The sequence below is a fragment of the Kineosporia sp. NBRC 101677 genome (assembly GCF_030269265.1).
In the GTDB taxonomy this organism is placed as follows: domain Bacteria; phylum Actinomycetota; class Actinomycetes; order Actinomycetales; family Kineosporiaceae; genus Kineosporia; species Kineosporia rhizophila.
In genome coordinates, this window is sequence record NZ_BSTA01000001.1 from 1 (window position 1) to 461373 (window position 461373).

General features: G+C 70.8%; 416 protein-coding genes, 8 tRNA genes, 3 pseudogenes and 1 riboswitch (1 of these 428 only partly in view). Of the genes and pseudogenes, 136 read left to right on the top strand and 291 right to left on the bottom strand.

Going from position 1 to position 461373, the window contains the following annotated elements:
- Window positions 1–122 precede the first annotated feature (122 nt).
- Window positions 123–1691: an MFS transporter gene (locus QSK18_RS00005; RefSeq protein ID WP_502894157.1), complete on the bottom strand. Its 1569-nt coding sequence runs from the start codon at window positions 1689–1691 to the stop codon at window positions 123–125.
- A gap of 49 nt (window positions 1692–1740) precedes the next feature.
- Between QSK18_RS00005 and QSK18_RS00010 the strand changes: the two genes are divergently transcribed.
- Window positions 1741–2454, top strand: a complete 714-nt coding sequence (locus QSK18_RS00010) for an AIM24 family protein (protein WP_232814204.1) — start codon at window positions 1741–1743, stop codon at window positions 2452–2454.
- Window positions 2455–2513: 59 nt separating this feature from the next.
- Here the strand turns inward: QSK18_RS00010 and QSK18_RS00015 are convergent, their stop codons facing one another.
- Complete coding sequence (locus tag QSK18_RS00015; protein ID WP_285616220.1) at window positions 2514–3191, bottom strand: alpha/beta hydrolase; 678 nt, start codon at window positions 3189–3191, stop codon at window positions 2514–2516.
- Window positions 3192–3213: 22 nt separating this feature from the next.
- The gene (locus QSK18_RS00020; protein WP_502894167.1) at window positions 3214–4119 is read right to left on the bottom strand and encodes an acyl-CoA thioesterase; all 906 of its coding nucleotides are present in this window, start codon (window positions 4117–4119) and stop codon (window positions 3214–3216) included.
- 2 nt (window positions 4120–4121) lie between these two features.
- On the opposite strand from QSK18_RS00020, the gene QSK18_RS00025 reads away from it, so the two are divergent.
- The gene (locus tag QSK18_RS00025; protein WP_285616221.1) at window positions 4122–5159 is read left to right on the top strand and encodes a gamma-glutamylcyclotransferase; all 1038 of its coding nucleotides are present in this window, start codon (window positions 4122–4124) and stop codon (window positions 5157–5159) included.
- 109 nt (window positions 5160–5268) lie between these two features.
- A complete protein-coding gene (locus QSK18_RS00030; protein WP_285616222.1) occupies window positions 5269–6003 on the top strand; it encodes an SDR family oxidoreductase in 735 nt (244 codons plus the stop codon).
- A gap of 14 nt (window positions 6004–6017) precedes the next feature.
- On the opposite strand, the gene QSK18_RS00035 is transcribed toward QSK18_RS00030, so the two are convergent.
- Entirely contained in the window at window positions 6018–7196 is a 1179-nt protein-coding gene (locus tag QSK18_RS00035; protein ID WP_285616223.1) for an aminotransferase class I/II-fold pyridoxal phosphate-dependent enzyme, read from the bottom strand.
- A gap of 113 nt (window positions 7197–7309) precedes the next feature.
- Here QSK18_RS00035 and QSK18_RS00040 point away from each other — a divergent pair, with 113 nt between their 5' ends.
- The 3 genes from QSK18_RS00040 to QSK18_RS00050 are packed head-to-tail and all read left to right on the top strand — an operon-like array spanning window position 7310 to window position 10292.
- Window positions 7310–7987, top strand: coding sequence for an ABC transporter ATP-binding protein (locus tag QSK18_RS00040; protein WP_285616224.1), 678 nt, complete (start codon window positions 7310–7312; stop codon window positions 7985–7987).
- Window positions 7984–9615, top strand: coding sequence for a DUF6297 family protein (locus QSK18_RS00045; protein WP_285616225.1), 1632 nt, complete (start codon window positions 7984–7986; stop codon window positions 9613–9615). Before QSK18_RS00040 ends, QSK18_RS00045 begins: the two co-directional genes overlap by 4 nt.
- A complete protein-coding gene (locus QSK18_RS00050) occupies window positions 9612–10292 on the top strand; it encodes an SMI1/KNR4 family protein (protein WP_285616226.1) in 681 nt (226 codons plus the stop codon). Before QSK18_RS00045 ends, QSK18_RS00050 begins: the two co-directional genes overlap by 4 nt.
- Here QSK18_RS00050 and QSK18_RS00055 read toward each other — a convergent pair.
- Window positions 10274–11476 (bottom strand): serine hydrolase domain-containing protein, encoded by a 1203-nt coding sequence (locus QSK18_RS00055; RefSeq protein ID WP_232814195.1) that lies wholly within the window; start codon window positions 11474–11476, stop codon window positions 10274–10276. The genes QSK18_RS00050 and QSK18_RS00055 overlap by 19 nt on opposite strands.
- Window positions 11477–12167: 691 nt before the next feature.
- Window positions 12168–12458 (bottom strand): hypothetical protein, encoded by a 291-nt coding sequence (locus tag QSK18_RS00060; protein WP_232814194.1) that lies wholly within the window; start codon window positions 12456–12458, stop codon window positions 12168–12170.
- A gap of 168 nt (window positions 12459–12626) precedes the next feature.
- Here QSK18_RS00060 and QSK18_RS00065 point away from each other — a divergent pair, with 168 nt between their 5' ends.
- Window positions 12627–13289, top strand: coding sequence for a TetR/AcrR family transcriptional regulator (locus QSK18_RS00065; protein ID WP_285616227.1), 663 nt, complete (start codon window positions 12627–12629; stop codon window positions 13287–13289).
- Window positions 13286–14110 carry an N-acyl homoserine lactonase family protein gene (locus QSK18_RS00070; RefSeq protein ID WP_285616228.1) on the top strand — a complete coding sequence of 275 codons (825 nt, stop codon included), beginning with the start codon at window positions 13286–13288 and terminating at the stop codon, window positions 14108–14110. Before QSK18_RS00065 ends, QSK18_RS00070 begins: the two co-directional genes overlap by 4 nt.
- Window positions 14111–14119: 9 nt before the next feature.
- Here the strand turns inward: QSK18_RS00070 and QSK18_RS00075 are convergent, their stop codons facing one another.
- A complete protein-coding gene (locus QSK18_RS00075; protein WP_232814191.1) occupies window positions 14120–15550 on the bottom strand; it encodes an NAD-dependent succinate-semialdehyde dehydrogenase in 1431 nt (476 codons plus the stop codon).
- Entirely contained in the window at window positions 15547–16863 is a 1317-nt protein-coding gene (gene gabT / locus QSK18_RS00080; RefSeq protein ID WP_285616229.1) for a 4-aminobutyrate--2-oxoglutarate transaminase, read from the bottom strand. Before gabT ends, QSK18_RS00075 begins: the two co-directional genes overlap by 4 nt.
- 71 nt (window positions 16864–16934) lie before the next feature.
- Here gabT and QSK18_RS00085 point away from each other — a divergent pair, with 71 nt between their 5' ends.
- Window positions 16935–17831, top strand: a complete 897-nt coding sequence (locus QSK18_RS00085; RefSeq protein ID WP_232814273.1) for a LysR family transcriptional regulator — start codon at window positions 16935–16937, stop codon at window positions 17829–17831.
- A 102-nt stretch (window positions 17832–17933) separates the two neighbouring features.
- Complete coding sequence (locus QSK18_RS00090; protein WP_285616230.1) at window positions 17934–19289, top strand: flavin monoamine oxidase family protein; 1356 nt, start codon at window positions 17934–17936, stop codon at window positions 19287–19289.
- Between the two features lie 12 nt (window positions 19290–19301).
- On the opposite strand, the gene QSK18_RS00095 is transcribed toward QSK18_RS00090, so the two are convergent.
- The 6 genes from QSK18_RS00095 to QSK18_RS00120 form a co-directional block, all read right to left on the bottom strand.
- Window positions 19302–20243, bottom strand: a complete 942-nt coding sequence (locus tag QSK18_RS00095; protein ID WP_285616231.1) for a nucleoside hydrolase — start codon at window positions 20241–20243, stop codon at window positions 19302–19304.
- 234 nt (window positions 20244–20477) lie between these two features.
- Window positions 20478–20551: transfer RNA gene (locus QSK18_RS00100), tRNA-Met, on the bottom strand.
- 583 nt (window positions 20552–21134) lie between these two features.
- Window positions 21135–21208, bottom strand: a tRNA-Met gene (locus tag QSK18_RS00105).
- 75 nt (window positions 21209–21283) lie between these two features.
- A complete protein-coding gene (locus QSK18_RS00110) occupies window positions 21284–22480 on the bottom strand; it encodes a GH12 family glycosyl hydrolase domain-containing protein (protein WP_232811441.1) in 1197 nt (398 codons plus the stop codon).
- Window positions 22481–22813: 333 nt separating this feature from the next.
- Window positions 22814–22887, bottom strand: a tRNA-Met gene (locus QSK18_RS00115).
- 78 nt (window positions 22888–22965) lie between these two features.
- Complete coding sequence (locus QSK18_RS00120) at window positions 22966–26007, bottom strand: UPF0182 family membrane protein (protein ID WP_232811440.1); 3042 nt, start codon at window positions 26005–26007, stop codon at window positions 22966–22968.
- 112 nt (window positions 26008–26119) lie between these two features.
- Between QSK18_RS00120 and QSK18_RS00125 the strand changes: the two genes are divergently transcribed.
- Complete coding sequence (locus tag QSK18_RS00125) at window positions 26120–26680, top strand: PPA1309 family protein (protein WP_269810166.1); 561 nt, start codon at window positions 26120–26122, stop codon at window positions 26678–26680.
- A 54-nt stretch (window positions 26681–26734) separates the two neighbouring features.
- On the opposite strand, the gene QSK18_RS00130 is transcribed toward QSK18_RS00125, so the two are convergent.
- Both QSK18_RS00130 and QSK18_RS00135 read right to left on the bottom strand, forming a co-directional pair.
- Window positions 26735–27850: a YlbL family protein gene (locus tag QSK18_RS00130; RefSeq protein ID WP_232811438.1), complete on the bottom strand. Its 1116-nt coding sequence runs from the start codon at window positions 27848–27850 to the stop codon at window positions 26735–26737.
- The gene (locus QSK18_RS00135) at window positions 27847–29511 is read right to left on the bottom strand and encodes an NAD-dependent epimerase/dehydratase family protein (protein ID WP_285616232.1); all 1665 of its coding nucleotides are present in this window, start codon (window positions 29509–29511) and stop codon (window positions 27847–27849) included. The genes QSK18_RS00130 and QSK18_RS00135 overlap by 4 nt, the downstream gene beginning before the upstream one ends.
- A gap of 378 nt (window positions 29512–29889) precedes the next feature.
- On the opposite strand from QSK18_RS00135, the gene QSK18_RS00140 reads away from it, so the two are divergent.
- Together QSK18_RS00140 and QSK18_RS00145 are read left to right on the top strand one after the other, a co-directional pair.
- Window positions 29890–31425 (top strand): zinc-dependent metalloprotease, encoded by a 1536-nt coding sequence (locus QSK18_RS00140; RefSeq protein ID WP_232811436.1) that lies wholly within the window; start codon window positions 29890–29892, stop codon window positions 31423–31425.
- Window positions 31422–31994 (top strand): NUDIX hydrolase, encoded by a 573-nt coding sequence (locus QSK18_RS00145; RefSeq protein WP_232811435.1) that lies wholly within the window; start codon window positions 31422–31424, stop codon window positions 31992–31994. The genes QSK18_RS00140 and QSK18_RS00145 overlap by 4 nt, the downstream gene beginning before the upstream one ends.
- A gap of 250 nt (window positions 31995–32244) precedes the next feature.
- Here the strand turns inward: QSK18_RS00145 and QSK18_RS00150 are convergent.
- Window positions 32245–32802: pseudogene (locus QSK18_RS00150) on the bottom strand (M48 metallopeptidase family protein); the annotation flags it as partial.
- A 559-nt stretch (window positions 32803–33361) separates the two neighbouring features.
- On the opposite strand from QSK18_RS00150, the gene QSK18_RS00155 reads away from it, so the two are divergent.
- The 4 genes from QSK18_RS00155 (at window position 33362) to QSK18_RS00175 (ending at window position 38506) form a co-directional block, all read left to right on the top strand.
- A complete protein-coding gene (locus tag QSK18_RS00155) occupies window positions 33362–33517 on the top strand; it encodes a DUF5679 domain-containing protein (protein WP_214154278.1) in 156 nt (51 codons plus the stop codon).
- A gap of 647 nt (window positions 33518–34164) precedes the next feature.
- Entirely contained in the window at window positions 34165–35691 is a 1527-nt protein-coding gene (locus QSK18_RS36230; protein ID WP_502894168.1) for a ThiF family adenylyltransferase, read from the top strand.
- 765 nt (window positions 35692–36456) lie between these two features.
- On the top strand, window positions 36457–37788 hold the full coding sequence (locus QSK18_RS00170) for an ABC1 kinase family protein (RefSeq protein WP_232811431.1): 1332 nt from the start codon (window positions 36457–36459) through the stop codon (window positions 37786–37788).
- Between the two features lie 466 nt (window positions 37789–38254).
- Window positions 38255–38506, top strand: a complete 252-nt coding sequence (locus QSK18_RS00175; RefSeq protein WP_285616233.1) for a hypothetical protein — start codon at window positions 38255–38257, stop codon at window positions 38504–38506.
- A 252-nt stretch (window positions 38507–38758) separates the two neighbouring features.
- Here the strand turns inward: QSK18_RS00175 and QSK18_RS00180 are convergent, their stop codons facing one another.
- From QSK18_RS00180 to QSK18_RS00210, 7 genes are all read right to left on the bottom strand, one after another.
- A complete protein-coding gene (locus QSK18_RS00180) occupies window positions 38759–40222 on the bottom strand; it encodes an alkaline phosphatase family protein (RefSeq protein ID WP_285616234.1) in 1464 nt (487 codons plus the stop codon).
- 126 nt (window positions 40223–40348) lie between these two features.
- On the bottom strand, window positions 40349–40528 hold the full coding sequence (locus QSK18_RS00185; protein ID WP_232811428.1) for a hypothetical protein: 180 nt from the start codon (window positions 40526–40528) through the stop codon (window positions 40349–40351).
- 120 nt (window positions 40529–40648) lie between these two features.
- Window positions 40649–41026 (bottom strand): WhiB family transcriptional regulator, encoded by a 378-nt coding sequence (locus tag QSK18_RS00190; RefSeq protein WP_408623280.1) that lies wholly within the window; start codon window positions 41024–41026, stop codon window positions 40649–40651.
- 92 nt (window positions 41027–41118) lie between these two features.
- On the bottom strand, window positions 41119–41391 hold the full coding sequence (locus QSK18_RS00195; RefSeq protein ID WP_232811427.1) for a hypothetical protein: 273 nt from the start codon (window positions 41389–41391) through the stop codon (window positions 41119–41121).
- A gap of 299 nt (window positions 41392–41690) precedes the next feature.
- Window positions 41691–42338 (bottom strand): hypothetical protein, encoded by a 648-nt coding sequence (locus QSK18_RS00200; RefSeq protein ID WP_232811426.1) that lies wholly within the window; start codon window positions 42336–42338, stop codon window positions 41691–41693.
- Entirely contained in the window at window positions 42338–44947 is a 2610-nt protein-coding gene (locus tag QSK18_RS00205) for an FtsK/SpoIIIE domain-containing protein (RefSeq protein WP_285616236.1), read from the bottom strand. The genes QSK18_RS00200 and QSK18_RS00205 overlap by 1 nt, the downstream gene beginning before the upstream one ends.
- A gap of 82 nt (window positions 44948–45029) precedes the next feature.
- Window positions 45030–47165 (bottom strand): ATP-dependent DNA helicase UvrD2, encoded by a 2136-nt coding sequence (locus tag QSK18_RS00210; protein ID WP_285616237.1) that lies wholly within the window; start codon window positions 47163–47165, stop codon window positions 45030–45032.
- 99 nt (window positions 47166–47264) lie between these two features.
- Here QSK18_RS00210 and QSK18_RS00215 point away from each other — a divergent pair, with 99 nt between their 5' ends.
- Together QSK18_RS00215 and QSK18_RS00220 are read left to right on the top strand one after the other, a co-directional pair.
- Window positions 47265–47525 carry a mycoredoxin gene (locus QSK18_RS00215; protein ID WP_232811423.1) on the top strand — a complete coding sequence of 87 codons (261 nt, stop codon included), beginning with the start codon at window positions 47265–47267 and terminating at the stop codon, window positions 47523–47525.
- Between the two features lie 184 nt (window positions 47526–47709).
- A complete protein-coding gene (locus QSK18_RS00220) occupies window positions 47710–48165 on the top strand; it encodes a nucleoside/nucleotide kinase family protein (RefSeq protein WP_232811422.1) in 456 nt (151 codons plus the stop codon).
- Window positions 48166–48233: 68 nt separating this feature from the next.
- Here the strand turns inward: QSK18_RS00220 and nudC are convergent, their stop codons facing one another.
- Window positions 48234–49148, bottom strand: a complete 915-nt coding sequence (nudC, locus tag QSK18_RS00225) for an NAD(+) diphosphatase (RefSeq protein ID WP_285616238.1) — start codon at window positions 49146–49148, stop codon at window positions 48234–48236.
- A gap of 39 nt (window positions 49149–49187) precedes the next feature.
- Between nudC and QSK18_RS00230 the strand changes: the two genes are divergently transcribed.
- The 6 genes from QSK18_RS00230 to QSK18_RS00255 all read left to right on the top strand — a co-directional run bounded on the left by QSK18_RS00230 (window position 49188) and on the right by QSK18_RS00255 (window position 54527).
- Complete coding sequence (locus QSK18_RS00230; protein WP_232811420.1) at window positions 49188–50099, top strand: phosphotransferase; 912 nt, start codon at window positions 49188–49190, stop codon at window positions 50097–50099.
- Window positions 50083–50997 (top strand): endonuclease/exonuclease/phosphatase family protein, encoded by a 915-nt coding sequence (locus tag QSK18_RS00235; RefSeq protein WP_285616239.1) that lies wholly within the window; start codon window positions 50083–50085, stop codon window positions 50995–50997. The genes QSK18_RS00230 and QSK18_RS00235 overlap by 17 nt, the downstream gene beginning before the upstream one ends.
- Before the next feature lie 85 nt (window positions 50998–51082).
- Entirely contained in the window at window positions 51083–52057 is a 975-nt protein-coding gene (galE, locus tag QSK18_RS00240; protein ID WP_232811418.1) for a UDP-glucose 4-epimerase GalE, read from the top strand.
- 192 nt (window positions 52058–52249) lie between these two features.
- Complete coding sequence (locus tag QSK18_RS00245) at window positions 52250–52693, top strand: CoA-binding protein (protein WP_232811417.1); 444 nt, start codon at window positions 52250–52252, stop codon at window positions 52691–52693.
- Window positions 52690–54120, top strand: coding sequence for an LCP family protein (locus QSK18_RS00250; RefSeq protein WP_285616240.1), 1431 nt, complete (start codon window positions 52690–52692; stop codon window positions 54118–54120). The genes QSK18_RS00245 and QSK18_RS00250 overlap by 4 nt, the downstream gene beginning before the upstream one ends.
- Entirely contained in the window at window positions 54117–54527 is a 411-nt protein-coding gene (locus tag QSK18_RS00255; RefSeq protein WP_232811415.1) for a RidA family protein, read from the top strand. Before QSK18_RS00250 ends, QSK18_RS00255 begins: the two co-directional genes overlap by 4 nt.
- A 370-nt stretch (window positions 54528–54897) precedes the next feature.
- Here the strand turns inward: QSK18_RS00255 and QSK18_RS00260 are convergent, their stop codons facing one another.
- The 3 genes from QSK18_RS00260 to QSK18_RS00270 all read right to left on the bottom strand — a co-directional run bounded on the left by QSK18_RS00260 (window position 54898) and on the right by QSK18_RS00270 (window position 57514).
- The gene (locus tag QSK18_RS00260; RefSeq protein WP_269810165.1) at window positions 54898–55026 is read right to left on the bottom strand and encodes a hypothetical protein; all 129 of its coding nucleotides are present in this window, start codon (window positions 55024–55026) and stop codon (window positions 54898–54900) included.
- Between the two features lie 674 nt (window positions 55027–55700).
- A complete protein-coding gene (purE, locus tag QSK18_RS00265; RefSeq protein WP_232811414.1) occupies window positions 55701–56276 on the bottom strand; it encodes a 5-(carboxyamino)imidazole ribonucleotide mutase in 576 nt (191 codons plus the stop codon).
- A 14-nt stretch (window positions 56277–56290) separates the two neighbouring features.
- Complete coding sequence (locus QSK18_RS00270; protein ID WP_232811413.1) at window positions 56291–57514, bottom strand: 5-(carboxyamino)imidazole ribonucleotide synthase; 1224 nt, start codon at window positions 57512–57514, stop codon at window positions 56291–56293.
- Between the two features lie 356 nt (window positions 57515–57870).
- Here QSK18_RS00270 and QSK18_RS00275 point away from each other — a divergent pair, with 356 nt between their 5' ends.
- On the top strand, window positions 57871–58491 hold the full coding sequence (locus tag QSK18_RS00275) for a GtrA family protein (protein WP_232811412.1): 621 nt from the start codon (window positions 57871–57873) through the stop codon (window positions 58489–58491).
- Here QSK18_RS00275 and QSK18_RS00280 read toward each other — a convergent pair.
- From QSK18_RS00280 to QSK18_RS00290, 3 genes are read right to left on the bottom strand one after another with little or no spacing between them, the layout of a single operon-like run.
- On the bottom strand, window positions 58478–59455 hold the full coding sequence (locus QSK18_RS00280) for an adenylate/guanylate cyclase domain-containing protein (protein WP_232811411.1): 978 nt from the start codon (window positions 59453–59455) through the stop codon (window positions 58478–58480). The genes QSK18_RS00275 and QSK18_RS00280 overlap by 14 nt on opposite strands.
- Entirely contained in the window at window positions 59452–60057 is a 606-nt protein-coding gene (locus tag QSK18_RS00285; protein ID WP_285616244.1) for a PH domain-containing protein, read from the bottom strand. The genes QSK18_RS00280 and QSK18_RS00285 overlap by 4 nt, the downstream gene beginning before the upstream one ends.
- Before the next feature lie 7 nt (window positions 60058–60064).
- Window positions 60065–60913 carry a biotin--[acetyl-CoA-carboxylase] ligase gene (locus QSK18_RS00290; RefSeq protein ID WP_232811409.1) on the bottom strand — a complete coding sequence of 283 codons (849 nt, stop codon included), beginning with the start codon at window positions 60911–60913 and terminating at the stop codon, window positions 60065–60067.
- Between the two features lie 106 nt (window positions 60914–61019).
- Here QSK18_RS00290 and QSK18_RS00295 point away from each other — a divergent pair, with 106 nt between their 5' ends.
- The 5 genes from QSK18_RS00295 (at window position 61020) to QSK18_RS00315 (ending at window position 68058) form a co-directional block, all read left to right on the top strand.
- Window positions 61020–62630, top strand: coding sequence for an acyl-CoA carboxylase subunit beta (locus tag QSK18_RS00295; protein WP_232811408.1), 1611 nt, complete (start codon window positions 61020–61022; stop codon window positions 62628–62630).
- Window positions 62631–62642: 12 nt separating this feature from the next.
- Window positions 62643–62873 carry an acyl-CoA carboxylase subunit epsilon gene (locus tag QSK18_RS00300; protein WP_285616245.1) on the top strand — a complete coding sequence of 77 codons (231 nt, stop codon included), beginning with the start codon at window positions 62643–62645 and terminating at the stop codon, window positions 62871–62873.
- A 55-nt stretch (window positions 62874–62928) separates the two neighbouring features.
- A complete protein-coding gene (locus tag QSK18_RS00305; protein WP_232811407.1) occupies window positions 62929–63597 on the top strand; it encodes a Maf family protein in 669 nt (222 codons plus the stop codon).
- A gap of 200 nt (window positions 63598–63797) precedes the next feature.
- On the top strand, window positions 63798–66299 hold the full coding sequence (locus QSK18_RS00310; RefSeq protein ID WP_285616246.1) for a putative bifunctional diguanylate cyclase/phosphodiesterase: 2502 nt from the start codon (window positions 63798–63800) through the stop codon (window positions 66297–66299).
- Between the two features lie 61 nt (window positions 66300–66360).
- Window positions 66361–68058: an endonuclease/exonuclease/phosphatase family protein gene (locus QSK18_RS00315; RefSeq protein ID WP_285616247.1), complete on the top strand. Its 1698-nt coding sequence runs from the start codon at window positions 66361–66363 to the stop codon at window positions 68056–68058.
- 79 nt (window positions 68059–68137) lie between these two features.
- On the opposite strand, the gene trxA is transcribed toward QSK18_RS00315, so the two are convergent.
- Window positions 68138–68512, bottom strand: coding sequence for a thioredoxin (gene trxA / locus QSK18_RS00320; RefSeq protein ID WP_352396424.1), 375 nt, complete (start codon window positions 68510–68512; stop codon window positions 68138–68140).
- 154 nt (window positions 68513–68666) lie between these two features.
- On the opposite strand from trxA, the gene QSK18_RS00325 reads away from it, so the two are divergent.
- Window positions 68667–70451 carry an acetyl/propionyl/methylcrotonyl-CoA carboxylase subunit alpha gene (locus tag QSK18_RS00325; RefSeq protein WP_232811404.1) on the top strand — a complete coding sequence of 595 codons (1785 nt, stop codon included), beginning with the start codon at window positions 68667–68669 and terminating at the stop codon, window positions 70449–70451.
- 51 nt (window positions 70452–70502) lie between these two features.
- Here the strand turns inward: QSK18_RS00325 and QSK18_RS00330 are convergent, their stop codons facing one another.
- On the bottom strand, window positions 70503–71861 hold the full coding sequence (locus QSK18_RS00330; protein WP_285616249.1) for an NAD(P)H-quinone dehydrogenase: 1359 nt from the start codon (window positions 71859–71861) through the stop codon (window positions 70503–70505).
- Window positions 71862–71934: 73 nt separating this feature from the next.
- Between QSK18_RS00330 and QSK18_RS00335 the strand changes: the two genes are divergently transcribed.
- From QSK18_RS00335 to QSK18_RS00345, 3 genes are all read left to right on the top strand, one after another.
- On the top strand, window positions 71935–72414 hold the full coding sequence (locus tag QSK18_RS00335) for a gamma-glutamylcyclotransferase family protein (RefSeq protein ID WP_232811403.1): 480 nt from the start codon (window positions 71935–71937) through the stop codon (window positions 72412–72414).
- A 5-nt stretch (window positions 72415–72419) separates the two neighbouring features.
- Window positions 72420–73250, top strand: coding sequence for a purine-nucleoside phosphorylase (locus tag QSK18_RS00340; RefSeq protein WP_285616250.1), 831 nt, complete (start codon window positions 72420–72422; stop codon window positions 73248–73250).
- 184 nt (window positions 73251–73434) lie between these two features.
- Window positions 73435–75150, top strand: a complete 1716-nt coding sequence (locus QSK18_RS00345; RefSeq protein WP_285616251.1) for a phospho-sugar mutase — start codon at window positions 73435–73437, stop codon at window positions 75148–75150.
- Here the strand turns inward: QSK18_RS00345 and QSK18_RS00350 are convergent.
- Both QSK18_RS00350 and QSK18_RS00355 read right to left on the bottom strand, forming a co-directional pair.
- On the bottom strand, window positions 75147–77210 hold the full coding sequence (locus QSK18_RS00350) for a tetratricopeptide repeat protein (protein WP_285616252.1): 2064 nt from the start codon (window positions 77208–77210) through the stop codon (window positions 75147–75149). The genes QSK18_RS00345 and QSK18_RS00350 overlap by 4 nt on opposite strands.
- A gap of 51 nt (window positions 77211–77261) precedes the next feature.
- A complete protein-coding gene (locus QSK18_RS00355) occupies window positions 77262–78368 on the bottom strand; it encodes an adenosine deaminase (RefSeq protein WP_285616253.1) in 1107 nt (368 codons plus the stop codon).
- A gap of 134 nt (window positions 78369–78502) precedes the next feature.
- Here QSK18_RS00355 and QSK18_RS00360 point away from each other — a divergent pair, with 134 nt between their 5' ends.
- Window positions 78503–79384 carry a hypothetical protein gene (locus QSK18_RS00360; RefSeq protein ID WP_285616254.1) on the top strand — a complete coding sequence of 294 codons (882 nt, stop codon included), beginning with the start codon at window positions 78503–78505 and terminating at the stop codon, window positions 79382–79384.
- Between the two features lie 2 nt (window positions 79385–79386).
- Entirely contained in the window at window positions 79387–79689 is a 303-nt protein-coding gene (locus QSK18_RS00365; protein WP_232811397.1) for a hypothetical protein, read from the top strand.
- 1 nt (window position 79690) lies between these two features.
- On the opposite strand, the gene ligD is transcribed toward QSK18_RS00365, so the two are convergent.
- Both ligD and QSK18_RS00375 read right to left on the bottom strand, forming a co-directional pair.
- On the bottom strand, window positions 79691–80776 hold the full coding sequence (gene ligD, locus QSK18_RS00370) for a non-homologous end-joining DNA ligase (RefSeq protein WP_232811396.1): 1086 nt from the start codon (window positions 80774–80776) through the stop codon (window positions 79691–79693).
- Window positions 80777–80829: 53 nt separating this feature from the next.
- Entirely contained in the window at window positions 80830–81930 is a 1101-nt protein-coding gene (locus QSK18_RS00375; protein WP_285616255.1) for an ATP-dependent DNA ligase, read from the bottom strand.
- Window positions 81931–82082: 152 nt separating this feature from the next.
- On the opposite strand from QSK18_RS00375, the gene QSK18_RS00380 reads away from it, so the two are divergent.
- Together QSK18_RS00380 and QSK18_RS00385 are read left to right on the top strand one after the other, a co-directional pair.
- Window positions 82083–82859, top strand: a complete 777-nt coding sequence (locus QSK18_RS00380; protein ID WP_285616256.1) for a beta-phosphoglucomutase family hydrolase — start codon at window positions 82083–82085, stop codon at window positions 82857–82859.
- A complete protein-coding gene (locus QSK18_RS00385) occupies window positions 82856–85222 on the top strand; it encodes a glycoside hydrolase family 65 protein (RefSeq protein WP_232811393.1) in 2367 nt (788 codons plus the stop codon). The genes QSK18_RS00380 and QSK18_RS00385 overlap by 4 nt, the downstream gene beginning before the upstream one ends.
- A gap of 240 nt (window positions 85223–85462) precedes the next feature.
- On the opposite strand, the gene QSK18_RS00390 is transcribed toward QSK18_RS00385, so the two are convergent.
- The 10 genes from QSK18_RS00390 to QSK18_RS00435 form a co-directional block, all read right to left on the bottom strand.
- Entirely contained in the window at window positions 85463–86752 is a 1290-nt protein-coding gene (locus QSK18_RS00390; RefSeq protein WP_232811392.1) for a thymidine phosphorylase, read from the bottom strand.
- A gap of 187 nt (window positions 86753–86939) precedes the next feature.
- Window positions 86940–87311 (bottom strand): cytidine deaminase, encoded by a 372-nt coding sequence (locus QSK18_RS00395; protein WP_408623291.1) that lies wholly within the window; start codon window positions 87309–87311, stop codon window positions 86940–86942.
- A gap of 123 nt (window positions 87312–87434) precedes the next feature.
- Window positions 87435–88688 carry an ABC transporter permease gene (locus tag QSK18_RS00400; protein ID WP_232811390.1) on the bottom strand — a complete coding sequence of 418 codons (1254 nt, stop codon included), beginning with the start codon at window positions 88686–88688 and terminating at the stop codon, window positions 87435–87437.
- On the bottom strand, window positions 88685–89824 hold the full coding sequence (locus tag QSK18_RS00405; RefSeq protein ID WP_232811389.1) for an ABC transporter permease: 1140 nt from the start codon (window positions 89822–89824) through the stop codon (window positions 88685–88687). The genes QSK18_RS00400 and QSK18_RS00405 overlap by 4 nt, the downstream gene beginning before the upstream one ends.
- Complete coding sequence (locus QSK18_RS00410) at window positions 89821–91383, bottom strand: ABC transporter ATP-binding protein (protein WP_408623264.1); 1563 nt, start codon at window positions 91381–91383, stop codon at window positions 89821–89823. Before QSK18_RS00410 ends, QSK18_RS00405 begins: the two co-directional genes overlap by 4 nt.
- A gap of 91 nt (window positions 91384–91474) precedes the next feature.
- Window positions 91475–92548, bottom strand: coding sequence for a BMP family lipoprotein (locus tag QSK18_RS00415; RefSeq protein ID WP_232811387.1), 1074 nt, complete (start codon window positions 92546–92548; stop codon window positions 91475–91477).
- A 281-nt stretch (window positions 92549–92829) separates the two neighbouring features.
- Entirely contained in the window at window positions 92830–94008 is a 1179-nt protein-coding gene (locus QSK18_RS00420) for an amidohydrolase (RefSeq protein ID WP_232811386.1), read from the bottom strand.
- Window positions 94009–94071: 63 nt separating this feature from the next.
- On the bottom strand, window positions 94072–95157 hold the full coding sequence (locus tag QSK18_RS00425; protein ID WP_232811385.1) for a type III polyketide synthase: 1086 nt from the start codon (window positions 95155–95157) through the stop codon (window positions 94072–94074).
- A complete protein-coding gene (locus QSK18_RS00430; protein ID WP_285616257.1) occupies window positions 95154–95882 on the bottom strand; it encodes a methyltransferase domain-containing protein in 729 nt (242 codons plus the stop codon). Before QSK18_RS00430 ends, QSK18_RS00425 begins: the two co-directional genes overlap by 4 nt.
- Window positions 95883–95958: 76 nt before the next feature.
- Window positions 95959–97086: a mannose-1-phosphate guanylyltransferase gene (locus QSK18_RS00435; RefSeq protein ID WP_232811383.1), complete on the bottom strand. Its 1128-nt coding sequence runs from the start codon at window positions 97084–97086 to the stop codon at window positions 95959–95961.
- Between the two features lie 223 nt (window positions 97087–97309).
- On the opposite strand from QSK18_RS00435, the gene QSK18_RS00440 reads away from it, so the two are divergent.
- The 5 genes from QSK18_RS00440 to QSK18_RS00460 all read left to right on the top strand — a co-directional run bounded on the left by QSK18_RS00440 (window position 97310) and on the right by QSK18_RS00460 (window position 102367).
- A complete protein-coding gene (locus QSK18_RS00440) occupies window positions 97310–98539 on the top strand; it encodes a glycosyltransferase family 4 protein (RefSeq protein WP_232811382.1) in 1230 nt (409 codons plus the stop codon).
- Window positions 98540–98653: 114 nt separating this feature from the next.
- Window positions 98654–99121, top strand: a complete 468-nt coding sequence (locus QSK18_RS00445) for a hypothetical protein (RefSeq protein ID WP_232811381.1) — start codon at window positions 98654–98656, stop codon at window positions 99119–99121.
- Between the two features lie 118 nt (window positions 99122–99239).
- The gene (locus tag QSK18_RS00450) at window positions 99240–100529 is read left to right on the top strand and encodes a D-alanyl-D-alanine carboxypeptidase family protein (protein WP_285616258.1); all 1290 of its coding nucleotides are present in this window, start codon (window positions 99240–99242) and stop codon (window positions 100527–100529) included.
- A gap of 5 nt (window positions 100530–100534) precedes the next feature.
- A complete protein-coding gene (locus QSK18_RS00455; RefSeq protein ID WP_285616259.1) occupies window positions 100535–101380 on the top strand; it encodes a DUF72 domain-containing protein in 846 nt (281 codons plus the stop codon).
- A gap of 93 nt (window positions 101381–101473) precedes the next feature.
- Entirely contained in the window at window positions 101474–102367 is an 894-nt protein-coding gene (locus tag QSK18_RS00460) for a hypothetical protein (RefSeq protein ID WP_285616260.1), read from the top strand.
- Here QSK18_RS00460 and manA read toward each other — a convergent pair.
- Together manA and QSK18_RS00470 are read right to left on the bottom strand one after the other, a co-directional pair.
- A complete protein-coding gene (manA, locus tag QSK18_RS00465; RefSeq protein WP_285616261.1) occupies window positions 102356–103606 on the bottom strand; it encodes a mannose-6-phosphate isomerase, class I in 1251 nt (416 codons plus the stop codon). The genes QSK18_RS00460 and manA overlap by 12 nt on opposite strands.
- Window positions 103607–103770: 164 nt before the next feature.
- Window positions 103771–104568, bottom strand: a complete 798-nt coding sequence (locus tag QSK18_RS00470) for an alpha/beta fold hydrolase (protein ID WP_232811376.1) — start codon at window positions 104566–104568, stop codon at window positions 103771–103773.
- 179 nt (window positions 104569–104747) lie between these two features.
- On the opposite strand from QSK18_RS00470, the gene trpS reads away from it, so the two are divergent.
- The 4 genes from trpS to QSK18_RS00490 are packed head-to-tail and all read left to right on the top strand — an operon-like array spanning window position 104748 to window position 108643.
- A complete protein-coding gene (trpS, locus tag QSK18_RS00475; protein ID WP_232811375.1) occupies window positions 104748–105767 on the top strand; it encodes a tryptophan--tRNA ligase in 1020 nt (339 codons plus the stop codon).
- Between the two features lie 5 nt (window positions 105768–105772).
- A complete protein-coding gene (locus QSK18_RS00480; RefSeq protein ID WP_232811374.1) occupies window positions 105773–106369 on the top strand; it encodes a 2'-5' RNA ligase family protein in 597 nt (198 codons plus the stop codon).
- A 37-nt stretch (window positions 106370–106406) separates the two neighbouring features.
- Window positions 106407–107594 (top strand): YihY/virulence factor BrkB family protein, encoded by a 1188-nt coding sequence (locus tag QSK18_RS00485; RefSeq protein ID WP_285616262.1) that lies wholly within the window; start codon window positions 106407–106409, stop codon window positions 107592–107594.
- Window positions 107595–107617: 23 nt separating this feature from the next.
- Window positions 107618–108643, top strand: a complete 1026-nt coding sequence (locus QSK18_RS00490) for a S66 family peptidase (protein WP_285616263.1) — start codon at window positions 107618–107620, stop codon at window positions 108641–108643.
- Window positions 108644–108654: 11 nt separating this feature from the next.
- Here the strand turns inward: QSK18_RS00490 and QSK18_RS35810 are convergent.
- From QSK18_RS35810 to QSK18_RS00505, 4 genes and pseudogenes are all read right to left on the bottom strand, one after another.
- Window positions 108655–108768 (bottom strand): annotated as a pseudogene (locus QSK18_RS35810) (exodeoxyribonuclease III); the annotation flags it as partial.
- A 34-nt stretch (window positions 108769–108802) separates the two neighbouring features.
- Window positions 108803–109468 (bottom strand): hypothetical protein, encoded by a 666-nt coding sequence (locus QSK18_RS00495; protein ID WP_285616264.1) that lies wholly within the window; start codon window positions 109466–109468, stop codon window positions 108803–108805.
- A 50-nt stretch (window positions 109469–109518) separates the two neighbouring features.
- Entirely contained in the window at window positions 109519–110271 is a 753-nt protein-coding gene (locus QSK18_RS00500; protein ID WP_232811369.1) for a helix-turn-helix domain-containing protein, read from the bottom strand.
- Window positions 110272–110339: 68 nt separating this feature from the next.
- Window positions 110340–111128, bottom strand: a complete 789-nt coding sequence (locus QSK18_RS00505; RefSeq protein ID WP_285616265.1) for an exodeoxyribonuclease III — start codon at window positions 111126–111128, stop codon at window positions 110340–110342.
- Window positions 111129–111311: 183 nt separating this feature from the next.
- On the opposite strand from QSK18_RS00505, the gene QSK18_RS00510 reads away from it, so the two are divergent.
- Entirely contained in the window at window positions 111312–112517 is a 1206-nt protein-coding gene (locus QSK18_RS00510; RefSeq protein ID WP_285616266.1) for a M20 metallopeptidase family protein, read from the top strand.
- Window positions 112518–112586: 69 nt separating this feature from the next.
- Here QSK18_RS00510 and QSK18_RS00515 read toward each other — a convergent pair whose 3' ends face one another.
- Together QSK18_RS00515 and glyA are read right to left on the bottom strand one after the other, a co-directional pair.
- Window positions 112587–113465 carry a bifunctional methylenetetrahydrofolate dehydrogenase/methenyltetrahydrofolate cyclohydrolase gene (locus QSK18_RS00515; RefSeq protein ID WP_232811366.1) on the bottom strand — a complete coding sequence of 293 codons (879 nt, stop codon included), beginning with the start codon at window positions 113463–113465 and terminating at the stop codon, window positions 112587–112589.
- Window positions 113462–114754: a serine hydroxymethyltransferase gene (gene glyA / locus QSK18_RS00520; protein ID WP_285616267.1), complete on the bottom strand. Its 1293-nt coding sequence runs from the start codon at window positions 114752–114754 to the stop codon at window positions 113462–113464. Before glyA ends, QSK18_RS00515 begins: the two co-directional genes overlap by 4 nt.
- Before the next feature lie 54 nt (window positions 114755–114808).
- Window positions 114809–114895, bottom strand: a riboswitch (ZMP/ZTP riboswitch).
- 104 nt (window positions 114896–114999) lie between these two features.
- Between glyA and QSK18_RS00525 the strand changes: the two genes are divergently transcribed.
- Window positions 115000–115389, top strand: a complete 390-nt coding sequence (locus tag QSK18_RS00525; RefSeq protein ID WP_232811364.1) for a hypothetical protein — start codon at window positions 115000–115002, stop codon at window positions 115387–115389.
- 121 nt (window positions 115390–115510) lie between these two features.
- On the opposite strand, the gene QSK18_RS00530 is transcribed toward QSK18_RS00525, so the two are convergent.
- Entirely contained in the window at window positions 115511–117382 is a 1872-nt protein-coding gene (locus tag QSK18_RS00530; protein WP_285616268.1) for a glycoside hydrolase family 26 protein, read from the bottom strand.
- Window positions 117383–118011: 629 nt separating this feature from the next.
- On the opposite strand from QSK18_RS00530, the gene purU reads away from it, so the two are divergent.
- The 3 genes from purU to QSK18_RS00545 all read left to right on the top strand — a co-directional run bounded on the left by purU (window position 118012) and on the right by QSK18_RS00545 (window position 120480).
- Window positions 118012–118971, top strand: coding sequence for a formyltetrahydrofolate deformylase (gene purU, locus QSK18_RS00535; protein ID WP_285616269.1), 960 nt, complete (start codon window positions 118012–118014; stop codon window positions 118969–118971).
- A gap of 61 nt (window positions 118972–119032) precedes the next feature.
- A complete protein-coding gene (locus QSK18_RS00540; protein WP_285616270.1) occupies window positions 119033–119623 on the top strand; it encodes a DUF6318 family protein in 591 nt (196 codons plus the stop codon).
- The gene (locus tag QSK18_RS00545) at window positions 119620–120480 is read left to right on the top strand and encodes a hypothetical protein (RefSeq protein WP_285616271.1); all 861 of its coding nucleotides are present in this window, start codon (window positions 119620–119622) and stop codon (window positions 120478–120480) included. Before QSK18_RS00540 ends, QSK18_RS00545 begins: the two co-directional genes overlap by 4 nt.
- 23 nt (window positions 120481–120503) lie before the next feature.
- Here the strand turns inward: QSK18_RS00545 and QSK18_RS00550 are convergent, their stop codons facing one another.
- The 13 genes from QSK18_RS00550 to purN form a co-directional block, all read right to left on the bottom strand.
- On the bottom strand, window positions 120504–121298 hold the full coding sequence (locus QSK18_RS00550) for an FHA domain-containing protein (protein ID WP_232811359.1): 795 nt from the start codon (window positions 121296–121298) through the stop codon (window positions 120504–120506).
- Complete coding sequence (locus tag QSK18_RS00555; protein ID WP_232811358.1) at window positions 121295–122578, bottom strand: vWA domain-containing protein; 1284 nt, start codon at window positions 122576–122578, stop codon at window positions 121295–121297. The genes QSK18_RS00550 and QSK18_RS00555 overlap by 4 nt, the downstream gene beginning before the upstream one ends.
- A gap of 101 nt (window positions 122579–122679) precedes the next feature.
- Window positions 122680–123930, bottom strand: a complete 1251-nt coding sequence (locus QSK18_RS00560; protein WP_232811357.1) for a PP2C family protein-serine/threonine phosphatase — start codon at window positions 123928–123930, stop codon at window positions 122680–122682.
- A gap of 32 nt (window positions 123931–123962) precedes the next feature.
- A complete protein-coding gene (locus QSK18_RS00565) occupies window positions 123963–126212 on the bottom strand; it encodes a serine/threonine-protein kinase (protein WP_285616272.1) in 2250 nt (749 codons plus the stop codon).
- Window position 126213: 1 nt separating this feature from the next.
- Entirely contained in the window at window positions 126214–127350 is a 1137-nt protein-coding gene (locus QSK18_RS00570) for a hypothetical protein (RefSeq protein WP_285616273.1), read from the bottom strand.
- 58 nt (window positions 127351–127408) lie between these two features.
- A complete protein-coding gene (locus tag QSK18_RS00575; RefSeq protein ID WP_285616274.1) occupies window positions 127409–128425 on the bottom strand; it encodes a glutamate ABC transporter substrate-binding protein in 1017 nt (338 codons plus the stop codon).
- Window positions 128426–128430: 5 nt separating this feature from the next.
- Window positions 128431–129762, bottom strand: coding sequence for a GlnX family signal transduction membrane protein (locus tag QSK18_RS00580; protein WP_285616275.1), 1332 nt, complete (start codon window positions 129760–129762; stop codon window positions 128431–128433).
- On the bottom strand, window positions 129759–131312 hold the full coding sequence (locus tag QSK18_RS00585) for an AAA family ATPase (RefSeq protein WP_285616276.1): 1554 nt from the start codon (window positions 131310–131312) through the stop codon (window positions 129759–129761). Before QSK18_RS00585 ends, QSK18_RS00580 begins: the two co-directional genes overlap by 4 nt.
- Window positions 131309–131986, bottom strand: coding sequence for a hypothetical protein (locus QSK18_RS00590; protein ID WP_285616277.1), 678 nt, complete (start codon window positions 131984–131986; stop codon window positions 131309–131311). Before QSK18_RS00590 ends, QSK18_RS00585 begins: the two co-directional genes overlap by 4 nt.
- A gap of 64 nt (window positions 131987–132050) precedes the next feature.
- Window positions 132051–133319, bottom strand: a complete 1269-nt coding sequence (locus tag QSK18_RS00595; protein WP_232811350.1) for a toxic anion resistance protein — start codon at window positions 133317–133319, stop codon at window positions 132051–132053.
- Between the two features lie 172 nt (window positions 133320–133491).
- Window positions 133492–133806, bottom strand: coding sequence for a DUF3017 domain-containing protein (locus QSK18_RS00600; RefSeq protein WP_232811349.1), 315 nt, complete (start codon window positions 133804–133806; stop codon window positions 133492–133494).
- A 14-nt stretch (window positions 133807–133820) separates the two neighbouring features.
- Entirely contained in the window at window positions 133821–135452 is a 1632-nt protein-coding gene (purH, locus tag QSK18_RS00605; protein ID WP_232811348.1) for a bifunctional phosphoribosylaminoimidazolecarboxamide formyltransferase/IMP cyclohydrolase, read from the bottom strand.
- A 168-nt stretch (window positions 135453–135620) separates the two neighbouring features.
- A complete protein-coding gene (gene purN / locus QSK18_RS00610; RefSeq protein WP_232811347.1) occupies window positions 135621–136277 on the bottom strand; it encodes a phosphoribosylglycinamide formyltransferase in 657 nt (218 codons plus the stop codon).
- A gap of 185 nt (window positions 136278–136462) precedes the next feature.
- Here purN and QSK18_RS00615 point away from each other — a divergent pair, with 185 nt between their 5' ends.
- A complete protein-coding gene (locus QSK18_RS00615) occupies window positions 136463–138118 on the top strand; it encodes a hypothetical protein (RefSeq protein ID WP_285616278.1) in 1656 nt (551 codons plus the stop codon).
- Window positions 138119–138121: 3 nt separating this feature from the next.
- Here the strand turns inward: QSK18_RS00615 and QSK18_RS00620 are convergent, their stop codons facing one another.
- The 3 genes from QSK18_RS00620 to sucC form a co-directional block, all read right to left on the bottom strand.
- Entirely contained in the window at window positions 138122–139699 is a 1578-nt protein-coding gene (locus QSK18_RS00620; protein WP_232811345.1) for a cell division protein PerM, read from the bottom strand.
- Between the two features lie 217 nt (window positions 139700–139916).
- Window positions 139917–140804 (bottom strand): succinate--CoA ligase subunit alpha, encoded by an 888-nt coding sequence (gene sucD, locus QSK18_RS00625; protein WP_232811344.1) that lies wholly within the window; start codon window positions 140802–140804, stop codon window positions 139917–139919.
- A gap of 3 nt (window positions 140805–140807) precedes the next feature.
- Window positions 140808–141989: an ADP-forming succinate--CoA ligase subunit beta gene (gene sucC / locus QSK18_RS00630; protein WP_285616279.1), complete on the bottom strand. Its 1182-nt coding sequence runs from the start codon at window positions 141987–141989 to the stop codon at window positions 140808–140810.
- Between the two features lie 187 nt (window positions 141990–142176).
- On the opposite strand from sucC, the gene QSK18_RS00635 reads away from it, so the two are divergent.
- The gene (locus tag QSK18_RS00635; RefSeq protein ID WP_285616280.1) at window positions 142177–143445 is read left to right on the top strand and encodes a glycoside hydrolase family 3 N-terminal domain-containing protein; all 1269 of its coding nucleotides are present in this window, start codon (window positions 142177–142179) and stop codon (window positions 143443–143445) included.
- Window positions 143446–143447: 2 nt separating this feature from the next.
- Here QSK18_RS00635 and pcrA read toward each other — a convergent pair whose 3' ends face one another.
- The 3 genes from pcrA to QSK18_RS00650 are packed head-to-tail and all read right to left on the bottom strand — an operon-like array spanning window position 143448 to window position 148579.
- Window positions 143448–146147 (bottom strand): DNA helicase PcrA, encoded by a 2700-nt coding sequence (pcrA, locus tag QSK18_RS00640; protein ID WP_285616281.1) that lies wholly within the window; start codon window positions 146145–146147, stop codon window positions 143448–143450.
- 60 nt (window positions 146148–146207) lie between these two features.
- A complete protein-coding gene (locus QSK18_RS00645; protein WP_285616282.1) occupies window positions 146208–146954 on the bottom strand; it encodes a LuxR C-terminal-related transcriptional regulator in 747 nt (248 codons plus the stop codon).
- Window positions 146951–148579 (bottom strand): ATP-binding protein, encoded by a 1629-nt coding sequence (locus QSK18_RS00650; RefSeq protein ID WP_285616283.1) that lies wholly within the window; start codon window positions 148577–148579, stop codon window positions 146951–146953. The genes QSK18_RS00645 and QSK18_RS00650 overlap by 4 nt, the downstream gene beginning before the upstream one ends.
- Before the next feature lie 216 nt (window positions 148580–148795).
- Here QSK18_RS00650 and QSK18_RS00655 point away from each other — a divergent pair, with 216 nt between their 5' ends.
- Window positions 148796–150337, top strand: coding sequence for a PspC domain-containing protein (locus tag QSK18_RS00655; protein ID WP_285616284.1), 1542 nt, complete (start codon window positions 148796–148798; stop codon window positions 150335–150337).
- Complete coding sequence (locus tag QSK18_RS00660) at window positions 150337–151743, top strand: hypothetical protein (protein ID WP_285616285.1); 1407 nt, start codon at window positions 150337–150339, stop codon at window positions 151741–151743. Before QSK18_RS00655 ends, QSK18_RS00660 begins: the two co-directional genes overlap by 1 nt.
- 339 nt (window positions 151744–152082) lie before the next feature.
- Here the strand turns inward: QSK18_RS00660 and QSK18_RS00665 are convergent, their stop codons facing one another.
- The 3 genes from QSK18_RS00665 to QSK18_RS00675 form a co-directional block, all read right to left on the bottom strand.
- Window positions 152083–153198 carry a glycerophosphodiester phosphodiesterase gene (locus tag QSK18_RS00665; RefSeq protein ID WP_232811338.1) on the bottom strand — a complete coding sequence of 372 codons (1116 nt, stop codon included), beginning with the start codon at window positions 153196–153198 and terminating at the stop codon, window positions 152083–152085.
- A gap of 164 nt (window positions 153199–153362) precedes the next feature.
- Window positions 153363–155480: an Eco57I restriction-modification methylase domain-containing protein gene (locus QSK18_RS00670; protein WP_285616286.1), complete on the bottom strand. Its 2118-nt coding sequence runs from the start codon at window positions 155478–155480 to the stop codon at window positions 153363–153365.
- A gap of 112 nt (window positions 155481–155592) precedes the next feature.
- Window positions 155593–156804, bottom strand: coding sequence for an NUDIX domain-containing protein (locus tag QSK18_RS00675; RefSeq protein WP_285616287.1), 1212 nt, complete (start codon window positions 156802–156804; stop codon window positions 155593–155595).
- A gap of 137 nt (window positions 156805–156941) precedes the next feature.
- Between QSK18_RS00675 and QSK18_RS00680 the strand changes: the two genes are divergently transcribed.
- The 3 genes from QSK18_RS00680 to QSK18_RS00690 all read left to right on the top strand — a co-directional run bounded on the left by QSK18_RS00680 (window position 156942) and on the right by QSK18_RS00690 (window position 159270).
- Window positions 156942–157496, top strand: a complete 555-nt coding sequence (locus tag QSK18_RS00680; protein WP_232811335.1) for an NUDIX hydrolase — start codon at window positions 156942–156944, stop codon at window positions 157494–157496.
- A 13-nt stretch (window positions 157497–157509) separates the two neighbouring features.
- Window positions 157510–158307, top strand: a complete 798-nt coding sequence (locus QSK18_RS00685; RefSeq protein ID WP_285616288.1) for a nucleotidyltransferase family protein — start codon at window positions 157510–157512, stop codon at window positions 158305–158307.
- Between the two features lie 99 nt (window positions 158308–158406).
- A complete protein-coding gene (locus tag QSK18_RS00690) occupies window positions 158407–159270 on the top strand; it encodes an NAD-dependent epimerase/dehydratase family protein (RefSeq protein ID WP_232811333.1) in 864 nt (287 codons plus the stop codon).
- A gap of 135 nt (window positions 159271–159405) precedes the next feature.
- Here the strand turns inward: QSK18_RS00690 and guaA are convergent, their stop codons facing one another.
- The 3 genes from guaA to QSK18_RS00705 are packed head-to-tail and all read right to left on the bottom strand — an operon-like array spanning window position 159406 to window position 162236.
- Entirely contained in the window at window positions 159406–160998 is a 1593-nt protein-coding gene (gene guaA / locus QSK18_RS00695; protein ID WP_232811332.1) for a glutamine-hydrolyzing GMP synthase, read from the bottom strand.
- 21 nt (window positions 160999–161019) lie between these two features.
- Window positions 161020–161430 (bottom strand): DUF3817 domain-containing protein, encoded by a 411-nt coding sequence (locus tag QSK18_RS00700; RefSeq protein WP_232811331.1) that lies wholly within the window; start codon window positions 161428–161430, stop codon window positions 161020–161022.
- A complete protein-coding gene (locus QSK18_RS00705; RefSeq protein WP_232811330.1) occupies window positions 161400–162236 on the bottom strand; it encodes an SURF1 family protein in 837 nt (278 codons plus the stop codon). Before QSK18_RS00705 ends, QSK18_RS00700 begins: the two co-directional genes overlap by 31 nt.
- A gap of 81 nt (window positions 162237–162317) precedes the next feature.
- On the opposite strand from QSK18_RS00705, the gene QSK18_RS00710 reads away from it, so the two are divergent.
- Both QSK18_RS00710 and QSK18_RS00715 read left to right on the top strand, forming a co-directional pair.
- The gene (locus QSK18_RS00710) at window positions 162318–164069 is read left to right on the top strand and encodes an ABC transporter ATP-binding protein (RefSeq protein ID WP_232811329.1); all 1752 of its coding nucleotides are present in this window, start codon (window positions 162318–162320) and stop codon (window positions 164067–164069) included.
- Window positions 164066–165868 carry an ABC transporter ATP-binding protein gene (locus QSK18_RS00715; protein WP_232811328.1) on the top strand — a complete coding sequence of 601 codons (1803 nt, stop codon included), beginning with the start codon at window positions 164066–164068 and terminating at the stop codon, window positions 165866–165868. Before QSK18_RS00710 ends, QSK18_RS00715 begins: the two co-directional genes overlap by 4 nt.
- Before the next feature lie 209 nt (window positions 165869–166077).
- Here the strand turns inward: QSK18_RS00715 and QSK18_RS00720 are convergent, their stop codons facing one another.
- The gene (locus tag QSK18_RS00720; RefSeq protein ID WP_269810157.1) at window positions 166078–166470 is read right to left on the bottom strand and encodes an ArsR/SmtB family transcription factor; all 393 of its coding nucleotides are present in this window, start codon (window positions 166468–166470) and stop codon (window positions 166078–166080) included.
- A 14-nt stretch (window positions 166471–166484) separates the two neighbouring features.
- Window positions 166485–167120, bottom strand: a complete 636-nt coding sequence (locus tag QSK18_RS00725; RefSeq protein ID WP_502894169.1) for an SRPBCC family protein — start codon at window positions 167118–167120, stop codon at window positions 166485–166487.
- 129 nt (window positions 167121–167249) lie between these two features.
- Here QSK18_RS00725 and QSK18_RS00730 point away from each other — a divergent pair, with 129 nt between their 5' ends.
- Both QSK18_RS00730 and QSK18_RS00735 read left to right on the top strand, forming a co-directional pair.
- Window positions 167250–167567 carry an ArsR/SmtB family transcription factor gene (locus QSK18_RS00730; RefSeq protein WP_232811326.1) on the top strand — a complete coding sequence of 106 codons (318 nt, stop codon included), beginning with the start codon at window positions 167250–167252 and terminating at the stop codon, window positions 167565–167567.
- Complete coding sequence (locus QSK18_RS00735) at window positions 167564–168487, top strand: SRPBCC family protein (RefSeq protein ID WP_285616290.1); 924 nt, start codon at window positions 167564–167566, stop codon at window positions 168485–168487. Before QSK18_RS00730 ends, QSK18_RS00735 begins: the two co-directional genes overlap by 4 nt.
- Window positions 168488–168699: 212 nt before the next feature.
- Here the strand turns inward: QSK18_RS00735 and QSK18_RS00740 are convergent, their stop codons facing one another.
- The 10 genes from QSK18_RS00740 to QSK18_RS36235 form a co-directional block, all read right to left on the bottom strand.
- Window positions 168700–168981 carry a DUF4287 domain-containing protein gene (locus tag QSK18_RS00740; RefSeq protein ID WP_285616291.1) on the bottom strand — a complete coding sequence of 94 codons (282 nt, stop codon included), beginning with the start codon at window positions 168979–168981 and terminating at the stop codon, window positions 168700–168702.
- 80 nt (window positions 168982–169061) lie between these two features.
- The gene (locus QSK18_RS00745) at window positions 169062–169493 is read right to left on the bottom strand and encodes a hypothetical protein (RefSeq protein ID WP_285616292.1); all 432 of its coding nucleotides are present in this window, start codon (window positions 169491–169493) and stop codon (window positions 169062–169064) included.
- Window positions 169494–169621: 128 nt separating this feature from the next.
- Window positions 169622–171007 carry a DUF2786 domain-containing protein gene (locus tag QSK18_RS00750; protein WP_285616293.1) on the bottom strand — a complete coding sequence of 462 codons (1386 nt, stop codon included), beginning with the start codon at window positions 171005–171007 and terminating at the stop codon, window positions 169622–169624.
- A gap of 472 nt (window positions 171008–171479) precedes the next feature.
- Window positions 171480–172157 carry an alpha/beta hydrolase gene (locus QSK18_RS00755; protein ID WP_352396426.1) on the bottom strand — a complete coding sequence of 226 codons (678 nt, stop codon included), beginning with the start codon at window positions 172155–172157 and terminating at the stop codon, window positions 171480–171482.
- A 96-nt stretch (window positions 172158–172253) separates the two neighbouring features.
- On the bottom strand, window positions 172254–173375 hold the full coding sequence (locus QSK18_RS00760) for a GuaB3 family IMP dehydrogenase-related protein (protein WP_232811321.1): 1122 nt from the start codon (window positions 173373–173375) through the stop codon (window positions 172254–172256).
- Window positions 173376–173504: 129 nt separating this feature from the next.
- Complete coding sequence (gene guaB, locus QSK18_RS00765; protein ID WP_232811448.1) at window positions 173505–174977, bottom strand: IMP dehydrogenase; 1473 nt, start codon at window positions 174975–174977, stop codon at window positions 173505–173507.
- A gap of 165 nt (window positions 174978–175142) precedes the next feature.
- Window positions 175143–176270, bottom strand: a complete 1128-nt coding sequence (locus QSK18_RS00770; RefSeq protein WP_232811320.1) for a hypothetical protein — start codon at window positions 176268–176270, stop codon at window positions 175143–175145.
- The gene (gene shbA, locus QSK18_RS00775) at window positions 176267–176848 is read right to left on the bottom strand and encodes an RNA polymerase sigma factor ShbA (RefSeq protein ID WP_232811319.1); all 582 of its coding nucleotides are present in this window, start codon (window positions 176846–176848) and stop codon (window positions 176267–176269) included. The genes QSK18_RS00770 and shbA overlap by 4 nt, the downstream gene beginning before the upstream one ends.
- A 64-nt stretch (window positions 176849–176912) precedes the next feature.
- Window positions 176913–177527: a response regulator transcription factor gene (locus tag QSK18_RS00780; protein ID WP_052530831.1), complete on the bottom strand. Its 615-nt coding sequence runs from the start codon at window positions 177525–177527 to the stop codon at window positions 176913–176915.
- A 315-nt stretch (window positions 177528–177842) separates the two neighbouring features.
- On the bottom strand, window positions 177843–179180 hold the full coding sequence (locus QSK18_RS36235; protein WP_232811318.1) for a MerR family transcriptional regulator: 1338 nt from the start codon (window positions 179178–179180) through the stop codon (window positions 177843–177845).
- 358 nt (window positions 179181–179538) lie between these two features.
- On the opposite strand from QSK18_RS36235, the gene QSK18_RS00790 reads away from it, so the two are divergent.
- Complete coding sequence (locus tag QSK18_RS00790; RefSeq protein WP_285616295.1) at window positions 179539–179847, top strand: WhiB family transcriptional regulator; 309 nt, start codon at window positions 179539–179541, stop codon at window positions 179845–179847.
- A gap of 83 nt (window positions 179848–179930) precedes the next feature.
- On the opposite strand, the gene QSK18_RS00795 is transcribed toward QSK18_RS00790, so the two are convergent.
- The gene (locus QSK18_RS00795) at window positions 179931–181127 is read right to left on the bottom strand and encodes a THUMP-like domain-containing protein (protein ID WP_232811316.1); all 1197 of its coding nucleotides are present in this window, start codon (window positions 181125–181127) and stop codon (window positions 179931–179933) included.
- Between the two features lie 241 nt (window positions 181128–181368).
- Here QSK18_RS00795 and groES point away from each other — a divergent pair, with 241 nt between their 5' ends.
- Both groES and groL read left to right on the top strand, forming a co-directional pair.
- Window positions 181369–181668 carry a co-chaperone GroES gene (groES, locus tag QSK18_RS00800; protein ID WP_231444726.1) on the top strand — a complete coding sequence of 100 codons (300 nt, stop codon included), beginning with the start codon at window positions 181369–181371 and terminating at the stop codon, window positions 181666–181668.
- Between the two features lie 121 nt (window positions 181669–181789).
- Window positions 181790–183409 (top strand): chaperonin GroEL, encoded by a 1620-nt coding sequence (groL, locus tag QSK18_RS00805; RefSeq protein WP_232811315.1) that lies wholly within the window; start codon window positions 181790–181792, stop codon window positions 183407–183409.
- A gap of 157 nt (window positions 183410–183566) precedes the next feature.
- On the opposite strand, the gene QSK18_RS00810 is transcribed toward groL, so the two are convergent.
- From QSK18_RS00810 to glmS, 11 genes are all read right to left on the bottom strand, one after another.
- Window positions 183567–184037: a hypothetical protein gene (locus tag QSK18_RS00810; RefSeq protein WP_285616296.1), complete on the bottom strand. Its 471-nt coding sequence runs from the start codon at window positions 184035–184037 to the stop codon at window positions 183567–183569.
- Window positions 184038–184069: 32 nt separating this feature from the next.
- Entirely contained in the window at window positions 184070–184237 is a 168-nt protein-coding gene (locus tag QSK18_RS00815) for a hypothetical protein (protein WP_232811313.1), read from the bottom strand.
- 31 nt (window positions 184238–184268) lie between these two features.
- A complete protein-coding gene (locus tag QSK18_RS00820; protein WP_232811312.1) occupies window positions 184269–184568 on the bottom strand; it encodes a hypothetical protein in 300 nt (99 codons plus the stop codon).
- A 204-nt stretch (window positions 184569–184772) separates the two neighbouring features.
- Window positions 184773–185819, bottom strand: a complete 1047-nt coding sequence (gene tsaD / locus QSK18_RS00825; protein ID WP_232811311.1) for a tRNA (adenosine(37)-N6)-threonylcarbamoyltransferase complex transferase subunit TsaD — start codon at window positions 185817–185819, stop codon at window positions 184773–184775.
- 10 nt (window positions 185820–185829) lie between these two features.
- Window positions 185830–186267 carry a ribosomal protein S18-alanine N-acetyltransferase gene (gene rimI, locus QSK18_RS00830; protein ID WP_285616297.1) on the bottom strand — a complete coding sequence of 146 codons (438 nt, stop codon included), beginning with the start codon at window positions 186265–186267 and terminating at the stop codon, window positions 185830–185832.
- Between the two features lie 11 nt (window positions 186268–186278).
- Entirely contained in the window at window positions 186279–186956 is a 678-nt protein-coding gene (gene tsaB / locus QSK18_RS00835) for a tRNA (adenosine(37)-N6)-threonylcarbamoyltransferase complex dimerization subunit type 1 TsaB (RefSeq protein ID WP_285616298.1), read from the bottom strand.
- Between the two features lie 12 nt (window positions 186957–186968).
- Window positions 186969–187535 carry a tRNA (adenosine(37)-N6)-threonylcarbamoyltransferase complex ATPase subunit type 1 TsaE gene (gene tsaE / locus QSK18_RS00840; protein ID WP_285616299.1) on the bottom strand — a complete coding sequence of 189 codons (567 nt, stop codon included), beginning with the start codon at window positions 187533–187535 and terminating at the stop codon, window positions 186969–186971.
- Window positions 187532–188875, bottom strand: a complete 1344-nt coding sequence (locus tag QSK18_RS00845; RefSeq protein WP_285616300.1) for an alpha/beta fold hydrolase — start codon at window positions 188873–188875, stop codon at window positions 187532–187534. Before QSK18_RS00845 ends, tsaE begins: the two co-directional genes overlap by 4 nt.
- Window positions 188876–188887: 12 nt before the next feature.
- Window positions 188888–190081 carry an alanine racemase gene (gene alr / locus QSK18_RS00850; protein WP_269810154.1) on the bottom strand — a complete coding sequence of 398 codons (1194 nt, stop codon included), beginning with the start codon at window positions 190079–190081 and terminating at the stop codon, window positions 188888–188890.
- A gap of 855 nt (window positions 190082–190936) precedes the next feature.
- Window positions 190937–192478 (bottom strand): NAD(P)H-hydrate epimerase, encoded by a 1542-nt coding sequence (locus QSK18_RS00855; RefSeq protein ID WP_285616301.1) that lies wholly within the window; start codon window positions 192476–192478, stop codon window positions 190937–190939.
- Window positions 192479–192589: 111 nt separating this feature from the next.
- Complete coding sequence (glmS, locus tag QSK18_RS00860) at window positions 192590–194452, bottom strand: glutamine--fructose-6-phosphate transaminase (isomerizing) (RefSeq protein WP_232811292.1); 1863 nt, start codon at window positions 194450–194452, stop codon at window positions 192590–192592.
- 270 nt (window positions 194453–194722) lie between these two features.
- Here glmS and coaA point away from each other — a divergent pair, with 270 nt between their 5' ends.
- From coaA to QSK18_RS00885, 5 genes are all read left to right on the top strand, one after another.
- The gene (gene coaA / locus QSK18_RS00865; RefSeq protein ID WP_352396443.1) at window positions 194723–195640 is read left to right on the top strand and encodes a type I pantothenate kinase; all 918 of its coding nucleotides are present in this window, start codon (window positions 194723–194725) and stop codon (window positions 195638–195640) included.
- Window positions 195641–195723: 83 nt separating this feature from the next.
- Window positions 195724–196296: a SigE family RNA polymerase sigma factor gene (locus QSK18_RS00870; protein WP_285616304.1), complete on the top strand. Its 573-nt coding sequence runs from the start codon at window positions 195724–195726 to the stop codon at window positions 196294–196296.
- Window positions 196293–197705 carry a hypothetical protein gene (locus QSK18_RS00875; protein ID WP_285616305.1) on the top strand — a complete coding sequence of 471 codons (1413 nt, stop codon included), beginning with the start codon at window positions 196293–196295 and terminating at the stop codon, window positions 197703–197705. The genes QSK18_RS00870 and QSK18_RS00875 overlap by 4 nt, the downstream gene beginning before the upstream one ends.
- A gap of 115 nt (window positions 197706–197820) precedes the next feature.
- Entirely contained in the window at window positions 197821–198309 is a 489-nt protein-coding gene (locus tag QSK18_RS00880) for a SigE family RNA polymerase sigma factor (RefSeq protein ID WP_232811283.1), read from the top strand.
- Complete coding sequence (locus tag QSK18_RS00885) at window positions 198309–199832, top strand: hypothetical protein (RefSeq protein ID WP_232811281.1); 1524 nt, start codon at window positions 198309–198311, stop codon at window positions 199830–199832. Before QSK18_RS00880 ends, QSK18_RS00885 begins: the two co-directional genes overlap by 1 nt.
- A 66-nt stretch (window positions 199833–199898) precedes the next feature.
- Here the strand turns inward: QSK18_RS00885 and glmM are convergent, their stop codons facing one another.
- The 3 genes from glmM to rplM all read right to left on the bottom strand — a co-directional run bounded on the left by glmM (window position 199899) and on the right by rplM (window position 202452).
- Window positions 199899–201251, bottom strand: a complete 1353-nt coding sequence (gene glmM / locus QSK18_RS00890; protein WP_232811278.1) for a phosphoglucosamine mutase — start codon at window positions 201249–201251, stop codon at window positions 199899–199901.
- A 180-nt stretch (window positions 201252–201431) separates the two neighbouring features.
- Entirely contained in the window at window positions 201432–201917 is a 486-nt protein-coding gene (gene rpsI, locus QSK18_RS00895) for a 30S ribosomal protein S9 (protein ID WP_408623288.1), read from the bottom strand.
- A 91-nt stretch (window positions 201918–202008) separates the two neighbouring features.
- Window positions 202009–202452 (bottom strand): 50S ribosomal protein L13, encoded by a 444-nt coding sequence (gene rplM / locus QSK18_RS00900; protein ID WP_232811276.1) that lies wholly within the window; start codon window positions 202450–202452, stop codon window positions 202009–202011.
- A gap of 298 nt (window positions 202453–202750) precedes the next feature.
- On the opposite strand from rplM, the gene sthA reads away from it, so the two are divergent.
- Window positions 202751–204217, top strand: a complete 1467-nt coding sequence (gene sthA, locus QSK18_RS00905) for a Si-specific NAD(P)(+) transhydrogenase (protein WP_232811274.1) — start codon at window positions 202751–202753, stop codon at window positions 204215–204217.
- An 18-nt stretch (window positions 204218–204235) separates the two neighbouring features.
- Here sthA and QSK18_RS00910 read toward each other — a convergent pair whose 3' ends face one another.
- The 52 genes and pseudogenes from QSK18_RS00910 to QSK18_RS01165 form a co-directional block, all read right to left on the bottom strand.
- The gene (locus QSK18_RS00910; protein WP_232811272.1) at window positions 204236–205180 is read right to left on the bottom strand and encodes a lipid kinase; all 945 of its coding nucleotides are present in this window, start codon (window positions 205178–205180) and stop codon (window positions 204236–204238) included.
- Window positions 205181–205234: 54 nt separating this feature from the next.
- A complete protein-coding gene (locus tag QSK18_RS00915) occupies window positions 205235–206926 on the bottom strand; it encodes an ABC-F family ATP-binding cassette domain-containing protein (protein WP_232811270.1) in 1692 nt (563 codons plus the stop codon).
- A gap of 64 nt (window positions 206927–206990) precedes the next feature.
- Window positions 206991–207476 (bottom strand): DUF5709 domain-containing protein, encoded by a 486-nt coding sequence (locus tag QSK18_RS00920; RefSeq protein WP_232811268.1) that lies wholly within the window; start codon window positions 207474–207476, stop codon window positions 206991–206993.
- A gap of 172 nt (window positions 207477–207648) precedes the next feature.
- The gene (locus QSK18_RS00925) at window positions 207649–209577 is read right to left on the bottom strand and encodes an ExeM/NucH family extracellular endonuclease (RefSeq protein ID WP_285616308.1); all 1929 of its coding nucleotides are present in this window, start codon (window positions 209575–209577) and stop codon (window positions 207649–207651) included.
- A gap of 70 nt (window positions 209578–209647) precedes the next feature.
- On the bottom strand, window positions 209648–210511 hold the full coding sequence (truA, locus tag QSK18_RS00930) for a tRNA pseudouridine(38-40) synthase TruA (protein WP_232811264.1): 864 nt from the start codon (window positions 210509–210511) through the stop codon (window positions 209648–209650).
- Window positions 210512–210592: 81 nt separating this feature from the next.
- Window positions 210593–211237, bottom strand: a complete 645-nt coding sequence (rplQ, locus tag QSK18_RS00935) for a 50S ribosomal protein L17 (protein ID WP_285616310.1) — start codon at window positions 211235–211237, stop codon at window positions 210593–210595.
- Between the two features lie 60 nt (window positions 211238–211297).
- Entirely contained in the window at window positions 211298–212314 is a 1017-nt protein-coding gene (locus QSK18_RS00940) for a DNA-directed RNA polymerase subunit alpha (protein WP_232811262.1), read from the bottom strand.
- A 94-nt stretch (window positions 212315–212408) separates the two neighbouring features.
- The gene (gene rpsK, locus QSK18_RS00945) at window positions 212409–212816 is read right to left on the bottom strand and encodes a 30S ribosomal protein S11 (RefSeq protein WP_231443843.1); all 408 of its coding nucleotides are present in this window, start codon (window positions 212814–212816) and stop codon (window positions 212409–212411) included.
- A 69-nt stretch (window positions 212817–212885) separates the two neighbouring features.
- Window positions 212886–213266 carry a 30S ribosomal protein S13 gene (gene rpsM / locus QSK18_RS00950; protein ID WP_232811260.1) on the bottom strand — a complete coding sequence of 127 codons (381 nt, stop codon included), beginning with the start codon at window positions 213264–213266 and terminating at the stop codon, window positions 212886–212888.
- 185 nt (window positions 213267–213451) lie between these two features.
- Window positions 213452–213565, bottom strand: coding sequence for a 50S ribosomal protein L36 (gene rpmJ / locus QSK18_RS00955; RefSeq protein ID WP_214154137.1), 114 nt, complete (start codon window positions 213563–213565; stop codon window positions 213452–213454).
- Window positions 213566–213616: 51 nt separating this feature from the next.
- The gene (gene infA, locus QSK18_RS00960) at window positions 213617–213838 is read right to left on the bottom strand and encodes a translation initiation factor IF-1 (protein ID WP_166605559.1); all 222 of its coding nucleotides are present in this window, start codon (window positions 213836–213838) and stop codon (window positions 213617–213619) included.
- 230 nt (window positions 213839–214068) lie between these two features.
- A complete protein-coding gene (gene map, locus QSK18_RS00965; protein ID WP_232811258.1) occupies window positions 214069–214923 on the bottom strand; it encodes a type I methionyl aminopeptidase in 855 nt (284 codons plus the stop codon).
- Window positions 214924–214950: 27 nt separating this feature from the next.
- Window positions 214951–215523: an adenylate kinase gene (locus QSK18_RS00970; RefSeq protein ID WP_232811256.1), complete on the bottom strand. Its 573-nt coding sequence runs from the start codon at window positions 215521–215523 to the stop codon at window positions 214951–214953.
- A gap of 13 nt (window positions 215524–215536) precedes the next feature.
- Entirely contained in the window at window positions 215537–216844 is a 1308-nt protein-coding gene (gene secY / locus QSK18_RS00975) for a preprotein translocase subunit SecY (protein ID WP_232811254.1), read from the bottom strand.
- A gap of 189 nt (window positions 216845–217033) precedes the next feature.
- Window positions 217034–217498: a 50S ribosomal protein L15 gene (gene rplO, locus QSK18_RS00980; RefSeq protein WP_352396428.1), complete on the bottom strand. Its 465-nt coding sequence runs from the start codon at window positions 217496–217498 to the stop codon at window positions 217034–217036.
- Window position 217499: 1 nt separating this feature from the next.
- A complete protein-coding gene (gene rpmD / locus QSK18_RS00985; protein WP_232811252.1) occupies window positions 217500–217682 on the bottom strand; it encodes a 50S ribosomal protein L30 in 183 nt (60 codons plus the stop codon).
- A complete protein-coding gene (gene rpsE / locus QSK18_RS00990) occupies window positions 217682–218341 on the bottom strand; it encodes a 30S ribosomal protein S5 (RefSeq protein WP_285616319.1) in 660 nt (219 codons plus the stop codon). Before rpsE ends, rpmD begins: the two co-directional genes overlap by 1 nt.
- A 47-nt stretch (window positions 218342–218388) precedes the next feature.
- Window positions 218389–218778: a 50S ribosomal protein L18 gene (gene rplR, locus QSK18_RS00995; protein WP_232811250.1), complete on the bottom strand. Its 390-nt coding sequence runs from the start codon at window positions 218776–218778 to the stop codon at window positions 218389–218391.
- Window positions 218778–219320, bottom strand: coding sequence for a 50S ribosomal protein L6 (gene rplF / locus QSK18_RS01000; protein ID WP_232811248.1), 543 nt, complete (start codon window positions 219318–219320; stop codon window positions 218778–218780). The genes rplR and rplF overlap by 1 nt, the downstream gene beginning before the upstream one ends.
- A gap of 18 nt (window positions 219321–219338) precedes the next feature.
- Window positions 219339–219737, bottom strand: coding sequence for a 30S ribosomal protein S8 (gene rpsH / locus QSK18_RS01005; RefSeq protein ID WP_232811246.1), 399 nt, complete (start codon window positions 219735–219737; stop codon window positions 219339–219341).
- Complete coding sequence (locus QSK18_RS01010; RefSeq protein WP_232811244.1) at window positions 219731–219979, bottom strand: hypothetical protein; 249 nt, start codon at window positions 219977–219979, stop codon at window positions 219731–219733. Before QSK18_RS01010 ends, rpsH begins: the two co-directional genes overlap by 7 nt.
- 7 nt (window positions 219980–219986) lie before the next feature.
- Window positions 219987–220172 (bottom strand): type Z 30S ribosomal protein S14, encoded by a 186-nt coding sequence (locus QSK18_RS01015; protein WP_231443866.1) that lies wholly within the window; start codon window positions 220170–220172, stop codon window positions 219987–219989.
- A gap of 1 nt (window position 220173) precedes the next feature.
- Window positions 220174–220746 (bottom strand): 50S ribosomal protein L5, encoded by a 573-nt coding sequence (gene rplE / locus QSK18_RS01020; protein WP_232811242.1) that lies wholly within the window; start codon window positions 220744–220746, stop codon window positions 220174–220176.
- A gap of 2 nt (window positions 220747–220748) precedes the next feature.
- Window positions 220749–221114 (bottom strand): 50S ribosomal protein L24, encoded by a 366-nt coding sequence (rplX, locus tag QSK18_RS01025; RefSeq protein WP_232811240.1) that lies wholly within the window; start codon window positions 221112–221114, stop codon window positions 220749–220751.
- A gap of 1 nt (window position 221115) precedes the next feature.
- A complete protein-coding gene (gene rplN, locus QSK18_RS01030) occupies window positions 221116–221484 on the bottom strand; it encodes a 50S ribosomal protein L14 (RefSeq protein ID WP_214154112.1) in 369 nt (122 codons plus the stop codon).
- Window positions 221481–221762: a 30S ribosomal protein S17 gene (rpsQ, locus tag QSK18_RS01035; protein ID WP_269810152.1), complete on the bottom strand. Its 282-nt coding sequence runs from the start codon at window positions 221760–221762 to the stop codon at window positions 221481–221483. The genes rplN and rpsQ overlap by 4 nt, the downstream gene beginning before the upstream one ends.
- 16 nt (window positions 221763–221778) lie before the next feature.
- Window positions 221779–221997, bottom strand: a pseudogene (gene rpmC, locus QSK18_RS01040) (50S ribosomal protein L29); the annotation flags it as partial.
- Window positions 221997–222416 carry a 50S ribosomal protein L16 gene (gene rplP, locus QSK18_RS01045; RefSeq protein WP_231443879.1) on the bottom strand — a complete coding sequence of 140 codons (420 nt, stop codon included), beginning with the start codon at window positions 222414–222416 and terminating at the stop codon, window positions 221997–221999. The pseudogene rpmC and the gene rplP, both read right to left, overlap by 1 nt.
- Window positions 222417–222421: 5 nt before the next feature.
- The gene (rpsC, locus tag QSK18_RS01050) at window positions 222422–223267 is read right to left on the bottom strand and encodes a 30S ribosomal protein S3 (protein WP_232811237.1); all 846 of its coding nucleotides are present in this window, start codon (window positions 223265–223267) and stop codon (window positions 222422–222424) included.
- Window positions 223267–223662, bottom strand: a complete 396-nt coding sequence (rplV, locus tag QSK18_RS01055; protein WP_232811235.1) for a 50S ribosomal protein L22 — start codon at window positions 223660–223662, stop codon at window positions 223267–223269. Before rplV ends, rpsC begins: the two co-directional genes overlap by 1 nt.
- A gap of 47 nt (window positions 223663–223709) precedes the next feature.
- On the bottom strand, window positions 223710–223991 hold the full coding sequence (gene rpsS / locus QSK18_RS01060) for a 30S ribosomal protein S19 (RefSeq protein WP_231443884.1): 282 nt from the start codon (window positions 223989–223991) through the stop codon (window positions 223710–223712).
- A gap of 16 nt (window positions 223992–224007) precedes the next feature.
- Complete coding sequence (gene rplB / locus QSK18_RS01065) at window positions 224008–224844, bottom strand: 50S ribosomal protein L2 (RefSeq protein ID WP_285616328.1); 837 nt, start codon at window positions 224842–224844, stop codon at window positions 224008–224010.
- A gap of 92 nt (window positions 224845–224936) precedes the next feature.
- Window positions 224937–225239: a 50S ribosomal protein L23 gene (gene rplW, locus QSK18_RS01070; RefSeq protein ID WP_232811444.1), complete on the bottom strand. Its 303-nt coding sequence runs from the start codon at window positions 225237–225239 to the stop codon at window positions 224937–224939.
- Window positions 225240–225244: 5 nt separating this feature from the next.
- A complete protein-coding gene (rplD, locus tag QSK18_RS01075; RefSeq protein WP_232811231.1) occupies window positions 225245–225925 on the bottom strand; it encodes a 50S ribosomal protein L4 in 681 nt (226 codons plus the stop codon).
- Between the two features lie 4 nt (window positions 225926–225929).
- Entirely contained in the window at window positions 225930–226601 is a 672-nt protein-coding gene (rplC, locus tag QSK18_RS01080; RefSeq protein ID WP_232811229.1) for a 50S ribosomal protein L3, read from the bottom strand.
- 15 nt (window positions 226602–226616) lie between these two features.
- Window positions 226617–226925, bottom strand: a complete 309-nt coding sequence (gene rpsJ, locus QSK18_RS01085; protein ID WP_052530780.1) for a 30S ribosomal protein S10 — start codon at window positions 226923–226925, stop codon at window positions 226617–226619.
- 688 nt (window positions 226926–227613) lie between these two features.
- Window positions 227614–228810 carry an elongation factor Tu gene (tuf, locus tag QSK18_RS01090; RefSeq protein ID WP_232811228.1) on the bottom strand — a complete coding sequence of 399 codons (1197 nt, stop codon included), beginning with the start codon at window positions 228808–228810 and terminating at the stop codon, window positions 227614–227616.
- A 62-nt stretch (window positions 228811–228872) separates the two neighbouring features.
- Entirely contained in the window at window positions 228873–230975 is a 2103-nt protein-coding gene (gene fusA, locus QSK18_RS01095; protein WP_232811443.1) for an elongation factor G, read from the bottom strand.
- 135 nt (window positions 230976–231110) lie between these two features.
- Complete coding sequence (gene rpsG / locus QSK18_RS01100; RefSeq protein ID WP_052530778.1) at window positions 231111–231581, bottom strand: 30S ribosomal protein S7; 471 nt, start codon at window positions 231579–231581, stop codon at window positions 231111–231113.
- Window positions 231581–231955, bottom strand: coding sequence for a 30S ribosomal protein S12 (gene rpsL, locus QSK18_RS01105; RefSeq protein WP_052530777.1), 375 nt, complete (start codon window positions 231953–231955; stop codon window positions 231581–231583). Before rpsL ends, rpsG begins: the two co-directional genes overlap by 1 nt.
- A gap of 451 nt (window positions 231956–232406) precedes the next feature.
- Complete coding sequence (locus QSK18_RS01110; RefSeq protein ID WP_232811226.1) at window positions 232407–236282, bottom strand: DNA-directed RNA polymerase subunit beta'; 3876 nt, start codon at window positions 236280–236282, stop codon at window positions 232407–232409.
- Between the two features lie 115 nt (window positions 236283–236397).
- Window positions 236398–239874, bottom strand: coding sequence for a DNA-directed RNA polymerase subunit beta (gene rpoB / locus QSK18_RS01115; protein ID WP_269810150.1), 3477 nt, complete (start codon window positions 239872–239874; stop codon window positions 236398–236400).
- A gap of 563 nt (window positions 239875–240437) precedes the next feature.
- Window positions 240438–240821: a 50S ribosomal protein L7/L12 gene (gene rplL, locus QSK18_RS01120; RefSeq protein WP_232811222.1), complete on the bottom strand. Its 384-nt coding sequence runs from the start codon at window positions 240819–240821 to the stop codon at window positions 240438–240440.
- Window positions 240822–240929: 108 nt separating this feature from the next.
- Window positions 240930–241508 carry a 50S ribosomal protein L10 gene (gene rplJ, locus QSK18_RS01125; RefSeq protein ID WP_232811220.1) on the bottom strand — a complete coding sequence of 193 codons (579 nt, stop codon included), beginning with the start codon at window positions 241506–241508 and terminating at the stop codon, window positions 240930–240932.
- Between the two features lie 258 nt (window positions 241509–241766).
- Entirely contained in the window at window positions 241767–242189 is a 423-nt protein-coding gene (locus tag QSK18_RS01130) for a response regulator (RefSeq protein WP_232811218.1), read from the bottom strand.
- The gene (locus tag QSK18_RS01135) at window positions 242186–243898 is read right to left on the bottom strand and encodes an ATP-binding protein (protein ID WP_232811217.1); all 1713 of its coding nucleotides are present in this window, start codon (window positions 243896–243898) and stop codon (window positions 242186–242188) included. Before QSK18_RS01135 ends, QSK18_RS01130 begins: the two co-directional genes overlap by 4 nt.
- Window positions 243895–245091: a PP2C family protein-serine/threonine phosphatase gene (locus QSK18_RS01140; RefSeq protein WP_232811215.1), complete on the bottom strand. Its 1197-nt coding sequence runs from the start codon at window positions 245089–245091 to the stop codon at window positions 243895–243897. Before QSK18_RS01140 ends, QSK18_RS01135 begins: the two co-directional genes overlap by 4 nt.
- Before the next feature lie 271 nt (window positions 245092–245362).
- Window positions 245363–246073 carry a 50S ribosomal protein L1 gene (gene rplA / locus QSK18_RS01145; RefSeq protein ID WP_232811213.1) on the bottom strand — a complete coding sequence of 237 codons (711 nt, stop codon included), beginning with the start codon at window positions 246071–246073 and terminating at the stop codon, window positions 245363–245365.
- 89 nt (window positions 246074–246162) lie between these two features.
- Window positions 246163–246594, bottom strand: a complete 432-nt coding sequence (gene rplK / locus QSK18_RS01150) for a 50S ribosomal protein L11 (protein ID WP_232811212.1) — start codon at window positions 246592–246594, stop codon at window positions 246163–246165.
- Window positions 246595–246626: 32 nt separating this feature from the next.
- A complete protein-coding gene (gene nusG, locus QSK18_RS01155) occupies window positions 246627–247433 on the bottom strand; it encodes a transcription termination/antitermination protein NusG (protein ID WP_285616339.1) in 807 nt (268 codons plus the stop codon).
- Between the two features lie 108 nt (window positions 247434–247541).
- Window positions 247542–247763: a preprotein translocase subunit SecE gene (gene secE / locus QSK18_RS01160; protein ID WP_232811210.1), complete on the bottom strand. Its 222-nt coding sequence runs from the start codon at window positions 247761–247763 to the stop codon at window positions 247542–247544.
- A 154-nt stretch (window positions 247764–247917) separates the two neighbouring features.
- Window positions 247918–247990: transfer RNA gene (locus QSK18_RS01165), tRNA-Trp, on the bottom strand.
- Window positions 247991–248237: 247 nt separating this feature from the next.
- On the opposite strand from QSK18_RS01165, the gene QSK18_RS01170 reads away from it, so the two are divergent.
- The 4 genes from QSK18_RS01170 to QSK18_RS01185 are packed head-to-tail and all read left to right on the top strand — an operon-like array spanning window position 248238 to window position 251816.
- On the top strand, window positions 248238–249125 hold the full coding sequence (locus QSK18_RS01170) for an ABC transporter ATP-binding protein (protein WP_232811208.1): 888 nt from the start codon (window positions 248238–248240) through the stop codon (window positions 249123–249125).
- The gene (locus QSK18_RS01175) at window positions 249122–249940 is read left to right on the top strand and encodes an ABC transporter permease (protein WP_232811205.1); all 819 of its coding nucleotides are present in this window, start codon (window positions 249122–249124) and stop codon (window positions 249938–249940) included. Before QSK18_RS01170 ends, QSK18_RS01175 begins: the two co-directional genes overlap by 4 nt.
- Window positions 249937–251169, top strand: coding sequence for a sensor histidine kinase (locus tag QSK18_RS01180; protein ID WP_285616340.1), 1233 nt, complete (start codon window positions 249937–249939; stop codon window positions 251167–251169). The genes QSK18_RS01175 and QSK18_RS01180 overlap by 4 nt, the downstream gene beginning before the upstream one ends.
- Window positions 251166–251816 (top strand): response regulator, encoded by a 651-nt coding sequence (locus tag QSK18_RS01185; protein WP_232811201.1) that lies wholly within the window; start codon window positions 251166–251168, stop codon window positions 251814–251816. Before QSK18_RS01180 ends, QSK18_RS01185 begins: the two co-directional genes overlap by 4 nt.
- A 3-nt stretch (window positions 251817–251819) precedes the next feature.
- Here the strand turns inward: QSK18_RS01185 and QSK18_RS01190 are convergent, their stop codons facing one another.
- From QSK18_RS01190 to QSK18_RS01200, 3 genes are all read right to left on the bottom strand, one after another.
- Window positions 251820–253079: a hypothetical protein gene (locus tag QSK18_RS01190; RefSeq protein WP_285616341.1), complete on the bottom strand. Its 1260-nt coding sequence runs from the start codon at window positions 253077–253079 to the stop codon at window positions 251820–251822.
- Between the two features lie 105 nt (window positions 253080–253184).
- Window positions 253185–254543, bottom strand: a complete 1359-nt coding sequence (locus QSK18_RS01195) for a hypothetical protein (protein WP_232811197.1) — start codon at window positions 254541–254543, stop codon at window positions 253185–253187.
- Window positions 254544–254676: 133 nt separating this feature from the next.
- Window positions 254677–255870 (bottom strand): helix-turn-helix domain-containing protein, encoded by a 1194-nt coding sequence (locus tag QSK18_RS01200; RefSeq protein WP_232811196.1) that lies wholly within the window; start codon window positions 255868–255870, stop codon window positions 254677–254679.
- A 524-nt stretch (window positions 255871–256394) separates the two neighbouring features.
- Between QSK18_RS01200 and QSK18_RS01205 the strand changes: the two genes are divergently transcribed.
- Complete coding sequence (locus QSK18_RS01205; protein WP_232811194.1) at window positions 256395–256676, top strand: hypothetical protein; 282 nt, start codon at window positions 256395–256397, stop codon at window positions 256674–256676.
- A 226-nt stretch (window positions 256677–256902) separates the two neighbouring features.
- On the opposite strand, the gene QSK18_RS01210 is transcribed toward QSK18_RS01205, so the two are convergent.
- The 8 genes from QSK18_RS01210 to QSK18_RS01245 form a co-directional block, all read right to left on the bottom strand.
- Entirely contained in the window at window positions 256903–257943 is a 1041-nt protein-coding gene (locus tag QSK18_RS01210; RefSeq protein WP_232811193.1) for an adenosine deaminase, read from the bottom strand.
- A 57-nt stretch (window positions 257944–258000) separates the two neighbouring features.
- Complete coding sequence (locus QSK18_RS01215) at window positions 258001–259056, bottom strand: UDP-N-acetylmuramate dehydrogenase (protein ID WP_285616342.1); 1056 nt, start codon at window positions 259054–259056, stop codon at window positions 258001–258003.
- Window positions 259057–259097: 41 nt separating this feature from the next.
- Window positions 259098–259523, bottom strand: coding sequence for a MaoC/PaaZ C-terminal domain-containing protein (locus QSK18_RS01220; protein WP_232811190.1), 426 nt, complete (start codon window positions 259521–259523; stop codon window positions 259098–259100).
- Window positions 259520–259996, bottom strand: coding sequence for a MaoC family dehydratase N-terminal domain-containing protein (locus QSK18_RS01225; RefSeq protein ID WP_232811188.1), 477 nt, complete (start codon window positions 259994–259996; stop codon window positions 259520–259522). The genes QSK18_RS01220 and QSK18_RS01225 overlap by 4 nt, the downstream gene beginning before the upstream one ends.
- 104 nt (window positions 259997–260100) lie before the next feature.
- A complete protein-coding gene (gene rpmG / locus QSK18_RS01230) occupies window positions 260101–260271 on the bottom strand; it encodes a 50S ribosomal protein L33 (RefSeq protein WP_285616343.1) in 171 nt (56 codons plus the stop codon).
- 69 nt (window positions 260272–260340) lie between these two features.
- Window positions 260341–260413 (bottom strand) — tRNA-Met (locus QSK18_RS01235).
- 33 nt (window positions 260414–260446) lie between these two features.
- A tRNA-Thr gene (locus QSK18_RS01240) sits at window positions 260447–260519 on the bottom strand.
- Between the two features lie 102 nt (window positions 260520–260621).
- Window positions 260622–261275: a TetR/AcrR family transcriptional regulator gene (locus tag QSK18_RS01245; RefSeq protein WP_285616344.1), complete on the bottom strand. Its 654-nt coding sequence runs from the start codon at window positions 261273–261275 to the stop codon at window positions 260622–260624.
- Between the two features lie 327 nt (window positions 261276–261602).
- Here QSK18_RS01245 and QSK18_RS01250 point away from each other — a divergent pair, with 327 nt between their 5' ends.
- A complete protein-coding gene (locus QSK18_RS01250) occupies window positions 261603–263156 on the top strand; it encodes a DHA2 family efflux MFS transporter permease subunit (RefSeq protein ID WP_232811185.1) in 1554 nt (517 codons plus the stop codon).
- Window positions 263157–263234: 78 nt separating this feature from the next.
- On the opposite strand, the gene QSK18_RS01255 is transcribed toward QSK18_RS01250, so the two are convergent.
- The gene (locus QSK18_RS01255) at window positions 263235–263729 is read right to left on the bottom strand and encodes a YajQ family cyclic di-GMP-binding protein (protein ID WP_232811183.1); all 495 of its coding nucleotides are present in this window, start codon (window positions 263727–263729) and stop codon (window positions 263235–263237) included.
- Window positions 263730–263881: 152 nt separating this feature from the next.
- On the opposite strand from QSK18_RS01255, the gene QSK18_RS01260 reads away from it, so the two are divergent.
- Window positions 263882–263963 (top strand) — tRNA-Tyr (locus QSK18_RS01260).
- Window positions 263964–264410: 447 nt separating this feature from the next.
- Window positions 264411–266150, top strand: a complete 1740-nt coding sequence (locus QSK18_RS01265; protein ID WP_285616345.1) for a hypothetical protein — start codon at window positions 264411–264413, stop codon at window positions 266148–266150.
- Here the strand turns inward: QSK18_RS01265 and QSK18_RS01270 are convergent.
- A complete protein-coding gene (locus QSK18_RS01270; RefSeq protein ID WP_285616346.1) occupies window positions 266061–266795 on the bottom strand; it encodes an FMN-binding negative transcriptional regulator in 735 nt (244 codons plus the stop codon). The two genes, QSK18_RS01265 and QSK18_RS01270, sit on opposite strands and share 90 nt — an antisense overlap.
- 155 nt (window positions 266796–266950) lie before the next feature.
- Here QSK18_RS01270 and QSK18_RS01275 point away from each other — a divergent pair, with 155 nt between their 5' ends.
- Window positions 266951–267487 carry an NUDIX domain-containing protein gene (locus tag QSK18_RS01275; protein WP_285616347.1) on the top strand — a complete coding sequence of 179 codons (537 nt, stop codon included), beginning with the start codon at window positions 266951–266953 and terminating at the stop codon, window positions 267485–267487.
- A 53-nt stretch (window positions 267488–267540) separates the two neighbouring features.
- On the opposite strand, the gene QSK18_RS01280 is transcribed toward QSK18_RS01275, so the two are convergent.
- Window positions 267541–268419, bottom strand: coding sequence for a dioxygenase family protein (locus QSK18_RS01280; protein ID WP_285616348.1), 879 nt, complete (start codon window positions 268417–268419; stop codon window positions 267541–267543).
- Between the two features lie 293 nt (window positions 268420–268712).
- On the opposite strand from QSK18_RS01280, the gene QSK18_RS01285 reads away from it, so the two are divergent.
- Window positions 268713–269954, top strand: a complete 1242-nt coding sequence (locus tag QSK18_RS01285) for a glycosyl hydrolase (RefSeq protein ID WP_285616349.1) — start codon at window positions 268713–268715, stop codon at window positions 269952–269954.
- A 138-nt stretch (window positions 269955–270092) separates the two neighbouring features.
- On the top strand, window positions 270093–270512 hold the full coding sequence (locus tag QSK18_RS01290; RefSeq protein WP_232811133.1) for an ANTAR domain-containing protein: 420 nt from the start codon (window positions 270093–270095) through the stop codon (window positions 270510–270512).
- Between the two features lie 140 nt (window positions 270513–270652).
- Here QSK18_RS01290 and htpX read toward each other — a convergent pair whose 3' ends face one another.
- The 8 genes from htpX to QSK18_RS01330 all read right to left on the bottom strand — a co-directional run bounded on the left by htpX (window position 270653) and on the right by QSK18_RS01330 (window position 280092).
- Window positions 270653–271510 carry a zinc metalloprotease HtpX gene (htpX, locus tag QSK18_RS01295; protein ID WP_232811131.1) on the bottom strand — a complete coding sequence of 286 codons (858 nt, stop codon included), beginning with the start codon at window positions 271508–271510 and terminating at the stop codon, window positions 270653–270655.
- Window positions 271511–271642: 132 nt separating this feature from the next.
- Complete coding sequence (locus tag QSK18_RS01300; RefSeq protein ID WP_285616350.1) at window positions 271643–273214, bottom strand: NADH-quinone oxidoreductase subunit N; 1572 nt, start codon at window positions 273212–273214, stop codon at window positions 271643–271645.
- The gene (locus QSK18_RS01305) at window positions 273214–274755 is read right to left on the bottom strand and encodes a complex I subunit 4 family protein (RefSeq protein ID WP_285616351.1); all 1542 of its coding nucleotides are present in this window, start codon (window positions 274753–274755) and stop codon (window positions 273214–273216) included. Before QSK18_RS01305 ends, QSK18_RS01300 begins: the two co-directional genes overlap by 1 nt.
- The gene (locus tag QSK18_RS01310; protein WP_285616352.1) at window positions 274752–276659 is read right to left on the bottom strand and encodes an NADH-quinone oxidoreductase subunit 5 family protein; all 1908 of its coding nucleotides are present in this window, start codon (window positions 276657–276659) and stop codon (window positions 274752–274754) included. The genes QSK18_RS01305 and QSK18_RS01310 overlap by 4 nt, the downstream gene beginning before the upstream one ends.
- Entirely contained in the window at window positions 276656–277075 is a 420-nt protein-coding gene (locus QSK18_RS01315) for an NADH-quinone oxidoreductase subunit NuoK (protein ID WP_502894170.1), read from the bottom strand. Before QSK18_RS01315 ends, QSK18_RS01310 begins: the two co-directional genes overlap by 4 nt.
- The gene (locus QSK18_RS01320; protein ID WP_285616354.1) at window positions 277075–277632 is read right to left on the bottom strand and encodes an NADH-quinone oxidoreductase subunit J family protein; all 558 of its coding nucleotides are present in this window, start codon (window positions 277630–277632) and stop codon (window positions 277075–277077) included. The genes QSK18_RS01315 and QSK18_RS01320 overlap by 1 nt, the downstream gene beginning before the upstream one ends.
- Complete coding sequence (locus QSK18_RS36240; RefSeq protein ID WP_285616355.1) at window positions 277629–279410, bottom strand: NuoI/complex I 23 kDa subunit family protein; 1782 nt, start codon at window positions 279408–279410, stop codon at window positions 277629–277631. Before QSK18_RS36240 ends, QSK18_RS01320 begins: the two co-directional genes overlap by 4 nt.
- Before the next feature lie 58 nt (window positions 279411–279468).
- Window positions 279469–280092 carry a TetR/AcrR family transcriptional regulator gene (locus QSK18_RS01330; RefSeq protein ID WP_285616356.1) on the bottom strand — a complete coding sequence of 208 codons (624 nt, stop codon included), beginning with the start codon at window positions 280090–280092 and terminating at the stop codon, window positions 279469–279471.
- 598 nt (window positions 280093–280690) lie between these two features.
- On the opposite strand from QSK18_RS01330, the gene QSK18_RS01335 reads away from it, so the two are divergent.
- Window positions 280691–281284, top strand: coding sequence for a VOC family protein (locus QSK18_RS01335; protein ID WP_285616357.1), 594 nt, complete (start codon window positions 280691–280693; stop codon window positions 281282–281284).
- Window positions 281281–281766, top strand: a complete 486-nt coding sequence (locus QSK18_RS01340; RefSeq protein ID WP_232811113.1) for a GNAT family N-acetyltransferase — start codon at window positions 281281–281283, stop codon at window positions 281764–281766. The genes QSK18_RS01335 and QSK18_RS01340 overlap by 4 nt, the downstream gene beginning before the upstream one ends.
- A 27-nt stretch (window positions 281767–281793) precedes the next feature.
- Here QSK18_RS01340 and QSK18_RS01345 read toward each other — a convergent pair whose 3' ends face one another.
- The 4 genes from QSK18_RS01345 to QSK18_RS01360 form a co-directional block, all read right to left on the bottom strand.
- Window positions 281794–282540 (bottom strand): amino acid ABC transporter ATP-binding protein, encoded by a 747-nt coding sequence (locus QSK18_RS01345; RefSeq protein ID WP_232811111.1) that lies wholly within the window; start codon window positions 282538–282540, stop codon window positions 281794–281796.
- Window positions 282537–283442 carry an amino acid ABC transporter permease gene (locus QSK18_RS01350; RefSeq protein ID WP_285616358.1) on the bottom strand — a complete coding sequence of 302 codons (906 nt, stop codon included), beginning with the start codon at window positions 283440–283442 and terminating at the stop codon, window positions 282537–282539. Before QSK18_RS01350 ends, QSK18_RS01345 begins: the two co-directional genes overlap by 4 nt.
- A complete protein-coding gene (locus tag QSK18_RS01355) occupies window positions 283403–284281 on the bottom strand; it encodes an ABC transporter substrate-binding protein (protein WP_232811107.1) in 879 nt (292 codons plus the stop codon). The genes QSK18_RS01350 and QSK18_RS01355 overlap by 40 nt, the downstream gene beginning before the upstream one ends.
- Window positions 284282–284406: 125 nt before the next feature.
- The gene (locus tag QSK18_RS01360; protein ID WP_232811106.1) at window positions 284407–285180 is read right to left on the bottom strand and encodes an APH(3') family aminoglycoside O-phosphotransferase; all 774 of its coding nucleotides are present in this window, start codon (window positions 285178–285180) and stop codon (window positions 284407–284409) included.
- Between the two features lie 30 nt (window positions 285181–285210).
- Here QSK18_RS01360 and QSK18_RS01365 point away from each other — a divergent pair, with 30 nt between their 5' ends.
- The 5 genes from QSK18_RS01365 to nuoH (QSK18_RS01385) are packed head-to-tail and all read left to right on the top strand — an operon-like array spanning window position 285211 to window position 288514.
- Complete coding sequence (locus QSK18_RS01365; protein ID WP_232811104.1) at window positions 285211–285531, top strand: GNAT family N-acetyltransferase; 321 nt, start codon at window positions 285211–285213, stop codon at window positions 285529–285531.
- Window positions 285532–285571: 40 nt separating this feature from the next.
- Entirely contained in the window at window positions 285572–285934 is a 363-nt protein-coding gene (locus QSK18_RS01370; protein ID WP_232811095.1) for an NADH-quinone oxidoreductase subunit A, read from the top strand.
- Complete coding sequence (locus QSK18_RS01375) at window positions 285925–286569, top strand: NADH-quinone oxidoreductase subunit B (protein ID WP_285616359.1); 645 nt, start codon at window positions 285925–285927, stop codon at window positions 286567–286569. The genes QSK18_RS01370 and QSK18_RS01375 overlap by 10 nt, the downstream gene beginning before the upstream one ends.
- Window positions 286566–287546: an NADH-quinone oxidoreductase subunit C gene (locus tag QSK18_RS01380; RefSeq protein WP_285616360.1), complete on the top strand. Its 981-nt coding sequence runs from the start codon at window positions 286566–286568 to the stop codon at window positions 287544–287546. The genes QSK18_RS01375 and QSK18_RS01380 overlap by 4 nt, the downstream gene beginning before the upstream one ends.
- Window positions 287543–288514, top strand: coding sequence for an NADH-quinone oxidoreductase subunit NuoH (gene nuoH, locus QSK18_RS01385; RefSeq protein ID WP_232815152.1), 972 nt, complete (start codon window positions 287543–287545; stop codon window positions 288512–288514). The genes QSK18_RS01380 and nuoH (QSK18_RS01385) overlap by 4 nt, the downstream gene beginning before the upstream one ends.
- A gap of 813 nt (window positions 288515–289327) precedes the next feature.
- On the opposite strand, the gene QSK18_RS01390 is transcribed toward nuoH (QSK18_RS01385), so the two are convergent.
- Window positions 289328–290266 carry a LysR family transcriptional regulator gene (locus QSK18_RS01390; RefSeq protein ID WP_232815151.1) on the bottom strand — a complete coding sequence of 313 codons (939 nt, stop codon included), beginning with the start codon at window positions 290264–290266 and terminating at the stop codon, window positions 289328–289330.
- 246 nt (window positions 290267–290512) lie between these two features.
- On the opposite strand from QSK18_RS01390, the gene QSK18_RS01395 reads away from it, so the two are divergent.
- The 4 genes from QSK18_RS01395 (at window position 290513) to rarD (ending at window position 295842) form a co-directional block, all read left to right on the top strand.
- On the top strand, window positions 290513–292405 hold the full coding sequence (locus QSK18_RS01395) for a 2-oxoacid:acceptor oxidoreductase subunit alpha (protein WP_285616361.1): 1893 nt from the start codon (window positions 290513–290515) through the stop codon (window positions 292403–292405).
- Between the two features lie 19 nt (window positions 292406–292424).
- Entirely contained in the window at window positions 292425–293498 is a 1074-nt protein-coding gene (locus QSK18_RS01400; RefSeq protein WP_352396444.1) for a 2-oxoacid:ferredoxin oxidoreductase subunit beta, read from the top strand.
- Between the two features lie 136 nt (window positions 293499–293634).
- Window positions 293635–294894 carry a DUF3592 domain-containing protein gene (locus QSK18_RS01405; protein ID WP_285616363.1) on the top strand — a complete coding sequence of 420 codons (1260 nt, stop codon included), beginning with the start codon at window positions 293635–293637 and terminating at the stop codon, window positions 294892–294894.
- Window positions 294895–294903: 9 nt separating this feature from the next.
- On the top strand, window positions 294904–295842 hold the full coding sequence (gene rarD, locus QSK18_RS01410) for an EamA family transporter RarD (protein WP_285616364.1): 939 nt from the start codon (window positions 294904–294906) through the stop codon (window positions 295840–295842).
- On the opposite strand, the gene QSK18_RS01415 is transcribed toward rarD, so the two are convergent.
- The 18 genes from QSK18_RS01415 to QSK18_RS01500 all read right to left on the bottom strand — a co-directional run bounded on the left by QSK18_RS01415 (window position 295839) and on the right by QSK18_RS01500 (window position 317372).
- Window positions 295839–298106 carry an FdhF/YdeP family oxidoreductase gene (locus QSK18_RS01415; RefSeq protein ID WP_285616365.1) on the bottom strand — a complete coding sequence of 756 codons (2268 nt, stop codon included), beginning with the start codon at window positions 298104–298106 and terminating at the stop codon, window positions 295839–295841. The genes rarD and QSK18_RS01415 overlap by 4 nt on opposite strands.
- Window positions 298107–298191: 85 nt before the next feature.
- The gene (locus QSK18_RS01420) at window positions 298192–298836 is read right to left on the bottom strand and encodes a Uma2 family endonuclease (RefSeq protein WP_232815145.1); all 645 of its coding nucleotides are present in this window, start codon (window positions 298834–298836) and stop codon (window positions 298192–298194) included.
- 128 nt (window positions 298837–298964) lie between these two features.
- Window positions 298965–299966, bottom strand: a complete 1002-nt coding sequence (locus QSK18_RS01425; protein WP_285616366.1) for a polyprenyl synthetase family protein — start codon at window positions 299964–299966, stop codon at window positions 298965–298967.
- Window positions 299967–299971: 5 nt separating this feature from the next.
- On the bottom strand, window positions 299972–301549 hold the full coding sequence (gene nuoN / locus QSK18_RS01430) for an NADH-quinone oxidoreductase subunit NuoN (RefSeq protein ID WP_232815143.1): 1578 nt from the start codon (window positions 301547–301549) through the stop codon (window positions 299972–299974).
- Window positions 301546–303072 carry an NADH-quinone oxidoreductase subunit M gene (locus QSK18_RS01435; protein ID WP_232815142.1) on the bottom strand — a complete coding sequence of 509 codons (1527 nt, stop codon included), beginning with the start codon at window positions 303070–303072 and terminating at the stop codon, window positions 301546–301548. Before QSK18_RS01435 ends, nuoN begins: the two co-directional genes overlap by 4 nt.
- Before the next feature lie 11 nt (window positions 303073–303083).
- On the bottom strand, window positions 303084–305009 hold the full coding sequence (gene nuoL / locus QSK18_RS01440; protein ID WP_232815141.1) for an NADH-quinone oxidoreductase subunit L: 1926 nt from the start codon (window positions 305007–305009) through the stop codon (window positions 303084–303086).
- 11 nt (window positions 305010–305020) lie between these two features.
- Complete coding sequence (nuoK, locus tag QSK18_RS01445) at window positions 305021–305320, bottom strand: NADH-quinone oxidoreductase subunit NuoK (RefSeq protein ID WP_232815140.1); 300 nt, start codon at window positions 305318–305320, stop codon at window positions 305021–305023.
- Complete coding sequence (locus QSK18_RS01450; protein ID WP_232815139.1) at window positions 305317–306234, bottom strand: NADH-quinone oxidoreductase subunit J; 918 nt, start codon at window positions 306232–306234, stop codon at window positions 305317–305319. Before QSK18_RS01450 ends, nuoK begins: the two co-directional genes overlap by 4 nt.
- Window positions 306231–306860, bottom strand: coding sequence for an NADH-quinone oxidoreductase subunit NuoI (gene nuoI, locus QSK18_RS01455; protein ID WP_232815138.1), 630 nt, complete (start codon window positions 306858–306860; stop codon window positions 306231–306233). Before nuoI ends, QSK18_RS01450 begins: the two co-directional genes overlap by 4 nt.
- Complete coding sequence (gene nuoH / locus QSK18_RS01460) at window positions 306853–308187, bottom strand: NADH-quinone oxidoreductase subunit NuoH (RefSeq protein WP_232815137.1); 1335 nt, start codon at window positions 308185–308187, stop codon at window positions 306853–306855. The genes nuoI and nuoH (QSK18_RS01460) overlap by 8 nt, the downstream gene beginning before the upstream one ends.
- Before the next feature lie 3 nt (window positions 308188–308190).
- The gene (locus QSK18_RS01465) at window positions 308191–310830 is read right to left on the bottom strand and encodes an NADH-quinone oxidoreductase subunit G (protein ID WP_232815136.1); all 2640 of its coding nucleotides are present in this window, start codon (window positions 310828–310830) and stop codon (window positions 308191–308193) included.
- Window positions 310830–312149: an NADH-quinone oxidoreductase subunit NuoF gene (nuoF, locus tag QSK18_RS01470; RefSeq protein WP_269811314.1), complete on the bottom strand. Its 1320-nt coding sequence runs from the start codon at window positions 312147–312149 to the stop codon at window positions 310830–310832. The genes QSK18_RS01465 and nuoF overlap by 1 nt, the downstream gene beginning before the upstream one ends.
- Window positions 312150–312155: 6 nt before the next feature.
- Window positions 312156–313037, bottom strand: coding sequence for an NADH-quinone oxidoreductase subunit NuoE (gene nuoE, locus QSK18_RS01475; RefSeq protein WP_285616367.1), 882 nt, complete (start codon window positions 313035–313037; stop codon window positions 312156–312158).
- The gene (locus tag QSK18_RS01480; RefSeq protein WP_285616368.1) at window positions 313037–314377 is read right to left on the bottom strand and encodes an NADH-quinone oxidoreductase subunit D; all 1341 of its coding nucleotides are present in this window, start codon (window positions 314375–314377) and stop codon (window positions 313037–313039) included. Before QSK18_RS01480 ends, nuoE begins: the two co-directional genes overlap by 1 nt.
- Entirely contained in the window at window positions 314377–315087 is a 711-nt protein-coding gene (locus QSK18_RS01485; protein ID WP_232815132.1) for an NADH-quinone oxidoreductase subunit C, read from the bottom strand. The genes QSK18_RS01480 and QSK18_RS01485 overlap by 1 nt, the downstream gene beginning before the upstream one ends.
- Window positions 315084–315638 carry a NuoB/complex I 20 kDa subunit family protein gene (locus tag QSK18_RS01490; protein WP_232815131.1) on the bottom strand — a complete coding sequence of 185 codons (555 nt, stop codon included), beginning with the start codon at window positions 315636–315638 and terminating at the stop codon, window positions 315084–315086. The genes QSK18_RS01485 and QSK18_RS01490 overlap by 4 nt, the downstream gene beginning before the upstream one ends.
- 25 nt (window positions 315639–315663) lie before the next feature.
- Window positions 315664–316023: an NADH-quinone oxidoreductase subunit A gene (locus QSK18_RS01495; protein WP_232815130.1), complete on the bottom strand. Its 360-nt coding sequence runs from the start codon at window positions 316021–316023 to the stop codon at window positions 315664–315666.
- 659 nt (window positions 316024–316682) lie between these two features.
- Complete coding sequence (locus tag QSK18_RS01500) at window positions 316683–317372, bottom strand: demethylmenaquinone methyltransferase (RefSeq protein WP_285616369.1); 690 nt, start codon at window positions 317370–317372, stop codon at window positions 316683–316685.
- Window positions 317373–317575: 203 nt separating this feature from the next.
- Here QSK18_RS01500 and QSK18_RS01505 point away from each other — a divergent pair, with 203 nt between their 5' ends.
- Window positions 317576–318835 carry an isochorismate synthase gene (locus QSK18_RS01505; protein ID WP_285616370.1) on the top strand — a complete coding sequence of 420 codons (1260 nt, stop codon included), beginning with the start codon at window positions 317576–317578 and terminating at the stop codon, window positions 318833–318835.
- Here QSK18_RS01505 and menD read toward each other — a convergent pair.
- A complete protein-coding gene (gene menD / locus QSK18_RS01510) occupies window positions 318832–320514 on the bottom strand; it encodes a 2-succinyl-5-enolpyruvyl-6-hydroxy-3-cyclohexene-1-carboxylic-acid synthase (protein WP_285616371.1) in 1683 nt (560 codons plus the stop codon). The genes QSK18_RS01505 and menD overlap by 4 nt on opposite strands.
- 59 nt (window positions 320515–320573) lie before the next feature.
- Window positions 320574–324395, bottom strand: a complete 3822-nt coding sequence (locus QSK18_RS01515; protein ID WP_285616372.1) for a GAP1-M domain-containing protein — start codon at window positions 324393–324395, stop codon at window positions 320574–320576.
- Window positions 324396–324492: 97 nt separating this feature from the next.
- Here QSK18_RS01515 and QSK18_RS01520 point away from each other — a divergent pair, with 97 nt between their 5' ends.
- From QSK18_RS01520 to QSK18_RS01530, 3 genes are all read left to right on the top strand, one after another.
- On the top strand, window positions 324493–325437 hold the full coding sequence (locus QSK18_RS01520; RefSeq protein ID WP_232815125.1) for a 1,4-dihydroxy-2-naphthoyl-CoA synthase: 945 nt from the start codon (window positions 324493–324495) through the stop codon (window positions 325435–325437).
- Window positions 325438–325612: 175 nt separating this feature from the next.
- Window positions 325613–326026, top strand: coding sequence for a PLD nuclease N-terminal domain-containing protein (locus QSK18_RS01525; protein WP_232814681.1), 414 nt, complete (start codon window positions 325613–325615; stop codon window positions 326024–326026).
- Window positions 326027–326101: 75 nt separating this feature from the next.
- Window positions 326102–332281, top strand: a complete 6180-nt coding sequence (locus QSK18_RS01530) for an EAL domain-containing protein (protein WP_285616373.1) — start codon at window positions 326102–326104, stop codon at window positions 332279–332281.
- On the opposite strand, the gene QSK18_RS01535 is transcribed toward QSK18_RS01530, so the two are convergent.
- The gene (locus tag QSK18_RS01535; RefSeq protein ID WP_232814683.1) at window positions 332278–333603 is read right to left on the bottom strand and encodes a hypothetical protein; all 1326 of its coding nucleotides are present in this window, start codon (window positions 333601–333603) and stop codon (window positions 332278–332280) included. The two genes, QSK18_RS01530 and QSK18_RS01535, sit on opposite strands and share 4 nt — an antisense overlap.
- Window positions 333604–333680: 77 nt before the next feature.
- On the opposite strand from QSK18_RS01535, the gene menE reads away from it, so the two are divergent.
- Complete coding sequence (menE, locus tag QSK18_RS01540) at window positions 333681–334925, top strand: o-succinylbenzoate--CoA ligase (protein ID WP_285616374.1); 1245 nt, start codon at window positions 333681–333683, stop codon at window positions 334923–334925.
- A gap of 3 nt (window positions 334926–334928) precedes the next feature.
- The gene (locus QSK18_RS01545; RefSeq protein WP_269811198.1) at window positions 334929–335810 is read left to right on the top strand and encodes a 1,4-dihydroxy-2-naphthoate polyprenyltransferase; all 882 of its coding nucleotides are present in this window, start codon (window positions 334929–334931) and stop codon (window positions 335808–335810) included.
- A 37-nt stretch (window positions 335811–335847) separates the two neighbouring features.
- Here QSK18_RS01545 and QSK18_RS01550 read toward each other — a convergent pair whose 3' ends face one another.
- Window positions 335848–336165, bottom strand: coding sequence for a DUF4229 domain-containing protein (locus QSK18_RS01550; RefSeq protein WP_285616375.1), 318 nt, complete (start codon window positions 336163–336165; stop codon window positions 335848–335850).
- Window positions 336166–336337: 172 nt separating this feature from the next.
- On the opposite strand from QSK18_RS01550, the gene QSK18_RS01555 reads away from it, so the two are divergent.
- A complete protein-coding gene (locus QSK18_RS01555; RefSeq protein WP_285616376.1) occupies window positions 336338–338947 on the top strand; it encodes an EAL domain-containing protein in 2610 nt (869 codons plus the stop codon).
- Window positions 338948–338950: 3 nt separating this feature from the next.
- Here the strand turns inward: QSK18_RS01555 and QSK18_RS01560 are convergent, their stop codons facing one another.
- The 14 genes from QSK18_RS01560 to QSK18_RS01625 form a co-directional block, all read right to left on the bottom strand.
- Window positions 338951–339244 carry a PLD nuclease N-terminal domain-containing protein gene (locus QSK18_RS01560; protein ID WP_232814686.1) on the bottom strand — a complete coding sequence of 98 codons (294 nt, stop codon included), beginning with the start codon at window positions 339242–339244 and terminating at the stop codon, window positions 338951–338953.
- Window positions 339245–339379: 135 nt separating this feature from the next.
- Window positions 339380–340372 (bottom strand): c-type cytochrome biogenesis protein CcsB, encoded by a 993-nt coding sequence (ccsB, locus tag QSK18_RS01565; RefSeq protein ID WP_285616377.1) that lies wholly within the window; start codon window positions 340370–340372, stop codon window positions 339380–339382.
- 1 nt (window position 340373) lies between these two features.
- Window positions 340374–342083 carry a cytochrome c biogenesis protein ResB gene (resB, locus tag QSK18_RS01570; RefSeq protein WP_232814688.1) on the bottom strand — a complete coding sequence of 570 codons (1710 nt, stop codon included), beginning with the start codon at window positions 342081–342083 and terminating at the stop codon, window positions 340374–340376.
- Window positions 342084–342818: a cytochrome c biogenesis CcdA family protein gene (locus QSK18_RS01575; RefSeq protein WP_232814689.1), complete on the bottom strand. Its 735-nt coding sequence runs from the start codon at window positions 342816–342818 to the stop codon at window positions 342084–342086.
- Entirely contained in the window at window positions 342815–343372 is a 558-nt protein-coding gene (locus QSK18_RS01580) for a TlpA family protein disulfide reductase (protein ID WP_232814690.1), read from the bottom strand. Before QSK18_RS01580 ends, QSK18_RS01575 begins: the two co-directional genes overlap by 4 nt.
- 5 nt (window positions 343373–343377) lie before the next feature.
- Window positions 343378–344043: a histidine phosphatase family protein gene (locus QSK18_RS01585; protein WP_352396446.1), complete on the bottom strand. Its 666-nt coding sequence runs from the start codon at window positions 344041–344043 to the stop codon at window positions 343378–343380.
- Window positions 344044–344171: 128 nt separating this feature from the next.
- The gene (gene hemL, locus QSK18_RS01590; RefSeq protein WP_285616379.1) at window positions 344172–345503 is read right to left on the bottom strand and encodes a glutamate-1-semialdehyde 2,1-aminomutase; all 1332 of its coding nucleotides are present in this window, start codon (window positions 345501–345503) and stop codon (window positions 344172–344174) included.
- A gap of 95 nt (window positions 345504–345598) precedes the next feature.
- Complete coding sequence (locus QSK18_RS01595) at window positions 345599–345805, bottom strand: hypothetical protein (protein ID WP_285616380.1); 207 nt, start codon at window positions 345803–345805, stop codon at window positions 345599–345601.
- Between the two features lie 141 nt (window positions 345806–345946).
- Window positions 345947–346927 carry a porphobilinogen synthase gene (gene hemB, locus QSK18_RS01600; protein ID WP_285616381.1) on the bottom strand — a complete coding sequence of 327 codons (981 nt, stop codon included), beginning with the start codon at window positions 346925–346927 and terminating at the stop codon, window positions 345947–345949.
- Window positions 346924–348540 (bottom strand): bifunctional uroporphyrinogen-III C-methyltransferase/uroporphyrinogen-III synthase, encoded by a 1617-nt coding sequence (locus QSK18_RS01605; RefSeq protein WP_232814695.1) that lies wholly within the window; start codon window positions 348538–348540, stop codon window positions 346924–346926. The genes hemB and QSK18_RS01605 overlap by 4 nt, the downstream gene beginning before the upstream one ends.
- A complete protein-coding gene (gene hemC / locus QSK18_RS01610) occupies window positions 348537–349586 on the bottom strand; it encodes a hydroxymethylbilane synthase (RefSeq protein WP_269811208.1) in 1050 nt (349 codons plus the stop codon). Before hemC ends, QSK18_RS01605 begins: the two co-directional genes overlap by 4 nt.
- A 14-nt stretch (window positions 349587–349600) precedes the next feature.
- Complete coding sequence (locus QSK18_RS01615; protein WP_285616382.1) at window positions 349601–350971, bottom strand: glutamyl-tRNA reductase; 1371 nt, start codon at window positions 350969–350971, stop codon at window positions 349601–349603.
- Entirely contained in the window at window positions 350968–351813 is an 846-nt protein-coding gene (locus QSK18_RS01620) for a redox-sensing transcriptional repressor Rex (protein ID WP_232814698.1), read from the bottom strand. Before QSK18_RS01620 ends, QSK18_RS01615 begins: the two co-directional genes overlap by 4 nt.
- Before the next feature lie 131 nt (window positions 351814–351944).
- Window positions 351945–352232: a glutaredoxin family protein gene (locus tag QSK18_RS01625; protein WP_232814699.1), complete on the bottom strand. Its 288-nt coding sequence runs from the start codon at window positions 352230–352232 to the stop codon at window positions 351945–351947.
- A 127-nt stretch (window positions 352233–352359) separates the two neighbouring features.
- Here QSK18_RS01625 and QSK18_RS01630 point away from each other — a divergent pair, with 127 nt between their 5' ends.
- Complete coding sequence (locus QSK18_RS01630; protein ID WP_285616383.1) at window positions 352360–353232, top strand: HAD family hydrolase; 873 nt, start codon at window positions 352360–352362, stop codon at window positions 353230–353232.
- Here the strand turns inward: QSK18_RS01630 and QSK18_RS01635 are convergent.
- Entirely contained in the window at window positions 353197–354816 is a 1620-nt protein-coding gene (locus QSK18_RS01635; RefSeq protein WP_285616384.1) for a 1-acyl-sn-glycerol-3-phosphate acyltransferase, read from the bottom strand. The two genes, QSK18_RS01630 and QSK18_RS01635, sit on opposite strands and share 36 nt — an antisense overlap.
- Window positions 354817–354901: 85 nt before the next feature.
- Here QSK18_RS01635 and QSK18_RS01640 point away from each other — a divergent pair, with 85 nt between their 5' ends.
- Entirely contained in the window at window positions 354902–355201 is a 300-nt protein-coding gene (locus QSK18_RS01640; RefSeq protein ID WP_285616385.1) for a hypothetical protein, read from the top strand.
- Window positions 355202–355325: 124 nt separating this feature from the next.
- On the opposite strand, the gene QSK18_RS01645 is transcribed toward QSK18_RS01640, so the two are convergent.
- From QSK18_RS01645 to QSK18_RS01670, 6 genes are all read right to left on the bottom strand, one after another.
- Window positions 355326–356372, bottom strand: coding sequence for an NAD-dependent epimerase/dehydratase family protein (locus tag QSK18_RS01645; RefSeq protein ID WP_285616386.1), 1047 nt, complete (start codon window positions 356370–356372; stop codon window positions 355326–355328).
- A 424-nt stretch (window positions 356373–356796) separates the two neighbouring features.
- The gene (locus QSK18_RS01650) at window positions 356797–356895 is read right to left on the bottom strand and encodes a 30S ribosomal protein bS22 (protein ID WP_003792170.1); all 99 of its coding nucleotides are present in this window, start codon (window positions 356893–356895) and stop codon (window positions 356797–356799) included.
- 194 nt (window positions 356896–357089) lie between these two features.
- Window positions 357090–357314 carry a helix-turn-helix domain-containing protein gene (locus QSK18_RS01655; RefSeq protein ID WP_232814703.1) on the bottom strand — a complete coding sequence of 75 codons (225 nt, stop codon included), beginning with the start codon at window positions 357312–357314 and terminating at the stop codon, window positions 357090–357092.
- Between the two features lie 348 nt (window positions 357315–357662).
- Window positions 357663–358844, bottom strand: coding sequence for an acetoin utilization protein AcuC (locus QSK18_RS01660; RefSeq protein ID WP_285616387.1), 1182 nt, complete (start codon window positions 358842–358844; stop codon window positions 357663–357665).
- A gap of 78 nt (window positions 358845–358922) precedes the next feature.
- Window positions 358923–359741, bottom strand: coding sequence for a pyrroline-5-carboxylate reductase (gene proC / locus QSK18_RS01665; RefSeq protein WP_232814705.1), 819 nt, complete (start codon window positions 359739–359741; stop codon window positions 358923–358925).
- Window positions 359742–359757: 16 nt separating this feature from the next.
- A complete protein-coding gene (locus tag QSK18_RS01670; RefSeq protein ID WP_232814706.1) occupies window positions 359758–360927 on the bottom strand; it encodes a PucR family transcriptional regulator in 1170 nt (389 codons plus the stop codon).
- Between the two features lie 77 nt (window positions 360928–361004).
- On the opposite strand from QSK18_RS01670, the gene QSK18_RS01675 reads away from it, so the two are divergent.
- Both QSK18_RS01675 and pruA read left to right on the top strand, forming a co-directional pair.
- The gene (locus tag QSK18_RS01675; RefSeq protein WP_232814707.1) at window positions 361005–361919 is read left to right on the top strand and encodes a proline dehydrogenase family protein; all 915 of its coding nucleotides are present in this window, start codon (window positions 361005–361007) and stop codon (window positions 361917–361919) included.
- 26 nt (window positions 361920–361945) lie between these two features.
- A complete protein-coding gene (pruA, locus tag QSK18_RS01680; RefSeq protein WP_232814708.1) occupies window positions 361946–363574 on the top strand; it encodes an L-glutamate gamma-semialdehyde dehydrogenase in 1629 nt (542 codons plus the stop codon).
- Window positions 363575–363649: 75 nt separating this feature from the next.
- Here the strand turns inward: pruA and QSK18_RS01685 are convergent, their stop codons facing one another.
- Both QSK18_RS01685 and QSK18_RS01690 read right to left on the bottom strand, forming a co-directional pair.
- Complete coding sequence (locus QSK18_RS01685) at window positions 363650–364492, bottom strand: sugar phosphate isomerase/epimerase family protein (protein ID WP_232814709.1); 843 nt, start codon at window positions 364490–364492, stop codon at window positions 363650–363652.
- A 63-nt stretch (window positions 364493–364555) separates the two neighbouring features.
- The gene (locus QSK18_RS01690) at window positions 364556–365500 is read right to left on the bottom strand and encodes a Ppx/GppA phosphatase family protein (protein ID WP_232814710.1); all 945 of its coding nucleotides are present in this window, start codon (window positions 365498–365500) and stop codon (window positions 364556–364558) included.
- Between the two features lie 101 nt (window positions 365501–365601).
- Between QSK18_RS01690 and QSK18_RS01695 the strand changes: the two genes are divergently transcribed.
- Together QSK18_RS01695 and QSK18_RS01700 are read left to right on the top strand one after the other, a co-directional pair.
- A complete protein-coding gene (locus tag QSK18_RS01695) occupies window positions 365602–366522 on the top strand; it encodes a DUF3109 family protein (protein WP_285616388.1) in 921 nt (306 codons plus the stop codon).
- 7 nt (window positions 366523–366529) lie between these two features.
- Window positions 366530–367384 (top strand): class I SAM-dependent methyltransferase, encoded by an 855-nt coding sequence (locus QSK18_RS01700; protein WP_285616389.1) that lies wholly within the window; start codon window positions 366530–366532, stop codon window positions 367382–367384.
- 136 nt (window positions 367385–367520) lie between these two features.
- On the opposite strand, the gene radA is transcribed toward QSK18_RS01700, so the two are convergent.
- Window positions 367521–368957 carry a DNA repair protein RadA gene (radA, locus tag QSK18_RS01705; RefSeq protein WP_232814713.1) on the bottom strand — a complete coding sequence of 479 codons (1437 nt, stop codon included), beginning with the start codon at window positions 368955–368957 and terminating at the stop codon, window positions 367521–367523.
- Here radA and disA point away from each other — a divergent pair.
- From disA to QSK18_RS01720, 3 genes are all read left to right on the top strand, one after another.
- Window positions 368948–370183, top strand: coding sequence for a DNA integrity scanning diadenylate cyclase DisA (disA, locus tag QSK18_RS01710; protein WP_408624439.1), 1236 nt, complete (start codon window positions 368948–368950; stop codon window positions 370181–370183). The genes radA and disA overlap by 10 nt on opposite strands.
- 164 nt (window positions 370184–370347) lie before the next feature.
- Window positions 370348–371172 carry an iron-sulfur binding domain-containing protein gene (locus QSK18_RS01715; protein WP_232814715.1) on the top strand — a complete coding sequence of 275 codons (825 nt, stop codon included), beginning with the start codon at window positions 370348–370350 and terminating at the stop codon, window positions 371170–371172.
- A gap of 91 nt (window positions 371173–371263) precedes the next feature.
- The gene (locus QSK18_RS01720) at window positions 371264–372250 is read left to right on the top strand and encodes an ATP-binding cassette domain-containing protein (protein ID WP_285616390.1); all 987 of its coding nucleotides are present in this window, start codon (window positions 371264–371266) and stop codon (window positions 372248–372250) included.
- On the opposite strand, the gene QSK18_RS01725 is transcribed toward QSK18_RS01720, so the two are convergent.
- The 6 genes from QSK18_RS01725 to QSK18_RS01750 form a co-directional block, all read right to left on the bottom strand.
- A complete protein-coding gene (locus tag QSK18_RS01725) occupies window positions 372245–372748 on the bottom strand; it encodes an amino-acid N-acetyltransferase (protein ID WP_232814717.1) in 504 nt (167 codons plus the stop codon). The genes QSK18_RS01720 and QSK18_RS01725 overlap by 6 nt on opposite strands.
- A 183-nt stretch (window positions 372749–372931) precedes the next feature.
- Entirely contained in the window at window positions 372932–375457 is a 2526-nt protein-coding gene (locus QSK18_RS01730; RefSeq protein ID WP_232814718.1) for an ATP-dependent Clp protease ATP-binding subunit, read from the bottom strand.
- 904 nt (window positions 375458–376361) lie between these two features.
- Window positions 376362–376697 carry a histone-like nucleoid-structuring protein Lsr2 gene (locus QSK18_RS01735; protein ID WP_232814719.1) on the bottom strand — a complete coding sequence of 112 codons (336 nt, stop codon included), beginning with the start codon at window positions 376695–376697 and terminating at the stop codon, window positions 376362–376364.
- A gap of 221 nt (window positions 376698–376918) precedes the next feature.
- Entirely contained in the window at window positions 376919–377152 is a 234-nt protein-coding gene (locus tag QSK18_RS01740; RefSeq protein WP_232814720.1) for a hypothetical protein, read from the bottom strand.
- Window positions 377153–377185: 33 nt separating this feature from the next.
- Window positions 377186–378709 carry a lysine--tRNA ligase gene (gene lysS, locus QSK18_RS01745; protein ID WP_232814721.1) on the bottom strand — a complete coding sequence of 508 codons (1524 nt, stop codon included), beginning with the start codon at window positions 378707–378709 and terminating at the stop codon, window positions 377186–377188.
- 59 nt (window positions 378710–378768) lie between these two features.
- Window positions 378769–379548 (bottom strand): ANTAR domain-containing protein, encoded by a 780-nt coding sequence (locus QSK18_RS01750; RefSeq protein WP_232814722.1) that lies wholly within the window; start codon window positions 379546–379548, stop codon window positions 378769–378771.
- 243 nt (window positions 379549–379791) lie between these two features.
- On the opposite strand from QSK18_RS01750, the gene QSK18_RS01755 reads away from it, so the two are divergent.
- On the top strand, window positions 379792–380913 hold the full coding sequence (locus QSK18_RS01755; RefSeq protein WP_232814723.1) for a glycosyltransferase family protein: 1122 nt from the start codon (window positions 379792–379794) through the stop codon (window positions 380911–380913).
- A gap of 59 nt (window positions 380914–380972) precedes the next feature.
- On the opposite strand, the gene nadC is transcribed toward QSK18_RS01755, so the two are convergent.
- From nadC to QSK18_RS01775, 4 genes are read right to left on the bottom strand one after another with little or no spacing between them, the layout of a single operon-like run.
- The gene (nadC, locus tag QSK18_RS01760) at window positions 380973–381884 is read right to left on the bottom strand and encodes a carboxylating nicotinate-nucleotide diphosphorylase (protein WP_408624451.1); all 912 of its coding nucleotides are present in this window, start codon (window positions 381882–381884) and stop codon (window positions 380973–380975) included.
- A gap of 53 nt (window positions 381885–381937) precedes the next feature.
- A complete protein-coding gene (locus QSK18_RS01765) occupies window positions 381938–383629 on the bottom strand; it encodes an L-aspartate oxidase (RefSeq protein WP_285616391.1) in 1692 nt (563 codons plus the stop codon).
- Window positions 383626–384477, bottom strand: coding sequence for a pantoate--beta-alanine ligase (gene panC, locus QSK18_RS01770; protein ID WP_232814726.1), 852 nt, complete (start codon window positions 384475–384477; stop codon window positions 383626–383628). Before panC ends, QSK18_RS01765 begins: the two co-directional genes overlap by 4 nt.
- Window positions 384478–384486: 9 nt before the next feature.
- On the bottom strand, window positions 384487–385416 hold the full coding sequence (locus QSK18_RS01775) for a Rossmann-like and DUF2520 domain-containing protein (RefSeq protein ID WP_232814727.1): 930 nt from the start codon (window positions 385414–385416) through the stop codon (window positions 384487–384489).
- 285 nt (window positions 385417–385701) lie between these two features.
- Here QSK18_RS01775 and QSK18_RS01780 point away from each other — a divergent pair, with 285 nt between their 5' ends.
- Both QSK18_RS01780 and QSK18_RS01785 read left to right on the top strand, forming a co-directional pair.
- Complete coding sequence (locus tag QSK18_RS01780; RefSeq protein WP_232814728.1) at window positions 385702–386433, top strand: methyltransferase domain-containing protein; 732 nt, start codon at window positions 385702–385704, stop codon at window positions 386431–386433.
- A gap of 2 nt (window positions 386434–386435) precedes the next feature.
- A complete protein-coding gene (locus tag QSK18_RS01785) occupies window positions 386436–387308 on the top strand; it encodes an SAM-dependent methyltransferase (protein WP_285616392.1) in 873 nt (290 codons plus the stop codon).
- On the opposite strand, the gene QSK18_RS01790 is transcribed toward QSK18_RS01785, so the two are convergent.
- Both QSK18_RS01790 and QSK18_RS01795 read right to left on the bottom strand, forming a co-directional pair.
- Entirely contained in the window at window positions 387273–388838 is a 1566-nt protein-coding gene (locus tag QSK18_RS01790) for a PH domain-containing protein (RefSeq protein ID WP_285616393.1), read from the bottom strand. The genes QSK18_RS01785 and QSK18_RS01790 overlap by 36 nt on opposite strands.
- Entirely contained in the window at window positions 388835–389329 is a 495-nt protein-coding gene (locus QSK18_RS01795; RefSeq protein ID WP_285616394.1) for a PH domain-containing protein, read from the bottom strand. Before QSK18_RS01795 ends, QSK18_RS01790 begins: the two co-directional genes overlap by 4 nt.
- Before the next feature lie 191 nt (window positions 389330–389520).
- Between QSK18_RS01795 and QSK18_RS01800 the strand changes: the two genes are divergently transcribed.
- Window positions 389521–390624, top strand: a complete 1104-nt coding sequence (locus tag QSK18_RS01800) for an NADH-quinone oxidoreductase subunit D (RefSeq protein WP_352396450.1) — start codon at window positions 389521–389523, stop codon at window positions 390622–390624.
- A gap of 64 nt (window positions 390625–390688) precedes the next feature.
- Here QSK18_RS01800 and QSK18_RS01805 read toward each other — a convergent pair whose 3' ends face one another.
- The 12 genes from QSK18_RS01805 to dacB all read right to left on the bottom strand — a co-directional run bounded on the left by QSK18_RS01805 (window position 390689) and on the right by dacB (window position 405281).
- Window positions 390689–391867 carry a right-handed parallel beta-helix repeat-containing protein gene (locus QSK18_RS01805; protein WP_285616395.1) on the bottom strand — a complete coding sequence of 393 codons (1179 nt, stop codon included), beginning with the start codon at window positions 391865–391867 and terminating at the stop codon, window positions 390689–390691.
- The gene (locus tag QSK18_RS01810) at window positions 391864–394122 is read right to left on the bottom strand and encodes a right-handed parallel beta-helix repeat-containing protein (RefSeq protein WP_285616396.1); all 2259 of its coding nucleotides are present in this window, start codon (window positions 394120–394122) and stop codon (window positions 391864–391866) included. The genes QSK18_RS01805 and QSK18_RS01810 overlap by 4 nt, the downstream gene beginning before the upstream one ends.
- Window positions 394112–395329, bottom strand: a complete 1218-nt coding sequence (locus QSK18_RS01815) for a glycosyltransferase (RefSeq protein WP_352396451.1) — start codon at window positions 395327–395329, stop codon at window positions 394112–394114. Before QSK18_RS01815 ends, QSK18_RS01810 begins: the two co-directional genes overlap by 11 nt.
- A gap of 324 nt (window positions 395330–395653) precedes the next feature.
- Window positions 395654–396130, bottom strand: a complete 477-nt coding sequence (locus tag QSK18_RS01820) for a DUF3180 domain-containing protein (RefSeq protein ID WP_285616398.1) — start codon at window positions 396128–396130, stop codon at window positions 395654–395656.
- Window positions 396127–397050 (bottom strand): 2-amino-4-hydroxy-6-hydroxymethyldihydropteridine diphosphokinase, encoded by a 924-nt coding sequence (gene folK / locus QSK18_RS01825; protein ID WP_285616399.1) that lies wholly within the window; start codon window positions 397048–397050, stop codon window positions 396127–396129. Before folK ends, QSK18_RS01820 begins: the two co-directional genes overlap by 4 nt.
- A gap of 29 nt (window positions 397051–397079) precedes the next feature.
- Window positions 397080–397916: a dihydropteroate synthase gene (gene folP / locus QSK18_RS01830; protein WP_269811104.1), complete on the bottom strand. Its 837-nt coding sequence runs from the start codon at window positions 397914–397916 to the stop codon at window positions 397080–397082.
- 97 nt (window positions 397917–398013) lie between these two features.
- Window positions 398014–398589: a GTP cyclohydrolase I FolE gene (gene folE, locus QSK18_RS01835; protein WP_232814364.1), complete on the bottom strand. Its 576-nt coding sequence runs from the start codon at window positions 398587–398589 to the stop codon at window positions 398014–398016.
- A 191-nt stretch (window positions 398590–398780) separates the two neighbouring features.
- The gene (gene ftsH / locus QSK18_RS01840) at window positions 398781–400790 is read right to left on the bottom strand and encodes an ATP-dependent zinc metalloprotease FtsH (protein ID WP_232814365.1); all 2010 of its coding nucleotides are present in this window, start codon (window positions 400788–400790) and stop codon (window positions 398781–398783) included.
- Between the two features lie 279 nt (window positions 400791–401069).
- Window positions 401070–401624 carry a hypoxanthine phosphoribosyltransferase gene (gene hpt, locus QSK18_RS01845; protein WP_332879945.1) on the bottom strand — a complete coding sequence of 185 codons (555 nt, stop codon included), beginning with the start codon at window positions 401622–401624 and terminating at the stop codon, window positions 401070–401072.
- Window positions 401625–401677: 53 nt separating this feature from the next.
- Entirely contained in the window at window positions 401678–402691 is a 1014-nt protein-coding gene (gene tilS / locus QSK18_RS01850; protein ID WP_285616400.1) for a tRNA lysidine(34) synthetase TilS, read from the bottom strand.
- Window positions 402684–403778, bottom strand: a complete 1095-nt coding sequence (locus QSK18_RS01855; RefSeq protein ID WP_232814367.1) for an Rv3626c family coenzyme F420 biosynthesis-associated protein — start codon at window positions 403776–403778, stop codon at window positions 402684–402686. Before QSK18_RS01855 ends, tilS begins: the two co-directional genes overlap by 8 nt.
- A gap of 72 nt (window positions 403779–403850) precedes the next feature.
- Window positions 403851–405281: a D-alanyl-D-alanine carboxypeptidase/D-alanyl-D-alanine endopeptidase gene (dacB, locus tag QSK18_RS01860; RefSeq protein WP_232814368.1), complete on the bottom strand. Its 1431-nt coding sequence runs from the start codon at window positions 405279–405281 to the stop codon at window positions 403851–403853.
- 79 nt (window positions 405282–405360) lie between these two features.
- Between dacB and QSK18_RS01865 the strand changes: the two genes are divergently transcribed.
- On the top strand, window positions 405361–405861 hold the full coding sequence (locus QSK18_RS01865) for an inorganic diphosphatase (protein WP_232814369.1): 501 nt from the start codon (window positions 405361–405363) through the stop codon (window positions 405859–405861).
- Between the two features lie 99 nt (window positions 405862–405960).
- Here QSK18_RS01865 and QSK18_RS01870 read toward each other — a convergent pair whose 3' ends face one another.
- The 3 genes from QSK18_RS01870 to otsB form a co-directional block, all read right to left on the bottom strand.
- On the bottom strand, window positions 405961–407268 hold the full coding sequence (locus QSK18_RS01870) for a C40 family peptidase (protein ID WP_232814370.1): 1308 nt from the start codon (window positions 407266–407268) through the stop codon (window positions 405961–405963).
- A 186-nt stretch (window positions 407269–407454) separates the two neighbouring features.
- Window positions 407455–407607, bottom strand: coding sequence for a hypothetical protein (locus tag QSK18_RS01875; RefSeq protein WP_232814371.1), 153 nt, complete (start codon window positions 407605–407607; stop codon window positions 407455–407457).
- Window positions 407608–407760: 153 nt separating this feature from the next.
- The gene (gene otsB, locus QSK18_RS01880) at window positions 407761–410292 is read right to left on the bottom strand and encodes a trehalose-phosphatase (RefSeq protein ID WP_269811095.1); all 2532 of its coding nucleotides are present in this window, start codon (window positions 410290–410292) and stop codon (window positions 407761–407763) included.
- A 276-nt stretch (window positions 410293–410568) separates the two neighbouring features.
- Between otsB and QSK18_RS01885 the strand changes: the two genes are divergently transcribed.
- A complete protein-coding gene (locus tag QSK18_RS01885; RefSeq protein ID WP_232814372.1) occupies window positions 410569–411438 on the top strand; it encodes an NAD(P)-dependent oxidoreductase in 870 nt (289 codons plus the stop codon).
- Window positions 411439–411571: 133 nt separating this feature from the next.
- Here QSK18_RS01885 and QSK18_RS01890 read toward each other — a convergent pair whose 3' ends face one another.
- Window positions 411572–412996: a DUF4832 domain-containing protein gene (locus QSK18_RS01890; protein ID WP_285616401.1), complete on the bottom strand. Its 1425-nt coding sequence runs from the start codon at window positions 412994–412996 to the stop codon at window positions 411572–411574.
- Between the two features lie 119 nt (window positions 412997–413115).
- Here QSK18_RS01890 and QSK18_RS01895 point away from each other — a divergent pair, with 119 nt between their 5' ends.
- Entirely contained in the window at window positions 413116–413583 is a 468-nt protein-coding gene (locus QSK18_RS01895) for a PPOX class F420-dependent oxidoreductase (RefSeq protein ID WP_232814374.1), read from the top strand.
- 57 nt (window positions 413584–413640) lie between these two features.
- Here QSK18_RS01895 and QSK18_RS01900 read toward each other — a convergent pair whose 3' ends face one another.
- On the bottom strand, window positions 413641–413952 hold the full coding sequence (locus QSK18_RS01900) for an antibiotic biosynthesis monooxygenase family protein (protein ID WP_232814375.1): 312 nt from the start codon (window positions 413950–413952) through the stop codon (window positions 413641–413643).
- Between the two features lie 86 nt (window positions 413953–414038).
- On the opposite strand from QSK18_RS01900, the gene QSK18_RS01905 reads away from it, so the two are divergent.
- Together QSK18_RS01905 and QSK18_RS01910 are read left to right on the top strand one after the other, a co-directional pair.
- The gene (locus QSK18_RS01905) at window positions 414039–414401 is read left to right on the top strand and encodes a hypothetical protein (RefSeq protein WP_232814376.1); all 363 of its coding nucleotides are present in this window, start codon (window positions 414039–414041) and stop codon (window positions 414399–414401) included.
- Window positions 414398–414811: a hypothetical protein gene (locus QSK18_RS01910; protein WP_232814377.1), complete on the top strand. Its 414-nt coding sequence runs from the start codon at window positions 414398–414400 to the stop codon at window positions 414809–414811. The genes QSK18_RS01905 and QSK18_RS01910 overlap by 4 nt, the downstream gene beginning before the upstream one ends.
- 18 nt (window positions 414812–414829) lie before the next feature.
- On the opposite strand, the gene QSK18_RS01915 is transcribed toward QSK18_RS01910, so the two are convergent.
- Window positions 414830–414903, bottom strand: a tRNA-Thr gene (locus QSK18_RS01915).
- A gap of 102 nt (window positions 414904–415005) precedes the next feature.
- Window positions 415006–416316 (bottom strand): extracellular solute-binding protein, encoded by a 1311-nt coding sequence (locus QSK18_RS01920; protein WP_232814378.1) that lies wholly within the window; start codon window positions 416314–416316, stop codon window positions 415006–415008.
- A gap of 111 nt (window positions 416317–416427) precedes the next feature.
- Here QSK18_RS01920 and QSK18_RS01925 point away from each other — a divergent pair, with 111 nt between their 5' ends.
- Entirely contained in the window at window positions 416428–416937 is a 510-nt protein-coding gene (locus QSK18_RS01925) for a hypothetical protein (protein WP_285616402.1), read from the top strand.
- 21 nt (window positions 416938–416958) lie between these two features.
- Window positions 416959–417093 (top strand): hypothetical protein, encoded by a 135-nt coding sequence (locus QSK18_RS01930; protein WP_285616403.1) that lies wholly within the window; start codon window positions 416959–416961, stop codon window positions 417091–417093.
- A 683-nt stretch (window positions 417094–417776) separates the two neighbouring features.
- On the opposite strand, the gene QSK18_RS01935 is transcribed toward QSK18_RS01930, so the two are convergent.
- Together QSK18_RS01935 and QSK18_RS01940 are read right to left on the bottom strand one after the other, a co-directional pair.
- The gene (locus QSK18_RS01935; RefSeq protein ID WP_285616404.1) at window positions 417777–417920 is read right to left on the bottom strand and encodes a hypothetical protein; all 144 of its coding nucleotides are present in this window, start codon (window positions 417918–417920) and stop codon (window positions 417777–417779) included.
- Window positions 417921–418027: 107 nt separating this feature from the next.
- On the bottom strand, window positions 418028–419806 hold the full coding sequence (locus QSK18_RS01940) for a hypothetical protein (RefSeq protein ID WP_285616405.1): 1779 nt from the start codon (window positions 419804–419806) through the stop codon (window positions 418028–418030).
- Between the two features lie 261 nt (window positions 419807–420067).
- Between QSK18_RS01940 and QSK18_RS01945 the strand changes: the two genes are divergently transcribed.
- On the top strand, window positions 420068–421186 hold the full coding sequence (locus QSK18_RS01945) for a saccharopine dehydrogenase family protein (RefSeq protein ID WP_232814381.1): 1119 nt from the start codon (window positions 420068–420070) through the stop codon (window positions 421184–421186).
- A 25-nt stretch (window positions 421187–421211) separates the two neighbouring features.
- On the opposite strand, the gene QSK18_RS01950 is transcribed toward QSK18_RS01945, so the two are convergent.
- A complete protein-coding gene (locus tag QSK18_RS01950) occupies window positions 421212–423377 on the bottom strand; it encodes an MMPL family transporter (protein WP_232814382.1) in 2166 nt (721 codons plus the stop codon).
- Window positions 423378–423792: 415 nt separating this feature from the next.
- Here QSK18_RS01950 and QSK18_RS01955 point away from each other — a divergent pair, with 415 nt between their 5' ends.
- A complete protein-coding gene (locus QSK18_RS01955; protein WP_232814383.1) occupies window positions 423793–425934 on the top strand; it encodes a sensor domain-containing protein in 2142 nt (713 codons plus the stop codon).
- Between the two features lie 64 nt (window positions 425935–425998).
- Here QSK18_RS01955 and QSK18_RS01960 read toward each other — a convergent pair whose 3' ends face one another.
- The 3 genes from QSK18_RS01960 to QSK18_RS01970 form a co-directional block, all read right to left on the bottom strand.
- Entirely contained in the window at window positions 425999–428113 is a 2115-nt protein-coding gene (locus QSK18_RS01960; protein ID WP_232814384.1) for a serine/threonine-protein kinase, read from the bottom strand.
- A gap of 78 nt (window positions 428114–428191) precedes the next feature.
- Window positions 428192–428620, bottom strand: a complete 429-nt coding sequence (locus QSK18_RS01965; RefSeq protein WP_232814385.1) for a CBS domain-containing protein — start codon at window positions 428618–428620, stop codon at window positions 428192–428194.
- Window positions 428621–428772: 152 nt separating this feature from the next.
- Entirely contained in the window at window positions 428773–429846 is a 1074-nt protein-coding gene (locus QSK18_RS01970; RefSeq protein WP_232814386.1) for a LacI family DNA-binding transcriptional regulator, read from the bottom strand.
- A gap of 354 nt (window positions 429847–430200) precedes the next feature.
- On the opposite strand from QSK18_RS01970, the gene QSK18_RS01975 reads away from it, so the two are divergent.
- Window positions 430201–431274 carry an ABC transporter ATP-binding protein gene (locus tag QSK18_RS01975; protein WP_232814387.1) on the top strand — a complete coding sequence of 358 codons (1074 nt, stop codon included), beginning with the start codon at window positions 430201–430203 and terminating at the stop codon, window positions 431272–431274.
- An 81-nt stretch (window positions 431275–431355) separates the two neighbouring features.
- The gene (locus QSK18_RS01980; RefSeq protein ID WP_232814388.1) at window positions 431356–432615 is read left to right on the top strand and encodes a DUF4032 domain-containing protein; all 1260 of its coding nucleotides are present in this window, start codon (window positions 431356–431358) and stop codon (window positions 432613–432615) included.
- 62 nt (window positions 432616–432677) lie between these two features.
- Here the strand turns inward: QSK18_RS01980 and rlmB are convergent, their stop codons facing one another.
- The 3 genes from rlmB to ispF are packed head-to-tail and all read right to left on the bottom strand — an operon-like array spanning window position 432678 to window position 435598.
- On the bottom strand, window positions 432678–433667 hold the full coding sequence (gene rlmB, locus QSK18_RS01985) for a 23S rRNA (guanosine(2251)-2'-O)-methyltransferase RlmB (protein WP_232814389.1): 990 nt from the start codon (window positions 433665–433667) through the stop codon (window positions 432678–432680).
- A complete protein-coding gene (gene cysS / locus QSK18_RS01990) occupies window positions 433657–435087 on the bottom strand; it encodes a cysteine--tRNA ligase (RefSeq protein ID WP_232814390.1) in 1431 nt (476 codons plus the stop codon). The genes rlmB and cysS overlap by 11 nt, the downstream gene beginning before the upstream one ends.
- Before the next feature lie 22 nt (window positions 435088–435109).
- Window positions 435110–435598, bottom strand: a complete 489-nt coding sequence (ispF, locus tag QSK18_RS01995) for a 2-C-methyl-D-erythritol 2,4-cyclodiphosphate synthase (RefSeq protein ID WP_352396452.1) — start codon at window positions 435596–435598, stop codon at window positions 435110–435112.
- Between the two features lie 103 nt (window positions 435599–435701).
- Here ispF and QSK18_RS02000 point away from each other — a divergent pair, with 103 nt between their 5' ends.
- A complete protein-coding gene (locus tag QSK18_RS02000) occupies window positions 435702–436445 on the top strand; it encodes an IspD/TarI family cytidylyltransferase (RefSeq protein WP_285616407.1) in 744 nt (247 codons plus the stop codon).
- Window positions 436446–436452: 7 nt separating this feature from the next.
- Here the strand turns inward: QSK18_RS02000 and QSK18_RS02005 are convergent, their stop codons facing one another.
- Together QSK18_RS02005 and QSK18_RS02010 are read right to left on the bottom strand one after the other, a co-directional pair.
- The gene (locus tag QSK18_RS02005; protein ID WP_285616408.1) at window positions 436453–436923 is read right to left on the bottom strand and encodes a glycosyltransferase family protein; all 471 of its coding nucleotides are present in this window, start codon (window positions 436921–436923) and stop codon (window positions 436453–436455) included.
- A gap of 311 nt (window positions 436924–437234) precedes the next feature.
- Entirely contained in the window at window positions 437235–437717 is a 483-nt protein-coding gene (locus QSK18_RS02010; protein WP_231438205.1) for a CarD family transcriptional regulator, read from the bottom strand.
- A 323-nt stretch (window positions 437718–438040) separates the two neighbouring features.
- Between QSK18_RS02010 and QSK18_RS02015 the strand changes: the two genes are divergently transcribed.
- Complete coding sequence (locus QSK18_RS02015) at window positions 438041–438721, top strand: hypothetical protein (RefSeq protein WP_285616409.1); 681 nt, start codon at window positions 438041–438043, stop codon at window positions 438719–438721.
- Window positions 438722–438802: 81 nt separating this feature from the next.
- Here the strand turns inward: QSK18_RS02015 and QSK18_RS02020 are convergent, their stop codons facing one another.
- Both QSK18_RS02020 and QSK18_RS02025 read right to left on the bottom strand, forming a co-directional pair.
- Window positions 438803–439483: a response regulator gene (locus QSK18_RS02020; RefSeq protein ID WP_232814395.1), complete on the bottom strand. Its 681-nt coding sequence runs from the start codon at window positions 439481–439483 to the stop codon at window positions 438803–438805.
- A complete protein-coding gene (locus QSK18_RS02025; protein WP_352396429.1) occupies window positions 439480–440820 on the bottom strand; it encodes a sensor histidine kinase in 1341 nt (446 codons plus the stop codon). The genes QSK18_RS02020 and QSK18_RS02025 overlap by 4 nt, the downstream gene beginning before the upstream one ends.
- 213 nt (window positions 440821–441033) lie before the next feature.
- Between QSK18_RS02025 and phoU the strand changes: the two genes are divergently transcribed.
- A complete protein-coding gene (gene phoU / locus QSK18_RS02030; protein WP_232814397.1) occupies window positions 441034–441720 on the top strand; it encodes a phosphate signaling complex protein PhoU in 687 nt (228 codons plus the stop codon).
- Between the two features lie 73 nt (window positions 441721–441793).
- Here the strand turns inward: phoU and QSK18_RS02035 are convergent, their stop codons facing one another.
- Genes QSK18_RS02035 through mshA form a run of 3 tightly spaced genes read right to left on the bottom strand, consistent with a single transcriptional unit; the run spans window position 441794 to window position 444392 of the window.
- The gene (locus QSK18_RS02035; RefSeq protein WP_232814398.1) at window positions 441794–442537 is read right to left on the bottom strand and encodes a phosphoglyceromutase; all 744 of its coding nucleotides are present in this window, start codon (window positions 442535–442537) and stop codon (window positions 441794–441796) included.
- Between the two features lie 14 nt (window positions 442538–442551).
- Window positions 442552–443052, bottom strand: a complete 501-nt coding sequence (locus tag QSK18_RS02040) for a YbjN domain-containing protein (RefSeq protein ID WP_232814399.1) — start codon at window positions 443050–443052, stop codon at window positions 442552–442554.
- Between the two features lie 11 nt (window positions 443053–443063).
- Window positions 443064–444392: a D-inositol-3-phosphate glycosyltransferase gene (gene mshA, locus QSK18_RS02045; protein WP_232814400.1), complete on the bottom strand. Its 1329-nt coding sequence runs from the start codon at window positions 444390–444392 to the stop codon at window positions 443064–443066.
- A 245-nt stretch (window positions 444393–444637) separates the two neighbouring features.
- Here mshA and QSK18_RS02050 point away from each other — a divergent pair, with 245 nt between their 5' ends.
- On the top strand, window positions 444638–445447 hold the full coding sequence (locus QSK18_RS02050) for a class I SAM-dependent methyltransferase (RefSeq protein ID WP_232814401.1): 810 nt from the start codon (window positions 444638–444640) through the stop codon (window positions 445445–445447).
- Here the strand turns inward: QSK18_RS02050 and dtd are convergent.
- The 9 genes from dtd to QSK18_RS02095 form a co-directional block, all read right to left on the bottom strand.
- A complete protein-coding gene (gene dtd, locus QSK18_RS02055) occupies window positions 445425–445850 on the bottom strand; it encodes a D-aminoacyl-tRNA deacylase (protein WP_285616411.1) in 426 nt (141 codons plus the stop codon). The genes QSK18_RS02050 and dtd overlap by 23 nt on opposite strands.
- A 36-nt stretch (window positions 445851–445886) precedes the next feature.
- Window positions 445887–446450 carry an RsiG family protein gene (locus tag QSK18_RS02060; protein ID WP_232814403.1) on the bottom strand — a complete coding sequence of 188 codons (564 nt, stop codon included), beginning with the start codon at window positions 446448–446450 and terminating at the stop codon, window positions 445887–445889.
- Window positions 446451–446616: 166 nt separating this feature from the next.
- The gene (locus QSK18_RS02065; protein WP_232814404.1) at window positions 446617–446937 is read right to left on the bottom strand and encodes a DUF2516 family protein; all 321 of its coding nucleotides are present in this window, start codon (window positions 446935–446937) and stop codon (window positions 446617–446619) included.
- Between the two features lie 195 nt (window positions 446938–447132).
- Complete coding sequence (locus QSK18_RS02070; protein ID WP_285616412.1) at window positions 447133–448035, bottom strand: hypothetical protein; 903 nt, start codon at window positions 448033–448035, stop codon at window positions 447133–447135.
- Window positions 448036–448132: 97 nt separating this feature from the next.
- Window positions 448133–448756: a helix-turn-helix domain-containing protein gene (locus tag QSK18_RS02075; protein WP_285616413.1), complete on the bottom strand. Its 624-nt coding sequence runs from the start codon at window positions 448754–448756 to the stop codon at window positions 448133–448135.
- An 81-nt stretch (window positions 448757–448837) separates the two neighbouring features.
- Complete coding sequence (locus QSK18_RS02080; RefSeq protein ID WP_285616414.1) at window positions 448838–449662, bottom strand: beta-keto acid cleavage family enzyme; 825 nt, start codon at window positions 449660–449662, stop codon at window positions 448838–448840.
- A gap of 67 nt (window positions 449663–449729) precedes the next feature.
- On the bottom strand, window positions 449730–450836 hold the full coding sequence (ygfZ, locus tag QSK18_RS02085) for a CAF17-like 4Fe-4S cluster assembly/insertion protein YgfZ (protein ID WP_285616415.1): 1107 nt from the start codon (window positions 450834–450836) through the stop codon (window positions 449730–449732).
- 44 nt (window positions 450837–450880) lie between these two features.
- Window positions 450881–451315 carry a Fur family transcriptional regulator gene (locus tag QSK18_RS02090; protein WP_352396430.1) on the bottom strand — a complete coding sequence of 145 codons (435 nt, stop codon included), beginning with the start codon at window positions 451313–451315 and terminating at the stop codon, window positions 450881–450883.
- Window position 451316: 1 nt separating this feature from the next.
- Window positions 451317–451850, bottom strand: coding sequence for a heme-binding beta-barrel domain-containing protein (locus QSK18_RS02095; RefSeq protein WP_232814410.1), 534 nt, complete (start codon window positions 451848–451850; stop codon window positions 451317–451319).
- Window positions 451851–451895: 45 nt separating this feature from the next.
- Here QSK18_RS02095 and QSK18_RS02100 point away from each other — a divergent pair, with 45 nt between their 5' ends.
- On the top strand, window positions 451896–452258 hold the full coding sequence (locus tag QSK18_RS02100; protein WP_285616417.1) for a DsrE family protein: 363 nt from the start codon (window positions 451896–451898) through the stop codon (window positions 452256–452258).
- On the opposite strand, the gene QSK18_RS02105 is transcribed toward QSK18_RS02100, so the two are convergent.
- Entirely contained in the window at window positions 452255–453007 is a 753-nt protein-coding gene (locus QSK18_RS02105) for a hypothetical protein (RefSeq protein WP_232814412.1), read from the bottom strand. The two genes, QSK18_RS02100 and QSK18_RS02105, sit on opposite strands and share 4 nt — an antisense overlap.
- A 391-nt stretch (window positions 453008–453398) precedes the next feature.
- On the opposite strand from QSK18_RS02105, the gene QSK18_RS02110 reads away from it, so the two are divergent.
- The 5 genes from QSK18_RS02110 (at window position 453399) to QSK18_RS02130 (ending at window position 460858) form a co-directional block, all read left to right on the top strand.
- Window positions 453399–454115 (top strand): winged helix-turn-helix transcriptional regulator, encoded by a 717-nt coding sequence (locus tag QSK18_RS02110; RefSeq protein WP_285616418.1) that lies wholly within the window; start codon window positions 453399–453401, stop codon window positions 454113–454115.
- 52 nt (window positions 454116–454167) lie between these two features.
- Complete coding sequence (mshD, locus tag QSK18_RS02115) at window positions 454168–455091, top strand: mycothiol synthase (RefSeq protein WP_269811100.1); 924 nt, start codon at window positions 454168–454170, stop codon at window positions 455089–455091.
- A 970-nt stretch (window positions 455092–456061) separates the two neighbouring features.
- Window positions 456062–458284, top strand: a complete 2223-nt coding sequence (locus QSK18_RS02120) for an RNA degradosome polyphosphate kinase (RefSeq protein ID WP_408624340.1) — start codon at window positions 456062–456064, stop codon at window positions 458282–458284.
- Between the two features lie 61 nt (window positions 458285–458345).
- Window positions 458346–459638 carry a geranylgeranyl reductase family protein gene (locus QSK18_RS02125; RefSeq protein ID WP_285616420.1) on the top strand — a complete coding sequence of 431 codons (1293 nt, stop codon included), beginning with the start codon at window positions 458346–458348 and terminating at the stop codon, window positions 459636–459638.
- A 146-nt stretch (window positions 459639–459784) separates the two neighbouring features.
- Window positions 459785–460858: an NUDIX hydrolase gene (locus QSK18_RS02130; protein WP_285616421.1), complete on the top strand. Its 1074-nt coding sequence runs from the start codon at window positions 459785–459787 to the stop codon at window positions 460856–460858.
- Here the strand turns inward: QSK18_RS02130 and QSK18_RS02135 are convergent.
- A protein-coding gene (locus tag QSK18_RS02135) for a substrate-binding domain-containing protein (RefSeq protein ID WP_285616422.1) crosses the window boundary here: on the bottom strand, window positions 460855–461373 show its end. It continues 582 nt past the right edge of the window; the window shows 519 of its 1101 coding nt (coding positions 583–1101); the start codon falls outside the window, past its right edge; the stop codon is at window positions 460855–460857. The genes QSK18_RS02130 and QSK18_RS02135 overlap by 4 nt on opposite strands.

The following is a 461373-nucleotide window of genomic DNA, read 5'->3' on the forward strand; positions in this document are numbered from 1 at the left end:
CAAAAGCCAGCGGGCAGCTCCCACTCTCTACGCCATCCTCCGCGAACTCCAGTACCTGATCGCGACCTGGCGCGGGATCTGCCCCCAATGCCACCAACTCGTACCAACCTAACAAAGCACTACTAGGAAGCAGTCCGCTCCGACGCGGACGACAGGGGTGAGGCGATGTCTTCCAGGTTGCGGTTCTCCGCGTCCACCCCGAGCCACCATTCCATCAGCCCGGCCACCATCATCAGCCCGGCCCCGAGGTAGTACCCGAGGGCCACCGAGCTGAAGCTCTCCGTCTCGACCAGCCGGCCGAACAGCAGCGGGCCGATGATTCCGCCGAGCCCGGTGCCCACCGCGTAGAAAAAGGCGATCGCCATCGCGCGGGTCTCCATCGGGAAGATCTCGCTCACCGTCAGGTAGGCCGAGCTGGCTCCCGCTGAGGCGAAGAAGAACACCACGCACCAGGCCGCGGTCAGCGTAACCGCGCTGAAGACCTCTTGCTGGAACAGGATTCCGGTGACGACCAGGAACACCGAGCTGAGCACGTAGCTCAGGGTGATCATCATCCGGCGGCCGATCGTGTCGAAGAACGGGCCCAGGATCACCGGGCCGAGGAAGTTCCCCAGGGCCAGCGGGATGATGTAGAGGCCCGCCGTGCCCGAGCCGATGTCGAAGAACGTGGTCAGTACCAGGCCCTGGGTGAAGAACACCGCGTTGTAGAGGAACGCCTGGCCCACGAACAGGCCCAGCCCCAGGGCCGAGCGGCTCGGGTAGGTGCGGATCATCGTGCGGATGATCTCGAAGACCTTCACCGGGCCACGCTCGCGGATCGAGATCGCGGCCGAGTCGGGCACCGGGTCGAGCTTCAGCTTGTCCTGGTGCTCCACGGTGTGCTCGATGCCCTCGACGACCTGTTCGGCCTCCTCGTGCTGGCCGTGGATCGTCAGCCAGCGCGGGCTCTCCGGCACGTTGCGCCTGACCAGCAGGATCACCAGGCCGAGCACGGCGCCCAGGCCGAACGCGACCCGCCAGCCCACGTCGGCCGGGAAGATGTCGGTGTCCAGCAGCACCAGGGTCAGGGCGGCGCCGACGGCCGCGCCCAGCCAGTACGAGCCGTTGATCATCAGGTCGATCCGGCCACGCAGGCGGGCCGGCATCAGCTCGTCGATCGCCGAGTTGATCGCCGCGTACTCGCCGCCGATCCCGGCGCCGGTGAAGAAGCGGCAGACGTAGAACCACCACACGTTCATCGAGAACGCGGTGAGCACGGTGGCCACCAGGTACACCCCGAGGGTGATCATGAACAGCTTCTTGCGGCCGTGCTTCTCGGTGAGCTGACCGAAGTACAGCGCGCCCAGACAGGCTCCGGCCACGTACACGGCTGCGGCCTGCCCGATCTGCGAGGCGGAGAGCTCCAGCCCGCTGCCGGCCTCGGTCAGCCGGTCGCCCAGGGCGCCGACGATGGTGACCTCGAGGCCGTCCAGGATCCAGACCGTGCCCAGGCCGATGAGGACGGTGATGTGCCAGCTCGACCACGGCAGTCGATCAAGACGAGCTGGAAGATTGCTCCGCAGGACCCGGCCGTCCCCCGATCCCTGCTGCGGCGTCGTCGTCACCCCACCGACCTTGAACCCGTGATCGCCGGCGTGCACTTCGAACTGCCGCACTTGCCGGAAAGTTCCCGTCGCCGGGTGGTCGATCATCACCGCGGAAGCTCTGCCCCGGCCGTCACCCCGGCCCTAGGCTGGGGTTATGCAGAGCAGTCTGTTCCACGAGTCGAATCTCGAGATCTCCGGTCAGAACCGGTTCGCGCTCCAGAACTCGCAGATGCTGCGGGTCGCGCTGGGCCCTGACGTGCTCGCGGCCAAGGGGGCGATGGTCGCGTACCAGGGGCAGGTGTCCTTCAACCACGAGGGCTCCGGCAGCGTCGGCAAGCTGCTGAAGAAGGTCCTCACCAACGAGGACCTGCCGCTGATGCGGGTCACCGGCCGGGGCGAGGTGTTCTTCGCCAACGAGGCGGGCTACATCCACCTGGTCGACCTGACCGGTGACGCGCTGAGCGTCAACGGGCAGAACCTGATCGCCTTCGACGCCAGCCTGAGCTGGGACATCAAGCGGGTGCAGGGGGCCGGCATGATGGCCGGCGGCCTGTTCAACACGGTGATCTCCGGCCAGGGCACGGCCGCCCTGGTGTCAGTCGGCCAGCCGGTGGTGCTGGACTGCTCGCAGCAGCCCACCTACGTCGACGTGCAGGCCGCGGTCGCCTGGTCGGCGAACCTGGTGCCGGACATCGTCTCCAGCATGAACATGCGCTCGATGCTGCGCGGCGGCACCGGCGAGGCCTTCCAGTACGCCTTCCACGGGCCGGGTTTCGTGATCGTGCAGCCCAGCGAGTGGAGTGCGGGCGCCCAGCAGGCGCAGCAGTCCGGCGGGGGCGGCGGCGGTCTGGGCGGCCTGTTCAGCTGACCAACACCCGAACGGACGCTGTGGCCGGGTTTTCGGCGACAGCGTCCGTTCAGGGCAAATTATGGACGCTCGTGAGCACCCGAGTCGCTCGGGTCACCGGCGATCTGGTCACCGAGCCAAATCCGCAACTCCTCGAGCATCGGCACCGAGATCCCGTGTCCGCCGGAAACTCTCAGGGCCCTTACCAAGGCGCGTGAATCGTCCTTAAGGTAGTTCCAGGTACGGTCGAGCAGTTCGCGCGGGATCACCACATCGTCCAGGCCCTGCCCGACGAAGATCGGCACCCCGGTCAGGTGGCCGGGATCCACCGGCACGCCGGCCTCGAAAGGCAATGTGCCATAAAGGATCGCTGCGCCGGCGAAGCGCTGCGGCCGATCCAGCACCAGACCGCCGGCGAAGGCCGCCCCCCCGCTGAACCCGATCAGGTACACCGGGCGCTCCCCCGCGAACCCGTCGATCCAGGCCGTGAACCAGTCCATGGTCTCGCGCAGAGACTCGGCCCGCGGTCGACCGATGCCTCGGTTGGCGAACCAGGCGTAGCCCCCGCCCTCGGCGATCGGCGCCCGCAACGCCACGTACTCGGCCGTCTCAGGCAGATGACCGGCGAGCCCGACGATGTCCTGCTCGTTCGAGCCGCGCCCGTGGAGCAGCACCACCAACGGCCTGCGCTCCCCCTCCGCCGGCCTGCCGGAGTGATGCGCGACCACCGGTTCGGGAAATGCCGAATGCTTGAGCATTCAAGCATCATACCCGGGTCGATCAGCTCTGCGCCTTCCGCCGGATCCGGCGCGACCCGGGTCGCCCGGTCGGACTGGTCCGGAACAACGACTCCTGGGTCAGCCCGGCCACCAGCCGGCCGTCCTCGCTGAACAGCCGGCCGGAGTACATGCCCCGGCCCGCCGCGATCGAGTGGCCGGTCAGATCCATCAGCACCCAGTTGTTCAGATCGACCGGCCGATGGAACCAGATCGCGTGGTCCAGGCTGGTCAGCAGCATCTCCGGCGACGGGACGGTGAGCGTGGTCAGGCCGGTGAGGATGTCGGACAGGTAGGTGAGCACGCAGGCCTGCAGGTGCGGATCGTCGGGGAGAGGGACCTGCGACCGGGCCCAGACCCGGGACGGGCGAGCCTGCGCATCGGCCAGGACCGAGCGCGCGCCCGCGGCCTCGACGAAGTCGATGCCCACGGTGTCCGCCTCGAGCTGGGCCGGCGAGCCGAGCTCGGGCGCCGGCTCGTCCGGCATCACCTCGGCCTGCAGGTCGGGACCGTCTTCGGGCCGGTGGAACGACGCCGCCAGGTTGAGCACCACCTTCCCGCCCTGGCGGGCCACCACCCGACGGGCCGAGTACGAGCGGCCGTCCCGGTCGCGGTGTACCTCGAAAATCACCGGGCGAGAAGGATCTCCGGGCCTCAGGAAGTAGCCGTGCAGCGAGTGCGCGGGCCGGTCCGTCCCAACCGTGTGACCGGCCGCGCGCAGCGCCTGGGCCGCCACCTGACCACCGAAAAGCCCACGGGGGTCTGGATAGAGCGTGCCGGAACGGTAGAGGTCGGTGTCGATCTCCTCGAGCGTGAGCAGCTCGATCAGACTGGGGACGCTGGCGACGATGACGACCTCCCGATGACGAAATCCAGGCGAGCGTACCGGCTGCCTGTTTAGTGTCCACAGGTATGACGACTTCTCCGACCGTGACCCCGCGCAGCCGCGTGATCGGCCGCATCGCCGACCATCTGGCCGCCCTCGACCCCGGGCACCCGTTGCGGGTTGGCGTGGACGGCATCACCGCCGCCGGCAAGACGACCTTGGCTGCCGAACTGGCGGTTGCCGTGGCCGAGCGCGGGCGCCCGGCGATCGCACTGAGCCTGGACGGCTACCACCACCCGCGCGCCCGCCGGTACCGGCAGGGCCGGGAGTCGGCGGCGGGCTACTACGAGGACGCCTACGACACCGCGGCCGTGCGCCGGGAATTGCTCGACCGGCTGGGGCCGGAAGGCGACGGGCTCTATCGCACCCGGGTGATCGACCTGGCCAGTGATCAGGTGCTCGCCGAAGATCCTCAGGCCGCAGCGCGCGATGCCGTGCTCATCGTGGACGGGAGTTTCCTCCAGCGTTCCGAACTCGTCGGCGGATGGGACCAGATCGTCTTCGTGCAGGTGGATTTCGAGGTCGCGCACGCCCGGGCGGTGGTACGTGACGCCGACCTGCTGGGCGGCTCGGAGAGGGCGGCCGAGCTGTACACGAACCGGTATCACGCAGCCTGCCGACGTTACCTCGCCGAGCACGATCCGCTTGCCAAGGCCCCGATCGTGGTCGAGAACAACGACCCGGCCAATCCTCACCTTGTCCGCATCGGCGGGACGGAAGGTACGGCAGTGCAGCTGTTCTCGTACGGAACCCTGCAACTGCCCGAAGTGCAGCGGTCCCAGTTCGGCCGTCTGCTCGACGGGCAGGCAGACAGCATTACCGGCTACCAGCAGGAGTGGCTGACCATCACCGATCCGGCGGTGATCGCCGCGAGCGGCACCGACCGCCACCCCGTCGTCCGCGCTGCAGATCCCACCCGCTCGGTGGACGGATCGGTGTTCGCCATCACCCCGGCCGAACTGGCCGCGGCCGATCTCTACGAGGTGGACGACTACCGGCGATTCCTGGTGCCACTGGCATCCGGAGGGTCGGCCTGGGTGTACCTGGCCGTCGAAGGCTCCTGATTCAGCGATACGACATCGCAGTAGCGCCGCTAAGGAATGCTTGCTACGGTCTTCTCATAGCAACGCTACGAGCCGGTCGTGGCATCGATTCGCAGAGGAGATCGTCAAGATGAGCCAGCAGCGGGTAGCAGTCGTCACCGGGGCGTCGCGGGGCATCGGCCGACAGATCGCTCTGGATCTGGCCGCGCAGGGCCAGGCCGTGGTGGTCGGTTACGCGGGCCGGGCCACGGCCGCCGAGGAGGTCGTTCAGGAGATCACCGCGGCGGGTGGCCGGGCCCTGGCCTTCCAGGCCGACGTGGCCGACGAGAAGGCCGTGGCGGCGATGTTCGACGCTGCCGAACAAGCGTTCGGCGGGGTGGACGTCGTGGTCAACTCCGCAGGCCGGATGGCGTTGGCGCCGATCGCCGAGTTCGACCTCGACGAACTGGACGCCATGCACCGGACCAACATCCGGGGCACCTTCGTGGTGGCCCAGCAGGCGGCCCGCCGGGTGCGCTCGGGCGGCGCCGTGATCGTCCTGTCCACGTCGGTCGTGGGGCTGCAGTTCCCGAACTACGGGCCCTATGCGGCCAGCAAGGGCGCGGTCGAGGCGATGACCCTGGTGCTGGCCCGGGAGCTGCGCGGGCGCGACATCACCGTCAATGCGGTCGCTCCCGGCCCCACCGCCACCGAGCTGTTCCTGGAGGGCAAGGACGAGGCGACCATCGACCACCTGGCCAAGCAGCCGCCGCTCGAGCGGCTCGGCACCCCGCAGGACATCGCCCAGGTGGTGGCGTTCCTGGCCGGGCCCGGCGGGCGCTGGGTCAACGGGCAGGTGCTGCGGGCCAACGGCGGTATCGTCTGAGGCCGCTCAGGCCCTCACGTGCTCAGGGCGGCGGTGAAGTCGGCCAGTCGGGCGAGTCCCTCCTGCAGTTCGGCCACCGAGGCCGCGTAGGACAGGCGCACGTAGCGTTCGGCCCCCAGCCGGCCGAAGTCCTTGCCCGGGGTGAGCGCCACGTGCTTCTCGGCCAGCAACCGCTCGCAGAACTCCCACGCGCCCAGGCCGGTGCCGGACACGTCGAAGTAGGCGTAGAAGGCCCCGTCCGGCGGCACCGGCACCGGTAGACCGGCGGCCTGCAGCCCTTCCAGCACCACGGCCCGGCGGCGCTCGAACTCCAGCCGCCGGGCCTCGGCCACCTCCAGCGACTGCGCGGTGAAGCACTCCAGCGCAGCGATCTGGGCCGGGGTCGAGGGGCAGATGTAGTAGTTCTGGGCCAGCCGTTCCATCACCGGGGCGAAGTCCTGCGGCACCACGCACCAGCCCAGCCGCCAGCCGGTCATGCCGAAGTACTTCGAGAAGCTGTTGATCACGAAGGCGTCCGGGTCGCTGCTCAGCACGCTGGCCGGGGCCCGGCCGTCGGCGTCCCGGCGGCCCAGGTTCAGGTAGATCTCGTCGACGATCCGCCAGGCGTCGCGCTCGCGGGCGAAGTCGCAGATCGCCTTCAGCTCGGACCCCTCGATCGAGGTGCCGGTGGGGTTGGACGGCGTGGCGATCATGATTCCGCGAGTGCCCGCCGTCCAGTTCGCCTGCACCGCGGGCAGGTCGAGCTGGAATCGCGACTCCGCCGTGGTCGGCACCAGAACCACCTCGGCGCCGAAGCTCTCGGCGAACTGCCGGTTGCAGGGGTAGGACGGATCGCTGATCAGCACCTCGTCGCCCGGGTCGACCAGCGCCGCGCTGACCAGGAGCAGGGCGGCCGAGGCACCGGCGGTGACCACGATGAGCCCCGGATCGACCTCCACGTCGTGCTCGCTGCGGTAGAAGCCGGAGATCGCCTCCCGCAGTTCCGGCAGGCCGGTGGCCCCGGTGTACGGCAACGGCCGGCCGTCGGCGACCTTCTCCAGGGCGCTGAGCACCGCCGGAGGAGCGCCGAAGTCCGGCTCGCCCAGATTCAGCCGGATCACCGGGTGCCCCTGCGACTCCAGCGCCAGCGCCCGCTTTCCGAACTCCATGGCGTAGAAGGGCTGGACGGCGGCGGCGCGGCGGGAAGGTCTCACCCGGACAGGATAGGAACACCGCCGGTGTCCCGTTCGTCCGTGCTCATGCACGGCGGGCATGCGGCGGAAGAGGGCGGGCAGGGATGAAGGCAGGGACGGATACCGTGGCGGACGTGAACCTGATCGAGGTCATCGACCTGGAGGTGGGCTACGGGCTTCCGGTCTGCCCACCGATCAGCCTGGCGGTGGCCCCGGGCGAGGTGGTGGCCGTGATCGGCGCCAACGGCTCGGGCAAGTCCACCCTGCTGCGCACCGTGGTCGGTCTGCTGAACCCGCTGGGCGGCACCCTGCAGATGCTCGGTACCGGCCTGGACGAGCGCAGCACCACCTTCCGCGCGTCCGTGGCCTCCGAACTGGGCGACGAGGCGTTCTTCCCCAGCCTGACCGTGCGCGAGCACCTGCTGCTCACCTGCTACGGGCACGGCGTCGACGACCCGGACGACGTGACCGACCACCAGCTCGAGGTTTTCGGCCTCACCGAGCGCTCGGCCGCGCTGCCCGCCGCGCTCTCCTCCGGCCAGCGCCGTCGCCTGGCCCTGGCCGCGGCCTTCGCCCGGCCGCGCTCGCTGATGATCCTCGACGAGCCGGAGCAGCGGCTCGACGCGGCGATCCGGGACGCGCTGGCCGGCTGGCTGGTCGAGGAGCGCGAGGCCGGGGGCAGCGTGCTGATGGCCACGCACGACCCGGTGCTCCTGGTCACCGCGGCCACCCGGGTGCTGGCGATCTCCGACACCGAGGTCCGCCTGGTCGATCCCGAACGGGGAGCACAGATCATCCGGCACGAACTGTGAGCCGACCGCTGCCCTCGGGCACCCAGGTGCGGCGGGCCACCCGCGACGCGACCCGCTACCACTCGGACGCCCGGCTCGGCGATCTGCTCGGTGACGTCTACACCGGTCTGCTCACGATCGCGCTGGCCGCTTCGATGATCTTCGCGCTGTCCTCCCGGCTGGCCCCGGAGGCGGGTGGGTTCGGGCGGGCCGCGCAGGAGGGGCCCGGGCTGGCCGTCGGCTGGATCGCGGTGCTGCTCGCGGTCGCCGCGGTGGCGTCGTTCGTCGGTCTGGTCACCCGGCTCGGCCCGTTGTCGTTGTCTGCGGCCGAGTCCGCCTGGTGGCTGCCGCTGCCGGTGGACAGGCGCTCACTGCTGCGCCCGGCCGCTGTGCGCTGGCCGGCGATCGGTCTGGTGGTGGGGGCGATCAGCGGCGCGGCGGTGGCGGTGGCTCTGCCCGCGGGAACGGCGGCGCTGCTCGGCTCCACTGCGCTGGGGGCTGTGTTCACGGTGACGCTGGTGATCGTGGCCGGGCTGCTTCAGCCCCAGCCGCAGGCCATTCGGGCCTTGCGGTGGTCGGCCGACGGAGTGGCCCTGGCCGTGCCGGTGGTGGGCATCGTCCTGGCCTTCGCCGGCACTGCCCCGCCCCACCCCGGCCTGATCACCCTGCCCCTCGCCCTGCTCCTGACCGGCGTTGCTGTCGACCTCGGCCGTAGGTGGGACAACCGCCTGGACTCCGTGCACGGCGCCGACCTCCGGCACCGCGGCTCGGTCACCGACGAGGCCCTGGTGGCAGTGCTCTCGCTGGACACCCGCGCCCTCGGCCGCGCGCTCACGATCCGCTCCGAGTCTCCCCAGCGTTCCCGGTCGTCCCGGATGTCCTGGCTCACCCACGTCCCTCGTTCCTGGCGCCCCTCGGCCGCGCTGATCACTTCGGACGCGTTCCTGTTCGCCCGCGCCCCGCGCCGGATCGCCCAGGTGGTGCTGTCCCTGACCCTGCCCGGCATCGGCCTGCTGGTGCCCGATCCGGGCCCGGCCACCACCATCGTCCTGCTGCTGATCGGTGGGTACATCGCTTCGCTGGCCACTGGTGAGGGGGTGCGCCGGGCCCAGCTCAGCCCCGGCCTCGACGCCGCCCTGCCGATCGCCCAGCGGATGGTCCGCCTGAGCCGGCTGGCCCTTCCGGCCACGGTGATGACCGCGTGGTTCGTCGCGATCACGGCCGTGCTGGGCTGGCGCTACGGCGACCCGGCCGGCTGGGTGCTGCTCGGCCTGCTCACCGGCCCGGCCTGGGGCGCCGCCACGCTGCGGGCCGGATACCGGCCGGTGCCCACCTTCGGCGGCCCGCTGATCTACACCCCGATGGGCTCGCTGCCGCCCGGGCTCAGTGCATCGATGTTGCGTGGCCCCGACCTGGCGCTGGTGGGTAGCGTTCCGGTCGTGGTCGCACTCGTCACCGGCACCACTGCGCCGGTGCTGTTCGCCCTCGCGCTGATGCTCAGCCTGGGCACCGCGCTCTTCGCCGTCTACGAGCCCGACCCGACTCCCCACCCAACTGGACCGACCGGCGCGAGCCGGGCCACCGAGCGTCCATCTGTTCCCACTCACGCCACCCCTGCCACCCCCGCCGACCCGAGGGAGCCGAAGTGACCGAGGAAGCCATCGCCCCACCCACCGCCGAGGTGCAGAACGCCTGGCCCCTGCTGCTCGAGGCGTTGGCCCGGGCCGGTTACACGGTGGACGAACTACTGCGGCCGGGCGCCGCCCCGACCGACATCGCCGCCGTTCAACAGGCGATCGGCCGGGCCCTGCCGACCGACCTGGCCGGGCTCTACCAGCTCAGCGACGGGCAGACCGACTGGTACCAGCTCAGCCACGGCGCCCATGCGCAGACCGTTCGCCAGCAGGGACGCTGGGTGTGCGCGGTGTTCGGCGACGGCTGGAGCTTCGACCCGGTGGGCAAGGTCGCCGACGGCTGGCGGAACTGGGACGAGGTCCGCGCCGGCTACACCCCTGAGCAACTGGCCGAGGACTTCGACAGCGCGGTGGAGGTCCGCGACGGCGACCCGGTGCAGGGCCTCTACACCTCGCCCGACTGGATCGGTTTCGCCACCGACGGCGGCGGCAACCAGCTCGCGGTCGACCTGGTCCCGCAGCCCGGCGGCACGGTCGGGCAGGTGATCGTGATCGGCTCGGACGAGGACCTGCGCCGGGTGGTCGCCCCCGGGATCGTGCAGTTGCTGGAGCTCTGCGCACGGCGGGTGTCCGAGGTGGACGCCGCGCAGGTGAGCGAGGACGGCGTGCTGCTCTACGACCTGGAGGGCTGACCCGCACCGGCCGCCCACACCCCCGACCAGAACTGCGTGACCAGCGGTTCCGGCTCCGGTGACGTCATGGCCCGCTGGGTGAGCAGGATGCCGGCCGAGCCGCCGGGGGTTGCGGCCCAGTAGGTTCCCAGCCCGCCCGACCAGCCGAAGCTACCGGCCGGCTCCCCGTCGCCGGCCACCGTGCGCACGCTCAGGCCGTAGCCCCAGCCGTGGGTGTCGAAGAAGCCGGGCATCGAAATGGTGTTCTGCTTCTGCTCTTCGGTGAGCTGGTCGGTGGTCATCGCGGTGAAGAGCTCTTCGGACAGCAGGCGGCGCCCCTCGAAAACACCCCGGCCCAGCATCAGCCGGGTGAAGGCAAGCAGGTCCTCCGCCGTGGAGACGAGCCCGCCGGCGCCCGACTCCAGCGGCGGCGGGCTCGTCCACTGCCCGCCCTCGGCCGGGTCGAACAGCTCCAGCCCACCCGTTGGGCCAGGCTGGTAACTCGTTGCCAGACGGTCGATTTTGGACGACGGCACGCAGAATCCCGTGTCTCTCAAGGCGAGCGCACCGAACAGCCGCTGCTGCAGAACCTGCTGCAAGGTGGCCCCCGCCGCCCTGGCCATTAGCACGCCCAGCACGTCGCTCGCGGTGTTGTACATCCACTGCGCACCGGGCTGGTGCAACAGCGGCAGGGCGGCCAAGGCGGCCAGGTACTCGTCAGGCGCGACGGTGCGGGCCGGCTGCGGCGGACCCGGCGCACCGGGCGCCCGGTCGAGTTCGGCCTGGATCGGGTAGGTGCCGGGCGGGGCCATCACCTGGCCGAACCCCGCGGTGAAGGTGAGCAGGTCGCGCACCAGGATCGGGCGCTCGGCCGCAACCGTGTCGTCGACCGGGCCGGACAGGCTGCGCAGCACGCGGAGGCCGGCGAGCTCGGGCAGCAATCCCTCGACCGGCTCGTCCAGGCCGAACACGCCCTCCTCGACCATCTGCAGGGCGGCGAATGCCACGATCGGCTTGGTCAGCGACGAGATCCGGAAGATGGTGTCCGGCCGCATCGGCGTCGGGTCGTCGAGGCCCTGGGTGCCGATGACCAGCACCTCGGTCTCGTCGCCGCAGACCACCGCCGCGACCAGGCCGGGCACCGCGCCCGCGGCGACCTGGTCGGCAAGGTCGGCGTGGAGCCGGCTGAGGACTTCGGCGGACATCGGCACAGGCTCGGCTCCCAGGGCGTCGGCGGCTGTCAGGTCTCGGCGGTTGTCAGGGTCTGGCGGGTTGGCCAGGCTTCGACAGTTCGTCTCTTGGTTCAGGACCGCCCCGGCCGGCGAAACTCATCGCTTCGCCACTAGGCATCAGCCAGCCCTGGCGGCCACTTACGCCGAGATGAACCACTGGTACCCACTGGGCCCGCGCCGAGGAATACCCGATCCGCAACTGCACCTGGGCACCACCCGTCCAAGCCCACCCGCCGTCCCGATGACCCCCTTCTGGGATTGGCTTCAGACACCCCCGTGCGCGCTCACCCCGTGATCGCTGGTGTCGCCCCGGCCCCGGCCGATGGGTCGGGGCTCGAGTTGAACGTGTACGCATGGTTCACCTGGTACCAGGTGGACCATGCGTACACGTCGCGAAATGGTCGGAACCCAGGCGCCCCACGCGTGAGCCGCGGGGCAGCACCTCCGTGCGATGCGCCAGCACTACCCCAGCCAGCACGACCACAGCCACCGGCCACGGCCAGCACAGTCAGCACAGTCAGCACGGCCACCAGCCACAGCCAGCACGGCCACCAGCCACGGCCAGAACAGCCACCAGCCACGGCCAGCACGGCCACCAGCCACCGACCCAGCCAGCGCGAAGGAGTACCCGCCACCCGGGAGCACCCACCCTCCCTTCACTGCCTCAGGCGGATCGCGGCTGCACCTCCCGCCAGGCCAGGAACCGGGCCATCACCGCGCGGTAGCCCCCGCCGAAGGCGAACTCGTCGAGCAGCCGGGCCGCCGCCGCACCGCGCAGCACGTCTTCGGCCGGGACCCACGCCGCATACAGTTGGACACCACGCCGGGCGGCCCAGGTGACCCGCACCGAATCACCCGACCAGGCCTGCACCGCAGCCGGCACCACGGCCAGCACCTCGCCGCTGGCGTCGCGCAGCAGCGCCAACACCGGAAGGGCCTGCGGCGGCGTGAACACGCGGGCCGACGGATCGCTGGGAGGGAACTCATGGACGGCTCGTGACTGCCTCGGCTGCATTAGCACCCCCGCGGTTCACGCTGTTGGCGACACGCCGATTCTATCGAACATCTGTTCGAACGACCATGCCGTCATCGGCCGTCCGGGCCCGGGCCTTAAACTCCGGGAATGCCCAGCCTCGGCCGCCCTCGCGCCAAGGGCCCGTCCCCTTCCGGCCTCGGCACCGAGCGGGACATCCTCGACGCGGCGGCCCACCTGTTCTGCACCGCGGGCTACGGCAGTACGAGCACCCACAAGATCGCCGCCCGGGCCGGGATCAGCCAGGCCTCGATGTACCACTACTTCCCCGGCAAGCAGGCGATCCTGCTGCGTCTGCTGCTGCAGACCGTGCGGCCCTCGGTGCAGTTCGCCACCGCTCTGAGCGACCGACCCGAGCCCGCAGACGTCCGTTTGTGGGCTCTGTGCTCCTACGACACCCGCCTGCTGCTGTCCGGCCGGGACAACATCGGCGCGCTCTACCTGCTGCCCGAGGTCGACCAGGAGCCGTTCGCCGAATTCCACTCCGAACGGGAACGGCTCTACGCCGTCTACCGCGAACTGGTCGCCTCCGTAACGGAATCCGATCCCGAAGCCGCCCAGCAGGCCACGGCGCTGGTGACCGGACTGGTCGAGTCGGTGATCCTGCGACGCCGCACCGAGGGAGCCATGGCGGCCGACGAGGTGGCCCCAGCGATCGCCGACGCGGCTCTGCGGGTACTCCGGGTACCCGAGCGACGGCTGCGCGAGGCGGCCCGCTCCCCTTTGACCGTCCCTGAGGAAGTGATGTCGTGAGCGTGCTCGACTGGCAAGAGGACTCATCGCTCGGGCTGACCGGCCCGCCGCTGCGACTGCACCCGATGATCGTGGGCTACGAACCGATCCGCGAGTCCATCTCGATTCTCGGCGGCGATCCGGCGGTGTTCCTGCTGGAGCCGGTGACGGTCAGCGCAGTGGTGCACGAGAACGGCTGGCTGCTGGTCGATGCCGGCTTCAACGTCGACGTGGTGCGCGATCCGGTCGAGCGCGCAACGTATTACAACTGGGACAGCTACACCGCGCTGTTGCCCCCGGGTGACCCACTGGCCGACCAGGTGGCCGAACTCGGGCTTTCCTGGGGCGATCTGCGCGGGTGCATCGTCTCGCACGTGCACCTCGACCACACCGGCGGGCTGCGGCTGCTCGGGCCCGACGTGCCGGTCCTCATGCAACGCGCCGAGTACGAGTTCGCCCGTCAGATACCTGACCTCGACGAGAAGCACGTCGTGGTGCCGGGCGACTACCTGCGCGAAGATCTGAACATCGTGCTGCTCGACGGAGACACCCTGCTGGCCCCCGGCGTCACTGCTCTGGACACGCGCGGTCACACCCCGGGGCACCAGTCGGTGATGGTCGAACTGCCCAGCCGTACCGTGGTTCTGGCCTGCGACGCGGCCGATCTGAAGCGCAATGTCCTCGAGGCCGTGCCGTGCGGCACGGTGATGCGCCCTCAGGACGAGCCGTTCGCCCTGACCGCGATCCAGCGTCTGCACGAACTGGATCAGCGGCCAGGGGTGGAGGTCTGGCCCGGGCACGACCCGGACTGGCCCGCCTGGCAGGAGAAGACGGTCTCCTAGGGCGTCAGATCACCAGGCCACGCTGAAGTACTGGGTCTCGGTGTACTCCTCCAGGCCGATCCGTGCGCCCTCCCGGCCGATTCCGCTCTGCTTGACACCACCGAACGGGGCCGAGGGGTCGGAGACCAGACCCCGGTTGACGCCGACCATGCCGGCCTCGATCCGCTCGGCCAGCCGCAGCGCGGTTCCCAGATCACCGGCAAAAACGTAGGCGGCCAAGCCGTATTCGGTGGAGTTCACCTGGGCCAGCATGTCCTCAGGGTCGGTCCAGGTAAGGATCGGCACGATCGGCGCGAACGTCTCCTCGCGCACCACGTCCGATTCATTGGTCACCCCGGTCAGCACCACCGGGGTGAAGAAGTGGCCGGGGGCGGTGGCCGGGGCAGCCTGATGAGCCACGGTGGCGCCGGTGACCAGCGCACTCTCCAGCATCCGCTGCACGTTCTGGTGGGCCCGGGCCGAGATCAGCGGGCCGATGTCCGCCCCCTCCGCGGCCGGTCCGACCTTCAGCGCCTCGACCTTCGCGCCGAGCTTGGCGGTGAACTCGGCCGCGACGTCTTCGTGAACGTAGAACCGGTTCGCCGCGGTGCAGGCCTGCCCGCCGTTGCGGAACTTCGCCAGCATCGCCCCCTCCACCGCCGCATCCACGTCGGCGTCGGCGGTGACCACGAAGGGCGCATTGCCGCCCAGCTCCATGGACGTGTTCACGACCCGCTCCGCGGCCTGACGCAGAAGCTGACGGCCGACATTGGTGGAGCCGGTGAACGACAGCTTCCGCACCCTCGGGTCATCGGTCCAGGCCGCGACGATCGCCGGGGCGTCCTGCCCGGGCACCACGTTGACCACGCCGTCCGGCACTCCGGCCTCGGCCATCAACCGGGCCACAGCGAGCGCCGTGAGCGGCGTTTCAGCAGCCGGTTTGAGGACGACGGTGCAGCCGGCCGCGAGTGCGGGGGCTATCTTTCGGGTCGCCATCGCGGCCGGGAAGTTCCAGGGAGTGACCAGGGCCGCAACGCCGACCGGGTGGTGGGTGACGATGGTGCGGGTGCCACCGACGGGCGATGAGCCGAAATCGCCGTGTGGGCGCACTGCTTCCTCGGCGAACCAGCGGAAGAACTCGGCTGCGTAGGACACTTCGGCCCGGGCGTCGGCCAGCGACTTGCCGTTCTCGGCGCTGATCAGCTCGGCCAGTTCCTCGGCGTCTCGCAGCATCAGCTCACGCGTGCGCATCAGCAGATCAGCGCGGACCCGGGGCGCGGTGTCGGCCCAGGCCCGGAAGGCCTGGGACGCGGCGTCGACCGCGGCCACGGCGTCGTCCGGGCCGGCGTCGGCCACCTGGGCGATCACTTCCAGCGTGGCCGGGTTCACCACTTCGAACACGCCCCGGCTGCCGGTGCGCCATTCCCCACCGATCAGAACGCCTTTGGTGTGGTCACTCATCGGGTCACCTCCAGCCCGGCCACGACGATGTCGAGGGCCTCGGTGAGCAGCTCGTCGGAAATGCTCAGCGGCGGCAGGAAACGGATCACGTTGCCCCAGGTGCCGCAGGTCAGGGTGATCACGCCCTGGCTGTGGGCGTGGGCCGCGATCGACTTGGCCAGGGCGGCGTCCGGCTCACCGGTGCCGGGCTGCACGAGTTCGACGGCGAGCATGGCCCCGCGCCCCCGTACCTCGGCGATCCGCGGATCGTCCACCCTGGCGAACCGCTCGCGCACGAGAGTCTCGATCTGGCGGGCTCTTTCCAGCAGGCCGTCCGACTCGATCGTCTCGATCACGGCCAGGGCGGCGGCACAGGCGAGCGGATTGCCCCCATAGGTGCCCCCGAGACCGCCGGGGTGGACAGCGTCCATGATTTCTGCGCGCCCGGTGACCGCCGAGAGCGGAAGCCCGCCCGCGATCCCCTTCGCGCTGACCACCAGGTCCGGGACGACGTCCTCGGTCTCGCTCGCGAACATCGTTCCGGTGCGGCCGAATCCGGACTGCACCTCGTCCGCCACGAAGACCACGCCGTTGGTCCGGCACCAGTCGGCCAGAGCGGGCAGGAAACCTTCGGCGGGAACCACGAAACCGCCCTCGCCCTGGATCGGCTCGATCACTACGGCGGCGAGATTCCCGGCCCCGACCTGGGTCTCGATCTGCCCGATGGCCCGACGGGCCGCCTCGGCCCCACTCAGGCCGTCGCGCAGCGGGTACGACATCGGCGCCCGGTAGACCTCGGCGGCGAACGGGCCGAACCCGTGCTTGTAGGGCGCCACCTTCGCGGTCATCGCCATCGTCAGGTTGGTGCGGCCGTGGTAGGCGTGGTCGAACACCACCACGGCGCTGCGACCGGTGTACGAACGGGCCATCTTGACCGCGTTCTCCACCGCCTCGGAACCGGAGTTGAACAGCGCGGAACGCTTTTCGTGGTCACCCGGGGTCAGCCGGGCGAGGGCCTCGGCGACCGCCACGTACGACTCGTAGGGCGTGATCATGAAGCAGGTGTGGGTGAACTCGGCGACCTGCGCCTGAACCGCCGCGACCACCCGCGGCGCGCTGCTGCCGACCGTGGTCACGGCGATCCCCGAGCCGAGGTCGATGAGGCGGTTGCCGTCGACGTCCTCGACGATGCCACCGGCCGCGCGGGTGGCGAAGACCGGCATCGTGGTGCCGACCCCGGGACTGACGAAGGCCTGCTTCCGGAGCATCAGTGCGGCCGAGCGCGGGCCGGGCAACTCGGTGCGGACCAGGCGGGTCTGTTCAAGGTCGGACATGACTCCGAGGATTCAGCCTGGCGTTCATGTTGTCCAAGACCTGTTCAGCACTATCTTCATGCCCTGTGAGCATGAACCTGAGGCTGCTGCGGTACTTCGTCTCCACCGTCGACGAGGGCTCGGCCACCCAGGCGGCAACCCGGCTGCACGTCACCCAGCCCGTGCTCTCCCGGCAGCTACGCCAGCTGGAGCAGGAGCTAGGTATGGCCCTGTTCGAGCGCCAGGGGCACCGTCTGCGGCTTACCCCGGCCGGCTCGCAGTTCCTGCCGCTGGCCCGGTCATTGCTACGCCAGGCGGATGAAGTGCGGAGAGCCGCCGCGAGCATTGCTTCCGGGAGGCTCGATCAGCTGCACCTGGCGGTACCCACCACCACCCTCAGCGATGTGGTGGCCCCATTCCTGGCAACGTTGCTCCCCGACGATCCGGTGCCCATCGTGCGCCAGCTCGACCCCCGGGGCGCCGACGCCGCCCTCCACTCCGGCGCCGACCTGGCCATCGTCCCCCGCCCCCCGTCGTCCGACCTGGCCTCCTGTGCCCTGGCGGTGTTGCCGATCTGGGCTCAGGTCCCAATTGAGGACGAGTGGAGCGCGCGAGATTCCGTGTCGGTGGGTGAGCTGGCCGAACGCGAGCTTCTGGTGCTTACCGAGGGCTTCCGCCCGCGCCAGTTGCTCGACGAGGCGATGGCCGCAGCCGGGCTGAGCTACCGCCGGTACATCGAGTGCACCAACGCCCAGGTCGCGCAGGCCCTGGCCGCAGCTGGGCGAGGCGTAGCGGTGGTTTCCGACGACCCTCGCTTCAGCCTGAGCCCAGTGGGGCTCACCGGCCCGGCAGGCGCCGTGCGGATCCACCTGTACGCGGCCTGGGACCCACAGCATCACGCCGCCACCACGCTGGCCGCCCTGGCCGATCGCCTGGCCCAGTTCTGCGTGGATCGCTACGGGCCCGGCGTACGTCCGATCCCGGGCTGATTCAGCGTTGCTGATTTCGTGGCGGTTAACTGGGGTTGACGCGAATTCCCGTGTCCCTGACACTCCTGACGACGATATACGCACCCCAGGGAGCATTCGCACATGAGCACGCAGGTCGATGTCGTGGTCGTCGGCGCCGGTGTCACCGGCCTCACCGCGGCCACCCGCCTCAGCCGGGCGGGTCACGACGTGGTCGTACTGGAGGCCCGCGACCGCATCGGCGGCCGGCTGTGGACCGACACGGTCGACGGCGTGCGCCTGGAACTGGGTGGGCAGTGGGTCTCCCCCGACCAGTCCGCCCTGCTGGAGACCCTGGACGAGCTGGGCCTGGACACGTTCGAGCGCTACCGCGAGGGCGAGAGCGTGTACGTGGGCCAGGACGGGGTGCTTCACACGTTCGCCGGCGCCGCCTTCCCGGTGTCCGAGTACACCGCCTCCGAGGTCGACCGGATCACCGTTCTGCTGGACAAGCTCTCCGGCCAGATGGATCCGCTGCGCCCCTGGGAGATGCCCGGGGCCGACGAACTGGACCGGATCTCGTTCGCGGGCTGGCTGAAGGAACAGACCGACGACGCCGAGGCCCGCGACAACATCGCGCTCTACATCGGCCCGGCCATGCTGACCAAGCCCGCGCACGCCTTCTCGGCCCTGTCGGCAGTCCTGATGGCCGCCAGTGCAGGCGGTTTCAGTCACCTGGTAGACGCCGACTTCATCCTCGACCGGCGGGTGAAGGGCGGGCTGCAGCAGGTTCCGCTGCGCCTGGCCGAGCAGCTCGGCGACAAGGTCGTCACCGGTTCGGCGGTCACCTCGATCGACTACGACGACGCGGGGGCCACGGTGCGCACCGCCAGCGGTGGCGAATGGCGGGCCCGGCGCGTGATTCTCGCCCTCCCGCCCACCCTGGTAACCCGGATCGCCTTCACCCCGAACCTGCCGCCGGTGCACATGCAGGCCCGCCAGCACCAGTCGTTCGGCATCGTGATCAAGCTGCACATCACCTACCCCACGCCGTTCTGGCGCGAAGCCGGGCTGTCCGGAACCGCTTTCAGCCCCTACCAGGTGGTGCACGAGGCCTACGACAACACCAACCACGACGACACCCGAGGGACGCTGGTGGGTTTCGTCTCCGACGAGAACGCCGACCGGCTGCTCGCGCTGTCGGCCGACGAACGCCGCGCCGCCACCCTGGGTGCGCTCGCCGCCTACTACGGCGGGCAGGCCCTGGAGCCGCTGGCCTACTACGAGAGCCAGTGGATGGCCGAGGAGTGGACGGCCGGCGCCTACGCCACCAGCTTCGACATCGGCGGCCTGACCCGCTACGGCGCCCGGCTGCGGGAGCCGGTCGGCCCGATCTCGTTCGGCTCCTCGGACGTGGCGGGGCTGGGTTTCCAGCACGTGGACGGGGCGATCCGGGTGGGCCGGATGCTCGCCGACGCGATCCTCAACGACGAGGTCTGAGGGCCTGGGGCCTCAGCGGCCCGGCAGAGCCAGGAGCAGTTCCAGGAGCCGAGGGCCGACCGGGTCGGCCACCTCGGTGACCACATCGACAACCGGGTGCAGGTCGTCCACCTCGACCGCGAGCGTCCGTGCTCGGGTCTGTTCCTCGGTGGTGTCGACCACGAGGCCGGTCGAACGGACCGTGCTCGCCTCGACTGCGCCGGTCGCCAGCATCGTGGCCAGGGGGTCGTGCAGCGCGCTGGCCCGCACCCCGTGGCGGGTCTCGTGGAAGCTGAGGTAGCAGTCGAGCATCCCCGCCAGCGCCTTGTGCAGGGCGGTGTCACGGGCCAGGAGCGCCTCGTACGCGGTGGTGTCGAAGGTGTGCGAGTGGGTCACGTCGAGCGGCACCAGGGTGACCGGCCATCCCGCCCGGAAGACGATCCGCGCCGCCTCCGCGTCGTTGGCGATGTTCGCCTCGGCGTGCGCGGTGAGGTTGCCCGGCACCCAGACCGCGCCGCCCATGATGGTCACGTGCTTGACCAGGGAGGGCAGTTCCGGCTCCTGCACCAGCGCGTGAGCCAGGTTGGTGAGCGGGCCCACCGCGATCAGGTGGAGCTCCCCAGCGTGCGCCCGGGCCGCGGCCAGCAGTTCTTCCACCCCGGAGCGAATCTGCACCTCGCGCGGCGAGCGGGCGAGCTGCACATCGCCGATGCCGTTACCTCCATGCACCTCCGGCGCGCCCCCGGCGTACTTGCCCACCAGCGGATCGTGCGACCCCACGGCCACCGGCACGTCATCACGCCCCAGCAGGGCGAGCAGGTCCAGCGTGTTCCGGGCGGCCTGGGCCGCGTCGATGTTGCCGCTGACCGTGCTGACGCCCACGAGGTCGATGCTGGGGCTGGCGGCCAGCTGGGCGAGGGCCAAGGCGTCGTCGATGCCGGTGTCGCAGTCGAACCAGACGGGTGACTTGGGCAACCTGACCCCCTGAGAGTGCTGATGGACGGCCGGTCACCATATCCGGTCGGGCGATCAGTTACAGGTGGGGCCGGCGATGTGTGAGGGCATACCTGGTGATTGGGCGCGCGTCCCGTGCCAGCACACGCACCCGGGACCGATCTGCGACGGACCTGACGCGAGGAAGGTGGCACAAGAAAGGTGACACGAAAAAGCCCGGCCCCTGTTTTCCAGGTGACCGGGCTCTTCTTCTTGTAGCGGGGACAGGATTTGAACCTGCGACCTCTGGGTTATGAGCCCAGCGAGCTACCGAGCTGCTCCACCCCGCGTCGGTAGGACAACCATAGAACGTCGGGCGGGTGAAAAGCGAATCGAGGGACTGCACGCGCACCAGCACGCCCCGGCACCGCGCCGGCCGCACCGCTGCTTCCGGCCCGCACCCCTGGCTCCAGCCCGCATCCCTGGCTCCAGGGCGCGCTCCTGCTTCTGGCCCCGCACCTCTGCTTCTAGCCCGCACCCCTGGCTTCAGCCCGCACCCCTGGCTCCAGCGCGCTCCTTGGTTCCGGCCCCGCGCTCCTGCTTCTGGCCCGCGCCGCTGCTTCTGGCCCGCACCTCTGGCTCCAGCCCGCACCCCTGGCTCCAGCCCGCACCCCTGGCTCCAGCCCGCACCCCTGGCTCCAGCCCGCACCCCTGGCTCCAGCGCGTTCCTGGTTCCGGCCCCGCGTTCCTGGTTCCGGCCGCGCGCTCCTGCTTCTGGCCCGCCCCCCTGCTTCTGGCCCGCCCCCCTGCTTCTGGCCCTGCACTCTTGGTTCCGGCCCAGCGACGCCCCGTACCGAGCCTCACACCGAGTACGCGCGGCACCGAATAGAAAAGCCCGGCCCCTGTTTCCAGGTGACCGGGCTCTTCTTCTTGTAGCGGGGACAGGATTTGAACCTGCGACCTCTGGGTTATGAGCCCAGCGAGCTACCGAGCTGCTCCACCCCGCGTCGGTTCCTCAACCCTAGGCCACTTACGGGTGAGAACGCGAATCGGGGCGGAGCAGCTACCCGGTCAGCTCAACGTCAGGCCGCGCTGCAGGTGAGCTTGGGCGCGGCCGGCGCACCCTCGACCTGCATGCCGAACGAGGTGCTGCCGTTGCCGGCCACCGAGCCGTTGTAGCTCAGGCTGCCCGCGCTGACCTTGGTGCCGGTCTGGGCGGCCGAGGCGTTCCAGCTGGAGACCAGCTTCTGGCCGGACGGCCAGGACCAGTCCACCTTCCAGTTCTTCGTGGCGCTGCCCGCGGTGTTCTTCACCGTGACCTCGCCCAGGAAGCCACCGTTCCAGGACTGCGTGACCTTGTAGTCGGCGGTGCACTTCGTGGACCCGTTGCCCGGGTTGCTGGGCTCGGTGGTCGGCGGCGTGGTGGGCGGGGTGGTGACCGGCGTGGACGGCGAGGTGGTCGGCGGGATCACCGGCTCGTCGGTGGCCGGCGGGGTCGGGGTGGTGTTGCCGCCCCCGGCGCCCTTGGTGACGGAGAAGCCCGACAGGGCGAGGCCCTTGCCACCGCTCCAGGGCTCGAAGCCGGCCTGGATGCTGGTCATGTACCAGGACGACTGGGCGTACCCACGCTGCACGGCGTCGTCGTAGAAGTCGCTCACCTTGAAGTCGATCGAGGTGGCCGCCGAGGTGCGGACGTACGAGATCACGTTCCAGCCGCTGTTGCCGAACCAGACGTCCCAGGTGCCGCCGGCCGTGGTGACCGTGCCGACCTTGGACCCGACCGGCTGCGCCCCGCCGGCCTTGTTCAGCCAGACCATCAGCTCGGCGCCGGTGTTCTGGCCGTCCCGGCGCGCGGTCGGGTCGAACCAGATGTCGTAGGAGGCGTTCCAGACCCCGCCGGTGTTGTACTTCATCGTGGCCTTGGAGCCGATCGTGTCGAACTCGCTGGAGGAGGCCTTGATCGGCGCGAAGTCGTTGGTGCAGTTGTTGTAGTGGCAACCCCAGACGAACGAGGGGTAGGCGGTCGGGGCGCCACCGGTGTTCACCCCGTCCTGCTGGGTGATGGTGAAGCCGTCCTCGGAAGCGTCGATGCACTGGGGGGCCGAGGTGCCCCAGACGTTGTTCTGGACGATGTACTCACCGCCCTGGACCTTCTTGCTCTCGTACTGGCCGCAGATCGTGGTGTTGACCGCCGAGGCCGGGCTGGACAGCACGATGCCGCCGGTCACGCCGGCCGCCACGGCGACGGCGGAGGCGGCTGCGATGAGTCGAGCTTTCATGGAGGACGTCTTCTTCCGGTGTCAGGGCACGCGGCAGCGAGGCCACGATCGGGACAGGTTGCGTCTGTCCAGTTGCTGGGGCCCGGCAAGAAGTTGCCCGCAGGAAGGGATTTGAGGGGAAATTAAGCGAAGGTGCGGATCTGGCGTCGGATCTCGCGGAAAACCACGATGTTCGCGGTGGCGGCGGCCCCACTCGCCGGGCCACAGTTCACATTCGCCGAGCGCTCTTCACATTCACCATCTGCACTCGCCTTCGCCACCGGCACTCTCCCTTTTCGGCCAAAATACCAAGGCCCGGTCTTCTCACTAAGAAGACCGGGCCTTGATTTCTTGTAGCGGGGACAGGATTTGAACCTGCGACCTCTGGGTTATGAGCCCAGCGAGCTACCGAACTGCTCCACCCCGCGGCGATGTCTTAACTGTAGGCGCTGTCCGGGTCGGACAGCAAATCGACACCGCCGCGAGGCTTTCAGGTCACCGTCCGGTCAGTCCGTCGTGCTCGGTGATGCGCTCGACGACGCACTCGGGGTGGCGCTGCGGGAGGCCGACGGGCTGGCACTGGCGGACGGGGTGGCGCTGGGCTCCTCCCCGGCCGCCTGCTGGGCGGCTTCCAGTGCGGTCTCGGCCTCGGTGGCCCGCTGCAGAGCGTCCTCAAGCGCCGTCTGCGCCTCGCCGTAGGCGGCGAAGTCGTTGTTCTGCAGGGCCGTGCGACCGTCCTGGAAGGCCTTGGAGGCGTCGTCCAGGGCGTCCTGCAGTTCCCGCTGGGCGCTGGCCACGGCCGAGTCGCCGCTGCCGGGCTCCTCGCCCTCGCCCGGGTCGTCGCCGCCCCCGGTGTCGCCGGTGTCCGGCCGGGCCTCACCGAACACCTGGTCGAGGGCGCCCTCGAGGGTGTCGGCGAACCCGATCTCGTCACCGAACGAGACCAGCACGCGCTGCAGCAACGGATAGGCGGTGTTGCCGGAGCCCTGTACGTAGACCGGCTGCACGTAGAGCAGACCGCCGGCCAGGGGCAGGGTGAGCAGGTTGCCTCGCAGCACCTGGGTCTCGTTACCGCGTTGCAGCTGGTTCAGCAGGTAGGAGACGTCCGGGTCGGAGGTGAAGGCGTTCTGCACCTGGCCCGGGCCGGAGATCACGGTGTCTCGCGGCAGCTGGAGCAGCCGCATCTGACCGTAGTCGTCCCGCCGCTGGCCCTTCTCACTGCCGGCGTCGGCATCCACCGCCAGGAAGCCGGTGAGCACGCCCCGGTTACCTCCGGCCGGAATGAACGTGGAGGTGAGCGAGAAGTTGGTGGTCTCGGCGCCCGGCATCTGCAGGGTCAGGTAGAACGGCGGCTGCAGCGAGTTGCGCGCGTCGCGGGTCGGGTCGGCCGGGACCGTCCAGAAGTCCTGCTGCGAGTAGAACGCGTTCGCGTCGGCCACGTGGTAGCGCTGCAGCAGCTCCCGCTGGACCTTGAACAGGTCTTCCGGGTACCGGATGTGCGACATCAGGTCGGCGCTGATCGCGCTCATCGGCTGGACCGTGTTGGGGAAGACCTTGGTCCAGGCCTTGAGGATCGGGTCCTTCTCGTCCCAGCTGTACAGGTTGACCGAGCCGTCGTACGCGTCGACGGTGGCCTTCACCGAGTTACGGATGTAGTTGACCCGGGTGCTGTCCAGCGCGGCCACCGCGGTGGTGGTCTCGGTGATCGAGTCGGACGTCGCGTCCTCCAGCACCTGGGTGCGGGAGTAGGGGTACTGCGAGGTGGTGGTGTACGCGTCGACGATCCACTTGACCCGGCCGTCCACGACCGCCGGGTACGGGTCACCGTCGAGCGTGAGGAAGGGCGCGATCTTCTGCACCCGCTCGCGCGGCGAGCGGTCGTAGAGGATCCGCGACTCGTCGTTCACCTGGTTGGACAGCAGGATGTTCTGGTCCTGGAACTTGATCGAGTACAGCAGCTGGCGGAAGGTCGAGCCGACCTCCACCCCGCCGTCACCCGTGTAGGTGTAGTTGGCCTGGCCGTTCGGGCTGCCGTCGTCCGGGAAGTCGAGCTCCTGCGGGGCGGCCCCGTCGGGCGCGCCCACGATCGAGTAGTTCGGGGAGTTCTCGCCGAAGTAGATCCGCGGCTCGTACTCCTCCAGCTCACCGGTCGAGGGGATGCCGGACTGCAGGAACACCGGCCGGCCGTCGGAGGTGCGTTCGTTGCCGTACGCCGCGACCATGCCGTAGCCGTGGGTGTAGACGATGTGGTCGTTGACCCAGCCGCGCTGGGCCTGCGGCGCGGCGTCGAGGTTCAGTTCGCGGACCGCGACCACCGCGTCGCGCATCTCGCCGTCGATCTCGTACTTGTCCACGTCGAGGTTGTCGGCGAAGGAGTAGTACTGCCGGATCTGCTGCAGCTGGGCGAAGGTCGGGCTGACCAGGGCCGGGTCGAGCAGCCGGATGCCCGGGATGGTCTCGGCGGTGGAGCGCAGGTCGGCCTCGTCCGCCTCGGACTGGGCGTTGTAGTTCTGGACCTCGATGTCCTCCAGGCCGTAGGCCGCCCGGGTGGCACTGATGTTCTTCTGGATGTAGTCCCGCTCCAGCTCGCGGGCGCTCGGCTGGACCTGGAAGCGCTGCACCGCGGCCGGGTAGATGCCGCCGATCACGATCGCCGAGATCACCAGCAGGGCGGTGCCGTACAGCGGGATCAGCCGGATCCGCTCGACGAACGCGGCGGCGACGAACAGCAGCGCGATGATCACCGCGATGCCGGCCAGGATGCCGCGCGAGGTCAGCCCGGCGTTCGCGTCGGTGTAGGTCAGACCGGTGATGAGCTGCGAGTCCTTGGTGGAGAGCGCGTACCGGCCGAGCCAGTAGTCGAGGCCGCGCAGCAGCAGGAACGAGGCCGCCAGCACGAACAGGTGCACCCGGGCGGCCTGGGTGAGGCGCTGCCCGGCGCCCTGCACCCGCAGCCCGCCGTAGAGGTAGTGCGTGACCACCGCCGCGATCGCGGACAGGAACACCGCCGCGGTCAGGAAGCTGACCAGGAACTGCAGCCAGGGCAGGGTGAAGACGAAGAACCCGATGTCCAGGTTGAACTGCGGGTCCTTCTGGCCGAACGACGTGCGGTTCAGCCAGAGCTGCGCGGTCTGCCACTGCTGGCTGGCCGCCGACCCGGCGAACAGGGCCAGGACGATCGGCACGGCCACGCCGACCAGCCGGCGCAGCGGCTCGATGCTCTCGCGGTAGCGGTCCAGCCCGACCTGCTCGGTCGAGACCGGCGCGTAGATCGGGCGGCTGCGGTAACCGATCATCAGCGACGCCGCGACCGCGGCGCCCATCACGACGGCTCCCAGGACGAACAGGACGACCTTGGTGATCAGCTCGGTGCGGTAGACCTGGGTGAAGCCCACCGACTGGTACCAGAGCACCTCTGTCCACATCTGGGACGCGATCAGGCCCAGCACGATGAGCACCCCGAGGGTGATCAGCGTGGGGGCCAGTGCTCCGCGCCGGCGCTTGTTGAGGACCGGCCGGGGGCCGCGGGGATCGCGCTCGTACGTCACGCAAGGAGAACTTACCCACGTTGCGCCCGGTTCCCTACCTGACGCAGCTGATACCGGACTGTGAATCAGTTCGGCGCCACTGGTGAGGCCCGATGATCGTCAGGGTGCGAGGATGCGGGCCGTGACTGAAGAACTCGCCGACTCCCGGTCGTTGTCCGTCCGCCGCGTGATCGTGGAGCTCGAGCGCCACGTCGCCACCGCCGGCTGGGACGCACCGGTGCGGGTGTTCGCGCTGGTCCGCACCGCGGCGGCGATCGAGCGGGACCCGTCCCTGGCCAACCGGCTGCCCACCGAGGTGATCGAGAACGCCCAGCAGGACCCCGACCACCTCACCGCGGTCGAGCAGGAGGGTCTGCCGCAGGCCTCCAACCTGGAGGAACTGCTGCACCAGATCGCCTGGCCGGACTCGGTGGACGGGGCCGCGGTGGTGGTGGAGCGCACCGTTCTGCCGCCCGAGGCCGAGAGCCAGATCCCGGACGACGAGGACGCCGCGGCCGAGTGGATCGAGCAGCACCCGCAGCGCCGCGACGTCCGGCTCGGGGCCGCGGTGCTGCGCAGCGGCCAGTACTGCTGCGCGGTGCGGGCCCGTGACCACGACTCGGACGACAGCGTGGCCGTCGGCCCCGACCTGGCGCCCGGTCTGGTCGAAGGGGTTGCCGCAACTCTCGACTAGACCGAGGTGCGCCGAGCGCCGTCGGCGCGCACCTACGTCCTCAGTTCGGTCTTCTCAGGAATCGCACCGGGCCAGCCCGCCGGTGTCGCCCTTGGCGATGGCCTCGACGTCGGTGCGGGCCTGGTCGAGCGTCTCGACCTTGATCACGTCCAGGCCGTCGGGGATGTGGTCGACCACCTCGTTGCAGTTGTCCGCGGGGGCCAGGAAGTACTCGGCCCCCGCGTCCCGCGCCCCCACCAGCTTCTGCCGGATCCCTCCGATCGGGCCGACCGTGCCGTCTGCGTCGATCGTGCCTGTACCAGCGATGTCTTTACCCCCGGTCAGATCGCCGGGGGTAAGCGTGTCGACGATGCCCAGGGCGAACATCATCCCGGCGCTCGGTCCGCCGATGTCCTCGATCTGGATCTTCACGTCGAACGGGAAGTCGAAGTCGGGGACGATGTAGATCCCCAGCACGGTGTCGCCCTCGGCGTTCTGGGTGGTCTCGGTGGACACGGTGCGCACCTGACCGTCGCGCCGGATCCGGACCCGTACCTCGGCGCCGGGCTCGGAATCGGCCAGTGTGGTGCGTAACTGCGCCAGATCGCCGATCGCCTTCCCGTCCACCCCGAGGATCACGTCGTCCTCCTGGAGCGTCTTGGCCGCCGGGGCCGCGGGGTCGGTACCGGCCACCGTCAGCGTGGTGGGCACCTTGATGCCGAGCGCCCACAGCGCGGCCGCGGTGGCGCTTTCCTGGGAGGACGTCATCTCAGCGGCGTTCTCCGCCTCGGACTGCTCCTGGGTCTCCCCCGGGGTGAAGACCTGCTCCTCCGGGACCACCGCGCTGCTGTCGCGCAGCCAGGCGTCGAAGACCTGCAGCAGCGTGACCTTGCGGTCGGGACCGCCGAGCACCGAGACGGTGGTCAGGTCGAGCGTGCCGGAAGTCTCGTAGGTCTGGTGCCCGGAGATCGAGATCAGCGGCTGACCGTCGACCTCGCCGAGGGTGTTCAGGACCGGGCCGGGCCGCAGGATCGCGTACTTCACCGGCAGTAGCACCACGAGCGACGAGAGGATCACGGCGAACAGGCAGGCGATCAGCATCACCGCGGTGCGTGGGTCGAACAGGCTCGATCTCTCCCCGACCTGCTCGTCCGGCTGGCTCAACGGTTCGGTCACGGGACGGTCGGTCACCCCTCCAGCGTAGAACGACGACGTTTGGACTGCCGCGACCTGGCCTGCCGCACGATCGCGGCAGTACCCAGCAGCGCCACCGCCGCACCGGCCGCACCCATCGCGGCCGCTTCCCGGCGGTCCACCCGCCAACCCGGCGTGGCCCGGCGACGGCGTTGGTCGTCGAGCAGCCCCTTCAGGCAGGCCTCGTTGTCGTGCTCCGGCCGCCAGCCCGCGGCGAGCAGCCCGGTCGAACCGATGACCCAGGGATGCACGACGTAGGCGAGTTCGCTCGCGGGGGTGTTGAGCACCCCCACCCGGTGCAGTCGTTCGGCCGTACTGAACGCCAGCCCGGCAGGGACCTCGAGACGACGCATCCCGCTGATCTGCTCGACCTGCGTCTCGTCCATCGACCCGTCGGCGCCGGCGGTGAGCGCGCCGCTGATCCCGTTGGCCAGCACCGTCCAGATCGCCTCGGCCAGATCGTCGACGTGGCAGAACTGCCAGCGGGTGCCGGTGCCGCGGAGCACCAGCAGCCGGGGGGCCTCGAAGTGCCGGGTGACCGCCGTGTCCACGCCCGGCCCGACCAGGGCCGCCGGGCGAATCAGGGTGAACTCCAGACCGGGGTGCACCCGCGGGATGCGCTCCAGTACGCGTTCCACCTCCAGGAGGTCGCCGACCAGCCCATCGTCCGGATCAGCGCGGCAGGTGGCGTCGTCTTCTAGGGGTACGGGGTTGTCGGGGCGGGCGCCGAGCACCATGGCACTGGTAACGGCGACGAAGCGGCGGGCACCGACCGCGGCGGCGGCCATGCTGACTGCCTGCGCCGCTCGCACCGCGCGCAGCCGCCGGTCGGACGAGTTTCCAGTGACGGTCTGAGCCAGGTCGTCGGCGGTGGAGAGGTGAACGACCACGTCGGCCGAGTCCAGGGCAGCAACGACATCCGGTGAGGAGATGTCCGCCGGCCGCCAATCCACGCCGGTGTCGGTACCGGGCACGATTCCGAGCTCGGGAAAGGACGGGCGCTCGTCCTTCTTGGCAGGCTTGGCAGGCTTGGCAGGCTCTTCCTGGGGCTCCTCTTTCGGCTCCTTGCGCGTCGCGGTCAGCGTGGAGGCCAGACCGGCGGGGAGGTAGGAGCGGCGGCGGGGGCGGGAGCTGTCGGTGGTTGCGTTCGGTTCGTCGATTACGGACGACGCAGAGCCTTGGCCTGCATCGGCCGGTTCCTTCTCCGGCTCGGCGGGAGCGAGAGACGGCGTTCCCCGGTCTGGCGTGTGGGTCTGGGCGGCGTACTCCAGGCCGGGCTCGATCCCGGCCGGTTCCACGTCCCTGGCCTGATCCCTGGCCTCACCCTCGGCCAGATCCTTGGCCTGCCCCTTGGCCGGATCCTTGGCTTCATCCTTGGCCTGATCCCGCACATCGGCTTCGGTCTCGCCGTCATCCGCGATCCGGACCGGTTCGGTGGGACGGGGCGCCGGCGGGGCGGTGAGCCGCTCGATCCGCTCGGCGGTGTCCACCGCGATCACCCGCACCGGGGCGGTCTGCGGCGAATCACTCATCCGGCGCAGCAACGAGCGCACCAGAGCACGCCCGGCGGGACCGGCCGCACCGGTGACCGCGATCACACCGGGCCCGGTCTGCCCGGCAGATCCGAGCACGAAGCGGGGGCGGCGTTTCGGGGTCACGGCAGAATCCCATCATCACCAGTCGATTCCTGGCACCCCGGGTCGCTCCCCGCAACAACGCCCGTGCCCCTTGAGGCAGCCAGAACGTGTTTTTCGCCCTTGGCGGATCACGGCTCACCGACGGGCTCCCGCGCGTTGGACGCTCTGAACAACCGGATGCACCCCGGTCGGGCACCACCGTCGCCGACCGGGCAGGATCTGCGGACAACACCGGCCGGTGCCGGTGCGCCCGCCGGTACCGTCGGCCGATCGGTGCGACCCTGGGAAGAGACGTGGGGCGCCGGGCCGGGACGGCGGGCAGCACCTGACCGCACCGGGCAGACCAGCACGAGCAACGAACGACGGCGGCCGGGCGATCGTCAGCGAGGGAGACCGAACATGAGCGAGGGAAACCGGGACGGCCGGGACGCTGAGTCCGAAGGCCCCCGCGACGACGAGAACCAGCAGTCCGGCCAGCCCCGCGACGAACCGGGCACCCCGCCCTCCGGGGGCGCCGGGGGCACCGGGCCGCGCATCGGGTTCGGCTCCGACCTGCCCACCGGCGGGGCCGGACGGCCGAAGCCGGACGAGGACCCGCAGGACCCGCTGGCCGGGCTGTTCGCCGCCTTCATGGGCGGTGGGGCGGGCCCGAACCTGCCACCGGACCTGCTCGGCAACCTTCCGCCGGGGATGCTGAACCTGCCCGGTATGCCGCAGGACCCGCAGTCGCTGCAGGCCATGCTCAACTCGGTGCAGCAGATGATGATGTCCGGCGGCGACGGCCCGGTGAACTGGGAGCTGGCCACCACCGTGGCCCGCCAGGCCGCGGCCGAGGGCGGCGACCCGAGCGTCGGCGACGCCCAGCACCGTAAGGTCGCCGAGGCCCTGCGCACCGCCGACCTGTGGCTGGACCGGGTCTGCGACCTGCCCGCCGCGACCGGGCGCACCGAGGCCTGGAGCCGGGCCGAGTGGATCGAGAACACGCTCGGGGTCTGGAAGGTCGTGGTCGAGCCGGTGGCGCTGAGCGTCGGCGAGGCGATGGCCAAGGCACTGACCGAGCAGGCTCCCCCGGAGATGCGGGCCCTGCTGGGAGGCGCCCTGCCGATGATGCGCAAGATGGGTGGCACGTTCTTCGGGGCGCAGCTTGGTCACGCGATCGGCGGGCTCTCGCGCGAGGTGATCGGCGGCGGCGACGTCGGCCTGCCCCTGCTGCCGGCCGGCAAGGTGGCCCTGATCCCGGTCAACCTGAGCGAGTTCGGCAACGGCCTGGGGCTGGAGGAGGACGAGGTCCGCCTCTACCTGGCCCTGCGCGAGGCCGCCCACGCCCGGCTGGTGGCCGGGGTGCCGTGGCTGCGCTCGCACCTGCTCGCCGCGGTGGAGGAGTACGCCCGCGGCATCGTGATCGACACCGACCGGATCGAGTCGGCGATCCGGGACATCGACCCGAGCGACCCGGAGGCCATGCAGCAGGCCCTGGCCTCGGACATCTTCGAGCCCGAGCGCACCCCGCAGCAGCAGGCCGCGCTCGACCGGCTGGAGACCGCCCTGGCCCTGGTCGAGGGCTGGGTGGACACGGTGGTCGACGAGGCCGCCCGGCACTCGCTGCCGCACGCCTCCGCCCTGCAGGAGACCATCCGCCGGCGTCGCGCCGCGGGCGGGCCGGCCGAGCACACGTTCGCCTCGCTGGTCGGCCTGGAGCTGCGTCCCCGCCGGCTGCGGGAGGCCGCTGCGGTGTGGTCGGCGCTGACCGCCGCCCGCGGGGCGGCGGGCCGCGACGCGCTGTGGGCGCACCCCGACATCGCTCCCGACGAGGCCGCGTTCGCCGACCCGGTGGGCTTCGCGCAGGTCGAGTCGCAGGGCGACGACATGGACGCGGAGCTGGCCCGGATGCTCGACGGCGGGTTGGACGAGGAAAAGGGCGACGGCGACAAGTGAGCAACCTGCCCCAGGGCGGCGGCCGGCTTCTGGAAGATGTCGGCGCCGCCCTGCGCAACGCCCGCCCGGACGGCCCGGACGAGCGCTTCGAGCAGACCGCCTGGCTGGCGCTGCTGGCCAGCACCGGTGACGGGCTGCTGCGCCGTGAGCAGACCCCGGCGCACCTGACGGCCTCGGCCGCGGTGCTGAGTCCGGACGGCACGCAGACCTGCCTGGTGTTCCACCACCGGATGCAGAAGTGGGTGCAGCCCGGCGGTCACTTCGAGCCGGACGACACCAGTGGTGACCAGGCCGCGGCCCGCGAGGTGCGGGAGGAGACCGGCCTGTCCGGCCGGGTCCTGGGGGCGCCGGTCCTGCTCTCGCGGCACCCCGCGCCGTGCGCGCCCGGCATCGTCGACTGGCACCTCGACCTGCAGTACCTGATGCTCGCCGACGTCCTGGCGCCCACCCCGAGCAGCGAGTCGCCCCAGGTGCAGTGGTGGCCCGCCGACGCACTGCCCGACAACCTGGCCTCCGGAGTGCCGGAGCTCGTCCGGCGCGCCGTGCAGGTGCTGGCCGCGCAGCGCTGAGGCCCGGCCGACCGGACGGTGGCCTTCAGGACGTGATCTGCGGGGCCTTGCGCGGACTGCCGGGCTTGGTGGCCGGCAGTCCCGCCACCGGTTTGCCCGAAGGCTTGCCGGTGGCTGCCGGCACCGGCAGGAAGCCGACGGTGTCGTCCAGGTCCTCGTCGTCCACGTCGGTCTCGCGGGCCGGCCGGACCGTCTCGTCCGCCTCGTCGTCCTGGTCTGCGTGAGCCGCGTGGTCGGCCGGGTTGTCCCCGTCCGGCGAGAAGCCGGGCTGGTCCTCGTCGGCAGGCAGGTCGCGCGCGGCGGAGAAGCCCTCGAGGAAGCCCCGGGCCCGCTCGGTGCGGGGATAGGTGTCCAGCAGCGACCAGAAGTCCGGCCCGTGCCCCGGCTCGATCAGGTGGGCCAGCTCGTGCAGCAGCACGTAGTCGAGCACCCACGACGGCATGCCGAGCAGGCGGGTGCTCAGCCGGATCGAACGGTCGGCCGGGGTGCACGACCCCCAGCGGGTGTTCTGGTTCTGCACCCAGGTCACGCTCGCCGGAGTGGCCAGGCCGCGGAGGTGGCGCTCGTTCAGCGTCTCCGCCCGGGTCATCAGTTCCTCGTCACCCGGGCGCCGTCGACGTTCCTGGGCCTCCAGCCGCTCGAGCATCCGTTGCACCCATTCCCGCTCCTGGCTGGGGGTGAAACGGGCGGGGATGAGCACCACCGTGCGGCCGGCCTCGCGGTAGGCCGTAACCGTGCTGCGGCGCCGGCCGCTCCGGCGTACCTCGACCCGCGAGTCGTCTGCCGGTTCCGGCGTGCTAATGGCCACCTGGGCACCGTACCCGGCGAATGCCCCAGGAAGCTGCCTTCCGCAGCCAAGTGATTGCACAACCGCAGCTACGACTTGCCCTTGCGCGCGATGTCCGGGCGGTGGGCAGGTGCGGATCTGAGCGCCGGGTCGTTTTTCCACAGCTTTGTCCACAGGAGGGGGCACGACCGGCGCAGCCCTGTATGCCAGAACCGATTGACGTCGGGCCAAGCACCTTCTAGCGTGATGCGCCAGGGCTCCGGGTAACGATCTTCGCGCGCTGGGGAAGGCGCACGGTGATCGGCCCGGAGCCCCTTTTCATGCGCCTCGAGCATGTGGCAGTTCTTACTGCCAGTACCGGACACGTCGTTATAAAACCGACATATTACCCCGGTCGACGGTCCTCCCGGCGCGCCGATTAGCCGTCTAAGCAGGCACAACCCGCGTGCTGAGCTAATGTGACGACCCGACCGGGCCGGTGAGTCGCCGCCGAAGGCGTCACGCCCAGTCAGGGCACCGCCTCTTCACGAGCGGTCGATGCAGCCAGATCCACACACACAAGCCGTAACCAGGAGCGAAGATGTCGGACACCTACAGCGGCGAGTTCTACTGCGTGAAGTGCAAGGAGAAGCGTCAGGCCGAGGGCAAGGTCGTGGAGACCAACGGCCGCCGGATGGCCAAGGGCACCTGCCCCGTCTGCGGGACGAACCTGAACCGCATCCTCGGCAAGGCCTGACCAGCACCTTCAGGCAGTCGCCCGGCCGCTGAACCGGTCGGCGCGACGCACTCGGCAGGCCCGCAGGCACGATCCAGCACGATCAGCACGACCGCGGGCTGCCGAAGGTGCACCGGTGGCGCGGGCCGGGACGGCGATCAGGTCCTGGCCGCCCACCATCGCCACCACCAACAGAGTTATCCACAGCCTCCGCCCGTCCTGTGGACGGTCGGACGCACGCGATCGCCCCTCCTGACACGCTTGCCGGGTCGAAGGGGGAACGTCTCGTGCGTCTACGTCTCAAGCCCGGGCTCCGGCGGGTCTGGCGCGATCCGGGCACGCTGCAGATCGGGCTGTCCCGGCGCCGCGGCACCGTGATCACCGGCCTCACCCTGCAGGACATCCCCCTGCTGGAGGCCCTGCGCCACGGCATCGACGCCGCCGTCCCCGGAGGCCTGACCGCGTACGGCGATCCCGGCCGCGGCCGGGCCCTGGTCGGGGTGCTGGCCGAAGCAGGAGTCCTGGCCGTATCCGGCCCCGCCACCCCTGAGCCGGGCCGGCTCGGCCAGGCCGCCGCCCGCCTGGCCCCCGACGCAGCCGTCTGGTCCGTGGTCCACCCCCGCTCGGCAGACGGCTGGCCCGTTCTGGCCGCCCGCGCAGCCCGCGTCGTGCTCGTCCACGGCGCCGGTCGACTCGGCAGCACCCTCTGCGCCACCCTGGCCGCCGCCGGCGTGGGCACCGTCCTGGTCCGCGACGCCGGCCGCGTCACCGCCGCCGACCTGGCCCCCGCAGGCGCAGGCCGGCCCGACCTCGGGCGCACCCGCCAGTCCGTCGCCCAGGACATCGTCCGCCGGGCCGGTGGCCACCCCCAACTCCGCGCCCACACCTCACCACCGGGCAGCCCGATGGGGGCAAGAGCAACCGCAGCGCCCTGGGCCGCCAAGCCCGCGCCCCCACACCCGGCCAAGCCCGCGCCCCCACACCCGGCCGAGCCAGCAGGCCCCTCGCCCAACCCACCCAGCCCCACCCACGAACGCCGCCCGGCCGGCCCACCCCACCCCCCGACGAGCTCAGCCAGCCCACTTCCTGGCCTGAGCGGTGCCGACGGTGTGCCTCCCCGCCCGAACAACCCGAGCAATACCGCCGGGCCAATTCCACGCCCACCCAACCCGGCCGGCACGCATCCTCAGCCGGGCCATCCGACCGAACGGCCCGCCCACCCGACCAACCCCACCGGGCCACCTCCGTACCTGAGCAGCCCGGTCGACACCCCCCTCCCCTGGGCCAACCCGGCTGACACGCCTCTCCACCTGAGAGGCCAGGCCGGCGTCTCTCCCCATCTCCACAGCCCACTCGGCCTGCAGTCCCGCTCAACCGGCGCTGCAGACGCCCGCTCCTACCGGGCCGGACCAGCCCGTTCACGACCCCAGCCGTCCTCGTCAGCCGCAGTCGTCTACTCCGAGGAACCAACCTGGCCGCACCCTGCCCCTCAACCCCACGAACCGAGGCGGCTGCACACGGCACCCCAACCCGTCGAACCACCGGGGCAGAGCACCGCCGAGCCCCAAAGCGATCCGCCCCCAAGCCAAGAATCCCCATACCGAGAATCCCCACACCCAGAATCCCCACGCCGTGAATCCCCCCACCGCCGGCCCCCGCCACCCCCGGAACCGAAGCGTCGGCCCTCCACCGCGCGGCGGCCGGCCCCAGCGCACCGGCCCGACGGCACCTTCGACCCCGAACTCGTCGAAGCGGATCTGGTGGTGCTGGTCAGCCACGGCATCGCCGACGCAGCCCGCGCCGACTACCTGATGAGCGCCGACATCCCGCACTTGGCCGTCGTCGTCGGTGAGGACGGAGTGGTGGTCGGCCCGCTGGTCCGGCCCGGTCGCACTCCCTGCCTGCGCTGCCTCGACCTGCACCGGCGGGACCGCGACCCCGACTGGCCACGGGTGCTTTCCCAGTTGCCGGAGCACCCGTTCGCAGAACACGAGGAAACGGCCAGCGCGAGCCTGGCCGCGGGCCTGGCCGCGCTGCAGGTGCTGGCCGAGCTGGACGGCCTGAGTCAGCCCGCCGCAGTGGGTGCCACGCTGGAGGTCGAGCTTCCGGACGGCCTGGTCGCGCGACGTCCTTGGCGGATGCATCCGGCCTGCGGGTGCGCCTGGCCGACCCCGTCGCCAACGCGGCCCGGGTAGGCACGGCAGGCCAGACAGGCAGGCCGGGCAGGCCAGGCCGAGCAGGCCAGGGCAGGCCAGGCCGAGCAGGCCAGGCCGGGCAGGCGGGCCGGCCAGCCGGGCAGGCGGGCCGGCCAGCCGGGCGGGCGGGCCGGGGAGGCAGGCGCTGGCCCCGGCCACGCACCGGCACCGGATGCCGCTGCGCCCCGAGGCCGAACTGGAGGGCGTCACCACCGACGGCGTACTGGACAGCGTGCTCGCCAGCGGCGGGCAGGCCTAGACGTAGATCAGGCGCTTGAACCGATTCTCGCCCGGCCGACCTCAGTGCCGACACCCACCACTTCGCCGAGGCAGTGGCCGCCGGCCTGACCTGGTCCAGGTCAGCGGGAAAGTGGTCGAGGCGGCCGCCCAGAAGTATGGGGATCTGGAGGTACCAGGCCCAGCTTCCTGAAGTTCAGGCCCGAGCCCGCGGCGACAGCACCGCTGTCCGGCCCGACATGGTCGCCTGGCTGAGTGCCGGCCATGTTCGCCCACGGTTTCCAGCCCTGGTCGACGACACCGAGGTGATGTACCAGATAGCTGGGCCCTGTCTGATCCCCTCCGCTCGCCGGCCACCGGTCCGCCCTCCTGCCAAGCGTCCCGACGCCCACAGCTGCGGGGCCGGGGGTTGAAGTCAGCACGGTCGAGCCACCTCCCGAAGCTTCGTCACCGCGGGCGGAGGCATCCGGAGCGACTCGGGCGTCGTGCGAGCGCGCGCAGGTGAGGGGCAGCAGGGAGAATGTGGCCGTGACAGATCTGCCGCGTCGCGCGGTCACCCGGACGGCGAAGCTGGCCTCCCTCCCGCTGAGCGCTGCCGGACGCACCGCCCTGGGGCTCGGCAAGCGCCTGGGCGGGAAGCCCGCCGAGCTGGTCGCCGCCGAGATGCAGGCGCGCACCGCCGAGCAGCTCTTCCGGGTGCTCGGCGAGCTCAAGGGCGGTGCGATGAAGTTCGGCCAGGCGCTGAGCATCTTCGAGGCCGCGCTGCCCGAAGAGGTGGCCGGGCCCTACCGCGCCACCCTGACCAAGCTGCAGGACTCGGCTCCCCCGCTGCCCGCCGCCACCGTGCACCGGGTGCTGGCCGAGCAGCTCGGGCCGCGCTGGCGCACCAGCAAGTTCCGCGAGTTCGACGACCAGCCCGCCGCGGCCGCCTCGATCGGCCAGGTGCACCGCGCGGTCTGGCGGGACGGCCGGCCGTGCGCCGTGAAGATCCAGTACCCGGGGGCCGGGGCCGCCCTGATCGCCGACCTGAACCAGGTCACCCGGGTGGGCCGGGTGGCCGCCGGGTGGATCCCCGGCCTGGACGTGAAGCCGATCCTCGACGAGCTGAAGGCCCGCATGGTCGAGGAACTCGACTACACGCTCGAGGCCAAGACCCAGGCCCGGTTCGCCAAGGCTTTCCGCGGTGACCCGGTCTTCGCCATCCCCGACGTCCTGGTCAGCAGCGAGCACGTGATCGTGAGCGAGTGGCTCGACGGGGTGCCGCTCTCCCAGCTGATCGCCTCCGGCACCCAGGAGGAGCGTGACCTCGGGGCCCGCCGCTACATGGAGTTCCTGCTGGCCGGCCCGGCCCGGGCCGGGCTGCTGCACGCCGACCCGCACCCGGGCAACTACCGGCTGCTGGACGACGGCCGGTTCGGCGTCCTCGACTTCGGCGCGGTCAAGCGCCTGCCCGACGGCATGCCGCCGGAGATGGGCCGGCTGCTCACCCTGGCCCTGGCCGGCCGCTCGCAGGAGGTCGTGGACGGGCTGCGCGAGCTCGGCTTCATCAAGTCCTCGATCACGATCGACGGCGAGGCCCTGCTCACCTACCTGGCCCCGTTCATCGAGCCGATCCGCCACCCCACCTGGCGCTTCGAGCGGGCCTGGATGCGCTCGCTGTTCGCCTACGTCAACGACGTGCGGCGGCCGGACTGGACGATGGGGCTGAAGCTCAACCTGCCGCCGGAGTACCTGCTGATCCACCGGGTCTGGCTGGGCGGCATCGCCGTGCTCTGCCAGATCGACGGCGACGTGCCGGTGCCGGAGGTGCTGGCCGAGTGGCTGCCCGAGTTCGAGGCGCCCGCTGTCGAGCGGGGCTGACTCTCCGGAACCGGCGGCCCCTTCCGCTGTACGGGTGCTGCAGTGATGCGCACCACATCCGGCTCCGGCAACCGATCCTCGTGAGCACGCGTCTTTGTAAGTGCGAGTGAGGGCGCCTGCCGGTGCGGGCCGGGCCTGGAGGGGGTCACGGCCCGCGCCGGCTGACCCTGCGTGAGGCCCGGAGCCGACACGCCAGGGCGGTCGGGTCGCCTCCCGCGTACTGTACACACGGCCTGCGACCAGCAAGTCCTCCATTCTGGGCACAGTCACACACGGTTGCCGCCGTCAAGGCGACCCAGGAAACCCAGGCGCTACCGACGTCCGTTAATTGAGACTCTGATCCCGCCTTTCGAGACGAAATTCCGCGCCGAGCACCCCCGCGGGCTACGTCCAGATGTCGTCCAGATATCCGCCGGAACGGTGAAGCGACATCCGCGCGTTACTCGAAATGCGTACCCTGAAACCCATGAGTGGCTCACTGCGTTCAGAGACTCGCCCCTCCCCCGCCGAATCCACCGGCCTGTCTGCCATCCCCACGCAGACCGACCCCCACACCCACTGCCGCACCTGCCTGGCGCCGGCCCCCGAGGGCCTGCACCGGGTCGTCGGCGCCTGGTCACTGATCAACGGAATTGCCCTCTGGGACTGCGAAAGCTGCGCCCGGGAGCGGATTCTGGAGATCGAAGCCGGACAGGACGTACGTCCCTCCCGGCGCTGACCAGCGCTTACCGGCAGCACCCAACAGCACCCGGCCGCACCACCAACCCTTACAGCACTCCCGCCGGGCCGAGATCGCCGCTCCCACCCCGAGGTAGGAGCGGCGCGGCCGCTCACCGCAGCGGCCCCGCCTTACTGCAGCGACCGCAGATTCAGGCGTGCCTAATACACAACCGGTTTTCCACTGAACCTGATCAGGTCATTCACCTGGCATTTTCACGGATAACCACAAAAGCAGGACCGGATCGACCGTTCACCTCACGTTCAGGTAGACGAAGCCGGGTCCTTCGTCGCGGTAGGTGACTCCCGCTCGCTCACAGACATCGGCCAGAGCGCTCTTCCACGAACCGGTGACCGCCTCGTCCGCCTTCTCGAAGCCGTGGTCGGCGGTGAGCAGGAAGGTGACCTGTTCGCGCAGGCCCAGCGAGTCGAGGTGGGTCAGGAACACGCCCAGCCGCCGGTCCGCATCGCGCAGGCTGTCCCGGGCGATCGGTGAGCGCGGCCCACCGGCATGATGCCCCGCGTCGGTGACCACCGTGGCCCACCAGGTCAGGACCGGCGCAGCCGTGGGATCGGCCCATTCCTGCAGCACCTGGTTCAGGCCGGAGTCGTCGACCTGGGTGGCCCAGCGGAAGTAGTGGTCGGCCAGATGGCGCGACTCGCCCAGATACGGGCTCTGCTCAGCCGGGGGTAAGAGGGCCGAGACCGGACCGTCGTGTGCGACCTCCCGCAACAGCTGCATGGTCGAGACCGTGGCCCCGCGATCCACTGCCTCATTGATGCAGACACTGCGCGCCTCAGGCCGGGCGGCAGTCAGCATCTCGAACACCGTAGACACGTCGGGCCGGAGCCACTCGGCGCTTCGATGCCAGGTGCTTTCGTCGTTGGCGTTGATCCGCTCGCCCCTCGCCCGGTCGTAGAACACGTTGCCCAGGATTCCGTGACGCCCAGGCTCGACCCCGGTCAGCGCCGAGGTGTGGTTGCACAACGTCACGCTGGGGAATTCGGCCACGGCTCCGCCGGTCAGCGCCAACCCGTCACCCAGCAGTGAGGCCACGGCCGGGAGCTCACCGGCGGAAGCCAACGCCAGCAGATCTGAGCAGTGCGCCCCGTCCCACAGCAGCCCGACCACGAAACGTCCCCGCGACTCGCCCGTGGGGTAGGCCGTTCCGTCGAGACCGTTCGGCACCGGAACCCCGGCGAGCTCGAGCAACGTGGGGGCCACGTCGACAACCCGTACATACTCCGGAATCAGACCCCGACCGCTCACCCCGGCGCCGGAGAGCAGAAAGGGCGCTCGGGACTGGATGACGTCCAGCGAACCATGCTCTCCCCGGTGCCCGCCGGTCTCGGGGAAGTAGTGCGAGGGCGTATGCACGACCACTACGTCCGGGCTGCGGTCGGCATCGGCAAAGAACGAAAACAGCCGGCGGGCAGGTTCGGGATAGGCGTTGCGCCGGTTCTCCGGTGAGGGTTCTGCACACTCCGACTCGTAGGGAAGGAAGGCCAGCGGGTCGGTGTGGGCCACCGGATCGACGCCGGTGACCACCTCGTGCCGCTCCCCCGCGCGCAGCCGGACCACGCCGTGCTGCCCGTGCACCATGACCGCCCGCTGCCCGTCGGCGTCTTCGATCGGATAGGCGACGAGATCGACGACGGCGGCCAACTCGGGCGAAGTCAGGGTGGCCGCGATGGCGGCCGGAACGGTGTCGCTCATGACGGCGACCCTAGGACAGCCGAAGTGGGGGCTGACCACCCCCTCCGATGGTCAGCCCCCACTCAGTCCGAAACGCTAGTCAGAGCCCTGACGTTGCGTCCCAGATACATCTTTGGACAAAGAATCTCAGCCCGTGACCGCCTGACGGGCGGTTGCCCGCGCCGGGGTCACCTTGGTCCACAGTCCTCGGCGGGTCCGGCGGTTCGCCCGTCGCACCACGGAGGCCCATCGTTCGTCGGCCGCGAGGCGCTGGGCCTCGGCGTGTTGCATTTTGATCAGTTCGAAGTTGTACAGGTTGGCGTGCACGGCATTTCCCCTCAAGAACGAAAATCAAGCATTGGTTGGTGATTTCGACAGTTCGGTGGCCAGGTGCCGGAGGGGTGTCACGCGGTGGTGGCGGGTGACCGCCTGATCCGCCGGAGCAGATCAGGCAGCCACCACGACCTTCCGCGGCCGGCCCCGGGGACGCTTGCGCGCGACGATCACGCCGGCGACGAAGAGTTCCCCACCCCAGACCCCCCACGGCTCATGCCGTTCCAGGGCCCCGGCCAGGCATTCCTGACGCACCGGGCAGTCGTGGCACAGTGCCTTGGCGTGCTCCACATCCGTCGGAGACTCGGCGAACCAGAGCTCCGCGTCGAACACCCGGCATGGCATCTCGGTGGAGGTCGGGTCGACCTCTTCCACCAAGGCGTCGAGCAAGGCGGTGAGCTGCACGGGTTTCATCCCCCTCGGGTTGTTCTCCCGGGTCGAGCCGGGAGCTGTTTCATTTCTCGTCGGTACAGGAACGGGAAGATCTCTCATCACTGACCTGAAAATCCTTGCCAGACAACGAAAAAGCCGTGGACCCGAATCGGGGTCCACGGCTTTTGGCGAGGCCGGAAAGGGCTTGGTGCCTATCCGGAGCCATCGCTGGCCAGAGACCCGTAACGGGGCTTGGAGAAGTCGGAGTTCGGGCGCACAGTCGTCGGACGACCGGCCTCGGCGGCGGCAAAGCCACTCCTGGCGCGATCCCAGCCAGTGGCGGCCAGCAGGCACACTCCACCCAAGGAAGGCTGGAGGGTGACCCCGACGCGATACCGGCCGACGCCCAGGGGGGAGCCCATGAACGGGTTGCCCGAGGCGGTGGTGACGGTCGTGCTACGCATCTCGATAGTCATCGTGTTCACGTCTCCGCCACCTCCATTCATCTCGGGCCGGCCTTCTTCAGGCCGAGCCGCTGGGCTCTGGTCGCCAGTGCGGCGACAACGTGTTGAGAGTAGACGCCCCCGCGCCCGAGGGACAACGTATTTAACGGCGAATACTGCGTGCCGCCCACCCGAACGGTCCAGCGGAACAGGCGTTCCCGTTGTCCCACAAGATCTTTGGGTAAATGAAAAAAGTTTGCGAGTGCATCGTGCTGCCCAGGGCAGAACGCCGAAGCCCGCGTTTGACTGAGCGGTCGTTCAGCCGCCGGAAACGGCGGGACTCAGCGATCCAGGAGCACAAGGATTCCGAACAGCACCGGCAACGCACCGAAACACAGCAGCAGGCCCATCCGGGTGGGCAGCGCGGCCACCGGCACGTCCGGATCGCGCGCCTTGTTGCCCTGCCGCAGCACCAGCGAGGCCGCCACGAACCCGAGCAGCGGCACGATCACGCCGTAGCGCAGGAAGTCCGGGTTGTTGCCGGTGGTGGCGAATCCGACGAACTGCACCACCATGATCACCAGAGCCGTGACTCCGTAGACCAGCAGGCCGCGTAGGCCGGCGCCGGTGCGCGGCAGCAGGTTCGGCTCCAGGGCCCGGTTGATCGCGTCGGTACCGTCCCGCTCGGCCGCGTCGTACAGCTGGGCCACCCGGGAGAGCTCGGTCTGGGGTTCGACGTGCCCTTCCGGACGCGGTGCCGGACCGGCCGGGAACTTGAACCCGGCCTTCTGGGCGAACGCGGTCAGCCCCCGGCGCTGGGTGTCCAGCTTGGCGTGCAGGTCGTCGGCGTGCTCGGACATCTCGGCGGCGCCCTCACGGATACCCGCCGTGCGCGCGTTCTCCTGAGCCCGCACCTCGTCCAGCCGACGGGCGTACTCGGCGTAGTCGGCCCAGCCCCGGGAGGGCACCGGCCCCGGCAGAGACTCCATCAGGCGTACTCCTCGCTGTAGCGCCCGGGTGACACGAACGGCACGATCAGATCGTCCTTGTCCTCGTGCCGGTCGATGAACAGGGCCCGGTTGTGCCGGGGCTGCCACTGCAGGTGCACCCGGCCGATCAGCGAGCCCACCTCGTTGCCCTTCACGTTCAGCGCGACGATCCCGGCCACGTCGTCCTTCCCGGACAGGCCCAGGTCGTCGCTGAGCCGGCGGACCCCGCGCCACCAGCCGAACACGTGCACACCCCAGCCCGGCCCCTCGCGCAGGATCGTGCGGAAGTCCTCGAGCGGGGCGCGGCCCCGGCCCTCCTTCTGCTTCAGCGTGGAAGAGGCCGCGTCGGCGCCGTAGACGAACAGGTACTCCGGATGGTCGCGGTCGCCGGAGCCGCGGGCCGCCAGCTTCTGCACCAGTTCCTTGTACTGGGTGAGGGTGAGCATGGTGACCTCGTGGCCCTGGGCGTGCAGCCGCTGCCTCAGCGCCCAGACCTCGTCCTCGGCCGTGCCGACCAGGCTGACCAGGTGGAAGGTGGCGCTGCCGGGCTGGTGCTGGCGGGCCAGGCTGGTGGCGGCCGAGGTAAGCACGTCGGCCCCGACCAGCGAGGTGCCGAGCACGCCCAGGTGCCGGCCCGGCGAGGAGTCGAGCGCGAAACCGGCCACGTTCAGCCCCACGTCGACCTGCCGGCCGACCGCGACCACCTTGCGCCGGCCCCCGCGCGAGGGAATCCGGGCATCGTCCACCGAGTACTCCGCGTATCCCTTGAACACCGTGGGCGGCTTGGACCCGGGGGTGCGCATCTCGTACATCCGGTGCCGCAGCGTGTACAGGCTGGCCGGGTCGGCGAAGGGGAACCGGGCCCGGCGGTTGGCGCTGGCCACCCCGGCCGCGTGGTTCAGGACGACCTGACCGGTCGGCAGCGCGGAGGCCGCGTCGTTGTTCAGGCCCAGGATGCCGCCCCCGCCGGAGAGCGCCACCCGCATCCCGAACTGCCCGAAGATCGAGGTGCCCTTGGTGAACAGCGCCTCGATGCCGGAGATCGACTGACTCGCCATGATCAGGTGGATGCCGTAGGAACGACCCTTGCGGGCCACCTCCTCGAGCAGCCGAACGGCCTGCTTGGCGGTGTCGTCGTTGCCCTGGAACAGCACGTGGAACTCGTCGATCACGGCGAGGATGCGCGGCATCGCCACGTCGGCCCGGGCGCTGCGCAGCGCGCTCAGGCTGGTGACCCCGGCCTTCTTCATCTCCGAGGCGCGGCGGCTCATCTCGCGCACCAGCTCGGCCAGGACGGCCACCCCGTACTCCCGGTCGGACTCCTCACCCACGGTGCGGGCGTGCGGCACCCAGGTCGGGTCGTTGTCGGTCGGGATGAACTCCGCGAACGACACGCCCTCCTTGAAGTCGAGCAGGTAGAGCGCCAGTTCGTCGGGCGAGTAGCGGGCGGCCAGGCCGTACAGCACGTCGAGCAGGAACACCGTCTTGCCGGAGCCGGTGCGCCCGGCCACCAGCCAGTGCGGGGTGGAGTCGTGGAGCGAGACGTCGGCGCTGCCCCGGCCGACCCGGCCGACCGTGGTGGTCAGCCCGTTCACCGAGGAGCCCTGCCACAACCGCTCGGGCAGCAGGGAGGCGAACGTCAGGGCGCTGTCCGCCTCGGTCTTCGTGGCGATCCGGCGGCAGAGTTCCTCGATCAGGTCCGGCGGGGGCGCCGGGTCGAGCGTGACCGGGGCGTTGAGGGCGCGGCCGTCGGCCCCGAAGGTCTCGCCCGGCGGGTCGCCCACCCGGAAGTGGCCGCGGGCCGCCGGATCGGCGGTGATCAGCGTGGTCCGCTCGAGGCCGGGTTCCCAGGCCGAGCGGGTCTGGCTGGGATAGCCGGCCAGCAGCAGGTGCACCCGGGCGGCCGGCCCGGCGTGGGCCAGCGCAGCGATCCGGGCCAGGTCGTTGCGGGTGCAGTTGGCGGGCAGCGCGGCGGCCACGATCACCAGCACGTCGGGAGACGTCTCGGTGCCGGCCTGCACGGCGTGCACCTGCTGCTCGGCCTCGGCCAGCAACTCGCGCAACTGCTCGGCCTCGCTCACCGGGCGGTTCATCACGCCGGCCTGGATGAGCGCATGGAAGGGGGCCAACGGCGCCCCCAGCGCGCCGCCGTCGACCGCCAGGATGCGCAGCTGACCGGCCGGGAAGGCGGCCACGAGCCGCGTGATGATACTGCGCAGGAGACCGGCCACGGCGGGGTCGCGGGCGTCGGCCTCGAGTGCGATGTGCCCGACCCCGACGAACGGCACCACGACCGGGAACCCCACTCCGGGCAGGGGTTGCGCGTCGGCCACCCGGATCATCGTCGGCTCACCGGGCCGGGCCGCGCGCTCCAGCGGGAAGCGCTGTTCCCCGACCACCTGCCAGGGAGCGCCCAGCCACTGCGGGGCGGCCTCGGCGGCGGCGCGTTCCAGCCGGGCCGCGAGCGCGGTCTGCTGCTGGGCCGACTCGGCGCTGTGGGTGGAGTCGGCCTCCAGCCGGTCGAGGCGCTCACGGACCGCCTCGAGCAGACCCCAGGCCTCGAGGTGCGTCTTCACCGAACGCTCGAACAGGGCCTTCGCGCTGACCACCGAGAGATCCTCCGAAAAGCGACCGATGCGTCACCGACCACGATAGGTGGTCAGGACGCCACCATCCTATGGAGACGGGCCTCTATGGGGATTCCAGGTCCATTCCCGGCAGAGGCCGGCCGGCCAGCACGGCCAGCACGTCGTCGCCGAACCGCTGGAGTTTGGACGCCCCCACTCCCGGTACGACGGCCAGCTGTCCGGGTTCGCTCGGGTTGGCTTCGGCGATGGCCATCAGCGTGGCGTCGGTGAAGATGACGTAGGGCGGCATACGGGCGGCCTCGGCCGCGGCGGTACGCCAGTCGCGCAGCCGTTGCAGCACCTCGTCGTCGTACCCCGCCGGGCAGGACGAGCAACGCCCCACCTTGCGTTCCACCGCGCTGGTCAGCGCCCGGTTGCAGATCTTGCAGAGCGCCGGCGGACGTTGCGTTGGAGGACGGGACTCGCGCACCTTGGGCACGCGACGCTCCGCGGCAACGCTCTGCCCGCTGTCGACGAAGAGGCCGTCGAGGAAGCGCGAAGGGTTGCGGGAGGCCCGGCCCCCGGGGTTGCGCGAACGGGCCCAGGACAGGTGCAGGTGCTCACGGGCGCGGGTGATGCCGACGTAGAACAGCCGACGTTCCTCTTCCACCGCGTCCCAGTTCTCGGCGAACGAGATCGGCATCAGCCCTTCGGACAGGCCGATCAGGAAGACCGCGTCCCACTCCAGGCCCTTGGCCGCGTGCAGCGAGGCCAGCGTGACCCCCTCGACCGAGGGCGCGTGCTGCGCCGAGGCCCGCTCGTCCAGTTCGGCGACCAGGTCGGACAGGGTGGCCTGGGGGCGGGTGGCGGCCAGGTCGTCGGCGAGCGCGGCCAGCGCCTGCAGCGACTCCCAGCGCTCGCGTACCCCGCCCGCCTGCACCCCGGCGGGCGCCTTCGGCGTCCAACCACAGTGCGAAAGGACGTCTCTGGTCGCCTCTGGCAGGGTTCCCTCACCCAGGCCGCCGCGGGCGGCCCCCCGGATCAGCATGACCGCCTCGCGCACCTCCTTGCGCGCGAAGAACCGCTCCCCGCCGCGCAACTGGTACGGCAGCCCGGCGTCGGCCAGCGCCTGTTCCATCTGCTCAGACTGCGAGTTCGTGCGGAAGAGCACGGCGATCTCCCGGGCGCGCACCCCGTCTTCCAGGAGCCCGGAGACCTGCTTGGCGATCGCCGCGGCCTCAGCGCTGTCGTCGTCGTGAACGGTCAGCCGGGGCGCTGGACCGGAGGGGCGCTGGGAGCGCAGTTCCAGCGGGGCCGGGCCCGAGGTCTTCACCCGGCGGGCCAGCAGTCGGTTGGCCAGCGACACGATCTGCGGGGTGGAGCGGTAGTCGCGGACCAGCCGGACGACGGTGGCGTCCGGGTAGAGCTGCGGGAACTTCATCAGGTGCTCGGGGCTGGCCCCGGTGAAGGAGTAGATGGTCTGGCTCGGGTCGCCGACCACGCACAGCTCCTTGCGGTCGCCCAGCCACTGGTTGAGCAGGCGCTGCTGGAGGGCGGAGACGTCCTGGTACTCGTCCACCACGAAGTGCCGGTACTGCGCGCGTACCTCGTTGGCCACGTTGGGGTGGCTCTCGATGATGCCGGACATCAGCAGCAGGACGTCCTCGAAGTCGATCACTCCGCGGTCGGTCTTGGTGTCCTCGTAGACCGAGATCAGCCTGGACACCGCCTCGATGGGGAAGCCGCCCGGTTCGCCCCGGCCGGCCGCACGCGCCGCCTTGATGTAGCTCTCCGGGGTGAGCAGCGAGACCTTGGACCACTCGATCTCGGCGGCCAGGTCACGTACAGACGTGCGGTCGACCGTCAGGCGCAGCCGGGCCGCCGCGTCGGCCACCATCCGCGCCTTGTGCTCCAGGAGTTCCGGCGGCCGCCCGCCGATCACCCGGGGGAAGAAGTAGCCGAGCTGGCGCAGGGCGGCGGCGTGGAAGGTACGCGCCTGCACTCCCCCTACGCCGAGCTGCCGTAGGCGGGTGCGCATCTCTCCCGCCGCACGGGCGGTGAAGGTGACGGCCAGGACGTGCTGGGGTACGTAGACGCCGGCGTGCACGCCGTAGGCGATGCGATGGGTGATCGCCCGGGTCTTGCCGGTGCCGGCCCCGGCCAGCACACAGACCGGGCCGCGCACGGCCAGGGCGACCTCGCGCTGCTCCGGGTCCAGCCCGGCCAGCATGCCGTCGGCACCAAGGGCAGGGGTGGTCATCGGGGCATCCTCTCAGGTGCCCCGCACCGGCCGGGAACACAGCCCGATGGCACGATGTTGAACGCTCGACGAGTTCGACCGACCTGAAGGATGGTCTCGATGGACGCCCCGGCCCCCGGCACGATCACCATGTTCAGCACCACCTGGTGCGGCTACTGCAAGCGGCTCAAGAGCCAGCTGCAGCGCGAGGGCATCGGGTTCACCGAGGTGAACATCGAGGAGGTCCCGGACGCCGCCGACTACGTGATGTCGGTGAACAACGGCAACCAGACCGTGCCCACCGTGGTCTTCCCGGACGGCACCGCCGCCACCAACCCGTCGCTGGCCGAGGTCAAGTCCCGGCTCGGCGCCGCGGTCTGAACCGCTGACTCCGCGAGAACTGGCCACCCGGGTCGCCCAGCAGCTGATCGCGCTGCTGGGCGAGTCCGGGACCGAGCGCCCGCGGCTGCGGCTGGGCGTCGACGGCCCGGTCGAACAGGACACCCGCGCGCTGGCCGACCAGATCGCCGCGGCGCTGGCCGAGCAGGCCGTGCCGGTGGCCCGGGTGAGCGCCCGGGACTTCCTGCGGGGTCGTTCGGTGCGCCTGGAGTACGGCCACGACGACCCTGACGCGGTGTACGACCTTTGGTACGACTTCCCGGCGCTGCGCCGCGAGGTGCTGGACGCCTTGCTGCCGCAGGGGCGGCACACCTGGCTGCCCAAGCTGCGTGATCCCGACACCGACCGGTCGGTGAAGGTTGCCCCGCAGCCGGCTCCCCCGGGCACGGTCGCCGTGGTGGACGGTCGTTTTCTCACCCGTAAGGACGTCCGTGAGGGCTTCGACCTGCTGGTTCACCTGGACGTGTCGTCCGGTGCCTTAGGACGCCGGTTGCCGGCCGAGGAGGCCGGGCGCGTCTCGGGTGCCTGGTCGCGTTATCTCGACCAGGACGACCCGGCCGGGCACGCCGATCTGGTGGTCCGCTTCGACCATCCGGACCGGCCCGCCCTGAGAACACCCTGACGTTCGTCCCCACCCACCCGAGGTGACCTTCGGGCACCGAGGCCCACGAGCGTCCTCAAGAAGCCCTTTCACCAGCCGGCCGGGTCGTCGGGGATCGGGCCGCCGAACCAGTCCTCGATCAGCCGCCGGGCGATCGAGACGGCGGGCGGCAGGACCAGGTTCCCGGCCTTGATGTCGGCCTGCAGCTCTTCCCGGCTCCACCAGCGGGCGTCGTCGATCTCCACCTCGTCCACCCGGATCTCGGTGGACAGCGCCTCGCCCCGGAAGCCCAGCATCAGCGACGACGGGAACGGCCAGGGCTGGCTGCCCCGGTACTGCACCGCACCCACCACCACACCCGACTCTTCTGCTACTTCCCGGCGCACCGCGTCCTCCAGCGACTCGCCCGGCTCGACGAAGCCCGCCAGGGTCGAGTAGCGATGCTCCGGCCAGGCGGCCTGCCGGCCCAGCAGCACCCGATCGTCGGCACCGACCACGGTCATGATCACCGCCGGATCCGTGCGGGGGTAGTGCTCGCGGTTGCACACCGGGCACAGCCGCACCCAGCCGCCCTGCACCACATCGGTGCCGGCGCCGCAGTTCGCGCAGTGGGTGTGGAAACGGTGCCAGGCGATCAGCGCGACCGCGGTGGTGAAGATGCCCGCGCCCGTGTCGTCGAGCAGGGCGCCCATCTCGCGCAGCGAGGCCCAGCGCACTCCCTCGGGGGTAGGCGGCCGCTCGGCGATCGACAGCGCGAGATACCCCCGGCCCTCGCCGTCTACCCCCAGAAAGAAGTACGGGGACTCGGTTTTCAGCCCACTGACCGAGTTCGCGGCCCAGAGCTGCAGGGTGGGCTGCGCGGAGACCGCGGTCTCGCCCTCGTGGAACAACGCGACCAGGGTGCGGGGGTCGGCGAGCAGGGTCTCGATCAGCTGCGGATCGGAGCGGCGGACGGCCGCCCGGTCGAGCGTCGAACGGGACAGGGCAAGACGCTCCAGTGGCATAGCGGCACCCTAATCGGGTTCTGCGGTTACGGTTACCTGGTGCCTGCTCGATCACCGCTCGCCCTGGCCGCGCTCGCCTCCGCCGCCGTCAACGGCCTGGAGCCGATGCGCACCCAGACCCTCGACGCGACCGCCGACGACGTCGACACCGCCCTCATCGAGGACAATCTGAGCCGGCACTGGGTGGTGCGCGCCCCCCGGAACAACGTGGCCGGCATGCGGCTGGATGCCGAGTCCGAGCTGGTCGGCCGGCTGCGCTCGTGGCTGCCCTTCGGCCTGCCCGAGGCCGAGGGGGTGGCCCCGCTGCGCAACGGGGGCCGGGCCCTGGTGCACCGCAAGCTGCCGGGCCGGCCGATCCGCCCGCTCGAGCTGCTGCACCGCCCCACGCTGGCGGCCTCCTACGGAGAGGCGATCGCGGCCATCCACAACCTGCCCACCCGGCTGGTGGAGGAGGCCGGGCTGCCGGTGTACACGGCCGAGGAGTACCGGTTCCGGCGGCTGGCCGAGCTGGACCGGGTGGCCGCCACCGGGCTCACCCCGGTGCGGTTGCTGACCCGCTGGGAACACGCGGTGGAGGAGGTCGGGGCCTGGCGCTTCGTGCCCTGTGTAGTGCACGGCGACCTGGCCGGCGACAACGTGCTGGCCGAGGGTGAGGCGGTGACCGGGGTGATGGAGTGGTCCGAGACCCGGGTCGCGGATCCCGCGGACGACCTGGCCTGGGTGTCGATCGGGGCGACCGAGCCGGCGATGGCCCCGGTGTTCGAGGCCTACCTGAAGGCGCGGGGCGAGGCGGCCGACGCCGACCTGCGCCGGCGGGCCCGGCTGTCCGGCGAGTTCGCGATCGCCCGCTGGCTGCTGCACGGGGTGCACACCGACGACTCGGCGATCGTCGACGACGCGGTGCAGATGCTGGCCGACCTGGAGGCCGGGGTCGGTGACGAGTCCTGGTGAGAGCGCGCGCTTGCGTCTGGGCTCGCTGAACCTGTTCTCCGGGCGCAGTTCCCGGGGCGTGATGGCCGGGCCGCAGGCGCTGGCCGAGGCCGTGCGCACGCTCGACGTGGACGTGCTCGCAGGTCAGGAGGTCGACTCCGGGCAGCCGCGTTCGGGCGGGGCCAACCAGGCGGCCCAGATCGCCCAGGCGATGAACGCTCCGTACGCACGCTTTGCTGCCACGGTGCTCGGCACGCCCGGCGAGCCCGGGTGGACGGGGGTCACCGAAAACGTGCTTACAGACGTCGGTGCGCCTCCGGGTCGGGAAGTCTCCCCTCACGTAGGTGGAGACGTTTCTGGAAGCCAGGCCACCGACGTCCGTAGATCTGACTCGTCAGCCGGACCCGCCTACGGGGTGTGTCTGGTGTCGCGCATCGAGGTCGAGCGTTGGCACGAATTGCGGCTGCCCCCTTCGCGCGGGCGCTTCCCATTGGTCGTGCCGGGCCGTCCTGCGCGCATGATGTGGCTGCGTGACGAGCCTCGGGTGGCCCTGGCCGCCCAGTTGGCCACGGGGGTCACGGTGGTCTGCACCCACCTGTCGTTCGTGCCCGGGGTGAACGTGCGTCAACTGCGGCAGATCCGGCGCTGGCTGGAAGGGCTGCAACTGCCGGCTCCCGGTCGGCCGGTGATCGTGATGGGAGACCTGAACATGCCCCCGATGCCGGCCCGCCGGGCCACCGGATGGCACCCCCTGGTCAGCGGTCCCACCTTCCCCGCGCTTCGGCCCGGAGTGCAGCTCGACCATGTGCTCGGCGCCGGTCTGCCTCCGGGGGTGAGTGCCAGCGGCGAGCTCGTACCCGACCTTCCGGTGGGCGACCATCGTGCCGTTCGGGTGGCTCTCGACCTCCGCACGCGCTAGTTTCGCCCGATCAGGGCCGGTTTGGCCGGGTACCCCGGGACCTCCCGCGATCTTGCCCGCCGATCCGGTGAGTAGGGTTGCCGATATGACATGGCTTGTGACCGGTGGCGCCGGGTACATCGGCGCGCACATCGCCCGCTGCCTCGAGGAGTCCGGGCGGTCCGTGGCCGTCCTGGACGACCTCTCGACCGGTATCCGGGGTTTCGTCGGCTCCGGCACGCGGTTCCACCAGGGCTCGATCCTGGACGCCGAGGTGCTGCGGGCGGCCCTGACCGAGACCGACGGCTCGCCGATCACCGGCGTGATCCACTGCGCGGGCTTCAAGTACGCGGGCGAGTCGGTGAAGCGCCCGCTGCACACCTACACCCAGAACGTGCAGGGCACCCAGCACCTGCTCGAGGTGATGGCCGAGGTCGGCGTCAAGAACATCGTGTTCTCCTCCAGCGCCGGGGTGTACGGCACGCCGGACGTCGACCTGGTCACCGAGAGCACCGCCACCACGCCCGAATCCCCCTACGGGGAGAGCAAGCTCATCGGTGAGTGGCTGCTGCGGAACGTGGGCCGGGTCTCCGACCTCACCCACACCTCGCTGCGCTACTTCAACGTGGTCGGTTCCGGGCACCCGGACATCTACGACGTGAGCCCGCACAACCTGTTCCCGCTGGTGATGAAAACCCTCACCGACGGCGGCATCCCGAAGGTGCGGGGCAACGACTACCCCACCCCCGACGGGTCCTGCGTGCGCGACTACGTGCACGTGCAGGACATCGCCCTGGCCCACGTCGCGGCGGCCGCCCGGATGGAGGCCGGCCAGCCGATCGAGCGGGTCTACAACCTGGGCAGCGGCAGCGGCGCCTCGGTGCTCGAGATCATGACCGCGGTCGCCAAGGTCACCGGAATCGCCTTCGAGCCGGAGATTCTCGACCGGCGTCCGGGCGACCCGGCGAAGATCGTGGCCGACGGCCAGCTGGCCCGGCGCGACCTGGAATGGGACACCCGGCACAGCCTGGAGGACATGGTCTCCTCGGCCTGGGCCGCCTGGCAGGCCGCGGTCAAGTAGCACCTGGTCGCGGGGCGGGCCCGGCCTTTGCCGGCCGGTCCGCCCCCGCCCGGTCCGCCCCCGCTGCCACCGTCAGCATGTACCCCTACACCCCAGGTTCCGCTGGGTAGCGAACTTTTCACGCACCGTCCGCTTTTCCGGTTCCTTCCCGCCCGACGGCAAATTGTCGGTGCCGCAGGGCAGACTGTGTCCATGGAAACCGGTACGCCGAGGGCACACCGCAACGATCCCGGGGTGGTGCAGCGCCTGCTCACCACCCCCGCCACCTGGGCCGTGGTCGGGCTGTCGAGCAACACCAGCCGCCCCGCCCACAGCGTGGCGAGGTACGTGCAGAACCTCGGCATGCGCATCGTGCCGGTGCACCACAACGCCGACACGGTGCACGGCGCCAAGGGCTACCGCACCCTGGCCGAGGCCACCGCCGCCGAGGGCCCGATCGACGTGGTCGACCTGTTCGTCCACAGCCGCTGGGTCGGTGAGGTGGTCGACGAGGCGATCGCGATCGGTGCCAAGGCGGTCTGGCTCCAGCTCGGCGTGGTCGACGAGGCCGCGGCGGCCCGCGCCCGGGCGGCCGGTCTGCAGGTCGTGATGGACACGTGCCCCGCGATCGAGGCACCCCGGCTGGGCGTGGCATGAGCAACGACGATCCCCGCCGGGGCCGTGGCGGTAACAACAACGAAGACGATGCGGTCCAGTTCTGGTCGCCCGAGGAGGCCGCCGGGCGGCCCGCGCGTAGCGGCCGTCCGCAGTCGTCCCAGTCTTCTCAGTCGTCCCAGTCCGCCTGGCCGGAAGAAGAGGACCAGGTCGGCGACATGTACCGGCAGCACGGCGGAGCTGATCCGAACGCGCAGTACGGGCAGCACGTCGACGAGCGCGACGAGCCCTACGGCGTGAGCGGCTACGGGCAGTACGGCGCGGGGTCGGGCGGGCGGGGCACCGACGGCCGTCCTTCCGGGCGGGGCCCGGCCGGTCCTGGGGGCCCGGGTAGGCCCGGCGGGCCCGGCGGGCCCGGTGGGCCCGGTGGTCCCGGTGGTCCGGGGCGGCCGCCGTCGGTGCGGCCGAGCGGGCGCCAGTTGCCCCGGCCGCGGGTCAAGCTGGTCGTGCTGGTGCTCGTCGGCCTGCTCATCGCCTATCCGATCATCCTCGGCTTCACCGCCTGGAGCAGTCTGAACCGGGTCGACGCGGTGGGCCCGGCGCACGAGGGCTCCAAGCTGGAGGAGACGTCGGGGCGCACCTATCTGGTGGTCGGCAGCGACTCCCGCGAGAACCTGAGCGACGAGGAGAAGAAAGACCTGGGCACCGGCTCGGCGGCCGGGCAGCGCACCGACACGATCATGCTGCTGCACGTGCCGGACGGCGACGGCCCCACCGTGCTGATCAGCGTGCCGCGCGACTCCTACGTGCCGATCCCGGGCCACGACAGCAACAAGATCAACGCGGCCTACGCCATCGGTGGCCCCACCCTGCTGATCAAGACCCTCGAAGAGGTCGGCGGCGTGAAGGTCGACGACTACGTCGAGACCGGTCTGGGCGGCTTCGCCGACATCGTCAACGCGATCGGCGGGGTCGAGCTGTGCCCCAAGCGCGCGATGAAGGATGCGAAGGCGCACATCAACCTGAAGAAGGGCTGCCAGGACATGGACGGCAAGACCGCCCTCGGCTACGCCCGCGCCCGCTACAGCGACCCCCGCGGCGACCTGGGCCGGGTCGAGCGCCAGCGCGAGACCCTGGCCGCCATCGCCAAGAAGACCCTCTCGCCCGGCACCCTGATCCAGCCCTGGCGCGCGATCCCGGCCGCCAAGGCCGGCGGCGGCGCGCTCACCGTCGACGAGTCCACCGGGCCGATCGCGCTGACCAAGTTCGTGCTCGCCATGCGCGCGGTCTCGGGCAGCGACGGCCTGTCCATGACGGTGCCGATCGGCAACCCGGACTTCCGCGTGGGCGGGATGTCGGCGGTGAAGTGGGACACCGAGAAGGCGCTGCAGATGTTCGAGGCGCTGAAGAACGACGACACCGAGGTGCTGCGGGCCATGGCCGAGGAGCAGAAGAAACAGGCGAAATGACCGCACGTGCAGTCAGTCTGATCCGGTCGGGCACGCTGTCCGACGTGGCCGAGTACGCCTACGCCGCCACCGCCCCGGCCGATGCCCGCCTGATCTTCCTGGCCGGCGCCTGCCCCCTGGCCGAAGACGGCTCCACAGTCGGCCCGGGCGACTATGCGGCCCAGGCCGCGCAGTGCATGGCCAACCTGCGCACTGCACTGGCCGACGCCGGCGCCGACCTGGAAGACGTGATCAGCACCCGGGTCCTGGTCGCCTCCACCTCCCAGGCCGACCTGGTGACGGCCTGGCAGGTGGTCCGCGACGAGTTCAGCCCGCACGATCCGCCCAGCACCCTGGTGGGCGTCACCGTGCTCGGCTACACCGACCAGCTGGTCGAGGTGGAAGCCGTCGCCGCCGTTCTCGACTGAGCCGGATCCACGAAGCCCTCCCCAGGTCCGCGGCCAAGCCCAAGGGCTGGCCGGACCTGGGTGCGCACCGAGCTTCCGATCGGCCGTTCTCCCAGACCAGCTGATGCCGGAATCGGTTGAGGCTTACGAGGGCCAGGGTTTCCGGATAGGCCGGGCGCCACGCTCTGGGCAGGCTCACCGATGATGCCGGGAACGAGTGGGACTCGGACGCACCCACCTCCGACGTGCCGGGCTTCGGGCGCACCCACCCCAGACACACCCCCCGCCTCGAGATCCCGGGCGGGCGTACCACCTCGTTGGAGCCGCACGAACTGGACGATGAGTACTTCATGCTCCGGGTGCGCACCGACAGCGGTCCCGGCACCGGCGATCACACCGAGCTCCATGCTCGCCGGGTGCTGAACGGGCCCGGGGCCAGGTAGGGAGCGCCGGCCTGGCCGGGCGCCTGATGGGAGTTCTGGGCGTTGGCCGGCTGGTCCTCGCCCAGCGGTTCCTCCACCGGTTTTTGGACGGCGAATCTGGCGACACGCGTCCGCAGAGCGTGCCGGACTTGGCGTGACCGGGGTTGGCGTGCCCCAGCTTGGCGTGAGGGCTTGGCGTGCCCCGGCTTGGCGTGAGGGCTTGGCGTGCCCCGGCTTCGCGTGACCGGGCTTCGCGTGACCAGCTTGGCGTGACCAGCTTGACGTGCCCCGGCTTCGCGTGACCGGGCTTCGTGTGCCCCGGGCTTCGTGTGCCCCGGGCTTCGCGTGCCCCGGGCTTCGCGTGACCAGCTTGGCGTGCCCCGGCTTGGCGTGACCGGGCTTCGTGTGCCCCGGGCTTCGCGTGACCAGCTTGGCGTGCCCCGGCTTGGCGTGCCCGGGCTTCGCGTGAACCGGGCTCCGCGTGACCGGGCTTCGTGTGCCCGGGCTTCGTGTGACCAGCTTGGCGTGACCCAGCTTGGCGTGACCCAGCTTGGCGTGCCCGGGCTTCGCGTGCCCCGGGCTCCGCGTGCCCCGGGCTCCGCGTGCCCCGGGCTCCGCGTGCCCCGGGCTCCGCGTGCCCCGGGCTCCGCGTGCCCCGGGCTCCGCGTGAACCGGGCTCCGCGTGAACCGGGCTCCACGTGAACCGGCTTGGCGTGACCGGGCTGGGCGTGCCGGGCTTGGCCCAGCCGGTCGGGACCGGCTGGGCCCGGTCTCAGCCGGCTGTGAAACCCGTGGCGGGACGGGCCGCCGCTTCGGCGGCCGGGGTGACACCGGCGTCCTTTGTTCTGGCCCTAAGCTTTTCGCCCTTTGCAGTGGCCACGTCGCGCAGGCTGCCGGCGAAGTCGACCAGTGCGCTGCGCAGGCCCGCCGCGAATTCGCCTTCCCCGGCCGAGAGGATGCGCACGGCGAGGAGGCCGGCGTTGCGGGCGCCGCCGATCGACACCGTGGCCACCGGCACCCCCGCGGGCATCTGCACGATGGACAGCAGCGAGTCCATCCCGTCCAGGTACTTCAGCGGAACGGGCACGCCGATCACCGGCAGGGGGGTGACGCTGGCCAGCATGCCGGGCAGGTGGGCGGCGCCGCCCGCGCCTGCGATGATCACGCGCAGCCCGCGCTCATGCGCTGCGGCTCCGTACGAGATCATCTCCTGCGGCATCCGGTGGGCCGAGACCACGTCGGCCTCGTACGGCACGCTGAACTCCTCCAGCGCCAGGGCCGCGGCCTCCATGGTCGGCCAGTCCGAGTCCGAGCCCATCACCAGGCCGACCAGGGGCTTGCTGCTCATTACCGATTCCTCGCTCACTCGTCGATGTCGCCGCGGATGAAGGCGGCTGCGTGCCGGGCGCGGGCCAGGCAGTCGTCCAGGTCGTCGCCGCAGACGGTGACGTGCCCGACCTTGCGGCCGAGCCGGACCTCCTTGGCGTACATGTGCACCTTCACGCCGGGGTCGTGGGCCATCACGTGCAGGTAGCTGCGGTAGAGGTCGGCGTACTCGCCGCCGAGCACGTTGACCATCACGGTCCACCGGGAGCGGGCCCGGACCTCACCCAGCGGCAGGTCCAGCACCGCGCGCAGGTGCTGCTCGAACTGGCTGGTCACGGCGCCGTCGATGGTCCAGTGGCCGGAGTTGTGCGGGCGCATGGCCAGCTCGTTGACCAGGACCCGGCCGTCCTCGGTCTGGAACATCTCGACCGCCAGCACCCCGACCACGCCGAGCTCGCCGGCGATCCGCAGGCCCACGCTGGTGGCCTCGGCGGCCTGCTCCTCGGTCAGGTTCGGCGCCGGGGCGATCACCTCGTGGCAGATGCCGTCCTTCTGCGTGCTCTCCACCACCGGCCAGGCGGCGGCCTGACCGGAGGGGCTGCGCGCGATCAGCGCCGCGAGCTCGCGGGTGAAGGCCACCTTCTCTTCAGCCAGGAGCCCGTCCGGGCCGGCCGCTTCGAGCCACTGCTTCGCTGTCTCGGCCGTCTTCTCGGACAGCACCAGGACGCCCTTGCCGTCGTATCCCCCACGCGGGGTCTTCAGCACCACGCTGGGCACGGTCTCGCCGAACGCCGCCAGCTCTTCCCACGTGTGCACCTGGGCCCAGCGGGGGCTGGGCAGGCCGAGCTCGGTCAGCTTCCGGCGCATGGCCAGCTTGTCCTGCGCAAAAGCGAGCGCCGCGGGGCCGGGGCGCACGGGGACGCCGTCGGCCACCAGCTTTTCGAGGATCGCGCCGGGGACGTGCTCGTGCTCGAACGTGAGCACGTCGCACTGCGCCGCGAAGTCGGCGACGGTGGCCAGGTCGCGGTGGTCGCCGACCGGAGCCTCGTGAATGGCCAGGGCCGCGCTGCTGGTCTCCGACTCGGCCAGCACGCGCAGCCGGACGCCCATGGCGACGGCCGGGGGCTGCATCATCCGGGCCAGCTGACCGCCGCCGATCACACCGACGGTGGGAAACCCGCCGGGGATGGGGTCGGCCGCAGTGAGCGGGGTAAGACGGACAGTGCCGAAGGGGGCTGCGGCGCCGTCTGGTGCCGGCACGCCGGAAGAATCAGGTGAAGTGGAGACCACGGCGGTCAGCGTAACGATTGGCGAGGTCAGTACCGGCGTCGACCGGGCAGGCGGGCGAGCTGAGCCGGTTCCGCCTGCGCGCTGCACCCGGCTCAACCTTCCGGAAATCGGGACGTGTCTCCCCGGTGGGGGTACCGCCCGGAGCCGGAGGCGTTGGGGGAGGGTGGGCTTTGGGCGCAGGCCAGACATATGGGGAGAGGGTCGCCCACAGGAACGAGTGCTGCCCGGAGGGGCCTGATCACCGCCGGTCAGACCCTGCCTCCAGCCGCGTCGGCCCTGCCGGTTGCGTTGGGCGATCCTCAGGTACCCGTGGCACTGTTAGGCCAATGTCCGCCGATACCGCCCTCTTCACCCGGCTGCGCCGCTCGGTCGATCTCCTCTACCGAGAGGTCATGAAGTTCGGCGCGGTCGGCGGCGTGGCCTTCGTGGTCGACACCGGCGTTTTCAACCTGCTCCTGCACAGCGCCGTCGGCGAGGCGGTCGGCCTGGACCACAAGCCGCTCACCGCCAAGACCATCTCGGTCCTGGTCGCCACCGTGGTCTCCTGGCTGGGCAACCGCTACTGGACCTTCCGGCACCGCCGCCGCGCCTCCGTGCGCCGCGAGTTCGTGCTGTTCGGCGTGATGAACGGGGCCGGCCTGGCGATCGCCCTGGCCTGCCTGGGCTTCTCCCGCTACATCCTCGACCTCGACTCGCCGCTGGCCGACAACATCTCGGGCAACGTGATCGGCCTGGCGCTCGGCACGCTGTTCCGGTTCTGGGCCTACCGCACGTTCGTGTTCACCCACGACCACCAGCACCCGGCCGACGACCTGACACCCCCGGGAACGCCGGAGGCGATCGCCGAGGACCTCGCCGAGGAGCACGACCGGGCTGCCCACCGGGGCGGCGAGACCGACCTGCGCCCGACCGCGCTGCCCGGCACCGACGTCCTCAATCGACCTTGATCAGCTGCTGGCTGATGCCCATCGGCGCCACCAGCAACGGCTGCACCTGACCGAAACCGCGCACCAGGCGGGGACGCTGGGCGACCAGCTCGATGCCCGGGTGGTCCTCCAGGGTCTTGGCCGTGCCCGGGTCGGTGACCACCGTGCCCGGCTCGGCCAGCGACGTGAGCCGGCTGGCCAGGTTCACCGTGGTGCCGTACACGTCGCCCAGGCTGCGCAGCACCGGGCCGTGCACCATGCCCACCCGCACGTCGGGCACCAGGTCGTCGTCGGCCATCCGGGCCGAGATCGACAGCGCGATCAGCGCGGCCCGCTTGGCGTCCTGGGCGATGAACAGCACCTCGTCGCCCACCGTCTTGATCACCCGCCCACCGCCCGCGGTGACCACGTCCGACGCCAGCCCCTCGAAGCGCTGGACCAGCCGGGACAGCTCACGGCGGGGCAGCCGGCGGGAGAGCCGGGTGTAGGCGACCAGGTCGGCGAAGCACACTGTGACCGCGTCGGCCGGGCGCCCCGAAGAGGCGTCGATCCGGCTGATCGCCGCGACCAGCTGCCGGCGGAACGAGTAGACCAGCAGCTCCTCCAGCTCGGGAGTGAGCTGCTCGATCAGCTTCAGCGGGTTGTCCGGCTGACCGCTCGGGCTGCGGCTGGCCAGGTACTCCAGCAGCGCGTCGATCTGCCACGACACCAGCCGGTCGGTGGTCTGGCCCAGGGCGCGGGCGCAGGCGATCGCCGTCTCCTCGTCGATCAGATCGTGCCGGACCAGGCCGACCGCCCGCTCCAGCGCACGGCCGTCGGTCTCGTTGAACGCCACCTCGTCGTCGTCCACGCCGGGGAAGCCCAGGGCCCGCCAGAGCTTGCGGGCCGACAGCAGCGAGACGCCGACCCGCTTGGCGACCTCCCGGCGGCGCAGCGTCCAGGGGCCACCCAGCAGGGCGGAGGTGAACTCCTCGCGGTCGCTCACCGGCGGCGCCGGGGGTCTTCCGGGGTGTCGGACGCGGCTGCGTCCCGGGTGCCCCGGTACTGGTACTCGTCGCCGAACGCCTCGTCCAGGTTGCGCGCGACCGACTCGTCGAGCGGGCCGCCCCGCACCCCGCGCAGGTCGTCGGCCAGCTCGTAGAGCGAGCGCTGCACCAGCTCGACCTTGGGGATGTCGGTGAGCAGCAGCGGGCCGCCGTCGCTGGCGTTCTCCACCTTCAGCGTGCCGCAGCCGAGCATCCGCTCGAACAGGCTGTGCTCGAACGACACCTCGTTCAGCCGGGACAGCGGCATGTCGTGCCCGGAGCGGTTGAACACGCCGCGCCGCAGGATCAGCCGCTTGGTGGTGAGCACGTAGATCTCGTTCCACCAGACCAGCACCGGCCAGAGCACCCAGCGCAGCGCCGCCACCAGGCCCACCCCGGCGGCGACCAGGGTGACCAGGGTCTGATCGAGCAGGAAGCTCGCGCCGATCAGCGCGAGGATCAGGGCCAGCAGCAGGATCGGCCAGGCGATGACCTTGACGTGTCGCCGTAGGACGAGGACGAGTTCCTCGTCGTCGGCCAGCAGTTGCGGTGGGAAGCCCATGCCCTGATCATGCCGTTTCCGGGTTGCGGATGTGCACCACGTCGCCTGCGGACAACGCCTGGGACGAACCGTCGGCCAGCCGCAGCAGCAGCCGGCCGTTGTCGTCCACCCCGTCGGCCAGGCCGGTGCGGGAGATGCCGCCGGGCAGGTCGGCCCGCACGTCCAGACCGATCGTGGAGCAGCGTTCGCGGTAGGTGGCGGCCAGGCCGGCCACGCCCTCCTGCTCGAACTCGGCCAGCCGGCCGGCCAGGGCGCGCAGCACGGCCCGCAGCACGGTGTCCCGGTCGGTGGTGGCCGAGCCGGCCAGCCCCAGCGAGGTGGCGGTGGGCACGGGCAGTTCGTCGGTGCTCTGGCTGACGTTGAGCCCGATCCCGATCACCACCGCGTCGCCGACGACCTCGGACAGGATGCCCGCCACCTTCAGCCGGTCGCCCGCGTAGCCGTTGGCGACCCCGGCGGGCAGCAGCACGTCGTTCGGCCACTTCAGGGTGGCCGGGAGCCCGCAGACGCGGATCAGGGCGTCGGTGACCGCGATCCCGCTGACCAGGTTCAGCCAGCTCCAGGTCTCCACCGGCGCGGTGGGCCGCACCAGCACCGAGAAGGTGAGCGCAGACCTGGGGGGCACCGACCAGACCCGGCCCAGCCGCCCTCGTCCCTGGTTCTGACTGTCGGCGACCAGCACGGCTCCGGCCGGCTCGCCCGCCCGGGCCCGCTCGAGGAGGTCGGCATTGGTGGAACCGGTCTCGGTGACCACGTCGACCGAGCGCCACGCCTGCGGCCCGGAGGTCAGCGCCGCGCGCAGCGCCGCCTGCCGCAGGGGCGGGCGTTCGAGGTCTTCCCAGGCACCGGTCGGCATGCGGAAAGGATAGGACCGTTGTGACCTGCGTCCCGATCCGGGCCCAGTTGAACAGGCCCCCTGCGGGCTACTCTCGCTCCCAGTCCAGCGACCTAGGAGTCACGTGATGTCGGAAGCAGCGTCCGGTCCCGAGGTGCCCGAGGACATCGACGTGCACACCACCGCGGGCAAGCTGGCCGACTTCCACCGCCGGGTGGACGAGGCCGTGCACGCCGGTTCCGCCCGGGCGGTGGAGAAGCAGCACGCCAAGGGCAAGCAGACCGCCCGGGAGCGGCTGGAGGCCCTGCTCGACCCGGGCTCGTTCGTCGAGCTGGACGAGCTGGCGCGGCACCGCTCGACCGCCTTCGGCATGGAGAAGAAGCGTCCTTACGGCGACGGCGTGATCACGGGGTACGGAACGATCGACGGCCGTCAGGTGTGCGTGTTCAGCCAGGACGCCACGATCTACGGCGGTGCGCTGGGCGAGGTCTACGGCGAGAAGATCGTCAAGGTCCAGGATCTGGCCGTGAAGACCGGTGTCCCCCTGATCGGGATCAACGAGGGCGGCGGCGCGCGCATCCAGGAGGGTGTGGTCTCGCTCGGCCTGTACGCCGAGATCTTCGCCCGCCACGTGAAGGCGTCCGGGGTCATCCCGCAGATCTCGCTCATCATGGGGGCGGCTGCCGGCGGTCACGTCTACGGCCCGGCGCTCACCGACTTCGTGGTGATGGTCGACCAGACCTCGCACATGTTCATCACCGGCCCGGACGTGATCCGCACCGTCACCGGTGAAGAGGTCACCTTCGAGGAACTGGGCGGCGCGCGCACCCACAACACCCTGTCGGGCAACGCGCACTACCTGGGCTCGGACGAGGCCGACGCCCTGGAGTACGTGCGCACGCTGGTCTCTTACCTCCCCGACAACAACCTCTCCGACGCGCCCGTTCTCGGTGGCCCGGAGGAGGACTTCGTCCCGGACGACGCGCTGGACGCGTTCATCCCCGACTCGGCGAACCAGCCGTACGACATGCACACGGTGATCGAGCACGTCCTCGACGAGGGCGAGTTCCTCGAGGTGCACGCCCTGTTCGCGCCGAACATCCTGGTCGGTTTCGGACGGGTCGAGGGTCACCCGGTGGGGGTGGTGGCCAACCAGCCGATGCAGTTCGCCGGCTGCCTGGACATCAACGCCTCGGAGAAGGCGGCGCGGTTCGTGCGTACCTGCGACGCGTTCAACATCCCGGTGCTCACGCTGGTCGACGTTCCGGGCTTCCTGCCGGGCACCGACCAGGAGTGGAACGGCATCATCCGGCGCGGCGCCAAGCTGATCTACGCCTACGCCGAGGCCACGGTCCCCCTGGTCACGGTGATCACCCGTAAGGCGTACGGCGGGGCGTACGACGTGATGGGCTCCAAGCACCTGGGCGCGGACATCAACCTGGCCTGGCCCACGGCGCAGATCGCGGTGATGGGAGCCCAGGGCGCGGTGAACATCCTGTACCGCAACGAGATCAAGAAGGTGATGAGCGAGGGCGGGGACGTCGAGACGGCCCGCCAGTCGTTCGTCACCGAGTACGAGGACACGCTGGCCAACCCGTACATCGCGGCCGAGCGGGGGTACGTCGACGCGGTGATCCAGCCCTCACGTACCCGCGAGCACGTGGTACGGGCGCTGCGGGCCCTGCGGAACAAGCGCGAGCAGGCGCTGCCCAAGAAGCACGGCAACATCCCGCTGTGAGAGGGGTCCGGAATGCCTGAGGACGAGGGGGGCCGGCCTGCGTTGCACCTGGTCCGGGGAGATGCGTCGGCCGAGGAGATCGCGGCGCTGCTCGCCGTGATCAGTGCGGTCGGTTCAGCGACTGAGGACGAGGGTGCGCCCGGGAAGCGGTCGGGTTCGGCCTGGGCGGATCGGGGCTCTCTACTGCGCCGGCCGGTCTCCCCCGGGCCGGGAGCCTGGCGGGCATCGGGCCGGACCCGCTGATCGCAGACGGGTGGCCGATGTGGCGCGGCCGCACCGGGCTGCTTCACTGTCGGCCGTGAGCACTCATACCCCCCTGACCCTGGCCTCGGCCTCCCCGGCCCGGCTGGCCACGCTGCGCTCGGCCGGGATCGAACCGTCGGTCCGCGTCTCCTCGGTCGACGAGCCGGCCGTCCTGGCCCGTACCGGGGTGACCGACCCCGAGGACGTGGCCCTGCTCCTGGCCAAGGAGAAGGCCGAGAACGTGGCCGGTGCCGCCCAGCGTGAGTACTTCGACGAGGACGGCCCGGCGCCCGGCCTGGTGCTGGGCTGCGACTCCGTGCTCGACCTGGACGGCGCCGCCCTGGGCAAGCCCGCCGACGCCGACGAGGCGGTCCGGCGCTGGAAGGAGATGCGCGGTCGCAGCGGGCGGCTGTGCACCGGCCACTGGCTGATCGACCTGCGCGACGAGGACGAGGGCGGCACCGGCGGCACGCTGGGCGCGGTCTCGGTCACCACGGTCCACTTCGCCAAGGTCACCGACGCCGAGATCGAGGCCTACGTGGCCACCGGCGAACCGCTCGCCGTGGCGGGCGCGTTCACCGTGGACGGCCTGGGGGGACCGTTCGTCTCCGGGATCGAGGGCGATTTCCACGGTGTGGTCGGCGTCTCGCTGCCTCTGCTGCGTGACCTCGCCAAGGAGCTGGGTGTGGCCTGGCCAAGCCTTTGGACCCCGCGCGACCGGTGAATTCGGCTGGATGTCACGCAGCGTGGCCGATAATTTTAACTGACACCGCTTGATGGCATTGATGCGTTTTGGTTGCCGGGGTTGCTGTGACGGCCAACACTGTTCGCATGGGCATGACGCGACCGGACGACAGCCGTTCGGTCACCGTGCCGAAAATGTCCGATCCGATCGCGGTTGCCCCTGAATCGCCAGGTCAGAGCGTGACCACCGAGATCCGCACGGTGGCCGCGCCGGCCCCGGGACGCACCGGCACCGCATCGGTACCGCGTCCGGCCGGCCCCGAACCGGAGCGCCTGCGCCCGACTGACAGCGATGTCACCGAGCGCGACGACATGCCAGAAAGGGAAGGGTTTCCGGCCGGTACCGTGACCGGGCCGGCGTCCGACCCGGCCCCGGAGCCGTCGCACCGCTGGGGCCTGGCCCTCTCGATGCTGCAGGTGATCGTGATCCTCGGCGCGGCTCTGGCGGTCGTGCCGATCACCCCGCCCGACCCCCGGCACACGCTGGCCGTCGCCGCCCCGTTCGTGATGCTGTGCACCGCCCTGTGTCTGCTCCGCTCGGCCCGGCGGGAGCTGGTCTCGCCGATCGTGGCGCGGGCCTGGCGGGTGATGGCCGGCAGCTACGCGGCGATGGCCCTGGCCGTCGCCGGGTGGGCCGCCACCGACCCGGCCCACGCGGGCCTGGTCGTCGCCGCGATCACGATCGGCCGGATCGGCCAGGTGGCCGGCGTGGTGATGCTGCTGCGTGGGGGGTCGCCCCGCTGGGCCCGCAGCGACGGCCTGGACGCGGCCGTGGTGGTCACCGGCGCGCTGGCGCTCGGGGTGCTGGCCGTGGAGCTGGCCCTGACCTACCGCACCTCGGCGGCGCTGACCGGGCCGACGGCTCCGGTGCCCTGGGTGCCCCTGCTGGTCGACGTGGTGGTGTTCGTGCTGGCGGTGACCACGATGGCGGCCACCAGCCGTCCGCTGCGCTCGCAGCTGCACTGGCTGGCCGTCGGGCTGATCGCCGTCACCGTGGCCGACCTGCTCAGTTTCCGGGCCAGCGGCAGCCCGGCCCTGCTCAGCGCGCTGGACCCGGCCACCTCGGCCCCGGCCTGGACCGGGCTGCTGGTGCTGCTCGGGCACGCCATCGTCGGCTGGGGCGCCGGGGCGGGCCCGAGCAGGTTCCGGAGCGGCCGGACGAGTCGCTGGGCCGGTTTGCCCCGCCTGCTGCCCGGCCCCCGCGGCGACGGGCCGGCAGCCCTGGTCGTGGCCGGGTGCGCGGTGCTGGTGGCGGTGTCGCTGGCCCTGCCCCAGGCCCCTCGGGTCGGAGCCGGGATCGCCCTGGTCTGCCTGGTGGCGGCCGTGTTCCGGACCCGCGAGGCGCTGCGGGCCGATCGCGAGCGCGCCCTGGCCTGCCCGCCGCGGCCCAGCACCGACGAGCTCACCGGGCTGGCCAACCGCTGGGCCCTGTCCGAGGCCCTGGCCGCCCCGGGCGACGGGCCGGCCCGCGCCGACCGCCCGGGCACCGGCCTGCTGCTGGTCGACCTGGACAACTTCAAGGACGTGAACGAGGCGCTGGGGCACGCCACCGGCGACCGGCTGCTGGCCGCCGTCGGGGCCCGGCTGCGGTCGGCCCTGCGCCCCGAGCAGATGCTGGCCCGGCTGGGCAGCGACGAGTTCGCCGCGCTGCTGCCCGGGGCCGACCGGGTGCAGGCGCAGTCGGCCGCGCTGGCGTTGCGGGCGGCGCTGCGCGAGCCGTTCGACGTGGGCGGCTCACGGCTGCACGTGGCGGCCAGCATCGGCATCGCGACCAGCCCGGAGGGCACCGGCAGCACCGGCGGTGACCTGCTGCGGCGGGCCGACGTGGCGCTGCACCACGCCCAGCGCACGCGCAGCGGCCTGGCTCACTACGACCCGGCGGGCGACGACGGCAGCGAGCGGCTGCGCCGCACCGGCGAACTGCGCCAGGCCCTGGTCCGGGGCGACATCGAGGTGCACGTGCAGCCCCAGGTCGACCTGCGCACCGGGCAGATCGTCGGGGCCGAGGCGCTGGTGCGCTGGCGCCACCCGCAGGACGGGGTGCTGCTGCCGGCCGCCTTCCTGCCCCTGGCCGAGCGCACCGGCCTGAACCGGCCGATGGCCGCGCTGATCCTCGACCGGGCCCTGGAGGCCTGCTCGTCGTGGTGGCAGGCGGGCTACCAGGTGCCGGTGAGCGTCAACCTGGACGCCGGCGACCTGCGCGACGAGGACCTGCCCGGCCGGGTCTGGGCGGCCCTGAACCGGCAGTCGCTGCCCCCGGCCGCGCTGCGGGTGGAGATCACCGAGCAGTCGCTGCTGACCGATCCCGCGGCGGCGGCCGGGCTGCTCGGCCGCTGGCGGGCCGACGGGGTGTCGGTGTCGATCGACGACTTCGGCACCGGGTACTCCTCGCTGTCGTACCTCAGCCAACTGCCGGTGGACGAGGTCAAGCTGGACCGGGTCTTCGTGGCCGACCTGGCCCGCCCCAACACCGAGATGATCGTGCAGCACACCATCGCGATGGCCCACGGCCTGGACGCCCGGGTGGTGGCCGAGGGCATCGAGGAGGCCGCGACCGCGCACCGGCTGGCCGACCTGGGGTGCGACGTGGGGCAGGGCCTGGCCTACGGCGCCGCGATGACCGCCCCCGAGTTCCTGGAACGACTACGCACGGTGTCCGACGAACGCCGACGCCCGCAATGATCGGCTCTGAGCGAGTCGGGGAAGTACGGCAGCCCGGCCGACTGCGATAACTTGTAACGCCATGGACGGCCGCTCCCCTGAACGCGGATCCAGCCGCGCTCCGGAGAACGGCGCCGCACCGCAGCAGCCCCGCAAGACCCGCCGTGAACTGCGGGCCGAGCGTGAGGCGGCCGAGCGCGCCCGCACCGGCGAGCAACCCACCCGCCCGGCCCAGCCCGCGATGCCCCCCAGCGGTCGTCCCGGGGCCGGTCGTCCGGGTGCCGGCGGCAGCGGCTCGTGGTTCGACCAGCCGGCGGGACCCGAGGGGCCCGCGCGCCCGGGCGCAGCCCCGGAGCAGCCGAGGCCCAGTGTCGGTCAACGCATTCCGGGCCCTCATCAGCAGAACCCGGCCCCCGGGCGAGGAGCGCAACGACAGGCCCCCCGGCCCTGGGACGATCCGGAACCGCAGACCGCGCGCCAGCCGGAGAAGCCCGAACGCGGCCCCCTGAGCGAGCGCTTCCCCGCGCGCCCGACCCCGTTCAACGGCGTCCAGATGCGCCGCGAAGACCTCCCCGACCGCACCGGCAACCACCCGATCGACCGCACCGACGCACCGACCGAGACCGGACGACGTCCTCAGGCTCGTGAAAATGCTCTACCCCGGCCTGGGAGCACCACGTCGCGCCGCGACCGTGGCGCCCGTCTGCGCCCCTCTCCGGACGAACCCCTCGACGAACACTTCGACGAGGAGCACGACGGCTTCGAGGACGAGTTCGACGACCAGTTCGAAGAGCACGAAGAACCCGAGCCGCGCCGGCCGGTCGACCCGCGCCGGCACCGCCGTATCGCGATCGGGCTGACCGGCGTTGCTCTGCTGCTGGGGCTGTGGTCGGCCACGATGTTCGTCGACTCGGCCTCTCCGTTGCTCACTGCCCCCTCGGCGCTCGCCCCTCTGGTCGCCATCTTCGCCCTGCCGGTGCTCGCGATCGGCCTCAGCGGCAAGCACTGGATCCCCACCGGCATCGCTGCGGTGGCCGCCCTGCTGCCCTGGGCGATGGTGGCCGGCTACGCCTCCTCGCGCGACGCCCCCGCGGGCAACCTGGCCACCGTCCGGGTTCTCACCGTGGAGGGCTCGCACGGCGCGGCCGACGCGAACGCGATCGCCGACGCGGCCCGGGACTACGCGGCCGACGTGGTGGTGGTCACCGGGCTCAACACCACCCTGGCCCACGACCTCACCGAGGCCGGGCTCGACCGGCAGGCCCCGGCCCAGGGCATCGTCCAGGTGGGCAGTGAGGGCAGCAACGGCATCGGGATCTGGAGCCGGCTGGCGGTCTCGGACCTGACCGAGCTCGAGGGCTTCAGCAAGCCCGCGGCCTCGGGGGTGCTGGAGGCCGGCACCGCGCGGATCGGCCTCACCGTCGCGCAGATGCCGGGCGGAGTGCTGATGCCCGGCCCCGACTGGCGGGCCGACCTGCGCCGGCTGGCCGAGCAGAAGGTGGCCGGGGCCGAGACCGGCTCGTTCCTGGTCGGCGACCTCAACGCGGCGCCCTGGCAGCCCGCTTTCCGGGCGCTCGAGAAGGCGGGCTGGGAAGACGCCGCCGACGTGGTCGGCAAGGGCCTGCGCCCGACCTGGCCGGCCTGGTCGCCGCTGCCGGTCACGCCCGCCGACCACCTGCTGGTCGACGAGGGCATCGGCGTCGCCTCGACCGCCACGGTCGACATCAGCGGCTCACCGCACCGGGCGCTAGTGGTCGCACTTGAGGTGCCGACGGGCTGATCGGGCCCGTCGGCGCCGGCGGATTCAAGTGCGGCGGGCTCGTTCAACCGCCACTTTCCGCCCCTGGAGGGGCGGCCGGTCAGACCCGGCCGGCTTCCTTCTTCTGCGCCTCGTACTGCTCGCGGGCCTGGTCCATGTCCAGCTCGCGGACCTCCTTCAGCAGGCTCTCCAGAGTCGCCTCGGGAAGCGCCCCGGGCTGGCTGAAGAGCGGGATGCCGTCGCGGTAGATCACCAGGGTCGGGATCGAGCGGACCCCGTACTTCGCGGCCAGAACCTGCTGGTCCTCGGTGTCGACCTTGGCGAACGTCGCGTCCTCGTTGGCCTCGGACACCTTCTCGAACACCGGGCCGAAGCGCTTGCACGGACCGCACCACTCCGCCCAGAAGTCGATCAGGACGATGCCGTCCTTGACCGTTTCGTCGTGGTTGTCCTGGGTCATCGTCATAGTAGCCACGACCCCTCCAGCGAAATTCGCTCCGGCTGAATTCCCGGGCCGGCCGGGCCGGGTCCGGGGACCGCCCGTCCGGCGCGACGTGGCCCGGGTCACGTCCGCGACCGCCCGGGCCGCAGAGGCCGGGGATACTCTCCGGGCAGAGGAGAGGAGCGAGATGACCACGCCGTCCCCCGAACCGGGTGCCACCCGTTCGATCAGCAAGGTTCTCATCGCCAACCGGGGCGAGATCGCGGTGCGTATCGCCCGCGCCTGCCGTGACGCCGGCATCGCCTCGGTGGCCGTCTACGCCGAGCCCGACCGCGACGCGGTGCACGTCACCGTCGCGGACGAGGCCTACTCCCTGGAGGGGACCACCGCTGCCGAGTCCTACCTGGTGGTGGACAAGCTGCTGGCCGTAGCGGCCCGTTCCGGTGCCGACGCGGTGCACCCCGGTTACGGCTTCCTGGCCGAGAACGCCGACTTCGCCACCGCCGTCCTGGCCGCCGGGCTGACCTGGATCGGCCCGCCGCCGGCGGCCATCGACGCCCTGGGCGACAAGGTCAAGGCCCGGCACATCGCCCAGCGGGCCGGCGCGCCCCTGGTCCCCGGCACCAAGGACCCGGTGGCCGACGCGAGCGAGATCGTCGCCTTCGCCGAGGAGCACGGCCTGCCGGTCGCGATCAAGGCCGCGTACGGCGGCGGCGGGCGCGGTCTGAAGGTGGCCCGCACGATCGAGGAGATCCCCGAGCTCTTCGAGTCCGCCACCCGTGAGGCGGTGGCCGCCTTCGGCCGCGGCGAGTGCTTCGTCGAGCGGTTCCTCGACCGCCCGCGCCACGTGGAGACCCAGTGCCTGGCCGACGAGCACGGCAGCGTGGTGGTGGTCTCCACCCGCGACTGCTCGCTGCAGCGGCGCAACCAGAAGCTGGTCGAAGAGGCCCCGGCGCCCTTCCTGACCCCCGAGCAGACCGCCGAGCTGTACCGCGCGTCCAAGGCGATCCTCACCGAGGCCGGTTACGTCGGCGCGGGCACCTGCGAGTTCCTGGTCGGCCCGGACGGCACCATCTCGTTCCTGGAGGTGAACACCCGCCTGCAGGTCGAGCACCCGGTCTCCGAAGAGGTCACCGGCCTGGACCTGGTGCGTGAGCAGCTGCGGATCGCCGCCGGGGAGCCGCTGGGCTACGACGACCCGCAGGTCCGCGGGCACTCGATCGAGTTCCGGATCAACGGCGAGGACGCGGGCCGTAACTTCCTGCCCCAGCCGGGCACGGTCACCCGCTACGAGACCCCGTCCGGCCCGGGCGTGCGGCTCGACTCCGGTGTGGTGTCCGGGTCGGTGATCGGCGGCGGCTTCGACTCGATGCTGGCCAAGCTGGTGGTCACCGGCGCCACCCGGCAGCAGGCGCTGGAGCGCTCCCGCCGGGCGCTGGCCGAGTTCGTCGTCGAGGGCATGCCCACCGTGCTGCCCTTCCACCGGGCGGTGGTCAGCGACCCGGCCTTCACCAGCGACCCGTTCACCGTGCACACCCGCTGGATCGAGACCGAGTTCGACAACACGATCGAGCCCTGGTCCGGCACCGCGGCCGAGAGCGGCGAGGAAGAACCCCGCGAGCGGATCGTGGTCGAGGTCGGCGGCAAGCGGCTGGAGGTGGTGCTCCCGGCCGGGCTGGGTTCGGTGGGGGCCGCGCCGAAGGCCAAGAAGGCGGCCCCGCGCCGCTCGAAGGGCAAGGCCGCCGCGGCGGTCAGCGGTGACGCGCTGACGTCGCCGATGCAGGGCACCATCGTCAAGATCGCGGTCGAGGAGGGTCAGCGGGTCGAGGCCGGCGACCTGGTCGTGGTGCTCGAGGCGATGAAGATGGAGCAGCCGCTGACCGCGCACAAGGCCGGCACCGTCACCGGTCTGAGCGCCGAGATCGGCAAGACGGTCACCTCCGGCGCACCCATCTGCGAACTGAAGGACTGACCGAACGCGACCGGAGGACGCCGGTGCCCACCGACGTCCTCCGGTTGCCGTTCAGCTCGTGTGCAGTTGCCGGGCCGCCTCGGCCACCGAGCCGGAGATCGACGGGTAGACCGTGAACACCGCGGCCACCTCGTCGACCGTCAGCCGGGCCGAGACCGCCAGCGCGATGGGGTGGATCAGCTCGGACGCGCGCGGCGCGACCACCGTGCCACCGAGCACCCGCCCCGACGGCGAGGCGAACAGCTTCACGAAACCGTCGTGGATGCCCTGCATCTTGGCCCGGGGGTTGGTGGCCAGCGGCAGCTTCACCGCCACCGCCTCCAGCCCTCCGTCGACCTGGGTCTGGGTGACGCCGACGGTGGCGATCTCCGGTGAGGTGAACACGTTCGAGCTGACCAGGCGCAGCTCCAGCGGGGAGACCGCGTCACCGAGCACGTGGTGCATCGCCTTCCGGCCCTGCATCGCCGCCACCGAGGCCAGCGGGAACACGCCGGTGCAGTCACCGGCGGCGTAGATACCGCGGACACTCGTGCGCGAGACCCGGTCCACCTCGATGTGCCCGGAAGGACTCAGCCGGACGCCGGCCTCCTCAAGCCCCAGACCGGCGGTGTTCGGAACGGCCCCGACGGCCATCAGGCAGTGCGACCCCTCGACCGTGCGCCCGTCGGAGAGCGTGACCACCACGCCGGCATCGGTGCGCTTGACGCTCTGCGCGCGCGAGCGGGACAGCACCTCCATACCGCCGCGCCGGAACACGTGCTCCAGCACCTCGGCGGCGTCCGCATCTTCTCCGGGCAGCACCCGATCGCGGCTGGAGACCAGGGCGACCCCGGCGCCGAGGGCGTGGTAGGCGCTGGCGAACTCGGCCCCGGTGACCCCGGACCCGACCACGATCAGCCGCTCGGGCAGCTCCTCCAGGTCGTACAGCTGCTTCCAGTTGAGCACCCGCTCGCCGTCGGGCATGGCGTCGGGCAGCTCGCGCGGGCTGGCACCGGTGGAGATCAGCAGCGTGTCGGCCTCGATCACCAGATCGCCGACCTTCACCCGGGAGGGCCCGTCGAGGACCCCCTGCCCCTGGACGATGCGCACCCCCTCGGCCTCCAGGCGGCGCTGGATGTCTTTCGACTGGGCCCGGGCCAGGCCCTTGACCCGGCGGTTGACCGCGGCGAGGTCGGCCTGCACCCGGCCCAGGCCGCGGATGCCGAGCTGCCGCGAGCCGCCGACCGTGGCCAGCACGTCGGCGGTGGCGATCAGGGTCTTGCTGGGCACCACGTCGGTCAGGACCGCGGCCCCGCCCAGCCCGTCCCGGTCGACCACCGTGACGTCGGCGCCGAGCTGCGCCGCCACCAGCGCGGCCTCGTACCCGCCGGGCCCGCCGCCGACGATGACAATTCTGCTCTTCGCGCTCACCCGGTCATTGTCCCCCAGGACAGCAGGCCAGGCGTTTGCATGGGGACGGGCGGGAATCTCTACCCTGTCCTCCATGGATCTCTACGCCGCCTACGGCGCGAACCTCGACCCGGAGCGAATGGCGCTGCGGGCGCCGCACTCGCCGTTGCGTGGGCTCGGATGGATCACCGGCTGGCGCCTCACCTTCGCCGAGGTGCCGAACGCCGTCGACGGGGCCCTGGCCACCCTGGTGGAGGATCCGTCCGCCCAGGTCTACGTCAGCGTCTACGACGTGACCCCCGGCGACGAGCAGGCCCTGGACGAGTGGGAGGGCCTGGCCACCGGGCTGTCCCGCAAGATCCATGTCCGGGTGCACACGCTCGACGGTGACGTGGTCGCCTGGGTGCACGTGCTCGACGCGTACGAGGGCGGCCTGCCCGCCGCGCACTACCTGGGCATGCTGGCCGACGCGGCCGAGGCCGGCGGCGCCCCCGACGACTACGTGCACAACCTGCGCGCGCGCCCCTGCCAGTCCAGCGACACCCCTGAGCACCTTCCCCCGAACGAGCGGTGAACTCCATGACCACGCACGAGACCTCGCCCAAGGAGACGGCCGAGCTCGCCGCCGCCCGGCTCTTCGAACTCACCGGCATCGAGAAGCACGACGTGGCCCTGGTGCTCGGCTCCGGCTGGGCCCCGGCCGCCGACCTGCTGGGCGAGACCCTGGCCGAGATCCCGGCCACCGAGGTCCCCGGATTCTCGGTCTCCGGGGTGCCCGGCCACGTCGGCCAGCTGCGCTCGGTCCGGATCGCCGCGCCCGAGGGGTCGTCGGCGGCCCCCAAGCACGCGCTGATCCTGGGCAGCCGCACGCACTACTACGAGAACAAGGGCGTACGGGCGGTGGCGCACGGCGTGCGCACCGCGGCGGCGGCCGGCTGCTCGATGGTGGTGCTGACCAACGGCTGCGGCGGGCTGAACCCCGAGTGGCCTCCCGGAACACCGGTGCTGATCAGCGACCACATCAACCTGACCGGGGCCAGCCCGCTCGAGGGCGCCACCTTCGTCGACCTGACCGACCTGTACTCCAGCCGGCTGCGCGCGGTCTGCCGGGAGGTCCAGCCCGACCTCCCCGAGGGCGTCTACGCGCAGTTCCGGGGCCCGCACTACGAGACCCCGGCCGAGGTGCGTATGGCCGGCCGGCTGGGCGCCGACCTGGTCGGCATGTCCACCGCCCTGGAGGCCATCGCGGCCCGCGAGGCGGGCCTGGAGATCCTCGGCATCTCGCTGGTCACCAACCTGGCCGCGGGCATCTCCGGCCAGCCGCTGAGCCACGAGGAGGTGCTCGCCGAGGGGCGGGCCGCCGCCCAGCGGGTCGGCTCGATGCTGGCCGAGGTCGTCCGCCGGCTCTGAGACGCCTGAGGACGTCGGTGGCCACCTGAGGCGGCCACCGGCGTCCTCAAGTCGTGTTCAGTAGGGTCGAAATCGGCCGGTTGTGGCGCCCGCCACGCCCCTTTCACCCGGAAAGATCAGCCGTTCCGGTCACAACAACCGTCCGGTACCCGTCCAGGGGATGGCGACCAGGTAAGTTTCCGGTGTGGACGAAACCGAGCTCGCCGGTCTGGTCGACCGCGCGACGCACTGGCGGGACGCGGACCCCGACCCCCGTACCCGGCTCGAGGTGGACCGGCTGATCGAGCTGGTCACCTCCGGCGACTCCACGGTCTCCGGGACAGCGCGCGACGATCTCGCACAGCGCTTCTCCGGCTCGCTCCAGTTCGGTACCGCAGGTCTGCGGGGCGCACTGGGGGCCGGGCCGAACCGGATGAACCGGGCTGTCGTCATCCGGGCCGCGGCCGGGATCGCGGCGTACCTGCACCAAGTGGTCAAGCCAGAGGCGCCGAGGGTGGTGGTGGGGTACGACGCCCGCACCGACTCCGACACCTTCGCCCGCGACACCTGCGCGGTGCTCACCGCCGCGGGTTGTGTGGCCCAGCTGCTGCCGGGGCCGTTGCCCACCCCGGTCCTGGCCTTCGCTCTGCGCCGGCTCGGCGCCGACGCAGGCATCATGGTCACCGCCAGCCACAACCCGCCGCAGGACAACGGTTACAAGGTCTACCTGGGTGGCCGGGCCGACTCCTCCCCCGGCAGCGGCGCGCAGATCGTCCCGCCGGTCGACGACCTGATCGCCCACCAGATCGCCCACGTGGCCCCGGCGATCGACGTGCCGATGGCCCTGGACGGCTGGGAGCAGGTCGGCGAGCAGATCGTGGACGAGTACCTGGAATCGGTCGCCGCGGTGCTCACCCCGGGAGCGGCCCGGGACATCGACATCGTTCTCACCCCGCTGCACGGCGTCGGCGGAGACACCGCGGTCCGGGCCTTCGCGGCGGCCGGTTTCCCGGCCCTGCACGTGGTTGCCGAGCAGGCTGCCCCGGACGCCGCCTTCCCCACCGTGAGCTTCCCCAACCCCGAGGAACCGGGCGCCCTCGACCTCGCGCTGGCTGCGGCCCGCGCGCGCAAGGCCCACCTGATCATCGCCAACGACCCGGACGCCGACCGGTGCGCCGTGGCCGTGCCGGACCAGGCCGGCTGGCGGATGCTGCGCGGCGACGAGGTGGGCGCCCTGCTGGGTGAGTACCTGCTCGGCCGCCGCGGCACCGGGTCCGCGGTGGTGGCCAGCTCGATCGTGTCCTCGCAGCTGCTGGCCCGGATCGCCCGGGCGCACGGCGCCGAGCACCGCGAGACGCTGACCGGTTTCAAGTGGCTGGCCCGGGTGCCGGAGCTGTCCTACGCCTACGAGGAGGCGCTGGGCTACTGCGTGGCCCCGGCCTCGGTGCGCGACAAGGACGGCATCAGCGCCGCCCTGCTGATCGCCGAGTACGCGGCCGAGCTGCGGGCTCAGGGGCGCAGCCTGCTCGACGCCCTGGACGACCTGGCCCGGCGCCACGGCCTGCACGCCACCGACCAGTTCTCGGTACGGGTGCAGGATCTGGCCGAGATCGCCACGATGCTCGAGCGGATCACCCAGCGCCCGCCCGCCACCCTGGCCGGCAGCGTGGTGAAGTCGGCCGAAGACCTGTCCGAAGGGGTGGACGGCCTGCCCGGCACCCCCGGCCTGCGCTACCGCACCGCCGACGGCGACCGGGTGATCGTGCGCCCCAGCGGCACCGAGCCCAAGCTGAAATGCTATCTGGAAGTGGTGGTTCCGGCCGATGGCGACTCGGTCGCGGCCGCCCGCGAGGCGGCGGCCGAGCGGCTGGCCCGGATCACCGCCGACGTGCAGCAGGCCCTGGGCGTCCGGGTTTCCTAGGGCGTGTGGCGGCGGTAGCCCGCGTCCCGGAACGAAAGCTGAGTCACGGCGGGCCTCTCGCCCTCTGCCGGTAGCACCACGGCGGCGGACGGGGGGCCGGTCAGGTCGATCTTCTCGGCGAAACCGGCCTTCTCGATGACGGTCTCGACGTAGTAGTCGTCCGGCGCCAGCTCGCGGGCACTCTCCAGCAGCTTCTCGGCATCGGCCGGACGCAGCTGGAGCAGGCGGATCCCGGCCAGCGAGGCCATCGCCCGGGCCGCCTCGGGGAACCGCCGCAGGTAGTCCTCCAGGTCGTCCTCGGCCGCGTTCGGGTCGGACAGCGCCAGGTTCACCTCGGCCCGCAGGTAGGCCAGATGGTCGCCGTCCGGGTCGATCTCGACCCGGCGCAGCGCGGTGTCCAGACCGGTGTGGTCGTGCCCGCTCTCGTTCAGCGCCACCGCCAGGTCGCGCACGATCGTGGCGTCTTCCGGATGCGTCTGCATCGCCCGGCGCAGCAGCGGCACGGCCAGGTCGTAGTGCCCGCGCAGGTGCAGCAGGCGGCCGAAACGGGCCGGGGCGCCGTCGATCTCGGGGTGCTGCTCGATGAACTGCAGGGCGTTCTCCACGGCCGCGTCGGTGTCCTGCGCGTCGAGGTGGATCACGATCAGCGCCTCGACCGCCAGGTCGTCGTCCGGGTGCAGGTCGAGGTAGGTGCTCAGGTCCAGCCGGGCCTCCTCGACCTCGCCCAGCACCTGCTGGCACTTGCCGCGGACGAACCACATCCGGTCGTCGGCGGGATTCAGTTCCAGCGAGCGGGTGGCGTGCGGCAGGGCCTCGGCCTCACGGTCGAGCATCCACAGCGCCCGGGCCAGCCGGCCGTGCTGGGCGCCGTCCTCGCCGTCGGCGGCCAGGGCCTGACGCAGGTAGGGCACGCACTCGTCGTAGCGGTGCCGGGTGAACAGCCACTGCCCCATCAGCCCGGCGATCCCGGCCCGCTCCGGCGCCGGCATCGTCACCGCGGCCAGCGAGCAGTCGCGCCAGGCCTGCTCGAACGCCTCGTCGTCGTGCTCGCGCAGTTGCAGCAGGATGGCCGCGCGCTGCAGCAGGGCCTGCGGGTGGGCCATCACCGCGGCCGGGTCGGGCCGCGGGCCGAGCGCCTCGTCGAGCAGTTCCAGCGCCTCGGCCAGGGCCTCCCGGCTGCCGGTGCCGTGGTGCACCCGGTAGATCGCGTCGGCCAGCTTCAGCCCGGTCTCCTGCCGCGGCGCGCCCAGGGCCCGGGCCTTGCGCAGCAGCTCGGCGCCGCGGGCGTAGCGGTGCTCGGCCAGCACCACCTCGATCTCGGCCTCGAGCCGGCGCAGCTCGCGCATCGACTCCAGATTGGTGCGGCCGGTGAGGTAGTCGGCGGTCAGGCTGGCCCGGCCGGCGCCGATCGCGGCCCGCAGCCGGGGCCAGGAGAACTCGTCGCCGTTCTCCAGCACCGTGGAGTCGAGGACCAGCGAGGGCAGCACCTCGCCCCGGGCCTCGCGCACCCCGGGCCCGTCGACCACCCCGATCCGGGTGCGGCCGTTCTCCAGCACCGGGGCCTTCAGCGCACCCCCGACCAGCATCGGGAAGGCGTCGGAGACCAGCAGCTTGGCCGCCACGTCACCGTCCAGCCGGGCCCCGCCGGACGGGCCGGCCCCGGCGAAGACCTCGGAGACCTGCACGTCGCCGCGCACCACGAGTTCCAGCCCGCTGATCGCCACGTTGCGCGCCTGCAGGTCGCCCAGGACGTACAGCGACATGCCGGTGGTGGAGCGGGGGTGCTGCACCGCCCGGTCGACCCGCAGACCGCCCACGATGATCAGCCCGTGCACCTCGGGCTCGGGCCGGGTGAAGGCGGCCGACACTGCATCGGCGCCGCCGTGCGGCTCCAGGTCGAGCTCTTCCATCTCCACGTCGCCGACCAGCACCAGCAGCGACAACGCGGGGTTGGCGGCCAGCAGCCGGGCCATCATGGTCCGGCGCAGGTCGTAGCGGGCCACCGCGTCCGCGGCGAGCACGCGCCGGGAGCCCGGGAAGCGGGCCGGCCGGTACGCCACCCTCACTCCTCCCTCAGGCTCAGATCAGGCTCACATCCGGGCTCGGACTGCTCAGGACGCGCCCAGCTGCGCGTACCCGGGCTTCACGACGCCCTCGATCAGCGCAAGCCGTTCGTCGAACGGGATAAAAGCACTCTTTAGTGCATTAATCGTGACCCATCGTAGGTCTTCGAGCGTCCAGCCCGCCTGTTGCACGAGACCGGTCATCTCACGGGTCATCGACGTGCCGGACATCAGCCGGTTGTCGGTGTTCACGGTGACCCGGAACCGCAGGTCCTTGAGCAGGCCGATCGGGTGCTCGGCGACGCTGCTGGCGGCGCCGGTCTGCACGTTGCTGGTCGGGCAGAGTTCCAGCGGGATGCGCTTGTCGCGCACCCAGCCGGCCAGCCGGCCGAGCTTCGCGGCCGGGCGGCCGTACTCGTCCCGGCCGCCGATCACCTCGATGTCGTCCATGATCCGCACGCCGTGCCCGAGCCGGTCGGCGCCGCACACCTGCACCGCCTCCCAGATGCTGGGCAGCCCGAAGGCCTCCCCGGCGTGGATGGTGACGTGCATGTTCGCCTCGTGCAGGTAGTCGAAGGCGTCCAGGTGCCGCGAGGGCGGGAAGCCGGCCTCGGCCCCGGCGATGTCGAACCCGACCACCCCGTTGTCCCGGTGCCGCTCGGCCAGCTCGGCGATCTCCCGGCTGCGGGCCGCGTGCCGCATGGCGGTGACCAGCTGACCGGTGCGGATCGGGGTACCGGCGGCAGCGGCTTCCTTCTCGCCCTCGGCCAGACCCTCGGCGACGGCGGTGACCACCTCGTCGAGGTCGAGCCCGCCCTCGAGGTGCTGCTCGGGTGCATAACGGATCTCGGCGTAGACCACACCGTCGGCGGCCAGGTCGAGCGCGGCCTCCCGGGCCACCCGCACCAGGTCCTGCCGGCGCTGCATCACGGCGACGGTGTGCACGAACGTCTCGAGGTAGCGCTCCAGGGAACCGGAGTCGGCACTGCGCCGGAACCACTTGCCCAGCTCGGCCGGGTCGGAGACGGGCAGTTCATGGCCGATCTCGGCGGCGATCCCGGCGACCGTGGAGGGTCTGAGCCCACCGTCCAGATGGTCGTGCAGCAGGACCTTCGGGGCGCGCTGGAGGATCTCGGAGTCAGTCGGACCGGTCACCCGTCGAGCTTATAGCCCAGTACCCGAACGACTGCGCTACGTCAGCCATCCGCCGCTGGATCGTGACTGGGCGTCTCCTCCGGGGGTGGCACTCCCCTTGTCACCTTCGCACTGTTACGAGTAGTAAAGGCACGGTGACCGCCCGCGCCCTCACCGACGTCATCAAGGACGTGGTGCGGTACGGCCGGGATGCGCACGACGCGGGCGAGCTGGCCGAGGCCCTGGCGGAGGGCGCCCAGGAACACGGCTGGGACGGCCTGGCCTGGGGTTACGGCGCGGCCCAGCAGGTGCTCGAGGGGGTCGAGACCGAACTGAAGACGCTGGTGTCGGGCCTGCGCGCAGCGGCACCGGTTCTCGAGCGGATACGTCAGGACCGGTCCTACCCCGAGGTGGGCGACGACCTGGAGACGATCGCCGCGCGGCTCGACGAGGCCGTAACGGCACTGGACGGCGCGGCCGCCGACGTCGACGACGCCTTGGAGCAGGCCCGGCAGGTAGGTGCGGAACACCTGGCCGAGCGGCTACAGGGCCTGGTCACGTCGTTGCTGGAGACGAGGCAGCAGTGCGGGGAGATCCAGGACGAGGTGGAGGCCGACCTCGAGGCTGCAAGGGGGATCGATCCGATGACCGGGAGCACCACCGACGGGGAAAGCGGCCGCCGACACAAGTGCGGGAGAGAAGCCACCAAGTTCACCTCGGAAGAGGCATTCGTCAAGGCCTATGACGCGATCACGGCCAGCCAGGCGTTCAGGGATGCAAGGCAACAGGACGAGGCCACCGGCATGGGGCACATCCGCGCCGAAATTCCTCTGGCGTCGGTCTACGGCCCGGACTACCGCCAGCACGTCAGAGGTGTCCGACGCAACGGCACGCGAGCCCACCCCACCGGCGACCCGCCGGGCAGCGCTCCCCCCACCATGGTCGATTTCACCGACGGCACGGTGTTCGCGGCCTTCTGGCAGGACACCGCCGGGGTCTACCGTCTGAGGACCATGTACCCGAGGCCGAAGGACTGATCGTGGCGAACGACGAGGACGTCGAAGTTTTCCTGGACTTCGCCGCGACCATGATGAACATCAACGCGCTCGGCCGGGACTGGGAGACCGAGTTCGTCGAAGCAGTCTCGCGGGTCCGGATCCCTGAGCGCCGGGAAAGCTTCCGGCGAGGCTTCGCCAAAAGCCTCACCGGCCGGCTCACTCCCGAGGAATTCGAGCGCCACACCGACTGGGACTTCGACACCGACGAGGAGTTCCGTCAAGAACTGACCGTCCTGTGGCGCCGCTTCTACGGCGACGCCGACCCCCGCGACAGCCTGACCTGACTCACTCCTTCGGCTTGTCCCCGTCCCATCGCTTCGGGTCGGCGTACCAGTCCCGGTCGGCGATGCCCTCCGTGTCAGCCCGAGACACGCTGGGGCGGGCGCGTTTCGGCTCGCCAGGCATCTTGGGGTAGTCGGGCGGGAAGGGAAGTTCGCCCAGGCCGCGCTCTTCCACGTCCTGCCGCCACAGCTCCAGGGCCGGCGCAATGTCTCCGGCGCTCTCGTGCATACCCTCCCACGGGTCGCCCCGGTCAGCCAGCAACTGGGGAACCGTGCGCACGGTAAGGGTTTTCGGGTCTACCTCGGGCAGTTCGTCCCAGCTGAGCGGGGTGGAGACGGGGGCGTGCGGCAGCGGACGGGGGCTGTAGGCGCCGGCCATCGTGCGGTCGCGGGTGCACTGGTTGAAGTCGACGAAGATGCGCTCGCCGCGCTCCTCCTTCCACCAGGCCATCGTGACCAGGTCGGGCGCCCGGCGTTCGAGCTCCCGGCCGATCCCGATGGCGGCGTGCCGGACGTCGAGGAACTCGTGCTCGGGGCGGATCGGGGTGAACACGTGGACGCCGCGGTTGCCGGAGCTCTTCACGTAGCCGGTCAGGCCCAGTTCTTTCAGCAGGTCACGCAACTGGAGGGCGGCCTGCACGGCGTCGGCGTAGTCGCGGCCGGGCTGCGGGTCGAGGTCGAGGCGCAGCTCGTCGGGGTTGTCGGTGTTGGCTGTGCGCACCGGCCAGGGGTGCAGGGTGAGGGTGTTCATCTGCACCGCCCAAACCGCGGTGGCCACCTCGTCCACCACCAGCTGCGGATGGCTGCGCCCGCTGGGGTAGGTCACCTTCACCGAGCGGGCGTAGTCCGGCACCCCGCGGGGCGGGTTCTTGGAGTAGAACCGTTCTCCGTCCACACCTTCGGGGAAGCGCTCCAGCGAGACCGGCCGGTCACCGATCGCCCGCAGCAGCGCCGGGCCCACGGCGACCACGTACTCGGCCAGGTCCTTCTTGGTCAGGCCCACCTCCGGCCAGAGCACCCGGTCCGGACTGGACAACCGCACCGAACGTTCCCCGACCTCGATCTGCACCGCCGCGTTCTTGGCCGCCACCGTCGTCCTCTCGTCGGTCTGGTTCGAACTGGAGACCGTGCCGCCCCCCGGAACTAATCGCCCACGATCTTCGGCGCCTTCGACCCGACCGGCGACAACACGTCTTCCAGCCGGAAGTTCACCGGCCGCTCCAGCTGCTCGTAACCGCAGCTGTCCGGCGTGCGATCGGTACGCCAGCGCCGGAACTGGGCGGTGTGCCGGAACCGGTCGCCCTCCATCTGGTCGTACGCCACCTCCACCACCAGGTCCGGCCGCAGCGGCACGAACGACAGGTCCTTGGTCGAGTTCCAGCGCGAGACGTTGCCCGGCATCCGCTGGTGCTCGTGCGCCTGCGCCTCGGCCCACTTGCCCCACGGATGGGTGCCGAGGTCCTCCACCGCCATCCGGTACGGCTCCAGCTCCTGCACCAGCTCGGCCCGGCGGGCCATCGGGAACGACGCCGCCACGCCCACGTGCTGCAGCGAGCCGTCCTCCCGGTAGAGCCCCAGCAGCAGCGAGCCGACGATCGGGCCGCTCTTGTGCCAGCGGAACCCGGCCACCACGCAGTCGGCCGTGCGGGCGTGCTTGATCTTGAACATCGAACGCTGGTTGGGCTCGTAGGGGCCGTCCAACGGCTTGGCCACCACCCCGTCCAGACCGGCCCCCTCGAACATCCCGAACCACTCCTGGCCGGTGTCCAGGTCGGTGGTGGCCGGGGTGCAGTAGACCGGCGCCTTCGCGGCCGACAGGGCCTCGACCAGACGGGCCCGCCGTTGCGAGAACGGCTGTTCCATCAGGTTCTCGTCGCCCAGGGCGAGCAGGTCGAAGGCGATGAACGAGGCCGGGGTCTGCTCGGACAGCAGCTGGATCCGGCTGGCCGCCGGGTGGATGCGCTGCTGGAGCACCTCGAACTGCAGCCGGTCACCCACGATGGTGACGATCTCCCCGTCCACCACGCAGCGCGGTGGCAGATTCTGCCGCAGCGCCTCGACGAGTTCCGGGAAGTACCGGGTCATCGGCTTCTCGTTGCGGCTGCCCAGTTCCACCTCGTCGCCGTCGCGGAACACGATCGTCCGGAAGCCGTCCCACTTGGGTTCGACGTGACCGACGTCGGGGATCTTCGGCACCGACTTGGCCAGCATCGGCTTGACCGGCGGCATCACGGGCAGGTCCATGCCGCCCATCCTGACACCGCCCGGGCCGCCACGGGCCGATTGCGACCGGTGGGCCGCAGGTGGTCGCCGCGCGGGAAACGATCGGGCAACGTCGCCGCACACGATGCTCCTCCCGTCTGCGGGCGGGCGTCCGTTGTGGTCTGCTTGGGCACATGTCCGATCCGCAGATCGCGCGGCCGGTTGACGTCGGCCTGCCCGAGCACGTCCAAGCCTGTCTCTTCGACCTGGACGGAGTGCTCACCGACACCGCCTCGGTGCACGCCTCCGCCTGGAAGGAGATGTTCGACGCCTACCTGGCCGAGCGCGCCGCCCGCCTGGGCGAGCCCTTCCGGGAGTTCGACATCGCCACCGACTACGTGAAGTACGTCGACGGCAAGCGCCGGCAGGACGGCACCCGAAGCTTCCTCGCCTCCCGCGACATCGTCCTGCCCGAGGGCACCCCCGAGGACTCCGCCGACACCGAGACGGTGAACGGGCTCGGCACCCGGAAGAACAACCTGGTGCACGAGAAGATCGCGAAGGAGGGTGTCACGATCTTCGACGGCACCTTCCGCTACCTGGAGGCCGTGCGGGCCGCCGGGCTGCGCGTGGCCGTGGTCTCCTCCAGCGCCAACACCGCCGAGGTGCTGAAGGTCACCGGGATCGCCGAGTTCGTCGAGATCCGGGTGGACGCGCAGGCCGCGATCGCCGCCGGACTGCACGGCAAGCCCGCTCCCGACACCTTCATCCACGGGGCCCGGCTGCTGGGCTTCGAGCCCGCCCAGGCCGCCGTCTTCGAGGACGCCATCGCCGGCGTCGAAGCCGGGCGTTCCGGACAGTTCGGCATCGTCGTCGGGGTCGACCGGGTGGGCCACGCGGCCGCCCTGGTCGAGCACGGGGCCGACGTTGTGGTGACGGATCTGGCGCAACTGATAGATAACCGCGCATGAACCGCCGAGCCGCTTTCACCGTCGAGCCGTGGTGCATCCGGGAGACCGAGCTGCACCTGGACGACCTGGGGTCCACCGAATCCGTCTTCGCGCTCTCCAACGGCCACATCGGCATCCGGGGCAACCTGGACGAGGGCGAACCGCACGGCCTGCCCGGCACGTACCTGAACTCGGTCTACGAACGCCGCCCGCTGCCCTACGCAGAGGCCGGCTACGGCTACCCCGAGTCCGGTCAGACGATCATCAACGTCACCAACGGCAAGCTGATCCGCCTGCTCGTCGACGACGAGCCCTTCGACCTGCGCTACGGCCACCTGGACAAGCACGAGCGGGTGCTGGACATGCGGGCCGGCACGCTGCGCCGGGAGGTGGAGTGGCGCTCCCCCGCCGACCAGGCGGTACGGGTCACCTCCACCCGGCTGGTCTCGTTCACCCACCGCTCGGTGATGGCGATCGCCTACGAGGTCGAGCCGCTGCACGAGACCGCCCGCGTGGTGCTGCAGTCCGAACTGGTCGCCAACGAGCAACTGCCCGAGGGCGGTTCGGTCGACCCGCGCGTCGCCGCCGCCATGCACAACCCGCTGCAGGCGCTGGAGCACGACTGCAACGGCAACCGGATCACCCTGGTGCACGAGACCCGGCACAGCGGCCGCCGGGTGGCCGCGGCCGCCGAGCACGTGATCGAGGTGCCCGAGGGCGTCAAGGTCTCCACCAACTGGGGCGTGCGCCCCGACTGGGGCCGGCTCACGGTCACCGCCACCCTGAAGCCCGGCCAGAAGCTGCGGCTGATCAAGTTCGTCAGCTACGGCTGGTCGTCGCAGCGTTCCCTGCCCGCCCTGCGGGACCAGGTGGCGGCCGGTCTGACCGGCGCCATCCACACCGGCTGGGACGACCTGCTCACCGAGCAGCGGCAGTACCTGGACGAGTTCTGGGCGCGCGCCGACGTCGAGGTCGACGGTGACGAAGAGCTGCAGCAGGCGGTGCGTTTCGCGCTGTTCCACATCATCCAGGCGGGCGCCCGGGCGGAGCAGCGGCCGGTCCCGGCCAAGGGCCTGACCGGGCCCGGCTACGACGGTCACTGCTTCTGGGACACCGAGACCTTCGTCCTGCCGGTGCTGATCCACACCGCTCCCCGGGCCGCCGCCGACGCGCTGCGCTGGCGGCACAGCACGCTGCAGAAGGCCAAGGACCGCGCCGCCACGCTGGGCCTGAAGGGCGCGGCGTTCCCGTGGCGCACGATCAACGGGGACGAGTGCTCGGGCTACTGGCCGGCCGGCACCGCGGCGTTCCACATCAACGCCGACATCGCCGACGCGGTGATCCGCTACCACGGCGCCACCGAGGACGACGAGTTCGACCGCGAGATCGGCCTGCCCCTGCTGGTCGAGACCGCCCGGCTGTGGCGCTCTCTGGGCCAGTTCGACCGGGACGGCTGGTTCCGCATCGACGGGGTCACCGGGCCGGACGAGTACAGCGCGATCACCGACAACAACGTCTACACGAACCTGATGGCGCAGCGGAACCTGCGGGCCGCGGCCAACGCCGCGGCCGAGTACTCCGACGAGGCCGAGAAGCTCGAGGTCGACTCCGAGGAGATCAGCGGCTGGCGGCAGTGCGCCGACTCGATGTACATCCCGTTCGACGAGAAGCTCGGCGTGCACCCGCAGGCCGACGGCTTCACCAAGCACGCGGTGATGGACTTCGAGGCGCTCACCGAGGAGGACTACCCGCTCCTGCTCACCATGCCCTACGTCCAGCTGTACCGGATGCAGGTGGTCAAGCAGGCCGACCTGGTGCTGGCCATGCAGATGCGGGGCGACGCGTTCACCCCGGAGCAGAAGGCCGCGAACTTCGCCTACTACGAGAAGATCACGGTCCGCGACTCGTCGCTGTCGGCGTGCACCCAGTCGGTGATGGCGGCCGAGGTCGGGCACCTGGGCCTGGCGTACGACTACACCATCGAGAACGCCCTCACCGACCTGCACGACCTGCACAGCAACACCACCAACGGCCTGCACATCGCCGCGCTGGCCGGGACCTGGATGTCACTGGTCGCCGGGTTCGGTGGAATGCGCGACACGACGGGCACTCTCGCCTTCGCGCCGCGTCTTCCGGACGGTCTGGACCGGCTCGCCTTCACGATCACCCACAAGGGCCTGCGCCTGCGGGTGGAGACCGACGGCAAGCAGGCCACCTACCTGCTCAGCGATCACGAGCGCAACCCCGCCGACGAGCTCGAGATCCTGCACCACGGTGACCTTCACACCCTGAAGCTGGGCAACCCGGTGACCCTGCCGGTGCCGCCCACGCCGACCCACCCGCGGCCGTCCCAGCCGTTCGGGCGGGAGCCGATGCGCCGATAGGCGTTCGAAGGCAACCAACAACGGACGTCCACCAGCCCTCATGGGGGCTGGTGGGCGTCCGTTGTTTGTTTGAGGACGTCCACCCGCCCTCGTGCGGGACCACAGACGTCCGTTATTGGTTCGGTTTGAGGACGCCCACCCGCCCCTTGAGCGGGACCGCAGACGTCCGTTGTCGGTTCGGTTTACGGACGCCCGCCGCCCCTTGTGCGGTTCGGCGGACGTCCTGTGGTGCCTGGCTTCTCAGACCGTGATGCGGTCGATGATCAGCGGCCGGTGGTCCGGCCGGGAACCCTGCGGGGCGATCTGGTAGCCGCCCTCGAGCGCCGCCTCGGCCTGCTCGAAACGCTCGGGCGTGTCGGTGTGCAGCGTGAAAAGCGGCTCACCGGCGCGCACCTCACCACCGGGCTTGGCGTGGATCTCGACGCCCGCACCGGCCTGTACGGGGTCTTCCTTCCGCGAACGACCGGCTCCCAGACGCCAGGCGCTCATGCCCACCGCCATCGCGTCCAGGCTCACCAGCACGCCGTCGGCCGGGGCCAGCACCTGATGCGTGTGCTTGGCCGTGGGCAGCTCCGCGGACGGGTCGCCGCCCTGGGCCGCGATCATCTGGTTCCAGGCATCCATCGCCCGGCCGTCTTTCAGCACCCGCTCGGGATCGGCCGACACGCCGGCCGTCTCCAGCATCTCCTGGGCCAGGCTGATCGTCAGCTCGACCACGTCGGGCGGGCCCCCACCGGCCAGCACCTCCAGCGACTCGCGCACCTCGAGGGCGTTGCCCGCGGTCAGGCCGAGCGGCGTGGACATGTCGGTGAGCAGGGCCACCGTGTTCACCCCGGCGTCGGCCCCGAGCCGGACCATGGTCTGGGCCAGCACCCGGGCCTGCTCCTCGGTCTTCATGAACGCGCCGGAGCCCACCTTCACGTCGAGCACCAGCGCCCCGGTGCCCTCGGCGATCTTCTTGCTCATGATCGAGGAGGCGATCAGCGGCACCGCCTCGACCGTGCCGGTGACGTCGCGCAGCGCGTACATCTTGCGGTCGGCCGGGGCCAGCCCCTCACCGGCCGCGCAGATCACCCCGCCGACTTCTTCCAGCTGCCGGGTCATCTCGGCGTTGCTCAGCTTCGCCCGCCAGCCCGGGATCGACTCCAGCTTGTCCAGCGTGCCCCCGGTATGTCCGAGCCCGCGCCCGGACAGCTGCGGCACGGCAGCGCCGCAGGCGGCCACGAGCGGGGTCAGCGGCAGGGTGATCTTGTCGCCCACCCCGCCGGTGGAGTGCTTGTCGGTGGTCGGGCGGGAGAGGCCGGAGAAGTCGAGGCGCTCACCGGAGGCGATCATCGCGGCCGTCCAGCGGGCGATCTCGGCGCTGCTCATGCCGTTCAGCAGGATCGCCATCAGCAGCGCGGACATCTGCTCGTCGGCCACCACGCCCCGGGTGTACGCGTCGACCACCCAGTCGATCTGCTCGTCGCTCAGGCGGTCACGATCGCGTTTGGCCCGGATGACGTCGACTGCGGCGAAGGGTTCGGTCATGCCGTGAGGTTAACGAAGGTGCCCGGGTGACGGCGGTTACGGACCCGTTCGGCTCTTCTGCCGGCTGCGAATCCGGTTCGGCGTCTCTTGCTGTAGTGACCGCCACCGCCACCCCCGCCCACCCGGGAAACACGACACGCCGGGCCCCCGGTTGACTCAACTGCACAACCGGTGCGGCATCCGGGTCTCAGCGGTGGGTCGGCCCCGTCGCCCGCGACAGGTCGGCCGGGCCGAAGGCGTCCGGCAGCACCTGGGTGAAGGGCACGATGCCGTGGCTGGTCTCGACCAGCAGCTCCGGACCGCCGAATTCGTACAGCAGCTGACGGCAGCGCCCGCAGGGCATCAGGTTCTCGCCGTCCGGCCCCACGCAGGTGAAGGCGATCAGGCGCCCTCCCCCACTGGCGTTCAGCGACGAGACCAGGCCGCACTCGGCGCACAGCCCCACCCCGTAGGAGGCGTTCTCGACGTTGCAGCCGGTCACGATCCGGCCGTCGTCGGTCAGCGCCGCTGCGCCCACCGGGAAGCCGGAGTAGGGCGCGTAGGCCTTCTGCATGACCATCCGGGCGGCCGCGCGCAGCGCTGCCCAGTCGATCTGCTCGGGGCCCGCGTCGCCCGCCACCCGGCCGGGGTACAGGTCCGGGTCCGCCTCGGCGGCAGCCTGCTGCTCCGGTGATGCCATGACTTACTTTCCTTCCGGCCGGTAGACCTCGCCTGAGGCCTTGGGCGGACGTAGGTGCTGGGCCGCCAGCGCCAGCACCAGCAGGGTGGTGACGTACGGCGTCATCGCGGTGATCGGGCCCGGGAGCTCGTCGGAGCTGAGGTACCACAGCAACGACAGCACGGCGAAGACCACGCCGACCCCGGCGGTGATCCACCGGCGCCGGTAGATGTTCAGCGCGGTGACCACGACCAGCAGGGCGAAGACCACCAGCAGCAGGGCGTGCACGGCGGCGGCGTTACGCAGCTGCATCGCGTCGGTGTAGCCGAACAGCCCGGCGCCCATCATCAGGCCACCCGGACGCCAGTTGCCGAAGATCATCGCGGCCAGGCCGATGTAGCCCCGGCCACCGGTCTGACCCTCGCGGTAGAGGTTCGAGGCCACGATCGCCAGGAAGCCACCGGCCAGGCCGGCCAGGCCGCCGGAGATCGCGACCGCGTAGTACTTGTACAGCCGCACCTTCACGCCCAGCGACTCGGCGGCGTGCGGGTCCTCGCCGACCGAGCGCAGCCGCAGGCCGAACGGGGTCTGCCAGAGGATCAGGTACGTGGCCAGCACCAGCAGCACCGCGACGATGGTCAGCAGCGAGACGTTGGTGAGCAGGCCCCGCAGGATGCCGGCGATGTCGGAGATCAGGAACCAGTGGTGTTCCTCGACCGGTTCCAGCAGGCCGGACAGACCGGGCACCGAGGGCTTGGGCAGCCCGGAGTTCGGCGGGGACTGCGACTCGCCGCCGCCGGGCGAGTCGGCCAGCAGTTCACCGGCCAGGTACTGGGTGGCGCCCAGCCCCAGGATGTTGATCGCCACACCGGAGACCACGTGGTCGACCCCGAAGGTGACGGTGGCCAGCGCGTGCACCAGACCGCCGAGCACACCGAAGGCGATCGCCATCAGCACCCCGGCCCAGGCCCCGTGCTGCCAGCCGATCCAGCCGGCCCCGAAGGAGCCGAGGATCATCATGCCCTCGAGACCGATGTTGACCACGCCGGCCCGCTCGGACCACAGCCCGCCCAGACCGGCCAGGCCGATCGGCACCGCCAGCATCACGGCCGCGTTGATCGTGCCCGCCGACGTGAGGTCGTCCGCGCCGGTGATCACCCGGATCAGGCTCAGCACGACCAGGCCCGCGAACGCGTACAGGGCCATCCGCCAGGGCTTGCTCAGCCCCAGCAGCGGGGCCTTCTTCTCCACCGAAGCTTCTTCCAGCGTGGTGCTCATGCCTGCGCTCCCTGCGGCTTGTTGCCGGTGCCCTCAGAGGACGGTTCACTCAGCCGGCGCCCGACCTCACGCTGCTGCGCGACGATCCGGTAGCGCCGCACCAGCTCGTAGGCGATGACCACGGACAGCACGATCACGCCCTGGGTGATCAGCACGATCTCCTTCGGCACGCCCTCCAGGTCGAGGATCTGCGAGGAGGTGTCGAGGAAGCCGAACAGCAGGGCGCCGATCGCCACGCCGATCGCGGTGTTGCGCCCCAGCAGGGCGATCGCGATCCCGGTGAAGCCGATGCCGGCCGGGAAGTCGAGCGAGTAGGTGTACGAGGCGCCGAGCAGCTGGGGCATGCCGACCAGACCGGCGATGCCGCCCGAGATCGCCATGCTGATCAGCACCATGCGCTTGACGTTGACCCCGCTGGCGACCGCGGCCTCCTCGTTGCGGCCGGTGGCGCGCAGGTCGAAACCGAAGCGGCTGCGCTCGATCACGAACCAGTAGAGGAAGCCGACCACCGCGGCCAGCACGATCAGGCCGTAGACCTGCAGCTTGGAGTCCGGCACGAGGCTGATGCCGGGCACCTGGCCGCTGGCCGGGATCGGCGGGGTGCCGATGTTGTTCGAGCCCTCCACCACCTCGGCCAGCTTGTCGCCGGTGAGCAGGTAGGCGATCAGCGCGGTGGTGATCGAGTTCAGCATGATCGTGGTGATCACCTCGCTGATCCCGCGGTACACCTTGAGCAGACCGGCGACGGCCGCCCACAGACCACCCACCAGCACGGCGACCAGCAGGATCAGCCCGACGTGGAGCACCGGCGGCAGGTTGACCGCGCCACCGACCGAGGCGGCCAGCAGGGCGGCCAGCCGGTACTGGCCGTCGACCCCGATGTTGAACAGGTTCATCCGGAAGCCGAAGGCGACGGCGAGCGCGGCGAAGTAGTAGGTGACCGCCGCGTTGATGATCAGCGTGGTGGTCCGCGGCTGCTGCGCGTACTCGATCATCTGGGTGAAGGTCTCGACCGGGTCGTTGCCCGCCGAGGCCAGCACGATCGAGGTGATCACCACCGAGAGGGCGATGGCCAGCACCGGGGCGGCCAGGGACAGCCCGATCCGGCGGGCGGTGTCGGCGTTCAAGGTGTTCACGCGGCCTCACCGGCACCCGTCATGGCGGAGCCGAGTTGTTCGGGGGTGACGGTCGAGGGGTCGACCTGGGCGACCAGTTCTCCGCGCAGGATCACCGTGAGGCTGTCGGACAGGCCGATCAGCTCGTCCAGGTCGGCACTGATCAGCAGCACCGCCAGACCCTCGGCCCGGGCGTTGCGCAGCAGGTCCCAGATCGCGGCCTGGGCACCGACGTCGACGCCGCGGGTGGGGTGCGCCGCGATCAGCAGCTTGGGGTTGCCGCTCATCTCGCGCCCGACGATCAGCTTCTGCTGGTTGCCGCCGGACAGCGAGGAGGCCAGGACGTCGATCGAGGGCGTACGGACGTCGTACTCGCCGACGATCCGTTCGGTGTCGGCTCGCGCTCCGGACCGGTTGACCAGCGGTCCGCTGGTGTTGGGGTGGCGGGTCTGGTGGCCCAGGATCCGGTTCTCCCAGAGCGGGGCCTCCAGGATCAGTCCGTGCCGGTGCCGGTCCTCGGGGATGTAGCCGATCCCGGCCTCGCGGCGGCGCCGGGTGGGCCAGCGGGTGATGTCCTCGGCGGCCAGGGTGATCGTGCCGCCGTCGACGGTGCGCATGCCCATGATCGACTCGACCAGCTCGGCCTGCCCGTTGCCCTCGACCCCGGCCAGACCCAGGACCTCGCCGGCGTGGATCGTGAGGGTCACGTCGCGCAGGAGGTGGCGCCCCTCGTCCAGGAGCTCGACGTTCTTCATCTCCAGCACCGCGCGGTCGGTGACCGTGGACTCGCTGGTCTGCGGAGAGGGAAGTTCGCTGCCGACCATCAGCTCGGCGAGCTGCCGGGAGCTGACCGTCTTCGGGTCGGCGGTGGCCACCGTGGTGCCGCGCCGGATGACGGTGATGTCGTCGGCGACCGAACGCACCTCGTCGAGCTTGTGCGAGATGAAGATGATCGACAGGCCCTGGCCCTTGAGCACCTGCAGGGCCTCGAAGAGCGCCTCGACCTCCTGCGGCACCAGCACGGCGGTGGGCTCGTCGAGCACCAGCACGCGGGCCCCGCGGTAGAGCACCTTGATGATCTCGACCCGCTGCCGGTCGCCCACGCCGAGGCGCTCGACCAGCACGTCCGGGTCGACCTGGAGGCCGTACTGCTCACCGATCTCGCGGATCTTCGCCCGGGCGGCCGCGCGGTTCAGGCCGAAGCCGCCCCAGCGCTTGGGCTCGGCACCGAGGACGATGTTCTCCAGCACGGTGAGGTTGTCGGCCAGCATGAAGTGCTGGTGCACCATGCCCACGCCGCGGGCGATCGCGTCGGACGGGCTGTGCAGGACGACCTGCTCGCCGTTCAGCGCGATCGTGCCCTCGTCCGGCTTGTGCATGCCGTACAGGGTCTTCATCAGCGTGGACTTGCCGGCGCCGTTCTCACCGACCACCGCGTGCACCGTGCCGGGCATGACCCGCAGGTTCACGTCGCGGTTGGCGACCACCCCGGGGAACCGCTTGGTGATCCCCGTGAGTTCGACCGCGGGGACACCGCCGGACTGCGACTCGGGCTTCAACGGCACACCTTCTTCACCCACTGCTGGACTTCCGTTTCCAGTTGAGACACCGGACCGCCGTTCCACCCGTCGGACGGGTGGAACGGCGGCCAGGTTAGTACCAGGGCAGAGGTTACGGCTTGGCCGAGACCTTGACGTCGCCGCTGATGATCTGCTCCTTGAGCTCGTCCGCCTTGGCGGTGAACGGCTCGATCGCGGCCTCGTTGGACACCGAGTAGGCCACGCCCTCGTCCGAGAGGTCGAACCGCTGCACGCCGGTGAGCACGCTGCCGTCGACCGAGGACTTCACGAAGTCGTAGACCGCGGTGTCGACCCGCTTGAGCATCGACGTGAGGATGACGTCCTTCACGTCGGCCTCGGCGGTGAGGTACTGGTCGGAGTCGACCCCGATGGCCCAGTTGCCCTCGCCGGCGGCCTTGACCGCCTTGAACACACCGCCACCGGAACCACCGGCAGCCGCGTAGATGACGTCCGCACCGGCGTCGAGCATGCCCTGGGCCGTGGTCTCACCCTTGTCGGGCGCGGCGAAACCGCTGAAGTCCGGCGGCTGGCTCAGGTACTTGACCTGGACCTCGATGTCCTTGTTCACGGCCGCGGCGCCCTGCTTGAAACCGGCCTCGAACTTCTGCAGCAGCGGGGTGTTCACGCCGCCGACGAAGCCGACGTTGCCCTTCTTCGAGGCCTCGGCGGCGATCGCGCCGACCAGGTAGGAGCCCTGCTCCTCGGCGAAGACCAGCGAGGTGACGTTCGGGACGTCCTTCAGGGTCTCGTCGTCGATGATCGCGAACTGGGTGTCCGGGAACTCCTCGGCGACCTTGGCCATCGAGGTGGCGTAGGCGAAGCCGACACCGATCACCGGGTTGAACCCACCGTCGGCGAGCAGGCGCAGGCGCTCCTCGCGGGCCGCGTCGGTCTCACCGTTGGTGGCCTCGAGCTCCTTGACCTCGACACCGAACTCGTCCTTGGCCTTGTCCAGGCCCGTCGCGGCCGAGTCGTTGAAGGACTGGTCACCCCGGCCACCCACGTCGTAGGCCAGACCCACCTTGACGTCGGACGTGGCGCCGCCGCCACCACCCGCGTCGGTGTCGGTGTCAGAGTCGCTGTCACCGCAGGCGGCGAGGGCGAAAGTCGCGGCCGCTGCCACCGCGACCAGTTTGGTCACCCGGCGCACAGGTGCCTCCTTCATGGGATCACTACTGGGTCGAACCGGGAGTTGCCGGGACATGACTGCCAGGACAACTGCGCCGGTCCCGGCCCTGTCGGGCCGGTGTCACGGCGACCATAGCCCCTCATCAGAGCGGTTTTACGACCGAGCACCGTTCGGTGGCCGGATCGTGACCACGGAAATCTGATCGTCATTGACCCGCGCGGCCGAAAGGATGACGGCCGCGGGCCGGAATCGGTCAGTCGGTGCTACACGTGAACAAACTGCCCAAGAGCGACACTTCGTTCATAGGTAGAGCACGATCAGACCGAGAACAGGTCCCGCACCGCAGCGCCGGCGAGGAACGTGGCCCCCACCCCGATCGCCCGCTCGTCCACGTCGAAGTCGGGCCGGTGCAGGTCGTAGGTGGGCCCGCCGGGCACCCGGGTGCCGAGCCGGACCATCGCGCCGGGCACCTTCTCGAGGATCCAGGCGAAGTCCTCCCCACCCAGGCTCTGCGGGGTGAGGACCAGTGCGTCCTCGCCGAGCTCGGCCTTCACCGCGGCCTCGGCGATGGCCACCGCCTCGGCGTCGTTCACCGTGGGCGGCACCCCGCGCTGGTAGCTGACCTCGGCCTTGACCCCGTAGGGCTGCACCACCTGCTGGATCGTGTCGGTGATGATCGAGCCGGCCACCGTCCAGACCGCACTGTCGAGGCAGCGGAACGTGCCCGCCACCTCGCCGCTGCTGGGGATCGCGTTCATCGCCACGCCCGCGCTGATCCGGCCCCAGACCATCGAGGCGCCGGCGCGCGGGTCGAGCCGCCGCGACAGCGCCGCCGGCACGCCGCGGACCACCTCGGCCAGGGCGAACACCACGTCCTGGGTGAGGTGCGGGCGTGAGGTGTGCCCGCCCTGCCCGGTCAGCTGGACGCTGATGTGGTCGGCGGCCGCGGTGATCGGGCCCACCCGGGAGCCGACGAAGCCCACGTCGGTGTGCGGGTCGCAGTGCAGTGCGTAGGCCCGGGTGACCTCGTCGAAGATCCCGTCGCCGAGCACCTTCAGCGCTCCGCCGGGCATCTTCTCCTCGGCCGGCTGGAACACCATGCGTACCCGGCCGGGCAGCGGCCGGCGCTCGTGCAGGTCGGCCAGCGCGAGCGCGGCGCCCAGCGCAGCCGTGGTGTGCACGTCGTGACCACAGGCGTGAGTGGCACCCTCGTTCACCGAGGCCCACGGACGTCCACAGGCATCTTTCATCGGCAATGCGTCGAGGTCGGCGCGCAGGGCGACCGTGCGACCCGGGCCACCGATGTCGCACCACAGCCCGGTGCCACCCGGGAGCCGTTGCGGGTCGAGCCCGGCCTTGGCGAGCCGGTCGAACACCAGCCCGGTGGTTCGCATCTCCTGGAAACCGAGCTCCGGATGCGTGTGGATGTCCCGGCGCACGTCGATGAGCTCTTCGGCATACGCCGCTACCAGGGGAGCGACTTCGGGAATGTTCACGATCCCGCGAGCATAGACCTGCACGGTGTGATTTCTTGCACCCGGACGGAGTACGGCAACTATTTAACGAGCCGTTCGCAGAAGTGCACTGCACAGGGTCAGCCCGGGCCCGAAAGCCATGGCCACCACCGGCTCCCCGGCCTGCAGCCGGCGTTGCTCGCGGATCCGGGCGAGCACCATCAGAACCGTCGCCGAAGAGCAGTTCCCGTACCGGTCGAGGATCTCCCGGCTGGCGGCGGCCTGGTCGTCGCTGAGCTTGAGCCGTTCGGCGACCACCTCCACGATCCGGCGGCCACCCGGGTGCACCGCCCAGCCGGCCACGTCGCCCACCGAGTAACCGAACGGCGTGATCAGCTCGGCGGTGGCCTCCTCGACCTGCCCGGCCAGCACGTCCGGCACCTTGGGCGAGAGCCCCATCCGGAACCCGTGGGCAGTTACGTCCCACGTCATCAGCTCTTCCGTGCCGGGCACGGTGGCCGCGGTGGTGTGCAGCAGTTCCAGCCCGGGAGCGTCGGGCTCGAGCACCACGGCGGCCGCGGCGTCGGCGAACAGCGCGTGCGAGACCACCGTCTGCAGGTCCGAGGGGTCGTTCGAGGGCTGACGGTGCAGGCTGGTCAGCTCCACGCAGAGCATCACCGCGGGCAGGCCCTGGGCGCGCACGAAGTCGGCGGCCGCGTTGAGGCCGGGAATCGCTGCGTAGCAACCCATGTGGCCAACGATCAGCCGGCGCACACCCGGATCCATCCCCAGGTCCTCGGCGATCTTGATGTCCAGCCCGGGGGTGGCGTAGCCGGTGCAGGAGACCACCACGAAGAGCCCGATCTCGTCCGCTGTCCGCCCGGCGTCGGCCAGGGCCGCCGTCACCGCCGCCCCGCCCAGCTTGCGGCCCTCGGTGACGTAGCGACGCATCCGGTCGCCGGTGCTCCAGCCGCTTACGTCGGTCTCGCGCGGGTCGACCACGGCGTGCCGGGTGGTGATGCCGGCCCGCAGGAAGATCTGCCGGGCCACCCGGTCACCGTTCAGCTGCCCGGCGAAGGCGTCTTCCCAGATCTCCTTCTGCGCAACCGGTTCCGGTACGGCCTGACCGTGCCCGGTGATCATCGCCCGGTGACCACCGACCAGAGGACGTCCGTCCTGGGTGCCGCTCACGCGGCGTCCTTGGTTGCGGTCGCCTGATAGACCATCGCCACCGACCCGGTCGGCCGCATCGTCACGTCGCTGCGCCGGCGGGCCAGCCAGGCCAGGTACTGGCCGATGTCCGGGCGCAGGCCGACCGGCGGGTGCATCCGCACGCCGTGCCGGGCCAGCAAATCTTTGAGGACGACCGGGGAGACCAGGAGCCTCGGGTCGTGGACGCCGGGTGGCGGGCCTCCGGGCAGTCGCTCGGCGATCCGCACCATCGCGATCCGGCACAGCCAGGTGTCGTTGAGGGTGTCGACGACGAGGGTGCCGCCCGGGGCCAGCACCCGGCTGATCTCGGCCACCGCCGAGGGCAGGTCGGGCAGGTGCTCGAGCACCTCGCCGGCCACCACGCAGGCGAACGACGAGTCGGCGAAGGGCAGCCGGAGGGCATCGGCGGCCGCCACCCCCACCCCGTGGGCGCGGGCCTGGTGCAGCGCCGGGCGCGACAGGTCCACCCCGACGTGGGCCCACCCGGACAGCGGCCCGGTGAGGTGCGGCTGCAGCAACCCGGCACCGCAGGCCACGTCGAGCAGCGGTGCCCCCGGCCGGGGCGGGGCCGGGATCAGCCCGGCCCGCGCCCGGGCCAGCCAGTGCAGCGCCGCGAACCTTCCGTGCGGAGGCCACCACTCGTCGGTGAGGTCGTCGTACTGAGCCGGGTCGTTCCGGACCCGCTGCCCCACGCGTGACGACATGCCGCTCCTAGGTGTCGATTACCGCATCACCTAGGAATTGACTCACGACAGACCCGATCGGGCATTACTAAATGCGTCAGCGGAGATCGTGCCGGCCCAGCTCGGTCAGTGTCTCGACCACCTTCTTGACGTCCTGGGCCCACTCCCGGGTGGTCACCAGCACCGCGGACGGGGTGTCGATGACCACCACGTCCTTCAGCCCGAGCACCGCCACCAGCCGCTCACCGGCCGGCACCGCGATCCCGGAGGAGTCCACGTCGAGCACCTGCGCGGCGTCGCCGACCACCTTCAGGGCCGCGTCGCCGGGCAGCAGGGCGGCCAGCGAGGCCCAGTCGCCGATGTCGTCCCAGCCCAGTGCGGCCGGCACCACGGCCACCCGGCCGGCCGCGGCGGCGGGCTCGGCGATCGCGTAGTCGATCGCCACCTTCTCGAGCTGCGGCCACAGCCGGTCGACCACCGTGTCGCGCTCGGGGGTGTCCCACGCCTCGGCGATCCGGATCACCCCGGCGTACAGCTCCGGGCGGTTGCGCTCCAGCTCGGCCAGCAGCACGTCGGCCCGGGCCACGAACATCCCGGCGTTCCAGCGGTACCCGCCCTCCTCGAGGTAACGGGTGGCGGTGTCGGCGTCGGGCTTCTCCACGAAGCACTCGACCTTGCACGCGGAGGGCGCCTCGGCCAGCCCGAGCGACTCCCCGACCTGGATGTAGCCGAACGCGGTGGAGGCGTGGTCGGGCTCGATGCCCAGGGTGACGATCCGCCCGTCGCGGGCCACCGCCACCGCCTCGGCCACCGCACCCTCGAACCCGGTGGAGTTACGGATCACGTGGTCGGCCGCGAACGAGCCGATCACCGCCTCCGGGTCGCGCTGCGCGATCACCGCGGTGGCCAGGCAGATGGCCGCTGCGGAGTCGCGCGGGGTGGGCTCGGTGAGCAGGTTGGCCGCCTGCAGACCGGGCAGCTGGCCGGTGACCGCCTCGGCGTGGGCGGTACCGGTGACCACGGTGATCCCGCCCGGACCGGCCAGCGGGACCAGCCGGTCCCAGGTCTGCTGCAGCAGGGTGCGGCCGGAGCCGGTGAGGTCCAGCAGGAACTTGGGCCTGGCCTGGCGGGAGAGCGGCCATAACCGGGTGCCGGCCCCGCCGGCGGGCACGATGGCATAGAACCCGGGCAGAGCGGCAGACGATTCACGCGCTTGGTCAGTCACCCGCCCAACCGTAGGGCCACGGCCTGCCTCTCTGTGACGAACTCGGCGGAACAGCACCCGATGAGCCCGACTTCACCCACCGGCCGTCACGGCCGGCGCCCGGGGATCGACGGTCCGCGACGACCGCTCGTCCCGAAGGTGAACACGCCTCGCCGGTAGCTGTTCACCTCGGCCACCTCGTCCGCTTCCCTGCCGATCACCCCGTCGGCCGAAGCTTTCGCTCATGCAGCGAGAGTCTGTGGTGACCTCGGCCGAGCTGAGCCTGTTGCCCTCGGCCGGATCGTCCTCCGTGGTCGTGCCTCCTTCTGCCGCAGTCGGTCCCGGAGCGGGGCGGCTGCGGGTCGCGATCGTCGCCGAGTCGTTCCTGCCCACCGGCAACGGCGTGACGAACAGCGTCTGCCGGGTGCTGGAGCACCTGGCCCGGCGCGGCCACGAGGCCGTCGTCATCTGCCCCGGCCCGGCTCCCGAGAGCTTCGCCGGGTTCCGGGTGGTCGGCGTGCCCTCGTTCAGCTACCGCCAGTTCCCGGTCGGCATGCCCAGCTCCAAGGTCCTGCGCACGCTCTCCGGGTTCCGGCCGGACATCGTCCACCTCGCTTCCCCCTTCGTCCTGGGCGCCGTCGGAGTGACCGCGGCCGGACAGCTGGGCGTACCGACGGTGGCCGTGTTCCAGACCGACGTCCCGGCCTTCGCCCAGCGCCACCACATGGGCGCGCTGGCCAGCACGGCCTGGCGCTGGGTACGCCGGATCCACTCCCAGGCGGATCTGACACTCGCCCCGTCCAGCTCGGCCCTGGAGGAACTGCGCGAGCACGCGGTGCCGCGGCTCGCCCTCTGGCAGCGCGGGGTCGACAGCGAGCGCTTCCATCCCGACCGTCGCGAGACCCCGGACGTGCAGGCGCTGCGGGCCCGGCTCGCCCCGAACGGCGAGGTGCTGGTCGGCTACGTCGGCCGGCTGGCCACCGAGAAGCGGGTCGACCGGCTGGTCGCGCTGGCCGGCCTGCCCAACGTGCGCCTGGTCGTCGCCGGCGACGGGCCGCACCGCAAGGTGCTCGAGCGCACTCTGAAGAACGCCACGTTCCTCGGCTGGCAGGACGGTGACGGTCTGGCCGACACCTTCGCCGCGCTGGACCTTTTCGTGCACACCGGCACCTCCGAGACCTTCGGGCAGACCCTGCAGGAGGCGATGGCCAGCGGCGTGCCGGTGGTCGCCCCGGCCGCCGGCGGACCGCTCGACCTGGTCACCCCGGGCACCAACGGCCTGCTGTACCGCCCGGAGGACGACGACGACCTGCGCCACTGCGTGCAGACCCTGGCCGACGACCCGGAACAGCGCCGCTGGATGGGCGCGGCCGGCCGGGTAGGGGTGCAGCGCAACACCTGGGAAATGCTCGGCGACGAGCTGCTCGGGCACTACCGCAGCGTGCTCGGCGCCGGGGTCGAGGTGGCTTCCTAGCCCGGATTTCTGTGCAAAAGCATTTAGAACGGACTTATCCGCCACTTGGCGTACCGGCCGGGCCCAGTTGTGAAGCTTGAACGGTCAAGCATGGCTTCACGAAAGGGTCTGCCGATGAATCTCCGGCGCAAGCTCTCCCTGCTCGCCTCGTCCGCCCTGCTGGTGCCGGTGGCGCTGGCCACCGGCGCCGCCGGTGCCTCAGCGGCCGGCGCGTCCGACGCGGCCGAGGCCTGCTCCAGCTACCCGCACCCGGCGACCGGCAACTTCCGCCCCTCGGCCAACCCCGTCAGCACGCCTGAGGTACGCGAGTTCTACCCCTGGAACTACCTGATGCCGGCCGAGGGCGTGTACGAGGTCTGCCTGGACGGTGCGGCCGGCACCAACTACGACATCGAACTCCTTTACTGGGACTCCACGGTCCGCGACTACGTGGTGGTCGCCGCCTCCCGCGGCGCGGGCTCGACCGAGCGGTTGTCGTACACCGCCGTCGGCGACAACCTCGCCCAGTTCCGGGTCCGCGTGGTGGCGGTAGAGGGCTACGGCGCCTACACCGTGGCGGTGCGGATGCCCCAGGACGGCTGAGCTCGGACAGGTCAGGTGTGACGGCGGGAATCCGGCCGTCACACCTGACCGTCTGGTCCCTGCAGCATTCAGGTTCAACCGTCGTCGGCCGGATTCCCCAGGTACGCTCGGTCTCACGATGTCCAGTTCCTACCGTTCCCGGCGCGCGTTCCGGTTCCTCGGCGCCGTGGCCGTGGTCACCGGTCTGACTCTGGGCACCGGCCTTCCGGCCGAGGCCGCCCCCGCGCCGAAGAAGAAGTTCGTGCCGCCCAAGGCCGTCTCCTGGGTCGGCGGCGAAGACCTGATCAGCACGAAGACCCTCACCGACCTGCCCGCCGGCGTGCCCGCCCCGCCCGCGCCCAAGGCCACCTCCTGGCTCGTCGCCGACCTGGACACCCGCGAGATCGTCGCCGCCCGCAACGTGCACGTGCCGCTCGCCCCGGCCTCCACCCTCAAGGTGTTCACCTCGCTGGCTCTGGCCCCCGAGCTCGACCGCGAGCAGGTCTACACCGGCACCTTCGAGGACGCGAACATCGACGGCACCCGGGTGGGCATCGTCGCGGGCTCCCGTTACACGGTCGACGACCTGCTGCACGGTCTGCTGATGAGCAGCGGCAACGACACCGCCCACGCCCTCGGCGAACTGGTCGGCGGCAATTCCGCCGCGGTCGGCCTGATGCGGGCCAAGGCGGTGGAGCTGGGCGCGTTCGACACGGTGATCCGCAACACCAGCGGCCTCGACGCCAAGGGCCAGGTGAGCAGCGCCTACGACCTGGCGCTGGCCGGTTCGGCCGCGCTCGACGACGAGCAACTGGCCAAGATCATGGTCACCCCCGCCTACGCGTTCCCGGCGCAGGGAAAGTCGCTGGGCGCCAAGCGCAAGCGTTACCAGACCCAGAACCACAACCGGCTGCTCGGCTACCTCCCGGGCGTCACCGGCATCAAGAACGGCTACACCAGCAAGGCCCTGGCCTCCAACGTGGCCAGTGCCACGTACAAGGGGCACTCGTACATCGCTGTGGTGATGCGGGCCGAGGGTGCGGTCTTCACCCCCACCGGCGAACTGCTGGAGTGGGCCTTCAAGTACGGGCAGAAGGCCCGGCCGGTGGGCACTCTGGTCAAGCCCGGTGAGCTGACCGCGATGACCGGCCCGGACGTTCCCGAGGTGACCGAACAGAACAACAGCCTGTCCGCCGCCGAGGCACCCCCGTCTCCTCAGCCGTCCTCAGTCGATGCTCTGGCCGGTGCCGCCCTGCCGGCCACGGCCACCGCCGACCCGCAGAACCCGGTGCTGAAGTTCTGGCCGGTGGCCGCGATCAGCCTGCTCCTGCTGGCGGTAGCGGCTTTCGGCCTACGGCCGGTTCTGGCGAACAGCCGGCGTACCCGCCGGATGCGCAACCGGCAGCGGCGTTCCCGGCACGGGTACTGAGGTCCGTGAGACTGCACGTCGGGTGCGCGATGTGGACGCACAAGGCCTGGGTCGGACGGGTCGCCCCCCGCACCGCCGACGCGCAGGAACGGCTGCGCCACTACGCGGGCTGGTGCAATGCCGTCGAGGGCAACACCACGTTCTATGCCACCCCGAGCCGGGCCACCGTCGAGTCGTGGGCGTCACAGACCCCCGAGCACTTCCGCTTCGCCGCCAAGCTGCCGCGCACCGTCACCCACGGCCGCCAGCTCAACGGCGCCGACCTGCGAACCTTCCTCCACGTGATCGAACCCCTGGGGCCCCGCCTGGACCCGCTCTGGGTGCAGCTCCCGGGCTCGTTCGCCCCGGCCGACCTGCCCTCACTCGAGAGACTGCTGAAAAGCCTTCCGCAGCAGCACCGTTGCGCGGTCGAGGTGCGGCACCCGCGGTTCTTCGACGATCCGGCCGAGGCCCGGCGCCTGGAGCAGGTCTGCGCCACCGTGGGCGCCGAATGGATCTCGTTCGACACCACCGTGTTCTTCGCCGAGCCGCCCACCAGTGATGCGGAACGCGAGGCCTGGGAACGCAAGCCCCGCCTGCCCCGCCGCTCGGTCGCACTGACCGAGCGGCCTACCGTTCGCTATCTCGGCCGTGACGACGAGCGCGCGACCGTGGCCGGCTGGCAGCCCTGGGTCGAGATCGTGGCCGGATGGCTGCGCGAGGGGCGCTCCCCCACCTTCTTCCTGCACACGCCCGACAACAACGACGCCCCCACGCTGGCCCGGCGCTTCCACGAAGAGGTGCGCACCCTCGTCCCCGGTCTGGAACCGTTGCCGGAGCCGGAGCCGACCGAACCCGCCACGCTCTTCTGAGTTTCCGGGCCGGTACCCGTCCGGCCCACCGCCGAAAGAGCGAACCGCAGCAGCCTGCTCATGAGCCGCCGTCGCCGACCGATCAGTGGTGGCGTGAGACCGAGACCCAGCCTGCCCGAGCAGGCCCGCCACGAGGCGGTCGCCCGCCTCATCGGCCTCGGTCTGTACCACGAGGCGCAGAGCCTGCTCAGTATCGACGAGCCGGTGGACGCCGAGCTGGGCATGCTCAGCTCGCTCCTGGCCGGCGACCCGCAGGCCGCGGCCAAGTTCCTGGGGCGGCGGATGATGGCGCAGAACGCCCGCGCGGGTGAGGTGGACCTGGTGCGCGGTTGCATCGCGCTGGTCTCGGGACACGACGAGAACCTGGCCGGCACCGAGCAGGTGCTGGTGCAGATGAAGGCCCGCAGCCAGGACTGGGCGGCCTTCGCGGTGAGTGCGGCGCCGCACGATCTGCACGCCGCGGCGCGGGCTGCGGCCATGGTCACCGAGCAGACCGGGCCTGCTGTCCTGGCCGTGCTGGCCGCGGCCCGGGCGGTCGGCGGCGATGCTCAGGGCGCCCAGAAACTGCTTGAAGCCGGCGAGAACGGCGTGGGCGACGATCCACGCCGCAAGACCGTCGAGCTACTGAAGACCCACGGCTACGACGTGGCCGTCCAGGCGCTCGAGGCCGCCCGTTTCCAGCGGCACTCGTTCGCGCAGTCGATGACCCGCCGCTACGGCGCCTGGCGCCGGCGGCGGGACGAACGTGATCTGCAGTGCCGGTGCGCAACCACCCCGGTGTGGGCCGGTGAGAGCTCGCGGTACTACGTGAACTGGCACCTGGAACTGCTCGAGAGCCTCTCCCCCGAGCCGGACGAGACGGCCTGGCGCATCCTGTTCTGCGCCCGTAGCGGCGTGCGCTACCTGGACCGCTCGTCCATCCCGGTGTCGGTGCGGATCGGTGCGTTCACCGGTTCGCTGGAGACCTGGCTTCCGTCAGCGACGTAGCCCGGGAGCGGCGCGGAAGACCTCGCCCTCACCGCTCAGGGTCAGCGGACCCGCGGTGGCCGTGACGAAGGCCGAGTGCCCACTCTCCAGCGTCACCGAGACGCCGTCGGCGGTCACCGTGACCGAGCCCTTGGTGCAGAGCACGATCTGCGGGCCACCGACCGAGGCGTCGGTACCGCGGCTCTGATCGCTCACCACCACCCGGCTGAGCTGGAAGTCCTCCACCGGGGGACGCCAGGCCAGCTCCTCGTCGGCCAGCGGGGTCAGGTTGCTGTCACCGGAGGCCAGCGGCTGCGTCTCGACCACGTCGAGCAGCTCCCCGACGTTGATCTCCTTGCTGGTCAGGCCGCAGCGCAGGACGTTGTCGGAACCGGCCATGATCTCCACGCCGAGACCGCTGAGGTAGGCGTGCGGCACCCCGGCGTCCACGAACACGGTCTGCCCCGGAGTCATCCGGACCAGGTCGAGCAGCAGCGGCGCGAGCACCATCGGGTCGGCCGGGTGCAGGCCGATCAGCCGGTCGAGCCAGCCGAACACCTCGGGGTAGTCGGGGCTGCCCTCGGCGGTGAGCCGGCTGCTGCCCGCCGCCACCTCGGCGACCAGCGCCGCCCGGTCCTCCACCGGCCAGGTGATCAGCAGTTCCAGGCCGGCCCGGAGCCGGGCCGCCTCGTCCTGGCCGCTCTCGTCCAGGGCGGCGATCAGCGGCTCCAGCCGCGGCGAGCGCAGCCGGCCGAGCAGCATCGCCACCTGGGCCGGCGGGCGGAAGCCGTACAGCGCCTCGATCGGCTCCAGCGCGTAGAGCATCTCCGGCTTGTGGAACGGGTCGACGTACGGCGACTCCGGACCCGTCGTGTACTTCTCGCGGGCGCGCTCGGAGGTCGGGTGGACCTGCACCGACAGCGGCCGCGCAATCGCCAGGATCTTGAACAGGTAGGGCAGCCGCGGGCCGAAGCGCTCCAGCGTCTCGCTGCCCAGCACCTGCTCGCCGAAGCGCTCGATCGCCTCAGGCAGCGGCAGCTCACGACCGTCGGGCAGCACCAGCACCGACGGCGCCGACGGGTGCGTGCCCATCCACAGCTCGGCCTCCGGCCCACCGCTGGGCGTACGGCTCTGCAGCAGGGCGAGCGCCGAGGTGGAACCCCAGTCGTAGTCCCGGATCGAGTTCCGCATCGCGGTCACCGCCGGAACTGCGGTCAGGGGCTGCTCGTTTGCCGAAGTTTCAGCGGTCCAGGCCGTCATGCGCGTCACCATACCGGGACGCCTGACCGGTTCCGTCCGAAAGGGCCGATCCCGCCTGATGTTCGGGCTGATGTCACCCGACCGGCAACAGCTTCCCGCACAACTGGTCACTCTGCGTCATTCCAGAGTCGTTTCAGAGCCTGAAGACGCGGGTGGGCACCTGGTCAGCCCGCGTCCGGTTCCGCGTCGGCGGCCAGAGCGAGGAGGTCGTCGGCGATCCGGCCCGGCTCGGTGGTCAGCACCCGTGCGCCGTCGCCGTAGTACCAGCTCACCCGGGCCCGGGCCAGTCCGCCGAGGGCCTCGGCGATGCCGGTCCGGGTGGCCGTGCCGCCCCCCTCCGGGTCGGACACACCGTCCGGCGGCACCACCGGGCAGAGCACCGTCGGCACACCGATCAGCGGGTACCAGGCCCGGGGCTCGCCAAGGAAGATCGAGCGGGCCACCTCCCGGCGCCGGGTGACGATCGGGTCGGACGCGACCGCCGCGTCCGAGTCGTCCATCGGGGTGTCGGGGTTCTCGGTGTTCCAGAAGCGCTCGAACGAGGGGTAGCGCCAGGCCGGGCGGGTCCAGCCGCCGTCGATGCAGCACAGGCCGGTCAGCCCGTCGCGCCGGGCGGCCAGCGACAGCGCCACGTTGGCGCCCCACCCGTGCCCGGCCACGATCGGCGAGCGGGCGCCGGTGTAGCCGAGCTGGTCGAGCAGCGTGGCCAGGTCGTCGGCGCAGGTGTCGGTGTCGTAGCCGGACCCGGGCGAGGCCGAGCGGCCGTGCCCGCGCAGGTCGACGGCGGCGATCTCGTGGCCGGACTCGACCAGCCGTTCCGCCACCTGACCCCACACCGAGGAGTCCGACGACTCGCCGTGCACCAGCAGGAACGGGCGTAAGGGGGCCTCGATCCGGGCCACCGCCAGGGCGGGCCCGTCGATCAGCTGCACCATCTGCACCTCGCCCTGTTCGACCGGCATGCCCCGTCCCTGCCCTCTGTCTCGCCCACGCTGACCGGATGTGACCAGCCGACCGTATGTGATTCGGCTCCGATCTGCCTGCTCAGGAGCTTCCCGGTGCGTCGCTCCCGAACTCGGTCCGGACCGGCCCGGGGATGCCGACGCGGGCCCGGCGGCGAGAAGGTGCCAGAATGATGGGCATGCCTGAGAGTGGTAGCGCGCGGCCCCGGCTGCTGTCCGGAATGCAGCCGACCTCCGATTCCCTGCACCTGGGGAACTACATCGGCGCGCTGGCCAACTGGGTCGAGCTGCAGGAGCAGTTCGAGGCCTACTTCTTCATCGCCGACCTGCACACCATCACGATGGGGCACGACCCGAAGGCCCTGCGCACGCGCTCGCACCGCTACATCGCGCAGTACCTGGCCGCGGGCATCGACCCGGCGAAGTCGGTGCTGTTCGCGCAGAGCCACGTCCCCGAGCACCCGCGCCTGTCCTGGGTGCTGGAGTGCCTGACCGGGTTCGGCGAGGCCGGCCGGATGACCCAGTTCAAGGACAAGTCGCAGAAGGACGGCACCGAGGGTGCCACCGTCGGGCTGTTCACCTACCCGATCCTGCAGGCGGCCGACATCCTGCTCTACCGGCCCGCCCTGGTCCCGGTCGGCGAGGACCAGCGGCAGCACCTGGAGCTCACCCGCGACCTGGCGCAGCGGTTCAACAAGCGCTTCGGCAAGACCTTCCGGGTGCCCGAGGCGCACATCGTGAAGGCCACCGCGAAGATCCTCGACCTGCAGCACCCCGACAAGAAGATGAGCGGCAGCGTCGGCGGTCCGGGGTGCCTGTGGCTGCTCGACGACCCGAAGGTGTCGGCCAAGAAGATCCGTTCGGCGGTCACCGACACCGGTCGCGACATCGTCTTCGACCCGGAGAACAAGCCCGGCGTCTCCAACCTGCTCACCATCCTCTCGGTGCTCACCAAGGCCCCGGTCGAGACGCTGGAGCAGAAGTTCGCCGGGGCCGGCTACGGCGACCTGAAGAAGGAGGTCGCCGCGGCGTACGAGGAGTTCGCCGGTCCGGTCGCCGAGAAGGCCAACGCGCTGCTCGCCGACCCGGGCACGCTCGACGACATCCTCGCCGACGGGGCGGCGAGGGCCCAGGAGACGACCGCGCGGGTGCTCGCCGAGGTCTACGACCGGGTCGGGTTCCTGCCTCCGAAGCGTTGACCGGCATGCCCACCCCCCGGGAAGCACCGCCGACCATGAGCATGGCGGTGCTGCGGCCCGCCCCGGAACAGGCCGACGACATCGTCACCATCGGCGTGGTCCTGGACATCCCCCAGCCGCACGGCGAGTTCCTGCGGCAGCGCCGGGCCGCCTTCGGCGACCCGCTCGCCGCCGAGATCCCGCCGCACATCACCCTGCTTCCGCCCACCCCGGTGCCGGAGGACGAGGACCAGGCGATCCAGGACCACCTGGCCGCGGTCGCCGCCGTCACCGCCCCGTTCCGGATCGCCCTGGCCGGCACCGGGTCGTTCCGGCCGATCTCGCCGGTGGTGTTCGTCAAGCTCGCCGAGGGCGCCGAGCACTGCGCCGACCTGCAGCGTCTGCTGCGCACCGGCCCGCTCAAGCGCACCCTCGAGTTCGACTACCACCCGCACGTCACGGTCGCCCACCACCTGGACGACGCCGCGATGGACCGGGCGGAGGCCGAGCTCCTGGGCTACCAGGCCGAGTTCGAGGCCACCGGGCTGAACTTCTACGAGCACGACGGCGACGGGGTCTGGCAGCTGCGCCGGCGCTTCGGGTTCCGCGCCGCCGGGGGCTGATCGCGCACATCGCCGGGTTTGCTGGACACTATGCCCCGTGAGCGAGACGACAGCGTCCAAGTCCCCGGCCCGTCTGCTGGCCCGCGCCCAGCGCACCGTCGCCTGGCGCGCCTGGCAGCGCTACGGCAAGGCCCGGGGCGGGGTGCTGGCCGGGGGCATGGCGTACGCGGCGTTCTTCTCGATCTTCCCGGCCCTGGCCGTCGGCTTCACCGTGTTCGGCCTGGTCGTGGGCGACGACCGGGCGATGCAGAAACGCGTGATCGAGGCGGTCAACGACGGCGTGGGCACGGTGGTGATCAGCCCGATCGGTGAGACCGGGGGCATCGTCTCGATCGACACGCTGACCGGCGGCGACCAGCTCACCATCGCCGGCATCATCGGTCTGGTCGGTTTCCTGTTCACCGGCCTGGGCTGGCTGGACGCGATGCGCGAGGGCATCCGGGCGATGTTCGGCCGGCCCACCCAGGAGGCCAACTTCGCCCTGGCCAAGGCCCGCGACCTGGGCGTGCTGGTGAGTATCGGCCTGGTGATGCTGCTCTCGGCGGTCTCCGGCATCTTCGTCAGCGCCTCCACCGGCGTGATCCTGGGCTGGATCGGCGTGGACGAGGGCTCGAGCCTGGGCCGGGTGGTCCTCGGCTGCGCCGGCACCCTGCTCGTCCTCGGCGTCGACATCCTGATCTTCATGCTGCTGTTCCGCCTGCTGTCCGGTGTTCAGCTGCCCAACCACGACCTGTGGGACGCGGCCCTGTTCGGCGGCATCGGCCTGGGCATCCTGAAGCTGCTGTCCGGCGTGCTGCTCAACGGCGCCTCCAACAACAAGTTCCTGGCCACCGCCGGGGTCGCCCTGATCCTGCTGGTCTGGCTCAACCTGGTCTGCCGCCTCACCCTGGTCGCCGCCGCCTGGGGCGCCACCCAGGCCATCGACCGTGGCCATCTGGCCGACACCGTCGCCCTGCCCGAGCACACGGTCACTGTGGAACGCGCCCGCGCCGGCCTGGCCACCTCCGCGCGCCCCGCCGCCTCGACCAACCCGGCCGCCGCCGGCGTCCGCACCGCCGTCCCGGTCCAGCCCGTCCCCTACACCCCCGTGGTCAGCCCCCGCGCCGCAGACCGCGTTTCGGTGGTGGCGGGTGCCGTGCTGGGCGCCGCCGGCCTGGTGGCCGCACGCACTGCCGTGGGCGCGGTGAAGTCGGTGGGCAGCGTGGTGCGGCGGGACGACGACTGATCCGGCCGTACTACCTTCGCCTCATGGTCGATGTGCTGTATCCCAAGCCCCTGCGAGCCGGCGACCGGATCGAGGTTCCCGCTCCCTCCATGGGTGTTCCCGGCCCGTTGCTGGGCCGCCTTGCCGACGCGGCAGCATCTCTGCAGCGCAGCGGATTCGATGTCGCTCTGCACGACCACACCCGGATCGGCGGGCTCACCCCGGCCCCGGCCACCGAACGAGCTCAGGCCCTGCACGCTGCCTTCAGCGACGCCGGAGCCGTACTGCCGCCCTGGGGTGGGGAACTCGCGATCGAACTGGTGGAGCAGATCGACTGGGAGGCCATCGCCCGATCGCGTACCTGGTTCGTCGGCTGGTCCGACATCTCCACCCTGCTCATGCCGCTGACCGTCCTCACCGGCCTGGCCACCCTGCACGGCGCCAACCTGATGGACGAACCGTGGGAGCTACCCACCCAGTTCTCCCGGTGGACCGAGGTCGCCGGCCGGGACGAAGGTGCCTCCTTCGAGCAGCAGTCGGCGCCTTTCCGGCGCTCGCGCCCCTGGGTCGACTGGAAGGACGAACCGCTCGATCGCGCGTCAGCCTACGAAGCCCCCACCCACTGGCGTCCATTGGACGGCCGACCACGGCTCACCATGCGCGGCCGACTCATCGGTGGCTGCCTGGAGACCGTCTCTCTGCTGGCGGGCACGCGTTACGGCGACGTCCCCGGCTTCGCCCGACGTCACGCTCCCGAGGGCGTGATCGTCTACCTGGAGGTCTCCGGCTCCGCCCCGGTCACGGTGCTCCGGATGCTCTGGTCGCTGCGCCTGGCCGGCTGGTTCGACCACGCCTCCGGCATCCTGATCGGCCGCACCAGCGCCCCGGACACCCCCGAACTGACGCAGGAGCAGGCCGTCCAGCGGGCCCTGGGCGACCTCGGCCTCCCCGTGGTCCTCGACTTCGACACCGGCCACCAGCCCCCACAGATGCCCCTGGTCAACGGTGCACTCGCGGAGGTGACCCTCAACGACGGCCAGTGCGTGATCGTGCAGAGTCTCGTCCCCTGACCGGCAAGCTCCGCTGCCAGGTCGCTCCGCCGCTCCGCGTACGACGGCGCCAGATCAACTTCAGCCGCAGTGACCAGAGCGGCCAGACCCGGCGAAGCGATGGCGTAGTCGATCCGCCACCCCGCCCCGGTGTCCAAGGGCCGTCGTCAATCCACCAGATCAAGCAGATGCGCGTTCAAGCCTGCTCAGCGTGTTGGCCGAGTCCTCGGCGCCAGTCATGAGTTGGGCGTCTGCCCGGACCGCGGCGATCATGTCCGCCAACCGCCGACGATCCTTCTTCGTCAGCTCGACCTCGCGGAAGTCACGAGCAGCGATGAGCGATGCGAGAGTCAGGAAGTCGCTTCGGTGGCGGCCCTTCGCCGGATCGCCGACAGCGCTGTGAGCCGCCGCCTTCATGACCAGTGCTCCCACCAGCGTTGGACGGCGAACTGAACCTTCGCGCCCCTCGACGGACACCAAGACCGACTCGCTGCGATCAAGCGCCTGGGTACCGTCTGGCGTCGGGAGGGTCGGGCTGGCGGTGACACCGGTCCTCAGGGCCGCCTTCTCTCCCACGCCATCGGGCAGCAGCACGTCGATCGTCGCCTGGCCACGCACCCAACGATGCTGGATCCCTTCGGCCGAGATACCTGATGCCCTGAACCCAAGGCCCACCAGGACCTGCGTAAATATCTGAAGCATGTTGGGGCGAGCTCTGACGTCGATCACCGTGTCGATATCGTTCGTCGGACGAGTAGGCGCATGGCTGGCCTCAGCGCAATGCAGATGAACCATCTGCCCGCCCACAAGAGTCCAGCCGTCCCCCAGCTTCTCGTGAAGGTCCATGACCCCGTGCCAGGAGGCAGCTTGGGGGCTGGACATTGCGGGTAGAACAATCATGATGAATCCCCCGATTTTCCTTGCTTCACCCGCGACTTCGCGAGTTCGTACAACAACTCGGCCGCCCTGGCCTCCTCACGAGGGCGTCGATACTCAGCCAGATCTGCAGCCAGCAGGAGCAGACCGCGATCCTCGCCGCCAGCCGGGCCGAGTGAGCCGACATGCAGGACGACATTGGCCTTGGCCTCGGCCCTCTCTTGGACGAGGAGATAGTCCTGGGCAACCGCCTCGACCTGACCTACGGCGACATACCCCTCGACCAGGTCACCCGATGCAATACCGCTGCGCGGGTCGCTGAGTCCTGACAAGGCAATGCGTCGATCTTCGCGTAGATCTACCAGATCACGCACGGATGCCCGCCAGAGCTGGCGCTGTGCGCGGTTCCGCAACAGCGATCTCAGAATGCCGGCGGACTCCTGCACTTCGGCTTCAGACAGCACCGCATGCATCGAGAACCGCGCGAGAAGGCTCGACACCCGCTTTTCGGCTCGGCTTCGCTCCGCAGCAGCCACTTTGGAGAGGGCCTGGGAATCGCCTCGGCCGACCGCTATCAGAGCCCAGGCCGAGCGCTCCGAAAGCGGGCGCCCGGCGCGATGGCGCTCAGCGACCAGTGAAAGTGATGATTCGTCGATCGCCCATCGCGAGCCGATCCGCTGGGCCGGCAACGAACCGTCGGCGATTCGCTGATGCACGCGCGCCACACCGACGCCCAGTCGCCGAGCGGCTTCGGCCACGTCTATCAACGCCACGTACACAATTCTATACGAGCGTATAGGATTGTGTTACTACCATGGGTAGTCTCGGAACTGATCCAAATCTAAAGGGCCAGGTCCACGACGACGGGAGAGTGGTCGCTCCACCGCTCCGCGTACGACGGCGCCAGATCAACTTCAGCCGCAGTGACCAGAGCAGCCAGACCCGGCGAAGCGATGGCGTAGTCGATCCGCCACCCCGCCCCGGTGTCCCACGCCTTCCCCCGCCACGAGAACCACGTGTACGGTCCGGGCCCCTCCCCCGCCAGCTTCCGGTGCACGTCCACGAAGCCGTCCTCGTCGAAGAGCGCGTCCATCCAGGCCCTTTCGGCCGGCAGGAAGCCGGCCTTCTTCAGGTTGCCCTTCCAGTTCTTCAGGTCGACCTCGCGGTGGCAGATGTTGAGGTCGCCGCAGACCAGCAGATGACGTCCGTCGGCGGCGAGTTTGTTCATCCGCTCGCGCATCTCGTTCAGGAAGCGGTGCTTCTCGTCCTGCTTCGGGGTCTCCGCCTCGCCGGTGTGCACGTAGACCGAGACCACCGTGAGCAGGCCGCCGTCGGCCAGGGCGAAGTCGGCCTCGACCCAGCGGCCGGCGCCGAGGAAGGAGCCCAGGCCGGAGCGGGTGGCCACCGGCTCGGTGCGGGACAGCACGGCCACGCCGGCCCGCCCCTTGGCCGAGGAGGACTCCTCGTGCACGCCGTGCCAGCTCTCACCCATGATCTTGTAGAGCGTGGGGTCGTCGGCGCGGACCTCTTGCAGGCAGAGGATGTCGGGCTGCCGCTCGGCCAGCCAGGCGGGCATGCCCCGGCGTTCGGCGGCACGGATGCCGTTGACGTTGGCGGTGGCGATCCTCATCGGGCCATCTTCTCCCATCCGCCGGCGTCCCCCAGACAGGCTGCGCGTCATACCTGGTTACTGGCCGGTCAGGGGCGGATTCCGGGTTCGGGCGTGACCGGAGGGGCGTTTCGGCGCACGTTCGCCGGTGGCTTTGTGTGAAACCCCTGTCACACCGGCGCGGAAGAGGGTAGACAACTTGTCATGACCCTTCTGGACGACGCGGCCGGGATCAGTGCTGATCTTGCCGATCTGCGGCACCGGCTGCACCGGCGCCCCGAGATCGGGCTGAAGCTGCAACGCACCCAGCAGGCGGTGCTGGAGGCCCTGGACGGGCTGGACCTGGAGATCACGGCCGGCTCGGACATCGGCTCGGTCACCGCGGTGCTGCGGGGCGAGGGTGCGGCGGATCCGGAGAATGCACCGGTGGTGCTGCTCCGGGCCGACATGGATGCACTGCCGGTGCACGAGGAGGTGGACGTTGCGTTCCGCTCCACGGTCGACGGGGCGATGCACGCCTGCGGCCATGATCTGCACACGGCGATGCTGGTGGGGGCGGCCCGGCTGCTGAGCGACCGGCGGGATCAGCTCGGCGGCGATGTGGTGCTGATGTTCCAGCCGGGTGAAGAGGGGTATCAGGGCGCAGCCAAGATGATCGACGGCGGGGTGCTGGGGGCAGCCGGGCGCGCGGCGGACAAGGCATTCGCCCTGCATGTGCTGCCCAACCAGGTTTCGCGGGGCACGGTAGCCAGTCGCTCTGGCGCCGTGATGGCCGCCGCTGATGGGCTTTTCGTCACGGCTCGAGGCCTCGGTGGGCACGCCGCCTCCCCTCACCTGGCCCACGACCCGGTGCCTGCCATCTGCGAGATGGTGATGGCGTTGCAGACCGCGATCACCCGCCGGATCGATGCTTTCGAGGCCGCGGTGCTCACCGTGGGCAAGCTCAAGGCGGGCACCAAGCACACGGTCATCCCCGACACGGCCGGGTTCGAGGCCACCGTGCGCACTTTCGACCGGGGCGTGCGCCGCAAGGTGCGCGACGTGGTGCACCAGGTGTGCCACGGCATCGCCGACGCGCACGGGGTCGAGGTGAGCATCGAGTACCTCGAAGAATGCCCGGTCACCATGAACGACGTCAGCGCAACCGATTTCGCGTTCCAGACGGCTTCGGAGCTGTTTGGTGAACAGAGGACGTTTGCACTCCCCCGGCCTCTCACCGGCACCGAGGACTTCTCGCGGGTTCTCGAACGAGTGCCCGGCGCAATGGTTCTGATCGGCGCCTGCCCGGAAGGACGGGATCCGGAGATGGCACCGAGCAATCACTCCCCGCACGCCGCGTTCGACGATGCAGTGTTGCCCGACGGCGCCGCGCTCTACGCCGAACTGGCTCTGCGGCAGTTGAATCGATGAAACCCAACAACTGAATTGGGGACGTTTGTGCGCCAGTCGCGCACAAACGTCCCCAATTTGTTCTGGAACCTACTGGCGCTCAGCCGCTTCCACGACGTTGGCCAGCAGCATGGCCCGGGTCATCGGGCCCACACCACCGGGGTTGGGCGCCACCCAGCCCGCCACCTCGCGCACGCTCAGCGCGACATCGCCGGCCAGCTTGGACTTTCCGGTGACCGGGTCGGGCTCGGTGCGGCTGACCCCGACGTCGAGCACCACCGCACCCGGCTTGACCATGTCGGCGGTGATCATGTTGGCCACGCCCGCGGCGGCGACCACCACGTCGGCCCGGCGCACGTGCTCGGCCGTGTCCCGAGTACCGGTGTGGCACAACGTGACCGTGGCATTCAGCTCGCGCCGGGTGAGCAGCAGGCCCAGCGGACGGCCGACGGTGACGCCGCGGCCGACCACGCAGACCTCCTTGCCCTTGAGGTCGATGTCGTTGCGCAGCAACAGGTCGACGATGCCGTGCGGGGTGCACGGGATCGGCGACGTCATCGGCGCATTGACGTTGAGCACCAGCCGGCCGAGGTTGGTCGGGTGCAGACCGTCGGCGTCCTTGTCCGGGTCGATCAGCTCGAGCACCCGGTCGGAGTCCAGGCCCTTGGGCAACGGCAGCTGGACGATGTAGCCGGTGCAGGCCGGGTCGTCGTTCAGCCGCCTGATCGCGTCCTCCACCTGCTGCTGGGTGGCGTCGGCGGGCAGGTCCTCGCGGATGCTGTTGATGCCGACCTCGAGGCAGTCGGCGTGCTTCATCGCCACGTACTTGGCGCTGCCCGGGTCTTCCCCGACCAGAACCGTGCCCAGCCCGGGAACGATGCCCTTGGCCTTCAGCGCGGCGACCCGCTCCTTGAGCTCGAGCCGGATCGCGGCCGCGGCCGCCTTGCCGTCGAGGAGCTTGGCGGTCACCAGGTCTCCAGACCGTCGTAGAGCGGGAAGTCGGCGGCCAGCCTGTCCACCCGCTTGCGCAGCGCGTCCACGTCGCAGGTGGGCTGCAGGGCGGCGGCGATCACGTCGGCGACCTCGGTGAACTCCTCGTCGCCGAAGCCCCGGGTGGCCAGCGCGGGCGTGCCGATCCGCAGGCCGGAGGTGACCATCGGCGGGCGCGGGTCGAACGGCACGGCGTTGCGGTTCACCGTGATGCCGATCTCGTGCAGCCGGTCCTCGGCCTGCTTGCCGTCGAGCGTGGACTCGCGCAGGTCGACCAGGATCAGGTGCACGTCGGTGCCGCCGGTGAGCACGGAGACGCCCGCCTTGGTGGCGTCCTCGGCGGTGAGGCGCTCGGCCAGGATCTTGGCGCCGCGCAGCGTGCGCTCCTGGCGGTCCTTGAACTCCTCGCCGTGGGCGATCTTGAACGCGGCCGCCTTGCCGGCGATCACGTGCATCAGCGGGCCGCCCTGCTGGCCCGGGAACACCGCGGACTGGAACTTCTTGGCGTGCTCGTCGCTGTTGGCCAGGATGACGCCGCCGCGCGGGCCGGCCAGCGTCTTGTGCGTGGTGCTGGTGACGACGTGGGCGTGCGGGACCGGGCTGGGGTGCAGACCGGCCGCGACCAGACCGGCGAAGTGCGCCATGTCGACCATCAGCATCGCGCCGACCTCGTCGGCGATCGAGCGGAAGGCGGCGAAGTCGAGCTGGCGGGGGTAGGCGGACCAGCCGGCGATGATCAGCTTCGGCCGGTGCTCCAGGGCCTTCTCGCGCACCACGTCCATGTCGACCAGGAACGTCTTGGGGTCGACCCCGTAGGCGGCCACGTCGTACAGCCGGCCGGAGAAGTTGATCTTCATGCCGTGGGTCAGGTGGCCACCGTGGGCCAGCTCGAGGCCCAGGATGCCGTCACCGTGGCGGATCAGGGCGTGCATGGCGGCCGCGTTGGCCTGCGCGCCGGAGTGCGGCTGCACGTTGGCGTAGGCGGCCCCGAACAGCGACTTGACCCGGCTGATGGCCAGTTCCTCGGCGATGTCCACGTACTCGCAGCCACCGTAGTAGCGCTTGCCGGGGTAGCCCTCGGCGTACTTGTTGGTGAGCACCGAACCCTGCGCCTCGAGCACGGCTCGGGGGGCGAAGTTCTCGCTTGCGATCATCTCCAGCGTGCCCCGCTGGCGGCCGAGCTCTTGGCCGAGGACGGCGGCGAGCTCCGGGTCGGCGTCGGCCAGGGACTTCTGGGTGATCGCACGGCTGTTGACGGCGTCGGTCATGCGGTCGGCTCCAAGCGGTAGCGGTCGTCGGGTGGGCAGGGTGGTTCCCCATTGGCCCCGGGCCCAGGCGAACGACCCGAAGACGACGACTCCACCGCTTCCCGGTGGTGACCCACCCGAACGCCAGTTGCGGCACACACATGCTACCAACGCACCCCGGGTGCCGGTCGAGACGGCCCGCGACCGCACCACGTCCGCAATCAGCAGTGATCCGGCGGTTTGCCCACGGCTTTAGGATCCGGGACATGGAAGAGCTGCGCTTCGGCATCACCCTCGACGACCGCCCGGCCCGCGTCCAGGAGATGGGCGGGCGCGACTTCACGGTGATCGGCGCGGTGTCGTCGTACCAGGAGATCGGGGTGGACGCCGAGGGCCGGCTCTTCCTGCTGGACCCCACGCCGAGCACGCCGAGTCTGCTGAACACCACGATGGACGCCTTCCGCGGCTTCCTGAAGGCGTTCGACGAGTTCTACGCCGGCGAGCCCGCTCCCGACTCGGGCGAGGAGCCGCTGGTCCCTCGCCGTAAGCGACTGCGGCTGCTGAAGAAACAGCTGAACGCAGTGGACACCGAGGCCATTGCCAAGGATCTGTACTGGTGCGTGATCGTGGAGCAGATCGAGGACGCCATCCTGTAACGGACGCCTTCGGCTCCCCACCGGGAGCCGCCACCTTCGGGCCATCGGTGCCCACCGACGTCTTCAATTGAGAAAACGGCCCCCGGGAGCATTCTCCCGAGGGCCGTTCTCGTGGCTGGAGCTAGTTGCCGTAGACCTCTTTGTACTTCGCGGCGGCGTTCGGGTTCTGCCCGCTGCCGTAGATCGAGCCCGCGTAGTAGCCGGCGTCCTCGTTGAAGTAGGCCTCGTAGGCGAGCTGGCTGCCCAGGCTCTCGAACCAGTTCTTCATCTTGGCGATGTAGTACGGGTTGTCGCCGCCGTTGTTACCGGCGTTGGCCGTGCCCGGGTAGACGCCCCACTCGGGGACGCTGATCTTCTTGCCCCGGTTCTTGGCCCAGTTCGCCCAGTAGTTCAGGCCCTGCTTGCCGTTGAGGTGCACGTTCCACGACTTCTCGTCGACCGCACCCGGCCACATGTCGTAGGAGTCGAGGCCGACGATGTCGACGTACTCGTCGCCCGGGTAGGCCTTGGTCGGGTCGGACAGACCGGCGCTGACGCCCCGGTTGACCGTCCAGTCCCAGGTCAGGGCGGGGGCCACGGACTCGGCCGCGCCGACCACCTGACGCCAGCACTCCTTGAAGGCGTCGGTGTCGCTGGCCTGCCAGGCGTACCAGTCGCCGTTGAACTCCCAGCCCAGCCGGATCACCGTGCTGTCGGAGATACCGGCGTTCTTGATGCCCTTGGCGATCTGCTCCCACTTGTCGTTGTAGGCCCCGGTGGCGCACTGCTGCAGCGTGCTGCCGTCTTCCGGGAACGGCGGGAAGCCGAAGACCTTGGTGTAGGAGGTGTCCTTCCAGCTGCGGTACAGCCAGTCCGGGTTCACCAGGTCGTCCCAGTTGGCGCGGGCCGGCCAGTCGACGACCACGTCGAGGGCCCGGCCGCGCCAGTCGCCGAAGGCCTCGGCGTTGCTGGCCAGGCTGCCCGGCATGTACATGCCCGAGGCCCAGCCCAGACCGGAGTTCTTGTCGCTGAGGTTGGCCAGGCCGACCTGGGTGGTGCCGCCGGCGCGGGGAGCCTTCGACGAGGGGGTGTCGTCGCCGCCGCCGGAGTCGCTGGTCTTGCTACCGGTCGGCGACTTGCTCGGCGCCTTGCTCTTGGTCGCCTTCTCGCTGGTCTTGCGGGCCGTTGAGATGGCCTTGCTCAGGCGTTCCTGGTTCTTCTTCAGCTGCTCGGTGGTGGGTGACGGCGGCCGCGTCTGGGTGATCGGCGGCATCTCGAGGCTGTCGGTGGTGAGCGCCGCGTCCTCGATCTTCTCGTCGCTCTCGCGGTTCATGAACTGCGAGGCGGGCACGGCCACGACCAGGGCGATCGCCACGGCGCTGAGCCAGGCGCGCTTGTTGCTGGCCGCCCGGCCGATCGGGCCGCGGTTGGAGCGACGGCCCGTCTTGGGGCGCTTGCCGCGCAGGTCACGACGCGACGACAGCTCGCCGGTGGGCGTCGGGTCGTCGACCGTGACGTCGGCCTCGATGATGTCGGCGGAGGCCGCGGGCAGCGTGATCGAGCCGGTGGGGGGCGGCGGCATCGTGCCGGTACGCGTGGGGATCGCACCGGTGCGGCCGGAGCGGACCCGGATGCTCCCGGTGCTCGTCTCGTCGAGCTCGGGGATGGCCACGGTGGCGGCGTGCGGGTCGGTCTCCCGGCCCATCAGGCCGAAGGTCAGCTGACGCTGCAGGGCGCGACGCTTACGGCGCTTCTCCATCCGCTCGCGGCGGGCGCGCAGATCGGCCCGGCTCAGCTGCGGTTCGCGACGGGCCGGCTCGACCCGCACACGGGGAGCCTCGCCGTCGGCGAAGAAGGAAGCACTTTCGGCGGCGCCGACGCGCGCGCCGGTGGCGGCACGGCGCTTACGGCGGGCCTGGGCGGGGTCTGCGTACTGGTCGTGCTGGTCCGACGGGGCGTACTGGGAGGGGCTGTAGCTGTTTCGGGCGGCCCGGCCGTTGGACGAATCAAGCACCTCGCCACCACGAGCGGAGGACTGGTGCCCCTCACGCTCCGCAGCCGTTCGTGCCTGCCGATCGCTTTCGGCCTGAGCCCTGCGTCTGCTCGTCACGGTGGTTCTCTGCTCCCATGGTCGCCGGCCACTGATCAGCGTCTGGCCGCCATCGGCCGGTTGATACGGACGCATCCCGGTCAATCAGCTCAACCGAGATCGAATCGTGATGCTAAGGGACCCCGTTCCCAACCGTCTAATGTGGGCCAGACCATACCAGTGCTGGTCAGAGGGCATTCAAAACAGACGACCAATTCTCAGGGCGGTCTCAGCGGTTGCCTGGAGCAGCTGATCGACAAGCCTCCAGAACAGCCCTCGCGCAGGTCATCACGGCGTGTTGGAAGGGCCGGAATGATCATGTGAGCTGGGCGCCTGACAGTGGGCGATCAGACGACTACGGATTCTCCGTGGCCGCCGTGCGGCATATCTTTGCCGCTTCCATAACATTCACTTAGCGTGGCGCTCCTAGGCGGCATTGACTGCCATCGCGCTGTGCTGTGACTCCCGCACTCCGGGTGTCCCGAAGGTGACGCGCAACCGTTACCGGGGCGCCGCTCTTGACCGTTCGGTGCCCGTCCCAGCACGCTGCGGAAGTGACCGATGCCTCGTCCTTCGCAACAGCCGGCGCCGATCCCACGGCGACATCCGCACCTGCCCCCCTCGGTGCCGGTGGTTCCGCCCCCGCCGACCGCAAGCAGTACATCCTCACCCTCGCGTGCGAGGACCGGCCGGGCATCGTCTACGCCGTCGCCAGCTTCCTGATCCAGCACGGCTGCAACATCCTGCAGAGCGAGCAGTACGACGCCGACGCCGGCGACGGGAGCACCGGCACCTTCTTCATGCGGGTGCAGTTCAGTGCCCTCGACCCGATGGAGACCCTGGAGCGCCTGCGCGCGGGCTTCCTGGCCGTGGCCGACTCGTTCCGGATGCAGTGGCGCCTGGTCGACGCGGCCACCCGCTGCCGCACGCTGATCCTGGTCTCGAAGTTCGGCCACTGCCTGAACGACCTGTTGTTCAGGCATCGCATCGGGGCCCTGGGCATCGACATCCCGGCGGTGGTCAGCAACCACCGGGACTTCCAGGACCTGGTGGAGTCGCACGGCATCCCGTTCATCTACGTGCCGGTGACGAAGGAGACCAAGCCCGAGGCGGAGAAGCAGCTGCTGGAGATCGTCGACCGCGAGCAGATCGACCTGGTGGTGCTGGCCCGGTACATGCAGGTGCTCTCACCGGAGCTCTGCCAGGCCCTGGACGGCCGCGCGATCAACATCCACCACTCGTTCCTGCCGAGTTTCAAGGGTGCCCGGCCCTACCAGCAGGCCCACGCCCGCGGCGTGAAGATCATCGGAGCGACGGCCCACTACGTGACGAGCGACCTGGACGAGGGCCCGATCATCGAGCAGGACGTGGAACGCGTGAAGCACGCGACCACCGCCGACCAGATGGCCGCGGCCGGCCGGGACGTGGAGTGCCGGGTACTCGCGCGGGCGGTGACCTGGCACGCGGAGAACCGGGTGATGATCAACGGTAACAAGACCGTGGTCTTCGGCTGAGTTATCCACAGTTTTCGCGCGACCCGGACTTTTGGGGTGGGGGCTGGTTACTCTCTTTCTCATGAACGGGGGACGTTTTTTCGCGGCACTGCTTGCTGGTGCGCTTCTACTGGTGGCCGGGTGTTCGGGCTCGAAGTCTGATTCGGATACGGAGAGAACTCCGGCCACCAGCGAAACATCAACAACGGTGGGGACAGTGGGGGCCACGCCGAGTATTGAGGCGCCGGTGGCGCCTGAGGCGGAGAAGAGTGCGGAGGGGGCTGAGGCGTTTGTTCGGTATTTTTGGGATGTTCACAACTACGCCTATCAGACCCTGGAAACAGCCCCATTCGAATCCATAGTTGAGGACGACTGCACCTTCTGCGCTTCGACCCTGGCCGATTTGAAAAACGCCGCCTCTCGAAACGCATCTATCTCCGGGTCGGAAGTTTCCCTGACCGTGGTGGCAGTCCCTCCTGGAAAGGTGGGCTCGCGGGTCGTCGTGGCGACAGTCATAACCCAAAACGAAGGCGTTGAGTCACACCCAGATGGGACTAAGGAAACCTTTCCTCCCATCCCTGCAACGCAGAGTTCCATTGCCCTTCAGTGGACTCCATCAGCCCAGTGGGTCGTTCACGACATCTCTATTGATGACACGGATGCGACCCAGTGATCATTCTGGCGAGCCTTGCGGGGCTCATTCTTTTGAGTGATCTACCGCCGGAACCCTCCCGGTCTATCACCTCCCGCACCTCGACCAGCAACGTCGACTTGCATGCCTGGGCCCAATCTGACGGCACCGAAAGCTCCGGAACCAAGGCCAAACCTGTTTCCGCGCAACCAAAGACAGTCCGCACCTACCTCCCCGCCTGTACCGAGAACTGGCCGCAGAGGAGCAGTGCCACGCTCTGCCAGAACGCGACCCTCATGTGCCAGGCCACCCCGGATCCGAACGACATCGGGTTCTGGGTATGGAGTGCTCCAGCGGGGGCCACTACCGCCGAGAGCTGGAGTTCGACGGGTGAGTACTTCTGCCTCGGCGAGACTGAGCCGGGTGAGCCGCCTTTGGTGGTGCCGGTGCTCACCGGGGCAGACTTTCAGCGGTTGCCGTTGCCGGCCTCGCCCATTGTGGTCCAGCCCGCCAACCTTCGAACCCTGGTGAATGTGCCGACCAACCTCTACGCGGACGCTGAGACGGTGACGTTGCCGACCACGATTCTGGGGCAGCCGGTGCAGGTTCGGGCTACGCCGCAGGAGTTTCGGTGGTCCTACGGGGACGGCGAGTCTCTGGCTACGGAGGATGCGGGGGCGCCGTACCCCGAGCTTCGTACTGCCCACGTCTATCGGCAGGCCGGGGAGCGGCGGGTTGCGCTGACCACGGTCTACAGCGGCGAGTACTCAGTGAACGGTGGGCCCTGGCTGCCGGTCGACGGGGTGGCCACGGTGGCCAGTCCGGTGAGCACGCTGGAGGTCGTGGCCGCCGAGAACCGGTTGGTCGCTGAAGGCGCACCCACCCGCCGTGGCGAGTAGGTGCGTCTTCAAGCCGCTCTTTGCTACTGCTCGTCGGGCGTTGCGCGGCGGATGACCAGCCTGGTCCAGGCGCCTACGTAAACCCGGTCGCCCTCGCGGAACTCGATGCGCTGGCCTGCCGGGATCGGGTCGGTGGGCAGGGGCGCGCCGGCGGGGGCGATGTAGGTGCCGTTGGACGACTGCAGGTCCTCGGCGAACCAGCGCTGGCCGTCGGTGGTCAGTTGCGCGTGCCGGCGAGAGACACCGTGGTCCGTTCCGCAGTCCACCTGGGGGTGGATGTTGCGGCTGGTGGAGCGGCGGCCGACCAGGATGCTCTTGTCCCACAACGGAACTACGGCGGGCATTCCGGCGGACGGGCAGGGCTCGTCGCTCTCCTGGGTGGAGTACCAGTCGGGGTCGATCCAGACCTCGGCCACCCAGGTGAGAGTTGCCTGCTCGGGCGAGGTTGCTGCGGCGGGCGGGGTGACTTGCTGCGGGGTGGTCGGCGCGTTGATCATCACCGCGTCCTCAGCCGGGGCCTCGGTCTCCTGGTCGCCGGGGGCCGGAACCGGCTCCGGCATCACGCCGGTGGTGAAGTCGTAGCCGCAGACCTCGCAGAACAGGTCGTCGATCGGCACGACGGCCTGGCAGTTCGGGCACTCCTTGTCTTTCGGCCCGCCCGACGCCGACGCACCACCCGACGAGGGCGCCGGGGCGAGGTCGAGGGGGTTGACCGACGGCGTGGGCGCCGGTGCGGGCGCCGCATTCATCGGCTGACCGCAGACGTCGCAGTAGTCCGTCGATTCGGAGACGTGCCCGTCCGGGCAGCGTGCGCTCATCTCTTGTTGACCCTTGTCGTCTTCGTCGAAGCGGTGTCGAGTGCCATCTCGTCGAGCTTGTCGACAGACCGCTTCAGACGCACGGTGCCGGTCGCCGGATCGTCGATGTCGACCACCTTCCGAAGCTTGCTGGTGGCCTCATCGTTGCCGGTCTCGGCCGCGAGTGCGACCGCACGTCCCAGCTTGGCGGTGGCGGCCTCCTCGTCGCCCGCGGCCTTGGCGGCCAGTCCCTCCTGGATCGCGGAGGCCAGCTCGGCCTGGCCGGTGTAGTGCGCCACGGCCGGGTCGATCCGGGTGGTAAGCGCGTCGTCGCCGGACCACTTGGCCTTCACCAGCCCCTGCGAGACCACCTGGTCGCGGACCATGAGCTGGACCCGGGCGGCGAGCCGTTCCTGGCCCACGGCCTGCGGCTGGACCCGCACGGCCACGTGGTAGTCACGGGACTCGTCGCCCCAGGCGCCGGTGGGGAAGGCCGAGGTCAGCGGGTTCACGTCGACCCGGCGGCTGCTCAGGTCCTCGACGTTGGGCGAGACCTGGCGTACCCACAGCACCTGTGAGCCCTGCGGTGCCCAGACCCGCAGGGTGGCCTCGGCCACGCCCCGGCCCATCGCCTTCTGCATCAGCTGCTCGAAGTCGGCGGCCATCGAGGCCGGGTCGGCGATCAGGTCGACCGTGCCCAGCAGCGCGGTGGACACCCGCCGCAGCTCCGCGACGTCCCAGTCGGCGCCGACACCGCGGCAGTCGCACTGGAACCGGCCGGTGACCGAGTCGATGGCGTTCTGGAACTGGTGCGGCTGCTCGCTCTGGTTCTGGCCGTCGGTAAGCAGGATCGCGTGGCGCTGGGTGGCTTGCGGAACCGTGTCGAACAGCTGCCCCGCGAGCTTCAGCCACGACCCCATCGCCGTGCCGCCGTCGGCCTCCAGCCGGGAGATGGCCTCCTTGGCCGCCGCTCGCGCCCCCGGCTCCATCTGCACCATCGAGACCCGCGCGTTCGGGTACGGGAACGCGCGGGTGGCCACGTGGGTCCCGGAGATGATCGCGAACCAGGTGCCGTCGAGGATCTGGTCGACCGCCACCGCGGCCGCCTGCCGGGCGGCGACGATCTTGGCGTCGAGCATCGAGCCGGAGGTGTCGACGATGATGATCTCGGCGGCGTCACCCCCTTCCCCACGGCCGGCCTCACCGGCGCCGGAGCAGGTCACCGACACGATGGCGTGTACGTCGGTGCTGCCCTCCGAGATGAACTCGTTCTGGAACACCTCGGCACTGAAGGACGGCATCTGGTTCTCCGATCGTTCGCGGGCCACCGGCCGGATGGCCCTGTTCATCGTGCCCGATTCACAGGCTGGTCGCGCTCTTGTCCGGGATGTCCGGACGTGGTTCAGGTCTGCGGGCTTCCGTAGTCGGCGGGCGGGTAGGCCTCGGGCATGGGCTGGGTCGGCGGCAGCGGCGAGGTCTGCGCGGCGGCCCCCGCGGGAACCCGCTGCGGTGGGACCGGGGCGACGCGGGCCAGGGCCACGGTGATGTTGTCCTGGCCGCCGCGGGAGTTGGCCCAGTCGACCAGGCGGTTGGCCAGCAGCGCGGGATCGCCCTGGGCCTCGGTCGCGAGACCCCGCACCAGCTCGGCCATGTCGTGCGCCGGGGAGCAGTAGTTCCACAGGCCGTCGGAGCAGACCAGCAGCCAGCCCGGGCGGTCGACGACACGGGAGTCGCGGGTGGGGACGGTGTCCGGGCTGTCCGGGCCGAGCCAGCGGGTGATGGCGTGCGCGCGCGGCCCGTTCTCCGCTTCCTCGCGGGGCACCCCGGCGAGGATCTGCTCGGTGGCCCACGAGTCGTCCCTGGACATCTGTTCCGGCTCGCCGGAGTCCGGGATCCAGTAGATCCGGCTGTCCCCCACCCAGCCCGCGACGATCACGCCGGAGTCGAAGACGGCGGCCGCGAAGGTGCACGACGGCGGGTTGTCCAGGCGCTCACCGGGCCGGCCGCTGGGCTCGCGGCCGGCCTCGACCGCGTGCTTGTTGGCCTCGTCGCCGGCCAGGGCCAGGCGCTCGGTCCAGGCCGAGATCCGCCCGGCCACCGAGGGCAGGTCGGCCTGCTGGCGGTCGAGCACGTCCCGGGCGGCGCGGGCGGCCGCCAGGCTGGCGATGTCGGAGTCGGCCGAGGAGGAGACCCCGTCGCAGACCACCAGGACTGCGCGGGAACCGTGCTCGGGACGGGCACTCACGGCCATCCCGTCCTCGTTGCGGTGGTGCCGGACGCCGCGGTCGGAGACCGCTGCCACCCAGGCCGCCGGACGTTCCTGCCAGTGATCGCGGATCTTGACCGCGGGCGTCCCACAATTTTCGCAGTAGCCGTCCAGGAAGGTGGTGCCTGCGCAGTTGCGGCACACCGGGCTGAGCGCGTTCATGTCGGCGGGCCGGGTCGGGGTGGTGGCCCCGGGGTGGACCATGCCTCCCGGCCGTTTCAGCCCGTCGGCCGGGATCGGCGAAACGCCGTCGGGCAGGTCCTGCCCGCAGTTCTCGCAGAACAGGTCGCCGGGCTCGGCGGCCACGCCGCAGTTGGGGCAGACGATCTGCTGCCCCGCAGCCGATTCCGGCGCGGAATGCGCGCCGGTCGGCGGAATCTCGTTCACATCAACCTCATAGCCAGGTGATTCACCCATGATCACCGCCACGTCCAGCGGCGGACTCGATTGGCCTCGTCGACGAGCCGTACCCGCTCGTCACGCTGCTCGGTCAGCTGGGCCAGTTCCCGGTAGGCCGTCTCCAGTTCGTCCTGCAGCCCAGGGGCCTGAGCCGGTACGCCACCGACGGTGACATCGGGACGTTCTCCGCCGGAGTTGACGTCGGACAGGGCCGCGGACAGCACGTCGACCCGGAGCTGGGCCCGGTCACGCGGGTCCAGCCGCACCGCGGAAACGCTCTCCAGAGCGGCCGACAGTGCGTCGAGCCCGGCTCCGGAGCCGACCAGCAGCGCGGCCTTCTGGCGGCGCGCGCTGACGAAGCTGCGGCTGGTGGTCGGGACCATGTCCAGGGCCGCGATCGCCGCCTCCAGCTCGCCCTGCCCCTCGGTGTGCCGCTGCGAGCGGATCCGGGCCAGGCCGAACGCCGCCGCGGCGGTGAAGTTGGCGTCGGTGCGCAGGCAGGTCAGGTACAGGCTCTCGGCGATGTCCGGCTGGTTGCCCTCTTCACAGGCCACCGCCAGCGCCAGCTTGGGCGCGAGCTCACCGGGGACCTGGCCGTAGACCGCGTTGAAGGCGGCCTGGGCGTTGGTCGGGTCCTGCCGGGCCAGCGCGGCCAGACCGGCCAGCCAGATCGCCCGCCACTCCCAGGGGTCGTCGTTGAGGATCTCGCCGACCACGCGGTCGGCGGTGGCCAGGTCGCGGGCCTCGACCGCGGTGTAGGCGGTGGCCAGCCGGACCTCGATCGAGGGGTTCAGCGCGTTCAGCAGCAGGTCGAGCTTGGCCACCGGGTCGTCCACGTCGATCGAGGCCAGCCAGGCGGCCTGCGGGTCGGTGTCGTCGACCTTGAGCTTGGGCAGGTTGTCCCACTGCAGCCGGTCGCCCTCGACCACCGGCGGCTCGAACAGCAGCGAGGCGGTGGAGTGCGAGGCCGGCCGCTCACCACGGTGGGCGGCGACCACCTCGCGCAGCACGCCGAGCAACTGGGTGCGCAGCTCGTCGGCGGTGGCGAAGCGGTCGCCCGGGTTGGGCGCGCAGCACTTGGCCAGCAGCCGGTAGAGCGAGTCGTACTGCTGGAACAGCGGCGTGTCGGCCACGTTCGGCAGGGTGGTGGCGTAGGTGGTGGTGTTGCCGCGGAACTCCATCGCCAGCGAGACCAGGCTGCGCCCGACGGTGTAGATGTCGCTGGCGATCGAGGGACCGACGTCCGGCACCTCGGGAGCCTGGTAGCCGACGGTGCCGTAGATCGCCGAGTCCATGTCGTCGATCCGGCGCACACCGCCCAGGTCGATCAGCTTGATCGAGTCGCCGGCCTGAATGATGTTGTCCGGCTTGAAGTCGCAGTAGAGCAGGCCGGTGTCGTGCAGGTACTGGAAGGCGGGCAGGACCTCGAGGATGTAGGCGATCGCCTGGTCGACCGGGAACGGGCTGAAGGTGCCGCCGGACTCCTTGAGCCGGTCCTTCAGCAGGTCTTTCAGCGACTTGCCGCCGACGTACTCCATGACGATGTAACCGGCGCTGTCGTGCGTCACGAAGTTGTAGATCTCGACGATCAGCGGGTGCTCGACCTGGGCCAGGAACCGCTGCTCGGCGATCGCCGCGGCCAGCGCGTCCGGGTCGCCGGAGTTCAGCAGGCCCTTGAGCACCACCCAGCGGTCGGAGACGTTCTTGTCTTTGGCCAGGTAGATCCAGCCCAGGCCGCCGTGCGCGATCGCGCCGACCACCTCGTACTGGTGGGCGACCAGATCGCCCTTCTTCAGCTTGGGGGTGAAGGAGAACGGCGCGCGGCAGTTCGGGCAGAAGCCCTCCGGCCGGCCCTCGCGCCCCTGCCGGGAGCGGCCCACCGGGTTGCCGCAGTTCGGGCAGTAGCGCCGGCTCTCCGGTACCTGCGGGTCGTCCTTGACTGCGGCCAGCGGGTCGGGGACCGCGGCCGGGGGCACCGTGGTGATGCCCGCGCCCAGCCGGGCACCCCGGGTGCGGGACGAGGTGGAGCCCAGCCGACGGGTGTTGTTGGTGCCGCCCATCGCCCGGGCCGAGCCCAGGGGCGCGCTGGCCAGACGGTTGGAGGACGCGGTGCGGCTGGACATCACCCGCGCCGAGTCGGCCTCCACCGGTCCGCCGCCGGCCGCGGCGGGCGCGCTGACCCCGGCCGGCGAACCGCAGACGTTGCAGTAGCCGTCTTCGATGGTGCCGGTGCAGCCCGGCTGGGTGCAGGCGAGCGGAGTCGAAGGCATTTCAGATTCCTCCCCCGGGGACCGGGACGATCAGCCGCTGGTAGTTCTCGACTGTGTTGCGAGCGTCCTGGATGTGGCAGGGCACGGCCGAGAGCGCGGCCTCTGCCTGTTCTTTGACGAGTGCGACGAGCGGATCGTTCGCCCGGCCGTTGGCCTTGGCCTTGGCGGCGAACGCCTGGAGCAGACCGAGCAGGACGGCGGGCTCACCGAGAGCCCGGGTGTAGGTGTCGCGTATCTGCCGCATCGCGGCGGCGACCAGTTCCAGCCGGGCCCGGAACGCGTCGAGGGCCTCGCGCGTCTGCGGCACCTTTCCGAGCCTGGAGACGTCCGGCACCGCCAGTTTGGGGGTCGGTACCACCGCTGCGCGGGTACGGTCCACGAGCCGGAACAGCTCCTCGGCCTCGGCCTCGAGTTCACGACGGCGGGCCAGGGTGGCGCGGTAGTCGCGGCCCAGGTCGCGATGCGCGGCGCCGGCCACGATCAGGTCGCGCTCGGCCTTGGCCGCGGCTGCCTCGATCGCGGCGAACGGGCCGCTCACGTCCGACCCGCGTCGGGCCCGGGCCGCCAGTTCGTCGAGTCGCCGGGTGAGCGCGTCGATGTCGGGCAGCGAGGCCGGGCGGGTGGCCCGGCTGTCGGCCAGTTGCTCGGCGCAGCGTTCCAGTGTGGCCCGGGTGGCCTGGATCCGGGCGGCCACGTCGGCCGCCATCGGATCGAACGACAGCCGGGCCCGCAGCGTGGCGGTGAGCGCGTCGGACAGCCGGCAGGCCTCGACCAGCGAAAGACCCATCATCGTGCCGGTCATCGCGGCTGAGCCACCGCCCGCACCGGTGCCCCAGATCACTCGGGACATCTGCTCCTGCTGCTGCGGGCCGACCCGGCCGGAGTCCCAGATCCGGGTGAGCTCGCCCCAGCGGTCGCTGACCGACTGCCACATGGTCATCGCCAGGGTCAGGTCGGCGGTGTAGCTGTCGGCCTCGTCCGAGCGCAGGGCGGCGGCGTCGATCTGGTCGAGCTCCCGCTTGCGCGAGGCCCGCCAGGTGTCCAGCGCGCCGAGGTAGGTGCGCAACTCGTCCACGCCGATCGCCTGGCCCAGACGGCCCGGGGCGGTGGGGGCCGTGGCGTGTTCCGGTCGTGTCATCGAGGGCAATTCGACCACGATGCCCGCCGTTCGCGCTGCCTCGGGGGTGTGGGGAACATCAGCCGCGCTTCTCCAGCGCTGCCTGCTGGCGTCCGTAGACCGCCTTCGGTACGGCCGGCTTGGCGCCGTTGCCCTTCATCCACTTGTCATAGAGGCCGTCGAGCGTGCCGTCGGTCCGCATCTGCTCGAGCACCAGGTTGACGAAGCGGGTGAAGTCGTAGTCGCCCGGGGCGATCCCCAGGCCGTAGGGCACCTCGGTGAACGCATCGCCGACCACCTTGGCGTACTTGTCCTGTGCCCGGAATCCGGCCAGCACGGTGTCGTCACCGGTGATCGCGGTGGTCTCGCCCTCCTGGAACCGGACCAGGCACTCGCCCACGTCGCCAACCTCGACCGGCGTCACCCCTCGCCCCTCGAGGTTGGCCAGGCTGGTGGAACCAGTTGCTGCGCAGACCGTCTGGCCTTTCAGGTCGTCGATACCAGTGGCCTTGGAGTCGCTGCGCACCAGCACCTTCTGGCCGGCCCGGTAGTACTCGGTGGAGAAGTTGATGAACTCGTCCGGCTTCTCCTTGCTGCCGAACCAGCGCTCGCAGGTCATCGTCATCGTGTGCGCGACCAGCTGCACGTCACCGTTCTTCAGCCGGGGCAGCCGATCGGCAAAGTTGATCACTTCGTACTCGACCTGGACCTTGGGGCCGATCGCGTCGGCGATGCGGTTGGCCACGTCGATGTCGAAACCCTGGAGCTCGGTGGAGCCGGGCTTGCGCGACCCCCACAGATTCACGTCACCGGCGACGCCCACCACCAGTTTTCCGCTGCTGCGGACCTCGGCCATGGTGGACTTGTCCGACCAGGTGGCCGGGTTCAGGCTTGCCCCGGTGGTGGCCAGGGACGCCTCTCGCGGCAGGTTGTCCTCAGGACAGTTCTTCTCAGTGGCCGTGGCCGCCACCGGCTGGGCTGCGATCGCCTCTGGGCCAGGCTCACCAGCGGAAGAGGCGCCGGCGCAGCCGGACAGCAGCAGGGCCCCGGCGGCAGTGGCCGTGAGGATCCGACGGGCGCGTGTGGAGTTGGTCATCGTCATCACCGGTACTCGTCGAGTCGGAGCGAGATCCCCCACCAGGCCCCGGCCGCGCACAGCACGCCGATGACCAGCAGGAGCAGAGCGATCAGCAGCAACGAGTCGTTCGCGGCGCCGAGCCGGTCGAGCGCGACCGTTCTCTGCTTGTCCAGGCTCAGCCGGGTCTGGTCGTCGTAGCTCTGGAACAAGGCGTTCCCCGAGCCTTCGCCCGAGCTGATCGCCTGGTCGACGGCGTCGTCCCACTGGCCTCTCAGGTCGAGATCGTTCACCTCTTCGTGAGCCGTTCCGTACTGCTCCAGCGCGGACTTGGCGTCGGGGTAGTCCAGCCCGTCGAGACTGCCCACGGCTTCGGTGTAGGCGTCTTGCCAGTCCTCGTCGGCGTCTGTGGCCGAGCCGCGGTCGATCAGAGTCAGGCTCTCCTGAGCCTTGGCGTCGAACGCTGCCACCCGCGAATCGCTGAGTTCGGTCGCGCGTTCCAGAGGGCCGAAGCGCACGTCGCTGGCCTCGCTCTGCGCCGACGACATCACCACCGCCGCGCTCGCCAGCACCGCGACCAGTCCCACGGTGGACACCGCGGCCGGGATGTTCACGTACCGATGGGAGTGCCGCGTGACCAGGAGCTGCGCATAGCCGAGCCCGCCGATCCCGATCACCGCGGCAACCAGCAGCAGCCAACGGGCGTTCTCCGACTGGGCGAAGGCATCGTCCTGGACCTGCGCGGAAGCATCAGCGCGAGCCTGCAGCAACGGCACGATGCCCTCGCTCTCACGGCCCTCCTGGGTCTCACCGCGCAGCAGCGTGCTGGCCGACTGCAGATAGCTGGCCCCGACCGTGTTGCCCTGCCGATTGTTGGCCCGGGCCGAGGAGATGTAGCCGGCATAGCGGGTGAGCAGCGCGTTCGCCCGGCCCAGCGTCTCGGCGTCGTCCTGGCTGTATCGGGAGGCCAGCGCCAGCTCGCTGGAGGCGTCGCGCAGCGCCGTGATGTAGTCGAGCCGCTGCTCCTGCGGTTCGAGACCGTCGCCGAGGAACGAGTTGGTGGCCGCGGCATTCGCCTCTACCAGCTTGGTCTGCACGCTCTGCAGTCGTAGCAGGTGCTCGGAGGAGGCCTTGGCCCGGTCGAGCGCCGACGAACGCATCTGCAGCGCCCACCCACCCAGCAGCGCAGAGATCACCACCGACAGCACAGCCCCGAGCGCAATCAGCCGCAGCCGCCCCGGACTACCGGCGAACGAGGCCCGCAGTGCCTGCCCGGCCGCCTGGATCCGGTTGGGCGGTGGCGCCGCCTCGGGACCACTCCGGATGAACACGGGCGCGGGCACAACCGTCTGACTCATGACGCACTCTCCTGCCCAGCGGGGTCGGTGTCCGGAGCGCTCACATCCGTGCTGACGTCTGCTTCGGGCGATTCGTTGCTTGCTACTTCGTCCTCGCTTGCTGCTTCGTCCTCGCCGTCCAGGTCGCTCGGCAGCAGTTCACGCAACTGCTCCACGGTGGGGGTCTCGACGTCTCTCAGCCGCCAGGCCTGGTGCCCGATCGCGGCCTCGAGCACGTTACGGGCCCAGCGCCCGTTGCCGAAACCGGTCGGCCGCTCGTCGGGCAGCAGTTCGCGGAAGCGTTCGCGCGTGGCCTCGCCCACCAGGTAGTCGGCGTTGCCGGCGTGCATCGAGAAGATCTGCTCGAGCTCGTCGTCGGTGTAGTCGTCGAACTCGATCGTGGTGCGGAACCGGCTGGACAGGCCCGGGTTGCTGGCAATGAAACTGGCCATCGGCAGCGGGTATCCGGCGACGATGACCACCAGGTCGTCGCGGTGGTCCTCCATCTCCTTGACCAGCGTGTCGATCGCCTCGGTGCCGTAGTCGTCGCCGGCGAGCGAGTAGGCCTCGTCGATGAACAGAACTCCGCCCAGGGCACTCTTGACCACCTCGGCGGTCTTCGGGGCGGTCTGCCCCAGGTAACCGGCCACCAGCTCCGACCGGTCGACCTCGACCAGGTGCCCCTGGCTGAGCAGCCCGAGGGCACGGTAGATGCCCGCCACCAGGCGGGCCACGGTGGTCTTGCCGGTGCCCGGGTTGCCGTTGAACACCAGGTGCCGGGTGATCGTGACGCTGCGCAGACCGGCCTCGGCCCGCAGCTTCTCGACCCGCAGAAGCTGCGCCTGCCGGTGAATCTCGTTCTTCACCGTGGTCAGGCCGATCAGCTCGTCGAGCTCGGCGAGCAGCTCTTCCAGCGACCTGGCCGGCGGCTCGGGTTCTTTCGGAGCTTCGACTGAGGACGCCAGTGAGGCCTGCTGCGGTTGGGCGGAGGTCAGGCCCGCGGCCGGGTTGGGATCGGTGTTCTGTGGCTGGGCCGGGTCTGGACCACCGGTGAAACGCCAGCCCCCAGGCAGATCCTGCACCGACAGGGGCCCGAAGGGCGCCAGGGTGGGGATCACGGGAGTGCTTGGAACATAGGACGATTGCGGCGCCGGCTCGGTGGGTGGCGGCAGGGGGCGGAGATTTGCCCCCGCCAGTTGAGCGGCCGAGGCGGCCGAGGCGTTGGCTACCACCCGCATCGACGGTTCGCCCAGCGAGCAGGCCGCGGAAGCCACCTCGGTGAGGGCCTTTGCGTAGTCTTCGGACTGGGGGGAGCCGGACCGGGCCAGCCTGGTGAGCAGTGCCGTGGGCGAGTTGCGCCAGCGCCGCGCGCTGCTGGCCGCATCGAAGAAGTCCTGCACGGTGCGACCCTGGGCCGCGGCCCACTGATGGGCGGCGCCAGTGGCCGACTCGGCGATGGCGGCCGCGAAAGCCGCACCCTCGGAACGCACCTCGGCCTCGTCGAGACCGGCGGCGACACCTGTGGCGGCAAGCTTCGCCAGGGCCGGAAGGAGTTCGTGGCGATCGTTCATGCCGCACCCGTCGGTGGTTCGAGCCGGCGTACCGGCGGGGTCCGGCCCGGATCGGTGGGCTCGTCTTCCAGCTCGATGCTCGGTGCGCGCTGGTCGGCGGACGGAGCGGTGCGCGGCGGCACCCCGGACAGCGGCGGCGGCGCCTGGCCGGGTTGCGGTGGCGCGTTGATCTGACCGATCTCCAGACCGGTTCCTGCACCGAACTTCTCGGCAAGGAACTGACCGTGGGCGATCAGGGCGGCGGCATCGGCCCGGACCACCGCGTCGAGGATCTGGTCCATCTTATAGGCCAGCAGGTCGAGCTGGTCGCAGAGCAGGAGCAGGGCCGTCTTGCCGTTGGCGATCGGCCGGGTGTCGGCCCACGAGCGGGGCAGCCGCAGGTAGCCGCCGACCGCCTCGGGCAGGTAGCTGGTGGCGGTGGCGACCACCGTGTGCGCCTGGTAGCTGCCCGCCCCGAGCTGGTCGAGCCGGGGGATCGTGTCGCGCACGATCGAGGCCACCCGGGCCACCCGGGACAGCACCATCGTGGGTACCCGGTCGGCGATCTCCTGCTCGAAGGCGGCCAGCTCGTCCAGCAGCTCGGCGCTGGTCTTCACCCTGGGCAGCTCCAGCCGGGGCTGCTCCGGCTCGGGCTCCCGGCCGAAGACCCGGCCGAGCCAGTCACCGAAGGACACGACGGCCCCGTTCTGCGCACATCTTCAGCTCTTCTGCTTCCCCGCTCGTGTCAGCGTCGCTTGCTCAGCGGCCCATGCCGAGGTCGAGCGAACCGCCCCGCTCGGCCTGCGCGGTGCGCTGGTCGTTGGCGTGCACCCGGTCGAGATAGCCGCGGGCCTTGGTGGTCTCGGTCTCCAGCGTGCCGATGGTGGCCGCCATCGTGTCCAGCGCCTGCACCTTGAACGTGTCGATCGCGTCCATCGTGGCGTAGATGTTGGCGAAGGCCCGCTGCAGCTCGGGCAGGCCGACCGCGGCCGACGCGGCGCCGGCCTGGATCCGCGCCGAGTTGTCCTTCAGCATCTCCGAGGTGCTCTCGATCATCCGCGAGGTGGTGCTGTTCAGCGCGGTGATCTGGTCGAGCACGAGCTGCTGGTTGGACAGCGCCTGGGCCACGATCACCGCGGTGCGCAGGGCCGAGACCGTGGTGGTGGTGGCCCGGTCGACGCCCTTGATCAGCTCCAGGTTGTTCTTGATGATGATGTCCATCGCCAGGTAGCCCTGGATCGACACGGCCAGCTGGGTGAGCAGGTCCTGGTGCTTCTGCCGGACGTAGAACAGGACGTCCTCGCGCAGGGCCTTGGCCCGCTGCGGGTCGGAGGCCTCGAACTCGGCGATCTGCGCCGACAGGCGCGAGTCCAGCCGCTCGGCCACGTAGATGTACTGGTTCAGCCGGGCCATCGTGGTCCAGAGGTGCTGCTTCTCCTGGTTCAGCGAGGCGTTGTCGCGACGCAGCTCGTCCTGGCCGTTGTAGAGCGCCTGGATGATCGCGTTGAGCTGCTCCTGCGCGCTCTGGTAGCGCTGGAAGTAGTCGCGCACCTTGTTGCCGAACGGGATCATCCCGAGGATCTTCTTGGTGCCGGTGGCCCCCTTGGGGTCCAGCTCCTCGACCGTGCGCCGCAGCTCCACCAGGGTGGCGCCGACCTTGGACCCCTTGGCCAGACCGCCCTCGTTCAACGCCTTCACCGGCACCTGGAGCAGCCGGTTGGAACTGTCGGCGGCCTCCCGGATGTCGGTGTCGCCCATCGTGCGCACGTCGTTGGTGCGGCTGGCGAACTCCGGCGACTTGGGGTCGGCCGACATCAGCGAGCCGATGTAGTCGTCCACCTTGGCGTCCAGCCCGGGCAGCGCCGCCGGGTCGATGGCCGGGGCCAGCTCCGGCGCCTGGGTCTGGGCGATCGCCGGCGGTGGCTCCGGCGCGGTCAGGGTGAGCGAGGACACAGCCGGAGCAGGGGGCTGCAGGGGGCTCGGGCGGCTGGCAGCAGCCTGACCGCCGGGGCTCGTAGGCTCGCTCATCGGATCCCTTTCGCGTCAGTTCCCCCCGGACACCGGTGAGGCATCAGGGCTTCCTGCGGGCCGAGGAGGGCCCGCACCTTGCACAACGCTCTGCCCCGGGCCGACGTTGCATGCTCGCCCCGGGAGGCCCCCACCCTCAGGTCAGCCTAAGCGCTGGGACCCTTCCGGCGGATCACCCACCGGGGACTTTCCAGGCCAACAGGGCAACCGCGACTCCCAGCACGTACATGGTCAGGACGTCCTGCTGCCGGGACCGCACGAGCAGCCCCAGGCAGAGGTAGTCGGGCAGCACCGCGCGAGCGGTGCCCCCGACCAGTGCGGCCAGCGCGAGCACGTACCCGCCGACCTGGAAGTTGATCAGCAGGGTCAGCGGCAGCGAGGCCGCGACCAGCAGCAGCACGACGAAGAACGCGGTCCGGCGAACCGGTAGCGACGGCCCCTCCACCCCGCTCAGCCCCCTGCTGTGACTCGTGGTCGGTGTGCTCACGGTGCCCGCTGCCCTCAGTGGGCGAAGTGCCGGGTGCCGGTGAGGTACATCGTGACGCCGGCGGCCTGCGCGGCGGCGATGACCTCCTCGTCACGGATCGACCCGCCCGGCTGGACCACGGCCCGGACCCCGGCCTCGAGCAGCACCTGCAGCCCGTCGGCGAAGGGGAAGAACGCGTCGGAGGCGGCGACCGCCCCCTTGGCCCGCTCGGCCCCGGCCCGCTCGACCGCCAGGCGGCACGAGTCGACCCGGTTGACCTGGCCCATCCCGATACCGACGCTGGCCCCGCCGTCGGCCAGCAGGATCGCGTTGGACTTCACCGCGCGGATGGCCCGCCAGGCGAACTCCAGGTCGGCCAGGGTGGCCTCGTCGGCCGGCTCACCGGCCACCAGACGCCACTTGGACGGCTCGTCGCCACCGGTGGTTGACTCGTCGCCGGCCCCGGCGTCGATCCGGTCGACGTTCTGGATCAGCAGACCGCCGCTGATCGGGCGGGTCTCGGTCGCCGCGGGCGCCGTCTCGGCCGGCACCTTCAGCAGCCGGATGTTCTTCTTCCGGGTGAGCACCTCGAGCGCGGCGGGCTCGAAGTCGGGAGCGGCCACCACCTCGGTGAAGATCTCGGACAGCTGCTCGGCCATCGCCGCGCTGACCGTCTGGTTGGTGGCCACCACGCCGCCGTAGGCCGAGACCGGGTCGCAGTTGTGCGCCTTCAGGTGGGCCCCGGCGACGCCGTCGGTCCCGCTCTCGACCGCGATGCCGCACGGGTTGTTGTGCTTGATCACGGCGACCGTGGGCAGGGTGCCGTGGTCGTGCGCGGCCCGCCAGGCGGCGTCGGTGTCGACGTAGTTGTTGTACGACATCTCCTTGCCGTGCAGCTGCTCGGCGTGCGCCAGGCCGGGCCGGCCGCTCTTGTACAGCGCGGCCTTCTGGTGCGGGTTCTCGCCGTAGCGCAGCACCGTCTCGCGCTCGTAGGTGGCGCCGGCCCAGACCGGGAAGCCGGAGCCGTCTTCGGCGGGGGCGAGCACGTTGCCCATCCAGGAGGCGACCGCCACGTCGTAGTCGGCGGTGTGGCGGAACGCGGCGGCGGCCAGCTGCTGCCGCTCGGCCAGGGTGAAGCCGCCGGCAGCGACCGCGGCCAGGACGTCGGAGTAGCGGGCCGGGTCGACCACGACGGCCACCGACGGGTGGTTCTTCGCGGCGCCGCGCACCATGCTCGGGCCGCCGATGTCGATCTGCTCGACGCACTCGTCGGGGGTGGCGCCGGAGGCCACGGTGGCCGTGAACGGGTAGAGGTTGCTGATCAGCAGGTCGAACGGCTCGACGCCGAGCTCGCCCAGCTGCTGCACGTGCGAGTCGAGGCGGCGGTCGGCCAGCAGCCCGGCGTGCACCTTGGGGTGCAGGGTCTTCACCCGGCCGTCGAGGCACTCGGGGAAGCCGGTGAGGTCTTCGACCTTGGTGACCGGGACCCCGGCGGCGGCGATCCGCCCGGCGGTGGAACCGGTGGAGACCAGGGCCACCCCGGCCTCGTGCAGGCCGCGGGCCAGCTCTTCGAGACCGGTCTTGTCGTAGACGGAGACCAGGGCCCGGCGGATCGGGAGCCGGGAGGCCGCAGCGGCGGGAACGGGGGTGGCAGTGGTTTCACTCACGGCACCAGACGATATCCGTTACCGGTGACAGTTCTGCACCGGCTGCGGCCCGGTACCGGTGGTTCCAGGGACGGTTTCCGGGACACCACCGGGTGGCTACCGGGGACGCCTCCGGGCACTCCCCGATCGCCCCGCCCGGCAGAACGCGCCGGGGCCCCCTGGGGCGGCTCAGCCGAGGCGGACCTTGCGGCCCTCCACCTTCCAGCCCTTGGTGCTCATCCGCTCCACCACGTCCACCAGCAGGTCCCGCTCCAGCACCTTGATCCGCTCGTGCAGCGTCTCCTCGGTGTCCTCGTCCAGGACGTCGGTGGCCCGCTGGGCGATGATCGGCCCGGTGTCGGTGCCCGCGTCGACCAGGATCACCGAGCAGCCGGTCACCTTCACCCCGTGCGCCATCGCGTCACGCACCCCGTGCGCCCCGGGGAAGGCCGGCAGCAGGGCCGGGTGGGTGTTGATGATCCGCCCGCCGTACCTGGTCAGCAGGGGCTCGCCGACGATCCGCATGAAACCGGCCAGCACGATCAGGTCGGGCGCGAACGCCTCGACCGCGCGCAGCAGGCCCCGGTCCCAGGCGGCCCGGTCGGGGAAGTCCTTCACCTCGACCACCGCCGTGGGCACCCCGGCCCGGCGGGCCCGCTCCAGGCCGAGCGCGTCGGCGCGGTCGGAGAGCACGGAACTGATGGTGTAGCCCTGCGCGTTGTCCAGAAGTGCCTGCAGCAGTGTGCCGCTGCCGGACACGATGACGGCGACCCGCGGCAACGCCGCGGCCCCGCCCTGGGTTCCGGCGTCTGCGGCCGCTGCGGGTACCTGGGGATCCTCGGTCACGAACGGAGACGATAGCCAGGCCCGGACGGCATCCGGGCGCCGGAGGTGGCGAAGTCCGCCGCCAACTGTGGCCGCAACCGTGACCGCAGCAGACCTGCGCCGGGCCGAACTGCCGGTACAACAGCATTTGAGACCATTCGAAAGACCGGCCGCCCCGGCGGTCCCCGAGCCAACGATGAGGAGCCGTGCCGAGCACCCCCAACCCTGGGCCTGGCCACACCTGGCCCGACGCACCGGAGAAGAGCCCGGTGCCGCAGGACGACGACCGCCGCACCGAGGTGGCCGGCGCCCCCGCGGGGAGCCCACACGCCCCAGGCCGGCCATCGGAGCCGGCCAACTCGAAGGCCGAAGGCTCAGGGGAAGAGGCCTCGGAACCCCAGGGCTCCGGCCCGGAAGACCTGAGCCCTCCCCGCCCCCGCGCCACGTCCGAAGAAGGGGGCTCGTCCCCGATCCCGCCCCACGAGACCGGCGCCACCCGCCGGCCGCCCCTGCCCCCCGGCCAGATCCCGGCCGCCTGGCTGCAGGAGGAGCCGCTCGCCGCGAGCCCGGCCCCCCTGGACGACGAGGCTGAGACCAACCAGGTGAAGGCCACCGGCGAACTGACGGGCGCTGCGGGCCGTGGTGGCGAGGTCGAGACCCACGACCACCCGGCTCGGAGCACGGAGCCAGGGCCGGACAAGATCGAAGTCGGCATTGATCAGACCGGGCCGGGCGAGGCGGACGGCAGCACTGTGAGTGAGAAGGCGGCCCAGGGTCAGACGGTCGAGGAGCGGAATTCGGACAGCCAAACCGCCACGGAGACCACCGCAGGCCAAACCCCGCCCAGCCAGGCTACTTACGGGCAGCCGCCGGCCAACCAGGCCACCCCCGGACAGGTATCCCCTGCTCAGGCTCCTCACGGCCAGCCGACTCCCGGGCAGCCGCAGAACGACCACCCCTCATCCGGCCAGACGCTGCCTGGCCAGGCTCCCTACGGCCAGTATCCGGGGCCCGGCGAGGCCTGGTCCCAGGACTCGACGCCTCAGGGACAGCCTGGCTCACCCGGCCAGTACGGTCAGCCCACGCCGAACACCCAGCCCGCCCCGTACGGCCAGCCGGGCCATTTCGGCCCGACGGACCAAACGGGCCAGTTCAGCCAGCCGAACCAGTTCGCTCAAACGGGCCAACTCGGCCAGTACGGGCAGCCCGGCCAGGCAAGCCAGTTCGGTCAATCGGGCCAGTTCGGCGAAGCAAGCCAGTTCGGCCCGGCGGGCCCGTACGGACAACCGGGTCCCTACAACCAGTACGGCCAGCCGGGCCCTTACAACCAGTTCCATCAGCCCGGCCCGTACGGCCAGTTCGGTCAGCCGGGCGGGCCAGGCCAATCCGGCGGACCGGGCGGACCGGGGCAGCAGGGCTGGAACCTGCCCGACCGCAGGCGCAAGAGCCCCGACGAACTGAAGGCCCTGGCGCTGCGCACCCGCGACCGGCTCAGGCTGTTCATCATCATGGTGATCGGCCTGCTGATCGTGACCTCGCTGGCCCTGCCCTTCCGGCTGGCCGGGATCGCGCTCGGGCTGGCCGGGGCGTTCGTCGGCATCCGGGTCCTGATCGGCCTGGCCGAGATGCGGCGCGCCGGAATGCCCGCCCGCGGCGTGGTCTTCACCGTGTTCGGGCTGGGGGTGACCGGGTTGCTCCTGCTGATCCTGCTCACCCAGGCGGTCTACTACCCGGTGATCTCGGACCTGGAGAAGTGCCAGAGCCGGGCCAGCACCGACACCGCCGAGAAGGCCTGCCTGGACGAGACGAACGACCGGTTCGACAGCATTCTGGAAGACCTGAACCAGCGCTCCGGGAGCTGAGTCTCAGGAGGCGTGGCGGGGCGGGTCCGTGCGTTTGCGCGGGCCCGGCCCGGGCCGGTCCAGCCAGGCCAGCGGGTCCGCCCCCACATCGGCCAGCGAGGCCGGCTTCTTGGCCGTCCCCGCCGCCGTGGCCGAGGCACCCGGGGCATCAGCGATGCCGGACACGAGCAGCCCTTCGGCGGGAGTCCGGGCCGGACGCGGGATACCGCGGCCCGGGGTACCACCAGACATCGGCACGTCAGCAGCAGCGCTCTTACGTGACCCGATGAGACGACGCACCACGAGCCCGACAGCCACCGTAAGCACGATCGCGCCACCAGCCTCGGCCGCCATGAACAGAGCCAGTGTCGGGACGTCGGGCCCCATCACGTCGAGCCGGCCGGGCCCGGCCGCACCACCGGAAAGCCAGCCGAGCAGGGTCCAGGCGAGAACCATGAGCAGACCGGCAACGACCGCGCGGACCAGGGGTACGCGCACATGATGGGGCACCCGCTCGATCATCCGGCGGGTGGGCGAGGCGTCAATGTGGATCAGGTTGCGGCCGAGAGGCATCCGCAGCACGCGGTAACCGGTCACCAGGCCGCCCAGCACCGGGATCGCCATCAGCAACCAGAGCGTTTCCGGGCCGGGGGCGGAGGGCAGGGCGCCCAGGACGGGCAGCGCCGGCAACGCCCCGACGTCGAGCTGGCCGGGGGCCACAGTGGTGCCCTCCCCCACCGAGAAGCCTGCCCCCGCCGCATAGGAGCCGGACCAGATCGTCAGGTTCGGCACCACGAGCAACTGCCCCAGGGTCAGCACGATCCCGCCGACCACGCCCGGGGCGAGCGCTGAATGCAGCTGCGTGACCCGGTCCCAGCCCAGCACGGTGGCCACGACGAAGAGCACCAGAGCCGCGGCGAGCTGCACCGCGAGCCCCAGCAGAACTGGCCGGAAGCAGCGGCGGATCACCTTGGGCGCGCGAGACTTGTCCACCAGCAGGCGCAGCCCGGGGATCACTCCCCCGCCCACCCAGGCGGCCATCCCCGCCGCGCCGGCCAGGCAGACGATCACCATCGCGCCGGCGAACGCCTGGCCCAGCAGGGGGCGGACCTGCGAGGTCGTCACCAGCGTGGCCATCGCCGTCACCGTGCCCGCATAGCTGAACGCGAACACCGCCATCGCCTTCGGCCGGGGCGCCCGGGGGCGGGCCCGGCCGATTCCCTCGCGGATCTGGTCGGTGTTCGGGTCCAGTCCCCGGGCCAGCCGAACCCCGCCGAACCAGCAGCTGACCACCGGGATCAGCAGCAGGCCGATCGGGACCAGCCCGATGTGCCCGTCCGGGATCACGATGCCGACGTGGTGCCCGAGCAGCCAGGCGCCGATCCCCAGCTGGACCACGTCGGTCCAGGGGGCCCGGCTGTACGAGGCCGTGGCCCAGGCCAGCACCACCGGCACCATCACCACCACGAGTGAGGCCAGGGCCGCCTGAACAGCCACGACGGCGGAGTAGAGCACCATGTTCGGGCGCCGGCCCGGCCCGGCCACCACCGGAGCCGGGGGCGTGCCGGGGCGGAGGCCGATGCGTTCCCGTACGGTGCTCATCCCCGTCATGCTGGTCGAGGAAACGCCCCTGACGTGGGACTTCCACGGGGGTGTCGCCAGATCCGTGACGAGTCACAGTTTTGGGGCGTACCGCTCGACCCGCGAGCCGCCACCCCCGAACTCGCCGCTCCCCGCGAGCAGGCCCACAAACGTCCTAAAAAAGGTTTGGCCGCAGGGAGCCCACCATCGGCTGCCCTGCGGCCAAAAACCGCAAGCGTCAGAGAGCGCTGACGATCTCCCGCATCAGCTGGGCGGTTTCGCTCGGCGTCTTGCCGACCTTCACCCCGGCGGCCTCGAGGGCCTCCTTCTTCGCCTGCGCGGTGCCCGACGAGCCGGACACGATCGCGCCCGCGTGGCCCATCGTCTTGCCCTCGGGGGCGGTGAAACCCGCGACGTAGCCGACGACCGGCTTGGTCACGTGCTCCTTGATGTAGGCCGCGGCCCGCTCCTCGGCGTCGCCACCGATCTCGCCGATCATCACGATCGCCTTGGTCTCCGGGTCGGCCTCGAACGCGGCGAGCGCGTCGATGTGGGTGGTCCCGATCACCGGGTCACCACCGATGCCCACGCCGGACGAGAAGCCGATGTCCCGCAGCTCGTACATCATCTGGTAGGTCAGCGTGCCGCTCTTGCTGACCAGCCCGATCGGGCCCGGGCCGGTGATGCTGGCCGGGATGATGCCGACGTTCGACTTGCCGGGGCTGATCAGGCCCGGGCAGTTCGGCCCGATCAGCCGGGTGGTGCCGGAGTTGACCGCGTGCTGATAGAAGTCGGCGGTGTCGTGCACCGGCACGCCCTCGGTGATCACCACGGCCAGCGGGATGCCCGCGTCGATCGCCTCGTACGCCGCGGCCTTGGTGAAGGCGGCGGGCACGAAGATGACGCTGACGTCGGCGCCGGTCTCCTTGATCGCCTCGGCGACCGTGCCGAACACCGGCACGGACACGCCACCCTCGAACTCGACCGTGGTGCCGGCCTTGCGCGGGTTCACGCCGCCGACGATCTGGGTGCCCGACTTCAGCATCAGCTGGGCGTGCTTCTTGCCCTCGGAGCCGGTCAGGCCCTGGACGATGACCTTGCTGTTCTCGTCGATGAAGATCGCCATCGCTCAGGCTCCCTTGGCTGCGAGCTCGGCCGCGCGGGAGGCGGCGCCGTCCATCGTGTCCACCTGCTCCAGGCCCGCGAGCCCGGCGTCGGTGAGGATCTGCCGGCCCAGCTCGGCGTTGTTGCCGTCGAGGCGGACGACCAGCGGGCGGGTCACGCTCTCGCCCCGGGACTCCAGCAGCTGGAAGGCCTGCACGATGCCGTTCGCCACCGCGTCGCAGGCGGTGATACCGCCGAAGACGTTGACGAACACCGACTTCACCTGCGGGTCGGAGAGGATGATCTCCAGGCCGTTGGCCATCACCTCGGCGCTGGCGCCACCGCCGATGTCGAGGAAGTTGGCCGGACGCGAGCCACCGAACTGCTCACCGGCGTAGGCGACCACGTCGAGCGTGCTCATCACGAGCCCGGCGCCGTTACCGATGATGCCGACGTTGCCGTCGAGCTTCACGTAGTTGAGGTTCTTCTCCTTGGCCTTCGCCTCGAGCGGGTCGGCGGCGGCCTGGTCGGCCAGGGCCTCGTGCTCGGGGTGGCGGAAGCCGGCGTTCTCGTCCAGCGAGACCTTGCCGTCGAGCGCGACGATCTTGCCGTCACCGCTCTTGATCAGCGGGTTGACCTCGACGAGGGTCGCGTCCTCGGACTTGAACACGGTCCAGAGCTTCTGGATGACCTCGACGATCTGCGGCTTGACGGCCTCGTCGAACCCGGCGGCGTCGATGATCTCCTGAGCCTTCGCGGCGTCGATGCCGGTGATGGCGTCGACGGGGATGCGGGCCAGGGCCTCCGGGCGCTCGACCGCAAGCTCCTCGATCTCCATGCCGCCCTCACGGGAGGCCATGGCGAGGTAGGTACGGTTGGCCCGGTCGAGCAGCACCGAGAAGTAGTACTCCTCGGCGATGTCGGCGCCCTGGGTGATCATGACCCGGCGGACCGGCAGGTCCTTGATGGTCAGCGCGAGAATGTCCTTGGCGCGCTCGGCGGCCTCTTCGGGGGACTTGGCGAGCTTGACGCCGCCCGCCTTACCCCGGCCACCGGCCTTCACCTGCGCCTTGACGACGACTACGGAGCCTTCAAGCTTGCTGGCGGCCTCGGCGGCCTGTTCCGGTGTGTCGGCCACGAGGGCGTCCAGCACCGGTACGCCGTGGGCCGCGAACAGGTCGCGAGCCTGGTATTCGTAAAGATCCACGGGTGGGGTCCTCAACGACGGGGACGGTTGTGTCGTCGAGCCTAGTCCGGACAGGTTGGTGTGCCGGACCAAGCGGCCGTGTAGCGCGTCACGTCGGTGATGGTTCAGAAATTTGAGGACGAGGGTGGGCACCGTGGCGGGGCGCCTCACCGGGAGTGGGGGGCCAGGGACATGACAGGCTGCAGGGGTGACTGAGGCTTACCGGCATCCGCGACGGCACCCTGTCCTGCGCGCAGGCGCACTGGCCGGCCTGGTGGCGACCGGTCTGGTGCTGTCCGGCTGCTCGGCCGGGGAGGAGGATCCGCAGGCGCAGCCCGGTGTCTCACCCACCACCGACAGCCGCGACCTTCCCGCCGCTTCGAGCACTCCCACCGCATCCCCGCAGCCGACGGCCACCGTCGATCCGGGTACCGCCTGCGTGCAGTCGGCAGTGTCGGCCATGAGCGTCGCCGAGCAGGCCGGGCAGCTGGTGATGGCCGGCACCCCGCTGACCGATGCGGACGCAGTGGTGCCGGTGGTGAAGCGCAATCACCTGGGCTCGGTGTTCCTGCACGGGCGCAGCGGTCGTTCCGCGGGCGGGCTGCTCAAGGAGATCGGCCGGATCCCGGCGATGGAGGCCGGCGGGGCGAAGATCGAGCCGCTGGTCTCGATCGACCAGGAGGGCGGGGCCGTGCAGTCGCTGCGCGGTTCCCGGTGGGGCGACCTGCCCCGGGCCCGCACGCAGGGCGAGTGGAACTCGGCCCGCCTGACCGAGGAGACCGAAAGCTGGGCCAAAGACCTTGCCCAGGCCGGGATCTCGATGAATCTGGCGCCGGTGGCCGACGTGGTGCCCAGCGGCACCGAGAACCGCAACCCCCCGATCGGTAAGTACGGACGTGAGTACGGCACCGACAGTGCAACGGTCGCCAAGGCGGTGGCGACGGTCACCGAGGCCCTGCGCTCACAGGGGGTGGTCGCGACCGTGAAGCACTTCCCCGGGCTGGGGCGGGTGCCGCTGAACACCGACCTCTCCGGCGACGTGGTGGACACGAAGACCACGGTGGACGACCCGTACCTGGGGGCCTTCCGGGCCGGGATCAACGCCGGGGCGGGTGCGGTGATGATGTCCTCGGCCACCTACGAGCAGATCGACCCGGACAACCGGGCGGTGTTCTCGTCGGCGGTGATCACCGATCTGCTGCGTGAGCAGATGGGCTTCTCGGGCGTGGTGATGACCGACGACGTTGGCGCGGCCAAGGCCGTTGCCGACGTCGCCCCCGGCCAGCGCGCGGTGCGCTTCGTCGAGGCCGGGGGTGACCTGGTGCTCACCGTCGAGGCAGACCTGGCCCGCCCGATGATGACGGCGTTGTCGTCGAAGGCGGCCAAGGACGAGGATTTCGCCGCCAAGGTGGAGGCCTCCGCGACCCGGGTGCTGACCCTGAAGTTGCAGGCCGGCCTGATGACCTGCGACTCCTAGCGCTAGAGCTTGGTGACCGGGGCGTAGCGCAGCAGCAGGCGTTTCACCTCTCCGCCGAAGTCGATGTGCGCCACCGTCTTGTCGCCCTCGCCGACCACCTCGACCACCTTGCCCATGCCGAACGCGTCGTGGGTGACCCGGTCTCCGGTGGAAAGGCTGATCAGCGGCCGGTTGCCGGGCCCCCGGCCGCCCGGGCGGGCGGCGAGCCGGGCCACGGCCGGGCTCGCCTGCGACCGCATCTGGGTGGACTCGCTGCGCCGCCAGGTGATGAGGCCGGGCGGGATCTCGTTGAGGAACCGGCTGGGCGGGTTGTAGCTGGGCTGGCCCCAGGCGCTGCGGATGGCCGCGCGGGTGATGTACAGCCGCTCTTCGGCCCGGGTCAGGCCGACGTAGGCCAGGCGGCGTTCCTCGGCGAGCTCCTTCGGTTCCTTCAGCGAGCGCATGTGCGGGAACGCGCCGTCCTCCATGCCGGTGAGGAAGACGACCGGGAACTCCAGGCCCTTGGCGGTGTGCAGGGTCATCAGCGTGATGACCCCCTCGTCGGCCCGGCGCTTGGCCTCGTCCTCGTCCTCGTCGGGGATCTCGTCGGCGTCGGCCACCAGCGAGACCTGCTCGAGGAAGTCCTGCAGGCTGCCGTCGGGCGTGGTGCGGGCGTACTCCTGGGTGACGGCCACCAGCTCGGCCAGGTTCTCCACCCGGGTCTCGTCCTGCGGGTCGTGGCTGTTCTGCAGCTCTTCCAGGTAGCCCGTCTGCTCCAGCACCGCCTGCAGCACGATGGCCGGGTCGGCGCCGCCCTCGAGCAGGGTGCGCAGCTCGTCGAGCAGGAGCGCGAACTTCTTCACGGCGGTGAGCGAGCGGGTGGCCAGGCCCGGCGCCTCCTGCGCGCGGAACAGCGCGTCGCCGAACGAGATCCGCTCCCGGTCGGCCAGCGCCACCAGGGCGCCCTCGGCCCGGTCGCCGATGCCGCGCTTGGGCACGTTGATGATGCGCCGCAGGTTGACCGTGTCGGACGGGTTCACCAGCACCCGCAGGTAGGCCAGGGCGTCCTTGATCTCGCGGCGCTCGTAGAACCGGGTGCCGCCGACCACCTTGTAGGGCAGACCGGCCCGGACCAGCACCTCTTCCAAGGCCCGGGACTGTGCGTTGGTGCGGTAGAACACCGCCACGTCGCCCGGGCGGACCTTGTCGCTCTTGCCCAGCCGCTCGATCTCCTCGGCGACGAAGGCGGCCTCGTCGTGCTCGTCGTCGGCCACGTAACCGGTGATCTGCGCCCCGGCGGCCCCGGCCGTCCACAGTTTCTTCGGTTTGCGGTCGGGGTTGTTCTCGATCACCGCGTTGGCCGCGGACAGGATGGTCTGGGTGGAGCGGTAGTTCTGCTCCAGCATGATGGTGCGGGCCTGCGGGTAGTCGAGCTCGAACTCGATGATGTTGCGGATCGAGGCGCCGCGGAAGGCGTAGATCGACTGGTCGGCGTCACCCACCACGGTGAGCTCGGCCATCGGGATCTGCGGCCGCTCCGGCTCGCCGGGCTTGGCCGGCCGGGGCTGGGTGGCCGTCTCGCCGCCGACCAGTTCGCGGATGAGCACGTACTGGGCGTGGTTGGTGTCCTGGTACTCGTCGACCATGATGTGCCGGAACCGCCGCCGGTACTGCTCGGCCACCTCGGGGAAGGCCTGCAGGATGTTGACCGTGGTCATGATCAGGTCGTCGAAGTCGAGCGCGTTGGCCTGGCGCAGCCGCCGCTGGTAGCCGGTGTAGACCTCGGCCAGGTTGCGCTCGGCCGGGTTGCCCTCGCCGATCCGGTGGGAGTTGGTCTCCTCGTCGACCAGCTCGTTCTTCAGGTTCGAGATCTGGGCGGCGAGCCCGCGCGGCGGGTACTTCTTCGGGTCGAGGTCGAGCTCGCGGGCGACCAGGCCGATCAGCCGCTGCGAGTCGGCCGAGTCGTAGATCGAGAAGTTGGAGCGCAGGCCCACGTGCGTGGCCTCGCGGCGCAGGATGCGCACGCAGGAGCTGTGGAAGGTGGAGACCCAGATCGAGGAGGCGCGCGGGCCGACCATGGTGGCCACCCGCTCGCGCATCTCGGCCGCGGCCTTGTTGGTGAAGGTGATGGCCAGGATCTGCCCGGGCCGCACCCCGCGGGCGGCCAGCAGGTAGCCGATGCGGTGGGTGAGCACCCGGGTCTTGCCCGAGCCGGCCCCAGCCAGGATCAGCAGCGGTGAGTCGCGGTGCAGCACCGCGGCGGCCTGCTGCTCGTTCAGCCCCTCGACCAGCTTGTCCGGATCGAGGTCGGGGGCGATCGCCCGCAGGTCACGCTGCGGCGCCCCGCCCTGCTCCTCCTCGCCCTTGGCGATCTTGGGCAGGGGGTAGCGCTTGGCCGAACGCTCGGCGGCGAGCTGCCGGGCCTTCTCCTTCGGCGACAGTTCCACTGCTGCCTCGGGAACCGCCTTCTCGACCTCCGGCGCGACCTTCGGCGCAACCTCGAGCGGGACCTCCGCCTGGACCGCCGACTGGGCGGCGGGCTGACTCGCCGCCTGAGCCGCCTGAGCCGCCGGTGCCGGACCGGCGGCGGACTTGGCTGCCCGGGCCGCCGCTCGGACGGCCGCGGCCCCACGGGCAGCCGGGGTGGTCGGGGCAGCCGGTTCGGCCGCGGCGGCCCCCTTGGGCGCCGGCGTCTCGTCGGGGAGGTCGAATAGCGTGCTCATCGGAAATCAGCCTACGTGCCCGCACCGACAGCCTTGACCAGAGCGCGAACCTGGCCGAGGTCAGAGCAGTCGTCGGTCCGCCGCCCACCGGGTCAGCTCGTGCCGACTGGAGAGCTGGAGCTTGCGCAGCACCGCCGAGACGTGGGTCTCCACCGTCTTCACCGAGATGAACAGCTCCTTGGCCACCTCCTTGTAGGCGTAGCCCCGGGCGATCAGCCGCATCACTTCCCGCTCGCGCGCCGACAGCCGGTCCAGCTCGTCGTCGACCGCCGCCACCTCACCGGCCCCGGTGCCGAACGCGTCGAGCACGAAACCGGCCAGCCGGGGCGAGAACACCGCATCGCCCGAGGCCACCGTGAGCACTGCGGCGATCAGCTCGGAGCCGGTGATCGACTTGGTCACGTAACCCCGCGCCCCGGCCCGGATCACCGCGATCACGTCCTCGGCGGCGTCGGACACGCTGAGCGCCAGGAACCGGGTGACCGGCTCGTTGTTCTCGGCCGGCTGGCCGGAGCTGACCAGGCTGCCGTTGCCGATCAGCGAGGCCGAGCGGGAGAGCACCTCGCGCCCGCCCGGGCGCATCGTGCCGCCCGGCAGGTGCACGTCGAGCAGCACCACGTCCGGCCGGTGCCGGGCGACCACGGCGATCGCTTCCTCCACGTCGCCGGCCTCGCCGACGATGTCGAGCCGGCCGTCGGTGACCGCCGGGGCGAGCTCGGCCCGCACCCCGCTGCGGAACACCCGGTGGTCGTCGACGATCACCACCCGCACGGGCAGTTTCACGGCGGGGGCTGCTTCCTGACTCACTTTTCCTCCTCGGGAGAACCGTTGTCCGGCAGGAGCAGCCGGACCTCGGTGCCCTCACCCTCTTCGCTGCGGATCCGCGCCGATCCGCCGTGCCGTTCCATCCTGCCGATGATCGACTCGCGTACGCCCAGTCTGTCCTCCGGGACCGCGGCCAGGTCGAACCCGGGCCCCCGGTCGCGGACAAAGGCCTCGATCCCGTCCGGCATGCACTCCACATACACCCGCACCGATTCGCCACCGGCGTGCCGGGCCGCGTTCGCCACCGCCTCGCGCAGCGCCGACAGCAACGCGATGGCCCGCTCGTCGACCGGCCGGTCGCCCACCGTGACCACCTCGACCACGGCACTGTGCACGTCTTCCGCCTCGGCCGCGAGTGCCTGCACCCGGGCCGCGATCATCGTCGGGTCGTTGTCCGCGCCGCCGTACAGCCAGCCGCGCAGGTCTCTCTCCTGTGCGCGGGCCAGCCGGGCCACCTCGGTGGCGTCCGCGCTGCGGCGCTGGATCAGGGCGAGCGTCTGCAGTACCGAGTCGTGCAGATGGGCGGCGATGTCGGCCCGCTCAGCCTCCCGCACCCGGCCGGAACGTTCGGAATCCAATGCCCGCCAGAACCGCACGCCCCAGGGGGCGAACACCACCGCCACCCCGACCAGCACCGCGAAGGTGGCCAGCAGAGTCTGGCCAAGAATCAGCGGATCGGTGTTCTGCAGGACCATCAGCACGATGCCGAGCACCACCAGCACCACGCCCAGCAACAGCCGCAGAGTGGCGGCGCGGGTGGTGAAGCCGGTGGGCGAGAACCAGCGCGAACGGTCGGCCTCGTCGAACTGGGCGTAGGCGATCACCGCGCCGGAGGCCACGATCAGCATGGGCAGGACCAGCCCGGCCTGTACCTCCCAGCCGCTCCAGGAGGCGATCAGCACGCCCGTCGCAGCAAGTAGGCAGAGCCCGGCAAAAAGGTCCGCCCGTAGCCGGGTTCGCCGGGTGGAACGTTCTTCCTGCTCCACCTGCTCCACCGCGGCAGCAACGGCCGCGGCCCGGGCGGCCTGCGCAGCATCGGTGGCGGCACCGGCCGGGTCTTCAGTCTCAATTGAGGACGTCGGTGGCTGGGGCTCTTCCGAGCCCCCCTCGTCTTCGGTTTGCCCCTGCGGGCTTTCTTGCTTTACGGACGTTTGTGGGCCCGTCAGCGTTTCCGGCTGGGTAGGAGCCGGTTCGGTGAGCGGAGGAACAGGGAAAGGTCTGCCGCCGATCTGCGCGCCCAGGATCGGGCCGCCCGCGTAGGGCGTGCGGTTGGACTGCCGCATCGCCTGCTCGACCGCCGCAGCGGCCGAGGACTCATCCGGCACCAGGGCCCAGAGCCAGGCATAGAGAACCGCCCCCGGGCCACCCATGAGCGTGGCTACGACGAAGGCGAACCGTACGGCGCGAACCGGCAGCCCCAGGTGGATGGCGACCCCTGCGGCCACGCCGGCCAGCATCCGATCGTCCTGCGGGCGGATCAGCGGCGGGCGTTGACCGACGACCGGCCCGACCGCGGCGACGCGGACGGCCGGCGGCCCCGGGACAACGGGCCTTCCAGGTGCTCCTGGGCCCGTGTCCGGGCCGATCAGACCAGGCGGTGTACTCACCGGGCAATCGTCACACGTACGGCGACGGTTTCCCTCAGGGACGAGCCTCGCCTGCTCCCCCAACCACCCCGGTCTCTGGTTCAGGGTGGTCTCGGGGGCACCCCCGATCCCTTTGACGGCCCGGAACGAGCAGCATCTTCGGTAGACATCCGGTCATCCACCACGGCGGGCCGCGAACCATCGAGCACCACGAGCAATGACCAAGGGGGCCATCTCATGTCCGGAACGCAGGAGCCGGGCGGTGCGGTCTGGGGATCGCCCGACCCGTCGCCCAACCAGAGGCAGCCCGCCGGCCCGCCTCCGTTCAGCACCGGCGCCCCCGGCCCGGGTCAGTCCGGCGGGCCGGGAAGCTGGAGTCCGCCGCCCGAGCCGGGCGCGCCGAACCGCCGTCCGGGAGACGACTTCTTCGGCCGCATTCGGGAGTACGGCGCTGCTCGGCCCGCCGAGGGCCGCTGGGTCGCCGGCGTGGCCAGTGGCCTGTCTCATCGCCTGAACATCGACCAGACGCTGATCCGCGGTGGCTTCGTGGCCCTGTCGATCGTGGGTGGCATGGGCGTGGCGCTGTACGGCATCTGCTGGATGCTCATGCCGCAGCAGCAGGACGGCCGGATCCACCTGCAGGAGGCCGTACGTGGCCACTTCAGCGCCGGTTTCTTCGCCTCGGTCCTGCTCTCCCTGGCCCTGATCGGCGGGGGCGGCGGCAGCTGGTTCGGTAACGGCGGGGTCTGGGGCTTCCCCGGCACGCTGGTCCTGGCCGCGCTGATCATCGGCGGGCTCTGGTGGATGGCCAAGAAGCTGCCGCAGCCGCCCGAAGGCCAGTCCAACCCGGGCCTGCACGGAATGCACCACGGCGGGGGCCCGGCGAGTCACGGCGCGCCGCACTGGACGCACGAGGGCAGCCGCCGGATGGCCGAGGACGCCGCCCGCTGGGGCCGGGAGACCGGCGAAGCGGTGCACACCTGGGCCAAGGACTTCAGCAACCGGCAGCCGACCGCCCACGAGGAAGCGGCGTGGGCCCGCGTCGAGGCGCACCAGCGGGCCCGGGCCCGCACGGCGCCCTCGCGCCGGGTGCGACAGCTCAGCCTGGGTGGCGCCCTGGTCGCGTCCGCCGCGGTACTGACCGCCGAGGCCGCGGGTGACCTGCCCGGGTGGGCCGGGCTGACCGCTCTGGCCGCCGCGATCGTCGTGCTGGCCTGCGGTGTGGTGGCGAACGGACTGATGGGGCGCCGCAGCCCCGGCCTGGCCGGCCTGGGCATCCTGCTCTCGCTGTTCCTGGCGGTCGGCGCGGCCGCCCAGCACGCCGGGGTCAAGACCAACCAGCACCTCTCCGTGGCCGGCGAGACCAACTGGGCGCCGCAGACCCGGGACGCCGCCGAGACCCAGTACACCCTGGGCTTCGGTGAGGCCCGGCTGAACCTGACCTCGGCGAGCATGCTGAGCGGGGCCACCGCGACCGACCCGCTCGAGGTCGACGCCAACCTCGGTGTGGGACACATGATCCTGACCATCCCGGCCTCGGTGCCGGTAGAGGTGGACGTGCAGATGGGCGCCGGCGAGGTGGTCGAGCCGGACGGAAGTTCCTACGACGTGGGCAACAACCAGGACCGGCAAAGCCGCGTACTGACCTACGGTTCCGGCGACCCGGTGCTGAAGATCGACGTGCAGCAGGGGGCCGGGCAGCTGGAGATCGTGCAGGAGGGGGCGAGCGACCTGACCTCGCAGCTCCCCGACGTGAGCGACCTGGACGGAGACAACTGATGTCCGGCAACGAGTTCCAGACCACGGGCAACGCAGGCCCGGACAGCAAGGACGCGATCGGGGACAGCCCGGAGGACAGCCCGAGCGACAGCTCCGGGCGCAGTTCGGGAAACAGCTTCGGGGACAGCTCCGTGGGCAGCGCTGGGTACAACTCTGGGGACAGCTCCGGCTCCGGCTCCGGGGACACTGCGCAGCTTCCGACGCCGCAGCATCAGCCGACCCGCGAGTTCGAGGCCGTGCCGCTGGACCAGACCCGCTCCTTCGAGACCCCCGCCGCGCCCCCCTCCGCCACAACGCCCAACTCCCCCGCAGCACCCAACTCACCCGCTACGCCCAACTCACCCGCTACGCCCAACTCACCCGCTGCGCCCGCAGCAGCCAATGCACCCGCAGCGCTCAATGCGCCCGCTGCGCCCGGTGCCCCGGCAGCACCCGAAAACCCCTCCACCTCGGCCACCCCGGCCGATCCGGCGCCCTACGCCAACCTGGCTGACACGGTCGACTCAGCTGGCCTGGCCAACCCAATCAACCCGGCTGACCCTGCTGACCCGGCTGACCCGGCTGACCCGGCCGATCCTGCCGACCCGGCCGACCCGGCCGACCCGGCCGACCCGGCCGACCCCGCCGACCCCGCCGACCCGACTGGCCCAGCCAATCCCACCGACTCGGCTAATCCGGCTACACCCACTGATCCGGCCAATTCAGCCAGCCCTGCGAGCTCTGGCAGCCCGACGAACTCGGCCAACCCCGCCAGCCCGATCAACTCCGCCGAACCGACCGGCCCCGCCAATCCCGCAGACCCGGCTAATCCGGCTACACCCACTGATCCGGCCAATCCAGCCAACCCTGCGAACTCCGACAGCCCGATGAACTCGGCCAGCCCGATCAACCCCACCGATCCGGCCGACCCCACTTACCTGACCGACCCGGCTGACCCGACGGGCTCGGCCGACAACCCCAACCCCAACCCGCTCGACCTGCCGGAGGCACCCAAGGCCGCAGACTCGTCCTCTGTCGAGCACGAGGCCGCCGCCTTCATCGCCGCCGAGCCGATCGCCCCCTACCGCCCGGAGAACGAGTCGACCTCGGGGAAGCCCGGTTTCGTCGGCTACATCACCGGCAAGCGTGGCCCGGAAATGCCTCCCACCAGCCAGCCCGCACCGCACTTCACCCCAGCCGGCAGCCAGCCCGGAGCTCCCGTGACCCATCCGCCGCTGGGGCACCCGGGCGTGCGGTTCAGCACCGTGCTCGTGGGCCTGATCCTTCTGGTGGTCGGCCTTTCCGCACTGACCAGCCAGTTCAGCGAGACCCAGATCAACCCCGGAGCAATGGCCCTGGCCGTGATGCTCGGGGCCGGCATCGCCCTCATGGCGGCGGCGATCCGGCGCTCCCAGAAGAGCGACTGACCCCGGCCGAGCAGATGCGCCCTCGCCCCCGTGAACGGGGCGAGGGCGCATCCGGTTTGGTCCAGGTTCTCTCGAGCGCCTTCAGCCCGGGCCGTCACCAGAAACCTTCACGACAAAGGGCCAGCCCCGTTCGTCGTCGTGTACACCCGGTACCAGGTGTACTTGATGTACACATCGCCGCATGGAGGCTACGGTCGCTGACCAGCCCGGCGACGGGCCAGTAGTCCAGTTACACCGGACCGCTCATGCCCCCGGCCCTGCGCCGCAAAGCCGCCGGGCCGCCGGGCCGCCGGGCCGCCGGGCCGCCGGGCCGCCGGGATCGAGCGGTGACAGGTTCAGCTAGGCGGCAGCCCGCTCCGACCGGGCGAACACCCCGATGTCGGGCTGATCGGTGAACAAACCGTCGATTCCCGTCGCCAGATAAGCGATCTGCTCATCGATCGCCCGCCCGTAGTCGGCCTCGCCCGCGCCCACCCGATAGTCGCTGGGCAGGAAGCTGTTCTCGGCCCGGAAGGTGTACGGATGCACGAGAAGTCCTGACCCGTGAGCATTGTCGACCAGCTCGGTCGGCTTCCCCAGGGCACCGGCCGCGGTCCGGCCGATGACCAGGTTCTTGTCCGGCCCGATCCCCTGCGCGTACTTGGCGATCACACCGAGTCCCTTCGGGGTGATCAGGTCGGCGTAGGTGCGCGGATCACCGGCGGCAACCAGGTCGTAGGGTGCCCCGGCCGCACTCAGCAGCTGCACGGCCGGCGCCTTCAGGCCCAGCCGGCGCAACTGCTGCAGGTTGGTGGTCTCGAACGACTGCACGAAGATCGGCGCGTCCGGGTGATTCAGGCCGTGCTTGCGCACCAGGTTCAGCAGGCGCTTCTCCAGCGGCAGTCCGAGTTCCTTGAAGTAGGTGGGGTGCTTGGTCTCGGGGTAGATGCCGATCCGGCGGCCCAGCCGGCGGGAGAGCTCGGCGCGCAACTGGAACACCTCGTCCAGGGTCGGCACCCGAAGCCGCTTGTTGTACAGCGTGTTCTCCTGCCGGACGGCCGGCAGGCGCTCGGCGGCGTAAAGGGTCTTCAGCTCCTTCAGCGTGAAATCCTCGGCCCACCAGCCGGTCACGTCGACGCCGTCGAGCTTCTTGGTCTTCTTGCGGTCGGCGAACTCGGCTCGTTCGGCCACGTCGGTGGTGCCACCGATCTCCGGCTCGTGTCGGCAGACCAGCACCCCGTCCTTGGTGATCACCACGTCGGGCTCGATGAAGTCGGCCCCCATCCGGGCGGCCAGGTCGTAGGCGGCCAGGGTGTGCTCGGGCCGGTAGCCGCTGGCCCCGCGGTGACCGATGACCAGCGTGGCCCCCTTGCGCGAACTGGCCGAGACCGCGAGCGGTCCGGCGAGCGCCGGTTGCGCCACGGCTGCGGTGAACGGGGTGACAGCCAGGCCGGCGATGACCGTGCGACGGTGCATCTTTCCTCCATGGCGCCCCTGGCGACCTTCGCCGTTGCGGCGCCCCCGAGATGCGAGGAAAGCGAGAAAGACCGACGCCCGGCCCCACACGACGTGTCCGCCGGACGACGCCCGGATGAACTACGCAGCAGTTCAGTTACCCGGCGTTCAGTTGTTCGGAGTGTTCACTCAGCCTTCAGCCGGTCGTAGGCCCGCAGCAGCCGTTCGGCGGTCACCCAGCCGCCGTGCCGCATCTCGTCCTGCCGACGTAACGCGGTGAAAGTTCCGATCAGATGGACAAGTTCAATCCGGTCGAAACCGAGCAGCACCGCGTGCGCGGCGTCCAGTTCGGCCCGGGCGAGCGCCACCTCCTCGGCCGACAGCGGCCCCGGAAGCTCGACCCCACTCGTCCTTAATTCAGCAGCAAGGCCGTCCAGCTCGCCCGACCACACCACTGCCCGCGCGAAACGGTTCAGCACCCATTGCGCGATCGTGCCGTCGCTCCAGGGCGATGGCTGGTCGTAGGCCTCCGGGGGCGGCACCGGAACCTGCTCCAGCTTGAAGAAGTTCACGTTCGCGCCTGCGTGCTTCTGCCGGAGCAGATAATCCACCGGAAGCGTGGACAAGGCGGCCAGCAGCAGTGGCAGACGTTCCGCCGAGATCAGGGGCAGCGAATTGCCTACGGCGACGACGGGGAGCGGGGTAGGCAGCAGTGTGCGCGGCGCGACGGTGGTCGAGACGTTGCGATACCCGGCGAGCCAGCCCCGGTCGCACAGGTCTCCGTATCGTTCCCGGACCAGTTCCATCGGCACCCAGTAGCGGGGTGCGGTGGTCGAGCCACCTTTGGGGTCGAGCATTGCGCAGTGCTTCGCTTCCCACAGAGGCACCAGCCCTTTCCCTGGCGCAGAGCGGAAATGCCTGGCATCACGCGTCATGTGCAACGGCGTGACCAAGCGCAACTGCCAAGGATCAGAACTAGGGACGGCGGTGAGCGGGTCCCGCCGTAGCAGCACCGGAGTGCGGCGGTGGGCTTCGGTGACGATGGTTGCGTCGGTCGCCGAGGCGAACAGTGGCGCGGTGGCCGTGTTGGGATTGAGCACACGCAACAGGTGGGCCGGCAGTTGCCAGGAACGCTCGCCCGGAGGCTGGTCCGGCCCCGCCAGCCCCACCGCGACCTCTGCCTGTGTGGGCTCCTTGGCCGCTGCAGGCCCACCGCGCAGCTCGACCACCGCCACGCCGACTCTTCCGCTGACCCCCGCGAAGATCGGCCCCCTGGGCTCGATCAGGTGCAAACGCCCGAGCGAACCGGCGTTGCACAGGGCTTCCAGGAGGCGCGCGGCCGACCGGTCAGAGGCGATGCCGGCGGGAACGAGCAGCGCAGCCCGGCCCTCGGGAGCGAGTAACCGCCAGCAGGTCTCGACGAAGGGCAGGTAGGCGTTGAGCTCCCCGGCACCGGTCAGCGGGTGGCGACCGGCATCGCGCAGTGCCCTCGCCGTACCGGCCCGGTGATCGCGCAGGCCGACCGGGATCGCGCCACCCCAGTCGCGCGCGTGCACCTTCAGCCGTTCCCAGGGCGGGTTGGCCACGATTACGTCGAAACCGCCCCGCCACCCGGTGACCGGCTCCGGCTCTGCCCCCTCCACATCCAGCACCGCGGGGAAGGCCTCGTGCCAAGTCAGCCCGGCCCCCGCCGCCGCCTGGTTGGGCGTGGCGCCGGACAGGCCGTCTCCGGCCACGATCCGGTGCTCCAATTCAGCGGGCTCCGTAGGACGCCCCGCCAGGCTCAGGTCAGCCGCCAAGGCCGAACGGGCCAGCGAAGCGGCGACCGGGTCAGCATCGACACCGTGCAACGCCCAAATCGCTTCCTCCGGGGGCACATCCAGAGAGAGCAGGCGGGCCAAGGCTGCGCGCAGCAGATTCCCTGCACCACAGGCAGGATCGACGACCGTAGGCGTCCGGCCGTCTGCAGGTAGCGCCGGGATCGCCCGCCGGGCAAGCGAATCGGCATAGACAGCAGGCGTACTGAACGCCCCCCGGTGCCGGCGCTCGGCGTTCCCGATGGGCTGCAGGGTGAGTGCCCCACCGCTCTCGGCCGGGACATAGAGCAGCAGCGCGTCGTACCCCCCGGCCAACGCCCCGACGGTGACCATGTCGCCCGCCTGCCAAGCCTTCTCGACCGCCAGCAGAACAGCCTGGTCACGCCAGAGCTGGGGGTCGAGATCACCCGCGATCTCCGCGGCCGCGGCCAGCACCAGCCCGGCCGGGCCGGTCAGCTCCGGCGCAACCCGGACCCGACGGTTCACCACATCCCTCTCGACCGTTTCCGACGGCGTCCCCAGACCAGCCGGACCGCCCGCCGTGTGCCCCGGCGGACACTGCGACTCGTCTTACGCACCACCCGATACCAGCGTCCCATCAGCCGGCTCCGTCCCGATACGCACGCCAGGCCGCCAGTGCCTCGTGCGCCGTGGGCACCGCCCCCATCCGGGTGAGGTCGGCGACCGGGATCCACGCCGCCTCGTCGGTGGAACCGTCCACCTCGATCACCTGCGGTTCCTGGTCCACCGGCACCGAACCGGCGTAGATCAGCCGCACCGCGTGGAAGTCCTCGAGCCGGCCGTGCGGAGCGCGCCCGACGAAGTGCCGGCTGGAGATGTCGATCAGCGGCCCGGCCTGGTACGTCAGCCCCGCCTCTTCGTAGATCTCGCGATGGAGAGCCAGCCGGGGGTGCTCGCCGTGATCGATCCCGCCGCCCGGCAGCGTCCAGGTGCTCGCGCTGCCGGTGAATTTGCTCAGCAGCATCCGCGGACCGCCGGGGGCGTCCTCGTCGACCAGCACCGCGTAAGCCGCAGGGCGCTGCACGAAGACCGGTACTTCCGGATCCCCCACCGCCGGCTCGGCAGGCTCGGGGGGCGGCAGCAACAGAGCCGGATCGATCGGTGGGTCGAGCAGGGTCACATCGCCGCTGAGCGGCTGTTCCTCGTCTTCGCCTTCGCCCTCGCCCAGCAACATGGAACGGAGAAACCCGGACAGCGGCAGCCCGGCCAGTTCGCCCTCGGCCATGAACCGGCCGACGAACTGGGCCACCGGCCGGTCCGGACCGGGCGGCACCACCACGGCGACCGCGGCGGGCAACTCGCCCAGCGACTCCGGGGCCGGGGTGACCACCGGGTCTTCCCCCGGCAGCCGGTCGATCCGGTCGAGTTCCAGCTGATGGGCGAGCACTTCCTCCTCGCTCAGCGCCGCCGGCCGCCCCGGACCCCCGATCCCGGCGGGCCGGCCCGGCAGGGTGACGTCGAACAGCAGCCGCAGCGTGTGCACGCTCACCCCCTGCTCCGGCAGCTCCACCACATCGGCCCCGGCGTCCCGCGGCGTGATGCTCGCCGCGCGCAGACCCGTCTGCTCCAGCAGCCCGGCCCGCACCCGATCGCGCGGATGCTCGCCGTGCCGGACCACTCCCCCGGGCAACGACCACCGCCCCTGCGGGCCGTTCCCGCCCGGCACCCGCAAGAGCAGCACACCGCCGGAACCGTCGCTGACCACCCCGTACGCCGCTGTCCGTTGCACCGGGCGGAGCTTGGGGGCGCTGGGCCGGGACTGGGAGGGCTGCGATTCGGCGGACGGCACCCGAAGACGCTACATGCCTACCGCCGGGCATTGTTGGACAGTTGTCCGGCCGACGCGACGCCGGATCGTGACCTCGGTGACGTCACCCGGGCACCACCCGAATCACCGGAAACGGGCATCTGCCCTATCCTGCGGGGATGTCCGGCCGTCAGATAGTGCGCCGCCCGTATGCGATGGCATTGAGCCTCTACCGTCGTCTGCCCCGCTTCCTCCGCCTCTGGATCATCCGGCGGGTCGCCCCGGGCCACACCGTGGGCGCGCTCGCGCTGATCGAGCACGACGGCTCGCTGCTGATGCTGAAACAGCGGCACCGGCGCGGCTGGACGTTCCCCGGCGGCCTGCTCAACCGCGGCGAGAACGCCTCGTCGGCGGTCGTGCGCGAGGTCGAGGAGGAGACCGGCCTGCGGGTCGAGGTCGGCCTGCCGTTCTCCACCGTGGTCGAGCCGGGCTCCCGCCGCGTCGACATCCTGTTCTGGGTGCAGGTCGACGAGCCGTTCGCGGTGCAGGCGTCCGGCGAGGCGCTGGAGGCCGGCTGGGTGCCGGTCGGCGACCTGATGGATCCGCAGACCACCGACGAGCCCACCCGCACCGCCGTGGCCGAGTTCGTGCGCTTCAACGGCACCTCCGGGGTAGGCGCGGCCAACACAGGCATCGACACCGCCCCGCACCAGGGCCGCCGGCTCGGCGCCTGAGAGAACCAGACGCATGGCTGAGCAGCTGGCCGGGATCGTTCTCGCGGCGGGGGAGGGCCGGCGCCTACGTCCGCTCACCGAGCTGCGCCCCAAACCGCTGTGCCCGGTAGGAAATGTCCCCCTGGTCGACCATGCCCTCAACCGTCTGCGTCCGCTCACCGGGGAGGGGCCGGCCAACCTGGCGGTCAACGCCTTCCACCACGCTGAGCAGATTCGCGAGCACTGCGAGGGCCGGGCCACCGTGGCGGTCGAGCCGGGCGCCGAGGCCCTGGGCACGGCCGGTGGCGTGGCCAACCTCCTGCCCTGGCTGAACGGGCGGCACGCCCTGGTGACCAACGCCGACCAGTACCTCCCCGGGGGCCTCAGAGGCTTCGTGGAGGGCTGGGACGGCGAGCGCTGCCGTCTGCTCTGCCTGCCGGACGAGACGAAGCGTGACTTCACCACCTCCGAGGGGCGCCCGGTCCGCTACGTGGGGGCCTGCCTGCTGCCCTGGCACCTGATCAAGCACCTCAAGCCCGAGCCGACCGGGCTGTACGAGGTGCTCTGGCGGCAACAGTTGGCCGACGGTCTGCTCGACCTCTGGGTGCTTCCGGAGGATGACGTTGCGATCGACTGCGGTACTCCGGCCGACTACCTGCAGGCCAACCTGCATGCCTCTAAGGGCGAGAACGTGGTCGGTGCGGGCGCCGAGGTGATCGGCGAGATCACCGCCTCGGTGGTGTGGGACGGGGCCTTCGTGGGCCCCGAGGAGAAGCTGAAACATCAGGTCCGGGCCGGATCCCGGGAACGGAGGGTCACCGTTGCGGGCTGAACTACCTGGACTTCCCCACGGCGGCGGTCACTCTCCAGCACCGGCCGGACACGCGATCGGGGGATGCCAACCGCGGCAGGCCCGGCTACTGTCCCAACCGTGACCACCCTTGCGGCCTCCTCGCAGTCACCGGTGCTGATCACCGGGGCCGCGGGCACCATCGGCCGGATGGTGCGCCCGCGCCTGGCCGCCATGGGCTGGGAACTGCACTCGCTCGACCGGGACCCGGACGGCGACCCCGACATCAGCTCGATCGACGTGCTCGACGCCGATGCGCTCGACGCCGCCACGGTGGGCTGCGGCGCGGTGATCCACCTGGCCGGCATCCCGCACGAGGCTCCCCTGGCGCAGATTCTCGAGGCCAACGTCCAGGGCACCCAGGCGGTGCTCGACGCGGCGCTGCGCCGGGGCATCCGGCGCGTGGTGCTGGCCAGCAGCTGCCACGCAGTCGGCTTCTGGGAGCGCACAGCCGGCGGCAGCGACCTGGGCGTAGACGTTCGGCCCCGCCCGGACACGTTCTACGGCGTGGCCAAGGTGGCCCTGGAGGCGCTCGGTCAGCTGTACAGCGACCGGTTCGGCCTGGAGGTCGTCTCGCTGCGCATCGGCGCCTGTAAGGACGCGCCGGTCAACCGTCGTGAGCTGTCCACCTGGCTGAGCCCCGGGGACGCGGCCCGGCTGATGGACGCCAGTCTGCGCGGCAAGGTACGCGGCCACGTGATCGCGTACGGCATCTCGGCCAACACCCGGGCGTGGTGGGACCTGGGGTCGGCCCGGGCGCTGGGGTACATGCCCCAGGACGACGCCGAGGCCTTCGCCGACAGCATCCCGCCGGAGACCAGCCGCCGCTCGCGTACCGGCCAGCAGCCCCCGCCCGCCCCCGAACGGGTCGGCGGCCCGATGACCTCGATGCCGCTCGGTGGCATCACCCGCTCGTTCCTGCCCACGCCGAGCGGCGAGTTCTGACGGCTGGCCAGCCACCAACGGACGGGTGACGCGGGCTGGGAGGCCCACACTCGTCCTCAGTTGTAAAAGCCCTTCAAACAAAGGACGGGTGTCTCGCCTACGTAGGCGAGACACCCGTCCTTTGTTGTTGGGCTTCTACTCCCACTCGATGGTGCCCGGGGGCTTGCTCGTCACGTCGAGCACCACCCGGTTCACCTCGGCCACCTCGTTGGTGATCCGCGTGGAGATCTTGGCCAGCAGCTCGTAGGGCACGCGCGTCCAGTCGGCCGTCATCGCGTCTTCCGAGGAGACCGGGCGCAGCACGATCGGGTGACCGTAGGTACGGCCGTCGCCCTGCACACCCACCGAGCGCACGTCGGCCAGCAGCACCACCGGGCACTGCCAGATCTCGCGGTCGAGCCCGGCCGCGGTGAGCTCGGCCCGCACGATGGCGTCGGCCTGACGCAGCGTGTCCAGCCGCTCCTTGGTGACCTCACCGATGATCCGGATGGCCAGACCCGGGCCCGGGAAGGGCTGGCGCTGCACGATCTCCTCGGGCAGGCCGAGCTGGGCGCCGACCGCGCGGACCTCGTCCTTGAACAGCGTGCGCAGCGGCTCGACCAGCTTGAACTGCAGGTCGTCGGGCAGCCCGCCGACGTTGTGGTGGCTCTTGATGTTGGCCGTGCCGGTGCCGCCGCCGGACTCCACCACGTCGGGGTAGAGCGTGCCCTGGACCAGGAACTCGACGTCGCCGCCGGCCGACTCGTGCGCCTCTTCGACCAGCTCGCGGGCCGCGTCCTCGAAGACCCGGATGAACTCACGGCCGATGATCTTGCGCTTGGTCTCCGGGTCGCTCACCCCGGCCAGTGCGGTGGCGAAGCGGTCGACCGCGTCGACCACCTTGAGCTTCACCCCGGTGGAGGCCACGAAGTCCTGCTCGACCTGCTCGGCCTCACCCGCCCGCAGCAGCCCGTGGTCGACGAAGACACAGGTCAGCTGGTCGCCCACGGCCCGCTGGACGAGCGCGGCGGCGACCGCCGAGTCGACCCCGCCGGACAGCGCGCAGATCACCTTCGCGTCGCCGACCTCGGCCCGGATCCGGGCGACCTGCTCCTCGATGACGTTGCCGGTGGTCCAGTCGCCCGGCAGCTGGGCGCCCTCGTAGAGGAAGTTGGTGAGCACCTTCTGGCCGAAGGTGGAGTGCTTGACCTCGGGGTGCCACTGCACGCCGTAGAAGTTGCGCTCGGTGTCCTCGAAGGCGGCGACCGGGGCGCCGGACGACTCGGCCAGCACACTGAACCCGGGCGGGGCGTTGTGCACCGCGTCGCCGTGGCTCATCCACACCGACTGGTCGGCCGGAGTGCCGTGCAGCAGCGTGCTCTCGTCGGCGGTGACCGCCACCTTGGTGCCGCCGTACTCCCGCAGGCCGGTGTGCGCCACCTCGCCCCCGAGGCTCAGCGCCATCGCCTGGAAGCCGTAGCAGATGCCCAGGACCGGCACCCCGGCCTCGAACAGCGCCGGGTCGATCTGCGGGGCACCCTCTTCGTACACACTGCTCGGGCCGCCGGACAGCACGATCGCGGCCGGGTCCTTGGCCAGGATGTCGGCCACCGGCATGCTCGAGGGCACGATCTCGGAGTAGACGTTGGCCTCGCGCACGCGGCGGGCGATCAGCTGGGCGTACTGCGCGCCGAAGTCGACGACCAGCACGGGGCGGTGGTCCGTATGGTCACTAGGGGGTTGACTCACGCAGTCAAGGGTAGTGCCGATTCAGGCCGAGGCCGATCGGGCCTTCTTCTCCACCACGGCGCCGATCATCGGGCGCACGCGGCCGGTCACCCAGCGCTCGGCCACGAACGACATCACCGGAATGGTCCCGGCCAGGACCACCCCCACGGTGCCCAGGGCGGGCAGGCGGGTGCGCATCCACAGGTCCACCGCCACGATCACGTAGATCAGGTAGAGCCAGCCGTGGATCATCGGAATGGCGTGCCCGGTGCCGGGGATCACCGCGCTCATGCCCTCGTTCGAGAACCACGACTCACCGGTGTCCTGCGCCTGGAAACCCTGCAGCACGATGTGGAGGGTGAGCAGCAGCAGGAAGACACCGGTGACCCAGGCCAGGATCCGGTATCTCAGCAGCGCGTTGCTCAGCGCCTGGGCGCGTTGGCCGGCGGCCATGGTGATTCCTCTTTCTCGGGCAGGTCGGTGACGGGCCCGTCGGCCTCGTCCTCTTCGTCGGGGTTGCGGCGCAGCAGCCCGCGGTGGTCGTCGCGGACCAGGCGGAACCAGAACAGCAGCGCGATCAGGGCGAACGCCCACCACTGGATCGCGTAGGACAGGTTGCCCCAGTCGAGCTTCCCGTCCGAGGCCGGGGGCGGTACCTGGGTCAGGGCGGGGCCGGTGGCCGGGGTCTGCGAGTCCATCACCACGAACCCGGTGATCATCGGCTGCGGCCAGAGCGCGGCGAGCTCGGCCACGGCCACCCGCTCGACCTGCCCCTGTGCCAGGCCCGAGGTCTCGCCCGGCGGCCGGACCACCGGAGGCTCGGTGGGCTGGACCAGACCGGTGATCGTGATGTCGGTGTCGCTGTCGGGCTCGGTGGCCTCAGCGGCGGAGGCGACCCAGCCGCGGACCACCGGGATCGTGGTGCCGTCCTCGGCGATCAGCGGGGTCAGCACCCACAGGCCCGGGCGCCCGTCCAGCTCGCGATCGGCGACCAGCAACTGGTCCGCACCGCTCCAGTGCCCACTGACCGAGACCTTGGCGTTGATCATCTCGCTCTGGAACATCTCGCTCGGCCGGATCACTTCGGCGATCGGGACCGACTGGGTGGACTGTTGCGCCGCCTGCGCCTGTTCCGCCGAATCACCGTGCTCGCGGGCCCGGTCGAGCTGCCATTCGCCGAGCTTGGCCATCACCGAGGCGGCCAGCAGCATCACCACCAGGAGGGCCAGCCAGCGTGGCTTGAGGGCGGTACGCAGCATCCGGCAACGGTAACGCGGGCCGGTGACCATCCCGGAAACTGGGGTGCGGAGGGGCCCCGCGTCTCCGTAGCGTGACTTGACGTGATCACGCTTCCTGATGCGTCACCACCGGAGCCCGACACCTCCTCGGCCGTCGCCTACATCCGCTCGATGGCCCGGGCCCAGCGCCGCACGCTGGCCGGGGCCGTGCTGCTGGGTGTGCTGTGGATGAGCTCGCAGGCCGCGATCCCGCTGGTGGTGGGCAACACGATCGACGCCGGGCTGGTGCGGGACGACCGCGACGCCCTGATCACCGGCTGCCTGCTGCTGGCCGGGCTGAGTGTGGGCGCCTCGCTGACCAGCACGCTGCGGCACCGGTTCGCGGTGTCCAACTGGCTGCTCGCCGCGTTGCGCTCGCAGCATCTGGTCGGGCGGCACGTCGCCGAGCAGGGGCTGACCGTGTCGGCGCGCACCACTACCGGCGAGGTGGTGCAGGCGGTCAGCACCGACGCCACACGTTTCGCCGACCTGATGGACATCGTGGCCCGCGGCGCCGGCTCGGTGGTCTCGTTCCTGGCGGTCACCGTCTACCTGCTGCGGATCGACCTGGTGATCGGGCTGTTCGTGGTGATCGGCCTGCCGTTGCTCGTGGCCGGCTCGATCGTGCTGGTTCGCCCCTTGCAGACCCGGCAGTCGAAGCAGCGCACGGCAGAAGGAGAACTGACCTCCCTGGGCGCGGACACCGTGGCTGGGCTGCGCGTGCTGCGGGGTATCGGCGGCGAGGAGCAGTTCACGACGCGGTACGCGCAGCGCAGTCAGGAAGTGCGGCGCGCGGGCGTGGTGGTCGCCGGGTTGCAGGCCCTGCTCGAGGCCGCGCACGTGTTCCTGCCGGGGATCTTCCTGGCCGGGCTCACCTGGCTGGCGGCGCGGGGGGTGCTGGACGGGCGGCTGAGTGTGGGCGAGCTGATCACGGTGTACGCCGTCACCGCGTTCCTGCGGCTGCCGCTGGAGACGGCCACCCAGGTGCTGTCGATGTGGGTCCGGTCGAAGGTGGCAGCCGGGCGGCTGGTCGGGGTGCTGGTTCAGGGCAATGTGCTTGAGGACGTCCGTGAGCCGGTATCGCTGTCTGCGCACGGGGATCTCGTGGACCCGGAGTCGGGTCTTCGGGTCCGCCCGGGTCTGCTGACGGCGGTGGTCAGTGCCCAGCCGGAGACCGGCCTGGCCATCGCCGACCGGTTCGCCCGGTTGTCCGCGGAGGGTGCCTCACCGGTCTGGGGCTCGGTCCCGCTGAGCCAGGTGCCCGACGACGAGGTGCGGCGACGGATCCTGCTCAGCGAGGCCGAACCCTGGCTGTTCAGCGGCACTCTGCGCGAACAGGTCGATCCCCGCGGCGAGCACTCGGACGCGGAGGTGCTGGCGGCGGTGCGGGTGGGTGATGCCGAGGACGTGGTGGCCGGACTGCCGGGCGGACTTGCGGCAGGGGTCGGTGAACGGGGGCGGGACTTCTCGGGCGGTCAGCGGCAACGGCTGGCCCTGGCCCGAGCGGTGCTGATGGCTGGGCAACCGGAGGTGCAGGTGCTGATCCTGGTGGAGCCGACCTCAGCCGTGGACGCGCACACCGAGGCCCGGATCGCCGAACGGCTGCGGGTTGCCCGGGCCGGAAAGAGCACTCTAGTAGTCACTTCCAGCCCTCTGATGCTGGACCGCTGCGACCGGGTGGTGCTTCTGAACAATGGACGGGTGGTGGCGGAGGGCACGCACCGGCACCTCCTGCGCTCGGAGCCTGGGTATCGGGACGTGGTCGCCCGGGACTCGGACGCACTGGGCGACGAGGCCCTGGAGGCGAGTCGATGAGTGAGACCCTGCCGATCGCCTCACCCGCCCGGGTGCGGGCCGAAACGTTCCGGCTGCTGCGCAGTCATCGCGGCGCCCTGACCTTCTCAGCCGCGGCCCACGCCGCCGCAGCCATCGCCGGGCTGGCCGGCCCCGCCCTGCTCGGCGCCCTGGTCGAGGACTTCACCGACCGCACGGCGACTGCCTCGGCGGTGAACCAGGCCGTGCTGCTGCTCACCGTCGCCACCGTGCTGCAGGCCGGCCTGGCCTGGTACGCCCACCGCAGTTCGCTGGTGCTGGGCGAGCAGGTCTTCGCCGAGATGCGGGAAGGGTTCCTGCGCGAGGTCACCCGGCTGCCGCTGTCGGTGGTCGAGCGGGCGGGCAGCGGAGACCTGATCTCACGCACCACCAACGACGTCGAATCGGTCAGCCACAGCGTGCGTTACGCCGTGCCCAACATCCTGGTCGGGGTGGTGGGCCTGCTCGTCACCGCAACCGCGATCTTGATTACCTCGCCGCTGGTGGCGCTGGGCGCGTTCACTGTGCTGTTCTTCGTCATCCCCTCCACACGCTGGTACCTACGCCGGGCCCGGGACGGCTACCTGGGCGAGATGAGCGCCTACGCGAAGCTCGACGGCACGGTCAGCGAAACCCTCGACGGGGCAAGGTCCGTCGCCGCCCTGCGGTTGGGCAGCCGGCGTAAGCAGTTGATCGAGAAAGACATCGCCGGCATCTACCGGGCCGAGCGCTACACCCTGTGGCTTCGCTCGGTCTGGTACCCGCTCGTCGAAGTGGGTTACGTGCTTCCGGTGGCCGCCGTACTGGCCTGGGGTGGCTGGCTGATCGCCAACGGGCACGCGCAGGTCGGCGAGGTGACCACGGTGGCGTTGTACGTGTCGCAGCTGGTCGGCCCGGTCGACCTGATCCTCGAGTTCATGGACGAGTTGCAGGTCGGCGGCGCCTCACTGGCCCGGATCATCGGTGTAGGCCAGGTCCCGGACGACCGAGTGGCCCGCGCCGACGCGGACCAGCTCCCACCCGGCCCGCAGTCGATCTCGGCCGACCACGTGCGCTACGCCTACCGGGACGACCTGGACGTACTGCACGAGGTCTCACTGGCTCTGCGCCCCGGCGAGCGCCTAGCCGTGGTCGGCCCCAGCGGCGCCGGAAAGTCCACCCTGGGCCGACTTCTGGCCGGCATCCATCCGCCCCGAACCGGCTCGGTCCGCGTCTCGTCCGGCCCCAGCGGCAGCGGCGGCCCGGCCCTGGACCTGGTCGACCTCCCCCTGCCCCAGCTACGCCGACAGGTCGCACTGGTCACCCAGGAGCAGCACGTCTTCGTCGGCACTCTGGCGGAGAACCTGCGACTGGCCCGGCCGGAGTCGTCGGACCGCGAACTGCTGGGAGCCCTCGCCGCAGTGGACGCCTCGGGCTGGGTCGCGCAGCTACCGGAAGGCCTGGCCACGTTGGTCGGTTCGGGCGGCCACACCCTCACCCCCAGCCAGGCCCAGCAGGTTGCCCTGGCCCGCCTGACCCTGTCCGACCCGCACACCCTGGTACTGGACGAGGCGACCTCGCTGCTGGACCCGCGAGCGGCCCGGCATCTGGAGCGCTCGCTGTCGGCGGTACTGACCGGTCGGACCGTGGTGGCGGTGGCGCACCGCCTGCACACCGCCCACGATGCCGACCGGGTGGCCGTGGTGGAGAACGGCCGGATCAGCGAACTCGGCACCCACCACGAACTGCTGCAGCAGAACGGTTCCTACGCGGCACTCTGGCGCTCGTGGCAGGACCAGGACCCGGAAGACCCGACTTCGTAATCATCGGCCCGGGCAGGGTCGGGACCAGGACCGGCGCCAGGGCAGGGCCTGGTCGGCGAGGTGTACACCTGGTACCGCGTGTACACCTCGCCACAGGGCAACCGCGGGCTGAGGCTGAGCGCCATCACGAAAACCACCTCGGAATTCCTCGACCCGGCGGCCGCGCCGACGCTCTTACGGCCTGAGATCCTCACGACCCAGCCTCGCGATCACCCAGCCTGACGATCGTCCTTTGTTTGCCCTTGTTCTTTTTCAGCCAGACCTTTGCGCCGCTCCCGCTGCCCCCGCGCGATCTCGGTGGCCAGGGCGTCCAGCGGCTGCACCAGCGCCTCGACCGGGTTGCGCAGCGCCTCCAGCCAGTTGCGCGCCGCCGCCACCCCCTCGTCGTCGATCGCGTACAAGCGCCGCTGACCCTCCGCCCGCACCTTCACCAGCCCCGCCGCCAGCAGCACCTTCAGGTGGTGCGACACGGCCGGCTGGGTGACGGCGGTCCGCGCCCGGACCGCCGTCACCAGCGCACCCACGGGCTGCTCCCCCGCCGACAACAGCTCCAAGAGGTGCCGCCTCAACGGGTCGCCCAGGGCTTCGAACACGCGCTCCATGACCGGCGATCCTGTCAGCTTTCCGAACTGTCCTCGGAAGTACCGGTGTAGAAGCCGAACGTGCGATCGGCCGCGGCCCTGGCCGCCTCCGGCGCGTCCCCGGACGCAATCGCCGCCTCGGCCCAGCCATCGGCACACAGGCGCATGAAGGTCTTGCCCTCCGGCGTGGTTCCCCAGAGCGCCGCTTCGGCCGGATCCATCGAAGCGCCCGTGTCGAGATATGCGCCGAGACCGTAGAGCGCCCCGTCCCAGCCGACCCCCGTGGCGCCCGGACCGAACTGGTCCCAGAGCTCCTGGGGCACGACCGCCTCATGCTCCAGCTCGAGTGTCGCCCCCTCCGGCGCCTCGGCCAGACGCACCCTGACCCACGACGTCATCTCGCCGAATTCCCAGGTGAGAGCGAAGAACTCGGGCGCCTCGCAGCGCTCGACCGTGCCCCCGGCATTCCCCTCCAGCTGGTAGTGACCGCCCACCTTCAGATCCCCGCTGACCGGAAGGAACCAGCGCGGGATGCGCTCGGCGTTGGTCAGCACGTCCCAGAGGTCGGCTCGATCGGTGGCGTAGGTACGGCGGGCCACCGAGACCTTGGTCGGAACCCCCTCCCGAGTGCCGTTACGTACCTCTCGGACCACCAGACCGGCGGCGGCAATGTCCACGCGCTTACTCCTTCATAAGTGGCGACTTATATAAGTGGAAGTATATGAAGTCTCCGTCCCCTGGCAAGCACCTTGGTACATTCACTTGACGACATATACCGCCGGAGGTACTTTCCCGGAGTGATGACGGTCTTCGAGATCCTGGCCCTTCCGGTCCGCCGCGAGATCCTCGACCACCTGCGCCGAGGGCCGAGTTCGGTGGGGGAACTGGCCGAGACCCTCGGAGTCAGCCAGCCGATCATGTCCAAGCACCTGCGGGTGCTCCGCGAGAGCGGGTTCGTCAGCGTGCGCGCCGAGGCCCAGCGCCGTTGGTACGAGCTGCGTCCGGAACCGTTCGCCGAGGTGGCGAACTGGCTCGAGCCGTACCGCTGGATGTGGCACGACAGCCTCGACCGGCTGGGCGAGCAGCTCGACACCCTGCGCGAGGAGGAGGAACGATGACCGATCCCAGCTTCCTGAACGATCAGGGCCGCCCGGCCGTGCGCCTGGAGCGCCGCTACCCCCATCCGGTCGAGCGGGTCTGGCGCGCCGTGACCGAGTCGGCCAGCCTGACCCACTGGTTCCCCAGCGAGGTCGAGTTCGACCTGGCCGCAGGCAAAGTGGTGTTCGACCCGAACGGCCCGGACCCCATGACAGGTCTGGTGCTGGAGTCCGACCCACCCCGCCGCCTGATCTTCACCTGGGACAGCGACCAGCTCGAGTTCACCCTGGCCCCGGACGGCGACGGCACCCTCTTCACCCTGACCCACCGATTCGACGACCGGCCCGGCGCCGCCAGCTTCGCCACCGGCTGGGAGCAGTGCCTGAACGCCCTGCTGAACGAGGCCGCCCCCGCACCGCAAGGACGGAAGGCCACCGCGCGCCACGAGGAGCTGGTACTCCGGTTCGGCCTCGACCAACCCGAGATCACCTGGGCCGGGCAAGAATGGACGATCCGCTACGAACGCCAGCTCAGCTGCGACGCCGACACGGCCTGGAACCTGTTGTTCGGCGATGAAGTTCCGATAGCCGGCCACACCTTTCCCCCGCGCGTTAGCTCCTTTCCGGCAGCCAGCAACGCCTCTCAGGCAGTCAGCAGCACCTTCCCCCCGGGCGACATCGAGTTCCGGACCAAGCAGCCAGACCAGACCACCCTCGGCCGGCTCACCACCGTGGACGCACCGCGCGCGTTCACCTTCGAAGTGCCCGACGGAGTACCAGGTCGCGCCGGGTCCGGCCGCCTCGGCGCGGGCACCGGCCAGGGAGCAAGACTGTTCCTGGAGGTGACCGGCTCAGGCAAGGACGAACTACAGACCGCACTCGTGGTCTGGGGCACCGAAGCGGTAGCCGGGCTGGCCCGGGCGGCCGCCGCTCTGGGCTGACTGCCCAGCTCACAGGCCCAACTCACGGGCCCAACTCACGGGCCCAGCTCGCAGGCGCCGCTGACGGCCCTCACCCACCACCTCGCCCACGGCGCGGCCGCACACCCAGTTGGCTGACCACGTCGGCAGCCCACGTCGGCAGCCCACGGGGCCAACCCAACTGGCCATCTTGCCTCGCGGTCAGCCCAGCGGCCGCTCCCCCGGGAGCGACTTCAGCGGTTGGCTTTTCCGTCCAGCCTCAGCACCGCGGACTCGTCCCGGTGAACCCCCTCGCTGCCCACATGCTTCTCGCTGATCTCGGGACCGTTCTTCAGCACGTGGAAGAACGCCATGGCGTGCCCCCGCCCGATGCCGTAGTCGTCTTTCAGCCAGGCGGCCACGTCCCCGGCCTTGCTGGTCTCATTGAACCCGCGCTGCCGGGCGACCTCGAGCAGGGCGGACGGGATCATGCCGGACTTGGTCTCGACCGCGTCGATGTAGGCCTGGAAGGACATGAGACTCCTCGTTCTCGGTGCGCCACTGGATGCCCGCGCTTCTCCTCATACAGACTGCGCTCACCCCCTGGATTCATCGGTCAGTCGCCCAGCCGCTCCAATGTCTGAGCGCTCCAACTGAGGGTGACACTGCCGTCGGTGATGCTCACGCCCTCCTCGTCCATCGTGACCGAAACCCCCGACAGGTCGCCCTGGAACGGGTCCGGTGCCACGTAGAAGCGGTCACCCGCATGCCCGGCCTGATAGACGTGCACCTCCTGCCTCCCTCCGACCACGAGCAGCTCCGGGTAGCTCACCCAGCTCACGCAGTACCCGTCGTCCTGACAATCCTGCCGAGCGACCTTCTCGAACACCGCCAGGCTGTCCCCCACCACCCATCGGCACCCAAGGATGAACAGCACCACGACCACCGCCGTGCCGATCATCAGGGGCCACCGGCGTCGGCGGGTGCCGCGCGCACTGCCGGGGCTGTTCGGACCGCTCGGCAGGGGCTGGGTCTTGGCCGTCTTCATCCGAAGACGCTATTCGGACAGATGGGCTACGGCGTCCTACTACAGGGGGATCTGCTGGCGGATATCAGACACCTGCCATTAGCCCACCCGCCATCAGCCACCCCCTGTCTCCTCACCGCCTTGTCAGCTCATTGCCGCACCGCCGTCGCGGTGCCGAACGTGGCCTGGTCGGCGGCACCTCGGCCGCTCGCCCAGCCCATGTGGTCGCCCACCCGGATGCTGCGCCCCCGGGTGACGGTCGGGAACAGTTCGGCGAAGCGGTCTTCCACGTCCTGCTGACGGCTGGCCAGCACCGGCAGCAAGCGGTCGTCGCCGATCTCCGAACGCGCGGCCTGGGTCTGCTCCTCGGTGATCTCGGCCAGGCGCTCGCCGATCCGGAATGCGTACGCGGCCAGGAACGACTGACGGAAGGTCTTGCTGCGGGCCCGGCCACCGGCCTGCTCGATCCGGCCGGCTCTCGTCATCGCCGAGGTGGCCTGCACCAGCAGCGAGGTGAAGAGCGCTTCCACCGCGTCGAGGTCGGCGTCGAAACCGATCACCGTGCAGAAGCCGATGTTCTTGGTCCACACCGAGCGGGTGCGGTTGGCCGAGGCGACCGCGTTCAGCAGAACGGTCTTGGACTGCTCGTAGGGCGGGTCGATCCAGATGCGCCGGGTGGCCGGCCGTTCACCCCGCGGCCCCCGCCCGCCACCTTCGGAGCCGGCCTGCACCATGGCCATGTCGATGCTGTGCCGGGCCATGCGTTCCTGCGCCCCCGCGGTGAACGCTTCAGCCTCGGCCTCGGAAGTGGTTGCCTCAGCCTTGGCCAGGAGTGCCCGGATCCGGCTGAGCACCCGTTCGTCCACCGGCCGCGCCGACCTCTGCCCCGGCCCTGGCGCCGCGTTCGGCGCACCGGCCCCAGCGTTCGATCCCTCGTCCGAACGGGATTCCGAGGCCGGAGGCCGGTACTCCCCCGGCGGCGGACCGATCCTCTCCAACCCCGGCAGCACCAGCAAAAGCGCCACCAGTTCAAGCAGTTCCGGCGCGAAGGTCACCCAGCCATCTCGCTCGATGCGGGCCTGCGCCAAGGTCTGCCCCGAGGGCCACCAGCGCTCCACCTCGAACTCGGCTACCTGAGCCTGCCACCGCGGATCGACCGTGATCGCCGCGTAGCCGGCCAGTTGCTCCGACACTGCCTCGCCGGCGAGCACCGCCCGGCCCGGCCCCAGTTTGCGGCCCACGTAGCGCACCACGTCGGCCGGCTCCCACCCCCGCGACCAGGCTTGCTGAACTGCAGAAGGCAGACGCACAGCCAAGTCACGGGCCACCAGGGCGCGCCACCCGTCCACGTCCGGCCTCTGCACGAGAGCGTCCGACACCAGCTCGAAGGCAGCCTTGTCGCCGGCAGCGAGTGCCGTCATCGCCGCCTGCAGCAGGATCTCGGCCAGTTTCTCCGGAGGCAGTTGCGCCCCGGCGATCCCGGTCAGCCCCCGCACCCCGGATGCGCTGCTCTTGCGACGGTCTTTGCTACCCATGCGATCACCCTAGGCTGACCGGCTCCCTGGTCCGGCCCTGGTGGAGGTCGGGTGGGCAACCACTTCAATCCACAGGTCAGGGTCGGCAGGAACCTTAAATCCGGTGTCGCTACGTGTTCAGATGCCTTATGCAAGAATCCTTTTGAAGAGTCAATACTTGGAAATCCAAGCACAGTCCCGACAAACTCTCTCTATTCCCTGGCCTCACCGAAGGGTGAATATTTGTTACAGCGCGCAACGGGGCTTCACAGATCGCGGAGGTCGGGGCAGTAGAGCGGCGGCGGGTCGGGCGGGCGGCCGCGGCGACAGGCTCGTCGCCAACCGGCAGAAACTAGAGATGGCCTGGCAGCAAGTCACGCCGAGCCCGAAAGCAAACCAGAAACGGGCCAAGCGGCAAGTCCACGCTGGGCCCGGGTGGAGAGCAGCGGTCGGAAACACAACGAACGGCGGCTCGCCGCGAGATCGACGAGGGTTACGGGGTCTGCCGTCTGGGGCCGTGCTCGGTGAGTCCCAGGATGTCCAGTGCTGCGGCTGCGGTCAGGGTGTCCCACTGCTTGATCGAGCGCAGCATTGCGTGGTCTGCGCCGGGGATCTCGTGATGGACCACCGAGTCCGCGGCGGAGCGGGCGCGCTCGGCGTACCGGGAGGTCAGTCGTGGGTCGGTGACCTTGTCCTCGGTTCCGTGCACCAGCGCTACCGAGCGGCCGGCCAGCTGGTGCACCGGTTCGTCTTCGGGAACCCACGGCGCGAGGGCCACCGCGCCGCGCACGTTCTCACCATCGGCGACGCGTAGCGCCGTACGCGCCCCCATCGAGTGGCCGACCAACACGATTGGGCGAGCCAAACGTCCTTCAATTTGCTCTAAGGCCCACCGTGCATCCTCCACCGGCGAAGCTTCGGGCCCGTTCCACCCTCGTACCGCGAAGCGAAGGTTCCAGACCTGCACACCATGCCTGTGCACCCGCCGGTGCAGAGCCTCCGCCAGGAGGTTCACTCTCAGCACGGCGGGCTGGTACCAGGTGACGGGTTCACGTCCGCTGACCCGGCCGCCGTGCAGCACCAGCGCTACGGCGCGCACCTTTTCGGCCGGGAGGCGAGAACTGCGCACGGACAGGTGGCGGCCCGTACCGGGGAAGAATCGGCTGTTCACAGGAGGGCTTCGGAACCGGGTGCGGGCGTGGATGGCTCAGGACGACAGTGATCCCGGAGTTCCTGGTCGAGGAGCTCCGGGATCATCAGTCAGGAATCAGCTGGGCTGGTAGGGCGAGACGACGACCTCGACCCGCTGGAACTCCTTGAGGTCGGAGTAGCCGGTGGTGGCCATCGAGCGGCGCAGCGCCCCGATCAGGTTGGTGGTGCCGTCGGCCACCCGGCCCGGACCGTAGAGGATCTCCTCCAGGGTGCCGACCGTGCCGACCTGGGCCCGGGTGCCGCGGGGCACCGACGGGTGGTGAGCCTCCGGACCCCAGTGGAAGCCCCGGCCGGGCGCGTCGGACGCGCGGGCCAGCGCAGCCCCCAGCATGACCGCGTCGGCGCCGCAGGCGATCGCCTTGACCATCTCACCCGACCGGCCCATCCCGCCGTCGGCGATGACGTGCACGTAACGGCCGCCCGACTCGTCCATGTAGTCGCGACGGGCTGCGGCCACGTCGGCCACCGCGCTCGCCATCGGGGCGTGGATGCCCAGCGTGTCGCGGGTGGTGTGGGTGGCGCCGCCGCCGAAACCGACCAGCACGCCGGCCGCGCCGGTGCGCATCAGGTGCAGGGCGGCGGTGTAGGTGGCGCAGCCGCCGACGATCACCGGCACGTCGAGCTCGTAGATGAAGCGCTTGAGGTTCAGCGGTTCGGCCCGGCCGGAGACGTGCTCGGCCGAGACCGTGGTACCGCGGATGACGAACAGGTCGACCCCGGCGTCCACCACGGTCTTCCAGAACTCCTGGGTGCGCTGCGGGGTGAGCGCCGCGGCCACGGTGACCCCGCCGTCGCGGATCTGCCGGATGCGCTCGACGATCAGCTCGGGCTTGATCTCCTCGGCGTACAGCTCCTGCATGCGCCGGGTGGCCACGGCCGGCTCGAGCCCGGCGATCTCGGCCAGCAGCGGCGCCGGGTCCTCGTAGCGCGTCCACAGACCCTCGAGGTCGAGCACGCCCAGACCACCCAGGTTGCCCATGGCCACGGCGGTGGCCGGGGACATCACCGAGTCCATCGGGGCGGCGACGATCGGCAGGTCGAAGCGGTAGGCGTCGATCTGCCAGTGCGTCGACACCTCTTCGGGATCGCGGGTCCGCCGGCTGGGGACGATCGCGATGTCGTCGAACGTGTAGGCGCGCCGGCCCCGCTTGCCCCGGCCGATCTCGATCTCAGTCACAAACGGAAGGTTACCGATAGGGGCAGGGCTGCGCGGCATCGCCGTGACGAGGAGGTGCCCGGTGCAGGCGATGTCGTGCAGCCCTGACCCTCAGGGACGGCGGTGGCGCACCGCCGCCCCCTGGTCACCTCAGCGGCGGCTGTAGTTGGGAGCCTCGACCGTCATCTGGATGTCGTGCGGGTGGCTCTCCTTCAGACCCGCCGAGGTGATCCGGACGAACTGGCCCTTGGCCTTCAGCTCGGGCACGGTGGCGGCGCCGACGTAGAACATCGACTGCCGCAGGCCACCGATCAGCTGGTAGGCCACGGCACCGAGGGGGCCTCGGTAGGGCACCTGGCCCTCGATGCCCTCGGGCACGAACTTGTCGTCGGTCACGTCGCCCTGGAAGTACCTGTCCTTGGAGTAGGACTTGGCCTTGCCCCGGGACTGCGCCGCGCCGAGCGAGCCCATGCCGCGGTAGCTCTTGAACTGCTTGCCGTTGATGAAGACCAGGTCGCCCGGGCTCTCCTCGCAGCCGGCCAGCAGCGAGCCCAGCATCACCGTGTCGGCCCCGGCGACCAGGGCCTTGGCGATGTCGCCGGAGTACTGCAGGCCACCGTCACCGATCACCGGCACGCCCGCGGCCTTGGCCGCCCGCGCCGCCTCGAGGATCGCGGTGACCTGGGGCACGCCGACGCCGGCCACGACCCGGGTGGTGCAGATCGAGCCGGGCCCGACCCCGACCTTGACCCCGTCGGCCCCGGCGTCGATCAGGGCCTGGGCCCCGGCGCGGGTGGCCACGTTGCCGCCGATGATGTCGACGTGCGCCGCGGCGCTGTCTTTCTTCAGCCGGGCGATCATGTCGGCCACACCGTGCGAGTGGCCGTGCGCCGTGTCGACGATCAGCACGTCGACCCCGGCCTCGACCAGCGCCATACCGCGCTTCCAGGCGTCGTCGAAGAAGCCGATCGCCGCGCCCACCCGCAGCCGGCCGGCCTCGTCCTTGGTGGCCAGCGGGAACTGCTCACGCTTGGTGTAGTCCTTCACCGTGATCAGCCCGGCCAGCCGGCCGGACTCGTCGACCAGCGGCAGCTTCTCGATCTTGTTGCGGGCCAGCAGGGCCATCGCGTCGTCCGGGCTGATCCCGACCGGGCCGGTGATCAGCGGCATCCGGGTCATCACGTCACCGACGCGACGGCTGGAGTCGGACTCGAAGCGCATGTCCCGGTTGGTGATGATGCCGACCAGCTTGCCCGCGTCGTCGACCACCGGCAGGCCGGAGACCCGGTAGTGGCCGCACAGCGCGTCCACCTCGCCGAGAGTGGCGTCCTGGGTGGTGGTGACGGGGTGGGTGACCATGCCGGCCTCGGAGCGCTTGACCTGGTCGACGTGCTGCGCCTGGTCCTCGATGGACAGGTTGCGGTGCAGCACCCCCAGACCACCCTGGCGGGCCATGGCGATCGCCATCCGGGCCTCGGTGACGGTGTCCATCGCCGCCGACATCAGCGGGATGGCGACCTCGACCCGGCGGCTCACCCGGGAACGGGTGTCGGCCGCGCTGGGGATGACGTCGCTCTCACCCGGCAGGAGCAGGACGTCGTCGTAGGTGAGTCCGAGCGGCATCGCCGGGATCTCGTCGTTGGGGTTCACGCTCACCAGGAAAACCTTCCGCGTCGCGGCTCTTCGGAGCACTGCACGGGTGACGAACGGCGCCGATTCGCGTTGTCTTCCCGTGCACCCATGCTAGTCACGATCGGAGGGTGCTCCTGACCCGTGGGCAGTGACCGCTCAGTCGGCGGACGAGGCCTGGGCCGGGCTGGTGTCGGACGACCCACCCGAGGAGGACCCGGTGTTGGTCGCCGGCGGATCGGTCTGGCCGCCGCTGCTGCCACTGCCGCTGCTCGTCGGCTCGCTGGCCGGCGTGGTGACACTGTGCGACGTGGAGGTGGGCGGCGCCGGCTCGTCGGTGGTGCTGGAAGGCGGTGCGCTGGGCTCGTTCTCGCCCCCGCTGCCCCCGCCGCTGGTGGTCGGCGCGCCGGTGGGCGTGGTGGTGGGCGGAGCCGAGGGGCTGGCGGTGACCGGGCCCTCGCCGGTCGGGGTGACGTCCGGGGTGCTGGTGGCGGCCACTGTCGTCGCCCCGGGCACGCTCGGGTCGTCGGGGTCGCCGGGCAGCTGAGTGGCCAACGTCTCGACCTGCTGGTCCAGGTCGGCCGTCTCGTCGTCGGGCAGTTCGGCGAGCATCTTGCGGGCGGTGTTCAGATGCTGCGCGGCCTGCTCGGGATCGCTGACCGCGAGCTCCTGGGCCAGGGCGAGCTCGGCCTGCGCCTGCTGCAGCTTGCTGTCGTTCGGGTCGGAGCGGTCGACGCCGGGCAGCTTGGCCACCACCGAGCCGACCCCGTTCAGCGGCGCCAGCGGGTCGCCCGCGACGGCAGCGCTGACGCCACCCCCGAGCAGGACCATGACGGCGATCGAGGCGGCCGCGACCGGGGCGGACACCTTGCCCGCGGCCACCCGCCAGCGCTTGCTGCGGGCCGCGGTGATCGGGGTGGGCAGGATCTCGGCCGGACCGGCGGTCAGGTCGTCGTCGTTGCCCTTCTCGCTCTTCTGCTCCGGCGAGGTGAGATCGATCAGGCTCTCCACCTCGAGGGCGGTGGGCCCGTCGAAGTACAGCGGGCGCCCGGCCAGGACCTCGACCAGGCGGGCGGTGGCCGGATCGGCCCCGGACTCGGCGTCGACGTCGCTCAGCAGCCGGTTCAGGGCCGCGGCGGTCGGGTCGAGCAGATCGTCGTCGGAGGGCCGGCGGGCAGCCAGCCGGTCGAGCAGCGCATCGGTCGCGGCGAGCTCGGAGAGGTCGGCGGTGGGCACCTCGGTGCCACCGTCCTTGTCGTCACCGGGGGCGGGGGGCGTCGTACTCATGCCGTCTCCGTCGCAGGAACATCGATCATGCCCCGCAGGCGCTGCATCGCCCGGTGCTGGGCAACCCTGACCGCCCCCGCGGTCATCCCCAGCGCCCGGCCCGTCTCCTCGGCCGACATCCCCACCGCCACACGCAGCACGAGCAGCTCGCGCAACTGGTCGGGAAGACGACTCAGGAGTTCACGGACCTGCTGCGCGTCACCGGCCCGCTCGGCCAGCTCCTCCGGCCCGGGAGCGGTCTCCGGGGTCTCCGGGACCTCCGCGACCGGCACGGCAGCACGGTAGAAGGCACGCTGGGCATCAGCCACCTTGTTGGCCGCAATCCGGTAGACGAACGCCTCGAAGGGTCGTCCTTCGTCCCGATAACGTCCAAGGGCCGAGAGCACAGCGATGCAAACCTCCTGCGCAACATCGTCCGCCGTGTGCTCCCCGCCGGGCATGCGCGAGAGTCTGGCCCGGCAGTAACGCCGCACCATCCGGTGAACGAGTTGGAGCAATCGTTCGGTGGCCGCGTCGTCACCCTGGACGGCGCGGGACGACAGCTCCTGGAAGTCTTCTGTGTCGTCCGGTGAAGACATCGCGACAGGAGGTCTCGGCGTTACACCTACGGCATTGGACTTGCCGCCCCGGACGGCCATTACTTCACCGTATCAGGCCCCACCGGAAGCCGACCGCAACGGCCTGAGCCCGGTCTGCGGCGCCCATCTTCCGAAAAAGCCTGCGAGCGTGCGTCTTCACGGTGTCTTCCGACAGGTAGAGCTCCTTGCCGATCTCGGCGTTGCTCCTACCTCGGCTCATTCCGGTGAGCACCTGCATCTCACGCTCGGTGAGGGGCGGGGCCGACACGTTCGCGTCGTTGCTGCGGGGGGCCGGGACCGTACGCCGGGCCAGGCCGTCGCTCAGGGCGTAGACCACCGTTGCCGCCACCTCCTCCCGGGACGCGTCCTTGACCAGGTAGCCGCGGGCGCCGCCGGCCACCGACCGGGCCACACCATCGGCGTCCTCGGCCATGGTCACCATAACCACGATCGCCTCGGGATGACGGGAGAGCAACCTCCGCGCCGCCTCGACGCCGCCGATCCCGGGCATCCGGACGTCCATCAGCACCAGCGAGGGACGCTCGACGGGCCAGCGCGCCAGCGCCTCCTCACCAGAGGATGCGTCCACGACCCGGGTAATGCCTGGAACTGAGGACAATGCCCTGTGCAAGGTCTCCCTGACCAGCGCAGAGTCGTCGCACACCAGAACCGTAGCCACAGATACACCTCACGAAACCTTGGCATCCCCCATCCGTGGGAGATGTCCCTGGTCCAAGGTTTCGACACCGGGGGCGGGGACTTGAGCCCCCGGGGCGATCATCCGAGCGGCGTCGGCGCACGTCGGGCGGGGTACGGGATGCGGCTAGGAGGGTGCGGCTGCAGGGCAGGGCGGGTGCCGTCGGGGGCGGCGTAGGTGCCGAACCATTGGACGCCCGCGAGCGGCAACGCGCCTCGGCCCACCTTCAGCGGTGGAGCCCCACACAGAACTGCTTACGGACGCTTGTGAGCCCACCTTTGACGGGCTTCGCGGCCGTCAGTTGTGCAGACCGCGCAGGACCTCGTCGATCGCCTCGATCAGCGAACCGGCCGTACGGGCGCTGGCCGGGATGGTGTCGGGCCGCCAGCCCGGCCCGGCCAGGATCACCGTGGGCGCGGGCCGCTGCCGACGCAGCATCTGCGCGTCGCCTGCGTCGGCCCCCGGCATCCGGGCGAACAGCACGATCACCGACGGCCCGGTGCGCCGCACCGACGAGGCCAGGGCGTGCGGAGGCAGCCCGGAACCCAGCATCCGGGTGGGCACCTCGTGCTCGGCCAGGGCCGCGGCCAGGGCGTGCAGCGGAAGCGAGTGGTAGTCCGAGTCGGCGCAGGCCAGCAGGACCATCGGGGAGTTACGGGTGATCCGGACATTCACCGCCGCGTTGCGGAACACCCCGAGGATCGCCTCGGAGAAAGCGTGCTCCACGTCGATGCCCTCGCCGGAGACCCGCACCCGCTCACCCAGCGCGCGCAGCACTGGCATGATCATCGAGTTCCAGGTCGGCACCACGCCCTGGCGCCGGATGCTCTCGCGCAGGATGCGGTGCGTCTCGAACGAGTCGAGCGCCATCGCGGCCCGGGCCAGACCCCGGCTCTGCGGCGTGCCGTCGGGCAGGGCCACGATCCGGCCGCCGCCGGACAGACCGCCCCGCGTGGTCTCGACCGAGCGCAGCGTGCCCGGCCAGTCTTCTTCGGCCTGGGGCTGGGGCTCGAACGGCTCGAGATCCAGCTCGTCCGGCTCGACCTCACGGGGCCCGCGCCAGGCCTGACCCCGGGCCGACCAGGCGGTGGGCTCCTCCTCGGACCCGACCCGCTCGTCGCGGCCGTAACCCCCGGCCAGCTCCACGTCGTCCAGGCCGGTCTCGTCGGGCAGGCCCAGACCGCGGCTCTTCACCTCGTGGTCGAGATCCACCTCGTCCATGAAGGAGCCGGGCGGGTAACGCTCCTCGTCCGGGTCGACCACCGGGGCCGGCCGGTTCGGGGCGACCGGGCGCGACTGGTCGAACGCCCCCAGCGCAGAGGCGTCGTACCCCTCGACCGGGGTGTGGTCGTCTTCCGGCTGGATCGGGCGGCCCTCGGGGCTGAGGGCGGTGGCCAGCGCGATCTTGGCGGCGTCACTGGGGGCGACGCCCTCCAGAGTGAGCCGGCGCATGACCATCAACCGGGCCACGTCGGCCGGTGAGTAGCGGCGGTGCGCGCCCGCCGTGTGGGCGGAGGGACCGAGGCCGTAACGGCGGTCCCAGGTGCGCAGCGTGGGAGGCGCGACGCCCAGGCGTCGGGCAACAGCAGCAACCGTAAGAGTCGGCGAGGGGGGCGTCGAACTCGCCTCCGTCACGTCGATCGGACCTTCGACGGGCTCTTCAGCTCCGGTCCCGGCCTGCCGAGACGTTTCTGACACTTCACCCGCCCCCTGGCACTAGAGAAACAGACACTAACTCACATCGCCTCCCGGCGCCGCCTGAGTCGAACAAGTGATGAAGCGATGACCCTTGAACAACTCTTGAAGCGGTACCTCGGGCTCGATTACCGATTCAAAGGTAGTTCACTCGCCCTTCAAGCGCGCACTGAGACGGCCGATGCATCTACTGCCAGGCCCTTCGTGGTTTCGGCGAAGTGCCGGACCGGCACCTCAACAGTTCAGCATCCGGCCGGACGGCCGGATGAGGTCCTTCGATCGGAATGGTGTGTCCATGATGGCTGAGATCTCGCGTCTTCCCGGGCCCGTTGCCGACCTGTGGGAATGGCAGCTCGAAGGGGCCTGCCGGACCGCGGATCCCCGGGTCTTCTTCCACCCCGAGGGCGAGCGCGGCCCAGCCCGCAGGCAGCGCGATGTGGCGGCCAAGTCAGTGTGCGCGCGGTGCCCGGTCCTGGAGCACTGCCGCTCGCACGCACTGCAGGTGCGTGAGCCGTACGGCGTGTGGGGCGGGCTCACGGAGGACGAGCGGGAGAACTTCTACGCGAGCGAGAGCCCGCTCGCGCAGCCGCAGACCGCAGCCAGTTAGTCCTTGTCCGAAGCGGGTTGCCGGGTTCCCGGGCCGGGGACGCGTCCCCGGTGAGCTGACCGATCCAGGCGCGCCACCCGTCCTCAGTTCGCCTTGTGCGGGCGGGCCACGATGACCGACTGACGCCCGGCCACCCGGGTGAGCACGATCGTCGCCTCGTTCGGCCCGGCCAGCCGCAACTGCTTGCGCAACTGCTCGGGCTCCACCGCGGTGCCCCGCTTCTTGATCGTGAGCCGGCCGACCCCCCGGTCGCGCAGGTAGGTGCGCAGCGACTTGAGCTGGAAGCCGAACACGTCCTCGACCGCGTAGACCTTGGCCAAAGGCGTGTACTCGGTGCGGTCGGCAGTAATGTAGGCGATGGTCGGGTCGATCAGCCGGCCGCCGATCTGGTTGGCCACCGCGGCCACCAGCCCGGCCCGGATCACCGCACCGTCGGGCTCGTAGAGGAACTGGCCCACCTTGCCCACCTCGGCGGGCACCGTGTCGGCCATCGAGCTGTCGTTGATCTCGGCGCCACCGCCGGCCGAGTCGAGCACCAGCGCACTGCGCCGCACCCCCTCCCGGCGCACCTTGCCGAACCACAGCCCGCACTCCACCACGTCACCGTCGACCGACACCCACTGCGCCTCGGTGTCTTCCGGAACCAGGTGATGCGGCACTCCGGGGGCAGTCTTCATGCCGACCGCAGGCAGCCGGCCGGCCAGCTCACGTACGAATGACAGCGGCGGATTCCCGGTGCGCGGGTCGAGCAGGCGCCGGCCCGAGGCCTCCCGCCGCGCCGGATCGAGGAAGGCGCCGTCCAGGTCGTCGATGCGCGTGGTCATCGCGTCTTCGTGCCGCACCACGGCCTCCGGCCAGTGCCGCAGGTTCACCGTCGCGATGGCCGCCGTGACCTCGTCCTTCTCCACCGCCACGACCTCCCGGTCGAGCGTGGCCAGGGCCATCGAGTCGGCCCCGACGCCGCAGCCCAGGTCGCCGACCCGCCGGATCCCGGCGTTGGCGAAACGCTGGGCGTGCCGGGCCGCGACCGGAAGCCGGGTGGCCTGCTCCAGACCCGTCGGGGTGAATAGCATGCCGTCGGCGAAGGGCCCGAACTTGGCCCGCGCGGCGGATCTGAGGCGCGACTGGGTGAGGGCGGCCGCGACCATCTCCGGCGGGTGCCCGTCGCGCCGCAACTGCTCGCCCAGGGTCATCGAGGTGGTCTCGTCGTAGGCCGGCAGCGACTCCAGCAGAGCCCATCCGTCGGAAGTCAGCAGCGTCGCGATACCGGTCAGATCCACCGGCGGATTCTCCCACGCGCCGGACGCCCCCGATCGCACCGGCGGCGCGCCGGACTTTGGCACTCGGGTTGACCGAGTGCTAACGAGCGTTCTAGATTCAACCTGGCACTCTCCCCTGGAGATTGCCAGCAGCAAGATCCCTCAGCAGGGCTCCGATCGGCACCCGCGACGACGGTCGATGTCCCGCTGGGACCCCAGTCCTTGTATTTTCATCGACGTTCCGAGAAGGGGAGGTCCGCCAGTGTCGGTCTCCATCAAGCCGCTCGAGGACCGCATTGTCGTCAAGCCGCTGGACGCGGAGCAGACGACGGCTTCTGGTCTCGTCATCCCGGACACCGCCAAGGAGAAGCCCCAGGAGGGCGAGGTCCTGGCGGTCGGTCCCGGGCGCTTCGACGACGAGGGCGAGAAGCGCATTCCGCTCGACGTCAAGGTCGGCGACACGGTCCTCTACAGCAAGTACGGCGGCACCGAGGTCAAGTACTCCGGCGAGGAGTACCTGATCCTCTCCGCCCGCGACGTGCTCGCGATCATCGAGAAGTGATCTGATTCGCCCTCGCCCCGGTCCGCCCTCACGGCGGCCGGGGCGTTCGCGTCTCCCGCCAGAACCGTCCTCGAACGGCCTAGAACCCAAAAAGCACACCTCGATCCAAGGGACTTGACCCATGGCAAAGACTCTCGAGTTCAACGACGACGCCCGGCGTTCGCTGGAGCGCGGTGTCGACGCGCTCGCCAACGCCGTCAAGGTGACGCTCGGCCCGCGCGGCCGCAACGTGGTGATCGACAAGAAGTGGGGCGCTCCCACGATCACCAACGACGGTGTGACGATCGCCAAGGAGGTGGAACTGGACGACCCGTACGAGAACCTGGGCGCCCAGCTCGCCAAGGAGGTCGCCACCAAGACCAACGACGTCGCCGGTGACGGCACCACCACCGCGACCGTGCTGGCCCAGGCGATGGTGAAGGAAGGCCTGCGCAACGTGGCCGCCGGCGCCGCCCCCTCCAGCCTGAAGCGCGGCATCGACGCGGCGGTGGAGGCGGTCAGCACCAAGCTGCTCGACACCGCCCGCGAGATCGAGGGCAAGGGCGAGATCGCCCACGTCGCCACCATCTCGGCGCAGGACTCGGTGGTCGGCAACCTGATCGCCGACGCGTTCGACAAGGTCGGCAAGGACGGCGTGATCACCGTCGAGGAGTCCTCCTCGGCCGGGACCGAGCTGGACTTCACCGAGGGCATGCAGTTCGACAAGGGTTACCTGTCGCCCTACTTCGTGACCGACACGGAGCGGATGGAGGCCGTCCTGGAGGACGCCTACATCCTGATCCACCAGAACAAGATCTCCTCGATCTCCGAGCTGCTGCCGCTGCTGGAGAAGGTGCTGCAGGCCGGCAAGCCGCTGCTGATCCTGGCCGAGGACGTGGACGGCGAGGCGCTGTCCACCCTGGTGGTCAACAAGATCAAGGGCACGTTCAACGCGGCCGCGGTCAAGGCGCCGGGCTTCGGCGACCGCCGCAAGGCCACCCTGCAGGACATCGCCGTGCTCACCGGCGGCCAGGTGGTCAGCCCCGAGATCGGCCTGAAGCTCGACCAGATCGGCCTCGAGGAGCTCGGCCGCGCCCGCCGCGTCGTCATCACCAAGGACGACACCACGATCATCGAGGGCGCCGGCGAGCGCTCCGAGGTCGAGGGCCGGATCCAGCAGATCCGCGCCGAGATCGAGCGCACCGACTCCGACTGGGACCGCGAGAAGCTCCAGGAGCGCCTGGCCAAGCTCGGTGGCGGCGTCTGCGTCATCCGTGTGGGTGCGCACACCGAGGTGGAGCTCAAGGAGAAGAAGCACCGCATCGAGGACGCCGTCTCGGCGACCCGCGCGGCCATCGAAGAGGGCATCGTCTCCGGCGGTGGCTCGGCCCTGGTCCACGCCGTCGCGGTGCTGGACGACAACCTCGGCCTGACCGGCGACGAGGCCACCGGCGTGCAGATCGTCAAGCGCGCCGCCGCCGAGCCGCTGCGCTGGATCGCCGAGAACGCCGGCCTCGAGGGCTACGTCGTGGTCCACCGGGTGCAGGAGGGTGGCGTGGGCACCGGCTTCGACGCCGCCGCCCAGGAGTACGGCGACCTGCTGGCCAAGGGCATCATCGACCCGGTCAAGGTCACCCGCTCGGCGCTGCGCAACGCCGCGTCCATCGCGTCGATGGTGCTCACCACCGACACGCTGGTCGTGGACAAGCCCGAGCCGGTCGAAGAGGCCGCCGCGGGTCACGGCCACGGGCACGGCCACTGATCTGAACTGGTAGTTGCAGGCCCGGTTCCCGCTTCGGCGGGGGCCGGGTCTGTTTTTGTTTTCGGACGTTTGTGGCCTGCTCGGTTCTAGTCCGGGCTCGCAGTCGTCCCCGGCTTCAGAACCGCGAGTTGCGCTCGTGGTCGTGGTCGATCGCCGGTCACCCCTGGGCCGACAGGTGGGCGAACGTCCGTGGCTCAGGAAAGACTTCCAGGACCTCTGGCCACTGCTCCCATCCGTCCCAGTCCTGGTTCAGGGTCACCAGCCCATCCCTGAATTCGAGAACGATCGCGTCCAGGTCGTAGTGCTCCTCCAGCAGGACGCCCTGCGAAGTGTTGCCGCTCATGCCCAGCACCGCCTTCATCATGCTGCGGTGCACCCGGATCATCGTCTCGTCGCCGGAACGACTGAGGTCCTCGAATATCAGGGTCAGATTGCTGTCCAGGGCGAACGTGTTCAGAGCGGTTTCGCGATCCACTTCATCCGGCTCTACGGCGTTGACGAGCAGCTTGTCCACGTGCACAGACGGAATGTCGTTTTCACCGACCTCCACCGACCCGCCCAGGAGTTCTGCGACCTGGGCCAAGGAGTCTTCGAGAGGACGCTGTGCCGGGGTACGGATCAGCAGCATGAATTCGTAAGACATTGGTGAAACCCTTCCCGTTAAGGCCAGACCCTGCTGACTGCACCGTTCTTGACGGCCAGCACTTCCCGAAGACCACTCGGCGCCTTGCGGGCCAAGAACTCTCGCAGCTGGTCTTCCGAGAACTGGCTCTCGTCAAGATTGACCACGAATCGATCGGCCTGCCTCTTGCCGATCTTCTGGCGCATCTTGCTTCGAATATTCTCCAAGGGGGTCACACTACGCGGCGCGTAACAGCAGTAACCCGCTGGAACTCACGTCACTCGAAGACCCGCCGTGAGCAAGTGCCTGCACCCGCCCGATGGTTGCGGTTGCTGAGGAGTACGCCTCGGCCAGCACCGACTCCAGAGCCTGAAGATCAACGGTCAGCGACTCCGCTCGTTCGGCTGAGCCCCGGGCCCCCAACTCCAGGAAGACTTCATGTAACTCTGCAGCCAGGGAAACGGCCTCGCCGCCCAGCTGTTGTGACGCCGCAATGAGGTTCAGGCATTCAGCCTGGCGGTTCAGCAGATCCTCCAAGCGGCTCATCAGGTTGCCGCCCCCACAAGAGCCATCTGATTCACCTTCCGCTCAATGTGCTCTTCGGTAGTCAGTAAGTCAACGTCTGCGGCATCGAAGCAGAAGAGCCTTAGGACGACATTCCGAAGAATAGAAGGAGAGCACGGGACCAGCCGCTCAGGCGAGAGGCCCACGGGGCTCTCACCGGCGTCCTCAATGGGGTTTTCAGGCCTGGACGAGCGTGACCGGCATTGAACTGTCGGCGGGCAGGGTGAGGTCGGAGGGGGTGCGGCCGGTTTGGACCATGCGGGCGCCGAGAGCAGCCACCATGGCGCCGTTGTCGGTGCAGAGCTTGGGGCGGGGTACGCGGAGGGTGATGCCGGCCTTGTCGCAGCGCTCCTGGGCCATCGTGCGCAGGCGGGAGTTGGCGGCCACTCCCCCGCCGATCAGCAGGTGCTCGACGCCGTTCTCCTGGCAGGCGAGGACTGCCTTGCGGGTGAGCACGTCGACGACGGCTTCCTGGAACGAGGCTGAGACGTCGTTGACCGGGATGCTGACGCCGTCGGCCTCCTGCTGCTCGACCCAGCGGGCCACGGCAGTTTTCAGGCCGGAGAAGGAGAAGTCGAAGCGGTGATCGCGCATGTCGTGGGCGGCGCTCAGGCCTCGGGGAAAGCGGATTGCGGCGGGGTCGCCTTCGCGGGCGGCCTTGTCGATGAGGGGGCCGCCGGGGAAGCCGAGGCCCAGCAAGCGGGCGACCTTGTCGAAGGCTTCGCCGGCTGCGTCGTCGATGGTGCGGCCCAGGGGCTGCACGTCGTAGGTCACGTCCGGCACCATCAGCAGCGAAGAGTGGCCGCCGGAGACCAGCATGGCCACGGCCGGCTGGGGCAGGGGGCCGTGTTCGAGGATGTCTACGGCGACGTGGGCGGCCAGGTGGTTCACGCCGTAGAGGGGTTTGCCCAGGGCCAGCGCGAGAGCCTTGGCTGCGGCTACCCCCACCATGAGTGCGCCGGACAGGCCCGGGCCGGAGGTGACGGCGATCGCGTCGAGGTCGTTCAGGGTGACTCCGGCGTCGGCGCAGGCGCGGCGCAGGGTGGGGACCATCGCCTCGAGGTGGGCGCGGCTGGCGACCTCGGGAACCACCCCGCCGAAGCGGGCGTGTTCCTCGACCGAGGAGGCCACCGCGTCGGCCAGCAGCGTGCCGCCGCGGACGATGCCCACCCCGGTCTCGTCGCAGGACGTCTCCAGGCCGAGGACGAGCGGTTCTTCTCTCACGGTTCTTACCCTAGGTGAGTGGACGTAGTCGCATGACCCAGGCGTCGATGTCGCCGGGCTGGTAGTAGCGGCGCCGGATCGCGATGCGCTCGAAACCGCGGGCGGAGTACAGCTTGATCGCTGCTTCGTTGTCGGCCCGGACCTCCAGGAGCAGCGACGTCGCGGCGCGCTCGCGGGCCTGGTCGATGAGGGCGTCGAGCAGCCCGCGCCCGATCCCCTGGCCCTGGGCGTGCGGGGCTACCGCGACGGTCTGCACATCCGCCTCCAGACCTGGCGCCAACAGACCTGCGTACCCAAGGACGTCCGTTGTCTCGGGGTTCTCGGCCACCACGTACCACCGGGTCTCCGGGTGCGAGAGCTCCGACCAGAACATCTCGGCCGACCACGCGGTGTCGCCGAAAAGCTCACGCTCCAGCGGCATCAGGGCCTCGACGTCCCACCAGCGCATCGGGCGCAGTCTCACTTCAGGACGCGTTTCCGGCTGATGTTGGCCTGCGCGTCGGGGCGCCTCAGATACAGCGGCTCGGGCTCGAGCACGAAGCGTTTGTCCAGTGCCGCAAGGGAAGCCAGGGCTCCGGCGGACGGGTCGAGCGAACCTTCCAAGGGCTGATTGAGGACGTCGGGGTAGAGCAGTGCGCCTCGGCCCGCCACCCGTAGTCCTTGCAGTTCGATGTCGGCCGCGGCGCTCACCTCGGGCAGTTGCGTACGCACGGGCACGCTTACCCCGTCGATCTCGGTGACGTCGTAGCGGGCCCAGTAGACCTCGCGACGGCGGGCGTCCATCGCGGCGATGAAGCTGCCGATTGCCCCGGCCCGGACTGCGTCCAGGGCAACTGCATCGAGACTGCAGACGCCCTTCACCTCCAGTTCGAGGGCGTAGGCGAGCACGTTCGCGGTGACCAGGCCGACCCGCAGCCCGGTGAAGGGCCCCGGGCCTACCCCGGCCACGACGCCGGTGAGCTGCGCCCGGGTGCGCCCGCTCTCGGCCAGCACCGCCTCGATCAGCGGGGTGAGCTGCTCAGCGTGTTTGCCGCCCTGCTCACCGGCGCGCTCGGCCAGCACTCGTTCGCCGTCGTGCAGGGCGACCGAGACCGTGGCCGACGCGGTGTCCAGGGCCAGGGTGAGCTCTTCGGTCATCGTGATGGTCTCTCAGATCGAGGGCAGGTCGACACCGGCCCAGCGGGGGCCGAAGCCACGCAGCCGCACCGTGCGGGGTTCGTCGCCGGAGGTCTCCGGGTCGTCGGGGCCGGATGCACCGCGCGGGCGCGCCAGCCGGACCTCGAGCCGGTCCGAGGCCAGACCCTCGACCAGGCCCTCGCCCCACTCGACCACGGTGACCGACTCGGACAGGTCGGCATCCAGGTCGAGGTCGTCCACCTCGGAAAGCGTCTCCAGCCGGTAGGCGTCGACGTGGACCAGGGCCGGGCCCCCGGTCAGGGCCGGGCCCCCGGTCAGGGCCGGGTGCACGCGGGCGATCACGAAGGTCGGGCTGGTGATGTCGCCCCGCACCTGCAGCCCGGCGCCGATGCCCTGGGTCAGCGTGGTCTTGCCCGCGCCCAGGTCGCCGGTGAGGACCAGTAGGTCTCCGGGGCGCAGCACCCCGGCGATCAGCTCGCCGAGTTCGCGCATCGCGGCCGCCGAGGGCACGCTGGACGTCACGGTCGCGGCCGGCTCGTCGACCGACCCGGCCGGGTCGGCACGGTGCGCCCCACTCACCTGTGACCGCCTCCTCGTTCGCTGTTTCCGGTGCTGAACGGCGCGCGCAGAGAACGGCGCCGCTCACGTACGGGGGTCACGGTACGACGTCCCCAGCCCCGCCGACGAGTCGGAGGCTGTACCGATGTCTTCTCGGCGACGTCGGCGAGCAGTTCGGCCAGGTGCGTGTTGACCAGCTGGGGGTGCTCCAGTGGCAGCAGGTGCCCGGCGTCGCGGACCACCACGTAGTCGGCGTCGGGCAGCTCGGCGACGATGTCGTCGCTGTGCGCCCGCGGGATCAGCAGGTCCTTCTCGCCGGCCATGACCAGCAGGTCGCGGCCGTTCAACACGGCCAGCGCGACGCGTTTGTCGTGGCTGCTGAGCGTGGGCAGGAAGTCGGAGATCACTTCCATCCGGGTCTGTGCGATCAGCCCGGCGGAGAACCGGACGAGCTCGGCGGGCACCGGGGAGGCGAACGAGTAGCGGCGCACCAGAAGGCTTTCCAGCTCGCTGCCGAGCCGGCGGGTGTGAGCCACCAGGTTCCCCTGCCGGGCCAGCAGCCGGGCCGCGGTGGGGGCGACGGTCATCATCGCCCGGCCCAGCCCGGACAGGCCGAGGTCGAGCGCGCCCAGGCCGCCGGCGCTGGTGCAGAACAGGCCGACGCCGACCACCCGCTCGGCGAAGAGCTCGGGGCGCTGCTCGGCCAGGGACATCACCGTCATGCCACCCATCGAGTGGCCGAGCAGGACGAGTGGGCCGTGCGGCGCCACCTCGTCGATGACGGCCCCGAGGTCCTTGCCGATCTGCTCGATCGTGGACGAACCGGGTTCGCCGGTGCCGGAGCGGCCGTGCCCGCGCTGGTCCCACAGCACCAGCCGGTACCGGCCGCGCAGGGCCAGGCGCTGGTAGTGCCAGGCGTCCAGGCTGAGCGAATAGCCGTGCGAGAGGACGACGGTCAGGCCCGGTTCGCTGGGCCCTGGCTCGCCTTCCGCATCGTCCACGTGACGATTCACCGCCGGCTCGTGCACCCAGTCCGGATCGGCCTCGTCCACCTCGACGTGCAGCGGGACCTCACCGCTCAACACGACCCGCGCCTGGCCGCGCAGAGAGCCCAGAGGCGGCCCGCCACGTCCGTCAGTTTCCTCGTCGATCAGGGAGACCTGCTCGGCCTGGGCTCCGCGCAGCATGCGGGCCACCTGAGCGCGCTCGGCGGCCAGTCCGAGCACCGCGCCGACTCCGGTGGCGGCCAACCCCACCCCGAAGGCCAGGGCAGTGCGCTCGGGACGCCAGTAGTTCGGGCGTACGGCGGTGGGGTCGATGACGGGCTGCGGGGCGGGCTGCTGCGGTTTCTTCTGGATCATGCCGGTGCCGTCCTAGCGTTGGTCCGGTTCGGTGCCGGCCGACCCGACGTAGAGCCGGGGCACGCGGCTGCCGATCCGGGTGACGATCTCGTAGCCGATGGTGTCAGCCGCCTCGGCCCAGTCCTGCACCGTCGGCTCACCCGGGGCGCCACCGAAGAGCACCGCCACGTCCCCGGCTGCAACCTTGCCGATCCCGTTCGGGGCCAGGTCCACCACCACCTGGTCCATGCACACCCGGCCGGCGATCCGGAAGGTCTGGCCGGCGAGCTGAACCGGCCCGGAATTGCTGGCGTGCCGCGGGATTCCGTCGCCGTAGCCGAGCGGCACGACGGCCAGTTCCGTGTCGGCCGAGGTGGTGTAGGCGTGCCCGTAGGAGACTCCTTGCCCGGCCGCCACCTGCTTGACGTTGGCCACCCGGCCCAGCAGCGTCATGGCCGGCCGCAGGCCGAACTCCTGCGGCGGCCGGCCGGGCAACGAGCTCACCCCGTAGCCCGCCAGGCCCGGCCGGACCAGGTCGAAGTGTGAGTCGGGATCGCTGAGCAGGGCCGGCGAGTTGGCCATGTGCCGCACCTCGAACCGGGCCCCGGCCGCGGTGGCCAGGTCGATCGCAGTGCCGAAACGCTTCAGCTGTTCCTGGTTCACGGCCGAGCCGGGGCTGTCCGCCTCGACGAAGTGGGAGAAGGCACCGACCACCGAGACGAGACCCTCTGCCTGCAGTTTCAGCGCGTCCTCGACCAGCTGGGGCCACTCCGCCAGGGTGACGCCGTTGCGGTTCATGCCGGTGTCGACCTTGAGGTGCAACCGGGCCGGGCGGCCGACCTCGCGGGCCGCATCAGCAATCTCCCGCAGCGCCCAGCTCGCACTGACCCCGAGGTCGACGTCCTGCCCGACCGCCGCAGCGAAGCTGTCGCCCGGGACGATGAGCCAGGACAGCACCGGCGCAGTGACGCCGGCCGCCCTCAGCTGCAGCGCCTCCGTGATCTGGGCGGTGCCGAGCCAGGCCGCTCCCCCGGCGAGCGCAGCACGGGCACTCGGCACCAGGCCGTGTCCGTAGGCGTCGGCCTTGACCACGGACATGACCTGGGCCGTTGGCGCGTGCGCGCGCAGCGCCCGGACGTTGTCGGCGATGGCGTCCAGGTCGACCACCGCGGCCGAGGGAAGCCCCGGAGGCAAGGCGATGCGGGGGCTCGACGTGGGCACGCTCATAACCGCCGATTGTCGCAGCCGATGTGCGGGTTTGCCGCTCAGGCCCCCAAGCCCTCAGGTCCTCAGGTCCTCACCCTCAGGTCCTCACCCTCAGGTCCTCACCCTCAGGTCCTCACCCTCAGGTCCTCACCCTCAGGTCCTCACCCTCAGATCCTCACCCTCAGATCCTCAGGTCCCCAGGTCCCCAGGTCCCCAGGTCGCCAGGTCCCCAGGTCGCCAGGTCGCCAGGTCCTCAGATCCTCCGGCCCGGGGCGAGTGCTCGCCGTGGTGCCGTTCGGGGTTGCTCAAGGATTCAGCCCTGCTCCCTCGGGGGGCGCGAAACGCCGAAGCAGGGGGGCAAGGAGTTTGATCTAAGGATGGATGCGACGATCCGTAAACCTTGGACCCCTAGGCTTTATTGATTTACCGGGAATCGTTTCCTTCGTATCCCCTTCCCCGGCCAGGCCTGTGTCTGTGCGTCTGTGGGCGGCCGGTGTGAGGTGCTCGCGCCGGCTGGAGGGACGGGCATGGTGTGAACGCGGGCCGTGGTCGTGACCTGGAATTGCACGCCGACTGCAGAGCACCGGCACCAGCACCCGGTGGCGGTCTGGGCTGCGCCGATCGGGCCGCGGCTTTCCAAACGTTCTCAGGTTGTCTGCGCTCGAGGCCGCCTGCCGCTCACGGCCGCCTGCCCCTCACGGGTTGTCCGCCCCTCACGGCCGCCTGCCCCTGAAGGGTTGTCCGCCACTGAAGGGTCGTCCGCCGCTCAAGGGCCGTCCGCCGCTCAAGGGCCGTCCGCCGCTCAAGGGCCGTCCGCCGCTCAAGGTTGTGTGCACCGCCGGCGATCAGGGAGAAGGCGACGACCACTGCGGGTCCTCAGTGCCGCAGCAAACCCGCCACCGTCGACGAAACCTGCTCCGCCACGTCCATGCTCGTGATCGGTCCACCTCCCGAGGCCCGCCCGGCAGCCTTCCCGTGTACGTACGCAGCCACGCTGCCCGCGTCGAACGGGCTCAGTCCACTGGCCAGCAGGGCCCCGGCGATCCCGGCGAGCACGTCGCCGGCCCCGGCGGTGGCCAGCCAGGAGGGTGCCTCGGCCTGGCTTCGGGCATGGCCGTCGGGCCGGACCACCAGCGTGGTCGAGCCCTTGAGCAGCACCGTCGCGCCGGTCAGCCGGGCTGCGGCGTGGGCGTGGCGGTAGGGCTGCACCTCTACCTCTTCGCGGTGCACCTCCTCGCCCAGTTCGGTGAGCAGCCGGGCCAGCTCGCCCGCGTGCGGGGTGAGCAGCAGCTGGTCGGAGCGGTCGGGGACGCCGCCGCTGGAGTCGGTGTGGGCGCGCAACTCCTCGGGGAAGAGTCCGAGGGCTCCCGCGTCGAGCAGGCAGGGCTGGCCCGACTCCAGCGCGGTGTGGATGGCCTCGGGCTGGTCGTCGTTGGCCTCGGGCACGACGCCGGAGCCGAGCAGCCAAGCCTGCACCCGGCCGGGGCCGGCGACCACTTCCGGCCAGGCGGAGCGCACGGCCGCCGTGGCGTCTTTCGGCCCTACGTAGCGGATCATGCCCACGCCGGTACGCAGCGCACCGGCGACGGCGAGCACGGCCGCGCCGGGGTAGCCGGCGGAACCGGCCACTACGCCGAGCACCCCACGCCGGTACTTGTCTGCGCTCGGCGGTGGCACCGGCCAGAGCCGGGCCACGTCGGCCGCCGCCAGTCGGCGCACCAGGGGCTCGTGCGGCAGGTGGGGGGTCAGGCCGATGTCGACGATCTCCAGGTCACCCACGGCAGCACTGGCCGGGGGCAGGAGCAGGCAGGCCTTGGCGGCGCCGAAGGTCACGGTCAGGTCGGCCCAGACGTGCGAGGAGCCGGTGGCGCCGGTGTCCGGGTCCACCCCGCTGGGCAGGTCCACGGCCACCACTGCGGCGTGGTCGGGGATCCGGTCGACCAGGCCCGCCGCCGGTTCGCGCAGGCCCGGGCGGCCGCCCAGACCCAGCAGGCCGTCGACCACCAGGTCGGCCGCCTCCAGGTGGGTCCAGGCCTCGACCGCCGTCTCGGGGCCGACCTCGACGCAGCGACCGCCGGCCGCCGCGAGCGCGTGGATGCCTGCGCCGTGCACCTTTTCGGAGGTCAGCAGCGCGGTGACGGCCACGCCCCGGCCGACCAGCCGGACGCCGGCGTAGAGCGCGTCACCACCGTTGTCGCCGGGGCCCACCAGGAGCACGGCCCGGCGGCCGGACACCCCTCCGGTGCGTTCCCGGAGCACTCGGGCGCAGCTCACGGCCAGCCCGGCGGCGGCCCTCTGCATGAGGGCCCCCTCCGGAAGGGTGGCCATCACCTGCTGCTCGGCCTTACGCAGGTCCTCGACGGGGTAGGCCGCAGGACCATGCTGGTGGCGGCCCGCCTTTGGGTTCGCACTCCTCATCCGCCCATCTAAGCAACAGACGGCGGCCGCGCACCTCTCCCCCGGCTCGGACCCGGCAGAACGGGCGACGCACGTCACCCACACGCGCGATGCAGCGGTGCCGGACCGGACCTACTCGACGGTGACCGACTTGGCCAGGTTGCGGGGCTGGTCGACGTCCAGGCCCTTGGCCGTGGCCAGCTCGCAGGCGAACACCTGCAGCGGGACGACAGTGACCAGGGGGGCCAGCAGCGTGGGCGTCTGCGGGACGTAGATCACCTCGCTGGCGTACGGCACCACGTCGGTGTCGCCCTCTTCGGCGATCACGATGGTGCGCGCACCCCGGGCGTTGATCTCCTGGATGTTGGAGACCACCTTGGAGTGCAGCGAGTCCCGCCCACGGGGCGAGGGCACGACCACGAAGACCGCCTGGCCGGGCTCGATCAGGGCGATCGGGCCGTGCTTGAGCTCACCCGCGGCGAAGCCCTCGGCGTGGATGTAGGCCAGCTCCTTGAGCTTGAGAGCACCCTCCATCGCCACCGGGAAGCCGACGTGCCGGCCGAGGAACAGCACCGAGCGGGTGTCGGCCATCCACCGGGCCATGGTGCGCACCTGCTCCAGGCCGTCCAGCACCTTCTGGATCTTCTCCGGCATGGCCTGCAGCTGGGCCAGGATCTCGCGCAACTCGTCGGGGAACTTGTTGCCGCGCACCCGGGCCAGGTAGAGGCCGAGCAGGTAGCAGGCGGTGATCTGGGCCAGGAAGGCCTTGGTCGAGGCGACCGCGATCTCCGGGCCGGCGTGGGTGTAGAGCACCGCGTCGGACTCGCGCGGGATGGTCGAGCCGTGGGTGTTGCAGATCGCGACCACCTTGGCGCCCTGCTCGCGGGCGTGCCGGATCGCCATGATCGTGTCCATCGTCTCGCCGGACTGCGAGATCGCCACGACCAGCGTGCGAGCGTTCACCACCGGGTCGCGGTAGCGGAACTCGTGCGACAGCTCGACCTCGGTCGGGATCCGGCACCAGTGCTCGATCGCGTACTTCGCCACCATGCCCGCGTAGGCCGAGGTGCCGCAGGCCAGCACCACGATCTTGTCGATCGTGCGCAGCACCGACTCGTCGATCCGCAGCTCGTCCAGCACCAGGTTGCCGGCCACGTCGGTGCGCCCGAGCAGGGTGTCGGCCACCGCCTGGGGCTGGTCCATGATCTCTTTCGCCATGAAGGAGGGGTGGCCGCCCTTCTCCGCCGCGGCCGCGTCCCAGTCCACGTGGAAGGCCTTGCCCTCGACCGGGACGCCGTCGAAGCCGACGATCGACACCGAGGCCGGGGTGATCGTGACGATCTGGTCCTGGCCGAGCTCGATCGCCTCGCGGGTGTGGCCGATGAAGGCCGCCACGTCCGAGCCCAGGTAGTTCGCGTTCTCGCCGACCCCGACCACCAGCGGCGAGTTGCGGCGCGCGCCGACCACCGTGCTGGGCACGTCCGCGTGCACGGCCAGCAGCGTGAAGGCGCCCTCGAGCCGGTTGGCCACCAGGCGCATCGCCTCGGTCAGGTCGCCGCTGGTGGTGTAGGCCGCGTTCAGCAGGTGCGCGGCCACCTCGGTGTCGGTCTGGCTGAGGAACTCCACGCCGTCGGCGGCCAGCTCGGCCTTCAGCACGGCGAAGTTCTCGATGATGCCGTTGTGGATCACGGCCACCCGGCCGCCACCGGCCAGGTGCGGGTGCGCGTTGGCGTCGGTCGGGCCGCCGTGGGTGGCCCACCGGGTGTGCCCGATGCCGGTGGTCGCGGCCGCCGGGGGCGCGGCCTGCAGGGCCTCCTCGAGCCGGGCCAGCTTGCCCGAGCGCTTCTCCGTCCACAGTTGGCCGTCGATCTGCAGGGCGACCCCGGCGGAGTCGTAACCCCGGTACTCCAGGCGCCGCAGGCCTTCCAGGACGACGTCGAGCGCCCCCGGGTTCGCCGAGGCCGGATCCGTCACGTAGCCCACGATTCCGCACATGGTTGCGAACTCTAGTCGGCCCGCCGAGGGCTCAGAGCACGTTCGGTGGCGGTTAGCCCGATCACCCCCATCGACGGCCGCTTTCCGTCACCGGCCTGATACCGCCGGTGAATGTGAGATAGGCCGTAACCAGGCCGGACCCTGGCCGTTACCCCGAGGGGCACAATGTCTGCCGTGCAGAGGCGCCTGGACCCCCTGAGTGCACCGGAACGCCACGAAGGCGCCGGCGCCCGATCCGACCGGGCTGTCACCACCAACAGCACCCCCTACGTGGAGCTGGACCGGGAGGCCTGGCGGGCGCTGCGGGCGAACACCCCGCTCACCCTCACCGAGGACGACGTGGACCGCCTGCGCGGTCTGGGCGACCTGCTCGACCTGCGTGAGGTCGAGGAGATCTACCTGCCGATGAGCCGGCTGCTGAACCTCTACGTGGCCGGCACCGCCCAACTGCACCAGGCCACCTCCACCTTCCTGCAGGAGGCCCCGGCCCGGACGCCGTTCGTGATCGGCATCGCCGGGTCGGTGGCGGTGGGCAAGTCCACCACCGCCCGCATCCTGCGCGAGCTGCTGACCCGCTGGCCCGGCACCCCGAGTGTGGAGCTGGTCACCACCGACGGTTTCCTGCACCCCAACGCCGAACTGGACCGCCTCGGGCTGATGAGCCGCAAGGGTTTCCCGGAGTCGTACGACGTGCGCCGGCTGCTGCGCTTCGTGGCCGACGTGAAGTCCGGCAAGCCCGAGGTGAAGGCCCCGGTGTACTCGCACCTGACCTACGACATCGTGCCCGGTGAACAGGTCGTGGTGCGGCGGCCGGACGTGCTGATCGTGGAGGGCCTGAACGTGCTGCAGCCGGCCCGGGTGCGCGCCGACGGCCGGCAGGGCCTGGCGGTCAGCGACTTCTTCGACTTCTCGATCTACGTGGACGCCCACACCGACCAGGTGCGGAAGTGGTACGTGAACCGGTTCCTGCGCCTGCGCGAGACCGCGTTCACCCACCCGGAGTCGTACTTCCACCGCTACGCCGTGCTGTCCGACTCCGAGGCGGTGGCCACGGCCGAGCGGATCTGGCGCGAGATCAACGAGAAGAACCTGGTCGAGAACGTTCTGCCGACCCGGGGCCGGGCCACCCTGATCCTGACCAAGGGCGCCGACCACGCCGCCCGACGGATCCGTCTGCGCAAGCTGTAGCCGCCTCAGGCAACCTGCCCCCGGCCTCCCGGCGTGTGAATCAACACCGATCGTGAGGCAAGGGAAAGGATGCGGCCGACCTGATGAATGACGAGACCGGCTTCCGCCAGTTCGTCAACGCCCGCTGGCCGGCCCTGGTGCAGAGCGCCTACCTGGTCACGCTGGACCGCGGCATCGCCGAGGACTGCGTGCAGGAGGCGCTGACCAGGGTGCACCGCCGCTGGAGACGCGTTGCGGTGGACAACCCGGAGGCCTACGTACGTAAGGCCGTTCTGAACGCGGCGTTGTCGTGGCGGCGTAAGCGCCGTCTGCGCGAGGTACCGCTGGAGCACGCAGGTTCCCCGAGGGCGGACGATCCGGTGTCTTTGTCGATGCTGGACGCGGACGACCAACTGGTGGCCGCGCTGCGCTCGCTCCCGCCCCAGATGCGCGCCGCCGTGGTGCTGCGTTATTTGGAAGACCGATCCGAGAGCGAGACCGCCCAATTGCTGGGCTGTTCCGTAGGCGCAGTCAAGAGTGCAAGCAGCCGGGGAATCGCCCGCCTGCGCACCGCACTGGGCGAGCCGGGACCGCCCGCACCTCCGCCCCGGGCCGAGCTGATCGACCCGGAGGGACCGCAGTCGCAGATGTTCAGGTTCGTGGAGGGAACCCGATGACCGAGCCGCAGGCACACGAGCAGGGGCTGCCCACAGGTCTGGCGACCCGGCTCCATGGGCTGGCCGACCGACGTACCCAGGGCACCCGTCCGTACCCGGCAGTGGACCGGGCGATCCGGCGCGACCGGATCACCCGCATCGGCGGTGTCGCCGCCGCCACCGTCATGACCGTGGTCATTGCGATGGGGTTCGTGGTGGGGGGCGACCTGCTGGGCCGCCCGGACGCCGCCGCCCCGGCGAACAGCAATGAAAAGCCCCAGACCCCGGAGGAGGCCGGGTACCCGACAGCGACGTCGGGCTCGCTGGCCGACGACACCGGCTGGGTGGACGAACTGCGCGCAGTGGCTGCGCGACGCAATCAGGCCGAATGGGAAGGCATTTCGGCCGAGGACGTCCGGGTGGTGGCCGCCGGTGACATCGAAGGCAAGGTCCGCTACACCCTGATCCTCTTCCCCACCCAGGACGGCCAGTGGGTGCGCCAACTCTGGTACGGCCGGCCCGGGGACGAGCCGGAGGCGATGCAGCCGCACGGCCCGTCGGACCGAGAGGACGACGGGGTGCCCACCGGTCCGGTCGCTGCATTCAGCCGGGCCGGTGACCGGGCCAACATCCTGACCGCCGACCCGGCCGAGCAGGAGGACCCGATCGTCATCGTCCTGGCTGTCAAGGCCGACAGCGTCTCCGTTGTCACCGGGCGCGACGTTCAGGCGGACGGCGGGTTCAGCGACCGGTTCCGCGAACTTCCCTCGGTGGCCGACGGTGTCTGGGCCGCCTCTGTCGACGACGCCGAGTTCGCCGTGGGCGACGTCTGGGTGGATGGCGCGTCGTTGACCCCGTATCACGAGGCCGATGCCGGGTACGGCAGCGCACCGAACGAGTATGCCGCCGAGTCGCACTTCATTCCGGTCGCCCCGGAAGGCACCACCTGGCGCGATCTCTCCGGACTGCAGCAGGCCTTCCGGAAGTACCTGGCCGGCTCGGTCGGGCCGGACGTGGCGAACGAACCGCTTTATGCGGCCTACCAGCGGCTGGACAACGGCGGCCGGGTCGGGGTCGGGCTGATGCGCGCACCCAGCGGTGCCTACCTGTGGGCCCTGACCGAGTTCGTCCGTGGTCGCGCCGCCCAGGCCACCCACTGGAGCAGCGGCGGCACGCTCGCGGCGGGCCCGGACGCCGACGAGGTGATGACTGCGATGCGGGTGCGTCACCAGAAGGTGCACCGGTACGTGGTGATGGCTCCCGAGAACGCCGTCACGGTCCAGGCCGGATCGTTCAGCGCCGAGGTGACCGACCGGGTAGCCGTGATCGAGGTGCCGGCGAAGAAGGACCCGGACGACGTGCCCCAGGTCCAGGCCCGCGATGCCGCCGGCAAGGTGATCGGCGAGGTCACCCCGGCCGACACCTTCTGAAAGACTCGAGTCACCTTCCCGGGGAACCGGGAAGGTGACTCGAGCAACCTGAACGACCCCGGCTGCGTATGACTCCCCAGCAAACCGTTTCCGGTCATGGGGGAAGGACGCGTACATGGACGACGAAGCCTTCAGGCAGTTCGTCGCTGCGCGGTGGCCCGCCCTGGTGCAGAGCGCCTACCTGATCACGGTCGACCGCGGCATCGCGGAGGACTGTGTGCAGGAGGCTCTGGCCAAGGTGCATCAACGCCGGCACCACATCCGGGACGAGAATCCCGAGCCGTACGTGCGCAAGGCCGTGGTCAACGCGGCCCTGTCGTGGCGCCGTAAGCGCCGGATCCGCGAGGTGCCGCTGGAGTCGGCGCCCGCACCGGCCCTGGGGTACGAGCCCGAGCTGCGTACCCGCAACGAGCAGCTGATCGCCGCCCTGCGCTCGCTGCCTCCGCTGATGCGCGCGGCGGTGGCCCTGCGCTATCTCGAGGACTGTTCCGAGGCCGAGACCGCGCGGCTGATCGGCTGCTCGACCGGCACGGTGAAGAGCGCGTCCAGCCGCGGGGTGGCGAAGCTGCGGGTGGCCCTGGCGACGACGGAAGGAGCGCGGTGATGAAGCAGGACGAGCACGGCCTGTCGGCAGACCTGGCCGAGGAGTTCCGGCAGCTGGCCGGGCACGAGACCGTCGGCAGCCGGCCGTTCCCCCGGGTGGACGCAGCGATCCGTCGCCGGCGCGCCACCCGTTACGGCGGGGTCGCCCTGGCCGGGGCAGTGGCCGCGGTGGTGGTGGCCGTGGACCTGCTGGCCGGCGGTGGCGCGAATCAGGCCGACCAGCAAGGGGTTCCCAGCGGTCCGACGCCGGTGTTCACCTCCAGCCAGGCCCCCGAGGTGCAGGTGACGGACGAGCCGTCCACCCCGGAAGAGGCCGGCTACCCGGAGCAGACCATCGGCTCATTGGCCGGGGACGAGACCTGGCTGGCGAGTCTGCGGCAGCGGCTCCAGGAGGACGATAGCTGGCGTTTCTCCGACATCCCCAAGATCGCCGACGAAGACGTCCGGGTGGTGGCGGCCGGGGACATCGAGGACCGGGCCCGCTTCGCGGTCGTTCTCTACAGCTGGCAGAAGAAGGGCGAGACGTACTGGGGCCGGGACCTGTGGCTGGGCCGGGCCGGGGCGTCGGCGGAGGAGCTGGACATGACCGGCTCGGCCGGGGCGCCGGACGTTCCGGACGTGGTGCCCTACGAACCGCTGACGGTCTTCGAGTCGCCCACCGACGACCCGGCCGAGGCGGTCGTGATGGTCGTCGCACCCATGGGTGTCGATTCGGCACAGGTCACCACCGACCGCGTGTTCACCGACCGGACGGGTCCGCTCGAGGCCTCGGTGGACCGCACCGAGGTGCCGCAGATCGGGGCCGAGGACCCGCGGTCCAGTTCGGTGTGGGCCGGGCCGGTCACCGAGGCCGAGTACCGGTTCTCCGAGATCGAACTGCTGTCCGCCGAGGGCGAACGGGCCGGCGGCACCGTCCTGAGCCGGGCTCCGGGCTACGACCTCACCGAGGTCGCCGAGGAGGGCACCGATCCGGCCGATCTGGAGTCGCTCAGCGGCAGCCTGGGTGAGCAGCGGGCCGGTGGCGACGACGTGCCGGTGCTGGCCGGGGGCTGGCCGGACGGCAAGGACTCGGACTGGCATTCGGCGGCGACCGTGCTGCGCACCGGTGGGGACGTCTACGTGGCCGGTTTCACCCTGCGGATGTCGCGTGACCAGGACTACGAGACCACCTGGCACGGCAGCATGCAGGCGGTCGCGAGTTCGGAGGACGCCGTGATGATGGGGGTGTCGGCCACCCCGGAGAACACGGACAAGGTCTACGTGATGCTCGTGCTCCCGAAGAACACCGAGCGCATCAAGATCGGCTCCGACGTCATCCTCTACACCGCCCGCGGACGCGTGGTCACGCTGATCAGGCCGAATGACGACAGTCTCCGGAACGCCGGGGGCGAACTGACGGTGGTGGCCAAGGACGGGAACGGGAAGACGCTCGGCGAGATCACGCCGCAGCCGTGGGACGAGAGCAGCCAGACCTCGCAGGAGATCGGCACCTTCGAGGGAGACGGCACCTCGGTACGTCCCTGAGAGAACAACCTGAGGACGACCGGAGGGGCGGCCCGCTGTCGCGGAACCGCCCCTCCGGCAAGGCTTCTACACCGGCAGAGCGAGCCGGGTACGCACCACCGAGGCCAGCCCCTCGGCCTCGGACCGGGCCTGCCCGGCCTCCTTGGCCTCGACCATGACCCGCACCAGCGCCTCGGTGCCGGAGGGGCGCAGCAGCACCCGGCCAGTGTCACCGAGGCGGGCCTCGGCCTCGGCCACCGCGGCCTGCAGCTCCTCGTCGGCGTGGCAGCGCGACTTGTCCACGCCCTTCACGTTGACCAGGACCTGCGGCAGCCGCTCCATCACCGAGGCGAGCTCGGCCAGCGTCTTGCCGGTCTGGGCCATCCGGGCCAGCAGGTGCAGCCCGGTGAGCACCCCGTCGCCGGTGGTGCTGTGGTCGAGCATGACCACGTGCCCGGACTGCTCGCCGCCGAGCGAGTAGCCGCCGGAGCGCATCTCCTCCAGCACGTAGCGGTCGCCCACCGCGGTCTGGACCAGGCGGATGCCCTCGCGCTCCATCGCCAGCCGCAGCCCCAGGTTGCTCATCACCGTGGTGACCAGCGTCTTGTGGGCCAGCACGCCCCGGTCGGCGAAGGCCAGCGCCAGCACCGCCATGATCTGGTCGCCGTCGATCTCGTTGCCCTGGTGGTCGACCGCCAGGCAGCGGTCGGCGTCACCGTCGTGCGCGATCCCGACGTCGGCGCCGTGCTCCAGCACCGCGGCCTTCAGCGGGCCCAGGTGGGTGGAGCCGTAACCGTCGTTGATGTTCAGCCCGTCGGGCTCGGCCCCGATCACCACGACCTCGGCCCCGGCCGCACGGAACGCCCGCGGAGAGACCTCGCTGGCCGCGCCGTGGGCGCAGTCGAGCACCACCTTCAGCCCGTCGAGCCGGACCGGCAGGGTGTCGACCAGGTGCTTGACGTAGCGGTCGCCGGCCTTGGCCAGCCGACGGGTGCGGCCGACCTCGGCGCCGGTGGGACGGGCCCACGGCTCCTGCATGCGCCGCTCGATCTGGTCCTCCACCTCGTCGGGCAGCTTGAAGCCGCCGGCGGCGAAGAACTTGATGCCGTTGTCGGGCATCGGGTTGTGCGAGGCCGAGAGCACCACGCCCAGGTCGGCCTCGCTGTCGTCGACCAGGAAGGCCACCGCGGGGGTGGGAACCACACCCGCGTCCTCCACGTCGACGCCCGCGCTGGCCAGGCCCGCCATCACCGCGGCGGACAGAAACTCGCCCGAGGCGCGGGGGTCGCGCCCGACCACGGCTCTGGGCCGGCGGCCGTTGAAGTCCGCGACCTCACCGAGCACGTGCGCCGCCGCGACCGACAGGTCGAGGGCGAGTTCAGCGGTGACGTCCCGGTTGGCCAGCCCTCGGACGCCGTCCGTGCCGAATAGTCGCGCCAACGCGTTCCTCCTAGCGGGAATGTCCCAACCCTACGCGCACCCGGGTCCTGATTCCCCGGTACGCAGAATCCGCAGGCGCACCCGACAGCGCGGGAGAACACGCCCTGGAACGCACGACAGCCCCGGAGCCGAATGACCCCGGGGCCGTGCGGTGCGCAGCTGTACTGCCGAGAGGGCAGATCAGCGCTTGCTGTACTGAGGAGCCTTACGCGCCTTCTTGAGACCGGCCTTCTTCCGCTCCTTGGCCCGCGGGTCACGGGTCATGAAGCCGGCCTTCTTCATCGCCGGGCGGTTGGCCTCGGCGTCGATCTCGTTCAGCGACCGGGCCACACCCAGTCGCAGGGCGCCGGCCTGGCCGGAGGAGCCACCACCGTGCAGCAGGGCGATGACGTCGAAGCGGCCCTCGGTCTCGGTGACCCGGAAGGGCTCGTTGACCAGCTGCTGGTGCACCTTGTTGGGGAAGTAGTCCTCCAGGGTGCGGCCGTTGATGGTCCACTGGCCGGTGCCGGGCACCAGGCGGACCCGGGCGACAGCCTCCTTGCGACGGCCGGTGGCCGAGCCGGGGGCGGTGATGCTGGAGCCGCCACCCTTGACCGCCGGCGTGGCGGAGGTGTAGCTGCTGGGAGCGTCCTCTTCGAACTCCTCGGCGGCGTCGTCGACGACCACGTCGGTGGTGGACTCGGTCACGTTTCTCCTTGGTGCGCTTGGCTACGGGGATCGCAGGTCCGCGGGCGCCGTCGGGCGGCGCCGGCACGAACTACTGGGCGATCTGGGTGATCTCGAAGGGGACGGGCTGCTGCGCGGCGTGCGGGTGCTCCGGGCCGGCGTAGACCTTGAGCTTGCTGAGCACCTGACGGCCGAGGGAGTTCTTCGGCAGCATGCCCCGGATCGCCTTCTCGACGGCGCGCTGGGGGTTCTTGTCCAGCAGTTCGGTGTAGGTGACCGAGCGCAGACCACCCGGGTAGCCGGAGTGCCGGTACGCCTTCTTCTGCTCACGCTTGTTGCCGGTCAGGGCGACCTTGTCGGCGTTGATGATGATGACGAAGTCACCGGTGTCGACGTGCGGAGCGAAGGTCGGCTTGTGCTTGCCACGCAGCAGCACGGCCGCCTGCGAAGCCAGACGACCGAGAACGACGTCGTTCGCGTCGATGACATGCCAGCGACGGTCGATGTCACCGGGCTTGGGGGTAAACGTACGCACTGGTCGCAGCCTCGTTCTGATCAGAGCATTCGGGTCGACATTTACATGTGCCACGGACAGCAGCCCGACCCTGAATGCCTTGGGAGAGGACTGTTGCTCCGCGCCCCGACGTGCCACGTGCCAGAAAGGCTCGACATGGCGTACGGGTCACACAACGATGAGCCAGATTACCGGCCCGCTTCCGGAGGGTCAAAACGCGGCGTCGGCGAGCTGACCATCAACCCTCCCTCTGGCCAGGCCGATGAAGCCCGGGAACACTGACAAAGCCAGCGTGGCACGCGGATCCGGGGGAACACTCATGGCCGAGCAGCGAGAGTACGACTACGACCTTCTGGTCATCGGATCCGGCCCGGGCGGCCAGAAAGCCGCGATCGCCGCGGCCAAGCTGGGCCGGCGGGCCGCCGTGGTGGAGCGTGGGGACATGGTCGGCGGGGTGTGCATCAACACCGGCACCATCCCCTCCAAGACGCTGCGTGAGGCCGTGCTCTATCTCACCGGCACCTACCAGCGGGACATGTACGGCCAGAACTACCGGGTCAAGCAGGACATCACGCTGGACGACCTGCTGGCCCGGACCCAGCACGTGATCGGCCGCGAGATCGAGGTGATCCGCAGCCAGCTGAACCGCAACGGGGTGGACCTGATCCAGGGCACCGGCCGCTTCACCGACCCGCACACGGTGCTGATCGAGGGCGGCCCGGGCGGCACCCGCACCGCCTCGGCCGAGTACGTGGTGATCGCCACCGGCACCACCCCGGCCCGGCCCTCGACCGTGGAGTTCGACGGCAAGAAGGTGATCGACTCGGACGGGATCCTGCACCTGGACCAACTGCCGCGCTCACTGGTGGTGGTCGGGGCCGGGGTGATCGGGATCGAGTACGCGTCGATGTTCGCCGCGGTCGGCTGCAAGGTCACCGTGGTGGAGCAGAACGACCGGATGCTCGGGTTCTGCGACCAGGAGATCGTCGAGTCGCTGAAGTTCCACCTGCGCGACCTCTCGGTCACCTTCCGCTTCGGCGAGAAGGTGTCGTCGGTCGAGCACAACGCCATGGGCACAGTCACCCATCTGGCCTCGGGCAAGAAGATCCCGGCGGACGCGGTGATGTACTCGGCCGGGCGGCAGGGCGCCACCGAGAAGCTGGACCTGGCCGCCGCCGGGCTGGAGGCCGACCCCCGAGGCCGGATCAACGTCGACGACAAGTACCGCACCAGCGTGGAACACATCTACGCGGTGGGCGACGTGATCGGCTTCCCGGCGCTGGCCGCGACCTCGATGGAGCAGGGCCGGCTGGCCGCCTGCCACGCCTTCGGCGAGCCGGTGAACAGCCTGATCGGGATGCAGCCGATCGGCATCTACACGATCCCCGAGATCAGCTACTGCGGCTGGACCGAGGACGACCTGACCTCCTCCTCGGTGCCCTACGAGGTGGGCATCTCGCGCTACCGCGAGCTGGCCCGCGGGCAGATCGCCGGCGACTCCTACGGCATGCTCAAGCTGCTGGTCAGCACCGGCACCCGAAAACTGCTGGGGGTGCACGTGTTCGGCTCCCAGGCCACCGAGCTGGTGCACCTGGGACAGGCCATCATGACCTGCGAGGGCACGGTCGACCACCTGGTCGACACGGTGTTCAACTACCCCACGCTGTCCGAGGCGTACAAGGTGGCCGCACTCGACGCCGTCAACAAGATCCGGGCGGTCGAGCGGTTCTTCGCGCCCGCAAACAAGTCCGAGACCAAGCCGGACGTCTCGACGCAAGAGGCGTAGAGACGTCCTGAAAAGGTTCTAGGAACGGGCTTTCTGCCGCGCCCGCACGTCGGCCACCCCGACCGTCGCATCCTCCGGCACGATCACCCGCAGCCCACCCTGGATGATCCCGAACACCTCCGGCGTGCGCGCCGACAGCTCCCCGTCGACGTTGATCGTGTGGTCGGGGGTGGTGCTGACGCGCACCCGCCGGGTGGTGACGTGGTACACGTGGTCGCTCTCGGTGAAGTGACCACTGACGAAGTGCCGGGCCACCTGCCAGCGCTGCAGGGGGGTGCCCCGGGGGATGGCGTACACGTCGAGCAGGTGGTCGTCGATGCCCGCCCCCGGCGCGACCACCGCTCCCCCGCCGTAGAACCGGCCGTTGGCCACGGCCAGCTGCAGCAGGTCGTCCAGCTCGACGTCGGGGTGGTCGCCGTCGGGGAACTCCAGCCGGGCCGAGAAGGTCTTGAAGCGGCGGTAGGCCTTGACCGTGGCGACCGGGTAGGCGAGCGCCCCGAGCCGCTTCTTCAGCTTGGGGTTGAGCTGCCGGGTCACCCCCACGGCGAGGCCGATCGAGCTGACGTTGAGGAAGCGGTCGTCGCCGACCACCCCCAGGTCGACGTCGACCACCTTGCCGGCCGCCACGTTCTCGCAGGCCCGGATCAGGTCGGTGGGCAGACCGAGGGTGCGGGCCAGGTCGTTCGCGGTGCCGGTGGGCAGCAGGCCGAGCACCACGCCGGTCTCGCACAACTGCGGTGCCACCGAGCTGACCGTGCCGTCACCGCCGCCCAGGATGATCGTGCGGGCGCCCTCGGCGATCGCCTGCGAGACCACCGAGGGCAGCGTGCTGGGATCGTCGACCGCATGGGCCGCCTGCAGCTCGACCCCCAGCCCGGAGAGGCTCTCCCGAGCGCGCTCGAAGTCCTCCTGTCCGCGGCGCGAGGCCGAGTTGACGATGAGGACGGCCGGCGACTCGATCACGCACCACAGGCTAAGCCCCGATTCTGAACGTTGCGTGAGAGCCCCCTGAGTGGGTCAGCGCGCTCGCTGCACTCTCGTTTCGTCCCAGACCGGCTCGTCCGACTCGTAGACCCGCCCGTCCGAGCCGAACACCAGGAAGCGGTCGAACTCCCGGGCGAACCAGCGGTCGTGGGTCACCGCCACCACCGTGCCCTCGAACGCCGCCAGGCCCTTCTCCAGCGCCTCGGCCGAGTGCAGGTCCAGGTTGTCGGTGGGCTCGTCGAGCAGCAGCAGGGTGGCCCCGGACAGCTCCAGCAGCAGGATCTGGAACCGGGCCTGCTGCCCGCCGGAGAGCGACTCGAACTTCTGCTCGGCCTGCACGCTGAGGCCGTAGCGGTCCAGCACCCGGCTGGCCGCCTCCCGCGGCAGCCCGGAGCGGTGGCCGTCGCCGCGGTGCAGGATCTCCAGCAGGGTGCGCCCGGCCAGCTCGGGATGCTGGTGGGTCTGGGCGAACCAGCCGGGCCGGACCCGGGCGCCGAGCTTGACGTTGCCGGTGTGTGCCACCGCGCCCGGGCGGGCGGTCGGGGAGTCGTCCACCGGCTGGTGCTCCAGGTCCGGGTCGCTGCCGCCGATCGCCAGCAGCCGCAGGAAGTGCGACTTGCCGGAACCGTTGGAGCCCAGCACCGCGACCCGGTCGCCGAACCACAGCTCGGTGCTGAACGGCTTCATCAGCCCGGTCAGCTCCAGGTCGGTGGCCACCACCGCGCGCTTGCCGGTGCGGCCGCCCTTGAGCCGCATGTGCACGTTCTGGTCGTTGGCCACCAGTTCCGGCGGCCCGGCCTCCTCGAACTTGGCCAGCCGGGTCTGCGCGGCGTGGTACTGCGCGGCCAGGGTGTCCATGTAGGCGGCCTTGTTCTTCAGCATCAGCACCAGGGCCTTGAGCTTGGCGTGCTCCTCGTCCCAGCGCCGGCGCAGCTCCTCGAGCCGCGAGTTCCGGTCGGTGCGGGCCTGCGCGTAGGTGCCGAACCCGGCGCCGTGCACCCAGGCGTTCGCCCCGGCCGCGTGCGGTTCCAGGGTGACGATCCGGGTGGCGGCGTGACTCAGGAGCTCCCGGTCGTGGCTGACCAGCAGCACCGTCTTCTTCGTCTCGGCCAGCTGGGCCTCGAGCCAGCGCTTGCCCGGCACGTCGAGGTAGTTGTCCGGCTCGTCGAGCAGCAGCATGTCGTCGGGGCCCCGGAGCAGGGCCTCCAGCACGAGACGTTTCTGCTCCCCGCCGGAGAGCGTGTTGGCGCTGCGGAACTGGGCCTTCTCGAACGGCATCCCGAGCGCAGCCATGGTGACCACGTCCCAGCCGGTCTCGGCCTCGTAGCCGCCCACGTCGGCCCAGTCGGACAGGGCCTGGGCGTAGGCCATCTGGGTGGGCTCGTCCTCGCGCTCCATCATCGCCAGCTCGGCCTTGTCCAGGGCCTGGCCGGCCTTGCGGATCGGGGCCGGGGCGACCGAGACCAGCAGGTCCCGCACGCTGGTCTGGTCGCGCACACTGCCGATGAACTGGCGCATCACGCCGAGCGAGCCGGTCAGCACGGCAGCGCCGGACTGGGCGGCCAGATCACCGGCGATGATCCGCAGCAGCGTGGTCTTACCGGTGCCGTTGGGGCCGATCAGGGCGGCCACGGCGCCCTCGGGCACCTTGAAGGTGACCTCGTCGAGCAGCGGGCGCCCGTCCGGGAGAGTGAAGGAGACCTGGTTGACATCGATACCGGACACGTCAGTCAGTGTGCCCTGTCCCCGGGACGGTACGCCCGCCAATATCCGCGGGAGCGGATCCTGATCAGTCGATGATGTGGATCGCGGCCTCTTCGGCGCTGGCCGCGCCGTAGTCGATGCCCACGTCCGAGCCGACCAGGTCCTTCTCCTCGTCCGAGCCGAGCCCCTCGTCCGGGTCGACCAGCCGGCCGGCGCGATCGCCGCCGACCTCGGCGTAGGACAGGTCCTCGTCCTCGATCCGGTTGTTGTCCACCGAGTCGATGTTCTCGTCGGTGGGCGAGGCCTCCAGGTCGGAGGCCAGGTTCGGGTCCGGGACCTCCTGGGCCAGGCGCTGGTCGAGGCTCTCGCCCTGCAGCTCCTCCTCGGCCGTGGTGCCGAACCGGGTCATCCCCTGGGGCTTCTCCGGCGGGGAGTAACTGGCGTCGAAGACCTGCTCGTCCACGTTGTCGTCGCCGAAGGCCTGGTCCAGGTCGTACGCATCGTCGGAGCCGTCCTGCCCCGGTTGGTACACCTCGTCCGAGACCTCGGGCTCGTTCGTCGAGTCACTCATGGAGGTGACCCTGGCACTTCCGGGCCGCGATCGCCATTCGTGACCCGGGTGAGTTCGGCCCATCGTTCCCGAACCCGACAACAAAGGTCCCCCAGCCCTGGAGGGCCGGGAGGTGCCCCCAGTCCGCGGGCCTCTTTGCGAGGCTCGCGGACGTCCCCTGTTGGAAGCTCTTCTACTTACGGAGCTTCAGCCCGATCAGCACCGGGTCGTGGTCGGAGGTGCGGAAGCGGTCGGGCGCGTAGAGCGAGGCGATCTGGCCGGCCGACTTGAAGTTGGTGTTGTAGTCCAGCACCGACGGCTCGTCCGCGTTGATGTGCACGTCCTCGACGTCCTTCACCTGCGAGCGCAGCGAGGAGCTGGCCAGCGCGGTGTCCAGCGAGCCGGACTGGCCGTCGAACACGTACGAGTAGGCGTCCTTGCCGGACTTGGCCCGGACCATGTCCGTGTAGCCGTTGGCCTTGCTGGTCAGGAGCAGGATCGGGTCCTCCTGGGCGTAGGAGTTCAGGTCCCCGATGATCAGCACGTCCTGGTCCCCTGCGGCCGGGACGACAGTGCCGTCGATCCAGCCGGCCAGAGCCTTGGCCTGCTCGGTGCGGCGGGCGTTGAAGCAGCTCTGCCCGTCGTTCTGGTCGGTGTTGGCGCCGGTCGCGCCGTCGCAGCCCTTGGACTTGAAGTGGTTGACCACCACGCTGACCCGGGCGCCGCCCTTCTTCTGCGCAAAGGTCACCGAGACCGGGTGCCGCTCGAACGTCTCGTCCTGCTGTACAAGCGTTTTCACCGGGGTAACAGCGGCCGGCTTGTACAGCAGACCCACCTTGATCGCGTCGTCGCCGGCCGCGTTGGTGACGCCGGTGGCCGCGTCGACGTCCACGTAGGCGTAGGTACCGGGCTTGGTCGCCGCGTTCAGCGCTTCGGTGAGGTCAGCGATCGCGCTGCCCGCCGCGTAGCCGTCGTTCTCGACCTCCATCAGCCCGACCACGTCGGCATCGAGCGACTTCAGCGCGGCGACCTCCTTGGCGGTCTGCCGCTGCAGCTCCGTTGCGTTCTCGGCGCCGCGGCAGTCGGTCGTCGCTCCGCCCACGCCGTACGTGCAGCCGGTGAACGTGTTGAAGTAATTGAGGACGTTGCTGCTCGCCACGGTCAGGTCCCCGGACACCTTGTTGTTGCGGGGACGGTCGTTGTCGGCGCGGAACTTGGCCTCACCGTTCAGCGCACCCACCGGACGTAGGCGCCAGGCGTTGGGGCTGGCCGAGTTGCCGCCCCACGTGTAGGTGAGCACGCCAGTGGCGTTCTTCACGGTGTCCCCGGTGCGCAGCGTGTTCTCGGCGCTCAGCGGCTTGCCGCCGCGGCCGAAGACGATCGGGTCCGGGTTCTGGGCGTTGGTGGCGTCGTCGATGATCAGCTGGTTCAGGTCGTTGCGGGCCTGGAGCTGGGCACTGCGCGGGTCGGCGGCCGGGTAGACGTTGGTCGGCTGCTGCAGCCGCCCGCCGGAGGAGACGGTGACCTGGCCGAAGCGCCCGAGCAGGTAGTGCTCGGTGACGGTGAGCCGCTGCGGCAGGCTGACCAGCATGCCCTCGTAACGCTCGAGGTCGTCGGCGGCCTTAAGAGGCAGCTTCACGTCGGTCGCCTTGACCTTCTGACCACTGGCGCACACATCGACAGTGCCGGCGGTGATCTGGGTCTGCCCCTGGTACTCCGCCGCGGTACCGGTGACCTGGACCTCGTCACCGGCCTTGACCTGGTCGGCGCCGCTGGACGCGAAGACGAAGATGCCGTCCGAGGTGGCCTTGTCCTTGTCCCCGCCGTCCTGGACGAAGAAGCCGCGCAGGGTGGGCGCAGCGCCCTCGTTGTCGCCCACCACGACGCCGCGCACGGTGACCGCGCCGGTGATGGCCGCGGTCGCGCCGCTGCCCTGGATCGCCCCGATCTTGGTCGCCTCGCCCGTGCAGGCGGCGGCCTGGGCGCTGCCGGCGGTCAGGAGGCTGAGCCCAGTGAGGGCGGTCAGTGAGGTGGCGGCGGCGAGCGCGGCGGCGCCGGCCCGGACGCTCCGGCGTCCGCGATGATCACTCTGGGTGTCGGCGTTACGCCGGTTGGTCGTCACGCTGGAGGATCCTAGGGGCGTTCGGTCCCCTTTGGCATGAACAGAACATGACGCGGGGGCAGCAATCCGTTCAGCGGTCTCCAGGCTCCGGCAGCGTACGGACGGCCCGTGCTTCCCGGGCGCGTGCCGCCAGCGCCTGGTCCGGCGGGTATCCCACCTCTTCCAGCACCAGGCCGTGTGGGGGCACAACCGCGACGTGCGGGTCCCGGGTGCGCGACGTAAGCACCAGGGCGGGCCAGTCCACCGGTTTGCGCCCCTCCCCCACCGGCAGCACTGCTCCGACCAGAGCCCGCACCATCGAGTGGCAGAACGCGTCCGCCAGCACGGTAGCGACCAGGAGGCCGTCTTCCTGGCGCTGCCAGGAGTAGGTGAGCAGGGTGCGGATGGTGGTGGCGCCCTCACGGTGCTTGCAGAACGCGGCGAAGTCGTTGAGTCCGGTCAGCGTGGCGGCCGCCGCTGTCATGGCCTCCGGGTCCAGAGGACGTCGGTGGTGGAGGACGTCGTGTCGGCGCAGCGGGGGTGCCCCGGCGGGATGGTCGCTGATCCGGTAGGCGTAGCGGCGATGGATGGCGGAGAACCGGGCGTCGAAGCCCTCAGAAGCGATCTGAGCCGCATGCACCCGGACGTCTGCGGGGAGGACACCGGCCAGCCTGGTCAGCAGTGCAGTGGCAGGGGGACGGTCGCTGCGCCCGGGGATGCTTTCCCATGCCCCCTGGGGGGTTTCGAAGTGCGCCACCTGGCCGCTGGCATGCACTCCGGCGTCGGTACGGCCCGCCACGGTGAGCTTGGGCGGTTCAGTGCGCAGGATCGTGCCCAGTGCGTTGGAGAGCACTTCTTCCACCGTGCGCCGGCCCGGCTGCGCGGCCCAGCCGCTGAAGTGGGTGCCGTCGTACCCGAGGTCGAGACGGATCCGCACCAGGGGTGAGTCTGCCAACGCCGCTTCCTCTGCATCGATGGTGGAAATGCCGCGAGCCCGCCACCCCCGGGAAGGGGTGACGGGCTCGGCGGGGAGTACTTACTTCTTGTCGACCGCGTCGTCCGCAGCCTCTTCGGCCAGGTCGGAAGCAGCCTTCGCGTCCTTGGCCTCGTCGCTGCCCGGGGCCGCGTCGTCGGCCACCGCGGCCGCCGTCTCGGTCTCGGCGGCAGCGTCGACCGCGCCTTCGGCGTCACCCTCGACCTTGGCGTTCTCCGCCTCGGTCGCGGTGTCCTCGGCGGCCTGCTCGGCCGCGACGGCCTTGTTGCCGCGCGAGGCGCGGGCCGTGGCGGCCTCGGCCTCACGGACCGTGGCCTGACCGGCGGTCAGCGGCTCGAGCACCAGCTCGATGACAACCATGGCGGCGTTGTCGCCCTTACGGTTGCCGATCTTCGTGATGCGGGTGTAGCCACCCTTGCGCTCGGACACCACGGGGGCGATCTCGGTGAAGAGCGTGTGCACGACGCCCTTGTCCGTGATCGTCTGCAGCACCCGGCGACGCGCGGACAGGTCGCCGCGCTTCGCGAACGTGATCATGCGCTCAGCCAGCGGCTGCATGCGCTTCGCACGGGTCTGCGTGGTGGTGATGGACTTGTGCGTGAACAGCTGGGTCGCGAGGTTGGCGAGCAGCAGCCGCTCGTGCGCGGGACCACCCCCGAGCCGGGGACCCTTGGTGGGCGTGGGCATGTCGGTGAACTCCTAGTGATGCGCCCGGCCACGAGCCACCCGGGCCGGGTCAGGGGGTTGTCAGAGCTGCTCGTCCTCGGCGAACGACATGTCGTCGTCCGCCCCGAAGCTGTCGACGACGAGGGTGGGGTCGAATCCGGGCGGGCTGTCCTTGAGCGCCAGGTTCATGCCGTGGAGCTTGGCCTTCACCTCGTCGATCGACTTGGCGCCGAAGTTCCGGATGTCGAGCAGGTCGGCCTCGCTGCGCCCGACGAGCTCACCCACGGTGTGGATGCCCTCGCGCTTGAGGCAGTTGTACGACCGGACCGTCAGGTCGAGCTCCTCGATCGGGAGCGCGAGGTCGGCGGCCAGGGCGGCGTCCGAGGGGGACGGGCCCATGTCGATGCCCTCGGCCTCGAGGTTGAGCTCACGGGCCAGGCCGAACAGCTCGACCAGCGTCTTGCCGGCGCTCGCCATGGCGTCGCGCGGCTGCATCGACGGCTTGGTCTCGACGTCGACGATCAGCCGGTCGAAGTCGGTGCGCTGCTCGACGCGGGTCGCCTCGACCTTGTACGTGACCTTCAGCACCGGGGAGTAGATCGAGTCGATCGGGATCCGGCCGATCTCCTGCTCACCGGTCTTGTTCTGGTTGGCCGACACGTAGCCACGACCGCGCTCGACGGTCAGCTCGAGCTCGAGCTTGCCCTTCGCGTTCAGGGTGGCGATGTGCAGGTCGGGGTTGTGCACCTCGACGCCGGCCGGCGGGGCGATGTCCGCCGCGGTGACCGTGCCCGGGCCCTGCTTGCGCAGGTACATCACGATCGGCTCGTCGTGCTCCGAGGAGACGACCAGCCGCTTGATGTTCAGGATCAGCTCGGTGACGTCTTCCTTGACACCGGGCACCGTGGTGAACTCGTGCAGCACACCGTCGATGCGGATGCTGGTCACCGACGCGCCCGGGATGCTCGAGAGCAGGGTGCGGCGGAGCGAGTTACCGAGGGTGTAGCCGAAACCCGGCTCCAGCGGCTCGATGACGAACCGGGAGCGGTGCTCGGAGACCGCCTCCTCGGCGAGGATGGGGCGCTGTGCAATCAGCACGGGTGTATTCCCTTTCGCTACAGGCGACCGCTATATGACGCCTGCTGGGGGTGAGCCCGCCGGCCCTCTGTCCGGCCGGCGGGCTGTTTCACGATTAGACGCGGCGACGCTTGGGCGGGCGGCAGCCGTTGTGCGGGGTGGGCGTGACGTCCTGGATCGAGCCGACCTCCAGGCCGGTGGCCTGGAGCGAGCGGATCGCGGTCTCACGGCCCGAGCCCGGGCCCTTGACGAAGACGTCGACCTTGCGCATGCCGTGCTCCTGGGCGCGGCGGGCAGCGGCCTCGGCCGCCATCTGCGCGGCGAACGGCGTGGACTTACGCGAGCCCTTGAAGCCGACCTGACCGGCGGACGCCCACGAGATCACGTTGCCGACCGGGTCGGTGATCGACACGATCGTGTTGTTGAACGTGCTCTTGATGTGCGCGTGGCCGTGCGCGACGTTCTTCTTCTCCTTGCGCCGCGGCTTACGCGACGCAGCGGCCTGACGTGACTTGGGAGGCATTGAAAGCTCTTCCTGGGAGGTCGTCGGTCCGTACTCCGGACCCTGTGATGTTTAGGGTTTGGAGCAGGACTACTTCTTGCCGGCCTTCTTCTTGCCGGCCACGGTGCGCTTGGGGCCCTTACGGGTACGCGCGTTGGTCTTCGTGCGCTGCCCACGGACGGGCAGACCGCGGCGGTGACGCAGACCCTCGTAGCAGCCGATCTCGACCTTGCGGCGGATGTCGGCGGCGACCTCACGGCGCAGGTCACCCTCGAGCTTGAAGTTGCCGTCGAGGTAGTCGCGCAGGCGGACGAGGTCTTCCTCGCTCAGCTCACGCACGCGCAGGTCGGCGCTCAGGCCGGTGGCCGCGAGGGTCTCCTTCGCGCGGGTCTTCCCGACGCCGAAGATGTAGGTGAGGGCGACCTCGAGCCGCTTTTCGCGGGGCAGGTCGACTCCGACGAGACGTGCCATTGCAGATGTTCTCTTCTCTGCTTCGTACCAGGTGTGGAGCAGGACCTGACCCAGCTCACCCAGGAGCTGGTCCCCGGCCCGGTAGCCCGGGGGTGTCGCCCCACGAGGTCGGGCGTGTCGCCCGGCCCCCGGAAGCGGGCCCTGCTGTTTCTCTCAGATCGGTGCAGTGGTGCTACGCGGGCTGATCAGCCCTGGCGCTGCTTGTGGCGCACGTTGTCGCAGATCACCATGACCCGGCCGTTACGGCGGATCACTCGGCACTTGTCACAGATCTTCTTGACGCTCGGCTTGACCTTCATCGTGGCTTCCGCTAGTGGGTCATGTGGCTGGATGGGGCAGTGGTACGTCTGTCACTTGTAGCGGTAGACGATGCGCCCACGGGAAAGGTCGTACGGGCTGAGTTCGACCACGACCCGGTCTTCCGGAAGGATCCGGATGTAGTGCTGGCGCATCTTGCCGGAGATGTGCGCGAGTACCTTGTGCCCGTTGGACAGCTCCACGCGGAACATGGCGTTCGGCAGCGCCTCCACCACGGTGCCCTCGATCTCGATGACGCCGTCTTTCTTCGGCATGTCCTCCGCTTTTCCTGTTGATCGTTCGTTTGCGGCGCCCGGCCGCAGACCGGCCCCTTCGGATCAGGGCCGGAAACGATCAGGCGTTGCACCGGACGGCTCAGACTCGTGCGGACACGGTCTGCTGCTGTCTCGGGCCGTCACCACCCTCGAGGGCGACGAAGCAATTCAGCACATGAGCCGACGCAGAAGTCTACGTGATACCACGCCGGAGGACGAAATCGAGGCCGTCAGCCGGCCAGCCGGGAGACCTTCGCGCCGAGTTCACGGAGCTTGGCCACGCCGCCGTCACGGGCGGTCAGCACCCACAGGCCGTCGTCGAGCAGGGCGACCGAGTGCTCCCAGTGCGCGGCGTTGCCGCCGTCCACGGTGGCGACCGTCCAGTCGTCCGCAAGCACCTTGGTGTCGGGGTTGCCGAAGGTCAGCATCGGCTCGATGGCCAGGCAGATCCCGGGCTTGAGCTTCGGGCCGCGATCGCGGGTGCGGTAGTTCAGCACGTGCGGTTCCTGGTGCATCTCGGTGCCGATGCCGTGGCCTCCGTAGTCCTCCACCAGGCCGAACCGGTCACCGACGAAGTCCTCCACGGCGATGCCGACCGCGTTCAGCCGCTCCCCCGCGGCGATCGCGGCGATCCCGCGCCACATCGACTCCTCGGTGGTGTCGATCAGGTCCTGGTCGGACTTCACCTGGTCGGGGCTGCGCTCGTCGGGCTGCTCGGCGGTGCCCGGGACGATCGCGGTGAACGCCGAGTCGCCGTGCCAGCCGTCGAGGATGGCCCCGCAGTCGACGCTCACCACGTCACCGGCGCGCAGCACACGCCGGCCCGGGATGCCGTGCACGACCTCTTCGTTGACCGAGACGCAGAGCGTGGCCGGGTAGGGCGGGTGCCCGTAGTTCAGGAAGGAGGGGGTGGCACCGCGGCCGACGATCAGCTCGTTCGCTATCCGGTCCAGATCGGCGGTGGTCAGGCCGGGCGCCAGCGCGGCCCGCACCGCGTCCAGCGCGTCGGCCACGATCAGCCCGGCCAGGCGCATCAGCTGCACCTGGTCGGGCGTCTTGTACTGGATCCGGTCGCGACCGAGCATTGCCGACTCTCTCTGGTTACGGGTGGTTCAGACGGCGAAGTCGTCGCAGGCGGCCAGCAGCCGGCCGGTGACGTCGCCGATGTCGCCCATGCCGTCGACCCGCTGCAGCAGGTTCCGGTCCGAGTACAGGTGCACCAGCGGCGCGGTCTGCTCGGCGTAGACCTCGAGGCGGTGGCGGATGACGTCCTCGGTGTCGTCCGGCCGGCCCTCGATCTCGGCGCGCTTGAGCAGCCGGCTGACCACCTCGTCCATGTCGACGGTCAGCTCGAGCACGGCGTCCAGCCGGGTGCTGGAGGCGGACAGCATGGCGTCGAGCTCGTCCACCTGAGCAGCGGTCCGCGGGTAGCCGTCGAGCAGGAACCCGACCGCGGCGTCGTCCTCGAGCAGGCGGTTGCGCACCAGCTCGTTGGTCAGCTCGTCCGGCACGTACTTGCCGGAGGACATGATCTCCTCGACCTGTTTACCCAGCTCCGTGCCGTCCGCGACGTTCTGCCGGAAGATGTCGCCGGTGGAGATCGCCGGGATGCCGAAGTGCGCGGCCACCTTCTTGGCCTGCGTGCCCTTACCGGCTCCGGGAGGACCGAGGATCACAAGCCTCATGGACGCACCGCTCTCATCGCAGGAACCCTTCGTAGTGACGCTGCTGCAACTGGGATTCGATCTGCTTGACCGTCTCCAACCCCACTCCGACCACGATCAGGATCGATGTGCCGCCGAAGGGGAAGTTCTGATTCGCGTCGACCAGAATCAGCGCGATCAGAGGGATCAATGCCACCATGCCCAGATACAGAGCACCAGCAAGAGTAATGCGACTCAGAACATATTCGAGGTAGTCGGCGGTGGGGCGCCCGGCGCGGATTCCGGGAATGAAGCCGCCGTACTTCTTCATGTTCTCGGCGACCTCGTCGGGGTTGAAGGTGATCGCCACGTAGAAGTAGGTGAAGAACACGATCAGCAGGAAGTAGGCCGTGATGTAGTACGGGTGGTCGCCCTGGACCAGGTGGTCGTTGATCCACCTCACCCATCCGGCCGTGCTGTTCTGCTGGAACTGGGCGATCAGGGCGGGCAGGTAGAGCAGCGACGACGCGAAGATCACCGGGATCACGCCGGCCATGTTGACCTTGATCGGGATGTACGTCGTGGTGCCGCCGTAGGCCCGCCGGCCGACCTGACGCTTGGCGTACTGCACCGGGATCCGGCGCTGGCTCTGCTCGACGAAGATGACCGCGGCCATGATCAGCAGCCCGATGCCGATCACCAGGAAGAAGGTGTTGAAGCCCTGGGTCTGCTTGATCGCCCAGAGCGAGGACGGGAACGCCGCCGCGATCGAGGTGAAGATCAGCAGCGACATGCCGTTGCCGATCCCCTTCTCGGTGACCAGCTCACCCAGCCACATGATGAAGCCGGTACCGGCGGTCATGGTCAGCACCATGATGCCGAGGGTGAACAGGTCGTCGTTCGGGATCAGGGTCTCGGTGCAGTTCTGGAAGAGCCCGCCCTGCTGGCGCGAGATCGCCACGAAGGTGGTCGACTGCAGCACCGCCAGGCCGATGGTCAGGTACCGCGTGTACTGCGTGAGTTTCGCGGTGCCGGACTGGCCTTCTTCTTTCAGCGCTTCGAACCGCGGGATGACCACGGTGAGCAGCTGGATGATGATCGACGCCGTGATGTACGGCATGATCCCGAGCGCGAAGACCGACAACTGCAGCAGCGCACCGCCGCTGAACAGGTTGACCAGGGCGTAGAGGCCCTGCGAGTCCTGGGTGCTGGCGAGATCGACGCAACGCCGCACGGCCGAGAAGTCGACGCCGGGAGTGGGGATGAACGACCCCAGGCGGAACAGCGCCATGATCGCTACGGTGAAGAAGATCTTGCGCCGCAGATCGGGGGTGCGAAACGCCCGGAAGAACGCGGTGAGCACGCAAAACCTCCAGCGTGCTGCCCTGGCCGGGCAGCTCGTCGTTACGGGCCGGGAGCGGCCGAGTGGGGTGCGCTTCGGAACGGCCGTCAGGCCGGTCCACAAGACGCCGGTCGTGTGACCCTAACATCCGGCGGCCCCCCTATCAGGGGAGCCGCCGGATGTGAAGGAATCGTGCCTGTTGAGCGGTGTTTACAGCTCGGTGGCGCTACCGCCGGCCGCAGCCAGCTTCTCCTTGGCGCTGGCCGAGAACTTGTTCGCGCTCACGTTCAGCGCGACCGAGATCTCGCCGTCGCCCAGCACCTTGACCAGGTGGCCCTCACGGACCGCACCCTTGGCCACCAGGTCCTCGACGGAGACGTTGCCGCCGTCGGGGAACAGGCTGCTGAGCTTGTCCAGGTTGACCACCTGGTACTCGGTCCGGAACGGGTTCTTGAACCCACGGAGCTTGGGCAGCCGCATGTGCAGCGGAACCTGCCCACCCTCGAACCGGGCCGGGACCTGGTAACGGGCCTTCGTACCCTTGGTACCGCGACCCGCGGTCTTACCGCGCTTGCCGCCCTCACCACGACCGACCCGGATCTTGGCCGACTTGGCCCCGGGCGCCGGACGCAGGTGGTGCACCTTCAGCGCGTGCTCGCGCTGGCCTTCTGCCATCTCAGTCCACCTCCTCGACGGTGACGAGATGCCGCACCGTGTTGACCATCCCGCGGATCTCGGGACGGTCCTCCTTGATCACGGAGTGCCCGATCCGCTTGAGGCCGAGCGAACGCAGCGAGTCGCGCTGGTTCTGCTTGCCGCCGATCTTCGACTTGACCTGGGTGACCTTGAGCTGAGCCATCAGCCGGCCACCCCCGCGGCCCGGGCGCGCAGCATGGCGACCGGAGCGACGTCCTCGATCGACAGGCCACGACGGGCCGCGACCTCTTCGGGACGCTCGAGCCCACGCAGCGCGGAAACCGTCGCGTGGACCACGTTGATCGCGTTGTCCGAGCCGAGCGACTTGCTCAGCACGTCGTGGATACCGGCGCACTCCAGCACGGCGCGCACCGGACCACCGGCGATGACGCCGGTACCCGGGGACGCCGGCATGAGCAGCACGACACCGGCGGCCTCTTCACCCTGGATCCGGTGAGGGATCGTGCCCTGGATGCGGGGAACCTTGAAGAAGGCCTTCTTCGCCTCTTCAACGCCCTTCGCGATCGCTGCGGGCACTTCCTTGGCCTTGCCGTAGCCGACGCCGACCGTGCCGTCGCCGTCACCGACGACGACCAGGGCGGTGAAGCTGAAGCGACGACCACCCTTCACGACCTTGGCGACCCGGTTGATCGCCACGACGCGCTCGACGAACTGGTTCTTGTCCTGGCCGCCGTCACGACCGCCACGGTTGTCGCGGTCACGGCCGCCCCGGCGACCGCCGCCGCCGCTGTTCTCGCCGCCGCTGTTCGGCCCGCCGGAGTTGGTGTTACCCCCGGGCCCGCGACGCTGAGGTCCAGCCATCAGACGTTCCTTCTCTCTGTCTTCGAAATGGTCAGCGTGCGCATCGGCTAGAGAACCAGCCCGGCCTCACGGGCGCCGTCCGCAATTGCGGCGACGCGGCCGTGGTAACGGTTCCCACCGCGGTCGAAGACCACGGCGGAGACACCGGCGGCCTTGGCGCGCTCGGCGACCAGCTCGCCGACCTTCTTGGCCTTGGCGGTCTTGTCGCCGTCCAGGCCTCGCAGGTCGGCCTCCATGGTGGAGGCGGAAGCCAGGGTCTTGCCGACCGTGTCGTCCACGACCTGCACGAAGACGTGCCGGGAGGAACGGTTCACGACCAGGCGCGGGCGCTCGGTCGAGCCCCGCAGCTGCTTGCGCACTCGCAGGTGGCGGCGGGTGCGGGAGGCCGACTTGCTCTTGGCCGCGCCACCACCGCTGCGCTTCAAACCGATCGCCATTACTTCTTGCCCGCCTTTCCGACCTTGCGCTTGATCACTTCGCCGGCGTAGCGGACGCCCTTGCCCTTGTACGGGTCGGGCTTACGCAGCTTGCGCAGGTTCGCCGCAACCTCGCCGACGGCCTGCTTGTCGATCCCCGAGACCGAGAACCGCACGGGGCCGTCGGTCGCGAAGGTGATGCCGGCGGGCGGCTCGACGACGATCGGGTGGCTGTAGCCGAGGGCGAACTCCAGGTTGGAGCCCTTCGCCGCGACGCGGTAACCGGTCCCGACGATCTCGAGCTTCTTCTCGTAGCCCTTGGTCACACCCTCGACCATGTTGGCGATCAGGGTGCGGGTCAGGCCGTGCAGGGCACGCGACGAACGCTCGTCGTCCGGGCGCGTGACCTTCATCGTTCCGTCGTCCTCGCGGGCGACGGTGATCGGGGCCGCGACGGTGTGCGTGAGGGTGCCCTTCGGGCCCTTCACGATCACCTGCGCGCCGTCGAGGGTCACGTCGACGCCGGCGGGAACGGTGATCGGCAGTCTTCCGATTCGGGACATGCTCTCTCTCCCTTCCCGTTACCAGACGTAGGCGAGGACTTCCCCACCCACGCCCTTCTGCTTGGCCTGCTTGTCGGTCATCAGACCGGACGAGGTCGAGAGGATCGCCACGCCGAGTCCGCCGAGGACGCGGGGCAGGTTCGTCGACTTCGCGTAGACCCGCAGACCGGGCTTGCTGATCCGGCGCAGGCCGGCGATCGAGCGCTCCCGGTTGGGGCCGAACTTCAGCTTGATGGTCAGCGTCTTGCCGACCTCGGCGTCCGCGACCTCCCAGCTGGAGATGTAACCCTCGGTCTGCAGCAGCTCGGCAACCTTCTGCTTGAGCTTGCTGTAGGGCATCTGGGTCTGGTCGTGGTACGCGGAGTTCGCGTTCCGTACGCGGGTCAGCATGTCCGCGATCGGATCGGTCATCACCATTGGGCAGTTCCGCCCTTTCCCACCGCGGTTTCGGCAACCTTCTCGGAGGCGTCGACCTGCGGCGTAGTTGTTTCTTCGAGGAACTCGGGGAGGTATTCCGGTACGTCGTGCCGCAGCGTCACCAGGCCGGTGGGAAGGCTGGAGCGCAGCGAAACCATGCGATTGTTGCGCACCGTCCGACGGCGGCCGGCCCCCAGGGCCACCTGGGTGGCGCCGGGGTTCGGGATCGTCAGCTGTGACACGGCCGGCCTACCAGCTGCTCTTGGTCACGCCGGGCAGTTCGCCCCGGTGCGCCATCTCACGCAGGCAGATCCGGCACAGGCCGAACTTGCGGTAGACCGAGTGCGGGCGGCCGCAGCGCTGGCAGCGCGTGTAGGCCCGCACCGCGAACTTCTGCTTGCCCGCCGCCTTGTTGATCAGAGCGGTCTTCGCCACGTCAGTTCTCCTTGAACGGGAAACCGAGGAGCTTCAGGAACGCGCGCCCCTCGTCGTCGTTGGTCGCCGTCGTGACGACGGTGATGTCCATACCCCGCACGCGGTCGATCCGGTCCTGGTCGATCTCGTGGAACATGGACTGCTCGTTCAGGCCGAACGTGTAGTTGCCACGCCCGTCGAACTGCTTGCCGCTGAGCCCGCGGAAGTCGCGGATACGCGGCAGGGCGATGCTCACCAGGCGGTCGGTGAACTCCCACATCCGGTCGCCGCGCAGCGTGACGTGCGCGCCGATCGGCATGCCCTCGCGCAGCTTGAACTGCGCGATGGACTTGCGGGCCTTGGTGACCTGCGGCTTCTGGCCGGTGATGGCGCTCAGGTCGCGGATCGCACCGTCGATCAGCTTGGAGTCGCGGGCGGCCTCGCCCACACCCATGTTCACGACGACCTTGACCAGACGCGGGGTCTGCATCACGTTCGCGTAGCTGAACTGCTCGCGCAGGGCCGGCGCGATCTCGGCGTCGTAGCGGGCGCGCAGCCGCGGCTGCACCTTGGTGCCCTCTTCAGTCACTGTCATGGTCACAGGTCCTTACCGGATCGCTTCGCGAAGCGAACCCGCACGTTCTTGGTCTTGCCGTCACGCTCGACGGTCTCGACCCGGATACCGACGCGGGTGGCCTTGTTCGACTCCGGGTCCACCAGCATCACGTTGCTGATGTGGACCGGAGCCTCCTGGGTGATGATCCCGCCGGTCTTCGAGCCCCGGCCGGTCGCACCTTCCTTGACGTGGCGCTTGACCCGGTTGATGCCCTCGACCAGGACCCGCTGGGTCTCCGGGTAGACAGCGATGACCTTGCCGGTCTTGTTCCGGTCGCCACCGTTCTTCTGCGAACGGCCGGTGATCAGCTGGACGGTGTCGCCCTTCTTGATCTTCAGCTTCGCCATCTCAGAGCACCTCCGGAGCCAGCGAAATGATCTTCATGAACTTCTTGTCCCGCAGCTCACGCCCCACCGGGCCGAAGATGCGGGTGCCGCGCGGGTCGCCGTCGTTGCGGAGGATCACCGCGGCGTTCTCGTCGAAGCGGATGTACGAGCCGTCCGGACGCCGGCGCTCCTTGACGGTGCGCACGATGACCGCCTTGACGACGTCACCCTTCTTGACGTTGCCACCGGGGATCGCGTCCTTGACGGTCGCGACGATGACGTCACCGATACCGGCGTAACGACGGCCGGAACCGCCGAGCACGCGGATGCAGAGGATCTCCTTGGCACCGGTGTTGTCGGCGACCCGCAGCCGGGACTCCTGCTGAATCACTTGGCCTTCTCCAGAATCTCGACCAGGCGCCAGCGCTTGGTCGCCGACAGCGGACGGGTCTCCGAGATCGACACCAGGTCGCCGATGCCCGCGGTGTTGGCCTCGTCGTGCACCTTCACCTTGGTCGTACGGCGGATGACCTTGCCGTAGAGCGGGTGCTTGACCCGGTCCTCGACCTCGACCACAACGGTCTTGTCCATCTTGTCGCTGACGACGTAACCGCGGCGCGCCTTGCGGTAGCCACGCACCGGGGCGTCAGCCTGGGCGTTCTCACTCATCTCAGGCCTCCGGGGTGGCAGTGATGCCGAGCTCGCGCTCGCGCATGATCGTGTAGATACGAGCGATGTCACGCTTCACCGCGCGCAGCCGCATGTTGTTCTCGAGCTGACCGGTGGCCGACTGGAAGCGCAGGTTGAACAGCTCTTCCTTGGCCTTCTTCAGCTCTTCGGCCAGGCGCTCGGATTCGAAGCCCCGCAGGTTCGCCGGGTTCAGGTCCTTGGAACCGATGGCCATCAGCTTTCACCGCCTTCGCGCCGGACGATCCGGCACTTCATCGGCAGCTTGTGGATCGCCCGGGTGAGGGCTTCCTTCGCCACCTTTTCAGTCGGGAACGAGAGTTCGAACATCACGCGACCGGGCTTGACGTTCGCGACCCACCACTCCGGGGAACCCTTACCGGAACCCATGCGGGTCTCGGCCGGCTTCTTGGTCAGCGGGCGGTCCGGGTAGATGTTGATCCAGACCTTGCCGCCACGGCGGATGTGACGCGTGATGGCGATACGAGCGGACTCGATCTGCCGGTTGGTCACGTACGCCGGCTCCAGCGCCTGGATGCCCCACTCACCGAAGGTCACGGCGTTGCCGCCCTTCGACATGCCGGAACGGCTGGGGTGGTGCTGCTTGCGGTACTTGACCCGACGGGGGATCAGCATGGTGCTCAGGCCTCCGATCCGGTGCCGGACGAAGCCTTGTCGGCAGCGGCCGACGCGGCTGCGTTCTCGGCGGGGGCGGCCGACGCGGCCGGCGTGCCCTCGGACTGCTGCGGACGACGACGCTGCGGGCGCTGCGCGCGACCGCCGCCACCCGGGCCCTCACGACGCGGGCCCCGCGGCGGAGCCGCAGCCTGCTCGCGAGCCAGCTCACGGCTGGTGATGTCGCCCTTGTAGATCCACACCTTCACGCCGATCCGGCCGAAGGTGGTGCGGGCCTCGTACAGGCCGTAGTCGATGTTCGCGCGGAGCGTGTGCAGCGGCACCCGGCCCTCGCGGTAGAACTCCGACCGGCTCATCTCGGCCCCGCCCAGACGACCCGAGCACTGCACCCGGATGCCCTTGGCGCCGGCGCGCAGCGAGGACTGCATGCCCTTGCGCATCGCGCGGCGGAAGGAGACCCGGCTGGCCAGCTGCTCGGCGATGCCCTGGGCCACCAGCTGAGCGTCGACCTCGGGGTTCTTCACCTCGAGGATGTTCAGCTGGACCTGCTTGCCGGTGAGCTTCTCCAGCTCGCCCCGGATCCGGTCGGCCTCGGCGCCGCGGCGGCCGATGACGATGCCCGGACGGGCGGTGTGGATGTCGACGCGGACCCGGTCACGGGTGCGCTCGATCTCGACACGGCTGATGCCGGCCCGCTCCATGCCCTTGGACATGAGCTTGCGGATCGCGACGTCTTCCTTCACGTAGTCGCGGTACCGCTGACCACCCTTGGTGCTGTCGGCGAACCACCGGCTCTTGTGCTCGGTGGTGATGCCCAGGCGGAACCCGTGCGGGTTGACCTTCTGTCCCACTAGCGGGTCCTCCCATTCGCGGTGGCGGCCTGGGGGCCGCCCTTCGTCTCGGCCGGACCGACCACAACGGTGATGTGGCTGGTCCGCTTGCGGATCCGGTACGCCCGGCCCTGCGCCCGCGGCCGGAACCGCTTGAGCGTCGGGCCCTCGTCCACGTACGCCTCCTGGATGACCAGGGTGCGCTCGTCGAACGCCTCGGACGCGGCGGCGGCCTTCACCCGGGCGTTCGCGATCGCGCTCTGCACGACCTTGAGCACCGGCTCGCTGGCGGCCTGCGGAGCGAACTCCAGCGTGGCGATCGCCTGCGGTGCCTGCTTCCCGCGGATGAGGTCGACGACGCGGCGGGCCTTCATGGGCGTGACACGGACGTACCGCGCCTGCGCCTTGGCTTCCATCGCTGCTTCCTACCTTCTGTCGCTACTGACTGCTGGGGCGGGCGCGATCAGCGCCGACGGCCCTTGCGGTCGTCCTTCTCGTGTCCGCGGAACGTGCGGGTGGGGGCGAACTCGCCCAGCTTGTGACCGATCATCGACTCGGTGACGAACACCGGGACGTGCTTGCGGCCGTCGTGCACGGCGATCGTGTGACCGAGCATGTCGGGCACGATCATCGAGCGCCGGGACCAGGTCCGGATGACGTTCTTGGTCCCCTTCTCGTTCTGTACGTCCACCTTCTTCTGCAGGTGGTCGTCGACGAAGGGACCCTTCTTCAGACTGCGAGGCATTCTCGAAAGGCTCCTATCAGCGCTTCTTGCCGGTACGGCGGCGGCGAACGATCATCTTGTCGCTCTCCTTGTTGGGGCGACGGGTACGACCCTCGGCCTGGCCCCAGGGGCTGACCGGGTGGCGACCACCGGAGGTCTTACCCTCACCACCACCGTGCGGGTGGTCGATCGGGTTCATCGCCACACCGCGGACGGTCGGGCGCTTGCCCTTCCAGCGCATGCGGCCGGCCTTGCCCCAGTTGATGTTCGACTGCTCGGCGTTGCCGACCTCGCCGACGGTGGCGCGGCAGCGCACGTCGACGTTGCGGATCTCGCCGGAGGGCATGCGCAGCTGCGCGAAGCGGCCCTCACGGGCGACCAGCTGCACCGAGGCGCCGGCCGAGCGGGCGATCTTGGCGCCGCCACCGGGCCGCAGCTCGATCGCGTGGACGACCGTACCGACCGGGATGTTGCGCAGCTCGAGGCTGTTACCCGGCTTGATGTCGGCCGTGGGGCCGTTCTCGATGCGGTCGCCCTGCTTGAGCTTGGTCGGGGCGACGATGTAGCGCTTCTCGCCGTCCGCGTAGTGCAGAAGGGCGATACGCGCGGTGCGGTTGGGGTCGTACTCGATGTGAGCGACCGTGGCCGGAATGCCGTCCTTGTCGTGACGGCGGAAGTCGATCATCCGGTAGGCGCGCTTGTGACCGCCGCCCTTGTGCCGGGTGGTGATCCGGCCGGTGTTGTTCCGGCCGCCGCTCTTGGTCAGCGGCCGCACCAGGGACTTCTCCGGCTCCGACCGGGTGATCTCCACGAAGTCGGCGACGGACGAACCACGGCGGCCCGGCGTCGTCGGCTTGTACTTGCGGATTCCCATGTGAGTCAGTCCTCTTGCTGTTTCTCGGATGTCGGTCTTCTGACGCCCTCAATCCGGTCGGTGGAAGCCGTCCGGATCGGAACGCTGGGGCCTCAGGAGACCGGCCCGCCGAAGATGTCGATGGTGCCTTCGCTCAGCGTGATGATCGCGCGCTTGGTGTCCTTGCGCTTGCCCGTGCCGGTCCGCGTGCGGCGGGTCTTGCCCTGCCGGTTCGCGGTGTTCACGGCGGCGACCTTGACCCCGAACACCGTCTCGACGGCGATCTTGATCTCGGTCTTGTTGGCGGCCGGGTTCACCAGGAAGGTGTACTTGCCCTCGTCCAGGAGCGTGTAGCTCTTCTCCGAGACGACCGGCGCCAGCAGGATGTCGCGCGGGTCCTTGTGGACGCCTCCGATGGTGCTCACTTGGCAGCCTCCTTCGCGGTGACCTTGGTGACGACCGGGCTCTCGAGGAACGAGTCCAGCGCGGCCTTGGTGAACACCACGTCGTCGGCGCACAGCACGTCGTAGGCGTTCAGCTGGTCGAAGGGCAGCACGTGCACGCTGTCCAGGTTGGACAGGCTGCGCTTGCCGACCTCGTCGGTCCGGGTCACGACGACCAGCACGTTCTGCCGCTCGGTGATGCCGGCCAGGGCCTTCGCGACCGACTTGGTCGACGGGGCGTCGCCCTTGACCAGCTCGGAGAGCACGTGGACGCGACCGTGACGGTTGCGGTCCGAGAGCGATCCCCGCAGCGCGGCGGCGATCATCTTCTTCGGGGTGCGCTGGGCGTAGTTGCGCGGCGTGGGGCCGTGCACGACGCCACCGCCGGCGAACTGCGGCGCGCGGGTCGAGCCCTGACGGGCGCGGCCGGTGCCCTTCTGGCGGTACGGCTTCTTGCCGCCGCCCCGGACCTCGCCACGGGTCTTCGTGTCGTGCGTGCCCTGGCGGGCCGCGGCCAGCTGGGCCACGACGACCTGGTGGATCAGCGGCACGTTGGTCTGGGCGTCGAAGATCGCCGCGGGCAGATCGACGGAGCCGACCTTCTCACCCACGCCGTCCACGACGTCCAGGCTCAGCTTGGTGGTGGTTTCGGTGGCCATTGCCTCAGCCCTTCTTCGCCGCGGTGCGGACCAGGACGATGCCGCCGCGCGGTCCGGGAACGGCACCCTTGATCAGGAGCAGACCGCGCTCGGCGTCGACGGCGTACACGCTGAGGTTCTGCGTGGTCTGCCGCTCGCCACCCATGCGGCCGGCCATCCGCGTGCCCTTGAAGACACGACCGGGGGTGGCGCAACCGCCGATGGAGCCCGGGGAACGGTGCTTGCGCTGCGTACCGTGCGAGGCGCCGAGGCCCTTGAAGCCGTGGCGCTTCATGCCACCGGCCCAGCCCTTGCCCTTGGTGGTACCCGAGACGTCGACCACCTGGCCGGCCTCGAAGGTCTCCACCGTGAGCTCCTGGCCCAGGCTGTACTCGGTCGCGTCGGCCGTGCGCAGCTCCACGATGTGGCGCCGCGGCGTCACGCCGGCCTTCTCGAAGTGCCCGGCCAGCGGCTTGGTCACCTTGCGGGGGTCGATCGCGCCGTACGCGATCTGGACGCCCGGGTAGCCCTCGCCCTCAGCGCTGCGCACCTGAGTGACGACGCAAGGACCCACCTGGATGACGGTGACCGGGACGAGCCGGTTGTTGGCGTCCCAGACCTGGGTCATCCCGAGCTTTTCGCCGAGCAAGCCCTTGACGGCTCGCACCGTCGGCTTGCTGATCGTCTTGAGAGTCATCTTCAGGAGGTCCTTCTAGAGCTTGATCTCGATGTCCACGCCGGCGGGCAGGTCAAGCCGCATCAGCGAGTCCACCGTCTTCGGCGTCGGGTTGATGATGTCGATCAACCGCTTGTGGGTGCGCATCTCGAAGTGCTCGCGGCTGTCCTTGTACTTGTGCGGCGAACGGATGACGCAGAAAACGTTCTTCTCCGTCGGCAGCGGCACCGGCCCTGCGACCGTCGCGCCCGTGCGAACGACCGTGTCGACGATCTTGCGGGCCGAGCTGTCGATGACCTCGTGGTCGTAGGCCTTCAGCCGGATGCGGATCTTTTGTCCCGCCATGGCGTCGTTGCGCTCTCTTTCGCTTGGTCGACAGGCGTTGACCGGCCTGGAGTAGCGACCGGTCGGCACTGTCTGTGGTCCACCCGGGCCGTGGAGCGCGGCTCGGGCCTTCGCAACTGCTGTCTAGCTGGTCGTGCTGGTGTTCCACGTCTTCTGCGACGCTGACACCCCGTTCTGGGTCAGGCTGTCGAACACCGACCCCCGAGGTCGGGCGTGTCGCGTTCGTCGATCAGACTTGCCCGTCGTTACCGACGAGACCAGGAGTCTGAACCGGTTGGTGCTGTTGGTGGTCACTGCGCGCGGCCATTCCGGGCCCCACAAAGGGCGCGACGGACACGGCTGTGCGCGAGCAACCTGTCCAGTGTGCCAGACGCAGCCCACCGTTGACCAATCGCGGTCCTGACGGTGAACACCTCCCCCCCGGTGACCAGGTGCTACCACCGGGGTTCCAGGACTTCCGGACCGCGCCGCCAGACCCGTCATCCCCTGCGTGGGCCACCCTCGCCCGGACCGGAGAGCGCTCCCCCGCTTTCGCATTCCGCGAGTTCGGTTGGTTGGGAGCTGCGCACCGACCGGAACGATCCGGAGGTCCACGGCCAGGAGGTGGCCGGCACAGCGGCGCCGGGCCGGAAGGACCCTGAACGCACGCCAGCGGCGACAGCCCGAAGGCTGCCGCCGCTGGAGAGTACTACTTGATGATCTTGGTGACGCGACCCGAACCGACGGTCCGGCCACCCTCACGGATGGCGAACAGCAGGCCGTCCTCCATGGCGATCGGCTGGATCAGCTCGACCGACATCTCGGTGTTGTCGCCCGGCATGACCATCTCGGTGCCCTCGGGGAGCTTCACAACGCCGGTGACGTCCGTGGTCCGGAAGTAGAACTGCGGACGGTAGGAGTCGTAGAACGGCGTGTGACGGCCACCCTCGTCCTTCGAGAGGATGTAGACGTTCGCCTCGAAGTTCGTGTGCGGGGTGATCGAGCCCGGCTTGACCACGACCTGGCCGCGCTCCACGTCCTCGCGCTTGATACCACGCAGGAGCAGACCGCAGTTCTCGCCGGCCATGGCCTCGTCGAGGGTCTTGCGGAACATCTCGATCGCCGTGACCGTGGTGGTCGTCGACTTGTCCTTGATCCCGACGATCTCGACGGTCTCGTTGGTCTTCAGGATGCCGCGCTCGACCTTGCCGGTCACGACGGTGCCACGACCGGTGATCGTGAAGACGTCCTCGATCGGCATCAGGAACGGCTTGTCCGTGTCCCGCTGCGGCTCGGGGATGTGCTCGTCGACCGCGGCCAGCAGCTCGAGGACCTTCTCCTGCCACTCGGCGTCGCCCTCGAGAGCCTTCAGCGCGGAGACCCGCACGATCGGCAGGTCGTCGCCCGGGAACTCGTAGGAGGACAGGAGCTCACGGACCTCGAGCTCGACGAGCTCCATGATCTCTTCGTCGTCCACCATGTCGGACTTGTTCAGGGCCACGACGATGTAGGGGACGCCGACCTGACGCGCGAGCAGCACGTGCTCACGGGTCTGCGGCATCGGGCCGTCGGTCGCCGCCACCACGAGGATGGCGCCGTCCATCTGGGCCGCACCGGTGATCATGTTCTTGATGTAGTCGGCGTGACCGGGGCAGTCGACGTGCGCGTAGTGACGCGTCTCGGTCTGGTACTCGATGTGAGCGATCGAGATCGTGATACCACGCTGGCGCTCTTCCGGCGCCTTGTCGATCTGGTCGAACGCCTGCGTGTCCGGGTTGAGGTCCGGCCACTTGGTGTGCAGGGTCTTGCTGATCGCAGCCGTCAGCGTCGTCTTACCGTGGTCGATGTGACCAATGGTACCGATGTTGACGTGCGGCTTAGTCCGCTCGAACTTCGCCTTCGCCACGGGGTCCTCCTGTCGGACGGGTTGATTTCTGTTCTTGGTTCGACGGGATGCTGGTGGCGCGATTACTCGCCGCGAACCTTCTTGATGATCTCTTCCGCAACGTTCCGGGGAACCTCTGCGTAGGAGTCGAACTGCATGGTGTAGACGGCGCGCCCCTGCGTCTTGCTGCGCAGGTCTCCGACGTAACCGAACATCTCCGACAGCGGAACCAGGGCCTTGACGACCTTGGCGCCACTGATGTCCTCCATGGCCTGGATCTGGCCACGGCGGGAGTTCAGGTCGCCGATCACGTCGCCCATGTACTCCATCGGCGTGCGCACCTCGACGGCCATCATCGGCTCCAGGAGCACGGGGCTGGCCTTGCGGGCAGCCTCCTTCAGCACCATCGAGCCGGCGATCTTGAACGCCATCTCGGACGAGTCGACGTCGTGCGCCGCACCGTCGAGCAGGATGGCCTTGATGCCGACCAGCGGGTAGCCCGCCAGGATGCCGAACTGCATGGCGTCCTGGATACCGGCGTCCACGCTCGGGATGTACTCGCGCGGGACGCGACCACCGGTGACCTTGTTCTCGAACTCGTAGAACACGCCTTCCGACGTGTCCATCGGCTCGATGGTCACCTGCACCTTGGCGTACTGGCCCGACCCACCGGTCTGCTTCTTGTGGGTGTAGTCGAGCTTGACGACCGCCTTGCGGATGGTCTCGCGGTAGGCGACCTGCGGCTTGCCGACGTTCGCCTCGACCTTGAACTCGCGGCGCATGCGGTCCACCAGGATGTCCAGGTGGAGCTCGCCCATGCCGGCGATGATCGTCTGACCCGTCTCCTCGTCCTGGCGGACCTGGAACGTCGGGTCCTCCTCGGCGAGCTTCTGGATCGCGGTGCCCAGCTTCTCCTGGTCGCCCTTGGTCTTCGGCTCGATCGCCACCGAGATGACCGGCTCCGGGAACGTCATCGACTCCAGGACGATGGGGTTCGTCGGGTCGGAGAGCGTCTCACCGGTCGTGGTGTCCTTCAGCCCGATGACCGCGTAGATGTGGCCGGCCGCGGCCTCCTCGACCGGGTTCTCCTTGTTGGAGTGCATCTGGAAGATCTTCCCGATGCGCTCCTTCTTGCCCTTGGTCGAGTTCACGACCTGGGCGCCGCTGGCCACCTTGCCGGAGTACACCCGGATGTAGGTCAGCTTCCCGAAGAACGGGTGCGCCGCGATCTTGAAGGCCAGGGCGGAGAACGGGGCGTCGTTGTTCGCGGCCCGGGTGAGGGTCTTCTCCTCGTCCTTCGGGTCGGTGCCCTCGACGTCCGGGACGTCCAGCGGGGTCGGCAGGTAGTCGATCACGGCGTCGAGCATGGGCTGCACGCCCTTGTTCTTGAACGCCGAACCGCACAGCACCGGGTTGACCTCGGAGGCGATCGTCATCTTGCGGATCGCGCCCTTGATCTCCTCGGGCGTGAGCTCCTCGCCGCCGAAGAACTTCTCGAGCAGTGCCTCGTCGGACTCGGCCACGGTCTCGAGCAGCTTCTGCCGCCACTCCTCGGCCTTCTCCTTGAGGTCGGCCGGGATCTCCTCGATCTCGTAGGCCTCACCCTTGCCGGTGTCGCCCCGCCAGGTCAGCGCCCGCATGTAGATCAGGTCGATGACACCGAGGAAGTCGGACTCGGCACCGATCGGCAGCTGGACGACCAGCGGCTTCGCACCCAGACGGTCGATGATCGTCTGGACCGTGAAGTAGAAGTCCGCGCCGAGCTTGTCCATCTTGTTGACGAAGCAGATCCGCGGGACGTCGTACTTGTCGGCCTGCCGCCACACCGTCTCCGACTGCGGCTCGACACCCTCCTTGCCGTCGAACACCGCGACCGCGCCGTCGAGGACGCGCAGGTTGCGCTCGACCTCGACGGTGAAGTCGACGTGCCCGGGGGTGTCGATCAGGTTGATCTGGTTGCCTTCCCAGAAGCAGGTGGTGGCGGCGGAGGTGATGGTGATACCCCGCTCCTGCTCCTGCTCCATCCAGTCCATCGTGGCCGCGCCGTCGTGGACCTCACCGATCTTGTAGTTGATCCCGGTGTAGAACAGGATCCGCTCAGTGGTGGTGGTCTTGCCGGCGTCGATGTGAGCCATGATGCCGATGTTGCGGACCTTGTTGAGGTCCGTCAGCACGTCTTGTGCCACGTCGATCGCCTCTCTCATGAGGTTTGTGTTTCAGGGGGGAAAGACCCGCAGTGCTTGACTGCCGGGCTTCCCCGGCGCCACTGTGGCCGCCGGATCCCGGCGGCCGCAGCGGTGGGTAGATGACTACCGGCTTAATTACCAGCGGTAGTGAGCGAACGCGCGGTTCGACTCGGCCATCTTGTGGGTGTCCTCGCGACGCTTGACCGCCGCGCCGAGACCGTTGGACGCGTCCAGGATCTCGTTCATCAGACGGTCCGTCATCGTCTTTTCCCGACGGGCCCGGGAGTAGCCCACCAGCCAGCGCAGGGCCAGCGTGGTGGAGCGGCCGGCCTTGACCTCGACCGGGACCTGGTAGGTCGCGCCACCGACGCGGCGGCTGCGGACCTCGAGGGTCGGCTTCACGTTGTCGAGCGCGCGCTTCAGCGTGATGACCGGGTCGTTACCGGTCTTGTCGCGGCAGCCCTCGAGCGCTTCGTAGACGATCTTCTCGGCGGTGGACTTCTTACCGTCGAGGAGGATCTTGTTCACCAGCTGGGTGACCAGCGGCGAGCCGTACACGGGGTCGATGACGAGCGGCCGCTTCGGGGCCGGGCCCTTGCGGGGCATTAGCTCTTCTCCTTCTTCGCGCCGTAACGGCTGCGAGCCTGCTTACGGTTCTTCACACCCTGGGTGTCGAGGGAACCGCGGATGATCTTGTACCGCACGCCGGGGAGGTCCTTCACACGGCCGCCGCGGACGAGCACGATCGAGTGCTCCTGCAGGTTGTGACCGACACCCGGGATGTACGCCGTGACCTCGATCTGGGAGGTCAGCTTCACACGAGCGACCTTGCGCAGAGCGGAGTTCGGCTTCTTCGGCGTGGTCGTGTACACACGCGTGCACACGCCGCGGCGCTGGGGGCTGCCCTTCAGAGCAGGGGTCTTGGTCTTGCTGACCTTGTCCTGCCGGCCCTTTCGGACCAGCTGCTGGATCGTGGGCACCGGTTCTCCGAACTCTCTGCTCGCTTGTGCTGCTCTACCTGACTTGCTGTCTTACTGGCCTTGCGGTTGTCCGGATCGTCGCGCACAGCCTCTGGGGCCGCACCCCGCGCTCGGGCGTGTCGCTTACCTCGCGACCTGGCCCGGCGACGTCCCGCGGGGTGGGAGCTCCGCTGCGTATCGCACGCTGACAGCTTCCGGACCGTCAGGAGGGCACGCGCGGCAGCCCGAGAGAACTCGGGCACGAAGTGTGAGGCTACCCGTTGCCCGCGGCGAGCGTCAAAACGGCCCGCACACGGGTGAGGCGCTTGTCTCTTCGCCTCGTCCTGCTGACAGAGCGGGGCCGGCCGGACGCCGGCCCCACCACTGCTACCTCGATCCCAAACGGCCCCGCGTGCCGGTTTTGTTCCTCCGGAACGCGGAGCCGCCTGGGGCACATCAGTGGTCCCGAGCCTCAGCGGTCGTAACGGCCGAGGTCGAACTCCTCCAGCGGGACCGCCTGACCGGTGCCCACCCCGAAGTGGCCGTAGTCGACCTCTTCGTAGCCGGGCATCGCGTACATGGCGGCCTTCGCCTCTTCGGTCGGCTCGACCCGCACGTTGCGGTAGCGGGGCAGACCCGTACCGGCCGGGATGAGCTTACCGAGGATGACGTTCTCCTTGAGGCCCAGCAGCGGGTCGCTGCGGCCCTCCATCGCGGCGTTCGTGAGCACCCGGGTGGTCTCCTGGAAGGAGGCCGCCGACAGCCACGAGTCGGTCGCCAGCGACGCCTTCGTGATCCCCATCAGGTCCGGACGGGCCGAGGCGGGCTGGAGGCCCTCGGCCACCACGCGCCGGTTCTCGGTCTCGAACCGGGCCCGCTCGACCAGCTCACCGGGCAGCAGCTCGGCGTCGCCGGACTCGATGATGGTGACCCGCTTCAGCATCTGGCGGACGATCACCTCGATGTGCTTGTCGTGGATACCCACACCCTGGCTGCGGTACACGTTCTGCACCTCGTCGACCAGGTGCACCTGGACCGCACGCGGCCCGAGGATGCGCAGCACCTGCTTGGGGTCGATCGCGCCCTGGATCAGCTTCTGGCCGACCTCGACCTGCTGACCGTCCTCCACCAGCAGGCGGGAACGCTTCGACACCGGGTAGGCGACCTCTTCGGAGCCGTCGTCCGGCACCACGACCAGCTTGCGCGAACGGTCGGTGTCGTCGATCCGCACCCGGCCGGCGGCCTCGGAGATCGGGGCCACGCCCTTGGGGGTACGGGCCTCGAAGAGCTCCTGCACACGCGGCAGACCGTGGGTGATGTCCTCACCCGCGACACCACCGGTGTGGAAGGTACGCATGGTCAGCTGGGTACCCGGCTCACCGATCGACTGGGCCGCGATGATGCCGACGGCCTCGCCGATGTCCACGAGGTGACCGGCCGCCAGCGACCGGCCGTAGCAGCGGGCGCAGGTGCCGACCTTGGACTCGCAGGTGAGCACGGAGCGCACCTTGACCTCGGAGACGCCCTTGCCCAGCAGCAGCTCGATGCTCGGGTCACCCAGGTCGGTGTTGGCGGCCAGGACGACCTCGCCGCCGACCACCACGTCCTGGGCGAGAGACCGCGCGTAGACGCTGTTCTCGACCGAGTCGTGGGCCCGGATCGTGCCGTCGGCACCGGTGGTGGCGATCGGCATCATCAGACCGCGCTCGGTGCCGCAGTCCTCCTCGCGGATGATCACGTCCTGCGAGACGTCCACCAGACGACGGGTCAGGTAACCCGAGTCGGCGGTACGCAGGGCGGTGTCGGCCAGACCCTTACGGGCACCGTGGGTCGAGATGAAGAACTCGACCACCGACAGGCCCTCGCGGAAGTTGGCCTTGATCGGGCGCGGGATGATCTCGCCCTTGGGGTTGGCCACCAGGCCTCGCATACCCGCGATCTGGCGCATCTGCATCCAGTTACCACGGGCACCCGAGGACACCATCTTGAAGATGGAGTTGGTCCGCGGGAGGTTGTCCTCCATCGCCTTGGCGACCCGGTTGGTCGCCTCGGTCCAGATCCCGATGAGCTCCTGACGGCGCTCCTCGTCGGTGATCAGACCGCGCAGGTACTGCGACTGCACCTTGGCGGCGCGGGTCTCGTGCTCGTCGAGGATGCCCGCCTTGGCCGGCGGGGTGACCACGTCGGAGATCGAGACCGTGACGCCCGAGCGGGTGGCCCAGTGGAAACCGGCCGCCTTGAGGGCGTCCAGCGTCGCGGCCACGGCGACCTTCGGGTAACGCTCGGCGAGGTCGTTGACGATCGCCGAGAGTTCCTTCTTGCCCACCACCTGGTCGACGAACGCGTAGTCCGGCGGCAGGGTCTGGTTGAACAGCGCCCGGCCCAGGCTGGTCTCGAGGATGATCGGGTCGCCCTGGACCCACTCCTCGGGAGCGACCCAGTCGCGCGGCGGCACGATGTCGTCGAAGCGCAGCTTGATCTTCGCCTGCAGGTGCAGGTGACCGCTGTCGAAGGCCATCTGGGCCTCGGACACCGAGCTGAACGAACGCCCCTCGCCGACCGGGCTCTCGTCGTTGTCGAGAGTCAGGTGGTACAGACCGATGATCATGTCCTGGGTGGGCATGGTCACCGGCCGGCCGTCGGCCGGCTTCAGGATGTTGTTGCTCGAGAGCATCAGGATCCGGGCCTCGGCCTGGGCCTCGGCCGACAGCGGCAGGTGCACCGCCATCTGGTCGCCGTCGAAGTCGGCGTTGAAGGCCGAGCAGACCAGCGGGTGGATCTGGATGGCCTTGCCCTCGACCAGCTGCGGCTCGAACGCCTGGATGCCCAGACGGTGCAGGGTGGGCGCGCGGTTCAGCAGGACCGGGTGCTCGGAGATGACCTCTTCCAGCACGTCCCACACCACCGGGCGGGCGCGCTCGACCATCCGCTTGGCCGACTTGATGTTCTGCGCGTGGTTCAGGTCGACCAGGCGCTTCATCACGAACGGCTTGAACAGCTCCAGGGCCATCTGCTTGGGCAGACCGCACTGGTGCAGCTTCAGCTGCGGGCCGACCACGATGACCGAACGGCCGGAGTAGTCGACGCGCTTACCGAGCAGGTTCTGCCGGAAACGACCCTGCTTGCCCTTGAGCATGTCGGACAACGACTTCAGCGGGCGGTTGCCCGGGCCGGTCACCGGCCGGCCGCGGCGGCCGTTGTCGAACAGCGCGTCGACGGCCTCCTGCAGCATCCGCTTCTCGTTGTTGACGATGATCTCCGGCGCGCCCAGGTCGAGCAGGCGCTTGAGCCGGTTGTTCCGGTTGATCACGCGGCGGTACAGGTCGTTCAGGTCGGAGGTGGCGAACCGGCCACCGTCCAGCTGCACCATCGGGCGCAGGTCCGGCGGGATCACCGGGACGCAGTCGAGCACCATGCCCAGCGGCGAGTTGTTCGTGGTGAGGAACGCGGAGACGACCTTGAGCCGCTTCAGGGCGCGGGTCTTGCGCTGGCCCTTGCCGGTCGCGATGGTCTCGCGCAGGTTGTCGGCCTCGGCGTCCAGGTCGAACGACTCCAGCCGCTTCTGGATCGCGGCGGCGCCCATCCCGCCCTCGAAGTACATGCCGAACCGGTCCCGCATCTCGCGGTACAGGATCTCGTCACCCTCGAGGTCCTGGACCTTCAGGTTCTTGAAGCGGTCCCAGACCTGCTGGATGCGGTCGATCTCGGCGTCGGCGCGCTTGCGCAGCTGCGACATCTCGCGCTCGGCCGACTCCTTGACCTTGCGGCGCACGTCACCCTTGGCGCCCTCGGCCTCGAGCTCGGCCAGGTCGCTCTCCAGGCGCTTGGCCCGGGCCTCGACGTCGGCGTCGCGCCGGTTCTCGATCTCCTTCTTCTCCACCTCGATGTTGGCTTCCATCGAGGGCAGATCCCGGTGACGGTTCTCGTCGTCGACCCAGGTGATCATGTAGGCGGCGAAGTAGATGACCTTCTCGAGGTCCTTCGGCGCCAGGTCGAGCAGGTAGCCGAGCCGGCTCGGGACACCCTTGAAGTACCAGATGTGGGTGACCGGGGCGGCCAGCTCGATGTGGCCCATCCGCTCGCGGCGCACCTTGGCGCGCGTGACCTCGACGCCACAGCGCTCGCAGATGATGCCCTTGAAGCGAACCCGCTTGTACTTACCGCAGTAGCACTCCCAGTCCCGGGTGGGGCCGAAGATCTTCTCGCAGAAGAGCCCGTCCTTCTCCGGCTTCAGGGTGCGGTAGTTGATGGTCTCCGGCTTCTTCACCTCGCCGTGCGACCACTGCCGGATGTTCTCGGCGGTGGCCAGGCCGATACGCAGTTCGTCGAAGAAGTTAACGTCCAGCAAGACGTTGCCTGCTTTCTCCTGGGTAGTTCTTGTTTTCTACTGACCGTGCTCGTAGCTCAGGTGAGCCGTGGGCCAGGCCGCGCGTCCCGCAGGACGCGCGGCCGGCCTCAGCGGATCAGACTTCCTCGACGCTGCTCGGCTCGCGGCGGGACAGGTCGATGCCCAGCTCCTCGGCGGCCCGGAACACGTCCTCGTCCGAGTCGCGCATCTCGATGGACGTGCCGTCGCTGGACAGCACCTCCACGTTGAGGCAGAGCGACTGCATTTCCTTGATCAGAACCTTGAACGACTCCGGGATGCCCGGCTCGGGGATGTTCTCGCCCTTGACGATGGCCTCGTAGACCTTCACCCGGCCGACCACGTCGTCCGACTTGATCGTCAGCAGTTCCTGCAGGGCGTAGGAGGCGCCGTAGGCCTCCAGGGCCCACACCTCCATCTCACCGAAGCGCTGGCCACCGAACTGCGCCTTACCACCCAGCGGCTGCTGCGTGATCATCGAGTAGGGGCCGGTGGAACGGGCGTGGATCTTGTCGTCGACCAGGTGGTGGAGCTTCAGGATGTACATGTAGCCCACCGAGACCGGCATCGGCAGCTTCTCGCCGGTGCGGCCGTCGAAGATCGTCGCCTTGCCGGAACCGTCGATCAGGCGCACGCCGTCACGGGTCTTGCGGGTGGAGTCGAGCAGACCGATGATCTCCTCTTCCCGCACACCGTCGAAGACCGGCGAGGCGACCCGGGTGTTCGGCTCGGCCTGGCGGCGGTCCGGGGTGATCAGCTTCGCCCAGTCGGGGTCGCCCTCGATCTCCCAGCCGCGCGAGGCGACCCAGCCCAGGTGCGTCTCCAGGACCTGGCCCACGTTCATCCGGCTCGGCACACCGAGCGGGTTGAGCACGATGTCGACCGGGGTGCCGTCCTCGAGGAACGGCATGTCCTCGACGGGGAGGATCTTGGAGATGACGCCCTTGTTGCCGTGCCGGCCGGCCAGCTTGTCGCCGTCGGTGATCTTCCGCTTCTGCGCCACGTACACGCGCACCAGCTGGTTGACACCGGGGGGCAGCTCGTCGCCGTCCTCGCGGTCGAAGACCTTGACGCCGATGACCGTGCCGCTCTCACCGTGCGGCACCTTCAGCGAGGTGTCCCGGACCTCCCGGGCCTTCTCACCGAAGATGGCGCGCAGCAGGCGTTCCTCCGGGGTCAGCTCGGTCTCGCCCTTGGGCGTGACCTTGCCGACCAGGATGTCGCCGGGCACGACCTCGGCACCGATCCGGATGATGCCCCGCTCGTCGAGGTCGGCCAGGACCTCCTCGGCGACGTTCGGGATGTCCCGGGTGATCTCCTCCGGGCCCAGCTTGGTGTCGCGGGCGTCGACCTCGTGCTCCTCGATGTGGATCGAGGAGAGGACGTCGTCCTGCACCAGACGCTGGGAGAGGATGATCGCGTCCTCGTAGTTGTGCCCTTCCCAGGACATGAACGCGACCAGCAGGTTCTTGCCCAGGGCCATCTCGCCCAGGTCGGTGGCCGGGCCGTCGGCGATGACCGAGCCGACCTCCAGGCGCGCACCCTCGTCGACCAGCACGCGCTGGTTGTAGGAGGTGCCCTGGTTGGACCGGCGGAACTTGGCGATCTTGTACGTGGTGTGCGAACCGTCGTCGTTCATCGTGGTGACGGCCTCGGCCGACACCTCGGTGACCACACCGGCGGTGTGCGCGACGACCACGTCACCGGCGTCCACCGCGGCCCGGAACTCCATGCCGGTACCCACCAGCGGAGCCTCGGACTTCACCAGTGGCACGGCCTGACGCTGCATGTTCGAGCCCATCAGGGCGCGGTTGGCGTCGTCGTGCTCGAGGAACGGGATCAGCGCGGTGGCCACGGAGACCATCTGCCGGGCCGAGACGTCCATGTAGTCGACCTCGTTGGCCGGGACCAGTTCGGCCTCGCCGTCCTTGGAGCGGGACAGGACGCCTTCCTCGGCGAACCGGTTGTCCTCGGTCAGCAGCGCGTTCGCCTGGGCGACCACGACGTGGTCTTCCTCGTCGGCGGTCAGGTACTGGATCTCGTCGAGGACCTGGCCGTTCTCGGCCTTGCGGTACGGGGTCTCGACGAAACCGAACGGGTTGATCCGCGCGTAGGTGGCGAGCGAGCCGATCAGGCCGATGTTCGGGCCTTCCGGGGTCTCGATCGGGCACATCCGGCCGTAGTGCGAGGTGTGCACGTCACGGACCTCGAACCCGGCCCGCTCACGGGACAGACCACCCGGGCCCAGCGCCGAGAGGCGGCGCTTGTGGGTCAGGCCGGCCAGCGGGTTGTTCTGGTCCATGAACTGCGACAGCTGCGAGGTGCCGAAGAACTCCTTGATCGACGCCACCACGGGGCGGATGTTGATCAGGGTCTGCGGGGTGATCGCCTCGACGTCCTGGGTGGTCATCCGCTCGCGGACGACGCGCTCCATCCGGGACAGGCCGGTGCGGACCTGGTTCTGGATCAGCTCGCCCACGGTGCGCAGACGACGGTTGCCGAAGTGGTCGATGTCGTCGACCTCGACCACCAGGTCGATCGGCTCACCGTTCTTGGTGCCGGGCATCTGGTTGCCGCCGGCGTGCAGCGTGACCAGGAACCGGATGGCCGCGATGATGTCGTCCACCGTGAGCACGCTGTCGGACAGCGGCTGGCTCAGGCCCAGCTTCTTGTTGATCTTGTACCGGCCGACCTTGGCCAGGTCGTAGCGCTTCGGGTTGAAGTACAGGTTCTCCAGAAGCGTCTGCGCGGCCTCCCGCGTCGGCGGTTCGCCCGGGCGCAGCTTCCGGTAGATGTCCAGCAACGCCTCGTCGGTGCTGGCGGTGTGGTCCTTCTCGAGGGTCTGGCGGATCGAGTCGACCTCGCCGAACTCCTCCAGGATCTGCGCCTCGGACCAGCCGAGGGCCTTCAGCAGCACGGTGACCGACTGCTTGCGCTTGCGGTCGATGCGGACACCGACCATGTCGCGCTTGTCGATCTCGAACTCCAGCCACGCACCGCGCGACGGGATCACCTTGGCCGTGTAGATGTCCTTGTCGGACGTCTTGTCGATCGAGCGCTCGAAGTACACGCCCGGCGAACGGACCAGCTGGGAGACGACCACGCGCTCGGTACCGTTGATCACGAACGTGCCGCGCTCGGTCATGAGCGGGAAGTCGCCCATGAAGACGGTCTGGCTCTTGATCTCCCCCGTGGTGGTGTTCATGAACTCGGCCGTCACGAAGAGCGGGGCCGAGTACGTCATGTCCCGCTCCTTGCACTCGTCGATCGAGTACTTGGGCGGTTCGAAGCGGTGATCGCGGAACGACAGGCTCATCGATCCGGAGAAGTCCTCGATCGGCGAGATCTCCTCGAAGATCTCCTCGAGGCCGGAGGTGGTCGGGACGGCCTGGTTGCCACCGTCGATGGCCGCCTGGACACGGCCCTGCCACTTGTCGTTGCCGAGGAGCCAGTCGAAGGCCTCGGTCTGCAATGCCAGGAGGTTCGGAACCTCAAGCGGTTCATGGATCTTGGCGAAAGAGATACGGCCTGACGGGGTAGTCGAGCCACTGAACGCGGTGCGCGAGGCAGCCAAGAGGGGTCCTTCCACGGGCCTGCGGGCGTAACGTGCGCGCGCTCTGAATCTCCCGCGAATGGGTCGCAGGGGAGGGCAGAGGTCAGCGCAAAGGCTCACCCTACTCGTAAAAGGCCAGGACTGTCTACCCGGCAATCTCAGCCGGTGCTGGCAACCTCGGCACGTCGCCGGTCACGAGTGTGCAACAGGGAGTCGGACACAGCCCGTTCACCTGCATCTTCACGCTCGACGGCGGTGCTTGCAGAAAGAGCATGACAAGCGCTCAGACCAGCGTCAACCCCACGCGCCGCGACATTCCGGTGACCGGTGCGCCGACTTTGCGCCGACTTCCGGCCTCGTTCACCCGCTCGCGGGGGTCCGACCGGGCATCGGGTGGAGTAACGAGCCTGGTACCTGGCCGTTCGGCCGATGTCGACATGTTTCAGCGCCAATTTATGACGTCGGTGGGCACCGACCGCACGACGGCCCACCGAGTGTGAAATGTCCCAAAACAGCGGTTCCCCCGTACCAGCGGTACGGGGGAACCGGAGTCACTCAGAGCTGCCCGGCGAGCCGGGCGGGGATCACTTGAGGGTGACGGTGGCGCCGGCGCCCTCGAGGGCCGCCTTGGCCTTCTCCGCAGCGTCCTTGGCAACCTTCTCCAGGACCGGCTTCGGGGCGCCGTCCACGAGGTCCTTGGCCTCCTTCAGGCCCAGGCTCGTGAGGCCACGGACCTCCTTGATGACCTGGATCTTCTTGTCACCGGCGGCCTCGAGGATGACGTCGAACTCGTCCTTCTCCTCGACGACCTCGGCGGCAGCGGCGCCGCCACCGGCAGCGGCGACGGCGACCGGGGCGGCCGCGGTGACGTCGAAGGTCTCCTCGAACGCCTTCACGAACTCGGAGAGCTCGATCAGGGTCAGTTCCTTGAAGGCGTCGAGCAGTTCTTCGGTGCTGAGCTTCGCCATGGTGGCATTCCCTTTCGGTACTGCGTTGCGAGCCGGGCTGCGCAACGGCGTTGAGGAGGTGTGGATCCTGCGAACCTGCCCCGCAGGATCCGTTGGTTCAGGGGTGGATCAGGCGTCCACGGTCTCCGCGGCCGGCGTGGCCTCGGTGGTGTCGCCCTCGGCCGCGGGCGCACCCTCGGCCTGCTTGGCGCGCAGCGCCTCGACGGTACGGACCGTCTTGGACAGCGGCGCCTGGAACAGGACGGCGGCCTTGGTGAGGGACGCCTTCATCGCTCCGGCCATCTTGGCCAGCAGCACCTCGCGCGACTCCAGGTCGGCCAGCTTGCGCACCTCGTCGGCGGTCAGCGGCTTGCCCTCGAGGAACCCGCCCTTGACGACCAGCGCCGGGTTGGCCTTCGAGAAGTCACGCAGGCTCTTGGCCACCTCGACCGCGTCGCCGGTGATGAACGCGACCGCGCTCGGACCGGCCAGCTCGCCGTCGAACGCCGTGATGCCGGCGTTCTGCGCGGCCAGCTTCGTCAGCGTGTTCTTGGTGACCGTGTAGGTCGCGTGGTCCTGGATGTTCTTGCGCAGCTGGGTGAGCTGGGCGACGGTCAGCCCGCGGTACTCGGTCAGGACCGCGGCGTTGGCACCGCGGAACTTCTCGGTGAGCTCTGCGACCGTCGCAGTCTTGTCTGCCCTCGCCATGGCTCTCCTTCACTTCTGTTGCCGGTGCACTCACGGCCCCAGAAATACGGAACGCCCCGCGCAGGCGCACGGGGCGTTGGATTTTCGCTGCGTTCCGGCGGGCCGGGGCAGAAGAAGATCGAAAGCCTGACATGTCACCTGCGCTGGCCGCCCGCTGACTGCGGGACCTTGGGCCGAACTCTGACGAGACGGCGACCGGCGGTCTTTGGCTGTGTCAAGAGTACGGGGACGCGCCCCCGATTCCAAAATCAGCGGCCGTCAACGGCGCGGCAGCCGCACCACGCTGACGAAGAAGTCGTCGATGTGCCGGACCGTGGTGATGAACCGCTCGAAGTCGACCGGCTTGGTCACGTAGGCGTTGGCGTGCAGGTCGTAGCTGCGCAGCACGTCCTCCTCGGCCTCCGAGGTGGTCAGCACCACCACCGGGATCTGCCGCAGCTCCGGGTCCTCCTTGATCACCTGCAGGACCTCCCGGCCGTGCATCCGGGGCAGGTTGAGGTCGAGCAGGATCAGGTCGGGCAGCAGCGCGTCGGTGTACTCACCGCGGCGGTAGAGGAAGTCCAGCGCCTCGGCACCGTCGCCGACCACGTTCAGCCGGCTGGTGACCCCGGTGTCCTCCAGCGCCTCCTTGGTCATCAGCACGTCGCCCGGGTCGTCCTCGACCAGCAGCACCGCGATCACTTGGCCACCTTCTCGCCCTCCGCCACCTCGTCGGCGGCCGGCGCGTCGGGGAGCTGCAGTGCGCTGGTGGTCACCGGCAGGGTCCAGCGGATCGTCGTGCCGGGACCGTCGGCGGCCGGTGCGTCCGCGTCCTCGGTGGCCGGCCGGACGGGGGTGCCGGCCGCGGCCGACTCCTCCACCCAGATCCGCCCGCCGTGGTACTCGACGATCTTCTTGCACATGGCCAGGCCGATGCCGGTGCCGCCGTAGACCTCCTTGGCGTGCAGCCGCTGGAAGATCAGGAAGACCCGCTCGGCGTACTCCGGCTCGATCCCGATGCCGTTGTCGGAGCAGGCGAACTCCCAGAACTCCCCCGACTGCCGGACCGTCAGCCGGATCCGCGGGGGTGCCGCGGCCCGGAACTTGATCGCGTTGCCGATCAGGTTCTGCAGCAGCTGGGTGAGCAACGGCGCCTCGCCGTGCACCACCGGCAGCTCGTCGGCCTCGATCTCGGCCCCGGACTCCTCCCGGGCCGCCTCCAGCGCGTACATCGCGTTCTTCAGGCAGTCGGCGAGGTTCACGTCGGCCGAGGGCGTGCTGATCCGGCCCACCCGGGAGAACTCCAGCAGGTCGTTGATCAGCTGCTGCATGCGCTTGGCGCCGTCCACCGCGAAATGGATGTACTGGTCGGCCCGCTCGTCCAGCTGGCCGCCGTAGCGCCGCTGCAGCATCTGGCAGAAGCTGGCCACCTTGCGCAGCGGTTCCTGCAGGTCGTGCGAGGCGACGTAGGCGAACTGCTCGAGCTCGCGGTTGGAGCGCTGCAGCTCCAGGGTCTGCTCCTCCAGGGCGGCCCGGGAGCGGTTCATCTCGCGCCGGGCCTCGTCGGCCTGGTCGATCTCCGAGACCAGACGCTGGCGCATCAGCTCGACGTCGTCACCCAGCTGCACGAACTCGGGCGGGCCCTGACCCACGACGACATGGTCGAGCTCACCGTTGGCGACGATCCGCGCCTCACCCGCCAGGCGGGTGGCCGGGTTGCTGACCCAGCGCCGCATCAGGCTCCACAGCACCAGACCGGCAACCAGGCAGATGATTGCGCTGAGCACACCGAAGGCGAAGCCCAGATTGGTGACCTCGCCCAGGTGGTCGGCCTCGGCCTGACGTTCCGGCCGCAGGATCCCGATCGCCTCGTTGTACTCCGCCCGGAAGGCGTCGAACAGCGCCCGGCCCTCGGCGAAGTCGGGCGGGGTGAGGGTCTCACCGGCGTCGATGCGCTCGATCGTGGGCGCGGCGAAGTCGGTGTACCAGACCTTCGCCGCGGCCTCTGCCTCGCGCATCGGCCCGATCGCCCCGGTCCCCGGCAGAACGGCCGCCAGGTGACCGGAGACCGGGTTGTCCCAGGGCTGCCCGGACTCGTTCAGGGGCTCCAGGGCGGCGCGGTCACCGGTGAGGGCGTAGCCGCGGATCGCGGTCTCGGAGTCGAGCATCGCGATGAAGAAGTTCTGCGAGCTGCGCAGGCCCTCGTAGAAGTCCTCGACCACGTTCTTCTGGACGTCGCGGGTCTCCAGCAGCGTGACCGTGGCCGCGGTGACCACGCCGGTGAGCAGCGCCACCACCACCGCCAGGGCGGCGGCGATCCGGCCGTGCACCCCCCAGGCCTGCGGCTTCCGCAGGCGGGCCCAGCCGACCGGGCGGGCCGGTCGTTCCGGTCGGACGAACGGTGTGCTCACGTGAAGTCCCTCGGCCACTGGACGGCGATGACCGCCACGTCGTCGGGCAGTTCGCCGCCGTGCGCGCTCTGCACCCGGTCGAGCAGGTCGTCGACCACCTCGGCCCCGTCGTCGCTGACGGTGCGGCTGGACTGGGCCAGCTCCAGCAGGCCGGGCACGCCGAGCTCGTGCTGCAGCCCCCGGCCGCGTGAGCCCTCGACCAGGCCGTCGGTGTAGAACATCAGCCGCCAGCGGGTGGGCAGGGTGATCTTGCGGCCCCGCCAGGCCCCGGGCGGCAGCAGGCCCAGCGCCAGGCTGGCCGGGTCGCCCGGCAGCTGGGTGGGCACCGGGTCGAGCAGCATCGGCGGCAGGTGGGCGGCCAGCCACAGGTGCGCGGTGAGCCGGTCGGCGTCGATCACGCAGAGCGTGGCCTGGACGAAGATCTCCTCGGACCGGCGCTCCCGGATCAGCACGTCCTCCAGCACCGGCAGGAGCCGGTTCGGGTCGACCCCGGCGATCACCAGCGCACGCCAGGCGACCCGCAGGCTGACTCCGAGCGCGGCCTCTTCCGGGCCGTGCCCGGCCACCCCGCCGATCAGGACGAACACCCGGCCGTCGGGCGCCTCGACCACGTCGTAGAAGTCGGCGCCGAGCAGGTCACCGGCCTGCGGGCGGTAGCGCGCGGTGACCCCGAGCGCGGGGTCGCGGGTCTGGGTGAGCGGCAGCAGGCCGCGCTCCAGCCGGGCGTACTCCTGGGTGCGGACCTCGCTGGCGTAGAGCTGGCGGGACTGTTCCTCGGCGCGCCGGCGCTCCACCGCGTAGCGGATCGAGCGGCTCAGCAGCTCACCGTCGACCTGGCCCTTGACCAGGTAGTCCTGGGCGCCCGCGGCGACCGCGGCGGCCCCCGAGCGTTCGTCGTCCAGGCCGGTGAAGCAGATCACGGCCACTTCGGAGGCCTCGTCGAGCAGGCTGTGGACCACGTCCAGGCCCTGCCCGTCGGGCAGGCCGAGGTCGAGCAGCACGCACCCGAACCGGGTGCGGCGAAGCAGCTCGCGGGCCTGCTTGAGAGTGCGCGCGCGAACGATCTCGAAGCCGCTGCCGGCCAGGTCCAGCAGGTCTTCGACGATCAGCGCGTCGCCGTCGTCGTCCTCGACGAGCAGCAGCCTGCTCTCCGAGCGGGCCGCGGGCTCCTCCAGACGTTCCGTTTCGTACACCAGGCCTCCGCCCCACACATTCCGCGCACAGCGAACAGCGCTGGGGCCCGGCTGCTGGACCCGCGTCGCGGCAAACCACTCCCGCGGACGCCGCGCCCGTTAACCCTACCTTGCGGATCAGGCGAAATTGACCTTGCCCGGACGGGCCGGTCGCGGACGTGGGGAAGCATCGTGATCAAGAGAACGGCCCCGTCCGCGAAGGCGGACGGGGCCGGGTGGTGCAATGTCCGGAGACCGGTGCCGAGCACCGGTTCCCGAGACGGCGGCCAGGTCAGTCCTGGGTCGCCTCGAGCGCCTTCACCTGGTTCGGGTCGACCGGGATGCCCGGGCCCATGGTGGTGGTGATGGTCGCCTTCTTCAGGTAGCGGCCCTTCGCGGCCGACGGCTTGAGGCGCATGACCTCTTCGATCGCCGCCGCGTAGTTCTGGACCAGCTGGGTCTCGCTGAACGAGGTCTTACCGATGATGAAGTGCAGGTTCGAGTGCTTGTCGACGCGGAACTCGATCTTGCCGCCCTTGATCTCCTCGACCGCCTTGGCGACGTCCATGGTCACCGTGCCGGTCTTCGGGTTCGGCATCAGACCACGCGGACCGAGGACCTTACCGAGGCGCCCGACCTTGCCCATCAGGTCGGGGGTCGCCACGACGGCGTCGAAGTCCAGGAAGCCGCCCTGGATCTTCGTGATCAGCTCGTCGGAGCCGACGATGTCGGCGCCGGCGGCCTCGGCCGCGGCGGCACGGTCACCGGTGGCGAAGACCAGCACCCGGGCGGTCTTACCGGTGCCGTTCGGCAGGTTCACGGTGCCACGCACCATCTGGTCGGCCTTACGGGGGTCGACACCGAGACGGAACGCGACCTCGACGGTCGCGTCGTACTTGGTGGCCGACGTCTCCTTGGCCAGCTTGACCGCCTCGAGCGGGGAGTACAGCTCGTCGCTGTCGATCTTCTCCGCCGCTGCGCGGTACGCCTTGCTGCGCTTCATGGTTCTCCTCCTGGAGAAGGTGTGGTCGACGGGCCGCGCAGGCCCTGCCACGTGGTGCTGGGACGAAAAGTTCGCAGTGTCGGGGGCGCTCAGCCCTCGACGGTGATGCCCATCGAGCGAGCCGTACCGGCGATGATCTTGGACGCCTGGTCCAGGTCGTTCGCGTTCAGGTCCTCGAGCTTGGTCTGGGCGATCTCCCGGACCTGGGCGGCGGTGAGGTTGCCGACCTTCTTGACGTGCGGCTCACCGGAGCCCTTGGGCACGCCCGCAGCCTTCTTGATCAGCTCGGCGGCCGGCGGGGTCTTGGTGATGAAGGTGAAGGAACGGTCTTCGTAGACCGTGATCTCCACCGGGACCACACTGCCGCGCTGACCTTCGGTCTTGGCGTTGTAGGCCTTGCAGAACTCCATGATGTTGACGCCGTGCTGACCGAGCGCGGGGCCGATCGGCGGGGCGGGAGTGGCCTGGCCGGCGTTGATCTGCAGCTTGATCAGAGCTGAGACCTTCTTCTTGGGGGGCATGACGCTGTTCCTTTTTCCGGGTGTTTGGGCGATCAGATCTTGGAGACGTCGGCGAACGACAGTTCGACGGGGGTCTCCCGACCGAAGATCGAGACCAGCACCTTGAGCTTCTGGGCGTCGGCGTTGATCTCGGAGATGGTGGCCGGCAGGGTCTCGAAGGGGCCTTCCATCACGGTGACGGTCTCGCCGACCTCGAAGTCGACGACCTTCACCTCGGCCTTGCTCGAGCTGGCTGCCTTGCTGGGCTCGGCCGGCGCCAGGGCCGGGGCGAGCATCGAGAAGACCTCGTCCAGGCTCAGCGGGACCGGCTGGTGGGTGTGACCGACGAAGCCGGTGACGCCCGGAGTGTGCCGGACAGCGCCCCACGACTCGTCGGTGAGGTCCATCCGGACCAGCACGTAGCCGGGGATCCGGACCCGACGGACCTGCTTGCGCTGGCCGTTCTTGATCTCGGTGACGTCTTCCATCGGCACCTCGACCTGGAAGATGTAGTCCTCCATGTTGAGGCTGGTGGTGCGGTTCTCGAGGTTGGCCTTGACCCGGTTCTCGTAACCGGCGTACGAGTGGATCACGTACCAGTCACCGGGCGCCCGGCGCAGACCGGCCTTGAACTCCTCGACCGGGTCGACCGGGGCCTCGTCGTCCGCACCCGCGGTGGGCACGAACGCGGCCTCGTCGTCCGACTCGGTGGCTTCGTCGGCTTCGTCCGCCTCAGGCGTGTCGTCCGCCTCGGGGGCGTCGTCCGCCTCGTCGGTGATGGCGCCGTCGGGAGCGACCTCAGCCTCCTGCGGGGCGAGGTCGGTCTCCTCCTCGGTGAACTGCGAGGTCTTCTCGGACACGCTTTGTCCTGCTTCCCTTCGTACCGTCCGGCCTGGTCTCGTTCTGGTCAGGCCCGCTCATGGCGATCTACGCGGCGATCCCTCGGCCGGCCGGCGGAACCGGGCGATCTACTCGCCGCCGCCGAAGGCCCAGAGCACGAGCTTGCCGAAGCCGAAGTCGAGTGCCGACACGTACAGCATCACGACGAGGACGAAGATCAGCACCACCGAGGTGTAGGTGATCAGCTCGGTCCGGGTGGGCCGGACCACCTTGCGCAGCTCGGCCACGACCTGCCGCAGGAAGAGCAGCGGCCCGCCCCTGCGCTTCTTCGTCGACGACGTGCTGCTCACGGTCCTCACCTGGTTGTCTAGGCTCGGACCGCCCTCGATCCGCGCCGGAGCGAGGATCCGAGGTCGGCCCGTGATCGCGGCCCGCACCGGCCAGACGCCGGTGCCGGGCCCTTGTCAGCCTCACGGCACATCCTGTTGCCGCGAGCACATCCCGCAGGGCAGGAGGGACTCGAACCCCCAACCGCCGGTTTTGGAGACCGGAGCTCTGCCAATTGAGCCACTGCCCTACAAGCGGATGTTCGGCGCCAGCCCTGCACACCTGCGGCGTGCGTCAGCATGGCGGTTCACAACCACCCGGAGTGAGTCTACGCATCCAAGTGCTCCTGGGTCGAACCGGCACGTCGGCGCGGGGATGACGGCCTCTCGACGGACGCTCGACGGACAAGGTGACGGTCCCTGGTCCACCGACCGGTGGACGCCGGTTCAGCCTGCCGGTAGTCCCCGGCCGGGGGCCCGCCGAACAGCATGGTTGTCATGTCGGGACCAACCACATCACCCACCGCGGCGGCCGGGCCGGCCGCCACCTCGGGGCCGGCCCAGATCCGGGTCCGGGGCCTGGCCAAACGCTACGGCGACAGGCTCGCCGTGAACGATCTCGAGCTGGACGTCGCCGCCGGAGAGGTGTTCGCCCTGCTGGGGCCGAACGGCGCGGGCAAGACCACCACCACCGAGATCCTCGAAGGGTTCCGCGAGCGTGACGCCGGTGAGGTGGCGGTGCTCGGACAGGACCCGCAGCGTGCCGGACGGGCCTGGCGCTCGCGGATCGGGATCGTGCTGCAGACCACCAACGACTACGCCGAACTGAGCGTGGAGGAGCTGATCCGGCACTTCGCCCGGTACTACCCCCACCCGCGCGACCCGGACGAGGTGATCGAGGCGGTCGGCCTGGAGGCCAAGCGCCGGGACCGGGTCCGGGCCCTGTCCGGGGGCCAGCGCCGGCGGCTGGACGTGGGGCTGGGCATCGTCGGCTCGCCCGAGCTGCTGTTCCTCGACGAGCCGACCACCGGCTTCGACCCGCAGGCCCGGCGCTCGTTCTGGGAGCTGATCCGCCGGCTGCGCACCGAGGGCACGACGATCCTGCTGACCACGCACTACCTGGACGAGGCCGAGCAGCTGGCCGACCGGGTCGGGGTGATCGCCGGAGGCCGGCTGGTCGCCGTGAACACCCCGGCCGACCTGGGCGGGCGTCAGAGCCGGCAGGCGCGGGTGGTGTGGCGCGACGGCGAGGAGTCCACCGACACCCCGACCCGGCTGGTGGCCGAGCTGGCCACCCGGTACCCCGGCGGCGAGGTGCCGGCCCTGCAGGTCCTGCGCCCCACCCTCGAGGACATCTACCTGGACATGATCGGAGAGAAGTCGTGAGCACCGTGACGACCGAGCGCCTGCCCGGGGCCCTGCAGCTGGGCCTGGCCCGGACCGGGATCGAGCTGAAGGAGTTCTTCCGGATGCGCGAGACGGTGGTCTTCACCTTCGCCTTCCCGGTGATCCTGCTGTTCGTCTTCGGCTCGGTGTTCAGCGACGAACTGGCCCCGGGGGTCTCGTTCACCCAGTACTTCACCGCCGGGATGATCGCCTCGGGCGTGGTCCTGTCCAGCTTCCAGACCCTGGCCATCGGGATCGCCGTGGAGCGTGACGAGGGCACCCTGAAACGCCTGCGTGGCACCCCGATGCCGCCGATCGCGTACTTCCTCGGCAAGATCGGCATGGTGCTGGTCACCAGCGTCGTGCAGACCGCGATCCTGCTGCTGATCGGCGTCCTGCTGATGGATCTCGAACTGCCCACCGGGGTGGCCCCGTGGTTGCGCTTCACCTGGATCTTCGTGCTCGGCATCGCCTCCGGCACCGCGGTCGGGATCGCCTACTCCTCGCTCGCCCGGTCGTCCAAAAGCGCTGCCGCAGTGGTGAGCCCGGTGGTGATCGTGCTGCAGTTCATCTCCGGCGTGTACTTCGTCTTCACCGAGCTGCCGAGCTGGATGCAGACCATCGGCTCGCTGTTCCCGCTGCGCTGGCTGGCCCAGGGCATGCGCTCGGTGTTCCTGCCCGAGGAGTTCGCCTCGATGGAGGCCGGTAACTCCTGGCAACTGCTGCCCACCGCCCTGATACTGACCGGATGGCTGGTGATCGGGATGCTGCTGGCGCTGCGGACCTTTCGCTGGCAGCGGCACGACCAGAAGTGAGCGTCCCGGCGGTGCACGCCTGGAACCGTTCCCAGCGCGGCTGGACCCTCGGCTTCTGGCTGCTGATGACCCTGATCGCCCTGGGTCTGCTGACCAGTCCCGAGGTCTCCGGCGGCCGCCGGCTGAGCGGGCTGGCCTGCCTGGCGGTCATCGTCGTCGCCTTCCGCGTGCTGCGCCCGGACGCCTGGCGGCCCAGCAGCGGGCCCGCCGAGGTCACGTACCTCCTGATCGCGATCGTCACCACCGGCGTCGCCGCGGCGGTCGAGTCCTCGTTGACCGTGCTGCTGTCGGTGATCTACGCCCAGGTCTGGCTCTTCTCGCCGACCCTGCGGGTGGGGCTGTGGTTCAGCGCCCTGACCGGGCTGAGTGTGGCCGTCGGGCTGATGACCGCGGAGGGCTGGACCTACGAGGCGGCCCGGGTCACCCTGCCGGTGATGCTGGTGAGCACCGCGTTCAGCTCCGCCCTGGGGCTGTGGATCAGCCGGATCATCGACCAGTCGGCCGAAAGGGCCGGGCTGATCCAGGAACTGGAGAAGGCCCGGGCGGAACTCGGTGCGGCGTACCACACCCAGGGGGTGCAGGCCGAGCGGGAGCGTCTGGCCCGGGAGATCCACGACACTCTGGCCCAGGGCTACACCAGCATCATCATGCTCTCCCAGGTGGCCCAGGCCGCCCTCGACAGCGGGCGGCCCGCCGATCCGGGCAAGCTCCGGGAACGGCTGAACCTGATCGAGGACGTGGCCCGCGAGAACCTCGGCGAGGCAAGGGCTCTGGTGGCCGCCTTCGCCCCGGTCGGCCTGGACGGGGCCACCCTTGCCGACGCGGTGCGGCGGCTGGTCAGCCGGTTCGGGGCCGAGACGCAGATCGCCTCGGAGGTGACGGTGGACGGCGAGCTGACCGGCCTGACCCGCGACCTGGAGGTGGTGCTGCTGCGCTCGGCCCAGGAGGCGCTGGCGAACGTGCGCCGGCACTCGGGTGCCGCCTCGGTCACCGTCCGCCTGGTGGGCGACGAGAACCACGTGAGGATCGAGATCTGCGACGACGGGAAGGGTTTCGACGTGTGGGGAAAGAACCGGCCGCTGGGGTTCGGGCTGACCGGGATGCGCGACCGGGCCCAGGCCTGCGGCGGTGAGCTCCTCCTGATCAGCTCCCCCGGCAAGGGCACCCGGGTGACCGTGCGCGTGCCTCATGCGCCGGCCGCCGACGAGGGTGAGAAGGTGTCGTCGTGATCCGTGTCCTGATCGCCGACGACCACCCCATCGTCCGCTCCGGCCTGGCCGGCCTGCTGGAGGTGGAGGAGGACATGACCGTGGTGGGCGAGGCCGGTGACGGCGAGGAGGCGGTCTCCCGGGCCACCGCGCTGCGCCCCGACGTCGTGCTGATGGACCTGCGGATGCCCGGCCTGGACGGGGTCGGCGCCACCCGCAAGATCACCGCCACCCTGCCGCAGACCCGGGTGCTGGTGCTGACCACCTACGACACCGACGACGACATCGTGCACGCGGTGGAGGCCGGGGCCACCGGTTACCTGCTCAAGGACACCCCGCGTCCGGTGCTGGTGAACGCGGTGCGCTCGGCCGCCCGGGGCGAGACCGTGCTGGCCCCGCCGGTGGCCGCGAAACTGGTCTCGCACCTGCGCGCCCCGGCACCACCGCCGCCCCCGGTCAATCCGCTCACCCCCCGCGAGGTCGAGGTGCTGCGAGCAGTGGCCCGCGGCCTGTCCAACGCCGAGATCGGCCGCGAGCTGTTCATCGGTGAGGCCACGGTGAAGACCCATCTGCTGCGGGTCTTCGCCAAGCTGGGGGTGGACGACCGCACCCGCGCAGTGACGGCGGCGATGGAGCGGGGCATCCTGCCGCCGCCGTCGGCCCGCTGACCGCTACATCACCCCGACCCGCTGGAACTCGTCGATGCCGAGCTGGTTCAGCGCGGCCTTGTACGAGTCCTGCCGGTGCAGCTGGGCCAGCTCGTAGCGCCAGGTGGCCAGATCCTCCTGCCAGAGCGCGACGAACCCGGCCAGCTCCTGCGGCGTGATCCGCCCCAGCCGCTCCTGTCCGGCCCGGACCGCCTCCAGCTGCTGCCGGGCGGCCGGCGTGAAGCGGGCCAGCGCCGCCAGCCGGGCCATCACCTCGGCGTGCAGTGCCTGTCGGCCTTCGATCACCTGCGCCCAGTAGCCCGGCTGGTACGCCGGGTCGACGATCCGGGCGCGGTCGGCGACCGGCCCCTGTCCGACCAGCCCGAGCAACAGGTCGGCCGGGGACTGGTGCAGGAGAGCGAAGAGCCCCTCCCCCAGCACGTCGCCGAACTCTTCGCGAGCGGCCCGCCGAGGGTCGAACGGGTTGTACGGCTGCTGATCCACCGCTCCCGGGAGGGCCATCCGCCGGTCGCGGACGGCTTCCCAGCAGAACAGCCAGTCCTCGTTGTAGACCGCCGGGAAGAACGGCAGGGGCCGGGTCAGGTCGACCAGCAGGCAACCTCCGGCCAGGAAGGTGTCCTGCTTCAGGCCCACGGTGCGCCGGGCGTGGCAGACCACCGAGTTGTCCGGGAACTCGTGGGCCGGCCAGCTGGCCATCGATGCCCCGCCCGGGCCGAGCATGGAGACCGCCCGGGTGATCTCCTCGGCCGACGGCGGCTGGATGTCGTCGTCCAGGAAGAGCAGCCGCCGCCAGCCCAGCTGCCGCGAGAGCAGGAGGGCGACGTTGCGTTTGGTCCCGGCGTCCAGGTAGGGCGCCTGATCCCCCGCCACCGCAGTGGCGAGGCTCGAAGATTCGTCCTGACCGACGTCCATTGTTCGGAAACTTAAGGACGTTTGTGGGTCACCGACACGGTGGCCGGCGACCGCCGGAACGGGTCTGGCCCATTGCCGTGACTCCAGGGCGAGCCGGCGGGTGCGCATCCTGCGTACCGCGGTGGGGGGCTCCTCCGGGACTGCGAAGGCGACCCCCTGCCAGCCGTCCAGCTCCCTGGCGACGTCCTGCACGTTGGCCCGGCCACTGCAGGCCACCACCAACGGGCAGCCGAGCGCCTCGGCCAGCGCGACCGCCGCCGTGAGGTTGTGACTAGGTCTGCTGGCCGGCACCACCACCGCGCAGACCTCGTCCGGATAGACCTCGGGCCATTCCTGTCGGACCAGGTGCACATGCGATGGGCGATGTGCGACCGGACCTGCCGAATACTGGTGCAGCACAAAGGCACCCGCCTTCCCCCGTGCGTGACAGCGGTCGGCGGGGAGGCGGATCCGCTGTCAGACCGTAACTACCTTGCGCCTCTCGGTAGTCGATGCTGGTCGCCCGGGGCGCTCCTGACAACCCTCTTCGGTCGCCTGCTGCGGCCACGGCTGACGGGCGGCGGCGAGCAGCTGCGGGATTTCCGTCTCCGATTCCGGCCCGGCGGCCTCCTGCGACAGCCTGACCAGCACGGTTCGCCAGTACCGCCAGTCCCGCAGCCACTTTGCGGTGTAACCCAGGAGCTTGCGGTGGTTCAGCTGCCGATGCGTCCAGAGTGCAGCGTTCATACACACCACCACCGCGTCGTCCGAGCGCGCCGGCTGGTCCTCGTCCCAGAGCACCAGCCCCTCCCCCCGGCCCCGGATGATGGTGCGCAGCAGGGTGCGGCGCCGGCCCATCACCCGCTTCCAGTACTGCCCGCTCAGCAGCGACAGGAAGCCGGGGCCGTGGTCTTCAACCCGGTTCATCAGCCCCTCGGCGAGGATCTCCCCGGCCTCCTCGGAGCGCGCCCGCACCGGGCAGAACGCCTCGTACTCCTTCTGGTGCACCGGCCCGGCGTGGGCCAGGGCGCGCTGGTAGTCGCGGGCCCCGGCCAGCGTCTGCAGCACCAGCAGCCAGTCCTCGTTGTAGACCCCGTGCGGGAAGAAGGCCGTGCCCTCGCCCACCCGCAGCAGCAGGGCGCCGCTGCTGATGAAGATGTCCTGCGGAAGGCCGACCAGCGGGCGGGCGTGCCCGACCACCGAGTTGTCGTCGAAGTCGCGCAGCGTCCAGCCGACGATCATCAGGTCCGGGTCCTCGTTCAGCACCCGCAACGCGTGGGCCAGGTACTGCGGGGTGAGGGTGGGCCCCTCGGCCGCCGCCGAGATGTCGTCGTCCAGGAAGAGCACGAACTCCCAGCCGAACCGGACGGCCAGCATGATGCCGAGGTTGCGCTTCCAGCCCACGTCGTTCGAGCGGTGCAGGCTGCTCAGCTCGTCCTCGGCCGAGGCGAAGCCGGGCATCCAGGAGGGGTGCACCTGCTCCAGGTCGACCAGGACCAGGGCGTCGCCCAGCAGTTCGCGCACAGCGGCCGGGAAGTCCTCCGGCCGGGCGTCGCGGCTGTGCACCACGATCAGGGGGCAGCCGTGGCTGAGGGCGATGCCGGCGGCGAACCGCAGCCCCTCCTCGGTGAGCCGGAAGTCGCGGCCGGCCGGGACCACGATGCCGCCGACCCGGCGGCCGGTGTCGGGACGGTGCGCGCCGAGCAGGGGCCCGAAGGCGCTCAGCTCGCTGTCCGGCGGCGGCAGGACCGGGCGGCCCGGACCGTACAGGCTGGTGAGCAGGCCGGAGTGGCTGGCCCGGTAGTCGGCCGCCGAGTCGGGGCGGGGCTCGGTCACCGTGGGAACGGTGAGCACGCGCGACTCGGTGTGCGTCCGCGGGACGGACGCAGGGGGTATCGATGGCATGGCCCGGTTTTCGTCTTGGGCGAGCGGGCGCCTACGGCCCGGTCACGATGAGGCGATCAGAAGGTCAGGACGTTCGGATCCGGCTGCTGGATCGGCCCAGGTCGGGCGTCATCGTGGTACCGGCGATGACCGGCACTCTGACCAGCATCCAGAAGTCCTCGGGGTCGAGGTAGTTCTCCACCCAGGCGCCGTTCCGGCTGCGGAACCGAGCGTCTGTGAAAGCCCTTACTGCGCCGTATGTTCCACGGCTGAACATGCCACCGAAACGGGTTGCGCTGACCCCCGGGTTGAACGGGTTGGGGGTGCGCTGGATGAGCGCGACGTCGGAGGTGAGCTGCGGCGCGCCCTTCTTCCAGGCCCGCTCGCGCTCGTCGTCCTTGCCCACCTCCCAGGTGGGGCGGTGCGACTCGACCTTGGCCATCTCGGCCGGGTCGGAGGTGGGCCGGCCCTCGTCGTCGAGCATGACCTGCACCTCGCCGTCGAACTCGACGCCGTCCTCGTCCCACTCCATCCGGACCGGGTTCTCCAGACGGTCACGGAGGATCTCGAGCACGTTGACCGAACCGATCGGCACCTCGAACAGGTCCGCGTCGACCCCGCCGAGCAGGATCAGGTGCCCGGTGAGCTGGTCGGCGGAACTGACCCGGTCGTAGGTGAGCCAGCTGACCTCGGCCCGTGGGTTCTCCGCCCGGACGTGCCCGACCAGCTCCAGCAGGGCGTCGATGTCGGCGTTGTAGAGGTTGCGCACGAAGTTGGGGTGGGTCAGGTTCGTCGCGTACTGCGCCGCCGGGTAGAGCTCGCCCCGGTTCGCCTTCTCGTCGGTGTAGTCGAGCTGCCGACTGCTCAGCGGAGTACAGAGGATGGTCACCGGCTGGTCGTCCGGGTAGTACAGGAACTGCCCGCCCAGGGCCCCGGCCGCCCTGTCCTCGGCCGGGGGCGCCTCCTGGATCCGGGCCCGCAACTCCCGCAGTTCGTCGAAAAGCCTTTCCCGGTCGCCCTCTTCATCTTCGGTCAGGGTCTGCTCGGGCACCAGGCGCACCTGGTCGCCCTCGAGCGAGCGCTGCGTGCAGAACAACAGGGCGTAGGAGGCGAGCCGTTCCTCCGGCGGCACCGCCACCCCGCTCTCCCACGAGCTGACCAGTGCACCGCTGAGCCCGAGGGCCTGGGAGAGCTGCCGCTGGGTGATCGCCTGGGAGAAGTGACGGGTCCGGAGCGAGCGCAGCCTGCTCCCCAGACGGGCGTTGTTCACATCAGCCACCGTCACACCCCCGCTTCACTGAAGACGCTGGAACTACAGCCGATTCCGACCCGTCAAGTTAACCACTGAAGGGCTGGAGCCGGGGAGAGTCTGAGCGCAATTCAAACAGAACGTGTCGCGCACTCCGGCATTGCGGGCGCGACCTCGCCGAATACCGTCGTGACGGACGACCTGCGCTTCTTTAATGACATTGATTAATGTCATCGTGAGCTCGAAACTGACAACGTTGCACGGAGTCTCGACCCCGCGGGTGAAGATCAGCTGGGCATCAGCGGGGGCCAGGCGTGCAGGGCTGAATGGCGCTGAAATTTCATTTATCGGGGTAGATCTGTCCCTGAAATCCCTTGCCGTCCGGCTTCAGGATGGCCACACTGATATCAGGCGCTTTTCAGCTGAACACCAGTCGCCCGGTCGCCGACTTCAGCGAACCGGGCTGACGGACCGCAGGTCTTCACCGACTCCGCGGACTCAGCGGTCGCTCTGCGACGCGCACCTTGCTCGGCCGCACGAGGGAGGGGAACCAAGTGGGCTTCACCGCGGTCAGTGCATCCGATCTGAACACACTCGTCGCCTCGGGGGGCAGCGACGGGGGCCGGCAGGGCGTGCTGCTGCTGATCTTCGTCCTGCTCTTCGCCGTGGCTCTCACCATCATGAACCTGGTCAACCGCATCCGGCAGCCCTACGTGGTGGTCCTGCAGAACCCGTTCCGGCTGCTGATGAAGACCGTGATGCTGGGGGTCACCACCACGGTGGTCACGGTCGCCGTCGTCTCGATCATCATCGCCACCGCCGGCTCGCCGAGCTGACGCTCGCCCGGCCACCCGCACAGACCTGCTCCAGTACGCAGTGCACGTCAGTACCACCAGCTTCCGGATCGGCCGGGCCTGTCCCCCGTCGGGCCTCACCGAGCCGGAGCCGCGCTCATGCAGATGCGCGGCGTCTGGTCGCCGTCCCGCCTGAGGGTGCGGGACGGTGACCGGGCTCATCAGGGCGTGGCTCCGGGTCGCCGCCGGAGCCACGCCCTCACCCGTCTCAGCTCGCGGCCGGCTCCTGCGCCCAGGTCTCGACCTCGGCCAGCAGGGTCTTCTTCACGTCGTCGGGAGCTCGCGAGGCCTCGATCGACGAGGCGGCCAGATGCCGCAGCCCGTCGTCGGAGAGCCCGTGCACGTCGCGGGCCGCCTGGTACTGGGCCTCCAGCCGGGGACCGAAGAGCAGCGGGTCGTCGGCGCCCAGGGCCAGCCGGGCCCCGGCGTCGATCAGGGTGCGCAGCGGCACCTCGCTGAGCGTCGGGTACACCCCCAGGGCCACGTTCGAGGCCGGGCAGACCTCCAGGGCCACCCCCGCGTCGATCACCCGGGCCAGCACCTCGGGACTCTCGGCCGAGCGCACACCGTGCCCCAGCCGGTCCGGCGCCAGGGCGTCGAGGGTGGTCTGCACATGCTCGGGCCCCCGCAGTTCACCGCTGTGCGGCACGCTGGCCAGACCGGCGTTGCGGGCGATCCGGAAGGCCGCCGCGAACTCTTCGGTGTCGCCCCGGCGCTCGTCGTTGCTCAGCCCGAACCCGACCACCGTGCCCGCGCCCTCACCGGCGTAGCGGGCCGCCAGCCGGGCCAGGATGCGGGCGTCGAGCGGATGCCGCATACGACTGGCCGCCACCACGATCGCCACCTGGCAGCCGGTGGTCTGCGAGGCCTCACGGGCGGCGTCGAGCACGATCTCCAGCGCCGGAGTGATCCCGCCCACGTGCGGGGCGTACGAGGTGGGATCGACCTGCATCTCCAGCCAGCGCGAGCCCTCGGCCGCATCGTCCTGCGCGGCCTCGATCACCAGCCGGCGCATGTCGTCCGCGTCGCGCACACAGGCCCGGGCCGCGTCGTACAGGCGCTGGAAGCGGAACCAGCCGCGCTCGTCCGGGGTCAGGCGCAGCAGGTGGTGCTCCCGCAGCGACTCCGGCAGGCGGATCCGGTGCTTGGCCGCCATCTCCTCCAGCGTCGCCGGCCTCATCGAGCCGGTGAAGTGCAGGTGCAGGTGGGCCTTGGGGAGGGTGGCGACCGGCCGGATCACAGGCTGCATGACGAGAGTTTGCCAGGTTCCGGGTGCTCCCCGGTCCAGCTCCGTCCGACGGACGAGTCAGATCTCACAGCCGATCAGTTCGGGCTCGGGCACCAGCCGCACGCCGTAGATCTTGGCCACCCCGTCGCGGACCTGCCGGGCCACGTCCAGCACGTCGGCCGCGCCGGCCCCGCCGCGGTTGGTCAGGGCCAGCGTGTGCTTGGTGGAAAGGCTCGCCGGACCGGGCAGGCCGAACCCCTTGGAGAACCCGGCGTGATCGATCAGCCAGGCCGCGGACGTCTTCACCCTCCCGTCGCCGGCGTCGAAACGCGGCGCCTCCGGGGGCAGTGCGGCGGCCTGCTCGGCCGGCAGCAGGGGGTTGGTGAAGAACGAACCGGCGCTCCAGGTGTCGTGGTCGTCCGGGTCGAGCACCATGCCCTTCCCAGCCCGCAGTTTGAGGACGCTCTCGCGCACCTTTGCGAGCGGCACCCGTTCGTCGATCCCGGCTTTCAGGGAGCGGGCCAGTTCGGCGTAGCGCAGCGGCTCGCTGTAGTCGCTCACGACGAACTGGAACGACACCGAAAGGACGACGTAGCGCGGCCCGCCCAGGTGCCGTTCCCGCTTGAACAGCGAGTCCCGGTAGGCGAAGCGGCAGTCGGTGGCGGCCAGCGTCCGGATCTTCTGTTCCACCCGGTCGTAGGTGCGTACCGCGGAGATCGTGCCGGACACCTCCTGACCGTAGGCGCCCACGTTCTGCACCGGCGTGGCCCCGGTCGAACCCGGGATGCCGGACAGCGCCTCGACCCCGGTCCAGCCTTCGGCGACCGCGCGGGCGACCACCTCGTCCCACGGGTGCCCGGCCTCGACCGTGATCTCCGCGCCCCCGCAGTAGTCGACCGAGTGCACGGTGATCCCGCGCGAGGTGATCTGCACCACGGTGCCGTCGAAGCCCGCGTCGCCCACCACCAGGTTCGAGCCGCCACCGACCAGCAGCAGCGGTTCGCCCGCCTGGTCGGCCGCGCGAACGGCGGCCACCAGTTCGTCGGCGGTGGAGGCGGTCACGTGCCGCCGGGCCGGACCTCCCACCCGCAGGGTCGTCAGCTCCGCCAGCCGCACCATCTCGCCGTCCTCCACGCTTGTCGTGCCCGTCTGCTCCGCGATCCCGCCCGATCAGGTCAGGCGAGCCGGACCTTCGCGATCGCCTTGCCCAGGACCTTCTGCCCACTGCTGAGCGCGGTCAGGGTGACGGTGGCGGTGCGGTTCTCCTCGTCGACGGCCGTGACCTTGCCGCCGAACGTGATGGTGGCCCCGGCCTCGTCGTCCGGTACCGGCACCGGGTTGGTGAACCGGACGCCGTACTCCAGCACCGCACCGGCGTCGCCGGCCCACTCACTGACGTACCGGCCGCCCAGGGCCATCGTGTACATCCCGTGCGCGATCACGCCGGGCAGGCCGACCGAGGTGGCCACCCGCTCGTTCCAGTGGATCACGTTGAAGTCGCCGCTGGCCCCGGCGTAGCGGATCAGGTCGGCGCGGGTGACGGTGATGTCCGCCGCGGGCAGCTCCTCGCCCACCGCGACCTGGCCAAACTTCGCGCTCACGCCTTCTCCTCAGCTTTTTCCTCGGCCTTTTCCTCAGCCCGGATGACCACCATCGACACGGCGGTGACGACCGGTTCGCCCGCCGCGTCGGTGATCTCGACCCGGGTGATCACCCGGCCGTTGCCGGCCATCAGCCGGGCGTCGTCGACGTGCGCCACCGAGGTGAGGCGGTCACCGGCGACGATCGGCCGGTGGTGGGTGAACTTCTGCTCGCCGTGCACCAGGCGGGTGTAGTCGATCCCGGCCTCCGGATCGCTCATCACCTGCCCCTCGCAGCGCTGGGCGATCACGATGGCGAAGGTGGGCGGGGCCACCACGTCGGGGTGACCGAGCGCCTGGGCGGCCGCCGGGTCGGTGTGCACCGGATCGGTCGAACCGATCGCCTCGGCGAACTCGCGGATCTTCTCCCGGCCGACCTCGTAGACCGGCGCACCGGTGTAGGTCTTGCCGGCGATCTGTGGGTTCACGCCCACGGGACGGCTCCTTGGTTCTGGCTGACCTGGCGGGGCCCGAGATCAGGGGGCAAACATGACGAATGGCCGCCCCGCGAACGGGACGGCCATTCGGCGAGGACGACTCAGCGGGTCTCGCGGTGCGCGGTGTGGTTGCCGCAGCGCGGGCAGAACTTCTTCAGTTCCATCCGGTCCGGGTCGTTACGCCGGTTCTTCTTGGTGATGTAGTTGCGCTCTTTGCACTCGACGCACGCCATGGTGATCTTCGGGCGGACGTCTGCAGCCTTGCTAGCCACGGCGGGGCCTCTTTCGATGGGTTCGCTGTCGATGAGGATCGAACTGCGGCGGTAAAGATAACTTCAGAGTAGCGAGGACGGGACTTGAACCCGTGACACAACGATTATGAGTCGTTTGCTCTACCAACTGAGCTACCCCGCCAAGCGCGGTCTCGCTCTGGACAAGACCAACCAGAGCCCCGATAGGGAATCGAACCCTAGACCTTCTCCTTACCATGGAGACGCTCTGCCGACTGAGCTATCGGGGCCTGTCCTCCGGGCGGCTTGTTGCTTTCCCGGCGACGTCGAGAACGATACAGGATCCGGGGCCCAGGACTGAAATCCATTCCCCCACGCGCCGCGCCGGAGCATCATTCGTCCTGGTCAGAACGCTTTTCGGGGGTTCCTGGCGGGCCCTGCGGGTCGGGGAAGACCAGGGTTCCGGGCACCGCGAGCCCACGAACGATCATGACCAGCACCCGGCGGTACGAGGCCTCGGCCTCGTCCGGCGCCACCAGGCCGCCCATCTCCAGTGCGACCGCGCCGTGCACCGCGCTCCAGACCTGCCTGGCAACCGTGGCCGCATCACCCTCGATCAGCCGGCCGGCCGCCATCAGGGTGAAGACGTGGTCCACCAGGACCTGGAACGCCGCCCCGGCACAGTCGGCGAACTCGTCCGAGCGCTCCCAGTCCTTCTCGGTCAGGTCGCCGAACATCAGGGCGTAGTGCGAGCGGTGGGACAGCGCGAACTCCCGGTAGCGCAGCCCCGACATCCAGAGCCGCAGGACCGGGTCGGCCTCGGCGTCCCGAGGCGAGATCGCCGCCGTCAGCCCCTGGAAGCCGCGGATCAGCAGCGCCTCGATCAGGCCGTCCTTGCTGCCGAACCGGTTGTAGACGCCCATCGGCGCGACCCCGGCCTCAGCGGCCACCGCACGCACCGTGACCGCCGCCGGGCCCTCACGCATCAGCACCGCTTCGGCGGCGTCGGTCAGCGCGGTCTTCACGTCCGCGCTGGGGGTGCGCACGGATCGGGCCTTCGTCTGCGCCGCAACGGTTTTCCGCGTCTTCTTTCGGGGCGACGACTCAACTGTCGGCCCGGCGGACGACGCCGCCGGAGCCTTGGTCCGTTCCGCACGGTTCGTCGACGGAGCCGACCCCCCACCCAACGGACCGCTGCCGCCATCGCCGACTTCGCCGTCCTTCGTTCCGCCCACTCGACCACCCGACGAAACCCGTGCCGACCCGTCCTCCATCGGCCCATCCTCCCTCACCACGCCCCCGGGGTTGACGAACCCGGGCCGCTAGTAGAACGTAGTGCCACAACTATAGGACGTTGTTCTAAGGAGCTGGCGATGAGCGCACCGAACCCGAACGCTGCCCGTGACCCGCGCCGCTGGTGGATGCTGGTCGTGCTCTGCCTGAGCGTGCTGCTGGTCACGGTGGACAACACGATCGTCAACGTCGCGCTGCCGACCCTGAGCCGCGAACTGGGTGCCTCGACCAGCGGCCTGCAGTGGATCGTCGATGCCTACACGCTCGTCTTCGCCAGCCTGCTGCTGCTCAGCGGTCACCTCGGTGACCGGTTCGGGCGGCTGCGCACCCTGCAGCTCGGCCTGGCGCTGTTCGCCCTGACCTCGTTCCTGGCCTCGCTCGCTTCCACCACCGGGGAACTGGTCGCCGGGCGGGCCGCGATGGGGGTGGCGGCGGCGATGATCTACCCGGCCACCCTGGGGCTCCTGACCAACGTCTTCACCGACGCCCGCGAGCGGGCCACCGCGATCGGGGTCTGGGCCGGCGTCTCCGGCCTGGCCGTGGCGATCGGCCCGGTCAGCGGCGGGGTGCTGCTGGAGCACTTCGCCTGGAACTCGGTGTTCCTGGTCAACCTGCCGCTCGCCGCCCTGGCCCTGGCCGCCGGCTGGTTCGTGCTCGGCGAGTCGAGGGACGAGCAGGCCGGTGGCTTCGACCGGCTCGGCGCGCTGGGCTCGGTGGCGGTCGTGGGCACCCTGGTCTGGACCCTGATCGAGGCCCCCGGACACGGCTGGACGTCGGCCACCACGATCACCGGTTTCGTGGCGGCGGTGCTGCTGCTGGCCGGGTTCATCGCCTGGGAGGCCCGGCACCCGCACCCGCTGCTCGACGTCCGGCTCTTCACCAACCCCCGGTTCAGCGCGGCCAGCGGGGCGATCACCGCGGCGTTCTTCGCCCTGTTCGGCTTCATCTTCCTGATCACCCAGTACTTCCAGGCCGTAGAGGGCTGGGGCGCCCTCCGGGCCGGTCTCGCCACTCTGCCGTTCGCGCTGGTCACCGGGGTCCTGTCGCCGGTCGCGATCCTGCTGATGAAGCGCTGGGGCACCACCGTGGTGGTCACCGCCGGCCTGGCCTCGATGTCGGCCGGCTTCTACCTGGCCTCCACGGTGACCTTGGAGTCGGACTACTGGGGCAAGGTGATCTGCTCGATGGTGCTGATGGCGACCGGCCTGGCCCTGAGCACCGGCCCGGCCACCGACGCGATCGTCGGGGCGCTGCCGAAGGAGAAGGCGGGCGTGGGCTCGGCGGTCAACGACACCACCCGTGAGGTCGGCGGCACGCTCGGGGTCGCGGTGCTGGGCTCGGTGACGAGCTCCTTCTACGCCTCGAGCATCCAGGACTCGCTGTCCGGCCTGGGCGTCGACGGGGAGACCACGGCGATCGCGAAGGAGTCGGTGATGGCCGGCATGCAGATGGTCGGGCAACTGCCCGCATCGGTCGCCGGGCCGGCCGCCGACGCAGTGCGCCAGGGATTCCTGGACGGCGTGCAGGCCGGCTCACTGATCGCCGCGGGCACCGCGGCGCTCGCGGCCGTCGCCGTGGCCCTCCTGCTCCCCGCGCGCCACCGGGAAGAGGCACCGGCACTGGTGACGGTCTGAGGCCCCACAACGAAAGCGGCGCCGGTGCCCACCCAGGTGGGCCCGACGCCGTCTTCAGTTTGTGTTCTGCGTCTCAGTTCAGCGGTAGTTCACGAACTGCAGCGCCACGTCCAGGTCGGCGCCCTTGAGCAGCGTGATGACCTCCTGCAGGTCGTCGCGGCTCTTGCTGGAGACCCGCATCTCCTCGCCGGTGATCTGGGTCTTCACACCCTTCGGGCCCTCGTCCCGGATGATCTTGCCGATCTTCTTGGCGATCTCCTGGGACAGGCCCTCCTTGATCTCGGACTCCATCCGGTACTCCTTGCCGGAGGCCTTGGGCTCGGAGGAGTCCAGCACCTTCAGCGAGACACCACGTTTGATCAGCTTGCTCTGGAACACGTCCAGAACCGCGGCCACCCGCTCCTCGCTGTTGGCCTTGATCACCACGGTCTTCTCACCGCTCCACTCGATCGAGGCGCCGACACCCTTGAAGTCGTAGCGCTGGGCGATCTCCTTCTCCGCCTGGTTGAGCGCGTTGTCGACCTCCTGCCGGTCGACCTTGCTGACCACATCGAACGACGAATCGCTGGCCAAGACGAAGCTCCTTCTTGCTTACCTGAGGGGGTCCGAACGGTCCGCCGGAGCCCCTCGGAGGGGCCCGGACGGGAGCGGGTGCGCGAAGCACCCGTCATCCTTGCTATTCTTCCATTCGCCGAACGGGCCGAAGGGCTCGGACGGTGCACCAAGGCTGGTTGCCCGAGTGGCCAAAGGGATCTGACTGTAAATCAGACGGCTCAGCCTACGCAGGTTCGAACCCTGCACCAGCCACACCAGGCGAAACGCCCGCTGATCTGCGCAAGCAGGTTGGTGGGCGTTTCGGCGTTTGTCCGGGCGTCACCGGGTGGGAGCGGGGATCTACGGGTGTCCGCGTCTCATGCGCGTCCAAGTTTTCAAGATCCTTGCCCCCGTTACGCCCTGCCTGCTGCTGCCGACCCCAGATCTGGACGCCACCCTCATCACCCGAGGACTCCTGCTATGCAGTGACGTACATCACTAGTGCATTGTTTCGGCGTTGCCCGCGAGAGCACGCACCCGGGCTGCACCTCGACCCCGAGCCCACGAGAACCACACGTAACGACTCGCAGCGTCGAAAGGGACGAACCGCCAGGTCAGGCAAAAGAAAAGTGGGGAGCGGCCTCCAAGGAGGCGACTCCCCTACTTCAGAACTTGGGCTGCCCGGGGCAGCGACTTTCAAGATACGGGCACACTCGGGCAATGAGCAACCCCCAGGACGCCGCCCTCTCGGGCGTTCCACTGATGCAAGGGGTGATTGGTCAGGACTGGTACGCAACCCATGTCGCCGTCCGCCTCAAGGAGTTCTACTTCGCCAGTTCACCGTGGCAGCGAAGACTGTGGAACGCCGGAACCGTGGGTGGGCTGTACGAAGTGCTGGAGGCCTCTCGATGGCGGAACCAGAACGTTCTGCGAGAGGCGGCGCTCCTCAACTTCTGTCACGAGATGCAACGCGCCGTCGGCCAAGACCGAGGCGTTGCTTCGGGAAGGCTCAGACGGTCCGTCGCCGATGAATTGAAGTCAGGCGCGCACTACGACACAAGGCACTGGCGGACACTGGAGCAACTCGTTCCCCACGTTGCCGACGGATACCTGAAGCGCTGGGCCGAAGCCGTGACCTCGGCCTCGCCCCCGGGACCTGAGCGAGTAGCTCGCGCCGTCGCATCGCATCTGCTCGACCGCGGCTACAGCATGGCCCACCTGCACGCCGGGATGCGTCGGCATATCGAGGCCAGGAGCAGCCTGCAAGACGTTTTTGAGGACGCGATGGCGCTCGACTGCTGCGAGCGCCGCCTCTACGACGTGCTTCTGCCCTTCGAAGTCATGCCGAAGGAGACGACGGCCCGACAGCAGCCGAACTGGCGAACCGGTCCGCAGGTCAAGACCTGGCTGACAGAACGTGGCGGCACGCGCGCAGGGCAGGCCGTGCCGCGCTATGTAGGCGGGTTCCACTACCGCTTACCCGCCCTGGACAGCTATGCGGCCGCCGAGCAGACCGCAGCCATCAGGGACCGGCTCCTGGCGCGGGCGAGCTATGCGGCCGGCTACACACATATCAAGGCGTTCGATGCCGCATGGATACACGACCCCGCTACAGCCGACCTGTCGGGAGTCAAGCTTTTCGGTCTGGACAACCCGCATCGCAGCGTCTTCGTGAAATCGCTGGTCCGAGAGAAGAAGATTCATGATGTCGGCATCGAGCCAACGGTTCTGGACGACGCCCTCGAACTGGCTGCGGCCCTGAATCACAGCGGTTCCCGCGGGCCGGCCATTGCCAGCGGCTGGTCGGCCCTGGAGTCTCTTCTCTGTTCTCCCGGCGACCCGGAGGACGCTCAGCAGGGGCGAGGCGTCGTGGTGAGCCTTCGTGCAGCCGCTCTGGTGGCGTGTTCATGGCCTCGGGCCGAACTCACCGCCCTTTCATACGGGCAAGCCGGGCAGACGTCTTCAGTGAATGCGGTGGGAGTGGCGGGACCACGGGCGCAGGAGAGGGCGGACCGGATTCCGGCGGCCGAGGACTTCGCACAGCATCTGGCGCTTGCCGACACCAACCGAGCAAGGTGCCGGGTGATGCTGGACCACTACGCCCAAGGCGGTTGCCTGTCCGTTTCCACCCCAGAGGCGGCAGCCGCCCAGGAACGGGTCCTCGCTCTCCTTGCCGATCCGCACCCAGCGCTGACCGAGCTCCGTGGCCACCTGGAGAGCGCTTTTCAGCGGCTCTACCGGATGCGCAATGTCGTCCTGCACGGCGGAGCCGCGTCTGCGGCAGGGCTGGAAGTCACTCTGCGCACCACCGCGCCTCTGGTGGGAGCAGCGCTGGACCGGGTGGCACACGCTCAACTGGTTGACGGTGTCTCACCACTCTCTCTGGCCGCCCGTGCCCAAGCTCGCCTGGATCTCCTCGGAGAACCCGGCACGCCCAACGTGGCCGATCTGCTGGAGTGACCCGAAAGCACTGGCAGCGCTACTGCGCGGCGCGGCGCGCCGCACCGCCTCGGCCCCGGCCTCGTCCCCCACCGCCAGCAGCCCCGCGACCACTCCCTCGCGGTCGGCCTCGGGCCGGTTCTGGCTGAGTTTGGCCTTGGCCTCGATCCGGGTGATCCGCAGCTCGACCCCCACGATCGCGCGCAGCTGGCCCGCGACGAACTTCGGCGGGGCGTCGTCGACCGCCCAGGCCGGGGTGCGGCCGGCCTCGTGCTGGTCGGTGAGCCGGTTCACCAGGGTCTCCAGCCAGGCCACGTCGTCGTGGATCACCAGGTCGCCGTAGACGTGGGCGGTCAGGTAGTTCCAGGTCGGCACCACCCGGCCGTGCTCGGCCTTGCTGGCGTACCAGGAGGGCGAGACGTAGCTGTCGGGGCCGCGCAGGATGACCAGCGACTCGCCGGTGGGCGGGGACTGCCAGTGCGGGTTGTTGCGGGCCAGGTGTCCCAGGAGGGCTCCCTGCGGTCCGGCGGAGGGGTCGAACAGCAGGGGGAGGAAGGTGGCGACCAGGCCGTCTGCCGTGGGCGTGATCAGGTCGGCGGCGGCGGGGCGGGTCAGGAGCTCGTGGATCTGCTCGGGGGTAGCAGCGAAGTGGGCGGGGACATACACGGGACGAGTGTGTGCGGGCTGAGCTCAGGGGGTCTACGGCCAATCCGTGTCCAGCGGCCATGAAGTCGACGGCGGTGGGTCGATCCGGTGAACTCCGCCACCGTGGCCCCTCGGAGCTTGCATCTCCCGCGCGGGGAGGTGTTCGATCGAGCGTCGTGACCACTGTTCCCTCGCTCGACGACGACCTGCTCACCGAGGGTGTGCCGGAGGCCGAGTTCAACCCGGGCATCGCGTCCCGCCTGCCGAGCAAGAACGTTGCGGCGGCCGCGCTGATCCGTGATGGGCTGGGCCGGGTGCTGCTGCTGGAGGCCGTCTACAAGCCCACCTGGGTGATGGCCGGCGGGGTGGTCGAGGCGAACGAGGACCCGCACCTGGGGTGTACCCGCGAGCTGGCCGAGGAGCTGGGGCTGGAGACCGTGCCCGGGCGGCTGCTGGTGGTCGATTGGGTGCCGCGGCACGGGGTCTGGGGCGATCAGCTGCAGTTCGTCTTCGACGGCGGGACGCTGAGCCCTACCCAGATCGATTCGATTCAGCTGCAGGAGAGCGAGTTACGGGCGGCGCACTGGGTGGCCCCGGAGGATCTGCCTTCCGTCCCACTCGCCCCGTCGTTGCTCCGGCGGCTGGTGGCGTCGCTCACCGCCCTTGCCCAGGGGACCACTGAATACACAACCTATGGACGCTCGGGGCGGTAGGACGTCCATAGGTTGCCTCCCAGCCGAGCGGGCTGGGAGGCGACCGAGACCGCTCAGGCGACCTGGAACGACCGCTTGGACAGCCCCCACATGTAGCCCTCGATGGTCGTGGTGACCGGGGCTTCCGGGTTCGAGGCGGCGCCCAGCGTGATGAACGCCGGCACGAAGTGCTCCACCGTGGGGTGCGAGTAGGGCAGACCGGGAGCACGTTTCAGGTAGTTCATCAGCGTGTCCACGTCGCCGCGGGCCAGCGTCTCCTGGGCCCAGGAGTCGAAGTCGGCCGACCAGCCCGGGATCTTGCCGGCGAACGCCTCACGGGTCAGGAACGGCAGGCCGTGGGTCATGAAGCCGGAGCCGATGATCAGCACACCCTGCTCCCGCAGTGGGCGCAGGCGCCGGCCCAGTTCCATCAGCTTGGCCGGGTCATGGGTGGGGATGCTCAGCTGCAGCACCGGCACGTCGCCGAGCGGGTACATCACCTTCAGCGGCACCCAGGCGCCGTGGTCCAGGCCCCGGCTGTTGTGCTGGTGCACCGTCTCCACGTCCGGCATCACCGAGGTGACCAACGCGGCCAGAGCGGCTGCGTCCGGGGTGCGGTACTGCATCTCGAAGTAGCGCTGGGCGAACCCGCCGAAGTCGTAGACCAGCGGGGTGTGGGCCAGCGGGCTGGTCAGGCTGAGCGGCGCCGACTCCCAGTGCGCGCTGATGATCAGGATGCTCTTCGGCTTGGGCATCTGCTGCGCCCAGGCGTGCAGCTGATCCATCCAGGGGCCGTCGTCGAAGAGCGGGGGCGCGCCGTGGGAGAGGTAGAGCGCCGGCAGGGCGCCGTCGGCGGGGGTCCAGTCGCGCTGCGCCTGGCTGGTGGCCAGCGCTCCGGGAAGGAAGGCATCGAACGCCGCACCGGGCGCCGTGGGGTCCACCGTGGAGGTCATATTTCAAAGGTAGGACGACTTAGTTGAAATCTCAAGCATTTCTCGGAGCGACCACAGAGAGCACATGACCGGTCACTCGATCCGCGGGCTGCCGGACGGGTGAAACCGGGTTCCCGGGCTGAGCGTGCGCCGGTGCGTAATCACGGCGATTCTCAGCGGATTCACCGCGATCACCGGGCACTCTCGAGACTGCCAACGATCGGCGGACAGCGGTCCCATCTCTTCCGCAGCGTTAGAGTTGCGAGAGGCGACAGCAGTTCGCCGCACCCCCGTACCGGAAAGGTCTGCGAACCATGCGCGCCACGCCATCGGACGACGCCCACCAGAGCGGGTTGTCCCACGGGAATGGGCGGCACGCGGCACCGGAGAGCGATCCGGCCGCCGCGACCAGCCCCATCCCGGGCGGGCCGGCCGATCCCCCGTCGGGCCCGGGCGGCAAGCCCCCGGCCACCGGTGGCGCGCGCAAGAAACTGCTGGCCGCCGGGGCGGTGGTGGCGCTGATCGCGCTGATCGGCGTGATCTTCGCGGTCACCCAGGGTTCGGACGACGAGACCAGCTCCCCCACCCCCAGCGCCTCGGCCGGCGAGGGCAGCACTGGGGGCACCGGCACCAAGTTCGGGGTGTTCCGGCAGACCTCGGCCGACAACGTCGAGGCGTACCAGCAGTGGCTGGGGGCCGACGTCGAGTACGTGGTCGACTTCTCGGCCCGCGGCACCTGGGACAACATCGCCAACCCGCAGTACCTGTTCGACGAGTGGGCCGACACCCCGTACCGCCTGGTCTACGGCGTACCCCTGCTGCCCACCGACGTCGAGGGCGTGAGCATCCAGGCCGGGGCCGCAGGCGACTACAACGACTACTTCCGCAACCTCGCCGACAACCTGGTCAAGGCCGGCCAGGAGGACGCGGTCCTGCGCGTCGGCTGGGAGTTCAACCTGGAGTCGTGGAAGTGGGCCAGCGACGACGCCGAGAGCTGGAAGGCGTTCTACCGCAACGTCGTCGAGACCATGCGCTCGGTGGACGGTGCGAAGTTCGAGTTCGACTGGAACGTCAACGGCGGGCCGAACAAGTACGACGCGGCGAACTACTACCCCGGTGACGACGTGGTCGACTACGTCGGGGTGGACGCCTACGACGTGTCCGGCGCGGCCTACCCGTACCCGGACGACTGCGACAGCGCCTGCTACGTGAAGGCCCAGAAGAAGGCCTGGGACGTGTCGATCTACGGCGGCGACCGCGGTCTGCAGTACTGGTCGCAGTTCGCCAAGGACCACGGCAAGCCGCTGTCCATCCCGGAGTGGGGGGTCTGGGCCCGCCCGGACGGCATCGGCGGCCACGACAACCCCGACTACATCCAGCGGATGTACGACTTCATCACCGACCCGGCCAACAACGTGGCGTACGCGGCCTACTTCGAGTACGACTACACCGACGGCCAGGGCGGCCAGCACAGCCTCGAGAACTCGTTCCCGAACAGCGCGGCGAAGTTCAAGGAACTGTTCGTGCCGCTCTACCAGAAGGCCGACGGTTCGTAACCCGGCGCAGGTGCACCAAGCAGTGCCCCGGGCGGGCTAAGATCCTTCCGGACCTTTGTGAAGCAGTCGTAAAGATCCATTTCCTGGCGGGACCCGGTAAGTCGTCCCGCCCCGCGATGGATGGGGAAGTACGACTGCATGACGACCACAGGCCGTTCTCCGCGACCTGATGCCGCTGCTGCGCCGGACCGTCTTCAGAGTTCGACGCCGCTGCGCGAGCTGCTCAACTCGATGGTCGGTCTCCTGCTCGGTGAGATCACCGAGGGTGCCGAGACCGACCGCCTCAGGCGCTACGTCGATCCGCTGACCATCTGCCTGAGCCTGGAGCGGGACCTCACCGACCAGGCCGGCCAGGCCCGGGACGCGGTGGCCCGGGTCCAGGCCCAGCAGATGAGCGATCTGGCGACCGGGGTGCTCATGGCCCGGCTGGGCTGCGACCCGCCGACCGCACGCCGGCTGCTGTCCGAGTGGCTGGCCCAGCGCGGCGTGGATGCGGCGGAACTGTCGCCGGCCGATGTGCAGGCCCTGCTCGAAGATCCCGACTGGGGACGTCCCTGAGCCGCTGAGGCGGTCGGGCGGCCCCTTCGTCGGTGGTCACCTCTGAGAACGAACACAGCCCCCGGAGCCGAGCGATGGCTCCGGGGGCTGACAGGTTCTCACCGCGCCGGCGACCGGCGGGGAGAACCCGGTCGGGTGGTTCAGCGGCGGTAGCCGGCCATCGACTCCAGGCGGGCGATGCGGTCGGCCATCGGCGGGTGGGTGGCGAAGAGCTTGGCCACCCCGCCACCCCGGAACGGGTTGGCGATCATCATGTGGCTGGAGTTGACCAGCTCCCGCTCGGGCGGCAGCGGCAGCTGCCGGGTGCCCATCTCCAGCTTGCGCAGGGCCGAGGCCAGCGCCAGCGGGTCGCCGGTGAGCTTGGCGCCGTCCTCGTCGGCGTCGTACTCGCGGGTGCGGCTGACCGCCATCTGGATCACCCCGGCGGCGAGCGGGCCGAGCAGCGACATCGCGATCATCGCGACGAAGTTGGGGCGCTCCTCGTCGCTGCCGCCGAAGAAGAAGGCGAACTGCGCGATGAAGGTGATCGCGCTGGCCAGGGCCCCGGCGACGGAGGCGGTGAGGATGTCCCGGTTGTACACGTGCATCAGCTCGTGGCCCAGCACCCCGCGCAGCTCGCGCTCGTCGAGGATCTGCAGGATGCCCTCGGTGCAGCAGACCGCGGCGTTGCGCGGGTTGCGGCCGGTGGCGAACGCGTTCGGCGCCTGGGTGGGTGAGATGTACAGCGCGGGCATCGGCTGGCGGGCCTCGTTGGCCAGCTCCCGCACGATCCGGTACATCACCGGCTGCTCGGCCTCGCTGACCGGGCGGGCGCGCATCGCCTTGATCGCCATCTTGCCGGAGTTCCAGTACTGGTAACCGCTGATCGCCAGCGAGACCCCGAAGGCGATCACCAGACCGGTGCTCCCGGCCATCAGCTGACCGATCACCAGCAAGAACGCCGAGAGGCCACCCAGCAGGACGGCGGTCTTCAGCCCGTTGAAATGACTATGACCCATGCGGTGCTCCCTGACTCCTCACGACCGGTGCCACCGGGCACCGTCAGGAAACTCAACGGTGTCCGGCCTGCGCACGTTCCCGCCGGGTCCACCGTCGCACCCGTCCGGCTCCGATGATCCTCAGTACTTCGATCAGTGCAGGATCCCAGGCAGCAGCCCGGCGATCACCTGGGCCCCCACCGAGAGGCCGAGGCACCCGGCGGCAGCTCCCCCCAGCACGATCCCCTCCGCCGGGCGAAGCCGCCACCGGGGCGGTGCGGCGCCCGCGGGCGAGACCAGCAGGGCGGTCCAGCGCAGGTAGTAGGCCAGGGCCAGGGCGACGTTGAGGGCGGCGAGCACGGCGATCGGCCAGGTCTCGGCGTGCACCACCGGGCGCAGCACCACCACCTTGGCGATCAGGCCCATCACCCCGGGCGGGAGTCCGGCCAGGCAGAACAGGGCGAAGGCGAGGACGGCGGCGGCCACCGGTTCGGTGCGGCCCAGCCCCCGGTAGGCCTGCAGCGTGTGCTCCTCCCCGGCCCGGTGGTGCCGGGCCACCAGCACCACCACGGCGAACACGGCCAGACCGGCCACCACGTAGGCCAGCAGGTAGCCGATCGAGGCGGCGGCCACCTCACGCACGCTGTCCCGGGAGGCGCCGGCCCCGGCGAAGGGCAGCACCACCCAGCCGGCCTGCGCGACGGTGGACCAGGCGAGCAGGCGCACGGCCACGGTCTGCCGCAGCGCCACCAGATTGCCCACCGTCATGGTGAGCACGGCCAGCACCCCGACCAGCGGCGCCCAGACCTCGTGCAGCGTCGGCACCCCTATGCCGAGCAGCACCACCACCGCGGTCAGGCCGGCCGCCTTGGACACCGTGGACAGGAACGCGGCGACCGGCAGCGGCGCGCCGGCGTAGGTGTCCGGCGTCCACAGGTGGAAGGGCACCAGCGAGACTTTGAACCCGATGCCCGCGATCGCCAGCACCACCCCCAGGGCGGCCACCACCAGGACCGGCCGTTGCGGGTCGGCGGCCAGGACGTCGGCGATGCGGGCGAGGTAGAGCGAGCCGGTGGCCAGGAAGAGCAGACCGACGCCGAGGAGCAGCAGGCCGAGCGAGGCGACCGCGGTGAGCAGCATGGTGACGGCGGCCTGGGCCCCCTGGGCGTCGCGGCGCAGCGCGATCAGGCCGATCACCGGCAGGGTCGCGGTCTCCAGGGCGACGGTCAGGGTGGCCAGGTCGCGGGCCCCGGCCAGGGCGGCGGCGCCCGCCACCGTGGCCAGCAGCAGAGTGTGGTGCGCCGTGCGGTCTTTCGCGCCCGGGCCGGCCAGGGCCAGCAGCAGACAGGCCAGGGCACCGAGCAGGACGATGCCCTGGACCGCCAGGGTCAGGTCGGAGACCACGTAGGAGCAGCCGAAGCCGAACTGGGCCGGGCTCAGCGACTCCGGCAGCCGGGTCGGCCCGGTCTGCCCGCTGGTCACCACGAACCCGCTGGAGCAGGCGGTAGTACGGTCCTCGCCGTCCTGGGCCAGGTACGCCACCGCCCCCGCGGCCACCAGCAGCCCGCTCACGCCGAGCGCGTCGGTGACCGCTCTCAGGCCCGGCCGGATCGCATCCACCAGCAGGATCAGCAGCAGGGCGACGACCGGTGCGATCACCGGCAGCAGGGCGACGGCGTCGATCTTGGGGACGCCGGTGAGTTCGGCGAAGGTCTCGGCGAGCATCAGGGCACCACTCCCCCGCCGGGCAGGAGCAACCGGACCACGCCGGCCGTGGCCGCCAGCAGCGGGCCCGGCACCAGGCCGAGCCCGACGGTGGCCAGGACCAGCGGCATCGTGGTCAGCGACTCGTGCCGGGTGACATCGCCGATGTCCTGGCCGTCCCAGCGCCCGTCGGTGCGGCCCTGCCAGAGCACCCTCAGCACCCTCAGCCAGTAGGCCGCGGCGATCACGGTGCCAACGGCGGCAACGACTGCGAACGGACGATTGAGGGCACCGAGCGCTCCCGACTGCCAGGCCCCGGCAATGGCCAGCAGCTCACCCCAGAACACGGCCAGGCCGGGCAGACCCAGACCGGCCACCGCGCCGAAGGTGAGCAACCACCCCAGCCTCGGCAGCCGATCGCGCAGACCGGGGCCGAGCTCGCCCAGGCCGGCGCTGTGGTGCCGGTCCTTCAGCGCCCCGACCACGAAGAACAGCAGCGCGCTGACCACCCCGTGGGCGATGTTGGCGTAGAGCGCGCCCTGCAGGCCGGTCGGCGTCATCGAGGCCACGCCCAGCAGGACGAACCCCATGTGCGCCACCGACGACAGGGCGACCAGACGTTTCAGGTCGTTCTCGGCCAGGCAGGCCAGGCCCGCCCAGACGATGCCGACCACCGCGAAGCCGCCCAGCCAGGGAGCCACGTTCTCCATCCCGGCGGGCAGCACCGGCACGGCCACCCGGACCAGGCCGTACGTGCCGAGTTTCAGCAGGACCCCGGCCAGCAGCACCGATCCGGTGGTGGGGGCGATGGTGTGGGCCGGCGGCAGCCAGGTGTGCAGCGGCCACATCGGGGTCTTCACCGCCAGGCCGATCACGATCAGCACGGCCGCCACGGTCTGGGTGCTCTCGGACATGCCCGCACCACCGCGCTCGATCAGCTCGGTGATGTCGGCGGTACCGGTGCGGGTGATCACCAGGATCAGGCCCAGCAGCATCACCGCCGAGCCGGTGGCGGTGTAGAGCACGAAGCGGGCCGCGGCGTTGCCCGGCTGCCCCGGGAGCCGCCGGTCGCCCCAGACCCCGATCACGAACCACATCGGGATCAGCACGGTCTCGAAGGCGATGAAGAACAGCAGCAGGTCGAGCGCGGTGAAGGTGGCCAGCGCCCCACCGGTGACGGTCAGCACGCAGACCACCAGCAGCCGGACCCGGCCGTGCTCGGGGTGCACCCGGATCAGGTGCCCGCAGGTGAGCACCGCGAGCAGGGCGGTGAGCAGGACCAGGGGCGCGCTCACCCCGTCGAGGCCGAGATGCGCCTGCAGGCCGAGGGCCGGGATCCAGTCGGTGCGCACCTGCAGCTGCATCCGCCCCAGGCCCCGGTCCCAGGCCACGAGAGTGGCCAGGGCACCGATCAGCAGGGTCACCCCGCTGATCCCGGCGCCCAGGCGAGCGGCGGTCCGGTCGGGAATCTGCGGCACGGCCAGCAGCACCAGGGCGCCGGCCAGGGGCAGCAGGACCAGGGTGGGCAGCAGCCAGTTCACGGCGCCGGTGTCGGGCGTCATACCAGCACCACCCCGGCCACCGCGATCACGACCGCCCCGGCGAACACCCAGGCCGCGTAGGCCGAGGCCAGCCCGGTCTGGGCCAGCCGCAACAGCTTTCCGGCGATCGTGGTGGCCGGGCCGACGCCGCGCACGTACGCGTCCACCACGTCGTGCTCGCCCACCCGGACCAGTACGGTCAGGCCCAGCGCGGGGCGGACCACCAGCGCCCGGATCACCCGGTCGAAGCCGAACGCGTTCAGCAGCACCGTCCGGGCCCGCTCAGGCAGGGCGAAGGCGATGTCCGCAGTGCCCAGTCGGGGCGCCGACACCGCCCAGCCCACCCCGGAAAGAGCCAGCAGAGCACCGGTGATCGCGGTGCCGGGCTCGATCTGGAGCCCGTGCAGCAGATCCGGCGGCTGCAGGAGAACCAGGCCGAAGGCCAGGCTCGGCAGGGCCAGGAGGTAGAGGGGCAGCATCATGGCGAGGGGTACGCGATGGCGGTTTTCCCCGTCCTCAATTGGGTTTTCCGAGGTTCGCCCCATCGCAACCATCGCCCACGCGCGACCGGCGTACAGACCCGTCAGCACGATCGTGCTTACCCCCGCGACGAGGACCATCCAGCCCACCCAGGTTCCGGCGTGCGCCGCCTCGTCCGCCGCCGAGAGAACGGCCTCCTTGGACCAGAAGCCGCCGAAGGGCGGGATACCCGCCAGCCCCAGGAGCCCGATCCCGAAGAGCACAGCAAGGCTTCGATGGGTACGCCAGAGGCCGCCCATGTCGGCGAGCGCGGTGGAGCCCACGATGTGCACCACGCACCCCGCCGCCAGGAACAGCAACGCCTTGAAGGCTCCGTGGGAGAGCAGGTGCGCCACCCCCGGCGCGGCCAACCCCACCGGGTCGCCGGAACCCAGCTCCCGGTCGGAGGCCACGCAGACCGCCGCCAGCATGTACGCGACCTGACTGATCGTGGAGTAGGCCAGCAGCCGCTTCAGGTCGGTCTGGGCCAGCGCGGCCAGGGCGGCCCCGACCATGCTGACCGAGGCCAGCACCGCACCGGTCTGCAGCACCCCGGGCGCGGTCAGGAACAGGGGCAGCAGACGGGCCACCAAGAACACGCCGGCCACCACCATCGTGGCCGCGTGGATCAGGGCGGAGACCGGGGTCGGGCCCTCCATCGCGTCCGGGAGCCAGGTGTGCAGGGGGAACTGCGCCGACTTGCCCACCACCCCGGCGAGCAGCAGTGCGGCCGCGGTGAGGACCGTGCCGTGGCCGATCTCGTTCTCGGTCGCCGCGCGGTTCAGCTCGCTGATCGAGGTGGTGCCCGCGCCCGCGATCAGCACCACCACGGCCAGCACCACCCCGATGTCGCCGGTGCGGGTGATCAGGAACGCCTTGGTGGCTGCGGCCCGGGCCGCGGCCCGCTCGCTGTGATGGCCCACCAGAAGGTACGAGGCCAGGCCCATCACTTCCCAGCCGATCAGCAGCAGCACCAGGTCACCGGCGTGGACCACGAGCATCATCGCGGCGGTGAACATCGAGACGGTGGCCGCGTAGGCGGGGTAGCGGGTGGGCGCCTCCGGTGTTCCTTCGCCGTGCAGATAGGCGGTGGAGTAGATCTGCACGCAGAGGGCGACCAGGGCGACCATCACGGCGACGCCCGCGGCCAGCTGGTCCGAGCGCAGGTCGAGGGCGATGGTGGCGCTGCCCAGCTGAGCATCTCCGAGGAACCCCACGGAGGTGCTCCCCTCCTGGGTGCTGACCAGCACCAGCTCGGCCACGGCGGCGATCAGCGCGCCCAGTGCACCGGCCACCGCCCAGTCCGACGCCCAGCTGCGGGCAGCCGGGGACGAGCTCATGACCAGACCGAAGACCGCAGCCGCGGCGGGCAGGACCACGGTGAGGATGGCGGCGGCCCCGGTCACGACCCCGCCTGCTTCGCCTCGGGATAACCCGCCGGGTTCTCGGTGTGGCGGGGTGAGGCCTCGCCCAGCTCCGTGACCTCGGTCAGCTCGACCGTGCCACGGGCCCGGAACAGCAGCAGCACGATCGCCAGCGCCACCCCGATCTCGGCGGCCGCGATCGTGATCACGAAGATGGTCATCACCTGGCCCGGGATCAGCGGGTCCTGCACCAGGTCAGGGCCCCCGGCGCCGGCCTCGGGCAGGGCCGCCAGCCCTCCGGCAGGCAGCGCCGAGGCCGTGACCAGGAGCACGTTCGCGGCGTTGAGCAGCAGTTCGGCGCCGATCAGCACGAGGACGGCGTTGCGCCGGGCGAGGATCCCGTACACGCCGATCCCGGCGAGGGCCGCAGCGAGCACGGCCGGGCCGAGCAGGTGGATCATCCCGTCTCTTCCCCGCTCTCGACCTTGCCGGGCTCCTTGCCGGGCTCCTTGCCGGGCTCCTTACGGGACACCGCGATCGCCGCGACCAGGGCCGCCAGCAGCAGTACCGAGAGCAGCTCGAAGGGAAGCAGCCAACCGGAGAACACGGCCTCGCCGATCGGGCGCGCGGCCCCCTGCTCGGTACGCACGGCGACCTTGGTGTCTCCGACGGCGTAGATGAGCGTGCCGGCCAGGACCCCCGTCACCGCGACCCCGGCCGCCCCCGCCGCCAGCCGCTGCCCGAGGGATCCGTCGAGGCGTGCGCTGGGCTCGATCGGCGCGCGGGTGAGCATGAGCGCAAAGATCACCAGGACCACCACCGCGCCCACGTAGACCAGGAGCTGGACCAGCGCGACCACCTCGGCGCCGAGCACCAGGTAGACGCCGGCCAGCGCGCCCAGGCAGACCACGAGCCAGAGGGCGCAGTGGACGACGCGGGGACTGGACACGGCGAGCAGCCCAGCGGCTCCGGCGAGAACGGCCAGAGCGACGAAGAGGACCTCGAGACCGGTCACGGTCGGCTCCGGCGCGGGGGGTCTTCGGGGTCGGGGGTGGCCGGGTCCGAGCTGGCCGGATCGGGCTTGGCGTGATCAGGTGCACCGCGGTCAGGCGAGGCTGAATCCGCGGTGGCCAGGTCAGGCGCGGCTCGGTGGGACGCGCCCGGGTCCGCGGTGGCTTGGTCAGGCATGCCCGGGTCCAGGGTGACTTGGCCAGGAGTGGTCAGGTCGGCGGTGGCCGGGTCGGGGGTGGCCGGGTCGGCGGTGGCCGGGTCGGCGGTGGCCGGGTCCGAGCTGGCCGGGTCGGGCTTGGCGTGATCAGGTGCGCCCCGGTCAGGCGCGGCTGCGTCCGCGGTGGCCAGGTCAGGCGCGGCTTGGGCAGGGGTGGCCAGGTCCCGGACCGGTGGCATGGGTTGGGTCTCGTCCGTGACGGGTGGCAGAGGCTGGGTTTCGTCGGTGACCGCAGGCAGTAGCGCCGTTTTTTCGTCGTCCGGGTGGCTGCTGTGGGTCGCGGTCGTCTCAGGGACAGCGGCCGTCTCCCGAAGGGCCGGGTCTGGGCGCGTCGCTTCTTCGCGGTCGGCCGTCCCTTCGTCGGCGGTGGCCTCGGGGCCTCCCACTTTCTCGTGGTCGGTAGCCATCTCGTCGGCAGTGACCCCCTCGTGGCCAGTGGCTGCCTGGGTCGCGGCGTCCTGGGCCACTACTTCCTGAGCGGCAGTCTCCCGAGCGGCAACCTCCTGGGGCGCCGCCTCCTGAACCGCTTTTTCCTGGGCCGTCGCCTCTTGGGCTGCCTCTTGGGCCGCCGCCTCCTGGGCAGTTGCTTCCTGGGCAGTTGCTTCCTGGGCTGCTGCTTCTCGAGCCGCCACCTCCTGGGCGGCAACCTCCTGGGCTGCTGCTTCCCGAGCCGCCACCTCCTGGGCCGCCGCCTCTCGGGCCGCCTCCTGGGCCGCCGCCTGGGCTGCTTCCTGGGCGGCTGCCTCCTGAGCCGCCACCTCCCGAGCGGCAACCTCCTGGGCTGTCGCCTCTCGGGCTGCCTCTTGGGCCGCTGCCTCCTGGGCTGCCTCCTGAGCAGCTGCCTCCTGAGCGGCGACCTCCTGAGCCGCAGCCTCCTGGCGGGCGGCCTCGTAGGCCGCGATCGCCTTCTCGGCGGCGGCGCGGGCGACACCCACCTCCTTGGCCTCCACTGCCCCGGGGTCGGGCAGGGGCGGGGGCTGGACGCTGGTCATCCAGCTCTCCAGGCGGTCGCTCTCGTGGAGCAGGTCGCGGATGTCGAACTCCGCGTACTCGAACTCGGGGCTCCAGAAGAGCGCGTCGAAGGGGCAGACCTCGATGCAGATGCCGCAGTACATGCAGAGCGAGAAGTCGATGGCGAAGCGGTCCAGCATGTTCTTCTGCCGGGCCCGGCCGCCGGTCTCGGCGGCGGGGACCTCTTCCTTGTGCGACTCGATGTAGATGCACCAGTCCGGGCACTCCCGGGCGCACAGCATGCAGCTCGTGCAGTTCTCCGCCAGCAGCGCGATCACGCCCCGGCTGCGCGGTGGCAGGTCCGGTCGCACGTCGGGGTACTCGGCCGTGTGGGTGGGCCGGACCAGCGACCTCGCCGTGGTGGCGAGCCCGGAGACCAGACCACGGCCGAACCCCAGACCACGACCGAGCCCGTGGCCGGGCTGCTGACCGGATTCGTGGCTGTGTTCGTGGCCGGGCCCGTGGGTGTGTTCGTGGTCGTGCCCAGGAACGCTGCCCAGATCGTGCCGGTGACTGCCGGAGCCGCCCGCGACGTTCTGCTGTTCGGAGGTCACCGCTGCATCCTGCCGTGTTTTGCGGTTCCGAGGGGCGTGGATCCGGCGCGTCCGCGACTCAGCGCTGGGCGGGAGGCAGCATCAGCGCGCTCAGACCGAGCTCGTGGGCGGCGTACTCGTCGGCCCAGACCCGGGCCCGGCCGCGTGAGAGCGTGCCTCTGACCTGGGTGGCCACGACCAGGCCGTCGAGCATGACGCAGATCCGCAGCGCCGCCTCCGAGGGGTCCGCGCACTCGAACTCGCCGGCCTCGACCCCCTGCGTGACCAGCCGGGTCAGGCCGTGCCGCCGGCGGGTGTCGTTGCGCCGGACCACCTCGCGGATCTCGTCGGTGTAGCGGCCCTCGGCCCAGGCGTCGATGTTGCGCGACCACACCTCCAGGTCGGCCGGTTCCACCGGGACCTGCTGGTACAGACCGATCACGTTGCGCAGCCGCTCGGTGTGAGAGCCCGGCCCGGCGACCACCGCCTCCATCGCCGCCAGTTCCCGGTCGGAGGCCAGCACAAATGCTTCCGACAGCAGTCGTTCTTTGGAATCGAAATGGTAAAAGACCAGGCCGGGACTGATTCCGAGCTCGGCGGCGACATCCGCGACCCGGGTACGCGCGAATCCCTTCCGGGCGACCACCGTCGCGGCCGACCGGAGAATCTCCTCGCGCCGGATCTCTGCCTGCTGCCGCGCCACCTCACCGACCTCACATGCGTTCCGACAAAAGACCCGGCCGGAACGGGGGGCACCTCCTGGCCCTTTAGGGCCGGGAGAACACGCACCTGGCGCGACCATAATATTTTCGGATTGGACGCCGAATCCGGCGGTCGCCGGATCGGGCTTACCGGACCGACCCGCGACCATTGAGAATATTAGCGGCCCCGGCCCGAGGATCGGTCCGATCACCGGAATTACCCGTATGAGCTGCCCAGATTTCCCCACCGGACCCAATCGCACCGGCAACGTGCGACCGCCCGTCATGGAATCGCTCCCAGATCCGCACACCCGACGTATCCGGGCGCCGGCCTTGGTGGCGATCCGCTCATCCCCGGCGCGGCGCCCGCCCGCCGCACGCACGAGCCGACGCTGAGCCGGCACCGCGCGCGTCACTCAACGTAACCACCACGGAACCGGTCGCTCGCGCCCTAGGCGCGCCACCCGTCCATAGTTTGACCGCTTGCCCAATTTCGGCACCCGGCGCCACAACAATGGGCCTCCCACGGCCTCTGATCAGCCCTTCAACTGCACCGGAAATCCCGCACGGTCGCCGTGCTGAAGCAACCAAGGAACGCTGATGGCCGCGATCCGCCAGCGAAGCGCACCGGCAGTGCATCGAAAGTGCGCCGTCAGTGCGGTGAGGAGAGCCCGCGACGGGATTAGCCCTCGATTCACCGGCCTGACGTATGCCTTAATCCCATTCCTGACCTGCGCATTCTTCCGGTTTCCGGGGGCCTGCCCGAGGCTCCGGCGGAATGCGACAACCACTCCGAGCGGTCGGATCGCGGTCGTTCTGGCAGTATTCCCATTCGTGGAACGCGTGACGGGTATCGGGGGTCTGTTCTTCCGAAGCAGAGATCCGGAGAGACTGGCAGCCTGGTACGAGGAGCATCTCGGGGTGACCCCGGTGCCCCTCACCTATGCGGAGGAGCCCTGGTATTCACAGTCCGGGCCGACCGTGTTCGCCGCCTTCGCCGAAGAGACCGAGCACTTCGGGCGCGCGGCCCAGCAATGGATGGTGAATTTCCGGGTCCGTGACCTGGACGCCATGGTGCGGCAGTTGCGGGCCTCCGGCATCGAGGTGGAGGTCGATCCGGAGGTGTACCCCAACGGGCGCTTCGCCCGGGTGTACGACCCGGAGGGCAACCCCGTGGAACTATGGGAGCCGTGAGCAACTCTCCCGTAACCGATCTCGTCCTCCGCGACGCCCCTTTCGACAGCCCCGAGGCGATCACCCTGATCGCCGAACTCCAGCAGGAGTACGTGACCCGCTACGGCGGGCAGGACGAGACCCCGGTCGAGCCGGGTGAGTTCACCCCGCCGGCCGGCCTCTTCGTGGTCGCCGAGGTGGGGGGCGAGCTGGCTGGATGCGTGGGCGTGAGGGAACACGCGGCGGGCGGGGAGCAGTGCGCGGAGATGAAGCGGATGTACGTGCGGCCGGCCTTCCGGCGTCGTGGGCTGGCCCGCAAGCTGCTCAGCGCAGCCGAGCAGCGGGCCGTGGTGCTGGGCTACCGGCGCCTGGTGCTGGAGACCGGTGACCAGCAGCCCGAGGCGGTCTCGCTGTACCAGAACTCGGGCTACCGGCCGCACCAGAACTTCGGCATCTACGCCGACGAGGCGGGCTCGCAGTACTTCGCCAAGGACCTCGTCTGACCTGTCCCACCCGGAGCCGGGCGGTTGCTACAACCGCCCGGCTTCGATGATCCGCCTCAGGAACTGGCGGGTGCGCTCCTCGGTGGGCTCGCCCAGGACCTGTTCGGGCGCCCCCCGTTCCAGCACCCGCCCGCCGTCGAGGAAGCACACCTCGTCGGCCACCTGCCGGGCGAAACCCATCTCGTGGGTGGCCACCAGCATGGTCATGCCCTCGGACTTCAGGTCGCGCAGCATGGCCAGCACCTCCCCGACCAGTTCCGGGTCGAGTGCCGAGGTGACCTCGTCGAACAGCATCAGCACGGGGTCGTTCACCAGCGAGCGGGCGATCGCCACGCGCTGCTGCTGACCGCCGGACAGATGGTCCGGATGAGCGTCGGCCCGGTGCCGCAGGCCGACCCGGTCGAGCATCGCCAGAGCGCGCTCGCGGGCCTGTTCGGCGGGCACCTTGTGCACCTTGCGGGGCGCCAGCGTGATGTTGTCCAGCACGCTGAGGTGGGGGAAGAGGTTGAACGACTGAAAGACGATGCCGATCTTCGCGCGCACCTCGTCGGCGTTCACCCGGGGGTCGGTGATGTCCTGCCCCTGCAGCTCGATCACCCCGTCGTCGACCGTCTCCAGCAGGTCGATACAGCGCAGCAGAGTGGACTTGCCCGAGCCGGAGGCCCCGATCAGGACCACCACGTCGTGCTCGGCCACGTCCAGGCTCAGGTCGCGCAGCACCACGCTGGGCCCGTAGGTCTTGCGCAGGTTCTGGACGCTGAGCAGCCCGCTCACAGGTGGCCTCCGCCGGGGACGGCCCCGTACCGCCGCGACACCCGGTCGGTGATCCGGGTCAGCGGGATGGTCAGGATCAGGAAGAGCACCCCGGCCACCACGTACGGGGTGAAGTTGAAGCTGGTCGCGGTCTCGATCTGGGCGGCCCGGACGGCGTCGATGGCCGCCCCGAGCACCGAGATCAGGCCCGAGTCCTTGGTCAGCGAGGCCAGGTCGTTCAGCAGCGGCGGGACGACCCGGCGCACGGCCTGCGGCAGCACCACGTAACGCATGCTCTGCGGCCCGCTCAGACCCAGCGACCGGGCCGCGGCCCGCTGGCTGGGGTGCACCGACTCGATGCCGGCCCGGAACACCTCGGCCACGTAGGCCGAGTAGGTCAGCACCAGGGCCACGCAGCCCAGCACGATCGGGTCGGTGGGCACCCCGGTCAGGTTGAGCGCCGGCACCCCGAACCCGACCAGCAGCAGGACCAGGATCAGAGGCAGGCCGCGGAAGACGTCCACGTAGACCGTGGCCAGGGCGCGCAATGGCCAGAAGACCGGTCCACGCAGCGTCTTCAGAACGGCCAGGAGCAGGCCCACCAGCAGCACGCAGACCGCGCTGACCAGGAAGACCTGGACGTTGACCCAGAAGCCCTCGAGGACGGCCGGGAACGACTCCACGGCCTTGTCCCAGTTGAAGAACGTCTCCCGGGTGCGGTCCCAGCCGGGTGCGCTGACCACCCCGGCGATCAGCGCACCTCCCACGACCACGGTGCTGATCACGGCGATCAGGAGCGACTGCAGGCTCCGGCGCCGCCGGTAGGCGTCGCGTTCGAGCTGCCGGGGTGAAGGGCTCCAGTCGTCGAGCGTGTCCGGGCTGCTCACTTCAGTTCGGGCGCGCCGGCCGACTCGGTCAGCCACTCGGTCTCGAGCTTCTCCAGCGTGCCGTCTGCGCGCAGCGCGTCGACCGCGTCGGAGACGCAGTCGGTCAGCGGGCTGTCCTTGGCCAGGAGCAGACCGAACTGCTCCGCGCTGTCACCGGCGGCGGGCAGCTGGCCGACCACGACGCCGTTGTCCAGCTCGGCGGCGGCCAGGTACAGCGCGGTGGGCAGGTCCACCACCAGGGCGTCGATCTGGCCGTTGTTCAGCGCCAGCTTGGCCTTGTCGTTGTCGTCGTACACGGCCGGCTTCGAGGACGGCTGGATCTGCTCCTCGATCGCCTTGTAGCTGGTGGTGCCCACCTGCGCACCGAGCTTGACGTCCTTGAGGTCGGCCAGCGAGGTGGCCCCGGCGGCCTTGCTGCCCTTGATCGTCACGACCGCCTGGGCGACGTCGTAGTAGCCGGAGGAGAAGTCCACGGCCTCTTTGCGCTCGTCGGTGATCGAGAACTGGTTGATGTCGAAGTCGAAGGTCTTGGCGCCCGGCTGCACCGCCGCGTTGAAGCCCACCGTCTCCCACTTGACCTGGTCGTTCGTGTAGCCGAGCTGCTCGGCCACGGCGTACGCCACGGCGGACTCGAAGCCCTTGCCGTTGGTCGGGTCGTTGTCCTGGAACCACGGCGTGTAAGCCGGGGTGTCGGTGCCGACGGTCAGCGTGCCGGCGGCCAGGGTGTCCAGATCGGCCGGGGCGCAGGAGGCCGAGGTGCTGGCCGACGCCGAGGAGCCGGTGCCCGCCTCGTCTTCGGAGTCGGCCGGGGCACAGGCGGCGACGGCCAGCAGGGCGATGAGGGCAGATCCTGCGGCAGGCAGTCGGCGGGACATGAATACTCCAAGGTCAGCGCATGGTTTCGGCGGCTGAGTCTAGCCCTGCCCGGTTCGGCCCTCCGAGGGTGTTCACGTGTTCGGTCGCGGATGACCCCGACCCGACCGGAAGTTTCTCCGCAAGGTCAGAACAACTCGTCCAGAAGTACATGAAAGGACAACCGGCGCAGATCCGGCTCGGTCTCGCCGTAACGCTGGAGGAACCGGGCGCGCAGATCGGCGCCGAACCCGCCCAGCGCGTTCGAGAGGATGCCGAGGTCCTGGTAGCGGTCGGCCAGCCCGAGCCGGCCGACGTCGAGCAGGCCGGTGACCTCGCCGTTGCTGAGCAGCACGTTGTCCAGGGAGAGGTCGCCGTGGGTCACCACCCGGCCGGCTTCCAGCGGCAGCAGGGCGGTGAGCTCCTGCCAGACCTGCTCGGGGGTCCAGCCCTGGCGCTCTTCGTCGAAGTCGTCCGCGTCGACCCGGCCGGCGTCGATGTTGGCCCGGGCGTGGCGCAGCCGGAAGGCGTGACCGGCGACGAACGGGCAGGTGTCGGCATCGAGGGCGTGCAGCCGGCGGGTGAAGTCGGCCAGCGCGTCGACCACCCGCTCGGCGTCGGCCTCGATCTCCAGCAGGGCGCTGCGGCCGGGCAGGGCGGTGGTGAGCAGCCAGGCGTCTTCGGGGCTGCGCACGAAGCGGACGACTTCCGGCGCCGGGATCCGCCCGCGTAACCAGGCCAGCCGCACCATCTCGTCGGTGACCTCCTCGGCCGCCTCGCCCCGTCCGTGTTTGAGGAAGAGATCGCGTCCCGGACCGCGCAGCCGGTGAACGGCGTTGCCGGACTGCCCGACCGTGTCGCGGACCCACTCGTAGCCGTGGATCTCGTCGGCGATGGTCGCGGGCGGGAGGGGCGTGCTCATCCGGGCACGCTAGATGATTCGATGGGGCGCATGGCCGAAGTGAGAGAGAACCAGGAAAAGAACCGTTTCGAGATCTGGGTGGACGACGAGCTGGCCGGCTTCACCGAGCACCGCGGCCTGGGGCCGGTGGTGAGCCTGGTGCACACCGAGATCGGTGAGCGCTTCGGCGGGCAGGGCCTGGCCACGCAGCTGATCCGCCAGACCCTGGACGACCTGCGCGAGCGCGATTCCCAGGTGCTCCCGATCTGCCCCTTCGTCAAGGCCTTCATCGACAAGCACCCCGACTACCTCGACCTCGTCCCCGCCGGTCGCCGCGCCGTCTTCGGTCTCCCCTCCGCCCCCCGCACTTGAGACCCGATTCTGTCGGGCCCCCTGGGTAGAGTCCTTTCCCATGGAGGGCCTGGAGACTTACCTGGTCGTCGCCGCCGTGATCGCCGCCGGCGCGCTGCTGTTCGTCGGAGGCATCGGGGCGGCCCGGGCGCTGCGCCCGCGCGTGCCCTCGCCCGAGAAGACCCTCACCTACGAGAGCGGCGTCGATCCGGTCGGCCACGGCTGGGCGCAGAGCCAGATCCGCTACTACCTCTACGCCTTTCTGTACCTGATCTTCGCGGTCGACGCGGTGTACCTGTTCCCCTGGGTCACCGTGGTGAAAGACCTGGGCTGGGCCACCCTGGCCGAGATGGGCGTGTTCCTCGGCGTGATCGCGATCGGCCTGATCCACGCCGTGCGCCGTGGGGTCCTGCGATGGATCTGACCCGGCCGGGCAGCGGCAGCCGGCCGGTCTCGCCGAAGACCGCGCTGCCGATGCCGGTTCTGCGGCAACCGCACGAGCACGAAATTGAAGACGGGTCAGCAGGCCTGGGTGCCCTGGCTGCGGTTGCGCCGCATCCACTTCGGCTGGTGCTCAACTGGGGCCGGCGCTACTCGCTCTGGGTGTTCAACTTCGGTCTGGCCTGCTGTGCCATCGAGTTCATCGCCGCCAGCATGGCCCGTCACGACTTCATCCGCCTCGGCGTGATCCCGTTCGCCAACGGCCCCCGGCAGGCCGACCTGATGGTGGTGTCGGGCACCGTCACCGACAAGATGGCCCCGGCCGTGCGCCGGCTGTGGGAACAGATGCCCGAGCCGAAATACGCCATCTCGTTCGGCGCCTGCTCCAACTCGGGCGGCCCCTACTGGGACTCGTACTGCGTCACCAAGGGGGTCGACCAGATCATCCCGGTCGACGTCTACGTGCCCGGCTGCCCGCCGCGCCCCGAGGCGTTGCTGCAGGGCATCGTGAAGCTGCAGGAGAAGATCGCCGACGAGAACCTGGCCCGGCGCTACGGCTCCCGCCGTCGGGGCGCTGCCTCGCTCAACCGGGGCCTGGTCGAGGGCAGCCCGGCATGAGCTCAGCACTGCCAAGCCGCATTTCGCCCGACGCCAACCAGCTCACCGCGTGGTTCACGGCGGCGCTCAGTAAGGCTGGGGTCGGCACACCTGCGGGGGCCGACCAGGGCGGGCCCACCGACCGGGCCGCTGCAGACGGTGAGCCCGGGCAGTCCGACGCCCCGGAGTCAGCCCCGCCCACCTCCAGGTCCTCCGCCCTGGTCACGGTCACCGCCGACGGCGCGGGCACACCTGTGGTCGACGTGCCCGCAGCCGGCTGGGTGGCCGCCGCCACCTGCGCCCGTGACCAGTTGGGGCTCGACTTCCTCGACTGGCTCTCGGCCGTCGACGAACCCGACGCCGACCCGGCCGGTCTCGACGTGCTCCTCCACCTCGCCGCCACCGACTCGTTCGGCTCGCCCGACCGCGTCGTCCGCCGCCTCCTGCTGCGCACCCGGGTGCCCGAAACCACCCTCAGTCTGCCCAGTCTCACCGCGCTCTGGCCGGGGGTCGCCTGGCACGAGCGCGAGACCTTCGAGATGTTCGGGCTCACCTTCACCGGCTTCGAAGACGGCAGCGGCGCAGGCCTCAGACCGCTCCTGCTGCCCGACGGGTTCGAGGGCACTCCCCTGCGCAAGTCGTTCGTCCTGGCCGCCCGGGCGGCCAAGGCGTGGCCTGGCGCCAAAGACCCGGGCGACTCGGCCGCCGGCAAGGCCCCCCGCCGCAAGACCCTGCCGCCCGGCGTCCCCGATCCTTCGTGGGGCCCGCACGAACCCGGCGCGCCCCGCGAAGATGCGCCGCCCGCCCGCCCCCGCCGCGAGCGCCCAGCCGGCATTTCCCGCGCCGCCGCCGCAGCCCGGAAAGCCGCCGCGACGGCCCCTTCCGCTCCGACGAGTCCCTCGACCCCAACGTCACCGATCACCACCACACCCCCTCCCACAGCGCCGCCGCCTCCCACCGCCACACGCCCCTCCCCAGATGCACAGGACGAAGCATGAGTCCCGATGTCGCCCTGATCGGCGAGATCGTCCTGCGCGCCGTCTGCGTGCTCGCCGCCTTCCTCACCCTCCCCCTCCTCGTGGGCCAGACCGAGCACAAGGTCATGGCTCACATGCAGGGTCGTCTGGGGCCGATGTACGCGGGCGGTTTCCACGGCTGGGCCCAGCTCGTGGCCGACGGGGTGAAGTTCCTCCAGAAAGAAGACATCGTTCCGGCGCGGGCCGACGCCGCCGTCTTCCGCCTGGCCCCCGCCGTCGCCCTCGTCCCCTACCTCGTCGCCCTGTCCGTGATCCCGCTCAGTCCCGGCTGGGTCGCCGCCGATGTCGACGCCGGCCTGTTGTTCGTTCTGGCCGCCAGCGCGGTGGCGGTGCTCGGCACGCTGATGGCCGGCTGGTCCAGCGCCAACAAGTACGCCCTGATCGGTTCGATGCGGGCGGCCGCGCAGCTCCTGGCCTACGAGCTCCCCCTGGTCTTGGCCGCCGCCAGCGTGGCCATGGCGGCGGGCACGCTCTCGCTCACCGGGATCGGCGAGGCCTGGCAGTGGTGGTGGCTGATCTGGCAGTTCCCGGCCCTGGTGGTGTTCGTGGTGGCCGGGCTGGCCGAGGTGCAGCGGCCCCCGTTCGACATGCCGATCGCCGAGTCCGAGCTGGTCGCCGGGCCCTACACCGAGTACACCGGGCTGCGTTTCGCGTTGTTCCTGTTGAGCGAGTACGCCGGGATCGTGGTGCTGGCCGGGCTCACCGCGGTGCTGTTCCTCGGCGGCTGGCACGGCCCGTTCTCCGAGACGCTGGGCCCCCTGTGGACCCTGCTGAAGACCGGCCTGGTCGCGGTGGTGGTGATCTGGCTGCGGGTGGCCTGGCCCCGGCTACGCGAGGACCAGCTGCAGCGCCTGGCCTGGGCCGGGCTGGTCCCGATCGCCCTGGCCCAGCTGGCCCTGACCGCCGTCGTGGTGGTGCTGCAGGCCTAGGTTCCGTTGTGGTTCTGCCCCGGCACGGTGGCCGACCGCTCGTCCGGCGCAGCGGGTGTCCGGGCCCGACGGGATCGGCTGAGCCCGTTGAGCATCGCTCTTGAGAGCAGGGACTTTGCCGAGCCCGCCGTCAAAGACTGAGGGCCGGTCAACTGCAGGTTCTCGGGCCGGCGGCACGAGGTCAGGCACATGCAACGGCCGGGTCCGAATCAGTGCCCGGCTCACGGCACCCGGCGCCCGGTACCCGACTCACGGCGCCCGGCTCACGGCGCCCGGCTCACGGCGCCCGGCTCACGGCGCCCGGCTCATGGTGCTCGGCGAGCGGTCTGCAGCCGGCGGTGGGCATGGTCAGGCAATGAACGTGGACACTTGGTACACGGTGTACCAGGTGTACACATCGTCGATCAGCCCAGCACGACCCTGGCCAGCCCTGGTCCAGCCCTGTGGATCGGCACAGGAGCCCAGAAAGGTGCCCGGTGACGGCCTGGGTCCGGCCGTGTCATTGGCAACGGACAGGCTGTGACGGCCTAGATACGGCCGGCGGGCGACCTGGGCTCGGCCCGGCGGGCAGCCCAGGTCGGCCCGGCAGGCAACCCAGGTTCGGCCGGCAGGCAACTACCCGGGTTGGACCAGCAGGCAGCTGCCCGGCTTGGACCAGCAGGCAGCCTGGGTTTGGCCGGTGGGCGGCTCTGATGAGGTGGGCGCCTGCGGATTCTGGGCGGGGGCGGCTGAGTGTTTGCCGCGTACAGGCTGCCCCGGAGCGGACCTGGACCAGCAGAACCCCGCTGTGGGCGTGGGGCTGCAGAAATCGACCTAGCGCTTCACTCGTCCTCTGACCGCGATCGTCAGCAGGTCCGAGGCCGGCCCGCGGGGTGCGCTGCCCAGCGGCCAGACCGCCAGCAGCCGCCGGTCCAGGGTGAGTCCACCCACTGGCACTGCGCGCAGCCGGCCCGAGGCCACGTCGTCGGCCACGGCCAGGCTGCTGAGCATTGCGGGCCCGGCGCCGGCCAGCACGGCGCCTCGTACTGCGGCCGTCCCGGACAGCTCCAGCAGGGGCTCGGCCTGCTCGTACCCGCTGCCCAGCGCGGTCTCCAGGGCCACCTCGAGCGCCCGGCGGGTGCCCGACCCGGCCTCTCGTGAGACCAGCGGGGTGCGGGCCAGTTCGGTCGCGTCCACCGGGCGGCGGCGCCGTGTCCAGGGATGGCCGGCGGGCACCACCAGGACCAGCGAGTCGGTGCCGATCTCCCGCCAGGCCAGGTTCTCGGGGGCGGACGGGCCCTCGACGAACCCCAGCCCGGCCCGGCCGTCGCGCACCCGCTCGGCCACCTCTTCCGAGTTCGTCGCCGTCAGCTGGACCGACAGCTCGTCCCCCCGGGCCTCGACCTGGTGCCGCAAAGTGACCAGCCAGCGGGGCATCAGGTACTCGGCCACCGTCAGGCTGGCAGCCACCCGCAGCCGGGCGTGCCGCTCGGCGCGCAGCGCGGCCACGCTGGCCTCCAGCCCGGCCGCGAGCTCGGTGAGCTGCCCGGCCCAGTCCGCGACCAGCGCCCCGGCCGTGGTCAGGCTCGAGCCCTGCCGGCTGCGCCGTAGCACCTGAACGCCGAGAGTGCCCTCCAGGCGCCGGATCCGCTCGCTCGCGGCCTGCTGACTGATGCCGTGTTCCCGCGCCGCCGCGCCCAGGCTGCCGGTACGGGCCACCGACAGCAGCAGGTCGAGCGCGGTCAGCTCGGGCACGCGCGGTGACAGGGGCATGGGGTCAGGCTAGCCGCGTCACAAGGCGAACCTGTGACACCACAAGACCGGGAGGACTACGCGGCGCGCCGAGCCGGCTGCACTGTTGTGGACGGCATGTCTCGCCCTGGTTGCATTAGCAGAACACCAGGACCAAGGGGAACCTTAGTAAGGTGCGAAGCATCCCACAGCGAGACACTGAGGTGCGGGCGCAAGCACGACCGTGACGAAGATCGCGGGCACTGCCAGGCGGACTGAGGAGACTTCATGGAAGACACGGCTGTGGTCCCGACAGATTCGAGCAAGCGGCCCGACGGGCCCCGGGTCGAGCGGATCGACAGCGTGGTGATCCGGTTCGCCGGTGACTCCGGCGACGGCATGCAACTGACCGGCGACCGCTTCACCGCGGAGACCGCTTCGCTGGGCAACGACCTGGCCACGCTGCCGAACTTCCCCGCCGAGATCCGCGCTCCCCAGGGCACCCTGCCCGGTGTCTCCAGCTTCCAGCTGCACTTCGCCGACCACGACGTGCTCACCCCCGGCGACGCGCCCGACGTGCTCGTGGCGATGAACCCGGCGGCGCTCAAGGCCAACCTGGCCGACCTGCCCCGCGGCAAGACGATCATCGTGAACACCGACGAGTTCACCAAGCGGAACCTGGCCAAGGTCGGCTTCACCGCCAGCCCGGTCGAGGACGGCTCGCTGGAGTCCTGGCAGGTGCACCCGGTGCCGCTGACCAGCCTGACGGTCGAGGCGCTGAAGGAGTTCGGCCTCTCCCGCAAGGACGCCGAGCGCTCCAAGAACATGTTCGCCCTGGGCCTGCTCTGCTGGCTCTACAACCGCCCGACCGAGGGCACCGAGCGCTTCCTGAACACCAAGTTCGGTCGCCGGCCGGAGATCCTGGCCGCCAACCTGGCCGCGTTCAAGGCCGGCTGGGCGTTCGGCGAGACCACCGAGGGTTTCGCCGTCTCCTACGAGATCGCCCCGGCGCCCGCCCCGGCCGGCGTCTACCGGAACGTCACCGGCAACACCGCGCTGGCCTACGGGCTGGTCGCCGCCGGGCACCGTTCCGGGCTGCCGATCGTGCTCGGCTCGTACCCGATCACCCCGGCCTCGGACATCCTGCACGCGCTGTCGGGGATGAAGAAGTTCGGCGTCACCACCATCCAGGCCGAAGACGAGATCTCGGCCATCGGCGCGGCGCTGGGCGCCTCGTACGGCGGCGCGATCGGGGTCACCACCACCTCCGGCCCCGGTCTGGCCCTGAAGAGCGAGACCATCGGCCTGGCCGTCTCCCTGGAACTGCCGCTGGTCATCGTGGACGTGCAGCGCGGCGGCCCGTCCACCGGCCTGCCCACCAAGACCGAGCAGTCCGACCTCCTGCAGGCCATGTACGGCCGCAACGGCGAGTCACCGGTGCCGGTGATCGCCCCCCGCTCCCCCGCCGACTGCTTCGACGCCGCGATCGAGGCCGTGCGGGTGGCCACCAAGTACCGCACGCCGGTGCTGCTGCTGTCCGACGGCTACCTGGCCAACGGTTCCGAGCCCTGGCAGCTGCCCTCGGTCAGCGACCTGCCCGACCTGCACACGCAGTTCGCCCAGCCCGGCACCGAACCCTTCCGTCCCTACGACCGGGATCCGGAGACGCTGGCCCGGCCCTGGGCGCCACCCGGCGTGGCCGGTCTCGAGCACCGCATCGGTGGCATCGAAAAGGCCGACGGCACGGGCGAGATCAGCTACGACCCGGACAACCACGACAAGATGGTGCGGCTGCGCCAGGCCAAGGTCGACGGCATCGACGTGCCCCCGCTGGAGGTCGACGACCCCACCGGCGACGCCGACGTGCTGGTGATCGGCTGGGGCAGCACGTTCGGCCCGATCGCCGCCGGGGCCCGCGAGGCGCGCCGCTCGCAGACCAAGGTCGCCACCGCGCACCTGCGCCATCTGAACCCGTTCCCGGCCAACACCGGCGAGGTGCTGAAGCGCTACCGGCGGGTGCTGATCCCGGAGATGAACCTCGGCCAGCTGGCCCTGTTGCTGCGGGCGAAGTACCTGGTCGACGCCCGCGGTTACAACCAGGTGCGCGGCCTGCCGTTCAGCTCGGCCGAGATCGCCACCGCGATCACCTCGCTCGCCACCGAGATCCGAGAGGGCTTCTGAGATGACCACCGAACTCGGCATGCCGACCGTGCTCTCCGGCCTGGCCGGAGTGCCGCACCTGACCCCGGAAGACGCCCGGCAGACCCGTAAGGACTTCACCTCCGGCGCCGAGGTGCGCTGGTGCCCCGGCTGCGGCGACTACGCGATCCTGGCCGCCGTGCAGGGGTTCCTGCCCGAGCTCGGCATCCGGCGGGAGAACGTGGTCTGTGTCTCCGGCATCGGCTGCTCCTCGCGTTTCCCCTACTACCTCGACACCTACGGCCTGCACTCGATCCACGGCCGCGCCCCGGCGATCGCCACCGGCCTGGCTACCGCCCGTCCCGACCTCAACGTCTGGGTGGTCACCGGTGACGGGGACGCGCTCTCGATCGGCGGCAACCACCTGATCCACGCCCTGCGCCGCAACGTGAACCTCACCATCCTGCTGTTCAACAACCGGATCTACGGGCTGACCAAGGGCCAGTACTCACCCACCTCCGAGTCCGGCAAGATCACCAAGTCCACCCCGGTCGGCTCGGTGGACACCCCGTTCAACCCGATCTCGCTGGCCCTGGGCGCCGAGGCCACCTTCGTCGCCCGCACGCTCGACTCCGACCGCAAGCACCTGACCAGCGTGCTGCGCCAGGCCGTGGAGCACCGCGGCTCGGCGCTGGTGGAGATCTACCAGAACTGCCCGATCTTCAACGACGGTGCGTTCGACGTGCTGAAGGACAAGGACGAGGCCCAGGCCCGGCTGATCCGGCTGGAGCACGGTGAACCCATCCGGTTCGGCGCCGAGGGCGCACGCGGTGTGGTCCGGGCCGCCGACGGCACCCTGCAGGTGGTCGACGTGGCCTCGGTGAGCGAGTCCGACCTGCTCGTGCACGACGCCGAGAACCCCAACCCGGCCACCCAGTTCGCGCTCTCCCGGCTGGACGAGGAGACCCTCTCGCACGTCCCGCTCGGCGTGTTCCGCAAGGTCGCCCGCCCCGCCTACGACGACCTGGTGCGAGCCCAGGTGAACGGGGCGGTCGAGGCGAACAACGGCCCCGCCACCGACGACGACCTGGCCGCCCTGCTGGCCGGCCGGGACACCTGGACGGTCACCGACTGACCCGTGACCTGAGCACGAACGAAAGGCGACTTGAGGACGTCGGTGCTCACCGACGTCCTCAAGTCGGTTTTGTTCTTGGGGCACCGATAACGATGGACGTCTGCCTCAGCGGCCGTGGGCCTGTCACCGTGGGAGGGTGACGAGCAGGGTGGGTGGAGCGGCCGAGCCGCTGGTGGTGTGGCAGGAGCAGGGCCGCACAGTCGGGCGGGCTCTCGCCCCGTGGTGGCTGACCCAGGTGGTGCTGAGCCTGGCCTGGTTCTACGCGGTGCTGAACCGTGATCCGGGTGAGTCGGTGCAGTGCCGGGACAACCCGGCCGCCTGCACCGACTGGGGTGTGGACACGGCGCTGGCCACCGGCAGCCTGTTCGCCGTCCCGTTCCTGCTCTGGATCGCTCCCCGGGCCGGGCTGTTGCTCGGCGGGCTCTGGGGCGTGCTCTTCCTGGTGTTCTCGTTCGATGCGGGCGAGGACCTGTCGATCGGCCTGCACGGTCTGGCCTGCTGCGCGGTGCTCGCCGTGGTGCAGAACGACCGGTACCGCCGACAGGCCGCCATCCGGCCGGACATACCGGCCGCAGCGGTCGCCGGTCCCCGTCCGCACCTGCGCATGCCGGCCGCGTTCTGGATCATCCCTACCGCCGTCACCACGGTCCTGCTCGTCTTCGCAGCCCTTTTCGCCGCCCTCTACATCTGGGCCTCCCAGGCCCGGGACGACTGGTTCGAACGCAGCGTGGTGGTCGACGCCCGGGTGACTGCCCTGGACGAGTTCGGCGATCTCGTGCTCGAGCACACCGACGGCACTACCTGGAACATCGACGCCCAGGACACCTATCGCGTCGGAGACCCCGCCCGGGTGCGCTACGACCCGCAAGACCCGGACGCGGCCGAACTGGAGGCCGAACCGAGTAAGTTCGGCGGCTTCCTGGCCGCGACGGGCTGGCTGCTCACGCTGGCCGCCGCGGTGATCTGGCGGCTCGCCGGCCAGCGCCGATTCCTCGGCCGGCTGCGCCGCGGAGGCCTGCCGGAGTACTCCGTGCTGGCCGGTCTGCGCTCGCGCTACGTCTACCTTCACGGCCATCCGGCCCAGGGGCAGGCCCCGTCGAGGCCCTTCGCCATGCTGCCCACCCGCAGTGCCTCCAGCCCGGCCGAACCGCTCAGGACCGCACCCCTCTACGGCGAACCAGAAGAGCCGCTCCAGCCGGTGCTGCTGCTGAGTTCCGCCGTGTTCGTCGGCGAACCTCTACCCGGCCGATGGGGCGTCGTCGTGGCTGACGACGTGGTGCGTTGGGCCCGCAAACCCCTGCAAGAGGTTCACCGAGCGCCCTGGAACCGCTCCGACCAGCCGATTCACACGCTCAGCCAGGCCCGTTGGAGGCTCCCCACGCAATCTGCCTCCTAGAATCGTGGGATGAATCCGGACGTCCGTAGGGGCATCGCCTACGGCTTCACGAGCTATCTGCTCTGGGGCTGCTTCCCGCTGTACTTCCGGCTCCTGCAGGAGTCGGGGGCGTTCGAGGTGCTGCTCTGCCGGATCGTCTTCAGCGGCCTCGCCTGCCTGGCCCTGCTCGCCGCCCTGCGCTCGTGGGCCGAGATGCGCGCCGTGCTGCGTAACCGCCGGCAGGTGCGGCTGCTCGGTTCGGCCGCGTTCCTGATCGCGCTCAACTGGGGCGTCTACATCTACGCGGTGAACAGCGATCAGGTGGTCGAGGCCGCGCTCGGCTACTTCCTGAACCCGCTGATCACGGTGGCCCTGGGCGTGCTGGTCCTCCGCGAGCGACTGCGCGTGCTGCAGTGGGTGGCGGTGCTGATCGGGGTGGTCGCGGGCATCGTGCTCACGGTGAACTACGGGCACGTCCCGACCATCGCGCTCACCCTGGCGCTCTCCTTCGGCACCTACGGCCTGCTGAAGAAGCAGGTCGGCAGCAACGGCGGGGTCAGCGCCCTGGCCGGGCTGAGCACTGAGAACCTGGTGCTGGCGCCGTTCGCGGTGGTCGGGCTGGTGGTGCTGGCGCTCAACGGCGACAGCACGATCGGCCACAACCCGCCCTGGCAGGCCCTCCTCCTGGCCAGCACCGGCATTGTCACCATCGCTCCCCTGCTGCTCTTCGCGGCGGCGGCCAGCCGGGTGCCGTTGTCCACGATGGGGCTGCTGCAGTACCTCACGCCCGTGCTGCAGTTCCTCTGCGGCGTACTGGTTCTGGACGAGCACATGCCCGCCTCCCGCTGGGCCGGGTTCGGCCTGGTCTGGCTGGCCCTGGTGGTTCTGACCGCCGACAGCCTGCGCGCCGCCCGGCGGCAGCGAGCCCAGCGGCTCGCCGCCACCCAGGTCGAGGCGAGCGTCTCCTAGCGCTTCTCGAGCCGGATGAGCACCGACTTGGAGGCCGGGGTGTTGCTCACGTCGGCCACGCTGTCCAGGGGCACCAACACGTTCGTCTCGGGGTAGTAGGCGGCTGCGCAGCCCTTGGCGGTGTTGTACTTGACCACCCGGAAGTCCTGGGCGCGGCGCTCGATCCCGTCCACCCACTCCGAGACCAGGTCGACCATCTCGCCGTCCTCGAATCCCAGCGCCACCAGGTCGTCCGCGTTCACGAAGACCACGCGACGGCCGTTCTTGATGCCGCGGTAGCGGTCGTCCAGGCCGTAGATGGTGGTGTTGTACTGGTCGTGGCTGCGCAGGGTCTGCAGCAGCAGGCGTCCTTCGGGGATCCTGGGGTATTCCAGCGGGAGCGCGGCGAAGTTGGCGCGGCCGCTGTGGGTGGGGAAGCGCCGGCTGCGTGAGGCGTGCGGCAGGGTGAAGCCGTTCGGGTTCTCCAGCTTGCTCTCGTACTCGTCGAAGCCCGGCACCACGCGGGAGATGCTGCTGCGGATGGTGCGGTAGTCGCCCTCGAACTCCTCCCAGGGCACGTCCACCTTGTCGCCGACCGCGCGCCGGGCCAGCCGGGTCAGGATCGACACCTCCGAGAGCAGGTTCTCCGACGGCGGTTTCAGGTTGCCCCGGGAGGCGTGGACCCGGCTCATCGAGTCCTCCACGCTGACCCTCTGCTCACCGGAGGCCTGGAAGTCGCGGTCGGTACGGCCCAGGGTGGGCAGGATCAGCGCGGTGTCGCCGCAGACCGTGTGCGAGCGGTTCAGCTTGGTCGAGACCTGCACCGTCAGACGGCATCTGCGCAGCGCGGCCTCGGTCACCTCGCTGTCCGGGGTGGCCCGGATGAAGTTGCCGCCGACCGCCATGAACACGTCGATCTTCCCGTCGCGCATCGCCCGGATGCTGTTGACGGTGTCGAAGCCGTGCTCACGCGGCGGGTCGAACCCGAACTCCTGCTGCAGGTTGTCCATGAACCACTCGGGCATCTTCTCGAAAATGCCCATCGTGCGGTCACCCTGGACGTTGCTGTGCCCGCGCACCGGGCACACCCCGGCGCCGGGCCGGCCCAGGTTGCCCTGGATCAGCAGCACGTTCACGATCTCGCGGATCGTGGCCACGGAGTGCTTGTGCTGGGTGATGCCCATCGCCCAGCAGACGATCGTCTTGCTGGAGGCGGCGAACCGGGCGGCCAGGCCGCGCACCTCCGGCTCGGTCAGGCCGGTGGCGGTGACCAGTTCGGCCAGGTCCAGGCCCTTCACGTGGGCCGCGTACTCGTCGAAACCGGCCGTGTACTCGTCGATGAAGGCGCGATCGACCACCGACTCGTCCTGCAGCAGGATCTGCGCCACGGCCATCAGCAGGGCCTGGTCACCGCCGAGCCGGATCTGCAGGAAGTCGTCGGCCATGTCGGTGCCGCCGCCGACCACGCCCTTGGGGGTCTGCGGGTTGTGGAAGTTGATCAGGCCGGCCTCGGGCAGCGGGTTCACCGCCACGATCACCGCGCCGTTCTGCTTGGCCACCTCGAGGGTGGAGAGCATGCGCGGGTGGTTGGTGCCCGGGTTCTGGCCCATCACCACGATCAGCTCGGCCTGCTCCAGGTCTTCGAGCTGCACGCTGCCCTTGCCCACCCCGATCGCGTCGGTGAGCGCCGAGCCGGACGACTCGTGACACATGTTCGAGCAGTCGGGCAGGTTGTTCGTGCCCAGCGCGCGGACCATCAGCTGGTACACGAACGCGGCCTCGTTGCTGGTGCGGCCGGAGGTGTAGAAGGTGGCCCGGTCGGGGCTGTCCAGACCGCGCAGCTCGGTGGCGATCAGGTCGAACGCGGCGTCCCAGCTGATCGGGCGGTAGTGGTCCTGCCCGGCGGGTTTGATCATCGGCTCGACCAGGCGGCCCTGCTGGCCCAGCCACCAGTCGGTCTTCTGGTTCAGCTCGTGCACCGAGTGCTTGGCGAAGAAGTCGGCGTCGACCAGGCGCCGGGTGGCCTCCTCGGCGACCGCCTTGGCGCCGTTCTCGCAGAACTCCGCGACGTGCCGCTTGTCCTTCTCCGGCCAGGCGCAGCCCGGGCAGTCGAAACCGTCTTTCTGGTTCAGCTTCAGCAGGGTGCGGGCCGTGCGCTGGGCGCCCATCTGCTGGTACGAGATCTTGAGCGCGTGGTAGACGCCGGGGACCCCGGCCGCGTAGTCCTTGTGCTGACCGACCTCGACATCTTTCTCGTCGGAGTCCTCGCGGGGTGCGCGATTCATGACCCGGCCCTCACCTTCAGCGACATTGCAGAACCCACCCTTCGAAGCTACCTGAGGGTCGGGTTTGTCTCCAGGTGAGGTCGGTTCAGGTGGCGCGGACCGGCCGGTCGAAGTGGGTGAGGTCTACGTCGACGTCGAAGGGCTCACTCGATCTGAGACGCTCGTGGTGGACGCCGGTGAGTACATACGACTTGGTCTCGGGGTCGAGCCGGTAGACATGGACAACCGGCTTGCCGTCCACTTGCGCCACCCGCCAGTAGTGCGGGATCCCGCCCTGGGCGTAGAGCTGTGGCTTGCGCTCCCGGTCGCGCAGCTCGGAGTCGGGCGACTCCACCTCGACCGCCAGAAGCACGACCTCGGCCGGGTAGCGCGTGTCCCGGAGGCCGTTCACCGCATCGAGCGGGATGACGGAGAGGTCCGGCTCCGGCGCCTGACGATCACCGATGACCACGTTCATCTCGCGGATCACCTCGAGGTGACCTGGAACAGCGTCATCAAGCACCCGTTCCAAGAGTCTGAGCATCCTCATGTGGAACCTCGCGTGCGGGCTCACGAAAACCAGTTCCCCGTCGATCAGCTCGGTGTGCGGGGGGAGGTTCGGCAGCCGGAAGAATTCGTCCACGGTGAATCCGCCGGGCTTGCGCACCCAGTCCGGGACCGGCTCGTAGTCATCCGTCACCGCATCATTGTCGGCCCCGGAGTGGCTGTAGTACACGGGCTCGGCGCTCATGTCGCTCCCCCCAGTCGTCCGCGCCAATTGGGAAAATACCGAACAGTGCGCGACAAAGGCAAACCCACAAACGTCCAAAAGCACTGAAAGCCCGGCTGCGCAGATGTCAGCCGGGCTCGTGCGAAGGGTCAGCGGGTGCGGTCCACCACGGCCTCGGCGAACTGCCGCAGGGCCACCTTGGCCGGTGACTCCGGCAGCGGCTCCAGGGTGGCGATCGCCTCCTGGGCCCAGCGGGCGGCCTCGTCGCGGGCCGCGTCCATCACCTTGTGCTCGTTCAGCGCGGCGATGGTCTCGGCCAGCCGGGCGTCCTCCGAGAGGTCGCCGTCGAGCATGGCCACGATCCGTGCGGCCTCGGCGTCGCCGTTACCGGCCGCCCGGCGGGCCAGCAGCGTGGGCAGGGTGGGCACGCCCTCGCGCAGGTCGGTGCCCTGCACCTTGCCCGACACCCGGCCCGCGCTGGACAGGTCGATCACGTCGTCGGCGAGCTGGAAGGCCACCCCGACGAGCTCGCCGTAGCGCACCATGATGTCGACCGTCTCGGGCGGGCAGCCGCCGAACATGGCGCCGAAGCGGCCCGCGGTGGCGATCAGCGAACCGGTCTTGTCGCCCAGCACCTGCAGGTAGTGCGCGATCGGGTCGTCGGCCGGCGAGGGGCCCACGGTCTCGTGCATCTGGCCCAGGCAGAGCCGCTCGAAGGTGGCCGCCTGGATGTTCACCGCCTCCGGGCCGAGGTCGGCCACCACCCGGGAGGCCCGGGCGAAGAGCAGGTCGCCGACCAGGATCGCCACCTGATTGCCCCACACCAGGTGGGCCGCGGCGGCCCCCCGGCGCTGGTCGGCCGAGTCCATCACGTCGTCGTGGTAGAGCGAGGCCAGGTGGGTCAGCTCGACCACCACCCCGGCCTCGACCACCTCGGGACGGCTCCCGTCGCCCAGGCTGGCGGCGAGCAGGGTGAGCATCGGGCGGATCCGCTTGCCGCCCGCCTCCACGAGGTGACGGGAGGCGGTGTCGGCGAGCTGGTCGGCCTGCTGGACCGCCTCTCGCAGCCGGGACTCGATCGTCTCCATGCCGACACGGACGGACTCGGCAAGGGCGGCGTCAACCACCGGCAGATCCAGGGAAGCGGTCACAGCACTCACGGTAAGAACACCGACGAACTATTGGCCAATTGAAGGGCGGCGGCGGGCAGTACGCCGAGCCCGATCGTCGCGACGACACCGACGCCGACGGCGAAGATCGTCAGGGCTCCGGGGCGGGTCACGGTGACAGCATCCCCTACCGAGTCATTGAAGTACATCAGCACGATGACCCGGATGTAGAAGAACACCGCGATGGCGCTGGCCGCGACGCCCACCAGGACCAGTCCCGGACCCCACGGGGCCTGGTCGACGGCGGCCGAGAAGACCGCGAACTTACCGGTGAAACCGCTGGTCAGCGGGATTCCGGCGAAGGCCAGCAGGAACAGCGTGAAGGTGAACGCGAGCAGCGGCGAGCGCTTGGCCAGGCCCTGCCACTGGGAGAGGTGAGTCGCCTCACCACCGACTCCGCCCTCCGGCGTGGAGGTGCGCACCAGGGTCACCAGGGCGAACGCCCCGACCGTGGTGAAGCCGTAGGCGGCCAGGTAGAAGAGCACGCTGCCGATGCCGTCGCGGTCCATCGCCAGCAGCCCGACCAGGATGAACCCGGCGTGCGCGATCGAGGAGTAGGCCAGCATCCGCTTCACGTCGGCCTGGACGATCGCGATGATCGAGCCGATCAGCATGGTCAGCGCGGCGACCACCCAGATCACCGGCTGCCAGTCCCAGCGCACCCCGGGCAGGGCCACGTAGGCGATGCGCAGCAGGGCGCCGAACGCGGCCACCTTGGTGCAGGCCGCCATGAACCCGGTGACCGGGGTGGGGGCGCCCTGGTAGACGTCCGGGGTCCAGGACTGGAACGGGAACGCGCCGACCTTGAACAGCAGGCCGACCGCCAGCAGGCCGACGCCGAGCAGGAGCAGGCCGTCCTTGCCGACCACGGCCGAGGCGGCGGTGCCGGTGCTGCCGTCGGAGATCGCGGCGGCGATGTCGGACAGCCGCACCGAGCCGGCGAAGCCGTACAGCAGGGCCGAGCCGAACAGGAAGAACGCCGACGAGAAGGCCCCGAGCAGGAAGTACTTCAGCGACGCCTCCTGGGACAGGAGCCGACGCCGGCGGGCCAGGCCGCACAGCAGGTACAGCGGCAGGGAGAGCACCTCGAGCGCGATGAACATGGTGAGCAGGTCGTTCGAGGCCGGGAAGAGCAGCATGCCGACCATCGAGAACAGGATCAGCGGGTAGACCTCGGTCTGCACCAGGCCGGCGCGGGCGGCCCGGGCCTCGTCGACCGAGCCGGGCACGGCCGAGGCCTGGGCGGTGAAGGCCCCGGACTCGGGGGCCTCGTCGGCCATCGTCAGCAGGGCCATCAGGCCCAGCACCAGGATGGTGCCCTGCAGGAACAGCGCCGGGCCGTCGATCACCACGGCCCCGCCCGCGGTGGTCACCGACTTCTCCTGGGTGCCCAGGTAGACCACGCTGATCAGGGCCGCGGCGATGCCGACGGAGGCCAGGACGACCTGGCTGACGAAGCGGGCGGTGCGGGGTGCGAACGCCTCGACGAGCACTGCGAGCAGCGCGGCGACGAAGACGATCAGCATCGGCGCCACCGCGGCGTAGTCGACCGAAGGAGCGTTCACTTGTCTTCTCCCTCAACTGCCACGGTCGGCGCCGGATCCGTCACGCCGACCTGCTGCATCGTGGTTGAGATGGCCGGGTTGATGACGTCCAGCACCGGCTTGGGGTAGACGCCCAGGAACAGGATCACCACGACCAACGGGGCGACGACCCAGACCTCGCGGGCGCTGGCGTCCTTCCAGCCCCCGGCGTACTCCCGCACCGGGCCGGTGAACATCCGCTGGTAGGTGAGCAGGATGTACAGCGCGGCCAGGACGATGCCCAGGGTGGCCAGCACGGCCACCGCCGGGTACTTCACGAAGGTGCCGGTCAGCACCATGAACTCGCTGACGAAGCTTGACATGCCGGGCAGCGCCAGGCTGGACAGGCCGGCCAGCAGGAAGCCCGCGGCCAGCACCGGGGTGCTGCGCTGCAGGCCGCCGAAGTCGTCGATGTCGGCCGAGCCGCGGCGGCGGATCAGCATGCCGGCCACCAGGAACAGGGCGGCGGTGGAGAAGCCGTGGTTGACCATGTAGAGGGTCGAGCCGGTCTGCCCGGTCGAGGTCATCGCGAAGATGCCCAGCACGATGAACCCGAAGTGGGAGATCGAGGTGTAGGCGATCAGCCGCTTCAGGTCGGTCTGGCCGATCGCCAGCAGCGCCCCGTAGAGCACGCTGACCACCGCCAGGGCCAGGACCACGGGCGCCGCCCACTTGCTGGCCTCAGGGAACAGCGGCAGGCAGAGGGTGAGCATGCCGAACGTGCCGACCTTGTCGAGCACCCCGACCAGCAGCACCGACACCCCGGCCGGGGCCTCGTCGGTGGCGTCCGGCAGCCAGGTGTGCACCGGCCACATCGGCGCCTTGATCGCGAAGGCGATGAAGAACGCCACGAACATCAGCCGCTCGGCCGTGCTGCTGGAGAACTCCAGCCCGGTCAGGTTGTCGATCAGGAAGCCTTCTTCGCCGCCCGGGCCGGCGCCGTAGAGGCCGATCACCCCGACCAGCATGACCAGCCCGCCGACGAGCGAGTAGACCAGGAACTTGACCGCGGTGTAGCGGCGGCGCTCGCTCGAGCCGAAGGCCCCGATCAGGAAGTAGACCGGGATCAGCATGGCCTCGAAGAACACGTAGAACAGGAACAGGTCGCGGGCCGCGAAGACGCCGACCATCATCGCCTCGAGCACCAGCACCAGGCCGAAGAACAGCCGGGCCTGGTCGTCGTCGATCTCGTTCCAGGCGGCCAGCACGCACAGCGGCACCAGCACGGTGGACAGCGCCACCATGACCAGGCCGATGCCGTTCACGCCGACCGCGTAGCTGACCCCGAACTCGCCGATCCAGGAGTGCTGTTCGGCGAGCTGGATCTCACCGGCCCGGGCGACGTCGAACTGCACCGCCGCGACCACGGTGAGCACGAAGGTGGCCAGCGAGACGCCGAGCGCGACGAGCCGGGCCCGGGGCGCCAGGGCCTTGGGCAGGGCCGCGACCACGACCGAGCCCACCAGAGGGACGGCTCCGATCACCGTCAGCCAGGGGAAGTCCATCGAGTCCTCAATCAGAGCCGGACGGCGAGCAGGCCGCCGAGAAGGATGACGACGCCCGCGAGCATCGACGCTGCATAGGAACGGACCAGACCGGTCTGGACCCGGCGCAGGCGGCCGCCGAGCCCGCCGACCAGGGCGGCCAGGCCACCCACGGCGCCGTCGACGCCCTTGTTGTCCACGAAGACCAGCGTGCGGGTCAGGTACTGGCCCGGGCGCATGAACAGGCCCTCGTTCACGTCGTCCTGGAACAGGTCCCGGCGCGCGGCCCGGGTGAGCAGGCTGCCCCGCGGGGCGGTGCGCGGTACCGGCTCGTTCCAGTACATCCGCCAGGCCAGGAACACGCCCAGGGCGACCAGCACCAGGGTGCTGCCGGTGATCACCGGGACCGAGAGCACCGGCTCGTGGTGCTCGGCGTGCCCGATCACCGGTTCCAGCCAGTGCACCAGGCCGTCGCTGACGCCCAGGGCCAGGCCGAGGAACGCCGAGCCGACCGCCAGGATCATCATCGGCACGGTCATCAGGGCCGGGGACTCGTGCGGGTGGGCGTCGTCGGCCCAGCGCTTCTCCTTGCCCTGGAAGGTCATGAAGAAGAGCCGGGACATGTAGAACGCGGTGACGCCGGCGGCCAGCAGCGCGGTGAGCCCGAAGACCCAGGGACGCCAGCCCTCACCGACGAACGCCGACTCGATGATCTTGTCCTTGCTCCAGAAGCCGGACAGGAACGGGAAGCCGATGATGGCCAGCCAGCCCAGCCCGAACGTCACCCAGGTGATCTTCATGACCCCGGACAGCCGCCCGAACGTCCGCATGTTCACCGAGTCGTTCATGCCGTGCATCACCGAGCCGGCCCCGAGGAACATCCCGGCCTTGAAGAAGCCGTGGGTGAGCAGGTGGAAGATGGCGAAGGCGGCGCCCACCGGGCCCAGCCCGGCGGCCAGCATCATGTAGCCGATCTGCGACATGGTGGAGGCGGCGAGCGCCTTCTTGATGTCGTCCTTGGCGCAGCCCACGATCGCGCCGTAGACCAGCGTGATCGCTCCGACGACGACCACCACGAGCTGGGCGTCCGGCGCCCCGACGTAGACCGGCATCGAGCGGACCACCAGGTAGACGCCGGCGGTGACCATCGTGGCGGCGTGGATCAGGGCCGACACCGGGGTCGGGCCGGCCATTGCGTCGCCCAGCCAGGACTGCAGCGGGAACTGCGCCGACTTGCCGCAGGCACCGACCAGCAGGAGCAGGCCGATCACGGTGAGCTGGGCCTCGCTCGCGTTGCCGGCCTCGGCGAACACCCCGGAGAACGTGACGGTTCCGAAGGCCAGGAACATCGCCATGATCGCGAGTGAGAGGCCCACGTCGCCGACCCGGTTGACGATGAACGCCTTCTTCGCCGCGGTGGCGTAGGCCGGGTTGTGGTTCCAGAAACCGATCAGCAGGTACGACGCAAGTCCCACGCCCTCCCAGCCGACGAACAACAGCAGGTAGGAGTCGGCCAGGACGAGCAGGAGCATCGAGGCGACGAACAGGTTGAGGTAGGCGAAGAACCGGCGCCGGTCCGGGTCGTGCTCCATGTAGGCCACGGAGTAGACGTGGATCAGCGAGCCGACGAACGTCACCAGCAGGACGAAGGCCAGCGACAGCGGGTCGACCAGCAGACCCGCGTCGAGCTGGAACGCGCCGGCGTGGATCCACTCGAAAAGGTGGACCTGGACGGCCCTTTCCTCGCCGTCGCGGCCCAGCAGGTCGAAGAAGAGCAGGGCGCCCCAGACGAAGGCGGCCCAGCTCATCAGGACCCCGAGCCAGTGCCCCCAGCGGTCCAGGCGGCGCCCGCCGAGCAGCAGGACCGCCGCACCGAGGGCGGGCAGGGCGATCAGCAGCCAGGCGCCGGACTGAACGGTGCCCTCGGCTGCGTGATATGCGCCAGTTTCGGCAAGCATCGCGCGGCCTCTCAGTACTTCAGCAGGTTGGCGTCGTCCACCGACGCCGACCTGCGGGTGCGGAAGATGGTGAAGATGATCGCCAGCCCGACGACCACCTCGGCGGCCGCGACGAGCATCACGAACAGGGCGATCACCTGGCCCTCGATGTTGCCGTTGATCCGGGCGAAGGTGACGAACGCCAGGTTGGCGGCGTTCAGCATGAGCTCCACGCCCATGAACACCACGATCGCGTTGCGCCGCACCAGCACGGTGGCCGCCCCGATCGAGAACAGCAGCACCGCCAGGTAGAGCCAGTAGATCTGGTTCACTGCCCGGCTCCCTTCACCTTGACGTCGTCGGCCACGCTCTCTCCGTCCACGGCGCGGTCGCGGGCGCCCTTCAGGCCGTGGCCCTGCGGGTCGGCCAGGTTCTGCGCGGCCGGGCTGATCTCCGCCTCGATGATCGTGACGTCCTCGGAAACCGTGAGCACGGAACGGTTCTGGCCGCGCGCGGTGAGCACCCGGGAGACCGACAGCTCGGACGGCGTGCCGTCCGGCAGCAGGGCCGGGATGTCCACCGCGTTGTGCCGGGCGAAGACCCCGGGCGAGGGCAGCGGGGCCTTGATCGGGCCCTCCTGGATCCGCTTGATGGCCAGGTCCTTCTGGGTGGCCTTGGGCGTGAGCCGCTCGCGGTGGGCCAGCATCATCGCGCCGAGGACGGCGGTGATCAGCAGGGCGCTGGTGGCCTCGAAGGCCCAGACGTACTTGCCGAAGATGAGTTCGGCCATCCCGGTCATGTTCCCGGCCGTGTCCACGTCCTGCAGACCGCGGGCGCCGCCGTAGGTGGCCTGGCCGATCACCGAGGTCATCAGCACCGCCAGGGCGAGGCCGAAGACGAAGGCCAGCCAGCGCTGCCCCTTGATCGTCTCCACCAGGGAGTCCGAGGAGTCGACGCCGACCAGCATCATCATGAACAGGAAGAGCATCATCACGGCGCCGGCGTAGACGAAGATCTGCACCACCCCGAGGAACGGGGCCTGCAGCGCAAGGTAGGCGATGCCCAGGCAGACCATCACCAGCGCCATGCACAGCGCCGCGTGCACCGCCTTGCGGGCGAACAGCAGCCCGAGCGCCCCCGGCACGGTGATCAGCGCGATCACCCAGAACAGCACGTTCTCGCCGGTGCCGCCCAGGTCGGCGGCCCCCGGGGTGGCCTGGGCGAGGAGCAGGGACGGGGTGGTCACCGGACGGCCCCCTGCACGTTCTCGTCGTTCCCGGCCCGGGCTTCCACCCAGGCCTGCTGCTCGGGCACGGCCTGGGTGACCTTGCCCTGGTAGTAGTCCTGTTCGGTGGTGCCCGGCACCATCGGGTGCGGCGCCGGGATCATCCCGCCCAGCGGCGCGGCCAGCAGGTCCTGCTTCTCGAAGATCAGCCCGGCCCGGGTCGGGCCCTTCAGCTGCTCGTACTCGTTGGTCATGGTGAGCGCCCGGGTCGGGCAGGCCTCGATGCACAGACCGCAGAGGATGCAGCGCAGATAGTTGATCTGGTAGACGCGGCCGTAGCGCTCACCCGGCGAGAAGCGTTCCTCCTCGGTGTTGTCCGCGCCCTCGACGTAGATCGCGTCGGCCGGGCACGCCCAGGCGCACAGCTCGCAGCCGATGCACTTCTCCAGGCCGTCGGGGTGCCGGTTCAACTGGTGACGTCCGTGGAACCGGGGTGCGGTCGGCACCTTCTGCTCGGGGTACTCCTCGGTGACGACCTTGGTGAACATCGTCGCGAAGGTGACACCGAACCCGGCGATCGGGGCGAGGGCGGAGAGCCAGCCGCCGCCGGACTCGTCCTGGGTGCCGTTCGTTGCGCGGTCAGCCACCGCGGACCTCCTCGAGAGCGGGTGTTTCGCCCGGGCCCGGGACCGGGCGCGCCGAGCCGTTGGTCCGGATCAGCTTCTGGCCGGGCCGCGGCGGCACCGGGAAGCCCCCGGCGAACGGGTCGATCGGCTCGTCCGGGTCGGGCTGGTCGGGTTCGGGTTCCTGCTGCTGCATCCGCAGCGCCTCGATCGCGGCCCAGATCAGCCCGAGCACCAGGACCACGCCGACGATGATCATGACCCGCTCGCGCCGGTCCACGTCGTAGAACTGGTCCATCGCCCGCACGATCGCCACGCCCATCGTCCACAGCAGCGCCGAGGGGATGAGGATCTTCCAGCCGAAGCGCATGAACTGGTCGTAGCGCAGCCGCGGCAGGGTGCCGCGCAGCCAGATGAACAGGAACAGGAAGATCATCGTCTTGGCCGCGAACCAGAGCAGCGGCCAGTAGCCGGCGTTGGCCTCGTCCCACAGCGAGATCGGCCAGGGGGCCCGCCACCCGCCCAGGAACAGCGTGGTCGCCAGCATCGAGACGGTGACCATGTTGACGTACTCGGCCAGGAAGAACAGGGCGAACTTCAGCGAGGTGTACTCGGTGTGGAAGCCACCGACCAGCTCGCCCTCGGCCTCGGGCAGGTCGAACGGCGCCCGGTTGGTCTCGCCGACCATCGCGATCACGTAGATCACGAACGAGGGCAGCAGCGGCAGGCACCACCACAGCGACTGCTGCGCGTCCACGATCGCCGAGGTCGACATCGAGCCGGAGTAGAGGAAGACGCTGACCAGCGAGAGCCCCATCGCGATCTCGTAGGAGATCACCTGGGCCGAGGAGCGCAGACCGCCCAGCAGCGGGTAGGTGGAGCCGGACGACCAGCCCGCCAGCACGATCCCGTACACCCCGATCCCGGCCACCGCCAGGATGAACAGCACCGCCACGTTCAGGTCGGTGAGCTGCAGCGGGGTGATGATGTCGGTGAACGGGATCCGCACCTCGGGCCCGAACGGGATCACCGCGAACGACACGAAGCAGGCGGTGCAGGCGATCACCGGGGCGATCACGTAGACGACCTTGTCGGCCGCGGTCGGGATGATGTCTTCCTTCAGCGCCAGTTTCACGCCGTCGGCCAGCGACTGCAGCAGGCCGAAGGGACCGTTGCGGTTGGGGCCGGGCCGCGACTGCATGCGGCCCACCACGCGGCGTTCGGCCCAGATCATCAGCAGGGTGGCCACCACCGCGACGGCGAACAGCAGCACCGCCTTGCCGGCCACCACCCAGCCGTTGTCCTGGGAGAAGTCGGCCGTCGGGTTCTCGGCCAGCAGCATCAGGTGCATCGCTCAGACTCCCGTCAGCGCGTGGCCGGCGAGCCGGACGGAGACCGCGGCGCCGTTGCCGGCCGCCAGCCGGGCCCGGACCGGGCTGCCCGCGGAGTTGCTGGGCAGCCAGACCACTCCGTCGGGCATCGGGGTGAGGGCGACGGGCAAGGTGATCTCCCCACGGTCGTTGGAAACCGTCACCGAGCCGGTGGTGCCCGGGCTCAGGCCGAGCTGCTCGGCGGTGGCCGGGGACAGCCGGGCGACCGCCCGGTGCGCGGTGCCGGCCAGGTAGGGCTCGCCGTCCTGCAGCCGGCCCTTGTCCAGCAGCATCGACCAGGTCGACAGCAGCGTGGCGCCGGCCGGTTCGACGGTGTGCGCCTCGGGCTGGGCGGCCCGGGCGCCTTCCCAGCGCCCGAGCTGGGCCAGCTCGGCGAAACCGGCCTTCTCACCGCGCAGTCCGAGCCACTCGCCGGCCTCGGAGGCCAGCGCGTCGAGCACCTCGCCGTCGCTGAGCGCCTCGGAGGTGAGCGCCTGCGGGAACTCCCGCCAGCGGCCCTCCCAGTTCAGGAAGGTGCCGCCCTTCTCGGCGGGCGGGGCGACCGGCAGGACCACGTCCGCGTAGGCGGTGACCGCGCTCGCCCGGACCTCGAGACTGACCACGAACGAGGCGGTCTCGAGGGCCGCACGGGCCGCGGCCGGGTCGGGCAGGTCGTCCGGGTCGAGACCGCCGACGAGCAGACCGGGCAGCAGACCCGCCGCCGCGTCGTCGATGATCCGGGTGGTGTCGCGGCCCGGTTCGGTGGGCAGACTCTCCACCTCCCACGCCGCGGCGATGTCGACCCGGGCGGCCGGGTCGGCGACCGGACGGCCACCGGGCAGCAGGCTGGGCAGGGCACCGGCCTCGACCGCACCCCGCTCACCGGCCCGGCGCGGCACCCAGGCCAGCCGGGCCCCGGTGCTCGCGGCCAGGGCGAGGGCGGCCTGGTAGGCGCCGGGCGACTCGGTCAGGCGCGGGCCGAGCAGGATGATCGACCCGGGCGCGGCCACCGCCTCGGCGGCGGCCGGGGTGCCCAGGGCGGCGGCCTCCTGGCCGGGCCTGGTCTCCAGCAGCGTGCCGGACAGCTTGATCAGGCCCCGGGTGGCCCAGGGGGCGATCGAGAAGACCTGCTTGCTGCCCTTGAGCACCGACTTACGCAGCCGCAGGAAGATGCTCGCGGCCTCCTCCTCGGCCTCCAGACCGGCCAGGAGCACCGACGGTGCGGCCTCCAGTTCGGCGAAGGTGACGCCCAGACCGGTACCGGCCACGGCGTGACCGAGGAAGGCCTCCTCCTCGGCCGAGTGCGACCGGGCGCGGAAGTCGACGTCGTTGGTCCGCAGCACCACGCGGGCGAACTTGGCGTAGGCGTAGGCGTCCTCGACGGTCAGCCGGCCGCCGGGCAGCACCCCGACTCCCCCGGCCTGGCGGGCCCGCAGCAGCCCCTCGGCCGCCACCTGCAGCGCGTAGGGCCACGAGACCGGCTCCAGCTCACCGGTTTCCGGGTCACGCACCAGCGGGTGGGTGAGCCGGTCGGCGCCGGTGGCCCAGTTGAAGGCCCAGCGGCCCTTGTCGCAGTTCCACTCCTCGTTCACCGCCGGGTCGTCGGCGGCCAGGCGCCGGGTGACCTTGCCGCGACGGTGGTCGACCCGCAGCGCGCAGCCGCTGGAGCAGTGCTCGCACACGCCCTTGGTGGAGACCAGGTCGAACGGCCGGGCCTTGAACCGGTAGGCCGCGCCGGTCAGCGCGCCGACCGGGCAGATCTGGATCGTGTTGCCGGAGAAGTAGCTGGCGAACGGCTGGCCGGACTCGTCCAGCAGCGACTCGCCCTGGGTGCGCGCACTGGCCAGGTCGTCGGCCGCGTAGGTGCCGGTGACGTGGGCGTGGCCGGTGCCGCGCGACTCGTCCATGCCCTTCGGCGTGCCCTGGACGTGCGAGGCGACGGTCGGCTCGAGCTCCTCGCTGGTGCGCACCGCCGGGAAGGGCAGGTCGACGTGGAAGTCGAGCACCCCCGGCGAGAACGTCCCGATCTGCTGGTGCGCACCGCGCATCTGCAGGTCGATGAACGGGTCGCCGGCGATCTCCTTGGAGAAGCGGGTGCAGCGCTGGCACAGGATGCAGCGCTCGCGGTCGAGCAGGACCTGGGTAGAGATCCGGATCGGCTTCGGGAAGGTGCGCTTGACCTCGGTGAACCGGCTCTCCGAGCGGCCGTTGGCGAGCGCCTGGTTCTGCAGCGGGCACTCCCCGCCCTTGTCGCAGACCGGGCAGTCGAGCGGGTGGTTGATCAGCAGGAGTTCCATCACCCCGCGCTGGGCCTTCTCCGAGACCGCCGAGGTGAGCTGGGTCTTGACCACCATCCCGGGGGTGGCCGTCATCGTGCAGGAGGCCTGCGGCTTGGGCATCGGCCGCACGTTCCCCTCCCGGTCCGGCATGGCCACCTCGACCAGGCACTGCCGGCAGGCGCCGGCCGGGGCCAGCAGGGGGTGGTCGCAGAACCGCGGGATCGCGATCCCCAGTTCCTCGGCGGCGCGGATCAGCAGGGTGCCCTTGGGCACGCTGACCTCGATCCCGTCGATGGTCAGGGTGACCAGGTCGACCGCCGCCTTCGAGGGCTCAGTCACAGTCATCAGGCGTTCACTCCAGCGAAGAGCGTGGACTTCACCGGGTCGAACGGGCAGGCGCCCTCGGTCAGGTGAAGCAGGTACTCGTCTCGGAAGTACTTGATCGACGAGCTGATCGGGCTGGTCGCACCGTCGCCGAGGGCGCAGAACGAACGGCCCAGGATGTTGTCGCAGATGTCCAGCAGGCGTTCCAGGTCCTCCGGGACGCCCTGGCCGTTCTCGAGCTGGCGCAGCACCTGCACCAGCCAGTAGGTGCCCTCCCGGCAGGGGGTGCACTTGCCGCACGACTCGTGCGCGTAGAACTCGGTCCAGCGCAGCACCGCCCGGACCACGCAGACCGTCTCGTCGAAGATCTGCAGCGCCCGGGTGCCGAGCATCGAGCCGGCCGCCCCGGTGCTCTCGAAGTCCAGCGGGATGTCGAGGTGCTCGGCGGTGAACATCGGGGTGGACGAGCCGCCCGGCGTCCAGAACTTCAGCTCGTGGCCCTCGCGCATGCCGCCGGCCATGTCGATCAGCTCGCGCAGGGTGATGCCCAGCGGGGCCTCGTACTGACCGGGCTGCTGCACGTGCCCGGAGAGCGAGAAGAAGCCGAAACCGGCCGACTTCGCGGTGCCCATGCCGGAGAACCAGGACGCGCCGTTGTCGATGATCGAGGGCACGCTGGCGATCGACTCGACGTTGTTCACCACCGTGGGGCGGGCGTACAGGCCGGCCACGGCCGGGAAAGGCGGCTTCAGCCGGGGCTGTCCGCGCCGGCCCTCGAGAGAGTCGAGCAGCGCCGTCTCTTCACCACAGATGTAGGCGCCGGCCCCGGCGTGCACCACGATGTCGATGTTCTGCCCCGAGCCCAGCACGTTCTCGCCGAGATACCCCGCGGCCCGCGCCTCTTCGACGGCGGCCAGCAGGCGGCGGTACACGTGCACGACCTCGCCGCGCAGGTAGATGAACGCCCGCTCGGCCCGGATCGCGTGGCAGGTGATGATCGCCCCCTCGATCAGGTACTGCGGGGTGGCCATCATCAGCGGGATGTCTTTACAGGTGCCGGGTTCCGACTCGTCCGCGTTGATCACCAGGTAGCGCGGGTTGCCGTCCGGCTTGGGCAGGAAGCTCCACTTCAGCCCGGTGGGGAAGCCGGCCCCGCCGCGACCGCGCAGGCCCGAGTCCTTGACCGTGGTGACCACGTCCTCCGGGACCATCGCCAGCGCCTTACGCAGCGCCTGGTAGCCGCCGTTGCGCTCGTAACTCTCCAGCGTCCAGGACTCGGCCTCGTCCCAGTGCTTCGACAGCACGGGTGTCAGAGTCACCGGAACACGCTCGTCAGCCATCGGAACTCAGCCCTTCTTCTCCGTGCCGGTACCGGGGTCGTTCTCGCCGCGGGTGGCCTCGGCCGGGGGTTTGCCCGCCTCGGTGCCCGCCCGCTCCTTGGTGCCCGGGTCGACCGCCGGGGCGTCGGAACCGCTGCTGCGGGCCTCGCGGTTCTGGACATCAGCGGCCGCCGACGCGGTCGCGTCGGGCGCCGTGGGCGTCCCTTGTTCTGAAGAGGGACCACCGGTACCCGCGGGACCAGGTGCCTGCCAGCCCTTCTCGGCCGCCAGCAAGGTGCCCCGAAGCGAAGGGGCACCGGCCCCGACCCCCTGGGACGCCCGTCCGTCGTTGAAACCCGCCAGCACGTGCGAGACCTCTTTGAAGGTGGGCACGCTGTCCGGGCCCCGGGTGGGGGCCACGGCCTCACCGGCGCGCAGCCGGTCGCAGACCCCCCGGGCCGAGGACGGCGTCTGGTTGTCGAAGAACTCCCAGTTGACCATCATCACCGGGGCGAAGTCGCAGGCCGCGTTGCACTCGATCCGCTCGAGGGTGATCTTGCCGTCCTCGGTGGTCTCGTCGTGCCCGACCCCGAGGTGCTCCTCGAGCGCCTCGAAGATCGCGTCGCCGCCCATCACCGCGCACAGCGTGTTGGTGCAGACCCCGACCGTGTACTCACCGTTGGGGTGGCGCTTGTACTGCGTGTAGAAGGTGGCCACGGCCGAGACCTCGGCCGTGCTCAGGCCGAGGATCTGCGCGCACAGCGCGATCCCGTCCGGGCTGACGTAGCCCTCTTCGCTCTGCATCAGGTGCAGCATCGGCAGCAGGGCGCTGCGCGGCTGCGGGTAGCGGGCGATGATCTCGTGCGACTGGGTGGAGAGCCGTTCGACGGCCTCGGCGGAGAGCGACATCAGCGGTCGACGCCCCCCATCACCGGGTCGATCGATGCCACGGCCACGATCACGTCGGCCACCTGCCCGCCCTCACTCAACGCCGCCATCGCCTGCAGGTTGTGGAACGACGGATCCCGGAAATGGGCCCGGTAGGGCCGGGTTCCGCCGTCCGACACCAGGTGCACCCCGAGCTCGCCGCGGGGCGACTCGATGGCCTGGTAGACCTGGCCCGCGGGGACCCGGAAGCCCTCGGTGACCAGCTTGAAGTGGTGGATCAGGGCCTCCATCGAGGTGCCCATGATCTGCTTGATGTGGTCCAGGCTGTTGCCCATCCCGTCACCGCCGATGGCCAGCTGGGCCGGCCAGGCGATCTTCTTGTCGCCGACCATGACCGGGCCGGGGCCCATCTCCTGCAGCCGGTCGAGAGTCTGCTCGACGATCTTGAGCGACTCCTTCATCTCGTTGATCCGGATCCGCAGCCGGCCGTAGGCGTCGTTGGTGTCCCAGGTCTGCACGTCGAAGTCGTACGTCTCGTACCCGCAGTACGGCTCGGTCTTGCGCAGGTCGTGCGGGAAACCGGTGGAGCGCAGCATCGGCCCGGTCACGCCGAGCGCCATGCAGCCGGTCAGGTCGAGGTAGCCGACGTCCTGCAGCCGGGCCTTGACCAGCGGGTTCTCGTTGTTCAGCTTCTCCAGGTCGGAGATCCCGCGGCGCAGCACCGGGATGTCCTCGCGGATCCGGTCGATCGCGCCGGGGGGCAGGTCCTGGGCCAGGCCGCCGGGCCGGATGAACGCGTGGTTCATCCGCAGGCCGGTGATCAGCTCGAGCAGGTGCAGGACCACCTCGCGCTCGCGGAACCCGACCGTCATCACGGTCAGCGCGCCGATCTCCATGCCGCCGGTGGCCAGCGCGACCAGGTGCGAGCTGACCCGGTTGAGCTCCATCAGCAGGACCCGGATGATGCTGGCCCGCTCAGGGATGTCGTCGGTGATGCCGAGAAGCTTCTCGACGCCCAGACAGTAGGCGGCCTCCTGGTACAACGGGGACAGGTAGTCCATCCGCGTGCAGAAGGTGACGCCCTGGGTCCAGGTGCGGAACTCCATGTTCTTCTCGATGCCGGTGTGGAGGTAGCCGATGCCGCAGCGGGCCTCGGTCACCGTCTCGCCGTCGATCTCGAGGATCAGCCGGAGCACGCCGTGGGTGGACGGGTGCTGCGGGCCCATGTTCACGACGATGCGTTCCTCGCCGAGACTCACCGCCTCCTCGGCGATGTCGGCCCAGTCGCCGCCGGAAGAGGTGAAGACCCTGCCCTCTTCGGCCTCGGCGTCCGGGCCCGGGTCGATCGTTGATTCGGCCATCAGTTGTACGACCTCCTCGTGTCCGGCGGCGGGATGGTGGCGCCCTTGTACTCCACCGGGATCCCGCCGAGCGGATAGTCCTTGCGCTGGGGGTGGCCCGGCCAGTCGTCGGGCATCTGGATGCGGGTCAGGGCCGGGTGACCGTCGAAGATCAGCCCGAAGAAGTCCCACGTCTCGCGTTCGTGCCAGTCGGCGCTGGGGTAGATCTCGACGACCGAGGGGATGTGCCGGTCGCTGTCGGGCGCCGCGACCTCGAGCCGCACCCGGCGGGTGTGGGTGATCGAGGTGAGGTGGTACACCGCCCGCAGTTCACGGCCGTGGGCGTCGGGGTAGTGCACGCCGCTGACCCCGGAGAACATCTCGAACCGCAGGTCGGGCTCGTCACGCAGGCTCTTCACCACGGCGAGCAGGTGCTCCCGGCGGATGTAGAAGGTGATCTCGCCGCGGTCGACGACCACCGACTCGATCGCCGCACCGGGATCGGTACCGCCCGCGGTGAGGGCCTCGGCCAGGGCGTCGACCACGCCGTCGAACCAGCCGCCGTAGGGGCGGGGCGTGGGCGCCGGCATGGCGACGCTGCGGGTGAGCCCACCGAAACCCGAGGTGTCGCCCGAGTCCCGGTTGCCGAACATGCCGTGGCGGGTGGTGACCACCTCGGCCACCGGGGTGTTGACCGAGAGTTCGCCGGGCTCGTCGATGCCGTCGGTCACCGGAGCAGGCCCTTCATCTGGGAGGTGGGGATCGCCTTGAGGGCCGCCTCCTCGGCGGCCCGGGCGGCCTCGTCCCGGTTGACGCCGAGCGGCATCTTCTCGATCTGCTTGTGCAGCTCGAGGATGGCGTTGATCAGCATCTCCGGACGGGGCGGGCAGCCGGGCAGGTAGATGTCGACCGGGACGATGTGGTCGACGCCCTGGACGATCGCGTAGTTGTTGAACATCCCGCCGGAGGAGGCACAGACCCCCATCGACAGAACCCATTTCGGCTCGACCATCTGGTCGTAGACCTGGCGCACGACGGGGGCCATCTTCTGGCTCACCCGGCCCGCCACGATCATCAGGTCGGCCTGGCGGGGGGAGGCGCGGAACACCTCCATGCCGAACCGGGCCAGGTCGTAGCGCGGAGCGCCGGTGGTCATCATCTCGATCGCGCAGCAGGCCAGGCCGAACGTGGCCGGCCAGAGCGAGGCCTTACGCATGTACCCGGCCAGCACCTCGACCGAGGTCAGCATGAAACCGCTGGGAAGCTTCTCTTCGATACCCATTAGATTTCCTCTGTCCCGCGGGGTTTCAGTCCCACTCCAGGCCGCCGCGGCGCCACACGTAGGCGTAGGCGATGAAGACGGTGATCACGAAGAGCACCATCTCGACCAGCGCGAAGACCCCCAGGGAGTCGAACGCGACCGCGAAGGGCAGGAGGAAGACGCTCTCGATGTCGAAGACGATGAACAGCATCGCGACCAGGTAGTACTTCACCGGGAAGCGGCCACCGCCCGCGGCCTGCGGGGTGGGCTCGATACCGCACTCGTACGCGTCCAGCTTGGCCCGGTTGTACCGCTTGGGGCCGGAGAGGGCCCCGGCGACGATGGAGAAGACGGCGAACCCGCCGCCGATCGCCATCAGAGCCAGGATCGGAACGTAGGGGTTCACGACAGCAGCCCTCCCGAACTCTTCGCCGTTGAACACCCGGGCATCAGGCAGGCCGCCCGGGGCGCGCCCATCCTAGGGGCCTGCGTATTCGCGGACGGCACAGGGCGTACCGCACCGTCGCGATCGCTTGTGAAGTGATTCACGTGCACAGCATACGACCCGCACAGAACCTCTCCGACGCGCGGGGTATCGCTTTGGCCCTTTGTTCATAACCGCCCTGACCTGCAGCTTTACGAACGGTTGAAGTAACTTAATTCATGGTTGAAATGCCCTGTCGGGCAGTGGTTTTGCGTCCACCCGCGAGAGCCCGGTATTTACGGCACGGCTTCGGGCGGTAAATCAAAGGACGATCGGACGGGCTCGATGGGTACGCCCGCCTTGATTTCGACACACGGTGCCGTTTTGTTTGTTGACACCTTTTGGTGTCACCGTCGCGGTTTCGGCACCCGCCCCCAATGGGGGACGAGTCATGCAGGCCAGCATTTCGTCGAATCGACGCTATTCGACGGCCTGAAGAGCTCAATGACCGTTCGGCGACTAAATGCTGAATGTCGAGCCAGACCCTTGCCATTTCCAATACTTCTCTGATTTGTCGCAGCGGCAAAGCAGGAGCGCCCCCGGCCGGTCGGCCGGGGGCGCTCGTAGGTCTGAGCAGGGGGTCAGCGGAAGGCGCGGTGCAGCGCCACGATCCCGCCGGAGAGGTTGCGGTGGGCCACGTCGGTCCAGCCCGCCTGCCGCAGCTTCGCAGCCAGACCCCGCTGGTCCGGCCAGGCCCGGATCGACTCGGCGAGGTACACGTAGGCATCCGGGTTCGAGCTGACCACGCGGGCCACCGAGGGCAGCGCCCGCATCAGGTACTCGGTGTAGACGACCCGCCAGGGGGCCCACGTGGGGTGGGAGAACTCGCAGACCACGAACTTGCCGCCGGGCTTGGTCACCCGGCGCATCTCGGCCAGCGCCGCCTCCACGTCGACCACGTTGCGCAGCCCGAACGAGATCGTCACGGCGTCGAAGGAGGCGTCGGCGAAGGGCAGGCGGGTGGCGTCACCGGCCACGAAGGGCAGGTCGGGGCGGCGCCGGTTGCCCACCTTGAGCATGCCCAGCGAGAAGTCGCAGGGCACGGTGTGCACACCGGCGTCGGCGAAGGGCTCGCTGGAGGTGCCGGTGCCGGCCGCCAGGTCGAGCACGGTCTGCCCGGCCCTCAGGTCCAGGGCCTCGGCCACCAGCTTCCGCCAGCGGACGTCCTGGCGCATCGCCAGCACGGTGTTGGTCAGGTCGTAGCGAGCAGCGACACCGTCGAACATGCTCGCCACCTCGTGTGGCGTCTTCTCCAGACCAGCGCGGGACATGCCCCGATGCTCCCACGGGGATGCTGCGCGTCTCCTCCAGCGGCCCGTTCGGGTGAGGGGTGCCCTAGTTCACAGTGGGCCCGTCGCCCCCATCGGAGCCGGGGTTCACCTGGCCTTTTGCCCGTTCGGGGGAGTTCGGGCGGCCGAGGGTGACCGACCCCGCAGCGGGGCCCGGCCGGAGCGCTCCTAATCTTGAAGTCATCATGACCACTGCTCCTGCCCTGGCTCCCCTCATCGCCCGCACCGTGGCGATCTCCGACCCCGGTCCCCTGCTCGAACTGCTGCCGCCGGGCCCGGGTCTGGTCTGGCTGCGCCGGGGTGAGGGCCTGGTCGGCTGGGGCGAGGCGATGCGGGTGGACGGTGCGGGAGCGTCCCGGTTCACCTCGGCCCGGCGCACCTGGGCCGACATGGCGCAGCGCTCGGTGGTCCGCGACGAGGTGCGGCTGCCGGGCACCGGCCCGGTCGCCTTCGGCTCCTTCGCCTTCTCCCCCGCCTCCCCGGCCGGCGGTGTGCTGATCGTGCCCGAAGTGGTGGTCGGGCACCGGGCCGGCACCTGGTGGCTCACCACGATCACGGCCGGCGGCGCGATCCCGGCCCCGGTCCGGCTCACCCGGCACGAGCGGGAGCCGGTCTCGCCCGAAGGCACCGAGTTCACCCCGGGGGCGCGGGACCCGCAGGACTGGCGGGCCGCGGTCGCCGAGGTGATCGACCGGATCGAGGCCGGTCAGGTGGAGAAGGTGGTGCTGGCCCGCGACGTGGTGGCCCGCACCGCCCAGGACGTGGACCCGCGCGACGTGCTCGCCCGACTGGCCCGCGACTACCCCAACTGCTGGACGTTCAGCGTGGACGGCCTGCTCGGCGCCACCCCGGAGATGCTGGTCAAGCTGGAACGCGGTCTGGTCACCTCGCGGGTGCTGGCCGGCACGATCCGGCGCACCCAGAACGACGAGCAGGACCTGGCCCTGGCCGCCTCGCTGGCCCGTTCCAGCAAGGACCTGGAGGAGCACGAGTACGCCGTGCGCTCGGTGGCCGAGGCTCTGGCCCCGCACTGCACCACGACCAACGTGCCCGACTCCCCCTTCGTGCTGCACCTGCCCAACGTCATGCACCTGGCCACCGACGTCACCGGGGTGCTGGCCGACGGCGCCACCTCGCTCGACCTGGCCGCCGCCCTGCACCCCTCGGCCGCGGTCTGCGGCACCCCCACCGCCTCGGCCGCCGACCTGATCGAGGCCGTGGAGGGGATGGACCGGGGGCGTTACGCCGGGCCGGTGGGCTGGGTGGACGCGGCCGGCGACGGCGAGTGGGGAATCGCCCTGCGCAGCGCCCAGTTCGACCCGGAAGACCCGCGCCGCTTCCGGCTCTTCGCCGGCTGCGGGATCGTGGCGGGCTCGGACCCGGACGCCGAACTGGCCGAGTCCGAGGCCAAGCTGCTGCCGATCAAGGGCGCCCTGAGCCGCTAGGCCTGGGCCTGTACGGCCTGACGCAGCTTCTGGGCCAGTTCGCGGTGCCGGGTGCGGTCGATCGGGACGTGCAGCACCGAGATCCCCGAGAACGGCGCCGCGAGGGCCGCACGCAGTTCGTCCCCGCCCCGCACCCGCGTGTACGAAACCCCGTAGGCGCGCACCAACGTCTCTAGTTCGACCTGCTGAGCCGTGCCGAAAACCCGCTCATAGTGGCGCAACTGACGCTCACCCGACTCGGCCCGGGCGCCGTGCTCGAGGGTGGCGAAGATGCCACCGCCGTTGTCGTCCACCACCACGATCTGCAGATCGGGCCGCCGCTCCCCCGCCCCCAGCGACAATGCGCCCGCATCGTGCAGGAAGGTGAGGTCCCCGACCAGCAGCCGGGTGCGACGGGCACTGGCCAGGGCCGCCCCGATCGCGGTCGAGATCGTCCCGTCGATCCCCGCAAGTCCGCGATTGGCAAGGATTTCCGCGCCCACCGGGATCCGCGCCACCAGGTCGAGATCGCGGATCGGATTGCTGGCCCCGCAGACCAGGAGCTCGCCGGGACGGGTGACGGCCGAGAGCTCACGGGCCACGAACGGCCCGGTGACGCGGCCCTCGCGAAGCTCCTCGTCCAGCACCGAGTCCACCGCCGCAGTGGCCGACTTGCCCGCGGAAATCCACTCGGAGAGCCAGGACTCGTCCGGCTCATGACCTTCGGCGACCGCCACCGCGGGCACCACCAGCGCGGCCTTACGCCCGGCATCGGTCCAGTCCGGCCGGGGCGAGACCACGATCACCTCGGCACTGCCGCGCGACAGCAGCTGCGTGACCGGCCGGGACAACGTCGGGCGCCCGAAAACCACCACCCGCTCGATCTTCTCGCCCAGCTCACCACCGATCAGCAAGCGGTAGGGCGCGACCGTGCCCGACTGCCGCACTCCGGACGAGGGCTCGGCCAGCAGCGGCCAGCGCGCCTTCTCGGCCAGCTCGGCCGCTTCGGCACCGGCCCCGTCGCCTGCGAGAACGACGGTTCGGGGGCCACTTTCGATCAGAACCGGACGAGGCTGGGCAGCTACAGCGATCCGGGTGAGGCCGACGTCGGGGTCGCCTTGGGCGAGAGCGGGCTCGTCGTCCGGGGTGAGCGGCTCGGTGAAGCCGATGTTCAGTTGCACCGGCCCGGGCTGGCGCCCGACCTGACCCCGGGCCGCCGCCACGGCCCGGGCGAGGACGTTGCGCCAGCCTGCGATCTGCCCCTCTGCGTAGGCGGTGGGGGCCGGGATCTCGCCGAACCAGCGCACTGCCGAACCGAAGATCTTCACCTGGTCGGTGGTCTGGCTGGCTCCGGTGCCCCGCAGTTCGTGCGGGCGGTCGGCGGAGAGAACCAGGAGGGGAACCCCTGAGTGGGCGGCCTCGAGCACCGCGGGATGCAGATTGGCCACCGCCGTACCCGAAGTGGTCACCACCGCGGCGGGGGCGTGCTGGTCGTCGCCGCGGGCCAGCCCCAGGGCGAGGAAGGCCGCGGTGCGCTCGTCGATGCGCACGTGCAGCTCGATCCGGCCGGCGTCGGCGGCCTCGGCCAGGGCGTAGGCCAGCGGCGCGGAACGGCTGCCCGGGCAGAGCACGACGTGGCGTACGCCGAGCCGGGCCAGAGCATCGACCAGGACGGTGGCCAGAGCAGTCGACGGGTTCACCGGGCAATCACGTGTCCCATGGTCCCAGGGCGCTCGACCGGCGGCGCGGCGAGGCCCGTTCAGTCGCGGCGCAGGACCGAGCGCAGCCAGGTCTGCCAGCCCGGCCGGTTCACCGCCCGCTGAGCCCCGCGCGGCCGGCGGAGCTCGGCATCGGCCCGGGCGCTGCCCTCGTCCTCCTCCACCACTTCGCCCTCGATCACCCGCTCGGCCGCGGCCCCCTCCTCCGGCGCGAGCCCGTGCGGAGGGGTTCGGACCGGCGTCGGCGCCGAGGGCAGTTCCGGCTGCTGAGCAGGCCGGGAGGACGAGCCGAGGTATCCACCGAAGGCCCGCAGCCGGGTGCGCAGATCCCGCTCCTCACCCACCACCTCCGGCTCGTCGGCGGCCAGCGGGAACGGGTCGGCCGCCAGCTCGGCGCCAGGCAGCGCCTGCTCCCAGAACTCGCGCAGCCCCCTGCGGTCGACCGGCCCCAGCGCCGCCCGGATCTCGGCCTCTACCAGCGCGGCCAGATGCCCCGCGAGCCGCGCCGCCGGATCCCCCGCAGCCGGACTCGCCGCGACCCCGAACGGATCCGCCGGGAACGTGCTCTCCGACTCGACCAACCGCCGCAGCACCGGCCCGACCGGCAGCGCGGGGAGCCGGGGTACGTCGGCGCCGGTGTCGGGAAGGGCCTGAGGCGACAGCTCCCCTGGGCGCAGCATCGCCCGGGTGGAAGCGATCACCACCTCGCCCGCCAGTCGGTGCTTGTTCTGCCGCAGCATCCCGCCGACCAGCGGCAGCGCGGCCTCCAGTCCCAGCGGGACGGCCTCGCGCCAGGCACTGCCCACCGGGACCACGGGCAGCCGCGAACGCAGCACGGTGTCCCGCTGCGCCGGCTCGGCCGCGATGGCCACGGCGAACGCCGCCACCGTGACCCGCGGGGCGATCAGCCGACGCTCGGTGTTGCTCAGCCCCGGCCACGCCCGGTCGGCGAACATCAGCAGCTCGGCGGCCCGCCGGTGCAGGCCGTCGTCCTGCTCCGGCCAGCCGGGCCCGGTGATGGCCAGCAGGTTGAGCAACTGGGCCTGGGCGTCGGTCACCCCCGCCCGGCGCGGCCGCTCGCGCCCCTCCGCGTCGCGCAGCGGCAGGAAGTCGATGCGCTTGAGCAGTGCGGCGGCCAGCCGGGCGCTGTCCACGTCGTCGAGCCAGTCTCCGAGGTGCCGCAGAGCGACCGGCACCAGGTGCGGCGCCAGCTTCTCGGGGGCGGGCTCGGTGATCTGCAGCAGCAGCGAGGCGCTCCACGGCGCCCCGGCCGTCAGCCGGCCGAAGATGGCCGCCACCAGCGGTTCTGGATCTGCGTCGGGATTGGCGTCCACGGCCATCCGCAGCATGTGCCGTATCGCCGGACCCCGCAAACGCGGATCGCCGGAGATACGGCCGAGGGCCGAGGCGACGGCCACCTCGAGCATCACCCGGTCCGGTCCTGCCCCCTGGTCGGCCGCGGCCAGCTCCTCGGGACGCAGCCGGGCCAGACGGTCGGCATCCACCGCGGGGGCCACGAGATTCAGCACGGCAGCAGGAAGTCGCTCGCCCGCCGGAGCCTCGGAGTGCAGCCAGCCGCCCGGCTCGTACCCCGCCTCAGCCAGGTGGGGGATGATCCAGCGCGACAACGCCGCCGGATCGAGCGGACCGGTCAACTCGGCAATCCGCGCCCCGAGCCCGACTGCCTCGTCGGGCTGGATCGAACTAGGGACGTCGGTCTCACCCGCAGCGCTCGCCTCACCGTTGGAGTTGGCCGGCTTTCCGGCGGCGAAGCCGCCCCAGGCCCCGCGGGGCCCGCGGATGTTCCACCAGCCCCGGGACGCCCCCTCAGCCACCGGCTCGTCCGGCGGGTTCACAGGCTTACGGACGCTTTCTGCGGCCCGAGCGCCCGGGTCACCACTGCCCGACGCACCTTGAGAGGCGGGGGCCCCACCGACGTCCTTCAGTTCACGGACGCCCGGACCCCCACCCAGCGAACCGAACCCGCCGCCCACGCTCGTCTGCCCGCCGCCACCCGAGCCCTCCCGCGACGCGGACTCACCGCGCGCTTCCGACTCACCAGCGTCCAAAGCACCCGGTGAACCGAACTCCCCGCCCGCGTCCACCGGCCCACCCACACCCGAGGCGCCCTGCGAACCGAACCCGCCACCCACGTCCGTTGGTTCACCGGCGCCTGAGGCGCCTGAGGCCCTCGACCTGCCAGCGGGACCCCAGCTCGCCGCTCCGGCGCCACCGACGTCTCTAGGTAGCCGAACCCCCGACGCGCCGAACGCCCGCGAGGCCCCCGGGGCATGGCCCGCCCTGAACTCGTCGGACTCCTCCGGCGCGCCCGGCCAGCCCGAGCCCGACGGCCTCTCTTCCTGTTCGTCGGGGCCATGAGGCTCGCCGGCCGGCTCCACCACCGGCTCGCGCGAGGTCAGCATCCGGGCGGCGCGGTCGGCCAGGAGTTCCAGCCCGGCCGCCGCGAGATCCGGCCCGTGCACCAGTCGGGCGGTGCGATGGGCGAAGTCGATGGCACGCAGCAGCAGCACGCCGTGCCGTACGTCGCCCTCGTCGCCCCCGGCCGGGCGGGCCAGCCGGTCGGTGAGTTTGGCCAGTGGAGCACGCAGCCGGCTGGCCAGGCCCGGGTCGAAGCGGATGGTGTCGGGCAGCGGCGGGGCCTGGCGGAGCAGCCAGCCGTCGTCTTCCAGGGCCAGGTAGAGGTAGCTCTCGAACGCCGCCTGCACCAGCGCCGGACGCGGCGGGTCGGACTCCCGGGCCGCGACCAGGCGGCTCCAGGCCTGGTCGGCGTCGTCCACCGTGGCCGCGACCAGGGAGGCGAGCGCGGCGGCGAGGTCGTCGGACAGCTGCAGGCCCAGCGGGGTGTCGCGCAGGATGATCCGGGTCGCCGTGGGCAGGGCCAACGGCAGACCGGGGGTGAGCGCGACCGCTGCGGCCAGGAACCAGGCCGCCCCCTGCACGTCGGGGCTCACCTCGCCCGGGGCCCGGCTGCCGCCCGGCCACCAGTCTCCCCGCGGACCGCCGGTGGGCGGGGTGGCCAGGCTGATCTCGTCGAGCCGGCGCAGGCATCGCTCCAGGGCGCCGGGTTCCTCGCAGACCGCGTCGAGGGCCAGCCGGGACCAGTCGGTGACCCGCACGCTCTGGCCGAGATGGGTGCGGCGGTGGGCCGGTCCGCCGGAGGCGACCAGCGTGGCCTCGACCCGCGGATCGACGATCACCACCGGCAGGTGCCGGCCGCGCGGCAGGGTGAGGGCCGAGTCGAGGTCGGACTCGACGATGACGCTGACCACCGGGGTGCGCCAGCCCTCGGGGTCGTCCTCCTGCAGCGCCGCCGAGATCAGGTCGCCCTCGCCGCCGGCCTCGGCCTCGGCCCGGGCCAGCACGTCGGTGAGCCGCTCGTAGCTGGAGAAGGAGATGCGCAGGCTGACCGGGGGCGGCATGAGGAAGCTCACCAGCCCGATCCAGCGCACCCCGGCCTTCACGTTCGGGGCCACCAGCACCACCGGGGGGCCGCCCGCGACCGCCGCCGCCACCGCGTCCATCAGCAGGCCCAGGGCGCCGAGCTGGAAGTTCGGCCCGCCCACGAAGTCGACCACGTGCGCCCGGTCGACCACGTGCCCGCCGGGCAGCGGGGCCGGTTCGCCGTCGTCCTCCAGGGCGACCAGTGAACCGAACAGCTGGGCGTAGCGAACCACCGGCGCGTTCGGCGGCTGCAGCCACTGCCGGGCCCCCCACAGCTCGACCGGCCGGACGAAGCCCGGGGTCTGCGAGCGGCCCAGGGCGTCGGGGTCGACCAGGACATGGCTGTGCGTGCGGTCCTGGTAGTACCAGACCGCGTCGTGCCCACGGAGGCTGAACCTCATCCGTGGTTCGCGGAGCACCTGATCACCACCCCCGCCCTGGGGCTCGCTGCGCGGGGGCGGACCGGTTCGCGAGGCCGGCCAGCCTATTCTCGGGTGGGTGACGACCCCCAGCCGCGAGACCGTTTCCGAGATCTTCGATCCGCAGTCGTGGGAGCCCGTTCCCGATTACGACTTTACCGACATCACCTATCACAGATGTACCCGTTCGGGACCTGCGGGCGGCACGGTGCGTATCGCCTTCGACCGGCCGGAGGTGCGTAACGCGTTCCGTCCGCACACCGTGGACGAGCTCTACCAAGCCCTCGACCACGCCCGCCGTACCCCCGACGTGGGCACGGTCCTGCTCACCGGCAACGGCCCCAGCCCGAAGGACGGGGGCTGGGCCTTCTGCTCCGGCGGCGACCAGCGCATCCGGGGGCGCTCGGGCTACCAGTACGCCGAGGGTGAGACGGCTGACACAGTGGACGACGCCCGGGTCAAGGTCGAGGGCGGGCGCCTGCACATCCTCGAGGTGCAGCGGCTGATCCGGACCATGCCCAAGGTGGTGATCGCGGTGGTCAGCGGCTGGGCCGCCGGGGGCGGGCACAGCCTGCACGTGGTCTGCGACCTCACCGTGGCCAGCCGTCAGCACGCCCGCTTCAAGCAGACAGACGCGGATGTGGGCTCGTTCGACGCCGGTTACGGCTCCGCCTACCTGGCCAAGATGGTGGGCCAGAAGTTCGCCCGGGAGATCTTCTTCCTCGGCCGCCCCTACGACGCCGAGACCATGCAGCGGATGGGCGCGGTGAACGAGGTCGCCGACCACGCCGACCTGGAGAACGCGGCGCTGGAGATGGCCGCGGCGATCAACGCCAAGAGCCCGACCGCGCAGCGGATGCTGAAGTTCGCCTTCAACCTGACCGACGACGGGCTGATGGGGCAGCAGGTGTTCGCCGGGGAGGCGACCCGGCTGGCGTACATGACCGACGAGGCGGTCGAGGGCCGGGACGCCTTCCTGCAGAAGCGTGAACCGGACTGGAGCCCCTACCCCTACTACTACTGACCGACGGCGGATTCCGGGCTTACTCTCAGGCCGTCGAAGGACACATCAGGCATCGGACGTGGCAGGCTTGGGAGGACGGATTTCTCCCGGCCGCCCCCGGCTCCAGGGGTGGGGCCGGGGGATGCCACGCGCCCGCGCGCTGGGACCGGAAACCGACCGAAGGGGGAGCGCCGAAGTGCTGCTGACCGCCTTGCCCGTCCTGCTCTACATCGGACTGATCGTCTACTCGGTGTTCGACGCCCTGCAGACCCCGGCCGACGAGCTCTACCGCCTCACCCGGGGCCAGTGGATCGCCGCGATCGTCCTGGTCCCGCTCTTCGGTGCGGTGCTCTGGCTGCTGGCATCCGGGCCGCGGCGCGGAGGCCGGCACGAGCACGCCCCCGGTCACCCGGCCGGCACGGGCTGGGCGGCGGAGGGGATGACGCAGTACCCGGTGGGCCCGGACGACGACCCGGACTTCATCGCCGGGCTGGCCCGGGCCCAGCGCAAGCGCACCCTGACCCGCCCGGACGAGACCCCGGACGAGAACACCTCCGAGGCGAAGCCGTCCCCGCCGGACGACGAACCGGGCGACGCCACCGCCGGGTGAAACCGCGTTCCTGACGTCAAGCCGGACGCCTGACCTGGCGATACCCCGCCCATCGGGGATTGCGAGGCACGAGGGATGACGAACACGGAGCCGGGCAGCGGCAGCGGCCCCCGGGCCGAGATCCCGGTGCCCGGTCAGCGGCTGCCGGAGGAACCGGCCGGGGCCGCCGGCCTGGCGCCGGGTGAGGTCCTGATCTACGAGGACCGGTTCGGCCGGGTCACCCGGATCGGCACCGGTGAGGACGCGCTGATCCGGCGCGAGATGCTCGGGCCCAACGCGGCCGCCCGGGCCCGGCACTCGGCCGCGGTGATGGAGCGGCTCCGGGGGATCGCCGGGGTGCCCCAGCTGGTCCGCGGCGCCGAGGGCGCGGCTTACCACGCCAAGCCGTTCCGCGGGGAGTCGCTGCGGACGCTGATGGCCTCGCCGGGCTGGCACCTCGACCTGTCCGCCCTGGTCGACGTGGCCGTGGACCTGGCCGCCCTGCTCGCCCAGGTGCATGCCCGGGGCGTGGTGCACCACGACCTCAGCCCCGACACCGTTCTGCTCAGCGTGCCCCAGAACCGGGCGATGGTGGTCAACTTCGACCGGGCCACCCTGTTCTCCGGCGAGCAGCCCGGCTACGCGCACAGCAACTCGATCGTGAACCGGCTGGCCTACCTGGCCCCCGAGCAGACCGGGCGCACCGCCCAGCCGGTCGACCAGCGGGCCGACCTGTACGCCGTGGGGGTCGTCGTCTACGAGTTGTGCACCGGCGAACCGCCGTTCGGCCGGGGTGAGAACGACGCGCTCAGCCTGATGCGCGACCAGCTGGCCCGGATGCCCACCCCGATCGTCCAGGTGAAGCCGGACTTCCCCCGGCCGCTGTCGGACATCGTGGCCAAGCTGCTGGAGAAGGAGCCGGGCCGGCGGTACCAGAGCGCCGCCGGGCTGCTGCACGACCTGAAGCGGCTGCGGCAGGAGCTGGTCAAGGCGGGGGGCGCGCACGGTGGGCGGCAGCTCGCCCGGATCGGCTCGTTCGCGCTCGGCGACCAGGACTTCCCGCACCAGCTCACCGGTCCTTCCCGGCTGATCGCCCGGGAGGCCGCGACCGCCCGGCTGCGCACCGCGTTCCGGCAGGTCCGCACCGGCGGGGCGAGCGGGATCCTGGTCAGCGGGCGGGCCGGGGTGGGCAAGAGTGCCCTGGTCGACCAGCTGCGCCCGACCGTGGCCGAGGCCGGGGGCTGGTTCATCACCGGCACCTTCGACGCGGCCGACGCCGACCTGCGCTCGGACGCGGTGGTGGAGGCCCTCGGCGCACTCGGCCGGCTGCTGCTCGCCGAGCCCGACCACGCCCTGGCCGAGCAGCGTAAACGACTGCGGGACACGCTCGGTGGCAACGCCGCGCTGATCGCCGGGCTGGTGCCGGACCTGGCCCCGGTGCTGGGGGTGCCGGGCGAACCGGCGCTGGGCGATCCGCTGGAACTGCCCAGCCGGGTGCGGCAGGGCGCCCTCGACGTGCTGCGGGCCACCGCCTCCCCGCAGCGCCCGGTGGTGATGGTGCTGGACTCGCTGCACTGGGCCGCACCGTTCCCGCTCGGCCTGGTGGACGCGGTGCTGACCGGCACCGACATCGACGGCCTGCTGCTGGTCGGGACCCTGCGCGAGGACGAGGTGGGTGAGGGGCACCCGCTCGGGGCCCTGGTCCCGCGCTGGTCGCAGCTCGGGCTCTGGCCGGCCGCGGTCCGGCTGGAGAACCTGGCCCGCGACGACCTGGCCGGGATGCTCGCCGAGATGCTCCGGCTGGACCGGCGCGAGTCGGCCCGGCTGGCCGACGTGGTCGGGGCCCGCACCCGGGGCAACCCGTACGAGACCATCGAACTGCTGAACGCGCTGCGCGCCGAGGGCGCCCTGCGACTCGGCGAGACCGGCTGGACCTGGGACGCCTCGACCGTGCGGGGCCGGCTGGCCGGCAGCGACAGCGGCGACCTGCTCGCGGCCGGCCTGCAGCGGCTGCCCGACCCGACCGTGGCGGTGCTGGAGGTGCTGGCCGGGCTCGGGCACCGCAGCGAGCCGGCCACCCTGGCCACCGCGGCCGGGATGAGCATCCAGGAGCTGGACGAGCGGCTGGAACCGGCGCTCGCCGACGGGCTGGTGACGGTCACCAACGGCGACATCGAGGGGCGTTCGACGATCCGGTTCCGGCACGAGCGCAGCCGCCGGCTGGTGCGCGAGCGGCTGGGCCTGGAGGCGGAACGGCTGCTGCACCTGACCATCGCGCACCGCCTGGCCGACGACCCGGCCCACCTGACCACCGCGGCCGCGCAGTACGTGGCCGCCCTGCCGGAACTGACCGCCCCGGCCGAGCGCCGCCGGGCGGCGGCCCTGCTGGAGCGGGCCGGCTCAGCGATCCGGGTGACGAATCCGGTTGCCGCCGAACGCTTCTACGCGGCCGGACGGCGGCTGCTGGCCGGTGAGCTGGGCCCGGACGACGAGGACCTACGGCTGCGCCTGGACCTGGAACGGCACGCCACCGTCTACGGTCTGGGCGACCTGGACACGATGGACGCCCTGTTCGGGTCGCTGAGCACCCGCTGCGCCGACCCGGTGCGCCTGAACGACGCGGTCTGCCTGCAGATCTCGGCCCTGACCAACCGGGGCCGGGTGGACGAGGCGATCACCCTGGGCCGCCGGCAGCTGGAACGTCTGGGCTGCCCGGTCCCGCCCGCCGAGCAGCTCGCCGACCTGGTCGGGGCCGGGCTGCCGGAGTTCGGCGCCTGGGCCGGCGACGACGACCCGAGCGCCGACCTGAGCCGCCCGGAGGTCACCGATCCGCTCGTGCACGCCCGGGCCACGGTGATCCGCCGGCTCGGCCCGGCCGCCTACTTCGCCGACCACGACCTGCTCGGCTGGCTGATCCTGACCAGCTCCCGGATGTGGGCCGAGCACGGCCCGCAGCGGCAACTGGTGGAGTCGCTCTCGCACGCGGCGTTGCTGACGATCGGCCGCAACGACGACTTCCGGACCGGGTACCAGGTGGTGGGCCGGGTGCTGGCGGTCAGCGCCGAGCGCGGTTGGGAACCGGAGACCTCGCACGCCCGCTTCCTCTGCGGAGCCACCGCCCGGCCCTGGTTCGAGCCGCTGGAGCGGGCCGTCGCCGACCTCCAGCAGGCCGAGTCGGGGCTGCTGCGCGGTGGTGAGCCGCAGGCCGCCGCCTTCAGCTACGGCACCCTGTGCGCCTCGATGCTCGACTTCAGCCCGACCCTGAGCGGTCTGCTCGACACCGTCGACCAGGGCCTGGCGCTGGCCACCCGGATGGGCAACGAGCAGGCCCGCCAGCTGATCGTCTCCTACCGGGCGCTGGTCTGGGCGCTGCACGGCGACCAGGCGCCGGACCTGGGCCACCGCAGTTCGCTGACGGTGCCCGCGGCGGTGGTCAACCATCATCTGGTCTGGGCCCTGCTGGCCGCGGTGTTCGGCGACGACGACGCCCTCGAGGCTCACCTGGCCGAGGTGATGTCCCGGTTCGCCTTCGTCGAGAGCCTGTACCTGGGCTCGCAGGCGCACCTGCTGAACGCCCTGCTGCGGGCCCGCCGCGCGGATCCGCGGGCCCGGGACAGCCGGGACTGGCTGGCCCGGCGGGCCGAGGACCTGCCCGCCACCTTCGGCCACCTGCTCTCCTGGATCGACGGCGAGATCGCCTGGGCGGACGGGGACGTGCAGGCGGCGATGAAGCACTTCGACGACGCGATCCTGCACACCCAGCCGTTCCGCGGCTGGCACCGGGCGATGATCACCGAACGGTCGGCGCTGCTGCGGCAGTCGCTCGGCCACGAGTACGGCGCCCGGGCGATGTTCACCCTGAGCCGCGACTCCTACGCCGCCTGGGGCGCCACCCTCAAGGTCGAGCAGCTGCGCCAGCGCCATCCGTTCCTGCGGGCGGTGATGCCCGAGCACGAGCCGCAGCCGCACCGGGTGGACGCGTTGGTGGCCCCGGCCGCCGACCACGACGCGGTGGACCTGCTCGCGGTGCTCTCGGCCTCCCAGGCGATCGGCCGGGAGACCGACTTCGAGCAGTTGCACGCCCGGGTGGTCGAGGTGCTCACCGCGATGACCGGCGCCACCGACGTCACCGTCCTGATCCGCGACGCCGAGGGTGGCTGGGGCACCGCGGGACTGGGTGGCGAGCCGGCCTTCCCGATGTCGGCCTTCCGCTACGCCGAGCGCACCGGCGAGCCGCTGATGGTCGCCGACGCCACCCGGGACGACCGGTTCGGCGCCGACGAGTACCTGCGGGACCTGGCCTGCTGTGCGCTGATGGTGGTGCCGATCCAGGCCCAGGGCCGGACCGTCCTGGTCCTGGTGCTGGAGAATCACCTGCACAGCAACGCCTTCTCGGCCGACCGGCTGGACGCCGTACGGCTGGTCGCCGGGCAGCTGGCCGTCTCGTTCGAGAACGCCCTGGCCCGGCGCCGGACCGAGCAGGAGGCCGAGCAGCGGGAGAAGCTGCTGGAGGCGGTGCGCCAGCGGGAACGGCTGCTGGAGACGCTGCTGGCGATCCAGCGCGACATCTCCCACCGGGTGCCGCTGCAGATGGTCATGGACGCCGTCACCGAGGGCGCCTCGGCCATGCTCGGCGGCGCGTTCGTGGCCCTGGTGCTGCTCGACCTCAACGGCACCGACCGGCCGAACATCCCCTCGGTGAGCGGGCACCGGGCCGGGGCCGGGACCGACGAGGCGGTGCTGCGCACGGCGATCGCCGCGGTCGAGGCCGACGAACTGGTTTCCGCACCGGAGGGCGAGGAGCAGGACATCACCCTCATCGCCGCCCCGGTGCACGTCAGCGGGCGGATCATCGGCAGCCTGGTGACCAGCGCCCCGGAACGGCTGGGGGCCGAGGACTGGCGCCAGGACCTGCTGGGCGCGTTCGCCGAGCAGGTCAGCCTGGCCCTGAACGACGCCAGCACGCTGGAGGCGATCCGCGAGGCCTCCTACGACTCGCTCACCGGCCTGGCCAACCGCTCGCTGTTCCTGGACCGGCTGAAGCAGGCCCTCTCCGGTCCCGCGGAGCACGAGTCCGCCGAGGTCAGCGTGCTGTTCATCGACCTGGACCGGTTCAAGGCGGTGAACGACACCCTCGGGCACGCGGCCGGTGACGAACTGCTGGCCGAGGTGGCCCGGCGGCTGCGCGAGAGCATCCGGGACAGCGACACCGTGGCCCGGCTCGGCGGGGACGAGTTCGCGGTGCTGATGGAGGGCACCCGGGGCCCGGCCCCGGCGCTGCGGGCGGCCGAGCGGATCAGCCACGCGCTGAGCCGGCCGATCCCGGTGCACGGCCGCGACATCTTCGTCTCGGCCAGCGTGGGGGTGGCCTGCGGCCAGGCCGCGCAGCACGAGACCGGCGAACTGCTGCGCCAGGCCGACCTGGCGATGTACCAGGCCAAGAAGTCCGGCTCCCGGCGGGCGGTGGTCTTCGAACCGCAGATGCAGGAGGACGCCCGGGACCGCCTGGAGCTGCAGGGTGACCTCCGCCGGGCGCTCGCCGAGAGCCAGTTCGAGCTGGTCTACCAGCCGCTGATGGATCTGCAGGACCCGGCCGGGCGGCGGCCGCTGGGGGTGGAGACGCTGATCCGCTGGCGCCACCCCGAGCGCGGGCTGATCTCCCCGGCCCTGTTCGTCCCGCTCGCCGAGGAGACCGGGGCGGTGGTCGAGATGGGCCGCTGGGTGCTGGTCCAGAGCTGCCGCCAGGTCGCGGCCTGGCGCCGCCACTCCTGGCCCGACCTGGGCCTGAACATCAACGTCTCGGCCCGTCAGCTCGCCGACGGGCTGCTCGCCAAGGAGGTGATCAGCACCCTGGCCGAGACCGGTCTGCCGGCCTCGGCGCTGACCCTCGAGCTGACCGAGACAGTGCTGATGGAGGACCCGGAGGGGATCACCGCGCAGCTGTCGGAGCTGCGCCGGCTCGGCGTGCAGGTCGGCATCGACGACTTCGGCACCGGCTACTCCTCGCTGTCCTACCTGCGGCGCTTCCCGGTGGACAAGCTGAAGATCGACAAGTCGTTCATCGACAACATCGAGACCGTCGAGGAGGACCTGGCGATCGTGCGCACGGTGGTCGACCTGGCCCGGATCCTGGCGCTGGAGACCACCGCCGAGGGCATCGAGAGCGGCGCCCAGGCCGACCTGCTGCACGACGTGGGCTGCGAGGTCGGCCAGGGGTACTTCTTCGCCCGGCCGCTGCCTCCGGAGGAGATCCCGGCGTTCCTGTCGAAGTTCTAGAAGGGCACGATGTCGCGGTGCAGCACCCGGTGCCGCAGCGCCGCCCGGAACAGGTCGGCCGCCCCGGAACGGGCCCGCAGCTGCCGGTCCAGCAGGGCGCCGGACTCCTCGACCAGTTCCATCCAGCGCAGTTCCCGCAGCACCGCGAAGAACAGCGCGCTGGTGTCGCTCTCGGACGGGGTGCGCCGGCCGGCCACCCGCCAGCCGGACTCGGTGATCACCGCCTGGACCAGGGTGCGCACGTCTTCCTCACCGACCACGTCGCCCGGGGCCAGCACCGCCAGCACGACCTCCCAGGCCACGGCCAGGGCGGAGTGCTCCGGGCCGACCAGCCCGGCGGCCACGGCCTGCCAGAGGGTGCGGCCGTCGGCCAGGGCGGCCCGGCCGCTCGGGGTCAGGGTGAGCCGGGAGGCCCGGCGCCGGCACAGGCCCAGGCGCTGCGCGGTCTCGCGCAGCACCAGCACCGGGTAGGCGTCGACCTCGCGGTTGGCCGGGCCGATCAGCTCGTCGCGCCAGCCCAGCTCGTCGAGCGCCCGGGAGACGGTGCGCGGCGGCAGGTAGCCGGCCGCGGTCAGGGCCAGGCCGTCGCCGATCTCGGTGAGCAGCCAGTCGAGCGGGCGCAGCAGCGCCCGGGCCGGCGCGGCCATGCCCGGGTCGACGTTCTCGCGCAGCGACGTCTCCAGCGGGGCCAGCAGACCGCCGCGGGTGGTCGAGCGCGGGCCGCGGATCCAGTCGTCCAGCCGCTCGTCGAGGATCTGGTCGTACAGCGCCTCGCCGGACAGGTCCATCCGGGGCGAGAGCAGCACGTTCAGGGTGATCTCGGCCTGCGAGTCGCGCCAGCCCCGGGTGCCCGGCTGCAGGTCGCCCACGGCCACCGCCAGCTCCAGCCGGTCGGCCACCGCCTCGCGGGCCTGGCCCTCGGCCGGGCCCATGATCGCGCCCCAGGTGAGCAGTTCGGTGTCCGGCGGCTCGATGCCCGAGCGCTGCATCGCCCGGCGCACCACCGTGCGGCCCCGGTCGGGGGCCTGGTCACCGGTGAAGAGGATCTGCCGGGTGGTGTCGCTGCGGGCGATACCGGCGTAACGCTGCATACTCAGGCCGTCGAGCAGTGCGGCCAGCGCCGTGGCCACCCGCCAGCGGCCCTGCGCGTCCGACATCCACGACCGGTTCAGCTCGTCCCAGCAGAACTGCTGGAGCCGCCACTGCGTCACCGATTCGGGACCCTCACCCCCGGTCAGAGAGTCCCAAGCCGCCCGAGCGTCCTCGGCCACCTCGGGTTCGGCACGGCCGATTGCGGCCAGCGCCTGTTCCACGGAATGCACGGAAGCAGCCTGCCACTAACCATCCTCCTGGGGAACCTGCCGCGCTGGCCGATCAGGTCACCGCTTAGCATTGGCCGGTGCCGAACGGGACCCCCTCACGCTTCCTCGAGACCCGGCTGACCTGCACCGATGATCGTCTTAACGGCCTCCTTCCGGTGCTCCGGGCAGCGCTTTCGGGCAGTGGGCCGGCCCTCGCGCTCAGCGACGATGTCCCGCAAAGTCACCGTAAATCCACAGTGGGTCCATCTCCGGGCGATCTCGTCGGGGCCCCGATCCCGCTGGTCGGGGCCGATGACGACAGCGCCGACCCGACCGCGGTGGCGGTCCGGACGTCCGGTTCCACGGGTGCGGCCAAACACGTTCTGTTGTCCTCCTCGGCCCTGCTGAGCTCGGCCGCCGCCGCCCACGACCGGCTCGGCGGCAGCGGTCGCTGGCTGCTGGCGCTGCCCGCCCAGCACGTGGCCGGGCTCCAGGTCCTGGTGCGCTCGCTGGTGGCCGGCACCACCCCGGTCGTGATGGACCTCACGTCCGGCTTCACCCCGGCCGGCTTCGCCGAGGCGACCGCCCGGCTGAAGGGGCAGCGGTTGTACACCTCGCTCGTCCCGACCCAGCTCGTGCGTCTGCTGGACAGCCCGGAGGTCGACGCACTGCGGCGCTACGACGCGATTCTGGTCGGCGGGGCCGCAGCAGGGCCGGCGTTGCTCGAACGGGCTGCGGCAGCGGGCGTCCGACTGGTGACCACGTACGGCATGAGCGAAACGGCGGGCGGCTGCGTCTACGACGGGGTGCCGCTGGACGGCGTGCAGATCACCCTCGACGAGCCCGACGGCCGGATCCGGATCGCGGGGCCGGTGCTGGCCCGGGGGTATCTCGGCGACCCGGAGGGCACCGAGGCCGCCTTCGGCACCCGGCCGCGGCAGTTCGTCACCAGCGACCACGGCTCCTGGCAGGAAGGGCGACTGCAGATCGGGGGACGACTGGACTCGGTGATCATCAGCGGTGGCCTCAACATCGTCCCCGGCCCGCTTGAAGACGCTCTTGGTCACCTCTCCGGGGTGGCCGAGGCCGTGGTGGTCGGGTTGCCCGACCCCGAGTGGGGTCAGCGGGTGGCTGCGGCGATCGTGCTCTCCCCCGGCGCCGTTCCCCCTACCCTGGCCGAGGTCCGCGCCGCGGTCCGGCAGTTCGCCGACCCCCGCTCGGCGCCCCGGCAGCTGACCGTGCTGGAGAGCCTGCCGCTGCGCGGGCCCGGTAAGCCCGATCGCTCGGCGATCGCGCAGACCCTGGTGAGCACACCACCGACCGAAGTCCTGAGAGGAAGCTGAAGCATGGCCACCGCAACGCAATGGGTCGAGGGGGCGCGGCTGCGCACCCTCCCGCTCTCGGCCGCCCCGGTGCTGGCCGGGACCGGCGCGGCGATCGGCCAGGACCTGGGCTGGGGCGGGCGGGAACTGCTGGCGGCGGTGCTCGCAATGATCGTCTCGCTGGCCCTGCAGGTCGCCGTGAACTACGCCAACGACTACTCCGACGGCATCCGCGGCACCGACGACGACCGGGTCGGGCCGTTCCGGCTGACCGGCTCCCGCGCCGCCCGCCCGGAAGAGGTCAAGCGCGCCGCCTTCACCGGTTTCGGCGTGGCCGGGGTGGCCGGGCTGGCGCTGGTGCTGCTGTCCGGGCACCTCTGGCTGCTCGCCGTCGGGGTGCTGTGCGTGCTCGCGGCCTGGTACTACACCGGCGGCAAGCACCCCTACGGCTACGCCGGGTTCGGCGAGGTGTCAGTGTTCGTCTTCTTCGGCCTGGTGGCGGTGCTCGGCACGATGTACACCCAGGTGGGGACGATCTCGGGCACCGGAGTGGGGGCGGCCACCGGGATGGGGGCGCTGGCCTGCGCGGTCCTGGTCGCGAACAACCTGCGCGACATCCCCACCGACGCCGTGAGCGGGAAGCGGACGCTGGCGGTGCGACTGGGCGACCCGGCGACCCGGGTGTTCTTCACCTTCCTGGTGGCCACCCCGTTCGTGCTCACCCTGGTGATCTCGCCCTGGCACCCCTGGACCGCGCTGTCGCTGCTGGCCCTGCCCCTGGCCAAGGGCCCGGTGACCGCGGTGACCTCGGGCGAGACCGGTCTGGGACTGATCCCGGCGGTCGGCGGCACCGGCAAGCTGGGCCTGGTGTGGGCCCTGCTGATGGGCATCGGCCTGGCCTTCTGAGCCCCGCCGGCCGGGCCGGGCCGACCGCGCGAGCCGGCTACTTCTTCGGCTGCTGGTCCTGCTCGGCCCGGATCGCCTCGGCGGCCAGCGCGTCCTCCACCTCGTCGTCCGGCCGTTCGAGGCCGGCCTCACGGGCCGCGGCCTTCTCGTCCAGCCGCCGCCGGGTGCGCTCGGCCAGGGCCAGGCTCACCTCTTCGCGCGGCCTGCGCAGGAAGAGGTAGGACAGGGCCACCGAGATCACCCAGGCGAACACGATGAGCAGCAGGCTGCGGCCCATGACGAGGCCCAGCCCGATCAGGACCGCGACGAAGATCGCGAGCCGCATGGCGGTGTACTTGATCAGAGCCTGGTGCACCCCTTCAGGGTAGCCCGGCGTCACTCTCCGGCCGTCGCCCGCCCACCGGCACCTGACCGGGACGGGTCTTCAAGCTGCCCCCCTTCCCTGCCGAAGCAACGCGCATCAGCGTTCACCCGACCGGGTGACCCGCACCCGCGGTCTCGGCCGACGCCAGCAGGGAGACGACACGATGCAGCTTCTCGGGGCCGATCCCGGCGGCGAAGGCCGTCCCACCACTCCCGGCCTGAATTCCACCGACCTCAGCCCGGCCGGTCTGGCCCCGCTCACCGGTTTCGCCGGAACCGGCGCGACCGGCACCCAGGCGGGCCGCTGGGGCCGGCTGCGCCGGATGGGCCGGCTCAGCCGGATCAGCCGGGGCAGCCGCCGTGGCGCCCGGGTGCGACTGCGCGGCCGCCGTCCGGTCGTGCGCACCGGCCGCCCGGGGCCGATCGATGATCACGCCGGTCTGCCCGCACCTCTGCTGACTCCCCCGCTGGCGATCGCAACCCCTGTGCTGGACAACCAATCCCGCGACGCCGGGTGCGGATTCGACACCCTGACCTTCGGACCGGTCACACGCCCCGGCGGGCCCGGCGAAGAAGAGGCGGACACCGCCGAGTGGGACCTGCCGGTGTCCATGGCGATCGACCTGTCCGACGGCCCGAAGGTGATCCGGCGCCCGCTCCCGCCGCTACCCCCGGAGTTGCTCAAAGGCGTTCCCCGGCAGGCCGGTCCCGAGCGGGCCAACCCTGATGCGAACGACCAGGACGAACAGACCGGGCCGACCAACCCGGTCCTGGCCGAAGCCCTCGTTCCACCTCAGGCGCCGACCCCCGTGACCCCCTATGCCGGCGTCAATCTGAACCCGTCCTCTCCGGTGACCCACAAGGAACCCCGACGCGTCCCCGAGGCCCTGCTCACCCTCGTCCTTTCGTTGATCGCATCGGCCACCGCCTGGGCCACCGCCGCCACCCCGCAGGTCTGGCTCGCGCTCTCGGCCCTCCCCGCGGCCGGACTCCTGGCGCTGCTGCTGCCCGAGGCAACGGTGGCCCGGGTACTGCGCGCCACCGCGCTTTTCGCCTCCGCCGCCGCGCTGGCCGTGCTCGACCCGGCCATGACTCCCGTCAGCCTGACCATCGCCCTGGCCACCGCAGCCTTCTACCCCCTGATGCTCAGCCCAGCCGGCGGCTGGCTGGTTACCGCATTGGCTGTCGTCTCCCCCACCGCCGCACTGATCGGGCGCACGCTCGCCGACGGCCCCGACCGGGTGCTCCGCATGCTGGGCGACCCGCAGGCGAATCCGGCAGTCGGCCCCCAGATCGCGCTGGCCTCCGGCATTCTCGTCGCCGGACTGGTCGGCCTGACCACCACCGTCACCCGCCGCCGGCTCATCGGTGCCGCCTCAGCCGCCCAGACGGCCGAGCGCCAGGCCCGTGCCGAGGCGGCCGCCCTGGCCGCCGCCTCCTCGACCGATCCGGCCACCGGCCTGCCCAACCGCGACGGCCTGCTGCGGGCGATCGCGCTCACCCTCACCGAGCCCGACCCGGTCACCCGCGGCAGCAGCCAGCCCCCGGTCGGGCTGGTCCTGGCCGAGATCGAGCGGTTCGACCACCTGGCCGACACCTTGGGCGCCCCGCTGGCCGACGACCTCGCCGCCCAGGCCGGTCTGCGGATCTCCGAGGCCTTCGCCGACCATCTGGTGGGCCGCGTCTCGCGTCACCAGTTCGCCGTGGTGCTGACCGAGGACGTGCTCACCCCTAACGCCGACACCTGTGCCGACGTGGCCCGCAGCATCAGCCGGCAGATGGCCGAGCCGGTGCTGGCCGGCCGCCGCGAGTTCACCCTGTCCTGCTCACTGGGCGCCGTGATCTCTGGGCCCGGACTGATCACCGCCGACGACCTGCTGCAGGCCGCCGACGAGGCGGTACGCACCGCCCGGCGCGGTGGCCGCGGCCGCTTCACCATGTTCGACCGGGCCGTGCGGGCCCGCCGCCGGCTGCAGGCCGGGCTGGAGAACGAACTGCGCCAGGCCGTGCTGCGCGGCTCGATCGAGGTGGACTTCCAGCCGATGCTCGCGCTGGGCTCCGGGACCGACGACGACGACCACATCACCGGCGCCGAGGCCCGCCCGCGCTGGCGGCGGCCGGACGGCACCACCATGCCCGCCGAGGACTTCCTGCCGCTGGCCGACGAGCTCGGGCTGGGCGTCACCCTCGGCCTGCAGACGATCAACCGGGCCCTGACCGCGCTGGTGATCTGGCGGCACGAGGGGGTCGGCGTGGACCAGGTCTGGGTCGGCCTGACCCCGGCCCAGCTGCAGGATCCGGACTTCGCCCACGAGGTGGCCGCGCAGCTGGCGATCCGCGGGCTGGCCGCCTCCTGCCTCACCCTGCAGATCGGGGCCGGTGAGCTCGGCGAGTCCGGCCAGGCCCTGCTGACCCTGGGAATGCTTCGCTCGCTGGGGATCTCGGTGGCCCTGGCCGACTTCGGCGGCGGCGGAACGTCTCTGACCATGCTGCGCCGGCTGCCGATCAGCGCGGTGAAGCTGGATGCGCGGCTGACCGCCGAGCTCGCCGAGGCCGACGACGTGCCCCGGGCCGCGGCCCAGTTGTGCCACTCGCTCGGGCTACAGGTGATCTGCGACGCCGTGCAGACTCCCGGCCAGCTGGAGGGAGCCCGGCGGATCGGGGCGGACGCGGTGCAGGGTCAGGCGATCGCCCGGCCGATGTCCGCGCAGGACGTGACCAACCTGCTCACCCTGCGCATGCCTCGCGCCCTGCGGCTGGGCACCGAGAGCTAGAAGCTACTTCTTGTCCTCGTCGTCCGGCCGGGGCTGGCGGTGGTCGAGGGTGCGCAGGAAGTCGGGGTCGTCGTCGGGGCCCAGGGTGCGCAGCCGCCGCGGCGGCTGATTGCCCGGCGCGGCCTGGTGCCCGAAGAAGATCCAGATCAGACCGCCGAAGAACGGCACCATCACGATCAGCAGCAGCCACAGGGGTTTGGGCAGGGTGCGGATCTCGTCGTTGTTGCTGCGCAGGCAGTCGATGACCGCGTAGATGGTGATGCCGAGCGCCGCGAGCACGAGAAGAACCCTGACCATCGCCCAATGGTAGGCGGTGAGTCTGTGGCCCGCGCGTCCCCTTCGCGCACCACGAGAACCGAACCACAAACCGAGGACGCCTGTGAGCCGGAAGGCTCACAGGCGTCCTTGGTTTAGATCTTGGTTTCGTCGGTGCTACTTCGCGTAGGCGTGCAGCCCGGAGAAGAACAGGTTGACCCCGAAGTAGTTGAACATCAGGCAGGCGAAGGCGACGCAGGCCAGGTACGCGGCCCGCTTGCCGTCCCAGCCGCGGGTCGCCCGGGCGTGCAGGTAGGCGGCGTAGGCGACCCAGATGACGAAGCTCCAGATCTCCTTCGGGTCCCAGTTCCAGTAGCGGCCCCAGGCCTTCTCGGCCCAGATCGCACCGGCGATCAGGGTGAAGGTCCACAGCGGGAAGGCGATCGCGTAGAGCCGGTAGGACGTCCGGTCCAGCACGTCGGCGCTGGGCAGCTTGTCCATGAAGGCGCCGCGCGTGGGCGGCCGGCCCGCCGCGCTCAGCGAGGCCCGCCGGTCCTGCACCAACTGCAGCACGGTCAGCGAGAACCCGAGCACGTAGAGGGCGGAGGCGATGAACGCCACCGACACGTGGATGATCAGCCAGGTGCTCTGCAGGGCCGGCACCAGCTGGGCCGACTCGGTGTAGAGCACGGCGACCGCCAGGCCCAGGGTGAGCAGCACCGGGCCGACCACGAAGGTGCCCAGGAAGCGCAGGTCGAGGCGCCACAGCGAGGCCAGGTAGACCGCCGTGACGACGACCGCCCCGCTGATCGAGAACTCGTACATGTTGCTCCACGGCACCCGCTCCGCGGAGATGCCCCGGGTGATCACCCCGCCCAGGTGCAGGGCGAAGGCGAGCCAGGTGACCATCACCGCCATCGCCACGGTCTGCCGCTTCTCACCGGCCCGGTCGCCCGCCGCGAGCGAGGTCGGGGCCAGGTCGGTCCCGTGCTCGCTGGTCACCGACGGGACGCCGACCTTGGCCAGTTCCTTCTCGCGGACCGCGGCGGCGGCCACCCGGCCCCGGCCGGACAGGTCCACGGCGAAGGCGACCAGGGCGACGGCGTAGGCCGCCATCGCCGAATAGATCAGGTTGTTGCTCAACTGCGCCAGGGATTCGTTGACGCCCACGTCAGACTCCTTCGCCCGCTGTGTCGGCCGGCTTCTCGCTGGGCGCGTCCGGTTCCCGGTCCGCGCGTGGTTCGGTCGCCGCCGTGTCCGTGCTGGTCGCCGGGGACTCCTCCACCCGGGCGGGCACTGCGGCCGTAAGGAGACTACGCACCTCGTCGGCGAGTTGCGTGTCTTCGGTCCGGGAGAGTCCGCCGACCCCGACGACGGTGAGGCCGTCGGCGCCGGGCGTGACCCGGAACCAGACCCGGCGCCGGCGGACGAACAGCGAGGCCGTCACGCCGAACAGGGCCATCAGGGCGAAGACCAGGACATAGGGCTTCGTCGGGTCGTAGCGGATGTCGAGCGCGACGTAGCGGGTGACGCCGTCGAGGGTGACGGTGCCGTTGCCCCCGGGCAGCTCGACGCTCTCGCCCACCCCGATCGTCTTGCTGAACTGCTCGCCCTCGGCGTTCTTGACCGGGGTCAGCCCCTCCGGATCGAGGACGTAGACCGACCGGCCCACACCGTCGTCCAGGCCCAGGTCCCCGGTGAAGGCGAGAACCTGCAGCCGGGGGTTGTCGGCGGCCGGGAACACCGAGATCTCGGCGCCGGTGGCCGGGTCGGTGCCGGCGGTGGGCAGGAACACGCCCATCAGGCCCAGCTGCCGGGGCTTGGCCGCGGGCAGCTTGATCACGCCGGTGGAGGTGTAGTTCGAGTCGTTGGACAGGAAGGCCACCGGCCCGGACCAGACCTCGTTGCCCTCGCCGTCGCGCACGGTGATCTCGGGGGCGTAGCCGTTGCCGACCAGGAACAGCCGGGCGCCGTTCACGTCCAGCGGCTGGTTGACCCGGATCGACCTCTCCTGCGGGTCGGCCCCGGGCTCGGTGACCAGGTCGACCTTGGCCTCGAAGTCGCGGGCGGCGCCGAACTGGCTCCCGCCCGCCTGGGACTCGAAGTCGGCGGTGAAGCTCTTCAGCGTGAACGAGTACGGCGGCAGGTCGTCGGCGCCGACGTTGCGGCCGGCCTGGAAGGTGTCGTACTGCGGCAGGGTGTTCGCCCACTTCTCGCCGACGATCACCAGGTTCTGGCCGGAGTAGCTGACGAACGAGCCGATCGCCATCGCCGCCAGCAGCCCGACCAGCGAGAGGTGGAAGAGCAGGTTGCCGGTCTCGGAGAGCATCCCGCGGTCGGCCGAGAGCGTCTGCCCGTCGTGCGCGTGCACCCGGTAACGCCTGCGCCGCAACGCCTTGCGGGCCGCCTCGAGCACCTCTTCCGGCGCCGCCGAGGTCTCGGCGCGGCCGTGCACCGGCATCCGCTCCAGGCGGCGCGGGGCGCGCGGCGGCTTGGCCAGCAGCGCCTTGAACTGCTGCCGGGTGCGCGGCACCACGCAGCCGATCAGCGAGATGAACAGCAGCAGGTAGATCGCCGAGAACCAGGGCGAGCCGTAGACGTCGAAGCCGTCGAACCGGTTCACCCAGGGCGCCAGGGTGGGGTGCTCCTCGATGAAACCGGTGACCTGGGCGGGGTCGATCCGGGTCTGCGGGATCAGCGAGCCCGGCACCGCGGCCAGGGCGAGCAGCATCAGCAGGATCAGCGCGGTGCGCATGCTGGTGAGCTGACGCCACATCCAGCGCAGCCAGCCGATCGGCCCCAGCCGGGGCTGCACGATCGGCCGTTCGGTGTCGGTCTCGGGCAGCCGGGGCTTCTGGCCCTCCTGCAGGTCGGCGCTCATCTACAGCACCAGCTCGAAGTTGGCCACGAACCCCTGGCTGCTCGCCACCAGGTGCCCCCAGAAACCGCTAACCAGCATCAGCCCGATCAGGACGAGCATGATCCCGCCGAACCGGGTGATCGCCACCCGGTGCCGGCGCAGCACGCCGAAGGCCGACATGGCGCGCCGGTAGGCCAGCGCGGCCAGCAGGAACGGCAGGCCCAGGCCCATGCAGTAGGCGAAGGCCAGCAGGCCGCCCCGGCGGGCGTCGCCGAAACCGCTGGACATCGAGACGATCGCGGTGAGCGTGGGGCCGATGCACGGCGTCCAGCCCAGGCCGAACACCACCCCGAGCAGCGGGGCGCCGACCAGGCCGGCGGTGGGCCGGATGTCGAGCCGGCGCTCCACCGCGAACCTGGGCAGGAAGCCCGCGAACAGCAGCCCGAGGACGATGGTCACGGCCCCCAGCACCCGGGTGATGATGTCGTTGTACTCCATCAGCGAGCGCCCGACGGCCCCGGCGATCCAGCCCATGGTCACGAACACCGCGGTGAAACCGGCGATGAACAACGCCACTCCGAGCACCATCCGGCCGCGGCGCTGCTGCTCCAGGTCCTCACCGGTGAGACCGGTGACGTAGCCCAGGTAACCGGGCACCAGGGGCAGCACGCAGGGCGAGGCGAACGAGACCAGCCCGGCCAGGACCGCGATCGGGACGGCCAGCAACAGGGGGCCGTCGAGCACCGTGCCGGTCATGCCTGCGCATCTCCCGAGACGTCCTCGACCAGGTCGACCAGGGTGACCTTGGAGACCACGCCGACGTAGCGCGCGGCGATCCGGCCCTCGGCGTCGAGCACCAGGGTGACCGGGATGGTCTGCGAGGTGACCGCCCCGTTCAGGGCCAGCAGCAGGTCACCCTCGTCGAACAGGCTCGGGTAGGTGATCCCGTACTCCTTCTCGTGGGTCTTCGCCCCGGCCACGGTGTCGCGGAAGGCGATCCCGACGAAGTTCGCCTTCTCGCCCAGTTCCTCGTGCGCCTCCTGCAGGTCCGGCGCCTCGGTCCGGCAGGGCCCGCACCACGAACCCCACACGTTCATCACCAGCGGCTTGCCGCGCAGCGAGGCGAGGTCGAGCTTCTCGCCCTCGACCGTGGTGCCGGACATCGCGATCGGCTCCTTACGGTCACCGGTCTCGATGAACTGGGTGGCGCTGCCGTCGACGGCGGTGCCGTCGTCGGCCGACGCGTTCGAGCAGCCCGCCAGAGCCAGGACGAGGGCGCCGGCGGCGATCAGAGGTCGTGCGGAGAACATGGGACTCAGGCTCCCGCAATCTTCTGTGCGCCGGGCAGCAGGTCGCGCGAGGGCTCGGTGTAGGACACCGAGACCACCCGGTCGTCGTGGTACGTGATCGAGGTGACCGAGGCCAGCGAGCACTCGCGGGCGCGCGGGTCGTGCCACAGCCGGCGGTTCTCCACCTTCAGCCGGGCCATCCAGATCGGCAGCTGATGGCTGACCAGCACCGCCTCGTGGCCCACGGCCTTGTCCCGGGCGTCGGCCGCACCGGCCAGCATCCGCCCGGCGACCTGCTCGTAGGGCTCGCCCCAGGACGGCCGGAACGGGTTGCGCAGGTGCCACCAGTGCTGCGGGTGCCGCAGCGAGCCGTCGCCCACCCCGAAGGTCAGGCCCTGGAACACGCTGGTGCCCTCGGTGATCCGCGGGTCGGTGCCGACCTCCAGGTCGTGCGCCCCGGCCACCGGCTCGGCGGTCTGCTGGGCCCGCTCCATCGGCGAGGCGATCACCAGCACCACGTCGCGGGTGGCGAAGAACCCGGCGGCCCGCTCGGCCATCCGGTGGCCCAGGTCGGACAGCCGGAAACCGGGCAGCCGGCCGTAGAAGATGCCCTGCGGGTTGTAGACCTCGCCGTGGCGCAGCAGGTGCACCACGGTGCGGTGGTTCGCCTCGTCACCGGCCGTCGGGCGCACCAGGTGCGCGTTGACGTCCGGGTCCACCTCGGGCAGGTGGTCGGGCGCGGGCGGCACGTCCGGGTGGATCAGTTCCTCGTTGGTGCGCGGGGTCGCGCTCTCGCCGCTGGGCGGGTGCTCCTGGCTGGTCACGGCGCCATCCTTGCAGCCTCGGCGGCCGCCGCGGGCAGAGCGGAGACCACCTGGTCGAGGACCGTGTCGTCGTGCACGGCGGAGAGGAACCAGGCCTCGAAGGCGCTGGGCGGCAGGTAGACGCCCTGGCTGAGCATCGAGTGGAAGAACGCGGCGAACGCCGGCAGGTTCTGCTGCCGGGCCTGGTCGTAGTTGGTCACCGTGGTCTGCTCGGTGAAGAACACGCTGAACATCGAACCGGCGAACTGGATGGTGTGGGGCACCCCGGCGGCGTTCAGCGCGTCGCGCACGGCGTAGGCCAGCTTGCCCGACTGGGCCAGCAGGTGGCCGTACACGTCGTCGGTGAGGTTGCGCAGGGTGGCCAGACCGGCGGCGGTGGCCACCGGGTTCCCGGACAGGGTGCCCGCCTGGTAGACCGGGCCGGCCGGGGCCAGGTGGCCCATCACGTCGGCGCGGCCGCCGAACGCGGCGGCCGGGAAGCCCCCGCCCATCACCTTGCCGAAGGTGAACAGGTCGGGCTCTGGGCCGGACTCCGAGAGCCCCTGCCAGCCCGACCGCGACACCCGGAAACCGGTCATCACCTCGTCGGAGATCAGCAGGGCGCCGTTCAGCCGGGTGACGTCGCGCAGGGCGGCCTCGAACTCGCGGCTCGGCGGGACCACGCCCATGTTGCCGGCGGCGGCCTCGGTGATCACCGCGGCGATCTGCCCGCCCTCGGCCGCGAACACCTTCTGCAGGGCCTCGACGTCGTTGTACGGCAGGACGATCGTGTCGGCGGCCGCCGCCCCGGTGACCCCGGGGGTGTCCGGGAGGGCCAGCGTGGCCAGGCCGGAGCCGGCCGCGGCCAGCAGGCTGTCCACGTGGCCGTGGTAGCAGCCGGCGAACTTCACGATCCGGGAGCGGCCGGTGAAGCCGCGGGCCAGGCGGATCGCGCTCATCGTGGCCTCGGTCCCGCTGGAGACCAGGCGGAGCTGCTCGACCGGGGCGACCCGGGAGACGATCTCCTCCGCCAGGGCCACCTCGCCCTCGGTCGGCGTGCCGAACGAGAACCCGTTGGCGGTGGCGGCGCGGACGGCCTCCATCACGGCCGGGTGCTGGTGGCCCAGGATCATCGGGCCCCACGAGCACACCAGGTCGACGTAGCGCCGCCCGTCGGCATCGAAGAGATAAGGCCCCTCGCCCCGCACCATGAACCGCGGCGTGCCCCCCACCGCGCGGAAGGCGCGTACCGGGGAGTTGACGCCACCTGGCGTCACGGCGGAGGCGCGATCGAAGAGCGCCTGCGAAGCGGGAGCGTCGGCCGGGTAGACCCCACTGACGTCTGTCACCAGTGCAGTGTCCCAGTCCCGGACCTAGGACCCGCGACTGGGGGTCCTAGGTCTCCGCCGATCCTGCCCTGATCCTGCGCTGATCTTGCGGTGTTTCAGAGGTACAGGTCGACCCGGCCGGCCCCGATCGCCTGCACCGCCGCCATCTGGGCGGCCTGGGCCGCCATCATCGCGGCGTCGGCGGCCCGCTGGGCCAGCATCCGCGAGGCCTGCCGCTGTTCCATCATCTGCATGGTCGCCAGCAGGTCGACCCCGCCGTTGCCGACGTAGGCGTACTGGTTGCTCACGGCTCCTACACTCATCACTCCTCCTAGCCCGTCCAGGATCAAGCAGGCTTCAGGATCTGCCTGCCCCCTCCCGGTCGGCCGGACCCACCGTGATTTTCAGGCGCCGTCCGGGTGAATGAAGGGCTCGGATCGTGACCGTGCGTAGAGCTTCTCGCCCTAGGAGCGCAGGGCGGCGGCCACCTCGGTGGCGTAGTAGGTCAGGATCACCGACGCGCCGGCTCTGCGGATCGACAAGAGCGACTCATGGATTGCCTGCTCCCGGTCGATCCACCCGTTCGCGGCAGCCGCCTCGATCATCGCGTACTCGCCCGAGATCTGGTAGGCCGCAATGGGTATGCCGAACCGGTCGGCGGCCCGGGCGATCACGTCGAGGTAGCTCATCGCCGGCTTGACCATCACCAGGTCGGCCCCCTCGGCGATGTCCAGCTCCATCTCCCGCAGGCCCTCGGCGCCGTTGGCCGGGTCCTGCTGGTACGTCCGCCGGTCGCCCTTCAGGCTGGAGTCGACCGCCTCGCGGAACGGGCCGTAGAACGCCGAGGCGTACTTGGCGCCGTAGGCCAGGATCGACACGTCCTGGAAGCCGCGGCCGTCGAGCGCCGCCCGGACCGCCGCGACCTGGCCGTCCATCATCCCGCTGGGGCCCACCGTGTGGACCCCGGCCTCGGCCAGCGCCACACCCATGTCGGCGTAGCGCTGCAGCGTGGCGTCGTTGTCCACGGCGCCCTCGGGGGTGAGCACGCCGCAGTGGCCGTGGTCGGTGAACTCGTCCAGGCACAGGTCGGCCATCACCACGAGCTCGTCGCCGACCTCCTGGCGCACGTCCTGCACGGCCTGGTTCAGGATGCCCTCGGGGTCCGTGGCCCCGGAGCCGGCCGCGTCCTTGTGCAGCGGGATCCCGAACAGCATGATCCCGCCCAGGCCGAGCCCGGCGGCCTCGGCCGCCGCCTTCCGCAGCGACTCACGGCTGTGCTGGTACACCCCGGGCATCGTGCTGATCGGGCGCGGCTCGTCCAGGCCCTCCTTCACGAAGGCGGGCAGGACGAGTTCGGCCGCGTGCAGCCGGTTCTCGGCCACCATCCGGCGCACCGCGGGGTTGCCCCGCAGGCGGCGCGGCCGGATCTGCGGGTAACCACTCACTTCGCGCTCCTGCGGGTGGATCCCTTGCGCTGGCTGGGCCGCAGCACCGGCTCACCGGCCTCGTCGGCGCTCAGCCGCAGCCCCGCACCGTACTCGGCCAGGGCCGCCACCAGCGCGTCGGCGCTCGGCTCGGCGGCCAGCACGTCGACCCGCAGGCCGTGCTCCTCGGCGGTCTTCGCGGTCTGCGGGCCGATGCAGGCGACCACCGTGGTGGCGTGCGGCTTGCCGGCGATGCCGACCAGGTTGCGCACCGTGGACGAGGAGGTGAAGACCACCGCGTCGAAGTGCCCGCTCTTGATCGCCTCCCGGGTGTCGGCCGGCGGCGGGGCGGCCCGCACCGTGCGGTAGGCGGTGACGTCGTCCACCTCCCAGCCGTTCTGCTCCAGCCCGGCCACCAGGGTGTCGGTGGCGATGTCGGCCCGCGGCAGGAAGACCCGGTTGATCGGGTCGAGCACCTCGTCGTAGGGCGGCCAGCACTCCAGCAGGCCGATCGCCGACTGGTTCTCGGCCGGGGTCAGGTCCGGCTCGATCCCCCAGTCGCGCAGCGCCGCGGCGGTGACCCCGCCCACGGCCGCGACCTTGAGGCCGGCGAAGGCCCGGGCGTCCAGGCCGAACTCCTCGAACTTCTCCCGCACCGCACGCACCGCGTTGACGCTGGTGAAGCCGATCCACTCGTAGCGGCCGGTGACCAGGCCCTTGACCGCCTTCTCCATCTGGTGCGGAGTGCGCGGCGGCTCGACCGAGATGGTCGGCACCACCTGGGCGGTCGCGCCGTGGTCGGCCAGCTCCTTGACGATCCCGCCGGCCTGCTGCTTGGTCCGCGGCACCAGCACCCGCCAGCCGAACAGCGGCTTGGTCTCGAACCAGGAGCCCTTGTCGCGCAGGCCCGCGGCCTCGCCGAACACCGCGGTCAGCGGCTTGTCCAGCTTGGCGGCGGCCAGCACCGGGCTGAGCTCGCCGAGCTGACAGGCCACCGAGCGCTGCCGGGTGGTGGTGCCGTGCGCGGTGACCACCACCGGGGTGTTGGCCCGGCGGCCGGCCTCGAGCAGACCGTCGGCCGCGCCGGCGATGTCCTCCTCGGCGCCCAGGACCACCACGGTGGTGCCGGCCGAGGCGTGCAGCTTCCAGTCCACCACCTCGCCGTGCGGGTGCAGCACGTGCACGCCGCTGACCCCGGCCGGGGTCAGCGGGACCCCGGCGTAGGCGGGCACCGCGGAGGCGGCGGAGACCCCGGGCACGACCTCGAAGGGCAGGGACTGCTTGCGGCAGGCCTGGATCTCCTCGGCCAGACCGGTGAACGTGGCCGGGTCGCCGTCCATCAGGCGCACCACCCGGGCCCCGGTCCGGGCCGCGTTGACCACGACCTTGGCCCGGCTGGCCCGGGTCATCGGCTGGCCGTCCTCACCGAAACCGGCGTCGAGCACCTCGACCCCGGGCCGGCAGTAACGGGCGATGACCGCCTCGCGGGGAAGCTGGTCGACCACGACGACGTCGGCCTCGCCGAGACGCTCGACGGCACGGAGGGTGAGCAGGCCGTCATCGCCGGGGCCGGCACCGACGAAGGCGACGGAACCACCGGGAGCCGCCTTCTTGCTGGTGATGATCGATGTCACGAGTCACCTTCTCTAGCCACGGCCACGTCGGCCGCCGGCAGGGGGTCTGGTACGGGGATCAGGAGGGCGGCGCCGGCGTCGAGCATCTGCTCGGCGAGCGCGCGGCCCAGGGTGGTGGCGACCTGCTCGTCCTGGGGATCGCCCAGCCGGGCGGTCGCACTGCGGCGGATGGTCTTCACGCCGTCCGGAGAACCGGCGAACGCGGTCAGCGTCAGCACCTCGTTCTCGATGGTGGCCAGGGCGCCCACGGGGGCGGCGCACCCTGCCTCCAGCCGGGCCAGCAGCGCCCGCTCGGCGAGCACGCAGAGCCGGGAGACCCGGTCGTCGAGCAGTCGCAGGGCGGCCAGCAGCGAAGCCGACTCCGGGCGGCACTCCACGGCGAGTGCGCCCTGCCCGGGAGCGGGCAGCATCTGCTCCGGGCCGAAGTGGTGGGTGGTCTCGCCGTCGCGCCCGAGCCGGCGCAGGCCGGACAGGGCCAGCACGACCGCGTCGACCTCGCCCGTCCCGATCCGGCCGATCCGGGTGCCCACGTTGCCGCGGATCCCGGTGACCTCCAGGTCCGGGCGCAGGGCGCTGAGCTGGGCGGCGCGGCGGGGCGAGCCGGTGCCGACCCGGGCCCCGGCGGGCAGCTGGGCGAAAGTCAGCCCGTCCCGGGCGACCAGCGCGTCGGACGGGTCTTCGCGCACCGGCACCGCGGCCAGGGTCAGGCCCGCGGGCTGGGCGTTGGGCAGGTCCTTGAGCGAGTGCACGGCGAAGTCGCAGCGCCCCTCGAGCACCGCCTCGCGCAGCGCCGAGACGAACACGCCGGTGCCGCCGAGCTGGGTCAGCGGGGTGTTGTCGGCCTGGCTGATGTCGCCCTTGGTGACGATCTCGACCAGCTCGACCTGGAACCCGCGCTTGGGGCAGGCCACCGACAGCGCCTCGAGCAGCCGGTCGGCCACCCACCGCGACTGGGTGGTGGCGAGCTCACTGCGCCGGGTGCCCAGCCGCAGCACGGTGGGCTTGTCGTCGAGGCCCTCGAGCACCCCGAAGGCGTCGGCGAACATTTGGTCGAGCGTGGTCACGATGCTCCTCCGGTGCGCCCGAGCAGGGCCGACAGGTCGGTCAGGGAGTCCTGCTCGAGCTGGACGGCCAGTTCCACCCCGGGCAGGTCACCCGCCTTCGCCGCCGGCGCCGGGCCGAGATTGAACAGCAGGCGCAGCGCCTCGGCGTAGGTGTCTCCACCGGGGGCTGCGGCCAGTTCCTTGACCCGTACGGTGGGCTGGTGGAGAAGCTTCTCCACCACCCGGTGCACGGTCTGCTCCAGTTCGGCGAAGACGTCCGGGTCCAGGCCGTCCAGGCGGCCCGAGAGCCGCTCCAGTTCCGCCTCCATCACCGAGCGGGCCATCGCCCGCAGCGCGACGACGGTCGGCGCGACCTCCTTGGCCCGCTGGTCGGCCAGGTACAGCGCGACCTCGTTCTCCACCATCGACCGGGCCTCGGCCAGGTCCTCGCTCAGGCCCTCGGCGGTCAGGATCCGGCCCAGGTGCTCCAGGTCGAACACGTACGCACCGGGCAGCGCGGCCACCTCGGGCTCCACGTCGCGGGGCAGGGCCAGGTCGATGTACGCCTGCGGGCGGCCCTCGCGGGTCTTCAGCGCCAGCTCGGCCGCGTCGCGGGTGACCAGGTAGCCGGTGGCGCCCGCGCAGGCGATCACCAGGTCGGCGGCGGCCAGGGCCTGCGGCAGCTGCTCCAGCGGGACCGGGGTGCCGTCGACCGACTCGGCCAGGCGGCGGGCCCGGGGCAGGGTGCGGCTGCAGACCGAGATCGAGGCGACCTGGGCCCGGTGCGCCGAGGCGACCGAGAGGCCGCTCATCGCGCCGGCCCCGAGCACCAGCACGTCCAGCCCGCCGAGCGGGCCGAGCTCTTCGGCGGCCTGCCGCAGACCGGCCTCGACCAGGCTCGGGGCGGCCTTGTCGAGCAGCGTCTCGGAGTGCACCCGCTTGCCCACCCGCAGCGCGTTCTGCACCAGGTGGCCGATGGTGCGCCCGGCCGAGCCGGTGGCCTGGGCGGCCCGCAGCGCGGTGCGCACCTGGCCGAGGATCTGCTGCTCGCCGACCGCCATCGAGTCCAGGCCGCAGGTGACCTGGAAGAGGTGGGCCACGGCGGCGTTCTCGTAGTGCACGTAGAGGTGCTCGGTGAGCTCGCCCAGCGGCACCCCGGTGGCCTCGGCCAGCCCGGCACCGATCTCGCCGATGCCGCCGTGGAACTTGCTGACCTCGGCGTAGACCTCGAGCCGGTTGCAGGTGACCAGGGCGATGGCCTCGGCCACGTGCTCTCCCCGGCACAGGCTCGCGACCAGGCCGGAGGCCGACTCGGTGGTGAGGGTGGTGCGTTCCAGCAGGGCGATCGGAGCGGTGCGGTGCGACAGCCCGACGATCATGATGCTCATCCGGCGGCCTCGGCTCTCGACTCCGTCAGTGCGGCTCGGGGGGTGGTTCGGGGGGTGTTGCGGGGTTCGGAGGGCGCCGCTGCCCTCGTGTCGGTCCGGCCGTCACTCAGGCCGGCCAGGGCCCCGGAGAGGTCCTGGGGTTCGGTGGGCATCTCGCTGGTCAGCCGGCTGGCGAGGCGTCGCTGCTCGTGGAAGGCCAGGATCTGCAGTTCGGTGGCCAGGTCGACCCGGCGCACCATCACCCCGTCGGGGACGGTGAGCACGCACGGGGCGAAGTTGAGCACACCGGTGACCCCGGCCGCGACCAGCTGGTCGCAGATCTCCTGGGCGGCCGGCCCGGGGGTGGCGACCACCCCGATCTGGATGCCGCCGGCCCGGACGGTCTCCTCGAGATCCGCGAGCGGGCTGACCGTGAGTCCGGCCACAGTTTCGCCGACGACTTTCGGATCGGCGTCGACCAGAGCGGCGACGGTGAATCCCCGAGAGGTGAATCCGCCGTAGTTCGCCAGTGCGTGACCGAGATTTCCGATCCCGACGATCACGACCTTCCAGTCCTGGGTCAGGCCGAGTTCACGGGAAATTTGGTAAATCAGGTATTGGACCTCGTAACCCACCCCCCGGGTTCCGTACGAACCGAGGTGGGAAAGGTCTTTGCGGAGTTTCGCCGAACCGACTCCCGCCGCCGAGGCGAGTTCTTCCGAGGAGACCGTCGCCACACCGCGCTCGGCGAGGGCGGTCAGCGCCTGCAGGTAGAAGGGAAGCCGGGAGACCGTTGCCTCGGGGATTCCGTCACGGGCGGCCCGGCCGGATCGGACGAGCCGGGCGGGGCGTGGTCGGGTCACAGTCGGCCGGCTCCTTCGATGGCTTCGGTACCCCTGATGAGGGACGACTGACGCCTTGTGACCGGCGCAGTCATGCCGGTGTGTCGTTGCCCAGACTAAGCGCTTGTGAACGCATGCACAAAGTTTCGCGGTCATCGGTTACGGCGCGAGAAGAGCCCTTTACGGCGAGTGAGCGCTGCTCGCAGTCTGTCCTCGTCGACCCGCCAATAGGTGTGCTGTAGACCGTCCACGAGAACCACCGGGATCTGCTCCCAGTAGGTCTCGGCGAGTTCGGGATCATCCAGAATGGACAACTCGTTCCAGGCTGTCCCGGTTTCGATTGCGATCTTTTTCACCACCACCCGGGCGTCGTCGCACAAATGACAACCGGGTTTGCCGATGAGAGTGATTCGCGGCTGATCGCCGGTAACGTCGGGCACCCGGCCCACATTACGGTCACCGGCGGCCCCCGCCCACGCTCGCGACGTCACACAATTCATGTCTGTTCACGTCGGTGTGGCGTTGCCCGGCCTGTACGCCCTCCGCAGCGCGCGTAGACTCCCCGCCATGTCGGACGCCGAGATCCGGATGGTGGAGAGCCACTCCACACCGGCTCGCCCGGGCGACCCGACCGCGGCCGCCTTCTTCGACGTGGACAACACGATCGTCCGCGGGGCCTCGATCTTCCACCTGGCCAAGGGCCTCTACCACCGCGGCTTCCTGACCCCCCGCGACATCGCCCGGTTCGCCCTCCAGCAGGCACGTTTCCTGGCCCTCGGGGAGCATCCGCACGCGCTGGCCGAGGTGCAGACCCGGGCCCTGGCGTTCATCGCCGGCCGGTCGGTGGCCGAGATGCGCACCATCGGCGAGGAGGTCTTCGAGGACATCCTGGCCAACAAGATCTGGCCCGGCACCCTGGCCCTGGCCCGGATGCACGAGGACGCCGGGCAGCGGGTCTGGCTGGTCACCGCCACCCCGATCGAGATCGCCGAGGTGATCGCCCAGCGCCTGGCCCTGACCGGAGCATTGGGCACCATCTCCGAACATGTGGACGGCCACTACACCGGTCAGCTGGTCGGCGCCCCGATGCACGGGGAGGCGAAGGCCGACGCGGTGGCCGCCCTGGCCGAGCGCGAGGGCCTGTCGCTACGCCGCTGCGCGGCCTACAGCGACTCCTCCAACGACATCCCCCTGCTGTCCCTGGTCGGGCATCCGGTGGCGATCAACCCCGACAGCCGGCTGCGGGCGCACGCCCGGGTCAACGGCTGGCAGGTGCACGACTACCGCACCACCCGGCGGGTGGCCAAGATCGGCCTGCCCGCGGCCGGGGCCGGGGTGCTGGCCGGGTTCGCGGCCGGGGCCCTGCTCACCAAGCGGCACGAACGGCCGTCCTCGCACGCCTGCTCAGAAGAAGACCGAGCGCCGCTGAACCAGCAGTGAGTACAGGGTCTGCTGGATGGTCTGACGGATCCGGTCGGTCAGGTCGAACACCAGGATCGGGTCCTCGGCGGCGGCCACCTGGTCACCGCCCGGCCCGGTGGTCGGGACCGGGGTGCCGAACTCGATCAGCCACTTGCTCGGCAGGGGCACCGCGCCGAGCGGGCCGAGCAGCGGGAAGAACGGCGTGATCGGCAGATAGGGCAGGCCCAGCAGCCGGGCCAGCGCGGGCACCTGGGCGATGATCGGGTAGATCTCCTCGGCCCCGACGATCGAGCAGGGCACGATCGGCACCCCGGTGCGCAGTGCGGCCGAGACGAACCCGCCCCGACCGAAGCGCTGCAGTTTGTACCGCTCCGAGAACGGCTTGCCGATGCCCTTGTAGCCCTCGGGCCAGACCCCCACCAGTTCCCCGGACGAGAGCAGGCGCTCGGCGTCGGCGTTCGAGGCCAGCGTGGCCCCGCCCCGGCGGGCCAGCCCGGCCAGGAACGGCGTCTGGAACACCAGGTCGCCCCCGAGGATGCGCAGGTGCCGCTCTCGCTCCTCGCGCACCGCGACGGCCGTCATCAGCGCGTCGATGGGCACAGCGCCGGAGTGGTTGGCCACGATCAGCGCCCCGCCCTCGGCCGGGATGTTCTCCGCCCCGCGCACCTCCACCCGGAACCAGTGCTGGTAGAGCGGGCGCAGCAGGTTGAGCGGGACGGCGTCGGCGAACTCGGGGTCGAACCCGAACGCGTCCACCTCGAAGTCCCCGGCCAGCCGGGAGCGCAGGAACTCGAGCACCTCGAGCAGTCGGTCGGGATGCTCCTCGGCCGGCGGTTGCGTGGTGGGCGCCTCTGAATTGAAGACGTTTGTGCCGGCCGCCGCCGTCGGCTCCGGTCGGCCGGTGGTTTCGGTCCGGATCGGAGACGACTCTTGCCCGTCGTCGTCCTCCGCCCCCGGGACCTCGGTGATGGCGGTGAGCACGGACTGCCCGATCTGGTTGGCGATGGACAGCACCATGGAAGCGGCGGACGAGGCCGGGACCATGGAAGGCTTGGGGATCTCGGCGTCCGGCACGGCGGGCGGCGGGTCTTCCGGAACGATCAGCAGAGGCGTGGTCCGCCGCCGATTCCGCTCGGCCGCCGCCCTTTCCGCCCCCGCCCGCACCTGCTGAGCCGCGACGACGACAGACTCCTCGGACCGGTCGGCCGCCCGCGACTCCGCCCCGCCCGGCTTGGAGGAGGTGGCGCCCGGCTTGGAGGAGGTAGCGCCCTGCTTGGAGGAGGTAGCGCCCTGCTTGGAGGAGGTAGCGCCCTGCTTGGAGGAGGTAGCGCCCTGCTTGGGGGAGGTAGCGCCCGGAGTAGGGGAGGCTGCGGCCGGTTCGCGGGAGATGGCGCCCGGGCCGCGGGAGGTTGCGCCCGGGTCCAGGGAGGCTGCGCCCGGCTTGGAGGAGGTAGCGCCCGGAGTAGGGGAGGCTGCGGCCGGTTCGCGGGAGATGGCGCCCGGGCCGCGGGAGGTTGCGCCCGGGTCCAGGGGGGTTGCGGCCGGGTCGCGGGAGGTGACGGCCGGGTCGGGAAGGGTTGCGGCCGTGTCACCCGTCGCCACCGGCAGACCCGATACGCCGCCAGGCACGCCCGACACGCCCGGCGAGCCCGGCAACGGCTGCCCCGGCTGAGCTACCGAGGTGCCCTTGGCCACCCGCTTAGCGGTGCTCTTCCGCGGCTTTGCGGTGCTCTTCCGCGGCTTTGCGGTGCTCTTCCTCAGCTGCGCTGCGCTGTCGCCGGCCTTGGCCTCAGCGCGCGCCGACCTCGCCGTGTTTTCCTCGGCCTTTGCCACGCCGCCCCGGGCTCTCGCGGCACCATCTGAGGCCGTCGTCGCGCTGTCCTGGGGCTTCGCCACGCCCTCCGGAGCCTGCGCCGCGCTACCTGAGGGCTCCGTCGCCACACTCAAAGGCGTCGCGGCGCCCTGTGACTCCGATGCGTCCGGCTGAGGTCCCGCCGCCAGCTTTCGCGAACGTCCTGCCTTCTGGGGCTTCGCCTCCCCCGAGGAGCCGGGGCTCTTGGGCGCGGTCTTCCGCTTTCGGGGGGCGGACGGGTTCGTGGGGTCGGCCGGGCTCACTGGAGCACCTCCGTCCCGGGCTGCGGTTCCGGCCGGAGCCGGCTGACCAGCTTCCGCTCCACCGCGTTCACCACGGTCGGTGAGAACACCCCGCGCAGGCCTCGGGTGCGTACGAAGTCCTGGAAGGCCGAGCGGGTGGTGTAGGCCGGCTCCAGGCCGAGCACCTCGCGCATCCGGGTGGTGTCCAGACAGCGGCCGAAGCGCAGGTAGCGGATCTGGTCGGCGCTGAAGTCGGCGAGCCCGCCGCGGTGGTAGACCGTGCCCATCAGCTCGGCCAGCGGGGACGCGACGCCCACGGTGGGGCGGCCGGCGAAGCGCGCGGCCTGGCCCAGGGTGATCACCCCGTCGCCGGCCACGTTGATCACGTCCTGGGCCGGGCCCAGGGTGGCCCGGACCAGGGCCTCGATCGCGTCGTCCTCGTGCAGGAACTGCAGGCGGGGGTCGAACCCGAGCACGGTGGGCACGACCGGCAGCGAGAAGTAGTCGGTCATCGAGGTGCGGATGCCCGGGCCGATCACGTTGGCCAGCCGCAGCGTGGCCACCTCGACGTCGGGCCGGCGCCGGCCGAAGCCGCGCACGTACTCCTCCACCTCGGCCGAGTCCTTGCCCCAGCCGCTGCGGGGCGGGTTCTTGCCGGTCATCGTCTCGGTGAGCATCGCCGGGTCGCGCGGGCTGCTGCCGTAGACCGCCGAGGTGGACTTCACCACCAGTCGCTGCAGCCGGGGGGCCCGCTGGCAGGCCGCGAGCAGCTGCATGGTGCCGATGACGTTGATCTCTTTCTGCGCCGTGCGGCCGCCGGCCGAGTTGGGCGTGGCGATCACGCTCATGTGCACGACGGTGTCGGCCTCGGTCTGCTGCAGGATCCGCCCGATCATGGCGTTGCGGATGTCGGCCCGGACGAACTCGGCGGCGCCGATGTCGTGCGGCGGGGCGATGACGTCCACCCCGATCACCCGGCCGACCTCAGAACGGGAGGCGAGCGCCCGGGCGAACCGGCCACCGAGGTACCGGGAGACGCCGGTCACCAGCACCGTCCCACTCATCTGGTCCTCCGCCCCTGCTCGATGCCGTACCCGTGTCCCGACCGTAACCCTGACGGTAACCCTGACCGGACCGGCGCCCCTCGGCGACCGCAGCCCGCCCTCGCCTCAGACCGGGACCATCCCGACCGTAAGCGACTCGCCCGTCCGCGAGCGAGCATCCCGTCCGGGATCGGCGCTGCCTTCACGGTCTTGTCGCCACCTCGGGAACCCATCCGTCCACGAACGGTCTCGTCCCCGTCCCCCAACCCGACCCCGTCCAGAACTGGGCGTTCCTCCGCCCAGCCGGCACACCCGTCCGCAAGTGGTTGCCCCTCCGGCACGACTGTGCCCCCCGTGGGCCAAACCTCGGACCGACCCCACAAAGCACGCGCGGCGGCCAGTGAACACTGGCCGCCGAGGTGCGGTACTTCGTCCCTGCTGGGACTTACTTCTTGTTGCGACGCTGGTGACGCGTCTTGCGCAGCAGCTTGCGGTGCTTCTTCTTGGCCATCCGCTTGCGGCGCTTCTTGATGACGGAGCCCACGGGTCCTCGCAGTTCGTTGATCGGGTCGCCCGCGACACGCACGCGGGATCGAGGTTCTCGCGGCGCGGGGATGCCCGCACCAGCATTACCTGGTCCCAGGGTAGCGCCTCGTCAGTGGTGCACCCGGTCTCACCTCCGCGACATCGGTCCCAGCAGGACCTGCCGCGCGGCTCCTGGGCAGTTCAGGTGGTGGATCAGGCGGTCTCGGTGGTGCCGTTCATGTAGGAGTGACGCAGGTATTCCTGGACCGCGCGCTCGGGCACCCGGTAGGAACGGCCGACCCGCATGGCGGCCAGTTCACCGGCATGCACCAGCCGGTAGACGGTCATTTTCGACACCCTCATGATCCCGGCCACCTCGGCCACGGTGAGGAATCGAACTTCGAAATCTCCCCTGGGCAGTGCACGCACGGCGGTCATCTGAGGTCTCCCCTCGGTCGGGCTGACGGTCCGAATCGAAGGCGTTCGGCCCTCTCGCGCCGGATGTCGATTTCGCTCCGGATACGTTCGGCAACGCCCCGTAACCAACCATAGGTGTAAGTGAGCCTGAAGTGTGAATCGAGTTGCCGACTCGCCCGAATATCCGGGCGTGAGGATCCCCCGAACTGCCCGTTTTTGGCCCTCAACCCACCAGTACGGGCCTGGTGTGCATCAAAGTCCGTCTCCGAAGCCCGTTCGGGGGACGATTTGCTACTCCCCGGTCCGGCAGATCTCGGGCCGATGCCGGGCAGTCGGCAGGCGGTTGTCAGGCAGCTGCCGGGCCGGGGTTCAGTCGAAGTACGGGTCGAGCCCGTGGAGCGGGAAGATCGCCTTGCGGGTGGCCAGGACCACCCGGTCGATCGCGTCAGCCGGGTCGTAGCCGGTGCTCCAGGAGCGGTAGTCGACCTCGGCCCCGTCGGTCATCCGCTGCGGCGCCGGACGGCCGCAGCGGGATGTGACGTATTCGCGCCAACTGCCCGGCACATCTGTGCCCGGCGGGATCGGCCGGTGGGCCGCGATCCCGATCAGGTGCGCCCAGGCCCGGGGAACCACGTCGACAACCTCGTAGCCCCCGCCGCCGAAGGCCACCCAACGCCCGCCCGCGAAACGGTGGGCGAAGTCGTGCAGTGCTTCGTAGGAGGCGCGTTGGGCGTCGAGAGAGAGTGCTAGGTGGGCCAGTGGGTCGAGCACGTGGGAATCGCACCCCTGCTGGGTGACGAGCACCTCGGGCTCGAACGCCTGCAGCAGGGAGGGCACCACGGCGTGGAAGGCGCGCAGCCAGCCCGCATCGGAAGTGCCCGGGGGCAGCGCCACGTTGACCGCCGCGCCCTGCGCCGCGGGCCCACCGATTTCTTCAGGGAAGCCGGTGCCCGGGAACAGGACGCGCCCGTTCTCGTGCAGCGAGATGGTCAGGACCCGCGGGTCGTCCCAGAAGATCTTCTCCACGCCGTCGCCGTGGTGAACGTCCACGTCCACGTAGGCGACCCGTTGGGCGCCGGCGTCGAGCAGCGCCTGGATCGCCACGCCGATGTCGTTGTACACGCAGAACCCGCTGGCGGCGCCGGGCATGGCGTGGTGCAGCCCACCGGTGAAGTTGACCCCGTGCTCGGCCTGGCCGGACCAGACCGCCAGGGCCACCTCCCGGCTGGCCGCGCAGATCCGCGCGCTGGCCTCGTGCATGCCCGGGAAGGTGGGCACGTCGGTGGAACCCAGGCCGAACTTCAGGTCCGAGACCACCGGGCGGGTGGAGGCCCGGCGCACCGCCTCGACGTAGTCGGCGTCGTGCACGCTGAGCAGCAGCTCGTCGTCGGCCGGCTCGGCCCCGACCACGTGCACCCCGGCCTCGTCGAGCAGACCGAGGGCCTCGGCCAGGCGGGCGGTGAGCTCCAGCCGGATCGGGTGCATCGGGTGCTCGTCACCGAAGTCGTACGCGGTGAACGCCTCGTCCCAGACCAGCCGCAGTGCCTCCACGGCCCCCACGGTAATCGCTGGACGAGCTGGTGGGCAGGTTCACGCGTTACGTAACGCCACGCAGCCGGGAGATTGCTCTCAGCTCTGCGACAGCTGCGCGGAGCGATTGCAGGCCGCCTCGATCGCCGAGACGAAGGCCCCGCGCACCCGCTGGTCGTCGAGCAGCCGTACGGCCGCCGCGGTGGTGCCGCCCGGGCTGGTGACCTGCTCGCGCAGGATGCTCGGGTGCTCGCCGGTCTGCCGCAGCATGGTGGCGGCGCCGAACAGGGTCTGCACCACCAGCTCGGTGGAGGTCGGCCGGGGCAGGCCGAGCAGCACGCCGGCCTCGATCATCGCCTCGGCCACGTAGAACACGTAGGCCGGGCCGGAGCCACTGACCGCGGTCACCGCGTCCTGGTAGGCCTCCGGCACCTGCAGCACCTTGCCCGTGGAACTGAGCAGTTCCTGGGCGCGCTCGGTGTGCTCGGGCCGACAGTGCGTGCCCGGGCTGAGCACCGACATGCCCTGGTCGACCAGCGACGGCGTGTTCGGCATGACCCGGATCACCGGGGTGCCCTCGGGCAGGGCGCCCTCCAGCGCGGCGATGGTCTGCCCGGCGGCCAGCGAGACCACCAGCGTGCCCGGGCGCAGGGCCGGGCCGATCTCGGCGAGCAGGCCGGCGATGTCCCGGGGCTTGACCGCCAGCAGCACGGTGTCGCCCCAGGCGGCGGCCGCGACGTTGTCCAGCACCTCGACGCCGTGCCGCTGCTTCAGCTCCTCGGCCCGCTCCGGACGGCGCGCCGAGACCACCACCTCGCCCGGTGACCGGCCGGCCCGCAGCAGCCCGGCCAGGATCGTGCCGCCCATGTTCCCGGCGCCGAGGACGGCGACCCGGCTCTGATGCCCCTGCTCAACCATGCCCGCCATCATGCCTTCACCCCCCGGCCGAGCGGGCCAGCACCTCGCCCAGGGCCAGGCCCAGGTGCAGGCCGAGCCGGGCCTCGCCGGAGTCCAGGTCCACCCCGGCCAACTGCTCGATCCGCTCCAGCCGGTAGTAGAGCGTCTGCCGGTGCACCGACAGCGCGGCCGCCGTGCGGGCCGCGTTACCGCCCTGGTCCAGGTAGACCAGGGCGGTCCGGATCAGGTCGGCGTCGGCCCGGGCCCGCAGCCGGTCGGCCGGGGTGCCCTCGATCAGCGCCTGCACCGCGGCCGGGCCCTGCGCGATCACCCGGTACACGCCGAGGTCGGCCCAGGTCAGGACCGGGCCCAGGTGAGGACGGGCGTGGGCGGTGAGCGCGGCGGCCTCGGCCTGGCGGGCGGCGGAGAGAAGAACCGAAGCCCAACCCGGGCGCCCCTGCGACCCGCCGCTCGAAAACTCAGGCGCGCCAATCGTCCTTTGTTCAAAAGGACCGCAGATCTCGCTTACCCCCGCCACCGCTCCCGACGGCAACTGCCGCGCCACCCGGCGGGCCGCGACTTCGGCATCCGCGCCGGCCGGCACCGAAAGCACCGTGCGCCGCCGCGACCCGTCGGACAGTCGGATCACCGCAACCACCAACGGCTCCCCCGCCGCCAACTCCCCCAAGGCGACGAGACGGCGCCAGGCGACATCGACGTCTTCAGTAGTGCTCGTGTTCTCGAACAGTGCCTCGATCAACGCCGTACGTTCGTCGGCTGCCCCCGCCCGTCGGGCCAGAAGAGCCCCGGCACGTTCGGCGAGCGGCGCAGACCGAACCAGCGCGGCCTTGTCTACCCCGGTGGCCGGCTCGACCACCCAGAAATAGCCGTACGTACGCCCGGCTGCCCGTACGGGGATGCAGATCCTGGCCGCGATCTGCCGGGACTCGTCGGCCGGGATCCGCACCGGCCCGGTGGCCGAGGCGATGCCGTGCTCCAGGAAATAGCTACGGACCTGCGCAGTGGCGTTCTTCCGCAGAATCGTCGCGGCGCGCACCTGATCGACCCCGTCCGGGCTCTGCGAGCCGTAGGCCACCAGGGCGAATCCCAGGTCCTCGAGCACCGCGGGGGCCTGCAGCAGGTCCGAGACGTCGTCCACCAGCTCCTGCAGCGCCCGGGCGTCCGGCTCGGCGGGGGCAGAGGTCATCCTGGTCGGACATTCGTCGGAACGGCTCGTGACATCTGCACATGGTGGCACTCCTGCCCCACTCCTAGCCTGGCCGTATGCCGAAACTCCTGCTGGCCGCCGCTCAGACCCGGCCGGTCCGGGCCTCCGTCAGCGCGCTGCCGATCAGCCGCAAGATGGTCCGCCGGTTCATCGCCGGCCCGGACGCGCCCTCCGCCCTGGAGGTCACCCGGAAGCTGCGCGAGCAGGGCCTGTCGGTGACGCTGGACGTGCTCGGCGAGGACGTGACCGAGGCCTCGCAGGCGGCCGCCACCGCCGCGGCCTACCGCTCGCTGCTGGCCGCGCTGGCCGATGCCGAACTGTCCGACCGCGCCGAGGTCTCGGTGAAGCTCTCGGCCCTGGGGCAGGCGCTGGGCGCCGACGGCCACAAGATCGCGCTGGAGAACGCGGCCTCGATCGCCGAGGCCGCGGCCGCCACCGGCACCACCATGACGCTGGACATGGAGGACCACACCACGGTCGACTCCACCCTCGGCATCCTGACCGAGCTGCGCACCCAGCACCCCTGGGTCGGCGCGGTGCTCCAGGCCGCGCTGTACCGCACCGAGGGCGACTGCCGGGACCTGTCGAACGCCGGCTCGCGGGTGCGGCTGGTGAAGGGCGCCTACGCGGAACCGGCCTCGGTGGCCCACCCGCGCAAGGCCGACGTCGACGCCGCCTACCGCCGCTGCATGGAGATCCTGTTCCAGGGCGAGGGGCACCCGATGATCGCCACCCACGACCTGGCGCTGGTCGCCGAGGCCACGGCCACCGCCTCGCGCCTGGGCCGGGCCCGCGACAGCTGGGAACTGCAGATGCTGTACGGCATCCGTGACCAGGAGCAGCGTTCGCTCGCCGCCGCCGGGGTGGACGTGCGGGTGTACCTGCCGTTCGGCACCGACTGGTACGGGTACTACATCCGGCGCCTGGCCGAGCGCCCGGCGAACGTGTTCTTCCTGCTCCGTAACCTCTGAGACCCCTAATACCTAAGGACGATTCGATGGACGCGATCACGAAGGTCCCGGCTCCGGTCAACGAGCCGCCCCGCCCCTACACGGCCGGCAGCGCCGACCGAGCCGCACTCGAGCCCGCCCTGAAGGAGATCTGGGAGACCCGCACCGAGATCACGAACTGGATCGACGGGGAGCCGGTGGCCGGCGGCGGCGCCGTCGTCGAGGTCGTCGCCCCGTTCGAGAAGGCGCACGTCCTGGGCACTTTCCGGGAGTCGACGGCCGAGGACACGGCCCGGGCGATCGCCGCGGCGAAGAAGGCCGCCCCGGCCTGGGCCGCGCTCTCGATCGACGACCGGGCGGCGATCCTGCTCAAGGCCGCCGACCTGCTCACCGGCAGCTGGCGCGCGGTGACGAACGCGGTCACCATGCTCGGCCAGGCCAAGACGGTCTACCAGTCGGAGATCGACGCGGTCTGCGAGCTGGCCGACTTCTGGCGTTTCAACGCGCACTTCGCCCGGCAGATCTACGCCGAGCAGCCCGCGGCCAACTCCCCCGGCATCTGGAACCGGCTGGACCACCGGCCGCTCGAGGGCTTCGTCTACGCGATCACGCCGTTCAACTTCACCTCGATCGCCGCCAACCTGGCCACCGCCCCGGCCCTGATGGGCAACACGGTGATCTGGAAGCCGAGCCCCACGCAGGCCCTCTCGGCCGAGTACACGATGCGCCTGCTGCGCGCGGCCGGTCTGCCCGCCGGTGTGATCAACCTGATTCACGGCCCGGGCCCGGAGATCTCGTCGGTGGCCCTGGCCGACGAGGACCTGGCCGGTATCCACTTCACCGGTTCCACCGCCACTTTCCAGCACCTCTGGCAGGAGGTCGGGGCGCGGATCACGAACTACCGCTCCTACCCGCGCATCGTCGGCGAGACCGGCGGTAAGGACTTCGTCCTCGCGCACCCCAGCGCCGACGTCGACGTCCTGCGGACCGCCCTGGTGCGAGGCGCTTTCGAGTACTCCGGGCAGAAGTGCTCGGCGGCTTCGCGCGCCTACGTGCCCCGCTCGGTCTGGACCCGACTGAAGGACGGGCTCGCCGACGTCACCAGTTCTCTGCCCGTCGGTCCGCCCACCGACTTCGCAAACTTCACCTCGGCCGTGATCGACGAGCGGGCGTTCGCCAAGCACAAGGCCGCGCTGGCCCGGGCCGCCGCGGCCGAGGGCGTCGAGGTGCTGGCCGGTGGCAAGGTGGACGACAGCGTGGGCTACTTCGTCGAGCCGACCGTGCTGGTCGTCGACGACCCGGCCGACGAGGCGCTCACCACCGAGTACTTCGGCCCGATCCTGGCCGTGCACGTGTACGAGGACGCCGAGTTCGACGCCGTCGCGGCCGCCATTGCCAAGGACTCCAAGTACGCGCTGACCGGCGCGATCATCGCCCAGGACCGGCAGGCGGTGGCCTCGGCGGCCGAGGCCCTGCGGTTCGCGGCCGGCAACTTCTACGTCAACGACAAGCCGACCGGTGCGGTGGTGGGGCAGCAGCCGTTCGGCGGCTCGCGCGCCTCGGGCACCAACGACAAGGCCGGGGCCCCGCAGAACCTGCAGCGCTGGACCTCGACCCGGTCGATCAAGGAGACGTTCGAGCCGGCCGTGGACTGGCGCTACCCGCACATGGGCTGATCAAGGCCCGGCACTGACCACCGTGGGCTCCAGGTAACCCCCCTCGACCTGGGGCCCACGGTCTTTTCCTGAGTCCTAGCGGGCGGGCGTGAGGTCGGCCGAGGCCAGGTGCTCCCGGGCGAAGTTCAGGCACTCGGTCAGCTCGGCCTCCCGCTCGGCCCGGGTGCGGCACTTACGGGTGTTCACCTCGACCGCCACCACGCCGGCCCAGTCCCACTCCGAGAGCAGGTCCAGCACCTCGCCGCAGGGCTGCGTGCCCCGCCCGGGCAGCAGGTGCTCGTCCTTGGCCGAGCCCGCACCGTCGGCCAGGTGGATGTGCGCCAGCCGCTGCCCCAGAGCCCGGGCCATCGCCAGCGAGTCACCGCCGGCCGTGGCGGCGTGCGAGAAGTCCAGCGTGACGTGGCTGTACGGCTGCTCCAGCGGGTCCCAGCCCGGGGAATAGGCCATCACCTCGCGGCTACGGGCCCGCCAGGGGTACATGTTCTCCACCGCGATCGGCACCGCGAAGTGGTCGTTCATCCGGGCCACCCCGTCGACGAACGCCGCGCCGTACTCCTTCTGCCAGCGGAACGGCGGGTGCGCCACCACGGCAGTGGCCCCCACGTCCTCGGCCAGCTGCACCGAGCGCTCCAGCTTGGCCCAGGGCTCCTTGCCCCAGACCCGTTGCGTGACCAGCAGTGTGGGGGCGTGCACCGACAGCACCGGAACGCCGTAGTGCTGGGAAAGCCGCTTCAGCGCGCCGGTGTCCTGGCTGACCGGGTCGGTCCAGACCATGACCTCGACGCCGTCGTACCCCAGACGTGCAGCGATCTCGAACGCGTCGGCACAGGATTCCGGGTACACAGAACTCGTGGACAGCGCGACCTTGGCTGCCTTACCCCGTGAAGCCCGTGCCCCACCATTGTTCGATGAGCCCATGCCGTTCAGCGTAGTCACTCCCGCGGAGGCCGCTTGTGCACACCCTCCCGCGCACCGCGGGGCTCACCCGAGCGGCGTACGCGTGGACACGCCGGGCCCGGTGGCGCTCATCATGTCGTCGAGGCGGCGCAGGATCACGCCCTCGCGCAGCGCCCACGGGCTGATCTGCATGCTCTCCACCCCGAGCAGCTCCATCGCGGCCTCGGCGACCAGCGCCCCGGCCAGGATCTGCCGGGCCCGGCCGGTCGAGACGCTGGGCAGCTCGGCCCGCTCGGCCTCGGTCATCGCGGCCAGCCGCGGCACCCACTCGGTCAGGTCGGCCCGGCGCAGCGTGCCCTCCTCGGGGGTGCAGATCCGGGCCAGGGTGCGGAAGGTCTTGCTGCTGCCCACCACCTGGTCGGGCTGACCGCCGCGGACCACGTCCCGCACCACCCGGCCGATCTCGGCCCGGGCGTAGCGGCGGGCGGCGCGGATCTGCTCGGCGCTCGGCGGGTCTCCGGCCAGGCGGTCGCGGGTGAGGCGGCCCGCCCCGAGCGGCAGCGAGATCGCCACGTCGGGCAGTTCGTCCAGCCCCGCGCCGATCTCCAGCGAGCCGCCGCCGATGTCCAGCACCAGCAGCCGCCCGGCCGACCAGCCGAACCAGCGGCGTACGGCCAGGAAGGTGAGCCGGGCCTCGTCGCCGCCGCCCAGCACGTGCAGCTCGATGCCGGTCAGCTTGCGCACCCGGGCCAGCAGCTCCTCGCCGTTGGGGGCGTCCCGGATGGCGGAGGTGGCGAACCCGATGACCTCCTCGACGCCCAGGTCCTCACCCACGGTGAGGCTGGACTCGACGAACCGCAGCAGCGACTCCTCGGCCGCCGGGGAGATCCGGCCGTCCGCGTCCAGCTGCTCGGCCAGCCGCAACTCGGTCTTGTGCGAGGAGGCGGGCAGCGGCCGGGCCCCGGGATGGGCGTCCACCACCAGCAGATGCACCGTATTGGAACCCACGTCGAGAACACCGAGCCGCATCCTGCGAAAGTACCCCACGATCGCGTCGCGATCCGGCTACGGAGGGGTGGATCGCCTCCCATGCGCGAAAGCAGGCCCCGTCAGGGCTTACATTGTCGGCCATGCCCCATCCCCCCGCGCCGGAAATCGGCCTCGACCCGGCCCGGCTCTGGCTGGAGTTCCCCGACCCCGAGCCCGCCGAGATCGTCGAGGACCCCGAGAACCTCGACGACGACGACCACCTCGAGGAGCTGGTCGACGCGCTGCTCGAGGACGTCGTCGAGGACGAGGACGACGAGGAGGACGACGAGGACGGTCCGGTCGAGGACGACGACCAGCCCGACCAGGTCTTCCGCTGCGACCTCACCTGGCTCACCTCGAACTGGACGTGCGTCTACGGCAGCGGGTGCGCCGGCATCTACGCCGACCGGCCCAGCGACGGATGCTGCACGCTGGGCGCGCACTTCGCCGACGAGGAGGACGAGGAGCGGGTCACCGAGGCGGTCAAGGGCCTCGACGCGACCCTCTGGCAGTTCGCCGAGGAGGGCACCCGGGACGGCTGGGTCGAGGTCGACCCGGACGGCCAGCGCAAGACCCGGGTGTTCGAGGGGGCCTGCATCTTCCTCAACCGGCCCGGTTTCGCCGCGGGCGACGGGTGTTCGCTGCACAAGCTGGCCTGGGCCCAGGACCGCGAGCCGCTGGAGCTGAAACCGGACGTCTGCTGGCAGCTTCCGATCCGGCGTTCGTACCGCACCGTCGAGCGCCCCGACGGCACCAGCTATCTCGAGGTCACGATCAGCGAGTACGACCGCCGCGGCTGGGGGGCCGGCGGTCACGACCTGGACTGGTACTGCACCGGCAACCCGCAGGCCCACGTGGGCAGCAAGCCGGTGTACCGCAGCCTGCGCCCGGAACTGGTGGAGCTTATGGGCCAGGCCGCCTACGACGTGCTGGCCCAGCACTGCGACCAGATCACCGGCGCCCGCAAGCTGATCCCGCTCACCGTGCACCCGGCCACCACCCGCGCCCCGCACGGCCACTGAACCAAAGATGGCCGAGGTCGTCCCCAGCCCCAACATCTGGCGGCACCCGGGGGTCTACGAGGTCGAGAACCGCGCGGTCGACCCGGACGGGGTGATCGAGTCGGCGATGCGCTCGATCCAGGACTGGTCCGGCGCCACGGTGCTCGACATCGGCTGCGGCACAGGCTTTCACCTGCCCCGGTTCGCGGCCGAGGCGACGGCGGTGATCGGGGTGGAGCCGCACCCGCCCCTGGTCGAACTGGCCCGGCGGCGGGTGGCCGCGCTGAGATCGGCACCAGGCTCGGCGTCTGCGTCAGGTTCAGCTCCAGCATCGGCCGCGGCTTCGACGCCGCTGCCGGGGTCAGTGCCGGTGCCAGGCTCGGTCTCGGCGTCAGCTTCGGCCCCGGGCCCGGCCCCGGAGGAGTTGCGCGCCCGGATCGACGTGCGCACCGGAACGGCCCAGAAGCTCCCGGTGGCCGACCGTTCGGTGGATGTGGTGCACGCCCGCTGGGCCTACTTCTTCGGCCCAGGCTGTGAACCCGGCCTGACCGAGATCCGCCGGGTGCTGCGGCCCGGCGGGGTGGCCTTCGTCATCGACAACGACGCCACCCGCTCCACCTTCGGCGCCTGGTTCCGCCGCTGGCTGCCCACCTACGACCCGGCCGCGGTGGAGGCCTTCTGGGCCCGCCAGGGCTGGTCCCGCCAGAGCCTCGACATCCGCTGGGAGATGGCGACCCGCGCGGACTTCGAGGCCGTGGTGCGCATCGAGTTCAGCCGCGAGCACGCCGACCGCATCCTCGCCTCTCACCCCGGCTCGTCGGTGGACTACGCGGTGAACCTGCTCTGGTGGCGCGCACCCGAGGGCCTGGTGCTCAGCCGCTGAGTCGCCTGCGCGCTGATCCCCCTGAAGCAGGCGCGGGTTCGACGGGCACGGGTGCACTACGTGTAAACAAAGTCTTGCTATGGCAAGTTTTGTCTACACGTAGCCGCCCCGCCGATGGACCAGCAGCACCTCCCGCCTACCCCCGCTCCCCCCGGCTGCCGACCAGCGGGAAGGTGGCGCGGCTCAGGGCGGTGAGCACGTCAGGCACCTCGTAGACCACCATCCCCTCGGGAGCCGGCGCCGCGTCGCGGGTGCCGACGGGGACGAAGGCCGAGGTGAAGCCGAGGCGGGCGGCCTCGGCGAGGCGGCGGCCGACGCCGGCCACCGGGCGGACCTCACCGGCCAGGCCGACCTCGCCGACGGCGATGGTGCCGGGGGCTAGAGGGCGGTCGATGGCGGCGCCGGCCACGGCGAGCGCGACCGCAAGGTCGCAGGATGGCTCGGCGATACGGACGCCACCGACGGTGGAGACGTAGACGTCGTTGTTGGCCAGGCGGGCCCCGGCCCGGCGCTCGAGCACGGCCAGGATCATCGAGACGCGGCTGTTGTCGAGGCCGGAGGTGGCCCGGCGGGGGTTGCTGCCGGCGGTCGGGGCGACCAAGGCCTGCACCTCGCTGACCAGGGGGCGGCGGCCCTCGAGGGTGACGGTGACACAGGTGCCGGGCACCGGCTGGGCGTGCTGGGACACGAACAGGCCGCTGGGGTCGGTGAGGCCGACGATGCCCACCTCGGACAGGTCGAAGCAGCCCACCTCGTCGGTCGGGCCGTAGCGGTTCTTCACCGCGCGGACCAGGCGCAGCCGGGAGTGCCGGTCGCCCTCGAACTGGCAGACCACGTCGACCAGGTGCTCGAGCACCCGGGGCCCGGCGATCGAGCCGTCTTTCGTGACGTGCCCGACCAGCAGCGTGGCCATGCCCCGCTCCTTGGCCACCCGGATCAGCGAGGCCGCCACCTCACGCACCTGCGAGACGCTGCCGGCCGAGCTCTCCACCGCATCGCTGGCGATGGTCTGCACCGAGTCGACCACCAGCAGGTCGGGCTGCACGTCTTCGACGTGGCCGAGCACGGTGGACAGGTCGGTCTCGGCGGTGAGCAGCAGCCGCGGCCGCAGGGCGCCGATGCGCTCGGCCCGCAGCCGGACCTGGCTGGCCGACTCCTCACCGGTGACGTAGAGCACCGTGCGGGTCTGCTGCGCGGCCTTGGAGGCCACGTCGAGCAGCAGGGTGGACTTGCCCACCCCGGGCTCGCCGGCCAGCAGCACCACCGCCCCGCTGACGATGCCCCCGCCCAGCACCCGGTCGAGCTCTTCGACACCGGTGGACCAGGTCTGGGCGTTGTCGGCCGCCACCTCGGCGATCGGCTGGGCCTTGACCCCCACCGCGCGGGCCTTGGTGACCCCGGCGGGCGCCGCGCTGGCGGCCTCCATCACGGTGCCCCAGGCCTGGCACTCGCCGCAGCGCCCGGCCCACTTCGCCGTCTGCCACCCGCACTCGGCGCAGCGGTAGCCGGGGTTGTCGCGCCCGGACCGCTTGCTGCGCCCTGCCGAACCACGCCGCGCATCAGATGTGCTCACGCCCCAGAACCTACGCGGCCCCACCGACAGTCTTGCCCGGCCCCGGCCGGGAAACGCCTCGACCGCAGGCCAGGGGACACTCGGCCGGCGGCCCGCCCGGCCTTCGCGCCCGGCCGTCAGTGCATCCCGATAGACTTGCTCCCGTGGTCGCCGAGCGCACTCCCGAAGAGCTGCTGCGGTACACCCTTGCCGCCGTGGCCCCGGGCACCACGCTGCGCGACGGTCTGGAGCGCATCCTGCGGGGCCGCACCGGCGCGCTGATCGTGCTCGGTCACGACCCGGTGGTCGAGAGCATCTGCACCGGCGGCTTCCACCTCAACGTCGGCTTCTCCGCCACCCGGCTGCGCGAGCTGGCCAAGATGGACGGCGCGATCGTCACCGACGAGGACGGCTCGCACATCCTGCGGGCGGCCGTGCAGCTGGTGCCCGACCCGACCATCCAGACCGACGAGTCCGGCACCCGCCACCGCACCGCCGAGCGGGTGGCCAAGCAGACCGGCTACCCGGTGGTCTCGGTCAGCCAGTCGATGCGGATCATCGCGCTCTACGTGGCCGGCCGGCGTTACGTGCTCGAGGGTTCCGACGCGATCCTGGCCAAGGCCAACCAGGCCCTGGCCACGCTGGAGCGCTACAAGGCCCGGCTCGACGAGGTCACCAGCACCCTCTCCGCCCTCGAGATCGAGGATCTGGTCACCGTCCGCGACGTGTCGATCGTGATCCAGCGCCTGGAGATGGTCCGCCGCATCTCCGACGAGATCCAGCACTACGTGGTCGAACTCGGTACCGACGGCCGGCTGCTCTCGCTCCAGCTCGACGAGCTGATCGGCGGGGTCGGCCCCGACCGCGACCTGGTCATCCGCGACTACCTCGACGCCACCCGGCGGGAGCGCTCGATGCCCGAGGTGGTCACCGCCCTGGCCGAGATCGCCTCCAACGACCTGGTCGACCTCGGTCTGGTGGCCCGGGTCCTGGGCTTCGTGCAGGGCAACGACGCGCTCGACGCCTCGGTCAGCCCCAAGGGCTACCGCCTGCTCACCAAGGTCCCCCGGCTGCCCGGCGCGATCGTCGAGCGCCTGGTCGACCACTTCGGCGACCTGCAGAAACTCCTGGCCGCCAACCTCGACGACCTGATGCTCGTCGAGGGCGTCGGCGACCAGCGGGCCCGCGCGGTGCGCGAGGGCCTCTCGCGCCTGGCCGAGTCCAGCATCCTGGAGCGGTACATCTGAGCCCGACACGAACTAGAGACGGGTCTGGTCACCGACGCGGTCCCGGCACCTCCGCCACCACCCGAGGTGCGGGTCCCCGTGACCGCACCACCCCGTCCTCAATCGCTGACGAAAGCCCGCTCCACCGGCCGATCCTCGACTGGTACGAGGCCAACGCCCGCGAATTGCCCTGGCGCGAGCCGGGCTGCTCGCCCTGGCTGATCCTGGTCAGCGAGATCATGCTGCAGCAGACCCCGGTCAACCGGGTGCTGCCGATCTGGCGCGAGTGGGCCGAACGCTGGCCTACCCCCGCCGACCTGGCCGATGCCTCCCCGGCCGACGTGATCCGGGCCTGGGGTCGGCTCGGCTACCCCCGCCGGGCGCTGCGCCTGCACCAGGCCGCCCAGGCCATCGTCGAGCGCCACAACGGCAGCGTGCCGAGCGACCACGCCGAACTGCTGGCCCTGCCCGGCATCGGCTCGTACACGGCCGCCGCAGTGGCCAGCTTCGCCTTCGGCCAGCGCCACGCCGTGCTCGACACCAACGTGCGCCGGGTCTTCGCCCGCACCGTCTCCGGGGTCGAGTACCCGCCGCCCGCGCTCACCGCCGCCGAGACCCGGCTCGCCACCGAACTTCTGCCCGAGCAGAAGGCCCACGTCTGGGCGGTGGCAGTGATGGAACTGGGCGCTCTGATCTGCACCGCCCGCTCCCCCAAGTGCGCCGCCTGCCCGGTCTCGGCGCAGTGCGCCTGGCGGTTGGCCGGCTCACCCCCGCACACCGGCCCGGCCCGTAAGGGGCAGGCCTGGGCCGGCACCGACCGGCAGATCCGCGGCGCCCTGATGGCCGCCCTACGGCACAGCAAGGAGCCGCTGTCGCAGCCTCAGCTGGTCATCGAGGTGCCCGACAGCGCCCTGCGCGATCCCGGGCAGCGCTCGCGGTGCCTGGCCGGACTGATCGAGGACGGACTGGTCGAACCACTGCCGGACGAGCGCTACCAACTCCCTGCCTGAGCAGCATTAGGTGAAAACCCCCACATGGGATACACGGGGCGTACGTTACGACTGCCGTCTGAACGACTTAAATCTTCGCTAACCTCGACGCGTGGTCCAGAACGACGGGGGGAAGCCGCGGCCTGCCCAGGCGGCCGAGGCCGAGCCTGCTGTTGCCTTCGACCACGTCGCCTTCACCCTGCGCACGGGCTGGCGGCGTCGCCGTCGGCAACTGTTCGACAGCCTGTCGTTCACCGTCACCCCTGGTGAGGCGGTAGGTCTGCTGCTCCCTGAGGGAGCGGGCAAGACCAGCCTGGCCAAGCTGGCCACCGGGATGACCCGGCCGGGCTTCGGCTCGGTGCACCTGCTCGGCCTCGACCCGGTGCAGGCCGGGCTGGAGTCGGCCGGACGGGTCGGCGCCATCGTGAACGAGCACTCGCACCTGTGGCCCGACATCCCGCTCGAGGATGCGCTGGGCCTGCTCGCGCGCCATCTGGGCCTCGCCGAGCAGGCCGCCACCCTGCGCCCCCGTCTGCTGGCCGAACGGCTCGAGCTGACCCGGGTGCTGCGGACCCGGGTGGTCGACCTGACCGTGGCTCAGCGCCGCCGCGCCGAGCTGGTGGCCGCCCTGCTGCCCGATCCGGAACTGCTGATCCTGGACGAGCCGACCCGCGGCATGGACGCGGCGAGCAAGGAGCGCATCCGCTCGGTGCTGCGCCAGGAGAACCGGATGAACGGCCGCACCCTGCTGCTGCTCACCAGCGACCTGGCCGACGTCGAGTCCACCTGCCCCCGGCTGCTGGTCGGGGTGGAAGGCCGGATCGGGTTCGACGGCAACGTGCCTGCGCTGACCGAACTGCTGGGCGCGGAGAAGGTTCTGGTGGTCGACCTGCTGGCCCCGGCCGGCCCGCTGGACGACGTTCCCGGCACCCAGCTGATCGCGGTCGAGGCCGGAGGTCTGCGGCAGCGGCTGGGCATCACTCCCGGGCACACCACCACGGCGAAAGTGCTTGCCGACGTGGCCTCCCGGGCTCGGGTGCGGAACCTCACCCTTCAGGAGCCGGACGTCGCCGAACTGGTGCGCCGCCTGACGCTATAGCTCACGCAGCATGCGGGAGTTGCCCAGGGTGTTGGGCTTCACCCGGGCCAGGTCGAGGAACTCGGCCACGCCCTCGTCCCGCGAGCGCAGCAGTTCCAGATAGACCTCGGGCGCCACCGGCGTCCCCTCGATCTCCCGAAAACCGTGCTGCTCGAAGAACTTCACCTCGAAGGTCAGGCAGAACAACCGGGAGACGCCCAGCTCGGTGGCCTGCTCGATGAGCGTGTCGAGCAGCGCGTGCCCGACCCCGGCCCCGCGCCGGCTCGACGAGACCGCCAGCGTGCGCACCTCGGCCAGGTCTTCCCAGAGCACGTGCACTGCGCCGCACCCGATCACCTGGTCGTCGGCGTCCACCGCGACGCGGAACTCCTGGACGTCCTCGTAGTAGGTGACCCGCTCCTTGTTCAGCAGGATGCGCTCGTCGGCGTAGCCGGAGACCAGGCTCGCGATGGTGGGGACGTCGGTGGTGCGGGCACGCCGGACACGGAACTCAGCCACCCGTCGATGTTCCCACGCCCGGCACCCGTGCGGTGAGTCGGGAACCCCACTGCTTTTGGACGTTTGTGGGCACCCACGAAGGAAACGCACCTACATCGGTGCCCAAGCACGTCTTCAAACCACAAACGGCCGAAGGCCGGAACCCCCACGGGGTTCCGGCCTTCGCCGTGACAGTGCTGCGGATCAGGAAGCCGCTTCGCCGGCGACCGGCGGAGCGCCCTTCTCGGTGGCTCCGGCCAGCTCCGGGATGGACCCGCTCTTCGAGGCTCCGCGGAAGCTGAAGGTCGCCGTGGCCGGCTCCCCCTCAGCGTCGACCAGAACGATCTGGCCCGCCTTGAGCTCGTTGTAGAGGATCTTCTCGGACAGCGTGTCCTCGATCTCGCGCTGGATGGCGCGGCGCAGCGGCCGGGCGCCCAGCACGGGGTCGTAGCCCTTGTGGGCCAGAGCGATCTTCGCGGCCGGGGTGAGCTCGAGGCCCATGTCCCGGTCCTTCAGACGCTCGTCCACCTTGGCGATCATCAGGTCGACGATCTGGATGATCTCGTCCTGCGACAGCTGCGGGAAGACGATGGTGTCGTCGACCCGGTTGAGGAACTCCGGGCGGAAGTGCTGCTTGAGCTCCTCCGCGACCTTCGCCTTCATCCGCTCGTAGCTGGTCTTCGTGTCGCTGCCGGACTGGAAGCCCAACTGCACACCCTTGGCGATGTCCCGGGTACCCAGGTTCGTCGTCATGATGATCACAGTGTTCTTGAAGTCCACCTGGCGGCCCTGGCTGTCGGTCAGGCGACCGTCCTCCAGGATCTGCAGGAGCGAGTTGAAGATGTCCGGGTGGGCCTTCTCGACCTCGTCGAACAGCACCACCGAGAACGGCTTGCGCCGCACCTTCTCGGTGAGCTGGCCACCCTCTTCGTAGCCCACGTACCCGGGCGGCGAACCGAACAGCCGCGAGACCGTGTGCTTCTCCGAGAACTCGGACATGTCCAGCTGGATCAGCGAGTCCTCGTCGCCGAACAGGAACTCGGCGAGCGCCTTGGCCAGCTCGGTCTTACCCACACCGGTCGGGCCGGCGAAGATGAACGAGCCACCGGGACGCTTCGGGTCCTTCAGGCCGGCCCGGGTACGGCGGATCGCCTGGGAGAGCGCCCGCACCGCGTCGGTCTGGCCGATGATCCGCTTGTGCAGCTCGTCTTCCATCCGGAGCAGACGCGAGGTCTCCTCCTCGGTGAGCTTGAACACCGGGATACCGGTCGCCGTGGCCAGGACCTCGGCGATCAGTTCCTCGTCGACCTCGGCGACCACGTCCATGTCGCCGGCCTTCCACTGCTTCTCCCGCTCGGCCTTCGCCGCCAGCAGCTTCTTCTCGCTGTCGCGCAGCGAGGCCGCCTTCTCGAAGTCCTGCGCGTCGATCGCGGACTCCTTGTCGCGACGGGTCTGCGCGATCTTCTCGTCGAACTCGCGCAGGTCCGGCGGAGCGGTCATCCGGCGGATCCGCAACCGGGCGCCGGCCTCGTCGATCAGGTCGATCGCCTTGTCCGGCAGGAACCGGTCGTTGACGTACCGGTCGGCCAGCGTCGCCGCCGCGACCAGGGCCGCGTCGGTGATGGAGACCCGGTGGTGCGCCTCGTAGCGGTCGCGCAGCCCCTTGAGGATCTCGATGGCGTGGGCCAGCGAGGGCTCCTGCACCTGGACCGGCTGGAACCGGCGCTCCAGGGCGGCGTCCTTCTCGATGTGCTTGCGGTACTCGTCGAGCGTGGTGGCGCCGATGGTCTGCAGCTCACCGCGGGCCAGCATCGGCTTCAGGATGCTGGCGGCGTCGATCGCGCCCTCCGCGGCACCCGCCCCGACGAGGGTGTGGATCTCGTCGATGAACAGGATGATGTCGCCGCGGGTGCGGATCTCCTTGAGCACCTTCTTCAGGCGCTCCTCGAAGTCACCGCGGTACCGCGAGCCGGCCACCAGGGCGCCGAGGTCGAGGGTGTAGAGCTGCTTGTCCTTCAGCGTCTCGGGCACCTCGCCCTTGATGATCGCCTGGGACAGGCCCTCGACGACCGCCGTCTTACCGACCCCGGGCTCACCGATCAGGACCGGGTTGTTCTTGGTGCGCCGCGACAGCACCTGCATGACCCGCTCGATTTCCTTCTCCCGGCCGATGACCGGGTCGAGCTTGCCCTCGCGGGCGGCCTGCGTCAGGTTGCGGCCGAACTGGTCGAGCACCAGCGAGCCGGACGGCGTGCCCTCGGCCGGGCCGCCGGCCGCGGCCGGCTCCTTGCCCTGGTAGCCGGACAGCAGCTGGATGACCTGCTGGCGCACGCGGTTGAGGTCGGCGCCGAGCTTGACCAGCACCTGGGCGGCGACGCCCTCGCCCTCACGGATGAGGCCGAGCAGGATGTGCTCGGTACCGATGTAGTTGTGGCCCAGTTGCAGCGCTTCCCGCAGCGACAGCTCCAGCACCTTCTTGGCGCGGGGCGTGAACGGGATGTGCCCGGAGGGGGCCTGCTGTCCTTGACCGATGATCTCCTGCACCTGCTCGCGGACAGCGTCGAGCGAGATGCCGAGGGACTCCAGCGCCTTGGCTGCGACTCCCTCGCCCTCGTGGATCAGCCCCAGCAGGATGTGCTCGGTACCGATGTAGTTGTGGTTGAGCATCCTGGCCTCCTCCTGGGCCAGGACAACAACACGGCGGGCGCGGTCGGTGAACCTCTCGAACATCTGCGCTCCTCGTGCGGTCAGTGGGGGTGAGACTGAGGTCTCGCTGACCTTATCGATGCTATCTGGGGCTACGGAAAGAAACACCCTGCGTTCTGAGAGTGAGACTGTTCCGACACCCGTGCATCGGCCAACGGAGCTGGAACCTTACGTGTTCCAGGCTCGCGGCACAGCACTTCGATGTTCGCTGTCGGCGGACAGAACCGGCACCCTTCCGGCGCTTTGCGGTCTTCGTGCCCATGTCCGGCCGGGAGCGCCGGACGCGACGCGCCGGAGGAGCCCCTCTACGCGGGCTGCCCGTCCAGAGTGCCACCCGGGATCTTCCGGCGCGCCCCCGGATCACCCACTCGGCCCCGGCCCCCTCAGGCGTCTCCCGGCCAGGAATTCGGCGGGCTTTTCACCACCCGCGCGAGGGCACCGGACACGAAGCGGACAATGCCGGATGAGCACAACGATTGCACCGTTCACTGCACAAGCAATCCTTGCAGAACAACAGGCAGCGCCGGAACGATCACACAAACTCCTCCGGCCACGTTGTCAGTACGAGCTCCGGCCGGTGATGAAGTCGGGGGGGTTACCCGGCGGTGGGAGTCGATCGCATCACACCACCTTCCGGCACCGGTTAGACACGATCCGATCGGGGTGCCGCTTAGGTCCGGGCCGGGTCCGACAGTTTCCGGCCGGCCTTCATTCGGGCCGACCAGTGAATTCGGGAAAACGCCGAAATTCTGCGGTCGTCTTTTTCTCCGGCCGGCCGAGGAAAAAAGACCCGGCAAACGGCGACGGGCGCCGAACCTTCACGGTTCGGCGCCCGTCCACGAACTTCACCGTGATTTCCACGGAGGTGGCGCTGCTGTTCCCCCCTGATTTCCGCCGCCGGTAACCGGCGGCGGAGACGGCGGAAGGCTCAGTGCGCGCCCTCGTAGGCGGCCATCACCTCGGCCGAGACCCGGCCCCGGTCACTCACCTGGTAGCCGTTCTCCCGGGCCCACGCCCGCACGTCGCCCAGATCCGCCTTGGACGAGGCCGGACGGCGCCCGCGCGGGCTTCCGGCCCGGGTGGTACGGCCACTGACCTTGCGCGCGTGCCCCACCCACGGTGCGATCGCGTCCCGCAATGCCTCCGCATTCGCTGCGGAGAGGTCAATTTCATAGCTGACCCCGTCGAGCGAGAACGACACCGACTCCTCGGCCTCGCCCCCGTCCAGGTCGTCAACAAGAATGACCTGCACCTTCTGCGCCATCAATTACTCCTAGAAACGCCACCGGAGTCCACCCCGGGCAGGCGAACCCATTCATGGGAATGATGGAGTCGACATTCCAGCATGTCAAGCCAACACCTCAGCATGACCACAAATAGCCGGTGCTTAGCAGATCTTCCGCAGCTCCGGGACTTTCTGAGTTTCCCCGGTAGTCGGCCGACGGGTAGCGCGTTGCGTCACCCGTTCGGCCGAACCGGTGACAGTTATTGCTGTCCCGGTGTACCGGCCGGCTTCGGCGATTCACCGGGGCCGGCCGATTGCCCGGTCGATTGCGCGGTATGCGTTTGCCCCGCGGCTTTCTCGGCCGCCGCCGCCCGGCGGTCCTCGGCGGCCTGGGCCAGGCGCTCACGCCGGTCGGCCTGAAACACCGCCCGGATCGCGATCACGAAGAGGAAGAGAACACCGATCGAGGGAAAGATCGCGGCCACGTAGTCCATGTCGACTCCTACGACTTCAGCGGTTGCGGGCCGCTATTCCGGCTTGACCAACGGGAACAGAATCGTCTCCCGGATGCCGAGCCCGGTGACCGCCATCAACAGGCGGTCCAGGCCCATGCCCATGCCTCCGGTGGGCGGCATGCCGTGCTCCATCGCCCGCAGGAAGTCCTCGTCCAGGCGCATCGCCTCGTCGTCACCGGCCGCGGCGACCTTGGCCTGGGCCACGAAGCGCTCACGCTGCACCACCGGGTCGACCAGCTCCGAGTAGCCGGTGCCGAGCTCGAACGAGCGCACGTACAGGTCCCACTTCTCGGCGACCCCGGGGGTGCTGCGGTGCGGGGCGACCAGGGTGGAGGTCTCTTCCGGGTAGTCGCGCACGAAGGTCGGCGCGTACAGGTCCGGCACCACCAGTTCCTCGAAGAGCTCCTCGGCCAGCTTGCCCGGGCCGTACCAGCTCTCCACCTTCACGTCGTGCTTGGCGGCCAGCTCGACGAGTTCGGCCAGGTCGGTCTGCGCGGTGATCTCCCGGCCGGCGGCCTGCGACAGCGAGCCGTACATGGTGATCTGCTGCCACTCGCCGCCCAGGTCGTACTCGGTGCCGTCGGCCAGGGTCACCGTGGTGCCGCCGGCCACCGCGGTGGCGGCCGCCTGCACCAGGGTGCGGGTGAGCTCGGCCATCGAGTCGTAGTTGCCGTAGGCCTGGTAGGCCTCGATCATCGCGAACTCCGGCGAGTGCGTGGAGTCGGCACCCTCGTTCCGGAAGTTGCGGTTGATCTCGAAGACCCGGTCGATCCCGCCGACCACCGCGCGCTTGAGGAAGAGCTCGGGGGCGATCCGCAGGAACAGCTCGAGGTCGAAGGCGTTCATGTGGGTCTTGAACGGCCGGGCCGCGGCCCCGCCGTGGATGGTCTGCAGCATCGGGGTCTCGACCTCGACGAAGTCGCGACCGTGGAACGTCTCGCGCAGCGAGCGGACCACGGCGGCACGGGTGCGCACCACGTCGCGGGCGGCCGGGCGCACGATCAGGTCGACGTAGCGCTGCCGGACCCGGGCCTCCTCGGACATCTCCTTGTGCAGCACCGGGAGCGGGCGCAGCGCCTTGGCCGCCATCGCCCAGCGGTCGGCCATCACCGAGAGCTCACCCCGCTTGGACGAGATCACCTCACCGTGCACGGTGACGAAGTCACCCAGGTCGACGTCGGCCTTGAAGGCGGCCAGCGCCTCGGCGCCGACCCCGTTGGCGGTGACCATCACCTGCAGCTGGGTGCCATCGCCGTCCTGCAGCACGGCGAAGCAGAGCTTGCCCGCGTCGCGGAAGCGCATCACCCGCCCCGCCACCGAGACGATCTCGCCGCTGGAGGCGCCGGTCTCCAGCTCGGCGTGCGCGGTGCGGATCTCGGCCAGGGAGTGCGTGCGCTCGACCTCGACCGGGTACGCCGGCTTGCCCTCGGCCAGGATGCGCGCCCGCTTCTCCGCGCGGATACGCATCTGCTCGGGTACGTCCTCCCCGTTCGGGACGGGCGCGTCTGCCGGGTGGGCTGCCTGCTGTTCGGTCACGACGAGTCATCCTAGTCGGCTGCCTAGGCGCTGATCGCCCCGCCGTCAACCCCGGCCGCTCAGGACTGCTCGAGGATCGCGCTGGTGGTCAGGGCCGCCCAGATCCGGGCCGCGGTCTCGCGCTCGGCCGGGGTGGGGCGGACCACCAGTTCCGGGTCCTCCGGGTGCTCGGCCGCCTGACCGCCGACGTGCTCGACCAGGGCCACCGCCAGGTTGCGCAGCCGGATGTTGAAGTGCTGGCTGGCCCGGGCCAGGGCGGCGAAGGCGGCCGGGGCGTCGGCGCCGATCGCCCCCATCACGAGCCCCTTGGCCTGCTCGATGACCCGGCGGTACTGGGTCATCTGCAGCATCTGCTGGGCCACCTGCTCCTCGCCCGCGCAGTACTCCACCACCGCCAGGGCCTGGGTGACCAGCGGCTCGTAGCGGTCGATCTCGCGCAGCACCTGGCTGTCCGGCACCCGGTCCAGGTAGACCGAGAACACGGTGGGCAGGTCGGACCCGAACTCGCCGGGGACGAAGATCACGCCCCGGACCTGCTCGAGCAGCTTCGGCTCGACGCCGGGCAGGTCGCCCAGGCCGAGCTTGGCGTCGTCGCTGTCCGGCCGGGTGACCACGGCGTCCCGGCGGAAGGCGTCCCAGATCGGCCCGTGGGCATGTTGCCACTGCGCCGGGTCGAGTTCCGTGGCGACTCCGATCGCCGCGACGGTCTTCGGTGTCCCGCCCTCGTTCCGGCTGTCCGTCGCGACACTGAGGCCGACGCCGAGACTGCCCGGCACGGACTGCAGCGTGAACTCGAGAAGGCTTGTCAGCAGGTCGTTCCCGAACTCGCGGATGGTCAAAGAAGGATCCTTTCGAAGGCGGCGGCCGGACGACCGCCGGTCTCCCAGCATCAGGCTTCAGCGCGCGCAAAGCGATCACAGATGCCAGGCTCGAACGAGTAGCGGCAGCGGCGGCCGACCTGCACGGCCGGAGATCGCGCCGGTCGATGAGAGGAAGATGATCAGGTTATGGTGGCCCCCTCGTCCAGCACAGGCGCGAGTTCCTCACCCGTTTCCTTGAGCGGAACCTCTCGAGAGGCGCCTGTGTCCCCCTCCCGTAAACGACGTCGTGCCTCCCCCGAGTGGGAGGGTCGCACGATCATCCGCATCGCGGCACTCCCCGGGCGGGGTGTCTACGTCCGGCACCTCGGTCACCCCGAGGGTGTCGACGGTGTGCACCGGCCGACGGTGCAGATGCCCGGGTCCGCGCCGCGCCCCCCGGCCGCGTTCGACCCGGCCTGGCTGGCCGCCCATCTCGGCGACATGCAGGTCGTCCACGTGCACGCCCTGGCCCCCCGGATGAACGCCGAGCACGTGCAGGCGGCGATCCGGGCCACCCGTGAGTCCGGCCGCCCGCTGGTGGTCACCGCCTACCACCTGAGCGACCCGACCGGCCTGGACGAGGCCGGGTACGCCGAGCAGCTGGACGCCCTGATCCCGGCCGCGGACCAGGTGATCACGCTCACCGCCGGGGCCGCCGACGAGATCGCCCGGCGCTGGTCGGTGGGCGCCGACGTGCAGCCCCACCCGCACGCGGTCGACTTCGTGCGGATGCGCCGCGAGCGCCCCGCCCGCGGCCAGAACAGCCCGTTCGTGGTCGGGGTGCACCTGGGCGGCCTGCGGCTGCCGAGCGATCCGGTCAAGGTGGTCGCCGCGCTGGCCGAGGCGGCCCGGCAGGTGCCCGAGGTGCGCCTGGTGGCGTTCGCCCACGACCACCTGCTCGACTCCGACTCCACCCGCTACGACCCGGCCACCGTGCGCGAGATCGACCGGCTGCTCAGCGCCGCCGGCGGTTCGCTGCGGGCCCACCGGCCGATGACCGACTCCCAGCTCTGGGACAACATCTTCGGCCTCGACGCCGCACTCGTACCGCCCTTCTTCGGCTCGCACTCGGTGTGGCCGGAGGCCTGCTACGACCTGGGCACCCAGGCGATCATGCCGGCCGCCAACCACGCCGCCCAGCAGCGTCCGGACGCCGGCAGCCTCTCCTACACCAGCGACCGCGACGGCCTGCCCGACGTGGCCTCGCTGACCGAGGCGCTGGGCAAGGCGGTGGCCACCCAGGAGGTGCTGCGGGCCGACCCGACGGCGCGCTTCACCGAGCGGGTCAAGATCGCCGAGTGGCTGCGCAACAACTACGAGCGTCTGCTGGCCGACCGGGCCTGAGCCGCGAGGTGCGGCACACCGCGGTGTGCCGCACCGGTTCCCGGCCGGTGTAACGGTTCTCAGCCGACCAGGTCGATCGCCAGGTCGAGGATCGGTGAGGAGTGGGTCAGCCCGCCGACCGAGAGGTAGTCGACCCCGGTGCGGGCGTACTCGGCCGCCACCTCGAGGGTGAGCCCACCGGTGGCCTCGATCTCGATCGGCTCGCCGGTGGTCGCCCGGGCCGCCTTCACGCTCTCGGCCAGCAGGGCCGGCGACATGTTGTCCATCAGCAGGAACCGGGCGCCGATCTGCACCGCCTCCACCGCCTCGGCCGTGGTGGTCACCTCCACCTGCACCGCGACCTCCGGGAAGCGCTGCCGCACCAGGCGGTAGGCCTCGGCCACCGAGCCGGCCGCGATCTTGTGGTTGTCCTTCACCATCGCGACGTCGTACAGGCCCATCCGCTTGTTCGTGCCGCCGCCGCAGCGCACCGCGTACTTCTCCAGCATCCGCAGCCCCGGCGTGGTCTTGCGGGTGTCCAGCACCTGCGCCCCGGTGCCGGCCAGCTCGTCCACCCAGCGCCGGGTGTGGGTGGCCGTGCCGCTGGTACGGCAGACCAGGTTGAGCAGGGTGCGCTCGGCGATCAGCAGCACCTGGACCGGCCCGTGCAGCACGGCCAGCACGTCGTCGCGGACCACGGCCCGGCCGTCCGGGACCCGCAGTTCGGCGGTGGCCGCCGGCAGCCCGGTCCAGGCCGAGACCTCGGCGAGAACCACCGGCACCAGCGGCATCCCGCTGATCACCCCGGCCGCGCGGGCGACCACGTGGGCCCGGCCCGGCACCTCGGCCCCGATCGTGGACTCGCTGGTCACGTCGTGCCCGGGAGCGGCCCCGGGTACCTGCACGACGGCACCGCCGATGCCCAGGTCCTCGGCCAGGGCGTCGCGCACCACCGAGCGCACCCGGTCCGGGTCCAGCCCGGCGGCCGTCAGGGCCTCGATCGTGCCGGTGGGCCAGGGGGTCTCGGTCTGCCAGCGATCCACGATCAGCCTTCCAGGGGTTCGAACCGGGTGATGAGCTCACCGTCGGGGTCCAGCCGGCCGATCAGCCGGCCGCGCCAGGCGGCGTCGTCGCGCTGCGGGAAGTCCTCGCGGTAGTGCCCGCCGCGGGTCTCCTCGCGCAGGGCGGCGACCTGGGTGAGCACGGTGGCGACGGTGTGCAGGTTGGTGGTCTCCCACTCGGCGGTGCCGTGGGTGACGTCGATCTTGTCCACGCCCACCGGGACCTCGGTGCCACCGGCGGCGGAGATCCGGGCCAGGCTCGCGGCCGCCTTCTCCAGCCCCTCGGCGGTACGGATGACCCCGGGTCCGGAAGAGGCGGCCCGCTGCACCTTCACCCGCGCGGTGGCCGCGAGCAGGCCGGCCGGCCCCGGCCGGTCCACGGCCTCCAGCTGGGGCAGCTCCCCGCTCCCGAGCCGCGCGCTGACGTCGTCCGCAATTCGGTGGGCGAACACCAGACCCTCCAGCAGCGAGTTGCTGGCCAGCCGGTTCGCCCCGTGCACACCCGTGCACGAGCACTCGCCCACCGCGTACAACCCGGGCAGGCTGGAACGGCCGTCGGCGTTCACCCGGATCCCGCCGGAGTGGTAGTGCTGGGCGGGCGCCACCGGGATCAGGTCTTCCGCCGGGTCGAAACCGTGCCCGGCGAGCGCGTTCACGATGGTGGGGAAGCGCCGGCGCAAGAAGGTGCGGCCGAGGTGCCGGGCGTCGAGGAACACGTGCGAGGTGCCGGTGGTGGCCATCTGCCGCACGATCGCCTTGGCCACCACGTCACGCGGGGCCAGCTCGGCCATCTCGTGCACACCGGTCATGAAGCGCAGGCCGTTGACGTCGAGCAGCTGGGCCCCTTCGCCGCGCACCGCCTCGGAGATCAGCGGCTGCTGACCCCGGGCGTTCTGGCCCAGCCAGAGCACGGTCGGATGGAACTGCACGAACTCCAGGTCGGCGGTCTCGGCCCCGGCCCGCAGAGCCGCCGCGATGCCGTCGCCGGTGGCCTCACGCGGATTGGTGGACGACTGGAAGACCTGGCCGATGCCCCCGGTGGCCAGCACGACCGCCCGGCCGAGCGCCGCCCCGACTCCGTCGCGACTGCCTTCACCGATGACGTGAAGCGTTACCCCGCAAGCAGTTCCGTTTGCGCTGGTGAGCACGTCGAGCACCAGGGCCTGCTCCAGCACCTCGATGCCCGGGTCGTCGCGCACCGCCTCCAGAGCAGCGATCAGCGCGCGCGAGATCTCCGCCCCGGTCGCATCGCCACCGGCGTGCGCGATCCGGTCGCGGTGATGGCCGCCCTCGCGGGTCAGCGCGATCTCGCCGCTCGGAGTGAGGTCGAAGTTCGCCCCCAGAGCCACCAGTTCCCGCACCCGGGAGGGGCCTTCGGTGACCAGGGCGCGCACCGCACCCTCGTCGCACAGCCCCACCCCGGCGACCAGGGTGTCGTCGAGGTGCTCGGCCGGCGAGTCCTCCGGGGCCAGCGCCGCGGCGATCCCGCCCTGCGCCCACCGGGTGGAGCCGGAATCAAGGACGGTCTTGGTCACCAGAAGCACGCGGGGCACCCGACGTCGCAGCCGCAGTGCGGCGGTGAGCCCGGCGATCCCCGAGCCCACCACCACCACGTCGGCCTGACTGGTCCAGCCGATCTGGGGGGTGGCCAGCCGGGTGGCCAGTCTCGGGCTCACGCCGGGCCCCCGACCACCAGGGGCAGGTTGTCGATCAGCCGGGTGGTGCCGACCTTGGCCGCGACCAGCAGCACGGCCTCGCCCTGGAAGTACTCCGGCACGTCGTCCAGGCCGACCGGGTCGACCAGCACCAGGTAGTCCACGATCACCAGGGGCTCGGCCACCAGCACGTCCCGGGCGGCCCGGCGCACCGCGCTCGGCCCCTGGGCCCGCACCGCCTGCCCGGCCCGCAGGGCCCGGGACAACGCCAGGGCGCACTCCCGGTCCAGCTCCGTGAGGTAGCGGTTGCGGCTGCTCAGGGCCAGGCCGTCGCTCTCCCGCACGGTGGGCACGGCGACGATCTCGCAGCCGAAGTCCAGGTCCTTGGCCATCCGCCGGATCAGCAGCAGCTGCTGCGCGTCCTTCTGCCCGAAGAACGCCAGCTGCGGCCGGGTCAGGTGGAACAGCTTGGCCACCACGGTGAGCACACCGTCGAAATGCCCGGGCCGGGAGGCGCCTTCGAGCTTGGCCCCGAGCTGCCCGGCCGAGACCCGCACGCCCGGGTCGCCGCCCGGGTAGATCACGTCCGGCGAGGGGTTGAACACCAGGTCCACACCCTCCCGCTCGCACAGCTCGAGGTCGCTGTCGAACGTGCGCGGATACTTGGCCAGGTCCTCGCCCGGGCCGAACTGCAGCGGGTTGAGGAAGACGGTGACGATCACGCTGTCGGCCCGCTCCCGCGCCTGACGCACCAGCTCGGCGTGGCCGGAGTGCAGGGCCCCCATCGTCATCACGACGGCGACCGTGCCGGTGAGCTTCTCGCGGGCTACGGCCAGCTCGTCCCGGGTACGAGCGACAACTGTGGACATGGGCTCAACCTACTCGCCGCCTCCGGCCGGCCTCGGGCCGGAGTTCAGGGCGGCCAGCAGGGCCTCGGCGCTGTGCAGCGGCAGCCGCCCCGAGGCCAGCGCCCGGTCGGCGGTGGCCCGGGCCATCGCCCGGTAGGTCTCGAGCGTGCCCTCGCCCCGCTCACCGGTCGCCCGGATGGCGGTCAGGTGCTGGGCCAGGGTGCCCGCGTCGCCGCGGGCCACCGGGCCGGTCAGGGCGTTGTCGCCGGCCCGCAGCGAGTTGTCCAGCGAGGCCGACAGCAGCGGGGCCAGCAGCCGGGCCGGGTCGTCCACCCCGGCCCCGCGCAGCAGGTCCAGGGCCTGGGCGACCAGCGTGATCAGGTGGTTCGAGCCGTGTGCGAGGGCCGCGTGGTACAGACCGCGCATCTCCTCGGCGATCACCACCGGTTCGGCCCCCATCTCGACCACCAGGGCCTGGGCGATCGGCAGCACCGGGCCCGGGGCGCTGACCCCGAAGCAGCAGTCGGTCAGCCGGCTCAGGTCCAGGCTGGTGCCGGTGAAGGTCATCGCCGGGTGCAGGGCCAGCGGGATCGCGCCCCGGCCGACCGCCGGTTCCAGCGCCTTCCAGCCGAACCGCCCGCTGGTGTGCACCAGCAGCTGACCGGGCAGCCAGGCGCCGGTGCCGGCCAGGCCGGAGACCAGTTCCGGCAGCGCGTCGTCGGGGATCGCGATCAGCACCAGCTCGGAGCGCTCGACCACGTCGGGGATGTCCAGCACCGGCACGCCGGGCAGCAGCACCGAGGCCCGCTCCCGGCTGGCCTCGGACACCGCGCTGACCCCGACCACCGCATGACCGGCGGCCCGCAGGGCGGATCCGAGCACGGCACCGACCCGGCCGGCCCCGATCACACCGACCCCGAGCCGCCCCGGACGCTCGCCTGGGTTATGGGTTTCAGACACCTCGGCAGGGTAACCGGCGGCCCCTGGGTTGCACTGCACCTCACGTTTGCGCCGCCTCGTTCGTCTTCCCGGGCGGGAGGGCTTTGTCCGGGCCGTAAGTTGAGAGCGGCTCGGAGAGCACGAGCTTTGTCGCCCCCGCACTGCCGCCCACCTCACGTTTGCGCCGCCCCGTTCGTCTTCCCGGGCGGGAGGGCTTTGTCCAGGCGCCAGCTGAGAGGCCCTTCCCCCGCTCGGAGTCTCCCGCTGCAAGGGCGGCGTCCCCCGTCCCCCGCGTAGGGTTGCATCGTGGGACGTCACGAACGCATCGCCGAGCTGGTCGACCTCAACCGTCCGGGCCTGGAGGTGGCCGACCTGGCCAGTGGCCCCGGCCGCACCGTCCGGGCCCTGCTGAAGGCCGCCACCGGGGCCGAGCCGGGCCGGGTGCACGCCGTCGACGCGGCCTCCAACCTGGACGACGAGGTGCTGCACGACGCCCGGGTGCGCTCGGTGCTGGCCGACCTCGACGAGCCGCTGCCGTTCGCCGACGCGGGCCTCGACCGGGTGATCTCGCTGAACCTGGCCGAGCACCTGTCCGACCCGATGGCCCACCTCGCCGAGTGCTACCGGGTGCTGCGGCCGGGCGGTCTGCTGGTGCTGGCCCACAGCGACTGGGACACCGCCCTGTTCGCCAGCGCCGACGATGCGCTGACCCGGCTGCTGGTCGACCGGTTCGTCTCCACCGTGCCCCGGTTCGCCGAGCGCGCCGACGGTTTCATGGGCCGCAAGCTGCTCGGGCTGGCCGGCCGCTCGGAGTTCGAGCTGGTCAGCGCCGACACCTGGGCCGACTGCCACCGGCGCTTCGACCGGGGTTCGGTGAGCTGGAAGGTGGCGATGGGCGTGCTGGCCGCCACCAAGGACGACCCGCAGCTGGCCGACCGGGCCACCACCTGGGTCGAGGGACTGTCCCAGCTGGCCGCCGAGGGCAAGTTCCTGTTCGCGGTCACCGATGTCGCCCTGGTGCTGCGCCGCCCCGAGTAGCCGTGCTGCCGACCTGGCAAGAAGCCTGGCAGGGTGCGCTCTACGGGCCGGGCGGCTTCTACCTGCGCCCCGAAGGTCCGGCCGGGCACTTCCGCACGGCCGCCCACGCGGCTCCCGCGCAGCTGGCCGCGGCCGTCTCGCGGCTCGCCGACTCGGTGGGGGCACGAAGAATTGTGGACGTCGGTGCCGGCCGGGGCGAGTTGCTCACCTCATTGGTCGGCGTTGGTTCACAAGAACTTTGGGGCGTGGACGTGGTGCCCCGCCCGGCATCCCTCAGCCCTCGGGTGCACTGGGCCGCCGGGCTGAGCGAGCTCCCGAACGAGGCGCTCGCCGACGCTCTGGTGGTGGCCTGGGAGCTGCTCGACGTGGTACCTCTGAGCGTGCTCGAGCTGGACGAAAGTGGTTCTGCGTCTGTCGTTCTGGTGGACCCCCGAACCGGACGCGAGCGCCTTGGTGGCCCCGGACGTCTTCAAGATCGGCTCTGGATCGACCAGTGGTGGCCCCTGGACGGCCTGGAAGAGGGCGACCGCATCGAGGTCGGCCGGTACCGTGACCTTTTCTGGCGCAGACTCGTTCAGCGAGCCTGGTCAGCCGGGGCCAAGGCGGCCCTCTGCGTGGACTACGCCCACACCCGGGCAGACCGACCGGCCCTGGGCAGCCTGACCGGCTTTCGCGGCGGGCGCGCCGTGCCGCCCCGCCCAGACGGTTCCATGGACATCACCGCCCACGTCGCCATCGACTCCGTGGCTGCCGGCGGCTCGGTGGCTGAACTGACCACTCAGGCGCGGGCTCTGGCCGCGCTCGGGGTGAGCGACCCCGAACTGCTCGACCCGGGCGGCCTAGGCGGTTTCGCCTGGCTGCTCCAGGTGCCCTGAGCCGGGCCGGTCCAAGGGCACCGGATCCGGAGCCGGCTGGTCCTGGTACTCCGGACCCGGCTGGTTCAGGTGCCCGGAGATCTCCATCCAGCGCTCCGGACCGGACTTCTTGCGCGCCTGCTCGGCCCGGATCGACTGCACCGCGATGAGTTCCGAGGCCTGGGCCTGGTCGAGGTGCGAGGCGACCGGGCTGACCGGCCCGGCGGTGGAGTGCATGGTGAACGAGGCCAGCCCGAGCCGGCGCTGCAGCGGCCCCTGGGTCAGGCCCAGGCTCTGGGTGCGGGCGTGGGGCACGATGTCGAGGTGCCGGTAGATCCGGCCGCTGCGGATCAGCAGCGCCTGGTCGGTGACGCGCACGCCGGAACGCCCCCAGGAGATCGGGTCCACCCAGCGCGACCGGCGGGGCGCGGTGAGGAACCCGGCGCTGGCCCCGGTGCCGGTCAGCCCGGCGTCGACCACGTCCCACGGGTTCTCGCCCGGCTCGACCCCCAGGTCGGGCAGCACCAGCGCGAGCACGCCGACCGCCTCGACCTTGGGCCCGACCGGCAGGAGCGTGCTGCCGGACTCGGAATCGTTGTCGTCGCCGCCGTATCCGGCGATGTTGACGTGCACCGTCCACCAGCCCAGCCGACGCCAGAGCAGCCCCTGGCTCAGCCGCACGGCCTGCACCCGGCCCGGCGGCACCGTCTGGGTGCGCTGCTCCAGCAGGCCGTAGCGCAGCCGCAGCCCGTCCGGCGAGTCTGAGATGCGGAAGCCGAACCCGTTGGAGAACCGGTTCCACAGCACCCCCGCGGCGCCCAGCAGCGGCGCGAACGAGCCGGCCAGAGGGCCCGGGTGGCCGATCACCAGACTGATCACCGCGAGCACCAGCACCCCGCCCACGAAGCTGATCGCCGGGGTACTGACCAGCAGCGACAGGATCAGCCGGCCGACCGGCACCTCGAGCGTGGAACGCTCCGGCGCCTCCGGCGCGTCGGGCCCCTCGTACCGCACCCCGGCGGCCGAGGCCAGCAGGTGATTGCGCAGCGCCCGGGCGTCGTCCTCACGCAGGAACGACAGCGCGACGTTGGACTCCTTGCCCCCGGCCACCTCCACGGTGATCCGGGCCAGGCCGAGCAGCCGGGCCAGGAACGGCTGCACCACGTCGACCGCCTGCATCCGGTCCAGCCGGGCCCGGCGCTGCTGCCGGAACAGGATGCCGGTGTGCAGTTCCAGCGCCTCGTCGAGCACCCGGAACCGGGTGGCCCGCCACGAGGCGAAGGCCAGCCCCACGCCGATCAGGACGATCGCCAGCAGCACCGCCCCGCCGCCGAGCAGCCAGCGCCCGGCCACGTGCGGCTGCTCGAAGTTCGCCTCGCCCGCGATCAGGTCGTTGCCGAAGCTCTGCACCACGAAGACCAGCACCACGGCGATCACCTGCCAGGACCGCAGCAGCGGGGTGGCCGGGTGCATCAGGTGCCACTCGCCGTCGGCCAGGCCCGACTGACCCGGCTGACCGGACTGGCCCGACTGACCGGGAGGCTGGGTCACAGCCCCGCCAGCCGGGCCTCGCCGCGCGAGGCGAGCCGGTCGCGCAGGCGGGCCGCCTCGGCCGCGTTCAGGCCGGGGATCCGGGCATCGGTACCGGCCGAGGCGGTGTGCAGCTGGACGTGCGCCACATCGAACATCCGATCGATCGGGCCGGCCTCCACGTCGACGAACTGCATCCGCCCGTAGGGCACCACCACCAGGACCCGGAACATCACGCCGTGCCGGATCAGCAGGTCGTCGGCCCGTTCGGCATAACCCCAGGCCCGGACCTGACGGCCGATCAGCCACCACTCCCAGACCCAGGTGAGCAGCAGAACCACGACGCCGATCCAGAGCCAGGGGGTGAAGAACACCGCCAGCGCCGCGAAGGCGGCCGCGCCCAGCAGGTTCAGCAGGGTCGTGATGAGCCGTCTGACTTTGGCCAGCCCTGGCGATATCGGCGTCCAGGTGACACCGTCCGCATCGAAAACGTCGCCCAGAGTCCCGCCCATAGCCCGCAGGATGTCACACCGGTCCCGCCGCTCCTATAGGTCACCTCTGGGCGGTGATGCACCGATTCGCCGGGTGCCCGAATCCCCCGCCCCCGTGCGACGCGCGTGACAGACTCAGGCCCGTGACGGAGCCGGCAAGCCCTCGTGCCCTGACCGTGGCCCTCGGCTCCGAGGGCCTGGCCGCCTCCGACATGGTGCTCAACATCGGCCCCCAGCACCCGGCCACCCACGGCGTGCTCCGGCTGCGGATCGTCCTGGACGGCGAGCGGGTGGTCAGCGCCGAGCCGATCGTCGGCTACATGCACCGCGGCGCCGAGAAGCTGTTCGAGGTGCGCGACTACCGCCAGATCATCGTGCTGGCCAACCGGCACGACTGGCTCTCGGCCTTCGCCAACGAGCTCGGCGTGGTGCTGGCCGCCGAGCAGCTGCTGGGCATGGAGGTGCCCGAGCGCGCGGTCTGGGCCCGCACCCTGCTGGCCGAGCTCAACCGGATCCTGAACCACCTGATGTTCCTCGGCTCCTACCCGCTGGAGCTGGGCGCGATCACCCCGGTCTTCTACTCCTTCACCGAGCGGGAAGAGCTGCAGGCGGTGATGGAGGAGATCTCCGGCGGCCGGATGCACTACATGTTCAACCGGGTGGGTGGGCTGAAGGAGGACCTGCCGGCCGGCTGGCTGACCCGGGTGCTGAAGGCGGTGGCGGCCGTACGGCGCCGGCTGCCGCGGCTGGAAGGGCTGATCGTCGGCAACGAGATCCTGCAGGCCCGGACCCGCGGGGTCGGGGTGCTGGACCGGCAGACCGCGGCGGCCTACGGGGTCAGCGGGCCGGTCGCCCGGGCCAGTGGGCTGGACCTGGACCTGCGTCGCGACGAGCCCTACCTGGCCTACGGCGAGCTGTTCGCCCCGGGCGGTCCGGGCCGGGTGGTCACTCGCACCGAGGGCGACTGCCTGGCCCGGTTCCAGGTGCTGCTCGAGCAGGTGCACGTCAGCCTCGACCTGGCCGAGGCCTGCGTGGACCGGCTGCGCTCGCTGCCGCCCGGCCCGATCAACGTGAAACTGCCCAAGGTGCTGCGGGTCCCGGAGGGGCACGTCTACCGCTGGACGGAGAACCCGCTCGGCCTGAACGGGTACTACCTGGTCTCCAAGGGCGACAAGGTGCCCTGGCGGCTGAAGCTGCGCTCCGCCTCGTTCAGCAACGTCCAGGTGCTCACCGAACTGCTGCCCGGGACCCTGTTGGCCGACCTGGTCGCGATCCTGGGGTCGACCTTCTTCGTGGTCGGCGACGTAGACAAGTAAACCAAACTGAAGACGCTGGTGAGCCTCCGTAGAGACCGAAGGCTCACCAGCGTCTTCAGTTCGGTTATTTACTGCACTTGATCGTGGTCAGACCGTCACCGGCGTTCCGGGCGGTGTTGTTGCAGCGCACCACGTTCCCGCTGTGCCGCTTGGTCACGTTGATCGCGTAACCGTCACCGCGCACCGTGGACTTGTTGGCACTGAACAGATTCCGCCAGCCCCAGCCGTCCAGGATCTCGATCACCTTGTAGCCGTCGGCCCGTGAGTCGACCCCGGTGTTGCCCGAGATCAGCCAGCCGTTGCCCTTCACGTCCACCCAGCTGTCGCCCTCGGTCATCGTCGAGCCGTCGAAGGTGTTGCCGTTGAGCACCCCGCCCGAGGTGCCCTCCTTGATGTCGACCGACTCGGAGGTGGTGTCGGAGATCCGGTTGTTCAGGATGAAGTTGTTGTTGCTGGGATCGGGCTTGCAGTCGGTGTATTCGCACCAGTTGCTCTCGGCGGTACCGATGTAGACACCCTCGCCGTATTTCGGCTTCCGGTTGCCGGTGTCCCGGATGGTCAGGCCCCGCACCACGTTTCCGGAACTACCGGTGCGCAGGTGCACCGCCTCGTCACCGATCCGCTCGACCAGCAGGTTCTGCAGGGCGATACCCCGGCCGGCGTCGACCATCACGCCCTTCTGGCCGTTGCGCACCGTGAAACCGTCTACGCGCCAGTGGGTCGCGCCGTCGAAGTGCAGCGCGTAGCCACCCTTGATCGCACCGGCGTCGAGCACCGCGTTCCGCGAGCCGCACAGGTAGATCGGCTTGGCGGCGGAACCGTCCCGGGTGGTCTTGAACTCGCCGGTGTAGATGCCGTCCGCGATCCGGATCGAGGCGCCGGGACGCGCGTCTTCCAGGGCCTGCTCCAGTTCGTCGGCGGTAGCCACCTGAACCGTGGGCTTGGGGCACTTGAAGGCCGCCACCGGTGGCTTCTTCCACTTGGTGAGGGCGGGCAACCGGGCTCCGGCCGCCGCGGCGCCGACCTCACCCAGTTCCTCGTACTCGGTGGAATCGTCCTGGCCGGAACCACTGTCGGTCGGCGTGGGGGTGGGCTGGACCGTGACGACCGGGGCCGCGACGGTCTGGTCGGGCGTTGCCTGATCCTGGTCGTCGCCCTGGCCGACCGCCCAGCCGGCTCCGAAGGTGACCAGCATGCCCAGGGCGGCCGCGGCCATCAGGGGACGATTGGTGGGCGCCTTCACCGGCCCACCACCCGACGTCGGCGCGGAGGTTCGGGGTTCTGTCGAGACTCGGCGATGGCCAGGTCGATCATGGTGTGACCGGCCGCCGGGGTGAGCTCACCGGGCTGCTTCTCCCACCCGTCGCGCTCTTCCTCGCTCGGCCGGCGAGGCCGGGAGACCGGCTGATGCCACTCGGCGGCCACCGGCGGCTCGGGCTCGGCGTATCCCGGGTGATCACCGAAACCGTTGGTCTGGCGGGTCTGGTTGCGACGCGGCTGCAGGGTGGGAACCGTACGGCGGGGCGCGGCGTGGTCGTCGGCCGGACGCACCTGCGGGGTGGCCCGGGTCGGCAGCGAGACCTTGGCCGGCGCGTTCACCCGCGTGGTCCTCACCGGTCGCGGATGTGGCTGCGGCCCGGCCGGTTCGGGCGGGTTCTCGTTGGTGTGCACCGGATTCTCCCGTTCCTGGGGGGATCCCGCGATCGGCTTGCGCGGCCCACCCCTGACCAACAGTGGATCAGCCGGGTAGGGGGTACGGGTACCGCCACGCCGGGGACGGCTCATCGAGAGCAGAAGAACGCCCACGCCGATCCAGACCATCGTGAGCGGATGCAGAAGAATGCCCAGGAGCGAGTCTTTCGTGACCGTCCGGGACCAGCCGGAGTCGTCGGTGCCGAGCAGTTCGGGCTGATCGCCGGAGACCCGCACGGTGTCGATCGCCGAGGTGCCCGATCCGCGCAACTGGTTGCCGTCGGCCACGCTGCCGGCCACCGCCCCGACGAAGGTGAACGCGTGCAGCGTGACACCGGAGGTGGAGTTGTCCCGCAACTTCGCCACCGCGTCCCGCACGTGCACCCCGGTGGCCGCGCCGATCACGTTGTTCGAGGTGAGCTCGACGGTCGAGTCGTCGCGCACCTGGATGCCGTTGACCAGCGAGTCCTTCACCGTGTTGCTGTTCAGCTGCACGTCCTGGGCCGCGTCGGAGACCACGATGCCCGAGTGCCCGCCGGAGACGGTGTTGCCCAGCACGGTGAGCGCGGCGCCGCCGGCCACGTGCACCCCGATCCGCCCGTTGTCGCTGCTCTTGCTCGTGCTCAACACGTTGTTGCCGAACGGACGGGTGGAGGCGCCACTGGGTGAGGGCCCGTCGGCCAGCGGGCTGCCGGTGATCACCACGCCGTCGCGGCCGTTGCGGCGCACGTCCAGCCGGGTCATCACGGTGCCCTCGACGTTGCGGTTGATCACCACCCCGTCCAGCGCCGACTCCTGCACGGTGACCCCGGTGATCGTGGCCGCGTCCACGTTGCGGTGCAGCACCAGCCCGTCGACCAGGCTCTTGCTGATCACCGTGTCGCTCACCTGGGGGCCCGAGGAGCCGGAGATGAACAGCCCGAACGCGTTCCCGGTCATGCTGGAGTCGCGGATCGAGGAGGCGTAGGAGCCGGACTCGTCCAGCAGGGTGGCCGGCAGCTTGCCCGCGGGCAGGACGTCGGTGTGGCTGGCCGCCCGCTTAGCCACCGGCTCGTCGGTCACGCCGGTGGCCGCGCTGCCGGTCAGGCCGGTGGTGGGCAGGGTGCTGGCCGAGACCACGGCGACCCCGCCGGTGCGACCGCTCCAGAACCCGAGCCGGCCGAACTTGCTGTTGGTCACCACCATCTGGCCGCTGGCCCGCACGTAGGCCCGGCCGTCGGAAAGCTTCAGGTCGGGCTTGCCCTGGGTCTCGTCCCAGCTGGAGATCGAGATCGGTGCGGTGGCGGTACCGTTCAGCCGGATCCGCCCGCCCTCGGTCACGATCGAGGTGAAACCCTCCGGCCCGGACGACATCCGGAGCTTCAGCGGGCGGCGCGGGCTGATCGACAGCGTCGCCCCCGGGCCGACCAGGATGTGCTCGCGCAGCAGGAACGAGCCGTCGGCCTGCGGCACCAGGTTCTCGGCGGACAGCTGCCGCAGGTCGTCCCAGCTGTAGGGCTTACGGCGGGCGGTCAGCACCAGCGTCATCTGCCCGTCGGGCTGGGCCCGGTACGGCTTGGTCAGCTTCTGCTTCAGCAGGGCGCGGGTGACCCGCCGGTCCTCGTCGGCCACCAGTTCGGCCTGGCGCTGCGGGGCCACCCGGGCCGCCTTCGAGGCCTGGGCGGGCTCGGTCTTGGGATCGGCCGCGAGCGGCTGGGCAATGACCCCGGAAACCCCTACTGCGGTGACCATTCCGGCCACCACGCCCAGCCCGGCGAGGACCGAGATCACCCGCCGGGGGGTGGTTCTGCGCAGGTCAGCGGACATCGAGGACCACCTCGCGCTCGTCCCGGTCGAGCCGCTCGCCGAGCGAGGCGTTGTCCTGCCCGTCGCCGCCGACCTGGTCGGCGTGCCGGGTCAGCCAGCCCTGCTTGTTCATCGTGACGAACGCGTAGAGCTTGATCGGCAGCGAGATCATGATGACCACCAGGGTCACCACCGGCAGCAGGACGATGTCGGCCGGGTGCCGGCGCAGGTGCGAGACGCTGCGCACCAGGCGGCCGGCCATCAGCCAGCACAGCGCCAGCAGCACGCCGTTCCAGCCCGGCGCCATCCGGGAGAGCACCAGGTAGGTCAGGGCCATCCCCATGGTCACCGGGGTGAGCAGGATCTGCAGCACGGTGATCTTGGAGACGAACGGCACGTCGCGCAGCCAGCCCTTCCACAGCGCGGTCAGGTAGCAGCGGTAGGAGTTGCGGCTCCAGCGCACCCGCTGCTTCACGAAGGCACTGAACGTGGCCGGGAACATCGAAAGGGCCTGCGCGCTGGACTGGAACACGGTCTTGTAGCCGGAGGCGAGCACCAGCCAGGTCAGCCGGCCGTCGTCACCGGCCACGCAGCGGCGGCCCAGGAAGAACTCGTGCTCCAGGTTCTCCAGCACCGGCAGCACCGCCGAGCGGCGGTAGGCCGCGGTGCGGCCGGACACGCAGATCACCCCGCCGGCCCGGCCCATCGCCGGCACGTAGTCGTAGTAGCGCAGGTCGATGATCCAGTCGGCGATCACCCGCCAGAGGCTGGACCAGCGCCGGAACACCTTCTGCTGGGTGGCCACCGCCCCCACCGTCGGATCCTGGAAGGGCATCTGCACGGCGGCGAGAAGGCCCGGCTCCCAGGCGGTGTCGGAGTCGGTGAGAACCAGCACCTCACCCCGGGCGGCGCGGATCCCGACCCCCAGGGCGGAGCGCTTGCCCCGGTGCTCGAACGGCAGTACCCGCAGGCGCGGGTCGTTCACCCGGTTGAGCAGCTCGATGCACTCGATGTCGGCCACGTCGGGCACCACGATCAGCTCCGACGGCCCCTGCGCCAGCCAGGTGGCCAGGCAGCGCCGGAGGATCTCGACGTCCTCGCGGAACGACGGCACCACCACGGACGTCGTGGTCACGTACTGGTTGCTGACCGGCCGGTAGGCGCGGGAGAGCACCCAGCGGTAGATCCACAGGCTCCAGACGATCACCCCGGCCACCCCGAGCGGCATCCAGGCCCGGGCGTCCTGCACCGAGTCCCAGGGCACGAAGGCGTTGACGACGTCCAGGGGGTCGGACGCCACGGGCGCGGCTCCGAGCGCTGGCGTGACTGCGAGCAGCAAGACCTCTCCTGGGGCTAAGCGATCACGGTGTTAACGATCGGGTACCCAGGGTAGTTACGCGCGCGCGCGAGGAAGGCCGTACCGGCAGGAATGCCCGTTCGGCTGATGTTTGAGTCAACCTAGCGCCCAGGGGTTTTCCCACTGGTGAAGTCGCCCTGAAGATCAATAGCGTCCCGACCGTCACACCGGTCACCGCTGTCTCAGGGTGACGGCCTAGGAATCAGGCTTCTCGTCGTCGTCCGGAGGCACCCGGCACCAGCGTTGCACCACGAACCCGGCCACACTCAGCGCCGCGGCGGCCACCGCGGCCACCAGAGCGATCACGAAGCGGGTGAGCCGGTCACCGAGCAGATCGGGCAGCAGCACCAGCCCCTGGCTGAGGTACCAGCCCAGGATCAGCGCGCCGCCGTAGGCCGCGGCCTTGGCCAGCACCGCGGTACGGGCTGCCACCAGCGGGTCGATCGGGCGCCGCACGCCGGACCGGTCGGCCGGGGCGGTGCGCTGCCAGCGGCGCATCGGCAGCCCGGCGGCGATCACCACCAGCACCAGCGCGACCGTGCCGAACACCGCGGTCCAGGGCAGCGGTGGGGCGGCGTGCCCCTGCCCGGTCCAGGTGTCCAGCAGCACCCAGCACACCGCCGTGGAGGCCAGGCCGATCAGCAGCGTGGTGCCGATCCGGGCGCCCTTCATGCCCAGTGCTCCAGCGACAGTTCCGGCCGGTGCCGCAGCGACAGCCGGTCGGGGGCCTGCTCCAGCAGGTCGACCACCTTCTCCGGGCCGGTCGAGGTGAGCAGCGTGGCCTCCGGATCGACAGCGTGCCAGGGCGCCAGCACGAACGCCCGCTCGTGGGCCCGCGGGTGCGGCAGGGTCAGCTTCTCGTCGTAGCTGCGCAGCTCGGCGTAGCTGATCACGTCGATGTCCAGGGTGCGCGGGCCCCAGCGCTCGTGCCGCTCGCGGCCCTGCGCGGTCTCGATCCGGTTGGCCGCGGCCAGCACGTCGTGGGCGCTCAGCGTGGTCTCGGCCAGCACCACCGCGTTCAGGTAGTCGGGCTGTTCGGGCCCGCCCACCGGCTCGGTCTGGATCACCGGCGAGACCGCCTGGACCTCCAGGCCCTCGGTGGCGCGCAGCGCCTTCACCGCCTCCCGCAGGATCATCAGCCGATCGCCGAGGTTGGTGCCCAGCGCCAGCACCACCGGCACCGCCTGCCCGGGGGCCCGCTCCAGCAGGATCGTGCGCTCACGGCGCACCGCCACCACCACGTCGGCGAACGACTCGGTGATCGGGGCCTGCGGCTTGTGCACGGCCACGTCGGCGGCGAACACCCCGGCCGGCTCCAGGCAGGCCAGCGCGATCCGCTCGGCCAGGGTCTCGATCAGGTCGACCGGCTCACCCCGCACGATCTCGGCGACCGTCCCGGCCAGGACGCCGTAGTCGGCGGTCCGGCTCAGGTCGTCGGTGGCCGCAGCGGCGCTGACGTCGGTGTGCAGCACCACGTCGACGGTGAAGTCCTGCCCCTCGCGCCGCTCGAACTCGAACACGCCGTGGTTGCCGCGCGCCGTCACCCCGAAGAGCCGGATCTGGTCCAGCAACCGCCCCGAGGCCGATGTCATCGGGCCGAAACCCAGTCCCGCGCTCGCACTCACAGTTTTCCCGCAGCCCTTCCCACACGCGTGTGCTCTCGCACGGTCGCCCCCACCCGCACCGCATCCACGCTGGCCCGGACCGCGTGCACCCGCACGCACCAGACACCGGCGCGGGCGGCCAGGGTACTGATCGCGGCTGTGGCGTCGTCGCGGGCCTCCACCGGGGCGGGGGCGGCGTCCGGCCCGGCGAGCAGGCTGCCCAGGAACCGCTTGCGCGAGGCCCCCACCAGGATCGGCCGGCCGAGACCGACGAAGGCGTCCAGCCCGGCCACCAGCTCCCAGTTGTGTTCGGCGTTCTTGGAGAAACCGAGCCCGGGGTCGAGGATCACCTGGGCCGGGTCCACCCCGGCGGCGACCAGGGCGTCCAGGCTCTGCAGCAGTTCGGCGGCCACCTCGGCCACCACGTCGTCGTAGCGGGCGGCCAGGTCGTGCTCGGCCCGGCCGAGCGCCTGCACGCCCCGCCAGTGCATGGCCACGAACGGCGCGCCGGACTCGGCCACCAGCCGGGGCATCGCGGTGTCCCACCGGCCCCCGCTGACGTCGTTCACCAGCACCGCACCGGCTTCCAGGGCGGCCCGGGCCACGGACGCGCGCATCGTGTCGATGCTCACCGCCAGCCCCTCGGCCGCCAGCCGCCGTACCACCGGGACGGTGCGGCGCAGTTCCTCCTCCTCGGAGACCCGCTCGGCACCGGGCCGGGTGGACTCGCCGCCGACGTCCACCAGATCGGCGCCCTCGTCGCGCAGTTGCAGGCCGTGCCGGACCGCCGCGTCCGGGTCCAGCCAGCGGCCGCCGTCGCTGAAGGAGTCGGGCGTGACGTTGAGAACGCCCATCACCAGGGTCCGGCCCGGCCGGCCGAGCTGGATGTCGGGCGTTCCCCCTGTGTGGCTCACGGCTTCTTCCTCGTCGACGGGCGCGGCGCCCGTACGTTCAGCGGATGTGCCCGGCGATGAGGCTCATCGCCTCGGCCCGGGTGGCGGGGTCGCGCAGCTGGCCGCGCACCGCGGACGTCACGGTACGCGAGCCCGGCTTGCGCACGCCACGCATCGACATGCAGAGGTGCTCACACTCCACCACCACGATCACCCCGCGCGGCTTCAGGTGCTCCACCAGCGCGTCGGCGATCTGCGTGGTCAGCCGCTCCTGCACCTGGGGGCGCTTGGCGTAGACGTCGACCAGGCGGGCCAGCTTGCTCAGCCCGGTGATCCGGCCGTCGGCGCTGGGGATGTAGCCGACGTGGGCGACCCCGTGGAACGGCACGAGGTGGTGCTCGCAGGTGGAGTAGAGCTCGATGTCGCGGACCATCACCATCTCCTCGTGCCCGAGGTCGAAGGTGGTGGAGAGCACGTCGCCCGGGTCCTGGGTGAGGCCGGCGAACATCTCCGCGTAGGCCCGGGCCACCCGCTCCGGGGTCTTCTGCAGGCCGTCGCGGTCGGGGTCCTCGCCGATGGCGAAAAGGATCTCCCGCACCGCGGCCTCGATCCGGGGCTGGTCGACGCGCGTCACGTCGGCTTCCGAGGGTGTGTCCAGCTCTTGAACCACGTCAGTTCTCCAGTGTCTTCTCAGGCCGTGGCTCCCCCGGGTGCCGCGTCTGCCCGGCGCGGCCCGTCCCGGTGGGACCACCACGCCTGCTCAGATGAAAATCCCCGCAGGTTCCAGTGCGGACTGGAACCTGCGGGGAATCGATCGGTCGAACTTTAGTTCAGGTCGCCGTAGTCAGCGCCGTTCGCTGCCCCGTTGGCCGAACCGTGGGCGGCACCGTTGGCGGAGGCCGCGCTGCTGCCGTTCTGCACCAGCCGGCGCTCGGCCGGGCTCAGCACCGGCGGGATGTCGGAGACCGCGCGACGCTCGCTGGAGAGCCACACCGGCCGCACCGGGCGCTTGCGCACCCCGGCGAAGATCTCGGCCAGCTCGGCCCGGTTCAGCGTCTCCTTCTCGAGCAGCGCCAGCACCAGGTTGTCCAGGATGTCGCGGTTCTCGACCAGCGCCTCCCAGGCCTCGTCGTGCGCCGCCTCGATCAGCCGCCGGACCTCGTCGTCGACGACCCCGGCGACCTCTTCGGAGTAGTCCCGCTCGTGACCCATGTCGCGGCCCAGGAAGACCTCGCCGCTGCCCCGGCCCAGCTTGATCGCGCCCACCCGCTCGGACATGCCGTGCGTGGTGACCATCGACCGGGCGATCCCGGTGGCCTTCTCGATGTCGTTCGAGGCCCCGGTGGTCGGGTCGTGGAAGATGATCTCCTCGGCCACCCGCCCGCCCAGCGCGTAGGCGAGCTGGTCGAGCATCTCGTTGCGGGTGGTGGAGTACTTGTCGTCCTGCGGCAGCACCATCGTGTAGCCGAGGGCGCGGCCGCGGGGCAGGATCGTGACCTTGGTGACCGGCTCGGTGTTGTTCATCGCCGCCGCCACCAGCGCGTGACCACCCTCGTGGTACGCGGTGATCTTGCGTTCCTTGTCGCTCATCAGCCGGGTGCGCTTCTGCGGGCCGGCGATGACCCGGTCGATCGCCTCGTCGAGGGCCCGGTCGTCGATCACCCGGGCGTTGGCGCGGGCGGTCAGCAGGGCGGCCTCGTTCAGCACGTTGGCCAGGTCGGCACCGCTGAAACCGGGGGTCTTGCGGGCCACGCCCTCGAGGTCCACGTCGGGCGCCATCGGCTTGCCCTTGGAGTGCACCGTGAGGATCTTGGTGCGGCCCTTCATGTCCGGCGGCTCGACCGCGATCTGCCGGTCGAACCGGCCCGGGCGCAGCAGCGCCGGGTCGAGGATGTCGGGCCGGTTGGTGGCCGCGATCAGGATGACGTTCGTCTTGACGTCGAAGCCGTCCATCTCGACCAGCAGCTGGTTGAGGGTCTGCTCGCGCTCGTCGTGACCGCCGCCCAGACCCGCACCACGGTGCCGGCCGACCGCGTCGATCTCGTCGACGAAGATGATCGCCGGCGCGTTCTCCTTGGCCTGCTGGAACAGGTCGCGGACCCGGGAGGCACCGACACCGACGAACATCTCGACGAAGTCGGAACCGGAGATCGAGTAGAACGGCACCCCGGCCTCACCGGCCACGGCGCGGGCCAGCAGCGTCTTACCGGTACCGGGCTGGCCGTAGAGCAGCACACCCTTGGGGATCTTGGCGCCGACGGCCTGGAACTTGGCCGGCTCGGACAGGAACTCCTTGATCTCGTGGAGTTCCTCGACCGCCTCGTCGGCACCGGCCACGTCGGCGAAGGTCACCTTGGGAGTGTCCTTGCTGACCAGCCGGGCGCGGGACTTGCCGAAGTTCATCACCCGCGAGCCGCCGCCCTGCATCTGGCCCATCAGGAACCAGAACACGGCCAGCAGCAGGATCAGCGGCAGGACACCGATCAGCAGGCTCGACCACCAGGAGCTGCGCGGCACCTCGTCGGTGTAGCCCTCGGAAGGACGGTTGTCCTTCAGCAGCTGCACCATCTCGTCGCCGCGCTGCGAGATGTAGTTGGCCTCGACCTGGTCGTAGTCCTCGATCTCGTTGCCGGGCTTCAGCTTCAGCTCGATCCGCTGGTCGCCGTCCACCAGCTTGGCGCTCTCGACCTTGTTCTGCTCGATCAGCTCGATCGCCCGGTAGGTCTCGATCTTCTTGAACTGGTCGGGCGCGAACACGCGGGCCCCGATGATGAGCAGGACCACGAAGACGATCACCCAGATCGCCGGCCCCCGCGTCAGTCGTTTGACGTCCATGCCGTGTGTTCACCTGGGGCCGCCAAGGCCCCGACCCTCCTGCTCGTGCTCAATAGGACGACGGTACACCGATGCGCACAGACCCACCTGTGTCAACCGGTACGGCCGTTCGCATCTTGCTGCTTGTCGCCGCTGCGCCGGCGGTGGCCCCCGAGTGGAGCGGGGGCGCCCGGTGGGCGGCAATGAGAGGAACGGAGGAGATTGCCTCCCTGTTCCGCCGCACCCACCGCCCAGCCGCAGTTCACAGCTTCTTGCCCAGCCTCTCGACCGGCTTCTCGATCAGCTCGAGTACACGTGCTCCGCCAGGGTGCCCACAACCCGGAGGTTGCGGTACTTCTCGGCGTAGTCGAGGCCGTAGCCGACCACGAACTCGTTGGGTATGTCGAACCCGACGTAGCGGACCTTGAGATCCACCTTCATCGCGTCGGGCTTGCGCAGCAGGGTGCAGACCTCGACCGAGGCCGGCCCGCGCGAGCCCAGGTTGGCGATCAGCCAGGAAAGGGTCAGCCCGGAGTCGACGATGTCCTCGACGATCAGCACGTGCCGGCCGCTGATGTCCCGGTCCAGGTCCTTCAGGATGCGCACCACCCCGGAGGACTTGGTGCCGGAGCCGTAGGAGGAGACGGCCATCCAGTCGGTCTCGTAGCTGCGGTGCAGGGTGCGGCTCAGGTCGGCCATCACCATGATCGCGCCCTTGAGCACACCGACCAGTAGCACCTCCTGCCCGGCGTAGTCCTTCTCGATCTGCTCGGCCAGCTCGGCCAGACGGGCCTGGATCTGCTCCTCGGTGAGAAGGACCTTTTCCAGGTCAGACCCCATGTCGGAGGCGTCCACGAGTCTCCCAGGTGCGTTCGGTTCGGGGGCTGCGCGCCGGATCCGGCGGCAGCTCAGCCTGCCACAATCCGGCGCTTCAGGCAGACCCGGGCCCCCGCGTGCCCGGGTGAGGGACGCATCACCTCGGCCGTGACCCGCCCGGGCAGCGCGACCTGCCCCCGCCCGTCGGCCACCAGCTTGTCCAGGGCCAGGGCGTGCCGGTGGGTGAGCGCGCCACCTGGGCAGCCGGCCCGCTGCGCCGCGGCCAGCAGGGCCCGCCGCCGGATCGCGGGCAGGGCCTCGCGCAGCGGTGACACCCACAGCTCGCACGGGCCGGTGTTCTCGACGAGCGAACGCCCGAGCAGCTCGGCGGCCAGCTCGTCGAGGGCGTCGGCGTCCTCGCGCAGCAGCTGGGCACTGCGGGCCAGGGCCTGGGCCGTACCGGCGCCCAGGGCCTTCTCCAGCTCACCGGACAGCCGGCGCACCCGCACCCGGGTGTAGGCCGGGTCGTCGTTGGCCGGGTCGTGCCAGGGGTGCAGTTGCAGGGCCGCACCGGCGTCGGCCACCACCTTGCGCCGCACCGGCAGGAAGGGGCGACGGAATCGGCCCCGGCGGGCAGGCATCCCGGCCAGGCTGCGGGCCCCCGACCCCCGGCCCAGCCCCAGCAGCACCGTCTCGGCCTGGTCGTCGAGCGTGTGCCCGAGCAGCACCGCGGCCGCTCCGAGGCGTTGGGCCGCCTCTTCCAGCGCCGTGTACCGCGCCGCCCGGGCCACCGCCTCGGGCCCACCCGAAGCCCCGGTTGAGCGGCCCGGGACCGCGACCAGCTCGACCGGCTCCAGCCCCAGCTCCCGGCACTGCCCGGCGGCGCGCTCACCGGCCGCCGAGGCCTCGGCCGACCAGCCGTGGTCGACCACCACCGCACCGGCCCGCAGGTCGTGGGCGCGAGCGGTGGCGGCCAGCACCGCGGCCAGCGTCAGCGAGTCCGGGCCTCCGCTGCAGGCCACCAGAACCAGGGCCCGGCGGCTGTCGAAGAGGTCGCTCAGGCAGTCCCGGACGGCCACGTGGACCACGGTGAGCGCGTCATCCATGCACCCGTCGCACCCAGGCCTTCGCGTCGGTGATCTCCTCCGGCTGGGGCAGCGTGTTCGGCGACGTCCAGACCGCGTTGAAGCCCTCCATGCCCACCTGGTCCACCACGCCGCGCACGAACCGGGCCCCGTCGGCGTACTGCCGGGCCTTCGCGTCCAGCCCGAGCAGCCGGCGCAGGATCTGGTCGACCGCGCCCCGACCGGCCCGGCGCCGGGTGAAGCGCTGGCGGATGGTCGCGACCGTGGGCACCACCTGCGGGCCCACGTCGTCCATGACCACGTCGGCGTGCCCCTCCAGCAGCGACATCACCGCGGTGATGCGGGCCAGCTGGCGACGCTGCTCCGGGGTCTGCACGGCGTCGAGCACCGACTGCCCGTCGCCCTCGCCCCGGATCACGCCCGGCAGCCCGCGCAGCGCCTGGCCGAACCGGTCGGCCACCTGGCCGGGCTCCAGCATCAGGTCGGAGATCAGCGACCGGACCTCGGACAGCAGGTGCTCGGTGAGCCAGTCCGAGGCGGTGAACTGCACCCGGTGGGTCTCCTCGTGCAGGCACACCCAGAGCCGGAAGTCCTCCGGGACCACCTCCAGGTCACGCTCGACCGCGACGATGGTGGGGGCGATCAGCAGCAGCCGGCCGGGGGTGGCGAACGCGTCGTACTGGCCCAGCACCCGGCCGGACAGCACCCCGAGCAGGGCACCGATCTCGGCCCCGGAGACCCGGGCGCCGATCGCGGTCTGCCGGGTGCCCGGCAGCGGTTTGCCGCGCTCCTCGTTCTTGCGCTGCAGCTCGGCCATCACCGGCGCCAGCAGGGTGCGGAAGGCGGTGATGTTGGCCTTGGCCCAGCCCGGCCGGTCGACCACGTAGACCCCCTCGCCGGGGTTCGTGGTGAGGCCGGTGACCGCCTGTACGTGCGGGTGCGCGGTGATCGCGGCCTGCCGCAGCTCGCCGACGATCTGCTGGGCCTCGGCGGTGGTCACGTCCGGACCGGACCGCCCGACCCGGGCGGCGGTACGGGCCGCCAGGTCCCAGTTGATCATCGTGTCGACCGGTTCGGGGGCCAGGGTGCTCGGGGAATCCGCTGCCATGGATCAACGGTACGTGCATCCCGCACCCCGGCCCACCTCAGTGCCGACCTAGCAGCCGACCTAGCAGCCGACCTAGCAGCCGCACTCCGCGAGCTCGGCGGCGAACGCGTCCAGGGCCTCGCGGGCGGCGACCGTGGAGGGCACCTGGTCGGCCATCACGGCGAACACCAGGAGCCGGCCGTCCGCGTCGACCACGGCCCCGGCCAGCGAGCTGACCCCGCTCAGGGTGCCGGTCTTCGCCCGGACCAGCCCGGTGGCCCCCCGCTCCGCCTTGCCCTCGAAGCGCTCGGCCAGGGTGCCCGAGACGCCTGCGATCGGCATGCCGGTGAGCACCGGGCGCAGTCCGGTCGACTCCTCGTCGGCGGCCAGGGCGAGCACCGCGGTCAGGGTCCGGACCGGGATTCTGCTCTGAGCGGAAAGCCCGCTGCCGTCGGCCAGGCGGCTGCCCTCCACCGGCACGTCGTGCCCGGCCAGTTCGTCCAGCACCGCCGGACCGGTGTCGGTGAACCGGGCGCCCTCGCCGCGCTCGATCGCGACCAGCCGGCCGAGCGCCTCGGCGGCGGTGTTGTCGCTGTGGTCGAGGGTGAACTCGACCTGGTCTCCGATGGTCGCGGACTGCACCGCCCCCAGCTCGTCGGCCCCGGCCGGCGCGGCCCCGCGGCCGACCTTGGCCGAGACCTTGATGCCCTGGTCGGCCAGGGCGGTGGCGAACGTCTTGGCGGCGGCCAGGCCCGGGTCCTGCGAGCGGGGCACGTAGTTGCCCTCCTTCAGCCGCCCGGCGCTGATCTCGGCCGCGTAGACCGGGGCCACGTAGCCCAGGTCGACGTCCGACTGGTCCCAGCCGGCCGCCATCGCCGGGCCCTCGAAGAGCGTGTCGTCGAGCACCACCCGCACGCTGGTGGTGCCGGCCTCGCGCAGCGCCTCGGCGGTCTGCTCGGCCAGCGTGGCCAGCCCGGCGTGCCCGTTCACGGCGTCCTCGTCGCTCTCGCCCGCGCCGAGCAGCACGTCTCCCCCGCCGACCAGGTAGACCGTCTTGCCCTGGCCGACGGCTGCGGTGGTGAGGGTGTGCTGCGGCCCCAGGGCCGAGAGCGCGGCGGCCGTGGTGAGCAGCTTGGCCGTGGAGGCCGGGGTGCGGGCGGCGCCGGTGGCCCGGCTGAGCAGGTGCTCGCCGGTCAGCGGGTCGAGCACGTCGACCGAGACCGAGCTGCCCAGGTCCTTGCTGCCGATCAAGCGGCGCATCCGCTGTGTGAGCTTCGTCGCGGAGACCTCGGGCGCCTCGGTGCTCACCGCGGGCAGTACGTCGGCCGAGGGTTGTTGCGGCAGCACGGCTCCGGGCACCCGATCGGTCAGGGGCACGATCGCCCCTTGGGGGGATCCGGACTGCCGATCCCCGAACGGACCAAGTACCGTCAGAGCGGCGATCAGTGCGGCGACGAGAACAGCGAGCACCACGGTGAGACGGATCACGAGCCGTCTGGCCGTGCGCTGGGTGACGTCAGACACGCCGGTCACCCCCCATGCTCCATCGGTTCGAGAATAGTCTTGGCCGCCAACTCACATGCCGGAAGGTAGCGAATAACCCGTGGACTTCGACGTCACCATCGAGATTCCCAAGGGACAGCGCAACAAGTACGAGGTCGACCACGAGACCGGACGTATTCGCCTGGACCGCATGCTCTTCACCGCCACCCGCTACCCGGCGGACTACGGCTTCATCGACGGCACCCTCGGCGAGGACGGCGACCCGCTCGACGCGCTGGTCCTGCTCGAGGAGCCGACCTTCCCGGGCTGCCTGGTCAAGTGCCGGGCGATCGGCATGTTCCACATGCGCGACGAGAAGGGCGGCGACGACAAGATCCTGTGCATCCCGTCGGGCGACCCCCGCCTCGAGGTGTTCCAGGAACTCACCGACGTGAACGAGTTCTACCGCCTGGAGATCCAGCACTTCTTCGAGACCTACAAGGACCTCGAGCCGGGCAAGTCGGTCGAGGACGCCGCCTGGGCCAGCCGCGCCGCCGCGGAGGCCGAGATCGAGAACTCGCGCCAGCGTCTGATCGACGCCGGTGGCGTGTACCCGCACTGAGTTCCACCCCAACGCGCGTAGGCGGGGCGTCCCCTTCCCGGGGGCACCCGCCTACGTCGTTTTTGCTTATGGACGCTCTCGAGCTCGCCTTTGCGAGGCTCAGACCCGCCCGGCGTAGGGCATCGCGCCGGAGCTGCGCAGCGGCACAATCCGGATGAACGCGCCGGTGTACGGCGCCTCGATCATCTGACCGCCGCCGACGTACATGGCCACGTGGTGGATGCTCCCCGGATCGCCCCGGTCGGAGCCGAAGAACACCAGGTCTCCCGGGCGCATGCTGCTGTACGAAATGTGCTGCACCGACTGGTACTGCAGCCGTGAGGAGTGCGGCAGCGAGACGCCGGCCCGGGCCCAGGCCTGCATGGTCAGGCCGGAGCAGTCATAGCTGCCCGGTCCCTCGCCGCCCCACTGGTACGGCAGTCCGATCCGGCCCTTGGCCCAGTCCACCGCCGAGGATCCGGCCGAGGTGCTTCCGCTCGACGAACCGCCCGACGGGCTCCGGTTCTCCGGGGATCCCGAGGGTCCAGACGATTCGGGGACCGAACCGCCCTGGTCGCCACGATCGTCCTCAATCTGCTCGTCGGACTGGTTCTTGTCGGCCTGGGTACCGCTGCGGGACAGGCGTTCGGCCGCCTCCCGGGCCGCGGCCTCCCGGCGCTGCTCGGCCTGGCGGCGCAGGCCCTCCTCCCGCCGGCGCTCGATCTCGACCGACGTGCGCCGGGCCGCGGCCAGCTCGGCCAGCAGTTCGTTGCGTTGGGCGGTGTCGGCGGCCAGGGCCTGACGCGCGGCCGCCGCCCGCTGTTCGGCGACCGCCTTGGCCTCGGCCAGGGCGTCGGCCGCGGCCTGGCGCCGCTTCAGCGCCTCCTCGGCCTGTGCGGTGAGGCTGTTGGCCACCACCCGGGCAGAATCGGCCCGGCGCACGGTGCGCTGCTGCTGGCCGGCCACCACCTGCATCATCGAGGCCCGCTCGAGCACCTGCTCCGGGCCCCTGGGCGAGAACAGGACCTCCAGCTCGGCCAGGTTCCCGCCGTTGCGGTAGGCCCGCGCAGCCAGCTTCCCGACCTCCTGCTGAGCGCCGTCCAGCCGCTGTCCGGCGGCCTCGGCCACGGCCTGGGCGGCCCGGGCGGCCTTCTCCGCCTCGGCCAGCCGCACCTGGGCCTGGTTGTAGTTCTCGGTGGCCTCGCTCAGCGCCAGCCCGGCGGCCTCGGCCCGCTGCTGCGACCGGCGCAGCTGGTTCTGGATCGCCTCGACCCGGGCGGCCACCTCGTCGGTGTGCTGCTGGGCCCGGCGGACCTCGTCCTGCCCCGGGACCGGCTCGTCCGCCGCCGCACTCAGCGCCGGACCACCGACCAGCGCGGCCGCCAGCGTCAGCGCTGCCGCCGTCTGCCGTACCCCTCGTGTGCGCATCTGCTGCCCCTCGCCCGGTTTCCGCGGTGTCCACAGCGGAGTTCGGCACGGGGCGCAATCGGCTTTAGCCCGCCCGGGTGACGGCCGTCAGCCGGCTGGGTGAGCCCGCAAACGCCACGTGGGCGTCACCTCGAGGAGGTGACGCCCACGATTACGGCCGTTGGTCGGACGGCTGCTGGCACCGGGTTAGATCCTGGTGCCGCGACGACCCAGGAGGGCGAGGATCGCGCCGACCACGAGAATGCCGACACCGATGTAGACCAGGATCGTGCCGACGCCGCCGAAGCCGACGACCGCCAGGACGACACCGACGATGATGAGGATCAGCCACAGAGGCATACAAAGCTCCCAGTCACACGGGAAGGCGTCTTTCACGCCATCCGTTCGTTTTCCGACACCAAGATCGAATCACGTCGGGACCGGAGCGGCACGTCGAGATGCACGTTCCGGGGCTGATTTCTCAGATGTCGCGAAATCAGCCCCGTTGCGGCATCATTCGCCGCACAGGTCGACCAGCAGGCCGAGCATGGTGGCCACCTCCTCGGGCGAGCCCAGCCGGTGCTCGGCCCGGGTCTCCCCCGACCCCACCCGCACGGTCACGTCGCCCGCGTCGCCCCGCAGCACCGCGAAGGCCCGCTCGTCGGTCACGTCGTCGCCGGCGTAGAGCACCGCGTCGGCCCCGGTGATCGAGCGCAGCCGCCGCAGCGCGGTGCCCTTGGTGGTCGAGACCACCGACAGCTCAACCACTTCCTTGCCGTGGGTGAGGTGCACCCCGGGCCAGGTGGCGGGCCCGTCCAGGGCCTCCTGGGTGGCCGCGGCGGCGACCGGGCGCTCGGCCCGGCGAGTGTGCAGGACCACCCCGGTGGGCTTGGTCTCCACGTGCGTGCCGGGATGCCGGGCGCTGATCGTCTCCAGCTCGGCGGTCGCCTTGGCCAGCAGGCCGGCCTGGGCCTCGTCGAGCGGGGAGTTCACCGCGGCATCGCCCAGCGGGTCACGGAACTCGGCCCCGTGCGAGCCCACCAGGAGCGCCCGGGCCGGCGGCGTGGCCACCCGGACCAGGTCGTCCAGGGTGCGCCCGGAGACCAGGGCGACCCGCACCCCGGGCAGGGTGGAGAGCTCGTTCAGGTGCCGCAGGGCGTGCGGCAGCGGCCGGGCCGCGGCCGGGTCGGCCACGATCGGCGAGAGCACGCCGTCGAAGTCCAGAGCGATCAGCAGCGAGGGGCGCTGCGCGAAACCCTCCAGGGCAGTGACCAGTCCGAGCGAGAGCGGGGGCCGGCGGTCCTCCGGGTCGAGCAGCACCAGCGGGTCGTCGAGCACGTGCCCCGGCTCCTCGAGGCCCTCGGTGTCGTCGAGATCCGGCTCGTCCAGGGCGGTTCCGCCCTCGGGCACGAACTCGCCGTTGGCCCCGACGGTCGCCACCGGCACCGCCTCGGTGGCGTCCTGCTCGGAGCGGGCCTCGGCCTGGATCGCCGAGAGCTCGATCGACTCGGTGGCCGGGCTGCGCGGGGCGGGCGGAGCCGGCTCGGCCGCCGCCGAGGCCGCGACCTTGAGGAAGGTGGAGGCCCAGCGGGCCACGTCGAACTCGAACACCCGGCGGCGCATCGCCCGCATCCGGCGGGTGGACTCACGCGGCGAGAGCTGGGCGGCCCGCACGATCGCGGCCTTCATCCCGTCCACGTCGTGCGGGTTGATCAGGAACGCCTGCGGCAGCTCGATCGCGGCCCCGGCGAACTCGCTGAGCACCAGCGCACCGCGCTCGTCGTGCCGGGTGGCCACGTACTCCTTGGCCACCAGGTTCATCCCGTCGCGCAGGGCGGTGACCAGCATGACGTCGGCGGCCAGGTAGAGGGCGGCGAGCTCCTCGCGGTCCTGCGACTGGTGCAGGTAGTGCACGGCGGGGTGCCCGAGCTGGCCGTAGTCGCCGTTGATCCGCCCGACCGTGACCTCGACGTCGCGGCGCAGCTTCTCGTACTCCTCGACCCGGTCCCGGCTCGGGGTGGCCACCTGGACGAACACCGCGTCGGGCGGGCTGAGCACCTCCTCGGCGAACAGCTCCTCCACCGCCTTGAGCCGGTGCAGGATGCCCTTGGTGTAGTCGAGCCGGTCGACGCCGAGCAGCACCACCTTGGGATCGCCCAGCTCGCGCCGGATCTCGCGGGCCCGCTCCTGGATGTCGGGCCGGCGGCCGAGCTCGTCGATCAGCTCGGCGTCGATCGAGATCGGGAACGCGGCCGCCCGCACCTCGCGCGGCGGGTGGTTCTCGGCGCTGCCGAAGCGTGGCTCGGCCGGCAGGTGCACCAGGCCGCGGCGGGTGGACAGGCCGTTGCGGCGGCAGGCCCGCAGGAAGTTGTTCGCGTCGGCCGGGCGCTGGAAGCCGAGCTGGTCGGCGCCCAGCAGGCCGTCGAGGACCTGCCGCCGCCAGGGCAGCTGGGCGAAGATCTCGTAGGGCGGGAACGGGATGTGGTTGAAGAAGCCGATCCGCAGGTCGGGCCGCTGGGCCCGGAGCATCTGCGGGACCAGCAGCAACTGGTAGTCCTGCACCCAGACCAGCGCGTTCTCGGCCGAGTACCGGGCCGCCATGTCGGCGAACCGGCGGTTGACCCGCACGTAGGCCTCCCACCAGTGCCGGTGGAACTGCGGCTGGGCGATCACGTCGTGGAACAGCGGCCAGAGCGTGCCGTTGGACATGCCCTCGTAGTAGTCCTCGACGTCGGACTTGCTCAGCTCGACCGGGATCAGCTGGATACCGCGCGCCTCGAACGGCTCGGGCGCGTCTCCTGGCGCCCCGGTCCACCCGACCCAGGCCCCGGCGTTGCGCTGCATCACCGGCTCGAGGGCCGAGACCAGGCCGCCCGGGCTGGGCTTCCAGGTGGTGCTGCCGTCGGGGTTGGTCTGCCGGTCGACGGGGAGCCGGTTCGCGACCACCACGAGATCACTGAGTTGACTGGGCTGCTGGGGCTGGGGCTGCTCGGGCTGCTCCTGCGACACGGGGTCGGCCTTCCTGGTCAGGTCCTCGGTCCGCATGTCAGACGCACACCGGGTGACGGAAAGGAACCTCACCCTTCGTGACGTCATTCACGCCTTGTAACCCTAGGCACGTTGGGCATCGCACGCCTCCTGGAGGGGCGTGGCACTTGTCTCGCCCTTCCGCGAGTTTAATCCGATTTCGACCGTATTGCGTGGCTAAAATCGCCCGCCCTCGCGGCCAGGCTCGGCAACGTCATCATGGGCGATCACGGAGCGCGACCGGACAAGGGTTCGCCGGGGGCCGGAACGGCGCACCGGGCGTACCTTTCCCCGGTGACCGAACCCGAAGAGAAGCATCCCGTCGTCGCTCTGCTCGGCACCGGAATCATGGGCCTGGCCATGGGCCGGAACATCGCCCGGGCCGGCCTGCCGCTGCGGGCCTGGAACCGCACCACCGCCAAGGCCGAGCCGCTGGGACAGGACGGGGCCACCGTCGCCGCAACGGCCGCCGAGGCGGTCGAGGGGGCCGGCATCGTCGTCACCATGCTGTTCGACGCCGACAGCGTGGCCGAGGCGATCGCCCAGGCCGCTCCGGGCCTCGCTGCCGGCACGGTGTGGCTGCAGACCAGCACGGTCGGCGTCGAGGGCAACGACCGGCTGGCCGCCCTGGCCGCGGAGCACGACCTGGTCTACGTCGACGCCCCGGTGCTGGGCACCAAGGCGCCGGCCGAGCAGGGCACCCTCACCGTGCTGGCCTCCGGCCCCGAAGCAGCCCGGGCCACCGTGACGCCGGTGCTCGACGCGATCGGCGCCAAGACGCTGTGGGTGGGCGAGGCCGGAGCGGGGACCCGGCTGAAGCTGGTGGCCAACGGCTGGGTCCAGACCGTGACCGTGGGCGTGGCCCAGGCGCTGCGCACCGCCGAGGCGTTCGGGCTGGACCCCGCGCTGTTCCTGGAGGCGGTGAAGGGCGGCGCGGTGGACGCGCCCTACGTGCAACTGAAGGGTGCGGCCATGCTGTCGGGCTCGTTCGAGCCGTCGTTCGCGCTCAGCGGTGCCCTGAAGGACGCCGAGCTGATCGAGGACGGGGCCCGCGCGGCGGGTGCCGACCCCGGCATCGTCACCGTGGTCCGCGAAGCCTTCCGCCAGGCACAGGAGGACGGGCACGGCGACAAGGACATGTCGGCCGTCTACCTGACCTCCTGACCTGCCGGCCTGACCTCATGACCGGCCGGCCTGAGTTCGCGACCGCCGCCCTGAGTTCCTGACCGCGCGAGGGTGGGGCCCCACCGGCCCCGCCCTCGCTCCCCCACCCCACTCCGCGCCTACCCCACCGCGTCTACTCCACGGTGATCGTCTGCCGCAGGTCGTTCAGGCCGGTCGTGGCGTTCCAGGTGCCCTCGTTCGCCGTGCGGATCGCATACCGCGGATCGTCTGCCGTGGTCTCGTCGGACGCCGGGACCGAGAGATAGGCCCGGTAGGAACCGGCCGGCAAACCCTCCACCGACGCAGTCAGCTCGACCGTCTCCCCCGCCGCCCACGTCCTCACATCGGCATCTGCCTCGAACTCGACCGTGTGCCGGGCATCCCCGTCCACCAGCACCAGCCGGGCCTGCCGCGGGTTGTAGGGGGCGGCCCAGCCGTCGTTACGCACCCCCACCCAGACCTGGCTGGTGCCGTCGTCCTTGGCCGTGACCGTGCTCTCGGTGAGCACGAACCGGTAGCCCAGCCGGCGCTGCGTCTCGGCCAGCCCCTCCGCTCCCCAGGAGTCGAGCACCTCGGTCTGGTAGTCGCGGTTGAGGTAGCTGAAGTGGTAGCGCTCCATCTCGGCCGAGGCGCTCTCCCACTCCGAACGCGGCGCGTTCAGCGCACACGTCTCGCCGCCCATCGGCACGTGTTTCGTCTCGGCGGCCAGGTACTCCTGGTCGAGCGTGATCGGGTCGGACAGGAAGGTGCCGAAGTCGTCCTCCGAGGCCAGGAAGCAGTCGTTGTGGTGGCCGGTCCGGGCGGCGTCGGAGCCGCTGCCGGCCTCCTCGGCCGCAAGTGCGTTCTCGGCGCCGCTGCCGGTGCCGAGGGCCTTCTGCTTGGCGTTCATGTAGCGGACCTGCACCATGCGCTCGTCCGGCACCGCGTCGAGCAGGGCCTTCAGCACCGCCGAGCGTTTGTCCCAGTCGGCCTCGGTGAGCTGCCAGGGCCGGCTCGGGTCGGAGGCGAAGTGGTCGGTGTAGTAGCCCTCGCCCCAGAGCCCGACGAAGCCCTGCTGGACCGCCGCGATCACGTCGGCGTGTTCGTGGAACAGGGGTTTCAGCTGCGCGATGTGGGCGAGCACGACGTTCAGCGGGGCGTCGCCGAAGGGCGGCTCGTAGGGCCCGGCCCCGCCCTGCACGTAGGCGAACCGGGTGATCAGCGAGATGCCCTGCTGGCGGGCCGTGTTCAGGTCGGCCTCGACCAGCTCGAGGAACTTCGCGTCGAGAGTCTCGGTGGCGGCGAACTTCTCCAGGTAGAACACCCGCATCACCTGGGTGATGCCCTGCTCGCGGTACTCGGCCAGGTCGTCGGCCGAGAGCGGGGTGAAGCCGGATCCGTCGGCCCGGTAGTGCGTTTCGAGGTGTTTGTAGAAGCCCCGCTCGGGGTTGGCGATGTCGGCCCCGCTCGCCTCGTAGGTCACGGCCTGCGGCTCGGCGGCGGTGGCGGAGACGGCCAGGCCCCCGCACAGCGCCAGAGCCGCTACCGCACCGGCCATTGCACGTTTCCGGAACAACATGCCGTAGATCGTGTCCGGGCCGCGGTTCAGGGTGAGTCAGAAGGGCGTTAAGGACAGACCCGGGGATGATGGAGCCCGACACCCCCGCGACATCCGACATCCGAGCGAGAAGGAACGGCATGCCCACGATTGCCACCGCCAAGCGCGTGGAGCTCGACGAACTGCTGGAGTTCATCCGCCCGCGGCACCGGGCCACGCTGGTCACCACCCGCGCCGACGGCAGCCCGCAGCTGTCACTGGTCACCTGCGGGGTGGACAGCGCGGGCCGGATCGTGATCTCGACCTACCCCGAGCGGGCCAAGGCGATCAACCTGCGGCGCCGCCCCAGCGCCTCGGTGTGCATCCAGTCGGACGACTGGAACGGCGCCTACGTGCAGGTCGACGGCGAGGCCGAGGTGATCGACCTGCCCGACTCGGTGGAGCCGCTGGTCGAGTACTTCCGCTGCATCTCCGGCGAGCACCCGGACTGGGACGAGTACCGGGCCGCCATGGTCAAGCAGGGCAAGTCGCTGATCCGGATCACCCCGCAGCGCTGGGGGCCGATCGCCACCGGCGGGTTCCCGCCCGGTCGCGCCCCCCAGAGCTGACCACTACGAACCAGAACCTGTGGACGTTCGTGGCCACGAACGTCCACAGGTTGCAGTTCACGCCTCGGTCACCACCTCGAAGGCCCAGATGCTCGACCCGGTGGCCGCCGGCCCGTCGTTCGTCGGGCGCGAGGCGCCCTGGTGGCCGCTCTGGAACGCCTGCGAGGACTGCCAGGCGTCGAAGTCCTCCCGGGTCTTCCAGCGGGTGTAGACCAGGTACTGGTCGGTGCCCTCGACCGGGCGCAGCAGCTCGAAGTGCTCGAAGCCGGCCTGGTTCTCCACCATCCCGGCGCGGTTGGAGAACCGCTGCTCGAGGACCTCGCCGCGCCCACCCGGCACGGTCAGCACGTTGATGACCACATAAGACATGGCCTCATCCTCTTACACGGCGCGCTCGCCGAGGTAGGCACCCGCCATGAGCCGGCGCTGAGACCGGCCCTCTAGAGTTCGTTGCCGTGAGCAGCATTCTCTCCGGCCTGGTGATCGCCCTGGGCCTGGTCACCGCGGTCTGGAGCGCGATCCTGTTCGCCCGGGCCCGGCGGGCCAGCAACACCATGCTGCTGGTGCTGCTCGCCCTCGAGGTGCTGCTGCTGGTCCAGCTGATCGTGGCGATCGTCCGGGTGGCCGGGGGCGAGCGGCCGGACGAGACCGCCACCTTCGTCGCCTATGCGGCCAGTGAGCTGCTGATCCTGCCGGCCGGGGTGTTCTGGTCGGCGACCGACCGCTCGCGCACCAGCGTCCTGGTCATCTTCGTCGTCTGCTTTGCCGTGGCCGTGATGACGGCCCGGATGTTTCAGATCTGGAGCACCGTCGGGTGAATGAGTCAACCCGTACCTCGGGACCGGGCCGTCTGCTGGTCGCCGTCTACGCCGTCTTCGCCCTGGCCGCCTGCTCGCGGGCGATCGTGCAGCTGGCCACCAAGTTCGACGAGGCGCCGCTGGCCTACCTGCTCTCGCTGGTCTCCGGCGTGGTCTACGTGATCGCCACGCTGGCCCTGGCCCGCCCCGGCCCCACCTGGCGCCGGGTGGCCCTGGGCACCTGCACCTTCGAGCTGGTCGGGGTGCTCGCGGTCGGGATCCTGACGCTGCTCGACGACGGCGACTTCCCGGACGAGACGGTCTGGTCGAACTTCGGCCAGGGCTACGCCTTCATCCCGCTGGTGCTGCCCGTGCTGGGCCTGTACTGGCTGCGCCGCACCGCGGCGGCCGACCGCCGGCCGCAGGAGTAGCGCGGCGGTGAGGCTGGGAGCCCGCTATCGGATTCGAACCGATGACCTGCTGTTTACAAGACAGCTGCTCTGGCCAACTGAGCTAAGCGGGCGTTGCTCGTACTGGTCGTGCCGGTGGTGCAGGGCGACTCTACCGGCCTGGCCGGGCCGGGTGGGGCCGCGGGGCCTCCTTCGGTACGAACTGCCGATGCCGGTCAGTCCGTGACGAACGTCTTCAGGTTACCGGTGATCGCGGTCTCCACGTCGATCGGCCGGCCGAGCAGGAACAGCCGCACCTGCTCGCGGAAGGCGCTGCTCCAGGGGGCGTACCGGCGGATCGAGGGCCGGGACACGGCGGTGCCGAGGGCCGCGGGCATGCCCTCGAGCTGAGCCTTGACGGTGTTCTCGAAGAAGACCGGGCCCAGCGTGGGCACGTAGCCGCCGACGTGGAAGAGCTGCGACTGCCCCTGCCCCCGGGCGAGGAACGTGGCCACCTCGAGGGCCGCCCGGGGCGCAGTGGCGTTGTGGGCCAGCGCCACCACCTGCCCGCCGAGCACTCCCCCGGGAATCCGCACCGCGGCGTACGCCCGGCCGCCGCTCTCCTCGGCCACCGTCTCGGTCAGCAACTGGCGGTACTGCGAGGGCCAGAGCCGGGCGAACGCGGCCCGGTGCTCCTGCACGGCCACCAGGGTGCCGTTCTCGTCCCCCTCGTCGTTCCCGGTCGGCAGGGCGAACATCTGTTCGGTCGGGAACCGCTGCTTGAGCTGGTTCAGCGCCGCCCGCCCGGCCGGGGTGGCCAGGGTGGGGTCGGCCCTCACGTCACCACCGAAGGCGTGGATCAACTCGACCAGGCTGACCGTCAGCCCTTCGTAAGGACCGGCCTGCAAGAGGATCCGCCGGGTCTCCATCGGGCCGACCGAGGCGTCGGCGAAACGCTGGGCGGTGAGCCAGAACTCGGCCGCCTGGGCGGTCTGCTCCAAGCGGACCAGCCGGTCGACCACCGACCGGCGCTCCTTCGGCGGGAACAGGGTCAGGTCGATCACCAGCAGCGGCGCATCCGCGTTGAGCGGCAGGGCGTACAGCGGCGCCCGGCTTCCCTGGCCCACTCGGCAACGGGCGACCAGCGGGGCGAAACACCCCTCGTCGCGCAGCATGTCGGTGAGGGCCGGGGCATCCGGCAGGGCCTGGACCAGCCGGTCCTCGACCAGGCCGGGCAGGTGCTCCGGGTCGATCACCACCAGGTCGGTCTCCGGCTCGGCGGCCGAGAGCTTGTTGCGGACGATCCCGGCCTGGTCGTCGCTGCTGCTGCCGACCGGGAAGTAGTGAGCGACCCGGCCCACCCGGCCGGCCCTCGGAGTCGCACTCCAGACCGCCAGCGTGTTGTCCCGGGCCTCGTTGCTGTCGTCCCCACCGTGGACCAGGACAGTGCCGTCGTTGGAGGCCAGGCGATCAGCGATCCAGCGGGTGGGGTTGAGGTCGTGCAGGGCCCACTCGACCAGGCCACCCCCGACCGCACCGGCGGACACGGCCAGCAGCAGGGCCCGGCGCGGCGGGCCGGGTCGGTCGCCGCCCTTGGGGCCGCCGGCGGAGACGGCGGTGTTCGGCGGCTGGGGCGGTAGTTGTGACGGTCGGCCGGGTTGAGCTGGGGCGGGCTGGTCGGGCTGACTGGGCTGGTCGGGCTGCGAGGGATCGGGGCGGCTGGGTTGGCCGGGCTGATCGGGCGGGTCGGGCTGATCGGGCTGGTCATGCAGAGCTGGGGCCGCGGGGTCGGGCTGAGCTGGGCCAGGCCGGTCGCCGCGCTTGGGGCTGCCGGTGGAGACGGCGGTGTCCGGCAGTTGGGACGGCAGCTGCGACGGTCGGCCGGGTTGGGACGGAGCGGGCTCGCTGGGCTGGTGTGGCTGAGAGGGACCGGGCCGGCTGGGCGAGCCGGGCTGACCGGGCGAGCCGGGCTGACCGGGCGAGCCGGGCTGACCGGGCGAGCCGGGCTGACCGGGCGAGCCGGGCTGACCGGGCGAGCCGGGCTGACCGAGCGAAACGGGCTGATCGAGCGAGCCGGGCCGATCAGCGGGGCCGGGCTGAGCCGGGCCAGGCCGGTCGCCGCCCTCGGGGCTGCCGGTAGAGACGGCGGTGTCCGGCGGCTGGGGTGACAGCTGTGACGGTCGGCCGGGTTGAGCTGGAGCGGGCTGGCCGGGCTGGCCGGGCTGGCCGGGTTGGCCGGGTTGGCCGGGTTGGTCGGGCTGGTCGGGCTGGTCGGGTTGGTCGGGCTCGCTGGGTGGGCCGGGCTGGTCGGGCTGGTCATGTAGAGCTGGGGCCGGGGAGCCAGGCCGAGCCGGGCCGGGTGTGTCTGGTTGAACTGGACCCGGCACGTCGGGCTGAACCCGACCCGCCTCCTCCGGTCGAGCCCCGCCAGTCACCTCCGGCTGAACCCGGCGCGCCGCCTCGGGCGGAACCCCAGCCACCACCTCCCGCTGAGGCCCACCCACTACCTCCGGCGGAACCCCAGCCACTGCCTGCCGCTCAGCCCGGCCCTCCACCTCCGACTGATCTTGACCAGAGAGGTGGCCTTGGTCGGGGTCGGGCCTACTGGAGTTGGGTGGCGGCAGTTCGGCTTCGGCCGGTTGCGGCTTCACCGGCGCAGGGGCTGCTGGTTGTGGCTGCTTAGGTTCCAGGCTCGGGCGGGGTTTGGAGGGGGGCTCGACCGGCTCATGCTCCGGGTGCCCAGCAGGGTCCGACTGTTCGACCCACCTCGCTCCCTCACCCAGGTCCGACTCTCCGGCCGGCCCAACCCCCGCTGGCCCCGCCCCAGCGGCAAGTTCCGCTCCCTCCCCCAGCCCCGGCTCCCCAGGCCCCGCCCCTTCAGCAGGCCCCGCCCCTTCAGCAGGCCCCGCCCCTTCAGCAGGCCCCGCCCCTTCAGCAGGCCCCGCCCCTTCAGCAGGCCCCGCCCCTTCAGCAGGCCCCGCCCCTTCAGCAGGCCCCGCTCCCTTATCTAGACCCGTTTCTGCAGCAGGCCCCACCCCCACGACAGGCCCCGAACCAGCAGCAAGCCCCACTCCCTCACCCAGACCCGGTTCTCCAGCAGGCCCGGCCCCAGCAGCAGGCTCCGAACCAGCAGCAGACCCCGCCCCCTCACCAGCGCCGAGGTCCTCGGCGGGCTCGGGTTGCCTGGCCTGGGGTTCGGCCCGCCGGTGACCGCGCCCGGTCTCCACCTCTTCGGGTTGCTGCGCCGTGGTCACCAGTCTAGGCCTCCTCGATCAGGGCGGTCAGCTGATCCGCGATGTGCTCGGAGTTGGCGTCGGTGCTGCGGCAGCGCTCCCGGGCCCATTCCGGCTGCCCGCCGCAACCCGCTCCGATCACCACCACTTGGAGCTTCTTGCGGGCCGCGGCCGGAATGGGCGCTTCCTGCAGCGCATTCCGGCCATCGGTCAGAAGTATCAGCGCCCCTGAGGAAGGTTCACCGAGCACTTCGGCCAGCCCTGTCTCTCCCCCGGGCCGTACGTCCGGCAGCCTCAGCCTGGGCACCCCGGCCCCGGCCGTCTTCACCGTGCGGGCGGCCGAGGCGCCGGCGCCGGTGCGGGCCAGGATCACCGTGAGCTGGTCTTCCGCGTCGAGCGGCTTGGTCGATGCCCACTGCAGCAGTCCGTCCCGGGCCGCTGTGCCCGGGCTGGTGGCTCCGTCGCCGGCCACTCCCATGCTCTGCGACATGTCGAGCAGAACGGTTACCTCAAGCGGTTTCTCGGCGGGGGCGAGCACTGCGGCACGTGCCGCCACATCGGCCGGCTGGGCGGTGGAGGCGACCAGGCCGATCCGGTTGCGCGCCTCGGTGCGCTGCAGCCAGGACAGGAAGGCGTGGGCCGACTTCGCGCTGGTGCGACGGCCTTCCGGGTTGGTCGGGATCGCCAGCACCTCGGCGCCGATGATGTTGCCCTGCGCGTCTTCCAGCCCCAGCTCGTCGCGGCCGGAAGCTGCGCACGCCGAGTCCAGCCCGGCCGGGAGAACCACGCCCAGGCAGGCCTGTTCGTCGCCGAGGTCTACCCGCCGGCGTTCGATGCGCTGATCGGCAGCAGCGTGCAGCACGGCCGAGGCGACCGGGTCGAGCGGGGTGACGTCACGCACGTGCAGGTCGATCCGGCGCTCGGCGAGCTCGGCCAACGGGACGGCGGTGCGGGTGCGGTAGTCGCTCTCGTCCAGGTAGATCACGGCTGGCACCTGTCCGACCAGGTGCCAGCCGGCCGGTGGCGTGACCCCGACGGCCAGGTCGGCCCACACCCCGGACAGGCCCTGCAGCACCGCCGGGTCGGCCGTGATCACCCCGGCGACAGGCGTCTGAGCCGTGCGCAGGGCCGCGTGCGGGTCGCTGCCGAGGGCCGCGAACTCCACCGCCCCGGCGCACTCCTGGGCACTGCCCAGCCGGGAGCGGTTGGCCGCGAAGACCTGCTGCACGGCCGGCAGCAGCGCCTGGTCCACCTCGATCCGCGCCGTGCCGCACCCGTCCGGCCCGCGCCCCGGCAACGGCATCACGTCCCAGGCCGCAGCGGTGATGCTGAGCAGCACCACCGGCAGGGCGATGCAGCGGAACAGGTACTCGGCGCCCCGGCTCGGCCAACGCAGCACGACTCCCGGCCAGAAAAGGATCAGCGGCAACAGGATCACTACGACCCCGAGCGCGTCGTACAGGTCGATGCCCGGGCGGCGCAGCACCGCGATCCCGATGGCCGGCAGCACCACGACCTCCACTGCGGTCAGCCAGCCCCCGACCCGGCGGTACCACTCACCGGTGCGCGGACTGGGCACGCGCACCGACGGCATCGGATCGATGATCATCAGCAGCACGGTGACCGGCAGACCCACCGCCGCGACCACCGCACTGATCACGTCGGCCACCTTGGCGCCTTCGTCGAGGCCGCCGAAGGCCAGCGAGATGCCGAGGCTGAGCAGCGCACTCCCGCTGATCGTGAACCCGAGGGCCACGAGCATCTTCTGCCGACGCTCGGACAACCTTGGCCGCTGCTCGGACATCAATGTCTTCCGGGTGGATTTCCAGGGTATTTTCCGGAGCATAACCGAAGCCCGACTTGTCGGGATTGCGGATGGCCGGAAATTCTTCCTGCGGCATTCTTGGACGCTTGTCCGAAACTCGCGCAGATACCGTTCGATCTGCCCCACCTGCCACGAAAGCCCGTTTCGCGGCTATGAGTTCCCTCACCCGGCCGGGCGAACCCTGGCAGAACGATCGGTTTCGGCTGGTGTCCAAACCGCGTGGCTGTCTAGTTTCGCCCTGTGACAAATGCAGCGCGCACCGTTCTCCTCGGCGCCGGCGGGTATCTGGGCCGGGTGACTGCCCGGGCGCTGGTGGAACGCGGCCTGGACCCGATCCTCGCCGGGCGCGACGGCAACGAGCTCGCGGTGCTGGCCGACGAGCTGGGCGGCCTGGACTTCCGGGTCGCCGACGCTGCCGATCCGGGGTCGCTGACCGCGCTGATCCACCCGGGCGACGTGGTGATCAGCGCGATCGCCCCGTTCCGGACGGCCGGTGAGGGGGTGGTGCGGGCCGCCGTGACCCGCCGGGCCCACTACCTCGACACCGCCCTCGAGCCGCCGTTCATCCAGCTCGTGCTCCAGAAGTGGGGCCGTCCGGCCCGCGAGGCCGGGGTGGTGGTGATGCCCTCGGTCGGCTTCAGCTTCAGCCCCGGCAGTATCGCCGGGGCCGCCGCCCTGCAGGAGGCCGGGCCGCAGGCCACCCGGGTGCAGATCGGCTACTTCGTGGTCGGCGACTTCGGGCAGTCCTCGTTCAGCGCAGGCGTTCTCGACTCGGTCACCGGCTCCCTGTTCGAGCCCGGCCTGGTGCGCCGCGGCGGGGTGATCGAGTCCGAGATGCCGGGCCGGCGCGAGCGCACGTACCTGATCGACGGCGTGGAGCGGACGGCCACCAGCATCGGCGGCCCCGAGCACTTCACCCTGGCCCAGTTCCAGCCCCGGCTGCAGGACGTGGACGTCTTCATCGGCTGGCTGCGCCCCGACCCGAACGGCCGCTCCCTGCTGCCGAAGTCGGCCACCAGCACGTCCCGGCTCTCGATCGGGCGGGCGCTGACCAAGATGAAGCACCGGCAGATGCTGCGCGAGGCCGGTGAGGGACCGGACGCGGCCGGCCGCAGCGCGATGGTGAGCATGGTGGTGGCCGAGGCCCAGGACGCCTCGGGCGAAACCCTCTCCCGGGTCACGCTGACCGGCCCGAACCCCTACGACCTGACCGCCCGCCTGCTGGCCCACCACGCCGCCGCGGTGCCCAACTGCGAGCCCACCGTGTCCGGGGCGATCGGGCCGGTCAGCGCCTTCGGGCTGAACGCCGCGATCGACGCCGCCCGGCAGGCCGGGCTGGAACGCATCGACCAGGCCTAGGTTTTCGCCCCGGAAGCCGGGAACGTCACCCGACCCGCACCGGACGGCGTTCGCCCTCACCCTCGTCCTCAGGTGTGCTCCTGACCGGTTCGGGACGCAACGGTGACGGCTCGACCAGCAGCGGCCGGGCCAGCCAGGCCGGCAACCACCAGTTGTACTTGCCGAACAGCGAGACCAGGGCGGGCACCAGCAGCATGCGCACCAGCGTGGCGTCGAGCAGGATGCCCACCCCGAGCGCGGTGGCCACCACCTTGATCGGGGTGTCCGGGGTGGCGGCCAGCGCCGCGAACGAGAAGAACAGGATCAGCGCGGCCGAGGTGATCAGCCGCCCGGTGCGGCCCAGGCCCTCCTCGATGGCCCGGTCGGTGGAGCCGGTGCGGTCGTACTCCTCGCGCATCCGGGCCAGCAGGAACACCTCGTAGTCCATCGAGAGACCGAACAGGAAGGCGAAGATCAGGACCGGCAGCCAGAACTCCATCGCCCCGGTGGCACTCACCCCGAAGATTGCCTCGGAACCGTTGCCCTCCTGCCAGAACCAGGTGGCCAGCCCGAACACCGCGGCCAGGCTGAGCAGGTTCAGCAGCACCGCCTTCAGCGGCAGCAGCACCGACCGGAAGGTGCGCACCAGCAGCACGAAGGTGATCAGCGCGATCAGGGCCAGTACGTAGGGGAAACGGTCGAAAACGGCGGCCTGGTAGTCCTGTACGGTCGGGCCCGCCCCGGCCAGCCCTTCGTAGCCGGGCAGGCCGGCCAGCTCGGCGCGCACGTCGTCGGCGATCGCCACCGAGGTGTTGTCCACCGTCTCCTCGTCGGGCACCACCAGGACTGCAGTCAGACCGGCCGGGGAAGGCTCCAGCGGCACGGCCATCCTTACCCCGTCGACCTTTTCGGCAGCGGAGACGATCGCGGGGACGTCGTTCGACGATGCGACCGCCGCGGTGATCGGGGACAGCACACCGCTGCCCACCCCACCCTGCTCCAGCGTGACCAGCTTTTCGTGACCCGGCCCGGAGTCGGACAGCGCGTCCGAGTCGGTCAGGCCGAACTGCAGCCCGAAGACCGGGACGATGGCCAATGCGAGCGCGGCGGTGCCCACACCGGCCGCCACCCAGCGGTGCCGCACCACCCCACGGGCCCACGCCGACCAGCCGGCCGAGGCGTGGTTCTCCTTGCGGATGCGCGGCCAGTCCACCCGTGGCCCGACCAGACTGAGCAGGGCCGGCAGCAGGGTGAGGACCACCAGGGTGCTCATCAACGGGATCAGCATGCCGCCGAAGCCCATGCTGCGCAGCAGCGGGACCGGCACCACGACCAGCGCGATCAGGCTGATCGCGACGGTGACCCCGGAGGCCAGGACGGCGTGCCCGGCAGTACGGACGGCGGTGATCACCGCCTCCTCGTTGTCCGAGCCGTGGGCCCGTTCCTCCCGCCAGCGCGAGACCACCAGCAGCGAGTAGTCGATCGCCACGCCCAGGCCGATCAGCGCGACCAGGAACTGGACCACGAACGACACGTCGGTGACCTCGGTCAGCCCGAGCACCACCAGGAAGGTGGACAGGATCGCCACCGCGGCGACCAGCAGCGGCACCAGCGCCAGGAACGAGGCGAAGACGAACAGCAGCACGATCAGCGCGCCGAACCCGCCGATCAGGGTCTCGGCCAGGACGCTCGGGCCCTCGGTGTCCTCGGCCGAGTCCAGCGCCAGCTGGCCGTACCCGGTGAGCCCGACCTGCAGGCCGGACTCCTGACCGGCCTGCCGCAGCGTCTGCTCCAGCTGCTCGGCCACCGGGTCCTCGAAGCCCTCGGCCGAGGGTCGCAGCAGCAGGCTGAAGGTGCTGCGGCCGTCGTCGGTGAGGAAGCGCTCGTCCCCGGTCCCGCCGTAGCCCACGATTTCGGCGCCCGGCAGCTGCGCGAGGGCAGCATCGATCGCCGCCACCTCGTCGCGATGCTCGGCGATGCTCTCCCCCTCCGGCGCGGTGTAGACCGGCACGTCGGTCATGTCGCCGGTCATGCCGTACGCCTCTTTGAGCTCCAGAGAGGTTTCCCACCCCTCCTGCCCGGGCAGGGAGAAGTCGTAACTCAGCCGGTCCGGAACGGCCGAGGAGGCGAACACCCCGGCGAGGAGGGCGGCCGACCAGAAGCCGACCACCCACCAGCGGTGTCTGACGACGAACGTGGCAATGCTCTTCATGACCCCTCCGAGTTCCCCTGCTCGGCAGGTGTGACATCGGGCCGGTGCTGCACCCGACCGTCCCCCTGGCCCCGACGACTCCCGAGTATGAGCAGCCCCACACCGGCCCGGATCGGGGAACTCCCTGAACCTGCCCCTAGGTCCAGTCCTGGAGACGATCAGGGAACCCGGACAAGAGCCCCCTACCGGCGCCCGCCGGAGCAACCACCGCCAGACGGAAGCACGCGCCGCACGCGACTTTTGGGGACACCTGTCGATGCCCGGGTGAAAGCCGGACGAGACAGACATCGAAAAGTGTCATCTCCGGCGGCATCCTGCCCGTGTCGGCACCGGGACAGGGGGTAGGGGTTCATACACTGCGGGTGATGAATGCCGTGTCTCGTTGGCGAGCGCGCGGGACACGATGAGGAGAGTCATGCCGCGAGGAGAAGTACGCCGGGCCCGGCGCGTCCGGCACGACCGGGCCGGGGTGTCGGTCGCCGAGTCGCAGGCCCGGCACCGCGTCCTGCTCAGTGCCCTTCCGGACGGCGTCCTGCTGCAGGACGCCGACGGCACCGTGCTGCTGGCCAACCCCCGGGCCGGGCACCTGCTCGGGCTGCCCCTGCCGACGCCCGAGCTGTCCCGGCCGAACGTGCCGGTGCCCCGGCGGGCCGGCGAGACCGGCCCGATCGACCTCTCCCGGGCCCGCCCGGCCCTGGTCGCAGGGGTGGACCGGATCAGCGCGGCGGCCCTGCGGACCGGCCAGATGCAGAGCGGTTTCACCGATCCGGTGCTCGTCGACGGCCAGTCCCGGCTGCTCCAGGTCACCTCGATCCCGCTGCTCGGCGACGACGGCCTGGCCCGGGCGGTGGCCACCTCGATCAGCCCGGCCGAGGACCCGGCCCCCGCCCCCGACACCCCGCCGCACCCGGCCGGGGGCGAGGACATCTTCCGCCGGACCATGCAGCACAGCCCGATCGGGATCGCGGTGACCGCGCTGAACGGGCGCTTCCTGCGGGTCAACCGCACGCTGTGCCGGATGCTCGGCTTCCGCGCCGACGAACTGCAGGCCCGCACGCTGAGCGACGTGGTGCACCCCAAGGACGTGGACGTGCTGCGCGCCCGGCTGGCCGGCCTGGTCAGCGGGGACGCCGACACCCTGCGCCTGGAGCGGCGTTTCGTCGGGCACGGCGGCATGCACCTGTGGGGCACGCTGGTGGTCACCCCGATCCGCGACTCCGCCTCGCACCCGGTGCAACTGGTGGTGCAGGTGGAGGACCGCAGCGACCTGTACCAGGCGCAGGGCCTGATGACCCACATGACGCTGCACGACCGGCTCACCGGCCTGCCCAGCCGCCCGCTGGTGCTCGACCGGATCCAGAAGGCCCTGGACCGCACCCGGCGCAGCGGCCTGCGGGTCGCCGTACTGCAGTGCGACGTGGACCATTTCCGGGTGGTCAACGACAACGCGGGCTACGAGGACGGTGACGAGGTGCTGGCCGAGATCGGCCGCCGGGTGGCTGGGGCGCTGCGGGCCGGGGACACCGCCGGCCGGCTCGGCGGCGACGAGTTCGTGGTGGTCTGCGACGACGTCACCGACGAGGAGGAGGCCGGGGCGGTCGCCGACCGGGTGCGGGCCGCAGTCAACGAACCGCTCATCCTGGGCGGCCGCACGCTGCGGCCCACGGTCAGCGTCGGGATCGCCCTGTCCGGTGATCCGGCCGGCGATCCGCTGCTGCTGCTGCGGGATGCGGAAATGGCCACGTACCAGGCGAAGAGCCGGGGCCGCGACCGCTGGGACACGGTGGACACCTCGCAACGGCGGGCCGCCGCCGAGCGGCTGGACCTGGAGCACGAGCTGCGGGCGGCGATCGTCGACGACGAGCTGGAGCTGCACTTCCAGCCGATCGTCGGGCTCAGCGGGCGGCGGGTGATCGGCCGGGAGGCCCTGGTGCGCTGGCGGCACCCGGCCCGTGGGCTGATGCCGCCGATCACCTTCCTGCCGGTGGCCGAGGAGTCCGGGCTGATCGTCGACCTGGGCGCCTGGGTGCTGCGCGCCGCGGTCCGGGCCGCCGCCTCCAGCCCGGACCCGGGCTACGTGGCGGTGAACGTCTCGCCGAACCAGATGATCCGGCCCGGCCTGTCCGACCAGGTGGAGCAGATCCTGCGGGAGTCCGGGCTGCCGCCGGGGAAACTCGTGCTCGAGCTGACCGAGTCGGTGATGCTGAGCGCCGCCCCGGCCGCCCGGCAGGAGATCGAGCGGCTGCACGCCCTGGGCGTGCGGATCGTGGTGGACGACTTCGGCACCGGCTTCTCGGCCCTGTCCTACCTGCGTGACCTTCCGGTCTCCGGGATCAAGGTGGACCGCAGCTTCACCTCCGGGCTGGGCGAGGACCCGCAGTGCGACCGGATCGTCGAGGCCCTGATCGGCCTGGGCAACGGCCTGGGCATCGACGTGATCGTCGAGGGGGTGGAGACCGAGCAGCAGAGCGCGCTGCTGGCCGGGATCGGGGTGCAGCACGCCCAGGGCTACCTGTTCGGCCGGCCCAGCCCGAAGTACGAGCTGCAGCCCGCCTGACGCTTCGCGAACAACGAAAAAGCCCACCAGAGGACGTTTCTGGTGGGCTTTTCCGGTTCAGGCTCTAGCCGGTGAGCTGCTGGACGATCGTGCTGCCCTCGAGCGGGCCCCAGTCGGGGTCGTAGCCGGGGTCGCGCAGGATCATGACGCAGGACAGCAGGAGCAGGACCAGCACGGCCCAGCCGAGGATCCGGATCTGCGGGCCGCTGGTGATCGACGAGACCACCTTCTCGGTGCCCCGCCGCACCGGGCCGCCGCCGGGCCCCCACCAGGCGGTGAGCACCAGCGCCAGCATGCCCAGGGCCAGCGGGATCGGCCGGCCCGGGTTGGCCGCCGAGGGCGCGCCCCCGGTCTGCGCCGCGGCTGCGATGAAGGCCACGCTGACACCGATCAGCAGCGGCAGCAGCAGCGCGAACACCGTGGACATGACCGCGCCGAGAATGCGCCAGGGCAGGGACAACACGGTGACCATGCCGTCGCTGGGCCGGGGGCCGTGCACGTCGCGCCGCTGCATCAGGGCGGTGTTCGTGCGGTCGACCACGCGGGCGGCGACCATGCCGACCCCCACCACCAGCACCGCACCGTAGGGCGCGACCGCCGCCATCCCGGCCAGCGCGAGCAGCAGGCCGAACAGGAACAGCGGCATCGAGCCCAGCGGCAGGCGCTCGAGAACGTTCTCGCGGTGCTCGTTCTCGTCGTAGTGCGACTGCGGGCGGTCCGGATCGTCACCGATCGGGCGGCCCTTGGCCAGCACCGGTGCCGAGCCCCGGCGGAAGTCGTCGGAGCGGGCCGGCTGCTGGCCCGGCCGGGCCTCGAAACCGTTGGCGGGACCCGGCTGACCGGGCTGGTGCTGGTAACCGTGCCCGGGGGGCTGGTACTGCTGCTGGTTCTGGCCGTTCTGGCCGTTCTTGCCAGGCGGGTCGAAGCGCCGGGTGGCCTTCGGCCCGGAGCCGTTGGCCGGCGGGATGACCGACGTGGCCGCGTTGTTGCCGGCCGGGTTGTACGGCGGGATCACCGACGTGGGGTCGTTGTTGCCGCCGTTGGCGGGCGGGATCACCGACGTGGGCGCGTTGGCCCGGCCCGAGGGCGGCGGGATGACGTGCGTGGGCGCGTTCGAGCCGCCCATCGACTCCGGCGGGATCACCGACGTCTTGGCATCGGCGAAGCTCGGCGGCGGGGTGCGCATGGTGGCCACCTCGTCCGGGCTGGGCAGCCGGATCTCGGTGGAGTCGGTCGGCTTGACCTGCTTGCGGATCTCCTCGCCGGGCCCGGGCGTGCGGATCGTCTCCTCGTCGGGGCTCACGTAGGCACCGCCGGTGCCCCAGGCCGGGATCTGCGGCTGCGGGCCCGTGGTGGGCCGCGCCGGGGCCGGGGCGGCCAGGCCGGCGATCAGCTCTTCGGGGTGCGGGCGCACCCGGGGGTCGACCGAGAGCGCGGCGGTGAGCGTGGAGCGCAGCCCCTCGTCCACCCCGTCCAGGTCGGTGGCGCCGCGGCGCACCCGGTCGAGGACGACCTCGATCGGGCCGGTGCCGAACGGCGGGCGGCCGGTGGCGGCGTAGGCCAGGGTGGCGCCCCAGCCCCACCAGTCGGTGGCCGAGCTGACCGGGTCGCCGCCGATGATCTCCGGCGAGAGGTAGCCCGGGGTGCCCATCACCAGGCCGGTGTGGGTGATCCGGGACTCGTCGGCGGCGTGCGCGATACCGAAGTCGATCAGCACCGGCTCGCCGTCGAGCAGCATCACGTTGGCCGGCTTGACGTCGCGGTGGACCACCCCGGCGCTGTGCACGGTGCGCAGCGCGTCGGCCATCACCTTGCCGATCCGGGCCACGTGGCCGCGGGGCAGCGGCCCGTGGTCGCGCACGTGCTTCTCGAGCGTCTTGCCCGGCACGAAGCTGGTGACGATGTAGGGCACGTCACTCTCGACGTCGGCGTCCAGCACGCCGGCCACCCGGGGGTGCCGGACCCGCCGGAGCGTGGCGACCTCACGGGCCAGGCGGCGCCGGGCGTCGGGGTCGCCCGCCACGTGCGGGCGCAGCACCTTGACGGCGACAGCCTTCCCGTTCGGGTCCAGTCCGAGATGGACGACGCCCATCCCGCCTTCGCCCAGGCGCTGGACCAGGCGGTACTGACCTATCCGCCCGGTCTCGCCGGCTGGGCGGGCGGTTGCATCGCGCGGCATAGTGACCACGGTAGGCCAAACGCACGACAAGGCGTAGCCGTTGCACGGAGCTGGGAAACAGCTGCGCCCGGGATGAGATCAGCTCGTGATGTAGGCCTGGAGCTGGTCGCGCTCGCCCTCGAGCTCGTCGATCCGGTGCTTGACCACGTCCCCGATGCTGACGATGCCGACCAGCCGGTCGCCCTCGACCACCGGCACGTGCCGGAAGCGGCCCTTGGTCATCATCCGCATCAGCTCGTCCAGATCGGTCTCCGGCGGGCAGGTGCGCACGTGCTTGCTCATGATCTCGCTGACCGGCTCGCCGAGCAGGTCCGGGCCGAAGCGCTGGAGTCTGCGCACCACGTCCCGCTCACTGACGATGCCGTCGATGCTCTCGCCGTCGGCGGACACCACCAGGGCGCCCACCCCGTTGGTGGCCAGCGAGTCGAGTAGTTCGGTGACGGGCCGGTCGGGGGCGATGGTGACGACCAGGGCGCCCTTGTGCCGGAGAAGATCACTGATCCGCATGCGCAGAACCTCCCGAGGACGGGCTGTCACCCGGGCGCGAGACACGGACGTCAAGCACGCTCCGGACCGCCGGGGGCCGACGCTGCCCGCTCACTCAGGGTAGGTGAGCACTGCCCGAAGGGGAACCCCCGGACGTGTCCGGGATCACACCCTCACTCCGATGGCGGAGCTTCAGCCGGGACAGAACCGGTCGAACCGCGCACCACCAGCTCAGGCCGGAACAGGTACTCGGTGCGGGGAGCGAACGCGCGGTGACCGCCCCGCGCGCCGGCCCGCGCATTGCCGTGGATGTCGTCGAGCAGGGCCCGCACCGCTGCGGCCCCCATCGCCTGCACCGACTGCCGCACGGTGGTCAGCGGCGGATCGGTGAAGGCGATCAGCGGGGAGTCGTCGTACCCGATCACCGACACGTCGGCGGGCACGTCCAGACCCCGGTCGCGCACCGCCCGGATCGCCCCGAGCGCCATCAGGTCGCTGCCGCACACCACCCCGGTGCACCCCGCGTCGATCAGCCGGTGAGCGGCCGCCGCCCCACCCTCGACGCTGAACAGCGAGCACTCGATCAGCTCGTCCACGTCGGTCTGCCCCAGGTGCCGGAGCATGGCCTGCCGGAAACCGTCGATCTTGCGGATCACCGGCACGAACTGGCGCGGGCCGAGGGCCAGCCCGATCCGCCGGTGCCCCTGCGCCACCAGGTGATTCACCGCCAGGTCCATCGAGGTGACGTCGTCGTTGCTGACGAACGGCGCGTCCAGGCCCTCGACGAAGCCGTTGACCAGCACGATCGGAAGGCCCCGCCGGCGCAGGGCGACGTAGCGCCCGGGATCGGCGGAGGTGTCGGCGTGCAGGCCGGAGACGAAGACGATCCCGGCCACCCCGCGCTCGGTGAGCATCTGCGTGTACTCGTCCTCGCGCACCCCGCCGGGAGTCTGCGTGCACAGCACCGGGGTGTAGCCGTGGTGCGCCAGGGCCGACTCGATCACCTGGGCGAAGGCCGGGAAGATCGGGTTGTCCAGCTCGGGCACGATCAGCCCGATCAGGCCGGCCGAGTGCTGCCGCAGCCGCACCGGCCGTTCGTAGCCGAGCACGTCCAGGGCAGTGAGCACCGCCTCGCGGGTGCCCTCGGCCACCCCGGCGCGGTCGTTCAGGACACGACTCACCGTGGCCTCGCTCACTCCCGCCTGGGCGGCGATGTCGGCGAGTCGGGCGCGGGGGGCTGTCGCCATCGGCCGGTCTCCATGCTGGTCCGCTTCGGATTCCAAAGGGACATTCTGGGCGAAAGGCGGGTTCCGCACCTCACGGCCAGGCTTGCCGCGACCTACTGTGTCATCTCCGTCACGCGCGGCGCCTCGCCGATCGAGTGGGATGCAGATGACACCTACTACCCCTATGCGCCGGGGCGGTCCGCGGTCTTAGATGTACTCCGTGGCCGAAGACGCCCCCGCGGCGCCTGGTCATACGTTCCATCCGGGCCTGATGCGGGTCCGGCGACAATCGGCAAGACCCGGCGCCTGCGGCCTCGGGTCGACCCTCCACTCGGATCGTCCGGCACGTTCCTGCCGGTGAAGGGAAGTGGCAAAGTGGCCACCGTCACATTTGATCAGGCAACCCGCGTCTACCCGGGTGCCACCAAGCCGTCCGTGGACAAGCTCGACCTCCACATCGAGGACGGCGAGTTCCTCGTGCTGGTCGGGCCCTCGGGCTGCGGCAAGTCCACCTCGCTGCGCATGCTGGCCGGCCTGGAGGACGTCAACGAGGGACGCATCCTGATCGGCGACCGGGACGTCACCCAGATGCCGCCGAAGGACCGCGACATCGCGATGGTGTTCCAGAGCTACGCGCTCTACCCGCACATGACGGTCGGCGAGAACATGGGCTTCGCGCTCAAGATCGCCGGCGTCGCCAAGTCCGAGATCCAGCAGCGCGTGGCCGAGGCGGCCAAGATCCTCGACCTGACCGAGTACCTCGATCGGAAGCCGAAGGCCCTCTCCGGTGGTCAGCGTCAGCGCGTCGCGATGGGCCGGGCGATCGTCCGCCAGCCCCAGGTGTTCCTGATGGACGAGCCGCTGTCCAACCTGGACGCCAAGCTGCGGGTCCAGACCCGTACCCAGATCGCGTCGCTGCAGCGGCGTCTGGGCGTCACCACGGTCTACGTCACCCACGACCAGACCGAGGCGATGACCATGGGTGACCGGGTCGCGGTGCTGAAGGACGGTCTCCTGCAGCAGGTCGGCTCGCCCCGTGAGCTGTACGATCACCCGAACAACGCGTTCGTGGCCGGCTTCATCGGCTCGCCCGCGATGAACCTGCTCAACCTGCCGGTGACCAACGGCGGCGTGCAGTTCGGCGACGAGGTCTACCGGATCGCCGAGTCGACGCTGAGCGGCACCGGTGGCCGGGTCACGCTGGGCGTCCGCCCGGAGGACCTGTCCCTGGCCGACCACGGTCTGCCGGTCCAGGTCGAGCTGGTCGAGGTCCTCGGCGCCGACGCGTACCTGCACGGCACGCTGAAGAGCGAGGGCACCGACCTTCCGGTGATCGCCCGGGTCGACGGGCGGCGTCCCCCGGAGAAGGGCCAGACGGTCCACCTCAAGGCCAAGGAAGGCCACACGCACCTGTTCAACACCGAGTCGGGCGCTCGCATCGAGGCCTGATCTCGGGCACTGCTCATAGTTGGGGCGTCGTACCTGGCCGGTGCGGCGCCCCGACGCCTGCGGGCGGGGGTCCCCCTTCAGATGACTGCCACCAGAACACTCCAGATCACTTCCGCGGCACCGGATCCGGCCCTGCTGGACCTGCCGTGGGACGTCCCGCTGGAGAACTGGCCGGCCAACCGGCTGGCCACCCTGCCGCGAGGTATCTCGCGGCACATCGTCCGTTTCGTCCAGCTCTCCGGCAACGTGATCGCCGCCAAGGAGATCACCGAGGAGTTCGCCCGGCGCGAGTACGGGCTGCTGCGCCTGCTGCGCCGCCTGGGTCTGCCCGCGGTCGAGCCGCTGGGCATCATCACCGGGCGCACCGACGAGCACGGCGAGGACCTCGACCCGGTGCTGCTCACCCGGCACCTGCAGTTCTCGCTGCCCTACCGCGCGGTGTTCTCGCAGAGCATGGGTCCCGAGCCGGCCATGCGGCTGATCGACGCCCTGGCCGTGCTGATGGTGCGTCTGCACCTGAGCGGCTTCTTCTGGGGCGACGTCTCGCTGTCGAACACCCTGTTCCGGCGGGACGCGGGCGCGTTCGCCGCCTACCTGGTCGACGCCGAGACCGGTGACCTCTACGACAGCCTCTCGCGCGGTCAGCGCGAGCACGACCTCGACCTGGCCCGCACCAACATCGCCGGTGAGCTGATGGACCTGGAGGCCGGCGGCTTCCTCGACGCGGCCCTGGACCCGGTGAAGACCTCGGACGCGTTCATCGAGCGCTACCGCACGCTGTGGGCCGAGCTGACCGCCAAGGAGGCGTTCGGCCGCGGCGACCGCTGGCGGGTGGACGCCCGGATCCGGCGGCTGAACGACCTGGGCTTCGACGTCGGCGAGCTGAACATCAACACCGACGTCACCGGCACCTCGCTGGAGATCCAGCCCAAGGTGGTCGACGCCGGTCACCACCGGCGCCGGCTGCTGCGCCTGACCGGGCTGGACGTGGAGGAGAACCAGGCCCGGCGGCTGCTGAACGACCTGGACACCTATCGCGCCGCCACCGACCGGCAGGGCGTGGACGAGGACGTGATCTCGCACGAGTGGCTGGCCCGCCGGTTCGAGCCGGTGGTGCGCGCGGTGCCGCTCGAGATGCGCGGAAAACTGGCCCCGGCCGAGATCTTCCACGAGGTGCTGGAGCACGGCTGGTACCTGTCCGAGAACAGCGGGCGGGACGCGGGTCTCGACGAGGCGGTCGCCAGCTACATCCGTAACGTGCTGGTGCACCGGCCGGACGAGCAGGCGGTGCTCGGGGTGGACACCCAGGAGATGCCGGTCGTGGTCGATCCCCTCCCCTAGAACCACGAACTGAAACTGGGGACGTCGGTGAGCACCGACGTCCCCAGTTTTCAGTTTGTGGTCTACTCGGCTCGCAGTCGGGAAACCTCGTACAGCGAAACGCCCATCGCCACACTGGCGTTGAGCGACTCGGTGCCGCCGATCATCGGGATCGAGGCGATCGCGTCGCAGTTCTCCCGCACCAGCCGGGAAAGCCCCTTGCCCTCGGCCCCGGCCACCAGAACCAGTGGGCCGGTGGCCAGTTCGAGCCCGGGCAACTGCACGTCGCCGCCGGCGTCGAGGCCGACCACGAAACAGCCTGCGCTCTTGAGCGACTCGATCGCCCGGTTCACGTTCGACACCCGGGCCACCGGGATCCGGGCCGCGGCCCCGGCCGACGTCTTCCACGCGGTGGCCGTCATCCCGGCCGCCCGGCGCTCGGGCACGATCACCCCGTGACCACCGAAGGCGGCCACCGAGCGCACCACGGCGCCGAGGTTGCGCGGATCGGTGACCCCGTCGAGAACCACCAGCAGAGGCGGCCTTCCGCTGTCGGCCGCGAGCTCGAGCAGGTCGTCCGGGTGGGCGTACTCGTACGGCGGGACCTGCAGCGCGATGCCCTGGTGGACGGCGCCGTTGGTGAGCCGGTCGAGGTCGGTGCGGGAGGCCTCGAGCAGCGGAAGACCGGCCTCGGTGGCGGTTTTCAGCGCCTCCCGGACCCGTTCGTCGCTGTCGATCCGGGCCGCCACGTAGAGCGCCTTGGCCGGCACCCCGGCACGCAGCGCCTCGACCACCGGGTTGCGCCCGGCCACCATCTCGGCGGTGTTCGCCGAGGAACGCTTCTGCGGCGACCGGTTACCGCCCCCGGTGGAGGGGCGGCTGCTACCGGTACCGCTGTTCTTCTCTGCGGCCCGGGCCCGGCGGGCGGCCGGGTGGTGCTCGCGATCGGTCGCCTTGGGCGTGGGGCCCTTGCCCTCCAGGCGCTTACGGGACTGCCCGCCGGATCCGACGGTCGCGCCCTTCTTCGATCCGGGCCTGCGAGTGGCCCCCCTGCGCGACGAATTACCCGGCACTGCCGGCCTCCAGACTCCAGCGGGCGCCTTGCGGCGTGTCCTCGACGACCACCCCGGCTGCACTCAGCCGGTCGCGAATGGCATCCGCAGTGGTGAAATCTCTTTCTTTGCGCGCGGTCGCGCGGGCGTCCAGCTCGGCCCGCACCAGCACGTCCAGCGCCTTCGACTCCTGGCTGCCGGCGGTGCCCGCGCTCTTCCAGCGCTCGTCCAGCGGGTTCAGGCCGAGCACATCGGTCATCCCCAGGACCTCGGCCCCGAGCTGCTTCAGGCGCTCGGCGTCGCCGTCGGCCAGGGCCTTGTTGCCCTCCCGCACGGTGTCGTGCAGGACCGCCACGGCCGCGGGCACGCCCAGGTCGTCGTCCATCGCCGCGGTGAAGGCCGCCGGCACCTGCAACCCGACCGGGAAGTCAGGTCCGAGCTTCTCCGTCGCCCGCTGCACGAAGTTCTCGATCCGCTCGTAGGCCGCGGTGGCGTCGGCCAGCGACTCCGGGCTGATCTCGATGTTCGAGCGGTAGTGCGGGGTGGCCAGGACGTAGCGCAGCACCACCGGGCGGACCTGCTCGGTGAGCGCCGCGATGGTCATGGTGTTGCCCAGCGACTTGCTCATCTTCTCGCCGGCCATGGTGACCCAGGCGTTGTGCAGCCAGAACCGGGCGAACGGGTCACCGGCCGCGCGGGACTGGGCCAGCTCGTTCTCGTGGTGCGGGAAGCGCAGGTCCAGCCCGCCGCCGTGGATGTCGAACTCGGCCCCCAGGTAGCGGGTGGCCATCGCCGAGCACTCCAGGTGCCAGCCCGGCCGGCCCCGGCCCCAGGGCGTGGGCCAGGACGCGGTGGCCGGCTCGGAGGGCTTGGCGCTCTTCCACAGGGCGAAGTCCCGCGGGTCGCGCTTGCGGGCGTTGGGGTCGGCGTCGGCCGCCGCCTCCATGTCGTCGACCTTCTGCCGGGTGAGCGCGCCGTACTCGGGGAACGAGCGCACGTCGAAGTAGACGTCGCCCGAGCCGTCGGCCGCCGGGTAGGCGTGCCCGGCCTCGATCAGCCGCTGGATCAGCTCGACCATCTCGATGACGTGACCGGTGGCCCGCGGCTCGACCGTCGGCCGCAGGATGTTCAGCGAGTCGTAGGCGGCGGTGAACTCCTGCTCGTACAGGAACGCGTGCGCCCACCACTCCCGGCCGGCCTCGGCGGCCTTGGCCAGGATCTTGTCCTCGATGTCGGTGACGTTGCGGACGTAGGTGACCTCGAGCCCCTGGAACTCCAGCCAGCGCCGCAGCACGTCGAAGTTGACCTGGGCCCGGACGTGCCCGAGGTGGGGCGAACTCTGCGGGGTGGGACCACAGACGTAGATACCCGCCTTGCCGGGGACGATCGGGACGAAGTCCCGTACCTGCCGGGTAGCCGAGTCGAACAGTCTGAGGTTCACCGGTCAAGGCTACCCGGCCTGCTCAGCCCCGGCTGACGAGCGGGACCACCAGGGCGGTGGCGATCGCCGCCACGCCCTCACCCCGGCCGGTCAGGCCGAGTCCGTCGGTGGTGGTGGCCGAGACCGTCACCGGCGCCCCGCAGGCCGCGGACAGCACCGCCTGGGCCTCGTCGCGGCGCGGGCCGAGCTTGGGCCGGTTGCCGACCACCTGCACCGCCACGTTGCCGATCAGCCAGCCCGCCTCCCCCAGCCGCCGGGCCGTCTCGGCCAGCAGCGTGGTCCCGGCCGCCCCGGCCCACTCCGGCTGCGCGGTGCCGAACTGCGAGCCCAGGTCGCCCAGCCCGGCCGCGGACAGCAGCGCGTCGCAGACCGCGTGGGCCGCTACGTCGGCGTCCGAGTGCCCGTCCAGGGCCCGCTCCCCCGGCCATTCCAGACCGGCCAGCCAGAGCACCCGGTCCGAGTCCGGGGATGCGTAACCGTGCACGTCGACGCCCAGCCCGGTGCGCGGCAGACCGCCGGCCGGGGTGTTCGGCCCGGTCCCCGCGGGGCCGAACCGGTCGTTGGCTGAAGGTTCACTCACGGGCGCAAGTGTGGACCATCTAGAATCGAGAACCGTGACCGAGCCGGTAACCGCCCTTCCCACCGGGCCCGTGTGCCCTCCCGGCGCCGCGGCGTTCGTGGTGCTGGCCGGTGGCAGCGGTACCCGGGTGGGTGCCGGCCAGAACAAGGTCTACCTGCCGCTCGGCGGCCGCCCGGTGGTGTCCTGGGCCCTGTCCTGGGCCGACGCGGTACCCGAGGTGGGCCGCGTGGTCCTGGTGATCCGCCCGCAGGACGAGGCGCTGGCCCGCGAGGCGGTGGCCGCCGCCGGCATCCGTCTGCCGGTCGAGATCATCCACGGCGGCGTCACCCGGCACGCCTCCGAGCAGAACGCGCTCGACCACCTGTCCTGGCCGATCTGCGCGGGCTCCCTGCAGGTCGTCGCCATCCACGACGGCGCTCGCCCGCTGGCCGGGCCCGAGCTCCTGCGCACCGTCATCCAGGCCGCCGCGGCCAACGGGGGCGCGGTTCCCACCCTGCCCGAGGCCGAGGCCTGGGCGGTCGACGAGGCGGGCCGGCTCAGCCCGCCGGCCCAGGGCGAGACGCTGCACCGGGTGCAGACGCCGCAGGCCTTCCGGGCCACCCCGCTGCTCGAGGCCTACGCCCAGGCGCTGCGCGACGGCACCGAGGGCACCGACACGTCGGCCGCCCTGGAGGGCCGGCCCGGCGTGCAGGTGGTTGCCGTACCCGGCAGCCAGGAGAACCTGAAGGTCACCTTCGCCGAAGACATGTCGCGCGCCGAGGCGCTGCTCCCGCGCTGACCGGCCTTCAGCTCGCGGCGGCCACCACGGTGGCGCCCGCCGCGGTCAGCGCCGCCAGGATCTCGCCGGCCGACTCCACCTGAGGTTCCTGGAACAGCGCCTGCCGCAGCACCCCCAGCCGGGCCGCGATGGGCACGGTGACGAACCGGTGGTACTCACGGTCGGCCGTGCCCGCCAGCGCCCCGCCCGGCCCCACCCGCTTCAGGGTGTCGGTGACCGGCCGCACGCTGGTGACCACCAGCCCGCCCTCCGGCTCCTCCACGCCCACCGCCCGCAGGGTCTGCAGCACCGCCGCGACCCGGGCCGACTGCCCGGCGGCGGACAGCGGCGGGTCGAGCACGACGGCGAAGGCCTCGTCCGGCTCAGGGCAGGTGGCCAGCTCCCGCAGGGCGTGGACGGCGATCACGTCCGGGAGGTCGGTGAGGGGGGCGGCCGGAACCTGACCGGCCCGGATCAGGGCGACAAATGCCGTGGACATCGGAACTGCACCTCGACTGGAGAAGGAGAATTCGGCGCCCGGATCACGAATCCGCGATCTGCGGGCGGTTTCGGGGACTATTCACCCGGACGGGTGTGCCGGGCCCGAGAAGATCTTCGGAACATTGCGCCACCGGCCGCCGTCTGATCTTCGGAATGACAAAAGAAAAACCGGCGTCCTCTTCGAAGACCGGACCTGATTCGCCGGGGAACCCGGTGATCCGATTTTCGGCGAGGACGCCGGTTCAATGCATTACGTGGATCTTCCGGACCGGTGCGGTCCGGTGGACGCCGGGTGCGGCGGCCGGTGGATCAGGACGCCAGGACCTCGTTGAGCAGGGCCTCGGCCTTGTCCTCGTTGGTGTGCTCGGCCAGCGCCAGCTCCGACACCAGGATCTGCCGGGCCTTGGCCAGCATGCGCTTCTCACCTGCGGAAAGACCGCGGTCCTGGTCGCGGCGCCAGAGGTCGCGGACGACCTCTGCAACCCGGACGACGTCGCCGGAGGCGAGCTTCTCCAGGTTGGCCTTGTACCGGCGGGACCAGTTGGTGGGCTCCTCGGCGTAGGGGGCGCGGAGCACCTCGAACACCCGGTCGAGGCCTTCCTGGCCCACGACGTCCCGGACACCGACGAGGTCGACATTCATCGCCGGCACCTCGATGGTCAGATCTCCCTGAGCAACCTTCAGGACGAGGTACTGACGTTCCTCACCCTTGATAGTACGGGTCTTGATCTCCTCGATGAGCGCCGCCCCGTGATGGGGGTAAACGACAGTCTCGCCGACCGTGAAAGCCATGTGTAAGTATCCCCTTTCCCAGCCAACAGACTACCACGTCCTGCTTGGCAGCGACTAGCGGATCTTCAGTATTTTCGCAGGTCAGAGGCGTAACCAGGATACGCCCGGAGAAAAAGATGCGACACTGCGCGGTTTCGGGCGATCACGGTCCGTGTTCGCCCGGCCGATGCAAGGACCTGCGGACCACCGGTGCGGAGGGCTCCGGCCACGCCCGGAAGCAGCCGAAGAAGTATCCGGACGGCATGGCGTGGGGTTGCCTCAGACGGCCCACCGGCGCCCGATAGGCTTCGTCCGCACTTACGAATCCGCAGGAGGCCAGCGCCGTGAAGCGCACCCGTGTTGTCGCCGCCAAGACCGCCCTTGCCGCCGGCGCCGTCGCCCTCGGCCTGACCGGCTGCTCGGTCACGAACCCGGCCACGATCAAGGACCCGTACCCGCCGTCCGACGGCATCAACGCCGATCTGCCCGGCAGCCAGGTGCTGCTGCGGAACCTGATCGTGATCGGCGCCGAGCAGGGCGGGGACGCCGAGCTGATCGGCTCCGTGGTCAACCAGGGAGAGCAGGACGCCCGGGTCAATCTGCAGGCCGCCGTCGGCGAGTCCGGGCAGCCCAGCCAGACCACCGTCGCGGTGGGCGCCGGGCAGACCGTCCAGTTCGGCCCGGGCAGCAACCAGACCCCGGTGTCGATCAGCGGCCTGGCCGTCCCCCCGGGCGACGTGACCGGCATGACCGCCTCCACCGAGAGCGGAGGCCGGGTCGACCTGAACGTTCCGGTGCTGCCCCCGGAGGGCGACTACGCCGACGTCACCCCGGCGGCCACCCCCACGCCCTCGGCCACGCCTACGGCGCAGAAGACGAAGGGCAACGGGGGCAACGGCGGCAACGGCGGCAACGGTGCGGAGTCCAGCGCCGAACCCACCGCCACCGACGGGGAGACCGGCGCGCCGCAGAACCCCGACGCCGACAACCCGGCCGAAGAGGCCGACCAGCAGGACACCAACTGACCTGCCCCGGATCCTCAGAGCAACGCCGAAGGGCGGCACCCCCGCGGGGGTGCCGCCCTTCGGCGTTGCTCAGCGGTCGGCTCAGGCCTCGAACTTGTAGCCCAGGCCGCGCACGGTGACCAGGTAGCGCGGGCTCGCCGGATCGGGCTCCAGCTTGCCGCGCAGGCGCTTCACGTGGACGTCGAGGGTCTTGGTGTCACCCACGTAGTCCGAGCCCCAGACCCGGTCGATCAGCTGCATCCGCGTGAGCACCCGGCCGGCGTTGCGCAGCAGCAGCTCGAGCAGCTCGAACTCCTTCAGCGGCATCGGCACGGCCTCGCCGTTCACGGTCACCACGTGCCGCTCGACGTCCATCCGGACCGGGCCGGCCTCGACCGTCGCGCCCTCGACCACGTCCGGCTCGGTGCCGCGGCGCAGCACCGCGCGGATCCGGGCGACCAGCTCCCGCGAGGAGTACGGCTTGGTCACGTAGTCGTCGGCGCCCAGCTCCAGGCCGACCACCTTGTCGATCTCGCTGTCCTTGGCGGTCAGCATGATCACCGGGACCTTGCTGCGGGTGCGCAGCTGCCGGCACACCTCGGTGCCGGGCAGGTCGGGGAGCATCAGGTCGAGCAGGACCAGGTCGGCGCCGTTGCGGTCGAACTCGTCCAGGGCCGCCGGCCCGTCGCCGGCGACCGCGACCTCGTAGCCCTCTCGGCGCAGGAGGTAGGACAGCGGGTCGCTGAACGACTCCTCGTCCTCCACCACCAGGATGCGGGTCACGGGGTTGCTCCTTTCAGCTCGGACCCCGCGTCCTGCGGGAGTCCTGGGGCGGCGGGCCCACCGGTCGGGACGGCCGGGCCGTCCGGGACGGCGGGGGCGGCCGGATCGGGTGTTGCGGTCTTCGGGGCGGGCCGGGGAACCAGGCCGTTCTCCACCCAGGTCTCGGTGCCGGAGTGCTCGCCGCGGTCGTGGGCGCCGGCCGGCTGCACCGACTCCGGCAGCCGCAGGGTGAACGTGGAGCCCTGGCCCTGGCGGCTCCACAGCATCACCTCGCCGCCGTGGTTGGCGGCCACGTGCTTGACGATGCTCAGGCCCAGGCCGGTGCCCCCGGTGACCCGGGAGCGGGCCGGGTCGACCCGGTAGAAGCGCTCGAAGATCCGGTCCTGGTCGGTGCTGGCGATACCGATGCCCTGGTCGCTGACCACGATCTCGACGATGCCGCCGACCCGGCGCACCCCGACCCCGACCCGGGTGTTCTCGGGCGAGTAGGAGATCGCGTTGTCGACCAGGTTGCGGATGGCGGTGACCAGCAGGTTGTGGTCGCCGTAGACCACCGCGCCGTGGTCGCCGCCGAGCACCACCTCGATGTTCTTGGCGGTCGAGGCCATCACGCAGCGGTCGACCGCGTCCGAGACGACGTCGTCGATACCGACCGGCTCGGGCGGGTGCAGGGCGTCGGCCACCTGCAGCCGGGACAGGTCGATGATCTCCTGCACCAGCTTGGTCAGCCGGGTGGACTCGCGCTGCATCTGGCCGGAGAAGTGGCGCACCGCGTCGGCGTCGTCGGCGGCGTCGGCCACCGCCTCGGCCAGCAGGCTCAGCGCCCCGATCGGGGTCTTCAGCTCGTGGCTGACGTTGGCCACGAAGTCCCGCCGGACCTCCTCCACCCGTTTGGCCTCGGTCCGGTCCTCGACCAGGACCAGCACCAGGTCGGGCCGCAGCGGGGCGACCCGGGCGTAGACGACCAGCCGGCCCCGGCCGAGCGGGCCGCGGGGCAGCTCCAGCTCGCGCTCGCGGACCAGGCCCAGGGTGCCCGCCTCGGCCGCCATCTCGCGCAGTTCGGCGTGCACCAGCTCACGCCCGCGCACCAGCCCGAAGGCGTGCGCGGCGGGGCTGGACTTGATCAGCCGGCCGTCGGTGCCGAGCACGACCGAGGCCGAGGCCAGCACGTTCAGCACGTCGGCGGCGCCCTCGGGCAGCGGGCCGGTGGGGGTCGGGGTGGGGTGCGGCTGCGGTGCGCGGTTACCGCGTCCGGCCACGCTCAGCACACCGAGGACCAGCCCGACGACCAGGCCGATCCCGATGGCGATGGCAAAGGCCAGGGGCGTGCTCACCATGTCAGCGTAAGCTGCCGCCCGGGCAGTTTTGATCCGGAGAGTCGGCCGCGGCCCAACCCTTCGGCGCGTGTTCACCTTCAGATCGGGATCTATTCACGGGCCACTGCGACGGTGAGCCACGATCAGCCGTCGCCTCGTCACCGGTAGTGAGGACGGCGAGCGGTCGGTCAGGTTCCCGCTCCACCATCAGACCCTCAATCCTAGGAGAGCTCCGTGAGCGGTGGAATCCGCGAGCAGTTCGAGATCGACCTGCAGTCCATCGACGACCAGCTGGTCGAGATGACCCGGCTGGTCGGGTCGGCGATGGCCCGGTCCACCACCGCCCTGCTCGACGCCGACCTCACCCTGGCCGAGAGCGTGATCGAGGCCGACGAGCAGGTCGACGCGCTGCACCACGACCTCGAGGAGCGGGCGCTGGTGCTGATCGCCCGCCAGTCCCCGGTCGCCACCGACCTGCGCACGCTGATCGCCGCCCTGCGGATGAGCGCCGACCTGGAGCGGATGGGCGACCTGGCCCGGCACGTGTCCAAGCTGGCCCGGCTGCGCTACCCGAACTCCGCCGTCCCGGCCGAGCTGCGCAGCTACATCGTCGAGATGGGGCACATCGCCGAGCGTCTGGTGCTGAAGACCGGCACGATCATCGCCAGCCGCGACCTGAAGGCGGCCGAGGAGCTCGAGGCCGACGACGACGAGATGGACCGGATCCACCGGGAGATGTTCGCCAAGCTGCTCTCCCCCGACTGGACCCACGGCGTCGAGGCGGCCGTCGACATCACCCTGCTGAGCCGCTACTACGAGCGCTACGGCGACCACGCCGTGGGCGTCTGCCGCCGGGTGGTCTTCCTGGTCACCGGCGACCACACCGCCGCGCACGGTGAGGCCCCGCTCGACCAGGTCTGAAAAGCCGACGAACTACAGACGTCCGTGGTCCCCCTTCGGGGCCCACGGACGTCTTCAGTTCGGTCTGGTTCGTTCAGCGGCCCTGGTTGGCGACCGCGGCGACGGCCGCCGCGGCGGCGTCGGGGTCGAGGTACTTGCCGCCCTTGACCACGGGCTTGAACTCGTCGTCGAGTTCGTAGACCAGCGGGATGCCAGTGGGGATGTTCAGCCCGGCGATGTCCTCGTCGGAGATCCCGTCGAGGTGCTTGACCAGGGCGCGGATCGAGTTGCCGTGCGCGGCCAGCAGCACCGTCTTACCGGCCACCAGGTCGGGCTTCACGTCGCTCTCCCAGTACGGGAGCATGCGCGCGACAACGTCTTTCAGGCACTCGGTGGCCGGAAGGTCGTCGCCCAGGTCGGCGTAGCGCGGGTCTCCGGCCTGGGAGAACTCGTCCTTGGCGTCGATCGGCGGCGGGGGCGTGGCGTAGGAACGACGCCAGAGCATGAACTGCTCCTCGCCGAACTCGGCCAGCGTCTGCTTCTTGTCCTTGCCCTGCAGAGCGCCGTAGTGCCGCTCGTTGAGCCGCCAGTTGCGCTTGACCGGGATCCAGTGCCGGTTCGCCGCGTCGAGGGCGAGGTGGGCCGTGGTGATCGCGCGGCGCAGCAGCGACGTGTGCACCACGTCGGGCAGCACGCCGGCGTCGACCAGCAGCTGGCCGCCCTTCGCCGCTTCTTCACGGCCCTTCTCCGACAGGGGCACGTCGACCCAGCCGGTGAAGAGGTTCTTCGCGTTCCATTCGCTCTCGCCGTGGCGGAGCAGGACCAGGGTGTACGCCATACCCCGCAGATTAGTCACTCGCTCTGGAGGAGGTGACGGAAGGCCTCGAGGTTGCGGGTGGACTCGCCCCGATCGGTGCGCCAGGCCCACTCGCGGCGCATCGAGGAGAGGAAGCCCAGGGCGAGCAGGTCGTTGAACGAGCCGTCGGAGGCGGTGAGGACGGCGCCGAGCAGGTCGTCGATGGTCTCGGCGGTCACCCCGGCCAGCGGGATCCGGCCGGTCAGGTAGACGTCGCCGAGCTTGTCCAGGGCGAACGCGATGCCCGGCAGGCGGGTGTTGCGCTGCAGCAGCCAGCGGTAGAACGCCTCGTGGTTCTCGTCGGGCCTGCGCACCACGAACGCCGAGACGCTCAGCGCGCGGTCGGTGACCAGGATCGAGACGCCGGTGCGGAGCTTGGCCTCACCGGGCAGCTCGACCACGTACTCACCGGGCCGGGTGCCCGGCACCGACTCGACCCCCGCCTCGGCGAGCCAGCCGCGAACGGTGACTTCGGCGTCCTCACGCAGTTGGTTCAAGGCCCTACCCCTCAGCCGGCGGCAACTACCAGTTGCGGTCCCCCAGCCGCTAGGCGGCCGGGAGGTGCCCCCAGTTCGTGGGCGGCACAGGCGGCCGCGTACGTCTCGAGGGTGGCATCCACGGTGTGGTCCCAGCTGAACAGGTTCGCGTGTCGCACCGCCGCCCGGCTCATCCGTTCCCGGACCAGCGGGGCTCGCAACAGCTCCTCGAGCGCCCGGGCCCAGGTGGCCGGCTCGTGCCCGGTGACCAGCAGCCCGGTGCGGCCGTCGCGCACCGCAGTGGCCAGGCCGCCCACCCGGGCCGCCACCACCGGGGTGCCGCAGGCCTGCGCCTCCACCGCCACCAGGCCGAACGACTCGCTGTAGGAGGGCACCGCGACCAGGTCGGCGGCCCGGTACCACTCGGCCAGGACCGGGCGCCCGACCGGCGGGTGGAACCGCACCAGGTCACCGATGCCCAGGTCGACGGCCAGCTTCTGGAGTTCCTCGGGACGCTCCAGGCCGGACCCGCTGGGCCCGCCGAGCACGGCCACCACCAGCTTCTCCCGGCGCTGCGGGTCGGCCGCGACCAGCGCGGCGACTGCGCGCAGCAGCACGTCGGGGGCCTTCAGCGGCTGGATCCGGCCGACGAACAGCACCAGTTCGGCGTCGGCGGGCAGCCCCAGCCTCTGCCGGGCCCGGGCCCGCCCGTCGGCCTGCGGGGTGAAGGTGTCCAGGTCCACGCCCGGCGGGATCACCGTGACCAGTTCCGGATCGGCGTCGTACAGGCCGATCAGGTCGCGGGCCTCCAGGTCGGTGTTGGCGATCAGCCGGTCGGCGGCGGCCACCACCTGCTCCTCGCCGATCACCCGCCCGGCCGGTTCGGGCCTGTCGTCCGCGGCCAGGGACAGGTTCTTGACCTTGGCCATGGTGTGCATGGTGTGCAGCAGGGGCACGTTCCAGCGCTCGGCGGCCAGCCAGCCGACCTGCCCGGAGAGCCAGTAGTGCGAGTGGATCAGGTCGTACCAGCCGGCCGCGAGCCGGGCCTCGGTGCGCAGCACCCCGGCGGCGAAGGCGCAGAGCTGGCCGGGCAGATCGTCCTTGGCCAGGCCCTCGTAGGGTCCGGCGACGATGTTGCGCACCAGCACGCCGGGCAGCATCTCGGTCACCGAGGGCAGGTGGCCCGCAGTGGCCCGGGTGAAGATCTCCACCTCGGTGCCGCGTCGCGCGAGCCGTTTGGCGGTCTCGACCACGTACACGTTCAGGCCACCGGCGTCACCGGTGCCCGGTTGTTCCAGCGGCGAGGTGTGCACAGAGAGCATCGCGACCCGCCCGGGCGTCCCGTCCGGCCTCAGCCCCATGCGTCCTCCTCGCTCGTTCCAGTACTGCTGAAAAACCCCCGAACGAAGCTAACCCACAGGTGCAGACCGCTCTTCCCGAAGTCGGCCGGGGGTGACCGTCACCACGTGGTCACAACGGTGTTCGGTCCTGTCACCGCCAATGCACTCTTCGGCCCTGAACCTCACGTTCGGCCTTTGCTGGAGCGTCTTCCCGGGTGGGTGGGGGAGGGCGGGTGGCCGTCCGGCGTGAGTCTTAGGGTGGCTCCGTGCCTCCGCCCCGCCCCCGCGCCGTGCAGGGCACGATCACCCGGGGCACGACCAATCCCAACCGTTTGCGCAGGGTGGACCGCTGGCTGGCGGGACCGGCCGCAGGGCGGCTGAGGGCGGCTGAGGACCCGCTGGTGGTGGATCTGGGCTACGGGGCCAGCCCGATCACGGCGGTGGAGCTGCACCAGCGGCTGAGCGTGGTGCGGCCCGACGTCGAGGTGGTCGGCATCGAGATCGATCCGGCCCGGGTGGTGGTGGCCAAGCCGTTGGAACGGCCGGGCCTGAGCTTCCGGGTGGGTGGCTTCGAACTGCCCCTGGGTGGGCGTCGGCCGGTCGTGGTCAGGGCGTTCAACGTGCTCCGGCAGTACGCCGAGCCGGAGGTGGAGCCGGCCTGGGACCTGGTGCGGTCCGGGCTGGCCCCGGGTGGGCTGCTGGTGGACGGCACCTGCGACGAGATCGGCCGACGGTCGACCTGGGTGGCGGTGGACGCCGAACGGGGGCCGGTCAGTCTGAGCATCTCGTTGCGGCTGGGCGGGCTGGACCGGCCCTCGGACGTGGCCGAGCGGTTGCCGAAGTCACTGATCCACCGCAACGTGCCGGGTGAGCGGGTGCATGCGTACCTGAACGCGCTGGACGCCGCCTGGGCCCGCAGTGCCCCGCTGAGCTCGTTCGGGGCCCGTCAGCGGTGGCTGGCCACGGTCTCGGCGGTGAAGGCCGAGGGGTGGCCGGTGCTGGACGGGCCGGCGCGCTGGCGGCTCGGCGAGATCACCGTGACCTGGGAGTGCGTCAGGCCTCGAGCAGAATCGTGACCGGGCCGTCGTTGACCAGTTCCACCTGCATGTCGGCGCCGAAGCGGCCGGTGGCCACCTTGAGGCCGTGCCCGCGCAGGGCGTCGGCGAGGGCCTGGACCAACGGTTCGGCCACCGGGCCGGGGGCGGCCTGGTTCCACGACGGGCGGCGGCCCTTGGCGGTGTCTGCGTAGAGGGTGAACTGGCTGATCAGGAGCACACCGGCGCCCAGGTCGACCGCGGACCTCTCGTCTTTCAGGATGCGCAGGTGGGCGATCTTCTTGGCGATCGTGGCCACCTGCTCGGGACCGTCGGTGTGGGTCACCCCGGCCAGGACCACCAGGCCGGGGCCGTCGAGGGCACCGACCTCCTCACCCTCGACCGTGACCCGGCCGGACAATGCGCGCTGCACCACTGCTCTCACAGCGCCCAATCTAGGGCGTGCCCGAGCAGCCGCCGGTCAGAAACGGTCGGCCAGGCTGACCTGGTCGAGCTGGTAACGGCGGGCCACCTCGGCGGTCAGTGCGTCGACCACCTGCTGCACCTCGCGCCGCGACCTCGACACCCGGTTCTCGATCTCGACCAGGCGGGCGAGCGCGGCCTCCAGGTCGGCGTCGGGCATGTCCAGGTCGGAGACGCCGACGTCGGACACCGCCCGCTCGGCCTCCCGGCGGTGCTCGCCGATCCGGCTCGGGGTGGCGGCCATGTGCCGGCCCAGGCCCCGGTCGGTGCGCTTCTCGGCGCCCAGGATGCGCTTGAGCGTCTCGGCGATCGCCTCGTCGGTGCGGTTGCCGAAGACCGGCTCGGACGGGCCGTCACCGCTGCGGCGGGCCTGCTCGGCCCGCAGGATGTCGATCCGGCCCTGCAGCAGCCGGCGGGCGTAGGAGAGGTCGACCTCTTCCTGGTCCGCGTCGGCCCGGCGAGCCCGGACCTCCTCGAGATCCAGCACGTCGATCCCGTCCAGGTACCCCGGAGCGAGCACCCGGTCGATCCGGCGACGCCCTCCGGGCATGTACTCGGTCATGGACCCTCCCTGTCACGCTGGTCACGCCGGCACCGTCTGGCCCGCAGGGTGCGGGTGCGGCGACTGGGGCGAGCCTAGCGGCTGGACCATTCGTTGCGTGACTACGCGACCGCGTTGCGTGACGAGTCGCACTGGTCAGGTCACCCGGGGAACCCGGGTGCCGAGCTCACCAGCGGCCGTAGGGCCCGTTGTTGCCGCCGCCGGTGATCGACTTGATCGCCGGCCGCACGTCGACCAGGTAGACCGCGGCGGCGACGAAGGCGATCAGGTTGAACACGTTCAGCGGCATGTTGTTGACGAAGATGACACCGATCGCGGTGGCGACACCGAGGATGCCGAGCCAGATCGGCTTGGTGAGCTTGCCCGCGGCGGTGAACGCGTCGGTGCGCTGCCGGAGCGCATCCACCAGAGCGAATGCCTGCACGCCGAGAGCGAGCACGCCGATGATGAGCATGAGCAGGCCCTGCACGTTACCCAGCGCGTCCATACATCTACCTTAGGGCCTCGAGGCTGCCCCCGGTCCCCCCGGAGGATGGTCTGAGATGACAACGATTGGGCCTCGCCGGAAGGTTCCGGCGAGGCCTCTGGGCGCACCCGACGGCGCAGCCCCAGCGGGGGGTCTGACGCCACCGGGAGATGCTCCGGCCACGAGCAGTTCGCCCGGCCGGACCATCCGTCGCCGTCAGGCGGTGGGCTTCTTGGCCGACGTCCGAGGCGCCCGGGTGCTGGTGGCCGTGGTCTTGCGAGCGGCGGTGCGGGGGCTCTTCACCGCAGCCTTCACAGCGGCATCGTCTGCCGCAGCGTTCGCCGGCCCGGCCACCTTCGTCGCCGGGGCAACCGTGCCCTTGGCGGCCTTCACCGCAGGAGAGGTGGCCGCCGGAGCACCGTTGGCCGCGGCCGCGGCGGCACGCTTGGCCACGGCGGTCTTGCGGGTGGCGGGCTTCTTCAGCGGCGTGGCCTGGTTGCCGCCGTCGCCGACCTCGACCGCCTTCTGCAGCGCATCCTCGTCGAGCCGGACCGGGGCGTTCACGACCTCGTCGGTGGTCCCGACCGGCTCGGCGACCGTGCTGCTGGGACGCCCCATCGCCAGGGTGCCGCGGATCACCGAGGCCGTGTCGTCGGCGGCACGGCGGGCCACGGTGACCGCGGCCCGGCCCCGGCTCAGGGTGCTGCCGGCCTGGCTGACGAAGACCTGGGTGACGAAGGTCTGGCTGACCAGGGGCTGGCCCTCGGCCTGGGGGTAGACCCGGTCGAACAGATCCTTGCCGCGGCGGGCAAGTTCCTCGTAGGCCGCCTCGGCCTTGCCCGCCACCTCGAGGGCGCGGGCGACGGCGCGGGTGGGGGCCTGCTCGGCCTGGGCCCGCAGGTTCTTCGGGTCGAGCGCACCGACCCGCTTCTCCACGTCGGCCAGCCGCTTCTCCACGTCGGACTGGAAGCGCTGCTGCAGGTGCGAGGCCCCGGCCGCGGCGGCGCGGACCTGCTGCACCGCCAGGTCGGTGGCCCCCACCACGGCGAACAACGGGGTGGTGGGCAGGCCGGGTTTCGGCGTACCGGCCGGACGCTGGTCCTGGTCGGTGGTGGTCATGGTGTCCTCCTGGTCACGAGCCGGGATCGGCGGCCGCAGTCGTCGGATCTTCCTGCCGAAGCCACCGGCGACGCTGCCGACGGACGGATGATGAGGCTCAGTCGGTGCGCTGTTCTTCGGAACCGACCTGACGCAGCGCAGAGCGCGAGGTCGCCGGGCGCCGGGCGGCCCGCTTGCGGGCGCCGGCCGCACGCCGGGCCGCACTGGGGCGGGCGGCCCCGGCCGGGACCGGCTCACCCGCGGCCGTTGCCTGCTCGGCGCCACGGCGCCGGGACTTGAGACCGGCACCGTCGGCCAGGGGCACCACGGTGCCCTCCGCCCCGACGACCCCGATCGCCCCGGCTGCCCCGGCTGCCCCGACGGCGTCGTCCCGGGCGTTCTCGGCGCGGAAGGTCTCGTAGATGTCGAGCAGCACCCGCTTCTGCCGGGCGGTGAGCCGGACGTCGCTCTGGATCGCCACCTCGACCTCGACCCCGACCGACTCCTCCAGCAGGCCGGCCCGCTGGAACAGCGCCTCGGCCGAGATCTGCAGACCCTTGGCGATCTGGGTGAGCACCTCGGCGGAGGGCTTGCGCAGCCCCCGCTCGATCTGGCTGAGGTAGGGGTTGCTGACGCCGGCCGCGTTGGAGAGCTGGCGCAGCGAGAGCTTGGCGCTCTCGCGCTGCTCCCGGACGAAGGCTCCGAGTTCGGTCACCCGATCGGGCACTTTGAGGGTTGCCACCCGGCCACTGTGCTTGCTCGAGTTAGCACTTTGCAAGCTGCCTGCTGACCCGGCCGGATGATCCGGGTCACAGAATGGACCCTATGCGGACAGACCGATCAGCTCGCGCGCCTGCGCCGGGCTCATCGCTGGACGCTGCAGATGATTGGCCAGCGTGGCCGCCCGGGCGACCAGTTCGGCACTGCCGGTGACCGGGCGGCGGGGCGCGAAGAAGACGTTGTCCTCCATGCCGACCCGCACGTGGCCGCCCATCGCCAGGCTCGCCGCGAGCACCGGCAGATGCCCGCGGCCGATCCCGGTGGCCGACCAGGAGGTGACCGCCGCGGGCAGCGCCTGCACCCCCGCGACCAGGGCGGGAACGGTGGCGGGCAGGCCCCCGGGCACGCCCAGGACGAAGTCGGCGTGGACCTTGCCGCCGTAGGGCAGGCCGAACTCGCCGACCAGCCGTTCCAGCGTGGCCACGTGCCCGAGGTCGAACAGCTCGAACTCGGGCACCACCTGGGCGGCCTGACTGCGCTGGTACAGGTCGACCACGAACGGCCAGGGGTTGCTGAACACGTCGTTGCCGAAGTTGACCGTGCCGCAGGTGATCGAGCACGAGTCGGGGGCGGCGTCGAGCACCTTCAACCGGTCGGCGAACGGGTCGTGCACGCTGCCCCCGGTGGACAGCTGCACGATCAGCCCGGTGTTCTCCCGCAGCGCGGCGACCGTCTCGCGCAGCCGCCCCAGGTCGAGCGTGGGCCGGTGCTCGCCGTCGCGGATGTGCACATGGATCATCGCCGCGCCCGCGGCCTCGCAGGCCCGGGCCTCGGCGACGAGTTCCTCGACCGTGGTCGGCAGCTGCGGCCAGGTCGCCTTGTCGATCTCGGCACCGGTGGGCGCGACGGTGATCAAAGTGCGATTCATCCGCCCATCGTGACTGTTGGCCGCAGAATCAGCCAGCAACATCCGTCTTCAATTGAGATCTTGCGGTTCAGCCCTGCGGCAGACGGCGAATCTTCGGGACGTCGGCGGAGGGACCGGCGGCCGCGTCGACCACGATCTCCTGCGCCGCCTCGACCCCTCCGGCCAGCAGCTGCACATCCGGCGGGGTGGAGCGCTTGAGCACGGCGAGGGCGATCGGGCCGAGTTCGTGGTGCCGGGCCGCGGTGGTCACCCGCCCGACCTCACGCTCACCGTTGAGCACGGTGGCGCCCGGCGCGGGCAGCTCGTTCATCGTGCCGTCGAGGTGCAGCATGACCAGCCGGCGCGGAGGGCGGCCGAGGTTGTGCACCCGGGCGATCGTCTCCTGCCCGCGGTAGCAGCCCTTCTCCAGATGGACGGCGGTGCGCAGCCAGTCGAGTTCGTGCGGGATGGTGCGGTGGTCGGTCTCGAAACCGTGCCGGGGCCGCCAGGCGGCCACCCGCAGCGCGTCCACCGCCCAGGTGCCCGCGGCGCCGTCGAACTCCCCCGCCGCCACCCGCTGCTCGAACTCGGCGCGCGGGATCAGCACCTCGCGCCACTTCCACTCCGGGTGCCCGGCCACCTCGATCTCGTCGGCGGTGTAGAGGGCGCCCCCCACGGCCAGGTCGGGCCAGGGGTCACGCCAGGCCAGCGGCTCACCGGTGGACTCGCTGTCCACCGCCTCGCCGACCACGGCCCAGTCGGCGGTGACGTCGGCCACCTCGACCCGGCGCATGAACACCATGCGCTGCAGGAAGGCGACCAGCTCACCGGCGGTGCCCGGCTCGACCGTGATCCAGGTGGCGCTGCCGTCGTCGACCAGGTGCAGGTCGTGCTCGACGTGGCCGTTCGGGGTGAGCAGCAGGGCCTCGGTGGAGGTGAACGGCGCGAGGCCGGACAGGTGCTGGGTGGTCATCGAGTGCAGCCAGGTGAGCCGGTCGGGGCCGGCGATCCGGATCACCCCGCGGTTGGACAGGTCGGCCCGCGCCTGACCCGCCTCGAGCCGCCGCTGCTCCCCCACCGGGTCGCCGTAGTGCCAGGCCAGACCACTGTCGATGCCTTCGACGGGAACGGCTCCGGGGCGCTCCAGCAGCGGACTGCGGTAGCTCGGGACGGCAGGGGCGACGGGTTCGCTCATGTCGCTGTGCAGCGCCCCGGGCCCCGCAGAACTTCCCGGCCCGCTCACGAGTCCTGGCACTGCGCGCAGAGGCCGTGCAGGGAGAGGTGCCCCAGGTCGGTGTCGAAGCCGGACTGCTCACGCACCGCCCGGGCCAGCGGCCGGGCCAGGTCGAGGTCGGCCTCGGTGATCGCGCCGCAACCTCGGCAGACCAGGTGCAGGTGGTTGACGTGACTGGCCACCTGGTAGGTCGGGGAGCCGTGGGTGAGATGGGTGTGACTGATCACCCCGATCTTCTCCATCAGCTCCAGGGCCCGGTAGACCGTGGAGAGGTTGACCGGACCCGACTCGTTCTCCTTCTGGACGAAGTCGCAGACCTCCTCCGGGGTGGCGTGGCCGAGCTCGGTGACCGCCCGCAGCACCGAACGACGCTGCGGGGTGGCCCGCAGACCGCGTTCCCGCAGGGCGGTGTCCAGCTCCGCGACGGTCACCTGGGCCATCTCAGACCCGCTTGAGCCGGGCCGAGGCGTGCGACTGCAGCGGGTGCCCCTCGGCGGCCATGTCCAGGGCCCAGAGCAGGTCGGACTCGACCAGCCCGTAGAGCCGGGTGGCGGCGGTGTACTCCTTGGCCGAGACCGTGCGGGCGACCAGGTCGGTCTGCAGGTCGATGCGGGGGCCCTTGGCCCGGCCCAGGTAGATCTCGGAGATGCCGGTCGGGTGCACGATCAGCACCTCGAGGTCGGTGCTGGGCGTGTTGTCGGTCTCCGGCTCGGCGTCGGCCGGCGGCGCGACCGGGCGCCAGTAACCGGTCTCGGTGGCCAGCGGCTCCACCTGGTTGCCGGCCGCGTCCAGGCGCCACATCCGCGAGGTGTACGAAAGGAACGGACGGCCGTCGTGGGAGAACTCGATCTCCTGGCCGAAGTTCGCCTCTTCCATGGTCGGGTAGCCGATCACGCCGGCCCCCTCCCAGCGGCCGATCAGCCAGGCCAGGGGCGCGAGCGGGGTGGGCAGGTCGGTGTCTAGTTGGAACGCCACGGTGCGATCGTATGACGAGCGGCCCGCCGAGGTAGCGTCGCGGGCATGGCCGACTCGCTCGTGATCGAGGTCGTCGCCGGGCCGGACGCCCCGGAACGCTGCAATCAGGCCTTCACCGTGGCCGCCGCCGCCTGCGCGGCCGGGGTGCCGGTGGAGGTCTGGCTGAACGGTGAGGCCGCCTGGCTGGCGGTGCCCGGGCGGGCGGCCGGGCTGGTGCTGGAAGAGGCCGCACCACTGACCGAACTGCTCGAGATCGTGCTGGAGGCGGGGCAGGTACGGGTCTGCACGCAGGCCGCCGCCCGGCGTTCGATCGGCCCGGCCGACCTGATCGAGGGCGTCACCATTGCGGGCGCGGCCGCCTACCTGGAGCGCATCCTGCGTGAAGGCACCCGCACGCTGGTGTATTAACCGATACCCATCCGGAAGATCGCGTAGGCCGCCGTGCCGGCTGCGGCCACCGGAGCTGCGGCCCGGGCCAGGGTGGCCGGCTGCAGCCGGGTGAGCAGTCCTTCCGCATCGACCAGGCGATCGACGGCGATACCCACGCCGGAGACGGCGAGCCCGACCAGCGCTGCGGTGCCCAGCGGCACGCCCGGCACCACGACCGAGGCCACCACCGAGGCGACGAGCCCGGCGCCCAGGCCGGCCCAGGTGAGCATCGACGGGGCCAGCGGCAGGGTGAGCACCAGCCGGCCCACCGCGGTACCGGCCGCGGCCACCACCACCGCCGCCGATCCGGCCTCGGTGTCGCCGACCAGCACCCAGCCCGCGGCCAGCATGGCGACGAACTGGCCGGACAGCGTCCCGGTCACCGACTCGACCAGGTTGTGCCGGCCGTCCCGGCGGAACAGTTCGTGGGCGAAGCTGCTGAGCACGGCGGCCGCCATCACTCCGGAGAACACCGACAGCGGCTGCTCCACGTCGACCTCGGGCGAGATCGCGATGCTCCCGGCGACCAGGGCGCCCACGCCCAGGACCAGGATCAGGAACGTGGTGCCGGCCCGGTGCGGGAGCCGGAGCAGGTCGCTCCAGCCGATGGCGAGCGCCAGAACGGTGAGCCCGGCGGCGGCGGCGAGCACCGGCCCTCCGGCGTAACCGGCCACGGCCAGGACGGCGGCGGCCACCAGAGCCAGGCCGGCGGGAAGCGGGGCGGTCACGCCCGCATCCTGACAGATCCCTGACAAGCGCCCACGGCCGAGAGCGCGATCGGCGGCCGGTGCGCGCGGTGGGTACCCGGCCGGCAACTCTGAGTGAGCATCGATGCCGTGAGAGTCACACGCCACACCTCTTGGCGGGAACCGCCCGAACCGGATTCACTTCAGACACCGCCCGGAAACGTCCCAGTGAGACCGCGTTCACGTACGAACTTGTGCTCAGGTGGCCGAACTGTGACGTTGCGTGGCGCCAAATAGCGGTCAGCCCCTGTGACAGGAACGCCTCGTCACCTACCCTGATCGGGTTGCACTCCGCAAAGACGCGGGCACCACGGGGGCACACAACCGGGCTCGCCACCTGCACGGTCGGTCGGACGACGCGGAGGTCTACCAGATGGCTTCACTCCTTCTTTTGACGAATGCCCTGGCCCCGTCCGCCGAGGTGCTCCCCGCCCTCGGCCTGCTGCCGCACCAGATCCGGGTGCTGCCGGCCGAGGCCGCCGTCCTGGTCGACGCGCCCCCGGCCGACGCGGTGATCGTCGACGGCCGCCGCGACCTGGCCGGCGCCCGCTCGCTGTGCCGTCTGCTGCGCACCACCGGGCTCTCCTCACCGTTACTCCTCGTGCTCACCGAGGGCGGCATGGCCGCCGTGGTGGCCGACTGGGGCGCCGACGACGTCCTGCTCGACTCGGCCGGCCCGGCCGAGGTGGAGGCCCGCCTGCGGCTGGCCGCCGGCCGCAGCCGCCTGGCCGAGACCCAGGCGTCCGACGAGACACCCGAGATCCGCGCCGGCGACCTGGTCGTCGACGAGGTGACGTACAGCGCCCGGGTCCGCGGGCGCGCGCTCGACCTCACCTACAAGGAGTTCGAGCTGCTGAAGTTCCTGGCCCAGCACCCGGGCCGGGTGTTCACCCGGGCCCAGCTGCTGCAGGAGGTCTGGGGCTACGACTACTTCGGCGGCACCCGCACGGTGGACGTGCACGTCCGGCGGCTGCGGGCCAAGCTCGGCCCCGAGCACGACGCCCTGATCGGCACGGTGCGTAACGTCGGCTACCGGTTCGTGCCGCCCGGCCGCGAGCGGGCCGGGGTCGAGGAGACGGTCGACGCCTGAGGCCGGTGCCCCGGCCCCGAGTGCTGCCGTTGCGTCACCACCTATGCTCCCGATGGTGACCTCCCGCGTGAACATCGAAGCCCTCGACCAGCTTTCCGGGACCGACGCCGAGGGCGTGCGCGCCCTTCTCGCCCGGGCGACCGCCGCCGACGGGGCTGCCCCGATCTCCGAGCACGTGCTGCTGGCGATGGGTTCGCCGGTCGCCGGTGGGCAGCACCTGCTGGTGCGCGACGAGGCGGGCGGCGTGATCGGCTACGCCCACGTCGAGAACGCCGAACCCGAAGAACTGAGGACGGTCGTGGGCGCCGAGGCGGTGATCGCACCTGAGCTGCGGGGCCGGGGTCACGGGCGGACGCTGGTGGAGACGATCGCTGCGGACGGCCGGCTGGCGCGGATCTGGTCGCACGGGGACCACCCCGCGGCCCGGGCGCTGGGCGCCCGGCTGGGTTTCCGGGTGGTGCGTGAGCTGCTGCAGCTGCGCCGGCCGATGGGCGACGAACTGCCCGCCCCGGTGCTGCCGGAAGGCGTCACGCTGCGCACGTTCCGGCCCGGCGAGGACGACGAGGCCTGGCTGCGGGTGAACGCCCGGGCCTTCAGCTGGCACCCCGAGCAGGGCCGGATGACGCAGGCCGACCTGGACGCGCGCAAGGCCGAGCCGTGGTTCGACCCGGCCGGTTTCTTCGTGGCCGAGGCGGACGGCCGGATGATCGGCTTCCACTGGACGAAGGTGCATCCCGAGGGTGAGGGCGAGGTCTACGCCGTGGGCGTGGACCCGGACCGGCACGGCGGGGGCCTGGGCACGGCGCTCACCCTGGCCGGGCTCCGTCACCTGGCCGGGCTAGGGCTGGAAACCGTGCTGCTGTACGTCGAGGCCGACAACGCAGCGGCGCTGAAGGTGTACCACCGGCTCGGGTTCGGGCAGTTCGCGGTCGATGTCGTGCACGAGGGCCCGTACCCCGAAGACGTGCCGCACTGAAGCCGTACGAAGCAGGACTGAAGTTGCCGGGCCTGAGCGCCGAACAGGCCGTGTGGGTGGATTCTCGCTCCCCGCGGCAGCACCATCCGAACGGAACCGACCAGTCGCGGCGGCCAGGTGGCCGAGACCGGGACATCGAGCGCGAGACCAGGACAGTGAGAGCATGGCGGACATGACCAGCTCGGCGGGCCCTTCCCCCTCACCGGCGGCCACCCGGAATTCCAGCGCGTCCAGTAGTGCGGCGCCTGCCAGTACCGGCAGAGCGTCCACCACCGCGCGCCCCCGGAAGGCGGCCACGACCTCGCGCAGCACGTCCCCCCGCACCACCACGCCGCGTGGTGCGGCACCCCGTAAACGGGTGCCCGGCAACCAGAACGCCGCGGTGGCCCCGGCCGCCGGCCCGGACTCGGCAACCGCCGGCGAGGCCCCGGCCAAGAAGGTCGCGGCGGCCAAGAGCGACAAGCGGGTCGAGGTGGTGGCCCCGGCCGAGTCCGGCAAGGCGGCCGCCAAGAAGACGGCGAAGCAGGCCGCCCCGCGCAAGGCAGCCACCAAGCGTCCGCCGGCGAAGAAGACCGTGGCCCGGACGATTGCGCGCAAGACGGCTCCGAAGAGCGGGGCCGACGCGGTGGACAGCGGTACTGCACAGCGAAGCTCCGGTTCCGACCCGGCGGTCTCGATCGAGGCCACGCTGCGTGAGCCGGTGACCGACGCGCCCACCGCCAAGAGCCCGGTCCGCAAGGCCCCGGCGAAGAAGGCCACGCCGGTGAAGGCGCCGGCCAAGAAGGCCGTGCCGGCGAAGAAGAGCGCACCGGTCCGGAAGACGGCCGCGAAGCGGCTTCCGGCCAAGAAGGCCGCCGAGGTGACCGGACCGGTTGCCCGGCCCCGATCGTCAGGTTCCGATCTTCCCGACGCTCTGGTGACCCCCGACGAACCGGTCACCCCCGTTGAGGTGGTGGCCAGCAAGGACGACGTGACACCCCCTGACCTCACCGCCACTGCCGAACAGAACCGCCACGCCTCCGCGAACGCCCTGGTGGCCGCGGCCCAGGACACCCAGGACCGGCTGACCTCGCTGATCCGGGAGTCCGACCAGCCGCAGGTGCGCCGCTTCCTCGACCGCGAGCTGAGCTGGCTGGCGTTCAACGAGCGGGTGCTCGAACTGGCCCGCGACCCCGATCTGCCGCTGCTCGAGCGGGCCCGCTTCCTGGCCATCTTCGCCAGCAACCTCGACGAGTTCTTCATGGTCCGGGTGGCCGGGCTGAAGCGCCGGATCGCCACCGGCCTGGCCGTGCGCGCGGCCAGCGGGCTGGAGCCGCGCGACCTGCTGGGCCGGATCCGGGCCCGGGCGCACGAGCTGCAGGCCATGCACGCCAAGGTGTTCGCCGGCGAGATCGCCCCGGCGCTGGCCGACGCCAACATCACCATCGTGCGCTGGGACCAGCTGGCCGAGGACGAGCAGGCGCGCCTGCACACGTTCTTCCGCGAGCAGGTGTTCCCGGTGCTCACTCCGCTGGCGGTCGACCCGGCGCACCCGTTCCCCTACATCTCCGGGCTCTCCCTGAACCTGGCCGTGGTGCTGCGTAACCCGGTCACCGAGAAGGAGATGTTCGCCCGGGTCAAGGTGCCGCAGCTGCTGCCGCGCCTGGTCAACGTCGACGCCGACGAGGAGCCGGACGGCCAGGAGTTCCCGCGGGCCCGCTTCGTGCCGCTGGAAGACATCATCGCCTCGCACCTGGACCAGCTGTTCCCGGGCATGGAGGTGCTCGAGCACCACACCTTCCGGGTGACCCGCCAGGAGGATCTCGAGGTCGAGGAGGACGACGTCGAGAACCTGCTCAAGGCACTGGAGAAGGAGCTCCTGCGGCGCAAGTTCGGCCCGCCGGTGCGGCTGGAGGTGGCCGAGGACATCGGGCCCCACATGCGCGACCTGCTGGTGCGTGAGATGGGGGTCAGCGAGTCCGAGGTGTTCCCGCTGCCCGAGCCGCTCGACCTGCGGGCGCTGAACCTGGTCGCCGACCTGGACCGGCCGGAACTGCGCTACCCGAAGTACGTGGCGGTCACCCCGCGCGCGCTGTCGGAGGTGGAGAGCTCCAAGCCGACCAACATCTTCGACGCGATCAAGCGCCGCGACGTGCTGCTGCACCACCCGTACGACTCGTTCTCCACCACCGTCCAGGCGTTCCTCGAGCAGGCCGCCGACGACCCGCAGGTGCTGGCGATCAAGCAGACCCTGTACCGGACGTCCGGCGACTCGCCGATCGTGGACGCACTGATCGACGCGGCCCAGGCCGGCAAGCAGGTGCTGGCCGTGGTCGAGATCAAGGCCCGGTTCGACGAGGAGGCCAACATCTCCTGGGCGCGCAAGCTCGAGCGCGCCGGGGTGCACGTGGTCTACGGCATCGTCGGGCTGAAGACCCACGCCAAGCTCAGCCTGGTGGTCCGGCAGGAGTCGGACGGCCTGCACCGCTACTGCCACGTCGGGACCGGCAACTACAACCCCAAGACCGCCCGGCTCTACGAGGACCTGGGCATGCTCACCTGCGACCCGCAGGTCGGCGAGGACCTGAGCCGGCTGTTCAACCAGCTGTCCGGCTACGCCCCGAAGACCGCCTACCGGCGGCTGCTGGTGGCCCCGCGCTCGCTGCGCACCGGTCTGGTCGACCGGATCGAGCGGGAGATCGCCAACCACGACGCCGGACGCCCGGCCGGGGTCAAGGTCAAGGTCAACTCGATCGTCGACGAGGTGGTCATCGACGCGCTCTACCGGGCCTCCCAGGCCGGGGTGCCGGTGGACGTGGTGGTGCGGGGGATCTGCGCGATCCGCCCGGGCGTGCCCGGGCTGAGCGAGAACATCCGGGTGCGCAGCATCCTGGGCCGGTTCCTGGAGCACTCCCGGGTGTTCTGGTTCGCCGGCGGCGGAGAGCCGGTGGTCTACATCGGCAGCGCCGACATGATGCACCGCAACCTCGACCGCCGGGTCGAGGCGATGCTGCGGCTGCGCGACCCGCGGGACATCGCCGAGCTGGACGAGCTGCTCACGCTGTCGATGGATCCGGGCACGGCCTCCTGGCACCTGGACGCCGAGGGCGTGTGGACGCGGCACCACCACGACGCCGAGGGCAAGCCGCTGCGGGACCTGCAGTCGTACATCATCGCCAGCCGTCCGCCCAAGCGGTCGGGCCGGCGGCGCTGACGCTCGGGCCCGGGGTGCCCCCGGCGCAGGCTCCGGCCTGCGCTGGGGGCACACTTGGTTCATGACTGACCAGCTGCCGACGTCCACCGATCTGCTCGTCGTCGGCGCCGGTCCAGCGGGTTCGGCCGCGGCCGCCTGGGCGGCCCGCTCGGGGCTGAACGTGGTGCTGGCCGACAAGGAGACGTTCCCCCGCGACAAGGCCTGCGGAGACGGCCTGACGCCGCGCGCGATCGCGGAACTGGACCGGCTCGGGCTGGATGGCTGGCTGGCCGACTACCCCACCAACCGGGGCCTGCGCGCCTGCGGTTTCGGGCAGGAGCTGCAGCTGCCCTGGCCGGGCGGTTCGCTGCCGGCCCGGGGCTCGGCGGTGCCGCGCACCACGCTCGACCACCGGATCCGCGAGGAGGCCCTGGCCTCCGGCGCGCGCGGGGTCGAGAACGCCCGCGCGGTCGACGTGATGCGCGACGGCAACCGGGTGATCGGCGTGGTCTTCGCCGGCGGGAAAGACCGGCCCAGTTTCACCATCGGCTGCCGGCGCCTGGTGGTGGCCGACGGCTACCGCTCCCAGCTGGGCCGGGTGCTCGGCCGGGAATGGCACCAGAACACGGCTTTCGGGGTGGCGGCGCGGGCCTACGTCAAGTCCGGCCGTAGTCAGGACGAGTGGATCACCTCGCACCTGGAGCTGCGGGGTGCCCAGAACGAGTTACTGCCCGGCTACGGCTGGGTGTTCCCGCTGGGCGACGGTGAGGTCAACATCGGGGTCGGCGCCCTGGCCACCGAAAAGCGCCCGGCCGACGTGCATCTCAAGGATCTGATCAACGTCTACGCCGGGCTGCGGCGCGACGACTGGGAACTCGAGGGCGAACCGCGCGGCGTCCGGTCGGCCATGCTGCCGATGGGCGGTGCGGTCAGCGGGGTCGCCGGGGCCAACTGGGCGCTGATCGGTGATGCCGCCGGCTGCGTGAACCCGCTGAACGGCGAGGGCATCGACTACGGGCTGGAGACCGGGCGCCTGGTGGCCGAACTGTTCGCCGCCGGCGCCGGTACCGGCATCGGAACCGGGCGCAGCTACGCGGATCTCAACAAGGCCTGGCCGGCCACCCTGCGCGAGCACTACGGCGCCTCGTTCTCCGTCGCCCGGCGGCTGGCCACCCTGCTGACCGTGCCGGGGGTGCTGAAACTGGGCGGCCCGGTGGGTATGCGCTCGCACTACCTGATGACGATCGCGCTGCGGGTGATGGGCAACCTCGTGCTGGAAGAGGACAAGGACTACGTGGCGCGGCTGTGGCGCGGCGCCGGGCGGCTCTCCCAGCGCCTCGACGACCGGGCCCCTTTCGGCGAACTGCGCTACTGAACCAGCCCTGGGTTCACCCGCCGTGCACCACCCGGCCGTCTTCTGTTTACGCCGGTTCGTCCGGTACGAAACGCTCTGCCCTGTCGTGATCTTCGGTCGGCAGGGGTCGCCGCGCCGAGCCCGCGCGGATCTGCCATAGTCACAGGGTGAGTCGCCGCCCCACCCGCTCGTCACCCCGCTCGGCGAAGGGTAAACGGAAGCGGCCCAAGCCGAAGCACACCCCTCGCCCTTCCCGTCGCCCCGCCGCGCCTGCCCCTGCGGTGGTGGTCTCCGCCGGCGCGCTGTGCTGGCGTCTGCGCGAAGATGCCGACGGTCCGGAAGACCTAGATCTCGAGGTGCTTCTGGTCCGCAGCGCCCGTTGGGGCGACTGGTCGTGGCCCAAGGGCAAGATCAAGCCGGGCGAGACACTGCCCGAGTGCGCCGTGCGCGAGGTGCAGGAAGAGACCGGCGTACGGCCCCTGCTCGGTCGTCCGCTGCCCTCGGTGGGATACGTGCTGCCCGACGGCCGCGACAAGACGGTCACCTATTGGGCCGCCCAGGCGCTCTTCACCACCTCCCGCAGCGCCCAGCCGGAAGAGATCGCCGACGCGGTCTGGCTACCGGTGCAGGAAGCCCGGGTACTGTTGACCCGGCCGAGCGATCTGCCGCCGCTCGAGGCGCTGATGGCCCACGCCCGGGCCGGGGAGCTCGACACCCGCGCGCTGGTCGTTCTGCGGCACGCCAAGGCGCGCTCCCGGGCGCACTGGCCGGGTACCGAGGGCGACCGGCCGCTGACCTCGGTGGGCCGGTCCCAGGCGAACGCCCTGCCCGGCCTGATCGCGGTCTGGGCGGTCGACCACGTGCTCACCTCGCCCTGGGCCCGCTGCATGATGACGCTGCTGCCCTACCTGCGTGAGCGCAGCCCGGCGGCGGATCCGTACCAGGGGGTGGAGGTGCTGCCGCTGCTGTCCGAGCAGGGTCTGCGCAACCATCCGGAGCGGGTGCCGGAGCTGTTCCACAGCCTGCTCACCGAGCGCGCCGGCAGTTGGCTGGTCTGCACCCACCGTCCGGTGCTGGAGTCGGTGATGGGTGCACTGGCGAAGGCCTGCACCCCGGCGGCGCTGGAGTCACTGCCCGCGGCCAATCCCTGGCTGGGCACCGGCGAGGCGCTGATCGCGCACATCGCCGGTGCCGGGCAGATCGTTGCGGTGGAACGGTTCCGGCCGGAGGTCCGGAGTTAGGCCTTGGCCTTCAGTTCCTCTTCCGTGATGTAACCGCTTTCGATGAGCAGCGTCTTGTAGTTGCTCTTGTCGACCTGGACCGGGTTGAGCTGGTACGTCGGCACGATCTTGACGTTGTTGTCGTACGTCGTGGTGTCGTTGACGATCGGCTCGGACTCGGTGAGCAGGGCGTTGCCCTGTTCCACCGCCACCTTGGCCAGCTCGCGGGTGTCCTTGAAGATCGTGGCGGTCTGCTCGTTCTTCAGGATCGACTGGACCGAAGGGATTTCCGCGTCCTGACCGGAGATCACCGGCATCGGCTTCTCGGCCGTACCGTAACCCTTTTCCTTCAGGGCGTTGATGATGCCGATCGACATACCGTCGTAGGGCGACAGCACCGCATCGACGTTCTCGTCCTGGTAGTACTCGTTCAGGATCCTGGTCATCCGCTCCTGGGCGACGTCACCGCTGTAGTCCTTGGTGGTCATGCTTTTGAAAGAACGCTCACCGCTGAGGATCTTGACCTTGCCGGACTG

What these genes read in the sequence shown, in the direction of transcription:
- QSK18_RS01285 (WP_285616349.1), top strand. Translation starts at nt 268,713, where the DNA reads ATGCGCGCCACGCCATCGGACGACGCCCACCAGAGCGGGTTGTCCCAC.
- QSK18_RS00880 (WP_232811283.1), top strand. Translation starts at nt 197,821, where the DNA reads ATGGACGACGAAGCCTTCAGGCAGTTCGTCGCTGCGCGGTGGCCCGCC.
- panC (WP_232814726.1), bottom strand. Translation starts at nt 384,477, where the DNA reads ATGTCCACAGTTGTCGCTCGTACCCGGGACGAGCTGGCCGTAGCCCGC.
- QSK18_RS01560 (WP_232814686.1), bottom strand. Translation starts at nt 339,244, where the DNA reads ATGGTCAGGGTTCTTCTCGTGCTCGCGGCGCTCGGCATCACCATCTAC.
- rplV (WP_232811235.1), bottom strand. Translation starts at nt 223,662, where the DNA reads ATGGAAGCCAAGGCGCAGGCGCGGTACGTCCGTGTCACGCCCATGAAG.
- QSK18_RS00250 (WP_285616240.1), top strand. Translation starts at nt 52,690, where the DNA reads ATGAGCAACGACGATCCCCGCCGGGGCCGTGGCGGTAACAACAACGAA.
- QSK18_RS00030 (WP_285616222.1), top strand. Translation starts at nt 5,269, where the DNA reads ATGAGCCAGCAGCGGGTAGCAGTCGTCACCGGGGCGTCGCGGGGCATC.
- QSK18_RS00885 (WP_232811281.1), top strand. Translation starts at nt 198,309, where the DNA reads ATGAAGCAGGACGAGCACGGCCTGTCGGCAGACCTGGCCGAGGAGTTC.
- QSK18_RS01300 (WP_285616350.1), bottom strand. Translation starts at nt 273,214, where the DNA reads ATGCTCGCCGAGACCTTCGCCGAACTCACCGGCGTCCCCAAGATCGAC.
- QSK18_RS00275 (WP_232811412.1), top strand. Translation starts at nt 57,871, where the DNA reads ATGTCCGCCGATACCGCCCTCTTCACCCGGCTGCGCCGCTCGGTCGAT.
- QSK18_RS00200 (WP_232811426.1), bottom strand. Translation starts at nt 42,338, where the DNA reads ATGGAGTCTCTGCCGGGGCCGGTGCCCTCCCGGGGCTGGGCCGACTAC.
- QSK18_RS00735 (WP_285616290.1), top strand. Translation starts at nt 167,564, where the DNA reads ATGACCGATCCCAGCTTCCTGAACGATCAGGGCCGCCCGGCCGTGCGC.
- QSK18_RS00430 (WP_285616257.1), bottom strand. Translation starts at nt 95,882, where the DNA reads ATGTCGTCACGCGTGGGGCAGCGGGTCCGGAACGACCCGGCTCAGTAC.
- map (WP_232811258.1), bottom strand. Translation starts at nt 214,923, where the DNA reads ATGCTCGGTCGCGACCGGATCCAGTACAAGACGCCCGACCAGGTGCAG.
- QSK18_RS00025 (WP_285616221.1), top strand. Translation starts at nt 4,122, where the DNA reads ATGACGACTTCTCCGACCGTGACCCCGCGCAGCCGCGTGATCGGCCGC.
- QSK18_RS01290 (WP_232811133.1), top strand. Translation starts at nt 270,093, where the DNA reads ATGACGACCACAGGCCGTTCTCCGCGACCTGATGCCGCTGCTGCGCCG.
- QSK18_RS00325 (WP_232811404.1), top strand. Translation starts at nt 68,667, where the DNA reads ATGACCACGCCGTCCCCCGAACCGGGTGCCACCCGTTCGATCAGCAAG.
- rpsH (WP_232811246.1), bottom strand. Translation starts at nt 219,737, where the DNA reads ATGGTGATGACCGATCCGATCGCGGACATGCTGACCCGCGTACGGAAC.
- QSK18_RS01700 (WP_285616389.1), top strand. Translation starts at nt 366,530, where the DNA reads ATGGCCGAGGTCGTCCCCAGCCCCAACATCTGGCGGCACCCGGGGGTC.
- rplB (WP_285616328.1), bottom strand. Translation starts at nt 224,844, where the DNA reads ATGGGAATCCGCAAGTACAAGCCGACGACGCCGGGCCGCCGTGGTTCG.
- QSK18_RS00490 (WP_285616263.1), top strand. Translation starts at nt 107,618, where the DNA reads ATGGTCGATGTGCTGTATCCCAAGCCCCTGCGAGCCGGCGACCGGATC.
- mshA (WP_232814400.1), bottom strand. Translation starts at nt 444,392, where the DNA reads ATGGGGCTGAGGCCGGACGGGACGCCCGGGCGGGTCGCGATGCTCTCT.
- nuoH (WP_232815152.1), top strand. Translation starts at nt 287,543, where the DNA reads ATGAGTCCCGATGTCGCCCTGATCGGCGAGATCGTCCTGCGCGCCGTC.
- QSK18_RS01670 (WP_232814706.1), bottom strand. Translation starts at nt 360,927, where the DNA reads ATGACCTCTGCCCCCGCCGAGCCGGACGCCCGGGCGCTGCAGGAGCTG.
- gabT (WP_285616229.1), bottom strand. Translation starts at nt 16,863, where the DNA reads ATGTCCGACCTTGAACAGACCCGCCTGGTCCGCACCGAGTTGCCCGGC.
- QSK18_RS02080 (WP_285616414.1), bottom strand. Translation starts at nt 449,662, where the DNA reads ATGAATCGCACTTTGATCACCGTCGCGCCCACCGGTGCCGAGATCGAC.
- hemC (WP_269811208.1), bottom strand. Translation starts at nt 349,586, where the DNA reads ATGTTCGCCGACGCCTTCGGGGTGCTCGAGGGCCTCGACGACAAGCCC.
- QSK18_RS00730 (WP_232811326.1), top strand. Translation starts at nt 167,250, where the DNA reads ATGACGGTCTTCGAGATCCTGGCCCTTCCGGTCCGCCGCGAGATCCTC.
- QSK18_RS00810 (WP_285616296.1), bottom strand. Translation starts at nt 184,037, where the DNA reads ATGCTGCTGATCCGTACCCCGGCACAGCGTCCTCTCGAAGACTCCTTG.
- QSK18_RS01980 (WP_232814388.1), top strand. Translation starts at nt 431,356, where the DNA reads ATGACTGCCACCAGAACACTCCAGATCACTTCCGCGGCACCGGATCCG.
- QSK18_RS01645 (WP_285616386.1), bottom strand. Translation starts at nt 356,372, where the DNA reads ATGAGTGGGACGGTGCTGGTGACCGGCGTCTCCCGGTACCTCGGTGGC.
- QSK18_RS01355 (WP_232811107.1), bottom strand. Translation starts at nt 284,281, where the DNA reads ATGTCCCGCCGACTGCCTGCCGCAGGATCTGCCCTCATCGCCCTGCTG.
- QSK18_RS00700 (WP_232811331.1), bottom strand. Translation starts at nt 161,430, where the DNA reads ATGGCCGCCGGCCAACGCGCCCAGGCGCTGAGCAACGCGCTGCTGAGA.
- rpsE (WP_285616319.1), bottom strand. Translation starts at nt 218,341, where the DNA reads ATGGCTGGACCTCAGCGTCGCGGGCCCGGGGGTAACACCAACTCCGGC.
- tilS (WP_285616400.1), bottom strand. Translation starts at nt 402,691, where the DNA reads ATGGATGACGCGCTCACCGTGGTCCACGTGGCCGTCCGGGACTGCCTG.
- QSK18_RS00385 (WP_232811393.1), top strand. Translation starts at nt 82,856, where the DNA reads ATGAACCGCCGAGCCGCTTTCACCGTCGAGCCGTGGTGCATCCGGGAG.
- rpsG (WP_052530778.1), bottom strand. Translation starts at nt 231,581, where the DNA reads ATGCCCCGCAAGGGCCCGGCCCCGAAGCGGCCGCTCGTCATCGACCCC.
- ftsH (WP_232814365.1), bottom strand. Translation starts at nt 400,790, where the DNA reads ATGGACGTCAAACGACTGACGCGGGGGCCGGCGATCTGGGTGATCGTC.
- QSK18_RS00550 (WP_232811359.1), bottom strand. Translation starts at nt 121,298, where the DNA reads ATGAGCGCACGCTGCCCGGACGGGCACGTCTCCGAATCGACGGACTAC.
- rplA (WP_232811213.1), bottom strand. Translation starts at nt 246,073, where the DNA reads ATGAAGCGCAGCAAGGCGTACCGCGCAGCGGCGGAGAAGATCGACAGC.
- QSK18_RS02090 (WP_352396430.1), bottom strand. Translation starts at nt 451,315, where the DNA reads ATGGCCCAGGTGACCGTCGCGGAGCTGGACACCGCCCTGCGGGAACGC.
- QSK18_RS00445 (WP_232811381.1), top strand. Translation starts at nt 98,654, where the DNA reads ATGAATCTCCGGCGCAAGCTCTCCCTGCTCGCCTCGTCCGCCCTGCTG.
- QSK18_RS01730 (WP_232814718.1), bottom strand. Translation starts at nt 375,457, where the DNA reads ATGTTCGAGAGGTTCACCGACCGCGCCCGCCGTGTTGTTGTCCTGGCC.
- QSK18_RS01955 (WP_232814383.1), top strand. Translation starts at nt 423,793, where the DNA reads ATGCCGCGAGGAGAAGTACGCCGGGCCCGGCGCGTCCGGCACGACCGG.
- nudC (WP_285616238.1), bottom strand. Translation starts at nt 49,148, where the DNA reads ATGCCACTGGAGCGTCTTGCCCTGTCCCGTTCGACGCTCGACCGGGCG.
- QSK18_RS00655 (WP_285616284.1), top strand. Translation starts at nt 148,796, where the DNA reads ATGTCCGGAACGCAGGAGCCGGGCGGTGCGGTCTGGGGATCGCCCGAC.
- pcrA (WP_285616281.1), bottom strand. Translation starts at nt 146,147, where the DNA reads ATGAGCACGCTATTCGACCTCCCCGACGAGACGCCGGCGCCCAAGGGG.
- QSK18_RS01280 (WP_285616348.1), bottom strand. Translation starts at nt 268,419, where the DNA reads ATGACCTCCACGGTGGACCCCACGGCGCCCGGTGCGGCGTTCGATGCC.
- resB (WP_232814688.1), bottom strand. Translation starts at nt 342,083, where the DNA reads ATGAGCGCCGACCTGCAGGAGGGCCAGAAGCCCCGGCTGCCCGAGACC.
- QSK18_RS01360 (WP_232811106.1), bottom strand. Translation starts at nt 285,180, where the DNA reads ATGAGCACGCCCCTCCCGCCCGCGACCATCGCCGACGAGATCCACGGC.
- QSK18_RS01545 (WP_269811198.1), top strand. Translation starts at nt 334,929, where the DNA reads ATGGCCACCGCAACGCAATGGGTCGAGGGGGCGCGGCTGCGCACCCTC.
- QSK18_RS00595 (WP_232811350.1), bottom strand. Translation starts at nt 133,319, where the DNA reads ATGAGCGAGCCTACGAGCCCCGGCGGTCAGGCTGCTGCCAGCCGCCCG.
- rplE (WP_232811242.1), bottom strand. Translation starts at nt 220,746, where the DNA reads ATGACAGTGACTGAAGAGGGCACCAAGGTGCAGCCGCGGCTGCGCGCC.
- folK (WP_285616399.1), bottom strand. Translation starts at nt 397,050, where the DNA reads ATGACATCGGCCTCGGGGCGGTTGCTGGACCAGATCCGGCTCTTCGGG.
- ygfZ (WP_285616415.1), bottom strand. Translation starts at nt 450,836, where the DNA reads ATGAGCGAACCCGTCGCCCCTGCCGTCCCGAGCTACCGCAGTCCGCTG.
- rpsM (WP_232811260.1), bottom strand. Translation starts at nt 213,266, where the DNA reads ATGGCACGTCTCGTCGGAGTCGACCTGCCCCGCGAAAAGCGGCTCGAG.
- QSK18_RS01965 (WP_232814385.1), bottom strand. Translation starts at nt 428,620, where the DNA reads ATGCGGATCAGTGATCTTCTCCGGCACAAGGGCGCCCTGGTCGTCACC.
- disA (WP_408624439.1), top strand. Translation starts at nt 368,948, where the DNA reads ATGTGCTCACGCCCCAGAACCTACGCGGCCCCACCGACAGTCTTGCCC.
- QSK18_RS01740 (WP_232814720.1), bottom strand. Translation starts at nt 377,152, where the DNA reads ATGGACTACGTGGCCGCGATCTTTCCCTCGATCGGTGTTCTCTTCCTC.
- QSK18_RS01815 (WP_352396451.1), bottom strand. Translation starts at nt 395,329, where the DNA reads ATGCCGCTCGGGGTGGCCGGGGTGATCGTCTGGAGCCTGTGGATCTAC.
- QSK18_RS02025 (WP_352396429.1), bottom strand. Translation starts at nt 440,820, where the DNA reads ATGGTGAGCACGCCCCTGGCCTTTGCCATCGCCATCGGGATCGGCCTG.
- QSK18_RS00745 (WP_285616292.1), bottom strand. Translation starts at nt 169,493, where the DNA reads ATGAAGACGGCCAAGACCCAGCCCCTGCCGAGCGGTCCGAACAGCCCC.
- QSK18_RS00335 (WP_232811403.1), top strand. Translation starts at nt 71,935, where the DNA reads ATGGATCTCTACGCCGCCTACGGCGCGAACCTCGACCCGGAGCGAATG.
- QSK18_RS01250 (WP_232811185.1), top strand. Translation starts at nt 261,603, where the DNA reads ATGAGCGCACCGAACCCGAACGCTGCCCGTGACCCGCGCCGCTGGTGG.
- QSK18_RS02010 (WP_231438205.1), bottom strand. Translation starts at nt 437,717, where the DNA reads ATGGCTTTCACGGTCGGCGAGACTGTCGTTTACCCCCATCACGGGGCG.
- QSK18_RS01375 (WP_285616359.1), top strand. Translation starts at nt 285,925, where the DNA reads ATGGATCTGACCCGGCCGGGCAGCGGCAGCCGGCCGGTCTCGCCGAAG.
- QSK18_RS00415 (WP_232811387.1), bottom strand. Translation starts at nt 92,548, where the DNA reads ATGAAGGAGGCACCTGTGCGCCGGGTGACCAAACTGGTCGCGGTGGCA.
- QSK18_RS01465 (WP_232815136.1), bottom strand. Translation starts at nt 310,830, where the DNA reads ATGACTGTGACTGAGCCCTCGAAGGCGGCGGTCGACCTGGTCACCCTG.
- QSK18_RS01855 (WP_232814367.1), bottom strand. Translation starts at nt 403,778, where the DNA reads ATGGCAGCGGATTCCCCGAGCACCCTGGCCCCCGAACCGGTCGACACG.
- QSK18_RS00375 (WP_285616255.1), bottom strand. Translation starts at nt 81,930, where the DNA reads ATGGACCTGCCCGTGATGCCGCCGGTCAAGCCGATGCTGGCCAAGTCG.
- QSK18_RS00395 (WP_408623291.1), bottom strand. Translation starts at nt 87,311, where the DNA reads ATGGTCATGCAGAAGGCCTACGCGCCCTACTCCGGCTTCCCGGTGGGC.
- QSK18_RS02065 (WP_232814404.1), bottom strand. Translation starts at nt 446,937, where the DNA reads ATGGACGCGCTGGGTAACGTGCAGGGCCTGCTCATGCTCATCATCGGC.
- QSK18_RS01890 (WP_285616401.1), bottom strand. Translation starts at nt 412,996, where the DNA reads ATGTTGTTCCGGAAACGTGCAATGGCCGGTGCGGTAGCGGCTCTGGCG.
- QSK18_RS00190 (WP_408623280.1), bottom strand. Translation starts at nt 41,026, where the DNA reads ATGAGAGATCTTCCCGTTCCTGTACCGACGAGAAATGAAACAGCTCCC.
- QSK18_RS01615 (WP_285616382.1), bottom strand. Translation starts at nt 350,971, where the DNA reads ATGAGCATCATGATCGTCGGGCTGTCGCACCGCACCGCTCCGATCGCC.
- nuoF (WP_269811314.1), bottom strand. Translation starts at nt 312,149, where the DNA reads ATGGCTGACGAGCGTGTTCCGGTGACTCTGACACCCGTGCTGTCGAAG.
- QSK18_RS01970 (WP_232814386.1), bottom strand. Translation starts at nt 429,846, where the DNA reads ATGGCGACAGCCCCCCGCGCCCGACTCGCCGACATCGCCGCCCAGGCG.
- rimI (WP_285616297.1), bottom strand. Translation starts at nt 186,267, where the DNA reads ATGCGCTGGTGGGACGTCGAGGCCCTGATGCCGCTGGAGCGTGAGCTT.
- QSK18_RS00565 (WP_285616272.1), bottom strand. Translation starts at nt 126,212, where the DNA reads ATGCCTTCGACTCCGCTCGCCTGCACCCAGCCGGGCTGCACCGGCACC.
- QSK18_RS01630 (WP_285616383.1), top strand. Translation starts at nt 352,360, where the DNA reads ATGTCGGACGCCGAGATCCGGATGGTGGAGAGCCACTCCACACCGGCT.
- QSK18_RS01900 (WP_232814375.1), bottom strand. Translation starts at nt 413,952, where the DNA reads ATGTCTTATGTGGTCATCAACGTGCTGACCGTGCCGGGTGGGCGCGGC.
- QSK18_RS01810 (WP_285616396.1), bottom strand. Translation starts at nt 394,122, where the DNA reads ATGTCCGCTGACCTGCGCAGAACCACCCCCCGGCGGGTGATCTCGGTC.
- rplK (WP_232811212.1), bottom strand. Translation starts at nt 246,594, where the DNA reads ATGCCCCCCAAGAAGAAGGTCTCAGCTCTGATCAAGCTGCAGATCAAC.
- QSK18_RS02005 (WP_285616408.1), bottom strand. Translation starts at nt 436,923, where the DNA reads ATGTCCACGGCATTTGTCGCCCTGATCCGGGCCGGTCAGGTTCCGGCC.
- QSK18_RS00300 (WP_285616245.1), top strand. Translation starts at nt 62,643, where the DNA reads ATGCCTGAGGACGAGGGGGGCCGGCCTGCGTTGCACCTGGTCCGGGGA.
- QSK18_RS01530 (WP_285616373.1), top strand. Translation starts at nt 326,102, where the DNA reads ATGACGAACACGGAGCCGGGCAGCGGCAGCGGCCCCCGGGCCGAGATC.
- rplC (WP_232811229.1), bottom strand. Translation starts at nt 226,601, where the DNA reads ATGACTCTCAAGACGATCAGCAAGCCGACGGTGCGAGCCGTCAAGGGC.
- QSK18_RS00845 (WP_285616300.1), bottom strand. Translation starts at nt 188,875, where the DNA reads ATGATCCAGAAGAAACCGCAGCAGCCCGCCCCGCAGCCCGTCATCGAC.
- QSK18_RS01400 (WP_352396444.1), top strand. Translation starts at nt 292,425, where the DNA reads ATGCCGACCGTGCTCTCCGGCCTGGCCGGAGTGCCGCACCTGACCCCG.
- mshD (WP_269811100.1), top strand. Translation starts at nt 454,168, where the DNA reads ATGGTGACCTCCCGCGTGAACATCGAAGCCCTCGACCAGCTTTCCGGG.
- QSK18_RS01395 (WP_285616361.1), top strand. Translation starts at nt 290,513, where the DNA reads ATGGAAGACACGGCTGTGGTCCCGACAGATTCGAGCAAGCGGCCCGAC.
- shbA (WP_232811319.1), bottom strand. Translation starts at nt 176,848, where the DNA reads ATGTCTTCACCGGACGACACAGAAGACTTCCAGGAGCTGTCGTCCCGC.
- QSK18_RS02060 (WP_232814403.1), bottom strand. Translation starts at nt 446,450, where the DNA reads ATGACCGAGTACATGCCCGGAGGGCGTCGCCGGATCGACCGGGTGCTC.
- QSK18_RS01960 (WP_232814384.1), bottom strand. Translation starts at nt 428,113, where the DNA reads ATGCCGCGCGATGCAACCGCCCGCCCAGCCGGCGAGACCGGGCGGATA.
- QSK18_RS01515 (WP_285616372.1), bottom strand. Translation starts at nt 324,395, where the DNA reads ATGAGGTTCAGCCTCCGTGGGCACGACGCGGTCTGGTACTACCAGGAC.
- QSK18_RS00585 (WP_285616276.1), bottom strand. Translation starts at nt 131,312, where the DNA reads ATGAACGATCGCCACGAACTCCTTCCGGCCCTGGCGAAGCTTGCCGCC.
- QSK18_RS01305 (WP_285616351.1), bottom strand. Translation starts at nt 274,755, where the DNA reads ATGACGCCCGACACCGGCGCCGTGAACTGGCTGCTGCCCACCCTGGTC.
- QSK18_RS02070 (WP_285616412.1), bottom strand. Translation starts at nt 448,035, where the DNA reads ATGACCACCACCGACCAGGACCAGCGTCCGGCCGGTACGCCGAAACCC.
- rpsS (WP_231443884.1), bottom strand. Translation starts at nt 223,991, where the DNA reads ATGCCTCGCAGTCTGAAGAAGGGTCCCTTCGTCGACGACCACCTGCAG.
- QSK18_RS00055 (WP_232814195.1), bottom strand. Translation starts at nt 11,476, where the DNA reads ATGTCCGCCGAAGTCCTCAGCCGGCTCCACGCCGACCTTGCCGACCAG.
- QSK18_RS00015 (WP_285616220.1), bottom strand. Translation starts at nt 3,191, where the DNA reads ATGCTCAAGCATTCGGCATTTCCCGAACCGGTGGTCGCGCATCACTCC.
- QSK18_RS00680 (WP_232811335.1), top strand. Translation starts at nt 156,942, where the DNA reads ATGTCCGGCCGTCAGATAGTGCGCCGCCCGTATGCGATGGCATTGAGC.
- QSK18_RS01555 (WP_285616376.1), top strand. Translation starts at nt 336,338, where the DNA reads ATGCAGCTTCTCGGGGCCGATCCCGGCGGCGAAGGCCGTCCCACCACT.
- QSK18_RS00525 (WP_232811364.1), top strand. Translation starts at nt 115,000, where the DNA reads ATGGAAGAGCTGCGCTTCGGCATCACCCTCGACGACCGCCCGGCCCGC.
- alr (WP_269810154.1), bottom strand. Translation starts at nt 190,081, where the DNA reads ATGAGCGTGCCCACGTCGAGCCCCCGCATCGCCTTGCCTCCGGGGCTT.
- QSK18_RS01870 (WP_232814370.1), bottom strand. Translation starts at nt 407,268, where the DNA reads ATGCGCACACGAGGGGTACGGCAGACGGCGGCAGCGCTGACGCTGGCG.
- QSK18_RS00870 (WP_285616304.1), top strand. Translation starts at nt 195,724, where the DNA reads ATGAATGACGAGACCGGCTTCCGCCAGTTCGTCAACGCCCGCTGGCCG.
- QSK18_RS00140 (WP_232811436.1), top strand. Translation starts at nt 29,890, where the DNA reads ATGAGCGAGGGAAACCGGGACGGCCGGGACGCTGAGTCCGAAGGCCCC.
- QSK18_RS00815 (WP_232811313.1), bottom strand. Translation starts at nt 184,237, where the DNA reads ATGCGCCAGAAGATCGGCAAGAGGCAGGCCGATCGATTCGTGGTCAAT.
- rplJ (WP_232811220.1), bottom strand. Translation starts at nt 241,508, where the DNA reads ATGGCGAGGGCAGACAAGACTGCGACGGTCGCAGAGCTCACCGAGAAG.
- QSK18_RS00155 (WP_214154278.1), top strand. Translation starts at nt 33,362, where the DNA reads ATGTCGGACACCTACAGCGGCGAGTTCTACTGCGTGAAGTGCAAGGAG.
- QSK18_RS00665 (WP_232811338.1), bottom strand. Translation starts at nt 153,198, where the DNA reads ATGCACCGTCGCACGGTCATCGCCGGCCTGGCTGTCACCCCGTTCACC.
- rpmJ (WP_214154137.1), bottom strand. Translation starts at nt 213,565, where the DNA reads ATGAAGGTCAAGCCGAGCGTCAAGAAGATCTGTGACAAGTGCCGAGTG.
- QSK18_RS00495 (WP_285616264.1), bottom strand. Translation starts at nt 109,468, where the DNA reads ATGGACCTTCACGAGAAGCTGGGGGACGGCTGGACTCTTGTGGGCGGG.
- QSK18_RS00210 (WP_285616237.1), bottom strand. Translation starts at nt 47,165, where the DNA reads ATGACCACCCCTGCCCTTGGTGCCGACGGCATGCTGGCCGGGCTGGAC.
- QSK18_RS00480 (WP_232811374.1), top strand. Translation starts at nt 105,773, where the DNA reads ATGCCCACCCCCCGGGAAGCACCGCCGACCATGAGCATGGCGGTGCTG.
- rpsQ (WP_269810152.1), bottom strand. Translation starts at nt 221,762, where the DNA reads ATGAGTGAGAACGCCCAGGCTGACGCCCCGGTGCGTGGCTACCGCAAG.
- QSK18_RS01875 (WP_232814371.1), bottom strand. Translation starts at nt 407,607, where the DNA reads ATGCCTCTGTGGCTGATCCTCATCATCGTCGGTGTCGTCCTGGCGGTC.
- QSK18_RS00440 (WP_232811382.1), top strand. Translation starts at nt 97,310, where the DNA reads ATGCAGCGAGAGTCTGTGGTGACCTCGGCCGAGCTGAGCCTGTTGCCC.
- QSK18_RS01170 (WP_232811208.1), top strand. Translation starts at nt 248,238, where the DNA reads ATGTCGGGACCAACCACATCACCCACCGCGGCGGCCGGGCCGGCCGCC.
- QSK18_RS01480 (WP_285616368.1), bottom strand. Translation starts at nt 314,377, where the DNA reads ATGGCCGAATCAACGATCGACCCGGGCCCGGACGCCGAGGCCGAAGAG.
- QSK18_RS01580 (WP_232814690.1), bottom strand. Translation starts at nt 343,372, where the DNA reads ATGTTCTCCGCACGACCTCTGATCGCCGCCGGCGCCCTCGTCCTGGCT.
- rplP (WP_231443879.1), bottom strand. Translation starts at nt 222,416, where the DNA reads ATGCTGATCCCCCGTCGGGTCAAGTACCGCAAGCAGCACCACCCCAGC.
- rpsK (WP_231443843.1), bottom strand. Translation starts at nt 212,816, where the DNA reads ATGCCTCCCAAGTCACGTCAGGCCGCTGCGTCGCGTAAGCCGCGGCGC.
- QSK18_RS00685 (WP_285616288.1), top strand. Translation starts at nt 157,510, where the DNA reads ATGGCTGAGCAGCTGGCCGGGATCGTTCTCGCGGCGGGGGAGGGCCGG.
- rplQ (WP_285616310.1), bottom strand. Translation starts at nt 211,237, where the DNA reads ATGCCCACGCCCACCAAGGGTCCCCGGCTCGGGGGTGGTCCCGCGCAC.
- QSK18_RS01505 (WP_285616370.1), top strand. Translation starts at nt 317,576, where the DNA reads ATGACCACTGCTCCTGCCCTGGCTCCCCTCATCGCCCGCACCGTGGCG.
- QSK18_RS01380 (WP_285616360.1), top strand. Translation starts at nt 286,566, where the DNA reads ATGAGCTCAGCACTGCCAAGCCGCATTTCGCCCGACGCCAACCAGCTC.
- QSK18_RS00340 (WP_285616250.1), top strand. Translation starts at nt 72,420, where the DNA reads ATGACCACGCACGAGACCTCGCCCAAGGAGACGGCCGAGCTCGCCGCC.
- QSK18_RS00875 (WP_285616305.1), top strand. Translation starts at nt 196,293, where the DNA reads ATGACCGAGCCGCAGGCACACGAGCAGGGGCTGCCCACAGGTCTGGCG.
- QSK18_RS00750 (WP_285616293.1), bottom strand. Translation starts at nt 171,007, where the DNA reads ATGGGTAGCAAAGACCGTCGCAAGAGCAGCGCATCCGGGGTGCGGGGG.
- QSK18_RS00390 (WP_232811392.1), bottom strand. Translation starts at nt 86,752, where the DNA reads ATGACCGAACCCTTCGCCGCAGTCGACGTCATCCGGGCCAAACGCGAT.
- glyA (WP_285616267.1), bottom strand. Translation starts at nt 114,754, where the DNA reads ATGACCGACGCCGTCAACAGCCGTGCGATCACCCAGAAGTCCCTGGCC.
- groL (WP_232811315.1), top strand. Translation starts at nt 181,790, where the DNA reads ATGGCAAAGACTCTCGAGTTCAACGACGACGCCCGGCGTTCGCTGGAG.
- QSK18_RS01415 (WP_285616365.1), bottom strand. Translation starts at nt 298,106, where the DNA reads ATGAATCGCGCACCCCGCGAGGACTCCGACGAGAAAGATGTCGAGGTC.
- QSK18_RS00075 (WP_232814191.1), bottom strand. Translation starts at nt 15,550, where the DNA reads ATGAGTGACCACACCAAAGGCGTTCTGATCGGTGGGGAATGGCGCACC.
- QSK18_RS00790 (WP_285616295.1), top strand. Translation starts at nt 179,539, where the DNA reads ATGGCTGAGATCTCGCGTCTTCCCGGGCCCGTTGCCGACCTGTGGGAA.
- QSK18_RS00720 (WP_269810157.1), bottom strand. Translation starts at nt 166,470, where the DNA reads ATGGAGCGCGTGTTCGAAGCCCTGGGCGACCCGTTGAGGCGGCACCTC.
- QSK18_RS00470 (WP_232811376.1), bottom strand. Translation starts at nt 104,568, where the DNA reads ATGCCGGTCGAACAGGGCGAGGTGCAGATGGTGCAGCTGATCGACGGG.
- rplD (WP_232811231.1), bottom strand. Translation starts at nt 225,925, where the DNA reads ATGGCCACCGAAACCACCACCAAGCTGAGCCTGGACGTCGTGGACGGC.
- QSK18_RS00180 (WP_285616234.1), bottom strand. Translation starts at nt 40,222, where the DNA reads ATGAGCGACACCGTTCCGGCCGCCATCGCGGCCACCCTGACTTCGCCC.
- QSK18_RS01655 (WP_232814703.1), bottom strand. Translation starts at nt 357,314, where the DNA reads ATGACCGCCGTGCGTGCACTGCCCAGGGGAGATTTCGAAGTTCGATTC.
- QSK18_RS00620 (WP_232811345.1), bottom strand. Translation starts at nt 139,699, where the DNA reads ATGAGCACCGTACGGGAACGCATCGGCCTCCGCCCCGGCACGCCCCCG.
- folP (WP_269811104.1), bottom strand. Translation starts at nt 397,916, where the DNA reads ATGGGCGTTCTCAACGTCACGCCCGACTCCTTCAGCGACGGCGGCCGC.
- QSK18_RS01685 (WP_232814709.1), bottom strand. Translation starts at nt 364,492, where the DNA reads ATGGGCTCATCGAACAATGGTGGGGCACGGGCTTCACGGGGTAAGGCA.
- sucD (WP_232811344.1), bottom strand. Translation starts at nt 140,804, where the DNA reads ATGGCGATCTTCATCGACGAGAACAGCAAGGTCATCGTCCAGGGCCTG.
- QSK18_RS01490 (WP_232815131.1), bottom strand. Translation starts at nt 315,638, where the DNA reads ATGGGTATCGAAGAGAAGCTTCCCAGCGGTTTCATGCTGACCTCGGTC.
- QSK18_RS00125 (WP_269810166.1), top strand. Translation starts at nt 26,120, where the DNA reads ATGCGGGCCGTGACTGAAGAACTCGCCGACTCCCGGTCGTTGTCCGTC.
- galE (WP_232811418.1), top strand. Translation starts at nt 51,083, where the DNA reads ATGACATGGCTTGTGACCGGTGGCGCCGGGTACATCGGCGCGCACATC.
- QSK18_RS00245 (WP_232811417.1), top strand. Translation starts at nt 52,250, where the DNA reads ATGGAAACCGGTACGCCGAGGGCACACCGCAACGATCCCGGGGTGGTG.
- rplF (WP_232811248.1), bottom strand. Translation starts at nt 219,320, where the DNA reads ATGTCCCGAATCGGAAGACTGCCGATCACCGTTCCCGCCGGCGTCGAC.
- glmS (WP_232811292.1), bottom strand. Translation starts at nt 194,452, where the DNA reads ATGTGCGGAATCGTGGGCTACGTGACGGATCCGGCCTCGGCGAACCCG.
- QSK18_RS00450 (WP_285616258.1), top strand. Translation starts at nt 99,240, where the DNA reads ATGTCCAGTTCCTACCGTTCCCGGCGCGCGTTCCGGTTCCTCGGCGCC.
- guaB (WP_232811448.1), bottom strand. Translation starts at nt 174,977, where the DNA reads ATGCCGCTCGGACTCACCTACGACGACGTCCTGCTCCTGCCGGGTGAG.
- QSK18_RS01370 (WP_232811095.1), top strand. Translation starts at nt 285,572, where the DNA reads ATGGAGGGCCTGGAGACTTACCTGGTCGTCGCCGCCGTGATCGCCGCC.
- QSK18_RS01265 (WP_285616345.1), top strand. Translation starts at nt 264,411, where the DNA reads ATGAGCAACCCCCAGGACGCCGCCCTCTCGGGCGTTCCACTGATGCAA.
- QSK18_RS00010 (WP_232814204.1), top strand. Translation starts at nt 1,741, where the DNA reads ATGCAGAGCAGTCTGTTCCACGAGTCGAATCTCGAGATCTCCGGTCAG.
- nuoE (WP_285616367.1), bottom strand. Translation starts at nt 313,037, where the DNA reads ATGTCGCTCTCCGCCGAGGCCGTCGAACGGCTCTCCACCCAGTCGCAC.
- QSK18_RS00555 (WP_232811358.1), bottom strand. Translation starts at nt 122,578, where the DNA reads ATGCCGTCCTTCAGTGCCGAGGTGTTCCAGAACGAGTTCATCTCGGAG.
- QSK18_RS00090 (WP_285616230.1), top strand. Translation starts at nt 17,934, where the DNA reads ATGAGCACGCAGGTCGATGTCGTGGTCGTCGGCGCCGGTGTCACCGGC.
- QSK18_RS01210 (WP_232811193.1), bottom strand. Translation starts at nt 257,943, where the DNA reads ATGCAGCCTGTGATCCGGCCGGTCGCCACCCTCCCCAAGGCCCACCTG.
- QSK18_RS02035 (WP_232814398.1), bottom strand. Translation starts at nt 442,537, where the DNA reads ATGGCGTACACCCTGGTCCTGCTCCGCCACGGCGAGAGCGAATGGAAC.
- QSK18_RS00290 (WP_232811409.1), bottom strand. Translation starts at nt 60,913, where the DNA reads ATGCCGACCGGTGCCTGGGAAGACCTCGAACGCCCGCCCCTGCGGCAG.
- infA (WP_166605559.1), bottom strand. Translation starts at nt 213,838, where the DNA reads ATGCCGAAGAAAGACGGCGTCATCGAGATCGAGGGCACCGTGGTGGAG.
- QSK18_RS01420 (WP_232815145.1), bottom strand. Translation starts at nt 298,836, where the DNA reads ATGAGCGCCGAGCCCGTGTACTACAGCCACTCCGGGGCCGACAATGAT.
- rplO (WP_352396428.1), bottom strand. Translation starts at nt 217,498, where the DNA reads ATGGCAGAAGGCCAGCGCGAGCACGCGCTGAAGGTGCACCACCTGCGT.
- QSK18_RS00110 (WP_232811441.1), bottom strand. Translation starts at nt 22,480, where the DNA reads ATGAAAGCTCGACTCATCGCAGCCGCCTCCGCCGTCGCCGTGGCGGCC.
- QSK18_RS02100 (WP_285616417.1), top strand. Translation starts at nt 451,896, where the DNA reads ATGGCCGACTCGCTCGTGATCGAGGTCGTCGCCGGGCCGGACGCCCCG.
- QSK18_RS01895 (WP_232814374.1), top strand. Translation starts at nt 413,116, where the DNA reads ATGCCCACGATTGCCACCGCCAAGCGCGTGGAGCTCGACGAACTGCTG.
- proC (WP_232814705.1), bottom strand. Translation starts at nt 359,741, where the DNA reads ATGGTTGAGCAGGGGCATCAGAGCCGGGTCGCCGTCCTCGGCGCCGGG.
- QSK18_RS00005 (WP_502894157.1), bottom strand. Translation starts at nt 1,691, where the DNA reads ATGATCGACCACCCGGCGACGGGAACTTTCCGGCAAGTGCGGCAGTTC.
- QSK18_RS01365 (WP_232811104.1), top strand. Translation starts at nt 285,211, where the DNA reads ATGGCCGAAGTGAGAGAGAACCAGGAAAAGAACCGTTTCGAGATCTGG.
- QSK18_RS00175 (WP_285616233.1), top strand. Translation starts at nt 38,255, where the DNA reads ATGAGTGGCTCACTGCGTTCAGAGACTCGCCCCTCCCCCGCCGAATCC.
- manA (WP_285616261.1), bottom strand. Translation starts at nt 103,606, where the DNA reads ATGACGGCCTGGACCGCTGAAACTTCGGCAAACGAGCAGCCCCTGACC.
- QSK18_RS01390 (WP_232815151.1), bottom strand. Translation starts at nt 290,266, where the DNA reads ATGCCCCTGTCACCGCGCGTGCCCGAGCTGACCGCGCTCGACCTGCTG.
- QSK18_RS01800 (WP_352396450.1), top strand. Translation starts at nt 389,521, where the DNA reads ATGGTGCTCAACATCGGCCCCCAGCACCCGGCCACCCACGGCGTGCTC.
- QSK18_RS00315 (WP_285616247.1), top strand. Translation starts at nt 66,361, where the DNA reads ATGGACGGCCGCTCCCCTGAACGCGGATCCAGCCGCGCTCCGGAGAAC.
- pruA (WP_232814708.1), top strand. Translation starts at nt 361,946, where the DNA reads ATGGACGCGATCACGAAGGTCCCGGCTCCGGTCAACGAGCCGCCCCGC.
- tsaB (WP_285616298.1), bottom strand. Translation starts at nt 186,956, where the DNA reads ATGACCGAAGAGCTCACCCTGGCCCTGGACACCGCGTCGGCCACGGTC.
- rplR (WP_232811250.1), bottom strand. Translation starts at nt 218,778, where the DNA reads ATGGCGATCGGTTTGAAGCGCAGCGGTGGTGGCGCGGCCAAGAGCAAG.
- QSK18_RS00570 (WP_285616273.1), bottom strand. Translation starts at nt 127,350, where the DNA reads ATGACACGACCGGAACACGCCACGGCCCCCACCGCCCCGGGCCGTCTG.
- QSK18_RS00580 (WP_285616275.1), bottom strand. Translation starts at nt 129,762, where the DNA reads ATGAGTCAGACGGTTGTGCCCGCGCCCGTGTTCATCCGGAGTGGTCCC.
- QSK18_RS00215 (WP_232811423.1), top strand. Translation starts at nt 47,265, where the DNA reads ATGGACGCCCCGGCCCCCGGCACGATCACCATGTTCAGCACCACCTGG.
- QSK18_RS00660 (WP_285616285.1), top strand. Translation starts at nt 150,337, where the DNA reads ATGTCCGGCAACGAGTTCCAGACCACGGGCAACGCAGGCCCGGACAGC.
- otsB (WP_269811095.1), bottom strand. Translation starts at nt 410,292, where the DNA reads ATGCGGACCGAGGACCTGACCAGGAAGGCCGACCCCGTGTCGCAGGAG.
- rplL (WP_232811222.1), bottom strand. Translation starts at nt 240,821, where the DNA reads ATGGCGAAGCTCAGCACCGAAGAACTGCTCGACGCCTTCAAGGAACTG.
- QSK18_RS00715 (WP_232811328.1), top strand. Translation starts at nt 164,066, where the DNA reads ATGAGTGAGACCCTGCCGATCGCCTCACCCGCCCGGGTGCGGGCCGAA.
- QSK18_RS00285 (WP_285616244.1), bottom strand. Translation starts at nt 60,057, where the DNA reads ATGGGCTTCCCACCGCAACTGCTGGCCGACGACGAGGAACTCGTCCTC.
- QSK18_RS00970 (WP_232811256.1), bottom strand. Translation starts at nt 215,523, where the DNA reads ATGAGGCTTGTGATCCTCGGTCCTCCCGGAGCCGGTAAGGGCACGCAG.
- nuoH (WP_232815137.1), bottom strand. Translation starts at nt 308,187, where the DNA reads ATGCACCTGATGCTGCTGGCCGAGAACCCGACGGCCGACTTCTCCCAG.
- QSK18_RS01500 (WP_285616369.1), bottom strand. Translation starts at nt 317,372, where the DNA reads ATGTCCCGCGCTGGTCTGGAGAAGACGCCACACGAGGTGGCGAGCATG.
- QSK18_RS01335 (WP_285616357.1), top strand. Translation starts at nt 280,691, where the DNA reads ATGGCCGCGATCCGCCAGCGAAGCGCACCGGCAGTGCATCGAAAGTGC.
- QSK18_RS02125 (WP_285616420.1), top strand. Translation starts at nt 458,346, where the DNA reads ATGACTGACCAGCTGCCGACGTCCACCGATCTGCTCGTCGTCGGCGCC.
- QSK18_RS01940 (WP_285616405.1), bottom strand. Translation starts at nt 419,806, where the DNA reads ATGTCCGAGCAGCGGCCAAGGTTGTCCGAGCGTCGGCAGAAGATGCTC.
- QSK18_RS01575 (WP_232814689.1), bottom strand. Translation starts at nt 342,818, where the DNA reads ATGACCGGCACGGTGCTCGACGGCCCCCTGTTGCTGGCCGTCCCGATC.
- QSK18_RS00855 (WP_285616301.1), bottom strand. Translation starts at nt 192,478, where the DNA reads ATGAGGAGTGCGAACCCAAAGGCGGGCCGCCACCAGCATGGTCCTGCG.
- rpsJ (WP_052530780.1), bottom strand. Translation starts at nt 226,925, where the DNA reads ATGGCGGGACAAAAGATCCGCATCCGGCTGAAGGCCTACGACCACGAG.
- QSK18_RS01735 (WP_232814719.1), bottom strand. Translation starts at nt 376,697, where the DNA reads ATGGCGCAGAAGGTGCAGGTCATTCTTGTTGACGACCTGGACGGGGGC.
- QSK18_RS01435 (WP_232815142.1), bottom strand. Translation starts at nt 303,072, where the DNA reads ATGGACTTCCCCTGGCTGACGGTGATCGGAGCCGTCCCTCTGGTGGGC.
- rarD (WP_285616364.1), top strand. Translation starts at nt 294,904, where the DNA reads ATGAATCCGGACGTCCGTAGGGGCATCGCCTACGGCTTCACGAGCTAT.
- purE (WP_232811414.1), bottom strand. Translation starts at nt 56,276, where the DNA reads ATGAGCAGCAAGCCCCTGGTCGGCCTGGTGATGGGCTCGGACTCGGAC.
- QSK18_RS00575 (WP_285616274.1), bottom strand. Translation starts at nt 128,425, where the DNA reads ATGACCAACTCCACACGCGCCCGTCGGATCCTCACGGCCACTGCCGCC.
- QSK18_RS00065 (WP_285616227.1), top strand. Translation starts at nt 12,627, where the DNA reads ATGCCCAGCCTCGGCCGCCCTCGCGCCAAGGGCCCGTCCCCTTCCGGC.
- QSK18_RS00920 (WP_232811268.1), bottom strand. Translation starts at nt 207,476, where the DNA reads ATGAGTGACTCGACGAACGAGCCCGAGGTCTCGGACGAGGTGTACCAA.
- QSK18_RS00740 (WP_285616291.1), bottom strand. Translation starts at nt 168,981, where the DNA reads ATGTCCTTCCAGGCCTACATCGACGCGGTCGAGACCAAGTCCGGCATG.
- QSK18_RS00505 (WP_285616265.1), bottom strand. Translation starts at nt 111,128, where the DNA reads ATGAGGATCGCCACCGCCAACGTCAACGGCATCCGTGCCGCCGAACGC.
- nuoL (WP_232815141.1), bottom strand. Translation starts at nt 305,009, where the DNA reads ATGCTTGCCGAAACTGGCGCATATCACGCAGCCGAGGGCACCGTTCAG.
- QSK18_RS00510 (WP_285616266.1), top strand. Translation starts at nt 111,312, where the DNA reads ATGACCCTTCTGGACGACGCGGCCGGGATCAGTGCTGATCTTGCCGAT.
- QSK18_RS01820 (WP_285616398.1), bottom strand. Translation starts at nt 396,130, where the DNA reads ATGAAGGGCGCCCGGATCGGCACCACGCTGCTGATCGGCCTGGCCTCC.
- sthA (WP_232811274.1), top strand. Translation starts at nt 202,751, where the DNA reads ATGGCCGAGCAGCGAGAGTACGACTACGACCTTCTGGTCATCGGATCC.
- QSK18_RS00255 (WP_232811415.1), top strand. Translation starts at nt 54,117, where the DNA reads ATGACCGCACGTGCAGTCAGTCTGATCCGGTCGGGCACGCTGTCCGAC.
- htpX (WP_232811131.1), bottom strand. Translation starts at nt 271,510, where the DNA reads ATGGGTCATAGTCATTTCAACGGGCTGAAGACCGCCGTCCTGCTGGGT.
- QSK18_RS01595 (WP_285616380.1), bottom strand. Translation starts at nt 345,805, where the DNA reads ATGAGTGTAGGAGCCGTGAGCAACCAGTACGCCTACGTCGGCAACGGC.
- QSK18_RS01690 (WP_232814710.1), bottom strand. Translation starts at nt 365,500, where the DNA reads ATGCGGCTCGGTGTTCTCGACGTGGGTTCCAATACGGTGCATCTGCTG.
- trpS (WP_232811375.1), top strand. Translation starts at nt 104,748, where the DNA reads ATGCCTGAGAGTGGTAGCGCGCGGCCCCGGCTGCTGTCCGGAATGCAG.
- QSK18_RS01795 (WP_285616394.1), bottom strand. Translation starts at nt 389,329, where the DNA reads ATGGGCGGGACTCTGGGCGACGTTTTCGATGCGGACGGTGTCACCTGG.
- QSK18_RS00540 (WP_285616270.1), top strand. Translation starts at nt 119,033, where the DNA reads ATGAACGGGGGACGTTTTTTCGCGGCACTGCTTGCTGGTGCGCTTCTA.
- rplX (WP_232811240.1), bottom strand. Translation starts at nt 221,114, where the DNA reads ATGGCGAAGCTGAAGATCAAGAAGGGCGACACCGTCCAGCTGATCACC.
- QSK18_RS00770 (WP_232811320.1), bottom strand. Translation starts at nt 176,270, where the DNA reads ATGAGTACGACGCCCCCCGCCCCCGGTGACGACAAGGACGGTGGCACC.
- QSK18_RS02110 (WP_285616418.1), top strand. Translation starts at nt 453,399, where the DNA reads ATGGCTTCACTCCTTCTTTTGACGAATGCCCTGGCCCCGTCCGCCGAG.
- QSK18_RS01695 (WP_285616388.1), top strand. Translation starts at nt 365,602, where the DNA reads ATGCCCCATCCCCCCGCGCCGGAAATCGGCCTCGACCCGGCCCGGCTC.
- QSK18_RS00400 (WP_232811390.1), bottom strand. Translation starts at nt 88,688, where the DNA reads ATGAGCACCACGCTGGAAGAAGCTTCGGTGGAGAAGAAGGCCCCGCTG.
- rpmD (WP_232811252.1), bottom strand. Translation starts at nt 217,682, where the DNA reads ATGGCTCAGCTCAAGGTCACCCAGGTCAAGTCGAAGATCGGCGGCAAG.
- QSK18_RS01675 (WP_232814707.1), top strand. Translation starts at nt 361,005, where the DNA reads ATGCCGAAACTCCTGCTGGCCGCCGCTCAGACCCGGCCGGTCCGGGCC.
- QSK18_RS01950 (WP_232814382.1), bottom strand. Translation starts at nt 423,377, where the DNA reads ATGAAGAGCATTGCCACGTTCGTCGTCAGACACCGCTGGTGGGTGGTC.
- QSK18_RS00085 (WP_232814273.1), top strand. Translation starts at nt 16,935, where the DNA reads ATGAACCTGAGGCTGCTGCGGTACTTCGTCTCCACCGTCGACGAGGGC.
- QSK18_RS00295 (WP_232811408.1), top strand. Translation starts at nt 61,020, where the DNA reads ATGTCGGAAGCAGCGTCCGGTCCCGAGGTGCCCGAGGACATCGACGTG.
- QSK18_RS00705 (WP_232811330.1), bottom strand. Translation starts at nt 162,236, where the DNA reads ATGCTGCGTACCGCCCTCAAGCCACGCTGGCTGGCCCTCCTGGTGGTG.
- QSK18_RS00380 (WP_285616256.1), top strand. Translation starts at nt 82,083, where the DNA reads ATGTCCGATCCGCAGATCGCGCGGCCGGTTGACGTCGGCCTGCCCGAG.